The organism is Nitrosomonas sp. (genome assembly GCA_031316255.1).
Classification (GTDB): domain Bacteria; phylum Pseudomonadota; class Gammaproteobacteria; order Burkholderiales; family Nitrosomonadaceae; genus Nitrosomonas.
In genome coordinates this window covers 519,045-980,417 of sequence record JALDQW010000001.1, presented here as the reverse complement: position 1 = coordinate 980,417, position 461,373 = coordinate 519,045, and the positions used below count along the sequence as shown (strand labels likewise).

General features: G+C 45.9%; 388 protein-coding genes, 8 tRNA genes, 3 rRNA genes, 10 pseudogenes and 1 riboswitch (2 of these 410 running past the window's edge). Of the genes and pseudogenes, 223 read left to right on the top strand and 186 right to left on the bottom strand.

Annotated elements, in window-relative coordinates; genetic code table 11:
• The 3 genes from MRK00_04465 to MRK00_04455 form a co-directional block, all read left to right on the top strand.
• Window positions 1-1,328, top strand: partial view of a patatin-like phospholipase family protein gene (locus tag MRK00_04465; protein MDR4516624.1) — the 3' portion only. The gene continues 217 nt to the left of window position 1, outside the view; the window shows 1,328 of its 1,545 coding nt (coding positions 218-1,545); the start codon falls outside the window, past its left edge; its stop codon occupies window positions 1,326-1,328.
• Window positions 1,329-1,653: 325 nt separating this feature from the next.
• A complete protein-coding gene (locus tag MRK00_04460) occupies window positions 1,654-2,931 on the top strand; it encodes a porin (protein MDR4516623.1) in 1,278 nt (425 codons plus the stop codon).
• Between the two features lie 671 nt (window positions 2,932-3,602).
• Window positions 3,603-4,538 (top strand): LysR family transcriptional regulator, encoded by a 936-nt coding sequence (locus tag MRK00_04455; GenBank protein ID MDR4516622.1) that lies wholly within the window; start codon window positions 3,603-3,605, stop codon window positions 4,536-4,538.
• Here the strand turns inward: MRK00_04455 and rluD are convergent.
• Entirely contained in the window at window positions 4,456-5,514 is a 1,059-nt protein-coding gene (rluD, locus tag MRK00_04450; protein MDR4516621.1) for a 23S rRNA pseudouridine(1911/1915/1917) synthase RluD, read from the bottom strand. The genes MRK00_04455 and rluD overlap by 83 nt on opposite strands.
• Before the next feature lie 20 nt (window positions 5,515-5,534).
• Here rluD and MRK00_04445 point away from each other — a divergent pair, with 20 nt between their 5' ends.
• On the top strand, window positions 5,535-6,341 hold the full coding sequence (locus MRK00_04445; GenBank protein ID MDR4516620.1) for an outer membrane protein assembly factor BamD: 807 nt from the start codon (window positions 5,535-5,537) through the stop codon (window positions 6,339-6,341).
• Window positions 6,342-6,350: 9 nt separating this feature from the next.
• On the opposite strand, the gene MRK00_04440 is transcribed toward MRK00_04445, so the two are convergent.
• Window positions 6,351-6,797, bottom strand: coding sequence for a universal stress protein (locus MRK00_04440; protein ID MDR4516619.1), 447 nt, complete (start codon window positions 6,795-6,797; stop codon window positions 6,351-6,353).
• Window positions 6,798-6,940: 143 nt separating this feature from the next.
• Window positions 6,941-7,804: an alpha/beta fold hydrolase gene (locus MRK00_04435; GenBank protein MDR4516618.1), complete on the bottom strand. Its 864-nt coding sequence runs from the start codon at window positions 7,802-7,804 to the stop codon at window positions 6,941-6,943.
• Between the two features lie 263 nt (window positions 7,805-8,067).
• On the opposite strand from MRK00_04435, the gene MRK00_04430 reads away from it, so the two are divergent.
• Window positions 8,068-9,708, top strand: a complete 1,641-nt coding sequence (locus tag MRK00_04430; GenBank protein ID MDR4516617.1) for a diguanylate cyclase — start codon at window positions 8,068-8,070, stop codon at window positions 9,706-9,708.
• Window positions 9,709-10,113: 405 nt separating this feature from the next.
• On the opposite strand, the gene MRK00_04425 is transcribed toward MRK00_04430, so the two are convergent.
• The 4 genes from MRK00_04425 to MRK00_04410 all read right to left on the bottom strand — a co-directional run bounded on the left by MRK00_04425 (window position 10,114) and on the right by MRK00_04410 (window position 16,045).
• A complete protein-coding gene (locus MRK00_04425; protein MDR4516616.1) occupies window positions 10,114-10,887 on the bottom strand; it encodes a PEP-CTERM sorting domain-containing protein in 774 nt (257 codons plus the stop codon).
• 307 nt (window positions 10,888-11,194) lie between these two features.
• Window positions 11,195-12,475 carry a hypothetical protein gene (locus MRK00_04420; protein ID MDR4516615.1) on the bottom strand — a complete coding sequence of 427 codons (1,281 nt, stop codon included), beginning with the start codon at window positions 12,473-12,475 and terminating at the stop codon, window positions 11,195-11,197.
• 231 nt (window positions 12,476-12,706) lie between these two features.
• Window positions 12,707-13,660: a cytochrome-c peroxidase gene (locus MRK00_04415; protein ID MDR4516614.1), complete on the bottom strand. Its 954-nt coding sequence runs from the start codon at window positions 13,658-13,660 to the stop codon at window positions 12,707-12,709.
• A gap of 1,155 nt (window positions 13,661-14,815) precedes the next feature.
• The gene (locus tag MRK00_04410) at window positions 14,816-16,045 is read right to left on the bottom strand and encodes an EAL domain-containing response regulator (GenBank protein ID MDR4516613.1); all 1,230 of its coding nucleotides are present in this window, start codon (window positions 16,043-16,045) and stop codon (window positions 14,816-14,818) included.
• A 487-nt stretch (window positions 16,046-16,532) separates the two neighbouring features.
• Between MRK00_04410 and MRK00_04405 the strand changes: the two genes are divergently transcribed.
• The 6 genes from MRK00_04405 to MRK00_04380 all read left to right on the top strand — a co-directional run bounded on the left by MRK00_04405 (window position 16,533) and on the right by MRK00_04380 (window position 23,071).
• Window positions 16,533-18,104: a thiol oxidoreductase gene (locus MRK00_04405; GenBank protein MDR4516612.1), complete on the top strand. Its 1,572-nt coding sequence runs from the start codon at window positions 16,533-16,535 to the stop codon at window positions 18,102-18,104.
• A gap of 152 nt (window positions 18,105-18,256) precedes the next feature.
• Complete coding sequence (gene nudF / locus MRK00_04400; GenBank protein ID MDR4516611.1) at window positions 18,257-18,868, top strand: ADP-ribose diphosphatase; 612 nt, start codon at window positions 18,257-18,259, stop codon at window positions 18,866-18,868.
• 26 nt (window positions 18,869-18,894) lie between these two features.
• Window positions 18,895-20,292 (top strand): nodulation protein NfeD, encoded by a 1,398-nt coding sequence (locus tag MRK00_04395; protein ID MDR4516610.1) that lies wholly within the window; start codon window positions 18,895-18,897, stop codon window positions 20,290-20,292.
• 1 nt (window position 20,293) lies between these two features.
• Window positions 20,294-21,088, top strand: a complete 795-nt coding sequence (locus MRK00_04390; GenBank protein MDR4516609.1) for a slipin family protein — start codon at window positions 20,294-20,296, stop codon at window positions 21,086-21,088.
• 122 nt (window positions 21,089-21,210) lie between these two features.
• Entirely contained in the window at window positions 21,211-22,398 is a 1,188-nt protein-coding gene (locus tag MRK00_04385; protein MDR4516608.1) for a TIR domain-containing protein, read from the top strand.
• 148 nt (window positions 22,399-22,546) lie between these two features.
• A complete protein-coding gene (locus MRK00_04380) occupies window positions 22,547-23,071 on the top strand; it encodes a formylglycine-generating enzyme family protein (GenBank protein ID MDR4516607.1) in 525 nt (174 codons plus the stop codon).
• 137 nt (window positions 23,072-23,208) lie between these two features.
• Here MRK00_04380 and MRK00_04375 read toward each other — a convergent pair whose 3' ends face one another.
• From MRK00_04375 to MRK00_04360, 4 genes are all read right to left on the bottom strand, one after another.
• Window positions 23,209-23,847, bottom strand: a complete 639-nt coding sequence (locus MRK00_04375; protein ID MDR4516606.1) for a hypothetical protein — start codon at window positions 23,845-23,847, stop codon at window positions 23,209-23,211.
• A gap of 206 nt (window positions 23,848-24,053) precedes the next feature.
• A complete protein-coding gene (locus tag MRK00_04370; protein ID MDR4516605.1) occupies window positions 24,054-24,887 on the bottom strand; it encodes a mechanosensitive ion channel family protein in 834 nt (277 codons plus the stop codon).
• Window positions 24,888-25,000: 113 nt separating this feature from the next.
• Entirely contained in the window at window positions 25,001-25,444 is a 444-nt protein-coding gene (gene dtd / locus MRK00_04365) for a D-aminoacyl-tRNA deacylase (protein ID MDR4516604.1), read from the bottom strand.
• Between the two features lie 6 nt (window positions 25,445-25,450).
• Window positions 25,451-25,843 carry a hypothetical protein gene (locus MRK00_04360; GenBank protein MDR4516603.1) on the bottom strand — a complete coding sequence of 131 codons (393 nt, stop codon included), beginning with the start codon at window positions 25,841-25,843 and terminating at the stop codon, window positions 25,451-25,453.
• 177 nt (window positions 25,844-26,020) lie between these two features.
• Here MRK00_04360 and MRK00_04355 point away from each other — a divergent pair, with 177 nt between their 5' ends.
• Complete coding sequence (locus MRK00_04355) at window positions 26,021-26,359, top strand: hypothetical protein (GenBank protein MDR4516602.1); 339 nt, start codon at window positions 26,021-26,023, stop codon at window positions 26,357-26,359.
• A 27-nt stretch (window positions 26,360-26,386) separates the two neighbouring features.
• On the opposite strand, the gene MRK00_04350 is transcribed toward MRK00_04355, so the two are convergent.
• Window positions 26,387-26,818, bottom strand: coding sequence for a GNAT family N-acetyltransferase (locus tag MRK00_04350; protein MDR4516601.1), 432 nt, complete (start codon window positions 26,816-26,818; stop codon window positions 26,387-26,389).
• A 229-nt stretch (window positions 26,819-27,047) separates the two neighbouring features.
• Here MRK00_04350 and MRK00_04345 point away from each other — a divergent pair, with 229 nt between their 5' ends.
• The 6 genes and pseudogenes from MRK00_04345 to MRK00_04320 all read left to right on the top strand — a co-directional run bounded on the left by MRK00_04345 (window position 27,048) and on the right by MRK00_04320 (window position 33,974).
• The gene (locus tag MRK00_04345; protein ID MDR4516600.1) at window positions 27,048-30,779 is read left to right on the top strand and encodes an ATP-binding protein; all 3,732 of its coding nucleotides are present in this window, start codon (window positions 27,048-27,050) and stop codon (window positions 30,777-30,779) included.
• A 71-nt stretch (window positions 30,780-30,850) separates the two neighbouring features.
• Window positions 30,851-31,744 carry a carboxylating nicotinate-nucleotide diphosphorylase gene (gene nadC / locus MRK00_04340; GenBank protein MDR4516599.1) on the top strand — a complete coding sequence of 298 codons (894 nt, stop codon included), beginning with the start codon at window positions 30,851-30,853 and terminating at the stop codon, window positions 31,742-31,744.
• 31 nt (window positions 31,745-31,775) lie between these two features.
• Window positions 31,776-31,996, top strand: a pseudogene (locus MRK00_04335) (DUF4160 domain-containing protein).
• 4 nt (window positions 31,997-32,000) lie between these two features.
• A complete protein-coding gene (locus MRK00_04330) occupies window positions 32,001-32,279 on the top strand; it encodes a DUF2442 domain-containing protein (GenBank protein MDR4516598.1) in 279 nt (92 codons plus the stop codon).
• A gap of 127 nt (window positions 32,280-32,406) precedes the next feature.
• Window positions 32,407-32,736, top strand: a complete 330-nt coding sequence (locus MRK00_04325; protein MDR4516597.1) for a multidrug efflux SMR transporter — start codon at window positions 32,407-32,409, stop codon at window positions 32,734-32,736.
• Window positions 32,737-32,873: 137 nt separating this feature from the next.
• A complete protein-coding gene (locus MRK00_04320; GenBank protein ID MDR4516596.1) occupies window positions 32,874-33,974 on the top strand; it encodes an endo alpha-1,4 polygalactosaminidase in 1,101 nt (366 codons plus the stop codon).
• Window positions 33,975-34,057: 83 nt separating this feature from the next.
• Here the strand turns inward: MRK00_04320 and MRK00_04315 are convergent, their stop codons facing one another.
• From MRK00_04315 to MRK00_04295, 5 genes are all read right to left on the bottom strand, one after another.
• Window positions 34,058-34,753 carry a hypothetical protein gene (locus MRK00_04315; GenBank protein MDR4516595.1) on the bottom strand — a complete coding sequence of 232 codons (696 nt, stop codon included), beginning with the start codon at window positions 34,751-34,753 and terminating at the stop codon, window positions 34,058-34,060.
• 3 nt (window positions 34,754-34,756) lie between these two features.
• Complete coding sequence (locus MRK00_04310) at window positions 34,757-35,407, bottom strand: OmpA family protein (GenBank protein MDR4516594.1); 651 nt, start codon at window positions 35,405-35,407, stop codon at window positions 34,757-34,759.
• 35 nt (window positions 35,408-35,442) lie between these two features.
• Window positions 35,443-36,204 carry an MBL fold metallo-hydrolase gene (locus tag MRK00_04305; protein ID MDR4516593.1) on the bottom strand — a complete coding sequence of 254 codons (762 nt, stop codon included), beginning with the start codon at window positions 36,202-36,204 and terminating at the stop codon, window positions 35,443-35,445.
• A gap of 142 nt (window positions 36,205-36,346) precedes the next feature.
• On the bottom strand, window positions 36,347-37,951 hold the full coding sequence (locus MRK00_04300; protein MDR4516592.1) for a roadblock/LC7 domain-containing protein: 1,605 nt from the start codon (window positions 37,949-37,951) through the stop codon (window positions 36,347-36,349).
• 157 nt (window positions 37,952-38,108) lie between these two features.
• The gene (locus tag MRK00_04295) at window positions 38,109-38,342 is read right to left on the bottom strand and encodes a hypothetical protein (protein ID MDR4516591.1); all 234 of its coding nucleotides are present in this window, start codon (window positions 38,340-38,342) and stop codon (window positions 38,109-38,111) included.
• Between the two features lie 67 nt (window positions 38,343-38,409).
• Between MRK00_04295 and hslV the strand changes: the two genes are divergently transcribed.
• Window positions 38,410-38,931 carry an ATP-dependent protease subunit HslV gene (gene hslV, locus MRK00_04290; protein MDR4516590.1) on the top strand — a complete coding sequence of 174 codons (522 nt, stop codon included), beginning with the start codon at window positions 38,410-38,412 and terminating at the stop codon, window positions 38,929-38,931.
• 58 nt (window positions 38,932-38,989) lie between these two features.
• Window positions 38,990-40,324: an ATP-dependent protease ATPase subunit HslU gene (hslU, locus tag MRK00_04285; GenBank protein ID MDR4516589.1), complete on the top strand. Its 1,335-nt coding sequence runs from the start codon at window positions 38,990-38,992 to the stop codon at window positions 40,322-40,324.
• A gap of 245 nt (window positions 40,325-40,569) precedes the next feature.
• On the opposite strand, the gene MRK00_04280 is transcribed toward hslU, so the two are convergent.
• Together MRK00_04280 and MRK00_04275 are read right to left on the bottom strand one after the other, a co-directional pair.
• Window positions 40,570-42,219: a hypothetical protein gene (locus MRK00_04280; GenBank protein ID MDR4516588.1), complete on the bottom strand. Its 1,650-nt coding sequence runs from the start codon at window positions 42,217-42,219 to the stop codon at window positions 40,570-40,572.
• Between the two features lie 39 nt (window positions 42,220-42,258).
• Window positions 42,259-43,398 carry a Do family serine endopeptidase gene (locus MRK00_04275; GenBank protein MDR4516587.1) on the bottom strand — a complete coding sequence of 380 codons (1,140 nt, stop codon included), beginning with the start codon at window positions 43,396-43,398 and terminating at the stop codon, window positions 42,259-42,261.
• A 77-nt stretch (window positions 43,399-43,475) separates the two neighbouring features.
• Here MRK00_04275 and MRK00_04270 point away from each other — a divergent pair, with 77 nt between their 5' ends.
• Together MRK00_04270 and MRK00_04265 are read left to right on the top strand one after the other, a co-directional pair.
• Window positions 43,476-44,222, top strand: a complete 747-nt coding sequence (locus MRK00_04270; protein MDR4516586.1) for a Nif3-like dinuclear metal center hexameric protein — start codon at window positions 43,476-43,478, stop codon at window positions 44,220-44,222.
• Window positions 44,223-44,502: 280 nt separating this feature from the next.
• Complete coding sequence (locus MRK00_04265) at window positions 44,503-45,711, top strand: murein transglycosylase A (protein ID MDR4516585.1); 1,209 nt, start codon at window positions 44,503-44,505, stop codon at window positions 45,709-45,711.
• 2 nt (window positions 45,712-45,713) lie between these two features.
• On the opposite strand, the gene MRK00_04260 is transcribed toward MRK00_04265, so the two are convergent.
• Window positions 45,714-47,063, bottom strand: a complete 1,350-nt coding sequence (locus MRK00_04260; GenBank protein ID MDR4516584.1) for a hypothetical protein — start codon at window positions 47,061-47,063, stop codon at window positions 45,714-45,716.
• A 458-nt stretch (window positions 47,064-47,521) separates the two neighbouring features.
• On the opposite strand from MRK00_04260, the gene MRK00_04255 reads away from it, so the two are divergent.
• Together MRK00_04255 and MRK00_04250 are read left to right on the top strand one after the other, a co-directional pair.
• Window positions 47,522-47,597 (top strand) — tRNA-Asn (locus tag MRK00_04255).
• 397 nt (window positions 47,598-47,994) lie between these two features.
• Window positions 47,995-48,357, top strand: coding sequence for a hypothetical protein (locus tag MRK00_04250; GenBank protein MDR4516583.1), 363 nt, complete (start codon window positions 47,995-47,997; stop codon window positions 48,355-48,357).
• Window positions 48,358-48,794: 437 nt separating this feature from the next.
• On the opposite strand, the gene MRK00_04245 is transcribed toward MRK00_04250, so the two are convergent.
• Window positions 48,795-49,994, bottom strand: a complete 1,200-nt coding sequence (locus MRK00_04245) for an ISNCY family transposase (protein MDR4516582.1) — start codon at window positions 49,992-49,994, stop codon at window positions 48,795-48,797.
• Window positions 49,995-50,288: 294 nt separating this feature from the next.
• Here MRK00_04245 and MRK00_04240 point away from each other — a divergent pair, with 294 nt between their 5' ends.
• The gene (locus MRK00_04240) at window positions 50,289-51,500 is read left to right on the top strand and encodes an IS110 family transposase (GenBank protein MDR4516581.1); all 1,212 of its coding nucleotides are present in this window, start codon (window positions 50,289-50,291) and stop codon (window positions 51,498-51,500) included.
• A 460-nt stretch (window positions 51,501-51,960) separates the two neighbouring features.
• On the opposite strand, the gene MRK00_04235 is transcribed toward MRK00_04240, so the two are convergent.
• From MRK00_04235 to MRK00_04215, 5 genes are all read right to left on the bottom strand, one after another.
• Entirely contained in the window at window positions 51,961-52,263 is a 303-nt protein-coding gene (locus MRK00_04235; GenBank protein ID MDR4516580.1) for a helix-turn-helix domain-containing protein, read from the bottom strand.
• On the bottom strand, window positions 52,253-52,585 hold the full coding sequence (locus tag MRK00_04230; GenBank protein MDR4516579.1) for a type II toxin-antitoxin system RelE/ParE family toxin: 333 nt from the start codon (window positions 52,583-52,585) through the stop codon (window positions 52,253-52,255). Before MRK00_04230 ends, MRK00_04235 begins: the two co-directional genes overlap by 11 nt.
• A gap of 217 nt (window positions 52,586-52,802) precedes the next feature.
• Complete coding sequence (locus MRK00_04225) at window positions 52,803-53,096, bottom strand: type II toxin-antitoxin system RelE/ParE family toxin (protein MDR4516578.1); 294 nt, start codon at window positions 53,094-53,096, stop codon at window positions 52,803-52,805.
• Window positions 53,084-53,356, bottom strand: coding sequence for a CopG family ribbon-helix-helix protein (locus MRK00_04220; GenBank protein ID MDR4516577.1), 273 nt, complete (start codon window positions 53,354-53,356; stop codon window positions 53,084-53,086). The genes MRK00_04225 and MRK00_04220 overlap by 13 nt, the downstream gene beginning before the upstream one ends.
• Before the next feature lie 502 nt (window positions 53,357-53,858).
• Window positions 53,859-54,446, bottom strand: a complete 588-nt coding sequence (locus MRK00_04215; protein ID MDR4516576.1) for an OmpA family protein — start codon at window positions 54,444-54,446, stop codon at window positions 53,859-53,861.
• Window positions 54,447-54,649: 203 nt separating this feature from the next.
• On the opposite strand from MRK00_04215, the gene MRK00_04210 reads away from it, so the two are divergent.
• The 7 genes from MRK00_04210 to MRK00_04180 all read left to right on the top strand — a co-directional run bounded on the left by MRK00_04210 (window position 54,650) and on the right by MRK00_04180 (window position 78,616).
• Window positions 54,650-55,480: an efflux RND transporter periplasmic adaptor subunit gene (locus tag MRK00_04210; GenBank protein MDR4516575.1), complete on the top strand. Its 831-nt coding sequence runs from the start codon at window positions 54,650-54,652 to the stop codon at window positions 55,478-55,480.
• 19 nt (window positions 55,481-55,499) lie between these two features.
• Window positions 55,500-56,849, top strand: coding sequence for an HlyD family efflux transporter periplasmic adaptor subunit (locus tag MRK00_04205; protein ID MDR4516574.1), 1,350 nt, complete (start codon window positions 55,500-55,502; stop codon window positions 56,847-56,849).
• A gap of 307 nt (window positions 56,850-57,156) precedes the next feature.
• Window positions 57,157-59,124, top strand: a complete 1,968-nt coding sequence (locus MRK00_04200; GenBank protein ID MDR4516573.1) for a biotin/lipoyl-binding protein — start codon at window positions 57,157-57,159, stop codon at window positions 59,122-59,124.
• Window positions 59,125-59,413: 289 nt separating this feature from the next.
• On the top strand, window positions 59,414-60,901 hold the full coding sequence (locus MRK00_04195) for a TolC family protein (protein ID MDR4516572.1): 1,488 nt from the start codon (window positions 59,414-59,416) through the stop codon (window positions 60,899-60,901).
• A 145-nt stretch (window positions 60,902-61,046) separates the two neighbouring features.
• Window positions 61,047-74,123 carry a tandem-95 repeat protein gene (locus tag MRK00_04190; GenBank protein ID MDR4516571.1) on the top strand — a complete coding sequence of 4,359 codons (13,077 nt, stop codon included), beginning with the start codon at window positions 61,047-61,049 and terminating at the stop codon, window positions 74,121-74,123.
• Window positions 74,120-77,152 (top strand): EAL domain-containing protein, encoded by a 3,033-nt coding sequence (locus tag MRK00_04185; GenBank protein MDR4516570.1) that lies wholly within the window; start codon window positions 74,120-74,122, stop codon window positions 77,150-77,152. The genes MRK00_04190 and MRK00_04185 overlap by 4 nt, the downstream gene beginning before the upstream one ends.
• 252 nt (window positions 77,153-77,404) lie before the next feature.
• Window positions 77,405-78,616, top strand: coding sequence for an IS256 family transposase (locus MRK00_04180; protein ID MDR4516569.1), 1,212 nt, complete (start codon window positions 77,405-77,407; stop codon window positions 78,614-78,616).
• 201 nt (window positions 78,617-78,817) lie between these two features.
• On the opposite strand, the gene MRK00_04175 is transcribed toward MRK00_04180, so the two are convergent.
• The 4 genes from MRK00_04175 to istA form a co-directional block, all read right to left on the bottom strand.
• On the bottom strand, window positions 78,818-79,063 hold the full coding sequence (locus MRK00_04175; protein MDR4516568.1) for a hypothetical protein: 246 nt from the start codon (window positions 79,061-79,063) through the stop codon (window positions 78,818-78,820).
• Window positions 79,064-79,292: 229 nt separating this feature from the next.
• On the bottom strand, window positions 79,293-80,039 hold the full coding sequence (gene istB, locus MRK00_04170; protein ID MDR4516567.1) for an IS21-like element helper ATPase IstB: 747 nt from the start codon (window positions 80,037-80,039) through the stop codon (window positions 79,293-79,295).
• Window positions 80,029-80,925, bottom strand: coding sequence for a hypothetical protein (locus tag MRK00_04165; GenBank protein ID MDR4516566.1), 897 nt, complete (start codon window positions 80,923-80,925; stop codon window positions 80,029-80,031). Before MRK00_04165 ends, istB begins: the two co-directional genes overlap by 11 nt.
• Before the next feature lie 17 nt (window positions 80,926-80,942).
• Window positions 80,943-81,524 carry an IS21 family transposase gene (istA, locus tag MRK00_04160; protein MDR4516565.1) on the bottom strand — a complete coding sequence of 194 codons (582 nt, stop codon included), beginning with the start codon at window positions 81,522-81,524 and terminating at the stop codon, window positions 80,943-80,945.
• Window positions 81,525-81,665: 141 nt separating this feature from the next.
• Between istA and MRK00_04155 the strand changes: the two are divergent.
• Window positions 81,666-81,878 (top strand): annotated as a pseudogene (locus tag MRK00_04155) (transposase).
• A 140-nt stretch (window positions 81,879-82,018) separates the two neighbouring features.
• On the opposite strand, the gene MRK00_04150 reads toward MRK00_04155, so the two are convergent.
• Window positions 82,019-85,903 (bottom strand): Ig-like domain-containing protein, encoded by a 3,885-nt coding sequence (locus MRK00_04150; protein MDR4516564.1) that lies wholly within the window; start codon window positions 85,901-85,903, stop codon window positions 82,019-82,021.
• Between the two features lie 580 nt (window positions 85,904-86,483).
• Between MRK00_04150 and chrA the strand changes: the two genes are divergently transcribed.
• A complete protein-coding gene (chrA, locus tag MRK00_04145) occupies window positions 86,484-87,848 on the top strand; it encodes a chromate efflux transporter (GenBank protein ID MDR4516563.1) in 1,365 nt (454 codons plus the stop codon).
• A 136-nt stretch (window positions 87,849-87,984) separates the two neighbouring features.
• Here chrA and MRK00_04140 read toward each other — a convergent pair whose 3' ends face one another.
• The 5 genes from MRK00_04140 to MRK00_04120 all read right to left on the bottom strand — a co-directional run bounded on the left by MRK00_04140 (window position 87,985) and on the right by MRK00_04120 (window position 93,001).
• On the bottom strand, window positions 87,985-88,734 hold the full coding sequence (locus tag MRK00_04140) for an alpha/beta hydrolase (protein ID MDR4516562.1): 750 nt from the start codon (window positions 88,732-88,734) through the stop codon (window positions 87,985-87,987).
• A complete protein-coding gene (locus MRK00_04135; protein MDR4516561.1) occupies window positions 88,724-89,749 on the bottom strand; it encodes a zinc carboxypeptidase in 1,026 nt (341 codons plus the stop codon). Before MRK00_04135 ends, MRK00_04140 begins: the two co-directional genes overlap by 11 nt.
• Window positions 89,750-90,280: 531 nt before the next feature.
• Window positions 90,281-90,892, bottom strand: coding sequence for a DUF1292 domain-containing protein (locus MRK00_04130; protein MDR4516560.1), 612 nt, complete (start codon window positions 90,890-90,892; stop codon window positions 90,281-90,283).
• A gap of 2 nt (window positions 90,893-90,894) precedes the next feature.
• A complete protein-coding gene (locus MRK00_04125; GenBank protein MDR4516559.1) occupies window positions 90,895-91,485 on the bottom strand; it encodes an SCO family protein in 591 nt (196 codons plus the stop codon).
• Window positions 91,486-91,612: 127 nt separating this feature from the next.
• The gene (locus tag MRK00_04120) at window positions 91,613-93,001 is read right to left on the bottom strand and encodes a hypothetical protein (protein MDR4516558.1); all 1,389 of its coding nucleotides are present in this window, start codon (window positions 92,999-93,001) and stop codon (window positions 91,613-91,615) included.
• Window positions 93,002-93,331: 330 nt separating this feature from the next.
• Here MRK00_04120 and MRK00_04115 point away from each other — a divergent pair, with 330 nt between their 5' ends.
• The 3 genes and pseudogenes from MRK00_04115 to MRK00_04105 all read left to right on the top strand — a co-directional run bounded on the left by MRK00_04115 (window position 93,332) and on the right by MRK00_04105 (window position 97,864).
• Window positions 93,332-94,516 (top strand): porin, encoded by a 1,185-nt coding sequence (locus tag MRK00_04115; protein ID MDR4516557.1) that lies wholly within the window; start codon window positions 93,332-93,334, stop codon window positions 94,514-94,516.
• A gap of 488 nt (window positions 94,517-95,004) precedes the next feature.
• A pseudogene (locus MRK00_04110) lies at window positions 95,005-95,179 on the top strand (IS1595 family transposase).
• Window positions 95,180-96,274: 1,095 nt separating this feature from the next.
• Window positions 96,275-97,864, top strand: a complete 1,590-nt coding sequence (locus MRK00_04105; GenBank protein ID MDR4516556.1) for an alkaline phosphatase D family protein — start codon at window positions 96,275-96,277, stop codon at window positions 97,862-97,864.
• A gap of 89 nt (window positions 97,865-97,953) precedes the next feature.
• On the opposite strand, the gene MRK00_04100 is transcribed toward MRK00_04105, so the two are convergent.
• Together MRK00_04100 and MRK00_04095 are read right to left on the bottom strand one after the other, a co-directional pair.
• A complete protein-coding gene (locus tag MRK00_04100) occupies window positions 97,954-99,285 on the bottom strand; it encodes a PhoH family protein (GenBank protein ID MDR4516555.1) in 1,332 nt (443 codons plus the stop codon).
• 284 nt (window positions 99,286-99,569) lie between these two features.
• The gene (locus MRK00_04095; GenBank protein MDR4516554.1) at window positions 99,570-101,165 is read right to left on the bottom strand and encodes a hypothetical protein; all 1,596 of its coding nucleotides are present in this window, start codon (window positions 101,163-101,165) and stop codon (window positions 99,570-99,572) included.
• A gap of 138 nt (window positions 101,166-101,303) precedes the next feature.
• Between MRK00_04095 and MRK00_04090 the strand changes: the two genes are divergently transcribed.
• The 3 genes from MRK00_04090 to MRK00_04080 all read left to right on the top strand — a co-directional run bounded on the left by MRK00_04090 (window position 101,304) and on the right by MRK00_04080 (window position 102,860).
• Window positions 101,304-101,681 carry a VOC family protein gene (locus MRK00_04090; GenBank protein ID MDR4516553.1) on the top strand — a complete coding sequence of 126 codons (378 nt, stop codon included), beginning with the start codon at window positions 101,304-101,306 and terminating at the stop codon, window positions 101,679-101,681.
• A gap of 215 nt (window positions 101,682-101,896) precedes the next feature.
• On the top strand, window positions 101,897-102,301 hold the full coding sequence (locus MRK00_04085) for a DoxX family protein (GenBank protein MDR4516552.1): 405 nt from the start codon (window positions 101,897-101,899) through the stop codon (window positions 102,299-102,301).
• Between the two features lie 112 nt (window positions 102,302-102,413).
• Window positions 102,414-102,860 carry a hypothetical protein gene (locus MRK00_04080; protein ID MDR4516551.1) on the top strand — a complete coding sequence of 149 codons (447 nt, stop codon included), beginning with the start codon at window positions 102,414-102,416 and terminating at the stop codon, window positions 102,858-102,860.
• 154 nt (window positions 102,861-103,014) lie between these two features.
• On the opposite strand, the gene MRK00_04075 is transcribed toward MRK00_04080, so the two are convergent.
• Complete coding sequence (locus tag MRK00_04075) at window positions 103,015-103,584, bottom strand: hypothetical protein (protein MDR4516550.1); 570 nt, start codon at window positions 103,582-103,584, stop codon at window positions 103,015-103,017.
• Window positions 103,585-103,680: 96 nt separating this feature from the next.
• Here MRK00_04075 and MRK00_04070 point away from each other — a divergent pair.
• Window positions 103,681-103,998, top strand: a pseudogene (locus MRK00_04070) (IS21 family transposase).
• A gap of 120 nt (window positions 103,999-104,118) precedes the next feature.
• On the opposite strand, the gene MRK00_04065 reads toward MRK00_04070, so the two are convergent.
• From MRK00_04065 to MRK00_04050, 4 genes are all read right to left on the bottom strand, one after another.
• Window positions 104,119-104,490, bottom strand: coding sequence for a sulfurtransferase (locus MRK00_04065; protein MDR4516549.1), 372 nt, complete (start codon window positions 104,488-104,490; stop codon window positions 104,119-104,121).
• A gap of 161 nt (window positions 104,491-104,651) precedes the next feature.
• Entirely contained in the window at window positions 104,652-105,554 is a 903-nt protein-coding gene (locus tag MRK00_04060; GenBank protein MDR4516548.1) for a DUF6279 family lipoprotein, read from the bottom strand.
• 58 nt (window positions 105,555-105,612) lie between these two features.
• Window positions 105,613-106,539 (bottom strand): hypothetical protein, encoded by a 927-nt coding sequence (locus MRK00_04055; protein MDR4516547.1) that lies wholly within the window; start codon window positions 106,537-106,539, stop codon window positions 105,613-105,615.
• A 36-nt stretch (window positions 106,540-106,575) separates the two neighbouring features.
• Window positions 106,576-106,731: a hypothetical protein gene (locus MRK00_04050; GenBank protein ID MDR4516546.1), complete on the bottom strand. Its 156-nt coding sequence runs from the start codon at window positions 106,729-106,731 to the stop codon at window positions 106,576-106,578.
• Between the two features lie 276 nt (window positions 106,732-107,007).
• Here MRK00_04050 and MRK00_04045 point away from each other — a divergent pair, with 276 nt between their 5' ends.
• Window positions 107,008-107,922 carry a bile acid:sodium symporter family protein gene (locus tag MRK00_04045; GenBank protein ID MDR4516545.1) on the top strand — a complete coding sequence of 305 codons (915 nt, stop codon included), beginning with the start codon at window positions 107,008-107,010 and terminating at the stop codon, window positions 107,920-107,922.
• A 91-nt stretch (window positions 107,923-108,013) separates the two neighbouring features.
• Here the strand turns inward: MRK00_04045 and MRK00_04040 are convergent, their stop codons facing one another.
• From MRK00_04040 to MRK00_04010, 7 genes are read right to left on the bottom strand one after another with little or no spacing between them, the layout of a single operon-like run.
• Complete coding sequence (locus MRK00_04040) at window positions 108,014-111,229, bottom strand: TonB-dependent receptor (GenBank protein ID MDR4516544.1); 3,216 nt, start codon at window positions 111,227-111,229, stop codon at window positions 108,014-108,016.
• A 43-nt stretch (window positions 111,230-111,272) separates the two neighbouring features.
• Window positions 111,273-112,436: a tetratricopeptide repeat protein gene (locus tag MRK00_04035; GenBank protein ID MDR4516543.1), complete on the bottom strand. Its 1,164-nt coding sequence runs from the start codon at window positions 112,434-112,436 to the stop codon at window positions 111,273-111,275.
• Window positions 112,437-112,475: 39 nt separating this feature from the next.
• Complete coding sequence (locus tag MRK00_04030) at window positions 112,476-113,126, bottom strand: energy transducer TonB (GenBank protein ID MDR4516542.1); 651 nt, start codon at window positions 113,124-113,126, stop codon at window positions 112,476-112,478.
• A gap of 30 nt (window positions 113,127-113,156) precedes the next feature.
• Window positions 113,157-113,564 (bottom strand): biopolymer transporter ExbD, encoded by a 408-nt coding sequence (locus MRK00_04025; GenBank protein MDR4516541.1) that lies wholly within the window; start codon window positions 113,562-113,564, stop codon window positions 113,157-113,159.
• Window positions 113,565-113,582: 18 nt separating this feature from the next.
• On the bottom strand, window positions 113,583-114,209 hold the full coding sequence (locus MRK00_04020) for a MotA/TolQ/ExbB proton channel family protein (protein ID MDR4516540.1): 627 nt from the start codon (window positions 114,207-114,209) through the stop codon (window positions 113,583-113,585).
• An 11-nt stretch (window positions 114,210-114,220) separates the two neighbouring features.
• Window positions 114,221-115,750: a MotA/TolQ/ExbB proton channel family protein gene (locus tag MRK00_04015; GenBank protein MDR4516539.1), complete on the bottom strand. Its 1,530-nt coding sequence runs from the start codon at window positions 115,748-115,750 to the stop codon at window positions 114,221-114,223.
• Window positions 115,751-115,753: 3 nt separating this feature from the next.
• A complete protein-coding gene (locus tag MRK00_04010; GenBank protein ID MDR4516538.1) occupies window positions 115,754-116,542 on the bottom strand; it encodes a DUF3450 domain-containing protein in 789 nt (262 codons plus the stop codon).
• 428 nt (window positions 116,543-116,970) lie between these two features.
• Here MRK00_04010 and phoB point away from each other — a divergent pair, with 428 nt between their 5' ends.
• Window positions 116,971-117,696, top strand: coding sequence for a phosphate regulon transcriptional regulator PhoB (gene phoB, locus MRK00_04005; protein ID MDR4516537.1), 726 nt, complete (start codon window positions 116,971-116,973; stop codon window positions 117,694-117,696).
• Between the two features lie 71 nt (window positions 117,697-117,767).
• Here phoB and MRK00_04000 read toward each other — a convergent pair whose 3' ends face one another.
• The 8 genes from MRK00_04000 to MRK00_03965 all read right to left on the bottom strand — a co-directional run bounded on the left by MRK00_04000 (window position 117,768) and on the right by MRK00_03965 (window position 124,622).
• Window positions 117,768-118,193 (bottom strand): hypothetical protein, encoded by a 426-nt coding sequence (locus tag MRK00_04000; GenBank protein MDR4516536.1) that lies wholly within the window; start codon window positions 118,191-118,193, stop codon window positions 117,768-117,770.
• The gene (locus MRK00_03995) at window positions 118,190-118,399 is read right to left on the bottom strand and encodes a DUF2934 domain-containing protein (GenBank protein ID MDR4516535.1); all 210 of its coding nucleotides are present in this window, start codon (window positions 118,397-118,399) and stop codon (window positions 118,190-118,192) included. The genes MRK00_04000 and MRK00_03995 overlap by 4 nt, the downstream gene beginning before the upstream one ends.
• An 83-nt stretch (window positions 118,400-118,482) precedes the next feature.
• A complete protein-coding gene (locus MRK00_03990) occupies window positions 118,483-118,740 on the bottom strand; it encodes a hypothetical protein (GenBank protein MDR4516534.1) in 258 nt (85 codons plus the stop codon).
• Window positions 118,741-119,167: 427 nt separating this feature from the next.
• Window positions 119,168-119,887, bottom strand: coding sequence for a phosphate signaling complex protein PhoU (gene phoU / locus MRK00_03985; protein ID MDR4516533.1), 720 nt, complete (start codon window positions 119,885-119,887; stop codon window positions 119,168-119,170).
• Between the two features lie 30 nt (window positions 119,888-119,917).
• A complete protein-coding gene (gene pstB / locus MRK00_03980; GenBank protein MDR4516532.1) occupies window positions 119,918-120,811 on the bottom strand; it encodes a phosphate ABC transporter ATP-binding protein PstB in 894 nt (297 codons plus the stop codon).
• A gap of 26 nt (window positions 120,812-120,837) precedes the next feature.
• On the bottom strand, window positions 120,838-122,136 hold the full coding sequence (pstA, locus tag MRK00_03975; protein ID MDR4516531.1) for a phosphate ABC transporter permease PstA: 1,299 nt from the start codon (window positions 122,134-122,136) through the stop codon (window positions 120,838-120,840).
• A complete protein-coding gene (pstC, locus tag MRK00_03970; GenBank protein MDR4516530.1) occupies window positions 122,129-123,472 on the bottom strand; it encodes a phosphate ABC transporter permease subunit PstC in 1,344 nt (447 codons plus the stop codon). The genes pstA and pstC overlap by 8 nt, the downstream gene beginning before the upstream one ends.
• Before the next feature lie 94 nt (window positions 123,473-123,566).
• On the bottom strand, window positions 123,567-124,622 hold the full coding sequence (locus tag MRK00_03965) for a PstS family phosphate ABC transporter substrate-binding protein (GenBank protein MDR4516529.1): 1,056 nt from the start codon (window positions 124,620-124,622) through the stop codon (window positions 123,567-123,569).
• 348 nt (window positions 124,623-124,970) lie between these two features.
• On the opposite strand from MRK00_03965, the gene MRK00_03960 reads away from it, so the two are divergent.
• Window positions 124,971-126,848: a pyruvate kinase gene (locus MRK00_03960; GenBank protein MDR4516528.1), complete on the top strand. Its 1,878-nt coding sequence runs from the start codon at window positions 124,971-124,973 to the stop codon at window positions 126,846-126,848.
• A gap of 183 nt (window positions 126,849-127,031) precedes the next feature.
• On the opposite strand, the gene MRK00_03955 is transcribed toward MRK00_03960, so the two are convergent.
• Together MRK00_03955 and MRK00_03950 are read right to left on the bottom strand one after the other, a co-directional pair.
• A complete protein-coding gene (locus MRK00_03955) occupies window positions 127,032-129,389 on the bottom strand; it encodes an esterase-like activity of phytase family protein (protein MDR4516527.1) in 2,358 nt (785 codons plus the stop codon).
• Between the two features lie 418 nt (window positions 129,390-129,807).
• The gene (locus MRK00_03950) at window positions 129,808-130,578 is read right to left on the bottom strand and encodes a transposase (GenBank protein MDR4516526.1); all 771 of its coding nucleotides are present in this window, start codon (window positions 130,576-130,578) and stop codon (window positions 129,808-129,810) included.
• Between MRK00_03950 and MRK00_03945 the strand changes: the two are divergent.
• The 14 genes and pseudogenes from MRK00_03945 to yut all read left to right on the top strand — a co-directional run bounded on the left by MRK00_03945 (window position 130,569) and on the right by yut (window position 143,989).
• A pseudogene (locus tag MRK00_03945) lies at window positions 130,569-131,163 on the top strand (IS5 family transposase). The gene MRK00_03950 and the pseudogene MRK00_03945 overlap by 10 nt on opposite strands.
• Before the next feature lie 429 nt (window positions 131,164-131,592).
• The gene (locus MRK00_03940) at window positions 131,593-132,042 is read left to right on the top strand and encodes a universal stress protein (GenBank protein MDR4516525.1); all 450 of its coding nucleotides are present in this window, start codon (window positions 131,593-131,595) and stop codon (window positions 132,040-132,042) included.
• Between the two features lie 460 nt (window positions 132,043-132,502).
• A complete protein-coding gene (gene ureE / locus MRK00_03935; GenBank protein ID MDR4516524.1) occupies window positions 132,503-133,045 on the top strand; it encodes an urease accessory protein UreE in 543 nt (180 codons plus the stop codon).
• Between the two features lie 52 nt (window positions 133,046-133,097).
• Window positions 133,098-134,066 (top strand): metal ABC transporter substrate-binding protein, encoded by a 969-nt coding sequence (locus MRK00_03930; GenBank protein MDR4516523.1) that lies wholly within the window; start codon window positions 133,098-133,100, stop codon window positions 134,064-134,066.
• 9 nt (window positions 134,067-134,075) lie between these two features.
• A complete protein-coding gene (locus tag MRK00_03925) occupies window positions 134,076-134,861 on the top strand; it encodes a metal ABC transporter ATP-binding protein (GenBank protein MDR4516522.1) in 786 nt (261 codons plus the stop codon).
• An 8-nt stretch (window positions 134,862-134,869) separates the two neighbouring features.
• The gene (locus MRK00_03920) at window positions 134,870-135,796 is read left to right on the top strand and encodes a metal ABC transporter permease (protein MDR4516521.1); all 927 of its coding nucleotides are present in this window, start codon (window positions 134,870-134,872) and stop codon (window positions 135,794-135,796) included.
• A 299-nt stretch (window positions 135,797-136,095) separates the two neighbouring features.
• Complete coding sequence (locus tag MRK00_03915; protein MDR4516520.1) at window positions 136,096-137,553, top strand: hypothetical protein; 1,458 nt, start codon at window positions 136,096-136,098, stop codon at window positions 137,551-137,553.
• Between the two features lie 418 nt (window positions 137,554-137,971).
• Complete coding sequence (locus MRK00_03910; protein MDR4516519.1) at window positions 137,972-138,811, top strand: urease accessory protein UreD; 840 nt, start codon at window positions 137,972-137,974, stop codon at window positions 138,809-138,811.
• A gap of 79 nt (window positions 138,812-138,890) precedes the next feature.
• Entirely contained in the window at window positions 138,891-139,193 is a 303-nt protein-coding gene (gene ureA, locus MRK00_03905) for an urease subunit gamma (GenBank protein ID MDR4516518.1), read from the top strand.
• Window positions 139,194-139,219: 26 nt separating this feature from the next.
• Window positions 139,220-139,528 (top strand): urease subunit beta, encoded by a 309-nt coding sequence (locus MRK00_03900; GenBank protein MDR4516517.1) that lies wholly within the window; start codon window positions 139,220-139,222, stop codon window positions 139,526-139,528.
• Window positions 139,529-139,598: 70 nt separating this feature from the next.
• Entirely contained in the window at window positions 139,599-141,305 is a 1,707-nt protein-coding gene (gene ureC / locus MRK00_03895; GenBank protein ID MDR4516516.1) for an urease subunit alpha, read from the top strand.
• 162 nt (window positions 141,306-141,467) lie between these two features.
• The gene (locus MRK00_03890) at window positions 141,468-142,238 is read left to right on the top strand and encodes an urease accessory protein UreF (protein ID MDR4516515.1); all 771 of its coding nucleotides are present in this window, start codon (window positions 141,468-141,470) and stop codon (window positions 142,236-142,238) included.
• 21 nt (window positions 142,239-142,259) lie between these two features.
• Entirely contained in the window at window positions 142,260-142,889 is a 630-nt protein-coding gene (gene ureG, locus MRK00_03885) for an urease accessory protein UreG (GenBank protein MDR4516514.1), read from the top strand.
• A gap of 119 nt (window positions 142,890-143,008) precedes the next feature.
• Window positions 143,009-143,989 carry an urea transporter gene (gene yut, locus MRK00_03880; protein MDR4516513.1) on the top strand — a complete coding sequence of 327 codons (981 nt, stop codon included), beginning with the start codon at window positions 143,009-143,011 and terminating at the stop codon, window positions 143,987-143,989.
• A 74-nt stretch (window positions 143,990-144,063) separates the two neighbouring features.
• Here the strand turns inward: yut and MRK00_03875 are convergent, their stop codons facing one another.
• The 7 genes and pseudogenes from MRK00_03875 to MRK00_03845 form a co-directional block, all read right to left on the bottom strand.
• Window positions 144,064-144,828: a carbonic anhydrase gene (locus MRK00_03875; protein MDR4516512.1), complete on the bottom strand. Its 765-nt coding sequence runs from the start codon at window positions 144,826-144,828 to the stop codon at window positions 144,064-144,066.
• Between the two features lie 100 nt (window positions 144,829-144,928).
• On the bottom strand, window positions 144,929-145,390 hold the full coding sequence (gene nikR / locus MRK00_03870; GenBank protein ID MDR4516511.1) for a nickel-responsive transcriptional regulator NikR: 462 nt from the start codon (window positions 145,388-145,390) through the stop codon (window positions 144,929-144,931).
• Window positions 145,391-145,588: 198 nt separating this feature from the next.
• Window positions 145,589-145,939 (bottom strand): DUF3147 family protein, encoded by a 351-nt coding sequence (locus MRK00_03865; protein ID MDR4516510.1) that lies wholly within the window; start codon window positions 145,937-145,939, stop codon window positions 145,589-145,591.
• 278 nt (window positions 145,940-146,217) lie between these two features.
• Window positions 146,218-148,227 (bottom strand): TonB-dependent receptor, encoded by a 2,010-nt coding sequence (locus MRK00_03860; GenBank protein MDR4516509.1) that lies wholly within the window; start codon window positions 148,225-148,227, stop codon window positions 146,218-146,220.
• Window positions 148,228-148,594: 367 nt separating this feature from the next.
• A pseudogene (locus MRK00_03855) lies at window positions 148,595-148,815 on the bottom strand (transposase).
• The gene (locus MRK00_03850; GenBank protein ID MDR4516508.1) at window positions 148,751-148,978 is read right to left on the bottom strand and encodes a hypothetical protein; all 228 of its coding nucleotides are present in this window, start codon (window positions 148,976-148,978) and stop codon (window positions 148,751-148,753) included. The pseudogene MRK00_03855 and the gene MRK00_03850 overlap by 65 nt, the downstream one beginning before the upstream one ends.
• 209 nt (window positions 148,979-149,187) lie before the next feature.
• A complete protein-coding gene (locus MRK00_03845; protein ID MDR4516507.1) occupies window positions 149,188-150,945 on the bottom strand; it encodes a lysophospholipid acyltransferase family protein in 1,758 nt (585 codons plus the stop codon).
• A gap of 313 nt (window positions 150,946-151,258) precedes the next feature.
• Here MRK00_03845 and MRK00_03840 point away from each other — a divergent pair, with 313 nt between their 5' ends.
• The 4 genes from MRK00_03840 to MRK00_03825 all read left to right on the top strand — a co-directional run bounded on the left by MRK00_03840 (window position 151,259) and on the right by MRK00_03825 (window position 157,645).
• Entirely contained in the window at window positions 151,259-154,654 is a 3,396-nt protein-coding gene (locus MRK00_03840) for an ExeM/NucH family extracellular endonuclease (GenBank protein MDR4516506.1), read from the top strand.
• Window positions 154,655-155,092: 438 nt separating this feature from the next.
• The gene (locus tag MRK00_03835) at window positions 155,093-155,800 is read left to right on the top strand and encodes a Crp/Fnr family transcriptional regulator (protein MDR4516505.1); all 708 of its coding nucleotides are present in this window, start codon (window positions 155,093-155,095) and stop codon (window positions 155,798-155,800) included.
• A gap of 145 nt (window positions 155,801-155,945) precedes the next feature.
• Window positions 155,946-157,145, top strand: coding sequence for an ISNCY family transposase (locus MRK00_03830; GenBank protein MDR4516504.1), 1,200 nt, complete (start codon window positions 155,946-155,948; stop codon window positions 157,143-157,145).
• 134 nt (window positions 157,146-157,279) lie between these two features.
• Window positions 157,280-157,645: a hypothetical protein gene (locus tag MRK00_03825; protein ID MDR4516503.1), complete on the top strand. Its 366-nt coding sequence runs from the start codon at window positions 157,280-157,282 to the stop codon at window positions 157,643-157,645.
• A 142-nt stretch (window positions 157,646-157,787) separates the two neighbouring features.
• Here the strand turns inward: MRK00_03825 and MRK00_03820 are convergent, their stop codons facing one another.
• Window positions 157,788-160,400: a plasma-membrane proton-efflux P-type ATPase gene (locus tag MRK00_03820; protein MDR4516502.1), complete on the bottom strand. Its 2,613-nt coding sequence runs from the start codon at window positions 160,398-160,400 to the stop codon at window positions 157,788-157,790.
• A 304-nt stretch (window positions 160,401-160,704) separates the two neighbouring features.
• Between MRK00_03820 and MRK00_03815 the strand changes: the two genes are divergently transcribed.
• From MRK00_03815 to MRK00_03800, 4 genes are all read left to right on the top strand, one after another.
• Window positions 160,705-162,015 (top strand): glycerophosphodiester phosphodiesterase, encoded by a 1,311-nt coding sequence (locus MRK00_03815; GenBank protein ID MDR4516501.1) that lies wholly within the window; start codon window positions 160,705-160,707, stop codon window positions 162,013-162,015.
• 86 nt (window positions 162,016-162,101) lie between these two features.
• Window positions 162,102-163,193 carry a metallophosphoesterase gene (locus MRK00_03810; GenBank protein MDR4516500.1) on the top strand — a complete coding sequence of 364 codons (1,092 nt, stop codon included), beginning with the start codon at window positions 162,102-162,104 and terminating at the stop codon, window positions 163,191-163,193.
• 248 nt (window positions 163,194-163,441) lie between these two features.
• A complete protein-coding gene (locus tag MRK00_03805; protein ID MDR4516499.1) occupies window positions 163,442-164,245 on the top strand; it encodes a UDP-2,3-diacylglucosamine diphosphatase in 804 nt (267 codons plus the stop codon).
• A 25-nt stretch (window positions 164,246-164,270) separates the two neighbouring features.
• The gene (locus tag MRK00_03800; GenBank protein MDR4516498.1) at window positions 164,271-165,206 is read left to right on the top strand and encodes a patatin-like phospholipase family protein; all 936 of its coding nucleotides are present in this window, start codon (window positions 164,271-164,273) and stop codon (window positions 165,204-165,206) included.
• 12 nt (window positions 165,207-165,218) lie between these two features.
• Here the strand turns inward: MRK00_03800 and MRK00_03795 are convergent, their stop codons facing one another.
• Window positions 165,219-165,482 carry a hypothetical protein gene (locus MRK00_03795; GenBank protein ID MDR4516497.1) on the bottom strand — a complete coding sequence of 88 codons (264 nt, stop codon included), beginning with the start codon at window positions 165,480-165,482 and terminating at the stop codon, window positions 165,219-165,221.
• Between the two features lie 106 nt (window positions 165,483-165,588).
• Between MRK00_03795 and MRK00_03790 the strand changes: the two genes are divergently transcribed.
• The 9 genes from MRK00_03790 (at window position 165,589) to MRK00_03750 (ending at window position 174,537) form a co-directional block, all read left to right on the top strand.
• The gene (locus tag MRK00_03790; GenBank protein ID MDR4516496.1) at window positions 165,589-166,116 is read left to right on the top strand and encodes a phosphatase PAP2 family protein; all 528 of its coding nucleotides are present in this window, start codon (window positions 165,589-165,591) and stop codon (window positions 166,114-166,116) included.
• Window positions 166,113-167,159 carry a glycosyltransferase gene (locus MRK00_03785; protein MDR4516495.1) on the top strand — a complete coding sequence of 349 codons (1,047 nt, stop codon included), beginning with the start codon at window positions 166,113-166,115 and terminating at the stop codon, window positions 167,157-167,159. The genes MRK00_03790 and MRK00_03785 overlap by 4 nt, the downstream gene beginning before the upstream one ends.
• A gap of 78 nt (window positions 167,160-167,237) precedes the next feature.
• Window positions 167,238-168,266, top strand: a complete 1,029-nt coding sequence (locus MRK00_03780; GenBank protein ID MDR4516494.1) for an NAD(+)/NADH kinase — start codon at window positions 167,238-167,240, stop codon at window positions 168,264-168,266.
• A 78-nt stretch (window positions 168,267-168,344) separates the two neighbouring features.
• Complete coding sequence (locus MRK00_03775; GenBank protein ID MDR4516493.1) at window positions 168,345-168,857, top strand: histidine phosphatase family protein; 513 nt, start codon at window positions 168,345-168,347, stop codon at window positions 168,855-168,857.
• Between the two features lie 413 nt (window positions 168,858-169,270).
• Window positions 169,271-169,942, top strand: a complete 672-nt coding sequence (locus MRK00_03770; GenBank protein MDR4516492.1) for a heavy metal response regulator transcription factor — start codon at window positions 169,271-169,273, stop codon at window positions 169,940-169,942.
• Window positions 169,929-171,374 carry a heavy metal sensor histidine kinase gene (locus MRK00_03765; GenBank protein ID MDR4516491.1) on the top strand — a complete coding sequence of 482 codons (1,446 nt, stop codon included), beginning with the start codon at window positions 169,929-169,931 and terminating at the stop codon, window positions 171,372-171,374. Before MRK00_03770 ends, MRK00_03765 begins: the two co-directional genes overlap by 14 nt.
• Before the next feature lie 234 nt (window positions 171,375-171,608).
• A complete protein-coding gene (locus MRK00_03760) occupies window positions 171,609-172,328 on the top strand; it encodes a polyprenol monophosphomannose synthase (protein MDR4516490.1) in 720 nt (239 codons plus the stop codon).
• A gap of 265 nt (window positions 172,329-172,593) precedes the next feature.
• Window positions 172,594-173,313, top strand: a complete 720-nt coding sequence (locus MRK00_03755) for a hypothetical protein (protein ID MDR4516489.1) — start codon at window positions 172,594-172,596, stop codon at window positions 173,311-173,313.
• A 408-nt stretch (window positions 173,314-173,721) separates the two neighbouring features.
• Window positions 173,722-174,537, top strand: coding sequence for an NYN domain-containing protein (locus MRK00_03750; protein MDR4516488.1), 816 nt, complete (start codon window positions 173,722-173,724; stop codon window positions 174,535-174,537).
• 271 nt (window positions 174,538-174,808) lie between these two features.
• On the opposite strand, the gene MRK00_03745 is transcribed toward MRK00_03750, so the two are convergent.
• A tRNA-Leu gene (locus MRK00_03745) sits at window positions 174,809-174,893 on the bottom strand.
• A gap of 79 nt (window positions 174,894-174,972) precedes the next feature.
• On the opposite strand from MRK00_03745, the gene rnr reads away from it, so the two are divergent.
• From rnr to MRK00_03695, 10 genes are all read left to right on the top strand, one after another.
• On the top strand, window positions 174,973-177,204 hold the full coding sequence (gene rnr / locus MRK00_03740) for a ribonuclease R (GenBank protein MDR4516487.1): 2,232 nt from the start codon (window positions 174,973-174,975) through the stop codon (window positions 177,202-177,204).
• A 37-nt stretch (window positions 177,205-177,241) separates the two neighbouring features.
• A complete protein-coding gene (gene rlmB / locus MRK00_03735; protein ID MDR4516486.1) occupies window positions 177,242-178,003 on the top strand; it encodes a 23S rRNA (guanosine(2251)-2'-O)-methyltransferase RlmB in 762 nt (253 codons plus the stop codon).
• A gap of 95 nt (window positions 178,004-178,098) precedes the next feature.
• A complete protein-coding gene (argS, locus tag MRK00_03730) occupies window positions 178,099-179,856 on the top strand; it encodes an arginine--tRNA ligase (protein MDR4516485.1) in 1,758 nt (585 codons plus the stop codon).
• 30 nt (window positions 179,857-179,886) lie between these two features.
• Window positions 179,887-180,576: an SPOR domain-containing protein gene (locus MRK00_03725; GenBank protein MDR4516484.1), complete on the top strand. Its 690-nt coding sequence runs from the start codon at window positions 179,887-179,889 to the stop codon at window positions 180,574-180,576.
• Between the two features lie 68 nt (window positions 180,577-180,644).
• Window positions 180,645-181,283, top strand: a complete 639-nt coding sequence (locus MRK00_03720) for a thiol:disulfide interchange protein DsbA/DsbL (protein ID MDR4516483.1) — start codon at window positions 180,645-180,647, stop codon at window positions 181,281-181,283.
• Window positions 181,284-181,293: 10 nt separating this feature from the next.
• On the top strand, window positions 181,294-181,758 hold the full coding sequence (gene msrA / locus MRK00_03715; protein ID MDR4516482.1) for a peptide-methionine (S)-S-oxide reductase MsrA: 465 nt from the start codon (window positions 181,294-181,296) through the stop codon (window positions 181,756-181,758).
• Window positions 181,759-182,070: 312 nt separating this feature from the next.
• Window positions 182,071-183,696: an HDOD domain-containing protein gene (locus MRK00_03710; GenBank protein ID MDR4516481.1), complete on the top strand. Its 1,626-nt coding sequence runs from the start codon at window positions 182,071-182,073 to the stop codon at window positions 183,694-183,696.
• Between the two features lie 17 nt (window positions 183,697-183,713).
• Window positions 183,714-184,322 (top strand): guanylate kinase, encoded by a 609-nt coding sequence (gene gmk, locus MRK00_03705; protein ID MDR4516480.1) that lies wholly within the window; start codon window positions 183,714-183,716, stop codon window positions 184,320-184,322.
• Window positions 184,323-184,373: 51 nt separating this feature from the next.
• Window positions 184,374-184,586: a DNA-directed RNA polymerase subunit omega gene (rpoZ, locus tag MRK00_03700; GenBank protein ID MDR4516479.1), complete on the top strand. Its 213-nt coding sequence runs from the start codon at window positions 184,374-184,376 to the stop codon at window positions 184,584-184,586.
• A 239-nt stretch (window positions 184,587-184,825) separates the two neighbouring features.
• Complete coding sequence (locus MRK00_03695) at window positions 184,826-186,928, top strand: bifunctional (p)ppGpp synthetase/guanosine-3',5'-bis(diphosphate) 3'-pyrophosphohydrolase (protein MDR4516478.1); 2,103 nt, start codon at window positions 184,826-184,828, stop codon at window positions 186,926-186,928.
• 22 nt (window positions 186,929-186,950) lie between these two features.
• Here MRK00_03695 and MRK00_03690 read toward each other — a convergent pair whose 3' ends face one another.
• The gene (locus MRK00_03690; GenBank protein ID MDR4516477.1) at window positions 186,951-187,742 is read right to left on the bottom strand and encodes a zinc-dependent peptidase; all 792 of its coding nucleotides are present in this window, start codon (window positions 187,740-187,742) and stop codon (window positions 186,951-186,953) included.
• Window positions 187,743-187,916: 174 nt separating this feature from the next.
• Here MRK00_03690 and MRK00_03685 point away from each other — a divergent pair, with 174 nt between their 5' ends.
• The gene (locus tag MRK00_03685; protein ID MDR4516476.1) at window positions 187,917-188,852 is read left to right on the top strand and encodes a serine acetyltransferase; all 936 of its coding nucleotides are present in this window, start codon (window positions 187,917-187,919) and stop codon (window positions 188,850-188,852) included.
• Between the two features lie 16 nt (window positions 188,853-188,868).
• Here the strand turns inward: MRK00_03685 and MRK00_03680 are convergent, their stop codons facing one another.
• The 4 genes from MRK00_03680 to MRK00_03665 form a co-directional block, all read right to left on the bottom strand.
• Complete coding sequence (locus MRK00_03680) at window positions 188,869-189,924, bottom strand: ABC transporter ATP-binding protein (protein ID MDR4516475.1); 1,056 nt, start codon at window positions 189,922-189,924, stop codon at window positions 188,869-188,871.
• Window positions 189,925-190,416: 492 nt separating this feature from the next.
• Entirely contained in the window at window positions 190,417-191,694 is a 1,278-nt protein-coding gene (locus MRK00_03675; GenBank protein ID MDR4516474.1) for an NAD(P)/FAD-dependent oxidoreductase, read from the bottom strand.
• A 193-nt stretch (window positions 191,695-191,887) separates the two neighbouring features.
• Window positions 191,888-192,310, bottom strand: a complete 423-nt coding sequence (locus MRK00_03670; GenBank protein MDR4516473.1) for a hypothetical protein — start codon at window positions 192,308-192,310, stop codon at window positions 191,888-191,890.
• A 77-nt stretch (window positions 192,311-192,387) separates the two neighbouring features.
• Complete coding sequence (locus MRK00_03665; protein ID MDR4516472.1) at window positions 192,388-192,615, bottom strand: hypothetical protein; 228 nt, start codon at window positions 192,613-192,615, stop codon at window positions 192,388-192,390.
• A gap of 221 nt (window positions 192,616-192,836) precedes the next feature.
• Here MRK00_03665 and MRK00_03660 point away from each other — a divergent pair, with 221 nt between their 5' ends.
• Window positions 192,837-193,877, top strand: a complete 1,041-nt coding sequence (locus MRK00_03660) for an SGNH/GDSL hydrolase family protein (GenBank protein ID MDR4516471.1) — start codon at window positions 192,837-192,839, stop codon at window positions 193,875-193,877.
• Window positions 193,878-194,078 (top strand): hypothetical protein, encoded by a 201-nt coding sequence (locus MRK00_03655; protein MDR4516470.1) that lies wholly within the window; start codon window positions 193,878-193,880, stop codon window positions 194,076-194,078.
• Between the two features lie 9 nt (window positions 194,079-194,087).
• Here the strand turns inward: MRK00_03655 and MRK00_03650 are convergent, their stop codons facing one another.
• The 5 genes from MRK00_03650 to MRK00_03630 form a co-directional block, all read right to left on the bottom strand.
• Window positions 194,088-194,459: a DUF393 domain-containing protein gene (locus MRK00_03650; GenBank protein MDR4516469.1), complete on the bottom strand. Its 372-nt coding sequence runs from the start codon at window positions 194,457-194,459 to the stop codon at window positions 194,088-194,090.
• 275 nt (window positions 194,460-194,734) lie between these two features.
• Window positions 194,735-195,025 carry a type II toxin-antitoxin system RelE/ParE family toxin gene (locus MRK00_03645; protein MDR4516468.1) on the bottom strand — a complete coding sequence of 97 codons (291 nt, stop codon included), beginning with the start codon at window positions 195,023-195,025 and terminating at the stop codon, window positions 194,735-194,737.
• Entirely contained in the window at window positions 194,994-195,263 is a 270-nt protein-coding gene (locus MRK00_03640; protein ID MDR4516467.1) for a hypothetical protein, read from the bottom strand. Before MRK00_03640 ends, MRK00_03645 begins: the two co-directional genes overlap by 32 nt.
• Window positions 195,264-195,451: 188 nt before the next feature.
• The gene (locus MRK00_03635) at window positions 195,452-195,622 is read right to left on the bottom strand and encodes a hypothetical protein (protein ID MDR4516466.1); all 171 of its coding nucleotides are present in this window, start codon (window positions 195,620-195,622) and stop codon (window positions 195,452-195,454) included.
• A 321-nt stretch (window positions 195,623-195,943) separates the two neighbouring features.
• The gene (locus MRK00_03630; GenBank protein MDR4516465.1) at window positions 195,944-196,174 is read right to left on the bottom strand and encodes a hypothetical protein; all 231 of its coding nucleotides are present in this window, start codon (window positions 196,172-196,174) and stop codon (window positions 195,944-195,946) included.
• A gap of 442 nt (window positions 196,175-196,616) precedes the next feature.
• On the opposite strand from MRK00_03630, the gene MRK00_03625 reads away from it, so the two are divergent.
• Entirely contained in the window at window positions 196,617-197,174 is a 558-nt protein-coding gene (locus MRK00_03625) for a hypothetical protein (GenBank protein ID MDR4516464.1), read from the top strand.
• A 160-nt stretch (window positions 197,175-197,334) separates the two neighbouring features.
• On the opposite strand, the gene MRK00_03620 is transcribed toward MRK00_03625, so the two are convergent.
• From MRK00_03620 to MRK00_03595, 6 genes are all read right to left on the bottom strand, one after another.
• Complete coding sequence (locus tag MRK00_03620; protein MDR4516463.1) at window positions 197,335-198,288, bottom strand: TIR domain-containing protein; 954 nt, start codon at window positions 198,286-198,288, stop codon at window positions 197,335-197,337.
• 477 nt (window positions 198,289-198,765) lie between these two features.
• Window positions 198,766-199,191, bottom strand: a complete 426-nt coding sequence (locus MRK00_03615) for a hypothetical protein (protein MDR4516462.1) — start codon at window positions 199,189-199,191, stop codon at window positions 198,766-198,768.
• Between the two features lie 166 nt (window positions 199,192-199,357).
• A complete protein-coding gene (locus MRK00_03610) occupies window positions 199,358-199,621 on the bottom strand; it encodes a hypothetical protein (GenBank protein ID MDR4516461.1) in 264 nt (87 codons plus the stop codon).
• Window positions 199,622-199,740: 119 nt separating this feature from the next.
• Complete coding sequence (gene fumC / locus MRK00_03605) at window positions 199,741-201,132, bottom strand: class II fumarate hydratase (protein ID MDR4516460.1); 1,392 nt, start codon at window positions 201,130-201,132, stop codon at window positions 199,741-199,743.
• A 171-nt stretch (window positions 201,133-201,303) separates the two neighbouring features.
• Window positions 201,304-202,524 (bottom strand): ribonucleotide-diphosphate reductase subunit beta, encoded by a 1,221-nt coding sequence (locus tag MRK00_03600; GenBank protein ID MDR4516459.1) that lies wholly within the window; start codon window positions 202,522-202,524, stop codon window positions 201,304-201,306.
• A gap of 54 nt (window positions 202,525-202,578) precedes the next feature.
• A complete protein-coding gene (locus MRK00_03595; protein MDR4516458.1) occupies window positions 202,579-205,443 on the bottom strand; it encodes a ribonucleoside-diphosphate reductase subunit alpha in 2,865 nt (954 codons plus the stop codon).
• Between the two features lie 363 nt (window positions 205,444-205,806).
• Between MRK00_03595 and MRK00_03590 the strand changes: the two genes are divergently transcribed.
• The gene (locus MRK00_03590; GenBank protein MDR4516457.1) at window positions 205,807-209,244 is read left to right on the top strand and encodes an acyl-[ACP]--phospholipid O-acyltransferase; all 3,438 of its coding nucleotides are present in this window, start codon (window positions 205,807-205,809) and stop codon (window positions 209,242-209,244) included.
• Window positions 209,245-209,289: 45 nt separating this feature from the next.
• Here MRK00_03590 and MRK00_03585 read toward each other — a convergent pair whose 3' ends face one another.
• The gene (locus tag MRK00_03585) at window positions 209,290-211,089 is read right to left on the bottom strand and encodes an ABC transporter ATP-binding protein/permease (protein ID MDR4516456.1); all 1,800 of its coding nucleotides are present in this window, start codon (window positions 211,087-211,089) and stop codon (window positions 209,290-209,292) included.
• Between the two features lie 88 nt (window positions 211,090-211,177).
• The gene (locus MRK00_03580; protein ID MDR4516455.1) at window positions 211,178-212,461 is read right to left on the bottom strand and encodes a divalent metal cation transporter; all 1,284 of its coding nucleotides are present in this window, start codon (window positions 212,459-212,461) and stop codon (window positions 211,178-211,180) included.
• A gap of 165 nt (window positions 212,462-212,626) precedes the next feature.
• On the opposite strand from MRK00_03580, the gene MRK00_03575 reads away from it, so the two are divergent.
• The 6 genes from MRK00_03575 to rrf all read left to right on the top strand — a co-directional run bounded on the left by MRK00_03575 (window position 212,627) and on the right by rrf (window position 218,779).
• Window positions 212,627-213,034, top strand: coding sequence for a hypothetical protein (locus MRK00_03575; GenBank protein MDR4516454.1), 408 nt, complete (start codon window positions 212,627-212,629; stop codon window positions 213,032-213,034).
• A gap of 462 nt (window positions 213,035-213,496) precedes the next feature.
• Window positions 213,497-215,032 (top strand): 16S ribosomal RNA (locus tag MRK00_03570).
• Between the two features lie 125 nt (window positions 215,033-215,157).
• Window positions 215,158-215,234: transfer RNA gene (locus tag MRK00_03565), tRNA-Ile, on the top strand.
• A gap of 8 nt (window positions 215,235-215,242) precedes the next feature.
• A tRNA-Ala gene (locus MRK00_03560) sits at window positions 215,243-215,318 on the top strand.
• Between the two features lie 310 nt (window positions 215,319-215,628).
• Window positions 215,629-218,562: ribosomal RNA gene (locus MRK00_03555) — 23S ribosomal RNA — on the top strand.
• A gap of 104 nt (window positions 218,563-218,666) precedes the next feature.
• Window positions 218,667-218,779 (top strand): 5S ribosomal RNA (gene rrf, locus MRK00_03550).
• Together the 16S, 23S and 5S rRNA genes with 2 tRNA genes alongside form the textbook arrangement of a ribosomal RNA operon.
• Window positions 218,780-218,969: 190 nt before the next feature.
• Here rrf and MRK00_03545 read toward each other — a convergent pair.
• Window positions 218,970-220,178: an OFA family MFS transporter gene (locus MRK00_03545; protein ID MDR4516453.1), complete on the bottom strand. Its 1,209-nt coding sequence runs from the start codon at window positions 220,176-220,178 to the stop codon at window positions 218,970-218,972.
• A gap of 518 nt (window positions 220,179-220,696) precedes the next feature.
• Between MRK00_03545 and MRK00_03540 the strand changes: the two genes are divergently transcribed.
• The 3 genes from MRK00_03540 to MRK00_03530 all read left to right on the top strand — a co-directional run bounded on the left by MRK00_03540 (window position 220,697) and on the right by MRK00_03530 (window position 222,711).
• Complete coding sequence (locus MRK00_03540) at window positions 220,697-221,125, top strand: DUF3293 domain-containing protein (protein MDR4516452.1); 429 nt, start codon at window positions 220,697-220,699, stop codon at window positions 221,123-221,125.
• Between the two features lie 94 nt (window positions 221,126-221,219).
• Window positions 221,220-222,104: a TIM44-like domain-containing protein gene (locus MRK00_03535; protein MDR4516451.1), complete on the top strand. Its 885-nt coding sequence runs from the start codon at window positions 221,220-221,222 to the stop codon at window positions 222,102-222,104.
• 112 nt (window positions 222,105-222,216) lie between these two features.
• On the top strand, window positions 222,217-222,711 hold the full coding sequence (locus MRK00_03530; GenBank protein ID MDR4516450.1) for a DUF2165 domain-containing protein: 495 nt from the start codon (window positions 222,217-222,219) through the stop codon (window positions 222,709-222,711).
• 43 nt (window positions 222,712-222,754) lie between these two features.
• On the opposite strand, the gene MRK00_03525 is transcribed toward MRK00_03530, so the two are convergent.
• The 7 genes from MRK00_03525 to MRK00_03495 form a co-directional block, all read right to left on the bottom strand.
• Window positions 222,755-223,177 (bottom strand): hypothetical protein, encoded by a 423-nt coding sequence (locus MRK00_03525; protein MDR4516449.1) that lies wholly within the window; start codon window positions 223,175-223,177, stop codon window positions 222,755-222,757.
• A gap of 895 nt (window positions 223,178-224,072) precedes the next feature.
• The gene (locus MRK00_03520) at window positions 224,073-224,402 is read right to left on the bottom strand and encodes a cytochrome c (protein MDR4516448.1); all 330 of its coding nucleotides are present in this window, start codon (window positions 224,400-224,402) and stop codon (window positions 224,073-224,075) included.
• Between the two features lie 25 nt (window positions 224,403-224,427).
• The gene (locus MRK00_03515; protein ID MDR4516447.1) at window positions 224,428-224,751 is read right to left on the bottom strand and encodes a cytochrome c; all 324 of its coding nucleotides are present in this window, start codon (window positions 224,749-224,751) and stop codon (window positions 224,428-224,430) included.
• Between the two features lie 112 nt (window positions 224,752-224,863).
• The gene (locus MRK00_03510; protein ID MDR4516446.1) at window positions 224,864-226,777 is read right to left on the bottom strand and encodes an ATP-binding cassette domain-containing protein; all 1,914 of its coding nucleotides are present in this window, start codon (window positions 226,775-226,777) and stop codon (window positions 224,864-224,866) included.
• Window positions 226,778-226,942: 165 nt separating this feature from the next.
• Window positions 226,943-227,368 carry an Hsp20/alpha crystallin family protein gene (locus MRK00_03505; GenBank protein MDR4516445.1) on the bottom strand — a complete coding sequence of 142 codons (426 nt, stop codon included), beginning with the start codon at window positions 227,366-227,368 and terminating at the stop codon, window positions 226,943-226,945.
• Window positions 227,369-227,499: 131 nt separating this feature from the next.
• On the bottom strand, window positions 227,500-228,219 hold the full coding sequence (locus tag MRK00_03500) for a hypothetical protein (GenBank protein MDR4516444.1): 720 nt from the start codon (window positions 228,217-228,219) through the stop codon (window positions 227,500-227,502).
• 316 nt (window positions 228,220-228,535) lie between these two features.
• Window positions 228,536-229,342 (bottom strand): methane monooxygenase/ammonia monooxygenase subunit C, encoded by an 807-nt coding sequence (locus MRK00_03495; GenBank protein ID MDR4516443.1) that lies wholly within the window; start codon window positions 229,340-229,342, stop codon window positions 228,536-228,538.
• An 894-nt stretch (window positions 229,343-230,236) separates the two neighbouring features.
• Here MRK00_03495 and MRK00_03490 point away from each other — a divergent pair.
• On the top strand, window positions 230,237-231,154 hold the full coding sequence (locus MRK00_03490) for a hypothetical protein (GenBank protein ID MDR4516442.1): 918 nt from the start codon (window positions 230,237-230,239) through the stop codon (window positions 231,152-231,154).
• A gap of 8 nt (window positions 231,155-231,162) precedes the next feature.
• On the opposite strand, the gene def is transcribed toward MRK00_03490, so the two are convergent.
• Genes def through ligA form a run of 4 tightly spaced genes read right to left on the bottom strand, consistent with a single transcriptional unit; the run spans window position 231,163 to window position 235,030 of the window.
• Window positions 231,163-231,696, bottom strand: a complete 534-nt coding sequence (def, locus tag MRK00_03485) for a peptide deformylase (GenBank protein MDR4516441.1) — start codon at window positions 231,694-231,696, stop codon at window positions 231,163-231,165.
• Window positions 231,686-232,432: an S-methyl-5'-thioinosine phosphorylase gene (locus MRK00_03480; GenBank protein ID MDR4516440.1), complete on the bottom strand. Its 747-nt coding sequence runs from the start codon at window positions 232,430-232,432 to the stop codon at window positions 231,686-231,688. Before MRK00_03480 ends, def begins: the two co-directional genes overlap by 11 nt.
• A 3-nt stretch (window positions 232,433-232,435) precedes the next feature.
• A complete protein-coding gene (locus MRK00_03475; GenBank protein ID MDR4516439.1) occupies window positions 232,436-232,993 on the bottom strand; it encodes a hypoxanthine-guanine phosphoribosyltransferase in 558 nt (185 codons plus the stop codon).
• A 3-nt stretch (window positions 232,994-232,996) separates the two neighbouring features.
• On the bottom strand, window positions 232,997-235,030 hold the full coding sequence (gene ligA / locus MRK00_03470; protein MDR4516438.1) for an NAD-dependent DNA ligase LigA: 2,034 nt from the start codon (window positions 235,028-235,030) through the stop codon (window positions 232,997-232,999).
• A 171-nt stretch (window positions 235,031-235,201) separates the two neighbouring features.
• Between ligA and MRK00_03465 the strand changes: the two genes are divergently transcribed.
• A complete protein-coding gene (locus MRK00_03465; GenBank protein ID MDR4516437.1) occupies window positions 235,202-236,134 on the top strand; it encodes a DUF2914 domain-containing protein in 933 nt (310 codons plus the stop codon).
• A gap of 59 nt (window positions 236,135-236,193) precedes the next feature.
• Complete coding sequence (locus MRK00_03460; protein ID MDR4516436.1) at window positions 236,194-236,739, top strand: NUDIX hydrolase; 546 nt, start codon at window positions 236,194-236,196, stop codon at window positions 236,737-236,739.
• Window positions 236,740-236,867: 128 nt separating this feature from the next.
• On the opposite strand, the gene MRK00_03455 is transcribed toward MRK00_03460, so the two are convergent.
• Window positions 236,868-239,744 (bottom strand): EAL domain-containing protein, encoded by a 2,877-nt coding sequence (locus MRK00_03455; GenBank protein MDR4516435.1) that lies wholly within the window; start codon window positions 239,742-239,744, stop codon window positions 236,868-236,870.
• Between the two features lie 921 nt (window positions 239,745-240,665).
• Here MRK00_03455 and MRK00_03450 point away from each other — a divergent pair.
• The 3 genes from MRK00_03450 to arsC all read left to right on the top strand — a co-directional run bounded on the left by MRK00_03450 (window position 240,666) and on the right by arsC (window position 242,014).
• A complete protein-coding gene (locus tag MRK00_03450; protein MDR4516434.1) occupies window positions 240,666-240,923 on the top strand; it encodes a DUF2024 family protein in 258 nt (85 codons plus the stop codon).
• Window positions 240,924-241,025: 102 nt separating this feature from the next.
• Window positions 241,026-241,553 (top strand): invasion associated locus B family protein, encoded by a 528-nt coding sequence (locus MRK00_03445; GenBank protein ID MDR4516433.1) that lies wholly within the window; start codon window positions 241,026-241,028, stop codon window positions 241,551-241,553.
• Window positions 241,554-241,666: 113 nt separating this feature from the next.
• On the top strand, window positions 241,667-242,014 hold the full coding sequence (gene arsC, locus MRK00_03440; protein MDR4516432.1) for an arsenate reductase (glutaredoxin): 348 nt from the start codon (window positions 241,667-241,669) through the stop codon (window positions 242,012-242,014).
• Window positions 242,015-242,087: 73 nt separating this feature from the next.
• Here the strand turns inward: arsC and rplS are convergent, their stop codons facing one another.
• From rplS to ovoA, 7 genes are all read right to left on the bottom strand, one after another.
• On the bottom strand, window positions 242,088-242,525 hold the full coding sequence (rplS, locus tag MRK00_03435; protein MDR4516431.1) for a 50S ribosomal protein L19: 438 nt from the start codon (window positions 242,523-242,525) through the stop codon (window positions 242,088-242,090).
• A gap of 22 nt (window positions 242,526-242,547) precedes the next feature.
• On the bottom strand, window positions 242,548-243,324 hold the full coding sequence (gene trmD / locus MRK00_03430; GenBank protein MDR4516430.1) for a tRNA (guanosine(37)-N1)-methyltransferase TrmD: 777 nt from the start codon (window positions 243,322-243,324) through the stop codon (window positions 242,548-242,550).
• Window positions 243,325-243,346: 22 nt separating this feature from the next.
• On the bottom strand, window positions 243,347-243,886 hold the full coding sequence (gene rimM, locus MRK00_03425) for a ribosome maturation factor RimM (protein ID MDR4516429.1): 540 nt from the start codon (window positions 243,884-243,886) through the stop codon (window positions 243,347-243,349).
• Window positions 243,887-243,914: 28 nt separating this feature from the next.
• The gene (rpsP, locus tag MRK00_03420; protein ID MDR4516428.1) at window positions 243,915-244,187 is read right to left on the bottom strand and encodes a 30S ribosomal protein S16; all 273 of its coding nucleotides are present in this window, start codon (window positions 244,185-244,187) and stop codon (window positions 243,915-243,917) included.
• 217 nt (window positions 244,188-244,404) lie between these two features.
• Window positions 244,405-245,631 (bottom strand): cell division protein ZapE, encoded by a 1,227-nt coding sequence (zapE, locus tag MRK00_03415; GenBank protein ID MDR4516427.1) that lies wholly within the window; start codon window positions 245,629-245,631, stop codon window positions 244,405-244,407.
• A 119-nt stretch (window positions 245,632-245,750) separates the two neighbouring features.
• Window positions 245,751-246,917 carry a pyridoxal phosphate-dependent aminotransferase gene (locus MRK00_03410; GenBank protein MDR4516426.1) on the bottom strand — a complete coding sequence of 389 codons (1,167 nt, stop codon included), beginning with the start codon at window positions 246,915-246,917 and terminating at the stop codon, window positions 245,751-245,753.
• Window positions 246,918-246,931: 14 nt separating this feature from the next.
• On the bottom strand, window positions 246,932-249,046 hold the full coding sequence (gene ovoA / locus MRK00_03405) for a 5-histidylcysteine sulfoxide synthase (GenBank protein MDR4516425.1): 2,115 nt from the start codon (window positions 249,044-249,046) through the stop codon (window positions 246,932-246,934).
• 313 nt (window positions 249,047-249,359) lie between these two features.
• Between ovoA and MRK00_03400 the strand changes: the two genes are divergently transcribed.
• The 3 genes from MRK00_03400 to MRK00_03390 all read left to right on the top strand — a co-directional run bounded on the left by MRK00_03400 (window position 249,360) and on the right by MRK00_03390 (window position 251,131).
• Complete coding sequence (locus tag MRK00_03400) at window positions 249,360-249,557, top strand: hypothetical protein (GenBank protein MDR4516424.1); 198 nt, start codon at window positions 249,360-249,362, stop codon at window positions 249,555-249,557.
• Window positions 249,558-249,619: 62 nt separating this feature from the next.
• Window positions 249,620-249,922 carry a hypothetical protein gene (locus MRK00_03395; protein MDR4516423.1) on the top strand — a complete coding sequence of 101 codons (303 nt, stop codon included), beginning with the start codon at window positions 249,620-249,622 and terminating at the stop codon, window positions 249,920-249,922.
• Between the two features lie 198 nt (window positions 249,923-250,120).
• Window positions 250,121-251,131: a molecular chaperone DnaJ gene (locus MRK00_03390; protein MDR4516422.1), complete on the top strand. Its 1,011-nt coding sequence runs from the start codon at window positions 250,121-250,123 to the stop codon at window positions 251,129-251,131.
• An 8-nt stretch (window positions 251,132-251,139) separates the two neighbouring features.
• Here the strand turns inward: MRK00_03390 and MRK00_03385 are convergent, their stop codons facing one another.
• The 7 genes from MRK00_03385 to MRK00_03355 form a co-directional block, all read right to left on the bottom strand.
• Window positions 251,140-252,255 carry a nucleotidyltransferase family protein gene (locus MRK00_03385; protein MDR4516421.1) on the bottom strand — a complete coding sequence of 372 codons (1,116 nt, stop codon included), beginning with the start codon at window positions 252,253-252,255 and terminating at the stop codon, window positions 251,140-251,142.
• Complete coding sequence (locus tag MRK00_03380; protein ID MDR4516420.1) at window positions 252,245-253,153, bottom strand: HprK-related kinase A; 909 nt, start codon at window positions 253,151-253,153, stop codon at window positions 252,245-252,247. Before MRK00_03380 ends, MRK00_03385 begins: the two co-directional genes overlap by 11 nt.
• A gap of 10 nt (window positions 253,154-253,163) precedes the next feature.
• Complete coding sequence (locus MRK00_03375; GenBank protein MDR4516419.1) at window positions 253,164-253,439, bottom strand: HPr-rel-A system PqqD family peptide chaperone; 276 nt, start codon at window positions 253,437-253,439, stop codon at window positions 253,164-253,166.
• A gap of 114 nt (window positions 253,440-253,553) precedes the next feature.
• Window positions 253,554-253,940 carry a hypothetical protein gene (locus MRK00_03370; protein ID MDR4516418.1) on the bottom strand — a complete coding sequence of 129 codons (387 nt, stop codon included), beginning with the start codon at window positions 253,938-253,940 and terminating at the stop codon, window positions 253,554-253,556.
• A 291-nt stretch (window positions 253,941-254,231) separates the two neighbouring features.
• Window positions 254,232-257,402, bottom strand: coding sequence for a CusA/CzcA family heavy metal efflux RND transporter (locus MRK00_03365; protein ID MDR4516417.1), 3,171 nt, complete (start codon window positions 257,400-257,402; stop codon window positions 254,232-254,234).
• Window positions 257,403-257,487: 85 nt separating this feature from the next.
• Window positions 257,488-258,990, bottom strand: a complete 1,503-nt coding sequence (locus MRK00_03360) for an efflux RND transporter periplasmic adaptor subunit (GenBank protein MDR4516416.1) — start codon at window positions 258,988-258,990, stop codon at window positions 257,488-257,490.
• Window positions 258,991-259,053: 63 nt separating this feature from the next.
• Window positions 259,054-260,421, bottom strand: coding sequence for a TolC family protein (locus tag MRK00_03355; protein MDR4516415.1), 1,368 nt, complete (start codon window positions 260,419-260,421; stop codon window positions 259,054-259,056).
• 749 nt (window positions 260,422-261,170) lie between these two features.
• Here MRK00_03355 and mraZ point away from each other — a divergent pair.
• From mraZ to MRK00_03270, 17 genes are all read left to right on the top strand, one after another.
• Window positions 261,171-261,617 carry a division/cell wall cluster transcriptional repressor MraZ gene (gene mraZ, locus MRK00_03350; protein MDR4516414.1) on the top strand — a complete coding sequence of 149 codons (447 nt, stop codon included), beginning with the start codon at window positions 261,171-261,173 and terminating at the stop codon, window positions 261,615-261,617.
• Window positions 261,618-261,632: 15 nt separating this feature from the next.
• Window positions 261,633-262,595 (top strand): 16S rRNA (cytosine(1402)-N(4))-methyltransferase RsmH, encoded by a 963-nt coding sequence (gene rsmH / locus MRK00_03345; protein MDR4516413.1) that lies wholly within the window; start codon window positions 261,633-261,635, stop codon window positions 262,593-262,595.
• Window positions 262,596-262,617: 22 nt separating this feature from the next.
• Window positions 262,618-262,929, top strand: a complete 312-nt coding sequence (gene ftsL / locus MRK00_03340; GenBank protein ID MDR4516412.1) for a cell division protein FtsL — start codon at window positions 262,618-262,620, stop codon at window positions 262,927-262,929.
• On the top strand, window positions 262,913-264,652 hold the full coding sequence (locus MRK00_03335; protein ID MDR4516411.1) for a penicillin-binding protein 2: 1,740 nt from the start codon (window positions 262,913-262,915) through the stop codon (window positions 264,650-264,652). Before ftsL ends, MRK00_03335 begins: the two co-directional genes overlap by 17 nt.
• An 8-nt stretch (window positions 264,653-264,660) precedes the next feature.
• Entirely contained in the window at window positions 264,661-266,205 is a 1,545-nt protein-coding gene (locus MRK00_03330) for a UDP-N-acetylmuramoyl-L-alanyl-D-glutamate--2,6-diaminopimelate ligase (protein ID MDR4516410.1), read from the top strand.
• Window positions 266,202-267,599, top strand: a complete 1,398-nt coding sequence (locus tag MRK00_03325; GenBank protein MDR4516409.1) for a UDP-N-acetylmuramoyl-tripeptide--D-alanyl-D-alanine ligase — start codon at window positions 266,202-266,204, stop codon at window positions 267,597-267,599. Before MRK00_03330 ends, MRK00_03325 begins: the two co-directional genes overlap by 4 nt.
• Window positions 267,600-267,705: 106 nt before the next feature.
• The gene (mraY, locus tag MRK00_03320; protein ID MDR4516408.1) at window positions 267,706-268,791 is read left to right on the top strand and encodes a phospho-N-acetylmuramoyl-pentapeptide-transferase; all 1,086 of its coding nucleotides are present in this window, start codon (window positions 267,706-267,708) and stop codon (window positions 268,789-268,791) included.
• Window positions 268,788-270,203: a UDP-N-acetylmuramoyl-L-alanine--D-glutamate ligase gene (gene murD, locus MRK00_03315; GenBank protein ID MDR4516407.1), complete on the top strand. Its 1,416-nt coding sequence runs from the start codon at window positions 268,788-268,790 to the stop codon at window positions 270,201-270,203. The genes mraY and murD overlap by 4 nt, the downstream gene beginning before the upstream one ends.
• A 4-nt stretch (window positions 270,204-270,207) precedes the next feature.
• The gene (gene ftsW / locus MRK00_03310; protein ID MDR4516406.1) at window positions 270,208-271,380 is read left to right on the top strand and encodes a putative lipid II flippase FtsW; all 1,173 of its coding nucleotides are present in this window, start codon (window positions 270,208-270,210) and stop codon (window positions 271,378-271,380) included.
• A gap of 40 nt (window positions 271,381-271,420) precedes the next feature.
• The gene (murG, locus tag MRK00_03305) at window positions 271,421-272,503 is read left to right on the top strand and encodes an undecaprenyldiphospho-muramoylpentapeptide beta-N-acetylglucosaminyltransferase (GenBank protein ID MDR4516405.1); all 1,083 of its coding nucleotides are present in this window, start codon (window positions 271,421-271,423) and stop codon (window positions 272,501-272,503) included.
• Window positions 272,500-273,921: a UDP-N-acetylmuramate--L-alanine ligase gene (murC, locus tag MRK00_03300; GenBank protein MDR4516404.1), complete on the top strand. Its 1,422-nt coding sequence runs from the start codon at window positions 272,500-272,502 to the stop codon at window positions 273,919-273,921. Before murG ends, murC begins: the two co-directional genes overlap by 4 nt.
• Before the next feature lie 103 nt (window positions 273,922-274,024).
• Window positions 274,025-274,942: a UDP-N-acetylmuramate dehydrogenase gene (gene murB / locus MRK00_03295; protein MDR4516403.1), complete on the top strand. Its 918-nt coding sequence runs from the start codon at window positions 274,025-274,027 to the stop codon at window positions 274,940-274,942.
• Window positions 274,942-275,859, top strand: a complete 918-nt coding sequence (locus MRK00_03290) for a D-alanine--D-alanine ligase (protein MDR4516402.1) — start codon at window positions 274,942-274,944, stop codon at window positions 275,857-275,859. The genes murB and MRK00_03290 overlap by 1 nt, the downstream gene beginning before the upstream one ends.
• On the top strand, window positions 275,849-276,616 hold the full coding sequence (locus MRK00_03285) for a cell division protein FtsQ/DivIB (GenBank protein MDR4516401.1): 768 nt from the start codon (window positions 275,849-275,851) through the stop codon (window positions 276,614-276,616). Before MRK00_03290 ends, MRK00_03285 begins: the two co-directional genes overlap by 11 nt.
• A gap of 20 nt (window positions 276,617-276,636) precedes the next feature.
• A complete protein-coding gene (gene ftsA / locus MRK00_03280; protein MDR4516400.1) occupies window positions 276,637-277,875 on the top strand; it encodes a cell division protein FtsA in 1,239 nt (412 codons plus the stop codon).
• Window positions 277,876-277,941: 66 nt separating this feature from the next.
• Window positions 277,942-279,093 carry a cell division protein FtsZ gene (gene ftsZ, locus MRK00_03275; protein MDR4516399.1) on the top strand — a complete coding sequence of 384 codons (1,152 nt, stop codon included), beginning with the start codon at window positions 277,942-277,944 and terminating at the stop codon, window positions 279,091-279,093.
• Window positions 279,094-279,600: 507 nt separating this feature from the next.
• Window positions 279,601-279,906 carry a hypothetical protein gene (locus tag MRK00_03270; protein MDR4516398.1) on the top strand — a complete coding sequence of 102 codons (306 nt, stop codon included), beginning with the start codon at window positions 279,601-279,603 and terminating at the stop codon, window positions 279,904-279,906.
• A gap of 106 nt (window positions 279,907-280,012) precedes the next feature.
• On the opposite strand, the gene MRK00_03265 is transcribed toward MRK00_03270, so the two are convergent.
• The gene (locus MRK00_03265) at window positions 280,013-280,474 is read right to left on the bottom strand and encodes a potassium channel family protein (GenBank protein MDR4516397.1); all 462 of its coding nucleotides are present in this window, start codon (window positions 280,472-280,474) and stop codon (window positions 280,013-280,015) included.
• 241 nt (window positions 280,475-280,715) lie between these two features.
• Between MRK00_03265 and MRK00_03260 the strand changes: the two genes are divergently transcribed.
• The 8 genes from MRK00_03260 to MRK00_03225 all read left to right on the top strand — a co-directional run bounded on the left by MRK00_03260 (window position 280,716) and on the right by MRK00_03225 (window position 288,824).
• Window positions 280,716-282,068 (top strand): (Fe-S)-binding protein, encoded by a 1,353-nt coding sequence (locus MRK00_03260; GenBank protein ID MDR4516396.1) that lies wholly within the window; start codon window positions 280,716-280,718, stop codon window positions 282,066-282,068.
• A gap of 46 nt (window positions 282,069-282,114) precedes the next feature.
• A complete protein-coding gene (gene coq7, locus MRK00_03255; GenBank protein ID MDR4516395.1) occupies window positions 282,115-282,741 on the top strand; it encodes a 2-polyprenyl-3-methyl-6-methoxy-1,4-benzoquinone monooxygenase in 627 nt (208 codons plus the stop codon).
• Between the two features lie 64 nt (window positions 282,742-282,805).
• Window positions 282,806-283,366 (top strand): YqgE/AlgH family protein, encoded by a 561-nt coding sequence (locus tag MRK00_03250; GenBank protein MDR4516394.1) that lies wholly within the window; start codon window positions 282,806-282,808, stop codon window positions 283,364-283,366.
• Between the two features lie 33 nt (window positions 283,367-283,399).
• Complete coding sequence (gene ruvX, locus MRK00_03245) at window positions 283,400-283,900, top strand: Holliday junction resolvase RuvX (protein ID MDR4516393.1); 501 nt, start codon at window positions 283,400-283,402, stop codon at window positions 283,898-283,900.
• Window positions 283,887-284,426 carry a bifunctional pyr operon transcriptional regulator/uracil phosphoribosyltransferase PyrR gene (gene pyrR, locus MRK00_03240; protein MDR4516392.1) on the top strand — a complete coding sequence of 180 codons (540 nt, stop codon included), beginning with the start codon at window positions 283,887-283,889 and terminating at the stop codon, window positions 284,424-284,426. Before ruvX ends, pyrR begins: the two co-directional genes overlap by 14 nt.
• Window positions 284,423-285,382 (top strand): aspartate carbamoyltransferase catalytic subunit, encoded by a 960-nt coding sequence (locus MRK00_03235; GenBank protein ID MDR4516391.1) that lies wholly within the window; start codon window positions 284,423-284,425, stop codon window positions 285,380-285,382. Before pyrR ends, MRK00_03235 begins: the two co-directional genes overlap by 4 nt.
• 15 nt (window positions 285,383-285,397) lie before the next feature.
• Window positions 285,398-286,678: a dihydroorotase gene (locus MRK00_03230; GenBank protein MDR4516390.1), complete on the top strand. Its 1,281-nt coding sequence runs from the start codon at window positions 285,398-285,400 to the stop codon at window positions 286,676-286,678.
• A 19-nt stretch (window positions 286,679-286,697) separates the two neighbouring features.
• Window positions 286,698-288,824 (top strand): M3 family metallopeptidase, encoded by a 2,127-nt coding sequence (locus MRK00_03225; GenBank protein ID MDR4516389.1) that lies wholly within the window; start codon window positions 286,698-286,700, stop codon window positions 288,822-288,824.
• Window positions 288,825-288,948: 124 nt separating this feature from the next.
• Here the strand turns inward: MRK00_03225 and crcB are convergent, their stop codons facing one another.
• The gene (gene crcB / locus MRK00_03220; protein ID MDR4516388.1) at window positions 288,949-289,332 is read right to left on the bottom strand and encodes a fluoride efflux transporter CrcB; all 384 of its coding nucleotides are present in this window, start codon (window positions 289,330-289,332) and stop codon (window positions 288,949-288,951) included.
• A 352-nt stretch (window positions 289,333-289,684) separates the two neighbouring features.
• Between crcB and MRK00_03215 the strand changes: the two genes are divergently transcribed.
• On the top strand, window positions 289,685-290,356 hold the full coding sequence (locus MRK00_03215) for a PEP-CTERM sorting domain-containing protein (protein MDR4516387.1): 672 nt from the start codon (window positions 289,685-289,687) through the stop codon (window positions 290,354-290,356).
• A gap of 226 nt (window positions 290,357-290,582) precedes the next feature.
• Window positions 290,583-292,253, top strand: a complete 1,671-nt coding sequence (locus tag MRK00_03210; protein MDR4516386.1) for a dockerin type I domain-containing protein — start codon at window positions 290,583-290,585, stop codon at window positions 292,251-292,253.
• Between the two features lie 252 nt (window positions 292,254-292,505).
• On the opposite strand, the gene MRK00_03205 is transcribed toward MRK00_03210, so the two are convergent.
• The gene (locus MRK00_03205) at window positions 292,506-293,705 is read right to left on the bottom strand and encodes an ISNCY family transposase (GenBank protein MDR4516385.1); all 1,200 of its coding nucleotides are present in this window, start codon (window positions 293,703-293,705) and stop codon (window positions 292,506-292,508) included.
• A gap of 156 nt (window positions 293,706-293,861) precedes the next feature.
• On the opposite strand from MRK00_03205, the gene MRK00_03200 reads away from it, so the two are divergent.
• Complete coding sequence (locus tag MRK00_03200) at window positions 293,862-295,178, top strand: IS5 family transposase (GenBank protein MDR4516384.1); 1,317 nt, start codon at window positions 293,862-293,864, stop codon at window positions 295,176-295,178.
• A gap of 482 nt (window positions 295,179-295,660) precedes the next feature.
• On the opposite strand, the gene MRK00_03195 is transcribed toward MRK00_03200, so the two are convergent.
• From MRK00_03195 to MRK00_03185, 3 genes are all read right to left on the bottom strand, one after another.
• Complete coding sequence (locus MRK00_03195; protein MDR4516383.1) at window positions 295,661-296,284, bottom strand: sulfite exporter TauE/SafE family protein; 624 nt, start codon at window positions 296,282-296,284, stop codon at window positions 295,661-295,663.
• Window positions 296,285-296,318: 34 nt separating this feature from the next.
• A complete protein-coding gene (locus MRK00_03190; GenBank protein ID MDR4516382.1) occupies window positions 296,319-296,675 on the bottom strand; it encodes a helix-turn-helix transcriptional regulator in 357 nt (118 codons plus the stop codon).
• Window positions 296,676-296,934: 259 nt separating this feature from the next.
• Window positions 296,935-297,369, bottom strand: a complete 435-nt coding sequence (locus MRK00_03185; GenBank protein MDR4516381.1) for a CDP-archaeol synthase — start codon at window positions 297,367-297,369, stop codon at window positions 296,935-296,937.
• 358 nt (window positions 297,370-297,727) lie between these two features.
• On the opposite strand from MRK00_03185, the gene MRK00_03180 reads away from it, so the two are divergent.
• Window positions 297,728-298,306, top strand: coding sequence for a PEP-CTERM sorting domain-containing protein (locus MRK00_03180; protein MDR4516380.1), 579 nt, complete (start codon window positions 297,728-297,730; stop codon window positions 298,304-298,306).
• Between the two features lie 170 nt (window positions 298,307-298,476).
• On the opposite strand, the gene MRK00_03175 is transcribed toward MRK00_03180, so the two are convergent.
• From MRK00_03175 to trxA, 6 genes are all read right to left on the bottom strand, one after another.
• Complete coding sequence (locus MRK00_03175) at window positions 298,477-301,332, bottom strand: aconitate hydratase (GenBank protein MDR4516379.1); 2,856 nt, start codon at window positions 301,330-301,332, stop codon at window positions 298,477-298,479.
• 152 nt (window positions 301,333-301,484) lie between these two features.
• A tRNA-His gene (locus MRK00_03170) sits at window positions 301,485-301,560 on the bottom strand.
• Window positions 301,561-301,655: 95 nt separating this feature from the next.
• Window positions 301,656-301,732: transfer RNA gene (locus MRK00_03165), tRNA-Arg, on the bottom strand.
• Between the two features lie 36 nt (window positions 301,733-301,768).
• A tRNA-Pro gene (locus tag MRK00_03160) sits at window positions 301,769-301,845 on the bottom strand.
• A gap of 55 nt (window positions 301,846-301,900) precedes the next feature.
• Window positions 301,901-303,160: a transcription termination factor Rho gene (gene rho, locus MRK00_03155; GenBank protein ID MDR4516378.1), complete on the bottom strand. Its 1,260-nt coding sequence runs from the start codon at window positions 303,158-303,160 to the stop codon at window positions 301,901-301,903.
• 175 nt (window positions 303,161-303,335) lie between these two features.
• Complete coding sequence (gene trxA, locus MRK00_03150) at window positions 303,336-303,662, bottom strand: thioredoxin TrxA (GenBank protein ID MDR4516377.1); 327 nt, start codon at window positions 303,660-303,662, stop codon at window positions 303,336-303,338.
• A gap of 352 nt (window positions 303,663-304,014) precedes the next feature.
• On the opposite strand from trxA, the gene MRK00_03145 reads away from it, so the two are divergent.
• The 14 genes and pseudogenes from MRK00_03145 (at window position 304,015) to MRK00_03080 (ending at window position 318,065) form a co-directional block, all read left to right on the top strand.
• Window positions 304,015-304,632, top strand: a complete 618-nt coding sequence (locus MRK00_03145) for a DNA-3-methyladenine glycosylase (protein ID MDR4516376.1) — start codon at window positions 304,015-304,017, stop codon at window positions 304,630-304,632.
• A gap of 33 nt (window positions 304,633-304,665) precedes the next feature.
• Complete coding sequence (locus tag MRK00_03140) at window positions 304,666-304,896, top strand: nucleotidyltransferase substrate binding protein (GenBank protein ID MDR4516375.1); 231 nt, start codon at window positions 304,666-304,668, stop codon at window positions 304,894-304,896.
• A 122-nt stretch (window positions 304,897-305,018) separates the two neighbouring features.
• Window positions 305,019-306,182 carry a cysteine desulfurase gene (locus tag MRK00_03135; GenBank protein MDR4516374.1) on the top strand — a complete coding sequence of 388 codons (1,164 nt, stop codon included), beginning with the start codon at window positions 305,019-305,021 and terminating at the stop codon, window positions 306,180-306,182.
• Window positions 306,183-306,277: 95 nt separating this feature from the next.
• Complete coding sequence (locus MRK00_03130; protein MDR4516373.1) at window positions 306,278-307,021, top strand: phosphocholine cytidylyltransferase family protein; 744 nt, start codon at window positions 306,278-306,280, stop codon at window positions 307,019-307,021.
• Window positions 307,022-307,071: 50 nt separating this feature from the next.
• A complete protein-coding gene (locus MRK00_03125) occupies window positions 307,072-307,488 on the top strand; it encodes an HIT family protein (GenBank protein MDR4516372.1) in 417 nt (138 codons plus the stop codon).
• 134 nt (window positions 307,489-307,622) lie between these two features.
• The gene (locus MRK00_03120; protein MDR4516371.1) at window positions 307,623-308,624 is read left to right on the top strand and encodes a fatty acid desaturase; all 1,002 of its coding nucleotides are present in this window, start codon (window positions 307,623-307,625) and stop codon (window positions 308,622-308,624) included.
• On the top strand, window positions 308,621-309,361 hold the full coding sequence (locus MRK00_03115) for a 2,3-bisphosphoglycerate-dependent phosphoglycerate mutase (GenBank protein ID MDR4516370.1): 741 nt from the start codon (window positions 308,621-308,623) through the stop codon (window positions 309,359-309,361). Before MRK00_03120 ends, MRK00_03115 begins: the two co-directional genes overlap by 4 nt.
• A 15-nt stretch (window positions 309,362-309,376) precedes the next feature.
• Window positions 309,377-309,925: a DNA-deoxyinosine glycosylase gene (locus MRK00_03110; GenBank protein ID MDR4516369.1), complete on the top strand. Its 549-nt coding sequence runs from the start codon at window positions 309,377-309,379 to the stop codon at window positions 309,923-309,925.
• Window positions 309,922-311,148, top strand: a complete 1,227-nt coding sequence (locus tag MRK00_03105) for a GTP-binding DUF697 domain-containing protein (GenBank protein MDR4516368.1) — start codon at window positions 309,922-309,924, stop codon at window positions 311,146-311,148. The genes MRK00_03110 and MRK00_03105 overlap by 4 nt, the downstream gene beginning before the upstream one ends.
• Window positions 311,148-312,710 (top strand): GTPase domain-containing protein, encoded by a 1,563-nt coding sequence (locus MRK00_03100; GenBank protein ID MDR4516367.1) that lies wholly within the window; start codon window positions 311,148-311,150, stop codon window positions 312,708-312,710. The genes MRK00_03105 and MRK00_03100 overlap by 1 nt, the downstream gene beginning before the upstream one ends.
• A gap of 551 nt (window positions 312,711-313,261) precedes the next feature.
• Window positions 313,262-314,356, top strand: coding sequence for an IS5 family transposase (locus MRK00_03095; GenBank protein MDR4516366.1), 1,095 nt, complete (start codon window positions 313,262-313,264; stop codon window positions 314,354-314,356).
• Window positions 314,357-314,956: 600 nt separating this feature from the next.
• Window positions 314,957-317,074: pseudogene (locus MRK00_03090) on the top strand (copper-translocating P-type ATPase).
• Between the two features lie 25 nt (window positions 317,075-317,099).
• A complete protein-coding gene (locus MRK00_03085) occupies window positions 317,100-317,624 on the top strand; it encodes a lipocalin family protein (protein ID MDR4516365.1) in 525 nt (174 codons plus the stop codon).
• Window positions 317,625-317,636: 12 nt separating this feature from the next.
• A complete protein-coding gene (locus tag MRK00_03080; GenBank protein ID MDR4516364.1) occupies window positions 317,637-318,065 on the top strand; it encodes a pyrimidine dimer DNA glycosylase/endonuclease V in 429 nt (142 codons plus the stop codon).
• A gap of 53 nt (window positions 318,066-318,118) precedes the next feature.
• On the opposite strand, the gene MRK00_03075 is transcribed toward MRK00_03080, so the two are convergent.
• Window positions 318,119-318,487, bottom strand: a complete 369-nt coding sequence (locus tag MRK00_03075; GenBank protein ID MDR4516363.1) for a hypothetical protein — start codon at window positions 318,485-318,487, stop codon at window positions 318,119-318,121.
• Here MRK00_03075 and MRK00_03070 point away from each other — a divergent pair.
• The 5 genes from MRK00_03070 to MRK00_03050 all read left to right on the top strand — a co-directional run bounded on the left by MRK00_03070 (window position 318,473) and on the right by MRK00_03050 (window position 326,376).
• The gene (locus tag MRK00_03070) at window positions 318,473-319,261 is read left to right on the top strand and encodes a DUF2490 domain-containing protein (GenBank protein MDR4516362.1); all 789 of its coding nucleotides are present in this window, start codon (window positions 318,473-318,475) and stop codon (window positions 319,259-319,261) included. The genes MRK00_03075 and MRK00_03070 overlap by 15 nt on opposite strands.
• 330 nt (window positions 319,262-319,591) lie before the next feature.
• A complete protein-coding gene (locus tag MRK00_03065; protein ID MDR4516361.1) occupies window positions 319,592-319,987 on the top strand; it encodes a hypothetical protein in 396 nt (131 codons plus the stop codon).
• A gap of 315 nt (window positions 319,988-320,302) precedes the next feature.
• Window positions 320,303-321,685, top strand: coding sequence for a TolC family protein (locus tag MRK00_03060; GenBank protein MDR4516360.1), 1,383 nt, complete (start codon window positions 320,303-320,305; stop codon window positions 321,683-321,685).
• Window positions 321,672-323,255, top strand: coding sequence for an efflux RND transporter periplasmic adaptor subunit (locus tag MRK00_03055; protein MDR4516359.1), 1,584 nt, complete (start codon window positions 321,672-321,674; stop codon window positions 323,253-323,255). Before MRK00_03060 ends, MRK00_03055 begins: the two co-directional genes overlap by 14 nt.
• A 1-nt stretch (window position 323,256) precedes the next feature.
• Window positions 323,257-326,376, top strand: coding sequence for an efflux RND transporter permease subunit (locus MRK00_03050; GenBank protein MDR4516358.1), 3,120 nt, complete (start codon window positions 323,257-323,259; stop codon window positions 326,374-326,376).
• A 405-nt stretch (window positions 326,377-326,781) separates the two neighbouring features.
• Here the strand turns inward: MRK00_03050 and MRK00_03045 are convergent.
• A tRNA-Ser gene (locus MRK00_03045) sits at window positions 326,782-326,874 on the bottom strand.
• 74 nt (window positions 326,875-326,948) lie between these two features.
• The gene (locus MRK00_03040) at window positions 326,949-328,178 is read right to left on the bottom strand and encodes an aspartate kinase (protein ID MDR4516357.1); all 1,230 of its coding nucleotides are present in this window, start codon (window positions 328,176-328,178) and stop codon (window positions 326,949-326,951) included.
• 252 nt (window positions 328,179-328,430) lie between these two features.
• Here MRK00_03040 and MRK00_03035 point away from each other — a divergent pair, with 252 nt between their 5' ends.
• The gene (locus MRK00_03035; protein ID MDR4516356.1) at window positions 328,431-328,925 is read left to right on the top strand and encodes a low molecular weight phosphotyrosine protein phosphatase; all 495 of its coding nucleotides are present in this window, start codon (window positions 328,431-328,433) and stop codon (window positions 328,923-328,925) included.
• Between the two features lie 123 nt (window positions 328,926-329,048).
• On the opposite strand, the gene MRK00_03030 is transcribed toward MRK00_03035, so the two are convergent.
• Complete coding sequence (locus MRK00_03030) at window positions 329,049-329,774, bottom strand: DUF502 domain-containing protein (GenBank protein ID MDR4516355.1); 726 nt, start codon at window positions 329,772-329,774, stop codon at window positions 329,049-329,051.
• 430 nt (window positions 329,775-330,204) lie between these two features.
• Between MRK00_03030 and MRK00_03025 the strand changes: the two genes are divergently transcribed.
• From MRK00_03025 to ppk2, 5 genes are all read left to right on the top strand, one after another.
• Window positions 330,205-331,668: a dynamin family protein gene (locus tag MRK00_03025; GenBank protein MDR4516354.1), complete on the top strand. Its 1,464-nt coding sequence runs from the start codon at window positions 330,205-330,207 to the stop codon at window positions 331,666-331,668.
• 386 nt (window positions 331,669-332,054) lie between these two features.
• On the top strand, window positions 332,055-332,324 hold the full coding sequence (gene rpsO / locus MRK00_03020) for a 30S ribosomal protein S15 (GenBank protein MDR4516353.1): 270 nt from the start codon (window positions 332,055-332,057) through the stop codon (window positions 332,322-332,324).
• Between the two features lie 94 nt (window positions 332,325-332,418).
• Window positions 332,419-334,551 carry a polyribonucleotide nucleotidyltransferase gene (gene pnp, locus MRK00_03015; protein MDR4516352.1) on the top strand — a complete coding sequence of 711 codons (2,133 nt, stop codon included), beginning with the start codon at window positions 332,419-332,421 and terminating at the stop codon, window positions 334,549-334,551.
• A 431-nt stretch (window positions 334,552-334,982) separates the two neighbouring features.
• A complete protein-coding gene (locus MRK00_03010) occupies window positions 334,983-335,372 on the top strand; it encodes an SEC-C domain-containing protein (protein ID MDR4516351.1) in 390 nt (129 codons plus the stop codon).
• Between the two features lie 29 nt (window positions 335,373-335,401).
• Window positions 335,402-336,160, top strand: coding sequence for a polyphosphate kinase 2 (ppk2, locus tag MRK00_03005; protein ID MDR4516350.1), 759 nt, complete (start codon window positions 335,402-335,404; stop codon window positions 336,158-336,160).
• Window positions 336,161-336,191: 31 nt separating this feature from the next.
• On the opposite strand, the gene MRK00_03000 is transcribed toward ppk2, so the two are convergent.
• Window positions 336,192-337,427 carry an NAD(P)/FAD-dependent oxidoreductase gene (locus tag MRK00_03000; protein MDR4516349.1) on the bottom strand — a complete coding sequence of 412 codons (1,236 nt, stop codon included), beginning with the start codon at window positions 337,425-337,427 and terminating at the stop codon, window positions 336,192-336,194.
• A gap of 99 nt (window positions 337,428-337,526) precedes the next feature.
• Complete coding sequence (locus tag MRK00_02995) at window positions 337,527-337,706, bottom strand: twin transmembrane helix small protein (GenBank protein ID MDR4516348.1); 180 nt, start codon at window positions 337,704-337,706, stop codon at window positions 337,527-337,529.
• A 583-nt stretch (window positions 337,707-338,289) separates the two neighbouring features.
• Between MRK00_02995 and MRK00_02990 the strand changes: the two genes are divergently transcribed.
• Entirely contained in the window at window positions 338,290-339,384 is a 1,095-nt protein-coding gene (locus MRK00_02990) for an IS5 family transposase (GenBank protein MDR4516347.1), read from the top strand.
• A gap of 926 nt (window positions 339,385-340,310) precedes the next feature.
• On the opposite strand, the gene MRK00_02985 is transcribed toward MRK00_02990, so the two are convergent.
• Complete coding sequence (locus MRK00_02985; GenBank protein MDR4516346.1) at window positions 340,311-341,522, bottom strand: IS256 family transposase; 1,212 nt, start codon at window positions 341,520-341,522, stop codon at window positions 340,311-340,313.
• Between the two features lie 209 nt (window positions 341,523-341,731).
• Between MRK00_02985 and MRK00_02980 the strand changes: the two genes are divergently transcribed.
• The 6 genes from MRK00_02980 to MRK00_02955 all read left to right on the top strand — a co-directional run bounded on the left by MRK00_02980 (window position 341,732) and on the right by MRK00_02955 (window position 348,154).
• Window positions 341,732-342,256 carry a GspH/FimT family pseudopilin gene (locus tag MRK00_02980; protein ID MDR4516345.1) on the top strand — a complete coding sequence of 175 codons (525 nt, stop codon included), beginning with the start codon at window positions 341,732-341,734 and terminating at the stop codon, window positions 342,254-342,256.
• Window positions 342,257-342,279: 23 nt separating this feature from the next.
• The gene (gene pilV, locus MRK00_02975; protein MDR4516344.1) at window positions 342,280-342,747 is read left to right on the top strand and encodes a type IV pilus modification protein PilV; all 468 of its coding nucleotides are present in this window, start codon (window positions 342,280-342,282) and stop codon (window positions 342,745-342,747) included.
• Window positions 342,744-343,502, top strand: coding sequence for a PilW family protein (locus tag MRK00_02970; GenBank protein MDR4516343.1), 759 nt, complete (start codon window positions 342,744-342,746; stop codon window positions 343,500-343,502). The genes pilV and MRK00_02970 overlap by 4 nt, the downstream gene beginning before the upstream one ends.
• Window positions 343,499-344,083 carry a PilX N-terminal domain-containing pilus assembly protein gene (locus MRK00_02965; GenBank protein ID MDR4516342.1) on the top strand — a complete coding sequence of 195 codons (585 nt, stop codon included), beginning with the start codon at window positions 343,499-343,501 and terminating at the stop codon, window positions 344,081-344,083. The genes MRK00_02970 and MRK00_02965 overlap by 4 nt, the downstream gene beginning before the upstream one ends.
• 52 nt (window positions 344,084-344,135) lie before the next feature.
• Complete coding sequence (locus MRK00_02960) at window positions 344,136-347,633, top strand: pilus assembly protein PilC (GenBank protein ID MDR4516341.1); 3,498 nt, start codon at window positions 344,136-344,138, stop codon at window positions 347,631-347,633.
• 119 nt (window positions 347,634-347,752) lie between these two features.
• Window positions 347,753-348,154: a type IV pilin protein gene (locus MRK00_02955; GenBank protein ID MDR4516340.1), complete on the top strand. Its 402-nt coding sequence runs from the start codon at window positions 347,753-347,755 to the stop codon at window positions 348,152-348,154.
• A gap of 621 nt (window positions 348,155-348,775) precedes the next feature.
• On the opposite strand, the gene phoU (MRK00_02950) is transcribed toward MRK00_02955, so the two are convergent.
• Complete coding sequence (gene phoU, locus MRK00_02950; GenBank protein ID MDR4516339.1) at window positions 348,776-349,483, bottom strand: phosphate signaling complex protein PhoU; 708 nt, start codon at window positions 349,481-349,483, stop codon at window positions 348,776-348,778.
• Window positions 349,484-349,548: 65 nt separating this feature from the next.
• Window positions 349,549-350,208, bottom strand: a complete 660-nt coding sequence (gene rpiA, locus MRK00_02945) for a ribose-5-phosphate isomerase RpiA (GenBank protein ID MDR4516338.1) — start codon at window positions 350,206-350,208, stop codon at window positions 349,549-349,551.
• Between the two features lie 79 nt (window positions 350,209-350,287).
• Between rpiA and mutL the strand changes: the two genes are divergently transcribed.
• The gene (gene mutL, locus MRK00_02940) at window positions 350,288-352,096 is read left to right on the top strand and encodes a DNA mismatch repair endonuclease MutL (GenBank protein MDR4516337.1); all 1,809 of its coding nucleotides are present in this window, start codon (window positions 350,288-350,290) and stop codon (window positions 352,094-352,096) included.
• A 6-nt stretch (window positions 352,097-352,102) separates the two neighbouring features.
• On the opposite strand, the gene MRK00_02935 is transcribed toward mutL, so the two are convergent.
• From MRK00_02935 to aat, 5 genes are all read right to left on the bottom strand, one after another.
• A complete protein-coding gene (locus MRK00_02935; protein MDR4516336.1) occupies window positions 352,103-357,256 on the bottom strand; it encodes an Hpt domain-containing protein in 5,154 nt (1,717 codons plus the stop codon).
• Between the two features lie 33 nt (window positions 357,257-357,289).
• Complete coding sequence (locus MRK00_02930; GenBank protein MDR4516335.1) at window positions 357,290-359,386, bottom strand: methyl-accepting chemotaxis protein; 2,097 nt, start codon at window positions 359,384-359,386, stop codon at window positions 357,290-357,292.
• A 171-nt stretch (window positions 359,387-359,557) separates the two neighbouring features.
• Window positions 359,558-360,586 carry a quinone-dependent dihydroorotate dehydrogenase gene (locus tag MRK00_02925; GenBank protein ID MDR4516334.1) on the bottom strand — a complete coding sequence of 343 codons (1,029 nt, stop codon included), beginning with the start codon at window positions 360,584-360,586 and terminating at the stop codon, window positions 359,558-359,560.
• A gap of 84 nt (window positions 360,587-360,670) precedes the next feature.
• A complete protein-coding gene (locus MRK00_02920) occupies window positions 360,671-361,384 on the bottom strand; it encodes an arginyltransferase (GenBank protein ID MDR4516333.1) in 714 nt (237 codons plus the stop codon).
• Window positions 361,384-362,085, bottom strand: coding sequence for a leucyl/phenylalanyl-tRNA--protein transferase (gene aat / locus MRK00_02915; GenBank protein MDR4516332.1), 702 nt, complete (start codon window positions 362,083-362,085; stop codon window positions 361,384-361,386). The genes MRK00_02920 and aat overlap by 1 nt, the downstream gene beginning before the upstream one ends.
• A gap of 237 nt (window positions 362,086-362,322) precedes the next feature.
• Here aat and MRK00_02910 point away from each other — a divergent pair, with 237 nt between their 5' ends.
• On the top strand, window positions 362,323-363,219 hold the full coding sequence (locus MRK00_02910; GenBank protein ID MDR4516331.1) for a porin family protein: 897 nt from the start codon (window positions 362,323-362,325) through the stop codon (window positions 363,217-363,219).
• Between the two features lie 165 nt (window positions 363,220-363,384).
• Here the strand turns inward: MRK00_02910 and MRK00_02905 are convergent, their stop codons facing one another.
• Window positions 363,385-364,221 carry an SDR family oxidoreductase gene (locus MRK00_02905; protein MDR4516330.1) on the bottom strand — a complete coding sequence of 279 codons (837 nt, stop codon included), beginning with the start codon at window positions 364,219-364,221 and terminating at the stop codon, window positions 363,385-363,387.
• Window positions 364,222-364,348: 127 nt separating this feature from the next.
• On the opposite strand from MRK00_02905, the gene MRK00_02900 reads away from it, so the two are divergent.
• The 3 genes from MRK00_02900 (at window position 364,349) to MRK00_02890 (ending at window position 365,836) form a co-directional block, all read left to right on the top strand.
• The gene (locus MRK00_02900; GenBank protein MDR4516329.1) at window positions 364,349-364,729 is read left to right on the top strand and encodes a DUF6164 family protein; all 381 of its coding nucleotides are present in this window, start codon (window positions 364,349-364,351) and stop codon (window positions 364,727-364,729) included.
• A gap of 48 nt (window positions 364,730-364,777) precedes the next feature.
• Window positions 364,778-365,302: a cytochrome P460 family protein gene (locus tag MRK00_02895; GenBank protein ID MDR4516328.1), complete on the top strand. Its 525-nt coding sequence runs from the start codon at window positions 364,778-364,780 to the stop codon at window positions 365,300-365,302.
• A 201-nt stretch (window positions 365,303-365,503) separates the two neighbouring features.
• Window positions 365,504-365,836 (top strand): cupin domain-containing protein, encoded by a 333-nt coding sequence (locus MRK00_02890; GenBank protein ID MDR4516327.1) that lies wholly within the window; start codon window positions 365,504-365,506, stop codon window positions 365,834-365,836.
• A gap of 209 nt (window positions 365,837-366,045) precedes the next feature.
• On the opposite strand, the gene rpmE is transcribed toward MRK00_02890, so the two are convergent.
• Window positions 366,046-366,297, bottom strand: a complete 252-nt coding sequence (gene rpmE / locus MRK00_02885) for a 50S ribosomal protein L31 (GenBank protein MDR4516326.1) — start codon at window positions 366,295-366,297, stop codon at window positions 366,046-366,048.
• A gap of 289 nt (window positions 366,298-366,586) precedes the next feature.
• On the opposite strand from rpmE, the gene dksA reads away from it, so the two are divergent.
• Window positions 366,587-367,012 (top strand): RNA polymerase-binding protein DksA, encoded by a 426-nt coding sequence (gene dksA, locus MRK00_02880; protein MDR4516325.1) that lies wholly within the window; start codon window positions 366,587-366,589, stop codon window positions 367,010-367,012.
• A gap of 110 nt (window positions 367,013-367,122) precedes the next feature.
• Here the strand turns inward: dksA and MRK00_02875 are convergent, their stop codons facing one another.
• The 6 genes from MRK00_02875 to MRK00_02850 form a co-directional block, all read right to left on the bottom strand.
• Window positions 367,123-367,923 carry an HAD family hydrolase gene (locus tag MRK00_02875; protein MDR4516324.1) on the bottom strand — a complete coding sequence of 267 codons (801 nt, stop codon included), beginning with the start codon at window positions 367,921-367,923 and terminating at the stop codon, window positions 367,123-367,125.
• Window positions 367,924-367,935: 12 nt separating this feature from the next.
• Window positions 367,936-368,937 (bottom strand): threonylcarbamoyl-AMP synthase, encoded by a 1,002-nt coding sequence (locus MRK00_02870; GenBank protein MDR4516323.1) that lies wholly within the window; start codon window positions 368,935-368,937, stop codon window positions 367,936-367,938.
• 3 nt (window positions 368,938-368,940) lie between these two features.
• Window positions 368,941-370,125: a cardiolipin synthase ClsB gene (gene clsB / locus MRK00_02865; GenBank protein ID MDR4516322.1), complete on the bottom strand. Its 1,185-nt coding sequence runs from the start codon at window positions 370,123-370,125 to the stop codon at window positions 368,941-368,943.
• Window positions 370,122-370,874 carry an endonuclease/exonuclease/phosphatase family protein gene (locus MRK00_02860; GenBank protein ID MDR4516321.1) on the bottom strand — a complete coding sequence of 251 codons (753 nt, stop codon included), beginning with the start codon at window positions 370,872-370,874 and terminating at the stop codon, window positions 370,122-370,124. Before MRK00_02860 ends, clsB begins: the two co-directional genes overlap by 4 nt.
• Before the next feature lie 493 nt (window positions 370,875-371,367).
• Window positions 371,368-371,781: a nitrosocyanin gene (locus MRK00_02855; protein MDR4516320.1), complete on the bottom strand. Its 414-nt coding sequence runs from the start codon at window positions 371,779-371,781 to the stop codon at window positions 371,368-371,370.
• Between the two features lie 629 nt (window positions 371,782-372,410).
• Window positions 372,411-372,761: a hypothetical protein gene (locus MRK00_02850; protein MDR4516319.1), complete on the bottom strand. Its 351-nt coding sequence runs from the start codon at window positions 372,759-372,761 to the stop codon at window positions 372,411-372,413.
• 734 nt (window positions 372,762-373,495) lie between these two features.
• Here MRK00_02850 and MRK00_02845 point away from each other — a divergent pair.
• The 3 genes from MRK00_02845 (at window position 373,496) to MRK00_02835 (ending at window position 376,528) form a co-directional block, all read left to right on the top strand.
• Window positions 373,496-374,236 carry a hypothetical protein gene (locus MRK00_02845; GenBank protein MDR4516318.1) on the top strand — a complete coding sequence of 247 codons (741 nt, stop codon included), beginning with the start codon at window positions 373,496-373,498 and terminating at the stop codon, window positions 374,234-374,236.
• Between the two features lie 559 nt (window positions 374,237-374,795).
• On the top strand, window positions 374,796-375,548 hold the full coding sequence (locus MRK00_02840) for a DUF1499 domain-containing protein (protein ID MDR4516317.1): 753 nt from the start codon (window positions 374,796-374,798) through the stop codon (window positions 375,546-375,548).
• 281 nt (window positions 375,549-375,829) lie between these two features.
• Entirely contained in the window at window positions 375,830-376,528 is a 699-nt protein-coding gene (locus MRK00_02835; GenBank protein MDR4516316.1) for a hypothetical protein, read from the top strand.
• Between the two features lie 31 nt (window positions 376,529-376,559).
• Here the strand turns inward: MRK00_02835 and MRK00_02830 are convergent, their stop codons facing one another.
• From MRK00_02830 to MRK00_02815, 4 genes are all read right to left on the bottom strand, one after another.
• On the bottom strand, window positions 376,560-377,282 hold the full coding sequence (locus MRK00_02830) for a DUF3307 domain-containing protein (GenBank protein MDR4516315.1): 723 nt from the start codon (window positions 377,280-377,282) through the stop codon (window positions 376,560-376,562).
• A gap of 39 nt (window positions 377,283-377,321) precedes the next feature.
• Window positions 377,322-377,957: a SatD family protein gene (locus MRK00_02825; GenBank protein MDR4516314.1), complete on the bottom strand. Its 636-nt coding sequence runs from the start codon at window positions 377,955-377,957 to the stop codon at window positions 377,322-377,324.
• Between the two features lie 253 nt (window positions 377,958-378,210).
• Window positions 378,211-378,861, bottom strand: a complete 651-nt coding sequence (locus MRK00_02820) for a TrkA family potassium uptake protein (protein ID MDR4516313.1) — start codon at window positions 378,859-378,861, stop codon at window positions 378,211-378,213.
• On the bottom strand, window positions 378,858-380,324 hold the full coding sequence (locus tag MRK00_02815) for a TrkH family potassium uptake protein (GenBank protein ID MDR4516312.1): 1,467 nt from the start codon (window positions 380,322-380,324) through the stop codon (window positions 378,858-378,860). The genes MRK00_02820 and MRK00_02815 overlap by 4 nt, the downstream gene beginning before the upstream one ends.
• A 398-nt stretch (window positions 380,325-380,722) precedes the next feature.
• On the opposite strand from MRK00_02815, the gene MRK00_02810 reads away from it, so the two are divergent.
• Window positions 380,723-381,850 (top strand): GGDEF domain-containing protein, encoded by a 1,128-nt coding sequence (locus MRK00_02810; protein MDR4516311.1) that lies wholly within the window; start codon window positions 380,723-380,725, stop codon window positions 381,848-381,850.
• Between the two features lie 281 nt (window positions 381,851-382,131).
• Here MRK00_02810 and MRK00_02805 read toward each other — a convergent pair whose 3' ends face one another.
• The 3 genes from MRK00_02805 to MRK00_02795 form a co-directional block, all read right to left on the bottom strand.
• Entirely contained in the window at window positions 382,132-383,433 is a 1,302-nt protein-coding gene (locus MRK00_02805) for a DEAD/DEAH box helicase (GenBank protein MDR4516310.1), read from the bottom strand.
• Window positions 383,434-383,941: 508 nt separating this feature from the next.
• Window positions 383,942-384,904 (bottom strand): acetoin utilization protein AcuC, encoded by a 963-nt coding sequence (locus tag MRK00_02800; GenBank protein ID MDR4516309.1) that lies wholly within the window; start codon window positions 384,902-384,904, stop codon window positions 383,942-383,944.
• Window positions 384,905-385,342: 438 nt separating this feature from the next.
• A complete protein-coding gene (locus MRK00_02795) occupies window positions 385,343-385,522 on the bottom strand; it encodes a hypothetical protein (protein ID MDR4516308.1) in 180 nt (59 codons plus the stop codon).
• A gap of 933 nt (window positions 385,523-386,455) precedes the next feature.
• On the opposite strand from MRK00_02795, the gene MRK00_02790 reads away from it, so the two are divergent.
• The 14 genes from MRK00_02790 to cysG all read left to right on the top strand — a co-directional run bounded on the left by MRK00_02790 (window position 386,456) and on the right by cysG (window position 400,252).
• Entirely contained in the window at window positions 386,456-387,844 is a 1,389-nt protein-coding gene (locus tag MRK00_02790) for a lysine 2,3-aminomutase (protein MDR4516307.1), read from the top strand.
• Window positions 387,845-388,236: 392 nt separating this feature from the next.
• Window positions 388,237-388,920, top strand: coding sequence for a zinc metallopeptidase (locus MRK00_02785; protein MDR4516306.1), 684 nt, complete (start codon window positions 388,237-388,239; stop codon window positions 388,918-388,920).
• Window positions 388,921-389,001: 81 nt separating this feature from the next.
• On the top strand, window positions 389,002-389,436 hold the full coding sequence (gspG, locus tag MRK00_02780; GenBank protein ID MDR4516305.1) for a type II secretion system major pseudopilin GspG: 435 nt from the start codon (window positions 389,002-389,004) through the stop codon (window positions 389,434-389,436).
• 16 nt (window positions 389,437-389,452) lie between these two features.
• Window positions 389,453-390,637: a type II secretion system F family protein gene (locus tag MRK00_02775; protein ID MDR4516304.1), complete on the top strand. Its 1,185-nt coding sequence runs from the start codon at window positions 389,453-389,455 to the stop codon at window positions 390,635-390,637.
• A gap of 11 nt (window positions 390,638-390,648) precedes the next feature.
• Complete coding sequence (locus tag MRK00_02770) at window positions 390,649-392,328, top strand: GspE/PulE family protein (protein MDR4516303.1); 1,680 nt, start codon at window positions 390,649-390,651, stop codon at window positions 392,326-392,328.
• Entirely contained in the window at window positions 392,309-393,148 is an 840-nt protein-coding gene (locus MRK00_02765; protein MDR4516302.1) for a hypothetical protein, read from the top strand. Before MRK00_02770 ends, MRK00_02765 begins: the two co-directional genes overlap by 20 nt.
• Window positions 393,136-393,687, top strand: coding sequence for a PilN domain-containing protein (locus tag MRK00_02760; GenBank protein MDR4516301.1), 552 nt, complete (start codon window positions 393,136-393,138; stop codon window positions 393,685-393,687). Before MRK00_02765 ends, MRK00_02760 begins: the two co-directional genes overlap by 13 nt.
• The gene (locus MRK00_02755; GenBank protein MDR4516300.1) at window positions 393,669-394,265 is read left to right on the top strand and encodes a hypothetical protein; all 597 of its coding nucleotides are present in this window, start codon (window positions 393,669-393,671) and stop codon (window positions 394,263-394,265) included. Before MRK00_02760 ends, MRK00_02755 begins: the two co-directional genes overlap by 19 nt.
• A 5-nt stretch (window positions 394,266-394,270) precedes the next feature.
• Window positions 394,271-394,852, top strand: a complete 582-nt coding sequence (locus MRK00_02750) for a hypothetical protein (GenBank protein MDR4516299.1) — start codon at window positions 394,271-394,273, stop codon at window positions 394,850-394,852.
• Window positions 394,849-397,179, top strand: coding sequence for a secretin and TonB N-terminal domain-containing protein (locus MRK00_02745; GenBank protein ID MDR4516298.1), 2,331 nt, complete (start codon window positions 394,849-394,851; stop codon window positions 397,177-397,179). The genes MRK00_02750 and MRK00_02745 overlap by 4 nt, the downstream gene beginning before the upstream one ends.
• Before the next feature lie 25 nt (window positions 397,180-397,204).
• Window positions 397,205-397,702: a type II secretion system GspH family protein gene (locus MRK00_02740; GenBank protein MDR4516297.1), complete on the top strand. Its 498-nt coding sequence runs from the start codon at window positions 397,205-397,207 to the stop codon at window positions 397,700-397,702.
• Window positions 397,703-397,722: 20 nt separating this feature from the next.
• Window positions 397,723-398,106: a type II secretion system GspH family protein gene (locus tag MRK00_02735; protein MDR4516296.1), complete on the top strand. Its 384-nt coding sequence runs from the start codon at window positions 397,723-397,725 to the stop codon at window positions 398,104-398,106.
• A 3-nt stretch (window positions 398,107-398,109) separates the two neighbouring features.
• A complete protein-coding gene (locus MRK00_02730; protein ID MDR4516295.1) occupies window positions 398,110-398,841 on the top strand; it encodes a hypothetical protein in 732 nt (243 codons plus the stop codon).
• 25 nt (window positions 398,842-398,866) lie between these two features.
• Window positions 398,867-400,252 carry a siroheme synthase CysG gene (gene cysG, locus MRK00_02725; GenBank protein MDR4516294.1) on the top strand — a complete coding sequence of 462 codons (1,386 nt, stop codon included), beginning with the start codon at window positions 398,867-398,869 and terminating at the stop codon, window positions 400,250-400,252.
• 46 nt (window positions 400,253-400,298) lie between these two features.
• On the opposite strand, the gene MRK00_02720 is transcribed toward cysG, so the two are convergent.
• The 7 genes from MRK00_02720 to thiS form a co-directional block, all read right to left on the bottom strand.
• Entirely contained in the window at window positions 400,299-400,874 is a 576-nt protein-coding gene (locus MRK00_02720; protein MDR4516293.1) for a hypothetical protein, read from the bottom strand.
• 321 nt (window positions 400,875-401,195) lie between these two features.
• The gene (locus MRK00_02715) at window positions 401,196-401,771 is read right to left on the bottom strand and encodes a DUF5610 domain-containing protein (GenBank protein MDR4516292.1); all 576 of its coding nucleotides are present in this window, start codon (window positions 401,769-401,771) and stop codon (window positions 401,196-401,198) included.
• Window positions 401,772-401,946: 175 nt separating this feature from the next.
• Window positions 401,947-403,512, bottom strand: coding sequence for an iron ABC transporter permease (locus MRK00_02710; protein ID MDR4516291.1), 1,566 nt, complete (start codon window positions 403,510-403,512; stop codon window positions 401,947-401,949).
• A gap of 84 nt (window positions 403,513-403,596) precedes the next feature.
• On the bottom strand, window positions 403,597-404,616 hold the full coding sequence (locus MRK00_02705) for a Fe(3+) ABC transporter substrate-binding protein (GenBank protein ID MDR4516290.1): 1,020 nt from the start codon (window positions 404,614-404,616) through the stop codon (window positions 403,597-403,599).
• A gap of 118 nt (window positions 404,617-404,734) precedes the next feature.
• Complete coding sequence (gene trmB, locus MRK00_02700; protein MDR4516289.1) at window positions 404,735-405,412, bottom strand: tRNA (guanosine(46)-N7)-methyltransferase TrmB; 678 nt, start codon at window positions 405,410-405,412, stop codon at window positions 404,735-404,737.
• A gap of 27 nt (window positions 405,413-405,439) precedes the next feature.
• Window positions 405,440-406,234: a thiazole synthase gene (locus MRK00_02695; GenBank protein ID MDR4516288.1), complete on the bottom strand. Its 795-nt coding sequence runs from the start codon at window positions 406,232-406,234 to the stop codon at window positions 405,440-405,442.
• Between the two features lie 31 nt (window positions 406,235-406,265).
• Window positions 406,266-406,469, bottom strand: a complete 204-nt coding sequence (thiS, locus tag MRK00_02690; protein MDR4516287.1) for a sulfur carrier protein ThiS — start codon at window positions 406,467-406,469, stop codon at window positions 406,266-406,268.
• Between the two features lie 213 nt (window positions 406,470-406,682).
• Between thiS and MRK00_02685 the strand changes: the two genes are divergently transcribed.
• Window positions 406,683-406,952: a hypothetical protein gene (locus MRK00_02685; protein ID MDR4516286.1), complete on the top strand. Its 270-nt coding sequence runs from the start codon at window positions 406,683-406,685 to the stop codon at window positions 406,950-406,952.
• Window positions 406,953-407,029: 77 nt separating this feature from the next.
• Here the strand turns inward: MRK00_02685 and MRK00_02680 are convergent, their stop codons facing one another.
• Both MRK00_02680 and MRK00_02675 read right to left on the bottom strand, forming a co-directional pair.
• Window positions 407,030-409,033: an integrase gene (locus MRK00_02680; GenBank protein ID MDR4516285.1), complete on the bottom strand. Its 2,004-nt coding sequence runs from the start codon at window positions 409,031-409,033 to the stop codon at window positions 407,030-407,032.
• 155 nt (window positions 409,034-409,188) lie between these two features.
• Window positions 409,189-410,252: pseudogene (locus MRK00_02675) on the bottom strand (IS5 family transposase).
• Between the two features lie 303 nt (window positions 410,253-410,555).
• Here MRK00_02675 and MRK00_02670 point away from each other — a divergent pair.
• Window positions 410,556-412,049: an FMN-binding glutamate synthase family protein gene (locus MRK00_02670; protein MDR4516284.1), complete on the top strand. Its 1,494-nt coding sequence runs from the start codon at window positions 410,556-410,558 to the stop codon at window positions 412,047-412,049.
• On the opposite strand, the gene MRK00_02665 is transcribed toward MRK00_02670, so the two are convergent.
• The 8 genes from MRK00_02665 to MRK00_02630 form a co-directional block, all read right to left on the bottom strand.
• Complete coding sequence (locus MRK00_02665) at window positions 412,031-412,786, bottom strand: ABC transporter permease (protein ID MDR4516283.1); 756 nt, start codon at window positions 412,784-412,786, stop codon at window positions 412,031-412,033. The genes MRK00_02670 and MRK00_02665 overlap by 19 nt on opposite strands.
• Window positions 412,786-413,712 carry an ABC transporter ATP-binding protein gene (locus MRK00_02660; protein ID MDR4516282.1) on the bottom strand — a complete coding sequence of 309 codons (927 nt, stop codon included), beginning with the start codon at window positions 413,710-413,712 and terminating at the stop codon, window positions 412,786-412,788. Before MRK00_02660 ends, MRK00_02665 begins: the two co-directional genes overlap by 1 nt.
• Window positions 413,713-413,763: 51 nt before the next feature.
• Window positions 413,764-414,054: an STAS domain-containing protein gene (locus MRK00_02655; protein MDR4516281.1), complete on the bottom strand. Its 291-nt coding sequence runs from the start codon at window positions 414,052-414,054 to the stop codon at window positions 413,764-413,766.
• Window positions 414,055-414,094: 40 nt separating this feature from the next.
• On the bottom strand, window positions 414,095-414,709 hold the full coding sequence (locus MRK00_02650; GenBank protein MDR4516280.1) for an ABC transporter substrate-binding protein: 615 nt from the start codon (window positions 414,707-414,709) through the stop codon (window positions 414,095-414,097).
• Between the two features lie 85 nt (window positions 414,710-414,794).
• Window positions 414,795-415,262: an outer membrane lipid asymmetry maintenance protein MlaD gene (mlaD, locus tag MRK00_02645; protein MDR4516279.1), complete on the bottom strand. Its 468-nt coding sequence runs from the start codon at window positions 415,260-415,262 to the stop codon at window positions 414,795-414,797.
• 4 nt (window positions 415,263-415,266) lie between these two features.
• Entirely contained in the window at window positions 415,267-416,061 is a 795-nt protein-coding gene (gene mlaE / locus MRK00_02640; GenBank protein MDR4516278.1) for a lipid asymmetry maintenance ABC transporter permease subunit MlaE, read from the bottom strand.
• A complete protein-coding gene (locus MRK00_02635) occupies window positions 416,054-416,866 on the bottom strand; it encodes an ABC transporter ATP-binding protein (protein MDR4516277.1) in 813 nt (270 codons plus the stop codon). The genes mlaE and MRK00_02635 overlap by 8 nt, the downstream gene beginning before the upstream one ends.
• Window positions 416,867-416,967: 101 nt before the next feature.
• On the bottom strand, window positions 416,968-418,404 hold the full coding sequence (locus MRK00_02630) for an alanine:cation symporter family protein (GenBank protein MDR4516276.1): 1,437 nt from the start codon (window positions 418,402-418,404) through the stop codon (window positions 416,968-416,970).
• A 356-nt stretch (window positions 418,405-418,760) separates the two neighbouring features.
• On the opposite strand from MRK00_02630, the gene MRK00_02625 reads away from it, so the two are divergent.
• Window positions 418,761-419,603, top strand: a complete 843-nt coding sequence (locus MRK00_02625) for a thermonuclease family protein (GenBank protein MDR4516275.1) — start codon at window positions 418,761-418,763, stop codon at window positions 419,601-419,603.
• Between the two features lie 23 nt (window positions 419,604-419,626).
• On the opposite strand, the gene MRK00_02620 is transcribed toward MRK00_02625, so the two are convergent.
• From MRK00_02620 to sdhC, 4 genes are all read right to left on the bottom strand, one after another.
• Window positions 419,627-420,310 (bottom strand): TIGR04211 family SH3 domain-containing protein, encoded by a 684-nt coding sequence (locus MRK00_02620; protein ID MDR4516274.1) that lies wholly within the window; start codon window positions 420,308-420,310, stop codon window positions 419,627-419,629.
• Window positions 420,311-420,381: 71 nt separating this feature from the next.
• Window positions 420,382-422,088: a succinate dehydrogenase flavoprotein subunit gene (gene sdhA, locus MRK00_02615; protein MDR4516273.1), complete on the bottom strand. Its 1,707-nt coding sequence runs from the start codon at window positions 422,086-422,088 to the stop codon at window positions 420,382-420,384.
• 58 nt (window positions 422,089-422,146) lie between these two features.
• Complete coding sequence (gene sdhD / locus MRK00_02610; protein ID MDR4516272.1) at window positions 422,147-422,500, bottom strand: succinate dehydrogenase, hydrophobic membrane anchor protein; 354 nt, start codon at window positions 422,498-422,500, stop codon at window positions 422,147-422,149.
• The gene (gene sdhC / locus MRK00_02605) at window positions 422,494-422,883 is read right to left on the bottom strand and encodes a succinate dehydrogenase, cytochrome b556 subunit (GenBank protein MDR4516271.1); all 390 of its coding nucleotides are present in this window, start codon (window positions 422,881-422,883) and stop codon (window positions 422,494-422,496) included. Before sdhC ends, sdhD begins: the two co-directional genes overlap by 7 nt.
• 680 nt (window positions 422,884-423,563) lie before the next feature.
• Between sdhC and MRK00_02600 the strand changes: the two are divergent.
• Window positions 423,564-424,627, top strand: a pseudogene (locus MRK00_02600) (IS5 family transposase).
• Window positions 424,628-425,154: 527 nt separating this feature from the next.
• Window positions 425,155-426,366, top strand: a complete 1,212-nt coding sequence (locus MRK00_02595; GenBank protein MDR4516270.1) for an IS256 family transposase — start codon at window positions 425,155-425,157, stop codon at window positions 426,364-426,366.
• Between the two features lie 293 nt (window positions 426,367-426,659).
• Here the strand turns inward: MRK00_02595 and MRK00_02590 are convergent, their stop codons facing one another.
• Both MRK00_02590 and flgM read right to left on the bottom strand, forming a co-directional pair.
• Window positions 426,660-427,109 carry a flagellar protein FlgN gene (locus MRK00_02590; protein ID MDR4516269.1) on the bottom strand — a complete coding sequence of 150 codons (450 nt, stop codon included), beginning with the start codon at window positions 427,107-427,109 and terminating at the stop codon, window positions 426,660-426,662.
• A gap of 1 nt (window position 427,110) precedes the next feature.
• A complete protein-coding gene (gene flgM / locus MRK00_02585) occupies window positions 427,111-427,428 on the bottom strand; it encodes a flagellar biosynthesis anti-sigma factor FlgM (protein ID MDR4516268.1) in 318 nt (105 codons plus the stop codon).
• A gap of 973 nt (window positions 427,429-428,401) precedes the next feature.
• Between flgM and metK the strand changes: the two genes are divergently transcribed.
• The 10 genes from metK to MRK00_02535 all read left to right on the top strand — a co-directional run bounded on the left by metK (window position 428,402) and on the right by MRK00_02535 (window position 439,991).
• Window positions 428,402-429,565: a methionine adenosyltransferase gene (gene metK / locus MRK00_02580; protein ID MDR4516267.1), complete on the top strand. Its 1,164-nt coding sequence runs from the start codon at window positions 428,402-428,404 to the stop codon at window positions 429,563-429,565.
• A gap of 47 nt (window positions 429,566-429,612) precedes the next feature.
• A riboswitch (S-adenosyl-L-homocysteine riboswitch) is annotated at window positions 429,613-429,689 on the top strand.
• A 17-nt stretch (window positions 429,690-429,706) separates the two neighbouring features.
• Window positions 429,707-431,140 carry an adenosylhomocysteinase gene (gene ahcY / locus MRK00_02575; protein MDR4516266.1) on the top strand — a complete coding sequence of 478 codons (1,434 nt, stop codon included), beginning with the start codon at window positions 429,707-429,709 and terminating at the stop codon, window positions 431,138-431,140.
• Between the two features lie 228 nt (window positions 431,141-431,368).
• Complete coding sequence (metF, locus tag MRK00_02570) at window positions 431,369-432,214, top strand: methylenetetrahydrofolate reductase [NAD(P)H] (GenBank protein ID MDR4516265.1); 846 nt, start codon at window positions 431,369-431,371, stop codon at window positions 432,212-432,214.
• Between the two features lie 135 nt (window positions 432,215-432,349).
• Complete coding sequence (locus MRK00_02565) at window positions 432,350-433,024, top strand: hypothetical protein (GenBank protein MDR4516264.1); 675 nt, start codon at window positions 432,350-432,352, stop codon at window positions 433,022-433,024.
• Between the two features lie 30 nt (window positions 433,025-433,054).
• Window positions 433,055-433,921 (top strand): bifunctional methylenetetrahydrofolate dehydrogenase/methenyltetrahydrofolate cyclohydrolase FolD, encoded by an 867-nt coding sequence (folD, locus tag MRK00_02560; GenBank protein MDR4516263.1) that lies wholly within the window; start codon window positions 433,055-433,057, stop codon window positions 433,919-433,921.
• A gap of 34 nt (window positions 433,922-433,955) precedes the next feature.
• Window positions 433,956-436,616, top strand: a complete 2,661-nt coding sequence (gene aceE / locus MRK00_02555; GenBank protein MDR4516262.1) for a pyruvate dehydrogenase (acetyl-transferring), homodimeric type — start codon at window positions 433,956-433,958, stop codon at window positions 436,614-436,616.
• 34 nt (window positions 436,617-436,650) lie between these two features.
• On the top strand, window positions 436,651-438,024 hold the full coding sequence (aceF, locus tag MRK00_02550) for a dihydrolipoyllysine-residue acetyltransferase (protein MDR4516261.1): 1,374 nt from the start codon (window positions 436,651-436,653) through the stop codon (window positions 438,022-438,024).
• 41 nt (window positions 438,025-438,065) lie between these two features.
• The gene (gene nadD, locus MRK00_02545) at window positions 438,066-438,743 is read left to right on the top strand and encodes a nicotinate-nucleotide adenylyltransferase (GenBank protein ID MDR4516260.1); all 678 of its coding nucleotides are present in this window, start codon (window positions 438,066-438,068) and stop codon (window positions 438,741-438,743) included.
• Window positions 438,730-439,050, top strand: coding sequence for a ribosome silencing factor (rsfS, locus tag MRK00_02540; GenBank protein MDR4516259.1), 321 nt, complete (start codon window positions 438,730-438,732; stop codon window positions 439,048-439,050). The genes nadD and rsfS overlap by 14 nt, the downstream gene beginning before the upstream one ends.
• A gap of 95 nt (window positions 439,051-439,145) precedes the next feature.
• Entirely contained in the window at window positions 439,146-439,991 is an 846-nt protein-coding gene (locus MRK00_02535) for an HDOD domain-containing protein (protein MDR4516258.1), read from the top strand.
• An 81-nt stretch (window positions 439,992-440,072) separates the two neighbouring features.
• Here the strand turns inward: MRK00_02535 and MRK00_02530 are convergent, their stop codons facing one another.
• Entirely contained in the window at window positions 440,073-441,116 is a 1,044-nt protein-coding gene (locus MRK00_02530) for an NADP(H)-dependent aldo-keto reductase (GenBank protein ID MDR4516257.1), read from the bottom strand.
• 158 nt (window positions 441,117-441,274) lie between these two features.
• Here MRK00_02530 and MRK00_02525 point away from each other — a divergent pair, with 158 nt between their 5' ends.
• A complete protein-coding gene (locus MRK00_02525) occupies window positions 441,275-441,412 on the top strand; it encodes a hypothetical protein (protein MDR4516256.1) in 138 nt (45 codons plus the stop codon).
• Between the two features lie 271 nt (window positions 441,413-441,683).
• Here MRK00_02525 and trbK read toward each other — a convergent pair whose 3' ends face one another.
• The 3 genes from trbK to MRK00_02510 form a co-directional block, all read right to left on the bottom strand.
• Window positions 441,684-441,884 carry an entry exclusion lipoprotein TrbK gene (trbK, locus tag MRK00_02520; GenBank protein ID MDR4516255.1) on the bottom strand — a complete coding sequence of 67 codons (201 nt, stop codon included), beginning with the start codon at window positions 441,882-441,884 and terminating at the stop codon, window positions 441,684-441,686.
• A 189-nt stretch (window positions 441,885-442,073) separates the two neighbouring features.
• Window positions 442,074-442,934 (bottom strand): DMT family transporter, encoded by an 861-nt coding sequence (locus MRK00_02515; protein ID MDR4516254.1) that lies wholly within the window; start codon window positions 442,932-442,934, stop codon window positions 442,074-442,076.
• A 25-nt stretch (window positions 442,935-442,959) separates the two neighbouring features.
• Complete coding sequence (locus MRK00_02510) at window positions 442,960-444,066, bottom strand: aromatic ring-hydroxylating dioxygenase subunit alpha (protein MDR4516253.1); 1,107 nt, start codon at window positions 444,064-444,066, stop codon at window positions 442,960-442,962.
• Between the two features lie 233 nt (window positions 444,067-444,299).
• Here MRK00_02510 and MRK00_02505 point away from each other — a divergent pair, with 233 nt between their 5' ends.
• Together MRK00_02505 and MRK00_02500 are read left to right on the top strand one after the other, a co-directional pair.
• Window positions 444,300-445,709: an adhesin gene (locus MRK00_02505; GenBank protein MDR4516252.1), complete on the top strand. Its 1,410-nt coding sequence runs from the start codon at window positions 444,300-444,302 to the stop codon at window positions 445,707-445,709.
• A 129-nt stretch (window positions 445,710-445,838) separates the two neighbouring features.
• Window positions 445,839-448,022, top strand: coding sequence for a primosomal protein N' (locus MRK00_02500; protein MDR4516251.1), 2,184 nt, complete (start codon window positions 445,839-445,841; stop codon window positions 448,020-448,022).
• A 64-nt stretch (window positions 448,023-448,086) separates the two neighbouring features.
• Here MRK00_02500 and MRK00_02495 read toward each other — a convergent pair whose 3' ends face one another.
• On the bottom strand, window positions 448,087-448,701 hold the full coding sequence (locus MRK00_02495; protein ID MDR4516250.1) for a DUF882 domain-containing protein: 615 nt from the start codon (window positions 448,699-448,701) through the stop codon (window positions 448,087-448,089).
• A gap of 72 nt (window positions 448,702-448,773) precedes the next feature.
• Complete coding sequence (locus tag MRK00_02490; protein ID MDR4516249.1) at window positions 448,774-450,411, bottom strand: L,D-transpeptidase family protein; 1,638 nt, start codon at window positions 450,409-450,411, stop codon at window positions 448,774-448,776.
• Between the two features lie 829 nt (window positions 450,412-451,240).
• Between MRK00_02490 and coxB the strand changes: the two are divergent.
• The 10 genes and pseudogenes from coxB to MRK00_02440 all read left to right on the top strand — a co-directional run bounded on the left by coxB (window position 451,241) and on the right by MRK00_02440 (window position 459,036).
• Window positions 451,241-451,951: pseudogene (gene coxB / locus MRK00_02485) on the top strand (cytochrome c oxidase subunit II).
• 121 nt (window positions 451,952-452,072) lie between these two features.
• Window positions 452,073-453,674 (top strand): cytochrome c oxidase subunit I, encoded by a 1,602-nt coding sequence (gene ctaD / locus MRK00_02480; GenBank protein ID MDR4516248.1) that lies wholly within the window; start codon window positions 452,073-452,075, stop codon window positions 453,672-453,674.
• Between the two features lie 291 nt (window positions 453,675-453,965).
• The gene (locus MRK00_02475; GenBank protein ID MDR4516247.1) at window positions 453,966-454,481 is read left to right on the top strand and encodes a cytochrome c oxidase assembly protein; all 516 of its coding nucleotides are present in this window, start codon (window positions 453,966-453,968) and stop codon (window positions 454,479-454,481) included.
• Window positions 454,482-454,484: 3 nt separating this feature from the next.
• Window positions 454,485-454,700, top strand: coding sequence for a DUF2970 domain-containing protein (locus tag MRK00_02470; GenBank protein MDR4516246.1), 216 nt, complete (start codon window positions 454,485-454,487; stop codon window positions 454,698-454,700).
• Between the two features lie 32 nt (window positions 454,701-454,732).
• Window positions 454,733-455,587, top strand: coding sequence for a cytochrome c oxidase subunit 3 (locus MRK00_02465; GenBank protein MDR4516245.1), 855 nt, complete (start codon window positions 454,733-454,735; stop codon window positions 455,585-455,587).
• A 109-nt stretch (window positions 455,588-455,696) separates the two neighbouring features.
• Entirely contained in the window at window positions 455,697-456,473 is a 777-nt protein-coding gene (locus MRK00_02460) for an SURF1 family protein (protein ID MDR4516244.1), read from the top strand.
• A complete protein-coding gene (locus MRK00_02455) occupies window positions 456,436-457,020 on the top strand; it encodes a hypothetical protein (GenBank protein ID MDR4516243.1) in 585 nt (194 codons plus the stop codon). The genes MRK00_02460 and MRK00_02455 overlap by 38 nt, the downstream gene beginning before the upstream one ends.
• 86 nt (window positions 457,021-457,106) lie before the next feature.
• Entirely contained in the window at window positions 457,107-458,000 is an 894-nt protein-coding gene (gene cyoE / locus MRK00_02450) for a heme o synthase (GenBank protein MDR4516242.1), read from the top strand.
• Window positions 458,001-458,129: 129 nt separating this feature from the next.
• A complete protein-coding gene (locus MRK00_02445) occupies window positions 458,130-458,807 on the top strand; it encodes a hypothetical protein (GenBank protein ID MDR4516241.1) in 678 nt (225 codons plus the stop codon).
• Window position 458,808: 1 nt separating this feature from the next.
• Window positions 458,809-459,036, top strand: a complete 228-nt coding sequence (locus tag MRK00_02440) for a hypothetical protein (protein MDR4516240.1) — start codon at window positions 458,809-458,811, stop codon at window positions 459,034-459,036.
• On the opposite strand, the gene MRK00_02435 is transcribed toward MRK00_02440, so the two are convergent.
• Window positions 459,033-459,560 (bottom strand): DUF615 domain-containing protein, encoded by a 528-nt coding sequence (locus tag MRK00_02435; GenBank protein ID MDR4516239.1) that lies wholly within the window; start codon window positions 459,558-459,560, stop codon window positions 459,033-459,035. The two genes, MRK00_02440 and MRK00_02435, sit on opposite strands and share 4 nt — an antisense overlap.
• A 165-nt stretch (window positions 459,561-459,725) precedes the next feature.
• Here MRK00_02435 and MRK00_02430 point away from each other — a divergent pair, with 165 nt between their 5' ends.
• Together MRK00_02430 and pmbA are read left to right on the top strand one after the other, a co-directional pair.
• The gene (locus tag MRK00_02430; protein MDR4516238.1) at window positions 459,726-460,424 is read left to right on the top strand and encodes a hypothetical protein; all 699 of its coding nucleotides are present in this window, start codon (window positions 459,726-459,728) and stop codon (window positions 460,422-460,424) included.
• Window positions 460,425-460,626: 202 nt separating this feature from the next.
• Window positions 460,627-461,373 carry the 5' portion of a metalloprotease PmbA gene (gene pmbA, locus MRK00_02425; protein ID MDR4516237.1) on the top strand. Its footprint extends 618 nt past the window's final position, so only the first 747 of its 1,365 coding nucleotides appear in the window; its start codon is at window positions 460,627-460,629; its stop codon lies off the right edge, out of view.

The window sequence follows — 461,373 nt, the reverse complement described above, 5'->3', positions numbered from 1 at the left end:
GCGACCGGTGGCGCAGTCTGAACATGATGGACACCATTTCTTTCGGTTCATTGAAAGACTATCTCAGCGATCCATTTTTTGTCGCGGCAGGCAGCGCAGATGCATTCAGAGAGAAAGTTTTTCCACATTTGGGGATTAATGTCGACAAAATCAGAGCGGCAGGCGGCATGCAGGCCACGTTTAATGTGTGCAACTTCAGCACCAAAACCAATGTGACCATCAGGCACCAGGATATCAGCGAGGATTTTCTCGTTGCAGGGATTTCCCTGCCGGGTACTCTGCCGCCTGTTCAAATCAACGGCGTCAATTATCTGGATTCCGGTTTTATCCAGGATGCGAATCTGCTCGGTCCTGTGAAAGCCGGCGCAAATGAATTATGGCTGGTCTGGATCATGGGCAATATCCCGCAATACCGCAGCGGGTTGCTCAACTTTTACGTCCAGATGCTGGAAATGAGCGCTAACGGCGCATTAGGCAAGGAAATTCTGCACATCGCAGAAATCAACGCGCGCATCCGGAATGGTGAGGAAGTCTACGGACACCGCCAGCCGATTACGCTGCATCTGATCAAACCGGCGCATCCCCTGCCGCTGGATTCCGCGTTATACACCGGGCAAATCTCACATGTCCGCCTCATAGAAATGGGGCGCAACGACGCCAGAAGCTACTTTGCCTCGATGTCGCCGCAGGGCGTTCCGCTTGACCCGAAAGTGCTGCAAATGACACAGCAAAGCCCTGGGATTTTTTTCAAGGAAACCATGTCCGGCGGCTTTTCTCTGGATACGGTCGATCCTGAAAACGGAAAGAAACAAGGCAATCGCGCCGGAAACGAATTGGCGATACATGTTGATGTCACCATTGACGACATCGATCGGTTTATCGAGCAGCCCGGCCATGCCGGTCATCTGGCAGGTAAAATCGATTTTCCGCCGCTCGGCATGGGCATGATCGCGGATCGCGGTATTTTCAATCTGTTCAGCCCCGCAGATGAGCCCCGCACAAAATACATGATCTATGAACTGGGTTTCGAGCACTTGAACCGGCAATACTATCTGGCAGGCAAAAAAATCATTCGCGATGACCCCATGTTTGACCTGTGGGACGACACGACCACGCTTCATACCTTGCTATATCAAGGGCGGGATGCATCGGGCGAGATTATCGGCGCAGGCATACTGACGCTGGGTGTCAAGGAACTGTTGAAACTCATCTCCAGCATGGAAATCGTCAATCCGCTGCTGGAAACAGACAAATTGGCGACTTTGTCCAAATTCGGACGTTTCTTTATCGGCGAGCTTTGGGATACCTATGTGATGCGGCTCAAGTAGCGAGTACTCATAAGTATCACAGGGGCTGTTCTCAATGAGTGAATTATTTCTGTTGTCCCTAAAACCGTGTGACGTTTTTCGAGGAAAAAGTACGTGGTTTTTGCGGGTGGAATAAAGAAGTGGGAACAATTTGCAACAGATCGTTGCAAATTTGTTGAAAAAATAAGGAAAAAATTTGCGTGACAGGATGTCGTTCAGTATGCTTAACCTTACGTAGGGTATGGATTTGTCTCTTCGTGTCTCAAATCTTAAAGGATAGCAGTGCTGGTATTGCGTTTAGTGAGACTGAATGAATTGGTATGAATTAAATTGGGAGGATTACGTTTTGATTGCGCATAATAAAAAATTTAAAACTACAGGACTGATGCTTGTCCTGGGTGGTATATTTGCTTTGTCTTCAACGGCGTATGCTATTGTTGAAAAACCGTATGGACATGATTCTTATGCAGAAACATCGAGTGCCGAGGATGTTGGTTTGATTGAAAGCCTGACCGGTTATAAATACAACGAAACATCTTTTATGAAAGCACTTGGTGTTAAGTTCGGTGGTTGGGCGGAAATAGGGTTTACAGGAAATATTGATAATCCGAGAGGAAATAATGGCCCGGTTACCTTTAATAGAGGACCGAATGAATTCAGGCTGCAACAGGTCTATGGTTATTTAGAGCGTGAAGTCAATAAAAATACGGATACTTTTAGCATTGGTTTCCGTGCTGATCTCTTGTTTGGGTCGGATGCACGCTATACGTTTGCATCAAATTTTGATGCAGATGAAAATTTTACGGGCAGGATTCTAAATGGTACGAGTCAGCATCAGCTGGCTTTTCCACAAGCTTATGTAGATGTCTATGTGCCTGTTGGTAATGGATTGACTGTGTCATTGGGGCACTTTTATACATTGATCGGGTATGAAGTTGTGCCTTCAGCAGGTAACTTCTTTTTCTCGCATGCCTATACCATGCAGTATGGCGAGCCTTTCACGCATACGGGTGCTATAGCCACCTATCCGGTTAACAATAATATTACTGTCAAAGGTGGTGTCGTAACAGGTTGGGATGCGCATTTTGATCAACCCGCGAACTTTTTGGGAAGCATTAGCTACACTACTGACAATGAGCGCACTTCAATTACCGGTTCGTTAATCAGCGGTAGTGTTGAATCGAGATTTGGTACAGGTACAGGTGATGTGAAAGTCGATCATAATCGTACATTATACAGTTTGGTGCTGGAACATGATGTGACCGACCGATTGCACTATGTGTTGCAGCACGATCATGGTAACCAAGAGAAAACGGCTTTCGGTCGCGCCGCACAATGGTATGGTGTAAATCAATATTTGTTCTACGATATTCTTCACAACTTAGCTGCAGGAATGCGTATGGAATGGTTCCGGGATGATGACGGTGTTCGTGTCAATGGATTCACTGACAACTATATTGCGGTAACTGGCGGGTTGAACTATACCCCAATTGCTGGTTTTACCATTCGTCCTGAGATCAGATATGACCGGTCAACATCTGATAGGAAAATTGATAGAGCGTTCAATAATGGAAAGGATAATGACCAGATTCTGTTATCTGTGAGTGGTATCTTCCGCTTCTAAAAATTAGAAAACGTAGCCCACACTAGAAACTAGAAAAAAACAGGAAGCAAGCAATTATATTTCGTAATTGTTTGCTTCCTGTTTTGCTGATCGTGGCCGTCATTTGCCACTTTCATTGCGACGATAGAGCTGTTTTATCGTAACGGTAATGAATGCCTTGGGTTATAAATACGCAGTAAATTGCGTACCCTTAATATTGTTTTAATTCTAAATTTTGTTTGTTGGTGGCTTGGCATGCTTCAGATGCAAAGACTTTTGATGCTAAGTTGTTTCAGGTTCTGTTAAATTAAGCGATGTCTGTGCATTTCTTTTTTTGAGTTATTTTCTATTTACTTCCAATAGAAACACGACCTTGAAAGAAAGATTTAGATGTAGCAGGGTGTTTACGGATTAGAGCTACATCGGTTCGCGTTCTTTTGGGTTGACAATTAAACAACCTCAACTGATACCGCCAAACTATTTAATAGTTGTTCTAACGGTTACAGCTAGTTTTTAGCTATTAAATATAAAATTGTTATACAATGAATTTTTGAAATTAATCTAGCGCAATTGACAATACCCAGCTTTTTCTCAAATTCGGTTCGCATAGTACCGTAATAATTCAAGTTCGATAAGTACCAATAATTGAATTATATTGTTTCCCTGTGGTTGACGATTGAATTAAACTTTTCATGACACAGGATCTTAATCTCTTTGTAATTTTTGCGCGTGTAGTTGAATCGGGTAGTTTTGCTGAAGCTGCACGCCGAATGGATATCTCGCGTTCCGCTGTCAGTAAAGCGGTATCAAAGCTTGAAAAGAATCTTGGCGCGCAGTTGCTAAACCGAAGTACCCGGCACCTCAGTTTGACAGAAGCGGGAACAGTGCTTGCAGAACATGCCGTGCATATTCTGGACGAAGCCGAGCAGGCGGAGCGCGTCGTAAATAGCATGCAGGCAGAGCCGCGTGGCATGCTGAAAGTCTGTGCATCAGTAGCATTTGGGACGCTTCATGTGGCGCCGGCGTTGGCTGATTTTTTGTCACGTTATCCTGAAATCCGTATCGATTTAACGATTACCGATCGTCCTGTAGACTTGGTTGGCGAAGGATACGATGTCATCATTCGGGTTACCAATGAGCCTGATGTCAACTTGGTCGCGCGTAAGCTGGCGCCTGTGCGCCGTAAACTATGCGCCACACCGCAATATTTTCAACACAATGGTACGCCGCAGACACCCGAGGATTTGATTAAACATAACTGTCTGGACTATACCCTCTCAGGGGAACAGGGTTACTGGAATTTTACCGGGCCGGAAGGTGTCATTGCTGTGCCCGTATCGGGAACATTGCGTATTAACGATGATGATGCATTGTCGCAGGCGGTGCTTGGTGGTTTGGGTATTGCATTACTGCCAACGTTTACCGTGGGTAAGGATTTACAAAATGGCAAGCTGCAGGCCGTGTTATCCGAGTATATTGCTGTGGAACGCTATGTTTATGTGTGCTATCTTCCCAGCCGTCATGTCCCGGCTAAAGTTCGCTCTTTTATTGATTTTCTTTTGCAACGTATCGGGCCGGTGCCTTACTGGGATCAAGATGCAAGGATTGATCTGCGCGGTGCTTTCTGAGTTGATTCAATAAGAAAACCAAATCGTCTGGCGGATCAGTTTGCCATTGTGACATTTGATCGTTTTCCGGGTGAATGAGCGCAAGTTGCCATGCGTGCAACGCCTGTCTGGGGAATTCCGTTAACAAGCGGCCAATTTCAGGTATTGTTTTTTTGGGTTTGCCGCCATAAACGGAGTCGCCTACTAGAGGATGGTTTATGGAATGCATATGAACACGGATCTGATGCGTGCGTCCGGTTTCAAGGCTGCATTGCAGCAGTGAGCAACTCGTCAGATTTTCAAGAACCTTGAAGTGTGTTCGGGCAGGTTTTCCACGGGGGGTTATTGCCATTTTTGTACGGTGAACAGGGTGGCGTCCAATCGCGGCATCTACCGTGCCATTTCGGCTGACTTCGCCCAAGACCAGAGCAAGATATTCGCGCTTGACTGTGCGTTGTTGTAACTGACGAACCAAATGGATTTGTGACGCAATGGTTTTTGCAACGACCAGCAATCCGCTGGTATTTTTATCCAACCGGTGCACAATTCCAGCGCGCGGTACATTTTCCAGTTGAGGCGCGTGGTGCAGTAGCGCGTTGAGCAATGTGTGCTGCCAGTTACCGTTACCTGGGTGGACGACCAAACCTGCCGGTTTGTTGATAACAATGAGTGCGTCGTCTTCGTGGACGATGTTCAAACTGATTGCTTCAGCAGAATGTTTGTTTTCTGGTTGATCAGAAAGTGGAGAGACCTGGATAGATTCATTGCCCCATACTTTCTGTTTTGCATTGCAGCACAGGCCGTCCAGTTTGACGCGCTTATCTGCAATCCAGGACTGGATGCGGCTACGCGACCAGTTCGGCATTATTTTGGCCAATGCCTGGTCAAGGCGCAGTCCTGCACATTCAGCCGGGATCAGTAAATTTATAGTGGATTCGTTTGTTTCATTCTCTGCTGATAGTGATGACTTTACGTTATAATTCTTATCGGTTTCCATGCTTTTTACGGAATTTTCTCATGTTGCATCATTTGGTTTTCGTTTCGATTTTAATCTTGGCGCTGACTGCGTGTGGTTTATTGCCCAGTCAGACAGAAGACACGCATAACTGGTCTGCGAATAAGTTTTATACCGAGGCAAAAGACAAATTGAGTAGTGGTAATTATCCTGCAGCAATAAAATTATTTGAGGGCCTGGAAGCACGCTATCCCTATGGCCGTTATGCACAGCAAGCACAGCTTGAAACCGCATATGCGCATTATAAGGAGCAGGAACCCGCTTCAGCAATTGCTGCCGCAGATCGATTCATTAAATTGCATCCCAATCACGCTAATGTCGATTATGCCTATTATATCAAGGGACTGGCCAACTATCACGATAATTGGGGGATTATGAGCTTTATGATGCGCGGCTTTTTGAAGCAGGATATGAGCGAGCGCGATTCAAAAGCATCGCGCGAGTCGTTTGATAATTTCAGAGAGTTGGTGAAGCGCTTTCCTGACAGCAAGTATGCGCCTGATTCCAGGCAGCGCATGGCACATCTGTTAAATGTGGTTGCCATGAATGAAGTTCATGTGGCGCGTTACTATATGAAGCGAAAAGCCTATGTCGCAGCAGCAAACCGGGCGCAATTCGCTGTAAAAGAATATCCGCGTACACCTGCGACTGAAGAAGCGCTGTTCATCATGGCGCAGGCATATAATGCGTTGGGTATGCATGATTTAAGCGATGATGCCGAGCGCGTTTTAAAGCGGAATTTCCCGGATAGCGAGTTCCTGAAAGACATTTATGAAACCGAGAATCCTGCGTGGTGGCGGTTCTGGTAACTTAATGGCCTATTGATTGTCGCGTAGATGCACGGTGAGAACATCGCATTCAGCGTGAAAGATAATATTTTTTGCTGTTGATCCCATGAGTGCGGCAAGCCCGTGCCGTCCATGCGATCCGATAATAATAAGATCGATTTTTTCCTGCAAGGCAAGCTGGGTAATTTCTTCTTTTGGCGTTCCCCATATTAGCCAGCGGTTGGTTGGCGCAATATGCATTTCGTCGCAGATCTGCATGAACTTGTTTTTTTCCGCCTGTAGCAGCAAATCCTCAGATTGTGCATCCAACGGTATTAATGTTCCATACGGTGTATCAGGCATAGGGATATTATCCAGAACGTGAACCATATGAAGTTTTGCGTTGAATTTCTCAGCCATATACTTGGCTTGTTTGGCGACTAAATTACCGTAATCTGAAAAATCAATCGCAACAAGTATTTTTGTGTAGTCGTGCATAATTTTATAATTTAGTAATCTATTTACTGATGGGCTTGCCGGGTAATATAAGTATCAATCCGTTAAGTGTTTTCTCAGACCATTCTTACAGGCTTCTCCATTATATACTTTGAGCATCGCAGACGGGATGGTATCTGTTAGGTTTATTGCGCATTCAGATAATGCGCCAGGAATCCTGATATTTCCTGCTCATAAGTTCTGCCCGCATACTCGTGCATATTGAAATGCCCTGCGCCCGGAACGATCCAGAGTTCCTTGGGTTCTCTTGCGGCTGCAAACAAACGTTCTGTTTCCGTTGGCGGGGTATGTTTATCGTTAGTTCCGGAGATGATTAGCAGTGGCACATTAAGATTGTTTATGTGTTTTATTGGGTCCAGTTGCTCGATCGGTGTATCGCTGAAGAAAGCAATTTGAGTGAGTACTAATGGCAGAAAAAATGAGCCGGGCTGGCCCAGGAAAAGTTTCAATCTGTTTTCTACGGCTTCTTCTAAAGTCGGGTGCAAAGATTCCAGGATAACCGCATTCAGTCTCAGATCCTGTTTGGCCAGAACGATCGCTGCTGCACCTAGTGAAACGCCAATCGCACCAATGCGTTCATTTGGAAATGTGCTGTGTAGATAGTTTACTGCGGCATCTACGTTATCCGATTCCCGCGCACCGAATGTTATTCGGGAGCCGGGTGTTTCTCCATGGGCCTGAAGATCGATGAGCAGCACATGATAACCTTGCGCATTTAGAAAGCGTGCGCGGCTTAACATTTCGACACGGTTACTGCGAATCGAATGGACAAGCAATATTGCGCCATTGCCGCCTTTTCCATAGACCAGCCAGCCATGAACATTTGTTCCATCCGGGGCCGGAATTCTAACAGCATGAACAGGTAAATCAGTCAACAGGGTTTCGGGGGCTGTGGGTGCTGAACCAGTGACCAGTTCGCCGACAAGGAAAACAGCGATTCCGATGGTCGCAACCACACCGGAAAAAAAGATAAATATACGTTTTAACATGTTCTTATTGAATAATTCTAATATTTTTAATGCCTTAATGTTACAATCTAACTGATTTGAAGAGAATGTGGAACTGTATATTGCGCGGTTAATCGCAGATGATTTTTTCATGCAATATAGTCAATTTTTGAGCATTGGTACGGCTGATTTAAAGCGAGTATAAGGAATCTGGTTAACGTTGATTCGGTGGCGAGACCCCTGTTTCAGAGTGCATTGATTTAAAACATTTACTTACGAATGGGTAACCTATCATGAATAGTTCTATGACTGACTTTCAAGAAAAAATGCACCTTTTGGCGGATGCATTTATAAAAAAACTTCCAGAAAAAGTCCAGGATTTAGAAGCAATGTGGCAAAACCTCCAAAATGAATGGAGTGTTGAGACATTGCAGAAAGTGCATCGTAAAGTGCATGGTTTGGTTGGTTCAAGCAAAACATTCGGATTCGAGGAATTGAGTCACATTGCAGATTCTCTGGAGCAAGAATTGAAAGTGTTGCTGAAGGACAAAACACCGATAGATGAGCAGAAAAAAAATGAAATACATTCGCAAGTACAGGCGTTAGATCAACTGGCAATCAATCCGGATCAGAATATGGCTCAGGCAATAACGCAGAAATTGAATGAGAGCTTGCTGGACTCAGATGAAGTGTGTCAGGTTTTTGTGGTGGATGATGACCAGGAAGCTGCACAGGAACTGGCCCTGCAATTGAGTTATTATGGTTATGAAGTCGAAGTGTTCGGTCAATTGGAAAATTTTCGTGTGGCGATCAATAAAAACCCTAATGCGATAGTTCTGATGAATATAGAATTTTCGGATGATCCGATTGCTGGCATTCGTGTCATGAAAGAAATCCAGCAGGATGCGCCCGAACCCATAATGGTCATATTTATCTCTTCAAATGATGAACTGTCGATGCGATTGGAAGCCGTGCGTGCTGGTGGCGTTGCGTATATTACAAAACCGATTAATTCCACAGAATTGATCGATCAGCTCGATTCGTTTGCCGTGCCGCAGACTCAGGAACCCTTTCGTGTGTTGATCATTGATGACAGTTCGACGGTTCTGGCGTACCATGCAGCCGTGCTTGAACTGGCTGGAATGGTGGTGAGAACGGTTGAAAAAACGGATGCAGTCATGAAAACGCTGCTGGAGTTTAATCCGGATGTCATACTTATCGATGTATACCTGCCTGAATGCAGCGGTACTGAGCTTGCAAAAGTAATCCGTCAGGTTGATGGCTTGTTGAGCGTGCCGATTGTTTACTTATCATCAGAAAATGATTTCAATACGCAATCGGAAGCCATGTGTCTCGCCGGTGATGATTTCTTGGTGAAACCCATTGATCCAAAACGACTAATATCTGCTGTGACCTTGCGTGTGAGGCGCGCGCGGTTGTTGCGTGGATTAATGGTGCGTGACGGATTGACCAATCTGTTTAATCATACCGCGATCAAAGAGCAGCTTGGGCGTGAAATTGTGCGTTCGAATCGTTTAAAAACGCCATTGTCATTTGCAATGGTTGATGTTGATTTTTTCAAGAAAGTAAACGACTCCTATGGCCATGCGGCGGGTGATCGCGTACTAAAAAGTCTGGCGCGATTGCTGAAACAGCGATTGCGCGGGACAGATATCGTTGGCCGTTACGGTGGTGAAGAATTCGCAGTGATCATGACGGATACAAATGCGCCTGAAGCAGCCAAGGTTATCGATGAAATTCGCAAAGTTTTTTCACGGCTGATGCATATGAGCGACAACAGGGAATTCAAGGCTACATTTAGTTGCGGTATCGCGGATATAAAAAATTTTCCGGATGTGAAAAGTGTCAGTGAAGCCGCCGACAAAGCAATGTATCAGGCCAAGAAAAAAGGTCGCAACCAGGTTGTGATTAGTGCAGATGAATAAAGCAAAGGGATCGAATTTAGGGCACCTCTAAAAATCCATATTTCGTCACAATACGTCGTTGTTCACAAAAAATATTTCCTTACATATCAATAATATGCTGCGTCAAGATTTTTTGTTCTCGCCTCGTCTTGTTTAAAACTCTGAATTTTTAGAGGTGCCCTTTAAGTGTTAGCGGTTAGCTTTGAGTCTGGTATTGAGAACACTCGGTGTCACATCATAACAATTTCACAATCTTTCCTTAAACGAATGAGACAAATCTCCCTAATTTCAGACTAATCTGGATTGCCACACAGTTTTGTCATTTTTGGCCGCCGTTCCTAAGCAGCGGTTGTGTGCAGCTGTGAAGATAAAAAACCCGCCGAAGCGGGTTAATTTAATTTGCGTACGGAAAACTAATTTTGTGTGTTATGTTTTTTGTTTGCGAATCACGCTAAAGCCCAGTAAGCCCAGGCCGAGTAATGACAGTATCGTTGGTTCTGGCATAGGTGTTGGATCGCCAGGGATATTAAGTTCTGTCAAGCTGGTGCCATACTGGAAACTGACATGAGATATATCGTTAATAGACAAACCATTTACACCCGACAGGATGAAAACTACCGCATCTTGAACAAGAGGGTCATTTGATAATCCGCCGTTAGGATTAAAGCCGGAAGAGGATGAAACGATACCAAAATTTATACCATCAAGAGAATTTGGGTTATCAAGGTTGGTGCCATTGAAATTACCGAGATTCCCGGGTAATCCAGTCGATAAATAACCTGAGCTGGAAATTCCTCTATCCGAGCCAAAGCCGAGCGATGATCCCTGATAACCGAACTCGCCGCCCACATTGGTTGCTCCGGCACAAAGACCTGTGGTACAAGTGTTAGCTTGAATAATGGATGATCCTGGTGCAACTGTTGCCGAAACTGGTGTCAGCAATGGATTCCCGGTAAAATCCCAGAGAAGGCCAGTCAAGGTGCTTCCTGGAACGTCCTGTCCATTATTTGAAACCGAAGTGTTGCGCAACGTTATCGTCAGAGTATTACCACTGATGTCAAAAATGGCTGATGCGCTTACAGGAACACTTCCGGGGCCAGTTCCTGATCCTGTAAAGGTGATTGCATCTGCTGCTGCTGCCATCGGCATCGCAGTAGCAACAGCTAACAAACCTGTAAACAAATAAGAATTAGTTTTCATTTTTTCCTCATTATAAAATTGCAACTAAGTATAAATAGCAAAATTAAGTATACGTATAGAGTATAAGCACAATTCGTGCCAATTCTTTATTATATTATAATATGCTGATTTTAATGTATTTATTTTGTGTAATTATTTTTTTATGTTGATTATTCTTAGGGATGTAAAATAATTCGACAAAATAACGTTTGTCGAAAATAAAAAAGCCACAAGGTTGCATAGATCCCGGCATCGACCGAAAATATGCTATCAACAGCAAACGGTATCTTCGGAATTCTATTAAAAAGTGATGACGTTAAAGTAATTGCTATCTGCGAGCGTCATGTTTCCTGATTCTGATTTCAATATCAGGTGCAGAGTGTATTATTGCAGGTGGAGGGGGAGTCCGGTTCAATCCAAGTACGCTGACCCTGTGTGATGTATTGAAACTGGGTGCGCCGTTTCTGTCGCGCAGGATGGACGACAGCTTATACTCGAGTCCTTTGGACTCAGGATCAAAACGAATATCATGTATCCAGATGCCGGCACGTTGCACATGTTGATCGTGACATTCGTAGTTCAGATCCCATCCGGTCAACATGGGAATAGCATAATCGTAGGGCAAATCGTAGATGCGGAATGTTTCCGTGTGCACGATCCCGTCAACGCCATTGCGGCAGATATTTGTTTTACCTGAGCGAGGGTTGAGTGGCAGAAAGTCGGCGCGCAGTTTGACGCTGTCGCCGCCGATAATCGCGGCACGTGTTTTAACCCAGTGTGTACGCGTGCCATTGTCCTTGAGAATGGTTTGCGTGATCCAATGTGGATTGCCGTCAGGGTTGGGGGATGCGCCCATTTGAAACAGACTGTAGGCGACCTGGCGCAAATGGTGATCCGTTGGATCATCCCAACGGCAGGGCGGAAAGCGGAATTCGCATTCAAATTGATTATCATACTGGAAGTCAAAACCGCGGGGGATAACAACAATTGAGTCGCTGCCCTTTAAGGCGCCGTCGCGCCACACACTCTCCAGGGTGGCAATAGGTCCTGCCGAATCCCTCTGCAACGTCTGAGCATCTATCCCGTTGTAGTCGCCTTCTATGCGTGCATCAATCCACGCTGAGTTAAAGCCGAATCCGGTATAATACACGCAGAATTCATAGGCATCATCCCAATTCTGATCGCTGAGTTCGCCTTCAACTTCAAAAATCAGTGTTGGCGAACCACCGCCGCCGGTTGCCAGTTTGCTGTGAGTGATATCGGCGCGCAATGAACGCACTTCATGATCGCTGTGCATGTAGCGTAAACTCCATCCATTTAATACTACAGTGCCACGGTTGACATAGTTTGGCATATCATGCGTAATCAACATGGATGCGGAATCAGGCCCATGTGCTTGTTCGGTGCACTGACTGCCTTCGATCATTATAAACTTGCCATCGTCTTCAAAAGCGATTTTGCGATTTACGGTGAAAAACTGCCGTTCTGCTGCAAGGCCGCTTTGCGTATCGGGTGGCGTCATCTTGGCGCTATCTTTGCGGCCGGTCATGCATCCGGTCAACAGAATCAGGATGGCTGCCCAAAACAGCATAAGACGATAACTGTTCATCTGAACTCCATAAATTTGCAAAATATTTTGTTGCTGAGTGATAAGCACACTCTTGTTAAGGTTTTTATCAGTCTAACGCGTTAATGCGTCAAAGAGAAGTTTTTTTGCGACGGACATCAGGGATATCTGGGTCGCGAGACGCATGCAATCTCCAGACATAGTATTGTATGTGTCTCCCGGGTCGAAAGTATCCGCCCGGGAGTATTGCTGATTTGATGGGTTCTTATGGCATTATTCCTTGCCTGTTAAAGATCCCAGAAAAGCTTTTACTTCTTCGATAAATTCAGCGTCTGCATCTTTGCCGAGCTGGTGTTTTGCCATTAAACGAATCGCTTCATCAAGCGTTGCTACCGAGCCGTCATGAAAATAAGGACCAGTTTTGGCAATGTTTCTCAAGCTGGGTACTTTAAATACTTTTTTGTCGCCTTCAATTTGAGTGACTTCAAATCGGCCCAAGTCATCGGTTTCGTAGGGTTCTACGAGGCCGATTTTTTTATAGGAATTACCACCAATGACTACGCCATTATGGCAAGTCACGCAACCAGCGCTGATAAATCTATCCAGGCCTTTCAGCTCTTCTTCGTTCAGTGCGTTTTCATCACCGTTCAGATAATCGTCAAAGCGGGAAGGGGTGAGCAGTGTGCGTTCGAAAGCGCCAATGGCTACGCCGATATTATTATAGTTAAACGGGAATTCTTGTTTCGGGAAAGCTGCGGCAAATAATGTCTGATATTCATCGATGGCTTTTAGTTTAGCTACGACAGCGCCTTTGTTTGGCATTCCCATTTCAATTGGATTTAAAATGGGACCTAAAGCCTGTGCTTCGACATCGCTGGCACGCCCGTCCCAGAATTGTGCGATGTGCAGTGCTGCATTCATTGTGGTGGGGGAGTTTCTGCCGCCACGTTTATTGTCATGGCCGGGTGATGTTGGTTCGCTGTCCACGCCATAGTTATCGAGCTGGTGACAGGAATTACAGGCAATCTTGTTATTGACTGAAAGTCTTGGGTCCAGATAAAGCGTTTTACCCAGTTTAATTAATGCGGCATTTTTGTCTTCATCAATAATTGACTCGGGTAAGGGTTCAAAAAAACGTTTGATATCTGTTGAATCGATTTGACCTGATTCCTCACCAGCAAAGGTGTTTGCGCTAAAAACGAGCGCTAGTATTAATATAAGCTTCATTTAACCTCTCCTATTGGGCGTTTGCCCTTAATTTTAATTAATAAAGTCTGCTGCAAAATTTATTCAATCTGCTGCGATGAGCGTACTGAATGGTTTAGTCCCTAAAGAAACTGACCCGGGAATAAGCGTTAAAATTCGATCCCCGGTTCGACTCTAACATATCCGGGAAATCATGTTAACTTTTTGGAATGTAACCTTGAAGATTAAATAAAGCAGGGTCTGAAGATGCCAATTGAAGAATAATCAAAAAAGCCTGTTACGTTGGAGTTAACCGTTTTGAATGCGTTCTTTGTGGGAAGCACAGCGCTTATCGCGCCTTGACGGGGATTTTCAGTGATTTCTGAATATGGGGATGTATGAGTCGTTTTAAAACCAGTGCCAAACTAAATTTGAGACTGTCGTTGGCTGTGATACAGGGCTTGCTTACTAAACTCGCGACATTTCAAACTAACTTTGCGTTGACAGCGTTACCGTGGCGTATTGCACCTGATTGCAAAATACCGTGGTAACGCTTTTTGCTAATCATTCGGACACTGAAAGCACGCTATACATGCATTCAGTTTGTCCATGGCCTAATTAATTACTGATGATCTGCTGGCACGTTATGATCAGGTTTAATAGTCTGTCCATAAGCATCTGGATCTGGAGAATCAGGTGCAGAAGGTGAGCAGGCCATAAAAGCAAATGTAGACAGCAGTATGACTAACAATGTAGTGAATTTCATATTATTCAGTTCCTTTACCAAGTGTATTTATAATTATTAATAACATGCATCATTAAGTCTTAACCAAAAAATGCAGTGTTAATCCTGCTTGTAATGACGAATACTTTCTTTGATCAAGATCAATATCGAGTCAATTCATAGTAAAAAGTATCTGGTCACTGTGATAAAAAAACAGGCTGCAAAATTATTTCAAGGGAATTTTATGAAATAAAGCATATCTTGATTTATTCGCTGTGTTCGCGTTTATGACAAGGCGTGTGTTGCAGGAAATAGTTGCGCTATTACCGGAAAGACATGCCGCAGTCCATGGGTGCTGACAAGTCTAGTCTCCGTGTGTCGCTTTATCCGGCAATATCAGGTTGATAGAGATCGGGGCATGTTAATCAACACGTCCTTAGATGCACATAACACATGATCTTTTCCAAAGATCATTAAGCTGAACCCGCGATCAGCCCGTTCTGCGTACGACTATTCCATTCCTCCATCCACTGTGAGAAATCGGCCGCCTGAAGTGGTTTGGAAATAAAATTGCCCTGTGCAAAGTCGCATCCTGTCCGGCGCAGAAACTTCCAGTCTTCCTCGTCCGCCACACCTTCCGCCACGACTTCCATGCCCAGTTGTTTGGCCATGGAGAGGCTCGCATCGTACATGGCGCGCAAAGTTTCATCAGCCCAGGCGCGGTGCACAAAACCCTGGTCAATTTTGAGCTCGTCAAATGGAATGTCACGTAATTGCGCCATTGACGAGTGCCCGGTGCCGAAATCATCGATCGACAAATGAAATCGTTTAAGGCGCAACCGGGTCAGAATTTCGAGGGGTACGCGCTTATCGGCGCCCATCAACTGACTTTCTGTTACCTCAAGTACAATATTTTGTGGCGACAATCCGTTTTCAACGACAAGGTTTACTACAAGATCCTGAAAATCCAAGGATGTCAGATTGTCCATTGAGACATTAATCGCTACCCGCAGCATGATACCGCTTTCATGCCATATTCTGGTCTGCGCCAATGCCTGCTCCAGCACAAGGCAGGTTAGATCATTGATCAGACCGTGTTTTTCGGCAATGCTGATAAACTGATCCGGCATGATTAGCCCATCGGTCGGGTGATGCCAGCGTACCAGCGTTTCAACGCCAATCACCTTGCCTGTTGCCAGTGCGACCTTGGGTTGGTAAAAATTAACCAATTCACGGTTTGAAATTGCCGCCTGCAATGTTTGCTCGTTATAGATTTTTTTCTCGGATTGCTGAAGCAGTTTTTTTTCGGGTGGCGTCCATTTTTTTATAATTTCAGCCAGTTTATCGGGACTGACCGGCTTATGTAAATAACCCAGCATCGGTATCTGATGCGCATGCACCAGCTTTTCTGCAGTTTTTAACATGCGTTCGTCTTCACCGCTGACCAGCACAAGGCTTCCAGGATACTTGCGTTCAACCAGATGGCGGACAAATTCAATTCCGTCCATGTTCGGCATATTGAGATCCAACAAAATCAAATCAGGGCAGGTTTCAACATGATCAATTCTGGCGAGTGCGTCCAAACCGTTGTCGCTCGAGTCTACCGACATTATTCCCTGATTATTCAGCATTTTGGTCAAGATTTTCAGGATGAACGTGTCGTCATCGACTAGCAGAATCTTAATTTCAGAAGCGGTATGCATGACATTCTTTTTCTTTTAATAGCAGCATTTTGAAAATAAAAGGTAAAAAATTATGACGGTATAAATGAATGATCATAGATGAATTTTATTCGTGAGAACAGCCGCCAGCCAAAATAAAAGCCAGAAATTCTCTTCGTGTATCTTTTAACCTTAAATCTATCAGGGGAATTGGAAATGTGCAATCCAATTGTCTGCAATTGCAAAATTTTGCAATCCCAGTCCGTTAAATACTTAGCCTGTTCGGATCTTTCCGAGAAGCCGTTATGTTCTTGAGCCTGAGAAGTTTGCGTGGCATCACATCGGATTTTCCTGGACGCTGTGACTAAACTCACTGAGGCTATTACAGGCATTGAGTATTCTCAATGTGCAACAGAAAAATATTAAATTTGACAAACTGCGGCATCCAATCGACAAGCTCATTTTGGGTAAAAAATAATTTAATACATTGTTCTTAATTAATAATTTAGTAACCATGGTCGAGGTAAATATGTTTAGAAATAACTTTAAAGCAGTACCGGCGCTTTTCATCGCTGGATTGTTATCAACGGGAATGGCGCTGTCTATTGCAGCTGAAATCGGTAAAGAAGTGTCTGTACCGATGCGGCTACAAGATGGCGATGAATTTCATATGGGCACACGGGAGTTGCTTGAACACGGCAGAAAACTGTTTGAAGCGAATTGGACCATACAGGAGGGCGGCGGCCGTCGATTGACAAAAGGAACGGGCGCGCCTTTATCGGATCCCTCCGCTCCACTGGACTTTCCTCATAACTTCAATCGAATTTCCGCGCCAGACTCCAATTCATGCGCAGGCTGCCATAACAAGCCCCGCGTTGGCGGTGGCGGCGATATTGTTGCGAATGTTTTTGTCACGGGTCAACGTTTTGATTTTGCCACTTTTGATCACAATGATGGCTTGCCAACACGCGGCGCTATCGATGAAGAAGGTAAATTTGTGCACTTGCAGACAATCGCCAATTCCCGTAATACGCTGGGTATGTTTGGCTCCGGCTATATCGAGATGCTCAGCCGTCAGATGACGACAGATTTACAGAATATCAGGAATGCCATCAATCCCGGTGATTCAGCGGAGTTAATCACCAAAGGTGTTTCCTTCGGCATTTTATCCAGAAACATTGACGGCAGCTGGGACACCAGTGAAGTTACCGGCTTGTTGAATTCAAGCCTGGCCAGCAACAGCGCTGACAATCCGCCGAGCCTCATTATCAAACCGTTTCATCAGGCGGGCGGCGTTACATCATTGCGCCAGTTCACGAACAATGCCTTTAACCATCATCACGGCATTCAATCAACAGAACGCTTCGGCATCGGCACCGACCCGGATGATGACGGCTTTATTAATGAAATGACAGGTGCTGAAGTCACTGCTGTCACACTTTTTCAAGCTCAGCTTGCCGTTCCAGGCCGGGTCATTCCTAATGACCCACAAATTGAAGCCGCAGTAGCTGTTGGAGAAGAAACTTTTGCAAAAATTGGCTGCTCAGGTTGTCATGTCCCAGAATTACCGTTGGATAAACATGGATGGATTTATACCGAACCCAATCCATTCAATCCTGAAGGCAATCTGCAACCCGGAGACGCTCCCGATTACAGTCTTGATTTGACCAGCAAGAAACTTGACAAGCCACGGCTGGAGGAAAAAAGAGGTGTGGTCATGGTTCCGGCGTTCACTGACCTCAAGTTGTATGACATCACCAGCGGGCCCGGCGATCCGAATCGCGAACCCATTGATCAGAATGCCCCCGGGGGATCGGAAGCTTTTTTTGCCGGAAATTCACGGTTCATGACGCGCAAACTCTGGGGTGTGGCCAATGAACCGCCTTATTTCCATCATGGTCAATATACAACCATGCGCGAAGCCATTGAAGCGCACCGTGGCGAAGCTTTGGACAGTTACCAAAACTGGGCTGCACTCAGCGATTATGAGCGCGATTCAATTATAGAATTCCTTAAAACCTTGCAGGTATTGCCGGAAGGCACAAAACATCTGGTTGTCGATCAAAGAGGTAAAAAGAAAAAATGGAAGCCGTCTTATTGATAGACTAGATTATATTAAAAACATTTAATTCAATCGATAGCAGACAGATTTTTCAGAAATCTGTCTGCTGTTTTTTTAGCAATCCCGCTTTGCAATAGAAATCATACCCACTATACTGGCCGATAATAATCCCGACGCATTGAGGAACAAGAATGGCGAGTAAAGATGTGGAAGTTCTCGAAAAGACGGTGTGTTATCAGGGTTTTTTTCGCATAGAGCGTTACCGCCTGCGGCACCGCTTGTTTAGCGGTGAGTGGGGTCATCCGATTGTGCGCGAATTATTTGAACGCGGTCATGCAGCGGCGGTCTTGCCCTATGATCCGGCCAGGGATGAAGTGATTCTGATTGAGCAGTTCCGTGTCGGCGCTATGGATGCGCCGGGTGGGCCGTGGCTGCTGGAAATTGTCGCCGGTGTGATTGAGACTGACGAGAGCGTTGAAGATGTGGTCAGGCGTGAAAGTGTGGAGGAATCGGGCTGCACCATTGCCGATTTGATTCCACTATATGATTATCATGTCAGTCCCGGCGGCATGACCGAACGCGTCGCGTTATTTTGTGGCCGGGTTGATACAACCCATGCCGGCGGCGTGCATGGGGTAAAAGATGAAGGGGAGGATATCAAAGTGCACGTCGTTTCCCTGGATACCGCGTTGCAGTATTTGAAATCAGGAAAAATCAATTCAGCCAGTGCGATCATTGCCTTACAGTGGCTGGCGTTAAATCGGGATCAGGTGCGGACATCATGGTTAACTCGACAAACTTAAGGTATTTCGCCTTGCGGTGTTTATCGATGCGTTTTTCAAAAATCAGTTGCAGCATTGTTTTTCTTATTGTTTTCTGCTGGCCGCTGTCGCTGTATGCGCAAGGCCCCAAGCAGGCGCTGTGGATGAATATTGACGGCGCCATTGGTCCTGCCACGCAGGATTACTTGCAGCGCGGTTTCGGCAAGGCGATCGAGCAGAACAGCGCAGTCATTATCCTGCAAATGGATACGCCCGGCGGGCTGGATACGTCGATGCGTGAAATCATCCGCGCCATTATCGCCTCGCCGGTGCCTGTCGTCACTTTTGTTTCGCCCAGCGGCGCACGCGCCGCCAGTGCTGGAACCTACATTCTGTATGCCAGTCATATCGCTGCCATGTCGCCCGCCACCAATCTTGGCGCGGCAACACCGGTGCAGATCGGCGGTCTTCCCGGCGGTTCAGATAAAAATGTTCTCGACACCGGTCAGGATGAAACCAATGGTTTTAAAACCGCCGCACAAGACCCGATGAAAAGCAAACTGGTCAACGATGCCGTGGCGTATATCCGCGGACTGGCGCAGATGCGCGGTCGTAATGCAGACTGGGCAGAGCAGGCCGTGCGCGAAGCGGCCAGCCTGACAGCCGAGGAAGCGCTGGAAAGCGACGTAATAGACCTGATCGCCACCAGCATTCCGGATTTGCTGGTTAAAATCGATGGCCGCACGGTCAACGTGCTCGGCAATGACGTGACATTATCTACCGCGCAAATCACCATCGAGCACTTCGAACCCGACTGGCGCACCCGCCTGCTGGCCATTATCACCGACCCGAATGTCGCCTACATTCTGATGCTGCTCGGAATTTACGCGTTGATTTATGAGTTTTCCAATCCGGGCGCCATTTTCCCCGGCGTCGTCGGCGCCGTGTGTCTGGTGCTGGCATTGTTTGCTTTCCAGGTGCTGCCGATTAACTTTGCCGGACTCGCCTTGCTGCTGGTCGGCATTGCATTCATGTTCGCCGAAGTGTTCGTGCCCAGTTTCGGTGCGCTGGGGATCGGCGGCATGATTGCGTTTGTCATGGGCTCCGTGATGCTGCTCGATACCGGTGTTCCCGGCTATGGCGTATCGATTCCGTTGATCGTGACCTTCGCGGTGCTGTCGGCGGCATTTATTCTGCTGGTGCTTGGCATGGCGATCAAGGCGCGGCAACGCCCTGTCGTCAGCGGCATGGAACAGATCGTGCACAGCACCGGAATCGTGATGGAAGACTTCGAGCACGAAGGCTGGGTACGCGTGCACGGCGAACAGTGGAAAGCGCAATGCAGTACGCCGCTCAGACATGGCGACAAAGTCCGTGTCGTTGCGATAGATGGATTGATTCTAACCGTAGCACCCGAAAAACCCGATTCAAACGCTTCCAATAGACCTGAAAACCGGAGGGATTAAGATGATCGAAATAGTATTTATCGTACTGAGCGTCGCAATACTCTTTTTTGCCAGCGCATTCAAAGTGCTGCGCGAATATGAACGTGGCGTCGTTTTCCAGCTCGGCCGTTTCTGGAAAGTGAAAGGCCCGGGACTCATTATTCTGATACCCGTCATCCAGACCATGGTGCGTGTCGATCTAAGAACCATCGTCATGGATGTGCCCAGTCAGGATGTCATTTCGCGCGACAACGTGTCCGTCAAAGTCAACGCGGTGCTGTACTTCCGTGTCATCAATCCCGAACGCGCCATCATCCAGGTCGAGGATTACGACGCCGCAACCAGTCAACTCGCCCAAACCACGTTGCGCTCCGTGCTCGGTCAGCATGAACTCGACGAAATGCTCGCCAGTCGAGAAAAGCTCAACAACGACATTCAGAAAATCCTCGACGAACAAACCGAGGCCTGGGGCATCAAGGTCGCCAATGTTGAAATCAAGCATGTCGACATCAACGAATCGATGATCCGCGCGATTGCCAAACAGGCTGAGGCCGAGCGTGAGCGGCGCGCTAAAATCATCCACGCCGAAGGCGAACTGCAAGCCTCGAAACACCTGCTCCAGGCCTCACAGGTCTTGTCCAGACAACCGCAGGCGTTGCAACTGCGTTATTTGCAGACACTCACCGAAATCGCCGGTGAAAAAAGCTCCACCATTGTTTTCCCGCTACCCATGGAACTGATGACGCCATTGCAGAAAATGATGGAACAGCACGCCAGGCAGCAGGAAGCCAAACCCGCAAATGACAGTCAGGCATGATGTTGGCTGATAGGTCGCTGTTGTCACCCATTGAGGATTCTTGTTCGATCAGTGTATTACGGGATTGGAATGATTATGGTATGGATAAATCCGGCTAACAATAGAAATCCCGAATAACAACAATGTCTGCCTTATTCATCAGCTACCGCCGTGACGACAGCTCGGGCTATGCGATCAATCTTTATGATCGGCTCGCAAACCGTTTTGGCCATGACCGTGTTTTTATGGATATCGACCAGATTAAGCCCGGTGAAGATTTCCACGATGTTATCCATGAAAAACTGAAATCGGTACAGGTTGCCATCGTGTTGATCGGCAAGCACTGGTTGAATATCCCCGGCGAAACCGGGCGGCGGCTGGACAATCCGGACGACTGGGTGCGGCTTGAGATCGCCACGCTATTGGAGCGCAAAATTCGCGTGATTCCGGTGCTGGTCGGCGGCGCAGCCATGCCCAAATCAACCGAACTGCCGGAATGTCTGCAACCGCTTGCGCGACGTCAGGCCCATGAAATCAGCGACAATCGTTTTCATGCCGATATTGACCGGCTGATCCAGGTATTGGAAACAATGGTAAGCGTGCAGTCACCGTTACCGCAAACTGCATCGCCAGTTCAGCCTGATTCCGGAAAACCACAAACTGAAACCGATACCAGCCGTTCAAAACAGAACAAGTCAGAATCTTCTGCGACGCCGCCTCCCAAAAGCTCCAAAAGGCTTGCAATAGGGCTTGGCATCGTTACCATACTCTTCGGAGCGGTAGTTTTGTATGGCTATTTTCCTCCGACAACAGACGAATCTGACACAGGTCAATCAACATTTATAGCTTCTAAATCGATAGATTTAATGACAGATTCATATATTGCTGGATACCATGAAAAGACAGAATCGATTTCTATAAATGGAAAAGAATCTATTATTAATAGTTCTATTGAAATACTACCTCGAAAAAAGCCTATTTTTAAACGATTTTATGACCCGAATTTTTCATTTGGGCCCGAAATGGTACGTGTCCCCTCTGGCAAATTCTGGATGGGTTCACCCAAAACTGAATTAGGTCGAGCATATGACGAGGGTCCGCAGCATGAAGTCACCATTAACTCATTTGAAATTAGTCGTTTTGAGATCACTGTAGAGCAGTTCCGGCAATTTGTACATGACAAGGATTATCATCAAGGGAAAATGTATCTCACAACTGCAGAACAGTATCGAAAAGGCTGCTTTATATGGATAAGTACCTACGCTCAAAAAGCATTTTTAAGCGAAAATTTGAATTGGAACAAAACAGGATTCAAACAAGGGTACCTCTAAAAATTCAGAGTTTTAAACAAGACGAGGCGAGAACAAAAAATATTGACGCAGCATATGATTGATATGTAAGGAGATATTTTTTGTGAACAACAAAGTATTGTGACAAAATATGGATTTTTAGAGATGCCCACAAGATGGTAATCATCCAGTGGTCTGTGTAACGTGGCATGATGCGCAGGCCTATGTTACGTGGCTATCAAACCGTACCGGTTTGAGATATCGTCTACCGACCGAAGCTGAATGGGAATATGCCGCAAGGGCTAATTCTAACACAACGCGTTTTTATAAAGATGACAGACAATGTGATTATGCAAATGGTGCGGGCTTGGAGACCCGATCAGTTACTGGTTATGATTTTACCATAGCTGAATGTAGAGATCCGTATGTGTATACAGCACCGGTTGGAAGATTCAAGAGTAATGATTTCGGTTTATACGATATTCTGGGTAATGTAATGGAATGGACTCAAGATTTTTGGCATAATAGTTACATTAATGCGCCAACTGATGGTACTGCATGGCTAGAAAAAAAATGGAAGGTTGATGAATATAGAGTAGTTCGGGGTGGATCATGGAAAGATAGCTCACAATTCTTGCGATCTGCCGATCGCCTCAGACTAGATCCCGAGATTGCACTTAATAATCTTGGTTTTCGTATCGCCAGGGATTTTTGAACTTTGATCTTTGCCCTTTGCGGGGTGCAGGGGCGGAGCCCCTGCCTATTTTTTGTGGTTTTTGTAGGGTGTACAACCGCATGCACCGTACACCAGCGCATGCGGTTGTAATGTATGGTGGTCGGCTACCACACTTATTATCTCACCGGCAATTCAATCGCTTCTCCCATCGCCAAAACCGGTAAAGCCACAACGCCTGATGGTATCTCGATTGCTGCGCTAATTCCGTTGCCGCTATCGTGCAGTCCACGGAAGATGAGCGATTCACCCGGATTAAACGGTAAAAAGATCAGCGCGGGTTCATCCGATAATTGAATATCCACAGCCAATCCGTCAGATTCGATCTGAATAATATCACCGTCCTGACCCAGATTATCCCACACATAAATAACACCCACGTTTTTAGTGCCCTGCTCAAAACCGGTGATGATTTCTTCTTTTACCGTGTCGGAAAAATATGGAACAGCAATGAATTCGGAACGATTGTTTTCCACGAACAAATCAATCGGCAGCAGTTTTGCGGGATCCGTTATCAGTTGGCTGTCGGTGAGCGTGATTGATGGCGTTTGATGATGGTCATTTAATGTTGCGGCAACCGTTGATTTACCATTGGCATTGTCATGGCCGAGTTGAATCAACACGGCCATGAGTGCGATGCCGCCGGCTACAAGTAGCTGCTTGAGTGTAGGCAAACTGTCCAGACCGGTCATTTTTATTTCAGGACATTGCTCAAGTGACAATTGCAGGTGCAGTTCTTCGTTGGAATTTTTATTCATAAAAGCCTCGCTATTTCGATACGAATGTAACGGAAGGCCATTGGACTTCTTGATCCTGAATACTGAAGGGATTTAACGTTATTTTGCTTTTGATGATAGACGTATAAATGCGTTCCAAATGGTACATAAATAACCGATTGCGAATATTTGGCAAGAGGCGAAATTGGGTCAATTATGCAGAAAAACCGTCTGTGCTATCGCATCAATTAACGAATGGTGTGTTCCATTTGAAAAACCCGTTCCAGCACGCCTTGCGTGATATGCCGCTCGAGTTCGGCGGCTTTCTCTGTGGGGCAAAATACGATTACGGTGATAATGCGTTTGGCGTATTCATTGGTGCTGATCATAATGCGCGGTTCCGGACCGGGCACATCGACACCGGTTCTTTTTTCGATGAAGGCGTTATACCGGCGCGCGATCTCGATAAAGTCGGCCGATTGGGTGTTGATTTCAGCAACAATCCATTGCTCGACATCTGCGGTGCTGATATGCGGATCGACGACAATACTGAAGCGGTGAAACACATAACGTTTGAAAAAATTGAGATTTTTAATCGACTCCGACAGAAAAAGGCTGTTCGGTATTACAATGGTTCTGCCGGTAAAACTGTAGTCGTTCGGCGATTTGTCCAGTTCCTGCAGCGTGGTGGAGAAGATGTTGTAGTCGATCACTTCGCCGCGGTTTGCGCCCACCTCAATCCAGTCGCCGATGGTAAATGCGCCTGTGCCTGCCCGCAGCATGGCGCCGCTGAAGCATAAAATCAGTTCCTTGGTCGCAATTACTAGCGCCAGCGTCACAGCGGCAATGGAAAAAGCGAAATTCTTCAATTCCGGCCACCAGATTGCCAGCAGTCCGAAAAAAATGATCAGCCAGCTGAAGTTCTTGACACTGGTAATCGAATGCCTGCGGCCTTCGGTGAGGATTTCCCTGTTGCGTTTGATCAGATGGACAAGGAGTATCCGCAGTGACAGCAGGCTCGCCACCAGAGCGCAGCTTTGAATAAATTGATTATCCAGATGGCTCAGAATAGTTTCGGACATGGCGTAGCGTTAGCATTTAAAAGTAATATGGATTGTTTCAGTCCCGGATGCTCTGATTCGATTTTAAATGAATCTTCAATCTACAGGAGCGATTTTCCTTTCCTTTTTTCTGGTCAACCGGATACCCGCAGCGTAAACGTTACCGGCCCGTCATTAATCAATTCAACCTGCATGTCAGCGCCGAACTGGCCAAATTGCGCCCCAGGATAAACGGTTTTTGCTGTTTCCTGCAGGTAGGTAAACAATTCGCGGCCTTTTTCAGGCGATGCCGAACCGGTGAAACTCGGGCGGTTGCCGGTATTGGTGTCGGCCGCCAGGGTAAACTGGGGCACCAGCAGCAGTCCGCCGTGAATTGCGCGCAGGCTCAGGTTCATGCGGCCGTTTTCATCGGGGAAGATGCGGTAATTGAGTATGCGCTCCAACAGGCGGTCGGCCTCTTTTTCGGTATCGACCTTTTCAACTGCAACCAGCGCCATGATGCCGGTATCAATGGAGCCGAGTACCTGGTGATTGACGGTTACTTTGGCTGTATTGACGCGCTGGATGATGGTGATCATGATAATTTACCTGCTTTGAACCGGTGTCGGTGGCTTGCAATAAACCCGTGATGGAAATTCCTCGTTGCGCCGCCGGTTACGGATAACATCGCCGCCTTCACTGACACAGACAGCGACTGACCTGTCAAGACTGGGAAAATATTCGTTGGCGCCGGGTTGTGCGGAAGTCGGCGGTACTCTTTCACGGATTCTGGCGCAGATTTCGGGTTCGTCGGGTTTTGGCTGCTCGCCTTCCACGGCGGGCAATGGGCATAACCGGCATGGATCGCCAGGGCATAAACACCCTTCACAGCTTGCCAGCGCGGGTGCTGCGAATAAAAACAATCCAAAACCGATAACTGGGGCGATAAAATGACTGAGATAGCGTGCAATTGTTGTCGAATTGAATATGCGTTTCATTTTTGTTGGGTGCTCCGGTAGAAATAATCATCAAAGTGCGTATTTTCCCTTCACCACGCATAAAACGCAAAAAAACATCCCGCCTTATTGACTGTGAAGACAAATGCGCAGATTATCATTACATCGCGTTAATGCTAAAAATTGAATCATGACTCACGAATCAAAGAAGGAATTCAAATGAAGGTGTTGATCATTTTATTATTGTCCGGTTTTTGTGTTCCAATGGCCTATGCTGATACCCCTGAAAATCTCCAGAGATTACAACAAAGCGCCAACGCAGCTTATGAGCAGATGATGAGAGCCCAGAGAGATGCGGACAACATGCAAAAGGACGCGGCATTTGCCGAAAGAAAGATTCAGGATGCCAAGAAAAGACTGGCGGACGCAGAGCGGGAAGCTGAAGCCGCACGGCAAAAGTCAACCGAAGCGAACAGAAGGCTGGATCGCGCGACAAACCAGTGGAAAGAAGCTTCCGACATTCTGGAGCGGGAATGGCGGCAGTCCGGAAGAAAATAGCAAATGCAGCAGTAGCGTGTCATTCAGTCATAATTTTAAAAACATTTTGACATGGGGGATGCCCGCTTCCATGAATTCATTGCCGCTCACCTGGAAACCGAATTTTGCGTAAAATGCTGCCGCGGTGATCTGCGCATTCAGAATGACTTTAGAAACGCCGCGATGCCTGGCTTCATCCAGTAGCCGTTGCAACATGGCGCTGCCGATCCCCCCGCCGCGCCAGGCCTTTAAAACCGCCATACGGCCGATATGACCATCCGGCAACAATCGTGCGGTGCCGACAGCCGCGCCGGAAGGACTGACTGCGATCGCATGGATGCTGACAGAGTCAAATTCATCCCATTCCAGTTCTTCCGGAACATGCTGTTCTTCGATGAAAACGGCTTTGCGGACTGCACTGAGCGCTGGCGCTTCATCCTGCCATTGCACAATACGCACTTCGCAAGAAGAAATACTCATTTTATGAAAACGAATGAATGGACGTGAACATAATCCTGATTAAAACGTAATATCCGGTTTCTGTAAACACAATGATATACATAAGAACGGACGGTTGATTCAGATGTCTGCTACTATGTACTGGCGCGTTTGTAATGCATCAGGCAATGATAGCAATTACTCACTGAAAGACAAAAATTTACGCATTTGAAAGCCGCTTGCGGCTACCGGTTATTGCGGGGGAGTACCCATGAAATTTACTTCGCTCACACAACGTTTCGCAGTCTGGTTTACGTTGGTCTCTCTATTACCGATTCTGGTTATTGGTAACAGCTTTTTGCATACGTTCGAAAACGAAATTCAGAAAACGGTTATCGAGAATCTGTCTGCGATCGCGGATAAAAAAGTTGAACAGATCGATACTTATTTGAACGAGCGTCTGCTCGATGCCAATTTGTTGCATGATGCGATTGCGACGCGCAACGCTATGCTTCAATTTCCCAAGGTTTTTGAAGAAGAGGGCGTCGACTCGGAAGCCTACCGCCAGATTGATGCCTTATACAGGGATCATTTCAGGCGTTTTGTCGAAGATGCCAGTTATTACGATTTATTCCTGATTTCAACAAAAGGTGATATCGTCTACACGCAAAGTCATGAGTCCGATTTTGCGACAAATTTGATAACCGGTCCATACAGTAGTACCGGACTGGGTCAGGTCACCCGCCATGCGCTCAACAAACTGGAAAGCGCTATTTCCGATTTTGAGTTTTATGAACCGTCTCATGGCGCCATCGCAGCATTTATCGCTTTCCCGATTATCATCAAGGATAAAATTGTGGGTGTGCTGGCGTTGCAGATTTACAGTGAACATGTTTTCGATGTGGTGTCCAACAATGTGGGATTGGGCGAAACCGGCGATACCGTGGTTGCCCGGTTGGTTGATGAACATACTGCGCTCATTATGGCGCCGCTGGCCACAGATCCTGACGCAGCGCTGAAACGCAAAATCAATCTGGATACACCGTATTCCATTGCGCTGAAGAATGCATTGTCCGGGGAATCAGGTGGCGCCATTACACGCGATTACCGCGATAAGGCGGTAGTTGCGGTATGGCGGAATCTGCCGCGGATGAACTGGGGTATTGTTGTCAAAAAAGATGTCGATGAGGCCTTCGCCAATGTTCAACAGGTTACACGATATAGCCTGATTATTCTGGCCGTTACCCTGCTCGGCGTAATTTTCGGCGCATTTCTGTTCAACCGCCGTGTGGTGACGCCGCTGAAACAGCTCAATCGGGGTGCGCTCGAGATTGCAGCAGGCAATTTGCACCAGCGCGTTACAATAGGGGGCTGGAACGAAATGCGCCAGCTTGGGCATACCTTCAATATTATGGTTGAACGCCTTAACGCAAGCAATCAGGAACGAAAAAATGCCGAGTTGAATCTGCGCCATCTGAATCAGGAACTGGAAAATCGCGTTGAATTACGTACGGCCGATTTGCAGCGGGCCAACGCTGCGCTGGCGATCAAGGAAGAAGAAACCCGTTCCGTTGTCGAGCATATGGTCGACTGCGTGGTAACAACAGATTACATTGGTGTCATTTTGTCCGCAAACCCGGTGGTGGAGCGGCTGTTCGGCTATACACCGGAAGAAATTATCGGACAGAATGTTGCTATTCTGGTACCCGAACCCGACCGTTCGGAGCACGAGTTTTATATGGACAGGTATTGCAGGACGGGACAGGGTCAGCAATATGTCGGGCGTCCCTATCTCAAAGGAAAGCACGGCATCGGTCTGGGTCGTGAGGTGGAAGCGGTGCACAAAAACGGCGAATTGATACCAGTGTATCTTGCGGTCAGCGAATATTTTGTTGGTGAGGAACGGCATTTTACCGGCGTTATGCGTGATATGCGTGAACATGTGCGCATCATGAAAGATCTAGAGCAGGCCAGGAATGACGCTGAAGCAGCGAACAGGGCAAAATCCTCGTTTCTTGCCGCCATGAGTCATGAAATCCGCACGCCCATGAATGGTGTCATCGGCATGATTGATGTGCTCAGGCAAACCAGCTTAAGCGGGTATCAGATGGAAATGGCGAATCTGATACGCGACTCGGCGTATGCCTTGCTTGGCATTATTGAAGATATTCTCGATTTTTCCAAAATTGAAGCCGGCAAACTGGAAATTGAAAAAATCCCCATGCCGCTGACGAGCGTGGTGGAGAATGCCTGTGGCATGCTTGCAAATTTGGCGCTCAGCAAGAATGTGGAACTGACGCTGTTCATCGACCCTGCGATTCCTGAAAATGTATTGGGCGATCCGATACGAATTCGTCAAGTGCTGGTCAACGTGATCAATAATGCCATCAAGTTTTCCAGCAAACAGGAGAAGCCGGGCAAGGTTTCGGTGCGTGTGCTGCTGACAGAATCCGAACCCGATCAGATTGTGGTTACATTTCAGGTGACCGATAACGGCATCGGCATGAACAAGGAAACGCTGGACAAGCTGTTTAAATCCTTTTCACAGGGCGATCCCTCAACGACGCGCCGTTTTGGCGGCACCGGCCTCGGACTGGCCATTTCGCATCATCTAGCCGAATTGATGAGCGCGGAAATAACCGTGCACAGCCAGCCGGAGCAAGGCTCTACCTTTGTTGTCCAGATGCCGTTTAAGCCGCTGCCGGAAACCGCCGACTCCAAACGCAAAACAATTCAACTGGCCGGACTGTCTTGCCTTATATACGGTAATAACGAAGGACTGGGCAATGATCTGGCGGTCTATTTAAAAAGTTCCGGCGCTTTTGTCGAGCATGTTCCTGATATGACTTCAGCCCATGCGTATATTAAAACACTAAAAGCGGGTTTATGGCTGGTCGTTGTTGATGCCGGACACCTGGAACCGCCTTTGGAAGAATTGCGTGTTGCCTTTAGCGAACGATCCGAAGTGTTGCAGTCCCGCCTGGATCCCCATTTTGTGATTATCAAACGCGGTCGACGCAGGCAGGCGCGTATTGAGGACGTCGATATTGTCACGCTGGATGGTGACGTCATGTACCGCCAGTCGCTCATGCGTGCAATGGAGCTGGCAGCGGGCAGAATAGAGCCGGAAGTGGAATCGACACCGCTTGCAGATATGCTTAAGTCAAAACCGGTCGCGATTTCACGAGAAGAAGCGTTGAATCAGGGAACGCTGATACTGGTGGCGGAAGATAATGAAATCAATCAGAAGGTGATCATGCAACAACTCAATTTGCTGGGTTATGCCGCAGATATCGCAAATGATGGGCGCGAAGCGCTGGGGCGGTGGCAAAACTGCGATTACGGCCTGTTACTGACAGACTTGCACATGCCTGAGATTGATGGATTCGAGCTGACAAAAAATATTCGCCAGCTCGAATCCGGCAAAAAACATATCCCGATTGTTGCATTGACCGCCAATGCATTGAAAGGCGAGAAAGAACATTGTCTCGATGCCGGTATGGATGATTATTTGAGCAAGCCGGTGCAGCTTGAAGATTTGCGCGTTACGCTGGAAAAATACCTGAAAGTGGGCAAACCGGCTGAGGAAGACGGGACACAATCGGAGAAAGCGGATACATCATCGATCAAAACCGGTGTGGAAACAAACGGCGAAGCAGCGGAAGTGCCCGTAGACGTTCGTAAACTAGAAGAACTTATTGGCGACGACCCGGAAACGATCAAGGAAATGCTGAAGGATTACCGGCTCAATGCAGCGAAAACAGCCGAGGAATTGCGTGCAGCGTATCAGGCAGGTCAGCTTGCAACGGCCGGTTCTATTGCGCACAAACTCAAATCATCGTCGCGTTCTGTGGGTGCGATGAAATTAGGTGAGTTATGCGCTGAGCTGGAGACGGCCGGTAAAAGCAACGACCAGAAAACGCTGGATGCGTTATTGCCGGAATTTGATGCGGAATTGAGTCGGGTCGATGCTTATCTTGAAGAACAATCCCCGGATAAATAACGCGCCTCCAGAATTCCCCGGCTCAATTGCGATATCCATCTATGGATTTAGATATACTATTGTATTGATTGATGGAACTGTATTCAAAGGATGCGAATAGTTTGATTGAGGAAATAAAAAACAATGTTGCCATGGCATTGGCGGAGGATATCGGTACAGGTGATTTGACTGCGCAGCTGATACCCGGGCGGCAGATGCTGACGGCCAATGTGGTGAGCAGAGAAACGGCTGTGCTATGCGGTACGGACTGGTTTGAGCTGTGTTTTCAGACAGTGTCGCCCGATGTTCAAATTCGCTGGCTTGCCCGGGATGGCGATGAAATAGCGATCGGGCAGAGAATCTGTGAAATCACAGGACAGGCGCGCGCATTATTGACCGCGGAACGGTCGGCGCTGAATTTTTTGCAACTGCTGTCGGCTGTAGCGACAGTGACGCGGCGTTATGCTGAAGCCGTTGCCGGCACAAAAGCCGAGGTTGTCGATACGCGCAAGACGTTGCCCGGCCTGCGTATCGCGCAGAAATACGCTGTCAAATGCGGTGGCGGCGTGAACCACCGTATCGGCCTGTATGACGGCATCCTGATCAAGGAAAACCATATTGCCGCGGCGGGCGGCATAAAAACGGTGCTGAAACAGGCGCAGAAAATTGCGCCCGAAGGTGTTTTCATCCAGATTGAAGTGGAATCCATAACGCAATTACAGGAGGCGCTGGATGCTGGCGCCACCATGATTCTGCTGGATAATTTTGCCGTGAGTCTATTGGAAGAGGCGGTTGACGTCAGCCGGGAGCACGGTCAAAAATCCGGCCGGAATATTCTGCTCGAGGCTTCCGGAAATATCAATCTGGACAATGTCAGGCGCGTCGCCGGAACCGGTGTGGACAGGATCTCCATTGGCAGCCTGACGAAAAATATTCAGGCCGTGGATTTGTCGATGCGGTTTGTTAACAGGAATAATATTGCCTGAAGTAAGCAGATTTCTTGGAATTGTTATCGCGATGTTCTATAACGATCACAATCCACCGCATTTTCATGCGAAGTGTGGAGATTTTGCGCAGCAATTGAGATAAATACAGGCGAGATCGTTGAAGGCCGTCTACCGCCATGTGTGTTAAGTCTGGTTCAGGAATGGCGAGAATGTCACAAAGATGAACTTAACGAAGACTGGAATCTGGCGCGAGACAGAAAGACATTGAAACTTATTGAACCACTGGAGTAATGCTATGTTGCCGAAACTTAAAGAAGCAAGGTATCAAGGAGATTACCGGGTGTGGCTGAAATTTGACGACGGTATTGAAGGCGAAGTTGATCTCGAAAAGGAACTATGGGGCGAAGTGTTTCAACCGCTGAGAGATAAAGCCCGGTTTGCTGAACTATCTGTGAACAAAGATATTGATACACTTGTCTGGTCAAATGGCGCTGATTTTGCGCCGGAGTTTCTTTATCAACAGCTATGTCCGGACTATACGCTCAAGCCGACGCCAAAAAACGGCGCAGCCTGATTTGTAGTTCGGTTGGTTGGGGTGACATCAGGAATCCCAACACAGATAATGGTCGGAGTTATCACTCCAACCTACAAATCTGTTGGTGATAAGATAAGCCATTTATGGTATTCAAGAAGGGATGTCTATGGGCTACTGGTATCTTGCCATTGCTATTGTTGCCGAGGTTATCGCTACGAATGCGTTGAAGGCGTCGAATGAATTCACTAACCTGATTCCAAGTCTTGTTGTCGTGGCGGGTTATGGAATTGCATTTTATTGTTTGGCACTGACGTTGCGAACAATTCCCGTGGGTGTGGCATATGCGATCTGGGCCGGTGTGGGTATCGTTTTAGTTGCACTGGTCGCTGCCGTAATGTTTAAGCAAGTGCCAGACATGCCGGCGATTATTGGCATGGGGTTGATTGTTCTCGGTGTGGTGGTGATTTATGTGTTTTCAAAAACAACGGGACACTAGTACTCTTTCAACTTGATATTGCCGGGTACAGCGTGTTGTTGATTGTCGATAGTGAGAACAGTCCCTGGTACGGGTAGGCTGGGGTAATGTCAGGAGCCCCGACATAGTTGTTTCAGAATATAAGGTTATCTATGCAAATGAATAAAAAAATTTTATCGGTTATTCTATTTCTGTTGTTACCCGGACTTGCGGCTGCACAAGTACTGGAATCGCCCTTAATTGAGGTGACGCAAAACCGCACCACTGTATCGATCGCATGGCAGCCTGTTGCCGATGCGCAGGGTTACCGTTTGTTGTACGCGCCATATCCGTATACCGGTGCTGACAGTGTTCAAACCATCGATATGGGTAACAGGGCTTCGCTGTCGGCGGAACTTTGGGATGGTGCAGCGTTTTATGTCGCAGTGAAGGCCTATGATGGCAATTCTAGCAGCGGTTTCTCGAATATTGAGCTGTTTTTTCTGTCCGCAGCACCGGCGCTTGATCCGGACGCAGTGCCTGTCACCGGCATGGACTGGTATAAGCCGCCGGTATCGGTATCGTGGCAATGGCAGTTGAACGGCGAAATCAACCCGGATTATCCGGTTGAGCTGTACGATATTGATCTGTTCGATTCGCCGCCGTCGTTGATCAATGCGTTCAAGGCTTCAGGAAAAAAAGTCATTTGTTATTTTTCGGCGGGCTCGTATGAGAATTTCAGGGAAGACAAGGACAAGTTCGATCCTGCGGTACGGGGTAATTTGCTGGATGGATGGCCGAATGAGCAATGGCTCGATATCCGTTCGCTCAATGTGGCCGAAATCATGATTGAAAGGCTTAATCTGGCCATGAAAAAGGGATGTGATGGTGTGGAACCGGACAATATGGACGGCTATTTAAACGACAGCGGCTTTGACCTGACGGCGAGCGACCAACTGGCGTTCAATAAATTCATCGCCAACGAAGCGCATAAAAGAGGTTTGTCAGTCGGACTGAAAAACGATCTCGAACAAATTCCCGAATTGGTCGATTTTTATGATTTCAGCGTCAATGAGCAATGTCACGAGTTTGACGAGTGCGATACGCTGGAACCTTTTATTCAGGCAGGTAAGCCTGTATTGAACGCGGAATACCTGCAAAAATTCAGTGATGATGCCGATGAACGTGATGCGCTGTGCGGTTCAGCAAATAATGCATTGTTCAGCACACTGATTTTGCCGCTCGATCTGGATGACAGTTTCCGGTTGAGTTGTTTTTAATCTAGAATTCTCAGTTGAACGTACTCGAATGTTTGGTTTTCAAGTCGGCTGGCAAGGCGCCGACCCTGAAAGGTTCTGGAAGGTTAGTCTGGGGACGCCTCGCGGTCAATCCTGGGCGATAATGCGTTGACGACTTTTTCCAGGGTCGGATCAAGTGCTCCGGGTGTGAGTTGCAGTTCGGTCGATACCGCAGTCAGAACCAGGCGCTGATTTCCTGCCTCAAAAATCCGGCACAAGATGTCTCTGTCGGCGTTATCCCGCACCAGAAAGGAAACGGGACGGGCAGTGGTATCGTCGCGGCTGATACGGTCTCCAAAAATGACTACGAAAGATGCAATTGCAGCAATCCGGTCAAGATGTTTGGCGTTACTGTTGGTGACCAGTGGCAGCCCGTTTTCATCGCTGAGCAAAACCGTTTCAAAGTGTGCTTTTTCCACAATTTCATCCATTAAGCGCGCCAAGTCGCCACGATTCGCAGTGCTTGTTTGCAATCCTGTTAATTCCAAAGCAACCTGATCGTGATGGATGATGGTGCTTTGCATTTGTTTAATGTCAGCGCGCAATTTCTCAACCTGTTCGTCCCATTTGGCAAGCGGTTCGATCACGCGTTGCAACGCATTGCTTTGCCGCAACAACATGTCGATTTTTAAATCCTCCTGTTCCGAGAGTTTTGTGCGCAACTTCTCTCTGGCCTGATGTCCCTGTTTGACGCCGAATAAATAACCGGCCAGGAGCAGTATAGCGGCGGCGGCAAGTCCTGTAACAATAGTCGTTACCATAAATTAGTTTGATTCCTCGTTTATCAAAGGATTTATACACGCCTCAAGGGCGTCAACCCGGATCGAAGCTCTGCGGTGCTTTTCAGACCGGGCAGGTTGATCCTGCAAGGGTTCCTGTTCGCCCAATGCTCTTGTAACCAAATGGTTGTGTGAAATTCCGGCTTCGATCAGGATTTTTTCCGCAGCTTTTGCACGCCGGTAGCTCAGCAACAAGTTGTATTCCTCTTTGCCCGATGAATCCGTATGACCTTCAATAACAACTTTTTTGTCGGGATGTTGCTGAAGCCAGTTGTTTAGCCGGGTTATTTGAGGCATCAAGCTATGATTTTTGGGGGTTGCGCTGTCTTTGGAGAAAGTAAAGAAAAAAAGTGGCGGGCAATCCACTGTTTTCTTGGGTTCAGTTTTGCCGTGGCCGGTTGGAATGCCGGCTGAGATATTTTTGCGATCGGTGCTGACCGTGGTTGGATCAGTCGAAGAGAATGCGTTGATTGCCGGCGGCTTTATTTCCTGCTGGGGCAGCAACGATTGCGTGACTATGACAATCATTATTGTTCCAATCAGTGCCAGGCTTAGCGGAATCCACAAGGCAATTGCTTCGCCCTTGACGGGGTAGGTTTCATAGCTGTTGACGGAATCGGTTAAATTTTCCGGCATCCCTGTACCTTGATTATTTTTGCAGAGTGCATTGCCTAGACCGTGGGGATTTTATAAAGACCGGTAATGAGGTCAATACCGCATTTAAAATCATCGCACCAGTCAATAAACCGATTAACCATATCCTTACCCACAAAATACGCGCCATGTTGTGGCGCAATTATTTCGATGTCTAGGTTTCGAACCATGTTCGCCCAGGCTTTCAATGCGATGTTCGAGGCCATATAGCGCTTATGGAAACCCGCCATATATTGAATGTGATCATCAAAATTGGAGACCCGCAAATAATCCATTCCCAGGGAAGCGCCCAGATCCCCGCTGTACAGAATTTTTGACACCGGATCATACAGATGGAAATTGCCCGTGCTATGGAGAAAATGCGCCGGCAGTATCATTAATTTGATGCTATCGAGTTCCAATAGCATACCCTCGTCGGGTATCGGTTTGAGCCGTTCGCTTAGGATATGGTCGAGTCCAAAATGCGGAACAAAACGCACCCATAACTTCGAAATATAGGCGTCAGCATCGGTCGTCATTAGCCAGCCATTCATCGCCGCGACGATATCCGGATCCTGGTGAGAAAAAAAGATATAGCGTAATTTGCTGCCGCCTAAAAGAGAATAGGACTCAGATAACGCTTTGCTGTATACCTTGTGTCCACCTGGATCGAGAATAATGCCCTCAGTGCCGTGGATGATGATATGCTGGTTTGCCTGAACGGCAATTCCGCCTGAACCAAAATCTTCCAGCAGTACATTCTTATGCACGCCATCATCATAAAATACAGTATTTGGCATAAATAACCACTTAAAATTATTTAATGTTCTCAGGAAAATTGCATGGTGCAAGATCGTTCGGCACGGATCAGGGTTTCAATGTATTTAAGTAAAAGGGTCGGCGCCTGCAATTTCGCATTTGGATTATTACCTGGTGACAGCGCTATAAAATTTTTACCAGCTTTTCAATTGATTGACGCATATCAAAAAAAATCAATCCCAGTTTTGCGTTCTCGTTGGCGACAACCAGTAGTAACGTGCCTTGCCCTGCTTTGAGCATAACGGTATAGCCCTGTTCGCCACGAACGATAATTTCTTCAACATTTCCCCTGCGTAATTCAGCTGAAGAACGTGTGCCAAGGCTTAATAGTGTGGCGCTCATGCCGCCGACACGTATTTCATCAAGATCTTGTGGTAAAGCGCTGGCAACCACAAGTCCGTCTTCCGATATCAAGGCTACCGCTTCGACATCGGGCGAGCCGCTTTGCAATGCTTTTAGCTCTTTGTTTAGACGTTCAGCTCTATTCATTGTTTCCTCGCTTGCATTCATAGTATCCACCTGTTCTGTCTGTTTTATTGATATTCGGGGGATTGTTCCTGTATTCTCAGGCGTATCCTGATTGTCCTGGGTTTTTGCTGCAACCCCGGTATTTTTATCCTCAAGGTCAGCGGCATCGCTTTCTTCAACATGACTCAGGTATAGTGGTTTATTGACTAAAACCTGGGAAATTTCTTCTACGTCCTTAATCGTGTTTTCGCCGAGGCGGTGATCGTAAACAGGTCCGGCGCCGGCAATTTTTTTTCTCGCAAACAAATCTGCTACCTTTTTGCCAATTTTCGACCACAGCGTTTCTTTTTTTATTACAGTATGTTTGCTACTTAAAAGAATCTGGGTTGATTCATCGAGATTTACTTCTTCTTGATCTTCAGTGAATTGATTCGCGTGGTGTTTCTTGTTTTCGATCGCCCAAGGAAGCGAAAAGAAATCAACTGCTTCATCAACGATATCCTCTGTTATTTTACTATGCGCATGGAGTTTCATGATAGCCATAACGGAATCGGCTAAGATACCCACCAGACTTGGAATACCCTGGGTATAGAGTGATATTTTTTCGATTGCTTCTGGGGGGAAAGAATTATTGTGTTGAATGTTTGATGCTTGCAAGCGCTGCATCACAAATGCGCCCACTTCATCCACATTAAGGGGCTCGAGATGCAAATAGACGGGGTTTGCGTTTTTCAGCTCCGGGAGCTTAAGCTGTGACAGCAGCGGTTCCAGTTTTGGCAAACCGATCAAAATCAATTGCAGCACCATTTTGGTTTCAGACTGCCATTTCGTGAATTTCAAGATATTGCATAGCGTATCAATATTGATATCTTGGGCGTCGTCAATAAAAAATCTGACCGGGCCTTTTTCCTGACTTCTTTCTTCCAGGTAGTTGAAGAAGATCTCTGGTTTCTCATTAATATCCAGTACACTTTGTAACTCAGATGGCGCAACACCAATCTGCCCACAGGTCAAACTGAACATCTCTTCAACGGTGATTCGCGGGTCTTGAAAAAAAACCCTGAAATTCTCGGCCATCAGGTTTCTCAATATTTTCCGGGCTATCAGGGTTTTTCCTGTTCCGGATTCTCCGGTGAGTACAATCAAGCTGGCGTTGTTGTGAATACTTGTGTTTATACCGTCAATCACCCTGAGATAGGACGCGCTTTCAAAAACTTCATTTGTGTATTTCTTTATGATAGGGAACGTGGCTACTGTCATAAATTATCTCAGTTTTGCTTTGTTACAAAGTCATTTAAGTCAAGGTTAAGAAGAATATAAACCTTTCTTCAGAAAACCAGAATGTTCAGAAAGCACTAAAACAACCAAAAATGCAAACTGTTATGGAAGCTTTTGGTGATCAATGCCCAGATGAGAATTAGCCTAAGAAAACGGGCAAAAAGATACCGATACTGTTTTTGATGCTATCGACTGTACTAAAAAGCCAAAAACCTGTCAAACATGTCATCAAATGCTCAGGAAAATAGCGACATGCTGCGCCGGTTTTTCGAATTTCACGCTGCTTTGGATTGAGAATTGATGCTGAAATAGCTGTAAGTGAGTGGAAGGTACTTACATCATATACGTGAATCCCGGGATAATTTTCTGCCAAAATTGATTATCTTTTATACGGTATAATCTTATTTTTGAAACGAAATTAAAAATAAATAACAAACACAATGACAACAATCGTATCAGTAAGACGAGGAAATCACGTCGCGCTGGGCGGCGATGGCCAGGTTACTTTAGGCGCGGTCGTGGCCAAATCCAGTGCACGCAAAGTTCGCAGACTCTACCATGACAAAGTGCTGGCCGGTTTTGCTGGTGGAACGGCCGATGCATTTACCCTGTTCGAACGCTTCGAAGGCAAACTTGAAGCCCATCAGGGTCATCTCATGCGGTCTGCTGTTGAACTCGCCAAGGATTGGCGCACGGACCGAATTCTTCGCAGACTGGAAGCGATGTTGGTGGTCGCCAGTGAAGAGGCTACCTTGATCATAACCGGCGCGGGCGATGTTATCGAACCCGAATTTGGTCTGGCCGCTATCGGCAGTGGCGGATCCTATGCGCTTGCCGCAGCGCGCGCACTTCTGGAAAATACCGATTTACCGCCCAGGGAAATTGTCAGCAAGGCATTGACCATTGCGGGCGACATATGCATTTATACCAATCAGGATCATGTCATTGAAACCATTGGCTAAGTTTGTCACGTTTCATACAATCGCACATACAATAATTCAATAATCTCAGTTTATAACTATGTCACAAATGACTCCTCAAGAAATTGTCCATGAACTGGATAAACATATCATCGGACAAAACTCGGCCAAGCGTGCAGTGGCTATTGCGCTCAGAAATCGCTGGCGCAGGCAGCAAATTGCCGATCCGTTGCGACAGGAAATCACGCCCAAGAATATTCTCATGATCGGCCCTACCGGTGTCGGTAAAACCGAAATCGCGCGGCGGTTGGCCAAACTGGCCGATGCGCCCTTTATCAAAATAGAAGCCACCAAGTTTACCGAAGTGGGTTATGTCGGGCGCGACGTCGATTCCATTATTCGTGATCTGGCTGAATCGGCAATTAAACAGTCGCGTGAAAGAGAAACCAGAAAAAAACAGCCGCTTGCAGAAGACCATGCGGAAGAGCGGATACTGGACGCATTACTGCCGCCTGCACGCAATTTTGATTCGCACCTCAGCACAACCGAACAGGATAATTCAACCCGGCAGAAATTCCGTAAAAAACTGCGGGAAGGCGAACTGGATGACAAGGAAATCGACATCGAAATTGCTGCGCCGCGCGCCAATATGGAAATTTTCGCACCGCCCGGCATGGAAGACCTGACTTCACAAATACAGGGCATGTTTCAGAGCATGAGCGGCGAGAAAAAACGGACGCGCAAACTCACTATCCGTGAAGCAAGAAAACTGCTGATTGAAGAAGAAGCCGCCAAAATGATCAATGATGAAGAGCTCAAACTCAGTGCAATTCAGAATGTTGAACAAAACGGCATCGTTTTTCTCGATGAAATCGATAAAATAACCAGCCGGTCAGGCAACGTGTCGGGCGGTGACGTATCGCGTCAGGGCGTGCAGAGAGACTTGCTGCCATTGGTAGAAGGAACAACCATCTCCACCAAATATGGCATGATCAAAACAGATCATATTCTATTCGTTGCCAGCGGCGCGTTTCATTTGACCAAACCGTCCGACCTGATTCCCGAGTTGCAGGGACGTTTCCCGATACGGGTTGAACTTGCCAGTTTGAGCGTCAGCGATTTCGAACAGATTCTTACCAATACCGATGCCTGTCTGACACGACAATATGAAGCGCTGCTGGAAACGGAAGGTATTGCCCTCAAATTTACAACTGACGCCATCAAGCGGCTTGCAGAGATCGCTTTCTCCGTGAATAACAAAACAGAAAATATCGGTGCCAGGCGTTTGCATACCGTAATGGAAAGATTGCTTGAGGACATTTCATACGATGCGCCAAAACATAGCGGAAAAACCATAGAAATCGATGCCGCATATGTGGATGAACGTCTTCAAGATTTGTCTCAAAGCGAAGATTTAGCGCGTTACGTTCTGTAAGCGCTCACGGATAAACACACAAAAAAAAGCATCTCTGGGGGAGAGATGCTTTTAAACACAATCACAAGGAGAGATCATAGTCTGAATTTTCGTAAGGGAGAGTCGAATACTCAGCTTGATAGGTATCCATTATACAGATCGTGTTGCTATTTATTCGCCGGAGGAGACGGTGAATTACCCGCCATTTGCGCCTATTGACCGACTACTCCGGCGGACTATCCTTCTGCAGGGAAACATTGCGCCGATCACGCATTGCGAAAACGTGAATGTTTCACGAAAATGATGGATGCAATCGGTAAAACCAGACCTATGACAGTAACCGTAATCAGCAACTGTCCCAGTTCACTGTAATCGGCAGGTACTGTAATTTCACCGGTAACGGTATCCTGCACCTCGCGTGTGACTTCGTAGAACTGGTTCAGGTATTTGGTTCCAAGTTGTGAAGCGGACAGCGCCAGATTGGTAAACGATGCCATCACAGCAAAAAATGTTGCCTTGAGCTTGTCCGGTGCCGAATTGGCTATCCATGCCAGCATTGGGATCATGGCGATTTGTCCTAATGGAGATTCCAGCGCGGTATCGATTAATGCGATAAAACGCGCGTCCACGACACCGCCCGTCATTGCAGCAGTCCATTCGTGGAAGCCAAAGAACATGCCGATAATCGGCAGCGACAGGAATGTACCGGCAATGGTCAGAAAGCCGATAATATACGCGATAGACCGTTCAGCCATAAAACGGCGGAAAATAAACATGCCCAGCAGCGTCAAAGATGCGCCAACAAGCGATAACACCGCAAGGAATTGCTGGTCAAACCCCAGTTCATCGATCATCCACCAGGTTGAACCGGCACCCGGTCCCGGAATGGCGCGAAAGATGAAAACGAGAATCGCGGTGCCCACGAGTACATTGCGCGCTTCCGGCTCAAGTTCGCCCGTGAGGCGCCACATCAGAAACAGCACGATTGTCATGGAGATAAGAAAAATCACTTCTTCGCCACCCGGCATGCGGCTGATCCCCACGGTCAATGAGGCGAGCGTAAAAACCAGCCCACCGCCCAGAATCCACCAGTTAACCGGAGGTGGTTCGTCGTGGACAGACAACAAATTGATTGCTTCCTGCCTGCTGTGCCCCTGTTTGATGAATCGATTTATTTCACGTTGATGAAGCCATGAAGCCAGGACAACACCCAACACGGAAACCAGCGGGATGATGAGCGCCAATTCATAAACAAGCAAATAAACCGCTTCCTTTTCGGCTTCAGGTAGCGTTGCGGCATCCCGCAGCAGAAAAACATTCGCAACTGAAACCAGAATGCCGCCGCCAACGATAGCCACGCGACCCAGGGTCTGCATGGTGACATGCATGAGTTTGCGTTTTTCCGGGTCCAGTTTTTGTCCGTTCTCGTCAACACGCGGCACGGCTTCCACTGTCATCGCATCGGCCACGACATCCTGTAAAACATAACCGATTGGCGCCAGTAATGCTGAAGTGACAAACCAGGTTTCGACGGAAGCCATCGATGTCATGGTTTCGGTATGTCCGAGCAGGCCGATCATAATGAACAGGCTTAGCATGATCAAACTGGCGCCCAAATAGACCAGCAGGCCTTTCCAGCGCCACATCAGGTCAACCAGATGGCCAAGCGGCATTTTCAGTGCCCACGGCAGCATCATCCAGAATCCAAGCATCGCCAGGAATTCCGCCGATAATCCAAGCTTTTCCTTGACGTAGAACGTGCCAACAATGCCGGTTAATCCCGAAATGCCCGCAGCTACATAAACCATCAGCGGCGGCATGTACGACAGCCGCATTTCGCGTCCCAGCGAAATGATATTGGCGCTAAACCAGTGACTGACAACAGCGATAAAACCGGTTACAAATGAATTTTTCATGATTCTCTATTGGTGGTCGACAAAATTGTTTTTTTATGCTTACATTTGCTTGGGTCTTACGCCAGCTTTGATCTGAATATTTTTTTCCTGTTTATTGCGGATAATCTTGACCGTTACGGTTTCTCCCGGTGAGAGTGCGGCAACCTTGTTGAGTAGTTCTGAAGAATTCCGGACCGGCTGATTCTCGATCGCAATCAAAATGTCACCGGGCTTGATTCCGGCTTTATCCGCCGGTCCATCCTTAAGAACGCCGCCGACCAAAGCGCCTTCCACATTATCCAGGCCGAATGAATCGGCGAGTTCGGTAGTCATGTCCTGCATGCTGACACCCAGCCAGCCACGTATCACGCCGCCGGATTGAATAATTTGCTCCATGATTTCTTTGACCACATGCACGGGGATCGCAAAGCCGATACCCAGCGAACCGCCCGAGCGGGAGTAAATTGCCGTATTGATGCCAATCAAATTGCCGCTGGTGTCAGTGAGCGCGCCACCGGAATTGCCGGGATTGATCGCCGCATCGGTTTGAATGAATTCTTCAAAAACATTGATGCCAACTTTGGTGCGCCCCAATGCGCCGATAATACCCATTGTGACACTCTGGCCGACCCCAAAAGGATTGCCGACAGCCAGAACGACGTCGCCAACTTTGGCTTGCAGGGATTGGCCGAAAGTAATTGCCGGAAGATCTTCAAGATCAACCTTCAGAACAGCCAGATCGGTTTCAGGATCTGAGCCGATTACTTGCGCTTTGATTTTGCGCCCGTCTGTTAACGCAACTTCAATGTCGTCAGCCGCTTCGATCACATGATGATTGGTTAGGATGTAGCCATTGGAACTGACAATAACGCCTGAACCCAGGTTTGACCTGCGGCGCGATCTGGATTCAAACTGTTCGCCAAAGAAACGCTGGAAAACAGGATCGTTGAGTAACGGGTGAGGTGATTCCTTAACCGCCTTTGTGGTAAAAATGTTGACTACGGACGGCATTGAACGGCTGGCAGCCTCATAATAGCTGTCAGGCCTGGTTTCAACCAGACTGGGCGCTGCTTCCTTGATCGTGACGAGTTCTCCGCGGGGCTTCCACGGTAATAATTCGGGACGTAACGTGGAAACGACAAAAAATATTGCCAGTAAAATTGTTGCAGTCTGTGCAAAAATCAACCAAAGCCTGTACATGAATATTTTAAACTCCAAAAAATAACTGATTTACAGTGCGACATGTATTGTAGTGTAACCACACAGGAAAAAAACCCATGTTTCGAAATGAACTTGAAAATTATCTAAATCAACTGCTGGACATTACCCGCTTCCGCGATTATTGCCCAAATGGACTGCAAGTGGAAGGGCGGGAAGCCATACACAAAATTGTTACCGGCGTCACGGCATCGCTGCAACTGCTGGACGCGGCGGCGGCAAACAATGCCGACGCAGTGCTTGTGCATCACGGTTATTTCTGGCGCGGTGAAGATGCCCGCATCACCGGAATGAAAAGCCGGCGCATTGCGACGCTGATAAAAAATAACATCAACTTGTTTGCCTACCATTTGCCACTGGATATTCATATGGAACTGGGCAATAACGCCCAGCTGGCCAAACGGCTGGATTTTATCGAAACAGAACGGTTTGGCGAACAGGATATCGCTGTTCTTGGAAAACTGACTGAATCGATGACACTGAATGCGCTGAGCGAAAAAATTTCGCGGGCGCTGTCACGCAAGCCGCTCGTCATAGGTAATCCTGAACAATCGATCCTGCAGGTTGCCTGGTGCACCGGTGCCGCCCAAGGCTATTTTGACGCGGCCATCGCACAGGGTGTTGACGCCTACATTACCGGCGAAATTTCCGAGCAGACCGTGCATGCGGCGCGCGAATCCGGCGTTGCGTTTATTGCAGCAGGGCATCATGCCACGGAACGATACGGTGTGCAGGCGCTGGGCGAACATCTGGCGCAGCAGTTCAGCATTCAGCATCAGTTTATCGATATCGACAATCCTGTATAGCGGGCTTTCGACGGTCTGTTTTTTCCGTCAAGCGGCTATCGAAATCTTGACGCGGGTTTTCTCCGCCTGGCTGCTGCCCGGCGCCAATGCGCATTTCATTGCATTAATCCTGTTTGTCTTTTTTCTTTTTCCCCGCAAACATCGTCCACCAGATGATAAAAATAAACAATCCCAACGCCAGAGCGGCTTCAACTAACAGTAACCACCAGCTTTCCATATAAAAAATTCCACGCTTGTTGTATAGTTAATCTTTTAAAGATGTAACTCTAACCAATATTTGATGAAAAACCAATCTTGTTTTCCGATTATGCTGTTGCTTGTGCTGCTGACCGCTTGTGCGAGTAATGCGCCCGAACCTGCGGAAAAAACGATACAGCCGGCGGAACCCAAAGAAACAGTGCAAGAAACAGTGCAGGAAAAATCGCTTCTTTCAACGCATATTCCGGTACAGTGGTCTGATCTGACCGGCTGGAGGGAAGACGATTTACGACCCGCCTGGCAGGCTTTTCTGCAAAGCTGCAATGCGCTGAAGAACCGGCCGCTATGGCAGGAAACCTGTATTGCAGCATCATTTTTACGATCTGTCGATAATGACAGCCTGAGGAACTTCTTTGAAAACAATTTCACACCTTATCGGATTGTCAGCACTGACGGCAGCGAAGAAGGGCTAGTAACCGGTTATTATGAGCCGTTATTGCGCGGCAGCCGCCAGTCTTCGCAACGCTATCGTTATCCGTTATACGCCGCGCCGGATGAACTGCTGATTATTGACCTGGGCGAACTTTATCCAGAACTCAAGGATCTGCGATTGCGCGGACGCCTCGATGGCCGGAAAGTCGTGCCATTCTATAGCCGTGCAGATATCATGAACAACCCAGCTATACTGAATGGTTATGAATTGCTCTGGGTAGACGATGAAGTTGAATTATTCTTTCTGCAAATCCAGGGTTCGGGAAGAATAGAACTCGACACGGGCGAGACCATCAAAATCGGCTTTGCGGATCAAAATGGCTATCCCTATAATTCGATCGGACGTATTTTGGTGCAGCAAGGAGAATTGCCTTTGGAGAAGGCCTCCATGCAGGGCATTAAACAATGGGGTCAGCAAAACCCCGATAAACTGCCCGCGTTACTGCAGCAAAATGCGCGGTTTGTATTTTTCCGTGAATTACCCGGTGACCTGAGCGGCCCGATTGGCGCCTTGGGCGTGCCGTTAACCGCTGGCCGCAGTATTGCAATTGATCCGCGTTCCATACCCCAGGGTGCGCCGGTTTTTCTTGCGACGACATGGCCAAATTCCAGTAAGCCGCTCAATCGTTTAATGGTGGCGCAAGATACCGGCGGCGCGATCAAAGGCGGCATACGCGCGGATTTTTTCTGGGGTTATGGTCCGGAAGCCGGTAATCAGGCCGGGAAGATGAAGCAACAGGGTAAAATGTGGGTGCTGATGCCGCATGGCTACACTGCACCACAGCTTGCTCAGCAATAATCTCAGTAACCGGTTTGCGTGACATCCAGTGAAGCGGCGTCATTATTGACCAATTCCCGAGTGTTGGGATTGTCCGGCTTTTTTCTGGGCAGATGGCTGGGCAGTTTCAACTTGGCCAGCCTCAGAAGCGGCCCGCCATGCAATACAATGGCATCTTTCAATTTGGCGCCGTTGCCTTCCTTGATGCTGAGGTAAAACTGCAGAAAATCATTCTTTTCGGAATTTTCATAACCTTCCGGCGGCGCGCCCGGATTGTACAAGCCGACGGAAAACGACATATCGGCTGTCAAAAAAACAAGATCGTCGGCGAGCTGCGCCTTGGCGTAATCCAGATGTTTGGGATCGACATAAACAACAACCTGCTGTTCCAGCGTTAATTCGATTTCATCCTTGCGGTGACCGGCGAAAGATAACTCGACCTCCATCAGTTCGTCATCTTCCACCATTTCGTCTTCTTCATCGGCGGCGTTTCCGGTCTGATTATCGGGTATAACCTCCGAAATCACTTCATTCATGAAATTTTCCTGTTCCTGCTCCGCATTTTTCAAGGCTGCAATCTGTTCATCAACCGTATCGCCAGAATCGTAAATTTCATGTATTGCCATAATTGTTTTTTGGCCGGCGCCGGGAATTTCGATTTCATCGTCAAGAAAACCCAGCATTGGATCGTAATCCAGCTCGACCTCCAATGGATAAGGCACATCCTCATTCGTATTGATCTGACCTTGCATAAATGAAGTGATCACTATTCTTCTGTTTGTATAGGGATCCAACTGCAAACCCAGTGGAACGGGGCTGACAATAATATGACCGGTGCTTTTGATATGAACATCCAGTGTAGCGAGCCAGCGGTCTTCAAAAGGTACAATCGAGGCATCCAGATTATTGGATAGCCAGTCCGGAACCAGGTCAAAAAATTTCAAAACTCCCGTTGCCCGGATTTCCTGACGGTTATCTTCACCGGCTTCATCGCCTTCCAGTATTTCCGTTTCAAAAAAATCATGATCTTCAACTTCAATAGGCACATCGACATCTGGCGCAGGCTGCTCGCCGGTCCCAAGCGCCTTGGCAACCATCTGGGAAACCGCCTCGATGTTAAAAACATCGTTCAGCAGTCTGGGAATGCTGCCATTCTCAGGGATCGGTACGCATAATATGGTTGATTTACTCTGAAAATCCGTCCTGACCTGTTCCAGCCGCTTATGAAAATATTGATTCAGATACAAGGATTCCGGCGAGAATCCATGATTTTCAGTGCCTGAGAGACAATGTCCGGCTTCATATTTCTGATGAATCGCACGCGACTCAATGCGTTGGGAAAAATATTCGTTTAATGAATCGACTTCACTCATAATAAAAACTTGCCCGGACAGATTCTGGGAAACTGCCGGCAATTAAATCCAAAGACGTCGGAATAACCTATTTGACCGTAGGGGTTGTTCCTGGAATGGTGCCATGCCGAGTTATTCGTCGCTTATTTGGAATAACCAAACCACGCTTCTCATGCCTTGCCTGACACCATTTCAGGGACAACAGAAATAACTCACTCATTGAGAGCAGCCCCTAAGGTACCATCATCCCTATATGGCTGTAAATTACATTGTCCTGCCTTGGTCATCCAGACACAATCTGTGTGTAACCGCACACGATTGATTAATCGTTTCTGACAATGCAGAGAAGATAGGCAAAAAAGAATTCAACAGTGCGTTTTCTGTTTCTTGAAAACAACCGCTAAACAAATTTTTACCCCGGAAGCCGCAGACTGTTGACCGGAAAGACTCAAACCGTTAAGATTCACATCTTCACCAAATCCCCGATAGCTCAGTTGGTAGAGCGACGGACTGTTAATCCGCAGGTCCCAGGTTCGAGCCCTGGTCGGGGAGCCATACTTTTCTTGGACTTACTGCTGATGATACTGATCGCCGGACTTTATGGTTGGGGGTTGATAGGCAGAATATCAAAAATAACTATCTACAAATAATCATTTCTTTTGTTTCTGATTTTTGCTATTGCCCATTTCTGGGTAAGAACGACGCATAGTTCCGGAGGGCAGCGGGATTCTATAACCTGTAACGGAAAACTGCGGCTTTTGTTATAAAAAAATCATTAACTTTTTTCTGTAGCTATGATTTCAAAAATCTGTTAATTTTCCTATAGATGTATTTGTAGCCCCCGTGTTACTTGAACGGAGGAAAAGTATAGAAGTATTTACATTTCTTATTCGTGTACTTCCAGTTCTGAAGCACATAAAAATTTAGACTTAGGGATGGATATCGAGACAAGATGAAATTTTCGCATGTATTTAATAAATTTACTTTCGTTATTCTAGGCGCTTTGCTTTTTGGATATCCATTAATTGCTATTGCCGAACTCGAAGGTTCACAACGGTTCCGCGTCAAAAAAGGAACCTATAATACATGCATGGCATCAACTAGCCAGTCTACCCCTAATTTAGCAAATTCAGAGCGAAAAAAATGGTGTATATGTTACGCCGATCAAGTAGTTAGTAACACAAAACCTGATGATATCAAAAATTTTTCAATCAATGGTGCATCGAGTCCTACTCCAAGGATGCGCAAAATTGCCAGCAATGCTATAGATTTCTGTAGAAAAAAAACTTTACCAAATCAAACAATAAAAAGGTAATAATGGATTATGTGATAAGAGTAGTTGCTATACTTGGAATATTCGCTGTTGGGTACGCTGTGTTAAGCAAATTGGATCCGCTGGGTGGTAAAGATTATTCAGGAGTACCTACAAAGGCAAAAATCAAAATAGCTATAGTTTTATTAATTATATATGCAGTTCTTTTATTCTTGAATAGCGACTAATTGTTAGGGTTTTCATGACATTCGAACTTCCATGAGTAGTACCAGATAGCAAATACGAAAAACTATTCAGGGTCGTCGGTTTTATCGTTGTTCAATGGTGAATGAATGAAAAGGCCAGGGTCTACCATTGAATTTTGCAGGATGACAAGCCACATCTCAAGCAGTTAGTGTTGTCAACAAATAGAATTGTCCGGTTTTATAGCAAATAAACTGTCCGCTTTGCAATTAAACGCAGTGAACTCCTCTCGATGTTCATTGCGAAGCTGTGGCGGCGGATTTACGCAACAGCTTTTCATCATGTTTTATTTCCTGGCCTGCTTTATCGTACTGGGCAATTTTCCGCGGCCCATGCAAGATCGCTAACTTGCCGTCGGGATAGCGCAGTACTGTCACCTTGGCCTTCACGTAATGACACCGATGTTGATTGGCAGGAATTTGCAGCTTCAAGTTGTTGAAGCTGACGCAATTGTCATGACCCACGACACGCTCATGACGCTCGCACAGGAAATCCTCAATTTCTCCACCGATCCAGGGTACAAATGCTGATCCATCTACCGCAGCAGGCTGCTTGAATTCATCGTTAAAAGCAGGCATATAGACTTCCTGCAGATAACGGTTTGCCGTTTCCATGTCGGCGATGCCTGCCAGCGCCAGTTCCTTGGGTAAACGTTCTTGATGGGTGCGGAACATGCGCTCACTGCGTCCACGCGCCTGTGGCGAGTAGGCCGCGATCATTTCAATTCCGAGCCGCTTCATGGCTTGTCCAAACTGCGTAAGATTATGTTTGTCTACTTTGCCACCAGCCTCTGGTGTATGCCAGTAGTGACTGCCTCGGTCTGAATAAAAGGAACAGAACAATCCTTGCTTCTCTATCACCGCCTGAACGCCTCTGAAGCTGCTGGCAGTGCCTTCTTCCTGAACAAAAAACATCGAGTAATGTTCACTGGTTGCATCGTCCATAGTGACGATTAAATCCCATTTCTGATTGGCTACCCATTCATGGGTGCTGCCATCCTGATGAATCATCATTCCGGTCAGTGGTGAGCGTTCACGACGTTTTCGATGCGCGCCACGCTTTGATGTACGTTTGATCAACCCAGCTTCTTGTAACCGGCTCTTAACCCACGTATAACTGCGTGTGCCACCGTCCTTGCAATACCATGCATGAAAATGCCTGGCATTCCAGCCAGAATAACGGTTGCGATACTGTTCCGTTAAACGCATCACTTCATCCACTGGCGCACAGCGGTGCGATGCCTGGGTCAGCCGCTTGTCCAATAACGCATCCAGACCACCTTCGTCGTATTTGTTCATGTAGCGCCGAAATGTGCGATCACATACACCAAGCAGCTTTGCTGCTTCGTCTTGCGTGATACTCCCACTTTTATAATTCCCATAGGCTTCCTCAAATCTCATCTTCCGTGTCTCCTGTAGCCATTCTGTCCGTTTCATCCTTGTCCCTCCTGGGACTAAGATAATCCGGACAAATCATTTGCTACATACCCGGACAGTTTATTTGTTCTCTACAATCTCAAGCAGTTAGTATAGACATTGGACGGGGATGTGGCTCACGGGGTCAGCGGCTGGGATTCTGGTTCGCTAGACTTGAAATGCCGTCCCCGTCCTCCTGCATCATCCGGAGTGTCGTACGGGATGGTGCCGATCAATTGATTGTGGCTCTGTATGTAGACGAGACCGACGGATGATTTTAGGTTTTGTCTTAATGATATGGAGACCCCAATAATTATGAATAACGCCCCACAAATTTGTGTCAGTGTTGATGTTGGTTGTCGCCAGCATAGCGTAGCAATCGGTTTGCCCAATGGCGATGTACTGGATGAATTTGACATTCTCCACCGCCCGGAAGGATTTAAACAATTTTTTGAACGTATTGAACATCATTGCCAGCAACATGGTCATGAAGTTGCTGTGGCAATGGAAGGCTACAATGGCTATGCACGGCCTTTGGATAGTCTGGTGAAAGTACGTGGTTATCAACTTTACAACATTAACAATTTGAAGCTGGCGCGCTTTAAAGAAATATTTCCGGCTGCAGCCAAGAATGATCGTATTGATGCGTGTAAAGGTCTGGAGCTATTTCAGTTGAAAGACCACCTGCCATTAGCCAAAGATGTTCTCCAGGAAATTATGCCGACTCCGCGTGAAAATGACATGCTAAAACGCTTGAGTCGCCGCCGCCGTGCCCTGGTAGATGAAAAGAGTCGCCTCCAAAGTCGCCTTCAGGGCGATCTCCACGCTGTGTGTCCCGGTCTATTGGACATCACAAAAGATGCTGATAATCTTTGGTTCTTACGCTTCATCACCAGCGTTGACGAATTGACAAAACTGTCGCGTCTGCGCTTATCGTCACTCAATAAGATTCCCCGTATAGGCCGAAAATATGCAGCCCTAATCAAGGCATGGCAACCACAAGCGTCATTTAGTCATGAAGTGGAATGGGTCGGCGCAATGATCATTGAAGATGCCCATCGTATATTGGTGCTCAAAAACGACATCAAAGCATTGGAGTTGCGTTGCAAAACGTTAATGCAAGAATCCCAATCTGCGAAGCTGATTGATAGTATTCCGGGATTCGCCGTGATCAGCGCTTCAGAGTTAGCGGGCGAAATCGGCATCATTGATCGTTTTGCCAGCGAACGCAGTCTGGCACTTTATTTGGGTATGGTTAACCTCGACAATAGCTCTGGAAAATTCCGTGGCTCAAAAGCACCAAAACATGTTAACAAACGTGCTAAGGGTGCAATGATGACCGCTGTTGATAAACATCGTAAGTATGTGCCTGAATCGCAACGTTACTACGAGAAAAAACGTATCGAAGGAAAATCACATAACCAAGCTGTTCGCGCGCTCGGTCGACAACTCTGTCGTATTATTTTCAAAATGTTGAAGCAGAATCGTATATATGAAACTCGATCAGAAATAAACAAAAACACTTGAAAATTCGAGCGGGATGTTCAGGTCGCGAATAAAAATGAAAAGTCCAGGGTCAGGTCGCGAAGAAAAGTCCAGGGTCAGGTCGCGAATAAAGAAAAAATGAGAAATGAGTGTATGTTTCACTCTATGTCAAGATCATTCTGTTTGGAATTTCTGAACGTGCTTTGTCACGTGACATCACGTGGAGGCCGGCGTGAAACATTTATTAAGACGATGTAACGTCCTGAGATGCAATCAATCACGTGCTCGACTGAAATCTATCGAACCACCTCATGTTTGCGCTTTCTTTTTCAGTACTTTTAACACCGATAGCAATTCTGGGATATCATCCTGAATTATGCTCCAAAGTGTGTCATTGTCGATACCACTTGTTCGAGCAGCGGAAAGCGCAGTAAAACAACACGTTACACCAATAGAAGTAGAATCGAGATTTCGACCTGTCGATGTAATTCTGATTACGACTTTAATGTGTACGCGGTTCGAATTTGATTTTGATCGAATAACCCAAGGCGCGGGCGTAATCTTCGACCGTGGCCAGTCTTGGCGAGATACTCGAGTTCAGGCTTTCCAGCCGGGAGATGTTGCTTTTCTTGGTGCCCAGCAAAACCGCCATTTGTTCCTGAGTTACGCCTGCACGTTTACGCAAGGCGATCATCTGGCGTTTCATCTCGAACGCGGTGGAAAGCCCATCGTATTCGGCTTTGACCTCCGGGTCTTTCAACGCCGTTTGTTTGAATGTATCGAATGTTGGCCTTTTATGTGTCATCGTTTTGTACCTCTTTCGCTCGTTTCTGCGCCGTCTCCTTCTGGCGCTTGGGGATTTTGTTCCCCTTTTTGATCACGGTTATGAGAATGACGATTTCCCTGTTTTTGACGGTGCAAAATACCGACCGGGAAATGCCTTCGCGTCCTTTGGCCCGGATTTCAAACAATCCCCGGCCCAATGGCGCGGTGTGAGGCCGTCCAAGATCGGGACCGAATTCCTGAATCAATTCCGCGATGCGCAGGAAATTGGAGAGGATCCCCGGCGGCAATGCTAGTGTTTCCGCTTCGACCTTCTCGTTAAAGAACGAGATCGTCCATGTCATCACTAAAGTTATCAATTATGATAACAATAGTCAAGCCCCTTAACACCTAACAGAAAAACAATCCCATGAACAACACGTTCTTCCGAGAGGATATCGGCAGCTCAACCAATAAAAAAGGAAACACCGCATTACGGATAGTAATTTTTTAAGCTGAATAAACCAGAGCCAAAAGACACTTGGCAGCACATTTGAACGACAAATAGGAACTACTAAATCCTCAATATCCTGCTTCTTTCTGGTGTTTGAGAGCGAGTACATAAACTAAATTGTTATTTTCATCAAAGTGATAAAGAGCCACGTAACCAGAGTCCCCGAAAGGAATAATTAACTCTCGAAGTTCAGGAAAGTCGTTAAGTGGTCTACCTATCTTTGGATCAGTTTCCAGAATTGTAAGTTTTTGTTCGATGGATTGAGCAGCTTTTAATACGGCATGAGGATTTTTGTCGGCTAAAAACAAACGGCAACGCTCCAATCCTGCTACCGCTCCTTCGGTAATAATTACTCGTGGCATGAAGGCGCTTTTGTTTCTTTTTCAGTTCCCCAAGTATTTAACCAATTTCGCACTTCTTGATTGGTAAGATGCCTACCGGTTTCTTGATAAGCTGTCCAGGATTCCATAGCTTCTTGCCTGAATCTTTCTCTTGCTTCCTCGCGTTCAATATATTCACGTATTGCTTCTCGCATAATCCAGTGCGCAGAACGATGACGCATGTTTGCCAAGTTCTGAATTCTATTTTTCAGATCTTCGCCGAGTTTAATTGATGTTGACATGGCTTAATAAAAATATTAAAAGGTATTACTATTGGGTAACTATAACATAATTATGACTTGATCATTTTGAAAACATTTCAAAAAACAGCACCACATAATTCAATTAAGCAGTGGTCACCTTTCAAAAATGGTTTTCAAAACCCGACATGTGACAATTTTGCCCATCGTCCACGTACGTTGGCGAGCACCAGCGGGCGTTAAGTGAATAAAAACAGCCGGTTTAAAATACCTGTTAATCCGCAGATCCCAGGTTCGAGCCCTGGTCGGGAAGCCATACTTTTCTTGGACTTACCGCTGATGCCACTGATCGCCGGACTTATAGGTTGGGGGTCGATGGGTCGAAACCTTATCAGATCAATCGCATAACATCAGCTCAACCGTATTTTGTTGTGATTATTGACGAAGAAGACCGAGTTGTGTACAGCAAGCGGCATACTAACCATTTCACATCAAGTTGCGCGGTTGTGCCGATTACCATGAAAGAAGCAGTTACGAGACTACCTCATTGATCTTCCCATTTCACTTCAATTTCAACCCGCCGATCAGGAGATAAGCATTCTATCAATAATTCCCGTCCGAGATTTTCGTCACAAGTGTCACCGGTAACCGGATTTTCTTCGCCCATACCATAGGTTGTAATTTCCTGAGGGTCAATCCCTTTAGAAATGAGATATATTTTCACGGACTCTGCGCGTCTCAAAGAAAGATTTCTATTGTAACTTTTAGGACCTATACGATCGGCATATCCGGTGAGTTCAACTACATTCTGCAGAGATTGCAGTTCCTTTGCAACGTACTCCAGCACTTTGTTGGTATCTGGTTTTAGCCTTGCGCTATCAAAATCGAAAAGAATGTCTGTTGTTGAAATAAACTTTATCAGTCTTCCATAATTCGCAGAAGCAGGTTTGGAAGGTGGTTCAGGTTGTGCATTCATCGGTCTGGAAGGCGCCAATTCAGAAGAATCTGAAGTAGATAGTTCCGGTTGTTCTGTTTGAACAAAATGCGCCTCTTGTTGTAAAGCAGCGCAAGAAAACAGCATAGGGAAGATTATCAATGCAATAACCGTATTATTCGAATAAATTTTTTTCAAGATTTTCAACCTCTAATTTTATAGGCTGCAAATTACTATCAGCACCATCTATGTGGGAAAAATAATTAAATATGCAGTATTTGTTCTTTTTTTTTCAGCTTTACACCGAATCAGATTGCTGTTTAATACATAGCAGTATAAAACAGGCGAACTTGTTTATAAAACAGGCTTGGCATCGAAATTAATTTTTCTGAACAAGATTGATGAAAAAAAACTGCTGCAAAATTTTATTGTTACTCTATCTGTTTTTATGGATTATTACAGCCAAAGCGGCTGATCCACAAGCATTGAGTGATATATCGATTACCAGCACTGTACTTGATGAAGAAACGGTAAGCAAATTATCGGATACTGCTGCGATGACTGAGGTGAGAGCGTTGATAAAACCTTTGCGTGAAGCCGTTTTATCAACTGAATTATTCTCTAAGATTAAAAAAATTAATTTTAAAAACGGTGATTATTTCAAACAAGGTGATCATTTGGTTCAGTTTGAGTGCGATAGGCAAAGCGCAGAGCTTAGGGCTTCCCAAGCAGAAGTTGAGGCTAAAAGAATGATTTATCAAAACAATGAGGATCTATCGCAATTTGATGCGGTAAGCTCACTTGAGCTTAAAGTCTCAAAAGCCCAACTCGATAAAGCACAAGCTGAGTTACGCGCTAGCAGAGCGCGTAATCGTGAATGTCAAATTATTGCACCTTGGGATGGTCGTGTAACAGATGTCAATGCACACGCCTTTGAGGTTGTAGAACCGGGCCGTGAAATCATGAAAATTCTGGATGATAGAAGTCTTGAAGTTGAAATGATCGTACCCTCAAATTGGTTACGTTGGCTCAAGCCTGGTATCAGCAGTCATATAACAATCGATGAAACCGGAGAAGAACACGTGATAGAAGTTTCAAGAGTAGGCGCCAGGGTCGATCCCGTTTCTCAAACTATAAGAATATTTGCAAGTTTTAAAGAAGAAACCTCGGAAATTTTGGCCGGCATGAGCGGTACGGTATTCTTTAGTCTACCTGCAGACCGTAACATTTGAGAACCAGATTTCATCACAGATGACCGTTCAACAAGAAAGTGACAATAATCACTCATTATCCATTTTACTTCAGTTAGAAGAAGATGCCCGCAACTGCGAAGATTTACTGGCGCTGCAATATTTTATTGTCAATGAAACAAGGCGTTTACTCAAATATCGACACGCCTTTCTTTTCAAGTTGGTTGACCAAAGAAAAACACAGTTTCATACGATTCGTGCATCAGGTTCCACATTCGTGGACCGCTCCATACCCAGAATTCACTGGATAGAACGTGTAATCAGTGCGGTTTTAAAAGAAAAACCCGGCGATTTGTCGGTTCAAATTCATTCTGATCAACTCTCAACAGACCTGCAGCAAGATTGGCATTTGTATGCATTATCATTTCCTGTTCTGCTTAAGTTGGAACTCCCGGATGGTCATTTGATCGGTGTTCTCTGGTTTGAGAGAGAAACAGCATGGCAGGAAAATGAACTATTGCTACTCAGGAGATTGGCTAGGACATACGCACATGCCTGGGGATATTTTATTAAAAAGAAATCATTCGGATCATGGCTGTTTTCTCGTAATAAAGCCTGGATACTTGGCGGTATTGTATTGGCCTTATTGCTATTGCCGGTTCAGCATTCAACTCTGGGTCCGGCTAAACTGGTAGCGGATGATCCCTGGATTGTAAGTGCGCCCATTGATGGCGTCATCGCATCCGTTTCGGTTGAACCGAATCAAATGGTATCGCAGGGGGTTACATTATTTAATTACGAAGATACCAATTACAGGAATGAATATAGTGCTGCTGAGCAATCGCTTGTGGTTGCTCAAGCTGAGTTGAGAAAAGCAACCCAGGGCGCTTTTCAGGATCAGAAAAGCAAGGCCGAAGTATCATTGCTGAAATCTAAGGTCGATCTGGTCATTATCAAAAGAGACCATGCACTGGAAAGACTGAACCATGTCAACGTTGTTGCCGAGAAAAAAGGTTTTCTATTATTCAATGACAAGTCTGATTTGATCGGCCGCCCCGTTAAAACCGGGGAAAGATTGATGGAAATTGCGGATGTTGAGAAACTGAAGCTGCGCATTGATTTGCCAGTGGACAATAATATCGAGTTCGAAATTGGTGCGCCGGTCAAATTATATCTTGACGTAAATCCAGTCAGATCAATTGATGCGATTGTGACATATATTGGTTTCCGGGCCGAAGTTGTTCCAGGGGATATTCTTGTTTATAGAATAGAGGCCGATTTAACTGAAGAATCACGCAATTTACGAATTGGCTGGCAAGGTACGGCAAAAATATACGGTCGCACTGTAAATCTATTCTTTTATTTGTTCAGACGTCCGCTTGCTGCGGTACGACAATATTTGGGTTTCTGATGAAAATCCGCTCAACACCTTCCAAAGGTTAACCTTAAGAATCACAATCAATCGCTTAAGGATCGTAACAGTGCATATCGCTACATATCAGTTTTTCCATTGCTGCGTATGTTCAGAGCAACAAATCTTTACACACATTTTCTTTTATTAAAGAAATATGTCTTTAGATAGTGGACAAACTTTACCGCAAATAAGAGCGGATTTACAGCTTTTACAAGCACCGAAAGCCCATGATGGGACCCCTGCGTGGACACTTTTTGATCCAATTGCAAACCGTTTTTTTCGAATCGGTATATTGGTTTTTCATATGCTTAAAAACTGGTCAATTGGAGATGGCAGAGCGTTAATAAAATACATCACAAAAGAAACTGCTTTCCAGCCAACCGAGGAAGATGTGTCTGCCTTAATCGAATTTTTGCATCAAAATCAACTGACCGTACAGTCACATACTCAGCAGTCTCTGAAATACTTGTCGCAGCACAAAAAACACATCGCAAGCCGCTGGTATAGATACCTGAATAATTATTTGTTCTTCAGAGTGCCCCTTTTTCGTCCAGATCTATTCCTGGACAAAACTTACCCTGCAATAAAAAAATTATGTACGCCATTAACCTTCTACATTCTTGTGTTGACTGGCGTGATGGGAAGTTATCTGGTATCGCGACAATGGGATGAATTTTTAAATACCTTTTTGCATTTCTTTACCTTCAAAGGTGCTTTGCTTTACGCGATCGCATTGATATTTACCAAAACCCTGCATGAACTGGGACATGCGTATACCGCAAAACACTACGGCTGCAGAGTACCCAGTATGGGGGTGGCGTTTATGGTCATGATGCCGGTACTGTATAGCGATATGACCGATACTTGGCGGTTATGTTCGAAAAAACAACGCATACACATTGCAGCTGCAGGAATGATTAATGAATTGTTGCTTGCAGGCATATGTCTGTTTCTGTGGTCATTTCTACCTGATGGCGTGCTGCGGAGTATTTGTTTTATTACCGCCACCACGAGCCTGGTCAGCAGCCTGATCATTAATATCACTCCATTTATGCGTTTCGATGGCTATTTTATTTTGTCAGATTGGTGGGGTATCGATAATCTCCAGCAGCGCTCATTCAGGTTGGCACAATGGAAAACCCGGCAATTTTTGTTTGGATCCCTCGAAGAGAAACCTGAGTATTTTTTGCCCGGTATGGAATTAAAACTTATTTGTTACGCCTGGCTGACCTGGCTCTATCGATTGGTACTGTTTCTCGGGATTGCATTACTTGTTTATCACTTTTTCTTCAAGTTGCTTGGCATTTTATTGTTTTTTGTTGAAATTATTTTATTGATTCTTATGCCTATTTATAAAGAAATAAAGCACTGGTGGTTATTAAGAAAGAAAATCCATCAAAATGGCCGGTTATGGATTTGGGGGGCATGTCTGCTGGGGTCAATTGGCCTTTTATTCTATCCCTGGAGTTCCAACATTCATATTCCGGGTGTATTAACCTCATCGTCATATGCTTCAATTTACGCTTCAGAACCCGGGCAAATTCTCACTATAGACGTCCAGCTTGGACAGGACGTTGAAAAAGATCAAATTTTGATGACTTTGGAATCGCCTGAATTAGAGTATGAAATCAAACAGACCCGAAATCAACTTGCTTATTTTAAATTGCGCGCAATGCGCGCTGTTACAAACCAACGAGATAAAGATGATCTGAATGTGATTATGGAACAGATTGCCGCTGAGTCCAGCAGACTCGAGGGTCTATTGAAAAGTAAAAATAATCTCATTCTTCGCGCACCATTTTCGGGAAAAATTGCAGAAATGGATGAAACCATACATGTTCATCAATGGGTAAATGATGCGATGCCGCTTTTTTTTATAATGGAACCCGGTATGCCCGAAATAAAAGGCATCGCTTTCGAGCATGACATTGACAGGATCGAATCAGGACAGGAAGCTGCATTTTATCCAGAAGATCCGCTACTGCCGAAATTAACCGCCTCAATCCATCGCGTTGACTGGGGAAACATCAAAAACCTTGAGCTGACATATCTTGCCTCAACATATGGCGGAAAAGTAGCGGTTAAGCATCACAGCAATGGTGCGATTGTGCCGGAAATTACCGCTTACGCAATTCGCCTTAATAACGTTACAACTAATGTAATTGGGCAGGAAATTCGAGGCATTATTTCGATTAAAGCCGAACCGGTTTCAATCGCGGAAAGAGTCCATGATCTCGTATTGTCCGTCATTATAAGAGAAAGCGGATTCTAAAAATATTTTGACTTCAACAAGTTAATTGCCGCCAATAAACACCCTCATGTTAATCCTTGAATCGTTGCAATAACTCGACTCGGATTTTTGCCCTGCATTAACTGTCGAGCAACATTCCCTTAAAGAAAAGAAAAACGCCTTCTTTTCGTCGCTATCAATTCGCGCCATCACCTGTATAGTTTATTTTCGAGAACATATTTTTTAAAGAAACGTGTTTCGCATGTTTCTGCATTGGGAATCTCATATTAACTGATATACCTTGTGGCCTGTACCAAAGTGAAATAGAAAAATGTTTTATGATAATGCGTTGTTAACCAAAAATGCTCTGACTATTCTGTTGACATTCATATTGATATCCGGGTGTGCAATACAACCCAAGGTCGTGACTGAACAAGAGAACAAAGAAAGAGTCTCGCAAGATCTACAATTTCTGCAGGATGATCAAACACCCATTCTCGGACCTATTTCACTGGAAGAAGCAACAGCGCGCGCATTGAAAAGCAATCTTAATCTGCAAATAGAGTTAACGCGCATAGCTTTATCACAAAAACAGTTGAATTTAAAAAGCTACGAAATGCTTCCAAAGCTGGTGGTCGATCTTAATTACAATTCCCGCAGCAATTTCAGCGGCGCAAGAAGCCGGTCACTGCTCACGGGGCGGACAACACTAGAGCCATCCACATCTTCTAACAAGGATGTATTCTCCAGTGTACTCGGATTAAGTTGGAATATCCTCGATTTCGGAGTCTCGTATTACCGTGCGCAACAAGCGGCTGATAACGTGCTTATTCATGAAGAGCAGAAACGAAAAACAGTCAACCGTATAGTTCAGGAAGTCCGGTCGGCATACTGGCGTGCTGTTAGCTATGAGCGCTTGAATATACGCATGAAGCGCCTGAAGGAAAAAGTCCACAAATCCATAGAACAAAATGACCGAATCGAACTTGAAAAACTCAATAATCCCAAGAACAGTTTTATTTTCAGGCGCGACATGCTCGGTATCGAACGTGAGATTAGCTGGTTACAACGGAATTTGTCCCTAGCAAAATCGCAACTGGCCGTGCTAATGAATATTAAGCCGGGCGTGGAATTTAATCTCGTAATCCCGGAACGCGGTGAGTTTACCAAAAAGCTGGAACTTGATATCGAAACCCTGGAGCAGATTGCGCTGGAAAGCCGTCCGGAATTACGAGAATTATTTTACCAAAAGCGTGCAAATGCGAAAGAGACAAAAGCAGCCATACTGCAGATGCTTCCCGGCATCGAACTCAGAGGAGACTACAATTACAATTCAAACAGCTTCCTTTTTAACGGAGACTGGTTGAGTATTGGTTCGCAATTATCCTGGAACTTGATCAGTCTGATTTCCATGCCGGCCAAACTGAACGAGCTTGGCGCACAAGAACAATTACTTAATACCCAACGATTGGCCATGAGCATGGCTGTACTAGCTCAAGTTCATGTCAGCCTGGCACAGTTCAGCAGCATTAGTGAAGAGTACCGCGCCGCGTATGATTACTTCAAAGCGCAGGAAAAAATAATCGAGCAATCACGAATTGAAGCTTATCTTGGAAAGATCAGCGGGCACGCCTTAATACGTGAAGAAATGAACACGATGCTTGCAGAGCTGCGTAACGACGCGATATACGCTGATCTTGAAAATGCGTATGCCGGTATTTATGTTTCTTTGGGACTTGATCCTATTCCGGCAGATCTGAACAGCAATAATTTGCCGGAATTGACTGCGCAGCTGATTGAACATTGGTCAAAACGCTGAGTTTTTCTGAATTCATAGCCGGTTCCAGTGATCAGTGAATTAAGTCGACTCCTAAATTGACGTTATTGATGAGATGAAGCTCATTGGTTTGATCAAGGTAAACTTGTGAGTTGTTTTCACAATAAATTTTCTGAACAGGTAGAACTTGAAATTGAAATCGTCAAAATCCGGAACATCATTAGGTATTATATGGCAGCTTGAGCCAAGGTTTATGTTCGATGGTGCCGCAGTGAGTACAGCAGCAGATGTTGCGGACGCATCTATCGTAGAAACGTTAATTCCAGTAGCATCAGAAGATGAACCGGCAATTGTTGAGAATGGCAATGACGAAAAGATCATAAACAATACTGCAAATGCAGCAAATCTAACGGAACAGCTGGCCAATTATGTCGTGCCGAACGGCCTGACTAATGAAATCGTATTTGTCGATACCAGCGTCGAAGATTATCAAACTATCCTGACTGGAATAGATCTGAACATACAGGTTGTCTTGTTGGACAGTCAGCAAGATGGTATCGAACAAATTGCAGCCTATCTTACTCAGCAGCAGTCGGTAGATGCGATTCATATTATTTCTCATGGCAATCAGGCGGAACTGTTTTTAGGCACAGGAGTGTTGTCTACAGAATCCATGCGAGGGGAATACGCCGATGAATTGGCCATTATCAACCAGGCATTAACCGCAGAAGCCGATTTTCTCATCTATGGTTGTAATTTTGGCGAAGGAAAGATTGGACAAGAAGCAGCGGAATTACTTGCAGAATTGACCGGTGCGGATATTGCCGCCAGTAACGATTTAACCGGCAGTTCGGCGCTGGGGGGCGACTGGGAACTCGAAGTCCAAACTGGCGTGATTGAAAGTAAGATAGTTGTCAGCACGCTTGCTCAGGAAGCATTTGCTGGCGTTCTGGATGTCACGACGGGATTGGTCGGTCACTGGACCTTCGATGCGGATGCCACCGACTCGAGTGGGAATAATTACGATGGAACATTGAGTGGCAATGCTGTGATCGACACCACCGATTCCACGGATCAAGTTGGGGAAGGAAAACTGTCGTTGGATGGGACAGGCGATTTTGTTGATCTTTCCGCCCATGCCAGTTCGTTTTCGGGGATGACAAAAGGGACGGTATCCGCTTGGGTAAAATTCACCAACACTACTCGCGGCACCATTTTTGATCTAAATGACGGCGGAAATAGCAATTTTGCTGCATTATTTGTGAATAATGGATTGCTGAATTGGCAAGTGACAGTCAATGGGATTACTCGTATTCTGGAGAAATCGACGGTCGCACTAAATGATGGAGCCTGGCATCATATAGCTTTGACTACGAATGGAAGCGGGAACCAACTGTATGTTGATGGGATTGCCCTTACTGGTTCGGCAGTGAGCTATACAAATGGAAATGCTTCATCCACTCAATTTTTCAGTAATCTTTTAAATGTCTCTGGACTTCAAATCGGAGCCTATGACAACGGATTAATTGGCGGGGAATTCACTGGTTTGATTGATGATGTCCGAGTGTATGATCACGCCCTGACCACCGGTGAAATAACGACGCTTGCAACTAATTACTCTCTAGCGAATAGCGTTCCCGGGGGGCAAACAACCAACGAAGATACAACCCTTACGTTTAATTCAGCTAACAGTAATTTGATCTCCATCACCGATAAATCAGGTGAAAACCTGGTGGTCACCCTATCGGTCGATAACGGCACCACCACACTTTCTGGCACAACCGGCTTGACGTTTACCGCCGGGGACGGCACGGCGGATACCACCATGACATTCTCGGGCACAGTCGGTAATATCAATGCCGCGCTGGATGGCCTGCAATACGATCCCACGGCTGACTATAACGGTAGCGCAACGTTGACCCTCAGCACCGCGAACAGCACCTTGGTTTCGCTCGAGATCGATGCCAATCTCCAGGCTCGCTATACCTTCGAGGGCAACGCCAACGATGTCGCCCCCGGCACCGCACAGAACGGCACATTAACAAATGGGGCCACCATCGTCACCGATGGGACTCGCGGCCAAGTTCTCAGTCTTGATGGTGTGAATGATTATGTCAAAGTCACAGGGCTCTTTGGCAAACCATCGAATGTAACGCTAGCCGCGTGGGTTAATCTGACATCGGCTGGTTCAAGTGGCGCCATGGTCATTTCGCTTGGTGACAGTGTGTCGCTTGTGGCGGATAGTGCAGGGCGATTGGTGGGCACCTATTATGCGGGTGGGACCTGGCCACCTGTGCAATTCACGGGTACGCTGGCTGGAGCGGGCTGGCATCACCTTGCGTTCACGTTTAATGATACGGCTAATGTAGCGACTTTATATTTAGATGGAGCAGCGGTCGCTACACTGTCAACCACGGATAGTATTAACTATACACTTGGAACTGACACCTATATCGGCAAACACGCGAACGGGAATACCAATTTCAACTATGCAGGGAAGATTGATGATGCGCGTATTTACGATCGTGCGCTGAGCGCTAGCGAAGTTGCCAAGCTGGCCAATGATCTTGCCCTAAATGACACCGATACGGTGGCGATCACGGTCAATAGCGTCAATGATAACCCCATTATTTCAAGTAATGGTGGAGGCAATACGGCCAACATTAACGTGGCTGAAAACACCACGGCAGTCACCACGGTCACCTCGACGGATATCGATGGTGGCACAGCGGTCTATTCCATCAGCGGCGGAGCGGATGCTGCCAAGTTTAGTATTAACAGCGCCACCGGCAACCTAGTCTTTTTGGCAGCCCCGGACTATGAAACGCCTGCTGACTTCAATGGGGACAATGTGTATGAAGTCATCGTGTTGGTTTCCGATGGGAATGGCGGGACTGATACGCAAACGATCAATGTGACCGTTACGGATGTGGCGAACACGCTGACGGTGACGACGACTACGGACAACAATGACAGCGGTATCGTTGCTGGGGATGGCAACTATGATATCGAATGGCTGAACGCCAATCTCGGTGCTGACGCCTCCATTTCCTTACGAGAAGCGATTATTGCGGCCAACAACACCACTGGGATGGATACTATCGATTTCAACATTTCTGATCCGTTAGTCAGTGGGGCGCATACGATCGATGTGCTTTCCGCCCTGCCAGATATTACCGACACGATTATCATCGATGGCACCTCAGAACCGAATTATGCTGGAACCCCCATCATTGAATTGAACGGGATCGTTGCTGGGGCTGGTATCGATGGTTTACGGCTGGTGGCAGGCAGTAATGGGAGCACAGTCCAAGGTCTGGTGATCAATCGCTTTGGCGGGGATGGGCTTGAGGTCAATTACTCCGACAACAACACGATTGCTGGGAACTACATTGGGACCGATGTCACTGGCCTTGTCGATTTGGGAAATGGGCAGAACGGGATTCGTGTGGTGAGTTCAACGAACGCTCTGATTGGCGGCGGCACGATTAGTGCTCGTAATGTCATAGCTGGTAATACGGGCGCTGGGATTCGTGATGAAGGTTCATTCGGGACGATTATTCAGGGGAATTATATCGGGGTGAATGCAACTGGTACGGGAACGATTGCCAATTCGCAAGGCATTCAAACCTGGAGCGGGTCGAGTAATGGAATCATCGGCGGGACGGGAGCCAACGAAGGGAACGTGATTGGTGGAAATACCAATCAGGGTATCCTTCTCTATTCCGCGTCCAGCTATACGGTGCAGGGTAACTATATTGGGACGGATTCCACGGGAACATTGGATTTAGGTAATTTAGGCAATGGCATCGCAATTTCCACTTTAGGAACCAATCATCTGATTGGTGGTACAGGTGCTGGCGAAGGCAATGTGATTGCTTTTAATAACCTTGATGGGATTACTGTGAATGGAAGCACGGTGACTGGAAATTCGATATTAGATAATCAGATCTATTCCAACACGGGTTTAGGCATTGATCTGAGTGGAGGGACGGAAGATGGGTTTGGCGTGACGACCAATGACGCCGGAGATGCCGATACCGGGGCCAATGACCTGCAAAATTATCCGGTACTGTCCGCAGCAGGTACTGATGGAACGACAATCGCGATTGCCGGTTCGATTAATAGCACGGCCTATACGACTCTGCGGTTGGAGTTCTTCTCCAACTCGTCTGGGGATTCCACTGGCTATGGCGAGGGGCAGACCTATCTTGGCTATACGACGGTGTTCACCGACGGCAGCGGCAACGCCCAGTTCGTGGCTAACTTCGACAAGGCGGTGACTGCCGGCCAGGTCATCTCCGCCACCGCCACGGTGATGAAGGCTGGTGGCGCCTACGGGTCCACATCCGAGTTCGCAGCCAACGTTACAGCCGCCAGCGCGCTCATCGTGGATACCACCAATGATACAGTCGACGGTAATACCACCTCCATCGCCAACCTGCTCGCAAGTAAGGGTTCGGATGGCAAGATCTCATTACGCGAGGCAATTATTGCTACCAATAACACGGCGGGGCAGGATACCATCTTCCTGTCCTCTGGAACCTATACCCTAATGATTGCAGGCTCTGGCGAAAATGCCGCAGCCACCGGCGACCTAGACATCCTGCAGAACCTGACTCTGATTGGCACCGGTGCTTCGTCCACTATTGTCAATGCCACGGGCCTCAACGACCGTGTGTTCGAGGTTTCGGGAACCGGCACGTCAGCCTACTTCAGCGGCATCACGGTGACGGGCGGGAACATCAGCAACGGCGGCGGCATCCTCGCGAACGGCAGTACGTCTCTGACGCTGTGGGACAGCGTGATCGCCAACAACACCACCACGAGTACCACCGGCGGTGGCTTGTACACGAGCGGCACGACGTTCCTCAACAACGTCACCGTGTCCGGCAATTCGGGCGCCAGCGGCGCCGGCATCTACAGCAACAACACCCTGGTGATCAGCAATTCGACCATCGCTGCCAATACCGGCAGCAATCAAGGCGCGGGCATCTGGAGCAGCGGCAGCAACGCCAACCTGACCTTGATCAACACGACGATCAGCGGCAACTCCAACAGCGGCAACGGCGGCGGCCTGTACAACGGCCAGGCCGCCACGCTGATTAACGTCACCATCGCCGGCAACACCGCCAACCAGGGCGGCGGCATCTTCAGGGGCGCGGGCAACGTGACGACCACGCTGCTGAACACCATCGTCGCCGGCAACACCGCCACGGGCACGAATCCGAACCCAGACATCAGCGGCGCGGTCACGAGCCTGGGCAACAACATCATCGGTAACACAACGGGCAACAGTGGCTGGGTGGCTTCCGACCAGCAGAACGTCAATCCACTCCTCAACACCCTGGCCAACAATGGCGGCGCGACTCAGACCATGTCCCTGCAAGCAGGCAGTCTCGCAATCAATGCAGGCTCTGCCACCAATGCGCCGGTGGTAGATCAGCGTGGATATTTCCGGGATGCCAGTTACGACATCGGCGCCTATGAGTACAACGGGACTAGTCCGATTGCCAACACCGCGCCAGTGAACACGGTGCCGGGGGCGCAGACGGTCAATGAAGATACCAGTCTGGCTCTCACCGGGATCAGTGTGAATGACGTCGACGGTAATCTGTCCACGGTGCAGTTGGCGGTGACGAACGGGACATTGGCCGCAACCTTGTCGGGTGCGGCCACGATCAGTGCCGGGGCGAATGGCTCCAAAACCTTGACACTCTCCGGCAGCCAAGCGGACATCAATGCCACGTTGGCCAGTCTGACGTATCAAGGCAATTTGAACTTCAATGGCAGCGATACGCTCACCATCACGAGCACTGACGCCAACAGCGCGACGGACGTGGACACCGTGGCTATTACCGTGAGCTCTGTGAATGATGCTCCGGTGAACACGGTGCCGGGGACGCAAGCCACAAACGAAGACACCCTTCTTACGTTCAATGCGGCAAATGGTAACCTGATTTCTATTGCAGATGATGCAGGAGCAGCTCTTGTAGTGACTCTCTCCGTCGCTAATGGAACAGTAACCCTTTCAGGCACGGCTGGGTTGACCTTTGCCACAGGAGACGGCACGGCTGATACGTCCATGTCATTCTCCGGAACGGTGGAAAACATTAATGCTGCACTGGATGGCTTGCAATACAATCCCACTCCCGACTATAACGGGAGCGACACGCTAACTATCACAAGTTATGATCAAACGCTCTATTCCTTAGATTTTGATGCTAATTTGCAAGGGCATTATCAATTTGAAGCTGCTGATCCAGGAAACGATAGCAGCCCAGTAGGGACGAACGATGGTACGGTCATTGGAGCCACGCCCACTGTCGATAGCACGCGAGGAGATGTTCTGAGTTTTGACGGGAATGATTATGTGGAAATAATTAGTTCTTTGGGCAATCCAGTCGACTTCACTCTTGCGGCTTGGGTTGACATGGATGCGACACAATCCGGTTGGCCCCGTATTATCGAAGTTGAGTACGTAGGCTCAATTAATTTTAACGCATCCAACAATAAGCTGGTTGGCTGGTATCACGACGGAACGAATTGGCATGCCTTTGAGGCGATCGCAAGTCTAGTCGGGACCGGATGGCATCATGTGGCATTTACCTGGAATGAGGGCACTTCAACGGCCGCGCTTTATCTCGATGGGGCTGAGTTATCTACTGTTACCTGGACGTTGAATGACCCCGGTAGTCCGACCGGTGTCACCAGAATCGGTGCTCATCCAAACGGCGGTAGTACTTTTAAGGGACTGATGGACGACACCAGAATTTACAATCGGGCGCTTTCTGCAGACGATATTAACAAACTGGTAACCGCTCCGGTGACCGCCAGCGACACCGACACCGTGGCCATCACGGTGAATAGCGTCAATGACGCACCGGTAAACACCGTGCCCGGCGCGCAGGCCGTCAATGAAAATACTGCGTTGAGCATCAGCGGGATATCGGTGGCCGATGTTGACGGCAATCTGTCCACGGTACAGCTGGCGGTAACCAGCGGCACGCTGAACGTGACCCTGTCCGGTGCTGCATCCATCAGCGCAGGTGCGAACAACACCAACACCTTGACGCTGTCCGGCACGCAAACAGACATTAACGCCACACTGGCCAGCCTGAGTTACCAGGGCAACCTGAACTTTGTTGGCAGCGACACGTTGACGGTCACCAGCACGGACGCCAACAGCGCGACCGACGTCGATACCGTTGGCATCACCGTCAACAACGTCAATGCTTCGCCGGTGAACACGGTGCCGGGCGCGCAGACGGTGAACGAGGACACGGCGCTTGGTATCGCCGGCATTTCGGTCGCCGATGCAGATGACAACCTGTCGACGGTACAATTGTCCGTGACCAGTGGGACATTGAACGTCACCTTGAGCGGTGCGGCCAGTATCAGCGCGGGCGCGAACAACAGTAACACGCTGACACTTTCGGGCAGCCTGACCGACATCAACGCCACGCTTGCCAGCCTGAGCTACCAGGGCGGGCTGAACTTTAACGGCAACGACACCCTGACCATGATCAGCACCGACGCCGACAGCGCAACCGATACCGACACCGTGGCCATCACGGTCAATAGCGTCAATGACGCACCGGTAAACACCGTGCCCGGCGCGCAGGCCGTCAATGAAAATACTGCGTTGAGCATCAGCGGGATATCGGTGGCCGATGTTGACGGCAATCTGTCCACGGTACAGCTGGCGGTAACCAGCGGCACGCTGAACGTGACCCTGTCCGGTGCTGCATCCATCAGCGCAGGTGCGAACAACACCAACACCTTGACGCTGTCCGGCACGCAAACAGACATTAACGCCACACTGGCCAGCCTGAGTTACCAGGGCAACCTGAACTTTGTTGGCAGCGACACGTTGACGGTCACCAGCACGGACGCCAACAGCGCGACCGACGTCGATACCGTTGGCATCACCGTCAACAACGTCAATGCTTCGCCGGTGAACACGGTGCCGGGCGCGCAGACGGTGAACGAGGACACGGCGCTTGGTATCGCCGGCATTTCGGTCGCCGATGCAGATGACAACCTGTCGACGGTACAATTGTCCGTGACCAGTGGGACATTGAACGTCACCTTGAGCGGTGCGGCCAGTATCAGCGCGGGCGCGAACAACAGTAACACGCTGACACTTTCGGGCAGCCTGACCGACATCAACGCCACGCTTGCCAGCCTGAGCTACCAGGGCGGGCTGAACTTTAACGGCAACGACACCCTGACCATGATCAGCACCGACGCCGACAGCGCAACCGATACCGACACCGTGGCCATCACGGTCAATAGCGTCAATGACGCACCGGTAAACACCGTGCCCGGCGCGCAGGCCGTCAATGAAAATACTGCGTTGAGCATCAGCGGGATATCGGTGGCCGATGTTGACGGCAATCTGTCCACGGTACAGCTGGCGGTAACCAGCGGCACGCTGAACGTGACCCTGTCCGGTGCTGCATCCATCAGCGCAGGTGCGAACAACACCAACACCTTGACGCTGTCCGGCACGCAAACAGACATTAACGCCACACTGGCCAGCCTGAGTTACCAGGGCAACCTGAACTTTGTTGGCAGCGACACGTTGACGGTCACCAGCACGGACGCCAACAGCGCGACCGACGTCGATACCGTTGGCATCACCGTCAACAACGTCAATGCTTCGCCGGTGAACACGGTGCCGGGCGCGCAGACGGTGAACGAGGACACGGCGCTTGGTATCGCCGGCATTTCGGTCGCCGATGCAGATGACAACCTGTCGACGGTACAATTGTCCGTGACCAGTGGGACATTGAACGTCACCTTGAGCGGTGCGGCCAGTATCAGCGCGGGCGCGAACAACAGTAACACGCTGACACTTTCGGGCAGCCTGACCGACATCAACGCCACGCTTGCCAGCCTGAGCTACCAGGGCGGGCTGAACTTTAACGGCAACGACACCCTGACCATGATCAGCACCGACGCCGACAGCGCAACCGATACCGACACCGTGGCCATCACGGTCAATAGCGTCAATGACGCACCGGTAAACACCGTGCCCGGCGCGCAGGCCGTCAATGAAAATACTGCGTTGAGCATCAGCGGGATATCGGTGGCCGATGTTGACGGCAATCTGTCCACGGTACAGCTGGCGGTAACCAGCGGCACGCTGAACGTGACCCTGTCCGGTGCTGCATCCATCAGCGCAGGTGCGAACAACACCAACACCTTGACGCTGTCCGGCACGCAAACAGACATTAACGCCACACTGGCCAGCCTGAGTTACCAGGGCAACCTGAACTTTGTTGGCAGCGACACGTTGACGGTCACCAGCACGGACGCCAACAGCGCGACCGACGTCGATACCGTTGGCATCACCGTCAACAACGTCAATGCTTCGCCGGTGAACACGGTGCCGGGCGCGCAGACGGTGAACGAGGACACGGCGCTTGGTATCGCCGGCATTTCGGTCGCCGATGCAGATGACAACCTGTCGACGGTACAATTGTCCGTGACCAGTGGGACATTGAACGTCACCTTGAGCGGTGCGGCCAGTATCAGCGCGGGCGCGAACAACAGTAACACGCTGACACTTTCGGGCAGCCTGACCGACATCAACGCCACGCTTGCCAGCCTGAGCTACCAGGGCGGGCTGAACTTTAACGGCAACGACACCCTGACCATGATCAGCACCGACGCCGACAGCGCAACCGATACCGACACCGTGGCCATCACGGTCAATAGCGTCAATGACGCACCGGTAAACACCGTGCCCGGCGCGCAGGCCGTCAATGAAAATACTGCGTTGAGCATCAGCGGGATATCGGTGGCCGATGTTGACGGCAATCTGTCCACGGTACAGCTGGCGGTAACCAGCGGCACGCTGAACGTGACCCTGTCCGGTGCTGCATCCATCAGCGCAGGTGCGAACAACACCAACACCTTGACGCTGTCCGGCACGCAAACAGACATTAACGCCACACTGGCCAGCCTGAGTTACCAGGGCAACCTGAACTTTGTTGGCAGCGACACGTTGACGGTCACCAGCACGGACGCCAACAGCGCGACCGACGTCGATACCGTTGGCATCACCGTCAACAACGTCAATGCTTCGCCGGTGAACACGGTGCCGGGCGCGCAGACGGTGAACGAGGACACGGCGCTTGGTATCGCCGGCATTTCGGTCGCCGATGCAGATGACAACCTGTCGACGGTACAATTGTCCGTGACCAGTGGGACATTGAACGTCACCTTGAGCGGTGCGGCCAGTATCAGCGCGGGCGCGAACAACAGTAACACGCTGACACTTTCGGGCAGCCTGACCGACATCAACGCCACGCTTGCCAGCCTGAGCTACCAGGGCGGGCTGAACTTTAACGGCAACGACACCCTGACCATGATCAGCACCGACGCCGACAGCGCAACCGATACCGACACCGTGGCCATCACGGTCAATAGCGTCAATGACGCACCGGTAAACACCGTGCCCGGCGCGCAGGCCGTCAATGAAAATACTGCGTTGAGCATCAGCGGGATATCGGTGGCCGATGTTGACGGCAATCTGTCCACGGTACAGCTGGCGGTAACCAGCGGCACGCTGAACGTGACCCTGTCCGGTGCTGCATCCATCAGCGCAGGTGCGAACAACACCAACACCTTGACGCTGTCCGGCACGCAAACAGACATTAACGCCACACTGGCCAGCCTGAGTTACCAGGGCAACCTGAACTTTGTTGGCAGCGACACGTTGACGGTCACCAGCACGGACGCCAACAGCGCGACCGACGTCGATACCGTTGGCATCACCGTCAACAACGTCAATGCTTCGCCGGTGAACACGGTGCCGGGCGCGCAGACGGTGAACGAGGACACGGCGCTTGGTATCGCCGGCATTTCGGTCGCCGATGCAGATGACAACCTGTCGACGGTACAATTGTCCGTGACCAGTGGGACATTGAACGTCACCTTGAGCGGTGCGGCCAGTATCAGCGCGGGCGCGAACAACAGTAACACGCTGACACTTTCGGGCAGCCTGACCGACATCAACGCCACGCTTGCCAGCCTGAGCTACCAGGGCGGGCTGAACTTTAACGGCAACGACACCCTGACCATGATCAGCACCGACGCCGACAGCGCAACCGATACCGACACCGTGGCCATTACGGTCAATAGCGTCAACGATGCGCCGGTTATCGATTTGGATGCCGATGATAGCTCAGGCGCTAGCAGTGCAGATTTTCTAATCACTTTTACGGAAAACGGTGGAGCGGTTTCATTAGCCGATGTGATTGATGCGTCTTTAATCGACGTGGACGGTGGAAACTTGGTGGGGTTAACGGTCACCCTGTCCAACCCTCTTGATGGAACCAGTGAACTGTTAACTGCAGATACTTCGGGAACATCTATTGTTGCTGTGTACGATAGTGGTACTGGTGTTCTTACGCTGAGCAACTCTGATTCGATTGCCAATTATCAACAAGTATTACGCACCATACAATATAACAACACCTCTGAAGTTCCCGACCTTACCAACCGAGTTTTGTACGTGGTAGCAGAGGATGGCACGGAATACAGCAATACCGCCACGGTGACGGTAAGTATGGTAGGCGTCAACGATGCACCGATAAACACCGTACCGGGCGCGCAGACGGTGAACGAAGACACCAGTCTGGCAATCGCCGGCATCTCGGTCGCCGATGCAGATGACAACCTGTCGACGATACAGTTGTCCGTGACCAGTGGGACATTGAACGTCACCTTGAGCGGTGCCGCCAGTATCAGCGCAGGCGCGAACAACAGTAACACGCTGACACTTTCGGGCAGCCTGACCGACATCAACGCAACCCTTGCCAGTCTGAGCTACCAGGGCGGGCTGAACTTTAACGGCAACGACACCCTGACCATGATCAGTACCGACGCCGACAGCGCAACCGATACCGACACCGTGGCCATTACGGTCAATAGCGTCAACGATGCGCCGGTAAACACCGTACCCGGCGCGCAGGCCGTCAATGAAAATACCGCGTTGAACATCAGCGGGATATCGGTGGCCGATGTTGATGGCAACCTGTCGACGGTACAGCTGGCGGTGACCAGCGGCACGCTGAACGTTACCCTGTCAGGTGCTGCATCCATCAGCGCAGGCGCGAACAACAGCAGCACCTTGACGCTGTCCGGCACGCAAACAGACATTAACGCGACATTGGCCAGCCTGAGTTACCAGGGCAACCTGAACTTTGTTGGCAGCGACACGCTGACGGTCACCAGCACGGACGCCAACAGCGCGACTGACGTCGATTTTGTTACCATCTCGGTGATTAAAACAGCCAGTGAGCCTGTGCCAACTACTGACCCAAATCCAGCAACGGATTTAGACCCTACAGAGGAACCCGACCCAACACCTGAACCCGATTCCGATCCCGATCCAGGGTCTGATAATCCGGAAATTGTTCCAGATCCGACGCCTGATACAGATCCAACAATAAACCCAGAACCAACACCGGATTCTGATCAGAATCCCGACGTAGATATCACAACCGGACCTGGTCAGTCTGCAACACTTGTGCCTGCACCAATTCCTGAGTCAGGATCAACTGCGAAGACAACGACTAACACATCAGTTACAGTTTCGACATTTGAATTCACGCCTGTTGATTCACCGACACAAACACAGCCAACACAACCAGTTACCTTTGAATCTTTAATACCCGCTGGTGATCAAAAAACACAACCAATTGATTCGTCAGCAAATGAAGTGACGAAATCGGTTAATTCTGATTCAGAAAGACCCATGAAAATCACCATTGTGATAAACCAAAGACTTGCCGATGATTTATCGAACTTATTTCCTGATAAAGAAATTAATTCAATACCCGGAGGTGAGCACTTTAGGTTGTCACTCACTGCTCAAGAATACGAGTCCATAAAAAACAATCAAACATTATGGAAAAAAATTGAACTCATGCAAGCTGATTTACAAAAAACATTTGACTCTGACGCGGCCGCAAATACTTTCGTTGCAAATTTGGCAATAGGCACTGGAGTTTCGTTGTCTGTAGGGTTTGTAGCATGGCTTATGCGTGCAGGTGCCTTTCTAAGCAGTTTTTTGTCTATTCTACCTGCTTGGAAAAGCATTGACCCATTGTCAATTTTAATTGCCAACAACACGGCACAAGGCGTAGATCATCCCGCTGACAAAGAAGCATTGGATTCGCTACCTGATCAGACAGCTGAAGAATTATTCGAAAAAAAAGACGCTGATAAACCGAATCAATCAAAATGAAGAAGCCATTATTTCACCCGATAACACGTTTGAGCATAAGCCTTGTTGCACTGGCTATCAGCATTCTATTAGTAGGAGAGTTATTAGGTATTGTGCCTGACAAATCACAAATTGCACTCAATGCCAGAAAACATTTATCAGAGTCTCTGGCTGTACAATTTACACTTGCTGCTGAACAAAAAAACTTTAAAGAGATTGAAATTACACTTAAATCACTTGTTGAAAGAAATCCGGAAATACTTTCCGGCGCGATTCGCAAAGCAGATGGCTCATTACTTGTCACCACGGAAAATCATGAACAGACTTGGCAAGGAACTTCGGATGGCCGTTCTACTTGGTCGTCTGTGCAAGTGCCGATCGCACAAGGCAATCAACTTTGGGGTACAGTCGAACTCAGTTATGCACCAGTGTACGGAGACGATATTTATAACATAATTAAGAACTCGATTTGGGGCATTGCAATATTTGTCTTGATTGTTGGGTTCTACAGTTTCCGTTTCATCTTGAAACGCACTTTAAAGGAGCTGAATCCTTCCAATGTTATCCCGGAGCGGGTCAAATCCGCCTTTGATACTTTAACTGAAGGCGTACTCATACTGGATGCTCAAGGCCAGATAGTTATGGCCAACAACGCTTTCAGTAATATTACGGGTATTGATTTTGACCGACTTCTCGGTAAATATGCCTCTGATCTGGGTTGGGGCAGATTTTCCGTTGAACAAATGAAACCAGATTGGATGCATCCCTGGCTGAGTACGATAAAAAACGGCAATCCTGAGACGGATACATTTCTGACTTTTAATTGTCTGGGAGAAGTGCGCATACTTTCAACGAACTGCTCGCCCATAATGGGCGGTGATGAATGTAAGGGTGTATTAGTCACATTCGATGATGTTACCGAGTTTGAAAACAACAATCAGAAACTAAAAAATATGCTTACAGAGCTGGAGCTTTCAAAGGTTGAAATCTCGCGGCAAAATAATGAGCTGAAAATGCTGGCCGAAATTGACCCACTGACCGGTTGCTACAACCGAAGAGCGTTGTTTTTATATTTCAAAAAAGCATTTGAGGAAGCAGTTTGTCAGAAAGCAAATTTGTTTTGCATTATGCTCGATATCGATCATTTTAAAGCAGTGAATGATACTTACGGGCATCAGACCGGTGATGAAGTCATTAAGCTCGTCGCAGCTATCATTAAGGAAAATCTGCGTGAAAATGATTTGGTTGGACGTTATGGTGGCGAAGAATTCTGTCTCGTGTTACCAGATATCGATGCGGATAAAGTATTAAAAATTGCAGAAAGAATCCGTGTCAATGTCATGGAATCCAAAGAATATCATGCAATAGGTATTGATAAAGTTACTATTAGTCTGGGTATTTCGTCAACTCAGGACAATGCACAGAATCCCAACGAAATGATAGATCTTGCTGATAAAGCGCTGTATTTCGCAAAAAAGAATGGACGAAATCGCGTTATTGTATGGACTGATGATGTAATAGATTCCGATGAAAATCAGGTAGAGATAGCATCAGAACCGGCCAGTGAGAATGATAGTAGTGGTTCATCGACTGACAACAGCAGTTTGATTACAGACAATGCCTTTTTACATGCAAGAATCAAAGAACTTGAAACATTGGATAAAGAGAAGAAAGCGGCGCTGCAATATTACTTAAACTACGATGCAGTGACCGGATTGCCGAGTCACGCGTTATTGCGTGATCGATTACAAGCGCTGATAACCAATGCTTCTCGAACAAAGCGCAAGATTGCTTTGTTATCGCTAAAGTTTAATCCTTATAGGCGAATTAACAGCACTCTTGGACATAAATCCGCAGAAAAGTTAATTATAGAAATTACGCGAAGACTCACTGAAGTCTTGCGTTCTTCTGATACTATTTCTTCGGATACAGGTTTAGGTATTTCGAATTCTCTATTATCCAGAAAAAATGATGAAAACTTTTATATAGTTGTCCCCGGAATCCAGAAGGATCAAACAATTACATGGATTGTGAACCGCGTAAGAAATGTCTTTGATCAACCAGTCAAGATTGAGGACATAAATATACAGGTTGATAGCATGATTGGAGTCAGTGTTTTCCCGACAGATGAAAGGCACTCCGATAACTTAATCAAGTTTGCCGATCAGGCGCGTGATTGTGCCGAATTAATGGGAAAAAACAGTTGTCAATTTTATTCAGAAAAAATGAACGGTCATTTTTTTGATCAATTGAATACCGAATCCGAAATAATGAATGCGATCAAACACAATGAATTTGAAGTATATTATCAGCCCATTGTAGATATAACCCAAGGGAGAATTAACAAAGTTGAAGCCTTACTGCGTTGGAATCACCCTAAAAAAGGGCTACTAACACCTGCTAGTTTTATTGAAGTCGCTGAAGAAAGTGAATTAATTGTTTCTCTGGGTGAATGGGCATTGCGTGAATCTGTTCGGCAACTCGCGAAATGGAGAAGCGAATTCTCTACCGATATTTCTATTTCTGTAAATTTATCGACAATTCAATTCAGGCAAAAAGATTTGGCAAAAAAGATTATCGAATGTCTGCATGAAAATGGAGTGCCTGCAAAAAATTTAATTCTTGAAATTACCGAAAGTACAATTATGCAGGATATGGAACGTACGATCACAATAATTAAAGAATTAAACGACCTGGGCGTAAAGATAGCTTTAGACGATTTTGGTACGGGATACTCATCATTACAATATATTCATAAACTTCCGGTAGACATTATCAAAATTGACAGTTCATTTATTCAGGAAATCAAACCAAATACAGCGAGTGACAGTATCGTTTCATTAATTATTGATATGGCCAGGCGCATGGGTTTTTCCACTGTGGCGGAAGGTGTAGAGACGGAGAATCAGTATTATCAACTATCGAAGTTAAAATGCGATGAGATTCAAGGGTATTTTATCAGCCGTCCCATCACTAATGACGATATGTATAAAATGCTTGAGACACAGACGTCGCGTGTCAATGAAATTAAGTTAAAGCTTGCAGTATAAGAAGCTCTGAAGTAACCACAAATTTGACATTAATTTACAAATTCTCAGAAATAATATTTCTTAATGTCAATGCCATATGCGCCATGAGGCAGATCCTGCGCTATGGTGTAAGGAATACCATCCGCGCCCATGACGCTATCGGACATGAAGCCGGAGATCTCATGCACTTCGACATGCTCGTTATCCTTCGTGTTCGGGAGTATTAGAAATTCTGTGTCATTCCTTTAGTATTAAATTTTATAGGAGTGACGAATGAACAAGACTACAGTGCAATTTGATTTTGAAGAAGCCTTGGAATCCTTGAAAGCGGGGCGGAATTTGAATGGAAAAGATGGCATATTAACGCCATTGATCAAACAACTCACTGAAGCTGCATTGGCGGCGGAACTTGAACAGCATATCAAATCCGGGGATGAACAGAACCGGAAGAATGGCACGACGCCAAAGACTGTAAAATCAGCATCAGGTAGTTTTCAACTGGAAACACCCAGAGACCGCAACGGTACATTTGAACCTCAGTTGGTTAAAAAGCATCAGACTCATCTTACCGATGAAATCGAACGCAAAATTCTATCGTTATTTGCGTTGGGCTCCAGCTATCAGGATATCTCTGGGCATATTGCCGAGATATACGGCATTGACGTTTCATCGGCGACGATCAGTGCAGTCACTGACAAGCTTATTCCGGAGCTTAGGGAATGGCAGCAACGGCCATTGGATAGTCACTATCCGTTCGTGTGGCTGGATGCCATACATCACAAAGTGAAAGACGATGGCCGGTATGTCAGCAAGGCAGTTTATACCGTACTTGGCTTAAACATTGAAGGAAAGAAGGAAGTACTAGGGTTGTATGTATCGGAAAGCGAAGGCGCCCGGTTTTGGCTTTCCGTACTGACAGATTTAAATAACCGTGGCGTACAGGATATCCTTATTGCCGCCGTTGATGGACTCGTGGGTTTTCCTGAGGCAATCAACAGTATTTTTCCAGAAACCGAGGTTCAGTTATGCATTATTCATCAAATCCGCAATTCGATGAAATATGTGGCGTCAAAAAATCAAAAAGCATTCATGGCTGACCTGAAACCGGTATACAAAGCGCCGACCATTGATGCAGCTGAAGATGCGCTTGATGCATTGGAAGCCAAATGGGGAAAACAGTATCCCATCGTGATTCAATCCTGGCGCAACAAATGGGAAAATTTATCGGTATACTTCAAATATCCTGAACCGATACGCCGTGTGATTTATACAACCAACACCATTGAGGCCGTACATCGCCAATTTCGCAAACTGACAAAAACCAAAGGTGGATTTCCGAATGAAAACAGTCTGTTGAAATTATTGTATGTTGGTATCAAAAACGCCAGCAAAAAATGGACAATGCCAATACTAAACTGGAATTTGACATTATCCCAGCTTGCGATATATTTTGAGGGGCGTTTGGATGCGGCGCTGGATTTATGAATTTAATACAGATTTTTATGTCACCGCTGAAACTGGTTAGCGTATCGACACGAATTGTGTCGATCGGTCACCGGTTTCAGTGGTCAACAAGCGAAGCGCGTTAGGTGATTGGCAAACTGACACAGAATTTTGAACACCCTCTCGTGTTCATCAAATGCCGTGCCAGTTGCCGGGCACCGCCGCGCTGATTACCTTCTAAAATCATGAGTCATTGCTTTCCTTCAGGCCAAGAGCTTTCATCAGCATGGCGCGGATTTCAATGATGGCTTTGCAGGCTTCTTGTAGTAGCTTTTCTGTTTCCGGCGTGACGCCCCATGTATTGCTGTTAATTCCTCTGGCGATTTGATTCAAGTTGTTCCAGCATTGCGTTTGCTTGATCAGTGCGAACAGCTGAGCCAATGCCACATAATGAAAAAGTGGCGGCTGAACAATCATTTCATCCAGCATCTGTACCGTCTGGCAAAACTAAAAGTTAAACTGCAATACTGAGAGTAAACAAACGCAAATCCTATACATCACACCTTACGATGAAACCCACTTTGGTGGGTTTCAAAAACTAGGGTTACACGCAAAACTAGGGTCAGGTTGCGAATCAAGAAAAATAAGTGTATGTGTCAATCGGCATTGAAAATTTTCCAGTCATCGGCGTCGAAAAGTTTCCACCTTGTTTAGTTGGTTAATTGGTTTTTATACATTGTTTTCGATGTTTGAAACGGTAAGAATCATTGCCGGTTTCCAGGATGTCGCAATGATGTGTAATACGGTCTAACAATGCAGTGGTCATTTTGGCATCGCCAAAAACCTGCACCCATTCACTGAATTTCAGGTTGGTCGTTATAATGAGTGAAGTGCGCTCATACAGCTGGCTGATCAAGTGAAACAGGAGTGCGCCACCTGATTCCGGGAAAGGCAGATAGCCCAGTTCATCAAGGATGACTGCGTCAATCTGAATGAGCCTTCTGGCCAGGTGTCCGGTTTTATTCAGTTGTTTTTCCTGCTCCAGCAGGTTAACCAAGTCCACAGCGTTGAAGAATCGAATGCGTTTGCCATGATGAATAGCGGCAACGCCCAGTGCTGTGGCCAAATGGGTTTTGCCGGTACCGGTGCCACCGACCAGGATGAGGTTATGTGCATCATCCATAAAAGCAGCCGTTGAGAGCTGTTCTATCTGTTGGCGTGAGAGTGGCGTTTCATTCCAGTCGAATTTCACCAGGTCGCGGTGGATTGGAAACTTTGCAGCCTTCATCTGGTATTTCAGGCTGCGTAGCTGGCGTTCGGCTATTTCGGCATTGATCAGTTGGCTTAATACGGTTTCCGGCGATATTTGCTTGCGTTGCGGCATTTCAGCGCTTAACTCAGACCAGGCGTCGCTCATGCCATACAGATGCAATGCTTTGAGTTGGGTAAGCAAGTCAGTGGACATGGCGGCTTCCAAGCAAATGATCGTAACGCTGGAAATCGGCCAGCGGTTCAGTGGTTAGTTGTAAGGTATCGCCGGTATTCAATGTCTTGGAACGAACTGGTTCAATCAAACGCCGTATAGCATTCTGCAACACACTGGCATTGACAACACCGGATTCCAACGCCAGTTCACAGGCTGTCTCAAGTGCATCAAGACCGGCTTCGCGGGTCAATAACAACAGATCAACAAAAGCGCGTTCATTTTTATCTTGCTTCTGAAGTTTCTCACGTACGTGACGGATCGATTCCGGTAGTTCCCAGTTCTGGAATGGCGCGCCGTGACGGATAGCACCGGGTTTCTTCTCCAGCACGGGCAAATAATGCCATGGATTACAGATCAGCTGATCGCGCAGGAAATTGCGTTGATGCGTCGCAATCGCTTTTCCCTCCGCCACAATATCAAGATGACCGGCAAATACTCTGACCGAAACCACCTTCCCGGACCATTGGGCCGGTACACTGTACTGATTCCGGTCAACACGCACCAGGCAGGTTCTGGAGACTTTCATCAGGTGCTCAACATAACCGGCAAATGGTGTTGTGATTTGCCGCAATAACGGTTGTTCCTGCTGAAAACATTCCGCAATGGTTTGTGCAAAATCAGGATGCTTCCTGTTTGACAGCTCATGACAACGCTGCGCCAGCCAGCGGTTTAAGTCATCCAGCGTTGCAAACTTTATGCGCGGCGTGAACAGCCATTCTCTGACATTACCCACCTGATTCTCTATCTGACCTTTCTCCCAGCCGGCCGCCGGCGTGCAGGCAACCGGTTCAAACAAATAGTGATTCGCCAATGCCATAAACCGCCGATTAAACTTTCTCTCTTTGCCCATCAAAACCGCATCCACAATTGTCTTGGGATTGTCTAAACCATCTGCAGCGGCACGCCACCAAAGAACGCAAATGCACGATTATGCGCATCCATCAGCATCTCCTGCGCTTCCCTGAAATAAGCGACGACAAACATCTTGCGGCTGTAACACAAACGAAAATGCGCCACCTTGACGACTTGTTCCCGCCCACCCAGATCAACAACTTCCTGACTCCAGTCAAATTGACAGACTTCACCGGGTTTAAACGCTAAAGGAACAAACGTTTGCCTGGGTGCCGGGGTATCCTTGTTCTCTGCTTTCCACTGCTTTACAAAACGCCGAACGCTGTCATAAGCGCCTGTATAACCTTCAATTATCAAACCTTCATATAATCGCATTGCTGTTCGACGCTGCTTTTGCGGTAGCAATGCCTCTGTTTCCAGCCAACTGGTCAATAACGCTTTAAATTCTCCTAGCTTCGGCGCACATTGCGTTTGACGCCGATATTCCGGTTCAGCCTCCGTCTTTAAATGTTTCCTGACTGTAGGACGGGACAGCCCCAATGAACGGGCAATTGAACTGATTTTTTCTTTACTGACAAAATGTCGCCTTCTGATTTCGGCAATTATATCCATCTCTATCACTCCAAAGTTCTCCAGCAAAATGCCGGTAATTTATCATCTCAGAGTGGAAACTTTTCAACGCCGATTTTCCGAAAATTCTGGTAAGTTTTACATGCCGATTTACACCAGAGAGACAAGAAGCGTAAACAATGCAGAAGGCGCGCAGCGATTGAACCCATTATCGGCCACTTGAAATCGGACTATCGAATGGCAAGAAACTATTTGAAAGGCGCCATCGGTGATCAGATCAACCTGCTGATGGCTGCTTGCGCCTGGAATCTGAAACAATGGCTGTTGGCCATTTTTTGGCTGTTTTTTGCAGCAAAATATAAGGCAAAAATAAGCATTGCCGCCGGAAATTCCTGAAAAAAGTGTGCAGGGAAGATAAATAATTTTTTGCTGAAATTATTGCACAGAAAATTTTTCAAAATATCTTTTTTAAGGATCGACTAGCTAAACAAAAAATGCGTTGGCGTTTATTGAGATTGAATGCGCCAACTGTTTTATCAGGCAACTCCCCAGACCTGAACATGTACAGGCGCCGATAACTGGTCGTTGGAGGTTCCATGATCACCTGGATCAAGCGTATATCCGAAGTTGACCCACTCATACTCTCCCGGCTCGAGGTAATCAAACAGGTCCTCGGGATCAAAGACCAGTATATTGTAGCCACCGGTATTTGGCAGATCCGTAAGCCGGCTGACAGTGCCATTTACCGGTTGTTGAATGCTGCCTACCGAGAACGAACGGCACCATCCTTCATTTTCAGTGACGTAGATCATGACTGGGGTTCCCTCTGTTGTTTGGGTAAAATCCTCATTGGCAATCAGTGGCGGGTTTCCTTCAATAATCAAGGTAACCGTAGCCGTGGAGCTCAATCCATCGGCATCGGAAATCGTGTAAGTCAGCGTCTCTTCCAGAAATTCGTCGCATGAGAGATTTTCATATCCTGAGGAAACATCAGCCTGAAACGAGCCGTCTGCATCAATGCGAACTACGGCGCCACCCGGCAAAGTAACCGGAATCCCGACATTAGACGCCTTGCCATTAACCTGAGTCACTTCGAAGGTGCTATCGGGGTCAGTATCGAATCCATGGCCATTGTCGGCAAAGACATTGGTGCCAAAAAGCCCAGCGTAGACGAGCACATCGAACACGTCGTTATTGGCTGTCGGAGCATCGGGAATCGAGTTAACGGTCAGGGCAACTGTTGCCGCAGGTGAGGCGAGCAAGCCATCCCATGCTGTATACGTGAAACTGTCGGGGCCGAAATAATCCGGGTCCGGGGTGTAGGTAATCGTTGTATCCACTTCGCTTAGCGTGCCATGTAGCGGATGGGTGACGATCTGGATTGTCAGCGGATCACCGTCCAGATCGAAATCGTTGCCGAGGGGATTGATTTGTGTGGAGCCGTCTTCGGTGACTGTGAACATGTCGTCCAGCGCGATTGGTGGATCATTATCTGGCATAACCGTCAATTCGACGACCACAGCTTCGGAAGACAGAACACCGTCCCAGGCTTCATAGCTGAAGCTGTCGTTGCCGTGGTAATCGGGATCCGGTGTATAGGTGACCGTCCCACCGATTGCACTCAGCGCGCCATGGATCGGTTGATCGGTGATGCGGATTGTTAACGTATCGCCGTCAATGTCGCTATCGTTGGCGAGCGGATCGAGAATTGCGGATACATCCTCGTATATTGTAAAGGAATCGCCGACGGCCACCGGCGCATCGGGCATTGGAAGAAGGTTTAGATCGAGTACCGCAATATTTGAAATCAAATCGCCGTCACTGACGAAATAGCTGAAATGGTCGTCGCCGTTATAGTCGGGATCGGGGGTATAGATTGCGGTCAGGCCATCAAGTGTTAACACACCGTGTGCCGGCAATGTATCAAGAATGATTTCCAGGTTATCGCTGTCGATATCATGTACGAAGTCACGCATATCAAAATCTATGATTTGATCTTCTTCAAGGGAAACGATTCCGTCAAATGCTTCCGGTGCATCATTCAAGCCTGTGATTTCAAGGGTGACAAACGTGCTGGTTTCGGCATTATGGTTGTCGGAAACCAGATAGGCGAGCACGATGCTGGTCTTTTCTCCCGTTCCTAAATGGTTGTAGTTATCCAGTGGGTCATATAAAAGATCCTCGGTGCTGTAACTGATATTTCCATTGCCGCTGACTATCCGGGCGTCCGTGATACGTAGCGTATCGCCGTTATCAGGGTCTGAATCATTCGCAATTACAGGGAGAGTTACAGCGCTGTTCTCGGTTGTGAAACCAGTATCAGGCACTGCGATAGGTTGATCATTCATGCCTTCAACATCAATATTGACAAAACCGGTAGTGGTGCCGCCAAAACCATCTGAAACCGCATAAGCCACTACAACCGGTTCATGTGCTCCGGCCGGCAATGCATTGTAGACTGCGCCGGGCGTGAAAGTAATATTGGCGAGATCATGTGTAACAGTACCGCTGCCGGAGAGAATCTGCGCCCCGGTGACGGTTAAGAAATCGCCATCCGGATCCAGGTCGTTGTCGACAACATCTACGGTAACAGCAGTGTCTTCATCGGTGAAGCCGATATCGGGAATCGCGCGCGGCGGGTCGTTTTCGCCTGTGATTGTAATTTCTACGGATGCCTGGTTAAAGCCGCCATTACCGTCGGCAATGATGTAGTCAAATCGATCGGTTGCTGTTACGCCGACAGGCAGATAATCGAACTGCCCATTGGGGTCATATGTCAGCTGGTTTCCGCTCCAATCGACTTTTCCCAGCGTGTTGGTTGTGTCAACCGTCGAGATGTGAAGCGCGTCCGACAAGTCCGGGTCATCGTCATTCGCCAGAATATCCAGTAGGGTGGCTGTTGCGTTTTCATTCAGCATATACGTGTCTGTTCTGGCAACCGGCTGATCGTTAAGGCCTGCTACAGTAATCATTACTGTAGCCATATCGGATTCACCATTGTCATCGGTAATCGTGTAAGTCGCCGTTTCCGTCACAGTTTCGAATCGTGCGAGCGAAACATAGGCGCTGAGCGGATTAAAATCCAGTACGCCATCCCCGCGTATTTTGAGTTCTCCGCCTCTGCTTAAGGTTATCCACTGATTCACTTGTGCAGGATTGTTGTTGACATGTGTGAGTTGCAACGGATCATCAGGGTCAAAGTCTGCCGGACTGCCATTAGCTTCAAAAACGTTGCCGGTAATGGGAGCATTCTGAGTGGTGAGGAAGTTGTCATCCTGCGCATCGGGTTGATCGTTGATGCCAATGACAGTGATTAAAACGGCCGCTGTGTCTGTTTTGCCGCCGCTGTCGGAAACGGTGTACATTAGTTCAACCTGTTCAGCAACACCTTGATCAAGGTTGTCGTAAGCGGATGCCGGATTGTATGTGACAGTGGTGTTGTCAAAGCTGACGGTACTCAGGGCGTCAGGTGAAAGCCATGCGTCTGTGACGGTGAGAAAATCGCCTGTGTCAGGATCGGTATCGTTACCTAGCACAGCAACTGTCACCGGATCATTCTGAGTTGTCGTTCCCAGATCATTCTGGGCGTCAGGTGCATCGTTAACGCCATGAATGGTGATGCGAATATTTCCAGTAGAAAGTAACCCGCGGTCATCAGTAATCCTGTATTCAAATGAAACATCGGAGGTTTCACCCGCCGGCAGGGGATCGAACATGCCATCAGGATCAAATGTGAGCGTGCCGTCATGATTGTCTATTACATTCAGACTGGCAAAATCCAGGAAACTTGTGCCATCACCATCGGGATCAATATCGTTGGCCAGCACTGTGTCGATATGAATCACCAAAGGTTGATTGGCTTGCGCGTCAAAATGATCATCTATGGCGATCGGGTGCGCCCAGACGCCATCGAGATCAAGTGTATAATCGGTAAAACGCACTTCCTCGACGCGAAAAACATGAAAATCAAACAGTCCATCGAAGTTAAAAAACCAGTTCGCGCCGTTGTGCCTGATAGCGCCAGTCTGTATGGGTGGCATTGGAATGTCGAAGACGACAACATCCTGACCGCCGCCGCCATCAATAGTAGCAAACAAATTTAACAAGCCAGGGAGAATATGAAATGTGTCGTCTCCCGGGCCTCCGTCAAACCGATCTAAAAAGCCTCCGGCAATGAAAATATCGTCATTACCTTTTCCACCATCAAGAACATCCGACAAAATAGGACTGATAACGCCTAATCCCGTGTTGTCATAAAGCACGTCGTCGCCATCGCCACCGTAAATACGGTCTCCGCCGTTGCTGTTAATTGCCCCAAGTATATCGTTTCCACCGTAACCATAGATAATGTCGTCGAAGTTCGTGCCTGGGATGATATTGCTATTGTTATCACCTTTAATTGTAAAGAATCTTTTAGCCATTGATTGTTGTCTCCTGCTGTTGACTCACCCGTATTAACTCGTACGATGCATTGAACAAAGTGCGATGTACCAGTTTGTGAGTGTTATGGCGCAATCCATTCCGGTTATTGTTATAAAGCCAGTATAAAACCAGGGTCTACGATTGTATTTTGCAGGATGACAAGCCATATCTCAAGCAGTTTGCAGGTCCCGGGTTCGAGCTCTGGTTGGGGAGCCATATTTTTCTTGGACTTGCCGCTGATAATGCTGATCGCAGGGCATATGGGTTGCGGTTTGGTGTGATTACTGTTCAATAATCTGCCGGTTACTTGAATAGTACGTAGTTATCGTTCCTCTCATCAACAACAGTAACGATGAACCAAAACCGTCTCCTGGACAATCAATCTGCTTTTTCAATTTGTACCGACGGGGCATAAGGGATTAAATATAATTTTTTATCCTAACCAACCCATCTTTTCTATCTTGATTTTCATTTCTATTGTATAGACAATAATTGTCATTGGTGATAGCGCTGCCTTTTGTTTTAAAAGCAGTTTTCGTCCAAGAATTTCCAATAAATTATTTTAACAAAAAGGAACACATGGACTCGCCAAAACAGCAATTGCAGCAATTTTCATCGAATATTTCGCCTGATCAGGTTACGCTCAAGCAGGCTTTCTGGTATTGGCTAAAACTGGGATTTATCAGTTTTGGTGGTCCGGCTGGACAAATCGCCATCATGCATCAGGATTTGGTCGAACGTAAACGCTGGATTTCAGAGCGCCGTTTTCTCCATGCGCTTAACTACTGCATGATGCTTCCTGGCCCTGAAGCGCAGCAGCTCGCAGTCTATATCGGCTGGCTAATGCACCGGACATGGGGTGGGATCATCGCGGGGTTATTGTTCGTCTTGCCTTCCTTGTTTATTTTGATTGCCCTTTCGTGGGTCTATATCGCTTTTGGCGATGTCTCACTGGTTGCGGGACTGTTCTATGGCATCAAACCTGCAGTAACCGCGATTGTGGTACAGGCAGCTTATCGCCTCGGCTCACGCACACTCAAAAATAACTGGTTATGGGCTATTGCGGCAGCTTCGTTTGTTGCGATCTTTGCGTTAAATATTTCTTTTCCTGTTATCGTCGCCAGTGCGGCATTGATCGGTTATGTTGGCGGACGAATCATGCCGGAAAGCTTCAAAACGGGTGGTGGGCATAAGGGAACAAACATATCGTATGGCGCTTCACTGATTGATGACCATACTGCGAAGCCGGAACACGCACATTTCTTATGGTCGCGGCTACTCATCGTGATAACTATAGGTGGGGTATTGTGGTCACTACCCATGGCGTTACTGACTATCAATTACGGATGGGATCATACGCTGACGCAAATGGGATGGTTTTTCACCAAAGCTGCTTTGCTGACTTTCGGGGGAGCCTATGCTGTATTACCCTACATTTACCAAGGTGCTGTCGGGTTTTATGGCTGGCTCACACCGATGCAAATGATTGATGGCCTGGCGCTTGGTGAAGCTACACCTGGCCCGCTGATTATGGTGGTAGCTTTCGTGGCTTTCATCGGTGGATATGTTAAAGCGCTGTTTGGGCCGGATATGTTGTTTCTGGCGGGCACCGTTGCAGCCGTGCTGGTTGTATGGTTTACCTTCTTGCCATCATTTATTTTTATCCTTGCGGGGGGACCGCTGGTTGAATCTACCCATAACGACTTAAAATTTACAGCCCCGCTGACGGCAATCTCGGTTGCTGTGGTTGGCGTCATTATCAATCTGGCCATATTCTTCGGATACCATGTTCTATGGCCTCAAGGTTTTTCCGGAAACTTCGACTGGATATCAGCGATTATTGCGCTAATGGCGCTTATCGCGTTGTTTCGCTTTAAACGAAATGTCATTGAAGTCATAGCGGCTTGTGCGATTGCTGGCCTTTCGTTGGAAATTTTCATCTGAACTACTACCGGCCTGGCGCAGGTGGATTCCCGAGAATGACTGGAAGCCGTTAATCTTTGTCTGAGTGCTGTTCCAAATACTGCAGTATATCCACCTGAAAGCGGAGGTTTAAGACCAAGAAGCATAACTATAAATTTCAAAAGTCTGCAGACACAATCCATTTATGGATTGTGTCTGCTAGCCAATCTGGTTGGTCTAGGGGCAAATCATGACCAGCGGTATCATGCTGTACATACTTTGTATGCAAAGCCTGCGCCAGTTTAATGCTGCAGCGGTAATCGACTAATCGATCCTGCATGCTGGCAACCACAAGCACAGGTTGTTTTAGGTAGGGGGTAAAAGCAAACTTGATGGCAGCCATGCACTGATTTCTTGCATTTGCAAATGAAACCGGATTTTGCCGTTGCCACTCTTGCCACATAGCAAGCAATGCGGCGTCGTCACCATGTTTATTTGACGTCAATGACAGAATATCACCCTCCCGTTGCATCGGTGAATGAAAAAGCATTTTTACAATATATGGCCAGGCCAGCAATCGCAAGCGGTGATAACTGGGAGATAATTGTCCAATACTGGAGTTGATCACAACTGCGGCTTCGACTTCTTCCGGATATCGTGTTATCCAGTCGACGGCAATCATGCCACCCATGGAGATCGAAATCAGTTTGAGTTTTTGACGAATGGCAATTTGTTTGCGCAGCGCTTCAGTCATGCCGGAAACCGTATCAGGACTGTTCAAGTGATTGAGGCGACCATTTCCGGGAATGTCAGGTGTGAAAATGTCTGCATTGGGAAAACGCTGCTGAAATAGAGTCGGAAATATACCCCAGTGCCTTGCATCGCGCAGCAGGCCACGTATCAATACAAATTTTGCATTATTTTTCATACCACAGGGCGAGTGCAAGTTTTTCCATTTCGGGTGATTGGCTTTTATTGAGCCAATTTTCATACGACAAAGTCGCATGCAGCAGAAAATCCAGCAGGATAAGATGACTTCTTAATACCCGTCTAAGACGATGCGGTTTCATTGGGTGGTAGAGTCCCAATAATTGCCTGATTTGAAGAGGATTTTTTCGTACCCAACGCCAGGATCCCATTTCCAGCGTTAGTGGTAAAAATATATTGCCACGCTCTAGTGATTGCAAATAAAGGAAATCCCATAAATCACCGTGAACTAGATAGTGTTTTGATTGCGGCTCAAACAGATATTCCTGATTCGGATAGGTCTGCATAAAAAGCTTTCGCAGATAATAGACTTCCTTGATGTGCTTGATTGGCTCAAGCCGGCTTCGTGCATACGGAAACCAGATCTGATTGCGGTAACCAAAACCCGAATGACAGTCAAGCACAATACTAAACGGCGCGGGAAAAACCTCCCGTGTAATGAAATCGCACAGCGCCTGCGCTTCCGGTTGCATGGGCATGCCCGATTTTCCACGATACCATGGCAGCAACGGCGAAATCCGGTGCCCGCCACCGAGCCAAATTGTTTTTTCCTGACTGTCGATTGGCGCATTGCGCATCAGATCGATGCCTTGCCCATTGGATCGCGTATTGTTGTACATGCCGACCGGATTGACCAGTGGCAAAATATGGATGCGTACTCTTTGCATGAGATCGAGGGTAACCTGGTCCCATTCCAGGCGTTCAAGCAATCCCTCCATAAACGTAACCACCACTTGCGTACCGATACGTTCCAGCCCATGAATACCCGCTACAAATGTGATACATGGCACATCCTGGACAAGATTGCCCAGACTCAGCGCGTATATCGGCAACAAATCATCTTCGCAAGGTACATAACATAGCACCTTGCTGGACAAATGCGCTGAATTACTCCATTTGGTAATCGTCTCAATATGTTTCAGTTCCGGGAGTTGCCTGGATGTCGAATAGGCCATGTAGATTTGTTAGCCTAAAGTCTGTAAAAAAAGTATTGGAAAATCATTATTTTTTCATCATACCATTCATGAATGCAGAGTTCATTGTTCACAAAAATGTCATCAAAATTTAATATACAGACATCTTGTTAAGAAAGTCTTTTCACAGGTAGTCACAAGTAAGCAAGAATGAATTTGAACTGGCAGGATTAAAGTCGCTGAACATAGATGGCTAATTTGACTTTGGCGACCGTGACTCTAAATTTTTTTCATATAAAAAGCCATCCTGAATGCCATACCCGGAATGGCCTTAATCGAGAAATTTTTGTTTATACACTGATTATTTGCTTAGAAATAATTGGTCTGATTTATATCAGGCAGTAATTGCAACTTGGAAGAGGGAACATTCCCATTAGACAAAACAACCGGTCAATAACGGCAGGCCAAAAAATACCGACATCATTTATTGTTGAGTGTTTTGATGGCAGTACACTATCAGCTTGCAGGTTTTCCGATGCGGAATCAGCAAAATCGGCTGTATCATTTCGTTAATTACTTCTTTGGCGAACAAATGTTGTTTAACAGCGTAATGGCAGAAATTTGTTTTTCCTGGGGGCGCCCCCGTCTCGCCTGATCATATACTTCGTCAATATATAAGGCGTTTTCTTTAATACGAGCGTGTATGGTGTAAGCGTCGAAACCGAAATCTGCGCCGAAATTAATCCAGTCGAGCGGTATCGTAAATTCCACGCCGCGGTTTACGCGTCTGACGCTAAAGCCAGTGTGCTCATTGTTAATTTCAGATTTTTTGAATGTTATTGATGTTAACTGTTTTTCAGGGCGGAGTCCGCCCTCATAAACCTGTATTGATTCTTCTGTTTCCGTGTTTAACGGGATAATCAGTGCATACGTTTTTTCATGCAAAATATTTAACACTATATAATCGTTGTTTTTCCCGTTAATCCGCTCACCCCTGGTTTGCACCTGGAATATCAAGTGATTATCCTCGGACACATCAGTGGTTACACGCAAAATATCCAGCTCGGGTGGCAGGGAATTATCCATAAATGAAATAATGATGCGAGGATCGGCTACAATTTGCATTGCGGACACCGGCGAGGATATCAGGAAAAACGATGCAATCAGCATGAGGGTCTTATTCATGATTAAAATAACTCCCTGCTTTCATGGAACAGTTTCGCCACGCTGGCAGCATCTTTAACTGCATCGAACATGACTTTGATCCTGCCTTCAGGATCAATTAAAAACGCTGCTGTACTATGGTCAACCTGATAATGTTCCATATTACCTTCGTTCTTTGTTAAGAAGGACGCTTCGACACCGAATGTAGCCTTAAACCGTTCCAGTTCTTCATTTTCAAATCGAAGATAGGATATATCCGAACCAAACCGTTCTGTATAGTCTGCTAACGCCGCTTCGCTGTCTCTATCGGGATCGATTGAAACAAATGTGCCATTTAGCTTGATTTGTTCGGCATTAGCAACATCAATCAGCATGGCTAAATTTCCAAGTGAAGTTGGGCAGGCATCCTTACAGCGGGTAAATCCGAAAACCACCAGTTGCCATTGCACATTTTCATTTGCATGCGCATGTTTTAATTGCGCAATGGTTTCAGCTTGAAGCGGCACGGGACGCGGCAGCACTAATGGCGCAGCGGTTACACTGTCTTGTATCAGCAATAGCGCGCTCGCCGCTGCAATTAAGGTGTAATACTTGTGAAATATATTTCTCTTCAATGAATGATCTCCTAATCGGTCATTTTGATTTTGACTGGCCATAATGTTGAGACGGCCCACCGTTTTTGCCAATGAACTGTAATTTACTGGAAAATAGGATGGGCCGGAAACAACGTTTTTCTAGCGATTATCGAATGCTACCCGCTGAGAACAGGCCATGTGGCATAACCAGACCGTCTGCTGGACCCCATACTTTGACAATGGTATCCGTATGCGTATCCAGTTTGAGTACATAACCAGATACCCAGCTTGCGATAATCAGATAACGATCATCTGCAGATGGGCTGATCGTATGCGCAACTGAATAACCCGCTGGCAGCTCGGCACCTGGCTTTAAGCGTTTCAAAAATTTAGGTTCATAACGATCGGTGATATCCCAAACAGAAATATAACCGTCTTCACCGAATGTAGGATCAATCGAATCTTCCTCGGCCAGATAGAGCTTACCGTTGGCGACTGTCAGATCTGAAGGTGAACGGAATACACCCTTGCCATTTTTATGGTTTGTATGGCTGATAATTTTCGCCGCAGTGCCCTCATGTGTATCCAACAACCACACGCTCGGTGGAATGATTTTATTCGTGGTTGACGGAGTCAATGAAGTTTTGTCAAATTGCATAGAAGCCGTCAGTGCGAACCTTTCATCCAGCCAGTAGACATAGTGTGTAAACGCAGCATGGCGCTTTTCATCACCCAGCTTAATTTGGCCCACTACCTGTAAATCTCCTGTTTCTCTGTTGGGCTCGTAGACGTCAATAAAGCTGTTGTCAAAGTAGTATCCGGTGCCGAGACCAAGCGTACCCGAATTGTTAAAGGTAACACCGTGTGTTTGTTCCGTATATCCAGGGATAGTAATCGGACTGACTGCTGCAAAAGTATTGGTTTCAAGATCGATCACGTGAATTTTATCCGCTGACCATTCAGCCACATACGCATAATTGGTGTTTGGCAACAATGTGAAACCATGCAACTGTGTGCCTCTACCGAAAATCCAGTCCGGTACGCCCTGCACATCGTTCACTTGTTCGACGAATGGCAGTGAAGGCGGTGTATTAGGCACGTCGGCTGCTGTTACAGAAGCAACCACAACATCTGCCGTACCTGCATTCCAGTCAATATGATTCACCGTGACTGCGATAACGTAAGACGAATGATCTTGAGTATTATCGGTGGTAATAAAGAAGACATCTGCGCCCGGCATGATACCTGTATGCTGTAATGGCAAGTCAGCCGGCCAGCCAGGAATGGTTGTAGGCTCGATAATGATCAGTCCGTCATTTTCATAGTTGAATAGATAGATAACGCGCGTATGGTAATCAATCGCCGTTACAACCGGTTGCAAATATTTGTTGTAAACATTTGGATATTGATTATTGGGATAATCGCTCTGAAAAAAAGCTTTACCTTGATCGTCATCGTGATCCTCATCGCCAGCACTAAGCGTACCGGCTGAAAATACTAACAAACATGCTGCCGCCAATAAAACCTTGCGGCTTGGTTTCATTACTAAATTCATTTTTTTCCTCCAGAAAATATCAAATTTTTAAAGTTTTGAAATAAAAATTTCTCAATCATTTAAGAACAGCACTGGGTTAAAGCAGTGTGTTTGATTTTCAACTCAACCCGAATAGGGTTTCATCATTCTTCAAATGCAATTTGTCCTGCAAGAAACTTCGCTTTTTCATTCTCTGAGTTTTATCTCACCTCCCTGTCTTCATCAAAATGCAACGGTTTATATTTACTATCCAGATTGTATGAACTAGGTACAAAAACATTCTAAAGATGATCTGTTACACGGTTATCTCAGTAATTTTTCAAAAAGATTAAACTTTCATGAGAGGTCATAATGAAAAGGTATTTTGTATCTATGGTATTAGTTGGTATCGTTGCATTAACGGTTACAGCATCAGCATTTGGCACAAGAATGTCGCTTGTTGGCAGGATTCAATCCGAGTACAGTCATATCGATATCGAAGGATTCTCCAGCCAGTCTACGGTCAACGATCCAACTTTTTTTTCTTCCTGGGGTTTCCGTATTTTCGAGGATTTAGGCAAAGGATTTCAGGCGGTGGCGATGATCGACTTCGGTTTCAACACCAATGGCGCAACTCAAGGTAGTCGGGAAATATTTGTCGGTATCACTAATGATTCAATCGGCACCTTAAAAATTGGCCGCACGCATTCGCCATTTGCCGATTTTGCCGGTGGTTGGACTATTGATCCTTTTGTATATACAACCTTACAAGCCGCCGGTAGCGGTGGCACCATGATTGCCAGCGCCAACGGTTTGGGTTCCGGCGCATATTCTGCAGTAAACAGCGTAATTCGTTTTACTTCCAGAGAATTCGACGGCTTCTCTTTTGCTGTTTTGTTCATGCCCGGAGACTCAGAAAAGCTTGAAGCCAATCTGGGGGGAGTGCTTGGTGGACAAGGTGGGAATATCGGCGAGACAGGCGGCGAGGATGGTGAATGGGATGTTCAAGCTGCTGCAAAATATAATTTTGACTTTCGAGATCACAGATTTCAGGTATTTGGCGGTTATTCAAGAGACAACGTTAGCACTGCTCAAAAAAGAATCACAGCTGTTAATCTAAAAACTGAGGAAGTCGGTCGAATCGGCGGACTTTGGTCGTATAAAGATTTTCAGATCCAGGGCCAGTATGAGTTCATTAATGACGCACTTGGTGCAGCAACCTGCTCGGATGCGGCCGCTTTAGGTGTTATTGGTGATATAGAGAGGCAATGTAACTCGGCAATGAATGCAGGGGGCGATGGCGAAATCTGGTATGTTGGCGGACAATACAAACTCGGAAACGCGACGTTTATCGCTCAAGGCGGCATGACCAATGCTGATCGCACACATTTCGCCCTTAAACGTAAAGCCAGGAGCTTTACAGTTGGCGGGTTGTATCGCTTTAGCAAGCGGACGAATCTTTTTGGCGGCTATCAACGTGTAAATGTCATCGATGAGAATGCGACATTAGACCGTGACCGCGATACCTGGACTGCCGGTTTGCGCCATTTGTTTTGATGCTATTCAAAACCTCTTTGCTGGGCAAGGCTGTTAAAAAATAGTTTTTTTTCAGTGATTTAATTGAAAATTAAATAAAAAATAGTAAAAGTAGCATTCAATCTTAAGAAACCCGACATTGCGGCACAAATTATGTTGCCGCCATTTTAAATGGTTTTTTTTGAAAACCATTTAAAATGGCGATCCTTAGAAAAAATTCTCGAATTTAATTTAGGGAATCATGGCAAAATCAAAGAATCGTGTTCACCGATTGCAAAACTACCATTTGCTATGGCTTCAAACTGATGAAGACGTTCTCCTGGTTTAGATAAATCAAAAACAGCAAATTAAGCAAACATTGAAAAAAAATAATGTCTTTGTATTGATATTCCTGCCAGCAAACAACGCTAATAGACTAACTGGTTGAATAGAAAGAGGTTGGTGAAACTACTTTGGAGTGTGACGGCTGGATATACATTGAGATTTACCAAACTGCAAGTAATCAACTCTACAGGAATTTTCACGTATTCCAGGGCGGCAATGAGTTTTCCAGGGATGGCCATTGTTACATTAATGATATTGGAATCATTCAAGAGTTTTAATAGACAATGGCTTGCAAAATTTAACGGTGTTTTCGTCAATTTTGAGCTGTATTTAAAAGCGTTTGAATGGCGCCGGAAAAAAAACTGGGGGAACTGGCTCAGAATCCAAAACACTTCGTCGAACATCATTCATCTCTGCCAGTATATGCTATTGTTAAGTGATACAAAACAATTGGCAGTTAAGGTGCGACAAAGTCCCTTGGTGATAACAGCAGAAAAACATCCAGCTCAAATCTAAACTGACAGACACCTAAAAATACGAGCAACTGTCAGATCAGGTCTGAGCTAGCATACTTCATTGGAACCGATATAAACGCATTGTTCATTACTTCAGGTTAGATTTAGCTTTGTCTTTGTTCGTGAACCTGCTTGCGAACTGATCAACTGAAGAGAGCGATTGAGTTCCTATTCGTGACTTCCTTGTCCTCTCCTTGACGTGTGGCATGCTGCCGGAACTTGTTGCAATCCCAACTGCATTTACCCGCAAATTGTTTTTAAGCATGATATCACTTCTTGCGAATAATGCACTGCTTGCCGTCGTTATTATAAACACCAATACCACTGCTAAAACATTACCGTATTTCATTGTATAACCCCATAATGATTAAAGATAGACTTCCATAAAAAACTACGATGTTACAAGTGCATACGATACGTAGTATTTGTGTACGTATAATTACTATTATTTTAATTTTTCATGAAGAGTTTATTTAACGACCTGATCTTTTCTCTGAGATTTCACAGCTTGGGCGAGTACGCATAGAAGCGAGTTTAAGCCTTTGGGCAGGCATCTTGGGATGTCAAGACATCATTCTCGGGCGAGCAACCCCCTCATTCTTCTGTATGTGTTTTAATTGCTATCTAAAATCTTTTAATTTACCTCTCCTTAAATCAGGTAATACATTTTATTGATTGAATTCCTGAAACACATTCGTGTATTTTTCCAGAAACCATCTCAAATCATACACAAGGTGTTTTATGCGGAATGATTAATCTCAGAAGAATGGCAATATATTGTCAATTTCTCTGCTGATTCCAATTATGGTTGTTGCAATTTGTTACAGTTTCTTCAAGAAAATGTCATTCCCGCGACATACTTCTTTCACATACTTTTCCTATCATATTTTTTACAAGCACAGATAGCTTGTATACAAGAATCATTATTAGGAGAACGTAAATGAATTTACAAAAAACTGGAAAACTAATATTTGCATCTGGATTTTTTGTTAGTGCAATTTTTCTGTCCGGTAACTCGATAGCAACTGCTGGCACGGTATACAGCCAAGCAGGCGATGTAACCAGCGACAGCGTTGTACTTTGGGGCCGCTGTAATGCTGAACAGGATGCGCTTTTGACATTTTCACTGACAACCCATAAAAATCTAATCACGGATAAAAATATAAACATTGTCAGAAAAAAATCACATCATGTTTCAGATAAGTCTGACTACACCGGCTCACTGGTTTTTAAAGGATTAAAACCCGGTAAGCAATACTATTATCAGGCTACCTGCAAACCGCTCGCACAACATACGAAAGCAACGGTTAAAGGAAAGGATAAAGGAAAAGTTAAAGGAACGCTGTCTACTTTTAAAACAGCGAGTGAGCCAGCCAAAGCCGAGTCTATTCGTTTTGTCTGGGTTGCAGACCTGGGAGGGCAGGGCTGGGGACGCAATCCTGATTTATCCATTACGCATGTGGATGGCGAATTAATCAAGGGCGGCTACGTCGTTTTTGATTCAATGTCAAAGCTAAACCCTGATTTCGCATTGTTCCAGGGCGACATGATTTATGCAGACGGGGCGATTCCAGTCAGTAAAGATATCCCGGCAGATGTGGGCGACGGTACCTGGGTTAATAACCCGGCCAAAGATTTTGTAGCCATTACATTGGATGATTTTCGCGCCAACTGGAAATATAATCTTGGTGATGCAAAAATGGCGCATTTTCTTGCCAGAACACCTGTCTATGTACAGTGGGATGACCACGAAGTATCCAACAACTGGTACCCGGGAGAAATCATGCCCGCTGGCGCACCGTATTTCGGCATTTCTGCGGATGTGCTAGCTGCGAACGCCAAACAGGCTTTGTTCGAATATAATCCCATTGACGGCACAAAATTGTATCGCAGCGTACAACATGGCAAACATATGGAGTTATTTTTGCTCGATGAGCGTAGCTTCCGTGATCCTAATCCAGACAATTACGATCCTGATGGTATTGAAATGCTCGGTCAGGAACAGCTGGCCTGGTTAAAAGATGCTTTGGTAAAATCCAAAGCCACTTGGAAAATTATTTCCACACATGACCCGCTAAGTATTGTAACTGGCGGTGTAGATGACCGGGACGCCTGGAGTCAGGATGATCCGGCTGTATTAGGGCGTGAGGTGCAGCTTGCTGAGATCCTGAAATTTATCAAGGATCATGATATCAAAAATGTTGTCTATCTCACATCCGATGTCCATTTTACTGCTGCCATCTCATACGATCCGTCACTTGCGACATTTCAAGAATTTAACCCATTCTGGGAATTCGTTATCGGACCCATCCATGCAGGTGCATTTGGCTCGGGCAACCTTGATGCAAGCTTTGGCCCACAGTATGAATATGTGCGCGCGCCCAGTACGGAAGGTATAGGACAAAATTCTCCTCCACCACATTTGCAATCCTTCGGTTTGGTCGAGATTTCTATCGATGGCGAAATGACAGTGAAACTGATCGACATTACTGGCGCTGTTTTATTTGAAAAGACAATGTTGCCGTTATAAATCAGAATAAACATCAAAAGTATCTGAAGTTAAAAAGCTCCGTTAGATAAACGGGGCTTTTTTTTCAGTCAAAAATTAAAACCAGTTTATTACAGCAATTCATTCGCCAAGTTAGCCAGATGAGAGCGCTCGCCTTTCTCCAGTCGTACATGCGCATAGATTTCGTGGCGTTTGATTTTATCTATAAGATAAGACAAACCGTTACTTTGCGAATCAAGATACGGTGTATCGATTTGGTATATATCACCGGTAAAAATGATTTTGGTATTTTCACCCGCACGCGTGATAATGGTCTTTACTTCATGTGGCGTCAGATTTTGAGCCTCATCGACAATGAAACAGACATTCGAGATACTTCTGCCACGAATATACGCAAGCGGCGTGATGGTCAGTTTCTCCTGCTCAAGTGCATCGGTTATTCTTCTGTATTCCTTTTCTTTTTCAGTGAATTGATTTTTGATGAATTTCAGGTTGTCCCAAAGCGGTTCCATATAGGGGTTGAGCTTTGACTTAATGTCTCCTGGCAAGTAGCCAATATCCTTATTGCTCAACGGGACGATAGGCCGTGCAAGATAGATTTGCTTATAGTGTTTTTTTTGATCCAATGCACCAGCCAGTGCCAGCAATGTTTTTCCTGTTCCAGCAACCCCTTGCAAAGTCACCAGTTTGATATTTGGATGTGTAATTGCATGTAACGCAAAAACCTGCTCAGCATTTTTTGGCGTAATTCTGTAGGCTGATTTCTTCTGGATACGTTCAATTCTTTGCGATTCAGGATTATAGAAAACCAAAACAGAAGCGCGGCTATTTTTTAGAATAAAATAATGATTAGCTACAGGTTCTTCGATTCCGATTTCCTCTGGCAGGCAGTAGTCATGTTCGTAAATGTTATCAATAATCGCTTTGGAAAGTCCTTCAATAACTGTACTGCCAGTATATAAAGCTTCAAGATCCTTTATTTTTCCGGTTTGAAAATCTTCTGCCATAATATTCAAGGATTTCGCCTTGAGCCGGAGATTAATATCCTTGCTCACCAGGATAATTTTTTTTCGCGGATAGGCTTCACTCAATGTAATTGCCACATTGAGAATGCGGTGATCTGCAGTGTTCTCTCCAAAAATTCTGGTAGCGTCGATAGTGTTTTCCCGTTCCTGCATAACCACCCTGAAACGGCCAAGATTTGGTTGGTCAATGGTAATCCAGTTTTGTAACGATTGGTTTAGCGACAACTTGTCAATAATACGAATAAACTCTCTGGCTTCAAAGTTTTTCGTCTCATTTCCCTTTTTAAAATAATCCAATTCTTCGAGAACCGTAATAGGTACGGCAACATCATTATCAGCAAAACTGAAAATGGCATGATGGTTGTATAGAATAACGGAAGTATCCAGTACGAATATTTTCTTCTGCTCTCTTGGCATGAGCGGATTATTGAGTCAAGTTAATTAACTGTAATCATCAATTCATTTTGATAACGCGGGGAGCTCGCATTAATCCGCAAATAAATTAATGAAGCGTATCAAGATTTAAGGTTTGGTCTTTTGTTTGTGTAAATTCATCAGCTTAGTAATGATGATAAAACCGTGCACATCATTACTAAGCTGCTAATATGAAAATATTTTTTGGTTACTATGACAGCCGATTCGTAGCGCTATTACGCCTAAGAAATCACTTTGATTAACAAAATTCTGGCATAGTACCTATTTTAGAAATCAAACGTCCATTCCTGAGTCCAGTCGTCATCGGCATCTTTGAATGCGCCGACATAATCGACGGAATCAAAGAAAGAATCGTTTACCGGAGCGCCGCCGAGTGTTAAAGCCGAACCTGAAGCGGGCAGGTAACCGTTCAACAGTGGATCTTCAAGACTGTTACCCGGTTGTGACGTGAACCAGTCAGCTGTTGTGAAGGTGGCGCCTGGGCCGTCCAAGAAATCGGTTACACAGCCATGAACAAAAGAATTGTTGATGGTCAGGTCGCCGGAGAGATTACCCGGTACACCTGCGTTCAGGAATGTAGCCTCGCCATCGATCGAAATACAGTTCTGGAAGCCGGTAATGACCGTATTCGAGATATTCGCACCGGTTCCGCGACGCAGCAGAATACCCTGCGTGCCTGCCGATCCACCGATAATTGTGAAATTCGAAAGTACGGGTTTAGCGCGCGGTTCAATGTCGTTGTTGACTTCATTGTTGTCGGCTTCAATACCACGGTCACCGTCATTGGAAGCCTGTTTGATCAGCACAAACTGCGCCTTGCCTGTATATCCGCTGCCCCAGTCGAAACAGTCATCGCCGCAATTGGTCAACACAATATATTTCATTTGCGCTGTGCCGCCAAAAAATTCGACGCCATCATCGAGCCCTTGATGCACATGGATGAATTCAAGCACGGTACCGGCGCCAACGCCATTGAGCGTCAGGCCATTGAGCTCTTCATTCGGACGAACGGCAAAGCCAGCAAACAGGATCTGGGTATATTTGACCAGTCCGCTGTTGTCGTTGGGATTGTTGCCGCCAAAGGATTCGGAAGTAACCGCTTCAAACGGTACTTCGCAAGGGTTCACGCCTGCATTACAGCCGTTGACCGGCGCATTGCCGGCGATCACCAGGCCGCCCCACTCGCCAGCCGCCTGTTGCGACGCTCCGCTCATGACAATCGGATTATCCGGTGTGCCTTCCGCCATGATTTTCGAGCCGCGCCTGATCCACAGAAAATCCGCACCCTGCTGGCCGAATATCTTCGTGCCGGGATTAATCGTCAGCGTAGCGCTGTTGGTTTTGTCACCACCAATAAATACACCGCCGGAAACTATCCACTGGATATTTTTCGTCAGCGTGATGTCCTGGTTATACTCGCCGCTCAAAATACAAGACCCTTCAACAGGACCCTGTGTTGCAAAACTCGGACAACCCTGGAAACTGTTGCTGACCAGTTGTTCAACCGAAAAACGGTTTGTTCCAGGTATCAATTTGAGTTTCGCATAAAATTCATTCGCACCCACCGTAACTGACGGAACATGCAATGCTGTCGTCGCCAAATCTAAAACTACGCGTTCCTGCCCCTTGACCGCAGAGATCGGATTAGCCGAAATCAATTTCAAAGCATTGCCGTCAATTTGCAACTGTGCTCTATAAAACGATGAAGTAGCGCCATTTAATACTTCAACAACGGGCATATCAACGACGCCCGTTGAAGGATTGAATGAGGCCGACGCCGCAAAACCGTTTGTGGCAGATATGCCAAGCATAAATGCCGAAATTACCGCGAGCCCTGTATGTTTGTTTTTTAACCTTACCATTTTTATCTCCAAGTTAATTATTTATGAAACTTTTGGCAAGGCAAATTTACCAATCTAATATGACATTCTTGTTACATCATAATGTTTGATTTATATGTCCCATATCTGTGCAAGACCCGTATATTAAAGAGAAAAATTATGCCGATCACACTCAATCACACCATAATTCCAACACATGAAAAAGAAAAAACCGCCCGGTTTTATGTTCGCATATTTGGCTTTGAATATATCGGACCGTTCGCGTCATTCATTGTTGTACGTGTCAATGATTCGTTATGCCTTGATTTCGCCAACAGAGAACAGTTCGAGTCACATCACTATGCGTTCAAGGTCACGGAACAAGAATTCGATCAAATCTTTACGCGTATCAAGGCGGAAAATGTCAAGTACGGCAGTGGACCCTACGACCCCGAAAATATGGACATCAATCACAACTACGGTGGCAGAGGCGTTTATTTCCGCGATGAGAACGGTCATTTGCTCGAAATGCTGACAGCGGATTATGAAATAAAATGACCACCGGCCGGGTACCGCAAACTGTACGGTCGAAGCAAGTTCGAGTCCGATGATTTATTTTTATGGATCGACTTTGACTTTGATAATATATGAGGGGTTGCACTCAATGCGTGAACTGTTTCTGCCGGGGCTATTTCAGGAGCAACGCAAAGGATTCGCCGATTGAGAACAGCCCCCGGCTGATTAATAACTAATAGATATGAGGAGAAACCGTATTGAACCAATACTTTCAAAGCGATGCGCTGGGCAAGCTGATTTTGCGGCTTACCGTAGGTATTTTAATGTTATTTCATGGGGTTCATAAACTATTCAACCCCGGTTCGCTCGATTTTATCAGCAAACAGCTTGTTGGCATCGATTTGCCCCAGGAACTGGCATACGGTGTCTATCTCGGAGAAATTATTGCGCCGTTGTTGATTATTTTTGGCGTGTTTGCACGGTTCGGCGGCTTGCTTGTTTTTGGCAATATGATATTCGCAATCGTGCTGGCACACAGTAGTCAACTGTTTGCACTTACAGATCATGGCGGACTTGCGCTGGAACTGCAAATATTTTTCTTGCTTACCGGGTTGGCGGTTTTCTTTCTTGGCAGTGGCAGATTTGCAGTCAAGCCGGACTAATGCACTTTCCATATCCTGCCATGATTCATTTCGTTATCTTTGCGCAGTATGCAAATGTTATGCGCACTGTTACAATAATTGCCAGTAACACTTCATCTGAAACGTAATTGCCATGATTCGATTTATTCTCACAACAGCGTTTTTCCTGGTCATTGCCCTGTTAAGCTACAACTACTTTTTTGGCACTGCGCAAGAAAAGGAGCAGGCGCAAGAAATATTCAGTAAAGGCGCCGAAGTTGTCGGAGCAGGCGCCGATCTTTTGAAGTCTGAATATCAAAAATATCAGGAAGGCAAATATGACGAAGCGCTCGATAACGTCGGTCACCTCTTGAACAAACTCAAGGACCAAGGCGGTGAATTACTTGAAGACATTGAAAGCTGGAAACAAAGAAAAAGCGAATGGGACCAAAAGAATAATGAGCTGCAACAATTGCTCGACGCCGACCCGGATTCCGTAGACAAAGATGCCGTCAAAAATGCTATTGCTGAACTGGAGAAAGAGAGAAAGATACTGGAAAGCGAAGGAAACCGACTAAAAGAACAGGCAGATAATCGTTAAAAACTGTCGTTCAGTTTGCTTTTACCTTCACTTTCCGGTGAATCTAGGTCTAAAGTAAAGCTTTACGTTTTATTGGATTATAAACTGCCATCGAGCAATATAACACTGCCAATGAAGGCTGCGGCTTCTTCGCTGCCGGCATATCGCCCGTAAGTCATTCGCGCGTGATTTCACTGTTTTCGAGCCGTAATTGCTGCTGATTCAGTTCGGCTTCGGTGGCGGCTCTGCCGAGCGCCTGGCTGTAGAGTGCCTGAATATAATCCGCATCGTTCATTCCATTTAGGTCTGCGTTGCTTTGAAACCAGTCGAGTATGATCTTGGGGTTGACGTGATCTGCGATGGCTTTGTGTCCAAGCTGCCATTCGTCAATGGTGGCATCGCGGTCAAAGAAAGTCTGCAACAATCGGCCGAGTATGCCTTCTATCTGATTGTGTGCAAGCAAAACATTCTCGCCGCTGTCAAAAGCGATCATTTCCACATTTCTGAGACTGCGCATGGCGCCGTCCTCAAGCCGCGTAATCTCAACGCTATTATTGATCTGTTCAAGATCAACATCCTCGCGACCGCCATGCATTTTGAGCACATCGTGTCCGCCACCACCGTCCACATTCAGCGCCAGTCCCAACGGCAGATAACCTTGATTGTCACTGTTGCCGCCAGTCAGGTAGCGCACATTATCCAGGCGTAAAATATCGGTGTAAATAGCGGAGTAAAAATGTACCACCGAAGCGTACAAGATTTTGCGAATATCGCGGAATAAAAGTGTGCCAGTCTGATGCCTGTAAGCTGATGCGTTTAGCACCAAGTGAAAGGCGAAAGGATGTATTCAGTGGAACTATATGTAAAAATACGACGGGCGGTGATGGTTGAAGGCAAAAGTGAGCGAGAAGTCGCGTTATTTTGGTATTCACCGCGAGACTGTTAAGAAGATGTGTCAATATGCGGTACCGCCAGGTTACCGGCGAAGAGCTCTCCTGCTTCACCAAAGCTAGCCGCTTTCACTGGCATTATAGATGCCATTCTTGAAGCTGATAAAACAGTTCATTCCAAACAACGTCATACGGCAACCCGGATATTGGAGCGATTGCGCGATGAACATGGATTCACTGGCGGCTATACCATTGTGCGTAATTATGTTTATAAAGATACAACGAAAACCGGTTACTTTCGAAAGCCGGTTCGAATTGTATTCCCCGGCAAACGGTGCAATAAAACGGGGGTTTGAGGCAACAGCACCTGTTATGCCCGCTACACCCGGTTAATCCTTCTCCAATGGATATCCCGCGTCGTGCCACGCCCTGATACCGCCATCCATGGATATCACATTGCTATACCCCATTTGCTGCAACGCGTCAGCGGCCAGAGCAGAGCGGTAACCGCCACCACAATACAATACAATAGGTGCCTGCTTGTCGGGTATCACCGATTCAATATCGCGTTCAATAATTCCCTTGCCCAGATGGCGGGCGCCTGCGGCATGATCGGCCTGGTATTCGTGATCCTCACGCACGTCGATGAAATGAAATGATTCCCCCTTTTTCATACGGGCCTGTACATCGGCCGCAGTGCATTCTTTGACACGCTGCTTCGCATCGTCCACCAACTTCAAGAAACCTGAATTATGCTGCATTATTCCTCCGTCAGATTGGGCCGCCAGTATCTACATTTGAAACTGTTATGCATTGTGACCGGCTACATATGTTGTGTAAATATATCGTAAATTCATTCACCAAAAAAATTTTATTTCAAGCGCAAAACCCGCCCAGTCAATGAATATGACAGCCCGTGCGATTACTCTGTAGCAGTCTGTACTTGATTCGCTACGTGACGATTGTCATTTATCAACGCACTGATATCCGCTATCCAGCTTGTCAACTTGTCAAGCGCATGTTGCCGCTGTTCGGGCGTGGTGCTGTTGTGCAGGCGCGCGATAAAACCGCAGGTGTATTCGGACAGTCTGAGCTGATAGGCACGGTAATCCGCGTCGTCGGAACGATGGGTATGCGCAACCAGTTGGCGCAACTCGGCAGCCGCCTCATCAAACGGGGCGGATTCGGTGGCGATCCGTTGCAGGGTGGATAATGTCACCTGCTGGCGTCGCTGGCGCTCAAGCAACCATGCATCAGGCGCGAACGGAGAAGCTTTGATTCCGGTAATGATCAGCGCCCGTTGTTTTTTGTCTATCCTGCCATACAGATTCTCGATGCGCTTGACGGTTCGTTTGACCGATGCATTCAACCGGTCTTCAGCATCGGGTTGCAGGTATTTGCGGCGCAGTTTGTCGTTGCTTTTCTGGTATTGTTTTTCCAGATAGCGCCACTGCGCTTCGCCGAGACGCAACGCCACCGGCGTTCCCAGTTGAACGGCATGATCGAAAGCCGGTGCGATGATTTCCTGTAATTCATCCGACCAGCGGCACGCTTGTTCCGGGGTGATCCGGCCATCGATGCCGCTGCGCACGGCGGTCAGCCACTCTGCGTATGCAGGGAGTTGTTCACTGCGGTGCCAATCGAACCATGCCTGAATCGCCTGCTTTGCATGCGGCTTTTGTTCACGGTCAAAGTCGACATAGCCGTCGAGCCACCACCACGCCAGATGCGGGCCGTTGTTATAGCCCAGCTGCGCGATGCTGCACCCGCCCATAAGCAAAGACAGGCCGGCTATTACCATTACCGCAAGCGATTTAAATTTCAAGCGATACACCTCATTTGTTAACTGTATATTGACTTTGTGGCATTGAATCGGCACCCGATCACATGAGCACGCCATCTTCGGGTTCCAATGGTGCAGGAACCGAATCCTCTCCCAGCTGCTGCCTTAAATCGATTTCGATATTCCGGCAAATCGCCGACATTGGCACATCTTCCAGTTTACCTTCAAACGGCGCTTCGGTCCGGTTGCCGATACGTTCGGTGATGGTAAAAATCGTAGCCAGCGTCACGTAAATCGGAAATGCGCCCCAGCCAAGATGCTGGACAAGCCCGTAAGGCAGCAGCAGCACAAAAATCCAGACAAAGGATTTGGTAAAAAACCCGTATTGCCGTGGCAGCGGCGTAGTTTTTATCCGTTCACACCGTCCCTGCGCGGAAAAAAATGTTTTAACGGATTCCATCAGGCCGAACACATAAGCCTGGTCCTTGATCCATCCGGCGCTGTATAACTCGCTTAAGCGCAGCGATTGCTGATGGTTTAACTGCGTCGCTTTATTTGCCGCCCGGCCCAGCACCTGGAATTCGGCATCCGGTAGCAACGGCTTCAATTCGTCCCAGGTTTTCTCCTGTCGCAACTGCAAGCGCAGCGCATTCAAAAAAGCCAGTTGCCGGTAAACGAGTTCTCTGTGGATTGCTGCAGCGGCTGCCTGGGACTCGTGATCCCTTCCTTTGGGATGCTGAACGTAATTGATGATCTGGGACGCAAAATTCCGCGCGGCATTGGTTAAATCGCCCCACACAATCCGGGCCTCCCAGAACCGGTTATACGCCTCGTTATTGCGAAACCCCAGCATGATTGCGACAGCAATTCCAAAGACGCTGATTTCGGTATCAGGAAAGGTCAGATGCGCAAAAAAGCCGTATGCGTGCATAACGCAGACAAGATAACCATAGGCCAGAAAAAACAGCATATTCCACCCGTCAATTTTGAGTATCCATTTGAGGCGAACTGTTTTGCGTACAATCATGACTCCATCCTTGCTTAGTTCCTGTTTAGTCTCTGTTTATTCCTTGTTAATCGTCTGTATACTGCCTTTTGCATCGTCACTGCCCCGAACAACCGGCTCCAGATCGGGCTGAGCCCATTCTTGAACGGCGCAATGCCGGTTTATTCCGGAAATACTCGTGGCGCCCCATCCAGTTTCCGGACGTCTGCGCAATCAACCTCTGAAATTTCCAGATTATAGTGTTTGGCGTTGTGCATACCCGAATCGAGAATAATCCTAAACAGGTTATAGCGTATGACAAAAGCCGCAAAAAGCAAAGCGAATTGAAATAACCCAGCTTTCTGGCAATTTGCCATTAATACAATCCGGGTTCGATTCCGCTGGGTGGACGAATTTCAGATTAAAGACGGAACAGCATGGTAGGACACCGAAATGGCTGCTAACATGTGCGTTTTTATCGCTACCTGTCCTTCTCCGTAACACAGTTCCATGAAACGTTTCAGAATAATCAGCGACAATCTTGCCCTGCTCACCGTGCTCTCGGCGGTTGCCGCGTATTTTCTGCCCGGCGTCTTTTTGAATTTTGAGCATATTTTTCTCTGGCTGTTTGCTGCCACTATGTTTTCACTCGGTATCGTGCTGAAACCGGGCGAACTCCAGCAAATCCGCCAGCAACCCAGGCAGGTCGGTCTGGGCGTGTTGACGCAGTATAGCGTGATGCCGTTGTTGGGCGCGATTGCCGCCTACGGCAGCGGACTGCCCGGCGAAACCGCGCTCGGACTGATTATTGTCGCCTGCGCGCCCGGCGCGATGGCCAGCAATGTCGTGGTGTATCTGGCTGGCGGCGCGCTGGCGTATTCGATTGCGCTGACCACTGTTTCCACGTTGCTCTCGCCGCTGTTGACCCCGGCGCTGGTCGAATGGATCGGCGGCGCGTTACTGCCCATTCCATTCTGGCCGATGACGCAAACGATACTGCTGATCGTTGTTTTACCGATTATCCTCGGCATGTTGGTGAAACGCGTTCTGGGAGGAAAAACACAAGTCGTCACCGAAATCGCCCCGGCCATCGCAGTACTGTCGATTGTCATTATCTGCAGTTACGCGGTTGCCGCCAATCAGGAGCGGATTGCTGACGTTGGCTTGTACCTGTTTCTGATCGTGGTTGTCGTCAACCTGCTCGGCTACCTTGCCGGCTGGCATCTGGCGCGGCTTTACGGCTTCGAAAAAAAACTGCAAATCGCCCTGTCGATCGAAATCGGCATGCAGAATGCGGGGCTGGGCGTCGCACTTGCGCTGAAGCACTTCGCACCGGAAACCGCCTTGCCCGGCGCACTTTTTGCCGTCTGGTGCATTCTAACGGCTGCTGGAATGACGACCTACCTGAGAAAGCACAGGGCATAAACGGTTCAGCCGGATGCGTTTGTGTGCCTGAATGATTGCAATCTTCTAAGAGACTCAAGCGGCGTTGCAAGCATCATTCATGCTGGTAATACTAAAAACTCATTCTCACGCCGAGGTTAAACTGCCGACCTCTGCGGAACTGTCGTGTAAGTTCACCGCCTTGCAGGATCAACACATCGTCATCAAGCAGGTTCTGCATGTTCAGGCGCACAGACAGCCATTTATTGATCGACTGGTTATAGACGAAGTCGAGCTGATGAAACGGCTGCTGATATTTATCCGGCGCGCCGAGCAGGCCGGCGGAGACGATGTGTTTGCTGGTGACGTTGTAGAGCAGGGTCATTTGAGATTTCCAGGCGGGATTTTCGTAACCGATCTGGAAGTTGAAGATTTGCGCGGAATGACCCTGTAACTGACGGTTATTGGTGGTCTGCGCACCGAGATTTTCGGCATTCAGTTTGACATTGGAGCTCGACCAGGTGTAGTTGCCGCCGGCATAGAAATTCTCCAGCCACGGATGGATAAACCCAAGCCCTTTGAGCATTTCGACTTCAAATCCGTATACCCGCGCCTTGTCGGCGTTCTGATACGTCTGCAGGCCTGCGGTGCCGGGCAATGTGACCAGTTCGATCGGTTGTGTCAGGTCTTTCCAGAAGAAGCTCGCCATCAGGTTTTCATTGGGCGACAGATAATATTCCCAGCGCACATCGTAATTGGTAATGGCGGTTTGTTTCAGGTCAGGATTGCCGGTTGTTTCCTGGTTGGTGTTCAGATCGGTAAACGGCGCCGGCGACAGTTCCCTGAAATCGGGGCGCGAGAGCGTCTGGCTGAAACCCGCGCGCAGTTGCTGCTTGTCGGAAATATACATTGTACTGGTTACCGAAGGCAGCATGTCGGTGCGGTTGATGGTGCTGATGACCGACTGGTTGCTGTTGGCGACGTTCTGGAAGGTCTCGACAAACTGATCGTTGTTTTCCCACCGAACCCCGCCGGTGACATTGAAACGGTCGTAGAGCGTGTAATCCATTTTTCCGTAGTAGGACAACAGCTTCTGCGTTGCGTTGTAACTGTCGGTGGGGCGCGTGGTTTCGCGTAACTGGAAACCGTCGGTACCAATATTGGACGGCTTCAGGATCGATTCCAGCGATGACTGGGCCAGGATCGCCTGTTCAGAGCCAAGCGGTCCGACCGGGAAGAATGCAAAACGCTGGATGCGTGAATTGCGCGCTTTATCCTGCGTGATGAAACCGCCATGCAACGCCATTTTGTGGGCGGGCGTGAATTCCAGCGGCAGTTTGACGTCCATACGCCAGCTTTCATCCTTGTCGGTCAGGGTGGCATACGTCGTCTGGTTGCTGTCCGCGCGGCGCGATAACGCAAAACTGCCGTCCACCATTTCATCGAACCGGTAGTCGCGCAACTTGGGCTGATCCCGGTTGGCGGTCGCATTGGTGTACAGCCAGTTCACCGAGAGATCTTTCGCCCAGTTGAACTGATGATTGCCGCCGACCTGCTGCGTAAATAACTGGTTGGAAAGAAACCACAGTTTGGTGCGGCGGATATCGGTCACTTCGGCGTCGGTAAATCCCTGAGCAATCCGCGCTTCATCGACGGCCTGGCGTAAAAACATGGTGCGCGTGAATATGCGGTGATTGTCCTTGTATTCGATATCCGCCGCCAGATAACCGTTGAGCTCCATGGACTGCAGCGAGCGCCGGGTATCGAAATCCTGAATCATGCGCAGCTCATCGCTGCCGGTGGTTGGCGTGTATTCACGGTTGATTTCATTTTGTTTCCTGAATTGCTGATTCCAGCCGCCCGCAGCGATAAACCCCGCCCTGAAATCCCCCCTATTGAATACATTGCCCATCGCCACATCCAGCCCTCTGTCCGGCCCCACGGGTTTCTCGGTCACGTCCCAGACACCGGACAGATCTTCGCCAAAGGCTTCAATTTCCTGGGCAGTAAACCCATTCGGGTTAAACAGTGTCTGCGGCTGGATGGTGCCGCCATTGGCAGTCGCGGCAGCCAGTGAACCCGGTAAATCACGCGCGCCATCGTCAAAACTCAGAAAGTCAAGCCCGCCGCCTTTATAGGACAGGCCGTCGGCAAAGGTGGCTCTGTCATTGAACCCCGTGCTCGCACTGATATTAAAGAAGAATTCATCCGGTATGCCCCGCGTGCGCATTTCCAGCGTACCGCCCGCAAATTCACCGGGCCGGTCGGCTGAATAGGTCTTTTGCACCATTACGTTATCCAGGAAGTTGGTCGGAAAGAGATCGAGCGGCACGACGCGGCGGGTCGGATCCGGACTCGGTACCGCAGCACCGTTCACCAGCGTGGAAGAATAACGTTCGCCAAGACCGCGGATAAAAACAAACTGTCCGCCGATCAGTGTTAAACCGGAAGCCCTTCTGAGCGCACTTGCCACATCCGAATCGCCGCTACGGGTGAACTGTTCGGCGCCCAGCACGGTTGTCACTTCCGTCGATGTTTTTTGTTCCTCGATAACTGAGGCCAGTGTGCCCGCCAGATGCGGTTCCAGCACCACATATTCGGCGAGTTCCACGCCTGCCGGTGTCAGGCTGAATGCGAGCTCGGTTGTCTCGTCCCTGGTAATTTCCACCGCATCCTGTGTCTGGCTGCTGAATGCCGGGTGCAATAATGAAACACTGTAGCTGCCAACCGGGATTTCTGCCTGAAGCAGGCCTTCATCATTTGTCCTGAATTGCTGCTGCAAACCGCTGACAAATACCTGTACATCCTTGACCGGCCGGTTGGTTTCAATTGAAATCACTTTTACACTCATCAAACCGTCGCCTTCAACCACCGGCTTTTCCGCCATGGCGTCAGCGCCGGCCATGGTGCCGGTAACCGAACTTTCGATATTCAATTGCGGTTCGCGGCCATCGGGATAAAACGTCAACAGGATTTGTACGTTTTCAGCCGGCCGCAACGGCAGGTCGAATTCAAACGACTGCCCGCCGGTATTCAGTTTCATATGGTAGCTGCCGGGCGGCAGCTTTGCCGCAACACTGCCGCTGTCGCCGGTTTTAACGGTTGCGCCGCCATTGCCGCGCCAGTCGATAACGGCAGGCAGATCCGATTCGGGCAACAGCCCTGATTGACCGTCGTCCACGCTGAGTATGGTCAGTTCCGCATCGGCGATCGGCAATCCTTCCTGAAACAGATAAATCGAGAATTCAGCCAGCTCCGCTTTGCCGGATTCTCCCCAGGCAGACGCACTGATCAGCATGACCATCAATGAAATAGCCAGATGGTATAAAATTATCAGGAATTTGTTCATAACGCGGGGCTGACCGGACAGAATGCTGGATTTGATTTGACTGTTATAAACACTTCCACGGTTCTTCTTTACACATTTGCATCAACCGGCGCAGCTCAATACCTTTTCTGAAGAGTTCGGGTTCGGTCAAATGTTCCAGGTGTTTATGCGCTTGTGGAAAACGGTTGCTGGAGAAATAGGCATACGCCAACGCGTAACGTACATGCTGGTCTTCCAGCAGTCCCGTGCGGTACAGGCTGGATTCCATGTTGGCGGCGCGCTCGTACTGCTTGAGCGCCAGCAGAATAGACAAGCGTTGCTTGAACTTGACCGATTGATCCCGCACGCCTTCATTCAGCGTCAGGGCCTTATGAAAGCGGTTTGCACGGCGGTAAACTTCTGCGGCTTCCGACAGCAGCTCCGGATTCAGTAATGCCGCCTGTTCAAGAATGAACGCCGCCGAATTGAGCTGTCCCTGATCAAGATACGTGTGTGCGAGCAGTTTCGCAACCATTTCGTTATTCGGGAATTGCAATCGGGCAATTTCAAGTATCGCCAGCGCTTCCTGGTACTGCCTGCTCAGCCGCAGCGCATTGCCTATGGCGATATAATCTTCTGCGGCGGCTTTCGATTGCGCCAGGTATCGCCTGCCCAGTTGAGCCGCTTCATGAAACAGCTCAAGCTCGACAAAATAAAACACCTGGCGTCTGAGAAAGCTGTAATCCTGGGGATACAAGCGTTGCCCTTCAATGAGTGTATTGATGGCGGCATCGGGTTTTTCCAGATGCCAGTAGGCCTGTGCTTTTAATACGATCAGGTCGGCTCTGCTGGCATGCTCGCCGGATTTGCCTATCGCCTGGATTGTGTGTTGGTATTCCTTGAGCGCATAGTGCGCCTGCGCCAGATAAACAAAAATAACGGTTTCCGTTTGTCCGTTTTGAATGGCCCGCTGCAAACTGTCTTTGGCCGCAATGAAATCGTTCAGATTCAAATACGCCAGGCCCTGCAGCGTATAAAACCGCGCCAAATCGGTTTTTTCATCTTCGAGATCGACACTCTGCAAGGCGAGCAAGGCACGGTCGCTGTGACCGTCCCGGAGCATCACCGCTGCCAGTTCCAGAAAATCGCTCGACTGTGTCCGGTTTTCATCTGCCCAGACTATGCCGTTCAACATCCCCAGCAAGACAACCATGCTGAACAGGGTTAGGCATCGGATTCTCAGAAACATAAGGCGCCTACAGCTTGATAGTCTGAATACTCAATCCGATCACGACAAATCAAAACGAATCCGCTGCTTTGCCCACACCCTGACGACATCACCCTGATATTTTGCCGGTTCAAACTGCCACGAACGGATACCCTGTAATGCCGCTGCGTCAAATACCCCGGACGGGCTGGACTCGAGCACCTGAACCTGGTCTACCGAGCCTTTCTCGCTGACCAGTATCGATAAAACCACATACCCTCTGATACCGTTCTTTTTGGCCGACGGTGGGTACCTGAAGCTGCCTTGCGAAACCGCTCTTGGCGGCACATCGACCAGATCAGCGGTCATGACGGCATTGCCCGTATTGCCGATGAGCGAATCGTCGAGTTCACCAATCTGCCCGGCGTTCAACCCCAGCAGTCCAAGATCGATTCCCGAAAGTGCGGTATCAAGACCGGTAAAAGGCGCTGGCGCCTGAGATGGGGTGATGCGTCTTGGCGGCTCCACTTTTTTGATTTCTTTCTTGGGTTCTTCCTGAATTTGTTTGACCATGGCGATTTCGGTGACTTCCTGCACCGGCGTCTTGTCAACTTTGCCGATAAACTGATTCATCGCCAGAATCAGGCTAAAAACCAGCACCGGGCCAATGAGCATTGATACGATCGCAGCCCGGTGTTTACTGTTAAATTTAGAATGCTGTGTTGTTGTCATTGTCGTTGTCGTTATTGCCTGCATGATTGGTTACCCCGCTTCTTTCTTGGTTGCCACACCCACACTTTCCGCGCCCGACAAGCGCGCCTGATCGACTACTTCAACCAGTTTGCCCGCCGGAACACCTTCGTCTGTCACCACCAGAACCACTTTGCTGGTCGATGTGCTTAATAGATCACGTAATTTGCTTTGTATCAGCCACATGCGCACCGGTTCGCCATCGAGATAGGTGTCGCCATGCTGATCGACAAAAAGGCGAATCGCCTTGCTCGAAGCCGCTACCGCGCTACTCGCCTTGGGCCGTTCGAGTTCGAGTTTCATATCCTTGACAAATGTTGTCGTCACCATAAAAAAGATCAGCAGGATAAAAACGATATCGATCATCGGACCAATATCGATGGTTGCGTCGGTTTCTATCGGATCGTCGTGATATTGCATGGTAAAAATCCTGTTTGATTAATGGTTTAATGGCTGCGCCAGTGGTGCTGAGTGCACGCACAGCAGCTCTCTGATCTGTAATAATTCACGTTCGATTTTCTGCTGTTTTTTATGCAGCATGCTGTGAAAGAGCATGCCCGGAATGGCAACAGCCAGGCCTGTCTGGGTCGATATCAGCGCCTGCGATATGCCGCCTGCAATACCGCCAGACTGGGTAAACAGGGACATCGATCCCAATGAGTCGAAGGTTTCGATCATGCCGGTTACCGTGCCCAACAGTCCGAGCAGCGGCGATATGATGACGATTGTTTTGGTCATCACCGAGAATTTCCGGATTTCCTTCAAATAGCCATAAAAAAACTCGTCCAGATAACGCCGCAGGCTTTTGACATTGCGCTTTCTCAGTAACACGCCTTGTTGAACGGCCTGCTCAACGATGCTGCAGGGTGTTTGATTGCTGTTCCGGCTGTATACATCCAATATGTCGTAAAGCGTCATGGATCGTTTCGATTTCAGCGCCCAATAGCGGTAACCCAGTCCGTACCAGAGCAGCAGGGCGCATAAAAACAGCGGCGGCATGACGAAGCCGCCAGCAGCGAACAATTCCTGAACCAGCAGAAGATAGTCATGAACGTTTACAGACATGTCACTGTTTCCTAGACTGCCGGATTACCCACTGCCGGCGTCACAGGGTTTGGCGTAAACGTTTTATCATTGTCTTGCGGCGGCTCCGGTTCCGATACCGGTCTGCCCAGAAAGGCATTGGTCACTCTGAGCGCCGAGTGCTCCATATCCCGTTTGATATTCCTCGCCCATGCCGATAAAACCGAACCCACCAGCAGCGCCGGAATAGCCACAATCAAACCCAGTTTGGTCGTCACCAGCGCTATCGATATACCGCCGGACAGTAACTTGGGATCGCCGGTGCCGAACTCGGTGATAACATCAAAGGTGGCGATCATGCCGGTCACGGTGCCAAGCAGACCCAGCAACGGGGAAACCGAGGCAATCACTAAAATGGCGGAACCGAAACGGTCCAGCGCGCCGGATTCACGTAAAATCGCCTCATGCACGACGCTTTCCATGTGATCGCGGTCGTCTTTGAGATGACGCAGTGTGTTGGATAAAACGCGTGCTATGGCGGAAGAATCGGTTTCACAGCTTTTTTTCGCGCCTTCCAGATCGCCGTCTATGACCTGTTGTATCACCTGATCGGAAATCTGCTGCGTATTCGCGCTGTTTGATCGCAGCAGATAAATCCGCACAAATACCAGCAACACCACCAGTCCACCGAGACCCACGATGACCCAGCCGATGATGCCGCCTGAGTTGATGATTTCAAGCACGGTTTTTTCCGCCATTTCATCGATGGCTTGTGTGCGTGACTCGAATATAAACAGTTGCAGCGTCTTGGGCTGTTGGTTTTTACTGAGTGCGATCGCGCTGTCGGCGCCGGGTTCACGCCAGATTTTGAAATGATTGTCGCCCGCCGGAACCAGTATGCCGCTGCCATCAGCGCTTATGCCATAGGCGGCAATATTGCCCAACCGGATAATGCTGCCCTGGGTCTGCTGACCGCTTTCAAGAAAAAATTCACCTGGCGCGGCCTGGATTGCGCTGAGCTTGCGCAGTATCGACAACCCCTGGCTAAAGATTTGCGCCACTTTTTTAACGTCATTGCCTGCCGTTTCCATCAATGACGCAGGCAACTCGATGTCATGGTTTTTTAGCGTAACGCTTGCCTGTGCATAGGTGATCTCCAGCGCATCGCTGCGCTCCAATGCCGCCGCTTCGCTACGTTCCGCCTCAATCAGCTGCGCATTGAGTTGGTCAATTTTGGCGGATCGCTCGACTGAACCGCGCTCCAATACACTGATTCGTTGATTCAGGGTACGGTCTTCGCCTTGAGTACTCGATTTGTACTGCCTTAAACGTTCCGTCAGTTCCCTTTTTTGCGCCGCCAGAAATGCATATTCGCGTTTGTACGCGGTTTCCAGATCTATTTTTTGTTGTGCCGGCGATGACTGCTGCGCATTTGCGCCGTTCGCAGGTTCTGCCGCAGGTGCGGGCGCTGCAACCGGTTCGGACGCCACACTGACAGATTCTTCGGCATGCGCCGAAACGGAAACACCGGCAAATAGAATTACAATTGCCAGAATCGATAACGGGGATAAAAACTTGTTCATTTTTTATTGGCTGAGTGGATTGGGTAATTCAAAATAGCCCTGGCGGATTTGCTTTTTGAGTGCATCAAACAACTTTGCAATACGCTGTATGTCGCCAGTAGCACTTGCCGCCTCAAATTTCCACGCACCGTTTTCGGATTTTCTGGCCATTCCCGCCCTGTTGTCACGCGTCTGGAAAAACAAAAATACCGTGCCGAGCTTTGCCACGTCAGCCAGCACTTTCTCTCCATCCAGCGAAATGGTTTGTTGATAAAGACCGTTTTCCTTGCTCAGGCGTATTTCATCTTCAATCAATGCCCATGCCTGATTGACTGCCTTATTGGGATCAACGAGTTGATTGGTGAGATTGTCTTCGAGTGTTTTAATCGCTTTGATCCGGTCTTCGATTTTGAACGGAAATCCGGTGAGAACATAGTGCTTGTAAGCGGCCAGCACCTTAAGCAAAATCGGTTTTAACTGCTCGCCGGATTGCTCGGCCTGCAGTGAGGCTTCCGATAATTTCGCAAGCGAATGCTCCAGTTTCTCGATCGCCGTGTTTTGCCTGCGTTCCTCAACACTTAAATCCGCCAGTTGCGACGACAACGAGGTAATCCTGCTGGCATGTTTTTCTTTTTCCAGATCCAGTTCAGTCTGCAAGGCTTCAACTTCACCGCGGATTTTTGCCAGCGACTGCGCCAGATTCTCCAGACTCGACGCTTTCGCAATTGCCACAGGTATAAACCATGCCGCCAATAACAAAACCAACATCCGGATAAAAGATATCCACGAATATTTCAACATAAATTCATTCATTTAAACTCAGTAACTTATAAATCGCTTAACGCCAGACAGATCAAACCTCAGTTACATCCAGTCTGCTGGCTATTCATGCTCGAATCCTACTGAGTGAATGTTGCAGTTTTATGACAACGATATGAATTTTTCGATGAAAAATGGAATTTTTATGCGCTGCTAGTGAGAATTCCGTAACCTGAATCAACAGGCGCGTAGACAATTTCTATCGAGGTAGATACGGACAGTGATAAATGAATGGTTCTGGTTGTTTCATTTGAATATTTTGACTAATCGTAAAACCTCTGGCTTTACTGCTTCACATATTGTCACAATACTGTCATCTAGTTTTTATAGTATTTCTAGACTTGAGTGTTTAGTTGTTGATTTGTTGACAATTGCACTCAGCAAATACGTTGATCAGTTATAAATTAGATGGAGTCGTGCTCATGTCTATAACCGTATTAGTCGTGGAAGACGAACCGGCAATACAGGAACTCATTTCCTACAACTTAAAAAATTCCGGCCTGACGCCTGTTTGTGCAGCCAATGCCGAGCAGGCAGCCGACATGATCAATAATATATTGCCTGATCTTGTGCTGCTCGACTGGATGCTGCCGAATTCAAGCGGCATCGAATTTGCACGCCATTTACGGCGCAACACACGCACGCAAACCGTGCCAATCATTATGCTGACGGCGAAGGTCGAACTGGAAGACAAGATCACCGGACTGGAAGCAGGTGCGGATGATTACATCACCAAACCGTTCTCGCCACGCGAAATGATCGCACGCATCAAAGCGGTACTGCGCCGGCGCGTACCTGAAATATCGGATGAAATTATTGAAGCCGGTGGACTCAAAATCGACCCTACCCAGCATCGTGTATTTGCGTATCTTGACAATAACCCTGCCAATCCCACCGAAGTCAAACTCGGCCCCACTGAGTTCCGCCTGCTGCACTTCCTCATGGCACACAAGGAGCGCGTCTACACCCGCACCCAACTGCTCGACCGCATTTGGGGCGATCATGTCTTTATCGAAGATCGCACCATCGATGTCCATATCCGACGCCTGCGTAAAATCCTCGAAAAAATCGGCAAGGATGATCTTGTGCAAACCGTGCGCGGTACAGGATACCGGTTCTCAAGTGAATATACGCTCTACAACGACTAAAAAATGAAAAATCCTTTTAAAAAAATAGCATCTCGACTATTAAAAACCGGAGCTGACTTACTCATATTACATTAATTCCCGCGTCCATTTCGATAAATGTTGTTTTTCTTTCCGCGTACTGGATAGATCATGACAAGGATTAGTTGGCGATTAAAATACTGAAGATCGTTAAAGTAGAGTTCGCTTGAAATTCTTTTCCCCTTTGTGGTTATTATCTTAAAGATATGTCCAATGCGCGAGAGAAATCGCAAGTATGGATTTACACGTTCGCTGACTTTATCATAGAGATCAATTTTTCCCAGTTCGGGTAGCACATTAAGAATATGGAGCTGTGCAGGTCGATTATGCGCATATTCGAGCAATTTCATGCCTTCTTCATTAATATCCAGTATTTCCCCATTATTTGATAGCACGAGAATTGCAGCTTTGCTTTTTTTATCGGAAATCTGAAGTTGAAAATCAGGTTCCAGTAATTCTTTGTTCAATTGTATATTCATTGCTTTGATTCCTTTTCTGCTGCTAACCAATCATCCAGTTCATACCCTGGTGCAAATCCGCGTGCTTGCGCTTTATAATAAGCTGCGACCTGGATACGGAATTGCAAGTCTGATTCGCTGTTGTCAAGTTGAGCCATTTTAGCCTTGCCTCTTGTGGTTACTGGTTTGCCGCCATTGCTTTTGGCCTGAGTGCCGGATACTTTCATTTTTGATACTCCTTTTAATTTAAAACCAGTCCATAAAGCTAAATATTTTGTTGATTTGATTAGTCACTTGCTTAACAGGAAAATCAACCGCGCAATAACGCGCAACCCGTTCCTCCCAAACCGCCTTTGCAAAGACTGAATGTCTTTTCCAGAATAACCTTGTAAAGCTGGTTTTTCCGGCTGTGGATAAATTGACCACCGACACTAAAAGGACTCAGCGGGCCATGTCCTTCTATGCCAAGCATTGCGATAGTGTTGACATCAGAAATTTCAGTATTTATCAGATCAAGGCTTGACATGTGGATTGTTTTGTAAGCTAATTCAGGCAATTTGTCGTTCACATCTCCTGTGCCATTCGGCTCGCGAGAATTACCGGCTACCGATATGGATGACGCGCTCTTTCTCAGCGATCTACGCAGAAGTCACCCTGATTTCACTCCCCATTCTTCATCCGCAGAGCTATTCCACCTATTTGCGAAAATCATGCTACCGAAAGAAGCTCGGTATGAATATGTCCAACCAATCTGAAATTAGAATCACCATGCTCTGTTTCGAATCTAAACACCCCACCTGTGCCTTGTTTGTAATGCGTCAATCCGGTGATTAACTTTTTGTTTCTAATTTATCGACTTCGAATGACGAATTAATGAAAGTAGGGTTAAATTTAGATGAAATATAGGTTAAAACGTAAACAGCGTTCTATCTGCAGGCAATGCGCATTAAGATAAAGGAATAGCGTTTGCCTCTGGATAGATGGGCAATTTGCAGTTAACGCGCTTTGTTGTCAGCATCCTGACGATTATCTTCAACGTGTCGTATATCATCCCCGCTCACAATATAGATCACATATTCTGCCAAGTTACGCGCATGCGCATCGATGCGTTCCAATGATTTTAGAATCAGGATAATATTGATAACATATTTCATTTTCAGGGCATCTTCGAACACATAAGTTGTCAACCTGCGTAAACTTGCATTAAATGCTTCATTAATCCCGGTATGCCTTAACAGTTTCCTTGCTCTTGCCGAATCTAATGTTTTTAATATCTCTATCGCCTCTTGAAGTACTGTACAGGCAAATTTGCCGATGATATCGATTTCGCGCAACATGCCAGTATCCTGACTGCTGTATTCTTTGCTATAAATCTTTGTTGAAATATGGGTTATTCGGGCAGCCTCATCGCCAAGGCGTTCCAGATCGGTAACCATCTTGGAAAATCCCATAATGGCGCGCAAATCCCGTGCAACTGTTCCTCGTTTTGCCAGTACTTCCATGATTGAACTGTCAATTTTTTTTTCTAATAAATTGACTCGAACTTCCTTTTCTATAATGTCATAAATGGTTTTCTGCTTTTGTGGTTGGAAAGATTCAATTGCATTCTGAATTTGTGAGAAAACGAGTGCCACCATTTCCAGAATTTCTGCATGCAGGTGATCTAATTCACCATCGAAACGCCGAAAAGTGTGACCTTCGAGCCGATCTGGCATTTTATGATTCTCCTTAATGTCGTTAAGCGTCTAGCCAATACGGCCGGTAATATAATCGCTCGTTAATTGGTGTATTGGGTGAGTAAACATCTGCTCTGTTTTCCCCGCCTCAATCAAATCACCAAGGTGGAAGTAGGCCGTACGGTGCGATACACGGGCTGCCTGTTGCATGGAATGCGTTACGATGACGATTGAATAGTCGCAACACAGCTCATTCATTAAATTCTCAATGACTGCTGTGGCAATGGGATCGAGTGCAGAGCAGGGCTCGTCCATTAGGATGACTTCGGGATTGATGGCTATCGCGCGCGCAATACACAATCGTTGTTGCTGTCCGCCTGAAAGACTGGTTCCAGGTTGATTGAGGCAATCCTTTATTTCACGCCAAAGACCTGCTCTTTGCAAACTTGTAACCACAATTTCTTCAAGGCCGGTCTTGTCCTTCGCCAAACCGTGAATACGCGGCCCAAAAGCAACATTTTCGTAAATTGACTTCGGAAATGGATTCGGTTTTTGAAACACCATGCCTACCCGTGCACGCAACGGCACTACATCAATGGACTTATCATTGATATTCTGACCATCCAGTTCAATTTTTCCTGTTACCGTACAATTGTCTATGGTGTCATTCATTCGATTCAAACAGCGCAGGAAAGTCGATTTGCCGCAACCTGATGGACCAATCATGGCGATAATTTCATTGTGGGCGACATCTAGTGATATATTTTTGATGGCATGCTTGTTCCCATAATAAACATTGACATCAACACACCGGATACGTGGATTATTCACAGTAGCAATTCCTACCGTCCGCCGGTCTTCACAAGGCGCGGTGCTATTCGTCTGCTCAGGTGTATTGACCGGTTCTTTTCCTTCTGTTTGCGCGTTGTCACCGTTCCATTGTTTTTCTAAAACAATTGACATGATTTTATTTCTCCTGATCTTTTCAATTACCATCTGCGCTCAAACTTTTTACGAAGCATTACAGCCACGGCATTCATGACCAGTAAAAAACCCAGTAAAACCATTATCGCTGCAGAAGTGCGTTCTACAAAAGCCCGCTCGGGGCTATCCGCCCATAAAAAGATTTGTACGGGCAATACCGTAGCGGGGTCAAATACGCTGGATGGGATATCCACAATAAATGCGACCATGCCGATCATCAGCAAGGGCGCTGTTTCTCCGAGCGCCTGAGCCATCCCAATAATCGTCCCGGTCAGCATTCCAGGAAACGCAAGCGGTAACACATGAAAAAAAACTGTCTGTATTTTCGAAGCACCCACACCAAGCGCTGCTTCACGGATTGATGGCGGAACAGATTTGAGGGCTGCACGGCTGGCAATAATGATTGTCGGTAGTGTCATTAAAGTCAGCACCAATCCGCCAACCAGAGGGGCCGAACGTGGAAAGCCTATAAAATTAATAAACACCGCCAGGCCCAGAAGACCGTACACAATAGAGGGTACTGCAGCAAGATTATTGATGTTGACTTCGATCAAATCGGTCCATTTATTCTTCGAGGCAAATTCTTCCAGATAAACTGCTGTAGCAACGCCGATAGGAAACGACAAAAGCAATGTAACCATCAGGGTGAGAATCGAGCCCATCAATGCGCCCCAGATTCCGGCCAATTCAGGTTCACGTGAGTCGCCATTGGCGAAGAATGCGGTATTGAATTTAAGTGACAATTTTTCGTCAGCAACCAGTTGATCAATCCATGCAATCTGGTTATCGCGCAAGCGGCGCGCTGTTTCAGGCACATCACGTTTCATATGCCCTTTGATCAGCATGTCAACATCGTCGCTTGCCGGCACCCAAATTTGCCTGGTTTGACCGAGCAGCGTTGGATCGTGCAATATCAATTCCCTCAATTGATACGCCGCACCTGTACTGACGAGGTCATACAGCAACCGCTTTTGCTGACGGCTATCGGCATCAGGAAACATCACTCTCAGGCTCTTTTTAACCAATCCGCCATAGTCTGCTGAAGAAAGTTTTTCAGTATCATTTTGATCATCAGAAGAAAAAAACTGTTCATCAAAACTAACTTCAATTTGGATAAATGTCTGTTGAAAAGCCGTATAGCCTTTTGAGATGATATTGAAGAAGAGCACAACCACGAACAATAGCCCGATGATCAGAGACAATAACCCCACGCGTCTGAAAAATTTTTCAGACGCGTGGCGTTTTGCAAGCCTTGCATTGATATAATCTATGGTTTTAAGTCCTGATGGCTTCGATTTATTCATACTGTTCTCGATATCTCTTGACCACATATAAAGCGACCATATTCAACATCAATGTCACCACAAAAAGCACCAGCCCCAATGCAAAAGCGGCCAGCGTTTTCGGGCTGTCAAATTCCTGATCGCCAACCAGCAAAGTCACAATTTGTACAGTGACTGTCGTGACAGAATCCAGTGGATTGGCGGTTAAATTGGCCGCCAGGCCTGCCGCCATGACAACAATCATGGTCTCTCCAATGGCGCGTGATACAGCCAGTAAAATTCCCCCGACGATGCCCGGCAGTGCTGCCGGAATAATGACTTTCTTAATAGTCTCGGACTGTGTCGCGCCCAAGGCATAAGCACCGTCACGCAATGACTGGGGAACAGCGTTGATGACATCATCGGAAAGCGATGACACAAACGGAATGATCATGATGCCCATGACCACGCCGGCAGCCAGTGCGCTTTCTGAGGAAACATCGAGCCCCAGCGATGAACCCCAACCCCGAATCAACGGCGCAACGGTTAGTGCAGCAAAAAATCCGTAAACCACCGTTGGAATTCCAGCCAGAACTTCAAGCAACGGCTTGCTCAGCGAACGTATGCGTGGTGCGGCATATTCGGACAAATAAATGGCGGTCATCAGGCCAGTAGGCACGGCAACCATCATGGCGATAGCAGAAACTAACAGCGTACCTGTAAATAACGGTACCGCGCCAAATGCGCCGGATGATCCGACCTGATCCGATCGTAGGGCAGTCTGCGGACTCCATTGCAGGCCAAATAAAAATTCTGCGACGGGCACAGCCTGGAAAAAACGTATCGCCTCAAACAGGACCGACAATACAATACCTAACGTGGTAAATATCGCAATGGACGAACAGATGATCAAAAAAACCAGAATGGCATTTTCGACCTTATTGCGTGCACGGTGTTGCTCATGTATTTGAGTCCATGCGTAAGCCGTTCCTGCAATCGCTATCGCAATAGCGATTACAAACAGGGCAGCACTGCTGATCTGCTGCATCTGGCGATAATGGTCAGCTGCGGCTACAATTTCCGGCGCAATATTTTCCGCCGCAATATTCTCGTTTACCAGATTGCGTATTTCATTCAAAACAAGACTGAGTTGCTGCTTTGAAAACGCAGCTGTTTGCTCTGGAAGGGTTGATAAAACAAGTTGGGTAATAATCGTTGATTCGGCAATATGCCAGAAAACCAGAATACATACGGCCGGTATGCCGCACCACAGCGCCGTATAACAACCATAGTAACCCGGCAGTGAATTCAGTCTGTGAGTATTGCCATGAGAAACAATCAGTGCACGGCGACGGCCCAGGTAAAAACTGACCGTCATAAAGAGCAAAAGAATCAGTACTAGAAACAATATTGGCATAGAATTGAATGACTATGGATGGTGCGGCAACGATATGTCACCCGGTTTTTTCCACTCATTGGTGGTCACTAAATATGTTCGCCCGAAGCTGCCGGACATTTTCAGTATAGTGAGCACGTTCTGGCGATGGCATCGGGATCAGTCCTTTATCCGAAAGATAACCTTCCTCGCCCCAGGCTCTCTCACTAATGAATTCGTTCAGAAATTCCTGGATGCCTGGAATTATTCCGACATGTGCTTTCTTGACGTAAATGAACAAGGGACGGGAAACCGGATAACTGCCGTCTGCAATTGCTTCAAACGTTGGCAGTTCCTGATCGACAATAGAACCTTGAACTTTGTCTGAGTTCTGCTCCAGAAAACTGTAACCGAATATGCCCAATGCTTTGGGATTTGTCTCTAATTTCTGCACAATCAAATTATCGTTTTCGCCCGCCTCGATATAGGCGCCGTCTTCGCGAATGGTGTGACAAACCGATTGATAGTGCTTTTTATCTGTTTTTTCCAGGGCTGCAATCCAATTAAACCGGTTACAACCTTCCTCCATGACAAGTTCAACAAACGCATCCCGCGTACCCGATGTCGGGGGAGGGCCCAGCACTTCAATGCCGACATCCGGTAAATCTGCATTGACATCTTTCCAGGTTTTGTATGGATTCGGAATCAGCTTTTCACTGCCTTGAGGATCGGGTATGTTTTTAGCCAACGCCAGATACAAATCTCTGCGTGAAAATTCCAACTGCGCGGTTTTTTTGGTATTGGCAATAACGATGCCGTCATAACCGATTTTTACTTCAATAATTTCCGTTACGCCATGTGCCGCACACATTTCGATTTCTGACTGTTTTATTGCCCGAGAAGAATCGGTGATATCGGGATGTTTTACTCCGATTCCGTCGCAAAACAGCTTAAAACCACCGCCGGAACCCGTGGATTCGATTTTCGGCGTTTTAAAACGTGTTGTTTTGCCGAATGTTTCGGCAACCACAGTAGCGAAAGGATACACGGTCGACGATCCAACGATGCTGATATAGTCCCGCGCAGCTTGAGCAAATACCTGGCCTGAAACTATCAACAATGCAACAACCAACAGAATTGTTTTTGTGGCCATTTTTCTCTCCGGAAAATAAACGTTAATTGTGTTAAAAATTCTGCTGGGACGCGTGCAAATCAAATCATTCCAACATACCGATAAGGGTTATTTTGACTTTTGGATATTACAGAAATATGACACTCGCCCTGACTGATTGGTCACATCATCAACCGCATAAAATCGGTAAATCCTATGTAAAAATGCCAACTCGGGGTTGAGGTCAAAATGATGCTGAAAATATGGGAAGGCGTTTATCATTTAACGATATACGCTTAACCGCACATTATGTTGGGTTCGCAAACATCTGTATTCAAATTGTCACAAAACCATCACATCATTTTCATCTTTTATCGATAGAATTTTCTGATGGACATTGAATGTAAAACAACCGATCACAAACTGCATCAACTCTACGATGAATTGCACCAGCTGATGCAGCATGTTCAAATGCGCGGCTTGGTCCGCATTGAACAATGCATCGATATTGATAAAAAAAACCAGTTAATCAAGAGCATTGTCAATTTGGCGCAATATCTTGCGATGCGGGAAATTGATTTACGTCCGCTTCAGGAAAAACTGGCGGAAACTGGCTTGTCTTCTCTTGGCCGTGCGGAACCGCATGTCTATGCAAACCTGAAGAATGTAATCAATATACTGGGCCGGGCTCTTGGTAAAACCGTTATTCTTGACGCCAGGGCGCCATGCCCGGATTTTAAGGAAGGGTTTGAAATTCTGGACAGGCATGCAAATAATATTCTGGGTTCGAGACAAACAGGCAGAGCAACCCGCATCATGGTCACCTTGCCCAACGAAGCGGCTGCAGACTATGAGCTGGTTTATAACCTGATTAAGGAAGGCATGGATATTGCCCGAATTAATTGCGCGCACGATGATTTATCAACATGGCGTTCAATGATTGATAATATTCGCCGGGCTGCCGCAGCACTGGATACTGAATGCCGCATTCTCATGGATTTGGCAGGACACAAGATTCGGACAGGTATGATTCTGAACGACCCGCAAACGCTCTATGTTAAAGTCAAAAAAAATAACAATGATAGCTATCCCAATACTGTCAGTTTCAAAATCATTTCAGATGATGATGGAAAATCAGCATCTGTCCTGAAACCGGAAAATGATTTTTTATTCCCGGTACCCAAAGCGGTTTATTCCAATTTGCAAAATGGCGACCGGTTAAGCATTGAGGATGCACGCGGCAAGCAGCGCCACATTAACATACTGATCCTGCCGGAAGATCATCAAATCATGGGGCTTTGTCACAAATCAATTCATCTCGTAACCGGTCTGCAAGTCATATGGCAGCGGCTTGTCAATACAGTCTATTCGGACCAGCATACATTCAGATTTGTCAATCTTAATTCGATACCCGGAAAAATTCGTCTTCATGCCGGAGATGATTTATATTTGCACAAGACACAAGCGCCGGGTTTTGTCATAAAAGATCCATCAAACGGTAAACTGACCGTTGCAGCCCATACCACCTGTTCAGTACCCGGCATAATCGATGCGCTTGATTTGGGTGCGCGCGTGTGGATCGATGATGGCAAAATTAGTGCTTATGTCAGTGATAAAGCGCCGGACTATGTCTTGCTGCGCATTTCTAAAACAGGTCCCAATGGCGCCAAATTAAAGGCTGACATGGGACTCAATTTCCCTGACACAATGCTGGACCTGTCAACTTTAACGTCTAAAGATCAATCCGATCTTGACTTTATTTGTGAGCATGCCGATATGGTCGGATTTTCATTCGTCGAAACGGCTGATGATATGCGTAAATTAATTGCCGAGCTGACGCAAAGAAATGCCTCCAAAATGCCCATCATCGCAAAAATTGAAACCGCCCGCGCTGTAAGAAATCTACCGGAGATTCTTTTAGCCAGTCTGCTCAACCATCCAGTCGGTGTAATGATCGCCCGGGGTGATCTGGCAGTTGAACTCGGTAATGTGCGATTGGCCGAAATTCAGGAGGAAATACTCTGGTTGTGTGAAGCGGCGCATGTCCCGGTTGTGTGGGCGACGCAGGTGCTGGAATCCATTGCCAAACTCGGCATGCGATCAAGACCGGAATTTACCGATGCGGCCATGAGTGTGCGCGCAGAGTGTGTCATGTTGAATAAAGGCCCTTACATCCTTGATGCAGTCCGTTCACTGAGTGCGGTACTGAAATGCATGCAGGATCATCAACATAAAAAAATCTCACGTTTACGTGCGTTACATTGGTAAACCTGAATCCGTTTTTTGCGCGCCGTCTTGTAATTTCTAAACATGGTAATAGAAACCACCTTAGAATAGGATTACCTGCGTTTGTCGAAGGTAAAAATAGCAGGAAAAATACTGAACTGGATTTGACCTGACAGTTGCCACGTCTAACAGGTAACTGTCAGGTCCGGTCTAAACGGCTACAGATTAATAGTCGTCGTCATCATCGTCGTCCTCGTCGTCATCGAATTCGTAATCATTGTCGTTATAATCGAAGTCGTGACTATGATGTGACTGTTTGAACACACCTTTGACGCGTATCAATTGCGTCTCTCCATTGGAGTCGTTGACGCCATCATTATCATTTGCAAAGTACATATCTCCTCTCCTGTTAATTGCAAGGCTTTCAATTTTTTCTAACACCATTCCACCCGTTGCTTTCAGATCAGGCAATAAATCACGCGCCAGCGTTTTGCTCACCGTATCAAGGGCTTCACCCTCAGCTTTAAAGACAACGTCACGTGCTGAAAATACGTAAACCCGTTTAATACGCGCATCGGTATTGCCCTGATTATCGCGCTCGACAACGGCAAAGTGGCCATTACCCAGTGCGGTGATTTCTGACAATCCAACCCAGCCGCCATTGGGTGACTGACGCACCTCCAGCGGATAATACGCAAATGTCCATTCGCCGTTCGTAGTGTCATACCGTCCGATTCTGACCTTGCCGCCGTCATCAATATTGTTCGGTTCAGGATCGCCAACCCAGGCGCGCTGAAAAGCAACATAGAGTACTTCATTGCCATTTTCCATAACAGAAGCGACACCTTCAAAACCAAACCGGCGTTGCTTGGCATTAACCGCATCCGGCAATGTAACCGTCTCGATTACCGTTCCGTCTGCTGCAACATGGACTAATAAATTAAGACTGGTTACCGGTCTGCTCGGATCATCTACAGAACCGGCGCCTTCTGAAGCAACCCAGAAAGTACCGTCATTACTGGCGCTGACTGCGACGCCTTCAGCGTCCAGATTGACCGCTTGTCCGCCATCTTTAAGGACAATTTCATCAACGATGACGGCAGGCACTTTTTGGATGTTCATGACGTAAATGCGGCTTTGCTGATAGAAGCTGTCATGAACGCTATACATTGTTTTGTCATCTTTGGGATCAATGGCGAAACTTGATAATGCGCCCCATGGAATCGGTGTGCCATCAACTCTGTCTGCCGAGATTACGGTCGGATAATTCGCGCTTTTTTCTTTCAGTTGATAGATAGTGATTACACTGCGGAATTTATCATCTCGCGAATCATTCTCGCTCGCGGCAACAAACAGATTTCTATCCGGGATGGCTTTAATACCTTCAGGCCCAACACCTGCTGGAAGCGTTTGCACGAACTCAAGCCTATTATTTTCCCCTTTTACTTTATATACAAAAACAACATTTGAACGTTCAGATGCCACAAACAAAAATCGCTTATCGCCAAAGACTGCAAATTCCACATTCTCGGGTTCGTTACCTTTATTTTTAGAGCGATCATCCGGATAATGGCCCAAGCGAACAACTTCATGTTCCAGGGTGTTCCCGGAGGAAAAAACCACATTGCCATCGGTATCGAATACGGTAAAACCGCGGCTGCCGCCAAACAGATCGCCTTCATCTGCTGTTGCAAAAAGTTCATTGGAAATCCAGGACACACCATCTGGCTCGCGTGGAATAGCAAGCAAACTGTCAGTCAAACTGATCAGCGCAGGATCTTCTTCTTTGGTATCAATCTGGGGCAGGTCAACCGTGCCGGCAGTGAAATGATTCACAATGCTGCCCGTTGCCAGATCAATCAAAACGATATGATTATTTTCCTGCATCGTAACAACAGCGATATTGTCTGTGTTGATATCGACATACTCCGGTTCGGCATCGTCCGGAAATAAACCGGCAATTGCGTCCAGATTGATATTACGGATAGCCCAACCCGAAGGCATACCGATCAAATCGATAATTTGCAACAACCCGGATGGCGCTTGAGGCGGTTCACCATTACCCAGATCTTCATCGCGCTCATTTTCTATGACCACAGCGGCATAGCGTTCATCAGGACTGACTGCAACCGAATCCGGTTGGCCCGCCAATGGGTGTGTTGCGACAATGGCCTGTGTTTTGATATCGACAACATGCAGATGTCCGCTCGGTGCAACAAAACTGGGGGATGTATTTACCGCAACAAGTGCATAATCACCAACAACGGCAACGGACGTTGGTTCACCACCCACGTCAATTGCGCCCAGTGCTTTCGGTTGCGCGGGCTTTTTGATATCGACAAAACCCAGTTTGCCTGTTTCGCTGTCGGTATAAACAAGCGTCTTGCCGTCTTTGCTGGCATCGACAATTTCTGCAACCGTTTCAAGATTAATATCGGTATTTAGATAAACGGGGAATGTTCCGATACGATTAAAATAGCGATTATCTGCTTGAGTTGTAAAAGGTTGTAAAACATATGTCAGCAAAACAATCGCAGTCAGCGCGTTGACGATGTTTAATGACAAGTGTTTATTCTTCTTCATTGTATACTCCTGAAATCCAGTTGGTTGAATCATCCGCACGATAGTAAAGCGTGTTTATGTCAACTTCATGAACGCCAGATGAAATTTGTTTTACATTCTTTTTATAAAAAAACTGGCGGATCAGGAGGAGATCCGGTTCAGCACGGATTTGCGCATCCGTGTTGAACCAGACATGGGGATGGATAAACAGAGAAATTGGAGAGAGTTTTTTTATTCCATTTATCCGGGGGAAACAGTTATTAAATTTTTAAAAGCCAGACGGCTATCCGGGAATAGATTGCTCTACTGTAGAAAATCTATTTTGGCCGTATTTCCGGATTATTTTCGTTAAATAGTCAACCCTGAAAAAAGATATTCTGAAAGATCTTAAGCACAATAATTTCAACCAGGGATTCTTTATCTTGCCTGCACACTTTTTTCAGAAATTTCCGGCGGTAATGCTTATTTTTGCCTTATGTTTTGCTGCAAAAAACAGCCAAAAAATGGCCAACAACCATTGTTTCAGATTCCAGGCGCAAGCAGCCATCAGCAGGTTGATCTGATCACCGATGGCGCCTTTCAAATAGTTTCTTGCCATTCGATAGTCCGATTTCAAGTGGCCGATAATGGGCTCAATCGCTGCACGCCTTCTGCATTGTTTACGCTTTTTGTCTCTCTGGTAGCGACTGTCTCGTTTGAGTGCTTTTCCCGGCAGAATGATTTTTGTTCCATTGACTTCACTTTTGCCGCGATAACCGCGATCACACACTGCTTGCTTGACTGTTTTGCCACGCGATGTTTCAACATGCCTGAGTATTTCCGGCAGCGTATGGCTGTCATGCAGGTTTTGTTCATGGCTAACAACACCGACGATAATATTGCTTCGCGCCGTACAGGCGATTGATGCCTTGCTGCCATATTCGTATTGTTTATGGTCTTTTCCTTTGGCAACACAGTAGACCTGCGGTTCATGCAGGGAATAGATTTTGTTTGTGTCTTTGGGTTGCTGTTTCAAAATACGCTCATACAGCAGAAAACCCTGTTGGTAGCATTCAAACAGACAGTGCTGCGGCAGTTTCCTTCTGAGCTCCCGTATCAAAATGCCCGCAATGGTTCTCAACCGTTTCAGCGCACGCTTGGCCTTGGCTCTTTTCTTAACATGGCGAAAATGACGAATATCCAGGCGCAGTGATTTGACTTCTAGAGCCACATCTGCCAGGACGAACTGGTTGCTGGGGCGGAATTGCCAAAAACAATCGCCAATTTATCAACGCAGTATTCTAGATATTGCGCACTGGTGCACTTTGGAGAGATCTGCCGCCAGATTACGGTGGCTGGAAAAACACGCACCGAAGATTCTGCAGGTGGCGAGATAAAGGGGTTTGGGAAAAGCTACTGGAGGTGCTAGTTAATGAGCCGGATTATGAATGGTTAATGATTGATGCCAGCCATATTAAAGTACACTCACATGCATCTGGCGCAAAGGGTGGGAATCAGCTGATGGGTCGTACAAAAGGGAGGGGCTCAATACAAAATTACATTTGCCGTGGATGCGCATGGTATGCCGGTCCGAATGCTTATTACAGACGATACCACAGCGGATTGTACTCAGGCTATTGAGTTAAAAGACGACATTGATGCCGAGTATCTACTGGCAGACCGAGCATATGACACCAATGAAATAATTGGGTACTGTGAAGCTAAACAAATAGAACCCGTTATTTCATCGAAGCGAAATCGTACTCAGCCTCGTGAACATGATAGAAGCTTATATCAACACAGACATTTAGTTGAAAAATTGAACGTCCATTACCTCTATAGCAACCACAGAAAACCAAGTTGTAGCTGCTTAATCATTTATATATAAATCAGATTTTTAAATCATATTACTAATAATGTCATTAGATTGATTTTATAAACTCTTGACAGTATTACATCAGATGGAGTTTACTATCTAGGTTCATAAAACCGTTACGTAAATCGGGTCTGCATGATAGGTTGTTTTTATGATTTTTTATCTTTATGGAAGAATACAAAGTAATAGTCCGGCAATTTAGAATTTGTACCAGCATAAATGAAGTTTTGATATGTAATAGGTATATAGTCGTTATTTGTCGACTAAATATGTACTAAGCTTACAAGTTATCCTTAAAAAAGGAGTTTAATAAGAAGTTGCTTGATTTCGAGAGCATAATTTTCAACTAATTAATAAGGATTGGGTCATATGGAATCTCAAAAAATATTAGTGACTACAGATTTTTCAACTGTTTCATTTGCTGCATTAACTTACGCTTCCAAAATGCAAGGAAATCAGATTACCATTCTGAGTGTTGTCCAGACTGGAGACGTGCCACCTGATTTATTAAAACAAATGCCCAACCCAAATGCTGTTCAGGAATATCGTGATGACGTCTTGAAACGAACGAAAGAGGAACTCGATGCTATTGCGAATCAAAATTTTTCCGGTAAGCAGGTGAATACTGATGTGGTGATTAGCAATGAAGATGTTGCATCAGAAATATGCAAATATGCTGATGACCATGCGATCGATATGATTGTGATGACCGGGCAGGGCCGTGGCGCACTGGGGAATTTATTTATTGGCAGCACCGTGCAGAAAGTGTTAAGAATGACCAAGCAGCCGGTGTTGGTCATTCCTAAAGAGGAATCATGAGCGATAGAAACGCGGTACGCTTTTCAAACTAGAATCTGATCGGCGTGTGTAAAACGCTCGGCGTCAGTCTTTTTTATGAATTCCGAATCGATTATTAAGGCTTGGGATACACTTATTAAGGTGTTAAAAAGTGGATTTTGAAACTTAAAGGATACTTTCAATCGTCGGTTATTTAAATTTATATATCCCGGGGTCTTTCGCACAGAAAGCAATATAAAAAATAAACGAGTTGGTTTAACTTTCTTGCAGAAGTAATCTAACAATATTGAATCGTTATAAATTTTCCCCCATTTTATTTTATTGAGCCCGTTAAAATTTGAGAATTTCCTGCTTGCGCCAGTTTATATAAACCGTACGACTTATTTTTTGTTTTTGGTAACTATTCAACAACATCAACACAAAGCTTTATTTTAAATGTCACTACTCTCTTGAAATTCTTCTTAAACCGAAAGGAATATTAATGCTTATTTTGAATGCTAAAGTGGCTCATACTGATTCGATTTATGCCCAACTGGTGCTCCCTTATGAGTTACGTGAAAATAGCCGGTTGCGTACTGCATTGGCGTCAGGAGAGGAAGTGGCCATTTTTACCCAAAGAGGTACTGTGCTACGAAATAATGACCTGCTAAGCAGCGATGATGGACGGGTTGTTCAAATTGTTTCCGCAAATGAACCGACTTATCGTATCACTTGCAATACACCACAAGACCTCTTGCGTTGCGCATTTCATCTTGGAAACCGCCATACGATGACACAGGTAGCCGATGGTTTTTTGCGTATCAACCAAGACAGTGTGTTGAAAGAAATGCTGGAAGGACTGGGCGCTACAGTTGTCGAAGAAGACGCGCAGTTCGAACCGGAATCTGGTGCCTATAGTGCAGGCGGACATCACCATCATGGTGATCACGATCACGATCACGATCACAGCCATAGCCATTCGCATGGACCGCTCGCTCCGATTCCGACACGTCAGAAGATACATCGAGGAATCGATACCAAATGATCCTGAGTGAGAACGTAATACTGTTTAGCAAACAACCAATAAAACGATAGGTATGAAAAGATCGCAACTCTATGCACTTAAATTGCTGGTATCCCTTGCTTTTTTTGGGGCACTAAACCCTGGATATGCTGATGAACCGGACAGAAAGATACGTATTGCCACAACGGTTCCACCTATTACCAATATTGTGGAAAATATAGGTGGCGCTAACGTACATGTGGTTGGAATTGTTCCAAATGGGGTGGATTCGCATACTTTTGAACCTGTACCAGCGGATGCAAAAACGTTGGCTGCTGCAGATATTATCTTTGTGAATGGCCTGGACCTGGAAATACCCACGATTAAGCTGGCTGAAAAAGTTAAAAAAAACGGTGTTTCCATTGTGCAGTTGGGTAACAGCGTTTTGCGAGAGGAAGAATGGCAATATGATTTTAGTTTTCCACGCGAACACGGTCATCCCAATCCCCATCTTTGGCCCAATATTGCTTTGACAATGAAGTATGCTGAAATTATTCGCGATCGTCTGGTTGCGCTCGATTCTCAGCACAAGAACGCCTTCATAGACAATACTTCATTCTACCTGGCCAAATTGAAACAACTGGATGAAGCGATTTTCGCATGCGTCAAATCTATTCCGGAAAATAATCGAAAACTGGTTACGTATCATGATTCCTTTGCTTATTTCGCGCCACGCTATGGTATGAAAGTGATCGCAGCTATCCAGCCGGCAAGTTTTACTGAACCTGGCCCTCGTGAGGTAATACGTATTATCGAGCAAATCAGGCATGAAAAAATTCCGGCTATTTTTGGGTCGGAGGTATTTCCAAGCAAAATTATGGAACAAATTGCACGCGAATCAGGCGCTAAATTTATTGATGAATTATCAGATGACGAGTTGCCTGAAAAACCCAACGATTCTTTTATTGGCATGATGGTTAATAACATGGCGATAATGTCGGAAGCGCTTGGAGGAGATCCGGATTGTGCGGCACATGTCGATACCAGCAATCTTGTTCAGTAAAATAGCAGGATGAATCCTGCGATTAACTTGGTTGATGTAACAGCCGGCTATGAGAGTACCGTCGTATTTTCGAATTTATCACTTGAAATTCATGCGGGACAATTTGCCGGCATAGTGGGTCCGACAGGTTGTGGCAAAACAACCCTGTTGAAAACTATTCTGGGTACCCAAACTGTATTTTCCGGGAAAGTCTTTTTAAACAACCGACCGGTCAATGAAGTTTGCGGTAGAAAAATTGGCTATGTTCCCCAACTAGAAAGTGTCGACTGGAGTTTTCCCGTTACCGTGGAAGAAGTCATCATGATGGGACTTTATGCCAGTAAGCGTCTTTTGCCTTGGCAAAGTAAAGAAGAAAGGGAGCATGTTCATGATCTGGCTGAAAAACTGGGGATTTATAATTGCTTGCGCCAGCATATCGCACATACTTCCGGGGGACAGCGCCAGCGCGCATTTCTGGCACGTGCACTGATCAATAATCCACAATTTTTAGTGCTTGACGAACCGACTTCCGGTGTGGATATCAAGACCCAGCACGAAGTGCTGCATCTACTTGGCGACATTAACAGTCAAGGCATGACGATTTTGCTGACAACGCATGATCTCAATGCTGTTGCCTCGCATTTACCCTGGGTGATTTGTTTTAATCATGGGGTGGTTGCAGAAGGCCGTCCTGGCGATATTTTTACCAATGAGATCCTTGCTAAAACATACGGCAGCGAAATCATCATTATCAAACATGGCGACTATTATTTGATCGCCAATAGCACGCCTTTAAAGCTAAATCGTGATCCTTAATTAAATTGATGCATTTTTTTCTCGAACCGCTCAATTACGCTTTTTTCCGTCACGGCCTACTGGCTGCTGTCATGGTCGGTGCTTTGTGTGGATTAATTGGCGTTCATGTTGTATTAAGAGGGATGAGCTATGTTGGGCATGGCTTGTCACATGCTGCATTTGGCGGTGCAGTCATTGGGTTTGTGTTCAACTTTAATTTTTATGTCGGCGCAGGCGCCATGGGCTTGGTTGCAGCATTATTGATTAATCAGATGACGAAAAATAAAAAGATCAAGTCCGATGCGGCTATCGGTATTGTAACAACCGCCATGTTTGCCCTGGGTGTAGCTATCATCAGTCAACAACGCGCTTTGAATCGGAGTCTTGATTCTGTTTTGTTTGGCAACATTCTTGGTATTACGGATTTCGATTTGATTCTGATTGGATTGGTTACTGCATTGACGATGACAATGATGTTTTTTATGTACAGGCCGCTACTTTTTTCAACTTTCGATAACGAAGCAGCGCAGATTTTTGGCATTAAAACAGAAGGGGTGCAATTATTATTTGCATTGCTGCTGACTCTGTCCATTATCATTTCCATGAACATCGTTGGTGTAACAATGATAGCGGCTACCTTAATTATCCCGGCAATGACAGCACGCATGATGACGGATAGCTTTAGCGCAATGCAATTATATGCCGTTGCTCTTGGTGCTTTGATCGGGATTGGCGGTATGTACTTCAGTTACTCATTTAACATAGCATCAGGTGCAACTATTGTTTTGTTCGGTGCGCTGATATTCTGTTTCGCTGTCTTAATCAGGCATATTCGGGAAAAAAGAATGTTGCAAGTCAATATGCACCGCCACGGCAATTTGATACACTCCCATCCGCGCGAAAAAAGTCATTGCATGCGCACCGGTGTAAATAGAACGCCAACAAAAAATGAGTAAGCTGTTCTGCACCCAGGTTTAGCAAGATGCTTACTGCTGTTGCTGTATAGTGTCTTGTATTATTTTGATATTTAATGTTTACTTTAAAAAATTTTAGCGCTATATTCAGCAACAATAACAAATATGTTCAACGAAATCTAAAAATGATTTGCGTGACTGCCTGTCGGCTAAAACTGTCGATCTTGTTCCACTTTTGACATGCATGCTTCTTAGAAAAGCTGTTGATAACAATTTTTTGATTAATTGCCTCAAAGTGCTTGTGTTCTATCTGTCATCATCAATTAAAGGGAGATTCATGAATGAAGATTAATATTGAGCAGACGTATCGAAAATCCAGACCTGACGGTTGCTTTCTGGGGAATAAACCAGATAATACCTGCTTGAATTATAGACCAAAGAAAAACCACCACATCTTAGTTTTAGCAGTGGTTTTATTTATTGTCACAGTTCTGATATCGAGTGCTCATGCGGATGATTTTAAACCCGATCCCGGTTATACCGAAACAAACGGTGTTGGTAACAGTGAAAAAACTGACTGGTGGCTCCGGGGCAATGATTTCAAATCCAACCATGCCAAAATGGGTGACGTAAAAGTCGGATTTGATAAATTCAGATTTCGAATGGAATACGATGATCATCGGTGGCTAACTATTGGGGCCGGTTATCGCGGTTCCGGTATCTGGGCTCAGAATGCGCAAAACAATTACCGGGATCGGTATAGCAATGACAATGCCCGTATTTATGTTAATGGCCAACTAAATCGTTATATCAAATTTGAGTTTAATACAGAATGTTTCTGGTGTAACAACACACATAAAGGAGATAGTCCGAAAATTCTGTTTACCGTGCTGGATGCGGTTGGAAAATTTGAATACAACCGCTACTTTAATGTCTGGGGCGGACGCATGCTGGTTCCGACAGAACGTGGTGAATTAAGTGGTCCTTATTTCCAGGCAACCCACGATCCTTTTAAAACACCTTTCTTTCCGAGTGACTTTAGTACCCATTTTGGCGCCGGAGGCGCAGGACGGTATGGCCGTGATAATGGTGGAACATTCTGGGGAAGCATTGAACCCGGTGTTATTCCAGGCACATTGAGCTATGCGGGTGGTGTTTACAGAGGTTTGTCTTCAAAGAATAATCTGGGGCCCAATCAAGGAGATGACGTAAAATGGGCAGGCCGTGTAACCTATAATTTCTTGAATCCTGAAAATAATCCAGGTTACTATACCAGCAGTACCTATTACGGCACAGCCGGCGATATTCTTGCTGTGGCTTTTGGTTTTGCTTATCAGAATAACGGGGCAGGTTCCGTAGCCAGTCGAGGCGATTTTCTTGGTCTGGTCACAGATGTGTTGTTTGAGAAAGTACTTCCCGAGAATCTCGGTGTGTTTACTGTTAATGGCGAATACAAGAAGTTTTATGCAAACTATGACACAAGAGCTTTCGCTGATCCGGATTGTTTTTGTATATTTGATGGGCAATCCTGGACCGTTACCGGATTGTATTTGATTCCCACCAAAATCGGAATTGGTCAATTCCAGCCCTATGGCAGATATACCAGCGTTCAGCCTGATAACAGCAGTAACCGTGAAGAAGTCGAGGGAGGTGTGAATTATATTATTGACGGTTTCAATGCGCGCATATCAGCGTATTACCAGTATGGGGACTTGTTTACCAAAGGCTTGAATTATGCACCTGATGCATTTGGCGCAAAAGTCAATGTATTTAAACTGTCGTTCCAGATACAAATTTAGTCGGCACATACTCAGTTCATCAAAAATAGGCTTTTTGATGAACTGACTGCAATTTCCGCCCGAGAGTAGGTTTGACTATTTTGAGTATGAAGAACTCAAAAAAAATCATACAAGAATTTATGTAAGTTTCTGTATTTTGTCTGTTTACTTTGAGCATAATTGAGAGTAAGGTTTGTCTCGAAAGATAATTGAAGAAGCGATTCTTCTCAGAGGTTGTCAAATGCACTGAATGTGTTTACAAAAATTCACTTACACAAATCAAGCATATCGATTTTCCATGTATTCTAATATCCATAAAAAGAAATTATCCGAACAAAATTCGCTTGTTCCTCCAATGAACAAGCTGAGTACAGCGTACATATCACAAGATTCAAAACGCGACAAAAAAACACAGCAGCAACATAATCTGGCGTTATCAATGACAGACAAAAAGCCTGACGCAAGCATTTCACTAGCATTCAGAAAGGAAGAAGGAAAATGCAGATTAGTTGGGCGCGATCATTTTGGCCAATTATACGTACAAAAACCTTTTTATCCCGAAGGTCCTGAGGTATGCCATGTTGTCATTGTGCATCCACCGGGAGGCGTGGTTGGTGGCGACAGACTTGAAATCTCCAGCTATGCCGATGCCGATGCAAATGTGCAGATAACGACACCGGGCGCAGCAAAATGGTACAAAGCAAATGGCCATGTTTCAAATCAACGTGTGCAACTTGATATCAAAACCGGTGGTTCGCTCGAATGGTTGCCGCAAGAAACGATATTTTTTGATCATGCACATGTGGAACTCGATCATAACGTGACTCTGGCAAAAAATTCAACTTATATAGGGTGTGAAATATTTTGCTTTGGCCGTACCGCTTTTGGCGAATCTTTTACGGGGGGTCGAATCAGGCAGCAGGTCAATATAAGCCGTGACGATAAGTTGATTTGGCATGAGCAACTCAATTTAATCGGCGGAAGTGACGGTACCAGAAGTCCGCTCATATTAGCCGGCAAGACAGTTTGTGCAACACTGATCGCGGTTAGCGATAAGACGCCTTCGAACGATTTAATTCAAACATTGCGCGAAGATGCAAGCACTATCGCAAACGGCTCCGGGTATGTCGGGATCTCGCAAGTGAAATCCGTTTTAGTGGCCCGTTATCTAGGAGACACGAGTGAAGTTGCACGCAAAGTCATGTTGAAGATTTGGCACAATTTACGACCAGCTTTACTTGGACGTAAAGCAGAAGTTCCGCGCATGTGGAATACCTAGAGAATACCGGCACGTTGGTAATCTCAGTATATATTTTTAACCCAAGCTTTTGTGATGAGCTATTACTGAGGAGAAGACTATGGACTTAACGCCAAGAGAAAAAGATAAACTTCAAATATTTACTGCAGGGTTACTTGCGGAGAGACGCAAGGCACGCGGTGTGAAACTGAATTACCCCGAAGCAATTGCATTGATTACATGCGCCGTTCTGGAAGGTGCTCGTGATGGACGCACGGTAGCCGAATTAATGTCTGAAGGCGCACGCGTACTGACGCGTGCGGATGTCATGGAAGGAGTTCCTGAAATGATCCACGACATACAGGTTGAGGCAACGTTTCCGGATGGTACCAAGCTGGTAACCGTTCATAATCCAATATCCTAACCACTCATAGAAAGGAGAAGATGAGCATGATCCCAGGAGAAACCATTATCGAAGCAGGTGAAATTGAATTGAACGCCGGTCGCCGAACCAAAACTATCCGGGTTACCAATGCTGGTGATCGTCCAGTACAAATTGGTTCGCATTTTCATTTTTATGAAGTGAATTCAGCACTAAATTTTGATCGACAAGAAGCGTATGGCATGCGATTGAATATTATGGCGGGCACAGCGATTCGATTTGAACCAGGTCAGGAACGTACCGTTGAGCTAGTTGATCTAGCCGGGAGCAGAATAGTCTATGGATTTAACCAAAAAGTTATGGGCTCGCTTGTTTAGTCAAACCACTGATAAAAAACAATCAGAGAATAAACAACCACAGGAAAAACAATCAAGGGGAGCAGAAAAAATGAGTTTTAAAATTTCGCGCCAGGCATACGCCGAAATGATGGGCCCAACAACCGGAGACAGGGTTCGTCTGGGAGATACTGAACTGTTTATAGAAATTGAAAATGATTACACCACATATGGAGAAGAAGTTAAATTTGGTGGTGGTAAAGTTATCCGTGACGGGATGGGACAATCGCAACGTAATCATGCGGACGTCATGGATACAGTGATTACCAACGCGATCATTATTGATCATTGGGGCATTGTTAAAGCAGACGTTGGTATAAAAAACGGCAGAATTGCCGCTATCGGTAAAGCGGGTAACCCTGATATACAACCCGGTGTAACGATGGCTATCGGCGCTGCTACAGAAATTATTGCATGTGAAGGGCAAATACTCACAGCGGGTGCTTTAGACGTCCACATTCATTTTATCTGTCCACAGCAGGAAGAAGATGCGATGATGAATGGTATCACCACAATGTTAGGTGGTGGTACCGGTCCCGCCGTTGGAACATTAGCTACAACCTGCACTCCTGGTCCCTGGCATATTCAATCCATGCTGAGGGCTTCTGATGGAATGGTTATGAATACCGGATTCTTTGGCAAAGGAAATGTCAGTTTGCCGACGCCGAACGAAGAACAGGTGCTGGCCGGTGCATGTGGCTTGAAGCTGCATGAGGACTGGGGTACGACCTACGCCGCAATTGATAATTGTCTGTCGGTTGCCGACAGAATGGATGTGCAGGTCGCCATTCATACTGATACGATTAATGAGGGCGGTTATCTGGAGAATACAATCAAAGCATTCAAGGATAGAACAATCCACACGTTTCATACCGAAGGCGCGGGTGGTGGACATGCACCAGATATTATGAAAGTTGTTGAACTTGAGAATGTATTGCCGTCATCGACCAATCCAACACGTCCTTATACCCGCAATACACTGGACGAGCATCTGGATATGCTCATGGTTTGTCACCACTTAAGTCCAAGTATTCCTGAAGATGTGGCGTTTGCAGAATCACGTATCCGTAAGGAAACCATCGCAGCAGAGGATATTTTGCACGATATCGGCGCCATTTCCATGATGGCGTCAGATTCTCAAGCGATGGGGCGTATCGGTGAAGTCGTTACCAGAACCTGGCAAACTGCACATAAAATGAAAGTACAGCGCGGTGCACTCAAGGAAGATTCAGCCAGAAACGATAATTTCAGAGTCAAACGCTATATCGCAAAATATACTATTAATCCGGCAATATGCCACGGTATCTCGCATGCGGTAGGATCGATTGAAGTCGGCAAATATGCCGATTTAGTACTGTGGAGGACCGCACACTTTGGCGCCAAGCCATCAATGGTGTTGAAAGGTGGCATGATCGCTGCTTCACTGATGGGCGATCCGAATGCTTCAATTCCTACGCCTCAACCCGTTCACTATCGATACATGTTTGGGGCCTATGGAACAGCGCTTAGGAACACCTGCTATACATTTGTCTCTGAAGCCTCTTTGGCGGCAGGTTTGGTCAATCAGCTTCAAGCCGAAAAACCATTGATCGGAGTTAAAAACACACGAGGTTTACGCAAAAAGGATATGATCCATAATGGTGCAACGCCTAAAATGGAAATCGATCCAGAAACCTATGAAGTTCGTGCCGACGGTGAATTGCTGACATGTGAGCCCGCTGAAACGCTTCCACTGACGCAACGGTATTTCTTATTTTAAAAACTGTGCATATTATGTATGCCCGCCAGTGAAAGGACTCAGAATTGTCCTTTTACTGGTTATCTGTGGCGAGTGTTGGCATGATAAACCGAAAAAAACCGAGTATTACTGAATTTATGGTTTTGCGTGAACAACTATAGTGATCAACAAAATCTACGTTAGATGGGTTTTAATAAATCGCTTAATAATGCATTCAGCTTTCTTCAATTCATAGAAAAAAATATAAAGCGTTCGAAAGTAAAAATGGTTAGTGAGAAACAAAACACAGAGCTACTTCGGTTGTTCCAGCTGGTCAGTCCATCGCTACCGATTGGGGCATATACCTATTCTCAAGGACTGGAGGCGGCCATTGAAAATGGCGATGTTAAGGATGAAGAGTCTGCGCATGCCTGGATTGCGGAATCTTTATCGATAGTAGCCGATTTTGAGGCGCCCATATTCTGGCGCTTACTAAAGGCATTTTCAAATCGTGATGAACAGAGTGTTACTTGCTGGACAGAACGTTTTCTTGCGGCTCGTGACACAAATGAGTTTCGCGCCGAAACCATTCAAATGGGGTATTCGCTGAACAAGTTAGTTCTAGACCTAAGAATTGCTGATACATCATTGCAAAAGATCATGTCAAATCAAGTTGAAATTCCATTGCCGACTGCTTTTGCCTATGCAGCGATTGCATTGGAGATTTCACATGAGGCGGCAATGCTGGGGTTATTATTTTCCATTGTCGAGAATCAGGTGCTGGTATGTGTAAAATCTGTCCCGCTCGGCCAGGTTTCAGGTCAGCGGTTACTGATTTCTCTCCATCCGAAAATTGAAGCAATAGCGCATCATGCACAGAATCTGCCAGATAATGAATTGTCCAATTGGGCGCCTGGTTTATCCATACTCTCGATGCAGCATGAAGTACAATATAGCAGAGTTTACCGTTCATAAACAATTATCCTGGAATATAGAATGACACATACATCTAATCCGCTACGTGTTGGAATCGGTGGGCCGGTTGGGTCAGGTAAAACAGCCCTGTGTGAAGTGCTAAGCAAACGGATGCGCGATCACTATGAAATGGCGGTTATTACCAACGATATTTATACGAAGGAAGACCTTGAAATTTTATTACGCGCTGATGCGCTGCCAGCGGAACGATTAATCGGCGTTGAAACCGGGGGTTGCCCGCATACCGCAATTAGAGAAGATGCATCGATTAATCTTGAGGCAATAGCGCGCATCACTCAGGAATTTCCAGATCTTGATCTTGTCCTGGTTGAGTCCGGTGGCGATAATCTAGCATCGACTTTCAGTCCCGAACTCTCCGATCTAACGATATATGTAATTGATGTGGCCGCAGGCGAAAAAATACCCCGCAAAGGTGGCCCGGGAATAACACGTTCGGCCTTACTTGTCATTAATAAAATTGATCTGGCGCCGTACGTAGGAGCAGATTTAGATGTCATGGCAAGCGATGCAAAAAGAATGCGTGGAGAACGCCCATTTGTTTTTACCAATTTACGCACAGGTCAGGGTGTTCAGGAAGTTATTGATTTTATAGTCAAGCAGGGTTTGCTGGAAGAAGTGAAAATTCAATAAAGCAAAAGCTTTCTTGTTATTAGCATTGTTTACAGTATTTACGAGCAAGAGATTTGTTGATAGTGATGTTTTGTTCTTGAAAAAATTTTTCGATAGAAAATCATTCGGAGATAAATATAATGCAATGGTCAATGAAAATAGACATGGCGTTGCCAAAGCCCATTCGAGTAGTCTTAAGGGGCGTAGGTCAAGTATTTTTTTGCGGTAATGCTGTAACCGGATTAATTTTTTTAATCGCACTTTATATCGGTGGTTTAACCGCTGGACTTGCGGCTACAGTCGGTGTTGTGACGAGTACGGTTACAGCGTACTTATTAGGTTTTTCTGAAGATGATATCGATGCAGGCTTATATGGATTTAACGGGACACTGGTTGGACCCTGCTTATTTTTATTTCTTGAGAACACACCGCTGTTATGGGTCTACGTCGTTCTTGCTTCCATTTTGTCGAGCGTCGTGCTGGCAGCTTTGATCAGGATTCTTGCGCCCTATAAAATACCTGCATCCACTTCCCCTTTTGTGCTGACCTGTTGGATGTTTATAGCGGCAGTTTATTCATTTGACAGTCTCTCACGTGGTCCTGTCCTGCCTTCACCAGAAATTCCTGCGGCAATAGCAAGCGCCGAGCTTCCTGCAGGGGCCTGGCTTTCATCCATGACGGATGAGACAGCCGAACTATGGTATGTGGCATTGACCAAAGGTGTTGCAGAAGTCATGTTTGCTGATAATGTGCTGGTCGGCATCTTATTTCTCATTGGAATTGCAATAACTTCATGGCGCGGCGCCTTTATGGCGTTATGTGGAACATTTGTTGGCGTATTGATGCCGATACTACTTGGCGCAAGTCAAAATCTTATAGAAATGGGTTTGTACGCATTTAACCCTGTATTAACCATGATGGCGGTTGGATGGGTTTTTCTCAAGCCTTCGACCGGAACGGCAATCCTAGCGCTCATAGCCGGGATTCTAACTGTCATCTGCCAGGCAGCTTTGGCTAATTTCCTGATGCCCATTGGTTTGCCAACCCTTACGTTCCCATTTGTGCTCGTTATGTGGATGTTCTTATTTGCAGCAAGTATGTCGAAACACTGGTCAGATTAACGATTAAAACTTGGGGGATTGTCAGCGCGAAACGCATGGCCAGATCCCCCAAAAATCGGTTCCGTAAATTTTAGTTATGCGACCAGTCTGACTTTACCTGTTTCCAATTGGTACACGCCGCCGACAACCTTTAATTTCATGCTGTCAACCAGTCTGCTCAGAATTGGTGGTTGTTTCCTTAATTCTCTAACCGTTAATATAACATTCATTCTAACGATATCGTCATACCTATTGGCGGCAACATAGTCTGGTTTTCTGGGTACTGCTCTGACAGCCGGGGTTAAAGCGGTAGCTATGGATTGTATATGGCCTGGAAACTGTTCATTATTGTCTGTTGCTTCTATAGCAGCCTGAACTGCGCCACATTTTTCATGGCCCAATACCATTATTAGGGGTACATGTAATACGGCAGTCGCATACTCAAGTGTTGCAATAAAATCGGTTGTTAAATAATTGCCTGCCACGCGCGCAACAAACAGGTCGCCGCGTTGTTCGTCAAAGCAGAATTCTGGGCTTACCCTGGAGTCTGAACAGCTCAACACACATGCATACGGATTTTGCCCGCGCATTAAATCCAGACGCTCGTTACTGAAATTGAGTGGTATCGATTGGCCAGAAACATAACGCTCATTACCCTTCATCAGGCGTTCTAACGCGGCTTCAGGCGATAGAACGTTTTCAGGTAAAGGTGGAGATTCGATAACACCGGAAGTGGCATGAACGCTTCCCATAGGCGCAAGTCCCATTCCGAACATTGATGCGGTGGCTAATTTTAGAAAAGAGCGTCGTTGCTGACTATTTTGTTTGACACTACTCATATGATTTTCTGCTTCGCACATGTTTTTTCCTATTAATTAAATCTGTTGCACTATTTGATACTTCCATGCCAAGATTAGTTTCACATTTATGTTTGCATAAATGCGGCAATTGAATAAAAAATCAAATTAACGGATTGCTGTGAATATGTGATGATGATTCATGCATATGCTGCTCTTCTCTGATTTCAACCGGAACCATAAAGAGCTTGCCATGCCGAACGCCACGAGTGGCAATTATCTGATTGGCAAAATTAGTAACATTTTGTATGGTTCCGCGCAAAATTGCGACTTCGAGACAGTTAAAATGGTCCATATGGACGTGTACGCTGGATAATGTCAAATTATGATGATTGTGATGAGTTGATGTTATCCGGTTTGCTAAATCGCTTTCATGATGATTATAGATGTAGCTAAGCGAAGCAACGCAGTCACCACTACTATCACTTTCAAGGTGCTCAGTCTCAAGCAGCTTGCGAATCATGTCGCGCACAGCTTCAGAGCGGTTGGTATAGCCTCTTGATCGCACCAACTTATCAAACTGTGCTGACAATTGGTTATCCAGTGAAATAGTAAAGCGTTTCATACAAGTAATCCTAGAAATGTATAGAATTAAAAAACGTACATAATGATTCCCAAACTGTGTGCCTACTTTTTATGCTTATGCGATATAAAACGGCAATTGAGCAAGTTGATAATCTAGTCCTTAATTTTGAAGAGCGATATCTTTTCTAAGTGTAACAGAGAACCGAAAACTGGGTTGTAATACATTGGCTATGGGTTTTCAAAGTTTAACGCCATAGTGGTTGAGCACTAAAACCATTAGCCAATAACTAACAACGGTAAGCGCCATAGAAACACTCACACTCAAATAAAAATTGATATCTTGTTTTAATAACAAAGGTAATGTTATAAAAAAAATCAAAGACGGCAGCACCAGCCAAAAAACGCTCGTTGCCAATGCCGATACTTTTGCTGTGTCTTTGGTATCAATATATAACCAGAACATTGCAAGCAGGGATATGAGTGGAATGGACGTTAACAAAGCACCCATGAAAGTGCTTCGTTTCGCAATTTCAGAAATTACCACAACAAGAACAGCCGTTAATGCGATCTTGGTAAGATAATAACCCATCGATTTAACCTAAATGCCATTTTTCTTGGCTAGTTCAAAGGTTTCGGAATCGTTGCATTAATCGCCATATCATTAGTACCCATTAAAATAATCAGTAGCACAAGTGACCGGACCAAGAATTCCAAACATTCGTGAAGAAAGTCAATGTGCACTTTAAATGTATGAATCTTGTAATATTCTTTGTGTCTCAGGATAGTATAAACTGAAAAAACAGGGTCTTAGAAATTTATTTTAAGATAAAAGACTTTTTATTTGATTTTATTTTTGGTTGTAGCCGCTTAGAAATTGGCAATGATACTCGCTCTGAGCGATCGTGTTTCGATTGGATGAAAATGTTTGTCATCAATACCTTGGGCCGGTTCCCCAGGTAATCTGGATGTATAGAAATAGTCAATGGCATGATCATGTGAATTCAGTACATTAAACGCCTGCAGCATGATTTGGATTTTATTACCTATCCTATATCCCAGTTGGCCATTTAAAGTGATGGTGGGCTTTGAACGAACGCTATTGTCTTCAATGAGCGGGCGCTTACCGAAATAACGAAATTGCAGGCTGCCAAAGAAAGGCCCTAGGTGATCAAAAGCAACGGCAGCCTTGCCGACGCCTTGTACAGCTTGCGGTAAATAACTGCCTACAGGATCAAAATCGGAAAATCGGGCTTTCGTAAACGCGTAGTCAAGATCTATTGTTAGCCAGTCTGACGGTTTGTAAAAGGTCGAGATCTCAAAACCTTCCCGAGTGCTTGGTCGGGTTGCAATAGTAGTGCCTGCATCTCCAACGAACAATAACTCAGAATCGATATCCAATCGAAAAAAAGAAAGCGCAGCTTGCAAACCGGACAGGATTTCTGTTCGAAGCCCGGCTTCTATACCTGTAGCGCGAACCAGGGGGCTTACCTTGTCAATCGGCGCACCGGTTTTGGGATCTATAGTGGTTGTGGTGCCGCGTGCGTCGTTACTATGAAAACTGCTTCCGTAATTGAAATAATATTCGGTCTTAAACCATGGGCCAAAAATCAGGCTTAGTTTTGGATTGGTCATGCTGTCATAAACAGTACCTGAATTTGAGTCCAGATTGCTATTTACGTCAAACCAGTAAAAGTCACTGCGCACACCCGCTACTGTTCGAAATTTTTCAAGCCATTGCACGCCGTTTTGATAGTATATGGCAACACTGTTTTCCAGAATGTGATCTTTGCGCGTAGTGGATAATTTCTGGCGTTGTTTTGTGCTTAGCAAGCCGTTGTCGATGACATCATTCTGGAACTGGAATCCCACCGTATTTTCAAGTGCAAGCCCGGCGAAATTATTTATCCAGGCATGACTTAAATCAAATGCTGATTGGAAACGTTTGTCGTTTTGCAGAAACTGGTCACCATTGAGCGGATCCCCCAGAAAATAAGTAAAATTAGAAAATAATGCAAGATTTGTATGCAAGGTATATAGACTAACCTTGGTAAGCCCGTAGCGGCTATTGCGTTCAAGCGCGCTCGATAGGCTAAAACGGTGTGCTTCCCCGCCATCACTTGGGTCTATGGTATCCAATCGTGAAATAAGGTTGTTGTCGATGGCGCGTTGAGGAATCTGGTCAGTTGAATTCCACCGACCACCATAACCCATCGCAGTAATATTGAATTTGGTTTTCCCGGTATTGTGGCTGTAACGCACGACACCGTTGAATTTTCTGAACTGTTCTTTGTTCACCCAGGGACCATCTTTCTTTAACAGTTCCAACGCATATAAAAAATCACCGCCGCCAACTGAATGCGATTTCGCAACTAACCCACGTATAAAACCTTGTTGTCCGGCGCTAAAACTGGCGATACCCATAGGTAGTTTATTGACGTAACGCATGTCAACCGCTCCAGCAGAAGAAAAATCACCTTGATCGGCATAATAGGGTCCTTTCTGATAGTGCAGACTATTGATGAGCTCAGGAATCACGAAATTGGTATCTGCCCACCCTTGTCCATGTCCGTGCGAGCGTTGATTGACCAGCATGCCATCGACAACAATTCTTAAATCGGTTCCGTGATCAAGATTGAATCCGCGCATAAAATATTGATTTGCCTTGCCTTCGCCACTATGTTGAGTAACGATCAAACCCGGAACAGTCTCCAGTAATTCTCCCGGGCGATATACGGTACGCTGATCTAGCTGTTCTTTTAAGACGATACCTTCATTAGCTGAATTGGCTACACCGAGTAATTCTCTGCCATTGGCGCGCACTTCTATTTCATTGAGTATTGGAATACCTGCTGCGCAGGTAGTGGCCGCCAGAAGCATATTTAATGGAAATACTTGAATCCATATAGGAAGATTTTTTAAGGCAATAAGCAAATAGTCTTTAATATTTAAACACATGGCCATAAAGCGGCATTCTCTCTTAAAAATTTTTCATCAGTTTAAAAAAGAACAAACATAATCAATTACATCAGCAATGTTAATAAATAAGATAAATTATGATTACTTCATACTATTATTGAAGATATACTCTCTGATTAAATTAAATGGAATTCAAGAACAAGAATTTTCGGTTACTGTTTCGCGCAATTCAGTAACAGTTAGAAGAATATCGCACTTGAGGCTTCAAATCCAAATACATTTTTGAAGAACGCACCGCATCTTTCAGCGCCGCTTTGCCATGCAAGCCAACGCTCATCCGGAATATGTGCTCTAAACCTTCGGCGCCAATGCGCTTGCGAAAATGGACCAGTTCCGTGCTATGGCAAGGCAGTTTCCGTTGGAATTCTTGCATGCCATAAAAGCCTGGTAGTAGGGATTGCGCTTCTACTGCAATACCACGGCTTCATTGCTCAAGTTCTCCAATTGCTTGAGGATCAGCAACCCAACTATCAAACGAATCGGCTTGCTCGCCGCACAACGTCCTCGGTGTAATGAACACTAAACGCTTCGTCAAAGGTATGCCAGGGAGTAACGGTGATAGTTTGAGCAGCGGATCAGCGGGATCTAGCTGCAACAACAGGTCTGTTTCAAACAAATTGGGTTGATGAAAAGCTTTGCTGGGTGTGAGCATCGATAAATCACCATTTTGACCAGAACCAAGCGATCATTTTAGCATTTTCTGGTCGTTTTGAACAGCGTCAATAGTATATTTATGATTTATATCAAATACTTGTGAATATTTAAGTCTCGATTAAATAGAGTAACTATTCGCCGCAAATATTGGAGAAATCTGTCTCAAAATAGTTTGTATCGCTACGGTCACTATTCTCGGACAGCCGCCTAGGCAGAATTCAGATTGCGCGGCAGCAATCCATGGCTTTCGATATAGCGTTGATATTTCTTTTCCTTAATGGTATTGATATGCACCAGAATCAACGCGTCCACACAGTCCGAAAACTTCGGATCGATATTGAATCCCAGGAATTCGCAGCCACCGGGCTGACACAACTCTACATACTGTTTATACAGTACCGGCACCTTAACGCCCCAATCATCCAGCCTTTCCTTCAAAACCGAATAAGCCTTCTTATACTCGCTTTCACTTGCGATTTTTCCAAATGCTGCAAAATCATCTGTCATATCAAAACGAAACGGCAGCCTGGGTTCAGATAGTTTTCTGTCAGCACTAAACAGTGCCGTATAAAATCCGGCAATCATTTTCTGTGCGGCGTCAGGCCAGGATTTACTCATCGACACCGGACCCAACAAATACTTGATCTCGGGATGTTGATGCAGGTATGCGCCAATACCGTACCACAGGTAATCCAGGCTGCGTTTTCCCTGGTATCTGGGCTGTATGAAACTGCGGCCCAGCTCAATGGCATTCTCAAGGACAGGTCTGAAAGCAGGGTCAAATTTGAACAAACTGTTTGTATACAACCCTATCTCGCCATATTCACGCAGGATATCGCGCACTTCACCAATACGGTAGGAGCCGATAATCTCCAACTCGTCTTCATCCCATAAAATCAGGTGACGGTAATAACGGTCATAACTGTCGACATCCAGGGCATTGCCCGTGCCTTCCTGCACCTCGCGAAAAGATAGCTCCCGCAACCGCCCGATTTCGCGCATTACGCTGGAATTGGGAATATAGTCAAACAGATAGATATGTTTGCCATCCTGCGTTTTACCGATCATCAACGACTCCTTGAGTTCCTTGCGGATGAGTTTGGTTTTGGCTGAATGAACGATATTTTCTACAGGCTTGAACAATTCCTTTTTCTTCTTTTTGCCCAGCAGATAAACCTGCTTGCGCATTAACTTGGCAATCGCTTTTTTCGGCAAATCTATCGCCGCTATGGAATCCCAGGGAATCAGCTTGCCGATTCGAAAACTGATCTCGTGATCTTTGTGATTGAACATTTCGTTGACCAGCATCATCGTCCCGAGCGGCTTGTATATACTCGACAGGCCATAAAAAAGCGGAGAATTCTTGCCGCCGATATAGACCGGCAAAATTGGCGCTTTGGTTTTTTTCGCCAGTGACAGAAAACCTGGGCTCCACTTGCCGTCTCGAATGCCGGTTGGCCGGATCCGGGACACTTCTCCCGTCGGAAACATGATAACGGCCTGTTCTGCTTCCAATGCACCAATGATTTGGATTATCTGGTCATGCGCTTTTGCTGTTTTTGGAAAATTATCAACCGAAAGAAACAGGTCTTTTAATGGATCAATGCAATCGAGCAGTGTTGTTGCGACTATCCTCACATCCGTTCTGATTTCGGATACCAGCTTGAGCAAAGCCAACCCGTCCAGCGAGCCCAAGGGGTGATTGGCAACTATTAATACGCGGCCCTGATCAGGGATACGCGACCGGTCTTTACCGGAAACCTGAAACGTAAAATTGAAATGCTCTAAAACCGCATCATTAAATTCCAGTCCCACCAAATGCCGGTGCGTTTCGATAAACTGGTTGATTTCGTCCTGATGAACCAGTTTTTTCAAAATGGAAGAAGCTGTCTTGAATAACGGCCGATCGGGATTTTCATCTGTATTCTGAAAGTAATTATTTAACAAGGTATCCACATCGATCATTGATCCGTCCTCCGGCAAGATGATTAACGATCGATACGATAAATCAATTATGTGACAGGAAAATGACGTTTAGCACCGCGCTGATTTTTTTTGATCTCCCTGGCCCATAATAGTGAATATCCGACTTGGAATAACCAAAATTAATACAGTCAATTGGTTAACAAAAAAACTATATAACGTCACTTTTTTGTCATTTTTGGCCGCCAAAATATATTGCAATGAATGTGCACACGAAAGATGCACAGTTTTGCAACGCGATGTTTTACATCTATTTCAATAGTTTTAACAATATATCGGTTAGGAGTTTTCAAAAATGGCTACAGTACTATCAGCAGGCGATATCGCAATAATCGGTTTTAATTTTGATAATCCAGATGAATTTGCATTTGTGTCACTCGTCGATTTAGAAGTGGGTACGGAAATCAAATTCACCGACAATGGTTGGTTAAGCACAAATGCCTTCAGAAGTACTGAAGGCACATTTTCCTGGATTGCTCCGGCGCCTGTTTCTGCCGGAACTGTAATCAACCCCGCTGTATCCAGCGTGCTTTTCTCAGCAAGTGGCGATCAAATTCTCGCCTATCAGGGTGATGAAACTAACCCGACGTTCTTATATGCTGTCAACAGCGAAGGCGCCGGCGTTTGGCAGTCCGATGCGACTAATTCCAATACATCAGCGCTTCCGTCTGGCCTGGTGAATGGTGAAACTGCAGTCGCCCTGGACGAAATCGACAACGCGGTCTACGTTGGACCCACTTCAGATACCAAAGCAGCATTGCTGGCCGCGATCGGCGACAAAACCAATTGGACAGGCGATAATTCCATCCGTCAAACAATACCCAACACGGCGTTCAACGTCACAGACCACACCAATATCGCGATCAATGAAATACGTATTGACCAACCGGGCGCAGATGCTGATGAATATTTTGAGCTTTACGGTAACGCCAATGCTTCACTAGACGGGTTTTACTATATCGTAATCGGCGATGGAACCGGTGGCGGTGGTGTAGTGGAAAATGTCACAGACCTTTCAGGTTTGACGCTCGATGCCAACGGTCTTTTTGTTGCGGCAGAAAGCGCCTTCGCCCTGGGTGCTGCAAACCTGACCACGCCACTCAATTTTGAAAACAGTGATAATGTCACCCACCTGTTAGTCAAGGATTTTACCGGAGCAAACGGCGACGACCTCGATACCAACGATGACGGTGTCCTGGATGCCACACCTTGGTCAACCATTGCCGATTCCGTTGCTATGATTCAAACCATAGGCAGTGGCGACCAGGTTTACAGCACCACGCAAGCAGGACCGGATGGCGCTTTTGTCCCGGGACATATTTATCGTTCACCCGATGGTGCGGGTGATTTTCAGATTGGTCAATTTGACGTAATTGGCGGCAATGATACACCGGGTCAGGCAAATTTTGTCACGCCGCCACCGCCACCGGCTGAATTGACCGCGATTTATACCATCCAGGGAAGCGGTGATGCATCGCCGCTGATTAACCAAAGCGTCACTATCGAAGGTATCGTTACCGGTGATTTCCAAAACATCGATGCCGATAATAGCCGCAACCTGAATGGTTTTTATGTCCAGGAAGCCGTTGGTGATGGAGACAGCGCAACTTCTGACGGTATTTTTGTCTTTGACCCAACCCAAATTCAGGATGTCAATCCTGGCGACAAAGTCCGCATTACCGGCACCGTTTCAGAGTTTTTCGGCGAAACTCAGGTGGAAGCTACAGGGATTGAAATCATCGGTGCAGGAACCATTAACCCCGTGAATGTCAGCTTGCCGACAGTCGATGTCATCACCAATAGCGATGGCACATTAATCGCCAACCTGGAGCCCTATGAAGGCATGCTGGTCACATTCAACCAGGCATTGACAATCAGTGAATTTTTTAATTATGACCGCTTTGGCGAAATCCGTCTGACAGAAGGCGACCGTCCTTTTCAATTTACGCAAATTTTCGACCCGAGTGTAACCGGCAACCAGAGTTATCTTGAGTCGATTGCCGGTCGCACCATTGCGCTCGACGATGGTTTGAGCATTCAAAATCCAGACCCGCTCCCTTATCCTTCGCCAGAATTTTCTGACGCCAATCATTTCCGTGGCGGTGACACCATCATGGATTTGACCGGTAATGTTCGTTTCAGTCGCGGCAGCGGTGGATCGGGCGATGAGATATTTCGCATTATGCCAACGGAAGACCCGGTTGTGACCAGCGTTAACGAACGCCCGCTTGCGCCTGACAATGTCGGTGGATCGTTGAAAGTGGCCAGCATGAATGTACTGAATTATTTCACCACAATCGACCTGCCAGGCAACACAACTGCCAACGGCAGCGATCCACGCGGCGCAGACAATCAGGGAGAATTTTTGCGCCAAACCGAAAAACTGGTAACAACCATTATCGATATGGATGCCGATGTTCTTGGATTGGTCGAACTGGAAAATGACTTCCAGCCTGGGTCAAGTGGCAACGCAATCGAATTCCTCGTCAATCAACTCAATGCAAGGCTGGGTGCGAATGTTTACGACTGGGTCAATCCGGGTCAGCAATTTGTTGACGTCAGTGACGCCATTTCTGTGGGCGCTATTTACAAAACCGCCTCGGTTAACATTGCACCGGGTACAACGCCGGCCATCCTAACTGACAGTAATTTACCCGCTGGATTCGAGGGCATGACTATTTTTGACGGCCCGAGTACCAACCGGGCACCGCTGGCGGTCACTTTTGAGGAACAATCCACAGGCGAATGGTTTACTATCGCCGTGAATCACTTTAAATCCAAAGGCAGTGTTTTTGACAGCGCCAATGCGGATATTGGCGATGGTCAGGGCAATAACAATCCATTGCGCGTGAAAGCGGCCGATGCGCTCGATGCCTGGCTGAGCAGCGACCCAACCAACAGTGGCGACAACGATTTCCTGATTCTGGGCGATCTGAATGCCTACGCAAAAGAAGACCCTGTTACCACGCTAGAAGCAGCTGGTTTTACTAATCTGGCCAGTCATTTCTCAACAGAAACGCCTTACTCTTACTTGTTTGACGGCCAGCTTGGCACGCTGGACTATGCGCTGTCAAATTCGAGCCTGACATCACAGATTACCGGTGCAACAGAATGGCATATTAACGCGGATGAGGCTGATTTACTCGATTACAACCTTGATTTTGGCCGTAATCCCGATCTGTTTAATGGTTTCAATCCATTTCGCACATCCGATCATGACCCGATTATTCTGGGTATGACACTATCCACTCCCGGCTCAATGGGCTATGGCGGCAATGGCTCGAATACGATCCTGGGCACCGCCGGAAACGATAAGTTTGACGGTGATAACGGTGACGACATTATCATGGGCGGCAACGGGCGCGACGCTCTCAGGGGGGGCAACGGAAATGATTGGATATCTGGTGAAAATGGCAACGATACGCTATTTGGCGGATTCGGTGACGATTTACTAAACGGTGGTCGGGGTGATGATTTATTGATGGGCAACCAGGGCGATGACCAGCTGATTGGCGGTAAGGGCGTGGACACGGCAATTTTCTCCGGCATACTGGGTGAGTATACTTTTACACAGCATGGTGGCGATATCTATGTTGCCAGCAACACAGAAGGTTTCGATATACTGACTGATATTGAAATCATTGCGTTTTCAGGAGATGGCTCGCATATTTTGGCGGTTGATTTATTATAATCATCACCGATTAAATAACATACTTTTCATGAACAAAACCACTATGAGCGTGGTGCATGCATAGTAGTTTTGTTCATTTGTTGCCATGCTGGCTAATATTAATTTTTCCAGCATTGCAAAAATTAAAAAAACAATGCACTCTAGTATGCTATCAATATCACATTGATAGCATACTAGTACTCTTTCAATTTGATATTGTCGAGTTCTGTGAGCTTGTCAGTGTACATGGCAAGGCGTGCCTTGCAGGAAATAGTCGTTCTATTTTCCAAAGGCATAACGCAATCCATGGGCGCTGGCAAGCTCACCCACAGGCCGTTACCGTGGCGTCCTGCAGTCGCGTTACAGCACTTGAAAAGGGAACATCCTTTCCTGCGACTGTACCTGACAATATCAAGTTAAAAGAGTATTAGATCCCTTCCAACTAAGGTTTTAGGTTAAATGACGCAGATCATGTCATCGTACAAATACGGCGGCGCAGCCATCGATTCACTCCACTCTATTTTCGAGAAAAATCTGCAAGATTGGATAAAAGATTATGCTTCCATTCGGGAAATCGAAATCCCCGGCAAGCATTTTCTTTGCCAGCAGGGAGACCGGTGTACTGATTTTTTCTGGATCAAAGAAGGTATTGTCAAACTTTCGTATCTTACATTGCAGGGCAATACGCTGACGCTCGCATTACTTACGCGTGACAGTATCATCGGCCACCTGCAATACAATGCATCCGATCAGACGATGGAAGAAAGCGCGCAGGTGTTGGACAAGGTTATTTGTTACCGGATCGGGCATGATGATTTCAGGCAACTCATTTCCAGCCGGACGGATTTATCATGGCTGGTTTTCGAATCGATGCATACCCGGCAGCAGCAGATCGAGCACAAACTGCGCATGATACTGACTCAACCCGTCGAACAACGCGTTATTGCAACGTTACTGGAACTGGCGCAGCTGTTTGGCGTGCGTTGCACGCACGGCTATTCTCAGGAAATTTTCCTGACCCAGCAAGAACTGGCCGATCTAGTCGGCGCCAGCCGTTCTATGGTCAGCACCATCAAGAACAATTTCAGAAACTGCGGCATGCTGGATTATACGCGCGAGCAGATATGCATCAACGACGCCGCCTTGCGGGCGAATAATTTCCACTAAAGCTGAATTTTATCCAGAAGTGTTTTCCAAATAACAGACAGTCATCATTGCTACTTCTAAAATGATACCTGTAGAGAACAAATAAACTGTCCGGGTATGTAGCAAATGATTTGTCCGGATTATCTTAGTCCCAGGAGGGACAAGGATGAAACGGACAGAATGGCTACAGGAGACACGGAAGATGAGATTTGAGGAAGCCTATGGGAATTATAAAAGTGGGAGTATCACGCAAGACGAAGCAGCAAAGCTGCTTGGTGTATGTGATCGCACATTTCGGCGCTACATGAACAAATACGACGAAGGTGGTCTGGATGCGTTATTGGACAAGCGGCTGACCCAGGCATCGCACCGCTGTGCGCCAGTGGATGAAGTGATGCGTTTAACGGAACAGTATCGCAACCGTTATTCTGGCTGGAATGCCAGGCATTTTCATGCATGGTATTGCAAGGACGGTGGCACACGCAGTTATACGTGGGTTAAGAGCCGGTTACAAGAAGCTGGGTTGATCAAACGTACATCAAAGCGTGGCGCGCATCGAAAACGTCGTGAACGCTCACCACTGACCGGAATGATGATTCATCAGGATGGCAGCACCCATGAATGGGTAGCCAATCAGAAATGGGATTTAATCGTCACTATGGACGATGCAACCAGTGAACATTACTCGATGTTTTTTGTTCAGGAAGAAGGCACTGCCAGCAGCTTCAGAGGCGTTCAGGCGGTGATAGAGAAGCAAGGATTGTTCTGTTCCTTTTATTCAGACCGAGGCAGTCACTACTGGCATACACCAGAGGCTGGTGGCAAAGTAGACAAACATAATCTTACGCAGTTTGGACAAGCCATGAAGCGGCTCGGAATTGAAATGATCGCGGCCTACTCGCCACAGGCGCGTGGACGCAGTGAGCGCATGTTCCGCACCCATCAAGAACGTTTACCCAAGGAACTGGCGCTGGCAGGCATCGCCGACATGGAAACGGCAAACCGTTATCTGCAGGAAGTCTATATGCCTGCTTTTAACGATGAATTCAAGCAGCCTGCTGCGGTAGATGGATCAGCATTTGTACCCTGGATCGGTGGAGAAATTGAGGATTTCCTGTGCGAGCGTCATGAGCGTGTCGTGGGTCATGACAATTGCGTCAGCTTCAACAACTTGAAGCTGCAAATTCCTGCCAATCAACATCGGTGTCATTACGTGAAGGCCAAGGTGACAGTACTGCGCTATCCCGACGGCAAGTTAGCGATCTTGCATGGGCCGCGGAAAATTGCCCAGTACGATAAAGCAGGCCAGGAAATAAAACATGATGAAAAGCTGTTGCGTAAATCCGCCGCCACAGCTTCGCAATGAACATCGAGAGGAGTTCACTGCGTTTAATTGCAAAGCGGACAGTTTATTTGCTATAAAACCGGACAATTCTATTTGTTGACAACACTTCTAAAATGATACCGCTATCAACCAACCACAATATAAGGAGCATTCCAATGAAAATTATTTCAGCACGCAATCATGGTTATTTGGATTTTCTGACCGTCGGTATTTTTTTGTTGGTGCCGACACTGCTGGATTTAAGCCAGACACCCGCCCTGCTGGCCTATGTTCTGGCTGGGGTTCATCTGGTGGTCACTCTGGCATCAGACTTTTCTCTTGGTATGTTCAAGATGCTTGCTTTTACGCTGCACGGCTGGATCGAACGCATCGTCGGTCCAACGCTGGTAGCGATACCTTTTATTCTTGGTTTTTCTGATGAACCCATGGCCAGGAATTTCTATATGGCCATGGGCGCGATTATCATCGTAGCGGGCTTGCTCACTGACTATCGCGCAGCACAAACTATTGAAAAGGACTGATTGTAGTATTTTAACCGCAGAGATTCATTCTCTGCAAAAACGCATTGCGGTATAACACGCAACCGGGTAAATCCGGCAGGTTCATGGCAATTACTTCAGGATAATGGTTTCCCGTTTTATTTTGCCCAGTCGAGCACCCTCATCAAATATGCCCTGCCTTGTTGTTCTGCTGGCACAGTAAACGGCGGGCTAATATTTTGACGACATTTTCGACCAAAAACCACACCAAAGCGTAAAGCCAGATCCACAACGCATACTCCCAGCCAATGGGCGTGACCAGGATGCCATAGACGGCAATCAGCGTGCCGACAATTTCCGTTCCGAATGTAGCGCCGAACAACAGCAAAGAAGGCCGCGGGTGTTCCCAAAACCATCCTTCAACACGGGTGACATACAGGGTGCTGTGCCCGGCAATAATCAGCTTGAGAAAAATCATGGTGCGAATAACATCTTCGGAAAAACCCTGCTCCTGCAGTATAAAAAACAGCAGAAACGAGGAAATAACACCGGCAATTCCCAGCGACAAAGAAACAACCAGCATCTCGCGCATCTCCCACCGGACAGGCGATTTATGTACCTTGGTATTATCATAGGCGATTGCCAGAATCGGAAGATCATTGAGCAGTGCTAACAGAATGATCATGAGAGCGGTAATCGGATAAAAGTTGAATATCGTGATAGACAAGGTCATGAACAGAATGATACGAATCGTTTCCGCAATGCGGAAAGTGGCGTAGCTTTTCATACGCGCAAAGGTAATGCGTGCCTGCCTTATAGCCTCGTTGATCAGCGATAACCCCGGCGCGGTGAGAATAATATCAGCAGCAGCCCGCGCTGCATCGGTGGCATTGGAAACAGCGAAACCGCAATCCGCTTTTTTCAAAGCGGGCGCGTCATTAACACCGTCTCCGGTCATGGCAACGATATGATTATTCTTTTGCAGGATATCGACTATGCGATACTTATCCTCGGGTATCACTTCGGCGAAGATATCGACTTCTTCCACCATTGAAACAATTGCAGATTCGTGTGTATGAATAAATTCCCGATTCAACAGGCGCGTATCAAAAAGACGGGTCACTTCGGCCATCACATCGTTCGAAAACTGCCGGGCCTCCTTTAACTGAACATCGCCTTTAAGATGTCTGTAAATTGCAGTTGTCAGCGCTTCGGCCAGCGCCAGCAATTCATTACTCGCGGCTCCAGACAGTTGTGATGAACGGATCGTTCTCAGCTTCAGATTTAGCAATCGTCCGATCTCTTTGGCAATTGCCAGATTATCGCCGGTCACCATCTTAACCTGGACACCGTACTCATTCATCTGGGTAATCACCTGACTGGAATCCTCACGCGGAGGATCGTAAAGCGGAATCAGACCCAGCAGTACCAGTGGCGCATCCCCTTTCTGACGGCCAACCGCTAGTGTGCGGTAGCCTTTGCCCGCCAGTTCATCAACCAGGCTGTGAATATGCTGTGTTTCTTCATCGGATAACTGCGCCAGTTCCAGCAGTATCTGTGCTGCGCCTTTGATCGCCGTAAAATTTTCGCCGTCTTTTTCAACTTGCGCTTCGGTGCGCTTGCGTATTGGATCGAAAGGCGTGAAATGCGCTTGCCGATAGGCATGCCAATCCAGATCTTCAAAATGCTCACTGACGTAATCAAAAAGCGGTAATTCGATCGGATCCTGATTCTCGGACTTTGAAGCCAGTACCGCATGTAAAAACAGATCACGTTCGTTATGATCACCCAGCATAACCGGTTTGAAGACTTTCATCTGGTTTTTGGTCAACGTGCCCGTTTTATCAGAACACAGAATGTCGACGCCCGCCAGTTCCTCAATGGCTGTCAATCGTGACACAATCGCCTGACGGCGCGCAAGATTAACTGCACCGACAGCCATGGTAACCGACAACACTGCCGGTAGCGCCACCGGGATCGCGGCCACGATCAGTACCAGTGCAAAACGCGCTATTTCCAGTAAAGGTTCGTGGCGGAAAAGGGAGATCATCACGATCAGCATAACCAGTGCCAGGGTAATCATGATCAGGAAGTTACCAATCTGGATCACCATTTTCTGGAAATGACTGCGTTCTTTCAAACTGGCTTGCGCAACCAGTGACACGACACTTGAGAAATTAGTACGCATGCCCGTATTGACAACCACAGCCAGCATTTCTCCTTGCTTGACAACTGTATTGGCATACGCCACTTCATTGATTGTTTTGCTAACGGGCAGCGATTCGCCGGTCAGCGCGGCCTGATCAATTAGCAGATAATCCCCACTGAACAGCTGCACATCGGCCGGTACAATATTGCCTATCTTGATCTTGACGATATCACCGGGCACCAGTTCGCGCGCGGGTATCGTTTGAAAATTACCATCACGCAGGACGATGACCTCATTCGCCAGACTCTGCTTCAACGCTTTGAGTGCATTCAGCGCCCGGTGCTCCTGAAAAAAATCCAAAAAAGCATTAACCAGCAACATCAGCATGATAATTATGAAGTCTTCCCATTTCTGAACTATGGCGGACAACAATGCTGCCAATTCAATCATCCATGGAATCGGTCCCCAAAAGCGGCGGAAAATGCGATGCCAGAGCGGTTCTTCTTTTTCCACGATTTCGTTGTAGCCGAATTGCGCAAGACGTTTTGCTGTTTGATCCGCACTGAGTCCTTGCTCCGTATTCGTCTCCAGAATCTGGGCTGTTTCTGTGACCGATTGATCACGATATGTATCCGTTGCCTTATCCATGCCAGACTCCTTTTTGCTGATTAACATTTCTGACCGAAGCTGTTCTGACCACTCTAGCAAATAATACAGCGCATGTATCCAGTTTGCAAAACCCCGGCTAGCAATCCGTGAAGTCGGTAATTGTCCGTAAATAATGAATCACTCGGGTTTGACAATCATTCATCATAAAGTCATTGAAATTTCATCTGATAGGCATAAAACCGAAACATTTGTTCGCTAGCATTCTCTTCGCTACCGCTTCTCATCAAGCGTTTGCAGTTAATGGAACTATTAAAACAATTCAATAATTGACAGGAGAGAGCAGATGAATCGCATTATTATGATAGGCGCAGCTATTATCGTTTTAGTGTTATATGCAGTAAGCTGGGCCGACACAGGTGAAAGATCCAGACACGGACATAAATCCAGCAAAAGCCCAGGACACGATATTCAATTAGGGCCGCGGCCGTTTTTTCTGGTTCAAGATATGGATCAAGGTCCATTAAAAGAGAAACTTGAAAGTTGCGAGTTCGGTCCATTTAAAAAAACCGATTTTTCTATTGGTCACCGCGGCGCAGCGATGCAATTTCCGGAACATACGTTGCAGTCCTATATGGCTGCAGCAAAAATGGGCGCCGGCATTATTGAGTGTGATGTTACCTTCACGCAAGATAAAGAGCTGGTTTGCCGTCACTCGCAGTGTGATCTGCATACCACGACCAATATCCTTGAAACTGAGCTGGCCGATAAATGTTCAGTGCCGTTTCAGCCCGCTGTTTATGACGCTGAAGGAAATCTGGTTACACCTGCCAGCGCACAGTGCTGTACCAGCGACATAACACTTGCCGAATTCAAGTCCCTAAAAGGCAAAATGGATGCTTCCAACCCGCGTGCCACTACAGTGAGTGAATATATGAAGGGCACAGCCGACTGGAGAACGGATCTGTATGCGACCCGTGGCACATTACTGACGCACAAGGAAAGTATCGCGCTATTCAAAGAACTGGGTGTAAAAATGACGCCGGAATTGAAATCACCCAGCGTTCCCATGCCGTTCGATGGGTTCTCACAGGAAGATTACGCTCAGAAAATGATTGATGAATACAAGGAAGCTGGTGTGCGTGCTTCCAGAGTCTATGTGCAATCGTTCAATCTTGGTGACATTCTTTACTGGATTCAGAATGAGCCCGATTTTGGTAATCAGGCGGTTTATCTCGATGGCCGATACGACGATCCCGCTTTTGACCATCGCAATCCTGCAACCTGGTCGCCAACAATGGAGCAGTTGGTCACCGATGGTGTGCAAATTATCGCACCACCGATGTGGATGCTGCTGGAAATCGAAGATGGCGAAATCGTACCTTCTCGCTATGCAAAAGCAGCCAAGGACTCCGGGCTGGATATCATCACCTGGACATTTGAACGCGACGGCCCGTTAACCAACGGCGGTGGTTTTTATTTCCAAACACTCAATGGCCAAAACCCCAACCCAATTGACCCTGATGCTGTCATCAACAACGACGGTGACATGTATCAGGCCTTGCACGTACTGGCGCAAGATGTCGGCATTCTCGGTATTTTCTCGGACTGGCCGGCAACCGTTTCTTATTATGCCAATTGTATGAATCTTAAATAGAACACGAAATAAAAACAGTGGCAGGCTTTGAATCCCTGCCATGCAACGATTCTTTTTTGACCAGGAATCTTTATTTGGAGATCAACATGCCCACAACGCGTGAAAATTTTGGCCATATAGTAGGCCTGCTTTTCTACCTTGCCATTGCATCAACTTTGTTTTCTTTTACGACTAATCTTTTTGCCAGTGGCAAGCATAATCAGGATATTAAACATAACGCCAACGCCGTTTCGTTTGCCGTAATTGGCGACGGGCCTTATGGTGATGAGAAAGAGGTGGCATTTAACCGCATGATTGATGCCATCAACAAGGATCATGAGATTGAATTTGTAATTCATGTAGGTGATATCAAAAGTGGTGGAACAGAATGTACCGATGAACGCTTGCAACGCCGATTTGATCAACTGCAACAAATCCGCACTGCACTGGTTTATACGCCTGGAGACAACGAATGGACAGACTGTCACCGTGCCAACAATGGCGGCTGGTATCCACTGGAGCGATTAACATTTATTCGCCAGCTATTTTTTCCAAATCCTGGCATGACTACCGGCCAAAAACCACGCCCAGTATTGTCGCAAACCACCCTGCCTGGCTTTGAACCATTCGTTGAGAATGTGCTGTTTATGACTGGCCGCATTGTGGTTTCGACAATACATGTTGTCGGCAGTAACAACAACCTAAGGCCCTGGTCAGGAATTGATGCATCCGACAGTGTTGCAAACCCGAGACAAGACCGAATTGCTGAATTCAACGAACGTAACGCCGCATCGCTTGAATGGTTGGAAAGAACATTTGAATGGGCAATGTCGCATAATGCTGCCGGAGTGTTGATTGCCATGCAAGCAGATCCAAACCTTCAGTTGCCTGCTGACGATCCGGAACGCGCAGGTTTTAATGCATTCCTGGAGAAATTATTTGCTCTTAGTCTGGAGTATGATCGCCCGGTCGTTCTTGCTCATGGTGATTCGCATGTCTTCCGGGTTGACCGGCCGAGGCTTTTACCCTGGTATGCGAATGCGGATGCTACCGGTCCGGACGATAATCCACAAGTACCCAAGCTAACACGCTTGGAGGTGTTTGGTGATTCAGAGCTCCACTGGGTTAAAGTAACCGTTGATCCACGTTCCCAGGAAGTCTTTAATTTTGCGCCGCAACTGGTTCCGGGAAATTTCTAAAATATTCCGGAATACTGTTTCTTAATAGTACTGTAACACTTTGTGGTTACCATTCTTCTTGGTGCCCTTGGTAAGGCGGTTTTTTACGATTTCCCCAAATTGAATCGCCTTACCCTTTTCATGCAGAACTTTGGCGCTTAGTTGGAATTTTAATAAAAATTTAATCAAATTTTCATAAATCCTTCAAAGCAATTTAATAAAGCTAATTTATTCTGTTCATTATTCTCTATCCACTTCAATAAGATATGATGAACAAGAATAAACCCTCTATGAAAGTCAGAAGCGTCTGGATTTCGGATATCCATCTCGGATTCCGCGGTTGTCAGGCTGAAGCACTGCTACATTTTCTGCATTCGGTTGAAACGGATTATCTGTTTCTGGTTGGTGATATCGTGGATTTCTGGTGTATTAGGAAAAATCCATACTGGCCGCAAGAGCATACCAATGTGATCCGTTCGATTCTGGGCAAAGCCAAACACGGCACCAAAGTGATTTATATACCCGGTAATCATGATGAAGCCATACGGGATTGTGCAGGTCATGTATTCGGCAATCTTGAAATTCATCTGGATTATGTACACACCACCCAAGATGGCAAAAAACTGCTGATATTGCATGGCGATGAATTTGATGTTGTGGTCAAACATAGCCGCCTGATCGCAAAACTGGGCAATGCAGCCTACGATATGTTGCTGTGGCTAAACCGTCATTTAAATGGCTTGCGAAAATTTTTTGGTTATTCTTATTGGTCGTTATCATCGTATCTGAAGCTGAAAGTAAAGAATGCAGTCAGCTATATCAGCAGCTTTGAGGATGCATTGGCAAGGCTTGCCAAAGAACGCGGCGTTGACGGCGTGGTTTGTGGCCATATCCATCATGCCGAAATCAGGGAAATCGATTCAATGCTGTATTGCAATGATGGCGACTGGGTGGAAAGCTGTACCACTTTGCTTGAACATACTGATGGATCACTCGAACTGGTGCATTGGGCTGAAAAGTTCGAGCAATACAAAAATATCGAAGGCATGATCGCCGCAAAAAAAGCAGCATAGCCAGCATCAATATCAGGAGATTTCCTTGAAGCCCAAGTTTGTATTAAGCCTGGATGGCGGTGGCAGCCATTTGTTGATTCAGTTGAGCATGCTTGCCTGTCTGGAAGAAGATACCTGTGCTTCAACTTATGACCACTTCGATATGGTAGCCGGATCATCATCGGGCGGTATGATTGCCTGTCTGATACTGGGACGCGCGATGAGCGCCGCCCAAATCATTCAATTAATTATGCAAGACAGATTGCTTGAAAGCATGATGGCTGAACACTGGACGAACCGGTTGTTGAGCAAAGTCCAAATACGCCCCAAATATACAGGCATTTCAAAAAGCCAGACTCTACAAAAAGAGTTGGGTAATCTGAGACTCTCTTCGCTGAAGAAACAGATTTTCATTCCCTGTTTCAATCTGGACCATGACCAGCTGGAAATTTTTACAAATAAAAATCAGGTAAATTTTCTTTTAAGTGAAATAGCGGATGCCTGTACAGCGGCACCAGCCTATTTCCCGCCTGTACAGATGGAAGATGGCAGCTGGCGTATCGATGGTGGCGTTGGAATGAATAACCCCGGACTCGGCGCCTATTTTCACGCCAGGCAAATTTGGCAGAATCATCCTATAAAAGTTCTCTCTATTGGTTCTGGCTGGCGCAGCTTTGCTTTCGATGGTTTTAAGGCCCGCTCCTACGGCGGTGTACAGTGGTCAGCCAAAGGTATCGCCTCCGTAATCCTGAGAGAAAAAATGATTGCCAATGTCAAAATGACCGAAGAAATTATTGGCGAACACGTACTGTATATCAATCAATCGCTGAAAGATTATAATATGCCCGACCACATGGACTCGGCAAATAATCCCGTTAATCAGCACAAGGCTATAGCAATTGGCAGGTCATGGTATGAACAAAACCGGGATCGTATCAAACAGTGGTTACCTGAAAATCACATAACACTATCCTCCTGGTAACTTCGCCTGTTATCACAAATTACCCAATTTACTGACGTTTTCAAATAAAACGATACCTGGATGATCAAACGCGCTGTGCTGATGAGCGTCGGAACGGTCGTTTTTGTCATTGGAGTCATATTGTTCCCGTTGCCGGGGCCATTTGGTATTCCAACCATGGTAATTGGTCTGTCGATCATGCTCAAGGTATCCAATCGAGTCAAACGCCTGACTATTCGCCTGGTTCACAAAAACCGTCATAGCAGCCGCTTCTGGCGCAAAATCCGTGATCTGCATAAACAGATTCGTAATCAATAAAACTGTCAAAAAAACATCATATAAACGTCATCTTTTTGACATCGTTGTTGTATAGAATCCATCTGGTTTTTAACACAAGGCGCAGATGATGAAGACGCTCAAAACCATTCATGAATACGATCTGACGCTATTCAATCGATTGAATAGTATACGGCTGAACGAGGATTTAATGACATTGAATCGTTACATTTCCAAAACAGGAGATGGTCATTTGTACCTGATGTTACTTGCCTGGATTGGCTTGCAGGAGAGTATTCAGAGTCCCGTTTTCCTGGCGCTTTTGATTGGTTTTGCAGTCGAACGTCCTGTCTATTATGTCTTAAAAAATGGATTCAGGCGCAACCGTCCAGCGTCTGTTCTGGATGGATTTCAAAGCATCATCAAACCGTCCGATCAATTCAGCTTTCCATCGGGTCATACCTCCGCTGCATTTATGGTCGCCGTGCTTTGCGGCTATTTTTACCCTGAGGTGATGCCACTGCTATTGGGCTGGGCATTCCTGATCGGCCTTTCGCGCATTATGCTGGGTGTGCATTTCCCGACCGATACTTTGATGGGCATGTGTTTGGGCGTGAGTACGGCGCTGATCAGCCTGGAAGTCATATTGCCATGAAAGTATTTTACGGTATACAAGGCACAGGTAACGGTCATATTACCCGCGGGCGGATCATGGCCAGAGAGTTGCGCGATGCGGAAATTGCGGTAACTTATATGCTTACCGGCAGACCGAAGGATCAGTTTTTTGATATGGAAATTTTCAATGATCATCACTGGTGCGAAGGTCTGACGTTCAGTGTCCGAAACGGTAAGATCAATCATATCAAAACCGTTTTGAAATCCAGTCCGATTCGTTTGATCAAAGATATCAGGCAACTCGACTTAAGTGATTATGATCTTGTGATATGCGATTTCGAACCTGTGACTGCCTGGGCGGCGCGCCGCCAAAAAAAGAAAACGATCGGACTGAGCCATCAATATGCCTTTCACTATAAAATACCGCGAGCGGGAAGCGATCCGCTTGGGGAGACGGTCATGAAAAATTTTGCCCCGGTTGAAATCGGAATCGGTTTGCACTGGCATCATTTTGACCAGCCTATTTTGCCACCTATAATCGCTACACCGGATTTGCCGCGACAGATACAAAAAAACAAGATCGTTATTTATCTGCCATTTGAAAATCAGCAGCAATTAATCAAGTTGCTCGAGCCATTCAAGGATTTTGAGTTTAATATTTACGCATTTGATCCAGTACTCACACCCCAATACCCGCATATTCATTGCAAGCCCCTGTCACTGCATGGTTTTCAAAAGGATCTGCATGACTGTGCCGGTATTATCTGTAATGCCGGGTTTGAGTTGACCAGTGAAGCGCTTTATTTGGGAAAGAAAATTCTGGTAAAGCCCGTTCATGCACAAATGGAACAGGCTTCCAATGCTGCAGCATTGGTCGAACTGGGTTACGGTCAGACGATGGAAAAAGTCGATCAGACCATTATTAAACAGTGGCTTTATGAAACAAAAGCTGTTCGTATCAGCTATCCCAATACGGCACGCTATCTGGTGCAATGGATTAAAAGTGGAATGCCGTCCATCGACCAGGACTGGTGCCATCAAGTCTGGTCGGATGTCAAGGTGACGCCGGTCGAACTTCCTTAATCTGATTGCTTTGGGCTTAAAACAGAGCAGATATGCTGAAATACTTCAGAATCAACAAAAAAACACGCGATTGCAACCGTGAAATTTGACAACCTGGCTTTATCGAACGAAGTGCTGATTAAAATACCCTCGCCGCAAAACGTCCTGATTCTTTATAACCCGATTTCAAGCGCCGGTAATACGGAAGAAATCGCAAAAAGAATGGAAATTGAACTGACCTTCCATGGGAAGAATGTCGCGGTGCATCCATCTGAAAAGAAAACCAAAGCGTATAAAAGCATGAAAGACACAATCGCCGGGAGCGACCTTGTGGTCATTGTTGGCGGCGATGGTACCATCAGAAAGTTGCTGGGCATTATCAATAAAACGGAAACACCTGTTTATGCCATCCCCGGTGGCAACGAATCACTTTTTGCGCGTACTTATGGTATGAGTGCGCAGGCAGACGATTTGCTTCGGGCAATCGCTGCCGGTAATTGTTTGCAACAATACTACGGTGTAATCAGCGGTCAGGACATTAAAGGCAAAAAACCTTTTTTTAATATGGCCTCAATGGGTTTGGATTCATTGACTGTCAAAAATATAGGCAAGCGCAAGGGCCCGTTGAATGACTCAATTTACGTTTGGCATGGCCTAAAAGCGTTATGTGCATTACATCATCCAATAGTGTCCGTAAGCGTTGACGGACAACTGGTCATTGATCACGCATCGGGTTATATTATTGTAGCCAACAGCTCGGCATATGCCAAAAACCTGCAACTTGTTCCGGATGCCAACCCATCGAAAAGTGAATTGGTAGTAGGATTCTTGCCGGGTGCACGGCATCAGCATGAATTAATCAAAGCCATGAAAATTTTGCAGCGCAAACCAGCAAACTTGCCCATGCAGTATTTCTCAGGAAAAAGCATTGCATGTACACTGCATGCACAGGCGTATCCGTTGCAGGTGGACGGTGATTATTTCCGCAACCGCGATATTCAGGCGGGCAACACAGTCGAATTTACGATCAGCAATAGCCCAATTCATGTATTGATTCCGCCGGAATTCAATGCGCACGCAATTAAAGCTTGCGTGAACGAAGTTACTCATAACATCAGTAATTGTTAAAATAATTCATTTGCCGAAATATTTTGCTGCAAATCTTAATTATTTTGATCTTTAAATTATTTTTTTACGTAAATTATTTTGTCACATTTGCTCTATCTACTACGCCACGCAAAATCTGACTGGAAAAAAGAAGCAACCAGCGATTTTGAACGCCCGCTTTCCAAACGAGGCTTAACCAATGCCCCTGAAATGGCAACATGGCTGGCAAAGCAGGCCAATAAGCCTGAAACAATCATCAGTTCTCCGGCGCTACGCACTTATCAGACGGCGTTGGTTTTTTCGCATGCCCTGGATATACCGACCAAGGACATTCGATTTGACAACCGGATATATGAAGCCAATCTGGACACTTTGCTGGAAATCATCAAAACGCTTCCAGAACAGGAAAAATCTGTTTTACTGATTGGTCACAACCCTGGACTAGATTTTTTACTACAGGTGTTGTGCAAACAGGCAAAACCAAGTTCAAACGGCAAACTCATGACGACTTGCGCCATTGCTAAAATTGCTGTGGAAAGCCAGTGGAATGCTATCTCAGAAAAACACTGTATGCTCTATAGTCTGTCCCGCCCCAAAGAAGTACTCAAATAAGTACTGACCTGGCTTGCATTTGGGTGTCTGGTGTCTGTCAGCGTTGAAATTTAGCCAGTTTCTTTCAGAAAAATTCTGACCAGACTGACCAGCTTAATTTTTATAACATGGTTCTAACAGATTCATTCAGTGAAGAACAGACGCTGATACTGAAAAATATTAGAAACTGATTTACACTCGATCATATGGTCATTCGGAAGATTCCGAATAAAACTGGTATTAAACAGCATAGCTAATCAGTTAAGTCGCAGAAAGACCGGGGAGTATCTGTTTCAAAAAATTCCCTCAACCATTTTGCATATATTTTTTTATTATCTGCTGTAAAATTTAAAGAATTATTGTTTAGATCGAAAACAGTGATTAAAAGCAATTGTTGTTAAACATTCTAAATAAATTGTTACTTTCAGATTATTATGCACTTACTCATTATTGAAGATGAGCCCAAGACTGCAACTTACCTGCAAAAAGGATTGGTCGAAAATGGTTTTGTAGTCGATCATGCGAATAACGGTCGGGACGGTTTGTTTCTGGCTACAACTGGCAATTACGACGTCGTCATCGTCGATGTTATGTTACCGCTCATAGATGGTTGGACTGTGGTTAAACAATTTAGGGAAAGTGGCAAGTCAGTTCCCGTGCTATTTCTGACGGCATTGGATGCTGTAAATAACCGTGTCAAAGGTTTGGAATTGGGTGCGGATGATTATCTCGTTAAACCTTTTGCATTTTCGGAATTACTGGCCCGTATACGTTCCCTATTACGACGCGGCCAGACTACACAGCCGGAGTTACTCTGTATTTCCGATCTGGAAATAGATCTATTGCGATATAAAGTTTCACGGGCTGATATGAAAATCACACTAACCCCCAAAGAATTTTCTTTATTATCGCTGTTGGCGCGCCGACATGGAGAAGTTCTTTCCCGGATTGTTATCGCAGAACAAGTATGGGATATGAATTTCTATAGCGATACCAATGTCGTCGATGTTGCGGTGAGACGATTGCGCCGCAAGGTAGATGATCCTTTCGACAAAAAACTTATTCATACGCTACGGGGCATTGGCTACGTTCTTGAAGAACGATAAGATCAATCGCTATCCAAGCTCTATTGTCTGGCGACTAACATTCTTTTACACGCTTACGGCATCCATATTGCTGATAGGGGTTACAGTGTTTTTGTATCAGGCATTAGTTAATAATCTTCGAGAAGAAGATAAACAGTTTCTTGCTGAAAAAGTGCAGAATATAGAAATGCTTCTCCAGAAACATGAGAATCGTCAAACTTTCCTAGAAAAAGAAATTCAACGCGGAATAGCAACTGGACAGATAGTACCTTACTACACTTATTACTCGCGCATATTAAAAGCCGATCACACGGTGTTGATCGAAACACCTGGCATGTTAGGAATCGTTCCCATTACAGTTTTTCCAATGCCCAATGCAGAAACAAAAAAAGAAAGTCTGGTCAAAAATTCCATTAAATGGGAATCAGCGAATGAACATCCTTTTCTATTGTTAACAGCCCAAACGACGGACAATACCGGCCTATTGTATGTGATTCAGGTTGCATTGGATATTGCCCATGAAAATGCTGTTCTCATCAATTACAAGCGAAAGCTGACAGTTACGCTTCCTTTAGGCATACTGCTATCAGCCATGCTCGGCGCGTTGATTACACGTCAAGGTTTGAAGCCCTTGAGCGACATCACTCTAACTGCTCAGCGTATTACTGCGAGTGATTTGCATGCACGTATTAATCAGCGTCAATGGCCTCGGGAGCTAAGTGTGCTCGCAGTAGCGTTTGATCAGATGCTTGAACGCCTGGAAGATTCTTTTATCCGGCTTTCCCAGTTCTCAGAAAATTTGGCACATGAATTGCGTACACCGATCAATAATCTGATGGGCGAGGCTGAAGTAACGCTGGCACGTACTCGCTCGGAAATCGAATATTGTGATGCACTGGAATCGATTCTTGAAGAATGCGGAAAACTGTCAAGTATGATCGACAGTTTGTTATTTCTGGCTCGTGCTGACAACATACAAGAACCTTTGCAACGAAAAAGACTTGATATACGTCAAGAGCTGGAGACTATCTGTACATCCTACGAAGCAGTAATTGAAGAACAGTCACTGACAATCAAATGTGAAGGTCAATCTTACTTAGATGTGGATCCCATACTTTTCCAGCGTGCTATTACGAACATTCTTTCCAACGCTATTCGCTATACACCTTCTGGCGGTTTAATCAAGTTAACCGTGACACTTTCTCAATCCGAGCATAACGTGATTATTCGCATCAGTGATAGTGGATGTGGTATTGCGCCTAAACATCTTTCAAAAATATTTGATCGTTTCTATCGCATCGATCGAGTGCGTTCAACGGATTCCCATAATACTGGATTGGGTCTGGCTATCGTCAGGTCCATCATGACATTGCATGGCGGTACAGTCAGCATCGAATCAGAAACCGGTAAGGGTACGACTGTCACCTTAAATTTCCCTCTAAGTATTAATTGAACTTATCACCAAAATATATCAATTACTCCTGTCTCTGAATGCCATGTTGATTGCCTAAGCCCCTTTGGCTGAATGCTATGAAACGACAGTTCATGACTAAATTGTAATTTTAATGTCATGTTATTGGTTGGATAATAGTTTTATTATCATTCTCCAATAAAACACATAACATATTCTCCTTTACTTATTAGCAGGAAGCTTCTTGTTAGTTTCTTTTTTCATGTGCTACCAAATATGTCAGAATTTTCAATTGTAATACCTACATTGAACGAAGCTGAAAATATTGATTTTCTTTTAACGCGTTTATTTTCCCTTAATCTTTCTCCTCATAGCTTTGAGGTAATTTTTGTTGATGACGGCTCTAATGACGGTACCCCTGAGAAAATACGGGTTTGGCAAAATCGCGCCAAAAAAATATCGCTTATTGAAAGAAAAGATAGACCCGACCTGATTGCTTCTGTTCTTGCTGGCACAGCAAACGCAAATAACAATGTTATTGTTGTTATGGATGCGGATTTGAGTCATCCGGCAGAACGGCTACCGGCCATAGTTTCACCTATATTTGATGATAAATTTGACGTTGTCGTTGGTAGTCGTTATGTGGCGGGTGGCAGCACAGCAAATTGGCCGCTACATAGGCAATTGATGTCTCGTATGGGTTGCTGGTTAGCAAGCCCATTGTGTGATGTTAGTGATGCCACATCCGGTTTCTTTGCATTCCGTCGTGAGTTTGCCCTGACTATTTCCAAGAAGGCGCAGGGCTACAAAATTTTGTTTGAACTTCTTATAGCCAATAAAGGCAAACTTCGCGTAGCCGAAGTTCCCATCTGTTTCAGTAATAGAATTCATGGAACATCAAAACTTTCTTTTATTCATCAGAGAACCTACTTGCAGCGACTGGTGACACTGACTGGGAGTGCGGTTATTGAATCAAGAAAACGGAGGGACAAATAACAGTATAAATACAATAAATTAGTAGCCCCCGTATATATTCGCAATACGAATTGATCTTGATCAATTTATCTCGTGCTTTAAGTATCAGAATATTTCAGAAGATGCCATTAACGTTGAAAATCAACGTATATCACAAATGAGGTTACTTTATTTAGCATGCACATATATGCTGATCTTGGTAGTAACGACCGGATGCAGCTCGTTTCCATTTCAAAAAGTTACTCCGCCTGATCCTCCCTTAAGATTGCTCGTTACACAAATACGAATGGATGCGCCACTTACTTCGCCCACTGATCTGCGTTCTTTCGATGAAAAACCATCCGCCGAAGAAAAGCCAATTCTACTTGAACAATTGATCAAAGAGGTTGAGACAAGCGCTCAGAAACTGTTCACTGAACAACTTGCGCTACAACCTGGATTCATAGTTACTCCCTTCGATGAGGCGCGCAAAATGCATGCAGATATCGATCCTTCCTATAATTGGCTCAATAAAATGCAGCGCAGTTCTCTTGGTGCAGAAGCAGGCGTGGATATTGTTTTGTCAGGACGTATTCTAGATTTTGGTAAGGTTCAATGGCGCTACTGGGTCACTGGGCTAATTCTCTCCATGACAGTAGAAACGCTCCTTGTTGGGGCAGCAACAGGATTTAATCCAAGTATCATGGCAATAGCTGCCGCTAGTGAACTAGTAACGGATCTACCACTTTGGTGGGGCGGTGCATATATTGCAGGTTGGGCTTTACGTCCTGTCAGGGTTAAAGTAAATGCAATACAAATAACAGGTTGCAAACAAACCATTTGGAAGGATCAAGAGCTTATTGTACTGATACCTGGAAAATCTCTTCAAGAGTACCCCCCAGAAGATCGAAAGCGCAAAGAAATTCAATTAGGAGTTAATCTACAAAAAGCGTTTATGGAAATAGCAAAATCTGCGGGAAGCAAGTTGCGATTGAAGTCATGTTTGTCTCTGCGCATGACAAGATGAGCTATTGTCAAATGTGGTGCTTATAGAGAATCAAGCGGCCACCTGTTTTTGATCTCCATTTTGTCTAACGCCGTTAACGAATTTGATGCCTTCAATGCTATCGGCTAATAATTTATAGCCCCTCAGTTATCCTCGAACATTTTCAAAGGAGGATAACCAATGACAGCACCGGAACAACAAGAGCGCCATATCAAAGCTGACAATTCTCGTTTTGTTAATTTCCGTGCGCACTATTACAGATGGTTTTGTCGGTAGCTGGCTGGGAAATTCAGAAAAAATATGCATAATCAAAGTCAATGGATACATCACAGTACACAGGCTATAATGCCAGTAACACTTGTGCATATAAAATAACGACGAGTGCTTTTCCAGACAAGCCACATTTGGCGCACAATAATTGGAGACAGTATGGCCGTAAATTCCAAGACACAAAACATGGCATTGTTTTGTGATTTTGAAAATATCGCTTTAGGCGTGCGAGACGTCAAATACGCAGCTTTTGATATCAAAAAAGTACTCGAGCGTTTGCTGCTCAAAGGTAATATTGTTGTTAAAAAAGCCTATTGCGACTGGGAACGCTACAAGGAATTCAAATCGGCCATGCACGAGGCGGCGTTTGAGCTGATTGAAATCCCGCATGTGCGCCAGTCGGGCAAGAATTCTGCCGATATCCGCATGGTCGTAGACGCACTGGATTTATGCTATACCAAAGCGCATGTCGATACCTTTGTCATTATCAGTGGTGATTCCGATTTTTCGGCTCTGGTGAGTAAACTGCGTGAAAACAACAAGGTGGTCATTGGCGTTGGCGTCAAGAAATCCACTTCCGATCTGTTGATTTCCAATTGTGACGAGTTTATCTATTATGATGATCTGATTCGGGAAAGCGAAAAAAACCACAAAGCCAAACAAAAAACGGCAGTCAAAAAAGCAACGCCTAAAAGCAACGGAAAATCTGAAGAAGAGAAAAAACAAGAAGCGCTGGATCTGGTTATGGAGACAGTTGAAGATTTATTTGAGGAGCGCGGCGCTGAGGAAAAAGTATGGGGGTCTATGGTCAAGCAGACTTTGAAGCGACGCAAGCCGGGATTTAATGAAACCTACCATGGATTCCGCACCTTTGGGAAATTACTGGAAGCCGCGCAAGAAAACAAGCTGCTGGAACTGGAATATGACGAGAAATCAGGTGGCTATATCATTAAAAGTATTACTCAGGATGAATAGTGCGCTATTCAACACTTACTATAAATGTAGAAATGTGATTACCAAGAGAAACTGATGGGCTAATTACCAGAGAACCTTGCCGGTGTATGCCGACTGGCCGACGAACATATTTCTCAGCGATAAGATTTGACTGCACCAAAACAGGAATTAAAAAAAGAATAGACAGGCGTTGATTCTGGATTCTATTGAATCTCAATGCGCTGTGGAATTAGCTCCTGTCTCGTCCTAAAATAGATTAAAATAACTCAATAATAACAGTGGTGTATGAAGATGGTGCCCAGAAGAGGACTCGAACCTCCACACCCGAAGGCACATGGACCTGAACCATGCGCGTCTACCAATTCCGCCATCTGGGCAATACTGCATCAATACTGCATCTGAAATCTGTGATTTCAGCGCTTTGAAGAGCACAACATTCTATAGGAAATCGTTATTTTGTCAATTAAGAAGCGCCGTAAATTGAGAGACCAGGACCCTTGTCTGGAACGTGAGATGACGCGTTATGAACATCCCATTCCGAGTCGGGAATATATTCTTCAGGTTTTGACAAAACTGGGTGTTCCGACTGCCGAGAATCAATTACAGAAATTACTGGGAATTGATGCGCATGAACACGAGGTTTTTGCACGCAGATTGACGGCGATGTCCCGGGAAGGACAGATTTTTCGTAACCGCAAAGGGGACTATTGCGTGATGGAGAAACTGGATCTGGTCAAGGGGGCAGTGCAGGGGCATGCTGACGGCTATGGTTTTCTGATACCCGATGACGGTAGTCCAGATTTGTTTTTGTCCGCGAAGGAGATGCATAAAGTACTGCACGGCGATCGTGTACTTGTGCGCGAAATTGGTCAGGACAGGCGTGGCAGGCGCGAAGCAGTCATTGTTGAAGTGCTCGAGCATATCAATAAACAGGTTGTGGGCCGACTGTATATTGATCACGGTATACTGATTGTAGTAGCCGAGAACCGGCGGATCAACCAGGATATTCTAATACCGAATGATCGCGCATCGGGTGCCGGTTCCGGTCAGGTTGTTATGGTTGAAATTATTCAACAGCCCAGCAAGCATGCGCAACCCATAGGACATGTTGTAGAAATTCTGGGCGATTACACAGACCCGGGAATGGAGATCGATATCGCGATACGCAAACATGATTTGCCGCATGTGTTTTCTGCGGAAATTGAGCATCTTTCAACAAAGTTGCCAACCCGGGTGCAGAGCAGGAATCATCCGGAACGCCCTGATTTAAGGCATTTGCCACTGGTGACCATTGATGGTGAGACGGCCCGTGACTTCGATGATGCGGTGTATTGTGAACGGGGTGTTGACGGCTATACGCTATATGTTGCGATCGCTGATGTGAGTCACTATGTTGAACCCGGCGATGTTTTCGATCAGGAAGCGTTTAATCGCGGCAATTCGGTTTATTTTCCTCAGCGCGTGATACCGATGTTACCGGAGGTGCTGTCAAATGAGCTGTGTTCACTCAATCCCAATCGCAATCGTTTGTGCATGGTTTGTGAAATTCGCTTTGATCGTCATGGGGAAAAACTGGATTATGAATTTTATCCGGCACTGATGCGCTCGCATGCGCGGTTGACGTATACGATTGTTGCAGCGATGCTGGCGGATCCAAATGGTAAAGATGCCAGGAAATATGAGACGCTTTATTCCGATCTGAAAAATCTCTATGAACTGTTCAAGGTTTTACTTAATGCACGCAACAAGCGCGGGGCTATAGATTTTGAGACCACTGAAACGCAGATGTTTTTCAACGATCAGGGCAAAATTGATAAAATTGAGCCGGTACGGCGCAACGATGCACATCGTTTAATTGAAGAATGTATGCTCGCAGCGAATGTATGTGCAGCAGAGTTTTTGCTGAAGCATCGTCATCCTGCTCTGTTCCGTGTCCATGAACGGCCTTCGGCGGATAAGCTGGAAGCGTTGCGTCAATTCCTCAAGGAAGTCGGTGTTCAGCTCGGTGGTAGAAAAAAGCCCAAAGCGAGCGACTACGCGAAAACATTGCATAAAATAAAAGGCAGGCCCGATATGCATCTTTTGCAGATGGTCATGTTGCGTTCCTTGCCGCAGGCGATATACAGTCCGGACAATTGCGGCCATTTTGGACTGGCCTATGAAGCCTATGCACATTTTACTTCTCCCATTCGGCGCTACCCGGATTTGTTGACGCATCGTGCGATCAAGGCAGTTTTGAATGGGGAAAAATATCAGCCTGGCGACTGGCATGACCTGGGACGCCATTGTTCGCAAACGGAGCGGCGCGCCGATGAAGCGACCCGGGATGTAGAAACCTGGCTCAAGTGTTTTTTTATGCACGATAAGATTGGTGAATGTTTTGAGGGTATTATCAGTAGCGTTACCGGTTTTGGCTTGTTTGTGGCGCTGGATGATGTGTATGTGGAAGGATTGATTCATATATCTGAATTGCCCAGCGACTATTTCCATTTTGACGCAGTCCGGCAACGTTTGCTGGGTGAGCGCAGCGGCAAGCAATACCGTATCGGTGACCGGTTAAACGTCAAACTGGTGCGGGTTGATCTGGAAACCAGTAGAATAGACTTCATCCTGAATGAACCGGCAGCCGCTGTAAAACAGAAAAACAAATCCCGGTCCGCTAAAAAATCAAAGAAAAAACAACCATAAGTCATACGATATCTTCCTTTATTGTGTTCAGCAAACAATGGCAGCCACACGTTTAATTTTTGGATTTCATGCAGTTATCAGCCGGTTAAGGCAGAATCCGGACAGCATCCGGGAAATCTATATTGATGCCGCGCGCGCTGACCAGCGCATCCGCAGTCTGATGACACTGGCTGAGACCCATAAAATCCGGCTGATTTCCTGCGAGCAGAACCGGCTTGAAAAAATGGCGGGCAGCCGGCGTCATCAGGGTGTCGCGGCCACTATTGACCCGGCATCTTCCTATGTCAGTATCGAAGATGTCCTGGAAACGCTAAACGAGCCAGCCAGATTGTTGATACTTGATGGCATCCAGGATCCGCACAATCTGGGCGCATGCTTGCGGGTGGCGGATGCTTTTGGCGTACATGCAGTGATTGCGCCGAAAGATCGCGCGGTCGGTCTGACGGCTGCTGTGCATAAAGTGTCCAGTGGCGCTGCAGATACCGTCCCCTATATTGCCGTCACCAATCTGGCGCGTACACTGCGGTTGCTTAAAGAACATGATGTCTGGATCATCGGAACGGCGGATGACGCGGATCATGATCTCAATAATTTCCGGATCGGCGGTTCGGTTGCCTGGGTGTTCGGGTCTGAAGAAAAAGGAATGCGGCGACTGACACGGGAGAGCTGTGACCAGGTTGTGCGTATTCCCATGCAAGGCAGTGTTGAGAGTCTCAATGTGGCGGTCAGTGCGGGTATTTGTCTTTTTGAAACGTTTCGACAACAATCCAATAGCAATCAGGGCGAAAGACCTGTATAAAAAATGTTTATTTGTTGTCAAAGACGTTGGCAGTCGTAGTATATTTAAAAAATTTTTCAATAATATCCTATTAAATAATCAAAACATCCTCCATGATGAACGCTTCGGAACCTCCAAATTTAAAGACGCACTTATCTCAGCTGTTGCAGCAGGCCGCTGGCAAGGCCATGGTTGGCGATGCAGAGATGAGTGTCGAAATCATGCGTACCAAGCAAGCCAGCCATGGCGATTATGCCTGTAATCTTGCCATGCAACTGGCCAAACCGTTACGAAAGAATCCACGCGAAATTGCTGCCATGTTGATTGAGGCGATTCCCGCATCGCCCTATCTGGAAAAAGTTGAGATTGCAGGTGCCGGGTTTATCAATTTTTTTATCAAAAGCACAATCAAACAAGCCTACCTTTATCATGTTCTGCAAACAGGCGGCGCTTATGGCGTGAGCGACTTCGGTAAAAGTCAAAAGATTCAAGTGGAATTCGTTTCGGCGAATCCGACGGGACCGCTTCATGTCGGGCATGGGCGCGGTGCTGCGTTCGGCGCAAGCCTATCTAATGTGCTTTCGGCCGCTGGATATTCGGTGACGCGCGAATTCTATGTCAACGATGCGGGCCGCCAGATGGATATTCTGGCGCTATCAACCTGGTTGCGATATCTGGCCATAAACGGTGTGCAAGTGCCGTTTCCGGAAAATGCCTATCAAGGCGACTATGTAACAGTGATGGCGCAGCTTATCCATCAGGCGCATGCGGATCGTTATGTGCATCAGCCTGAGAAGCTGCTGGATGGTTTGCCTGAAACGGCTCATGAAGAACCGGCGAATACCGACGAAGCGCTGGATCAGTTAATTGCCAACGCCAAGAAAATCCTGGGTCAGGATTATGCGTATATCCATAATTTTGTGCTGACCGAACAGCTCGGCGACAGCCGCAATGACCTGATGGAATTTGGTGTTGAGTTTGATACCTGGTTTTCTGAACAATCACTTTTTGACAACGGCCTGGTTGCGTATGCAATTCAATTACTTGAAGAGAAAAAACAGCTTTACAGGCAGGATGGTGCGGTCTGGTTCCGGTCTACCGATTTTGGTGATGAAAAAGATCGGGTGGTGCAAAGAGAAAATGGCCAGTTTACCTATTTTGCTTCGGATATTGCTTATCATCTCAATAAATTCAATCGTGGTTTTGAGACGATGATCAATGTCTGGGGTGCGGATCATCATGGTTATATTTCACGGGTAAAAGGTGCGCTGCAGTCACTGGAGCTGGATCCGGAGAAACTGAAAATCGCACTGGTGCAATTTGCGGTGTTATACCGGGACGGCAAAAAGGCGTCCATGTCAACCCGTTCGGGTGAGTTCGTTACCTTACGGGAACTGCGGCAGGAGGTCGGCAAGGACGCGGCGCGTTTCTTTTATGTCATGCGCAAAAGCGATCAACACCTTGATTTTGATCTTGATCTGGCGAAATCGCAAAGTAATGAAAATCCGGTTTATTACGTTCAGTATGCCCATGCCCGTATTTGCAGTGTACTGAAACAATGGGATGGCGATCCTGCAGTACTGGTTGATGCAAATACGGATTTGCTGACAAATGAATCAGAACTGGCTTTGTTGCAACGGGTGATCGATTACCCGGAGACGATAAAAGCGGCGGCCCAGGAATTTTCTCCGCATTTGGTTGCTTTTTTCCTGAGGGAACTGGCCAGTGAATTTCATAGTTACTATAATTCAACTCATTTTCTGGTCGCGGAAATTCCGCTGATGGAAGCCCGGCTGGCATTGATTACCGCGATCCGCTATGTACTGAAGAATGGACTGGAATTATTGGGTGTCAGCGCGCCAGAAAAAATGTAAGTTTCTATTTTTAGAGGATATGGAATATTCATGAGCCGCGATTACAAATCTCGTAAATCTACAGCATCCAGTAGTGGTAAAGGGTCATTGATGCTGGGAATATTTATTGGCTATACCTTGGGTATTTTGAGTACTATCGGTATATGGTTTTATCTGGAGCAGGTGCCAAGTCCATTTTTGCCAGAGGAGCAGATTGCCGGGTATGACAGGCCAGATGATGATATTGCTGATAAAGCGCAATCCGATACTTCCGAATCGTCTTTAGAGAACAAGCATATCGCCAAAGTGGAAGAAAAAGCACAATTTGATTTTTATAATATTTTGCCTGGCAAAGACGAGTCTCTTGCGGTGTACGAAATTCCGCAGCATATTGAACAACCCGTGGCAGAACAACCCAGAGCAGCTGAGAAACCGCTGGCGCCAGTAAAACCTGTGCCGCCACCTGTTGCGGAACGAAGACAAATTGAATCGGCCAGCGCTGCAGCGGATACCTACTATCTTCAAGTTGGATCGTTTCGTAACAATGCTGATGCAGACAACCTTAAGGCAAGACTTGCGCTTCTCGGTGTTATTGCATCAGTACAGTCAGCGGATTTGTCGGAAAAAGGCGTCTGGTATCGTGTGCGTGTCGGTCCATTTACGCAAAAGACCGGTGTGGATCAGGTGCATAGCAGATTGCGTGAGAATGGTATCGAAGCACAGTTTATCAAGGCCCGTTAATTCAGTTATCGTGAATGGTTTTATACGTTGGTCAAATCAAAATTAACTTCGTAAAAGTGAGTGTGCAGATGAACAGACTGATTGTAATTTTAGTTGTATTTTTAGCAATAACCGTGTTAGGCGTGACCAACGTTCATGCTGAAATCGTTGAGGGGAGAGACTATAAAGTACTTGCGAATCCACAATCTACCCAGAACGCAGACCGTATCGAGGTGATCGAATTTTTCTGGTATGGCTGCCCGCATTGCAACAGTCTGCATCCACATATCAAAGCCTGGTTGAAGAATAAGCCGAGCGATGTTGATTTTCGATATGTTCCGGCAATTTTCAGAAACAACTGGATTCCGGGCGCCAAAACATATTATACGATTGAAACATTGGGTGAAATAGAAACGCTGCACGACAAAATCTATGAAGCCATTCATCGTGACAAAATTAATTTAAGTGATGAATCCATTTTGTTCAGCTGGATTGAGAAACAAGGCGGTGATAAAGAAAAATTTGCCAATGTTTACAATTCATTTACCACACAAAATCAGATTGCCCGGACAAATCAGATGATGCGTCAATATGAGTTAACCGGCGTACCCGCATTTGTGATTGAAGGCAAGTATCTTACGACCGGTAAGAAAGGCGGAACACCGCAAGATACGATGCGTGTATTAAACGAAATTATCGATAGGGTGCGCAGTACCAGAAATCCATGAATCGAAGCCAATGTCGATAGAAAAAATTATTTTTGGTGCCGGGTGCTTCTGGGGGGTGCAGTCGGTTTTTAGCCGAATGAGCGGTGTGACTGAGACAACCTGCGGTTATTCCGGCGGTCATGTATCGCACCCTTCCTATGAAATGGTTTGTTCTGGCAATACCGGTCATGCCGAAGTCGTACAGGTTGAATATGATCCGGAAAAGGTGTCAACCGAAGAATTGCTGGATATGTTCTGGCACTGTCATGATCCGACAACAAAAAACCGGCAGGGTGTCGATATTGGCACACAGTACCGTTCGGCAATTTATTTTTTCACTGAAGAACAGGAATCGGCTGCCAAGATATCCAGAGACAAATACCAGCAGAGTGGACGCTGGCATGCGCCTGTGGTCACGGAGATTCTGCCTGTCGATCAATTTTATCCTGCTGAAGACTACCATCAGCACTATTTTGAAAAAAGTGGTATTCGCTGATGTGCTGTCAATTTCAGACTTATATTGATCGATGGTGGCTGAGTTTTATAGGTTATAAATAATTCTCCGCTCAAGTTGAAATTTTGCATAATTTGATCGGTTTTTTTAAAATTTGTATGCGGGACATCTCCAAAAATTCAGCGCGTTAAACAACAGGACAAGGCGAAGCGGGAACAAATCATGTAGACGCAGCATATGAATAATATGTCAAGAAACATTGCTTGAGAATAGCGAAGTGTTGTTACAAAATGTGGGTTTTTTGAGATGCCTTGTAGGTTATTTTATTTTTAAATGTAGGTCAGCAGAACAGTGATGATGACAAAAGAATTGCCGGAACAAGACCTTCCCAATAATTCGCCTGATCGCTCAATTGTGGCTGAGGGTGACGATCAGAAAATTTCTATCGAGAAAGGATTGCTGACGGCTATTCGGAGTGATCCGGATCTGCCGGCATTGGGTGCTTCAATATCGCGTATTGTGCAATTGTCATCCTCTGACGATGAATCGGTTCGAAAGCTGGCTTATTTTGTATTATCTGATGTTTCCTTAACGCAGAAGATTCTGCGTTTATCAAATTCGGTATCTTTTCGTTCTGCTTCAAATAAAGTGGTGACCAGTATCAGCAAGGCCATTTTTCTGCTCGGATTTAATACCGTGAAGGCTTGTGCGCTGGCAATACTGCTGGTTGATGGAATGTCAGGAAAGAATGCCAAGCATGTGCGTTATGAATTGATATGTGCATTGGCTGCCAGTATGGTGGGTCGAGAATTGGCGCGGGATAGCCATTTCCAGGATGCCGAGGAAATTGCTGTCGCAGCGTTATTTAAGAATGCTGGCCGTTTGTTGTTGGCTGCGTATTATCCTGATCAATATCAGGAGATGATGGCACTGATCAGGCAAGGTTCGCATACCGCAACGCAGGCTTCAAAGGAAGTGCTTCATTTTAATCTGGATAACTTTGCGGAAATAGTTCTGAATGAATGGGAAATTCCGGCCAGTATTATCCAGACATTAAAAACACAATCGGCGGGTGACTTAAAGCCGCCCAGAAATCGAATGGAGTGGATGCAACAGGCGGTCGAGTTAAGTGATAAGGCGGTGCCAATGGTTTTAAGCTCAGCGGAATCCAGTGACGCAGACTTGGAGGCAGCGTTGTTAACTCGCTTTGGCAAGGCGCTAAATCTGGACAAAACCAAACTGAATAAGTTGATTAATGATGCAAGCAAGGAAACCAATGCGCTGGAAATTAACGCGGAATTGATTTCGCCGAATCCACAAAGGGAAGTCAGGATGGGTTCCGCAAAATTCGAATTACAAAGCCAGCAAGAAGAAGCGCTCATTAAGGAACTGGCTTTTGAGTTTGAAGAAAAAGGTGCGGAAGAACATTGTGAAATACAGTGTTATCCAAGCGGAAAACCTTTTAACGCGCCTGAATTGTTGCTGACCGGTGTTCAAGATGTGACGGAAGTGATGGCTTCGGGAAAATATAAACTGGGTGACCTGATCACATTAGTGCTGGAAACTTTTTATAGCAGCCTGGGTTTTCGTTTCATAACGTTGTGTTTGAGAGACATAGAGAGTGGTCAATACCGGGCGCGCAGCTCGCTTGGCAACAACTACTCGGCCAGGCAGAAAGCGTTTGTTTTCCCCATCAAGGCGTCTACAAATTTGTTTCATCTGGCGATGAAAAATAATGTGGATTTGATTATCTCGGACGCTTCAGTAACAAAGGTGAGAAAATTGCTGCCCAAATGGCATGTCGATTTGTTTCCGGATGCACGCAGTTTTGTCGTGTTACCATTGGTTACTCAAGAGAAAAGAATTGGTCTGTTTTATGCGGATCGTCAACAAGAGGCGCCTGAGGGTGTATCATCTGAAGAAATGCGATTGATTAAAACATTGAAAGCCCAGGTGTTAACGGCATTGAATACACGATAATAGAAGAGATGGTCATGATGACAGGTTGCTTGTTCATTATTAGTGCGCCTTCAGGTGCCGGGAAAACCAGTATCATTAGAACCTTGCTGAATAAAGACCCTTATCTCAGCTTGTCAATTTCGTATACGTCGCGTCAACCACGTTCAGGCGAAGTGAATGGCCGTGATTATCATTTTGTCAGCAAGCAAACGTTCAGACAAATGCAGGCGCAAGGGGAATTTTTGGAGAGTGCCGAAGTATATGGCAACTTGTACGGCACTTCGCAGAAATGGATAAATGAAGCGATAGCTTCGGGCCAGGACATTCTGCTTGAAATCGACTGTCAAGGCGCGGAACAGGTGCGAAAGTTTTTTCCACAAGCAATTGGTATTTTTATTTTGCCGCCATCAGGCAAGGTGCTGGAACAGCGTTTGATGGCGCGTGATCAGGACCATGTTGACGTTATTCGAAAACGACTTGACGCAGCACGTGAAGAAGTCAGTCATGTGAATGAATTTGACTATGTTATTATTAACGACGAGTTGGATAATGCGGTTAATAATTTAGTCAGTATCGTCAATGCGGAGCGCTTGAGAAGAGACAGGCAAGTAAAAAATTATCAGACATTGATTACACAACTCACTTGAAATTGCAATTTTTAAAAATATATTTTTGTTTTAGTAACTGACTGGATAATTATGGCTCGTATTACTGTAGATGATTGTTTGTTGAGAATACCGAATCGTTTTGATATGACATTGGCTGCCACGACGCGCGCGCGGCAATTGGCAATGGGTGCTGCACCTATGATTGAATCGGCACGGGATAAGCCAACGGTTATTGCGTTGCGTGAACTTGCGCAAGGCAAAATCGACATGGATATCTTAAATCCGGGTACGCTATCCACATGATATTGCCGAAGGGCGCTAACCGGAGTACTGCAATTGCGCGACTGTGTTTGAAATGGAAATAATCCTTTGCGGGTATTGCGCCTTATTGCAAAATACAACGGTCTGCAAAATACGACGGTCGTGCTGTTCCTGACAATAGCATATAAATAGCGAACTGGAAGCCTGAATGATAACTTTCTTCGTTGTCTTTCTTGCTGCCAACTTGTTAAGTTAACTGTTTAATTGAATTAATCGCGTCAATGCATGAAGCTGAACCGCTCTTTTCCGAAGCCGCTCAATACCTTAAGCCGGAAGATATTTCTCAGCTGAAAAATGCGTATTCCTTTGGCCAGGGCGCCCATTCCGGTCAATATAGAAAATCGGGTGAACCGTATATTTCCCATCCGCTGGCAGTCGCCAGAATTTTAGGTCAGCTTCATCTGGATGCGCCGACATTGACTGCAGCTTTGCTGCATGATGTCGTTGAAGATACCGATATCTCAAAGGAAGAAATCAGTGAACGGTTTGGTGCGCCGGTAGCTGAACTGGTTGATGGCGTCTCAAAGCTGGATAAAATTCAATTTCAAACGCAGGTCGAAGCGCAGGCCGAGAATTTCCGTAAAATGCTTTTGGCCATGGCGCGTGATGTCCGGGTTATCCTGATAAAACTGGCCGACAGACTGCATAATATGCAGACATTGGAAGTGATGCGATCAGAAAAACAGCGCAGTATTGCGCGCGAAACACTTGAAATTTATGCGCCCATCGCCCATCGTCTGGGACTAAACAAGATATATCAGGAATTACAGGAGTTGGGTTTTCGCTATCTACACCCGCTGCGTTATCGTGTGCTGGATAAAGCGACCAAAGCAGCGCGCGGTAACCGCCGTGAAGTTGTCGGAAAAATCCAGGACGCGATCATCAGTAAATTAAAAGAAGCCAATCTCAAAGCGCAGGTCTACGGGCGCGAGAAACATATTTATAGTATTTACAAGAAAATGGTGGGAAAGCAGCTTACATTTTCCGAGGTGCTTGATATCTATGGATTCCGGGTTGTTGTCAATGATGTCCCTTCCTGTTATGTTGCATTGGGCGCGTTGCATGGTTTATACAGACCCATACCAGGGAAGTTTAAGGACTATATCGCTATCCCCAAGCAAAATGGCTACCAGTCGTTACATAGCACATTGCTCGGGCCATTTGGTATTCCCATCGAAATACAAATTCGCACGCAGGAAATGCATCGGATATCGGAAAATGGCGTTGCTTCACACTGGCTGTACAAAAGCACCGATGCCGATCTGGGCGATCTGAACACGAAGACAAACCAATGGCTGCAAAGCCTGTTGGAGATTTTGAGCGATTCAGCCGATTCAAAGGAATTCCTTGAGCACCTGAAATTTGATTTGTTTCCAGGTGACGTCTATGTATTCACGCCGCAGGGGAAAATCCTGACTTTACCCAGGCAGTCAACCGCAGTCGATTTTGCCTATGCGATTCACTCCGATATCGGAAACTGTTGCGTAGCCGCCAAAATTAATGGTGAAAATGCGCCGCTTCGCAGCGAACTCAAAAATGGCGATCGTGTGGAAATCATTACGGCGCCCTATGCCAAACCCAATCCATCCTGGCTCAGCTATGTGGTTACCGGCAGGGCGCGGTCCCATATTCGTCATTTTCTTAAGACCATTCAGTTTGATGAGTCAGTTGAGCTGGGTGAACGCATGTTGAATCAGGCGTTACTTGCATTGAATGTCGAACCGGCGCTGATTGACAAAGCACAATGGGAAAAACTGGTGCGCGACAGTGGCGCCAAATCCAGGGAAGAATTGCTGGCCGACTTGGCCTTAGGTAAACAGTTGCCTGCGGTGATTGCAAAACGTTTGACTTCACCGCTTGAATCAATCAATAGTGAACAAGTGACCAATGATCCCATCACGATTCTGGGTACAGAAGGTTTGACCGTACAATTTGCCAAATGCTGCCATCCCATACCGGGAGATGTCATTGTAGGGTTGATCAAGAAGGAGCAAGGATTGATCATTCATACCCATAATTGTCCCGCCGTTGCGCAGAGTCATAAGAATCCGGAGAATTATCTGGATGTGACCTGGGGAAAGGATATCGCCCGGACATTCGGGGTTAAAATCAAAGTCTTTGCCGTGAACAAGCATGGGGTGCTGGCAAGGATTGCGTCTGCCATTGCCAAAACTGAATCCAATATTGACGATGTTGCTATGGAAAGTGAGAAAGACTATACAGCCATGGGGTTTGTTTTACAGGTGAAGAATCGTCATCATTTGGCGCAGGTTATCCGTGATTTGCGGCGTATTAAAGAAGTCGCGAAAATCACACGTATTTGAGGAGAACTGCTCTTCCGGAGTTTCAGGTTGTTGGTGTTGCAATGTATCGATCTGTCCACCGTGCAGCCGGATCCTGACGGTAAAACAGTGCGAGCTGTTCATAAATGGCCGAGTAATGCTGTTTGACAATTATCGGGGACTCGAAAAATACCTCGCTTAGTACGGCAAAAAATTCAGCGGGGTTTTCGGCCGCATAGGAATCTATCAAAAGATCGGCTCCGGTTTCCACCTGATGGCAGAATATCTCATATGCCTGACTGAAGACAATATGCCAGGTATGCGCACTCATGTTGGCATGCAAGGGCGGGCAGCCGTTTGCGCCTTCATGCAGCATATCCAGTTTGTGCGCAAATTCATGGATGATGACATTATGCGGATGCAGAATGTCTGAATGTGCAATTTGTTGCCATGAAAGAATAACCGGGCCTGCCAGCCATGCTTCTCCGGATGCGATTTTGCGGGCGTGATGTATAACACCAATTTCATCCGCGTAATCGTAATCGAGAACAAAATCACCCGGATAAACAATGATTTCAATCCAGTCATCATAATAATCCAGATCAAGATTCAAAATCAGAATACAGGCTTGTATCGCGATTGTAACGCGCATTTCATCCGTGATTTCTGTTTCGTGTGCGCCATTAATTACTTTGGCGTGTAGAAACAGCAGCACAAGTTCATGTAACCGGCGGAGTTCATCCGGATTCATGCCGCTCATGCAGCGCATGTTGATCATTTTTTGCCAGATATTAACCGGAACTGCTTCATTTTGAAGTATCCGGTTGCGTTTCCAGCGATTTAAATGCCATGACATGATGAAATTAAAAAGCTATCGGATGAATATTAATTCAATCCATTATAATAATGTATTTAGTGTAAACAAGCATACTGAATGTTATACAGAAAAAGAAACGGTTCGCATTTCTTGTTTATCAAAATAATTGTCGCCATTTTTCATGAACGTTCGATACGCAGGGGTTAAGAGGAAGTGACCAATACCAAGAATGCGCGGGATATCCAGGTTAGAAGCACCCATCTGGAAATTGATGATATTGTTTCAAAATTAAGGGTTTTGCGTGTAGCATCGCTGGAAAGCCGCAAGCGGCATGACAGGCCGCCAAAACTGCCATCACGGAAAATACTATCGCAGGTCGCAGAAGGACTCAGTGCGGCCTTGTTTCCAAATCGGCTGGGATCATCCGAACTCTCGGACGAAGGAATTGACCATTATGTTGGCCATACGCTTAATGTGACATTGCGCGATTTGATGGTGCAAATCCAGCACGAATTGCATTATAATTCGGGTCTGGAAACGCTCAGCCCGGAAGACCGGGAAAAATCGATCGCAATCACGCAGGCATTTGCCAGGCGCTTGCCTGAAATCCGGGTGTTGCTTGACAGCGATGTTATTGCAGCCTATGAGGGCGATCCGGCTGCACGCAACGTTGACGAAGTACTGGTGTGCTATCCGGGCATTAGGGCGATTACCCATTACCGGTTGGCGCACGAATTGCATAATCTGGGTGTGCCATTGATTGCGCGCATGATTTCAGAACTCGCGCATTCGGCAACAGGCATTGAAATTCATCCGGGCGCCCAGATTGGCGGCAGCTTTTTTATCGATCATGGCACCGGTGTCGTTATCGGTGAAACGGCGATTATCGGCCGGAATGTGCGTTTGTATCAGGCGGTCACACTGGGCGCCAAACGTTTTCCGGTGGATGAGAACGGTACGCTGGTCAAAGGTAATTTGCGTCATCCGATTGTGGAAGACGATGTCGTGATTTATGCCGGCGCGACGATACTGGGACGCATCACCATTGGCCGCGGTTCGACGATAGGCGGTAATGTCTGGTTGACGCACAGCGTTCCGCCAGGCAGCAATATATCGCAGGCACAGGTGCCGGGAAAAGACATTGTATGATGTGAAACATACCGCCTTAACCGGTTTTTTGCTTGAAAGCGACAATATGATCGGCAATGACTTTGATGCCGATTTTCTCGCCCAGTTCATGATTGTGGTGGCTCGGGACCAGCGAGAGCACTTTGCTGCCGCTTGCCAGTTGCAGGGTATATAAAATTTCGGCGCCCCGGAACGCTTTTTGTATGACAGTGGCTTGCTGCGGACTGGCATCGTCATGCACGATATCATCCGGCCGCATCAGGACGTCAACGGTATTGCCGGCGGTACAATCCGATGGAACATCGCCCTTCAGAACACCAAGTTCAATTTCAATTTGCCCGGTGTGGACAATCTTGCCGGGCAGAAACATGCCCTGGCCGATAAAATCGGCGACGAGTCGGTCGAATGGCTGATGATAAAGATTGTAGGCCGTGTCCCATTGGTGAATATCGCCGTTGAACATCACGCCGATCTTGTCGGCGATCGCGAATGCTTCAGACTGGTCATGGGTTACAAGAATTGCGGTGATATTCTGATTTTTGAGGATATCATGCACCTCCAGACTTAAACGCTCGCGCAGACTGACATCCAGATTGGAAAACGGCTCATCGAGCAAAAGCAGCGCAGGGCGCGGCGCCAGGGCACGCGCCAATGCGACGCGTTGTTGCTGTCCGCCGGACAGTTCGTGCGGATATTTTTTGGCGGTATCTTCAAGCTGTACAATTTGCAGCCATTCTTCAACACGTTCCATACGCTCTGTCCGGGGCAGCCGATGCAGACCGAAACCGATGTTGGCCGCGACATTGAGGTGTGGAAATAATGCATAATCCTGGAAGACCATGCCGATCTGTCTTTTTTCAGGCGGCAACGATGTTTTTGCATTGCTGATGCTGCGACCATTGACCAGAATCTCGCCGCCGGAAATCGACTCGAATCCGGCGATGCACCGCAATGCTGTGGTTTTTCCGCAACCGCTCGGCCCCAGCAGGCAACCGATCTCGCCTTTATTCAAGGTCAGCGAAAGGTCGTTGAGCACCTGTTGTTCGCCGTAACTTTGCCGGATATGAGTGAGTTGCAGTAACGGAGTATCCATACGGTTCTCGGGTTGATTTTTTTGAATCCGGCTTTAACAAAGCAAAATGGCTGCACGGAGTTGAATGATAACGACCGGAATTAATCTTCTAAAGTGAACAAAAACGAATGATTATATAACCGCGCAATGGATATGTCTTTTGTTCTGTAGCTGACAAAATGTTTGCGGGTGTTTTTCCTCATGTTTTGCAATGATTATGTTGCAAAATATCAGGCGAGAATTCCAGAAAGCGCGACAGGAAAGTGGCATGTAGTTTGGAAAAGTTTACGTCATTCAGGTATTTTGCTGAGCAAGAAAGAAGCCTTGAGAAAAAGAAGTTTTCTGGGCTTCAAATACAGCATTTATTGGATTCTTTCTCGAAAGGATTTTTTGCATTGCAAGAGACGCTCCTTGTCGCGTTGAAGAAGCCCGCAGAGCGGGCTTCGCGGTGTCTTGAGTCACCGTTGGCCGTCAAAGACCAAACAATAATGCTCAATTATTCTGAATTTATGACTATCTAAAAGTGTTTTCAAACAAATTTTGCGACCAGCTAAACATATCCTCATAATGATCTTTGCTGTGCTTTTCCGCTTCACCTAACGATGCCGGAATTGCTTTCATTCTTTTTTCAGTCAGATCATAGGCAAAACCGGCAGTTAACCATGTTGCGGTATTGAAAGTAATCGGGCTGTAACACGCAGAGTTGGTCGTTATGTTGGATAATCTTTCAGTGCTATCAATGGGTTCGTTGGCGATTAGGCGTATAATGGCATCAGCACAAACCTTTGCCTGTGAATTTGCCATATGCCCTGATTTAGGTTGATTCGTACCACTCGAATCCCCAATTACAAAGATCCCCGGGTGATTATTAACTTCGTAGCTGATCGGATTAACATCAGCCCATCGCCCAGAAACCGTATTAAGGCCCAAGTCAGAAATTATTTTTCCGGCCCGATGTGTAGGAATCACATTTAACACATCTGCATTAAAGGTACCCATATTTGTCTGAATCATTAAATTTTCAGAATCAACTGCATCAATGGTTACATTGGGTATATATTCAACAATGTCACCATATATTTCAGCAAAAGCAGTTGAGAACATATGTTCTTCGACAATGATTTTGGGGTTTAAGTCAAGGACAATGACTTTTCCACCGCCCTTGCGCTTCATGATATCTGCCACTACGCAGGCTCTTTCATAGGGGCCAGGCGGGCAACGGTAAGGCGCTTTAGGCACTGTCATTACGAAAGTTCCTCCAGCCGGAATTTCGTTTAATTGATTTCTTAATAATTCGGTTTGAGGGCCGGCTATCCAGGCATGTGGTGCTTTATCATGGTCCAGGCCGGGAATGTCATCGAACGCAATGCCGGGGGCCAATACAACAAAATCGCAATGCAGTATACTGCCATCTGCCAATGAAACAATCTTTCCATCAACGTTACTGGAAATGTCAATAACCGAACTGGTTATGAATTCGACACCATATTTTTGATTCAATAAGGAATGCTCAAATGTAATATCAGACATTTGAAGTTGTCCATTTAAAACCAAATTGCTCATAACACATGAAACATGAGCATTTTTTGGATCAACCACAGTGACATCAATCGCATTGATACTCCATAAACGCAGATATTTTGCGATTGTCGAGCCGGCAAATCCACTGCCTACAATTACAACACGTGGCGATACGCCACCATTTGCTGCTTTTAATAAGGAAGGCGTTGCAATAGTGGCTGCAGAAATACCCATCAATTTGATAAAAGCGCGGCGATTAAAATTTTTCATAATATACCCTTTATCATTTCAATTGTTCTAAATGGTCTTGTTGACATTCACCGAGCTGCCGGTTTTTTATGGATTTAGTAAATCCAGTACCATTTCTATTTGTCAACAAGTGCAAGAAATTAATTAGGATTGAGGCGAAGAATATTCGACCTGTCAGACTACTCAGGAGAACTTCGGCTGCCCACAAAGCAACTTAATCATCATGTTCTTCTTCATGCTCATGCTCCTCCTCATGCTCATCCTCCTGATCCTCAACATGTATTTCTTCACGATTCTCTTCTTCATTTGGAGAACTAGACAAGTTGGCATAATAGTCAGCTATAAACCAAATCTGTTGATCGGTGTAACCTTTTATCTGCTTATGCATCACCTCATTATCATTATCCGCCTTCATCTCAAGTAGCTCGTCGAGCAGCTCATGGAAATCTTTACCAGCAATACTGTCAATGTCTCCTAACGAATTACCTGTTGTGCCATGGCACTGAGCACATTGGGACGCCAATAAGCGTACTGTTTTAGCTGAAGGTTCCGTATCGTTAGCCTGTATCATGGTTGCAAACCCAAAAAAGATTGACAAAAGGACTAACTGAAATAATAAAGCGAGTAGTTTCCTCATAATTGCCCCCTGTAAAAGTATTGAACGATCTGGTTCTCAAGCGATCGTTTACATTGCGGTCAATTCACCTTGGTGAATTAAAATTGCCCCAGGAAGTAGAATGCTGGGGTATAGATGATGAAATTTTCTTTTAGAAACACGCCTGGGTGTTCAAACTCATGAGAGTTGACTAACCCATCTGATCTTTTTACTGGTGCTTCCCCGAAAGCCGTCATATTCATGAAAAAACAACCCGGGCTTTCTTTTAACGTACCAAATTTTTTTGTTTGGCACGCAAAATTGGTGATAGCACTTGTATTATTCACCTTGATATCAGTATATGCGGGATAATTTCACATGTCAAACTCTGGGGTGAGCTTTTGTAGAGGATGGGGTAATGCAAGACATTGTTGTGTTTATATTTTTATTGCCAATTTGTTCAATTGGCGGATAATAAAAACTTCTAAAAAAGAAAAACAACCTATGACTGTTATCCTTTCTAAATCGAAAAGGATGGTTTTTTTAAGCAATTTATTTTAGGGGTTTTATGCGAACGCTCGGGGTTGTAAAGCGTCTTTTTTTAACGGTTATGCTGATTGCATGGTGTTTTTCTTTTCCGGTTTCCGCGTTTGCACAAAACATGCCGATTGAAAGAATCGTTACGTTCGGTACAAGTTTAAGTGATCCTGGGAATGCATTTGTTGTGCTTTCAGATCCTGAATCTTTTGGTTTTAATGCAGGCTGCAATCCCGGAGTGCCGGTGAACACGCCGCCATACGATGCTCTCGATGTGCTGATCATACCGGATAGTGCCTATGCAAAAGGGGGCCATCATCTGTCAAACGGCGCTACCTGGGTAGAGCAACTGGCGCGCAATAAAGGTCTGGGCGGCAATGCGCTTCCCGCTCTGCGCGATGAGGGTGTTCCTGCCAGCAATTATGCAATTGGCGGCGCCCGGTCTGTGGATTTTGATTGTCGGTTTAATTTGGATGATCAATTGAATCGGTATCTTAACGATTTTCCACAGACCTCTGATGCCACATTATTCATTTTGGAACTGGGTGGAAACGATATCAGGGATGCCTTGGTAAGATTGGCCGCAGGTGAAGATATCGGAGCAATTATCGCGGCTGCAATCATTCCGGCGCTATCCAGTATTGGAGATACTGTTGTGCAACTTTATGGGCATGGCGCAAGGCAGTTTATGCTTGTCAATGTTCCGTCTGTTGGTGAAACGCCGGCATTGAAAATTCTGGAATCCCGGTTTCCCGGTGCAATTTTTGCGGCAAATAGTTTGAACAGCGTTTTCAATGCGGGTTTGATAGAGCTGCAAAACAGTTTCCAGGGCTTGCCTGGGATTGAAGTACGGATGCTGGATCTTGACACCTTGCTCAAGGGCGCTATTGCAGATCCTTCACCGTTTGGAATTATCAATACCGACGATGCCTGCGTAACACCGAATATTCCACCTTTCCAATGCAGGAATCCGGATACTTATTTGTTCTGGGATGGCATACATCCGACGAAAGCCGTTCACGGTTTTATTGCCATTGAAGCGGCGGAGGTTTTATCGATGCCGACGCCATAAATGGCGTACCATAAAACAAGAACGATCAATGCAGGATTCATGGCGCAGTGTATGCGCCAAAAGCTAAAGGGTGACTGTTCATTTGGCATCGCGGAAGGTGTCCGTCCACAAGTTCCTTCAGCTCAAGGCTTCCCATACCTCGTTTATGGTCCCCGTTTTGCTGTCCGGATTCCACAAGCGCAATCCGGACTACCTGCTTGATACCGTTGACTACCAATGTTTCTTTGCTTTATTCCATTTATAAAGCGCGGCGGCAAAAAGGTTGTACGCAATTCTGCATAATTGCTTGATGACTGGAAAACCAAACAGCCTGGACTTCCATGTCTCTGTGGGCGAGTGACGCCAGATAGCCAGGAAAGCATCAAACCCAACCTGAAGATTGCCATTCTCATCGACGAGATGAAGGCGCTCTCGCACAAACTCAAGATCGGAATTCACCTCTGAAACCGCCGCATTGTTTTTGTGAACGTCATTCCATTGAATTTCACAGACGCTATGTTTGTCCATCTGTCCTTCTATCCCTGCTTTACAGATTGGACAGGCGGAATTGTAATAAACCTTCATTCTGGGTTTGTCATTCATATATTAATTCGTATAGATTTGACCTGAATCAGCCTAGTTTTTCCAGAGATTTTTTGGAAGAGTTAAGCTGCTGCATCATTTGACTCTCCTCGTTGATATCATACGCCATTTTGTCGAATCCTGTGGAGGGTGTATTAATGCGAGGCCAGTTCCCTTGTGCTGTTGCAACTTGTTAATCAGGCCGCATTTTAGTTTTAATTTTCCAACCTGCGTACTGGTGCCGGCTTCTTTTCATTAGAAAGCAAGAAAACGCTATACGAATTTAGTGGTTAAAATTATAAATGGCGTTCGAAATCCATTTTTTCTCCCAGTACACGAACAATTAAAATTTTATCGTTTGTATTGGTAAAGAATATGACATGACGGCCATAACGGAATCGTTGCAAGCCGGGTGAGAGCGCATCTGAATTGAAACCGGAGTTTGGGTTATCGGCCAAAAACTCTAAACGTTCGTGCAGGCCAATTAAGTAGTTTTTGGCCTGTGCCAGTCCCCATCTCTCTATCCCGTCAACATAGATTTTATCAATGTCGGCATCAGTCTCGGCCAGTATCCGGTAACGTGCCATTTTCTGCCATTCTCTTTTCTACACGTTGCATAATATCAAGCACGTCGTTCTCGGTAATATCACTAGCCAATCCTTTCTCAATTGCAGCCTTAAGAGTCTTGAATTTTTCTTCCCGTTCACGTTCACGACGAATGAGATCGTTGATGATGTCTGTCTTATTCGAATATTCCTTGCTTGCCACCTTAGCATTAAGCCAGTCATCGTTTGGTGGCGTAACGTTAACAGATTGTTTTGTCATCGTCTAAATCCATAAAATATTATGGGTTCTAATATACACCTACATGGCACCCAGTCACAACAAATTGATTGATAACCGACTATTGGCTAAAGAATGTTAATCAATCGTTGACATGTATTCCGTTTCGCTTAGCGGTATGGGTACCAACGCCGCACGTAACAGGATGTTTAAACAGCCTGTAGTAATTCTCACGGCTTGACTGGGTACCTGATGCTTAAGTTTTCCATGTCGCGTTTATGGGCCTGTCTGTGCTGTTCCGGCAGCGACCAGATTGCGTGCAAATGGTCAGGTAATACGACAAAGGCATCAATATAAAACGGATGCCGTTGTTTGAAGGCTCTGACCGCTTTCCGAAGCACATCAACAAATTCCGTCAGTAGGCATAAGTGGCGCTGGGCAAGGTTCACTGTAAAAAATACGTTCCTCCTTTTACATTCGCTCGCCGGTAACGCTAGCAACAGATGACCATCCAGGATTGACCCAATTGAAGAATTATAACAGGCAAATTTTTGCAGCGTTATAGGCCGATTAACATTGTCTGTTAGATAAATGTTGGGCTGCGCAAAACTTACCCCAACCTACCGTGCTTTAAAATTGAATGTTGTAATGTAAGGTGCGCGCCCAATGGCGCGCGGAAAAACAATCGAATCCGACCCTCTTGATCCGTTGATCCATGATCCTTAGGTTTCTTCCTCACCCACTTCTTCTGACTGGGTCGTTACCATAGCTTTCGTATGATCTCCATAGACTGGTTTTTCATTCCGGAGAAGATCAGTCACTATGGCAAAACTTTCTGCACTTACGGGGCCGGTACGTTGCCGTTCTCCATCGAAATATGTGAACCAAAAATATCCTCGATTGGATGCTGAGTCCCACCAGGCCTGATATTGGTTAATCAGCTTGATTGCCATCTTGTAACCCCCTATGCTTGGCCGCGTTAATCAAAACTCATCAGCCAGCGCGACCCTTTCGGGCGATAAGCTTAAATGTAACGATATTGTTTCTATCTCTCTTTCATGCCTTTAGCATAAGCACAAATGCACAGATGGACTAACTGTACCAAAACGCGTTGGATAAAAATATACGTGCGGCTACGTAGGAAAATTCGTACGCCAATAACGATGTCCCACTACACCAGAAGCGCGTAGGTTGGACAGAGCTTATGAACCCCAGCACGTAAGGTGCAATAAACGTAGTGCATTGCACCAGTGGGTGAATTATATGGCGCATGCTTTTTAGTTATTGCACCCTACCGCGCTTTGGCGCGTGTATGTAGTAAAATTGGAAGTCAAGATGTTGCAATGCAAGACGAACCCTTTAGCGTGCCAATCATTTAAACCTAAGAACTAAAAAATGAAAGAAACAGATTGGGCAAAATTTGTAGCTGAGAAACTTGATAAGGCGCTTGTGGATTATTGTGTTGAGGCAGGGAAAAAATTGATTTATGCAAATGAAATAGTCGGGTATGGTGATAGTGCCAATTTTTACAATGAAATGGCATATGAAACAGATATTCTCGTATACGAGGGCAATAGTAACTCATGGAAGCCCAGAGTAGTAATTGAAACGAAAATTGAAAGTGTTACTACGCATGACGCGATTACTTATAGTCAGAAGTCTGCAACCCATAAATATGTTCACCCCTATCTTAGATATGGCATTTTTCTAGGTCATAGAAAACATTACCCGCTACCAGGTCGTTTATTCAGGCATGGAGCACATTTTGACTTTATGCTTTCGTGGAAAGATTATGAACCTGATGAATTAGAATGGGAAACATTATTAGATATTGTAAAAAAAGAAATTGTTGCGTCAAAGCAATTAGAGGAAATGATTTTCAATAGTAGAAGTAGCCTAAGGGAAAAATATATCGCTTTACATAAACCACTTGTTACAATCAGTGCAAGATAGTTCTATCAGAAGTGGACTCCAACGTGTAAGGCGCAATAAACGCAGTGAATTGCACTAGTGAGTGAATTATATGGTGCATGCTTTTTAGCTATTGCACCCAACCGAGCTTATAGTAACTTGAAAGTTAAATGTTGTAATGCAAGGCCAGTCCCCGTTCTCGTTATTCGAGATGTCGCGTTACTAATTCAAAAAGTTCATGCGGATTGTTGGTCGTTCCCTGAGCCCCCCTTTTGTCAGCTTCTCGCTTGTGCTCAGGGGCATTTGAACCTGCGTAGATAAAAAATGGGGTTTCTCTATCTTTTTCTCTCAAGGCTTCAAGCAGAACATAGCCTTCCCGTGGCCCCTCTTTTCGTCCCATGTCCGAGATAATGGCGGAAAACTTTTTGCGCTTAAGAACTTCTAGCGCCTCATGCGTAGAGAGTGCCAATGTAAACTCGATACCGAGTGCCTCAAAAGCTTGTCGTTCTAAGACATTGTTGTTTGGACGATCATCTACCCAGAGAATAGTATACGGTTGGCGTGCTGAGTGCCGGTGACTTGATCGGGTGACAGCGCCTACAACGCTCTCCGCGGCCCGTGAAAAGTCCTCGGGTTCACTTGGTTGGCCGTCTGATTTTGCCTTGGCAGAGGCCAGTGCTACTGCACTCGCGATTATCTCCTTAAGATCATCTGCACTCATCTGTCCAACTTGCTGTTCGTGAGATTCTTCTGAGTTCCGAATTTCCGCGTCCCTGATCTCGCTAGCCAGTGCATCCCACTGTCCATTGCGATGATCTCTAAAGTCGAGATATTGTATCGCCTCAAGGCGAGGATGGACTTCACAGTCTTGATGGAGAATGGGTATAACCTTCTTTTTCTTACCCAGAGCAAATCCCCATTCGTAGGTGACGTACGAAGACATGCATGAGGCCGGGGTCAAAATTACGATCATTGCATCGGATTGAGAAATGCCTCTATCTATGGAACTGCGCCATTCTTCACCACCTCTGAGATTGCCGGCATCAAGCCACACGGAAATGCCTTGTGCATCCAGCTTCATCATTGCGAGATCAGCAAAAACAGCGTCTTTTGTGGAATAGCTAATAAATACTTTGGGCATCGTCTTTCTTGTCATCGAACAAATGATTATATAGTAAATCGCCCCGGTTTTTCCGAAAACTTCATGGTTTTATTACAGGGTGAGACCCCTTTGGCGACAGCGGTGATGGCTTTATTCTCCGGCATCTAGCGCGTAGCGCGAAGGTCAATGAGGTGAGTTTATGAACCCCAACACGTAAGGTACAATAAACATAGTGCATTACACCAGTGGGTGAATGATATGGCACATGCTTTTTAGTTATTGCACCCAATCGAGCTATAGTAACTTTAAAATTAAATGTTGCAATGCAAGACCAGTCCCCTTGTTATTTGCTTGCGTACCTTCCAAGCTAAATTGACGAGCTGCATCAATTATCTCATTGACATAATTAACACATTTACTTGCTGAAACCACTTCAAAAGGAAATAGTATAAGAAAGATAGTTATAAGGATTGTTGCACAAACCAATCAATACCTCCTATTTATGATAGTAAACGTTGGGGTGCGCAAAGCTTACTCCAGTCTACCGCACTCTTCCGCTTCTCGATCTTTCTTTTCTAAGATGAGCACTTTCTTTATTGTTGAACGATACAGCAACCAAGTAATAAATAAAGAAACAATGCATGTCGGTACGAACGTTGCAGCAATGAGCCATGGCCAAGTGGCCAGCCATTCAGGTAGGCAAGCCTCATCAGTTGGCGATGCCAAAGCGCCGATGACCTGTAGGAGAAAAGCTCCAACAAGCAGCAAAGCGCCAACCACATATTGGGCTCGCTGAGCAGTCAATGAGCGGGCCACTGGTTCACTGAAATCCCAGTATGGAACGGACTGAAGCATAATGGTTTTCGAGGTATTCAGTACGTTTCCGATACAGAAGAAAACGGCCGCCACGAAGCCGACCGTTGCCGCGATTAGGGTTATTGCTAGCTGTTCGGACATCAATACACCTCTAACTAGAATCAGACAAACCGTAAAAAATCATATTTATTTGTATAAAATATTTTGCTAATAAAATTAGCATTCATATACAGATAATCACTCACAAGTAAAAATTTATAACAACCAAAAATTTCGTAGATGAACTATTAAAGCTAAATCTGAAAATTTATTCATTCACCACTTTCTTTTCTCTGCTTGGATAACAACTCATCACAACCGCCTTCAACCAATCCCCAGCCGTCGGTGAATACGGCAGAATTTCGGGTTCAGTATCGGATGTATCGAACGCCAGCCGGTTTAAATGCTGCTGTTTCCAGTCCAGCCAGACTTTCCGGGCTTCGTCGGTAGTTTCGCAGGTGCACAGCACCACGCCATCTGCGGTCATGAGTGTGGCCATTTTGTTGGGCCATTCCTTGATATAACAAAACATAAATACTCCTTTAATGTTTTTTGATACAGCGCAAGTGTAGTTGTCAATTGTTAAAATTTTATTACAGACATGATTTTGTTATTTGAATCATTTTGTTAATTGTTAATTTGCCGTTTGTTCTAATCCGTTTTTCCGACCATTTTTTCAGGGACGACCCAGGCATCGAACTGCTCGGCGCTGACGTAACCGGTGGCAATCGCGGCGGCTTTAAGCGTTGTTGCTTCGCGGTGCGCTTTTTTGGCGATTTCAGCGGCCTTGTCGTAGCCGATATGCGGATTCAGTGCGGTGACGAGCATCAGCGAGTTATGCATTAAATGGTCGATGCGCTCACGATTGGCTTCGATGCCGACGGCGCAATGGTCGTTGAAACTGGTGATGCCGTCAGCGAGCAGGCGCACGCTGTGCAGGAAGTTATGGATGATCAGCGGTTTCATTACGTTGAGTTCGAAATTGCCCATCGCACCGCCCATGTTGATCGCAACGTCGTTGCCCATGACCTGGCAGCACAGCATGGTCATGGCTTCCGACTGGGTCGGGTTGACTTTGCCGGGCATGATCGAGCTGCCGGGTTCGTTTTCGGGGATTTTCAGTTCGCCGATGCCGCAACGCGGGCCCGATGCGAGCCAGCGGATGTCGTTGGCGATTTTCATCATCGAGGCGGCCAGCGTTTTCAATGCGCCATGCGCATGGACGAGTGCGTCATTGCTGGCCAGCGCTTCAAACTTGTTTGGTGCGGTGACGAATGGCAGTTTGGTCAGGTAAGCAATTTCATCGGCGACACGTTTGGCAAATTCCGGATGCGCGTTCAGTCCGGTGCCGACGGCGGTGCCGCCGAGCGCGAGTTCGTACAAATGGGGCAGGGCAGCCTCGGCATGCTTTAGGCCGTGATCGAGTTGCGCGACATAGCCGGAAAATTCCTGTCCGAGCGTGAGCGGTGTGGCGTCCTGCAGATGCGTGCGACCGATTTTGACGATGTCTGAAAACGCTTCGGCTTTTCCGGCCAGCGTGCCGCGCAGCAGGTTGATAGCGGGTATCAACTGGTGGTGGATGCCTTGCACCGCGGCGACATGCATCGCCGTCGGAAACACGTCATTGGACGATTGTCCCTTGTTGACATCGTCGTTGGGATGCACCTTGCGATCCATGCCGCGTTCGCCGCCGAGCAGTTCCGATGCGCGGTTGGCGAGTACTTCGTTCATGTTCATGTTGGTCTGCGTGCCCGAACCGGTCTGCCAGATGACCAGCGGAAATTCGTCGTCATGCTGGCCGCCGATGACTTCATCCGCCGCCTGGATAATCGCCGCAGTGGTCGCCGCGTTGAGCAGGCCGAGTTCATGGTTGACGGTGGCGGCGCTTCGCTTGACCTGCGCCAGTGCCTGTATCAGCGCGGGCGGCATCTGTTCGCCGGAAATCTTGAAGTTCTCCAGCGAGCGCTGCGTCTGCGCGCCCCACAGCGCGGTTGCGGGCACTTGCACGGCGCCCATGGCGTCACGTTCTTCGCGGTAGTTCATTGCGTACCCCTCTTACGTTTCTGAATTTCTGGTTGATCGGGTTAATGTTTGAATGCGTCATGAGCGCAGCAGTTTCAAGGCAAAAATTAACGAAAAAGCGGCGTTTACAAACAGTAAATGAGCATTTTGAGTTAATTTTTAACGCCGAAACTGCAAGCGCAATAGCATTCATCAATCCCAGGAGAGTGCGCCTCCGGTCTGATACTCAATCACCCTCGTCTCAAAGAAATTCTTCTCTTTTTTCAGATCGATCATCTCGGACATCCACGGGAACGGATTGTTCGCATCCGGGAACAGGGTATCCAGGCCGATTTGCTGGCAACGGCGGTTGGCGATATAGCGCAGGTATTCCTTGAACATCGGCGCATTCAGACCGAGCACGCCGCGCGGCATGGTGTCTTCCGCGTAGCGGTATTCCAGGGTAACGGCCTTGCGCATCAATGCGAGAATCTCCTCACGGAAAGCCTTGGTCCAGAGGTGCGGGTTTTCCATTTTGATCTGGTTGATAACATCGATGCCGAAATTGCAGTGCATCGATTCGTCGCGCAGAATATATTGGTATTGTTCAGCTGATCCCGTCATTTTATTTTGCCGCCCAAGCGCCAGAATCTGTGCAAAGCCGACGTAAAAGAATAGGCCCTCCATAATGCATGCAAACACGATCAGGCTTTTGAGCAGTTGCTGATCGGTTTCCGTCGTGCCGGTTTTAAAGTCCGGATCGGTCAGTGTATCGATAAACGGAATCAGGAATTCATCCTTGTCGCGGATGGATTCGATTTCATGATAAGCATTGAAAATTTCGCCTTCGTCAAGACCGAGCGATTCGACAATATACTGGTACGCATGGGTATGAATCGCTTCTTCAAACGCCTGGCGCAACAAATACTGGCGGCATTCCGGGTTGGTGATATGGCGATAGGTGCCGAGCACAATGTTGTTGGCTGCGAGAGAATCGGCGGTGACGAAGAAGCCCAGGTTGCGTTTGACGATGCGGCGCTCGTCCTCGGTCAGGCCGTTGGGGTCTTTCCACAACGCGATATCGCGGCTCATGTTGATTTCCTGCGGCATCCAGTGATTGGCACAGGCGGAGAGGTATTTTTCCCAGGCCCATTTATATTTGAACGGCACCAGTTGATTGACATCGGCGCTGCAATTGATGATTTTTTTGTCTTCCACCCTGACACGGCGTTGCTGACTGCCCGCGACAGGCGCATCGCCGGTGTTGTTGGCGGCATTATCCACTTGAACAGCCGTTGCTTCTGAAGTGCCATCATTCGCATAATGACTGCCGGCAGGTAACGGGTCATTGAACAAGGGACCGGCAAGATTACCGGGGTTTGCGGGATTTACGGGTTTTTTCGTTTGCGTTGGCTCGTCTTCAAATATCAACATGCTTTTTACTCCTTTTCTTGAATTCTTTCTTTGATCACAGTTACGCCGGTTAGACTATTGGCAGGATTCACAGCTTTCGTCGTCAATGGCGCAGTATTTGATTTCGGCCGTTGCCGCCAGATCGCCGTCGCTGGAAATGCCGCCATTCACGGGTACGGCGTTGAGCGAGCCCGCCTGCACCGTGGATTTTTCCGCAGCTGTCGCACCCATAGAGCGCAGGTAATACGTCGTTTTCAAACCGCGCAGCCAAGCCAGTTTGTATGTTTCATCGAGCTTTTTGCCGGAAACGCCCGACATGTAGATATTGAGCGACTGCGCCTGATCAATCCATTTCTGGCGCCGCGCGGCAGCTTCGATGAGCCAGCGGGGGTCCATTTCAAAAGCGGTGGCGTACAGTGCGCGGATTTCGTCCGGAATGCGGTCGATCTTGCTGATTGCGCCGTCAAAATATTTGAGGTCGGCGATCATGACCTCATCCCACAGATTGCGCTGTTTCAGGTCGCTGACCAGCGATTTGTTGGCAATGGTAAACTCGCCGGACAAATTGGATTTAACATAGAGATTCTGATAGGTCGGCTCGATACTTGCCGATACACCGATTATATTGGAAATCGTCGCCGTCGGCGCGATCGCCAGGCAGTTGGAGTTGCGCATGCCGTGTTTTTTGATCTGCTTGCGTAATGCCTCCCAGTCCAGCGAGGTGGACAAGTCCGCTTCGACATAACCGCCGCGTTCTTCCTCCAGCAGACTGAGCGATTCGTGCGGCAGAATGCCTCTGTCCCACAGACTGCCTTTATACGTGCTGTAGCTGCCGCGTTCTTTGGCAAGTTCGCTGGAAGCCCAGTAAGCTTCATAGGCGACGCTTTCCATCGAGCGGTCGGCGAATTCGACGGCCTCGACCGAAGAATACGGGATGCCTAAACGGTGCAGGCAATCCTGAAAACCCATAATGCCCAATCCAACCGGACGGTGCCGCAGGTTGGCATTTCTTGCTTTGGGTACGGCGTAGAAATTGATATCCACGACATTGTCAAGCATGCGCATCGCCGTGCGGATAGTGCGCTTGAGTTTGTCCTTGTCGAGCTCGCCGTTGTTCAGATGTGCGACCAGATTGACCGATCCCAGGTTGCATACGGCGATTTCCTTGTCGCTGGTGTTGAGCGTGATTTCCGTGCACAGATTGGAGCTGTGCACCACGCCGGCATGGTTTTGCGGCGAACGCACATTGCACGGATCCTTGAAGGTGATCCACGGATGGCCTGTCTCAAACAGCATATTGAGCATTTTGCGCCAGAGCTGTACTGCAGAAATTTTTTTGTGCAATTCAATTTCGCCACGCGCCGCCTTGTCTTCGTAAGCCAGGTACGCTTGCTCGAACTGGCGGCCGAATTTTTCGTGCAGATCGGGGACTTCTGACGGCGAGAACAGCGTCCATTCGCCATCTTCCATGACGCGTTTCATGAACAGATCGGGAATCCATGTGGCGGTATTCATGTCATGCGTGCGGCGGCGGTCGTCGCCGGTGTTTTTGCGCAATTCCAGAAATTCCTCGATATCCAGATGCCAGCATTCCAGATAAGCGCAGACCGCACCTTTGCGTTTGCCGCCCTGATTGACTGCTACAGCAGTATCGGAGACTACTTTAAGGAACGGCACGACCCCTTGCGATTTGCCGTTGGTGCCCTTGATGCGCGAACCCATCGCGCGTACCGCCGTCCAGTCATTGCCAAGACCGCCGGCATATTTGGAAAGCAATGCGTTTTCCTTGATGGCTTCATAAATACCGTCGAGATCGTCGGATACGGTGGTGAGATAGCAGGAAGACAGTTGCGAGCGGCAGGTGCCGGAGTTGAACAACGTTGGCGTCGAGCTCATGAAATCGAAGCTGGACAAGACATTGTAAAATTCTATTGCGCGCGTTTCACGGTCGATTTCATTAAGCGCCAGTCCCATGGCGACGCGCATGAAAAATGCTTGCGGCAGTTCGATGCGCTTTTCCTTGATATGCAGGAAATATCGGTCATACAGCGTTTGCAGCCCGAGATAGTCAAACTGCAGATCGCGGTCGGCCTGCAGGGCTTTGGACAGCTTTTTCAGATCGAACTGGGCAAGCCGGTCGTCGAGCAGCCCGGCCTCAATGCCTTTTTTGATAAAGGACGGGAAATATTCGGCGTATTGCGACTGCATCGCTTCGTGAGAGACTTCTTCGCCAAGCACTTCCGCGCGGATGTTGTTCAACAGCAGGCGCGCGGTGACATAGCCGTAGGCGGGTTCTTTTTCAATCAGGACGCGCGCCGACATAATTGCTGATTTTCTGACTTCCTCAACAGTAACACCGTCGTAGAGTTCGCGAAGCGTAGCCTTGAGAATCAAGGATGGATTGACGGCATCGCCCAGGGCGGTGCAGGATGACTCGATCAAAGCAGTCAACCGGGCCAGGTCGAGCGGTATTCTTTGCCCTTTATCGGTAACATAAAGTGTTTCTTCCTGGGTTTTTGCAGCAGTCTTTTCCTTTAATTTGGCCCGCTCGCGTGCACGTTCTTCACGGTACAGCACATAGGCGCGCGCGACATCATGTTCGCCGGAACGCATCAGCGCCAGCTCCACCTGGTCCTGAATATCTTCGATATGGAATGTGCCGCTTTCTGGCTTGCGGCGCAACAATGCGCTGACGACATCCTGGGTCAGGCGCGTTACGAGTTCACGAACACGAACGGATGCAGCACCCTGACCGCCATCGACTGCAATAAATGCTTTGGTCATGGCGACAGAAATTTTAACCGGTTCAAATGCGACGACCGCACCATTACGGCGAATAATTCTATAGTGCGAATATTTTTCCTGATCGGTATGAATATCCGGAAAAACACTGTGTTTGGAAATGGGTTGCTGGGCTGAAGTTTCTGTGACTAGCTGCATTGTTTTCGATTCTCCCTGTATCATTGGTATGAGATAAACCGCTATGATTCCAACGCGTTATCAGGATAATATCAAGCGAAATCTGAAAATCCAGAAAACGGCTAAAACCACAATATATAGTATCTGTCGTTCAGAGATACGTAATGGGTAGTATATAAATTAAAGTATTTTTGTCAAATATTTTTTGCAATTTTTGTTTGCGGGGGCGAAATTTAAGGGTTTCGAACGGCCTGATCATGTGTTTTGTGATCAAGGAGATAATGTGAGACAAACCGGAAATCCAGATTAGAAATGACTGAGTGGTTTTTTTGGCAACAGTAGCATTAAAATCTATAGTGTTGATTATCTTTGTGGAGGCAATCGATGTATCCCGATCAATGGCACTTGCTTAAAACCCGGCGTTTTCTGCCGCTTTTTTTGACCCAGTTTCTGGGGGCGTTTAATGACAATATGTTCAAGAACGCGCTGGTTATATTGATTACCTACACAGTGGTTACGCAATCGTTGCTGAGTCCGCAAATCATGATCACCATAGCCGCAGGTATTTTTATTCTGCCATTTTTCCTGTTTTCAGCCATTGCCGGTCAGATTGCGGATAAATACGACAAGGCGCGTCTGATCCGCATGATTAAGTTGGTTGAGATTGTGTTGATGCTGGGCGCGGCGCTGGGTTTTTATTTGGAACAAACCTGGTTGTTGATGCTGATTTTGTTTTTGATGGGTACGCAATCGGCTTTTTTCGGTCCGCTTAAATACGGTATTTTGCCCGATCAGCTGCAGGAAAATGAATTGATTGGCGGTAATGCGCTCATCGACAGCAGTACATTTATTGCAATCTTGTTGGGTACTATTTGCGGCGGCCTGCTGATTATGATGGAAAGCGGCGCTCTGATTATTTCAATTGTCGCGATTGCTGTCGCTGTACTCGGGTTGATCAGCAGTTTATCTATCCCACCGACAAATCCGGCGGATGCGGCCTTGAAAATCCGGTATAACTTTTTGCATGAAACCAGAGCCGTTATCCAGCAGGTGCGCCGGTATCCCATTATTTTTCGCGCTATTTTGGGAATCTCGTGGTTCTGGTTGTTCGGCGCGAGCTTCTTATCGCAGCTGCCAACGTTTACCAAAGAGATTATCGGCGGCAATCAACAGGTTGTGACGCTTTTTTTAGCCACGTTTACTGTCGGGATAGCAATAGGTGCATTATTGTGTAACCGGTTACTCAAGGGGGATGTGGTTGCAACGTATGTGCCTTTGGGTATTCTGGGGATGACCGTGTTTACCGTGGATATGTTTTTAGCCAGTAGCCAATTGGTGGGTGGCGATGCAGAAACATTAATCGGGGCCGGTCTTTTTCTGGAATCGGTTACCCATTGGCGTATTCTTTTTGATGTGCTGGGCATCTCAATCTGTGGCGGTATATATATAGTCCCGCTTTACGCGATTATCCAGGATCGCGCGGAGAAATCGCATATGTCGCGCACGTTTGCCGCGAACAATATCATGAATGCTTTGTTCATGGTGGTTTCTGCCACGGGTATCAGCATTCTGCTTGCGAATGATTTTGCCGTGATCGACGTATTTCTGATGATCGCCATTATCAATGGTATTGTGGCGATTTATATTTCCAGTCTGTTGCCGGAAGATTTGGTCAAGTCTGTTCTGCGCTGGATTTTCCATGTCTGTTACCGGCTGGAGATCAGAGGCGAGGAACATTTCCATAAAATGGATGGCAAAACCATTATCGTTGCCAATCACTTGTCATTTCTGGATGCGGCGTTGATTGGCGCAAGTATTCCGTATCATGTCAGTTTTGCGATTAACACCTATATCGCCAGGCGTTGGTGGTTGCGGCCTTTCCTGTTTCTGGCCGATACCATTGCGGTCGATCCGGGAAGTCCCATGTCGACACGGGTGTTGATCGACCGGGTCAAAAAAGGGCGCAGAATTGTGATTTTCCCGGAAGGCCGGTTAACCGTTACCGGCTCGCTGATGAAAATCTATGAAGGACCGGCAATGATCGCGGATAAAACCGCAGCACGGGTGCTGCCGGTTACCATTTCCGGTGCGCAGTATACGCCTTTTTCCAGGTTGCGCGGCAAGGTGCGCATCCGCATGTTTCCGAAAATTATCCTGACAGTAATGCCGCCAGTGCAATTTAATTTGCCGGACGATCTTCGCGGCAGGAAGAGACGTCAATTGGCGGGTATCAAGCTCTATGATGTCATGTCCACCATGATGTTCCAAAGTAACAGTCTGCGTCAGACCGTGTTTCAGTCATTACTTGATGCCGGCAGGATTCATGGCGTCCACCATATTATTGCCGAGGATGTGGAACGCAAACCGGTTACCTATAGGCAACTCATTTTTCGCAGTTTTGTGCTGGGTGCGGTATTGAGTAAGCATGCCGGCAGAAATAAAGCTATCGGTGTTTTGCTGCCGAATATGGTTGGCACACTGATTTGTTTCTTCGGTTTGCAGGCTTATGGCCGGATACCTGCAATGCTGAATTATTCCACCAGCGAAAAAAATCTGCTTTCCGCGTGCAAAACAGCGGTCGTGGCTACCGTGATTACTTCCAGACGCTTTGTCGTGATGGGTAAGATAACGCATTTAATTGAAAATCTGGAATCCCATCAGATTAAAATTGTTTATCTTGAAGACCTGGCGCGTCAAATTTCCATTCTGGACAAGATAAAGGGCTCGCTGGCCTATCTGATGCCGCAAACAGTTTATCGGTTCATGAATAAAAACCCCGATTCAGATGAAACAGCGGTGATTCTGTTTACGTCGGGCTCGGAAGATGTGCCCAAGGGCGTGGTGCTCAGCCATAGAAATATCCGGGCCAATTGTTTTCAGGTTTCTTCGCGGATTGATTTTGGTCCGACTGATATTGCATTTAATGCATTGCCGGTTTTTCATTCGTTCGGATTGACAGCGGGGACGCTTCTGCCTGTTTTGGCGGGTATCCATACCTTCCTTTACCCTTCACCCTTGCATTATCGCATTATTCCGGAACTCGTCTACGATACCAATGCAACCTTGATGTTCGGAACCGATACATTTCTTTCCGGATACGCGCGGTTTGCGCATGCGTATGATTTCCAGAGTGTCCGTTATGTTTTTTCAGGTGCGGAGAAGTTGCGCGAGGAAAACCGCAAGCTCTGGGCGGAAAAATTTGGCGTGCGTATTTTTGAAGGGTATGGCGCAACGGAAACAGCGCCTGTTCTGAGTCTCAATACACCGATGCATAGCCGGCCCGGTACGGTCGGCCGCCTGCTACCAGGCATTACGCATCGGCTGGAAGCGATACCGGGCATTGAAGATGGTGGCAAGCTGCTGGTCGCAGGGCCTAATATCATGAAAGGATACTATCTGTCAGATCAACCGGGTGTGCTGCAATCACCGGATGACGGCTGGTACGATACAGGCGATATCGTATCGATTGATGAAATGGGTTACCTGATCATTAAAGGCCGAGTCAAACGTTTCGCCAAAATCGGCGGAGAAATGATTTCGCTGACCGCTGTTGAAAGCTATGTCAATCAACTGTGGCCGGACTACAGCCATGCAGTTACGCACTTTCCCGATCCGCGGAAAGGGGAGCAAATTATTCTGGTGACAACTACGCCCGAGATGCAGCGTGAAACGCTGGTCAGCTATGCCAGACAAAATGGCATCAGTGAGTTAAGCATACCAAGAGTGATTTTAAAAATTGATGAAATTCCATTGCTGGCGACGGGGAAAGTGGATTATGTGGCGTTGCGCGAATGGGTTGAATCTAGGTTCAATATCGGCTAAAGCTATTTGGGAGAATTTCGATTCTCCGCTGGTTGTATCGTTTTGTCAGGTGTTGTGTTGGATATGTTTGCTTTGTTCCTGTTGCTGCAATGCCCACATGCGGGCGTAAGTCTGATTGGCAGCAAGCAATTGAGCATGCGTGCCTTGTTCAATGATACGGCCGTTTTCCATGACCAGGGTCTGGTCTGCGTCGGCGATTGTGGAGAGGCGGTGGGCGATGGTCAGCGTAGTGCGGTTTTTGGCGATACGCTTGAGTTCGGCCTGTATCTGTTTTTCAGAACTGGAATCCAGTGCCGAGGTGGCTTCATCGAAAATCAGGATAGCCGGATTTTTTAAAATGGTGCGCGCGATGGCAACACGCTGTTTTTCACCGCCTGAGAGTTTTAGGCCGCGTTCGCCGACGATAGTCTCATATTTTCCCGGTAGGCTTTCGATGAAATCATGGATATGCGCCGACTTTGCCGCAGCGTAGACTTCTTCCGTGGTGGCATCGGGGCGGCCATAGGCGATGTTGTAATAAATACTGTCATTGAACAGTACGGTATCCTGCGGGACGATGCCCATAGCGGCCCGTAGACTTTGCTGTGTGACATCGCGGACATCCTGATTGTTGATATGTATGGATCCCGACTGTACATCGTAAAAGCGAAACAGCAGACGCGCGAGCGTGGATTTTCCGGAACCACTCTGACCGACAACTGCTATATTTTGATTGGCTGGAATATTAAAACTGACATCAAACAGTATCTGGCGGTTGGCATCATAGCCAAAATTGACATGGTCAAAGCGTATGGCCGGATTATGCGCATCCAGTGTCTGGGCGTTTGATTTATCTTGGATTTCCCGATTCTCATTGAGCAGCGAAAACATCCGTTCCATATCTGCGAGAGAGTGTCTGATTTCCCGGTAGACAAAGCCCAGAAAATGCAACGGCATATACAATTGCAACAGATACGCGTTGATCAGAACCAGGTCGCCTATGGTCATGGTGCCCTCGATGACGTGATCAGCTGCCAGAAACATCAGTAACGTGATACCCACGGCGATGATAGCGCTTTGACCGGAGTTTAAAGCGGCAAGTGAAACCTGGTTACGGATAGCGGCTTTTTCCCATGTTTGCAGATTTTCATCATAGCGTCTGCTTTCCCATGCCTCATTGCCGAAGTATTTGACTGTTTCATAGTTCAGCAGGCTGTCTATTGCCTGGGTGTTTGCTTTTGAATCCATGGTATTCATGGTGCGACGGAAAATCATGCGCCATTCTGTGACAACCAGAGTCAATGCAATGTAGGCCAGCAGCGTGATAAAAATAATGCCGGCAAACCGGATGTCATATTGATTGATGAGAATTGCCATGACCAGACTGATTTCCAGTATTGTTGGCAGGATGTTGAACAACATGAAATTCAACAGAAATGAGATGCCGCGCGTGCCGCGCTCAATATCCCGGGAAACGCCACCAGTTTGCCGCTCAAGGTGGAAACGTAACGACAGCGTATGCAAATGCCCGAATACTTTATTGGCAATGCGTCGAATAGCCCGTTGTGTTACTTTGGCGAATATGGCGTCGCGCAATTCACCGAATAGCGTGGTGCACAGCCGTAACAGGCCGTAACTGACCAATAAAAAAACAGGCAGCATCAGCATGTCCCGTGGCTGGTTCAAGGCATCGACAATATCTTTTAACACCAGAGGTACAGAAACGCTGGCCAGTTTTGCCAGTACCAGCAGACTCAAAGCCAGGATAACCCGTGTCTTGAATTCCCATAAATAAGGCAGCAGCGTGGTTATGGTTTTCAGGTTTTTGTGCGTTGATGAAAATTCTTTTGGATTGTTTGTTTGCATCAGGGCAAGATGGTAGGAGTGCTTTAGTTTATACCTGAAAGAGCGGCTTCAAAAAAAGAATTTACCGGTAAGAATATTGAAGAAAGTGTTACATTAACCATAAGTAACCGACAGAACAGCTGATCAATGCAGCCAATCCAAGAATACACCAAATCAACATGAGCTTGCCTGGGCGGTGCTGCTCCGGAATTGATTTGTCGAACATCGCTAATGTATTGAGTATGGCCAATACGGGTGCAGCCACAAATGCGATGACCGTGGCAATTTTGACCATGTCACTCATGGACGGCATGAAAAAGAACAGCAACGAAAGCGTTCCGGCAATGGTGATCAACAGCCAAATGATATATATGGATCGATTTGTGCGATGCTGGAATCTTTGCGGTGATATCAGTTCGAGTGACATGCCGATGGTGCGCGGAAATGCGTCAAGCAGTGTTAAAGTCGTGCTGAACATGGTGGTCAGTGCAGCAATCGCAACAATCGGGTAGGCCCAGTCGCCAAGTGCTTGTTTATACATATCCAGTAATTGTTCGGCAAATGCTGCGCCGCCAGGTGCAAATTCAACACCGCTTCCATACATAACCAGTGCACCGAGTGTCAGAAAGCATATCGCCAGAAAAGCGGTTCCAATAAAGCCAACGCGGAAATCAAATAGCGCCTCTTTCATATTGGCGACTTTGCCTTCATTTTCGTTTTTGCTCTCCGACCAAACCGAGTGCCATACAGAAATTTCTATCGGAGCGGGCATCCAGCCGAGGAAAGCGGCAAGAAATAAAAGATGGGCGGCATCCGTGATATCGAAATGAATAGTGCCATTCGAATAATGCCCTGGATTGTCAAAGAGTAGCGCAATTACGGCGACTAGGGATGTTACGGACAGCACCAGAATAATAATTTTGATCAGTCTATCCAGCAAAATGTATCGTCCGCTGGCCAGTAACGTAAAACAGATAATCAGTATCAGACTGCTGATTATCGCTGCAACAACTTGTGGTTCGTGGCCACCGAGTTCTTCAAGTCCAAAAATATGTGTAAACAGCCCTGCTGTAACAACGGTTACTGCCGCCTGAACGATGAGCATGGTTGAAATAGTCATCAGCAAATAAACCCAGACTGCCCATACACCCAGCTTGTGGTAGCCATGTAAAATATTTCTGCCTGTAGCAGCGGTATAGCGCGGACCAAATTCAAAGAAGGGATATTTAATGAGATGAATAATGACAATGGCGATCAATAGGTCAAATCCAAACATGCCTCCGGCGCGCGTGGATTGCACTAAATGCGAAACGCCAACAGCTGCACCTGCGTACAGTAATCCCGGCCCAAGTTTTGAAAGCAAATTATTGAAAAGTTTTTTATGGATTGTCATGTTGTTGTTACTTTGTGAATGATGGGTATTTTATTGATCAGGTGATTGACTTGGAACCCGGTTGTAAACAAAGTAGTCACCCATGTGATATTTGAAAATGTCACGGTAAATGATAAGGTATTATGAATGTATTAATAAATCGAATTCTGGGTATGATTATAGGTCATGGAAATCACTTGTTATAGGAATGATGAAATAACCCGTGTCACTCGTCAATTGCCCGCGAGTACTTACAATCAGGCGATAACATTGTTCTCTCGAAACGAGAGCAGGCATTTATTTGTGCCTATTCGCAGTATGCAGTATATGGCGATTATTGATGCGGAGGAATTTGTTTTTATCGATGGCGAACGCAAGTGTTGGGTTGATATTGCCTGGCAAAACTTCAAGCGGCAGGAGAGATCGGGATTGGATCAGCCGATTGTGTATGAAGCGGTTTATTACCGCGAGAATCTGACCGAAACAATGTTGCGTCTGCAAACTGAATTTCCATTGGCATTACGTGACTTGATGAATAAAACTTTTATAAAAGGAACGGCACATATTATCAGTTTTCCTGGCTATTCACGCTAATATTCTGATTGGACTTGTTTTATTCTGAGAAGAACTGTTTTGAGTTATTTTTACCAAATTCTTGCCAAAAAAAATTAAATTATTTTTTTGTTTAATGTGGAAAATAAAAAGAAAGTAAATGGTATTGTATATTAAGTGTATTTTTCGAAAGATGTGTTGTTTAGCTCGTTTGATCATCAAAAATGATCATGAAAGGGTATTGACCAAGCCTGTAACTCCTGTATAATCGCTCTTCTTTGCTGATAACGCATAGCAGCGATGCAGCAAAATTTGTTCTTTAAAAATCAACAATCGATAGGTGTGAGTACTTTTCTTGTGATAGATAATATGAAGATCTTTCTGGATTAAGGAAGATCAAAGCAACAAGATAAAGTACGCTAGACAAGATATACAATCAATCAATCAAGCAATCAAGTTGGTTTGTATATACACATAAACGTCAAGCGGAGTTTTAGCAGAATTAAACTGAAGAGTTTGATCCTGGCTCAGATTGAACGCTGGCGGCATGCTTTACACATGCAAGTCGAACGGCAGCACGGGTGCTTGCACCTGGTGGCGAGTGGCGGACGGGTGAGTAATGCATCGGAACGTGTCCAGAAGTGGGGGATAACGCATCGAAAGATGTGCTAATACCGCATATTCTCTGAGGAGGAAAGCAGGGGATCGTAAGACCTTGTGCTTTTGGAGCGGCCGATGTCTGATTAGCTAGTTGGTGGGGTAAAGGCCTACCAAGGCAACGATCAGTAGTTGGTCTGAGAGGACGACCAGCCACACTGGGACTGAGACACGGCCCAGACTCCTACGGGAGGCAGCAGTGGGGAATTTTGGACAATGGGCGCAAGCCTGATCCAGCAATGCCGCGTGAGTGAAGAAGGCCTTCGGGTTGTAAAGCTCTTTCAGTCGAGAAGAAAAGGCTGCAGTGAATAACTGTAGTTTATGACGGTATCGACAGAAGAAGCACCGGCTAACTACGTGCCAGCAGCCGCGGTAATACGTAGGGTGCGAGCGTTAATCGGAATTACTGGGCGTAAAGGGTGCGCAGGCGGTTTTGTAAGTCAGATGTGAAATCCCCGGGCTTAACCTGGGAATTGCGTTTGAAACTACAAGACTAGAGTGTGGCAGAGGGAGGTGGAATTCCATGTGTAGCAGTGAAATGCGTAGAGATATGGAAGAACATCGATGGCGAAGGCAGCCTCCTGGGTTAACACTGACGCTCATGCACGAAAGCGTGGGGAGCAAACAGGATTAGATACCCTGGTAGTCCACGCCCTAAACGATGTCAACTAGTTGTCGGGCCTTACTAGGCTTGGTAACGAAGCTAACGCGTGAAGTTGACCGCCTGGGGAGTACGGTCGCAAGATTAAAACTCAAAGGAATTGACGGGGACCCGCACAAGCGGTGGATTATGTGGATTAATTCGATGCAACGCGAAAAACCTTACCTACCCTTGACATGTAGCGAATTTTCCAGAGATGGATTAGTGCCTTCGGGAACGCTAACACAGGTGCTGCATGGCTGTCGTCAGCTCGTGTCGTGAGATGTTGGGTTAAGTCCCGCAACGAGCGCAACCCTTGTCATTAATTGCCATCATTTAGTTGGGCACTTTAATGAGACTGCCGGTGACAAACCGGAGGAAGGTGGGGATGACGTCAAGTCCTCATGGCCCTTATGGGTAGGGCTTCACACGTAATACAATGGCGCGTACAGAGGGTTGCCAACCCGCGAGGGGGAGCTAATCTCAGAAAGCGCGTCGTAGTCCGGATCGGAGTCTGCAACTCGACTCCGTGAAGTCGGAATCGCTAGTAATCGCGGATCAGCATGTCGCGGTGAATACGTTCCCGGGTCTTGTACACACCGCCCGTCACACCATGGGAGTGGGTTTCACCAGAAGCAGATAGTCTAACCGTAAGGAGGGCGTTTGCCACGGTGAGATTCATGACTGGGGTGAAGTCGTAACAAGGTAGCCGTAGGGGAACCTGCGGCTGGATCACCTCCTTTCAAGAGATATCCAAGTTGAGTACTCACAACCTATCGATTGTTTATAAAAGACAGAGCTAAGAACCAATAATCAGAATCCAACTTATGTCTTGATTAAGATTTGAGATGGCGCTTAGACTCATGAAGGGTCTGTAGCTCAGTTGGTTAGAGCACACGCTTGATAAGCGTGGGGTCGGTGGTTCAAGTCCACCCAGACCCACCAACATTATTGGGGGTGTAGCTCAGCTGGGAGAGCACCTGCTTTGCAAGCAGGGGGTCATCGGTTCGATCCCGTTCACCTCCACCAAAATAATTATATTTTGGAATGTGAGAAATGCTCGGATAATTTGTTAGAGAATTTTCTTGACAAAAGCTTTGTCTTTCATAAATCTTGTTCTTTAAAAATTTGGAAAGTATTAAATATTCATATTGTTTGTATTAATAGTTTGACTATATACATAATTTTTTAGTTATGTATGCAAGATACTGAACATGCAAACTTTTATGAATAGGGTTAGATTGTATCAACATTGCAATTTAGAATTCAAACAATGCAATAATTCTATAGCAGTTTTATAAAGTATTTTATATGCTGAATAAAAGTTTTAAAGTTATAGGATCAAGTGAATAAGTGCATGTGGTGGATGCCTTGGCGATTACAGGCGATGAAGGACGTGGAAGCCTGCGAAAAGCTTCGGGGAGCTGGCAAACAAGCTTTGATCCGGAGATATCCGAATGGGGAAACCTGATCCTTGCTTAATCAGTTTTGTATGAATAAGAATTGATTAAGCAGGGATCAACCTTAACTGAATATATAGGTTAAGTGTGGCGAACCTGGTGAACTGAAACATCTAAGTAACCAGAGGAAAAGAAATCAATTGAGATTCCCAAAGTAGTGGCGAGCGAAATGGGAGTAGCCATCAATATTTAGCATTTAAACTAATCGAATTTTCTGGAAAGTTAAACCATAGTAGGTGATAGTCCTGTAGGTGAAAGTTTAAATGTGGAACTAGGATTGAGACAAGTAGGGCGGGACACGTGAAATCCTGTCTGAACATGGGGGGACCATCCTCCAAGGCTAAATACTCGTAATCGACCGATAGTGAACAAGTACCGTGAGGGAAAGGTGAAAAGAACCCCGGGAGGGGAGTGAAATAGATCCTGAAACCGCATGCATACAAACAGTGGGAGCCTAATACCTCGTGTATTGGGTGACTGCGTACCTTTTGTATAATGGGTCAGCGACTTACATTCAGTAGCAAGCTTAACCGAATAGGGGAGGCGCAGCGAAAGCGAGTCTTAATAGGGCGTTTAGTTGCTGGGTGTAGACCCGAAACCAGATGATCTACCCATGGCCAGGATGAAGCGAGGGTAACACCTCGTGGAGGTCCGAACCCACTAATGTTGAAAAATTAGGGGATGAGCTGTGGGTAGGGGTGAAAGGCTAAACAAATCTGGAGATAGCTGGTTCTCTCCGAAAACTATTTAGGTAGTGCCTCACGTATCACCTTTGGGGGTAGAGCACTGTTATGGCTAGGGGATCATTGAGATTTACCAAACCATTGCAAACTCCGAATACCAAAGAGTGTAATCGTGGGAGACAGACATCGGGTGCTAACGTCCGGTGTCAAAAGGGAAACAACCCAGACCCTCAGCTAAGGTCCCTAAGACACAATTAAGTGGGAAACGAAGTGGGAAGGCACAGACAGTCAGGAGGTTGGCTTAGAAGCAGCCACCCTTTAAAGAAAGCGTAATAGCTCACTGATCGAGTCGTCCTGCGCGGAAGATGTAACGGGGCTCAAATTGTGCACCGAAGCTAGGGATTTACATTTTATGTAAATGGTAGGAGAGCGTTCCGTAAGCCTGAGAAGGTGTGGTGTGAACCATGCTGGAGGTATCGGAAGTGCGAATGCTGACATGAGTAGCGATAAAGGGAGTGAAAAGCTCCCTCGCCGAAAACCCAAGGTTTCCTGTGCAACGTTCATCGGCGCAGGGTGAGTCGGCCCCTAAGGTGAGGCAGAAATGCGTAGCTGATGGGAAACTGGTTAAAATTCCAGTACCTTTTTTCAATGCGATGTGGGGACGGAGAAGGTTAACTCAGCCGGGTGTTGGATGTCCCGGTTCAAACGTGTAGACGTGCTGCTTTGGCAAATCCGGGCAGCTTAGTTGAGGCGTGATAACGCAACACTCTTAGGAGTGCCAAGTGAGTGATACCATGCTTCCAGGAAAAGCCACTAAGCTTCAGTTGAAAAAAGACCGTACCGTAAACCGACACAGGTGGGTGGGATGAGAATTCTAAGGCGCTTGAGAGAACTCAGGAGAAGGAACTCGGCAAAATAGCACCGTAACTTCGGGAGAAGGTGTACCCCTTGTACGTGTAGCACTTCGCGTGTGAAGCGGAAAGGGGTTGCAATAAAAAGGTGGCTGCGACTGTTTATTAAAAACATAGCACTCTGCAAACACGAAAGTGGACGTATAGAGTGTGACGCCTGCCCGGTGCCGGAAGGTTAAATGATGGGGTGCAAGCTCTTGATTGAAGCCCCGGTAAACGGCGGCCGTAACTATAACGGTCCTAAGGTAGCGAAATTCCTTGTCGGGTAAGTTCCGACCTGCACGAATGGCGTAACGATGGCCACACTGTCTCCTCCTGGGACTCAGCGAAGTTGAAATGTTTGTGAAGATGCAATCTCCCCGCGGCTAGACGGAAAGACCCCGTGCACCTTTACTGTAGCTTTACATTGGACTTTGACAACATTTGTGTAGGATAGGTGGGAGGCTTTGAAGTGGGTTCGCTAGAACTCATGGAGCCATCGTTGAAATACCACCCTGATGTTGTTGGGGTTCTAACCTAGATCCATAATCTGGATTGGGGACCGTGTATGGTAGGCAGTTTGACTGGGGCGGTCTCCTCCCAAATTGTAACGGAGGAGTACGAAGGTACGCTAGGTACGGTCGGAAATCGTGCTGATAGTGCAATGGCAAAAGCGTGCTTGACTGCGAGACTGACAAGTCGAGCAGATGCGAAAGCAGGTCATAGTGATCCGGTGGTTCTGTATGGAAGGGCCATCGCTCAACGGATAAAAGGTACGCCGGGGATAACAGGCTGATTCCTCCCAAGAGTTCATATCGACGGGGGAGTTTGGCACCTCGATGTCGGCTCATCACATCCTGGGGCTGTAGCCGGTCCCAAGGGTATGGCTGTTCGCCATTTAAAGTGGTACGTGAGCTGGGTTTAAAACGTCGTGAGACAGTTTGGTCCCTATCTGCCGTGGGCGTTGGAAGTTTGAGAGGACCTGCTCCTAGTACGAGAGGACCGGAGTGGACGCACCTCTGGTGTACCGGTTATGACGCCAGTCGTATCGCCGGGTAGCTAAGTGCGGACGAGATAACCGCTGAAAGCATCTAAGCGGGAAACTCACCATAAGATAAGACTTCCCGAGGATTTAATCCTCCTAAAGGTTCGTCGAAGACTACGACGTTGATAGGTCGGGTGTGGAAGCATAGTAATATGTTAAGCTAACCGATACTAATTGACCGTGCGGCTTGATCCTATAAGTTTAAAACTTTTGCTTGAATGAATTTGATAAGCAATATTGTGAACAATCAATCCTAATACTTTCCAAAAATTATTTAATAATAGTTAGTTAAAGTTTCGCTTGGCGACCATAGCACTTTGGAACCACATCTTCCCATCCCGAACAGAACTGTGAAACGAAGTCGCGCCGATGATAGTGTGTAAACGCATGTGAAAGTAGGTTATCGCCAAGCATATTTCAAGAAAAACCCCTTAATTTTTAATTAAGGGGTTTTTTTATTGTGTTGTCTTTCTTGAAATCCTATAGTGCTTTAGAACTTAGAGTAAATGATCTAAAGTTAATGAAAATCTGGGTTTATTAAAAAGTAGCCACCATCGCGATTACAACCAAAATCTATCGCACTGATACGATAATGTTTCAGGCTAGGCACGGTGCGGGGAATTCAGGCCGAGGGATATGCCAGCGGCAATAAGGCAAGCCACGCCCGATGGAATGAAAGCCCATAGGTAGCTGCCCGTCATATCGAAAACGCTTCCAGCGAGTATTGGTCCGGCAATGCCTGCAACGCCGTAAGCAGTAAACATAAGGCCGTAGTTAATCCCAACGTTCCGGGTGCCGAAGAAATCAGCTGTTGTTGTCGGGAATAGGGCGAGGTTACCTCCGAAGTTAAATCCGATCCATGCGGCGGCAATAGACAACGTCAACTCCGTCGATCCCATTTTGATCAAAACAAGCATCATGACGCCCTGTAACAAGAACATGAGTGTCATGGCGTTCTTTCTGCCAATTTTGTCCGATAATGCGCCCCAGACGATGCGCCCGGCGCCGTTAAACAACGCTAGGATACCGACAGCATTCGCCGCTGCAGCGGCGCTCAGTCCGCTGTGTATGCCATAAGGCTTCAGTATCCCGATGACAAGCAATCCAGCAGCCGCACCGGACATGAACATGATCCAAAGCATCCAGAACTGGGTAGTTTTGACCATATCCCGCCACGCGAAATCCTCAGCAAAAGAAACATTTGATCTGGATTCAGGCGGATTCCATCCGGCAGGTTTCCATCCCGCTGGCGGATTCCTGAGAAGCTGAGCACCCAGAACAACCGATACCATGAATATGACGCCAAGGCACATGAAAGCGGTTAAAACCCCAGAATCATTGATAAAGCCTGAAGCGATTTTTGCAAACAGCCACGCACCAGCGCCGAATCCGGCCACAGCCATACCGGTAACCATGCCTCGCTTGTCTGGGAACCATTTCACACACGCCGCAATGGGACAGACATAAGCGAGCCCTATACCTGCGCCGCCGATAACGCCCACGGTCAAAGCTATCAGTGGAAAACTGCCACCGGTAAATGAAGCGAGCAGATAACCGGCGCCCAATACGATACCGCCGAAGGTCGCTACAATACGCGGACCCTTTCTGTCCTGCAATCTGCCCGCGAATATCATCACCAGCGCAAAGGTAGCCAGTGCCAGAGAAAAAATAATCTGCGTCTGCGTTGTTGAGTAGGAAAAAACTTCCTTGAGTGGATTGACGAAAACGCTCCAGCTGTAGATAGCGCCCAGGCAGACCTGGATGATCAACGCACCCGCCACTACCGTCCAACGGTTTTCAGGTGGTTTCATTTCAAGAATGGGTGTTTGAATGATACTCCATGTTTACAGAGTGTCCATGGGCCTTATTTTTGAATGAAATATACGTTAAGCTTGTTATCCAGTCAAACTTCGGTTTCTGAGCTATCAGGAATGCGTCTATCTCTACCTAAATGTGCATTCAAAACTATGAACTTTGTACATTTTAGGCGCGTATGAGAAAATGACCAATAAAGAATGATCAGCTTTACCGAGTAGTTCTTCCTCTGGTGGTGGCTAGCAATGCTTTCGCGAAAGTATGAAGGAATTACAACATTAAGAAACGTCGTAATAGATAGCGGAGGAGCTTTGTTACGAGGAGAATTATCTCAATGCAAATGTATCTGAGTCCGGGCCCGAAAAATTGCTGACCGGGTTTATTATGCAAACAACCGGAAACAGGCAAATCGTTGAGAAAATAACTCCTAAGACCTAAAACCTAAGACATGTATCTCAAAAATAAGATCCGCTTCTATATCTCAATTCATTAACTCGTGAACAGGCGATACATTTTGGATAAATCGGGACTTTCAGCTGATCTGATCTCAAATTATTTCCGTGCTATCTATCGGGTGGGGATGGGAGATGATGCATTTGAGCTGTATATTGATCAATATTCTGAACCAATGTATCAATTGATGAATGCCAGGAATGTATCAAATGCGGCGATCATCACCGCCTATAATCCTTTGAGCCAGATCCAAAGTGCGGAAAAAAATCAAACACTACATGCAAAGCTCGTTGAAACGCTTAAACGTCGCTCAGTGACGCTTATCGACAGTAATAATATAGATTCACTAAAGGCTTGGCCTGATGAAAAAAGCGTTTGTATTTTAGGAATTAACCTTGAGTCAACGCGATCTATCGGGCGGAAGCTTAAACAGAATGCCGTTGTCTGGATAGATAAAGATGCTATTCCACGGATTGTTCTGCTTCGATAGTGTTGACCAGGTGAGATACATGCATATGAGTATGGCGGCTATACTCGGGCCAGTGCTATACTCGCTGCTTTAACAGCAACATGGGAGATCAATTATGAAAAAATTGCTTACCTTCCTGACTTTGGCTTTCTTCACGATAAGTTTAATTGCCGTTGATGCGGAAGCCAGGCGTATGGGTGGCGGTAAAAGTTTTGGGAAGCAGCGTCAGTCATTGAACCAGCAATCAACACCCAATCAGCAACAGGCACCAACTCCGGCTCAAACGCCTGCTTCTCCCGCCGGTGGCGGCAGTAAGTGGGGCGGCGCATTGGCGGGGCTGGCTGCCGGTGGTTTATTAGCCGCATTGTTTATGGGGGGCGCCTTTGAAGGCATCAATATGATGGACATTGTTATGTTGATTCTGATTGTCGGCGTGATTTTTTTCATCATACGCCTAATGCGAAGACCGCGTGCTGAACAATCAGCGCAACCCATGCAATATTCAGGAGTCAATACAACCACTCAGGGTGGAGCTGCATCCCAATCTTTTGGTCAAACTGCGCAACCCTCTTCAATGGGTTCCGGAGAAAGTCATCACGCAAATATACCGCCAGACTTTAAAGTAGAACCATTTTTGCGTAATGCCAAAATGTCATTTATTCGCTTGCAGGCAGCAAATGATGTTGGTGATGTCAATGATATTCGTGAATATACGACTCCCGAAATGTTTGCTGAGATTAGCATGCAGATACAAGAACGGGGTGACGTGCAGCAGAAATCTGAAGTCATGTTTGTTGATGCGAATCTGCTCGATGTTGAAACTAATGATGACTCGGCGATTGCAAGTGTTCGCTTTACAGGACAAATGCGCGAATTACCGGATGGTGAGCCAGAAGCGTTTGATGAAGTCTGGCATGTTGAAAAAGATCTGAAAGATCCCGATTCTGTATGGTTATTAGCGGGTATTCAGCAGGTTTCTGATACTGACTTGTCTGACTGATAAACTTTTGAACCCGGCCTAATCGCTGTTATTTCCAGTAACCAGGCCGGGGTTGTCTTCTTTTTTTGTAACGTGCAATAACAATCCCATAAAATAAAAAAGCGTTAACCAAATGTATATAAGACTTTCTAAAGTCGCTTTGGTCTGGGCTACCGCCTTTTTTGCGACATTGGCTGCCTTAAGTAACGTGACGGACTACAATTCAAATTATGTACTTGTCGCGCATGTGCTTAAGATGGATACAACCTTCCCTGATAACAACGGCATGTGGCGTTCAATAGAAGCATCGTGGACTCATCATCTGGTTTTTTGCTTGATCATTTTTATCGAAGCAGTCGTGGCCATACTTTGTTGGATCGGTGGTTATTGTTTATTCAAGTCCAGATATGATTATGCGCAGTTCAACCACTCAAAAAAACTTGCTGTTTCTGGCCTAACCCTGGGCATTTTGTTATGGTTCACCGGATTTATGACAATTGGCGGGGAATGGTTTCTAATGTGGCAATCACAAGTCGCGAATGGTCAACAAGCGGCTTTCCGTCTCGTTGTTATTTTGTCTGTTGTCTTGATTTATCTAATACAACCCGATGAAAAAATAAATTCCTAAATATTTTGGAACAAAAGAGTATGACTGACACCAGTTCTTGTATCTAAGATAAGATCAGCGGCGATTTGTTGCATTTCTGACGCATCGTATTGATAGTACTCAGGATAACGGGTTGCTCAATTATTTTAGCCTCCAGTAGACGTTTTTTTGGAAAATCCATAAACGATATGCCGATCAACATTGTCAAAATTCCCTGACCTGGTAGGAAAAGCATAATAAAACCAGCAAGAAAAAAAATACCGCCAACAATATTTTTCACGATTAATCCCAATATACGCAAAACCGGGTGATGATCTTTCATCCAGTATCGAGGAATACGTATATCAAAATAGTCATGCGGCAAACGTATCAAAATGATCGGAATAATTACCAATGATGCAATAAAACTGATAATGGAAATAATTGTCAAGTTGATCAACACCTCAACTGGAATCCACTGTTCAATTGTTATCAGTATATTATCCATTTTTGTTCCCTAATATAACCATAATGGTAAATTCAAAAGATCGAGAAAATCAAATTTCTTGATTTTCTATTACTTTGCGTAAAACAACTTTCCAACTTTAATATTGCACGAACTAGAAAAATCAGAATTTTTTGAACCGGATAACTAAATATGTTATTTCTGTAAGATTTGTCTCCGGAAAAAACGTACTTAATCTGGTTTTTTCTGTTTTTGAGCCGTGGTTTATCCCTGTGGTTCACTTCCTATGGTAAAAATCAGCTTGAAATGTTAGAAAAGTACTATCCATGGGTCGGTCTGGCTGCAACATTAAAGAAAGGTTACGGGTACGGGCAATTGCTTGCGAACAGCAGGCGAACGCGGCGGGTGTGGTGAAAGTCAACAGCGCGATTTTAAATAAATGCAGAGATATTGTACTCACGTGGGCGTGTGCAATTAAGGACAGTGACAGCAGGGATTTTTGCCTATCAGTAATGAAGACAGCTGAAGCGATCAGCAAAACACAACCTGTTGTTGTATTTTGATGCGGTTTTCCATATTACCATGTGCGTATTAAACTTTTCGTCTCTGAATCTTGCGGATATGCCAATGTCGTCTGCGCAGAATCCAGATTGAGAAATTAAATCTGAGAGTTATTGCTTTGAATTGATGCAGTATGAATGCCAACACGGCAAGTAGTTATACTCGCTTTATTACTTTATTCACAATGAAATCTTGCGCTGATTCCTAAAACAAACACGGGATATGGTTACATAGTGTATTAACTATTGACTTTAACATATCCCGTTTCAACTAGGATTCTGATTAATTCAGGACTGTTCAAATTCATGAATTAATCAGCGTTCACTAGCAACAATAAAAGCTGTTAAGTATTCTCTTCTAGGGAATACAGGTTTTTTTATCTGTTCGAGTTTAGTTTGCCAGACAGGCTTGAATAATAGAATGCGAGGTTTTCGATATCTTCTTTAGTCAATGCTGCTGCCATGCCATTCATGACAGGGTCAGTGCGGCTGCCAGATTTGTAATCTTTCAGTGCTTTCTCTAAATATGTTCTGTACTGACCACCGATATGTGGAAAATTGGGTGCTGGACTGTTTCCGTCAGCACCATGGCACGACGCACATGCCTCTGCAGCTTTGCTTTTACCTGCTTCAATATCAGCTGCAACAACCTGACCCGATAAAACAAGAGCGGCGCTGCTGAGCGCGGCAATAAAATATTTCTTCATCATTTATTCCTTATGTAAATCTCAATTAATTATTTGCATAGAAAGCTGCTAAATCCTTGATATCCTGGTCTGAAAGAGATTTTGCAAGTCCCGTCATAGAAGGGTGACTGCGTGTGCCATCTCTGTAGCCTTCGAGTGATTTGACCAGATATTCTTCATATTGACCACCGATTTTAGGTACGTTATACGCTGAAGGAAAAGCGGTACGATAACCATCAATTCCATGGCACCCTATGCACATAGAATTCTTTTCTTTCCCGGCCGCCGCGTCGCCAGCTTGAGCTATACCTGAAAATACCAATAGCATGCTCGAGGCAAGTAATAAATTAATCATTGTTTTTTGTTTCATTGTAGGCCTCCTCCTCTTAAAAGTTGAACTTTAAACGATGTGCTCGATTTGGTCAATGAATTGCATACTATGTCCATGTTGTTTATAGGGAAATTTTACTGTTACTTTCCGTTTATTTTGCGCTTCTTGACTCCAATTCGTCCCATCGTTCGAGACACTCTGTTAATTCTTTTTCTATGGTTGAAAAACGCTGTTGTAATGCTATGGCCTCACCCGGATTACTCCGGTATATTTCCGCATCATTCAAGCGCAGGGTAATGTTGACCTGTTCAAGCTCCAACATTTCTATTTTGTCGGGTAGCGCATCCAGTTCACGGTTTTCTTGGTAACTCAGTTTTCTGGTCTGCGTTGTTGGCTTATTCTTTTTTTTGGCTGATATAGGATCATATTGTTTAACACTCTCTGTTTGAGTTTGTTTTTCTTTAAGCTGCCTGGTCTGAATCCAATCCGAGTAACCACCGACATATTCTCGCAGCACGCCATTCCCTTCAAATGCAACAACCTGAGTGACAACATTATCCAAAAATGTCCGGTCATGGCTGACCAAGAATAATGTTCCCGTATAACTTTGCAGCATTTCCTCCAATAATTCCAGTGTCTCTATATCCAGATCGTTTGTTGGTTCATCAAGCACCATTACATTAGCTGGACGGGTAAATAACCGCGCCAATAATAGGCGATTGCGTTCACCGCCGGAAAGCGATTTAACCGGGGAGCGTGCACGTTGCGGAGAAAATAAAAAATCTTCCAGATAACTGATGACGTGCTTACGCTTGCCATTAATATCGATAAACTCAGCGCCCTGACTGATCGTTTCGGTCAATGTCATATCTTCATCCAACTGCTCCCGCATCTGGTCAAAATATGCAATGGACAGTTTGGTTCCTTGGCGAATTTGACCTGAATCAGGCTTTAATTCGCCCAGAATCAGTTTTAAAAACGTCGATTTCCCGACGCCGTTTGGTCCCACTAAACCAACGCGATCTCTGCGCATTATACGGCAAGAAAAATTATCAATGATCGATTTACTTCCAAACTTTTTACTGACTTGAATGAGTTCAGCGACCAGGTCTCCCGATTGTTCGCCAACATCAACTTGCAAATTGGCTTTTCCGACACGCTCTCTTCTTGAAGCGCGCTCCTTGCGCAAGACTTCCAGGCGACGAACCCGCCCTTCGTTGCGCGTGCACCTTGCTTGAATCCCCTTGCGTATCCATATTTCTTCCTGTGCCAGGACTTTGTCAAATTTATGGTTTTGAGTAGTTTCAATTTCCAACATTTCGATTTTCTTGCGTTGATATTCGTCAAAGTTTCCGGGAAAAGTTGTCAGAATGCCGCGATCGAGTTCAATAATGCGTGTGGTTACGTTGTTAAGAAAATGCCGGTCATGAGTTATAAATAAAACGCTACCTGGAAATCCTTGTAAAAATTCTTCGAGCCATTCAATGGATTCTAAATCCAAATGATTTGTCGGTTCATCGAGCAATAGGATGTCGGGCGAGATAACCAGTGCACGAGCCAGTGCTACTCGTTTTTTTAATCCGCCAGAAAGCTGTTTAATTAGTTGGTCGGCCGTTAGGTTTAATTTGTCGATGACGGTTTCTATTCTAGCCTGTGTGCTCCATCCATCCTGCGTATCAAGTTCATTTTGCAGTTCTTGTAACTGAACGAGCAGGTGATCAGTGTTTTTGTTGCTTATACTTAATGCATGAGAAACTTCATGATAATCGAGCAATAACTGACTGATGCTGCCCAACCCATTTGAAACCTCCTGATAAACCGAATTGTTATCGATTAATAACGGTTCCTGAGCGACATATGCTATTTTTAGACTTGAAGCACACCAAAATTTACCATCGTCCAGTCTGATCTTGCCCGACAACACCTGTAATAAACTGGACTTGCCCCCACCATTTCTACCGATCAACCCTACTCGTTCACCCGGATCGATCTGCAGATTGACTTGGTTTAACAGTGTATGGTGACCAAAAGCCAGACAGGCTTTTTCCAGAGTAATGATCGGCATAACAGGAAACCGGGCTTGTTAACGGAGACGTGGAAAAATCAAAGATACCATTCTGTCACGGTTCTGGACATATGGCAAAGGTGGCTTAAAAAATGATGGAGCCATTGACAATGTCAGTATCTGGCATTTGTCAATGGCTCCAATTTTTTGGAAAATTTAAATAAATTAACCAACAGAAGTGACGTTGATTTTTTTGGGTTGTACATCTTCCTTCTTAGGAATCGTTATTTCAAGAACACCATGTTTCGAAGCTGCCGAAATTGTATCGGGGTTTGCTGTGTCCGGCAGACTAAATCGGCGGTAAAAAGAACCGTAAGTTCGCTCTACACGTTTATAGCCTTCCTGTTCGGTTTCTGCTTCGGTTTTCTTTTCTCCTTTAATGGTGAGAACACCGTTTTCCATGCTGATATCAATGTCTTCTGGGTTAACACCTGGGATATCTGCGTGAATAACGAACTTGTCTTTTGTTTCTTTGATATCGACTGCAGGCGCCCATTCGGCTGTTGCCGTTGAACCTTCAGCTGCGCCGCGTTCCAATTCTTTCTGCAATTGACTCAGTAAACCCCATGGTTCATATCGTGTAATTGCCATTTTCATCTCCTCTTGAAATAAAAACAAAGTTTGATTCGGTAATCTATGGTTTCTATATGTGGCTGTATGTTTTTATTTCAAGATGAAGCAAGAAAGATTTTGTTCAAGACATTCTGATTGATAACCGGTATTTAATAATCATTATAGCGGCGCAATGCTTTCCAGATTCCAAACAAGACCAATGCGATCAGCGCGAAAATCCACCAGTTATATACCATCCACATGACTGGGCTTGAATCAACCGATATATTTGCTCGACCCAATTCAATGACATTTATTTTCTGATGGTCACGTTCAGTCGATGTAACGTGCATTTTGAATTTAATTGTTTGAATACCGGACGACTCGGGCACGACTTGCCATTTCCATTCTGTCGTGTCATTAAAAATATACATTTGCTTTTGTGGCCCGGCATTCTCAATACTAAAACTTTCGCCCTTTATTTCAGCTTGCATGCTGGGTGATATAAAACCGGTAATACCCTGAATAGAAGTGCCTACAGACGAAATGGATACAATTTCATTGATAAATTCAGCAAGTTGCTGTGTATTTAGATTCAGTTTTACCTCGAACCCTTCAAATTGTTTAGCTTCCGGCGGTGCTGTAATAACACTGCTGTCAAGCGGTAGCTTCATGATTACCGGATGAACAAATTGATTCTTGTTTGCTAGCATATGCATAAAAGAATTGAGCGAAAATGGTATTATCAATAAAACCAGCAACAATGCAGCTGGCATTATCAAACTCGTATTGACGCTGGACTTCATGATGCTTTCATCATCGCTCTCGCCTTCTGCATTGTTTGAGTCCGGATCATTTGACTCCGGATTATTCGATTCAGGGTTGTTCATATGGTCTCCTGCTGTTTATTTGATCATTTACGATACTGATCATATCATCTATAACTCAAAAGTATTAACTCTTGCCTGAAATTTTACATTTCAGACTTTAATTCCAGGTTAAAGCGTACGATGACACGATAACATTCTGGATCATATTTGAATTGGCGGGAGCGATAATACCAATGGATGGTTAACTTGAGTCAGCGTAAAAATGACTTCAAAAGTTGTAAAGCTATGTGGAAATAATTCCTTGGCGGAGGATTTCCCCGCCACTGTTTTTCAACAGTGACAGGGGAGGGGGAATAAAATAATCTAGCAGTTGAAATTAAGGAACAATCCGGTTATTAAGAATTTCTTTGCTTTGACCATTCCAGATCACGTCTGTCAGGTTAGAGTAACGGGTCACAATCTGTGCCGCGATACCACCTGAGAACAAACCTGCCCAGCCCAGAATCACAAAACCCCAGTGCAATGGCGCGCTAAACAGCTCTTCCATGAACCAGAATGCATGACCCCACTCGTTCAATCCAACGTTCGGCAGAATCATCAACGGACCAGCAATCGCCATAACCAGCGGGAATGATGTGCCACGGCTATACAGTGGCAAACGGGTCATCGCGTACAGGTATGCCGCTACACCACATACAATGTACATCGGGAATGAACCATAGAACACAACTACGTGACTTGGCGTGAAACTCGTGTCACGAATAATCACCTGATGCCAGGATGCATCTTGCTCGGTGAAGAAGCTGCCGCCCCAGTAAACACCAAACAGATAGACACCCAACCACATCATCCAGTAAAAATAACGCTTAACTTCAAGCTTTGGATCCAGGTTGTCCAGTTGCTCCTTGGTGTCACGGGTCTTCAGAATCCAGCCCCAGGTTACCAACGCAAACAATGGCATCAGGGTCATGTGTACACGCCACAAGCCCATCCATACACGGTCAAATTCCGGCTCCATTGAGTCCATACCATGTGAATACGCAAATGTACGTTGATACCAAATCCAGAATATCGCTACCGCCAGCATAATGCCCATGCCCAGCTTGTAGTACTTGGAGTCGTACCACAATGACATGTCATAGTCAGCACTCGCCGCTCTACTCGTTCCCATCGTTGTTGCCATGATAGTCTCTCCTTTAATTTATTATTTATTTAGAATAGGGTTCTTCTTTTTCAAAAAAAACCATACCTGTAAGATGGCTTTTTGAAAAAAAAGTTTCAAAAAATTTAATATTTCTCAATTTTTTTAATGTAAAAATTACAAAAAACACTGAACAGATGAAGCTGCTCCGGAAAATTTTATACCCGAGAGTCTGTGTTAAGAAATTGTTTCTACGTGATCTTTTTTCATGAACTAAAGGAACGTAGAAAATATGCAAGAAACGCGGTAATTATTCATCGGATTTAAATTAAAGTTGCGATCAAGGCCGATCAGTCGTGAACTGAACGCTCCAAGCAACATTCCAATCTGTTATTGCCAGGTAAAATTGTTTGGGTTTTATAGGTGCATCTTCTTTCAGTAGCAAATCGTCACTGTTGTTGAGGCTGCGTGTTGCTTGATAAATCTGTTGAAAATTGAAAGTCACTCCAATGCAAAATAGGCAGGTATAGAACAATGGCAGATGGACCCAACGAGCTTAGATCGAACTTCCGTGTTTACGCCTTTAACGACTTGTGCAAACTGGTACGACCTTACAACTGCACCAAGCTCTGATTCAACAATTTTTCTCAATATGTTATAGAAAATACTATCATAACTATTTATGTTGAATTTAGACATCCTTGTCTACTTCTTCTTTTTCCAAACCCAGCAATCTACGATTTGTTCGAACAAGGAAACGTTTGAATTTCCTATCTGTTCAAATCTTTAATGATGCTGGAGGCTACAGGTGTCATGCCATGTGCCGTTATTTGAATGATGCTTAACAATCAATGTCTTTCCACTGTTTCTGTGCACCCATTTGACTGAGAACTGTACAGGACTAAACAGTATCGTGTTCTGATGAGGAAAATTACAGTGAAATCTGATCCGGTAAGAATCAAAATAGTCATTTACGGCATTGCGCTACTGTCCTGCGGATGGTTATCCTGGAAAACCTTGCAGGGAGAACAGTCCCCACTGACAATGCAACATGTTTCTGCAGCAATCAAACCAGAGTCTTTCTCATTTTTGGAAACATCACCAGATGTGCTAATCGACAGGATTATCATCCTCTCCGGATTGCAGAATCAGATTGAGGAGATCGGCGGCAAGATACTGCAGGAGATCAAACAATCTAAGGACAAGCCGGATAATCCGGATGTCGCCATGGAAATGGAAAAAATTGTTATCGAATCATTCGGACCGGAGCATTTCCATCGCCGGCTTCGGGTGGCGCTCAAGACGGGCTCAGATATTGAGCGTCTTGCAAATCTGGCACATTCGTTTAATTCACCGCAAATGCGCAAAATTACAGAAATCGAAGGGCGCGAATTCGACCTTATGGCGTTTGAGTCTTTCGTGGAAAACGTGACTCGAAACCCACTGCCGACGAACCGAATTCGCTTGCTACAGATGCTCGAGTCAGTAACCTATACAACGCATTTTGCCATCGAACTGACGGCAAGCTTAAAACGCGCCATGCGGATGGGTACTGTCAATGACGATAATGCAGCAATGAATGCTTTGGATGCCGAACTCAACACACAGAAGAAAAAAATGGCCGACAATATATACCAGGCTATGATCTTAACGATGGCGTATGTTTATCGAGAACTCGACGATCTGGAACTTGAGGCTTATGTTCAGTTCTACCAGACCGAAGAAGGCGAATGGTTTATCAAGCAAGCGGTTAATGCGCTGACTGAAGCATTTCGTGCTGGCGCACTGCAGACGGGAAAGCGTATCTCGGAATTGATTAATGCAAAAAAGACGCACACTAAACCCTCGTCCTAGTACTTTATCTATTCATCCAAAACAGCCTGATCGGGAAACAGTACCCCGGTAAACCCGAAAGCACGAAAATCCCTGATGCGCATTGGGTAGAGAATACCTTGCAAATGATCGCATTCATGCTGCACGACGCGCGCATGAAATCCATCCACTTGGCGATCTATTGTATGACCCTGTTGATCAAATCCCTGATAGCGCAGGTGCGTATATCGTGGCACTTTGCCGCGCAAACCCGGTACACTCAAGCACCCTTCCCAGTCCTCTTCCATTTCATCGGATAACGGTGTCAGTTGCGGATTGATTAGCACGGTAAAAGGCACTTCATCCGCGCCGGGATAACGCTGATTTTCTTTAAATCCGAAAATAACCACTTGCAAGCTCATGCCAATCTGCGGTGCAGCAAGGCCGGCGCCATCAAGCGACGCCATGGTATCTTTCATATCCTGAATCAACCTATTGAGTTCAGGCGTATTGTATCGTTCCACTGGATTAGCCACTTCCATCAACAAAGGCTCACCCATTTTAAGTACCGATTTAATCGCCATAACAATTCACTAAATGTTCGATGATGTTTCTAACATGAATCATTGCCGTTTCAAGAACCGCATAAATTTCTTTTAATGGAATTTCGGCAACGTTTGTACCACGTCCGGCGGCGTGATTGGCAACAACTGCGAGCGTTGCATAATTGAGTCCTAATTCTCTTGCCAATGCGGTTTCCGGCATACCCGTCATACCCACCATATCGGCGCCGTCACGTTCTAATCGGTTGATCTCGGCAGCTGTCTCAAGCCGCGGCCCTTGCATGGCAGCATAAACACCGCCATCGACAACAGACTCTCCGGCCATTTTAGCTGCCTTGAAAAGTAATGCACGTGTCGCTGAACAATAAGGATGGGTGAAATCGGCATGCACTACCGGCTGGTCTGTGCTGTTGAAGTAGGTTGAATCACGTCCATACGTATAATCGATGATCTGGTCAGGAACAACCAGATTGCCAGGTGTTAGATCCTTCTGTATTCCACCCACAGCCGCAACCGCAATCAAATGTTCCGGCTTCAAGGTATTTAAGGCCCACAGGTTCGCGCGATAATTGACCAAGTGCGGCGGAATCGTATGGCCATGCCCATGACGTGCAAGAAATACGATTTCATGACCATTTATCTGACCAAAGGTAAACGGTCCGGATGGTTCGCCATAAGGTGTACGTATGATTTGACGATGCGATATCTCAAGGCAGGATAGCTGTGTCATGCCACTGCCGCCGATTATAGCCAGCATAGCTTAAAGTTCCGACTCCGAGTTCAATGCATAAATTGCTGGCAGATTACGCCAGGCGCCATGTATATCCATGCCAAAACCGAATACATAACGGTTTGGCAGGATCAATCCGACAAAATCAGCCTGGTACGGCTTTATTTGGCCGAGTTCCTTTTCTACCAGCACTACACTATAAAACGATTTCGCGCCGCAATCGAGCACTTTTTTACGAATCGCTTCCAACGTAATGCCTTCATCCAAAATATCATCTATGACGAGAACCGTTCTATCCTTATAACAATCTTGCGGGAACACGATCCAGTTTATTTCTCCACCACTTGTTTCGTTATGGTAGCGCGATACCTGAACGTAATCAAAATTCATTGGAAAAATCAATTTAGGCAACAAATGTCCGGCGAATACAACACCCCCTTTCATGACACACAATACGAGCGGATTTTGTTCAGATAATACTGCAGTGATTTCGTTGGCCAGACGTTGCACTGTTTTCTCAATCGCTTCAGCGGAATAAATTAATTCAGCCGTTTGCCGGATTTGTTCTGCTTCTTTTCGAGTCAACATAAATCAGATTGATTGAAGTAATTTTTTGAATCCATCTTCATCCAGCACTGTGATGCCGAGATTGACGGCTTTTTCGTATTTGCTACCCGGGTCTTCCCCTACGACGACATAGTCAGTCTTCCTGGAAACGCTTCCAGTCACTTTCCCACCGTACATTTCAATTTTTTCCTTGGCTTCTTCCCGGGTCATATTTGGCAACGTGCCGGTGAGTACAAATGTTTTATCACTAATGACACTATTTTCGTTCGGTTTGGTGATTGTATCAGTATGTTCTTCCCAGGATACTCCGCTTGCGCGTAAGCGTTCAATGACTTCGCGGTTATGCATTTCGGCAAAAAAATCCAGAATACTCTGCGCTACGACAGGGCCTACATCCGGCACTTGCAGCAAACTGTCCATATCGGATTCGATCAGGCGATCCAGGCTACCGAAATGGCGTGCAAGATCTTTGGCGGTTGCTTCACCCACGTTTCGGATACCCAAAGCATAAATAAAACGTGCAAGCGTAGTATGTTTACTTTTTTCAATCGCCGCCAGGATGTTACCGGCCGATTTCTCGGCCATGCGCTCCAGATTGGCGAGCGCAAGCAGTCCCAATTGGTATAGATCGGCAGGATTTCTGACAATGGCATTATCAACCAGCTGGTTAACCAGTTTTTCCCCCAGCCCATCAATATCCATTGCGCGACGCGACGCGAAATGCAAAATGGACTGTTTCCGTTGTGCGGGGCAGAAAAGGCCGCCGGTACAGCGGGAAACCGCTTCACCATCCATACGTACCGCTTTTGCGCCACAAACCGGACAATGTTGTGGCATGACAAATGGTTGCGTATTCTCGGGACGCTGCGCCAGAACGACAGAAACGATCTCAGGAATAACATCACCGGCACGGCGGACAATAACCGTATCGCCTATCCGTACATCTTTTCGATGAACCTCGTCGGCATTATGCAAGGTCGCATTGGTTACAGTCACGCCGCCGACGAAGACGGGGTCCAATCGCGCAACTGGAGTCAGTGCGCCTGTTCTGCCAACCTGGACATTGATGTCGAGCAAGCGTGTAACAGCTTCCTGTGCCGGAAATTTATGCGCCAGGGCAAAGCGCGGCGCACGTGCAACAAACCCCAACTTGACCTGTTGCACCAATGAATTGACTTTATAGACCACGCCGTCAATATCATACGGAAGCTGATCACGCTGCGCGCCAATTTTCCGGTAATATGCGAGCAACGCCGGACAACCTTTAACCACTGCACGTTCCCGCGCTACAGGAAAATGAAGATTTCTGAGAAACTGCATAATGGCACTATGGCTTTCCTGAGGTACGCGCGAGTCTTCGCTGGGAACAATACCGTAGGCAAAAAACATCAGCGGACGCGTAGCGGTAATTGCCGAGTCAAGCTGACGTAACGAACCGGCAGCTGCGTTTCGCGGATTGGCGAAAACTTTTTCGCCTTTCTCAAGATACTGCTGATTCAATCGGTTAAAGTCTGCCTTGAGCATAAGCACTTCACCGCGCACTTCAAGTAATTCAGGGATTTCTTTTGTGGGCAAGGACAACGGTATCGCCTTGACGGTACGCAGGTTGAGCGTGATATCTTCACCGGTATAACCGTCTCCCCGGGTCGCACCTGTTTTAAGAATGCCTTTTTCATAACGCAAACTGACGGCCAAACCGTCAAATTTGGGTTCAACCGAATACTCCACTTCCTGAACCTCAAGCTCTTCACAAACCCGTCGGTTAAATGCCATAACTTCATCTTCTTCAAAGGCGTTATTCAACGACAGCATCGCTGTGTTGTGCGCAACCTGTGCAAACGACTTCAGCGGTTTGGCGCCAACACGCTGGGTGGGAGAATCGGGTGTAACCAGTTGCGGATAATCGCGTTCTATTTGTTGTAATTTTCGGAATAATTGATCATATTCGGCATCGGGAACAGTCGGCGCATCCAGTACATAATATTGATAATTATGTTGCTCAATCTGTCGGCGTAATTGGCGCAATTGCTGTTGGCAAGTTTCTATCGTTTGCTTCATTCTCTGCATGTTTCCAAGCTTTTTCTTGAGTAACGGTGTCTATTGTAGAATATATATGATAGGACAGTTTAAAGATGCGATCCTGGCATATTTTTTAGGTGCCAATGTCTATCGTGTTCTACGGTATAATTCCAACAGAGTAATAAAATCAAGCTTAGGCCAAAACCAGATATGACTGATAACAAACTGAAAATTCGTATCCAAATTCAGCAGCCTAAAACCCCAGAAGAAACGGGTCAAACTGAAGTAACCGGGGAATCCATTCCGGTTATCGACACCCAAGATTACCTGGAAAAGCCGCCATTTGACTGGCGTAAAATTTCACTGGCAGTACTCGCATTGGTCGCAGTGATTGGATTGATCAGCGTTCTTTTATTGAGCCAGAATGATGATGAAGCTGATATCGGCAGCCTCCAATCAGATACTGGCAGTGGCTCAGATCCAGCTGGGAATTTTAATTATTATAACAATAACGCCTTAAAATCCACACTTGACACGCAGGCCAATTCTGCCACACATGCAGAAAATGAAAAAAAACCACCCTCCGAAATAAAAGACATAACTGAAACGGCCAAGAACACGGCTAAAGCTGAGTCAGACAATGCGCGTATCATCGTACCGGATTCCAAACCGAATCATGCAAATAAACACAGTCCACCGGCGCCCGCCGTGAAACCGCAATTAACAATAAACGATACGCAAAAGACAATGACACAGAACAATAACAGTCCTGAACTGCTGTCGTCGCTTCCCCTTAATGAAACTGACCACCCTCAGGTAATACGTGCGCAATTAACCCATGCAGTGAAACATCGCGAACCGGTCGACGAAATCAATCATATTCAGCTTGAACAAGATAAACGTAAAAGCATTTATTTTTTTATTGAATTACACGATCTCGCTGGACAACAGGTTACCATCAGCTGGTATTATCAAGATCAACCTGTCGCAGAAACAAAACTTCGTATAGGCGGTAATAACTGGCGCACCTATGCCAATAAGGTGTTAAGTCAAAGAAATACAGGGTCGTGGCGAGCGGTATTGACAGACAAGGACGGCAAACAATTGTCAGAACGGCACTTTGTCGTCAGTAATCATTTGTAATACATTTATTTTTTACAATCTGATTTTTTAAAAATCAGAAAATCAGGTTGAAGCAATTTATGAAATTTTGTAGCTGTTGTAGTGCGATCGTAGAATTCCGTATACCAGAAGGTGATACGTTACCCAGATATATCTGTACGGAATGTCACGAAATTCATTATCAGAACCCGAAGGTCGTAGTCGGCTGTATACCCGAATGGGAAGACAAAATTCTGCTTTGCCGGCGTGCAATAGAACCACGCAGTGGCTGGTGGACGCTGCCGGCAGGATTCATGGAAAACAATGAAACGTTAGCGGAAGCGGCTGCCCGGGAAACGTTGGAAGAAGCCAACGCCCGTGTGGAAATCTGCGATCTTTATGCAATATACAGCCTGCCGCATATCAGCCAGGTATATGTTCTGTTTCGCGCACGATTGCTTGACCTGGATTTTAGTCCCGGTATCGAGAGCAGCGAAGTCAAACTGGTGTCCGAAAATGAAATACCCTGGGATGAAATGGCTTTTCGCGTAATTCACGATCCTTTAAAACGCTATATCACTGAACGCAACGCAGGTAAGCTTGCGTTTCACACGGGTATTATTGAGCGCTCTCACAAGACAGGTTGATTGTTGATATTTCCGCCTATCGCGGTACAACTGTTTTTATACAATTATCGGCAGTTCACGCCAATGCAATTTGTCCGATACAAAATGCTTAATCGAATAAAGTCGAACCTTGAACCGGATTGCTGCATTTAGATTTTAGACGCTGCCAAAATAATACTTCCAATTTTTTTATCAAAATCATTTTTATCCATAGGCCGGAAACAAAGATAACCTTGAATATAATCACAATCCAGTTTTTGTAATTCTGTCATCTGACTGTATGTTTCTATACCTTCGGCGATGATTTTTAAGCCTAATGAGTGTCCCAAAGCAATAATCGTACGCACCAGTGTATGCATATCTTTTGATTGCTCCATATCATGAATAAATACCCGGTCAATTTTTAGAACACTTACAGACAACCGCGCCAATTGCGCCAGCGAAGAATAGCCAGTACCAAAGTCATCAACAGCGATCCTTAGACCGAGAGATGACAGTTGATGAATAACTCTCTGGTTTGACTCCACATCCATCATCAAAGAAGTTTCCGTGATTTCCAGCAGTATCCGTGTTGGGTCTGCACCTGTTTCATATAGCGTCTTTGCAAAACAGCTAATTAAATCTTTATCATTTAACTGGATTGTCGACATATTGATTGACACATATGGCGCCTTGCTTTTCCATTGTTTACGCCAGCCGGCTTCTGCCTTGCATCCCTCACGAAACACCCACCTCCCGATTGAGGCAATGACGCCAATTTTTTCTGCCAACGGAATAAAGAAATCAGGTGATATCAATTCGCCGTCGAATTTCCAGCGTAACAATAATTCCGCTCCGGCAATCTCGTCACCCGTTATTGAAACAATCGGTTGGAAACATACAAAGAATTCATTACGTTCGAGCGCCTGGCGCAATCCATGAATCACCTTGTGTTTCTGATTGATTTCTTGTTGCAGCTGTTCATCAAAAAATTGCCAGCTATCACGTCCTTTTTGTTTCACAGCGTACATTGCCAGATCAGCTGAATGCAGCATATTTTCTGCCGTAAATTCGTTACCATGCGATACTACAACGCCAATGCTCGCCGATATGAACAGCTGAAGATTTTCAATGAAAAAAGGTTGTCTTAAAACGACATTAATACGCATTGCCAAGTCTGAAATTATGCTAGGCGCTTCTATTTGTTCGCAAATAACAATAAACTCATCTCCACCGAGCCGTCCGACTGTGTCTCCCGGTCGCACTTCCAGGAGCAAACACTCGGCAACTTCTTTCAACAAAATATCGCCCACATCATGGCCGTGGGTATCATTAATCAACTTGAAATTGTCCAAATCGATAAACAATACAGCAACATCTAGCCCATCTTTTTGTGAGCGTTTCATTGCATTGTTCAATCGGCCATGAATCAAAAAACGATTCGGTAGATCCGTCAATGTATCGTAAATCGATTGTCGGCAAAGTGCTTCTTCCTCATGTTTTCGTTTGGTCACATCCAGCATATTGAAGATCAGCATTAAATCATCATCACAAAAATATTTTGAAATGCCAAGCTGTAAAGTAACAAAAGCGCCGTCCTTACGCATCCCCATGATTTCATCTTCAAGCTGCATCCGGAGCCGAGTTTCCTTACCGGATACAAATTTTTTCAGGCGTTCGGTATTTTGTACATACAGAATCAGCGGGAAAAGATTATGAATTGACTTGCCGATGAGCTCATTATTGGAATAGTCAAACAGCAGACATGCATTCTGATTGGCTTCTAAAATGACGCCCGTTTTATCAGTAACGATAATCAGCAAATCAACCAAAGATAAAATCTGCCGAACATCACTGCTAATCGATTTACTCTTCCATTTTTCTTTTTTTTGGGCAATGTCGCTAACCTGATACTGATAGCGGACAGGAATGACCGGTTCTATTCCTTTGAAAGCACTCACAATTGTAAAGGTGCCGTCTGCATTGCAGCGTGACAAGTAATTGTTGACTTTGGCATGATGTGATTTGGCGCGCATGGTGACTTTTCCTTGCGGTCCATTCACACAGACAGTGCTCAGCGCACGAATCAAGGATTCGCCTTTGATTTCCCCGGCTTCATTTGCCGCCTTGGCAAAAGCATGCACACATAGGTATGCGCCCTCGCCAAAGTTCGTCAAGATACCGTTACCTTTTGGCCATATGCCCGTAACGTCCGGTTGCTGCTGCAGACTCTGCAAATATCGCTTATTCTCAACCGTATCAACAGACATAAAATAAGTATTACTGGAATAAAATCCTTCTCTCACGGAGGCGGGCATTTTGCTTACCATCATTTCATCATAATGCCCCATGACAACCGCCATACGTTTTTTTAAACCCATTTCCGTAAAACGTGTTAATAACATGATCTGATCTGTGCCAGCAAAATAGGGAACAAATACATCCGCACCTGAGTGGGCTACATGCATCAACAGACTATCAATCTCAGATTCTTTGACACCTATTTCAAAATATTCTTCACCAACCACCTCTCCGCTGATTTTGCCCAACATCTGCTTAGCTGCATCTATTGAGCCACGCGGCCATTCATAATTGTTTCCGGCAAAAAACATCTTAAGTCCGCATTTTTCAGCCATAAAAGGAATCATCCGATCGATTTGCTGATTAGGCAGCGCGGCAAAATGGAAAAAATAATGGCTATGAAGGCTACCTTCATAAAAAGAAAAATTAAGTAGCGGAATGCACCTGGGTTCCGCGACCTGTTTGAGAACCGAAATTCGTGTGTTTGATAACAAATTGCCAATCATGGCCACACATTGATATTCATCAATCAGCCTTATGGCAGCCGGGATTGCAGTTTGCGGCAAGCTGCCGTCGTCGATTACCACCAACTCAACAGACCGACCCGCTATGCCTCCATTTGAGTTTACTTCATCACAGGCGATGCGGGCGGCCCAATTGATCTCGGTACCGTACAGACCGACGATACCCGTCATCGGCGACATCACGCCCAGACGTATCGGCTCGGCAATAGCTTTAGTTGACATCGTTTTCTCCAAGTTACATGTTTGCATTGAAGCAAATACCGATTGAACGATTCTGGCGCTACGGTACTAATACATTAATAAGCTAACTTTTTGTATTGAATTATATTAAGTATGCGCTACATTGGATTGCTGAATTTTCGCGTTTTTCGTAAATAGGGTCTTGTAAAGGCTTTTGCAATTATAAACTACTCGGTATGATTTTCATTATATTTAACCCGGCGGTATCATACGATGTTTTTATAAGACAAATTGTAACGTTCGGTCAGTTTTACGTACTCATCACATTTCTCGAAATTTATTATTTCTTACAACGATTTTGTATTTTCAACCCAGATTCTCCATTAGCACTTTTTAAGGCGAAAATTTTGAGTGTATGTTGTTCGTTGCGCTTGCCCGAGACAGCGTCATTTCTCAGTACACCTTGCGAAATAGACACATAATCATAGCGGGTTATTTCAGAATGCTCGAATCTGTTCGCGCCACACCATCCCTATAGGTTATAAAATCCCATTGTAATAATAATCCTGGCTGGATCAAGTTTTCTTAGTTTATGGTTAATGGAGTGGCAGGTAATGAACCGGGGTTTCGTATGGCTTACGAAAACACAAAGCATTTGGCGGTTTTAAAATGAGAAACGAGTAATATGCGCGCGCTAACTGTCAAATTTCTAATAATCTGCAAATGATGCGCTCACGAAGAGCATCCATCCAAAGTTGACTATCCAGTTGGCTTTGGCTAGACAGGATAAAGTGACTGAGCGGCTATAATTGTTATGAAGATTTTGTAAATCGGTTCATTACCATGGCGGTTTATTGGATTAATTGATATAGTAACCCCTTCAAGAAAAGCAATGCGATTTTGATGTGTTAATGATATTGCTTTGCCAATTTTTCGGTTTTAATTTTGAGGACTAAAAGAAATATGCAGATTCATGTTTATGATACCTATGTGAAAGCTAAAGATGGACATATTATGCACTTTGACGTTTTTACGGCGGTTAAGGACGATCAAAAAGCCGTTGAATACGCCAAAGAATGGTTAACTTCCATTGGTGAGAATGATGCTGTTGTAACCAGCAAAGAGTGCAGTTTCTGTCATAGCCAAAGCGCGCCGCCTGATGTGATTGACGCCATAAATAATACAGGTTATTACATTTATAAAATGGAAGGGTGTGCTTAAGTTTTTTGTTTCATTGATCAATCAGAGCAATGCATTTTCCATAAATTGAGTTTACAGTTACAGAAAACTCGTTGATCTAATACAATCTCAGGGTTTTTCATTATGAAGTATCGACAATTCAGAAGGTTATTTTTGACAGGCGCCATTATTTTTCTGGGTGGTGCAATGAGTCCAGTCCAGGCATCCGAGCCCGAGTTGTTGGGGCAACATGGCGATTGGACAGCATATAAGTTTATGGAAAACAATGGCAAAGTTTGCTATATGGTCAGCCAGCCAAAAAAAGACGAAGGTGACTATTCAAAGCGTGGCGATATTTTTGCTTTAGTCACTCATCGTCCGGCAGAGGGCAGTAAAAATGTGTTCAGCTATATTGCCGGTTATACCTATAAGGCGGGTAGTGAAGTTACAGTTAAGGTCAATAATCAAAGTTTTAAGCTTTTTACCCAGGACGATTCTGCGTGGGCGCAGGATCAGGATACCGATAACAGGCTCGCTGATGCAATCCGGCGTGGAAGCGCACTGGTGGTTCAAGGAACTTCTTCGCGCGGAACGCCGACAACAGACACTTTTGGATTAAAAGGATCGTCTGCAGCGCATAAGGCGATTTCTGATGAGTGCGGTGTGAATTAAGTCAGCTCAGAAAAAAATGATTTGTTAACAATTTTGTTGCCGTGTTGCCAAAGTTAGTACGGCCCGCGTCGTCTATGGCAAAGTGATATTTAGTTAAGGAGAAGATGTGTTTCATGAGCGATAAAATTACAATTTATCAAAAGCCAACATGCAGTAAATGCCGCGGCACATTGGCGTTACTTGATGAGAGTGGTCAGGAATATGAATCCGTCAATTATTACGAAACACCGCTAACTGTCGATAAATTGAAAGAGTTGATACAAAAACTGAATCTGTCTGCGCGTGATGTATTGCGTGAGGATGAGCCTGCTGCAAGGGAGCTCGATTTAAATACAGTCTCGGAGGATGAATTGATTAGACATATGGTTGAAAATCCCGATTTGATGCAACGCCCAATTGTGGTGCGTGGGGATAAGGCAAAAATATGTCGACCACCCGAAAATATCCGGGAACTGCTGTAACCGGTACATTCTAAAAAGCCATAGATGATTTCTAACTATCTATGGCTTTTTTTAAACGGAATTTTCTAAACACTTACTCAGAAATTGCTTCCTGTGCATCCTTGACGGGTTTGTCCTGCTTTTTAGGTGCTGTTGCTTGGGCTTGTTTATTTAAACGTGCAGGCAGCTTTTCGCGAATGCGCGCAGATTTACCTGAACGGTCTCTCAAATAATATAGTTTTGCACGACGAACATCACCGCGGCGTTTGATTTCTATACTTGCAATAAGCGGAGAATAAGTTTGGAAAGTCCGTTCTACCCCTTCACCGCTGGAAATCTTGCGAACCGTAAATGCCGAATTTAAGCCGCGATTGCGTTTCGCAATGACAACGCCTTCATATGCCTGCACCCGTTTGCGGTCTCCCTCGACAACATTGACATTGACAACAACGGTATCACCAGGGGCAAAACTGGGTATATCTTTATTTAAACGACTAATTTCTTCAGCTTCTAATTGATCAATGATGTTCATAACATTTTTTCCTATTTACCGTTTATTTTAACCTGGTTTTGCAGGCTTTCTTAAATTCTTCCAGAAGCGTTTCTTCTTCTTGTGTAATACCTTGGGCTTCTTTCAATTTAAGTAAATCCGGGCGTTTCAGCCAAGTCCTTCCTAACGCCTGCTGTAAGCGCCAGCGGCGTATATCGGCATGATTGCCCGATAATAATACTTCCGGAACACTGCTGTCACAGTAATTCTCAGGACGCGTGTAATGCGGGTAATCCAGCAGTCCGTTTACAAACGAGTCCTGATTGGCTGATTCTGGATCGCCCAGTGTTCCTGGAATCAACCGTGTTATACCGTCTATCACTACCATAGCCGCAAGCTCCCCGCCTGACAGAACGTAATCGCCAATTGAGATTTCTGTATCCACCTGGCGGTTTAACACGCGTTCATCAACGCCTTCATAACGACCGCAGAGCAAAATAATACCGCGCAACTTGCTTAGCCGCTTGACCAGTCCATAATCAAACTTTTGTCCTTGCGGAGACAGATAAATGACCTCTGTTTTATCAATACCAAGCGATTGCTGCCGTTCTTTTGCCTTAATGATCGCCTGTTCCAGCGGCTTTGCCATCATAACCATTCCGGGGCCCCCACCGTAGGGGCTGTCATCAACAGTGCGGTAGTTGTTTTCACTAAAATCACGCGGATTCCATTTAATTAAATGGAACAGCCTGTTTTTATGAGCCCTTCCTGTGACACCATATTGCGTAATGGCGTCAAACATATCCGGGAACAATGTGATCACATCGCATTCATAAGGCATCGCTTTTACCTTAATATCTGCTTCAATAATCCAATTCCCAGTCCACAACGATTTGAGAACACGCTAAATTCACTTTTTTGATGAATGTCTTCTCAATGAATGGAATCAGCAGCTCTTGTGTGCCATTACTTCCAGAGTGTTCGGGGCGCTCAGAAACGATGTTCCCGGTTTTAACTCGCAGTATATCATTAGAGCCCGTTTCAATCAGTCCTGTCACTGTGCCAAGTTTTTCGCTATTCAGATTAACGACTTCGGCGCCAATCAAATCAGACCAGTAGTATCCGTGTTCTCCATTTTCCGGTAAATCCGGTAGTTCGTTCCGTGGAACTGCAATTTGCATTCCTTTTAGCTGAAGCGCATGATCCCGGTCATCGCATTCTTTTAACTTTACATGCAGTGTATTGCCATTTATGCGAGCGGTTATGACCTGCATTTCATTCCAGTGGTTATTTTCTTGTCCTAACCACCAGGTTTTGTATTCAAGCAGTCCGTCAATTTCATTCGTGTATGGCTGCACCTTGATCCAGCCAAGAATACCAAAAGCGTTAATAACATGGCCCATGATAACCATGGGTTCTAGTCGGTCGCTACTAGGTATTTGCGGGTGCTTGTTTATTCGTTGCCGCAAATTGTTTTAATAATCTGTTTACCGTGCCGGATAGCTGTGCGCCATGCGATTGCCAATAATCGATCCGATCCATTTGAATGCGTAAGGTTTCTTCGCCACCAGTAGCCCTGGGGTTATAAAAACCAACACGTTCTATAAATCTGCCATCCCGTGCGTTGCGTGAATTCGCAACAACCATGTTAAAAAAAGGACGTTTTTTTGCGCCCCCGCGTGCCAATCTGATTATGACCATAATTTATCGCCCACTTGCCTTTTGCTCAAAATTTATAACTTATAACTTAAATATAGTGAATTTGTGTAACCCTTAATTTTACATGTAATTTTAATCCAAAGGCAAGCTTTGTCTTGACTCTTGTTAGATAACGAGATTCCTGATGCGCGAGTATTCTATCCATTTGATATTGAGTGTGTTTGGTGGATAATGCGGTTTAATTTCTTAGTTATGCGCATTTTCAGGCATTAAATTTTCCATGCCCTTTTAGCAGATAAGTTTCCGACTGCATTTCCATTAATCTCGAGACCGTACGTTTAAATTCAAAGCCCGAATTGCCGGACTGATACAGTAACTCGGGCGGCATGGCTGCCGAACACAGGAATTTGACGCCATGGTCATACAGCGCGTCGATGAAATGAATAAAACGTGTGGCCTCGCTGGCATTATCATGCGTGAATTGTGGAATCGCGACCATGATGACAGTGTGATAGGCTCTTGCAATTGCAAGGTAATCGGCTGGGCCCAATGGATTGGCGCAGAGCCGTTTAAATGAAAAAACAGCCACGCCCCGCGCTGATTTGGGAACAAATAGTCTGCGACCTTGCACGATTAATTCGCCGCTGGGCACTTTGTTTCGGTCTTCTATGCTGCGATCGGTTAAACGGAAAAAAGCTGTGGATAGTGCGGCAGTGGTGTGTTCGTTGACAGGGTAAAAATAAGTATCTGTCCCTTTCAATCGATCGTAGCGGTAATCAATAGGCCCATTGAGCGAGATAATTTCCATGGTTTCTTTTATCCGGTCAATAAAAGGGAGAAAACGATGACGATTCAGGCCATTCTTGTAGAGATCGTCTGGTTTTCTGTTGGACGTGGCTACAATCACAACACCCTGTTCAAAAAGTTCTTTGAATAACCGGGCAACAACCATTGCATCAGCAATATCGGTTACCTGCAATTCATCAAAGCATAACAGACTTGTTTTGTTTGCTATCCGGAGTGCTACCGCAGGCATGGGATCATCGAGGTCCGTCTTTCCACCTCGAAATCTGGATAAATTTTTGATTTCCTGTTTGCGTTGTTGTGTGTTGAGACTGTGCCAGGTTTTGAGGTTGGCATGAATTTCCAGCATGAATTCATGGAAATGTATCCGCCGCTTCATCGTTAATGGCGCAACACTGTAGAACAAATCCATTAACATGGACTTGCCGCGACCGACGTTGCCATACAGATAAATGCCTTTGGGAGATGGCTTTTTTTTCGCACTATTGCTAATGAAACGCGTTAACCAGTTGCTTTTCTGAACGCCTGATTGAGAATAACTTGCTAATGCGTGATATAAACGTTCCAATTCATTGACCGCATTGGCCTGATCCGTGTCCGGCTTCAGCTCGCCAGCTTGCATGAGCGTGTGATATTCCATTACAGGCGTGGTGCTAGTGCGGTGTTGTTGAGTATGGTAGTTCACGCAAATGTATTTTTCGATAGACTGGTTGGAGTGATGGCTGTCAGCATGATCTGCTTTATTTGTTTTCCATTAATCAAGCTTTAAAAGATAACATGTGGGCCATTCTGGGGACATACTTGTTATGTTCGTCGTACGTATGCCTGCTGGGTATTGTTCAGGATTTGCATGACCATTTTTTTTGGCGCGCCAATATTTAGCCGCATAAAACCGCTGCCCTGCTCTCCAAATAGTGTTCCTGGGCTCATGCCAATGCCGGCTTCGTGGATAAAGAAACGCTTAAGCTCTGCATCGGTCATATTCATCGCGCTACAATCTAACCAGAGTAAATAAGTGCCTTCAGATGGAATCAATTTTATTTGAGGCAAATGTTTCACCAGGAAGTCCGCTACGCTGTCGTGCGTATTGCGCAGATAAACAAGCAGTGCTTCAAGCCATCTATCACCCTTGCGGTATGCGGTCTCGAATGCGGTGATGCTGAAAGGGTTGGATGCGCTGATATGCCAGGTGTTAAACACATCGATAATGGCGTTACGGATTTTTTTGTCTGGAATAATCAGCATTGACAGATTGAGCCCCGGAATATTGAAAGTTTTACTTGGCGCCATGGCGGTAATGATTCGATTTCCGGAACCCTTGAGCGTGGCAAAAACAGTATGTTTGTTATCCGGATAAATCAGGTCGGCATGGATTTCATCGGAAAAAATGATGAGATTATATTTCTCGGCGATCTGCAATAACGAATCAAGCTCTTGCGGCGACCAGACACGGCCGACTGGGTTATGCGGCGAACAGAGGAGCAATAAGTGCGCGTTTTGTGCACAGTGCTCCAGATGGTCAAAGTCGATAGCGTAATTTCCTTGCACATATTTCAGCGGATTCTCGATGAGCGTTCTGCCGGTTTGCGTGATTGCCGAGAAAAAAGGAAAGTAAACCGGTGGTTGAATGATGACAGATTCTCCGGGTTTCGTGAAAGCCATCACGGCGGCATTCAGTGAAGGCACAACGCCGGGGCACATGACAATCCAGTCGCGCTCGATTGTCCATCCATGCCGTCGTTGCATCCAATCGATGGCTGCTTCATACAGGCTGTCCGGAAACAGGGTATACCCGTATATCGGATGCCTTGCGCGTTCAATCAACGCGTTGGTGATGACGGCGGGTGTGGCGAAATCCATATCCGCCACCCATGCCGGAATGACATCCGGTCTGCCAAACATGCCTTGCCGTCCGTCATACTTGGTGCTGCTGCTTCCTTCGCGATTTATGATTTGATCGAAGTCAATCACATCGATTCCGCCGTTTAGGAAACTCTTTCCCAGATCGTGACTTCGGATAATGTATGCTGGTGTTTGCGGCTTGTCTCGCGGATGACAAACGGTACAGATTGTGGGCCTTGAATCAGCCTGAAATGCTTGCCGAGAATTTCTTTCAATCCATCCAGCGTGGTGAAGTTTTCTCCGTCACGCTTAAAGCCGCCAATCCAGAATTCCTTCTTGGTATGTTCGGTCAGCCAGGTATATGGTGAAGTGATCATCAGCAATCCCCCCATGTTGATACGCGTATGGATGGAATTGAGCAGCTTGGCCGGATCGTACAGGCGATCAATCAGGTTGGCCGCAAGAATCAGGTCGTAACCCGAGAACAACGGTTTCAGATTGCAGGCATCTCCTTGGTAAAACTCAACCTTGTTCTTGACCGATTCCAACCCCAGGCCGCTTAATGTGCGTTCCCGATAGAAAACCAGATCGCCTTCGTCAGTCAGGGTGTAACGCAGTATGCCTTGCTGTGCCAGTTGAACACCCTGACCGATAAATCTCGCGGAGAAGTCGATGCCGGTGACATGATCAAAATGGTGGGCAAGTTCAAATGTGGAGCGACCGGATGCGCAACCGAGATCCAATGCCTTATGCGCTGGACGGCTACCCATGGCGTTAATGGCAATTTCCGCAAGTGCTTTAGGAAAATTAGGAACGTCAAAATAAGTGTCGCCATAATGAAATTCGGCGTATTCCGACAGCAGTTTGTCGGTTTCATAGTTCGAGGTTTGCAGTGTCGCCGGTGCATCTGAGACGACATAACGAAAACCGGCGTGCTGAAAAAAATGCTTCCGGAAAGCATAACGCGAACTTCTTAGCGTTTCATTGCCACAGGAAACCCATGCACCACCTTTGATGAGGTTGTGCTGGTTATCGAAAGTCGGTGTAGTGAAGTCATCGTATAACGGATGGACATCGAAACCTTCGAAAGGATACGTCGGGGTTTCTGTCCATTGCCAGACATTGCCAACGATGTCATAAAAATCGCCGTGCTGAAATTCATTTACCGGACAGCTTGAGGCATAATAATCAAGGTGTAGATTGCCGGCAGCCTGTTTTTCAGGCGGGATTTCAGACAATCCGGCAACATCATATAACCGGTACCATTCGTCTTCGGTGGGCAGCCTGACAGGTTGGCCTGTCATTGCTGCTTTCCAGTTACAGAAGGCTTTGGCTTCATGATAATTGACGTCAACCGGCCAGTCCCATGGCATGGGTATTTCGTCCGTCATGGTGCGCATAAGCCAGTCGTTGCCATCTTTGACCCAGAAGGTGGGGTGTTCTGCTTTACTGAAATCCCGCCAGGACAAACCTTCTTCATCCCAGTAATTATCTGTTTGATAACCTTGGGCGTTTATGAACGAAAAAAACTCCTGATTGCTGACTAGATATTTACTGGCCTGGAAGGCGGCGATATCGGCTTTATGTAGCCCGTATTCATTGTCCCAGCCGTAATTCTCGTGTGAGGATTTGTTTTTGCCGACTTCAATCGAGCCGGCTGTTACATTGATCAGTTCATTGGCCGGTGCCGAATCTGTTTTGTCGCAGGGACGCCACTTTTCATGAGGTTGCACATATTTTATATTGTGCTGGCGGATCAGTACGGATGATGTTTCAAGGTGAATTTGCTCGTGCTCGATGCCCATCAGAATCGGCCAGAAAGGACTGTCCCAGGTAATCGGCAACGTCAGCGGCAATTCGCTGATCAGTTTGTCGACCATGTTGCGCATATTTCTACGGTAAGCTGTGACTTCCGCGGCGGAAGGCCAGTCATAATGCGTGTTGTCCAGATCATCCCAGCTCATTTCATCGACACCGACCGCAAACATGGATTCAAATTTTGGATTAATGCGTTCTGTAATCAGTCCGGCCAGAACCAGTTTGTTTACAAAAAAGGTTGCGGTATGGCCGTAATAGAAAATCAGAGGATGGCGCAGTGAAATCGGTTTCTTGTAATAGGCTTCATCATTGCGCAAAGTTTGAAAAAGCTGTTCGTAGCAGTCGAGTGTGCCATGAAAATAGGCGCGGATTTCTTCCCGTTTCGCATCGACGTCTTCGCCGTTGAGCAAGGGTGTTCTCTGAATCAGTTGTTTAAGCATATTGTTGTATTGTTGATCAAATTATATAAATTCTGACTATTATTATAACGCTTCAGGAAACTGTTATCACTTGCATCGGGAAATTTAAGTCCCTAATGAAATTATGGATTTTGGTCAAATGGGTAAATTTGTGATGAAAATTGTATCCATATCAGGATTATTTGATTGAGTTTCATGTGAATCTGATTGCTTCATCTAGGGTTTTTCTGGGTAAAATAATTGTCCCTGTCGGCGTTATTTGACAGGATTCAACAATGCATCGCTATGCCGTGCAGTGCTTGATATAAATTATTAATTAATGGAGTAAACAACAATGGACAAGAAAACAAGCGTTTTATTCATGATTCCCGTTGCTATTTTTCTTTTTTCAGGTGCGGCAGTCGCCGGAAAGGGTGGCGGTGAACGTTTGGCGCTAAATTTGAAAGGCTCGGGCGATATGTACGAAAGTACAGTTCCCGATATTGATGGCGATGGTACGATGATCCGGCGATATGCTTTGATACCGATTTAATCGATATAAAAAATCAGAAAGTCATCGGGACTGCTACAGATTGTTTATCAAACATTACACCAATGGGAGATGGTCTTGCTCTGGTTGGAACAACCTATTTTCATCTTCCGCAGGGTACTTTGATTACAAGAGGAAATACTACGGTACAACCTGCATTGCAGCCGATAGTCACGCCATCTGGTCAGCCAATCACGCATATTACCGGTGCAGCCAATGACGGAAATGGAGTTATTGGTGGCACAGGGAGTTTTAAAAATAGCGTTGGGTCAGTGCGGTTGTCAGGCATGGTTGATATGACCAATTTTGGCGGTAACGCAGGTAATCCTATTGTCTTTGACTGTTTGTTCGTGATTGATCTTAATTAATCTGACTGGATATGTCATGGACGGGGAAAATGAACGAATTATCCTAAAATGAGTGGTTCTGGGAGTTTTGCATATTATGAAAAACCCGAGTAGCATAACGCTGGTTAAATGAACATTTTTTCCATAAAGATTGCTTTTGTATTGTAGAAAAAGCTTATTTCAATTTTTTGGATTCTTGAATACAAACAAGGGAATGTCATGAAAGAAAGGCGCAACTTATACCGGACACTCTATGTTCAACCAGATGCGCCACTTTCAGTAATTAATGCGAGTCACCGTGTACTGATACAAAAACTTAAACTGCATCCGGATCAGGGTTATGCGGATTTGCAGGCCGGCTTGCTAAACACCGCCTATACAGTACTACAGGATCCATTAAATCGTGCGGATTATGATCGGCAACTGCAAAAACGTCTTCCGATTAAAAAGCTAAGCTTGGGATTTTTTGCTATGGGGTCCGTCAAAAGGTTTACTGGACGTTCTGCGAGAATGTTTAATGTGAACCGGCGCAATTATTACCGTGTTCTCCAGGTTCAGCCTGATGCACCTGTTGAGGTTATTATTGCAAGTTACCGCGTGTTGTTGGACTATCCATATCAAAATACCGATTTATTAGAAGAATCCTATATGGTGCTTGTCAATCCGGTTTTGCGTGCGCGTTATGATGCGCTTCTTTCAGGCGGTTTGGCAGTATCGCAAAAAAAATTGATTCCGGTAGGAGAGATTGATATTGGTCCTAAAACCGGTGTTGTCCGGAATGCTTCTTGCGCTGTTGATGAAGATTCTACAGAGGGGCTGTCTTATTGCATTTTCTGTCAAACACCCTATACAAGGCAACAGAGTCCTTATCAGAATAATGCGTGTATTGAGTGTGCCAGTCCATTACCTGTTCCAGCCGATGAACAATTTGAACAGAAGCGCCGCACAAACATCCGAATCAGTGCTCAAGGGGAGTTCAATTTTTATTTGTTCTGGCCTGATGAACCCTACGAGGGTGTTTTGCAGGATATATCGCCACGTGGTGTGCGATTTTTGGCCGATGTTCCACTTGAACCATATGATATTATCAAAATAGATGCATCAAATTTTAAGGCCGTTGCAGAAGTCGCCCATAAACAATTTGAAGCGAATCACACTTCCATTGGTGTGCGTTTTCTGACATTTAAATTTGAACAGGAGTGCGGTAATTTTCTTGCTGTCTGTGTCTAGATAAAGATTTATTGCTGGCGGCTGCCTTTATTCTGCTTTATCGTGAAAACGTTCCGAGCTGTTTTATATGCCAGGTGGGGCAACAGAATATAAAGCGGCATCCGTATCATGTGGCTGCGCAGATAAAGTAACGCACGTGCCAGAGATTCAGACTTTTTAGGTTTGTCTGGATGTTGAGGAAACAAGGCCAATGGAACGAGCCGGTGCATTGACCAAAGTTTGAGTTTGCCGGGTTTCGAATGTAACCGTGCGATTATATCTTCCGGGATTGGAGTTTTGAAAATATGCCGGCTGAAGTGAAAACCATAAAATAATATCCGTCCTAATTTCAGTTGGTTGGCGCGATCAGTGAGTTGTAACCAGAAGTCAGGGTCTTTGTTGCTGAAAAAAATCATTAAATCGTGCAGGTCTAGCAAATCCCTAAGATCGTTTGCGATTTCATTGTTTTGAAACAAGTTGAGTGCGCAATGAATGACCATGTCGGCGGGGCAAAGCAGTTTGACCTTTGTGTTTTGTATTGTGGTGGCTGAGTCAAAAAGTAGTTTTGTGTCGATTTTTAGGCGACTTGTCAGTGGTATCAGCGTATGATGGATGTCTACTTCGGTTTCGCGTTCAGCATGTACAAGCGGCGGAATTTCATGGCTCCAAACGCGATAATAGTGTTCATCATAAGCTGAGATCGGTCTGTGCTTCCAGCCTTTGATCATGAGTAATGATTCGATATCCGCCAGGTCTTCTTTGGGTACCAAAAGATCAAGGTCAACAGATAGTCGTACTTCTGAATAGGGCAGCTCGGCCAGTCTATAGGCGATACCTTTGAGCGCAATAATCGATGTATCGAATTCTTTCATCGCCCAAATGATTCTGTTGAGTTCCCACTGAGCTAATTGTTGAAATTTTCTGGCTTGCACAAGAGCGGACGTCAATTGATTTGCGATTCGGAACGGTATCGCATTCCAGAGTCCTTGATTTTGCAGTAGTAAGGCCAGACGCCCAAGCAATTTTACGCGCCTGGCCAATCTGATGAGGAGTTCCCATTCCGAATTGCTGATATTGGTGAGGCATTCCGGATTTATCAATGCCTGCAGTAATATCTGTTGATGCTGTGGCCAATCAGACTTCATCGATTAGCCTTTGCAAGGCGACCGTTACATCGTCCAGATCGGAATAAACCAGTTTATAACAATCGCAGCTATTTATCAGTCGGGCAACTGCGTGAAAGCCTGTCGCACCGAGCATTTCATAATTAAATGCGTTGCTTGCCAGCAGCATAAACGCTTCAGAATCAGAGATGATTTCAATTTTTGTCTGTGAATGAGCAATCCATTTGGGGAAGATAATCAATCTGGCTTTCGCAGTATTTTTTGATTGCAGTAAGCTTTCTTTTGGTGGACAGACATGTGCAACAGTGCCTTTCTGGGTATTCGGTATCGGTTTTCCGATGACGGCATCTGGCAGATAGCTTCGGATTACTGCAATAGATTCATTTTTAAGCGGCATCAAACGGGGTATGGGATAAAAAAAGTTTTCTTGTGGATCCATTAATCCAAATTCGTCGGAGAAAAGCCGGTATCCTCGGTGAGATAATACCGTGCACAATGTTGTTTTGCCACTGCCCGGCCAGGCGGGCAGCAAAATAACATGGTTATTTTTTTCTACAACAGCTGAATGCAGTATCAATAGATGATTGATACGGACAGCAATGGCGAGGTTAATACCCCATTCTAGAACAGCAAGTGCCTGTTCTTGAGGAAAACTGTCAAAAGGGGATTGTCCGTCAAGAAGAAAGCGAACATTTTTTTTTAGCGGATTTCTCAAGGAGCGCTCAGTAACGATCCGTACATGAAATTCTGCAATTTCATCCTGGGTCATTTGATAGTGGCTGTAGAGCATATAGAGCTGCTTTGCAAGCGGTTTGTATCTTGTTTGAATACAAACATTAAAGGGTCCTATCGCCACTCTAAGTCCCTGGTTTTGGAGCAGCATGTGGAATTCCTCAAATGGAATCTGATTAACCATCATGCCGAGAACCTTAGTTTACTTTATTGATTAAACCCAATGTATCGAAATGATAGAGTATTTTTTCAATATTGTGTAGAAAGTTGTGATTCGGTTCTTGCTGGAATTGTTCGGCAAGATAAGCGCTGATCTTTTCAGTTGTGGCGGGATTTCGATCCAGGAATTCCAGTATCTGCATACTCATTTGATTTAGAAAGTGCGTTTTGCCTGAATCCGGTTGAAAAACGGTATATTCTTCGCCCCAGTCTTCGATCAGTAGGGAATTAAAAAGATTTGATTGCCAATGCATGATGCTAAACGGAAAGTTTTCTCAAACAGAATACTTCTAATAAAAAACGCGTAATATCAGGCGCCCATCAAAAAGCCTTTCCGGTTACCGGTTAAATTGATTGGCGCCGTTTGTTTACAAAGTCGGATTAATATTAATTCCTGCTTTACTCATGATTGACGTGTAAGCGGCAGCAGAGATCATGATTCCGCCGCGTGCGCGACAATCGTCAAGCTGCTGCAATTTGTTTGTCAAAATTGTGTCGGCGTTTCCGCTGAGGTCGATCTTGGGTTGTTGGATAAGCGTTGCTTGCGGCATTGTACCCAGATCATAGGGGCCGCCGGATATCTGTTCCTGAAATGGATCAGGAAAAACACAAAGCAACTGCGGTCCATCTGCTGTGTCAAGAAAAACAGCGTTCTGGATCGAATCCGCCTCTCCTGTAATATTGCTGGTGCGTGCAAGCGCCGCACCACTATATAACGTCATGATTACCGGTAACGATGCGGCACCTTTTAACAATTTTCTCCGCTTCTGCGAGTGCGAATTTATTGCCGATGCGTCTGACGCCGAACGCTCTTTATTAATTTGTTCGTGTGATCGTTCTTTTATCATACTAAACTGATCTCATAAGTGAGTATACGATTACTCATTAATTAAATACTTCCATATATATGAATAATAGCAAATATTGGGCCAAAATATAAATTTGTTTTTAATGATTTAAATACAATTAGTTACCATAGGGTGAAAATTTGAATACAAAAACCCTGCGGTCAGTGTAAAATTTTTCGACACTTATTTGTACGTGATTTATATGTGGGTTTTCGCTGAGGATTTGATTTCCTTTTTTCGATAAACGATGTGATACAAGACGGGGAGTACCAACATTGTTAAAGCGGTAGAAGTTAAAATGCCGCCAATAACAACAGTTGCAAGCGGCCGCTGTACTTCTGCGCCAATGGTGACTGCCAATGCCATCGGCACAAATCCAATCGCATCGGTCAAACCGGTCATTAATACGGGACGAAGTCGTGTCAATGCGCCGGTCTTAACAGCATCATCCAGCGTGTGACCCTCTTTGCGGAGATTGCGTATAAATGTTAGCAGAACCAGGCCATTCAGTACCGCTATACCTGACAGAGCAATAAAACCAACCGCGGCGGAAATCGAGAATGGTATGTCGCGCAACCAGAGCGCCAGAATACCGCCGGAAAGCGCAAATGGAACGCCGGTAAAAACCAGCAGGCCATCACGCAGATTTCCAAACATCAAATAAAGCAGCACAAAAATCAGACCCAGTGCTACCGGCACGACAATCATCAAACGTTCTGTGGCCGATACAAGCTGCTCGTATTGACCACCCCAAACAATCCAGTAACCGGGTGGAATTTTAACTTCTTCAGCAATGCGCGATTGTGCTTCATGCACGAATGTACCCAAATCGCTTCCGCGGACATTCGCGCTAACTACGACACGGCGTTTTCCGTTTTCGCGGCTGATCTGATTGGGACCTTCAATGACATTGAAGTCGACAACATCACCGAGTGTCAAGTAAGCCGGTGGCGCAACCTGGCCTTGTTGTATATTTAATACCGCATTCGGCAACTGAACAGGTAAGCGTTTGAGTGCTTCAATGCTGCCTCTCATTTGCTCCGGCAGGCGAACAACCAGATTGAAGCGCCGATCACCTTCATAAATCAGACCGGTCGACATACCACCTACGGCTATGGCAATAACGTTCTGTACATCTTCCACATTCAATCCGTAACGCGCCATTTTGGCTCTATCCATCTGGATTGAGAGCATGGGCAAGCCTGTCAGTTGCTCTATTTTTGCATCCGCTGCGCCCGGTATTTTTTCGATCACCGATAAAATTTTATCGCCGACATCATGCAAGACATCCATGTTATCACCAAATACCTTGATGGCAACATCGGCGCGCACACCGGATATCAACTCGTTAAAACGCATCTGGATCGGCTGTGTGAATTCATAATTGTTGCCCGGCACATCATTCACCACCTTTTCCATTGCAGCAATCAGTTCAGCCTTGGTTTTATAGGGACCTTCCCATTCATCCTGATCTTTTAGAATAATGAATATATCGGCCACGCTTGGCGGCATGGGATCTGTTGCGATTTCAGCGGTACCGATTTTGGAAAAAACACTTTTAACTTCTGCAAAGGTCTTGATTTTTTCTTCAAGCTCATTTTGCATCTCAATTGCAGTTGTCAGGCTGGTGCCAGGAATTCGTATCGCATGCAAGGCGATATCACCTTCGTTCAGACTCGGTACAAACTCACTGCCCAGCCGGGTTGCAAGCAAACCGGAAAGCACCATGATGGTAACTGCCAGTGTCACCGTTAATGCCTTGTTGCGTAACACCCAATTCAACATGGGTAGATATATTTGTTTGGAATGAACGACTACTTTGCTTTCCTTTTCGCTGATGTCGCCGCTCAGAAAAAGCGCAACCGCAGCAGGAACAAAAGTAATAGAAAGAATAATCGCTCCCAGTAGCGCTGTAACCACGGTAAACGCCATGGGATGAAACATTTTGCCTTCCACACCCGACAGTGCAAATATCGGAATATAGACGATCATGATAATCAATTGGCCGAATAACAGTGCTCTGCGTGTTTCCTTGCTGGCCGAGAAAACTATTTCCAGGCGTTCCGTCAGCGTCAATCGCCTGCCGAGTCTTTTTTGCTCCTCGGCCAGATGGCGGATGCAATTTTCAATAATGACAATGGCGCCATCGACGATAATGCCGAAATCCAGTGCACCGAGACTCATCAGATTGGCGCTGACTTCATTTGCCACCATCCCGGTCAACGTAAACAACATGGAAAGCGGTATCACCAGCGCAGTAATCAACGCTGCGCGGAAATTGCCAAGAAACAGGAACAGCACCACAATGACCAGAATTGCACCTTCGATCAAGTTGGAGGCAACCGTTTGAATGGTTTTGTCGACCAACGTCGTACGGTTATATACTGGTGTAGCCACTATGCCTTCAGGCAAATTGCGATTAATCTCCTCCAGCTTGGCAGCGGCGGTCTCGGAAACGATTTGGCTGTTTTCGCCAATCAACATATGTACCGTTCCCAAAACAACTTCCTTGCCGTTTTGCGTCGCGGCACCATTACGTAATTCCTTGCCGATGAGAACGTCAGCAACATCTTTGATACGAATCGGCACGCCTTGCCTGCTGCCCAGAATAATTTCACCAATCTCGTTCAGATTGGTAACCTGACCGGGAACTCTGACAAGGTACTGCTCGCCTCTTCTTTCGATATAACCGGCGCCGATATTCATATTATTTCGCGCCAGTGCTGTCGCAACATCCTGCAGGGTCAGGCCAAGTGAAATCAGTTTCTCAGGATAGGGGGTTACATGAAATTGCTTGACATAACCGCCGACGGAATTGACTTCGGTTACACCACGAACGGTCAGTAATTGCGGCCGGATAATCCAGTCCTGGATTTCACGCAAATCAGTTGTGGTATATGACGTGCCATCCGGTTTTTTTGCGCCGGGTTTGGCGTCCACCGTCCACATAAAAATTTCGCCTAGCCCGGTGGAAATCGGACCCATGCGCGGTTCAATACCAGCCGGAAGGCGGTTCCTGACTTCCTGTATGCGCTGGCTGACCAACTGGCGCGCAAAATAAATATCGGTGCCGTCTTTAAACACCACGGTAACCTGAGACAAGCCATAACGGGACAGCGAGCGAGTATAATCGAGATTTGGCAATCCCATCATGATGGTTTCTATTGGAAACGTCAGCCGCTGTTCTGCTTCCAGCGGAGAATAACCGGGCGCTTCGGTATTAATCTGTACTTGAACATTGGTAATATCCGGTACCGCATCAATTGGTACCTTCTGGTAGCTGTAAATACCCAGCAAAGCCATGGCAAACACTGCCACCATCACCAGACCGCGATAATCTATGGATAATTGTAAAATACGCTCGAACAAGGTCTTGTCTCGCTATCAGATTAAAAAATTTGAATTGACAGAAAAAACACCAGATTTATTATCACAATCTGGTACCCACTCTCTGTTAATGATCATGCTCCGCGCCTGACTTGCCTAACTCAGCCTTGATTGCAAAACTGTTGCCTGCTGCATAGTGTTCACCGGCATGCAATCCTTCAAGCACTTCGACCATTTCGCCATCATTTCGACCCAATTCAATTGGGCGCGCCTCAAAATAGTCGCCATAGCGACCAAAAACGACCGTCCAATCAAAAAGGGTTTGCAGTGCATCCATGCTGACAGCCACCGGGACCTCGATTTCTTCAGTGTTGATGAAGCCATTGACAAACATGCCGTCGCGCCACAGTCCTTCCGGATTCTCCAAAATGATACGTGCCATAGCCGTACGCGTTTGCTGATCAACCATCGCTGTAATAAAGGTAATTACACCCGTACCTTCTATTTTCGCCGCTGTGGATTTAATGGTGGCCTGCTGGCCGATTTTTATCGTAGCCAGATCCTTTGGATATACGGTCAAATCAGCATACATCGTGGAGATGTCAACGACAGTAAAGATAGGGTCGTCTTCTCTAAATACCTGCCCGCGTGCAATGGCCTTGTTCGTTATCAAGCCAGTAAGCGGTGAACGAATTTCATAATGTGTCAGGTTTTTTAACAGCTTGACCGTTTCAGGTTCTTCACCAATGGCACGCAATCTTGCAGAGGCAAGATCGAGCGCAATTTCGGCTTCACTGAGCAATTGCTGAGTTGTCAGATACTCCTGCTTGGCGGTAATTTTTTCTTCCCAGAGTTGCCTTTCGCGTTGATAATTTACTTGAGCAAGTGCCAGTCTTTTTTCCGCTGCGAGATACTGACTGCGCAAATCAGCCAGCAACGGACTCTGGAAAACTGCCAATATTTCGCCTTTTTTAACCTTGTCCCCCAAATCACGAGGAACCTCAATGGCGATACCCGGGGCTCGCGGCACAACGGGAACGATATTGAGCTTGCTAAATGTGACGACCCCGGGCAACTGAAGCGCTGGACGAATGATGGCAGGACCTGCTGTTTTAATTTCAACGCCGGTTCTGGTTAATGTTTCGTCGCTCATTTCAATGCGTGCCTCAACCTGATCGTAGCCCCAGTGAAACACTTTATTTTTCCACTCGGCAGCTATTGCAACTTCGAAGGAATGCGGTTCTTCTACAACCTGATCGCCGAGCAGATAATCGCCAATCGGTTTGAATGAAAATAATTGAGCTGATCTACCCAATCGCGACAGCGTAATGGCAACTTTAGCTTCATCTGGCGGTATGGGCTTATTTTTTTCATAAAGATAAATTCTGAACTGTGGATCAACACCTTTTTCATATATGGTAACTTCTACGCTGAAATCATCCGCAGTAAATATTCTACCGCCTTTGGGACCGGTCTCTTCCGCTTGATTCGAATCAACCGATGTGTTTGCAGACTCGCCTTGACCCGCCTCGTCGGTGACGGTTGATTTTTCCATGTTAAGAATCATTGCGCCGAGAATGACACCGACAATGATCACGATGAGAATCGGTTTAAGATTGGTTTCGTTCACAATGTTCTCCTTAGCTCCCAGATCGATCCGACAATTTTTTACTCACCTCAGCTTGAAATTTTGTCATTGCTCGTAACTCATATATTCCATAGGGCCAGCAATCAAACGCTCAATTTCATTGATCAAACGCTGGTAATTGGTTAATGCTTGCAGATATAGCGTCTGGTTTTGAAATAAAGTGCGCTGGGCGTCGAGCAATTCCAGAAACCCGAATCTGCCCAATTCGTAACCACGGCTTGCCATTCTGAATGTTTCCCGTGCTCCGGGAAGTATTTCCTCGCGTAACAAATTGATTTGTGTGTCCGCCGCGATAAGCGATTCATAAGCCTGCGTCAGCAGCGTCCTCAATTGCAGTTCCATCGCAGCCTGCTCATCCACCGCACGATTGATGCGCTGCTGTGCCGCCATCAGATTCCCCTGATTTCTGTCAAACAGTGGCAACGGTATGGAGAGACCGACCAGCGCTGTGGTGTCATTGGGAATATCCCAGCCATAACGCCTGACGCCAGCATTTAAGGTAATGTCCGGAATTCGCCGCGCTTTTTCAAGTGTCAACATTGCTTGCCGCTGTTCGAGATTTTTCAGGCTGCGCAGGGCTAATGGGTTTTGCAGCAAGCGTGTTTCCAGTTCGCCCAATTCAGGTATCACCACAAATGTTTCGAGTTCGCCGATGACATTTGAAAAAACAGGATTCTGACTTCCCCATAGCAGGGCAAGCTGTCTGCGAAAAGAAATCAGATTACGCTGCGCCTGCTCCACTTCGATATTCGCCGTCGCAAGCGCGACTTGCGCCCGTGTTTCTTCAATCGGTGGCGCTTTGCCAGCAATGACACGTTTACTCGCCGCATCGACCACCTTTTGTGCAAGTTCCTGACCGGCCAATGCAAGCTTCAACCGCTCCTGTCCCGATAGAACATCCAGAAACATATTGGCAACCCGGGCAATCAAATCCAGCCGTCTGGCCTCATAGTCCTGCTCGGCGCTTTCCTGACCCAGCAAAGCGGCCTTCGTGCGTGCCGAACGCTTGCCACCGGTTTCGAACAATTGAATAATGCGAAGCGAATCAAATCGTGCACCTGGCCCATGCGAGCGGGAACTGACATCTTCTCCGTCATACTGGATGACAGGATTGGGCAACAAATTAGCCTGTATGGTTAAACCATGCAGAGCCTTTATTTCTTTTTCGAAAGACGCGAGATCGGGGTTGTGTTCCAGTGCGAGCTGTATTGAATTGCGCAGCGTGAGAATTTCCCCTTCTATTGGTAATACATGTGCATGTGCGGTGTCTTCATTGGGTTGAGAAAAAACTCCGGTTGCGTTGTTTTCCGCTACCGAAACTGCAGCAAAACCCAGAGCCAGTATCAATAGTACAATCATTCTTGACTGACGGTGGCGATAAAACACTGCTGCCAGTATTCCATTTGCGTTCATGTATGAATTCTTGTTAGTCCCGGGACGGGATAAATTATAAAAGAATAAAATTTGATAAAAAGAATTAAAAACAAGCCTTGAATCCTTTATATCTTTATATCGAATGACATGGAAAACTGTTAAGCAGCAATCGGTGCAAGGGTAACAGTATAAGCGGTTAGGGTTAGTGGGATAATTTTCATAGAATAAGTGTTTTAATGTTGGATTTGTTCTTTTTGATCTGCTGACTTACCTTAGACCTTATCGAGTTACAGATGATTTCATACTATGCACATATTTGCAATGGAGAAAAATTGCGAGCCGCTATTAATTCAAGGTTGCACTTTTTATAAGATTAAAGGGTAAAGGCACCAGATTATCTTCCGGCTTATATTGAACGGCCATTGATCAAATTTATCTATTTTTGAGGTACATTCTGAGACATTCACCCGTCATTTAACGTCATTTGTTGTGATTTGTCAGGGGTAAATTCACTTTTTTACCTGTCAGCAAAATAATCTAATCACGTTTCTCCCAAAACCTGTGTTGTTACTTTCAAAAACCAGACTATCTGTCTATTTTTTTGTATCTTTTTGCAGGATAAGTGGCGCGAAATGTCCGATCATTAAGTCTTTGTCATATAAATAAAATATCTGTATTTTACTTGACGAGTTATATTTTTTTCATTAAAGTGGGGGACAATTGTAAGAAAGTGGTGAATTGTGGGTAAAAGTTCAGGTTAACTTTTCCTCTAATCATGAGAGGGCAACATGTTTCGTGGTGTCACGCAGCTCAGTTTGGATGCAAAAGGCAGGATTGCGATACCCGCAAGGTATCGTGGTGAGCTGGTATCCAAATGCTCGGGGCATTTGATCGTGACTGCCGATCCGTCTAAATGCCTATTGGTCTATCCTCAGCCAGCATGGGAACCCATTGAACAGCGACTGAATAGTCTGTCCAGTTTTGACTCGAAAACGCGTAGTTTGCAGCGCCTCCTTATTGGTAATGCCAGCGATGTTGAAATGGATGGCGCAGGACGTATCCTGGTTGCGCCACCTTTGCGCCGTTTTGCGAACTTGACAAAGGAAGTCGTGTTGGTTGGACAAGGGGAAAAGTTTGAGTTATGGGATGAAGGAGGATGGAATCAGGTGATTGAAGACGCGTTGTCTTTTAGTGATAAGGATATGCCGCCTGAGTTGGAGGGGTTTTCTTTATGAAGAAACGGTGATTTTTTGTCGGAGCATATTACAGTCTTGCTTCATGAGGCGGTAGAAGCGCTGGCGATCAGACCGGATGGTGTTTATGTTGATGGAACGTATGGGCGTGGTGGTCACAGCCGTTTGATTCTGTCATGTTTGAATCAAAAAGGAAGATTGATTGCATTGGATAGGGATTGGGCGGCAGTTGAAGCGGGAAGACAGGAAAAGTTGTTGAACGCCGAGTTGGCAGCAAATGCACCTCATTTCTATATCAGGCATGGCAGGTTCTCGCAAATGCAACAGTTATTGTGCGAGATGGATGTGCAGAAGGTTGACGGGATTTTGTTGGATTTGGGCATATCTTCACCGCAACTGGATGCGGAAAGGGGTTTTAGTTTACGTGCAGACGGTCCGCTCGATATGCGAATGGACATCACTCAAGGGCAGACGGCTGCACAATGGATTGAAACGGTATCTGAAACAGAACTAGAGAGAGTGATTAGAGAATATGGCGAAGAACGGTATGCTGGGTCGATTGCAAGAGCGATTGTTGTGGCAAGAGCGCGGCGGCCTATTATTACCACATTGCAACTTGCCGAGATTGTCACAGCGGTTGTCCGTTCACGTGAACGTAAGCGGGAGGGCAAGCAGAGTCCGGCGACGCGCACTTTTCAGGCGATACGGATTGCTATCAATCAGGAGCTTGAGGAGTTGTCGCTAGCGTTGCACCAAAGTGTGGATTTGCTCAGGCCGGGAGGACGCCTGGTCGTGATTAGCTTCCATTCTCTGGAAGACAGAATGGTGAAGCGTTTTATGAGGGCGTCTTCGCAAACAGATCATGTGCCGCGTGGAATTCCGTTGCGGGAGGCCGAATTGAGAAAAATGAGTCAACAACAGTTTAAAGTGATTGGTAGAGCGATACGTCCAGGTCAAACGGAAATCGCGGCAAATGTGCGTTCCAGGAGTGCGGTAATGCGCGTGGCTGAACGTGTTTGATTCAAAACAAATACATGTGCGAATGTTTAAATTGAATCTTATTTTAATCGTGATGTTTGTGATTTGTGCGCTAGCTCTGGTGACGGCGCAGCATGAGACGCGCAAACTGAATATGGCTTTGGAAAATGAAAATAAAATAACCCGAAAGCTGGAAGTTGAATGGGGCAAGTTGCAGCTGGAACAAAGTACACTTATTGCACGACAGTTAATAGAAAATTCTGCTAGAAAACAATTGAATATGGAGGTGCCTTCTGCTGATCATGTGCAGATAATTTCGGCAAAGAAAGTAGATGAATCACGGTGGGCGGTACTTGATCATGTTGAAAAATTTTAATTCTGCGACTTCCTCACAACCAAAACTGTCTCCAGGTCGCTCATCGCTATTGTTTGGCTGTTTGATTGCGGGTTTGATGAGTCTGGTGGCGCGCGCAGCGTATTTGCAGGGCATGCATAACGATTTTTTGCAGCAGGAGGGTGAGGCGCGCTACAGCCGTATTGTCGAAATGAATGCCGATCGGGGCATGATTACTGATCGTAATGGGGAAATACTGGCGATCAGTTCGCCGGTTGCTTCCGTTTATGTCGATCCCCAAATTTTAAAAATAACACCTGTTCAATTGGAGCAGTTGGCGCGCTTGCTGGAAATGGATAAAAGCGAAGTCGAAAAACGGATCTATCGAGACCGGGGGCGCTTTGTCTATCTGAAACGGCAAATTGTACCGGAAATAGCCGAGCGTATAGACGCTTTAAATATTCCAGGTGTTGCATTTAAAACAGAGTTTAAGCGTTATTACCCCGAAGGAGAGGGTGCGGCGCATGTGGTCGGTTTTACCGATATTAATGACCAAGGTCAGGAAGGTGTCGAGCGCGGATGGAATGATGTGCTGACTGGCGAAATGGGAAGTCGCCGTGTGATCAAGGATAATAAAGGTCGCATTATAGAAGATGTAGAAAATATCCGGCTTCCGAAGCCAGGGCAGGATGTGGTTTTGTCATTGGATAGAAGAATTCAGCATATCGCGCATCGAGAATTGAAATCCGCCGTTGCCGCCCATAAGGCAAAAGCTGGCAGTATTGTGGTACTGGACGCGCAAACAGGAGAAGTGCTGGCACTGACCAATTTCCCGGTTTATAACCCGAATTCAAGATCAAGCATTACAAGCAACAGACTTCGCAATCGTGCATTGATTGATACATTTGAACCGGGTTCGACGCTAAAACCGTTTCCGATAGCAACGGCCATTGAGATCGGTCATGTTAATCCCGATACAGTATTGCAGACTTCGCCCGGAACATTCAAAGTCGGGCGCTCTACAATACGTGATGTAAGCAATAAAGGTTTATTGTCGGTTGCAGAGGTGATACAGGTTTCCAGCAATGTCGGAACTGTAAAAATTGCTTTGTCGCTACTGCCGCAAACATTGTGGGAAATGTATAACAATGTCGGCTTTGGTGTGCCTATCGGAACGAGTTTTCCGGGCGAAGCAAGTGGCTTGCTTCGCCCCTATAATCAATGGCGCCCCATTGAGCAGGCAACAATGTCATTCGGTCATGGCATTTCGGTTTCTTTGATGCAACTTGCGCGTGCGTATACGATTTTTACCACGGGCGGCGAACTCAAGCCGGTTGCGCTTGAGAAGCAGGCCTTTCCAGTTATGGGTCAACGTGTTATTTCGAGTGAAACAGCGTTTGCTGTCAGTCAAATGCTGGAAATGGCCACGCAGTCTAAGGGTACCGCTCCACTGGCACAGGTGAACGGTTACCGCGTGGCTGGAAAAACGGGAACTGCACATAAACTGGTTGATGGGCGGTATGCCAAGAATCGTTATATTTCCTCATTTGTCGGTTATGCGCCTGTTTCCAGACCGCGTTTAATCATTGCTGTTATGCTTGATGAACCCTCCGCAGGAAAATACTTTGGCGGCGCTGTGGCGGCGCCAATATTCAGCCAGGTCATGGTTGGTGCGCTACGCATTCTAAATGTGCCTCACGATGCGCCGCCAGCGAATAATGGTGTGAATTTTTCAGTCGTATCGACGATGAACGGAGAAGGATGAACCAGGTTATGGCTGATAAAACAGGCAAATTGTTTGATTATCGCCAGCTGGAAAAACTGGGTGTACCCGTTCAAAATCTGGTGACAGACAGTCGTTGTGTGCAGGCAGGCGATACTTTTGTAGCTTTGGTGGGTGAAAAAGTCGATGCGCGCAGATTTATACCGCAAGCCATTGCATCGGGCGCTAATGCTGTGATATGGGATGCGCATGATTTTACATGGAACCCTGAATGGTCCATACCCTCAATGACTGTTGCGAATCTTCGGGATAAAGTCGGATTTATTGCAGATCATGTGTATGGTCACCCGTCTCATACATTGAACGTGGTCGGTTTTACCGGAACAAATGGTAAAACATCGTGTAGTCATTGGTATGCGCAGGCCATGGAAAAATTGCGAAAAAAAACGGCTGTGGTAGGAACACTGGGTAATGGTTTTATCAATGCGCTAGAAACGACGGTGAATACAACGCCAGATTCGGTATCGTTGCAGAAGAATCTGGCACGCTTCTTACAAAATGGCGCTAAAAACGTGGCGATGGAAGTTTCCTCGCACGGTATCGTGCAAGGCCGTATTAACGGCATAACGTTATCTGTTGCAGTATTGACGAATTTATCACGTGATCATCTGGATTATCACCAGGATATGGATGCCTATGCTGCGGCCAAGGCGCGCCTTTTTTTCTGGCCGGGTTTGAAGTATGCGGTTGTCAATATTGATGACGTACTTGGAATTGAACTGCTGCAGCAACTCGCTTGCGAGCCTGTACAAGTCATCGGGTACGGATTCAGAAAAGAGGCGATTAAGTCTGCTTCCCAACAATGTTGGATGGTGTATGGATCCAATCTTAAGGTAGATCTGCATGGTCTTGAATTCGATATCGAATTCCAAGGCAGTCGCGAACATTTGAAAACTGATCTGACGGGTAAATTTAATGCAGCGAACTTGTTGGCAGTGGCGGCAGCACTTTTGGCAAGTGGCGTTGCTTTTACAGACGCGGTCAGAGCGCTTCAATATGTCCAGCCGATTACGGGGCGTATGGAAAAATTTGGTGGTGGGAGTCAGCCTGTTGTGATTGTGGATTATGCGCATACGCCGGATGCATTGGAGAAGGTGCTAATGACATTGCGCGAGATTTTGCAAATTTCCCGTGAAACAAAAAAAATGACCCGGGGATCGGGGCGTTTACATTGCGTATTGGGGTGTGGCGGTGAACGGGACAAAGGTAAGCGGCAATTGATCGGGGGCGTGGCTACGCGTTATGCGGATGATGTTATTTTTACCAGCGATAATCCGCGTAACGAAGATTCCCAAGCGATTGTTAATGACATCATATCCGGCGCAGATCGAGATAATTATCAAGTTGAAATCAATCGTGAATTGGCGATTTATCAATCGATCAGCAGTGCTTCTTCAGATGATGTTGTATTGGTTGCCGGTAAGGGGCACGAAAATTACCAGGAGATCAAAGGACAAAAAATACCGTTCAGTGACGCTGTTGTTGTGCAGCAGATACTCCATGACTTATCAGGTAAAAAAAGAGGGCGGGCATGATGTTATTACAGGAAGCCGCTCAAGCTCTGAATGCGCGATGGCGAGGTGAAAATGTTTTGTTTACCGGCGTAAGTACGGATAGCAGGACGCTCAAGAGTGGCGATCTTTTTGTGGCTTTGTCTGGTGAAAGATTCGAAGGATCTCGTTTTGTCCGTGCTGCACAAAATAACGGTGCCGTAGCAGCCATGGTCGGGCTGAATGCGGATGATGATGTGCTGTCCACAGACATATCATTTCTTCAAGTGGATGACACGCGTTTGAAATTGGGACAGTTGGCCGCATTCTGGCGCGGCCGGTTTTCAATGCCGGTCATTGCTGTTACAGGCAGTAATGGAAAAACAACCGTGAAAGATATGCTGGCGGCAATACTTTGTCAGTCGCTGGGAAATGCGGATATCACAGGACAAAGTATATCGGCAAATTCAAGAGTACTGGCGACCGAAGGTAATCTGAATAACGATATCGGTATGCCATTGATGTTGCTGCGAATGCGCGATACACATCGCTATGCAGTGATTGAAATGGGCATGAATCATATGGGTGAAATTGCTTATCTGACTCAACTGGCAAAACCGGATGTGGCTGTAGTAACCAATGCAGGATTAGCCCATATACAGGGCCTGGGTACAGTGGAAGCGGTAGCGCAGGCTAAAGGCGAGATTTTCTCAGGGCTCGCTGAACATGGCACTGCGATCGTGAATGCAGACGATCGCTACGCATCCTTATGGCATAGGTTTGCAGGGAGTCGGCGGATTATTGATTTTGGATTGGGTCAGCAGGCTAAGCAAGCACAGGTGTTTGCAGAATACCAGGCGGACGGATATGACAGTTCACTGCAATTACACCTTCCCGACGGTGTTGTAAACGTAAATCTGCAGGTGCCCGGTGTGCATAATATCCGAAATGCGCTAGCGGCAGCTGCCGCCGCGGTGGCGGTTGAAATCGATGGCAAAACAATTGCTGCGGGGCTGGAGAATTTCAGGGGAGTGCGCGGGCGGTTGCAGAGAAAAAAAGGATTGCGGCATTCAGTGTTGATAGACGACAGTTACAACGCAAATCCGGAGTCGGTGCGTGCAGCTCTGGCAGTCTTGACGGCTGCGGCGGGTAAAAGGATCCTGGTGCTCGGGGACATGGGTGAACTGGGTGAATCATCGGTTGACTTGCATCGAACAATCGGTGAAGAAGCGCGACATGCCAAACTGGATAAGCTGTTGACACTGGGTGAATTGAGTCAGTTCGCAAGTGCTGCGTTTGGTCAAGGCGCCGAGCATTTCAATAGCATGGATGAATTGCTGGATGTGGCGGAAAGTTTGCTGAATGAAGACGTTACTGTGCTTGTTAAAGGGTCCCGATTTATGCGAATGGAACGGGTTGTCGATAGGCTGGAGGCATGATCATGCTTATGCGTTGTTTCATAAATAATGCATTGTCAGAATCTGCGAAGATGATGCGAAGCAAGCAAATAGTACAGATTGGTTTAATTGGGCTGAGGACGTTGCCATGTTGCTAGAGTTATCTCAATGGCTGGCTCAGGATATCCGTGCGTTCAATGTATTTAGTTATTTGACATTACGTACAATGCTTGCGGCACTGACAGCATTGGCAATTTCATTTCTGATCGGTCCGGTCATGATTCGAAAACTGACCGCTTACAAGATAGGACAATCGGTGCGCGATGACGGGCCGCAAACCCATTTGATCAAGGCAGGTACGCCGACAATGGGCGGGGCGTTAATTCTGGTGGCGATTGTTTTGACGACCTTGCTGTGGGCGGATTTAAGTAATCGTTATATTTGGGTGGTACTGCTGACCACGTTGGGTTTTGGCATTATTGGATGGGTAGATGATTACAGGAAGGTTGTTTATCGGAACCCAAAAGGACTCTCCGCTAGCGCCAAGTTTTTTTGGCAATCAGTTATTGCATTTACAGTGGCGGTATATCTGGCGGTGACTGCTGAATTGCCTGCACAAACCGATATGATCGTGCCTTTTTTCAAGGAAATTGCGATTCCATTGGGAGTGACCGGTTTTATCATACTGACCTACTTTGTTATTGTCGGCACCAGCAATGCGGTTAATTTAACGGATGGTCTGGATGGCTTGGCAATAATGCCGACAGTGATGATAGGCGGTGCGTTGGCAATTTTTGCTTACGTTGCCGGTCATGTCGTTTTTGCAAATTACCTGGGTATTCCTTATATCCCGAATGCGGGTGAATTATCGGTTTTCTGCGGCGCCTTGGCGGGTGCCGGTCTTGCTTTTTTATGGTTTAACACGTATCCGGCGGAAGTGTTCATGGGCGATGTGGGCGCGCTATCTCTCGGCGCGGCGCTCGGCGTAATAACCGTGATTGTTCGTCAGGAGATTGTGCTGATTATTATGGGTGGTATTTTTGTGATGGAAGCGCTTTCTGTGATGTTGCAGGTGGCCTCCTACAAACTGACTGGACGACGTATTTTTCGAATGGCGCCATTGCATCATCACTTTGAATTGAAAGGCTGGAAAGAGAACCAGGTGGTTGTGAGATTCTGGATTATTACCATTATTTTGGTTCTGGTGGGTCTGTCGACCTTGAAACTGAGATGAATCTAAAAGGAAAACATGTGCTGGTACTGGGTATGGGTGAAACAGGACTATCGATAGCAAAATGGCTGGTACGCCAGAATGCCCGTGTGCGCCTGGCTGATAGCCGTTCTGACCCGCCAAATATGCTGACTATGGAAAGCGTGTTGCCGGAAGTCGAAATTTTTAAAGGCCCATTTGAAAGCAAGATATTTGAGGGTGTCGAGTTGATTGCGATGAGTCCGGGTGTACCAATGGCGGAATCACATGTTCAGCAGGCGATCAAGTGCGGTGTACCGGTCGTGGGCGACATTACACTGTTTAACTGGGCGCTTGAACAATGTGAGGCGCCAAAACCTGAAATTCTTGCGATTACGGGAACAAATGGGAAGACGACAGTTACGGCAATGGTCGGTTCAATGTTAAAAAAAGCCGGGTTTGATGTGGAGGTCGCCGGAAATATTGGCCCCGCAGTGCTCGATTCATTGATGCGCTGCATGGATAGTGGTCATTTGCCGCAATTCTGGGTTTTGGAGGTTTCCAGTTTTCAACTGGAGTTGACTGAGAATTTAAACGCAGATGTGGCAACAGTTTTGAATCTGGAACAGGATCATTTGGATCGTTATGACAGCTTTGGTGACTATGTGCTTGCAAAAGCCAGAATCTTCCAACATGAGAAGCCAGCCAGCGGAACACAAGTTCTTAACCGGGATGACGCCGAATCGATAGCGATGGGCCTGTCGGAGAAAAAACAGATTACATTCGGACTGAATGAGCCGGTAACAAAAACAGATTTTGGTATCGTGCATACGAGTGATGGTATCTGGCTGGCTGAAGGGCGGATGCTGTTAATGAAAGTTTCCGAATTAATGCTAAATGGTATGCATAATGCTGCCAATGCGTTGGCTGCGCTGGCACTCTGCCGGGCTTTGCAGGTTCCCATCGAACCACTGTTGTCAGCACTGCGTGAATTCAAGGGATTGCCGCACCGCATGGAAGAAGTTGCCGCTTTCAATGGCGTGGTTTTTATCGACGACTCAAAGAGTACCAATGTCGGTGCAACGGTCGCTGCGCTAAAGGGGTTGCAGCGTAAAGTGGTTTTGATTGCAGGTGGCGACGGGAAAGGGCAGGAATTTTCTGCATTAAATAATGTGGTCGCGGAGAATGCGCGCGGTGTTGTGTTGATTGGCCGTGATGCGGATAAGATAGCCACGGCGCTGGACGGTTGCGGTGTGCCGGTTCTTTTTGCAAGAACCATGGCGGAAGCGGTGCAGAAATGTTTCTTGCTGGCGCGGAAAGATGATGTGGTGATGTTGTCACCGGCGTGCGCCAGTTTAGATATGTTCAGGAATTATATCCATCGTGCGGAAGTTTTTAGTGCGGCGGTCAAGGATATCGAGGAAAGATTGTTCAGTATTGGAGAAAATACTCATTAATCACATGATTTATCCGGCAAGCAATACAAATCCGAGTACAAATACAAGCAAGGTGCCTGAATTGGATCAGGTGCTGCTTTGGTCTATATTGTTTTTGTTAAGCATTGGATTGATTATGGTTTATTCAGCTTCGATTGCCATCGCCGAAGCACAGTTTGGTGTCAATCATTCCAATCATTATCTGATTCGTCATGTGGTTTATCTGGTGTTGGGTATGTTGTTAGGGCTTGCAGCGTTTCAGGTGCCCGTTCAAATGTGGCAGAAATATGCCATTTTTCTGTTTCTCGCTGGTATTTTATTGCTGATACTGGTATTGATTCCCGGGATTGGGCGCGAAGTCAACGGCAGTCAGCGGTGGATATCATTGTACATGGTAAATCTTCAGCCTTCTGAATTCATGAAGCTCTTCATGATTATCTATGCGGCGGATTATGTGGTGCGCAAGGCGGCCGATCTGGACAATTTTTATAAAGGTTTTTTGCCGTTAATTGCCGTGACCGGTGTTGTCGGTTTTCTCTTGTTGCAACAACCGGATTTTGGCGCTGCCGTTGTGGTTACAGCATTGATGATTTGTATTCTGTTTTTAGGTGGAGTCAGCATAAAGATATTTACAACACTTTTGGGCTTAATGGCGGCGGGTATGTTTGTATTGATATATGTTGCCAACTACCGGCTGGACCGCATTATTGGTTTTATGGATCCTTGGGCTGATCCATTGGGCAAAGGCTATCAGCTCAGTCACGCGCTGATTGCTTTTGGACGCGGAGAATGGTTTGGTGTCGGACTGGGGGGCAGCGTGGAAAAATTATTTTACCTGCCCGAAGCGCACACCGATTTTCTTCTGGCTGTACTGGCTGAAGAACTTGGATTTATAGGTGTTGTGACAGTAATTACGCTTTTTGCTGTCGTCGTCATGCGCGCTTTTGCCATCGGGCGCAGGGCCGCAAAACTGGAATGTTATTTTGCGGCATTGGTTGCACAAGGTATCGGGTTGTGGATAGGCATGCAGGCACTCATCAATATGGGCGTCAATATGGGTGTTTTGCCGACCAAAGGATTGACGCTGCCATTGATGAGTTTTGGTGGCAGCAGCATCACAGCGATTTGTTTTGCGTTGGCTGTTTTGCTGAGAATTGACTGGGAAAACAGGCGGCGGTTAAAGGGGATGAGTATTTGAAGACTCGGAGTGGAAACAACATGAAGCCGAAGGACTGGAGATGACACAAACCATATTGATTATGGCCGGTGGCACCGGAGGTCATGTATTTCCAGGTCTGGCCGTGGCGGATTATCTGAAGTCGGCAGGATGGCGAGTGGTTTGGTTGGGCACCAAAACGGGTATGGAGAGCAGATTGGTTGTGCAACATGGATATGATATGGAAGCGATTGATTTTTCGGGTTTACGTGGAAAACGCGTATCAACCTGGCTGATATTGCCATTCAAATTGCTTAGAGCATTTCTGCAAAGTCTTAGAATTTTGCGCAGAGTACAGCCGGATGTAGTACTGGGTATGGGTGGATATCCGGCGTTTCCAGGGGGGATGATGGCTTCCTTGCTTAACAAACCGCTGGTTATTCATGAGCAGAATTCCATACCGGGTCTAACCAATAAAGTATTGGCAAAGTTGGCTGATAAAGTGCTTTTGGGCTTTCCGGATATTATCAAAGCGGACAAAAGCAAGGTGATTTTTTCGGGCAATCCTGTACGTATTCAAATTACGCAACTGGGTTCGCCGGAAGCACGTTTTGCGGGACGTAGTGGTCCGCTTAAAATGCTGGTGGTTGGCGGCAGCCGCGGTGCACAGGTATTGAATACGGTGGTGCCGCAGGCTTTAAAGCTCATGCCGGAAAATCACCGTCCGGTTGTGATACATCAGGCGGGAGAAAAGAATTTGGACGGGTTGCGTAAGAACTATTCGGGCTTGGGTGTTACAGCTGAGCTGACTGCATTTATCGATGATATGGCGCAATACTATGCAACCTGTGATCTGGTGTTATGCCGAGCAGGCGCTTTAACGGTATCCGAATTGGCTGCGGCGGGTGTGGCAAGCATACTGGTGCCCTATCCTTATGCGGTGGATGATCATCAGACAGCGAATGCGCGATTTTTGAGTGAGCATCAGGCGGCTGTCTTGCTGCAACAACGCGATTTAAATCCGGATAATCTGATGGAAATTTTACGAAACATGACCCGCGAGAAATTATTGGCGATGGCGATTGCGGCGAGAAAACAGGCCATGCCTGACGCAACCATGCGGGTTGCGCAGGCGTGTATTGAAGCGAGCGAAACGACAACATGAGGCATAAAGTCAAACATATCCATTTCGTAGGAATTTGTGGCTCGGGGATGAGCGGTATCGCTGAGGTAATGCTGAACCTGAAATACCGGATTAGCGGCTCGGATTTGTCTGACAATTTGGTCGCCCAGCGTTTAAGAAATTTGGGTGCTACGGTTTATACCGGTCATGCAAGTTCGCAGATTGAGGGCGCAGATGTGGTGGTTACTTCAACAGCAGTCAAGCCTGAGAATCCTGAAGTGATTGCTGCGCATGAGAAGAATGTCCCGGTTGTGCCACGTGCATTAATGCTGGCGGAGCTGCTCAGGCTGAGGCGTGGTATAGCAATCGCAGGAACGCACGGCAAGACGACGACGACTAGCCTGGTGGCCAGTATTTTGGCTGAAGCGGACATGGATCCAACATTTGTGATCGGTGGTCGATTAAAAGCTGCGGGTTGTCACGCCAAACTCGGAAGCGGCGAATTTATCGTGGTTGAAGCGGACGAATCGGATGCGTCATTTCTTTATCTGCAACCCGTTCTGGCGGTAGTGACCAATGTGGATGCGGATCATATGGAAACTTACGGCCATGATTTTAACCGGCTGAAACAGACATTCATCGAATTTATGCAACATTTGCCTTTTTATGGCATGGCGGTTTTGTGTATCGATGATGAAAATGTACGCGCACTCATGCCCGATATTACAAAACCAATCACAACCTACGGGCTTTCCGAGGAAGCTCAAGTTCGGGCGCTGGATATCGAGCATCACCACGGTCAAATGCATTTTACGGCTTTGGTTGGCGTCAATGGTTCAGCACGAAAATTGCCTATCGTTTTGAATTTGCCCGGTTTGCATAATGTGCAGAATGCTTTGGCAGCGATTGCGGTGGCAAACGAGATTGGCGCTTCAGATGCAGCAATAACCAAAGCGTTGTCGGAGTTCAAGGGTGTTGAGCGGCGTTTCCAGCATTATGGCGAAATCCATTTGTCCAATGAGCGTCGTTTTGCATTGATTGACGATTACGGCCATCATCCGGCAGAGCTTGCTGCGACGATGCATGCGGCGCGTGGCGCTTTTCCCGGTCGGCGCCTGGTTCTGGCTTTTCAGCCGCACCGCTATTCGCGGACATGCAATTTATTCGAAGATTTTATCAAAGTGCTTTCTCAGCCGGATATTTTGTTGCTGGCCGAAGTTTTTCCGGCGGGTGAAGAACCCATTGTGGCCGCTGATAGTAAATCACTGGCAAGATCGGTGCGTATACACGGGAAAGTGGAACCGATTTATGCCGGCACAGTGGAGGAGCTGGTCGCAGCGATTCTGGATGTGGTCGAAGATGATGATCTGGTTCTGGTCATGGGAGCCGGTTCTGTATCGAGAGTTGCGCCTGAAATTGTAAGAAAGCAACAAAAATTGATGATGATTATTAATGAGTGACTGAACTGGAGATAGGCTGGGGGCGTGTGTGATGAAAACGGTATTTCAAATAGACAAGTGGAATGTCAACCGTTTGACTGGTTTTTTTTCCAGTGAGCTGAGTATGCGTCTGGTTCGCGGGGAAATGCGAATAAACGAACCGATGAGCCGGCATACGTCGTGGCGTGCAGGCGGTATTGCCCGACGCTATTTCATTCCGGCCGATTTGGAAGACCTGGGGCTTTTTTTGCAACAACTGCCAGTTGACGAACCGGTATATATGGTGGGCCTGGGAAGTAATCTGCTGGTCAGAGATGGCGGTCTGCCGGGTACAGTGATTGCGGTTCATGCCCGGCTGAACGATTTGCAACTGATGCGTCAGGATAGTGAATGTGGATTGATTTATGCGGGAGCTGGCGTGGCCTGTGCCAAGGTTGCTCGATTTGCTGCGATGCATCAACTGGCCGGCGCAGAGTTTCTGGCGGGAATTCCGGGAACGGTCGGTGGCGCATTGGCGATGAATGCAGGGTGTTATGGCGCTGAAACCTGGGAGATTATCGAACAGGTTCAGGTGATAACCCGCAGTGGAAAAATATCTGTGCAATCACCCGATGATTATGAAATTGGATATCGCAGTGTGCGGCGAAAGGCAGTATCGGATAGCGATTCGGAATGGTTTGTGGGCGGATACTTCCAGTTAAAGACGGGCGATGAGGCTGTGTCCCGGCAAAAGATCAGGCAACTATTAACGCGGCGTGTGCAGAGTCAGCCATTGAACAAGCCCAGTGCAGGGTCGGTATTCAGAAATCCTCCAAGAGATCATGCCGCACGTTTAATAGAAGCATGCGGACTAAAAGGCATGCGTGTCGGTGGGGCGATGGTTTCCACGCAGCATGCGAATTTTATTGTCAATATCGCTAATGCCTCTGCAACCGATATCGAAACGTTGATAATGCTGGTGCAGGAGAAGGTTAAAAAGGAGACGGGTGTCGAATTGATGCCGGAAGTTCACATTATTGGTAAAACGGGGAGTAATGCGTAGTGAAAGGGCATGATTTCGGAAAAGTGGCGGTTCTACTCGGTGGACGTTCGGCCGAACGTGAAATTTCGCTACAGAGCGGGCAGGCTGTTCTGGAGGCATTGCGTAACTGTGGTGTGGATGCGCATCCTTTTGATCCGGGAAAAAAACCGCTTGCCGCGTTGCTGGACGAAAAGTTCGACAGGGCGCATATCGCGTTGCACGGCCGATTTGGTGAAGACGGGACGATGCAGGGCGCACTAGAGTTAATGGGTATTCCTTACACCGGCAGCGGGGTTATGGCGAGTGCGCTTGCAATGGATAAATGGCGCACAAAATTACTCTGGGAAGCAGTGGGCATCAAATCACCGCGCAGCCTGTTGTTAAATGAACAAAGCGACTTTGATGCGGTTGTGGGTACACTGGGATTGCCACTGATCGTCAAGCCGGCGCGCGAAGGATCGACAATTGGATTGAGTAAAATCCATCGGGCCCAGGATCTTGCGCAGGCCTACCATGTGGCGGCTGAACATGACGCTCTCGTGTTGGCTGAAGAATTTATTGAAGGGACAGAGTTAACTGCGGCGATACTCGGTGATACAACTTTGCCACTGGTGAGAATAGTGGTTGCGGGTGAGCTATATGACTACGAGGCCAAATATCTGTCCGACGATACCCGCTATTTCTGTCCTTGCGGTTTGCCGGAGGAACAAGAACATTTGATTCAGCAGCAGGCCTTGGCGGCATATCAAACGCTGGGATGTGAAGGGTGGGGCAGAATTGATTTGATTTTAAGTCAGGATGGCCGGTTTTATTTCCTTGAAGCCAATACATCACCGGGTATGACGAGCCACAGTCTGGTGCCGATGGCGGCCGCAACCGCTGGAATTGGTTTTGAAGATCTGGTTTTAAAAATATTGAGTTTGTCTCATGTGGGATAGTCACCGTTTTTTAAACTTTTTGTCCAATACGTTGTTTCTGATAGTGGCAACGGTGGTGTTCTATGCCCTTTCTCAATACTACGGCTTGCCGCGTTTTTTGCCCTTGAAGGAAATTCATGTTCAAGGCATGCATTCTACGCATGCTGAGTTTAAACATATTACCCGTGAGCAAATAGAACAGATTGTTAAACAGGATGTTGCTGGAAATTTTTTGTCGGTAGATCTGGCCGCGGTACGCGATGCCTTTTTAAGGATGCCTTGGGTGCGGGACGCACGAATTGAACGGGTCTGGCCGCTGGGCCTGATTGTTAAACTGGAAGAGCACCGGGCGTTTGCGCATTGGGGCAGTCATGCACTGGTTAATACCTATGGAGAAGTGTTCCGTGTTGTGCTCGAAGAAGAAATGCCTGTTTTTACTGGTCCGATGGAGGCGAACTCTCATGAAGTCGCCCAACGCTACAGACAGTTCAGTGAAGCCCTGGCACCGTTGAAGCAGTCGATTACAGCGATCAATCTGTCGTCCCGGCATGCCTGGCGTATCCATCTGGATACAGGAACCATACTTGAGTTGGGTCGACAGGATATTGAAAAACGGTTGTTACGATACGTGTCTGTATACAACCATAGCATCGCACACTTAAATCAGGATGAACCGCTTGCATATGTGGATTTGCGTTATCCCAATGGGTTCGCGGTATATATGCCTGAATCAAAAAAATCATTAAAAGGTAGGCGCGATATAAGGAAAGAAACGTGAAATCATGGAGATGTGACTAGATGAGTAAAGCTAGGGAAAGTAGAAATCTGATTGTCGGGCTTGATATTGGTACGTCAAAAATTGTGGCGATCGTTGCAGAGATTCTGCCTGAGGGTGGTTTTGAAATTATCGGGCTAGGCAGTCATCCATCCCGTGGTTTAAAAAAAGGTGTGGTTGCCAATATTGAAACAACTGTCAATGCCATTCAGCGCGCACTGGAAGAAGTTGAATTGATGGCAGACTGTAAGATCAACGAAGTTTTTACAGGTATTGCCGGCAGTCATATTAAAGGTATTAATTCCGATGGCATGGTGCCAATCAAGGATAAGGAAGTGACCGAGGCGGATGTTGAACGCGTGATGGAAGCAGCCAAAGCGGTGAATATTCCGGCAGATCAGCAGATCCTGCATATCCTGAACCAGGAATTTATTATCGATGGACAAGAAGATGTGCGTGAACCTGTCGGTATGAGTGGCATACGGCTTGAAGTAAAGGTGCATATCGTAACAGGCGCCGTTTCAGCAGCCCAGAATATTGTCAAGTGTGTGCATCGATGTGGTCTGGAGGTACGAGATCTGATTCTACAGCCACTGGCTTCGGCGATGGCGGTGTTGAGCGAAGACGAGAAAGATTTAGGCGTTTGCCTCGTAGATATTGGTGGCGGCACGACCGACATAGCAGTGTTTACCAATGGCGCAATCCGTCATACCGCAGTGATTCCAATTGCTGGCGACCAGATAACCAACGATATTGCCATGGCATTGCGTACACCGACAAAGAATGCAGAAGATTTGAAATGCCGCTATGGCTATGCACTCAGAAGTCTGGCGGATACGCGCGAAACGATAGAAGTGCCGGATGTCGGCAACAGAGGATCGCGGCAATTATCAGTGCAAACATTGGCCGAAGTGATTGAGCCGCGAGCGGAAGAGCTTTACACCATGGTTCAGGCGGAATTAAGACGCAGCGGTTATGAAGAATTGCTCTCTTCAGGCATTGTAATCACGGGCGGCAGTGCTTCTTTGCGAGGAATGGTTGAACTGGGGGAGGAAATATTTCATATGCCTGTGCGCTTGGGCGTACCCAACTATAAGGGTAATTTGCAAGAGGTTATACATACGCCACGGTATTCAACAGGAGTCGGGTTGATTATGACGGGCATTGAGCATATCAGGCATCAGCAGCATATGCGATTGCAGGGCGGTTCTGCAAAACAGATCTTTACCAGGATGAAAAACTGGTTTCAGAAGAATTTTTAGGTGAGTGGTTTTTATGGGGTTGTTTTTTCTAGGGTTCTTGTCATATTGATATAAAGGAGAGGAATTATGTTTGAAATTATGAATAACGAAACACAGGAAGCGATCATCAAAGTGATTGGTATCGGTGGCTGCGGATGTAACGCGGTGGATCATATGATTCAGAATGAAATGAAAGGTGTTGAATTCATCAGCATGAATACGGATGCGCAGGCATTAAAAAATACCAAAGCGGATATCATCTTACAGTTGGGATCGGGTATTACCAGAGGTTTGGGCGCTGGCGCCAACCCCGAGATTGGACGTGAAGCCGCATTGGAAGATCGCGATCGTATCGCAGAACTGATTCAAGGTTCCGATATGCTGTTTGTTACGGCAGGTATGGGTGGTGGAACAGGTACAGGCGCCGCGCCGGTGGTGGCGCAAGTCGCCAAGGAAATGGGTATTCTCACGGTTGCTGTTGTCAGCAAGCCATTCCAGTTTGAAGGAAAGCGCCTCAGAGCGGCACAACTGGGGATGGAAGAGTTGTCTCAGCATGTCGACTCCTTGATTGTCATCCCGAACGACAAGCTGATGATGGTTCTGGGCAACGATATCAGTATGCTGGATGCATTCAGGGCGGCAAACGATGTGCTATATGGTGCGGTTGCGGGGATTGCAGAAGTGATTAACTGCCCCGGACTGGTGAATGTCGATTTTGCAGATGTGAGGACTGTGATGTCCGAGATGGGCATGGCCATGATGGGTTCTGCGATATCAAGCGGTGTGGATCGCGCGCGGATTTCAGCAGAACAGGCGGTGGCAAGCCCGTTGCTTGAGGATATCTCGCTTGCGGGTGCACGGGGTGTGTTAGTTAATATCACCGCAAATTCATCATTAAAAATGAGAGAAGTTCATGAGGTTATGGGAACCATTAAGGAATTGACCGCAGAAGATGCAACAATCATTATCGGAACCGTCATTGATGAGAGTATGAATGAAGACCTGCGTGTAACCATGGTTGCAACCGGTCTGGGAAATGTTCATAGCCAACAAGGCAAGAAACCGCTGTCTGTCGTGCATTCAAGAACGGGAACCGATGATCGCGAAGGTCTGCTGATATCGGAAGAACCGGCTGTAATACGTACAGGCAGAAGAAACGATGCAACAGTGGCTGCTATGCGTCAATCCGGGGTGGATCCCATGGATATTCCGGCGTTTCTGAGAAGGCAGGCGGACTAGACGTATACTGAGGTTATCCAAGAAAAAGTGCGTTTCTGGAGTAATCAAACATGCAATGCTTATATGCCGGGTTTGCTTCTCTTCAGCACAAAATGCAGTGATGTTGAGTGCTCCGGAAGCAGTACTTGTTTCACGGTTGTATTTGTTGATGCGGGTCCAGTAAGGAACCCGGCATTACAATTTGTAGGTGCAATGTAATAGTAGGACATGTTATGGCAGAGCGTTAATCTGCATGCTTGATAGACACATAGAAAAGTATCTATCAAGCATGCAGATTGCGAGCAGGCTCTGGGACCTGAAGAATGCATTTTGTGATAGTAACTGTTTGTTTTTACGTTTAAATTATTGGGCAAGCAATTATGAATCAACAAAGTATTCTTATTTCGAGGGTGGTCAGCATGGTGTAGTAACTGGCATATTTTTATGCTTATAATGCTTTGATTTAGTGGTATAATTCATTGAATCGTTGAGGTGTTTGGCGATCAACTTTATTGAAAGGAGGTTGGTATGGGATTCTTCGATATGGTAAAAGGCTTTCTAGGTGGAACGAAAGATGCAGCTAACAATGTAGTTGATTCGGCTAAAGATGTAGCGGGGGATGTGGCGAATACAACTGAAGATTTTGTTGGCAATGCAAAGGAAGCTGCAGGGGATGCGACTGCAGCAGTATCCGAGATGGCAAGCAATGCCGCTAGTACGGTTCAGAACGCGGCAAGTGGTACGGTTGACAATGCTGCAAGGATGGCTGAAAGTGCTGCCGAAAAACAAAGCGAAATGGCGGATGCTGCCAGTACTGAAGATAGTAACGTTTAATAAAATAGTTAAATTACCTCCGGCTTTGCTGGAGGTAATTTAACAACTGTTCTGATTGAATTTTGTTCGATCAATCATTGACAACACCCGAGAAATTGACAGGACCTTATCGAGAATCTAATTCCTCAAGAGGGTGAGGCCAAAAGCGTTTCATGGCGAGAAAAGTAAAGGAAGCAGACCAGGTTATCATTGCCAGCCCTACCAAACCTTCGGCAGCGCTCAGCATACGTGTGGCGCCGACAGGTAGCAAATCACCGAAACCGACTGTTGTATATACGACTGAAGAATAGTATATGTAGTCTATAAAACTGTTTTCGTCGAGATTGGTAATATGTCCTAATCCAAACTGATGCTGCAAGAGCATATAGCCCAGGGCAAAAATGATAATTTCAAAGACATGTGCCGCCAACAAACCCAACATGACGACCAGCACGCCGATTCGTTTATGCACATGTATGCCGACAGAATGGCTTAGCAATCGTAACGCTTCATAATGCAACACTACGCAAAATATGACGATGGCGCTCGAAATTAATAAAGCATGTATGTGTTCAGTATATTCATTCATAATTCATGTTTTTTATCGAAGTATTTATGTTGCTGCCGGGTCAAGTTTAGCAGTTTGTAGCTGTCGAGTGATGTGCTTCTTGATACTTGCACGCTTGAATTCAAAGTGGGATTACTTGATAGAATGTGGTTTATTCTGGTTGAACAGGGTTCCCTCATTTTATTGCATCAATAATAGAGATCTTTAAATTTAATTTTCGAACAATTGTCTTAATCGTGTAACCAAACGCCGATCAATTATCGTGGATTTCGATCATTTATCATCCGGGTATTCAGAAAAATTTCTGCTCGAAGAAACCAATCGCTGTGTTTCCTGCGGCCTTTGTCTGCCGCACTGCCCGACTTATCGTTTACTGGGGTCAGAGGCGGATTCTCCGCGTGGGCGGATAGCCATTATGAATGGCGTTGTAAGCGGCCGCATTCCGCTCAATGAGAAAGCCGTAGCGCATTTGGATCGTTGTTTAACCTGTCGTGCCTGTGAGTCGGTCTGTCCAAATGAAGTGGCATACGGACAGCTTATCGATGAGGCGCGCAAAATGGTTCAATTCAATTTGCGTCAGAATAAAGCAGATGGTGAAGCGCAACAGGGGCAGCTGCCAGTTTTGAAGTTGCTGGCAGCACAGGTTGCCCGGCCGGCGCGACTGGATCGTTTGCGCTGGCTGGTTTATCTGTTTCAGAAAATCGGATTGTTGCGTTGGTTGAATTCGGTGAACTGGCTGAAGAAAAGCAGTTTCTGGAAACGATACGATGTGAATAAACTGTTAATGCAACTGCCTCCAATTGTGTTTCCTTATTCAGGCGGAGAAAACAGTTTTAGACTAACTTGGCGTGCAGTATATCCGGCTGTCGGAGCAGAAAAAGGCAAGGTCGGGTTGTTTCTGGGGTGTATTGCGCGTTTGGCCGATGCCGCCACGTTGAATGCTGGGATTTTTGTTCTGAATCGTCTTGGATATGGCGTTAGTTTGCCCGCAAGTCAGACCTGCTGCGGCGCGTTGCATCAGCATGCGGGTGATGCCGATAAGGCGGAGCAGTTGAAGCGGATAAACATGCAGGCTTTCGGAGAACCGGATTTGCTCGCGGTCATCAGTCTTGCTTCGGGTTGCGGTGTACAACTGACTGAATACAATATGGCGGGTACGCAGGATAAAACGGTCAGTACGGAGTGCGAAACGTTTCCGGAAGTCATGGATATCAGTAAATTTCTGATGACTGCAAAATGCTGGAGCGATGTGCCCATTTTGCCTTTGGATAAAAAAATAGCGATCCACGATCCTTGCAGCTTGCGCCATGTTTTGGGTGATCAGGATTATCCGTATCAATTGCTGCATTTTATTCCGGGTGCGCAGGTGGTTGTTTTGGCGGATAATGATCAATGTTGTGGCGCTGCGGGTACATATTTTATCCGGCAGCCAGAATTAGCAGACAGGTTGCTTGATGATAAAATACAAGCAATAATTCAAAGTGGTGCGCAATTGTTGGTGACCTCAAATGTGGGATGTGCAATGCATATTGCGGGGCGATTACGTGAAATCGGTATCGATATCGAAGTGTTGCATCCGGTTACATTGCTGGCGCGTCAAATGGGAATGCAGTAAAGTATTGTAGTGAACACGAGTTATTTTTACGATCCAAAAAACGACTATGATAAATTTTGACAAATTGATTATTGGTTTTGATAGCGCATTGCGAACGCTTTTCACACCGGCGCAGACGGCCAGGCCTGTTCCGGGCAGCGACCTGCCGGATCCTGATTTGACTGTTTCGGAAAAAGATTTGTCCGCTGCACTCATGCGTATCAACCATGTCGGCGAGGTTTGCGCACAGGCCCTGTATCAGGGGCAGGGCCTGACTGCGCGCAATGAAATGGTGCAGCAGAAACTCGTACAGGCAGCGCGGGAAGAGACAGAACATCTGGCATGGACCGAGCGGCGCATTGAAGAACTGGGTGGTCGAAAGAGCCTGTTGAATCCTCTGTGGTATGGCGGTTCTTTTGCAATTGGTATGCTTGCCGGATTTATGGGCGATAAATGGAACCTGGGTTTTTTGGCCGAGACCGAGAAACAGGTAGGGGATCATCTGACGGGACATTTGCAGCGTTTGCCGCAAAATGATGTGAAAAGCCGTGCCATTGTTGCTCAGATGCAGATTGATGAAGCTTGTCATGCGACCATGGCATTATCTCAAGGAGGCGCCGAACTCCCTTTACCGGTTAAATTTGCAATGAAACTTAGCTCCAAAGTAATGACTCAAACGGCATATTGGGTTTGACGGCATGGGCCGCCGGGATGGACTGCTGATCGCAGGTATCTGATGACGAAAAAATGAATTCGCCATGGAAAAAATCAATCTGACGCATCATTTCTTGATCGCTATGCCGGCAATGGAGAATTCCTTTTTTACCAAAACGGTGACTTATATCTGTGAACATAATGAGCAGGGGGCATTAGGACTGGTCATTAACCGGCCGATGGATTTGTCGCTGGGCGGTTTGTTTAAACAACTGGATATCGCTGCAGGAGAAACATTGCGTAATGAGTCAACGGTGTTGTTTGGGGGGCCGGTTCAGGTTGATTGTGGTTTTGTGTTGCATCAGCCGATTGGTCAATGGCAATCCACATTGACCATCAATCAGCAACTGGGGCTTACGACTTCGCTGGATATATTAAAAGCCATCGCGAACGCAGAAGGACCGGACCAAATTCTGGTGGCGCTGGGTTATGCGGGCTGGGCTGCCGGCCAGATTGAACATGAAATGGCTCAGAATGCGTGGTTGTCTGTGCCTGCTACCAACGATATCATATTCGACATGCCTTCCGAAGAGCGGCTGCCGGCAGCGATGGCGTTACTGGGCGTCGATTACACCCGATTGTCAAATGACGTTGGCCATGCTTGATAGGCTGTCAATCCGGTCGAAATTCTTGGTGAAATGACTGATCAATCTACACGTCAAAATGACCTGGCTTCCGCAACAAATCAAGCAAATGGTCTTGCGATTGAAGGCACGGTTCTTGCCTTTGATTTCGGTCAAAAGCGAATTGGGGTTGCCGTCGGAGATACGGTTATAGGATTGGCGCATCCGTTGACGACCATTGCAAGTGAAAAAAATGACCAGCGCTTTTCCCAGATCAGCGTGTTGATCGAAAACTGGGATCCGGTTTTTTTGGTGGTTGGGTTGCCCAGTCATGTGGATGGTTCTGAACATGAATTGACCCGTTTAAGTCAACGGTTTGCACGGCGTCTTGCCGGCCGTTTTAATTTAAAAGTACTGCTGGTGGACGAGCGTTATACCTCCAAAACCGCTGGTGCGGCGCTGCGCCAGGCGGGTGTTTCGGGTAGGAAACAGAAACAGTTCTTGGATCAAATCGCCGCACAGCATATACTTCAGTCTTTTTTCGATGAACGACATGTGCGATATCCCACTGCCTGACGCGGAAATTTTATACAAACAGCTGGTAGAACACATTAAAGCTGACAGCGAAAAACGTTTTGCACTGGTAGGCATCCATACGGGCGGCGTGTGGTTGGCCGAGCGCCTGCATCGCGAACTTTCGGCAACACAGCCCATGGCGCCGCTCGGTTTGCTCAGCGTTTCGTTTTATCGCGATGATTTTGACAAAATCGGACTGCATGCACAAGTGAAACCATCAGATATTCCTTTTGCTGTTGATGGCGCACATATTCTTTTGGTTGATGACGTACTGCAAACCGGACGAACCATTCGGGCGGCAATCAACGAGTTATTTGATTACGGTAGACCGGCTTCGATAAGCCTGGCGGCTCTGGTCGATCGCGGTGACAGAGAATTGCCCATTTACGCGCAGTTTACCGGTGCCGAGTTGCGGTTGCCCAAAGAAAAGATTCTGGTTTTTAATCGGGATAATAACGGGAGATTCAGTCTGAGCCTGAAAGATAAAAAAGTAATTGCAAACGGGAAGGAAGATTTGCCGGCATGATCAACCGGAATCCGCAGTTGGACAAAAACCGCGTGCTGCAGCATTTGCTTACAACAGAAGGGTTGCCTGCGTCGATTTTATTGCAGATCCTGGATACGGCCGAGTCATTTGTGGGCGTTACCGAACGCGATGTCAAAAAAGTGCCGTTGTTAAGAGGCAAGTCTATTTTCAACCTTTTTTTTGAGCCCAGCACCCGAACCCGGACAACCTTTGAAATAGCCGCCAAGCGCCTGTCAGCGGATGTTTTTAATTTGAATATTGCTGTTTCCGCCCAATCCAAGGGTGAAACATTGCTCGATACCGTAGACAATCTCTCCGCGATGAATGCGGATATGTTCGTGGTTCGGCATGTGCAAAGTGGCGCCGCACATTTGATCGCAAAACACGCAAAACCGGGTATTCATGTCATTAATGCCGGTGATGGCCGCCATGCACACCCAACGCAGGCGCTGCTCGATATGTTTACCATTCGCCGTTATAAAAAGGAATTTCATAATCTGAAGATTGCGATTGTCGGCGATATTCTGCATTCAAGAGTGGCGCGTTCCCAGATCCATGCGTTGACGACATTGGGTGTTCCGGAAGTCCGCGTAATCGCGCCGAAAACTTTATTGCCCAGCAAAGTGGAGCGTCTGGGTGTGCATGTTTTTCATGATATGAACGCCGGGTTACGCGATATCGACGTGTTGATGATGCTACGCTTGCAGAAAGAGCGTATGCAGGGTGCGAATTTGCCCAGTTCTGAAGAGTATTTCAAAAATTATGGGCTGACACCGGAAAAATTGAGGTTGGCGAAACCCGATGCGATTGTAATGCATCCCGGTCCGATGAATCGCGGGGTGGAGATTGATTCGATGGTCGCCGATGGCAATCAGTCGGTTATTTTGCCGCAGGTTACATACGGCATCGCGGTGCGAATGGCGGTGATGTCCATTCTGGCAGGTCATCAGGTGTAGGGGCATCGCATTCAAATGAATATTCATATCAGAAATGGCCGGTTGGTGGATCCGAAAAGCGGTATCGATGCCATTCAGGATGTCTATATTGCAAACGGTAAAATACTGGCAATTGGCAGTTTGCCCGCTGCATTTCACCCTGACCATGTTCTGGATGCAGGTGGTTTGGTGGTTTGTCCGGGTTTGATTGATTTATCGGTGCGTTTGCGCGAACCGGGCCTGGAATATAAAGCTACGCTGGAATCAGAAATGAATGCCACAATTTCCGGGGGTGTGACCAGCTTTGCCTGCCCACCGGATACAGATCCGCCGCTTGATGAGCCTGGACTTGTGGAAATGCTCAAGCATCGCGCGAGGATTCTTAATCAGGCGCATGTTTATCCTATTGGCGCGTTGACCCAAGGATTAAACGGTGAACACTTGACCGAAATGGCCGAACTGCACGATGCCGGTTGCATTGTGTTTGGTCAGCCGAACGGTTTTCTTACCGACTTGAGAGTGTTGATGCAGGCGATGCAATATGCATCGACATTTGGCTTTAGTGTATGGCTCAGTCCGCAAGACAGAAATCTGGCTTATGACGGTGTGGCGCATGACGGAGAAATGGCAATGCGGCTGGGTTTGCCCGCTATACCGGTTTGTGCGGAAACAATAGCCATTTCGAATATCATCCTGCTGGCAAAGGAAATTGACGTCCATATACATCTGTGCCGAATTTCCAGTGCTGAAGGACTTGCATTGGTACGTGCAGCGAGGCAGCAGGGCATGTCGATTACCTGTGATGTGACCATCAATCATCTTCATTTGTCGGATATGGATATCGGTTATTTTGATTCCAATTGTCACATGATGCCGCCATTGAGAAGTTTCAGTGACCGCGACGCCCTGCGTAAAGGGTTGCTGGATGGAACGATCAATGCGGTTTGCTCGGATCATGCGCCGGTTGATGAAGACGCCAAGTTGCTGCCTTTTGGCCAGTCGGAAGTCGGGGCCACCGGTGTAGAATTGCTGTTGCCGCTGACATTAAAATACGGCATGGAAATGAAACGTCCGCTTGTGGACGTTCTGGCTGCAATTACTTCTGAACCGGCAAAGGTATTGAATATTGATGCCGGGTATTTGTCGCCGGGCGGAGCCGCTGATTTGTGTGTTTTTGACCCTGACATATATTGGAAAGTATCTGCAACCACACTGTTGAGCCAGGGAAAAAATACCCCGTTTCTCGGTATGGAAGTGCCCGGGAAAGTCCGATATACCCTGGTCAATGGTCACATCGTCTACGAATCTGAACATTAACAAAAAGAGTTGTCTATTTATGAATACGCTATCGAATCCGTTACTTGATTTTTCAGGACTACCCCATTTTGATGAAATAAATACCGCGCATATCACGCCCGCAATTGAAGCGCTGCTCAACGAAAACAAGGCGATTATCGACAAAATCCGCCACGATGATCAACTGCCGACCTGGCAGTCATTTGTTCAGCCCATGGTCGATGCCAATGAACGCCTGTCGCGTGCCTGGGGACAGATCTCTCACTTGAATGCGGTCATGAATACACCCGAATTGCGCGAAATGTACAACAAAAACCTGCCCCTGATTACTCAGTTTTGTGCGGAACTGTCACAGGACCAGCAGTTATTCGAAAAATTCAAGCAATTACGGGCAAGTAACGAATTTGATATGCTCAGTCCTGCGCGTAAGAAAATTGTCGACAACGAACTTAGGGATTTCCGTCTGGGCGGCGCAGAATTGCCGCCTGAGAAGAAGCAGCGTTTTCTCAAGATTCAAGAAGCCTTGTCGGAATTGTCTTCAAAATTCAATGATAATTTACTCGATGCAACTAACGCGTTTTCATTGCTGGTCGAGAAAACTGACGAAGTTTCAGGTATTCCTGAAGATGTGTTGCACTCAGCCAGACAATTGGCCGAGAAAGAATCCAGGAATGGCTGGAAATTTACCCTCCATATGCCATCTTATCTGCCCATACAGCAATACGCCGATAATCGCGCGTTACGTGAAAAGATGTATCATGCGTATTATACGCGTGCCAGTGAATTCAATATGTCCGATGATCAATCTGGAGAAAAGCGTTGGGATAATATGCCATTGATCAATGACATTCTTGCGTTGCGTGAGGAAGAGGCAAAACTGCTGGGTTATCAAAATTACGCGGAAGTTTCACTGGCGACCAAAATGGCGTCATCGCCGAGCCAGGTGCTGGATTTTCTCAGAGAACTGGCGGCAAAGGCCAAACCATACGCTGAAAGGGATTTGCAGGAATTGCAACAATTTGCGGCAAAGGAATTGAATCTGCCAAAGCTCGAGGCTTGGGATATTGCGTATGCCAGCGAGAAATTGCGGCAGGCGCGTTATGCCTTTTCCGATCAGGAAGTCAAACAGTATTTCCCGGAAGATAAGGTTTTGCCGGGCATGTTTAAACTGGTTGAAAAACTCTATGGTATCTCCATTGTTCCGGCAGATTCGATTGAGCTTGAGCATAAAATTCAATACTGGCACCCGGACGTCAAACTGTTCGATATTTTTGATGTTGCTGGCGTATTGATCGGACGGTTTTATGTTGATTTATACGCGCGTGCGAGCAAACGCGGCGGAGCATGGATGGACGGCGCCATTGCCCGTCGTCGCGTGGAATGTGCACAACACGGCAGTACAATACAACTACCGGTAGCCTATCTGACCTGTAATTTTTCTCCGCCCGTATCTATTGATGGCCAGCACAGGCCGGCGTTGTTTACCCACAATGAAGTGATTGTGCTGTTTCATGAGTTCGGGCACGGCTTGCATCACCTGCTGACCCAGGTTGACGATTTGAATGTGTCGGGTATCGGCGGTGTGGAATGGGACGCAGTGGAGTTGCCCAGTCAGTTTATGGAAAATTTCTGTTGGGAATGGGATGTGCTTGCTGAAATGTCACGGCATGTCAACACCGGCGAATCCTTACCGAAAGAATTATTCGATAAAATGCTTGCGGCCAAGAATTTCCAGAGCGGCATGCAAATGGTGCGGCAGATTGAATTTGCCTTGTTCGATATGCATCTGCACTATGATTTTGATCCGCATGGCGATAAAACCGTTCTGCAGTTGCTCGACGATGTGCGCAAGGAAGTTGCCGTCATTACCCCGCCCGCCTATAATCGTTTTCCCAACAGTTTTGCGCATATCTTTGGTGGTGGTTATGCGGCGGGCTATTACAGCTATAAGTGGGCGGAAGTGTTATCGGCAGACGCCTACGGCCTGTTTGAAGAAAACGCTGAAAAAAGCAATTCCGGTGTGGTGGATAACGGCACCGGCTCACGTTTCAGGCAGGAAATTCTCGCTACGGGCGGCAGCCGTCCGGCAATGGAATCATTTGTCGCATTTCGTGGGCGTGAACCACAAATGGAAGCCTTGTTGCGGCATAATGGGATGGCCATCTAAGCGAGGAGTGGTTGTACTGATTGCAGGTTAGGGTTTCGAAATAGGCGTCTGGGTATTATTTAATGCGCAAGCCCGGTCGCTTTTTTTGCTGTGTCCGCGCTTTCCGGTTTTCGTGACTAGATTACTATGGTGCAAAATTCCGTATTAACGCCAAGCCGCCAAATAATGCGCCGATTGAAAGTACAACAGAAGCCATTGCGTATAATCCTGCAGTCAATAATTCTCCACGTTCGTAAAGCGAGACAATATCCAGAGAAAATGTGGAAAAAGTGGTGAATCCGCCTAGAAAACCGGTCACCAGGAACAATCGCCAGGTTTCTGAGGGATGCCACATATGCGCGAACACGGCGATTAACGCACCCATTAAAAATGATCCGGCGATATTGACGATCAATGTTCCCCACGGAAAACCATGTCCGAACAGATGTAATGCAGCCAGACTGACGCCGTAACGCGAGATCGCACCCAGCGCGCCGCCTATGCCGATTGCTGCAAGCGTGTTCAGCATATTGCGCGCCAGTTGTTTTTGTGACTTTTTTGATTTTGAAGCATCTGTGTTGTGAGCCGGTCAATTTGTTTAACAACCGAGCAAGGCCCAAAGTATCTCCTTTCGCCTATCCCTTGAGGCATTGCCTTGATTCAATTTATCAGTTTGATTGCGACATGTGCTCGTAAATCAATTGGATTCGGAATAAGGATTTTCCCTAAGTATTTGTACGTATTTTTTTACTCAACGCGTTGCGATAACCTTCTCATAAATCAGGCGACTTAAATAATAGTGGCAAAAGACCATCAGTACAAGGTTGCTGGTTTTGGTTTTGTTCAATTTATCAATTCGCATAGTGTATTAGGAGGAAAAAATGAAGAGATTATTGTGGGTTTTTTTGTTCTGCTTTGTGATTTCATCGGCAAATCAAGCCATCGCTACCATCTCCATCAATCTTGACCCTCATCCGTCAAAGATACATACGCCAGAGAATATATTTGTAGATATCAATGTGTCTGGACTCCAGTCGAATGGCATCAATGCATTGCTTGGCGCCTGGGAGATGGACTTTGTTTTTGATCCGGGCATTTTTCAGCTTCTTCCAGTATCACCTGCGGGATTAGGTTCGTCGCTGGGCAATTTGGCTTTGGGTGAAGCGATCAGTCTCGTTCAACCGGTAACCACGCCAGGTGTTTTTCATGTCGGTGTGCTCTCCTTACTGGAAGCTGATGCAATTACATGTGTCTTTTGTGTCGATCCTTTGCTAGAAGATTTGCAAGGCGATAGTTTTACCTTGGCGACAATCGGTCTTTTTGCGCCATCAACAGGTGGTGTTGCATCAATTCACTCAATTTTCAGGACAGATAATATCATTCTTGGTGATGCATTCGGTGGCGCGCTTACACCGGTTGCGCACCCATCCATGTCCATTGATGTAGTGCCGATACCGGCAACCATTGCGCTGATTGGAATTGGGTTGCTCGGTTGGCTCGCTGTGCGACGTTCACGCGAATTATCGTTTTCCTCGATGCTCGAGAGCAGTTAATTTATTAATTTTTTAGGTTTTATTGAGATGATCAGTGTCGATAAATCAGAAACTAACGTCCGGTTTTCGTAGGCGCGCTAATTGTTCAGTGTTTTCCTGGCGAATCTTACGGTTCATGCAAGCTTCTTTTGTTGCGAGCCTTAATGGCGGGAATTTAAAGTCACTGAAATTGATTTGGCCAACAGATTGTTTTATAGAAAGAATAATCAAACAGGAGAGTTTTGCAATGTTAATCAAATACAGTTTTATCAAAGATAGAAAAATATGCAATTTTTTTCACGCATTACAAGTTGTATTGATAGCATTTTTGTTAACATGCGTTGCATGGATACCGTTGGCGCGAGCCGATTGTGATCGCACGACCATTATGCCTGTTGGGGATTCTTTGACGCTGGGTTTTAGAGCAATCCCAGGGTATAGAGGAGATGACGAAGGTCTTCGCGGCCTGCTCGCAGATAGCGGATTATTTATCGATTATGTCGGATCAAGCAGTGAGGACGCTTCTGATCCATGTAATGATCTGGCGCATGAGAGCGGTGTGGGGCGAACAATTACAGCGATTGATAATCTAAGAATTCCTTCAGGCTCGGATATTACTCCTTGGAAGATATATACACCGGATATTGCGCTTTTGATGGCCGGAACAAATGATTTCTTGCAGGGTTATAATTACTGCAGTGCAAATCCTGAGACAAAGTTTGAGGAGTTCGCCGACAGGCTACTGAAAATCGAAGCCGGGTTGAAAACCGGATTGATTGAAAATATTTTAAGGGAATCTCCTGCAACGCAATTATTCGTTTCTTCAATTCCGCCGATTAGCGTCGTGGTCAATTTTTTTAAAGCCTGTCAGCCACCCGTTAGCGAACCTGATCCCCAGGCATGGTTGGCAATCAGGCAGGATAACCTAAATTTAGAAATAGATAATTTTAATCAGGCTGTTCAGCAAAGGATAACGGATTACGGATTGACTAATCTGCGCTTTGTCGATGTCGGCTCAACATTAAGCCTTGGTGACTATACTGATGGCGTACATCCAATAGATCTGGATACCTATCAGAAAATGGCGCCAGCATGGTTCTCCGGAATCAAACGCCATATTCAACAAAGAATTGATGTTGTGGGCGACAGGGATAATTTCCACGGTGGAGATTCGGCCGACATGCCGGACAGATCGGCTTTTGTGATGAGTGTTCTGGACTATATTGCGACCGACCCTGGTCAGAATCCCGCAGCCGACCTGGATACTGCCGGCCCCGGTGGTTTCGACACAAATCGCCCGGTTGGGTTTACGCACACCTTCTCACTTCCAGCAGGTGCGCGAATTACCGCAGCGACTCTTGAGCTTCGGGCCAAAGGTTCAGCCGAGAACTATAATGACAGCATTATTTATGATCAATCGGTTCTTGATCCACTCAACGAATGTACTGCGCCTTGTACGCGAAAACAATACTCGCCGCTGATCGTCTTAAAAGATCTTTTGGGTCGTGAGCCTGCGCAGCAAGAAGTTTTAGATCTTAAGATTAATCTTGCCAAAGTGCCGGTGCGTATTCACACCCAATTGACGCCAGGAGATCATTGGCCAGGAGGGGCTGATGAGCACCGGAATCTTCTTGGGATGCTGAGCGATGGCGAATTAAACTTGATCATCGGCGATGACACCATGGTGGATTACTCTCAGTTAATTATCACTTATATTCTTCCAGGTGCACCACGAGGCGAACTCAATGGGGATGGCGTAGTTGATATCAATGATCTCTATATTCTCCGGAATGCCCTGAATACAAACGCTTATAGCGATCTGGACCCGAGGGATCTGGACGGTGACGGACGAATCACGGTGCTGGATATGCGCAAGCTGGTTCTTGAGTGCGATCATCCCCGCTGTGCCGAGAATTAAGAATCGATCTGCTTTATTATTTTGGAATGACAGCCTGAGAACAACTCGAAAAATGTTTTCATTGTCGAGGGTGTGGTTTGCGCCCTCGACAGCGGGCTGCGTTTACTTAGTCGGCCCTTAAAATATCCTCAAGTGCATGATATTAATAGCGATTATCAGGGTTTTTGCTGTTGTCAACAAATAGAATTGTCCGGTTTTATAGCAAATAAACTGTCCGCTTTGCAATTAAACGCAGTGAACTCCTCTCGATGTTCATTGCGAAGCTGTGGCGGCGGATTTACGCAACAGCTTTTCATCATGTTTTATTTCCTGGCCTGCTTTATCGTACTGGGCAATTTTCCGCGGCCCATGCAAGATCGCTAACTTGCCGTCGGGATAGCGCAGTACTGTCACCTTGGCCTTCACGTAATGACACCGATGTTGATTGGCAGGAATTTGCAGCTTCAAGTTGTTGAAGCTGACGCAATTGTCATGACCCACGACACGCTCATGACGCTCGCACAGGAAATCCTCAATTTCTCCACCGATCCAGGGTACAAATGCTGATCCATCTACCGCAGCAGGCTGCTTGAATTCATCGTTAAAAGCAGGCATATAGACTTCCTGCAGATAACGGTTTGCCGTTTCCATGTCGGCGATGCCTGCCAGCGCCAGTTCCTTGGGTAAACGTTCTTGATGGGTGCGGAACATGCGCTCACTGCGTCCACGCGCCTGTGGCGAGTAGGCCGCGATCATTTCAATTCCGAGCCGCTTCATGGCTTGTCCAAACTGCGTAAGATTATGTTTGTCTACTTTGCCACCAGCCTCTGGTGTATGCCAGTAGTGACTGCCTCGGTCTGAATAAAAGGAACAGAACAATCCTTGCTTCTCTATCACCGCCTGAACGCCTCTGAAGCTGCTGGCAGTGCCTTCTTCCTGAACAAAAAACATCGAGTAATGTTCACTGGTTGCATCGTCCATAGTGACGATTAAATCCCATTTCTGATTGGCTACCCATTCATGGGTGCTGCCATCCTGATGAATCATCATTCCGGTCAGTGGTGAGCGTTCACGACGTTTTCGATGCGCGCCACGCTTTGATGTACGTTTGATCAACCCAGCTTCTTGTAACCGGCTCTTAACCCACGTATAACTGCGTGTGCCACCGTCCTTGCAATACCATGCATGAAAATGCCTGGCATTCCAGCCAGAATAACGGTTGCGATACTGTTCCGTTAAACGCATCACTTCATCCACTGGCGCACAGCGGTGCGATGCCTGGGTCAGCCGCTTGTCCAATAACGCATCCAGACCACCTTCGTCGTATTTGTTCATGTAGCGCCGAAATGTGCGATCACATACACCAAGCAGCTTTGCTGCTTCGTCTTGCGTGATACTCCCACTTTTATAATTCCCATAGGCTTCCTCAAATCTCATCTTCCGTGTCTCCTGTAGCCATTCTGTCCGTTTCATCCTTGTCCCTCCTGGGACTAAGATAATCCGGACAAATCATTTGCTACATACCCGGACAGTTTATTTGTTCTCTACATTATCAGGGTTTTTGCTGTTCAAAACGACCAGAAAATGCTAAAATAAGCACTTGTTTCTGGTCGAAATGGTGATTTATAGATGCTCACACCCAGCAAAACTTTTCATCAACCCAGTTTGTTTGAAACTGACCTGTTATTACAACTTGATCCTTCCGATCCGTTGCTCAAACTATCAACCGTTATCCCCTGGCACGTGTTTGACGAAGCGTTTAGCGTTCATTACACCGAAGGCATCGGCGCGCCCAGCAAACCCATTCGCCTGATGGTAGGATTGTTGATCCTGAAGCAACTGGAGAACTTGAGCGATGAAGCGGTAGTATTGCAGTGGAAGCGCAATCCGTACTACCAGGCTTTTTGCGGCATGAAAGAATTCCAACGCAGATTGCCTTGCCACAGCACGGAGCTGGTTCATTTTCGCAAGCGGATTGGCGCTGAAGGTGTTGAACGGATATTCCGGATGAGCGTTGGTTTGCATGGCAAAGCGGCGCAGGAAGATGCGGTTCATATTGACACCACAGTACAGGAAAAGAACATCACCTATCCGACAGACAGCAAGCTTGCAATCAAAATCATCAATCGCTTGAACAAGCTTGCCAAAGCGCATGGCATTCCCCAGCGGCGCACCTTCGTCAAGGAAGTCAAATCCCTGCGCCTGGATATTCGGCATTTTCGCCATGCCAAGAAAAGAGCCAAGGCCAAGCGTGCGCTGAAACGGTTGCGAACCATTGCGGGCATTTTGATACGGGAGCTCAGAAGGAAGCTGCCGCAGTACTGCTTGTTTGAACGCTACCAACAGGATTTTCTGCTGTATGAGCGTATTTTGAAACAGCAACCCAAAGACACAAACAAAATCTATTCCCTGCATGAACCACAGGTCTACTGTGTTGCCAAAGGAAAAGACCATAAACAATACGAATATGGCAGCAAGGCATCAATCGCCTGTACGGCGCGAAACAATATCATCGTCGGCGTGGTCAACCATGAACAAAACCTGCATGACAGCCATACGTTGCCGGAAATACTTCAGCATGTTGAAACATCGCGTGGCAAAACAGCCAAACAAGCAGTGTGTGATCGCGGCTACCGTGGCAAAAGTGAAGTCAATGGAACAACAATCATTCTACCGGGAAAAGCACTCAAACGAGACAGTCGCTACCAGAGAGACAAGAAGCGTAAACAATGCAGAAGGCGTGCAGCTATTGAGCCCATTATCGGCCACTTGAAATCGGACTATCGAATGGCAAGAAACTATTTGAAAGGCGCCATCGGTGATCAGATCAACCTGCTGATGGCTGCTTGCGCCTGGAATCTGAAACAATGGCTGTTGGCCATTTTTTGGCTGTTTTTTGCAGCAAAACATAAGGCAAAAATAAGCATTGCCGCCGGAAATTCCTGAAGAAAAAGTTCGCAGACAAGATAAAGAATCCCTGGTTGAAATTATTGTGCTTAAGATCTTTCAGAATATCTTTTTTCAGGGTTGACTACTTATAAAGATAGTAAAATTGATTAAAGGGCATCGCTAAATATCCATATTTTGTCACAATACTTTGTTGTTCACAGAAAATATCTCCTTACCTATCAACCCTATGCTGCGTGAATATTTTTTGCTATCAACAAAAACTGGCCTCGTCTTGTTTAAAACTCTGAATTTTTAGAGGTGCCCTAAAGCCTGCCGTCAATATTTGAATTCCGGTACCAGTTGAGCGTACGGGATAAAGGTGGCGTATCCTACAATACTCCCGATATCAGGCCCAATGAAACTGTTGCGAGTAAAATAGCCACCATAATCTGAACAAAGCGAATAGTTACCTTTTTGAGTAGTTTGGAACCGAAATATGCGCCAGCGAAGGCAGAGAACGTGGCGGCGGTAATCAGCGGCTATTCAAGTTGCTTCTGTTGTATTGAAATGTCCAGACCATAAATCACCATGCGTGACAAATCAACCATAACGGCAATAGCAATTCCGGTGGCGATAAATGTTTCTTTACTGAGGCCGGCTTTTAGCAAAAACATACTTCGGAATGCACCCTGATGGCCGGATAGTCCGCCGAAAAAACCGCTGATCATGCCGCCAACAGACAGGTATTTGCGGTCTAAAACGATTTTTGAGAAGCGTGGCGATAATTCGATCGTGACGAAGAAAATAATCAGTAGTCCGATAACCAGTTTAAGTGGCGAAACCTGAAGTGCGTTGCCAAAAGCCTGGTATTCATAGATGGGGCGGATATCGCTTAGCCAGGTCATGAGCGTGGCGCCCGCAAAAGCAGCGATAATCGCGGGTAGACCAAAACGCAGGAGTACTTGCCGGTCGGCATGTTTTCCGAGCAGACCGGTTTTAAAAAAATTATTTGCCAGATGAACCATGGCCGTCATGGCAATCGCGGTTTCGAGCGGGAAGAATAGCGCGATTACAGGCATCAGCAGTGTGCCAAGCCCGAAACCGGAAAACAATGTCAGTGCAGAGGCAACCATTGTGGCCAGGCAGACAATGAAAAAATCCATGGTTATGGTTTTGCTAAAGCCTGGTGTTGCGGGATTAAGCTTGCCAATCTATTTTTATTTTTGCATCGGTTTGCGAAATATGGGTTAAACCCCAGTTCGATATTTCCTTGAGTAGCGGGGCAAGTGAGCGTCCTTTCTCTGTCAGATGGTAGGAAAAGCGCACCGGGTGTTGCTGGTAGGGTGTTTTTTTCAGGATATCGAATGAAACCAGTCGCTTTAACCGATCCGCCAGTATATTGGTCGGGATACCCTCGGGTGAAGCCTGAAATTCACTGTAAATATTTTTTCCTGAAAATGCGTCGCGCAAGATCAGTAATGTCCATTTGTCGCCCACAATTTCCAGTGCATTGGCAATCGGACAAGGCGACCGCATGCGGTCAATCTGTATCATTTTTCCAGAATCTTTCATAGTATTAGTATAGCGTATTTATTTTTCGGCTTGCAAATCAAAAGCAACGGGTGCTGTGTCAGTCAATTTTTTAAAGCAGGATATACTCGTAGTAAACATTTTCAGCATAAAGAATTCAATCATATCCGGTGGATTCGGTTATCGCCAAAACGGTACCGCAGGCTATTGAGAGAGATGCTGTGTATTTCTAATAAGGTTTTTTACGTATTCCCAATTCATAGAACAATACGGAGAGCAGGTATTATTCAAGCACAAAAAATAGAATGACCAGATAAATGATGGTATGTGCCGTTAAATGAAAACTATGCATCACAAGTAAAGCCGGAATTAACGATTCCGGGACTTGATCCAGAAGCGGCGCCATTGAGCTTGGCCGCATATTCAGCCGCCGCTTAATAAAGCTTGACAGCAGATCGCCACTCATGGCCCCGGCTGCAATTAAAAAACCGGTTTTTAAATCGTAATCGAGCAACACCGCTGCCGGACAGGTTAGCAACAATGAAGCCATCAGCCCGCGCCAGGTCTTGGTGTTTCCGAAAAGCCGTTTTTGATCAATAAAATAAATGTGAAAATCTACCGGATAAGCCATTTTATGACCGGCCAGATACCGGAGTGCTATCGGTGCGCCGTTTGCTGTGATAACCAGTGCGAGAAGGTGCGGGAGTGATTCATCCATACGATGTTTTCCGTGTTATCCGGGAAAATAATGATTAATGCATTCAGTCGCGTATTGTATTAAAATGCGGTTTTGGACATAAAGCAATTATTCAAAGAAAGCAAATATGTCGAAAAATTTTACACTCTATAAAAAATTTATATCTTATTTTAAAGTGTGCTGGCATAATATCCAATATATCAATGTGTTAACAGGTATTAGTAAATATGGCACGAGAATTGCTTATATTAAAGTGAGGTTTTGAAGAAATTGAAGTTGCTGATTTTCAATTTCGGATTAAATTGGTACTGGAATTAGGATTTAGGTTGTTTTTAAATCTTGATTCATTAAATTTTGGATTGTTAAGGAGTGCTTTATAATGAAAAATACAGTTTTAAAAGCAACGGTAGCAGCAATTGTTGGTCTATCAATGGCGAGTGTAGCGAATGCTGCGTTAATTTCAGGCGGAATTGGGTTAAGTGGTAACTATACCCCTGTTGATAGTTTAGGCGCCCCAAGCGGGGGAAATCTTTTAAATGCGGACGGATTTGATATTGGCAATGCCATTGTCAGCACAACATCAGGCGATTTTAGTGCGGAAGGACTGTCATTTGGCGATACGGTTAATCATAACGATTTTTACTTTAATCCGCCAAATACACCAGTTGCTCCACTTTGGACGACAACTACGGGTACGACTGGAGACTTTAGCTTTGATTTGAATACGTTATATGTAGACGTTCAAACTGCAACTCAGGTTAATCTGTCTGGTATGGGTATATTACATCATCCGAGTTTTGAAGATACAAAAGGAACTTGGACATTTACAGCAAATTCTTTAGGCCAAGGAACATTTACATGGTCTTCATCTAATGCTGTTCCTGAGCCATCAATTCTTGCGTTAATCGGACTCGGAATGTTGGGATTTGTCGGAAGCCGCCGTCTGAGAAAGGCCTAAGCTGATCAACTAAAGACAACAGTTGACTTTAAACTACAATAAAAATACAACTGTTAGTCAGCTTGGCTTAAAATTGAAAACCCCATAGTAACTAGGTTATATGGGGTTTTTTTGTTGCCACCGCTTGTGCAATTTTGTTTGCGTATACGGTGTTTGGTCCAGCCGATGTATCAACGCTTATTGAGCAGCTCCCTGAGCACATAAGGGAGTATTCCACCATGCCGGTAGTAGTCAACTTCAATTGCGGTATCGATACGGCATAACACCTGGGTTTCTTTTTTCGTACCATCCTGTCGATGAATGACAAGTGTGATATCCTGCTGTGGTTGCAAATTGTCCAGGCCGAGTATGTCAAATTTTTCGACACCTGTGATGCCAAGTGATTGTGTATCTTCGTTATTTTTGAATTGCAGCGGCAGTACGCCCATGCCAATCAGATTGCTGCGGTGGATGCGTTCATAACTGGCTGCAATCACGGCCTTGACGCCGAGTAATTGCGTGCCTTTCGCCGCCCAGTCCCGGCTTGAACCGGTGCCGTATTCTTTGCCGCCGAATACAACAGTGGGTTTGCCGTTTGATTGATACTTCATTGCAGCATCATAAATGCTCATTTCTTCTGCAGGCAGGCTTTCCGATTGATATAGTGTAACGCCGCCTTCGCTTCCGGGTACCATAAGATTGCGGATACGTACATTGGCGAAAGTGCCGCGCATCATGACTTCATGGTTGCCACGGCGCGAACCATAACTGTTAAATTCCGCTCGTGATACCTGATTTGCCTGTAAATATTCGCCGGCTGGAGAATCGGCCTTGATTGCGCCGGCCGGGCTGATATGGTCAGTCGTAACTGAATCGCCAAATATGCCCAGTGCACAGGCGCCTTTGATATCGCTCATGCTGCCTGTATCAATCGGTTGTAGAGAAAAATGATCAAAAAACGGGGGTTCTGCGATATAGGTCGAAGATGGCCAGTTGTAGGTTTCTCCGGTGGTTGAGGATATCGTGTTCCACAGCGGGTGATCCTTGGTCAAATCGCTGTAAAGTTCGCGGAATGTATCGGCGCGGGTTGCGAACTTCATCAGCGCCTGTATTTCCGCGCTGCTTGGCCAGATATCCTTCAGCCAGACTGGATTGTTTTGCGCATCTGTTCCCAGTGGTTCGTGTGCGAGATCTTTCAACATTGTACCGGCGATGGCATAAGCAACAACCAAAGGCGGGGAAGCCAGGAAATTTGCGCGGATATTGGTATGAATACGCGCTTCAAAATTACGGTTGCCTGAAAGCACGGCGGAGCAGACCAGATCGTTCTTGACGATTGCTTCTTCAATGGGCTCGGCCAGCGGACCTGTATTGCCTATGCAGGTGGTGCAGCCATAACCGGCGATACTGAAACCGAGTTTTTCCAGATAAGGCAGCAGGCCTGTTGCCGTAAGATAGTTTGTCACTACTCTGGAACCGGGCGCCAGCGATGTTTTGATATGGCGTTTTACCAGCAGTCCTTTTTCGACAGCTTTCTTGGCCAATAGACCTGCTGCAATCAACACGCTCGGGTTTGATGTATTAGTGCATGAAGTGATGGCCGCAACCAGGACATCGCCATGACCAAGATCGACAGCCCTGTCAAATTTATTGGCCGGAATGTCAACGGTATCCGGTGTCGGATGGTTGCTGACCATTTCAGTGACATGACGGTCGGAGTTGTTTTCCAGACAACTTTCATCCGGAATGGTTGTGTCGAGCTGTGTGCATACTTGTGCATCCGATTCCAATGGGCGGATGGGGTAACGGTGATTCAGATCGCCGGCTTGCTTGCCAAAACCGCCATCGGCCACCGGCTTGCTGAGCAGTTCGTTGAATCTGGTTTTGAGCTGGGCCAGATCGATACGGTCCTGTGGCCTTTTGGGGCCGGCCAGCGAAGGCGACACAGTATTCAAGTCAAGTTGCAGAACACGGCTGTAGTCAATGTCGCCGGAGCGTGGAATGCCGTACATTTCCTGCGCCTGAAAATAACGCTGGAATGCAGTAATTTCTTCATCGCTGCGCCCCGTTCCTTTAAAATATTCGATTGTCGCGTCATCGACGGGGAAAAAGCCCATGGTTGCGCCATATTCCGGGGCCATATTGGCAATGGTGGCGCGGTCGGGCAGTGTCAGCGAGGCGGTGCCCTCGCCGAAAAATTCAACAAATTTGCCGACAACCTTTTCGCGGCGCAGCATTTCGGTGATTGTGAGCACCAGATCGGTGGCGGTGACGCCCTCGCATAGTTGCCCGGTCAAATTAACCCCGACGACATCCGGTGTCAGGAAATAAACCGGTTGTCCAAGCATGCCTGCTTCGGCTTCTATGCCACCGACGCCCCAGCCGACAACGCCGATACCGTTGATCATGGTGGTATGCGAGTCGGTGCCTACGAGGGTATCAGGATATACAACGCCGTTTTTTTCGTGTACACCGTGCGCCAGATATTCCAGATTGACCTGATGGACGATGCCTATGCCCGGTGGAATAACCTTGAATGTATCGAACGCCTGCATGCCCCACTTGATAAACTGGTAGCGCTCATGATTCCGTTCAAATTCAATTTCCATATTAAGCTTGAGTGCATCTTTGTTGCCATAATGGTCAACCTGAATGGAATGATCGACGACCAGATCTACGGGAACAAGCGGTTCGATCAATTCCGGATCTTTGCCCAGTTTTTTGGCCGCACTGCGCATTGCCGCCAGATCAACCAGTAAAGGAACGCCGGTAAAGTCCTGCAGTACAATACGCGAAACAACAAATGGAATTTCGTGCGTCCTGGCGGCATCAGGTTGCCAGTCAGCCAGCTGCCGGACATGCGCTTCAGTAATTTTTTTGCCATCACAATTGCGCAGCACGGATTCAAGAATAATCCGGATGCAGACCGGTAAGCGTGAAATTTTGCCAAGACCAATTTTTTCCAGTGCAGGCAGGGAATAGTATTTGGCGCTTTTGCCTTCGGAAATCGTCAGATCTTGCAGGCTGTTAAACAGATTGTGGGTCATGATGTGTTCCTAGTAAAGCATGTAATTGTTGATATTCGTTATTTTCCAGAGACTATTGTAGCGCATGGTCGTTCTGATGTAAGGATAGCAGGAAAGCTGAAAAATTTTAAGGCTGAATGAGGGGTGAGGGATAGGTGGAGGGAGAAGTTGAATGGGGTGGCTGATGGGGCTCGAACCCACGACAACCGGAATCACAATCCGGGACTCTACCAACTGAGCTACAGCCACCATTAATCAAGAAAAAAGCGTCGATGCTTTTTTTTGCCCAAATCGATTGGGTCGGTGTATCTATTAAAGTACCAACTATTCGATAGAAATAACAGTGGCGTGCCCGACAGGGATCGAACCTGTAACCCCCAGCTTAGAAGGCTGGTGCTCTATCCAATTGAGCTACGGGCACCTTATCGGACATGCCCCGTATATCTAGGGCTGAAATTGGTCGGGGTGGAGAGATTTGAACTCCCGACATCCTGGTCCCAAACCAGGCGCGCTACCAGGCTACGCTACACCCCGGAAAAGCCGACACTATACCCTTTCAGCGAAAAAAGGTCAATTTCAAATTCTATAATTACACTCTTCTCATGGAATCAAAGAAATCGGAGTTGTTTTTGGTTGCCTTGATTTTATCCAGCAGGAATGCCATGGCATCCATGTCATCCATGGGATGCAGCAATTTACGCAAAACCCAGATTTTTTGCAGCACATCGGGTTCGATCAATAACTCTTCCCGGCGTGTTCCGGAACGGTTGACGTTGATGGCAGGGTACATGCGTTTTTCTGCCATGCGACGGTCGAGATGTATCTCCATGTTACCGGTGCCTTTGAATTCTTCATAGATCACATCATCCATGCGCGAACCGGTATCGATCAGTGCTGTGGCAATAATGGTTAGCGAGCCGCCTTCTTCAATATTGCGCGCGGCGCCAAAAAAGCGTTTGGGCCGTTGCAGCGCGTTAGCGTCGACACCGCCGGTCAATACCTTCCCAGACGCCGGAGCGACCGTGTTATAGGCACGTGCAAGGCGTGTGATTGAGTCGAGCAGGATGACGACATCTTTTTTATGTTCCACCAGGCGTTTGGCTTTTTCTATGACCATGTCGGCCACCTGTACATGACGCATGGCTGATTCGTCAAACGTGGAGGACACTACCTCGCCTCTGACCGAACGGATCATGTCCGTGACTTCTTCGGGGCGTTCATCGATGAGCAGCACCATGAGAATCACATCCGGATAATTGGCGGCAATAGAGTGCGCGATATGCTGAAGCATGACTGTTTTACCCGATTTCGGACTGGCTACCAGTAAGCCGCGTTGCCCTTTGCCTATGGGTGCAATCAGATCGATGATGCGGCCGGTAATATTTTCTTCCGCTTTGATATCGCGTTCGAGTTTTAAGGGATCCGTCGGGAATAGAGGCGTCAGATTCTCGAACAGAATTTTATGCTTCGAATTTTCAGGCGGTTCGTTGTTGACTTTGTCGACTTTAACCAAGGCAAAATATCGCTCACCATCCTTGGGTGGACGGATTTCACCGTCTATCGAATCACCCGTATGAAGATTAAAACGTCTGATCTGGCTTGGTGAAATATAAATATCATCCGGTCCGGCAAGATACGAGGTATCTGGTGAACGCAGAAAGCCAAAACCGTCCTGTAAAACTTCCAGCGTACCCTGGCCGTAAATACTTTCACCTTTTTTTGCCTGATTTTTCAATAATGCGAAAATCAGGTCCTGTTTTCGCATTCTGTTGGCCCCATCAATTTCATTGGCGGTGGCCATTTTAACGAGTTCGGTAACATGAAGATGTTTAAGATCGGATAAGCGCATGGAAAAGTTCTATGAAAATAAAAACGTATAAATTAATGAAATTTAACGCAAACGATGAACGTTGGAAGGAAAGTAGCTGCTGATGGGGTAAACAAAAAAAGATTCAGTAAAAGGCGAGTGATTTATTGGTTAAATCACTTGTCCTATGTCCATTCAATTGAAAAGCATAACCACATTAAAGATGGCTGTCAACAAACGCGGTTAATTGAGATTTTGATAACGCGCCGACTTTTGTTGCTTCTATGTTGCCGTCCTTGAACAGCATTAATGTCGGAATGCCCCGAATGCCGTATTTGGGCGGTGTAACCTGGTTTTCATCAATATTCAACTTGGCAACCTTGAGGCGTCCATCATATTCACTGGCAATTTCGTCTAAAATCGGGGCAATCATTTTGCACGGACCGCACCATTCAGCCCAGTAATCAACCAAAACAGGCAGCGATGACTGTAAAACTTCGGTTTCAAAATTTGCATCAGTAACGTAATGAATATGCTGGCTCATATAATCCTCATTAAAAATTATTGCCGATTCTTGTTTCTTGTAAGTAATGAAAAGATCATTTCAGGTTATAGTTGCACTCATTCCCGTTATGAAAGAAGTGGCATGTATAAAACAGACAAATGAAAAAACTGATTAACTCGTTATGCTATATAAAAATCAGGCAAAAGGGAAGTATCTGTTGATAGAAATGATTGATTAATAATAATGATAATACAAGCTGAAATAATTTCAAGCCATAAAGTGAGGGTTTCTTGCTATTATTCCTTAATTGTATGTTAAAAATGAAACCACTGGAAGTGGCCGGTAATGCAAAACTCCGGCAGTCATTGTTTTTTGATTTTTTAGCCACCGGATGACGCCTGCTTATTGGACCCGAGCTACACTGGAATTGACTGCGCGAGATGAAGTCATGGGCCGGTTGATTCAGCGTTTTGACGATATTGCGCTCAAAACGCGCGGAAATGCTTTTTCAACGCTGGCACGATCAATCGTGGGTCAACAGATATCCGTCAAGGCTGCAGAAAGTGTCTGGCAAAAAGTGATTGCCGCTATTCCTGAAATTTCGCCGCATACGATTCATGCTGCGGAAGAAGACTTGCTCCGTGCCTGCGGTTTGTCGCTCAGAAAAATAACTTACCTAAAGGATTTATCACGGCATTTCCATGAGGGTGTCCTCGATGTGACCGGATGGAATGCGATGAGTGATGAAGCCCTGATCACGCAACTGGTCCAGGTCAAAGGCATAGGCCGGTGGACCGCCGAAATGTTCCTGATTTTTCATATGTTGCGCCCGGATGTTTTGCCGCTGGACGACATCGGCTTGCAGCGTGCGATCAGTCAGCATTATTTTGCGTCCCAACCGGTAGGTAAGAAAGCCATTCAGGAATTGGCGAAAACCTGGCAACCCTGGCGCTCGGTGGCAACCTGGTACTTGTGGCGCAGTCTGGATCCGTTGCCGGTGGAGTATTGAAGACAGTTTTGTTTATAATGCTTCAAATAATCTTTGTTTTGTTTTGTTTTGTTTGCTTTGCCCATGATCGATTACAGTCATTTCCGGATGTCGTTTATGCATCTGGAATTGCAATTTGAAAACTATCTGTCGCTTGATTCCGTGTTGCCGGTATTGACACAGGAAGCCGTGGCAGAATCGGTGATCCAGCGTTTTGAGACCTGTTACGATTGCATGTGGAAGATTCTGAGGCGGTATTTATTTGAGTTTAATTATCTGGAATGACGTTCCTGAATTATTCAGGAAGATTATTCAGCGCGAACACAGGGTGCTGATTCATCATTGACGGGATGAATCAGAACTTATGATGCGCCTTCTTAAAAAAGAAATTACAACTTGTTTTGTCCATGACACTGAACTATTTTGACCATAATGCCACTACACGGGTGGATGACGCGGTGATGGAGGCGATGCTGCCTTATTTTCAGCAGGAATTCGGCAATGCGTCCAGCCGCCATGAATACGGTATGACCGCACGGCGGGCAATCGACAGGGCGCGTGAGCAAGTGGCGGCGGCTGTCGGCGTTCAACCGGTACAGGTGATTTTTACCAGCGGCGGCTCCGAAGCCAATAACCTGTTCATCCGGGGCGCCGCAGACAGTTTGAAAGCGGATCATATTTTCATCAGTGCAATTGAGCATCCTTGCGTACTGAAGCCAGCACAGGCTTTGGCGCAGCGGTCTGCAGAGCGCTGGACCCTGCACCGGCTGGCAGTAAGCCAACACGGCCAGATTGATGTAAATGCGGCACGCGAAGCGATGACGGCGCAGAAACCGGTGCTGGTTTCGGTGATGCTGGCGAATAACGAAACCGGAGTGATACAGGATGTCGCGTCTATTGCTGAAATTACGCGCGATCAGAACAAGCACGCATATATTCATACCGATGCAGTGCAGGGACTGGGTAAAATTGCGGTTGATTTTGCCGCGCTCAACGTACATGCGATGACGTTATCGGCGCATAAAATTTATGGGCCTAAAGGTGCAGCCGCCTTGATCGTCGACAAGCGTTTGTTATTAAAACCGTTGATTTATGGGGGAGGCCATGAGAACGGATTGCGTTCCGGTACAGAAAATGTCCCGGCAATAGTCGGTTTTGGGGTGGCCTGCGAACGGGTAACAGCGCGTATGACCGAAACTGCGCAGCATGTTGCGCAATTGCGAGAAAGGCTGGAACAGGGGCTGGTTGCAATGGGTGCGGAAATTTTTGGCGCCGGTGCCGCACGTATTCCGAACACCACTTATTTTTCCCTGCCCGATGTGGAAGGCGACACACTGGTCGTGAAACTGGACAAGGCGGGATTTGCCGTTGCCAGTGGCGCGGCCTGTTCCAGTGTCAACCCGGGACAAAGTCATGTACTCGAAGCGATGCGGGTTGATCCGCTTTTGGCGCGTTGTGCTGTGCGCATCAGTTTCGGGCACAGTAATACCATGGCGCAGGTTGAAGCATTTCTGTCGGCGATGAAAAGTATTGTGGACGCGTTAAGAAGCATGAGCAGTCTTTCATTCTGATTTATTTTCAAACGGATCGGTCAAATTCCAGCAATGAACAAGGTATTCAGGTTAAAATTCATGCATACTTTGATTAATAACACGATATCGAATTTGTGAACGCTGTAAAAGCCATTATCCTGAGCGCCGGACAAGGCCGGCGCCTGCTTCCGCTGACCGAAAATTCCCCAAAATGCCTGTTGCCCGTTGCAGATCGCCCCGTGCTTGCATGGCAAATCGACGCACTGTTTGCCGCTGGAATCGACGAAATTATTATTGTTGCAGGTTTTCAGGTGGGACAAATTGAAACACTGTTGCAGGAACGCTATGCAAACCACGACAACATCAAAATCGTCTTTAATCCGTTTTATGAGGTGGCGGATAATCTCGCCAGTTGCTGGCTGGCGCGCGATGCAATGAACGGTGATTTTCTGTTGTTGAACGGCGATACCGTGATAGAGCCGGCGCTGGTAACACAGGTATTGAATTCACCGGTTGCCCCGATTACACTGAGTGTGGATTTTAAAAAAAGCTATGATGCGGATGACATGAAAGTGCAGCTCAATGGCGATGGCTGGGTCAAACAGGTCAGTAAAATTATTCCCTCTAATCAGATTGATGCGGAATCTATTGGATTAATCTATTTTCGCGAGAAAGGGGCGGTCTGTTTCAGTCAGGCGCTGGAAGCCGCATTACGCCACCCGGCCGAATTAAAATCTTGGTATCTGTCCATTATTGACAAGCTGGCCGGACAGCATCTGGTGAATTCGTGTTCTGTTTCGGGCTATCGCTGGTGCGAGATTGATTTTATTGAGGATCTGGCGAGAGCGGGCATGCTTTTCACCCAGCAAACGCAATAACTAAAGATTAAACGGAGGGATGCGTGAAAACAGTTGAGCTTAACGCAACCATGCGCAAATTCGGCGCGCCAGAAACGATTATTCACTCGTTCCAGTACTGGAGTGTGATGCTGCGTCCTGCGCAGGTGACACTGGGTGCGCTGGTGCTGGCTGCACATGAACCGGCTAAAGCATTCTCGGAACTCAGTCCTCAAAGCTTTACTGAATTGCATGCCGTCACCAATCAGCTCGAATTTGCCCTGACAAAAGCGTTTCAATATGACAAATTGAATTACCTGATGTTGATGATGGTCGATCCTGATGTGCATTTTCACGTTATTCCGCGTTATGCGCAATCGCAACAATTTGCCGACAGGGAATTTGTCGATGCGGGATGGCCGGCTGTTCCTAATCTGGGTCATGTCAACGAAACGGATGAGAAAGCCAATCAACTGATTATGGATCAAATCAAATCCTGCTGGTCATGAAAGCGTCAGAAGAGATAAAGCCAGTGTCAGAATCAGATTCGGAAGCTGTGTCGGACTCCGCTGCCAAAGCGGAGACTGCACTCGAAACCGAAACATTTCCGCTACGTGAGGCGCATCAATTGGTCAGCGATCTGATGACGCCAAATCCATGGATTTACTGGACGGATTTTCTGTTTAACGCCATTGTGGGCTGGGCAGCATTTTTCACCGCATTGTTTTCGCCTTTGTTTTCACTGGTGCAAATTGGCGCATATGTGGTTGCGGTGCTGACACTGTACAGGGCGGCAATTTTCGTCCATGAACTCGCGCATCTGAAGAAAGGGACGTTCAAGGTTTTCCGAACGGCATGGAATTGTATGTGCGGCGTGCCGTTCATGATCCCGTCATTTACCTACGATGGTGTGCATAACGACCATCATCGGCGGGATGTATACGGTACGCATCAGGACGGGGAATATCTGCCGTTTGCAACGCACAAACCCATTGAAATGGTGGGTTATGTTCTGCTGTCGTTTTTGATACCGCCAGTACTGTTGGTGCGTTTTCTGTTATTGACGCCATTGTCCTATCTGATTCCACCGTTACGCAAAGTCGTTTGGGAACGTGCTTCATCGCTAACGATTGACCCGACTTACAAACGCGCGGAAAACGCCATTCGCAACGATTACAACTGGCGGCAGCAGGAACTGGCGGCATTTTTGTTCGCTTTTGTCGTGGTATCGCTGGTGTGGCTGGATGTCATGCCCTTCGATGTGTTGGTGCTCTGGTATCTTGTTGCTGTCATGGTTTTTATCCTGAATTCACTGCGTACCCTGGCCGCACATGCCTACCGCAATCCAGGCGAAAAACCGATGACCCATGCCGAGCAGTATCTGGACTCGATAAACGTACCCGGTAATCCGCTTATTACCCCATTGTGGGCGCCGGTTGGGCTGCGTTTTCACGCGACGCACCATTTATTTATGAGCATGCCCTATCATAATCTCGGAAAAGCGCAACGCCGTCTGGTCAATGGACTCAGTGATAATAGGCTTTATCTGACAACCCTGCGCACCAGCTTATGGGATGCCTTGACGCGTATCTGGCGTGAATCTTCACAAGCCAGTACGTCAAAAAATACGACTGATAATTCATGAACCCGGCTTCTTCAGAAAAAAATGAAACCGCACAAAAAATAACGCGACTGGTTTTGCTGCGTCATGGGCAGAGCATCTGGAATCGCGACAGGGTTTTTACCGGCTGGAGCGATGTCGTATTAAGTCCAAAAGGACAACAGGAAGCAAAAAATGCCGGCCGTCAACTACAACGAACCGGCATCCGCTTCGACAGATGTTTTTCGTCTACATTACAACGTGCCTCGGAAACTGCGAAAACGGTTTTATCAACCATGGAACTTGACGAATTGCCCATACAGCAATGCTGGCGGTTGAATGAACGGCATTACGGCGCGCTGGAAGGCATGGGGCGTTTGGCCGCCATCAGGAAATTTGGTTTATGGCCTGTGTTGCGCACACAAATCCGGTTTGATGGCGAACCACCGAAACTGGAAATGGATGATAGCCGTTTTCCGGGCAATCAACCGCAGTATGAGGCCGTTGAAAAAAATGAACTGCCACGCGGCGAAAGTCTGAAACTGGCCATGGAAAGAATGCTGCCCTTCTGGCAGGATGTCATCAAACCGGAAATACAACAGGGGCAGTGCGTGCTGATTGTTTCACATAAAAACGTGCTGCGTACACTGATGATGCAACTTGACAATCTGACTGAGGTGCAGGTGTTGAAACTAAAGCTGGCGACGGGTAAGCCCCTGGTTTATGAACTCGACCATGAGTTTAAGCCTGTTCGGCATTATTACGTGGATGAATTGCGCTGAACGGTTTTAAATACGATGACAACAATCTACAGTTTTGCGCCGATTGTCGATTCGCATGCCCGTGTGCTTATATTGGGCAGCATGCCCGGACAGGCATCATTGAATGCCGGTCAATATTATGCCCACCCACAAAATGCATTCTGGCGCATTATGGGCGAATTACTGGACTTTGATCCGGCAATTACATCATATGCCGAAAAGACAAACGCACTGAAATCAGCGGGTATCGCACTCTGGGATGTGCTGCAATCCTGTCGGCGTGAAGGCAGCCTTGACTCAAACATCGATATCAAATCGCAGGTTGTAAATGATTTTGAGTCTTTCTTTGAAACCCATACGCACATACGTTTTGTTTTTTTTAATGGCGGTAAAGCAGAAGATTGTTTTCAGCGCTATGTGTTGCGCGATACTGTTCTGGATTTCGTTCAACTGTTTCGGCTGCCGTCAACAAGCCCGGCCAATGCAACATTGTCTTTTGCGCACAAACGGGACAAGTGGCATCAAATGTTGATGGATACTTTATCAATTTCTCAATATCGCAGTGATCAGCTATCAGTCAGATGAAATGGGATGACTTGAAAAACTGGAGCGGTTACTGGGATCAACTGCGCACGATTTTGCTTGATCCGAAAGTCGACGAAGCGTTGCTGGAGAAATCGCTGCAAGAGGCCCGCGAGAAAATGCCTGTGCCTGTTTTATGGCTGATCGGCAAAACGCAGGCAGGCAAGACATCGATTATCCGCGCGATGACGGGGAGTGAAACCGCTGAAATTGGTAACGGTTTTCAACCCTGTACGCGGCAGTCGCGTTTTTATGATTTTCCGGCGGATATCCCTGTCGTCAGATTCCTGGATACGCGCGGTTTGGGTGAAGTTTCCTACGATCCGGCGGATGACATCCATTACTGCGAGTCCAAAGCGCATTTGCTGATCGCCGTCATGAAGGTGGCGGACATCAAACAACAGGCTGTTTTTGAGGTACTACACACGGTGCGTGAGCGCCATCCGGAATGGCCATTGCTGATTGTCCAGACCGGTTTGCATGAATGCTATCCCGTCGGCGGACAGCATATCGATCCCTGGCCCTATGATCAAACGCCGTTGCCGGATGCGGCGCCTGCTGATCTCAAGCGCGCGTTGTTTGCGCAACGCGATGCTGCGGCGGACATACCAGGTCATGCGCCGGTACGTTGGGTGGCCGTGGACTTGACACTGCCTGAAGACGGATTTGAACCGCCTGAATATGGACTCGAAGCCCTATGGCAAGCTATCGAAGCGTTGTCATCATTGGGTCTGGAAAATCTTTTGACCCGTGGCGAAGCCGTGCACGACTTGTATGAACGCACCGCGCATCAGCATATCGTTGGTTATGCGACAACTGCTGCAGGGCTTGGCGCGTTACCGGTGGTTGATCTCGTAGCCGTATCGGCCGTACAGGCAAAATTACTGCATAGTCTGGCAACGCTTTATGGTCAGACATGGGATAAACGGACGATTTCCGAATTTCTCGGATTGATGGGCGCAGGCGTGGCAACAGGTTATGTCGCACGAATACTGGGGCGTGCGGTCGCCAAAGTTATTCCCGTCCTGGGCCAAACCGTCGGGGCGATCTGGGGAGCAAGCGCCAGTGGCGCAACAACCTATGCGTTAGGAAAGGCTGCCGTGTACTTTTTTGTCAGGCACCGGAACAATCTGAGCGTTGACTCCGAGACGATTCGCCGTATCTACGCAGAGGAACTGGAACGCGGCACTGCCATCCTGAAAGACCGTTTGCAGGGTAAATCGTGATGAAGCCGTTGCCCTATGGTATCGATCCGCTCAGATTGCTGGTTTTTTTGTTGATGGTTGTGCCGTTTCTGGCGGTGCTGGGTTTCGGTATGTTATGGTTGTGGCAGAACGGTTTTTTATTGTTCTGGGCACTGGCGATGCTGGTCAGCGGTGGGGTTGGTTATGGCCTGCAGCAGTTGCTGGTCAAACGGGAACGCAAGCTGCTGGCCGAAGCTGCGACGGAACCGAATCCCGAATGGCCGCTCAGTGCTGATGCGGCATGGGAACAGGTGCAGGCGTTGGCGGATAGCTGTGAACCCAAAGACTGGCCGATAGAAACAGGCGACTGGATTCTGGCGCTAGGCCGGCGCACAATGGAAACGGTGGCGCGTTGTTACCACCCCGATGTGGAAAAACCCCTGCTTGAACTCACGGTGCCGCATACGCTGCTGGTCATAGAACGGGCAAGCCGTGATTTGCGCCTGGATGTAACTGAAAACATACCGTTCAGCAACCGGTTGACAATCGGCGACCTGTTTCGCATGCAGCGCTGGAAAGACAAGGCGGAACAGGTGTATGACATTTATCGGGCTGGCCGGGCGATAATCAATCCCGTCAATGCCATCCTTGGCGAGGCCTGGCGCCAGCTGCGCGAAAGCAGTTTTCTTCAGGCGCGTGATGAATTACACCGCTGGTTTTTGCGCACGTATATCCGCAAAGTTGGTTACTATGCGATTGATCTGTACAGTGGCCGTCTGGTGCTGACAGATGAAGAACCCGCAACAACCCGGACAGCCCGGTCCAGTGTCGATATGGACGCGGCGGATCAATCAACCGGGGAGAGCAATGCCGTAGAGGAACCGTTGCGTATTCTGGTGCTGGGACGGTCCAATGCCGGCAAATCAAGCCTGATCAATGCACTGTTCGGCCAGTTGACCACTGTTGCCGATATTTTGCCGGACAGTACTCTGACGCTCAAACCCTTTGCGCTTTCACGGGACGGATTGACCCGGGCGTTAATCTTTGACACCCCGGGCTGCGACAGTGAACACTTTGAAATTAAACAATTACAGCATGCGGCTCAGGATGCCGACCTGATTTTATGGGTCAGTCCGGCAAACCGGCCGGATAGGCAAACGGAACGCGATTGTCTGGACGCGTTGCGTTTATTCCTGTCCGCACAAATTAACCGCCGCCCGCCGCCGTTACTGGTTGTTGCCAGCCATATAGACCGCCTTCGGCCAACCGGCGAATGGAACCCGCCATATGATTTGACAGCTACACACAATACCAAAGCCACAAACATCAACGCGGCCGTACAAGCTGTTGCTGCCGATCTTGCGATATCGGTTGACCATGTCATCCCGGTCTGCCTGATGGAGAATCATATTTATAATGTGAACGATACGTTGTGGGCAGCGATCCTGGACCAACAGGAAGAAGCCCAGCGGGCTCGCCTATTGCGCTGTCTGGATGAAAAGAAAAAAGCGGAGAACTGGGTATTGCTGTGGCGTCAGATGATCAATGCAGGCCGTTTTCTTAAGAATCTGCCGGAAGTCCTGAAAAAACGCCTGGATGACTGATGCGTTAACAAGGCATCTGATGTCACCGAGAGAACGCTTTGCATTAACCCTATTTCACGCAAAAAATGAAGCAGGTAGTATGCAGTTGCCGCGTGCGGTTGACAAAAAAACAGTGTCAAAAGTGGGGCGCAACATTTCAATTTAATTGCTGCGGAAAGGGGAATTAACATGTCCCAAAAAACCGTTATGGATGTCTGAAGCGAGTTTCCAGCTTTGCCGGAAGTCATTCAGGCCAGAGAATTTTCCTATGCAGGAGTTATTCCCGCTGTTTCAAATGACCGTAACCGATATTCCCCGAACAACCGGACCTGGTATAACCATTGCCAAGTAATGTTCATGTTTTTCAACCGGTAAATTCAGACCCAGAAACTAGTGTTTAATTGCATTAATTCGACACAAACTTTTTAAGCAACATATCAATATAAAACAGTTGGTTAGCTCTGCAAATAAATTACCTTATTTTTGCAATTAAACACTAGCAGGCTGCTGAAAAACTCCAGGATTCATCCAGTATTGGTAAAATAGCATAAAAGTAAACTGGAGCAATAGCGATGCGAGGCATAGACACACAACCGAGGAATCTGTTCAGTTATATTCAACTGGAAGAGCGTGTACCCATGGATCATCCGCTTCGATCAATCCGCACGATGGTTGATGTGGCTTTGAGTAATATGGATACGCTTTTTACTGAGATGTATTCAAATACCGGTCGTCCTTCAATTGCGCCAGAACGATTGTTGCGCGCCCAGACATTACAGATTTTATACACGATACGCTCAGAGCGACAGTTGGTTGAGCAAATAGATTTCAATCTACTGTTTCGCTGGTTTGTGGGTCTGGAACTGGATGATGAAGTATGGGATGCGACAGTATTCTGCCATAACCGTGACAGGCTACTCACCCATGAAGTGGCTGAAATGTTCTTTGAGCAGATCAAGGCGCAGGCCGATGCGTGCAACTTGCTGTCGAAGGAACATTTTTCGACCGATGGTACTTTGCTTGATGCGGCGGCATCAATCAAGAGTTTCAAGCGTAAAGAAGCAAATGACGTTTCGGGCACAGATGGGAGTGATGATCAAGCACCAGCTGACCTGAAGCGTAACGCAGAAGTAGACTTTCACGGAGAACGTTTTAGCAATGAGACGCATGAATCTTCTACAGACGCAGATGCACGTTTATACCGCAAAGCCAAGGGCAAAGAAGCAAAGCTGAGCTTCATGGGGCATTTGCTGACTGAGAATCGTAACGGGCTGATCGTACAAGCCGACGTGAGTCAGGCAACGGGAACCGCGGAACGTGAAGTTTCGCTGACGATGCTGGATGCGCAGTCAGGTTTGAACAGGCGCACACTTGGTGCGGACAAGAATTACGATACCAGGGCTTTTGTTGCGGACTGTCGTAAGCGCAAAGTAACGCCGCATGTGGCGCAAAAGAAACATACTGCGATTGATGGTCGTACGGTACGTCACAAAGGATATGAAGTAAGTATGAGAAAGCGCAAACAAATTGAAGAATGTTTTGGCTGGATGAAAAATATTGGTCTGATGCGTAAATTACGACATCGTGGCAAGAAGCTGGTGAACCAATTATTCCTGTTTACAGCCGCTGCTTACAATCTGGTCAGAATGAGGCGATTATTGGTGTAGCACGCCAGAAATCCGCACAAAAGGCAGAAAACGGAGAATCATTCAGAAAAACAAGCTCTTTCAGGTGCTAAAAATCAGAAGTGAGCTTAAAAACTCTCTCGTAGGAGCGGGTAAGGGAAAATAAATGTGTGTTTTTCAGCAGCCTGCTAGCAGCAGAGAAGAGGCATCGCAAAAATCAGAAAAATTTAACCCGGACTCCCGTTTAAAATTTTCCGAATTAAAAATCGGGATCAATACAGATACTTCAGTCTCTGGAGAAACACGCTGGTTTAAAACAAGCCATGAACATCTCTCGTGTTTGCTAAAATTTACAATAAACACGAGATAGCCGTGTCGTCGCTGAATATTCTCAAGCAATTAGAGAACTTGAGCGATGAGGCGGCGGTATAGCGTTGAGAGGACAATCGCTGCTGGCCATCCCGTATTATGGGGCATATACTTCGAGTGGTTGACCGGAAATATTTTTCAACAAGCTAGGTATACGCTTTCTGGAGGAATAAAACGATGGGGCAGGAAAAACATGAGCAAAATCACTCAGACCAGGCCTGTTGTCACCCTGATCATCAGACCGAGAAGAGGATTCAGCATGCTGCTCCATCGGATGGGGCTGATGTCATCTACACCTGCCCGATGCACCCTGAAGTCCGGCAAAATGGACCGGGAAATTGTCCGGTGTGTGGCATGGCGCTGGAACCGGAAACAATCACCGGAGAGGAAGGTGAGAACCTTGAGTTGATTGACATGCGCAAACGGTTCTGGTTTGGCCTGGTTCTGACCTTGCCGGTTTTTACACTGGAAATGGGTGGTCATGTTTTCGATTTGCACCGCTATATCAGTGGCACACAGTCCAACTGGATTCAACTCGTGCTGGCTACGCCTGTTGTGCTTTGGGCCGGAAAGCCGTTTTTCGAGCGCGGCTGGGCTTCGCTGAAATCCCGGAATTTGAATATGTTTACGCTGATCGCGATGGGTACGGGGGTTGCCTGGTTGTACAGTATCGTGGCGACGCTGGTTCCCGGTATTTTCCCAGAGGCGTTCCGGCAGGATGGCGCTGTCGCGGTTTATTTCGAGGCCTCGGCTGTGATTACCGTGCTGGTGCTGCTTGGACAGGTGCTCGAACTGAAAGCCCGCGAGCGAACCGGTGGCGCAATCCGTGCCCTGCTTGATCTGGCGCCGAAAACAGCGCGCAGAATTGATGAAAATGGCAATGAAGAAGATGTGCCGCTCGATCAGATTAAAGTCGGCGATTTGCTGCGCGTGCGTCCCGGCGAAAAGATACCGCTCGACGGGACAGTGACTGAAGGCCGAAGCGCGGTTGATGAATCCATGGTTACAGGCGAATCGATGGCTGTTAAAAAAGCGCCGGAGAACAAGGTCATCGGCGGCACGATGAATCAGACCGGCAGTTTTGTGATGAAGGCCGAGCGCGTCGGCAAAGACACCATGCTATCGCAGATCGTCCATATGGTTGCAGAAGCGCAGCGCAGCCGTGCGCCGATCCAGCGGCTGGCGGATATTGTCGCCTCATGGTTTGTTCCGGCGGTCATACTGGTGGCCGTTCTGGCTTTTATCATTTGGGGTGTCTATGGGCCGTCGCCTGCGTTCAGTTATGCACTCATTGCCGCTGTCAGCGTGCTGATTATTGCCTGTCCATGCGCGTTGGGGCTGGCAACGCCGATGTCCATCATGGTCGGCGTCGGTAAAGGCGCGCAGGCCGGTGTATTGATTAAGAATGCCGAAGCGCTGGAGCGTATGGAAAAAGTGAATACGCTGGTGATTGACAAGACCGGCACGCTGACCGAGGGTAAGCCGACTGTAACGAAGATTGTCGCCGCTGACGGTTTTGCAGAAGATGATCTTCTGGCACTGGCCGCCTCGCTTGAACAAGGCAGTGAACATCCGCTGGCGCATGCCATCGTTATGGCCGCAAAGGATAAGGAACTTGAATTTTCTGCGACAGATGAGTTTGATTCACCCACCGGCAAAGGCGTGATCGGCAAAATCAACGGACAGGCGGTTGCGCTGGGTAATGCGATGTTGATGGAAGAAGAGGCTGTTGATGTCTCTGCTTTATCCGCGCAAGCCGATGAGCTTCGATCCGACGGTGCGACCGTGATTTTTATCGCCGTGGACGGACAGGCCGCCGGAATTCTGGCTATCGCCGATCCGATCAAGGAAACCACACCGGGTGCGATCAAGGCCATTCATAACCAGGGCATACATATCGTCATGCTTACCGGCGATAACCGCCGTACCGCCGAGGCCGTGGCAAAAACGCTCGGTATTGAAGCGGTTGAGGCCGAAATTCTGCCGGAAGATAAAGGTAAAATTGTTAAAAAGCTGCGCGATGAGGGGCGCATAGTGGCTATGGCCGGAGACGGCACAAATGATGCGCCTGCTTTGGCGGCTGCCGATGTCGGCATCGCAATGGGCACAGGGACAGATGTGGCCATGGAGAGCGCAGGCGTGACCTTGTTAAAAGGCGACCTCACCGGTATTGTCCGTGCCCGCAAGCTGTCTGTGGCCACCATGCGGAATATTCGGCAGAATCTGTTTTTCGCGTTTATTTACAATACGGCGGGCGTGCCTATAGCGGCAGGCATTCTGTATCCGTTTTTTGGTGTCCTGCTTTCTCCTGTCATCGCTGCCGCTGCAATGTCATTATCCTCGGTCAGTGTAATCAGCAATGCACTTCGTCTGAGACTGACGGCGTTATAACCCATTTACCGATGTAGTAAGACATATGCGCATAGTGTTGTTATTTCTTTTTTCATGCGCGTTAATCGGCTGCACAGGTATGCCGGAGGGTGTTGTTCCGGTCAAAAATTTTGATGAAAGCCGGTATTTAGGCAACTGGTATGAAATTGCCAGACTGGATCATTCCTTTGAACGGGGCCTGAGTAATGTAACGGCTGAGTATACATTGCGCAGCGACGGCGGGATAAAGGTTGTCAATCGCGGTTTTTCTGCAGCCAGGAACGAATGGAAGGCGGTGGAGGGAAAAGCTTATTTCGTTGAAGACCGTGATGTGGGGCGCCTGAAAGTTTCATTTTTCGGTCCGTTTTATGGGTCTTACATCATTTTCGATCTGGATCGGCGAAATTATCAGTACGCCTTTATATCGGGCTACAACACGTCTTATTTGTGGCTTCTTGCAAGAACGCCCACGGTCAGCGAGGACGTGAAAAAACAATTTGTTGAAAAATCCGAAAAACTCGGCTTCGATACCGGTTCCTTCATTTTTACCGAACAAAATTTAGTACAGTAGAGGTGTTTTTGTATGCGACTTTGGTCAATCCATCCCAAATATCTGGACGCAAAGGGTTTGGTGGCGCTGTGGAGGGAAGGTCTGCTCGCTCAAAATGTATTGCTTGGCAAGACAAAAGGTTATAGAAATCACCCGCAGTTGATACGGTTTAAAAATACGGATAATCAGATTGCGGCAATTGCCAGTTATTTAAGAGTGGTTGCCCAAGAGGCTGATCGCAGAAATTATCAATTTAATCACACCAAGATTATTGATCTGGTTTTTAAAGATAAAATTCCCGTAACAAACGGCCAGGTTCAATACGAGTTCAAACATTTGTTAAATAAATTAAAAAACAGGGACCGCGCTTTATACGATAAATTTGAGAACATGACAGAAATTGATCGCCACCCCTTGTTTTATGGCGTTTCCGGAGACGTGGAAGACTGGGAGATTATGTGAATTGATCGATGCAGCGCGAAGATTAAACCTAAACCTGATTACTCCAAAAAGTTCTAGAGGCTGTTCATACGGTGTTTATCAGTTGCATGCCCCAGAAGAATAATGCCCAGTAGCAGAATCAGCAGGGAGACAATGCCGCCTGTGGCTGAAATGATTAAAGGAATTTTCATGAAGAAGCAGTATGTTAGCAACATGATCCCGAGTATTGCAGTTGCTGCCACAATGAAAATAAGACTGAAAATTCTACATGCCAGTATTTCTTTTTTCGGGCTCTCCTGCGCATCGTTATCATATGACAATAAAACGATTTTACAGTGCTCGCAACGTGCTGCTGGTATGCTCGGCTCATAAATCCAGTTTTTCCACTTGTGCCAATAGCCATCTTTTAACGTGTTCAAAGGAACACCATGAAAAATACTCATGCCTTTACTCGAAGCCGATCACCTGATTCTATTGTATTTTCCGGCTATCGATCAAATGGATTCAATAAACTCGCCGTAACAGCTGCACTCTGCGTGACTCTCATCGGTACGGTTTGCGCAGAAAATGTTGCCGAGGATTTTTATACTTGGGCGGGCTTTGAGATGACAGGGGATTTTCCTGGAAAAAATCCACACCTGAAGAATTTCAAATACAAGTTATTTATGCAAGGGCGTTTTGGCGATCATTCGTCACAATTTACCCAGGGACTGATCCGCTCAGGCGTCGGATATAATTTCAATCAAAAGGTCACTGCCTGGCTTGGGTATGACTGGGTTCCGACCCGTCGTCCGCTTGCCCTAAGCCCATTCAACGATCATGCCCTCTGGCAGCAGTTGTCTGTGAGAAACGACTATTCTTTCGGTGCGGTTATCAGCCGTACACGGTTTGAGCAGCACTTTCTGGATATTCCCGGCAGCACGGATGCCGCACATCTTTTTCGGCAGATGATTAAACTGGCGATACCTATGCCGGCTGTTTCATCGCAGGTAAGTCTCGTGGCCTGGAATGAAATATTCGCCAATATGAATTCGACAGATACCGGTAGAAAAAGCGGTTTTAACCAGAATCGTGCGTTTGCCGGACTGGGCTACGCGATAAGTAAAAGCAGGTTGTTGGAAGTTGGTTATATGAATCAATATATTAACAGGCCAAACAGTCCGCGTTCCGATCAAATGCTGCATGTCTTATCCGTTACCCTGCTGTTGAATTTTTAAGCTTGTGCTTTGAGTTGTATCAGACCGGGAACAGATGCCTGAATATCAGCGGCATTCTGATGAACCAAAAGGAATGTATTGGTACAGATATCATCGCTTATGGTTGGCGCATTATGCCATGCTGGAGCCTACATTGCGGCACATTGCAAAGCAATCAGGTATGAAAATTGGTAGCTGACAGTTAATAGATTGTGAATTTTGCATATAAGTTTTACTCACAACAAATAACTTGACTTCGCATCAGTTTTAACTGTACTGTTCAAAAGTATGCGCGCCTGTAAGAAAATAATACTAGTCTTTGCTATGCTGTGGCTTCCCGTGGAAGGCGCGATGGCAACGGTAATTTCATTGTGCGCAAATTTAAAAGAAATAGATTCAGTAGAACTTCTCAAACAAAACAGATCCATTCTGATTAATAACAAAGATTCTTTCTTTAAATGCAATCAGGAAAAGCATTTTTCCGATGAATCCTATCAAGCCACAAGCTTTAATCATGATCAGCATAGTCAGGAAATCAATCATTCAAAGCACAAGAATCTAATCAGTGATTGGCTATCGAATTTCCAGTGTGATGATCTGCTTTGCAAAATCAGTTACACAACGTTAGCTTTAAGCGATGTGATTTTCATAACAGGGGATCATCAAATCGTTATCCTGCCCTTAACCTCAGGTTTTATTTCACACACTCCGAAGCAATTACACCGCCCTCCAATCGTTTTACTCTGATTATCGCGTTCCATTCTGCCATATTTCAAGCAGAGAGGATAATTATCGAGATATGGAGTAGCTATTAAGTGTCATTACCCAATCATTCGGTAGCACTCTGGTGTTATTGCTATACCACAAGACATATTCTGTCTATCTGACTTCGGAAGTTGCTGTTGCTGTGATACTGAGACATTCGAGATAACTTCGTTTTGTCAGCAGTTTGCACACCGATTTGCCATTCCGTTTGCCATAATGCCATAACAGCACATTCGATTCGATGTTGAGTAGCGTTACAACTGAGTATGCTATCAAAAATCAAGAACTGGGAATGATATGAAGACCAACTTAACTATAATCGTCGCATTCACTGCGATCATCCTCCCGATACCTGTGTATGGGGAAACTTATGACCGCAACGTGATCAGCCAAACACAAATGGCATCGGAATCAAAACCGAACGTTTTCACGGTTGATAACAGCGATAACGTTTCGATTCTATCCATACTCATCACGGAAGCACTTGAGAATAATCCTGAAATTATTGCCGCCCAACGGGAACAGGATGCAGCCCGGCAACGCATAGCACCTGCTGGCGCACTGGATGATCCCATGCTCGAGGCTGGCGTCATTAATCTGCCGCTGGCGTCATCGCCTTTCAATCGAGACGATATGACCATGAAAATGATTGGCCTTTCCCAGCGCTTGCCATTTCCCGGCAAGCGCGGTTTGCGCAGGGATGTCGCAACCCGTGATGCGCAAAGTATAGAATACGGATACGAGGAAACCGTTAATCGCGTCATACGTTCGCTAAAAATTGCCTATTATGATCTGGGTCTAACGCATGCAACAATCCGGCTGGTCGAAAAAAACAAATCAATACTCGAGGATTTTCTTCATATCGCCGAAGACCACTATACACTTGGCATGGGAAGTCAGGCTGACGTCTTGAAAGCACAGACGCAAATATCCAGAATGCAGGATGAACTGCTCAGGTTGGGACGTGAACTGTCTTCAATCGAATCTGAACTGGTTCGCGCGCTTGGGCGCAGTGATTTAACTGGTATCCCCAAAATCGGTTCACCACAATTGCATGAAACACTTTTAAACCAGGAATCACTGTTTGAAACCGCTTTTGAACAACGTCCGCAGCTCAAAGCATTACAAAGCATTATCGCGCGTACCGAAAAGGAAGTTGATTTGGCGCGTAGGAATTATTACCCGGACCTTGATGTACGGCTTTCCTACGGGCAACGTAATGCGATGCCGGATGGTATCGGCCGTCCGGATATGGTCAGCTTCAGTGTCGCGATCAATTTGCCGGTTTGGCGTGACAGCAAACTTGCGCCACGTATCGCCGAATCGCTGGCCCTACGTGATCAAGCCATCAATCTATATCAGGCTCAGCGTAATGAAATTACCGCCGGATTACGTCAACAACTTGCCACAGCAGATCAAAATATGAAGTCAATACGGCTTTACCAGACCGCCATTCTGCCTCAAGCGTTGCTCACCGTAGAATCCGCACTGGCAGCCTATCAGGTCAATCGTGTCGACTTTCTTACCTTGCTCGATAGCCAGATGGTCGTATTTGAATATGAAATCAACTTGATTACGGCAGTTGCAAACTATAACAAAGCACTTGCAGAAATTGATTTCATCACGGGCAGTCTCCCCAATAAACCGACAGCCAGCGGAGAACATGATGAAAACAACTAATCAGTTGCTTGTCGTTATCCTGTTGATTATTACTGCGCTTGCAACAGGATACTGGTGGGGCAGTTCCGCACAGTTAACACCCACTACCGGTACAGACAAAACGGCGCAAACAGATCGTAAAATCCTGTATTACCGCAATCCAATGGGATTGCCCGATACGTCGCCAATTCCCAAAAAAGATTCCATGGGAATGGACTATATTCCAGTGTATGAAGATGATGAACCGTTTACTGAGAGTGATGCGGTACACATCAGCACTGAAAAAATTCAGAAACTCGGTGTCAGAACCGAATCGGCCGCTTACCGGACCATGAGCCGGAAAGTTCAGGCTCTGGCAACGATACAGGCAAACGAACGGTTATTACATACTGTTACACTCAAGTTTGAAGGCTGGATACAGAAGCTATACGTCAATACGACCGGGCAGTCCATCAAGCGTGGCGAGGTATTGATGGATGTCTACAGTCCTGAACTGATTACCGCGCAGCATGAATATCTGACTGCCGCAAAAGGCATTAGCTGGTCCCGGGAAAGCGATCCTGAAGTCCAGGCGAGAATGCATCGGCTTGCTAAAAATGCGTTGCAGAAACTGTACAACTGGGATATCTCAGAAATTGACCTTCACCCATTGCAGCATGAAGGCAAAGCGCTTACATATTTACCTTTACGCGCTGCGGTCAACGGCATTGTTATCGAAAAGAACGTGACCCAGGGAAAACGGTTTACACCCGGTGAAGTATTGTATGAAATCGCCGATTTATCGCAAGTCTGGGTGCTCGCAGAAGTGTTCGAACAAGATTTGCGTACGGTGCATTTAGGACAAACCGCGACAATCAAAGTTGACACCTATCCGGACAGGCTTTTCAGTGGAAAGGTTACTTTCATTTATCCCACGGTCAAACCCGAGACCCGAACCACCAAGATTCGCATTGAGTTGACTAATGAAGACGCATTACTCAAACCGGAAATGTACGCACGGGTCGAGTTTTCCTCAGTGCATGATGCCCACGAAGTGTTGGCGATACCGAATTCCGCAATACTGAATACCGGCGCACAAAAACGGGTACTGGTCGCACTCGGCGCCGGCCAGTTTGAGCCGCGCACCGTAGAAACCGGCATGCAGGCCGATGACTATACGGAGGTTTTGTCAGGACTTGCAGCGGGCGATGCGGTAGTGACGCGAGCAAACTTTTTGATCGATGCGGAAAGCAATCTCAAAGCCGCATTTTCCGGATTTAACCCATCGACCTCTGGTCCCCAACCTGATGAGCATAACACTACCACCAAAATTCAAGCCAAACAGCACCATGCCAAGGGCATCATTCAATCAATTGACTGGACAAGCCAGACATTAACGATAGCGCACGATCCGATAACGAGTCTTGGTTGGCCAGCGATGATCATGGATTTCAAGGTGACCGAATCTGCTGTACTGCAATCCCTGAAACCCGATCAAACCATGGATTTTGTTCTGGTCGAAAATGCACCCGGCGAATATGTCATAAAACATTTACACCCGCATACTGACAACAGCCGCGCAAACAGACATGACGGGCATAGCGGACACTGACATGCTGAGCAAAATTATCGAATGGTCAGCACGTAACGTTTTTCTGGTATTACTGACAACGGCTATCATCGTCGGCATATGCAGCTATGCCGTCAAGCAAACACCACTGGATGCGATTCCCGACCTTTCCGATGTGCAGATTATTATCTACACCGAATATCCAGGACAGGCCCCGCAGGTTGTAGAAGACCAGATCACCTATCCGCTCAGCACGGCAATGCTCGCGGTGCCAAAATCTAAAGTCGTGCGCGGTCTGTCGGTTTTCGGCGCTTCTTTCATCTATGTCATTTTTGAAGATGATACTGACATTTACTGGGCGCGAACGCGGGTTCTCGAATATCTCAATTTCGCCTCCAATCAGATGCCCAGTGGCGTTACGCCAACGCTGGGCCCGGATGCAACCGGCGTCGGCTGGGTGTATCAGTATATCGTGCAGTCTGCGCAACATACGCTTGAGGAATTACGCACAATCCAGGACTGGTTTATTCGCTATCAACTCACCAAGGCGCAGGGCGTGGCGGAAGTCGCCACTGTGGGCGGATTCGTTAAAACGTATCAGATCACCATTGAACCGCATAAACTGCAATCCTATGGCATTCCAATCAATCGGGTGGCGCAAGTCATTCGTTCCAGTAACCGCGATGTTGGCGGCCGCGTCATTGAGATGGCGGAGACCGAATATATCATTCGCGGGCGTGGCTACTTGCGCGGCATATCCGATATCGAGAATCTGGTGCTCAAAGCGCGGGAAGGCACGCCGGTTTTGATACGCGATGTCGCGCACGTCGAGCTGGTGCCGGATGAACGGCGAGGAATAGCGGAACTGAACGGCGAAGGCGAAGCGGTTTCAGGCATCGCTGTGGCGCGCTATGGCGAAAATGCGCTTAAAGTGATTGATAATCTGAAACACAAAATCGCCGAGATCTCGATCGGCTTGCCAGATGGCGTGTCATTGGAGACGATCTATGACCGCTCCGATCTCATTAAACGCGCAATTGACAACCTGAAGCAGGTTCTACTGGAAGAAAGCATCATCGTGGCATTGGTCTGCATTATTTTTCTGATGCATGTCAGAAGCGCACTGGTCGCCATTATCATGCTGCCGATCGGCATGCTGATTGCGATGGGCGCCATGCATGTGATGGGTATTAACTCTAACATCATGAGTCTCGGCGGTATTGCCATTGCCATCGGCACCATGGTGGATGCCGCCATTGTGATGATAGAAAATGCGCACAAGCACCTCGAACGCGCACCACCGGATGCGCCGCGCACGCAACTGGTCATTGATGCCTGCAAGGAAGTCGGTCCGGCATTGTTTTTCAGCCTGCTGATCATCACGGTATCGTTTCTGCCGGTATTCACACTGGAAGCGCAGGAAGGACGCATGTTCGCGCCTCTGGCCTATACCAAAACTTTTGCCATGGCCGGTGCGGCGATATTATCCATAACTCTGGTACCGGTGCTAATGCTGCTGTTTATCCGCGGCCGGATCACGCCGGAAAAAATGAACCCGGTGAATCGTATGCTGATATGGGCTTACCGCCCAATAATCGCCTGGGTTATGCGCTGGAAAAAACTGACGATTACCACAGCGCTCGTCATACTGACCGCCTCGATCTATCCCGCCATGAAACTGGGTGGTGAATTCATGCCGACCTTGAATGAAGGCAGCCTGCTGTACATGCCGATCACCCTGCCGTCGATTTCCGTCACTCAGGCTGCCGAACTCATGCAGACTCAGAATAAAATCATCAAAAGCTTCCCTGAGGTTGAATCGGTACTCGGAAAATCAGGACGCGCCAATACCGCGACCGATCCGGCCCCGCTCGAGATGTTTGAAACCATAATCAACCTGAGGCCCGAAAATGAATGGCGTTCCGGCATGACCATTGACAAACTGATTGCCGAAATGGATGCCGCACTCCAGATACCGGGCGTCAGCAATGCCTGGACCATGCCGATCAAGAACCGGATCGATATGCTCGCCACCGGCATCCGCACGCCGATTGGCGTCAAGGTGTTTGGTAATGACCTCAAGGAAATCGAAGCACTCGCCAAACAAATTGAATCGATCATTAAAACAATACCCGGCACCACCAGCGCATATGCGGAACGCTCAACCGGCGGTTATTATCTCGATATCGAACCCGACCGCCTGGCGTTAGCGCGTTATGGATTAGAAATCGGTGATTTTCTGGAAGTCATTTCGCTTGCGCTTGGCGGTGAAATGCTCACTACCACCGTTGAAGGTCGCGAGCGGTTCGGCGTCAGTATGCGCTATCCGCGCGAACTGCGCCAGGACCCGCTGGCCATGGCCACACACATTCTAGTGCCATTGCCAGATGGCGGTGTTATCCCGCTTGGCCAGGTGGCAACCATCAAAACCGTCAAGGCACCACCGAGCATACGCACCGAGAATGCATTATTATCAGTCTATATTTTCGTTGATATTCGTGACCGCGACATCGACAGTTATGTTGCTGAAGCGCAACAGGCGGTTAATGAATACATCAAATTCCCACCGGGTTATTATGCCACCTGGAGCGGTCAGTTCGAGTACATGCAACGCGCCAAGGAAAAATTGAAGCTGGTTATCCCATTTACTTTGGTTATTATTTTCCTGCTGCTCTATCTTAATTTCAGACGATTGACTGAAACGTTGATTGTCATGCTTTCGGTACCTTTTGCCCTGGTAGGTGGAATCTGGCTTATATGGTTGCTTGGTTACAATCTCAGTGTTGCCGTTGGTGTGGGTTTTATTGCACTGATTGGCGTGGCCGCTGAAACAGGCGTGATCATGTTAGTTTACCTTGACCAAGCTTGGAAAAAGACTCGATCGCGATGTGTCCTCGACAGCAAAAAGCCGTCGATATCAGAACTATATGCTGCCGTCATGGAAGGCGCTGTCGAGCGTGTAAGGCCGAAAATAATGACCGTTGTCGCCATTATTGCCGGATTATTACCGATCATGTGGAGCTCAGGTACTGGATCGGAAGTCATGCGGCGCATAGCCGCACCTATGGTTGGCGGCATGGTGTCATCCACATTGCTGACTCTGATCGTCATTCCAGCGCTTTATGCGCTAGCAAAGGAATGGGAACTGTGCAGAAAGCATTAGAAACTCGACGGTGTTAACCTAAAATTCAACCTGGTCAGCATTAAGATGCTTCTCTGTTAGAACTATATTTATTTAACATCAGGAGATTTCAATGAATCCGTCTTGTCTTTCTATTATTTCATCGCAAAACAGAAGTTTTCTGTTCGCTTCTGAATTTGTTTCCGAAGGTCATCCGGATAAGACGGCCGATCAGATTGTTGCCATCTGAATGTGTACCTGGCGGTAATGCGTTAATTTGCTCCGCTTTTAGTTTTCTGATCTCTCTTGCCACCCAGTCTCATCTTCCGTCTTTCCCTAAAAGCTGAATGGCAGTCGATTTTATAAGACTGCTCGGGGAATCTTTTTGATAAATTATTTGTTTTATTGGGTTATTTTTACTTCTTTGGACTTTGCTGGATTCAGTGATGGCGGAGAGAGAGGGATTCGAACCCTCGATGAGGCTATAAACCCCATACTCCCTTAGCAGGGGAGCGCCTTCAGCCGCTCGGCCATCTCTCCGAAGTTACTATGCAGACAGGATAATCGGTAATGCTATCCTGGTCAAATGTTGTTTTTAAGCTGTTATTGGGAAATTATAGCGTTTGCTCCAAGTCGAATGCTTTGTGTAAAACACGTACTGCTAGTTCCATATATTTTTCATCTACAACTACAGAAACTTTGATCTCGGAGGTGGCGATCATCTGAATATTGATCCCCTCTTCGGCCAGCACGCGGAACATTTTACTGGCAATGCCTGCGTGTGAACGCATACCGACACCCACAACAGAAACTTTTGCAATTCTATCGCCCCCAATAACATCTCGTGCGCCAATATGCGGCTGAATCTTTTCTCGAATGATGTTCATTGTGTTATTAAATTCGTTACGATGGACTGTAAACGAGAAATCTGTCAGATCATCATGACTGACGTTTTGAATAATCATGTCCACATCGATATTTGCGTCCGCCACGGGCCCTAGGATTTGGTAGGCAATACCGGGGTGGTCAGGTACGCCTAAAACGGTAATTTTTGCTTCATCTCGATTAAATGCAATGCCTGAAATTACAGCCTGCTCCATATCTCTGTTTTCCTCAAAAGTAATCAGCGTGCCTTGTCCTTCATCTTCAAAGCTGGATAAAACTCTTAACTTGACTTTGTACTTGCCTGCAAACTCCACCGATCTGAGTTGCAAAACTTTTGAACCCAAGCTTGCCATTTCAAGCATTTCTTCAAAGGTAATGCTGCTGAGACGTCTGGCCTCGGGCACGACACGTGGATCGGTTGTATAGATGCCGTCAACATCGGTGTATATCTGGCATTCATCTGCTTTTAATGCAGCAGCCAGCGCGACACCGGTCGTATCTGAACCGCCCCGCCCCAGCGTTGTGATATTGTCGTTTTCATCCACACCCTGAAATCCGGCAACAATTACAACATGTCCATCATTAAGATCAGCTTGAATTTTGTTCGCATCGATGTTGAGTATGCGTGCTTTGGTGAAGGCATTGTCGGTCAGTATTTTTACCTGGAATCCAGTATAGCTTTTTGCCTTAACGTTCAGTTCTTTTAACGCCATTGACAACAACGCGATAGAGACCTGCTCTCCCGTAGATACCATGACATCCAGTTCGCGTGGATCAGGATTTTCTTGCACTTCCCGGGCCAATGCAATGAGTCGATTTGTTTCTCCGCTCATGGCCGAAACAACCACGATAATTTGGTGGCCCTGAGCATGGAACCTGGCCACCCTGCGAGCAACATTCTTGATGCGTTCGGTGCTTCCGACCGAGGTGCCGCCGTATTTCTGAACGTAAAAAGCCACTGATTAATGATCCATTCTTACGGATGAACTCACCGTAATTAAAAAAGCTGCAATTCTACACCTTTCTGTGTTAGAACACTAATATGAGTTGTCAGTTAATCGGATATGCAGTGTGTATGCGAAAAAATTTATTGATTGATCCGAAAACAGGGCTTCCCGCTGTTATGACTGGATTGCCAGTCTGTTTGCTGAGCATATAAAACTGTATAATCTCCATTTATCTGGAACAAAACAAGTTACATTGGCAATCCTATGAATTTATATCAAAATAAAAAAACCAAGGTGCTTTTTGTCTGCATGGGCAATATTTGCCGATCGCCTACTGCAGATGCTGTTTTTAAGCAAACGGTACTGAAATCAGGACTTGAAGATGAAATTTTTGTAGATTCGGCTGGAACACATGCCTATCATATTGGCGAGCCACCAGACCGCCGTGCGCAAAGTATGGCCTTGAAGCGCGGTTATAACATGAACGATCTGCGTGCCCGTAAAGTTGTTTCTGATGATTTTGTTCATTTCGACTACATTCTGGCGATGGACAATGAAAATCTTGAATTATTGAAACAACGTTGTCCGCAGCCGTATAGCAACAAAATTGAATTGCTGATGCGCTATAGCAAAGGAATCTACAGCGATCAGGAAGTGGCCGATCCTTATTTTGGCGGTGATCAGGGGTTTGAAATGGTGCTGGATATGATTGAAGAAGCCAGTCAGGGATTGCTTGAACATATTTGTGGCAGAAAGTAGCAGGATTCTATCAACAGATCAGAATTCACAAAATATTTTCTTTCTATGCGTTTTATACAGCGCCTGTGCATTGACCTCTGCGTACCTGTCAAAGTTATCCATATCAGCTTTGAAGAAGGATAGCTAACAGGTTTCTTTTTTTGTATCCTGTATGATTTCTTGCGGGTTCTGGGGATTTGAGAAATTTATGTTCTCAGGTGCATTGGTTCCGCCGGTTACCACGAATGTCATGGCTTCTTCCGTGCTCCAGTCGGTCATCACAACATCTTTAATCGGTACAATTTCAATGTAGCCCGAAGTTGGGTTGGGTGAGGTAGGGACATAGACCGCCGCCAGTTTTTCACCGGTTTTAGTATCATGCATGATTTTTGTGATAAAGCCAATGGCTTTCATCTCAGAGGAAGGAAAGCTGATCAGTACCACTCTGCGCCCGGTAACGGGGGGGTGGCTAAGGGTATTGAGAAGACGTTTGGTGGCGCCGTAAATTGTCTGAACCAGGGGCAAACGGTTGAGGATATCTTCAAAAAGTTCAATCGCTTTTTTACCGATTACAAATGAAGCGAGCAGCCCGACGCCGTAAAGGCCAGCAATAGTCAATAGTGCAGCAACACCTTGTTGGAAGCTCGAATCAAGTAGCCAACTGGCAATCGTATCCGAGTGTGGACGTACCGCGCGTGCCAGTCCTCTTAGCAGTGGTTCACCCATTTGCGCGAGCATTTTCAGCACAAACTCAAAAACCAGCCAGGTTACCCAAAGCGGCGCAACTGTCAATGCGCCAATGAGTACATACCGCCCGATATTTGGTGAACGCTCGTTGTGTTGCGTATTATTGGAGTGTGAGTCATTCATGCCTGTATGCTTCTTGGTCAGATTGTGGTGTATTGGCCATTAGATGATTCCGCGCCATGGATTGTTCAATTTGTGCTTAGTAAGTCTAGCAGCAAAATAATTAATGCTAACAAGAAAAGAAAATGGTATTTTCGCAACACGGAAACACCGCGACAACCATTTGCTGGAAACCAGGGTTTGTTCTTGGTAGAATCGCCACGCAAGGATTCTTTATTTTTACTGAAATTTTACTCACTTAATTTGTATTACTTCAAGTTCAAAGCAGCAGTAGATTCCCATGGGCAAATTGCTTAATCCTGTAAGCATAAACCAGAATAACTTTAAAAAGTGGGATCTTAATTATTCAACAGATTTATTTAGACAAATTAATTTACTATTCATTGTGCATCTTTATCAGGATGCGCTTTAAAAGGAATAAAAAGGGGCGCTTATGTCACATAGTTCAACTCAAATCACTAAACTCCTCAATAGTCTGGAAAAGCATCTGGCTGACGAACATCCAGATAACCCTGTACTGGTCAAGGCAGTCAGAAGCTTCAGGAAAATGGATTATATTGCCTACAGTATGGGATTGCTTAACAGAGATGAATCGTATGCAACCTGTGTAACCTGGTGGCCGATGATTGCTGTTTTGGGGACTTTCTCTGCGGGTAAATCAACCTTTATTAATACCCACCTGGGGATGAAATTACAACGCACAGGCAACCAAGCCGTTGATGACAAATTTACCGTAATCTGTTACAGCCGGCATAATGAGGCTAAAACGTTGCCGGGTGTTGCACTTGATGCTGATCCGCGTTTTCCCTTTTTTCACATCAGCAAGAGTATTGAGGAAATCTCCGAAGCCGGACAGGAGCGTATCGACGCATACCTGCAATTAAAAACCTGTCCGTCAGAGAAAATTCGAGGCAAGATCCTGATCGATTCCCCAGGTTTCGATGCGGACAGTCAACGCGCATCTACACTGCGTCTGACGCAGCACATTATTAATCTTTCTGACTTGGTTCTGGTGTTTTTCGATGCACGTCATCCGGAGCCAAAAGCAATGCAGGACACACTTGCCTATCTGGTTTCTGCAAGTGTCAATCGCGCAGATGCCAATAAATTTCTGTATATTCTTAACCAGATGGATGTTACAGCCCAGGAAGATAATCCGGAGGAAGTGGTATCGGCCTGGCAGCGTTCACTCGCTGAAGTTGGTCTGATTGCCGGCCGTTTTTACCGTATCTATAACCCGGACGTGGCTGTACCGATCAGCAATCCAAAAGTGAAAGAGCGTTTTGAGAAGAAACGTGAAGAGGACATGGCTGATATCCATACACGTATGCAACAAATTGAAGTGGAGCGCTCATATCGTATCGTCGGCAAGCTTGAGCAGACTGCAAAAGGCATTAAAAACCAAGTGATTGTCAAATTGAAAGAAATGATGCGCGAATGGAAAAGCAAAGTGCTGATGCTGGATGGTGTTATATTTTCGACTTTGGCGGTTCTTGCAGGCGCAGCTTTGCACTATACCGAATCATGGGATTCGCTCAGCATGTTTTTACCCGGTAGTGAGTCGTTTTCTCTCGTTGCACTACTGACGGTACTCACGGGTCTGGGATTTGTTCATTTTACCGTGCGCAGCAAAGTAGCAAACAGGATTAAGAAAAAATTGGCTCAGGAAATGGGTAACGATCACGAAGCGTGCAAGCAATATACCCAGGCATTCAGTAAAAGTACGGCTTCTTATCGTTCCATGCTGTTTAAAAATCCGGCTGGCTGGAATGAAGTGACGGCGCAGACTATTGATGAGATTGTTGACGAATCCAATGATTATATTCAGGAATTGAATGATCAATTTACCAATCCGTCGGGCAATGGCCGAGAGAATTCGCAGGTCTCATCGGATTGAGCTTATGCAATATATACGGGTAATGGCATAGTTCGTACTATTGCAGGGTGAAAAAACAGAACCCATTATTGTATTTGTGCTGAGTTGGATTCAGTTTTTTTATAAGAGACTGAGTACGTATTCATCTGACTCCGACAATATTAATTGGATAGGTACTACTAGCTTGGATGCGTTGTCGTAATGGTTTTACCCGCTCGAATGAGCGAGAGGTTGTTTTGTTGACATATTAAAGATTGTTATTCCATGTTCAATGGCAAAAATTTTTTTCAAAAAAATAGAGTCTAAACTGCAAGATACTTTGATCTGTTTTGGACAAGGGGCCTATTAAAGAGTAAAATTTCGCGTTTTTATAGATTACATTAGGTATTAACTGGAGATATAGATATATGTCAGTAACAACTGAGCAGAAAGCACAGGTCGTGCGTGATTATCAGAGAGGTGAGGGAGATACGGGTTCTCCCGAGGTGCAGGTGGCGCTTTTGACTTCTCGAATCAATGATTTGATTGATCATTTTAAAACCCATGTTAAAGATCATCATTCACGTCGTGGCCTTTTGCGCATGGTTGGCCGTCGCCGTAAATTGCTTGATTATTTGAAACGCCATAATGCTGAGGCCTATAGAACATTGATTGACCGTCTTGGCTTACGTAAATAATAAAACCTATACCCGGTTTGTTAAATATTACACCAGGTGCATAGGCTGTGTGATTAACCTAACTATACGGGCGTAAAAGAAAAAGGAATATTAATTGAAACCTATCAAGAAGAGTATTACCTACGGGCGCCATCAACTTACCCTGGAAACAGGAGAAATAGCCAGACAGGCTCATGGCGCGGTTATGGTTACAATGGACGATACAGTTGTTTTAGTGACTGTCGTTGGTGCAAAAAAAGTGAGTCCTGGTCAGGATTTTTTTCCACTCACGGTTGACTATCAGGAAAAATTTTATGCTGCGGGAAGAATACCCGGCAGTTTTTTTAAGCGTGAAGGCCGGCCCTCGGAAAAGGAAACATTGACTTCACGACTGATTGATCGTCCGATACGTCCGCTCTTTCCCGAAGGTTTTTATAATGAAGTACAAGTTGTGGCGACTGTGTTGTCGTCCAATGAAGAAGTTGACGCCGATATCCCTGCGATCATAGGCACATCTGCTGCGCTTGTATTGTCAGGTATTCCATTTGATGGGCCAATTGGTGCTGCGCGAGTTGGCTTTATCAACAATGAATATGTTTTGAACCCGACAACATCAGAACTTAAAGATACCCAACTCAATCTTGTGGTGGCTGGAACACAACAGGCGGTATTGATGGTGGAATCTGAAGCAATGGAACTGTCCGAAGACATCATGCTCGGCGCAGTTGTATATGGTCATGATCAAATGCAGTCGGTGATTAACGCAATCAATGAACTGGCTGATGAAGCCGGTGTGTCTGCATGGGATTGGGAATCGCCGGAGAAAGACACTGCATTGGAAGAAAGAGTCATACAAATGGCGGAACAGGATTTACGTCAGGCTTTCAAGATCAAGCAAAAGCAAGAGCGCACTGAGGCCATTGCTGTAGTGCGTCAAAAATGTGTTGAAGAAATCGGTGTGGGTAGTGAAGACGGGCCTGAGCCGAATGCATTTGAAGAAGCATTCTTTGCACTGGAATCTAAAATTGTACGTAATCAGATACTCGATGGCGAGCCTCGTATTGATGGACGGGGTACCCGAACCGTTAGACCGATTAGTATTCGCAGCGGTGTTCTGCCGCGTACCCATGGGTCGGCGTTGTTTACCCGGGGTGAAACACAGGCACTGGCAGTGGCGACGCTGGGAACTGCACGCGATGAGCAGAAAATTGACTCTTTGCAGGGCGACTATTCAGAACGTTTTATGCTGCACTATAATATGCCGCCATACGCAACGGGTGAAACTGGGCGTGTCGGTACGCCGAAGCGACGTGAAATTGGTCATGGCCGTCTCGCCAAGCGAGCACTTATTGCCGTACTGCCTTCCCAGGAAGAGTTTGGCTACTCTTTGCGGGTTGTTTCTGAAATTACGGAATCAAACGGTTCCAGTTCTATGGCTTCGGTATGCGGCGGTTGCTTGGCGCTAATGGATGCGGGTGTTCCTTTAAAGGCTCATGTGGCTGGGATCGCCATGGGTTTGATCAAAGACGGAAAACGCTTTGCCGTATTGACTGACATCCTTGGTGACGAGGATCACCTGGGCGATATGGATTTCAAGGTGGCCGGTACGGAAAATGGGATTACCGCATTACAGATGGATATCAAGATACAGGGGATTACCAAAGAGATCATGCACGCCGCATTGCTGCAAGCATGTGAAGGGCGGATGCATATTCTCGGTATTATGAAAGAAGCAATGCCAGTCACGCGTGATAGTATTTCTATCCATGCACCACGCATCATTAAAATCAAAATCAATCCAGAGAAAATTCGCGATGTTATCGGGAAGGGAGGGGCAGTTATTCGGACATTGACCGAAGAAACCGGTACATCCATTGATATTACAGACGATGGACAGGTCACAATTGCTTGCGTTAATGCAGAGAACGGAGAAATTGCTCGGAAACGTATTGAAGATCTGACTGCTGAAGTCGAAGTCGGCAGAGTTTATGATGGTACCGTTCTGAAATTACTGGATTTTGGCGCTATCGTGAGTGTTTTGCCAGGTAAAGATGGGTTGTTGCATATTTCGCAAATTGCCAATGAGCGTGTCAATACTGTTGCAGACCACTTAAGCGAAGGCCAGTCGGTGCGCGTTAAAGTGCTTGAGGCGGATGATAAAGGTCGTCTGCGGTTGAGTATGAAAGCGGTTGCAAATGAGGAAATATCAGGGGGCACGGCTGAAGCGACCGATGCCACTGAGAATTAGGTTTTGAAAATAATGCAGGCGGAGTCTTAAACGGCTGACCGTCTGTTTGTATTCCGAATGTTATGGCGTAAAGTATAGTTCTTCTTGTACAGTTCCTTTGGTGTTCAAACATTTACCTGCGGCGCGATGTATTTGTATAGCATCATCGATTGCGTGGGCAGTGTAATATCCCGCGTTATTGTCTGTATATTCTCAAATTTTTTAATGCTGATGTTGAATCCGGCGTAACCTTTTTGCTAAGCGTTTTGCAAAATTCACCGATGCATAAAAAGCATCCATCTCCAAGCGCGCGATAGCATGACAAAGCATATTCTTTTCCTGGATTTTGTAAATACATTCGTGGTTTTTATTATTCAATCATACAGGCCGATTGATTGCGTACCTGTGTAGAATAGAGCGTGCCCTGCATTGAATAGTGATGATCCCGGAACATGAAGACTAAAGCAACAGGCTGTCCGTGTGGCAGCGGTAAAGTATATGCAGATTGTTGCGCCCGATATCTGGATCATGGCGAAATGCCTGAGACTGCCGAGGTGTTGATGCGCTCACGCTACACGGCGTACACCTTGAATCACGAGCATTATCTTTTGGCGACATGGCATCACAATACGCGCCCCGCTTCACTCGAGTTGACAGATCAGCCGCAACAGAGGTGGTTGGGCCTGACGGTGAAACGTTTTGAACAAACGGCATCGGATAGTGCCACTGTTGAATTTGTGGCACGCTATAAAGTAAGTGGGCGCGCTTATCGTTTGCATGAAATCAGCCGGTTTGTGTTAGAAAATGGATGCTGGTTTTATGTCGATGGTAATTTTGTCTGAAAAACAGAAATGCTGTAGGGGCGAATGCTATGGATAAAAAATCCTATAAACAGGAGTTGTATGCGCTACAGGTGGAACTGGTTAAATTTCACAAAAGTGTGATCGGGAAAGGGAAAAAAGTGTGCATTCTGTTTGAGGGCAGAGATGCGGCAGGCAAGGATGGCACCATCAAGCGCTTCAGAGAGCATCTCAGTCCGAGGGAGGCGCGGACAGTCGCGTTGGGCGCGCCTTCCGACCGGGAAAAGAATGCATGGTATTTTCAGCGTTTTGTGCCGCATTTGCCCGTTGCCGGTGAAATTGTGTTTTTCAATCGCAGCTGGTACAACCGCGCCGGTGTTGAACGCGTGATGGACTTCTGCAAAGAACACGAATATCTGAAGTTCATCGATGAAGTCGGTAATTTTGAGCATTTACTGACACATGCCGATTTGATTTTTTTTAAGTACTATCTGGATATTTCGAAACAGGAACAAAAATCGCGGCTCAGGGCACGCAAGGAAAGTCCGCTCAAGCAGTGGAAGGTCAGTCCTATCGACGAAAAGGCGCAAACTCTGTGGCAGTCGTATTCAGAGGCCAGGGACGCTATGTTCGTCAAAACCAATTTCGTTTTCGCGCCCTGGTATATCGTGCATTGCGATAATAAAAAACGCACACGGATAAACGTCATCAAACATTTCCTGAGTCATGTGGATTACCCAGGAAAGAAAGAGGAGAAACTGATATACGATCCGTCCATTGTGTTTGAATTCGATCCGTTATGTTACGAAAAAGGGATGATTGCACCCTAGCAGAATTTACAATCCATTTTTCAACGATTTGTTACGCCACCTGGCCAGCCGCATAACCTGAAGACCATGCCCACTGGAAGTTGAAGCCACCGAGTTGACCGGTAACGTCGACAACCTCGCCTATAAAATAGAGTCCGGGAATTTCCTTGGTTTCCATGGTTTTTGAGGATAAGGCGTGCGTGTCAACGCCGCCCAGTGTGACTTCTGCCTTTTTATAACCGACGGTGCCGCTGGGATAGATTTCCCAGTCATGGATCGCGCCGGCGATCTGTGCTAATGCGTTATCCGGATATTGCCTGACGGGCTTGCTGGATAAATGCGATAGTGATAACCGTGTCAGCGCCATATCGCACCAGGCCTGCACGAAACGCCTGGGCAGGTAATTCGCAAGCAGATTTGTCAACAGTTGATTGCTTTGCCGTTGCGCTTGGAAGATAGCTTGTAAATCGTGTTGCGGCAGCAGATTGAGATGGATCGCAGTTCCGGGATGCCAGTAAGAGGAAATCTGCAAAATGGCCGGGCCGCTGAGTCCGCGGTGCGTCAGCAATATATTTTCACGAAATGAAGCGCCACTACAACTGACTTCAGCATCGATGGCGATGCCGGAAATATTTTTGAAACAGGTAAAATCGCTCTCGGTGAAGGTCAGTCCGACCAGTCCGGGGCGAAGCGGTGTGACTGGCACGAAAAATTGTTTTGCAACCCGGTAGCCGAAATCGCTGGCGCCGATCTGGGGTATCGACAGGCCGCCGGTTGCGACGACCAGTGACTGCGAGGTCAACGTATTGCAGTCTGTTGTGATGACAAAACGCCGGGTTTCACTGTGGTTTGATGCGTTATGTTCGCGGTATTGAACCCGCGATACCGTCGTCGGCATTTGCCAGACAACGCCTGCAGCACCGCATTCATTTTTCAACACATCGATAATCTGTTGTGCCGTGCCGTCACAAAACAGTTGCCCGAGTTTCTTTTCGTGATAGTGGACGCCATGCTGCTCCAGCAATGCAATAAAATCCTGCGGGGTAAAACGGGCAAGCGCTGAACGGCTGAAATGGGGGTTGTTGGACAGAAAATTATCGGGCTTCGTGTACAGATTGGTAAAGTTGCACCGGCCGCCTCCCGAAATGCGGATTTTTTCGGCAAGTTTTGATGAATGGTCCAGCAGCACAACAGCACGGTTGCGCTTGCCGGCTTCAATTGCACACATCATACCCGCCGCGCCGGCGCCGATGATTACGACATCCACATTTCTGACGGATTTCCTCATTGGGTATTAAGTAAAGCAGGGCAGGGCACGCAGGCAATAACTTTCTGTTATCGTCCCAGGAAAATAAAACCGTGAGAAAACGGCATGGATTTACATTCGCTACATGGTAAAGAAGCTGTATGTCATCATGATTACAAACAGCAGAATGGATACGCCGATACGCACACTTAACGATTTGACCATGCGTGTTGAGTTGCCGCTGTCGTTATACATGTAATACAGGGCTGAGCCAAGACTGTACAAAATGACGAGAAATAATATCGCTGCTAGAATTTTCAATGGTTTACCTCATTCTCAGGGTTGAAATCATGGCGCACAGTTTAGCCGAGATTTGCTGATTATCCAATGGTAAATTATATAAATAATCAGATTGGCAAAACCACTTTTGGTTCCCATGATTTAATGTGTTGGTTGATGATCCGAAACTAAGTGGTTGATCCTTGCGAAGGGTTTTTAGGGGTGACAAATTCTTCTTTGTTTATCGACTATCCTCTACATATCAGTTTGATGAATCTCGAATTTTTGAAGATCTGAAGTCCAAGAACTTGGCTTGCTGAAATGTAGAAAGGAAAAGGGAAAGAAGACGGTATTAATTTATCCAAGCAGCAAAGACGCCGATTGCAAAGTTCTGTCTGAATTAAGGGGTGATAAAATTCCGTCACCAGCCCATGCTGGTATTGCAAAGAATGCATAATCTGTCGGATGACCGGTTGGAGTCTGGTTAGATCATTGATGCGATCTTTGTAACGGTTTCCAAGCAACGTAATACGCGTGAAAAAAACAAGACTAACAGGCTGCTGAAAAACTCCAGGATTCATCCAGTATTGGTAAAATAGCATAAAAGTAAACTGGAGCAATAGCGATGCGAGGCATAGACACACAACCGAGGAATCTGTTCAGTTATATTCAACTGGAAGAGCGTGTACCCATGGATCATCCGCTTCGATCAATCCGCACGATGGTTGATGTGGCTTTGAGTAATATGGATACGCTTTTTACTGAGATGTATTCAAATACCGGTCGTCCTTCAATTGCGCCAGAACGATTGTTGCGCGCCCAGACATTACAGATTTTATACACGATACGCTCAGAGCGACAGTTGGTTGAGCAAATAGATTTCAATCTACTGTTTCGCTGGTTTGTGGGTCTGGAACTGGATGATGAAGTATGGGATGCGACAGTATTCTGCCATAACCGTGACAGGCTACTCACCCATGAAGTGGCTGAAATGTTCTTTGAGCAGATCAAGGCGCAGGCCGATGCGTGCAACTTGCTGTCGAAGGAACATTTTTCGACCGATGGTACTTTGCTTGATGCGGCGGCATCAATCAAGAGTTTCAAGCGTAAAGAAGCAAATGACGTTTCGGGCACAGATGGGAGTGATGATCAAGCACCAGCTGACCTGAAGCGTAACGCAGAAGTAGACTTTCACGGAGAACGTTTTAGCAATGAGACGCATGAATCTTCTACAGACGCAGATGCACGTTTATACCGCAAAGCCAAGGGCAAAGAAGCAAAGCTGAGCTTCATGGGGCATTTGCTGACTGAGAATCGTAACGGGCTGATCGTACAAGCCGACGTGAGTCAGGCAACGGGAACCGCGGAACGTGAAGTTTCGCTGACGATGCTGGATGCGCAGTCAGGTTTGAACAGGCGCACACTTGGTGCGGACAAGAATTACGATACCAGGGCTTTTGTTGCGGACTGTCGTAAGCGCAAAGTAACGCCGCATGTGGCGCAAAAGAAACATACTGCGATTGATGGTCGTACGGTACGTCACAAAGGATATGAAGTAAGTATGAGAAAGCGCAAACAAATTGAAGAATGTTTTGGCTGGATGAAAAATATTGGTCTGATGCGTAAATTACGACATCGTGGCAAGAAGCTGGTGAACCAATTATTCCTGTTTACAGCCGCTGCTTACAATCTGGTCAGAATGAGGCGATTATTGGTGTAGCACGCCAGAAATCCGCACAAAAGGCAGAAAACGGAGAATCATTCAGAAAAACAAGCTCTTTCAGGTGCTAAAAATCAGAAGTGAGCTTAAAAACTCTCTCGTAGGAGCGGGTAAGGGAAAATAAATGTGTGTTTTTCAGCAGCCTGCTAAAAGGAATATGTAATTACGTGTGAATGGGGACAGTATCCTCACAAGCTGGCACAAAAAGATATTGATGCGCGTTGGACGAGGAAGGACAGCGAGTTGTTTTATGGTTACAAAGATCACGCGAACGTGGATCAGGGTGCCAAACTGATAACCGCTTCTAAAGTTATATCAACGGAAGTTCACCACAGTCAGATTTTAGAAGAACTGCTGCAATCCCCTGAAATGGGAGGAGCTGATGTTTTCCCGAATTCGACTTATCGCAGTCAGGCGCATCTTAGCGCCAGTGGACACACGAGTCAAATTCACGAAAAAGGTGCGCGCAATATCCATTCACGGAAGCACAAAAATCCTACAACAAAGAGAAATCATGGGTACGTGCGCGGATCGAGCTTGTATTCGGTTCGATGACGAATGAACTGGGTGGAATTACTATTCGCACCATAGGGTTAATAAGAACAAAAAAACAGATAGGCTAGCTCAGCCTCGTTTATAACATTTAAGCGTGTGGCGACGTTGATTCGCAAAAGATACTTAGGTTTTGACAGGGTTATTGCGTCAAAAATTACCTAAAATTGGAAAAAACGAGAGGATAACAGCACAATGCCGCCTTGAATCGAGAAAGAATCATATTTTTGATCGAGGGTGTTCAAAATTCTGTGTCAGTTTGCCAATCACCTAACGCGCTTCGCTTGTTGACCACTGAAACCGGTGACCGATCGACACAATTCGTGTCGATACGCTAACCAGTTTCAGCGGTGACATAAAAATCTGTATTAAATTCATAAATCCAACGCCGCATCCAAACGACCCTCAAAATATATCGCTAACTGGGATAATGTCAAATTCCAGTTCTGTATCGGCATCGTCCATTTCTTGCTGGCATTTTTAATTCCGACATACAGTAGCTTTAGTAGACTGTTTTCATTCGGAAATCCACCTTTGGTTTTTGTCAGTTTGCGAAATTGGCGATGTACGGCCTCAATGGTGTTGGTTGTATAAATCACACGGCGTATCGGTTCAGGATATTTGAAGTATACCGATAAATTTTCCCATTTGTTGCGCCAGGATTGAATCACGATGGGATACTGTTTTCCCCATTTGGCTTCCAATGCATCAAGCGCATCTTCAGCTGCATCAATGGTCGGCGCTTTGTATACCGGTTTCAGGTCAGCCATGAATGCTTTTTGATTTTTTGACGCCACATATTTCATCGAATTGCGGATTTGATGAATAATGCATAACTGAACCTCGGTTTCTGGAAAAATACTGTTGATTGCCTCAGGAAAACCCACGAGTCCATCAACGGCGGCAATAAGGATATCCTGTACGCCACGGTTATTTAAATCTGTCAGTACGGAAAGCCAAAACCGGGCGCCTTCGCTTTCCGATACATACAACCCTAGTACTTCCTTCTTTCCTTCAATGTTTAAGCCAAGTACGGTATAAACTGCCTTGCTGACATACCGGCCATCGTCTTTCACTTTGTGATGTATGGCATCCAGCCACACGAACGGATAGTGACTATCCAATGGCCGTTGCTGCCATTCCCTAAGCTCCGGAATAAGCTTGTCAGTGACTGCACTGATCGTCGCCGATGAAACGTCAATGCCGTATATCTCGGCAATATGCCCAGAGATATCCTGATAGCTGGAGCCCAACGCAAATAACGATAGAATTTTGCGTTCGATTTCATCGGTAAGATGAGTCTGATGCTTTTTAACCAACTGAGGTTCAAATGTACCGTTGCGGTCTCTGGGTGTTTCCAGTTGAAAACTACCTGATGCTGATTTTACAGTCTTTGGCGTCGTGCCATTCTTCCGGTTCTGTTCATCCCCGGATTTGATATGCTGTTCAAGTTCCGCCGCCAATGCAGCTTCAGTGAGTTGTTTGATCAATGGCGTTAATATGCCATCTTTTCCATTCAAATTCCGCCCCGCTTTCAAGGATTCCAAGGCTTCTTCAAAATCAAATTGCACTGTAGTCTTGTTCATTCGTCACTCCTATAAAATTTAATACTAAAGGAATGACACAGAATTTCTAATACTCCCTTTTGATCAGAAAAATAATTGAGAATCGAATTAATCGTTTTCCGGCTTGGAAAGATTCACTTAATTTAGGTATTTTTAGAGATGCCCTAAAGCCGTTTTTGATTCAGCCGTAATAACTAAAAATGAATTGATGTCGATGCCAAAAATATAAAGTGAAAAATTTAGCAATTAATAAAGGTTTTACCGTAATAGAACTGCTCGTTACCTTAAGCGTAGTTGGTACTTTACTGGCGGTGGCGGCGCCTAGTTATCGGGAATTTGTGCAAGAAAGCAGAATAGCAGCGCAAAATAACAGTTTTTTGTCGTCGATTATGCTGACTAAAAGCGAAGCAATTAAAAGAAACAGCTCGGTCACAATCTGTCCGAGTACTAGTGGTACTGCTTGTACCGGTGGGGTTGTCTGGTCGAACGGTTGGATTGTTTTTGCAGACGCAAATAGTGATGGAGTGGTAGATGCGGGTGAAGAAATCATTCAGGTGGGCGCTGCGTTTCCTGGCGGAAGTACACTCCAGACCGGTCCCGGGGATTTACGGGTAACATTTGCTGCGAACGGTTTTTCTATGGGATTTAATAGTACATTTTCTTTATGCGATAGTCGTGGTGCTGCGCATTCTAGAGCCCTGATTCTGAGTAATCAGGGGCGTATGCGAACTGAAAAAGGAACAGCTACATGCTAGGCCGTTATCGATTTTGTGCGCAAATGACTAAGTCAGACGGTTTTAGTATGCTGGAGGTATTGGTCACTGTGCTGGTCCTGTCACTTGGATTGCTTGGCATGGCCGGCTTGATAACGACGGGGATGAAAAGCAATACCACAGCGCATTTTCGCTCAATTGCCATCCATCAAACACATGATATCGCAGATCGCATGCGCGCTAATTTGGCTGGCGTTAGAAGCGGTTTATACAATGATCTAACAATTGATGCTCCCAGTAGTGATGATTGTATGGCGGCCGCTTGTGATGCCGCTCAGATGGCGGTATATGACCATGCCCAATGGAATATTGCCAATGCCAATTTGCTGCCAAATGGACGAGGAACTGTATCTGGTGACTTGGTCAATGGATATGTCATCACGATTATGTGGACAGAAAAGGACAGAGGGGGGGGATGTCAGGCAGGAATATCATTGGAAACACAGTGTTTTCTAACTAGGTTTACACCATGACACAATATAAAACTTTTGGGCAAAGCGGCTTTACTCTGATTGAAATGATGATTGCATTAACACTTGGTCTGGTGATAATGCTGGTCATAGGTACCGTCTTTGTAAGCAGCAGCCAAACATTTCGTGCACAAGACGATAATGCCCGTATTCAGGAAAGTGGTCGTTTTGCGCTCGAAATTATCGGTCGAAGTATTAAACAAGCGGGATATGCTGATATTCCTTTTACAGGGCTTAAAGTAGATTTCTCCGGAATTCCAATTAATGGAGTCGATGGAGGGGTTGGTGTTCCGGATACCCTAATTGTTCAATATGATGGTGTTATCGGCGACAGTGATTGTGAAGGCGCTAATGTAACTGCTGCTGGCAATATTATTCAGAATTACTTCAATGTAGATACGGCCAATGCAGTATTGAGATGTAAAGGTGAAATAAATGTTACTCCACCTATACCGGGCGGTGCGCCATCAGGCATTGCATTGGCCGATAACGTCGAGGATCTTCAAATTCTTTATGGTATTGATAGTGCGGGAGATCAGTCGGCAAACCAGTATGTCGCTGCACCTACTGACTGGAGTCAGGTTGTGACAGCACGGATTTGTGTACTCGTACGCTCAGATAAGGCAAATATCGCTACCGTTGGAAATAATTACCGGGATTGTAATGGTACAGTGACCGCTGTGCCGGCAGACGGGCGATTAAGACGTGCATTTACTGCTACATTTAATTTACGTAACCGTATCAATATATTGCCATGATATCGACTGTTTCATTACCACACAAACAAATTGGTGCAACATTCGCAACAGGATTGATTTTTTTGGTCGTGTTGACTCTGTTTGGGATTACTGCGATGAAGACGGCTGGTATGGAAGAACGTATGAGTGGTAATCTGCGTGATCGAAATATTGCTCTTCAGGCTGCAGAAATGACGTTGCGTTATGCTGAGCAACATGTCCGTGATAATGATCCGGCTACAAATTCACCTAATCCCATAGATGGCGTGATCGGTTTTGATACAGCTTGTACGAATGGATTATGTTATTACGGAGCTGGGGTCTCATCACCGGAAGAAGCCGGAAATCCGGCAGCTTGGGATACGTATTGTACCCCGGATTGTCCTATTAGCTATGTGGCAGGGACTGTATTTAATGTGGACGGTGTTAGTTATACTGCACCAGCCTTGCCTACAGGTTTGCCCGCACCAACTTATATTATCGAAGGAATCAGAAAAACGCCACCGGGTAATAGCGTCCGTTATTACTACCGTATTACTGTGCGTGCGCTGGGAGCTAAACAAGGAACTGAGGTACAGTTGCAAGAAATTTTCAGGCCCTAAAGCTTGAATGTGGACATTAAGCGACTGGGAATTTATATAGGGTGTTGTGATTATGAATAAAAATCTGATACGTTCGATATTATTTGCAGGCGTTGTTTGTTTGCAAACTGTTATTGCAAATTCGGTCTATGCTTTGTCACCATTATCAAATAGCCCGCTTTTTTTAGGTGGGAATATTTCACCAAATGTGATGTTTACTCTGGATGACTCTGGATCAATGCAGTTTGAAATCATGCCCCAGGAGTTAATCATCCAATCTGTGCGCTACATGTACCCACCTGTAAGTGATGTTTATGGCGGTAGCGATTACTCTAGTTATGTTGTTGATTTTGATTCAGTAAATAAATATACCGCTTCTTTGCGTTCCAGTTATGTCAACAAGATTTACTACGATCCAACTGTAAATTATTTACCATGGAGTAATGCCGATGGATCGTTGATGAGTAATGCGGACCCAACTTGTGCGCCACACAATCCAATGATCCTCGGGAAGGGGTGCCGCAATCTTACAGTCAATAATACTCAGACTGCCCGGTGGTTGAGAGATAACGGCAGTCTGTCTTCAAGTAGTTCAAAAACTTTTTATCCTGCAGTGTACTATCAATATAATGGAGGAAGTGTTAATTCGGCAAACAGCTATACGCAGGTCGAAATCAAGTCTTCGGTATCTTCATATACTGGTGGAACCAATCGACTGGACTGTGCTGCTGTTTACACATGTACCTATAATGAGGAAATTCAGAATTTTGCAAATTGGTATACTTATTACCGTTCGCGCATACTGTTGGCGCGCGCTGGTATTGGAAGGGCATTTGCCGAACAGGGCAATACCATGCGTGTGGGTTTTGCGGCCATTAACAAAGACACAGAGGCGATTGATGGCGTATCGACTAAGGTAATTGTCAAAGGAGTCAGACAATTTACCGGTGCAGACAAAATAAGTTTTTTCGAGAATCTTTATGAGTACCCGCTTCGGGCTGCTGGTACGCCTCTACGGCAATCAGTAGATTATGTTGGGAAATATTTTCAACGTGATGATAATAAAGGGCCTTGGAGCGAAACACCGGGGTCGAGTGGTGGCGCAGAGCATGAATGCCGCCAGAATTATAATATTCTAATGACTGACGGATACTGGCATGATACCGATGATCCTTCACCCGGAGTCGGCAATGTGGATAATACAGCCGGTGCCGCCATCACCAACCATTCATCACCGGCTACGCCACCAACTTATACCTATACGCCGGAACTTCCTTTTGCCGATAGTTACAGTGATACGCTTGCTGACATCGCAATGTATTACTGGAAAAATGACTTGCGCACAGACTTGGACAATACTGTACCGACAAACCCTTCAGACCCGGCGTTTTGGCAACATATGGTAACATTTACAGTAGGTTTGGGTGTTAATGGTGCATTGACTGCGTTACCAACGGGTTCTGAGACCTGGCCTGATCCTACCGGTAATAATGAAACCCCGGCAAAAATTGATGATCTTTGGCATGCTGCTGTCAATAGTCGAGGTGAATTTTTCAGTGCCGCAGATCCCAATGTTTTTGCCAGTGCTTTATCCAATACATTATCTTCAATAATTGCACGCACTGGTTCCGCGTCTTCAGTGGCAACGAATTCCAGATCGTTGAGAGCGAATGGACGAGTTTATCAGGCTAGATTTAATAGTGGCGATTGGAGCGGACAATTGTTCTCTGTTCCGATCGATATTACCGGTACTTTGGGCACAATCGAATGGGAGGCTGGAGCTCTCTCGCTTGCATCAGGCACTATCAACCCGGTTTCACGTGTTGTGATTACTAAAAGCGGTTCCGATGGCGTGGCTTTTGAATATTCCAATCTCACTGCTTCGCAAAAAGCTTTTCTGGATCAAGATGTGCTTGGCAATGTTGATAATTGTGGTTTGGAACGTGTGGATTTTATTAGAGGAAGCGGCTTTCATGAAAGTATTGGCAGTGGAACATTCAGCTGTGCAAGTGGCGCAACAATCAATAAATTCCGCGGGAGAGCAACAACTAAACTTGGTGATATTGTAAACTCCAGTCCCTTTTTTGTCGGTATGCCTAGTAGTGGCTATTCTGATGTAGATCATCCGGGGTATTCAGCATTCTATACAGCAAATATAAGCCGTACACCAGTAGTATACGTCGGGGCAAATGATGGTATTTTACATGGATTTAATGCATGTATACTCGGAATAACACCAGGGTGCTCTGCTGCAGAAGCAGGCAAGGAATTGATAACATATATTCCCAGTATGGTTTATGCAAATTTAAACAGGTTGGCCGAACGTGATTATCAGTCTGGACACCGTTACTTTGTTGATGGTTCGCCTATGGTAGGCGATGCATTTACTACCAGTTGGAAAAGTGTACTTGTGGGTGGTTTAAATGGTGGTGGCAAGGGGTTTTATGCATTAGATGTGTCCAACCCATCGAATTTTACTGCAGGTAATGCAGCAAACCTCTTGCTATGGGAGTTTTCGGATGCCGATGATGCAGATATGGGTTATAGTTATAACCAGCCACCACTTAATCTGTTAACTGGCCAAGCCAAACAAATTGTCAAGATGGAAAATGGGAAATGGGCCGCGGTAGTTGGCAATGGATATAATAGCGATAATGGTAAAGCAGTACTTTATATCCTTTTTCTGGCAGACGGCGAGGACGGTAGCTGGACGCTCGGCACAGATTATATTAAGCTTGTTGCAGATACTGGTCCGGGTAATGGACTATCGACGCCGGTACCCTTTGATTCGGATGGGAATGGTTTGTCTGACGTGATTTATGCGGGAGACTTTAAAGGTAATTTATGGCAGTTTGATGTTAGTTCTGCGTCTCCTACAAGTTGGGATGTGGGCATTGGCGGTTTGCCGTTGTTTGCTGCGAGCACCAGTAAACCAATTGTTGTTCCGCCCGTTATTAGTGTTCATCCTGATGGTGGGCAATTAGTTTTGTTCGGGACTGGTAAGTACCTTGAGACAGGTGATACAACAAATACAGATACCCAAAGCATTTACGGAATATGGGATCATAATACGTCAACTACTGTTACTCTCGGAGAGTTGGTACAGCAGGAAATATTTAATACGGATCCTGCAAGAACCGCTACACAACATTCAGTTTCTTATTCGAATACAATTAAAGGTTGGTATATAGATTTACCTGTCAGTGGTGAACGAATTACCGGTGTGCCAATTTTGTTAGATACGATTTTTTCTTTTAGCACAATTGTGCCTTCTCTTTCTCCTTGTGATTTTGGTGGAGATGGATTTATCAACTCGCTGAATTTTCTTACTGGTGGTATGCTGCCTTTTCCTGCATTCGATGTCAATAGAAACCGTATAGTTGGTGCGGATGATGGTTTGTCTGCAAGTGTAAAAGTAGGTTTCTCACCCGGTGGATTTGCAGTAATCCAAGGAGAGCACGCTAATGTTTTTATAAATAGTTTGGGGGATGGGAGTTTAACGACTGTTTTGGGGGCAAAGGGCCCGGCGGGTTTGCGTGGACGAATTAGCTGGCGTGAATTGACGCAGTGATAAAGTTAGGTATGTTAACCGGTTATTTGTCTATATGACTTTGAATGACAATAAGAAATTTAATTTGGATAAAATAAGGCGATTTAATTATGAAAGTAACAATTAAACCGAAAAGCATCATGGGCTTTACCTTGATTGAGTTAATGATTACAGTTGCAATTTTAGGAATTATCGCCGCAGTTGCTTTGCCTTCCTACCAAAATTATGTCAGAGATGCGAACCGAGCTGCGGCCAAAACAATCATCTACGAGAACGCACAGTTTATGGAGCAGTTTTATACAGAAAACAATCGGTATGATCAGAATCTGGCTGGCAATCTAGTTGTATTACCTGTTACCCAGTCCCCCAGAACAGGTGCTGCTCAATACAACATTACACTTCAGGCTGTCGCAAATGCGACATTTACCTTACAAGCTGTGCCTGTCGGTTCGATGGCTGGTGACGTTTGTGGCACACTAACGCTAACAAATACCGGTTTACAGGGCGCGGGCGGAGGTGTTGCTGCATGTTGGAATCGGTAGCGCTACTGATTCAGATTCCAGACGCGCAAGCAGTCATCATCAGGTTGATTTAATCAACAATGGAGCCTTTCGAATAGATGATGTTCAAATTCTGTCTCTGAAAACGTAAACCCGACAAAATCTTGTTACGGCATAGTGATAGAGGTGGCCAATACGAATCGGAAAGCCAGCGACAATTACTAAAGCACATGGCATCCAGTAAAGCATGAGCCGGAAGGGTAATTGCTGGGATAATGCCACGTCGAGAAGCTTCTTCCATACTTTAAAATCGAGTTAATCCATCACCAAATGTTTCGTTCTCGGGATGAAGCCGGGCAGGCTTTTTTTGAATATATAGAAGTGTTTTACAATCTGAAGCGATTGATTACATTTAGCTAATGGATACATATCGTCCGTTGATTTCGAATTGCTGCAAAATGTTGCCTAAACTTGTGTCCAAGAAAGTGTGGCACATCAGTCCAGGTTGGTACGATTAGGCTATGTCCTGCGGAACCTATTGCTGGCGGGGTGGGACGGCAGTTGATTCTCAGCATTAGCGGCAGGGCACGAACTGCGAAAATTACTTCTTGTTCTTGAAATATTGTTGTTTGTGTAGATGAAATCGGTTGGTTAAAGAAGACATTAATCGCGAATTTCCTGTTCGATTTCATCTGCAGTAACATGACGCACGTCCTTGCCTTTTACCATGTACACGACATATTCGGACATGTTTTTTGCATGGTCTCCAATACGTTCAATTGCTTTGGCAACAAACAAAATTTCGATTGAAGTGGATATTTTACGCGGATCTTCCATCATAAATGTAATCAAATGGCGCATAATAGACCGAAATTCTTCGTCAACGAATTCATCCTGACGCACAATTTGTGCTGCTGAATTTGGATCCAACCGTGCAAAGGAGTCAAGTGCCTTCTTGACCATATCCATGGCAATGCTGGCAACATGCTTGATTTCTGTAAAGCGCGGTGTTTGCAAACGGTCCGTTGAGTAAATCAGTTTTGCCATTCGTGCAATTTTTTGTGCTTCATCTCCAATTCTTTCGAGATCAGTTATGGTTTTGATGATCATTACAATCATGCGTAAATCAACGGCTGTCGGCTGTCTGCGTACAATGATCTGGCTACAGATTTCATCTATGGCAACTTCCATGGCATTAACACGATGATCGTATTCGATAACTTGGTCAATCAATTCCTCATTGCCGGTTGTAAGTGCTTCCATAGCGCGCTCAATTTGTTCTTCTACAAAACCACCCATTTGTAAAACACGCGTACGTGCTTCTTCAAGATCAGCATCAAATTGTTTAGATATATGTTCTTTATTTACCATGGTATCCCTTTGTTTTTTTGGATGCTAAATAAAATAAAGCGTGGTTCGTAAAATAAAAAAACAAATTAGTGTGTGATTGTTTTTACACCTAAGTCGACACCTAATAATAAAACATCTGCGGCGCGTCGGGCAAAAAGACCGTTGGTTACAATGCCGGTAATTTGGTTTAGCGTTGTTTCCAATTCGACAGGATTTAGAATTTGCAAGCCATGCACATCGAGGATGACATTGCCATTGTCAGTGATGAATCCCTGCCGTAATGCTGGTTGACCGCCTAGTAAGGTGATTTCGCGGGCTACATAGCTACGTGCCATTGGGATGACTTCAATAGGTAATGGGAAATTACCAAGAATATTAACGAGCTTTGTTTGATCTGTAATACAGATAAATTTCCTGGCAACTGCCGCAACAATTTTTTCGCGGGTTAGTGCGCCGCCGCCGCCTTTGGTCATATGTAAATGTTCAGTTATTTCATCGGCGCCATCGATATAAACCGGTAGGTCATCGACATTGTTCAGATCAATGACTTCTATTCCATGTGACTCAAGTCGTTTGGCCGTGGCATCGGAACTTGCTACGGCGCCATCAATTTTATGTTTGATTTTGGCCAATTCATCAATAAAATAGTTTGCTGTCGAGCCTGTGCCTACGCCAACAATACAACCAACTGGCACATGCTCAATGGCAGCTATTGCAACGGCTCTCTTTTGTTCATCCTGTATCATTTGTTTATTTTGATCAACTAAAATTAAAATAATATGTATTGTTCATTATAATGTTTATGTTTCGTAATTGTACAATTTTATGGTGCCAATTAAGCCTTTACCAGAATTATTGATTAATCAGATAGCGGCCGGGGAGGTTGTTGAACGCCCAGCTTCAGCGCTTAAGGAAATTATTGAAAACAGTATTGATGCCGACGCAACTAAAATCAATGTGCAGCTTGTGCAAGGTGGTATCAAACAAATGCGCATTGCTGATAATGGCGTGGGAATCGCTAAAGATGAATTGGTACTTGCTTTAACGCGTCATAGTACGAGCAAAATCAGTTCGCTGGAAGATTTGCAAAAAATAACAAGCTTAGGGTTTAGAGGCGAGGCGCTTGCCAGTATTTCAGCCATTTCAACACTAACATTAACCAGTTGTCTCGCCAATCAAAGTCATGCGTGGCAGGTGCAGGTCAAAGGAAACTCAATGACGGAACCACAGCCTGCTTCTTTATCCCAAGGAACGGTTGTAGAAGCGTATGAGTTGTATTCAAATATTCCTGCAAGGCGGAAATTCTTGAAAACTGAAACCACTGAATATACCCATTGTGAAGATGTATTTAAGCGGATGGCTTTGGTTCAACCTGGTATTGAATTTGTACTGAGGCATAATGATAAGCTGCGTTATCATTATCGTACTGGAGATGTATTGCAGCGAATAGAATCTATACTGGGTGAAGCGTTCTTGCAGTCGGTTTCATCCATTAATGCGCAGGCAGCCGACATACGGTTGCATGGTGTCGTTGCTTTGCCAGCATATTCAAGAGCATCTCGTGATATGCAATTTTTTTTTGTTAATAATCGATTTGTGCGTGATAAACTGATATCGCATGCAATACGGGAAGCTTACCGTGATGTTTTGCATTTGGATCGTTTCTCCAGTTTTGTCTTGTTCTTGGAGATGGATCCTTCAGAAATTGATGTCAACGTTCATCCGACCAAAACAGAGATCAGATTCAGAGATCCACGCGCGCTGCATCAATTCATTTTTCATGCCGTTAACAAGTCATTGGCAAAGCCTTCTAATGATATACAAGCCGGCTTGACGGATACTATAATTTCTAAATCTATACCGCATTATCCTAAACAACATTCAGTAAAAACAGAGAAAATCGCGCAAACCGCAGGATTTTATCAATCTCTATTTGGTACTGGTGAGGATAATTTAAATGCACCTGAAGTAGATACTGAAACGAAAGCGAACCTGAATCATAGTGAACCACAGGGGGCTTCTTCTTCAAAGATTGAAGAAAAAAAGGATTTTCCGCCGCTAGGCTATGCTTTGGGGCAATTGCATGGTGTTTATATATTGGCGCAAAATAATAATGGCTTAATTATTGTTGACATGCATGCCGCGCATGAACGTATTATGTATGAAAAATTGAAAACTGCTATGGATAGTTGTACATGGGTAATACAATCACTTCTAATTCCTGTCACATTCCACGCAGATCGTGCGGATATTGTTTTTGTTGAAGAGAATCTGGGATTATTTGAGGAAATCGGATTTGAGCTCGCTGTTCTTTCTCCCACGACATTAGCAGTTCGTGCTGTACCGGCCATTTTACAACAGACTGATCTCGTCAAATTAACTCAAGACGTGTTACGTGAAATTCGCGAGTATGGTGACAGTCAGGTTCTGACTGCTAAACGTAATGAAATACTGGCAACAATGGCTTGTCATGGTGCGGTTCGTGCTAACAGAAATTTAACAATCTCCGAAATGAATGCATTGCTGCGCGAAATGGAGGTAACTGAACGTGCTGACCAGTGTAATCACGGCAGGCCGACATGGTTTGAAATGAGTATGGCAAACCTGGATAAAATGTTTATGCGCGGGAAGTGAGTATGACTACTGTTTTTGTTGTGCATAATGCACAATAAGGGACAAAAGATCCTCCTCTTTATAGGGCTTGCCAAGAAATTCATTGGCACCAAATTCAGTAGCCATCTTACGGTGTTTTTCTGCTGTGCGTGAAGTAATAACAATGATTGGTATATCTGCAGTATCAGGATTGCTGCGAATCTTTTGAATCAACTCAAAGCCATTCATCTTAGGCATCTCAAGATCAGCCAAAATGATATCCGGTTTTATTTCAGCGATGATGTCCATGGCTTCAAGCCCTTGTTTGGCGGTTAATATTTTATAACCTTCCCGGTCCAGTAATCGACTGGTGACTTTGCGTACGGTCAGTGAGTCATCGACGATAAGAATAGTTGCTTTGGACTCATCTTTCTGAGCCGTTTGGGTAATAATATCAGAAACTGGTGTTATTAGAATCCGCTGCACGTCTTCACGATGCAGTAGTTTAAGCGGATTTAAAATGAGTACTGGTGTGCCTTCTCCGTTCACAGTCGCGCCTTCTATTCCTGGCGCATGCATGATCTGTGGACCGGTATTTTTTACAATGACTTCACGGTTTCCAATGAGCTCATCAACATGAATTGCCAGTCGCATATCGCCTTTATGTAACAGTAATATGTGATTGTGCCTTTTTGTTTCAGGGTGTTGATTCAATTTTCCGAGAATAAAAGGTAAATATGTTAGCGGATATGTATTTTCATCATAAATAATCTCCCGGTCCTTATATGCTGCTTGCAGCGCTTCGGGATCCAGCTCCTGTGCATGTCTGACAATCGGCGTAGGTATTGCAAAAACCTGATTTCCTGAAGATATAAGAAATGACTGTGTAACTGCAAGCGTCAATGGCAATTGGATGTGGAAAACGGTTTCCTGATTTCTCTTCGAGCTGACTGCGACATGGCCGCCTAATCCAGAAATGTCGTTTTGAACAATATCCATACCGATTCCGCGACCAGAAGTGCCCGTAGCATGGTCTTGTGTGGTCAGGCCTGGAGAAAAAATCAATGCCGCAATTTGGTCGTCACTCAGACTCTCATTTTCGCGGATCAGATTCATTTTTGTTGCTTCTTGACGTATGTTTTCGAGATCAAGTCCGCATCCATCATCACGAATGGTTATCGCGACCTCGTTACCCTTTTGGTAAAGATCCATTTGAATTTGCCCGGTTTCCGGTTTTCCGGACCGGGTGCGCTGATCGGGTTTTTCAATGCCATGGGCAACTGCATTGCGCAGGATATGCTCAAGAGAAGCGCTAATTTTCTCCAAAACACTACGATCTATTTCAGTATCTTCTCCTCGAATTGTCAGATTAATTTTTTTACCGAGTTCATTGGCTGTTTTTCTGATAACACGATAGTAGCGTTCTGAAATACTTCCGAATGGAACCGTACGAATTCGTATCAATTCTTGTTGTAGCTGATGGTTGATGGTGGCTTGCTGCGCCACTGCTTCTGCCGCAGCACTATGTGTAGCGTTGAGGTTTTTTTGTACAGTGATGACATCATCTACACTTTCTGCCATGAGACGCGTCAACTCCTGAAAGCGTGTAAAACGATCAAGTTCAAGAGGATCGAAAGATTGTTCACTATTTTGTTGTGAGGCAATTTGAGATTGCATTTGTGTTTCAGCCTGGATTTCGATTTCACGCAATTGTCCATGCAGGCGATCGACACTTTCGGTCAAATCCTGAAGCGATTGTTTGAAATTGTTAAGTTGTGTTTCAATTTTGGTGCGGATAATGCTGACTTCTCCGGATTCATTGACAAGACGATCAATGTGGTCGGCGTTGATACGTAAGAAATTACCAGAGTGATGGGGCTCTTCTATTCTTATTTCGGTTGGAGCAGTCTGTTCCAGAGTCGTTTCAATAGCAGGTTCAGGTAAATTTGGTGATCCGCTCGTTACTGAGGGCGTTCTATCGGTAATTGTTGGTTCTGTTAGTTCCGAGATGTCATCAAAATCTGTAATCTCTTCGGCTTTCTCAATAATGTTCTGTGTCTGCAATTGTTCAATTCGTTCGCACAATTGGTCGAATTTATATTCGACCGTTTCAATCGAAGAAAGTGAAACCACAGGATTATTGAACGCTTGATCAACGTCTTCTTCCATCGCATGAATCAATTCACCAAGTTGCTGTGCGCCGATCATGTTCGCACTGCCTTTCAGGGTATGAAGCAATCGGAGCAGGCTGATGCGGACATCTTCATTTTGTGGAAGTATGCGCCAGGCGCGTAATTTTGCGCTGATTTGTGGAATGGTATCTTTTGCTTCTTCAAAGAAAGCCTGAAGCAATTCGTAACTGATATTGTCCAGCTTATCGCCAGTAAATTTTTCTTGCGTTTTTACTGGCGATGTTTCTAATGCTGTAAAAGCGGGTGCTTTTTTAAGTCTGTACTCGGTTAAGTTGATCGGTTCAGAATGCGTGGCGATTGTTGTCAATTTCCTATCCTCTGCCTGGTGTTTTGTTATTTCGTGAGATAGAAATTGAACGAGCTGCAAATCGGTTTCTTCCGGAAATTGTTGTTGATATACTTTGTGCAACATTTCGCCGATATGCTGAATACAATTTTGTATTAAATGGGTGTCAGATTCTTTTAGATTTATGTTCTTTTCTCTTAATTGGGTTAACCATTCCTCAAGCATGCTGCTTGGGTCGGCGATGAAATCGAGTTTCAAGGCACGAGAAGTGCTTGCCAGGGTATGCGTTGCGAGAGTGAGCGGTTGTGTTATTCTCGCTGGATGAGCAGCCAGCAGTGTTTTCAGTTCGTTCTCAAGTGTGGCTAAATGTTGTTTTGATTCAGTAACAAAGATGTTATAGAGTTCGACCGGTATAGCGATGCCACCTATAGAGATGGATGTTTCCGGAGGGCGGCTCGCGTCCGATCTCGATTCTACCGCGACAGACTCAAGTGTTGAGCTTTTTCCTTCTTCGATTGCATCAACGCTTAAGTGATCGATGAGATCGAGCATTTCTTCCAATTGAATTTCTGTTTCACCTGATGCTTTAAGGTTACCGCACCATTCGGTAAACACATGATGTGCATATTTCATCAACTGAATCAGTTCGCTGGATACCCGTTTTTTATCATTCAGCCAGTGATTCAGCGTTTTTTCCATAGTCCAGGCGGCATCACTGAGAAACTCCAGCTTGACCATGCGGCCACTTCCTTTCAGTGTATGAAATCCTCGCCGGATAGTTGTCAGCGATTTCATGTCTGAGTCGTCCGATTGACACTTTTGTATACATTCAGCAACTTCGGCTAGAATTTCTTCCGCTTCTTCCAGAAAGATGCTCAGTAATTCCGGGTCTACACCAGAATCGGTTCTGGTTCTGCGTTCTGGTTCAACTTCGGCGATAAGTTCAGTTTCTGTAATGCTTGTTTCTTCAAAATCTGAATCAATGGCTAACGTGTCATGAGTTGATGAAGATTTGGGTTTCTGTTTGGAGGCATTCTCAAAAACAGTAATCGCCGATTCGATGACTTTAGTATTCGCTGCTTGATCGTTTTTGAAAGCTTCCAGGAAAAAACTCAGACTGCTTATTCCATCGACAAGCAGATTTTGTTCATTCTGATTGAGTGCGTAATCGGGGGCAGGAAATTTTTCTATCAGCGTGTAACAGAGGTTCAGTAAGTATTTGGCGCGCTGAAGATCCAGCATGGCGAGTGCGCCGGAAGTTTGCGTGAATAAGAGGGGTAATGCGGATAGTGCAGTGCGTTCGGCCGGCGTCTCAAAAAAATCTTCCAGGATTTTTTCTATTTCCCTTAGATTGTTAATGATTTCCTGGACTGCCTGCGTTTGAAGTTTCTTGTTCTGCGCCGGATTTTCGATTTCATCGAGCCGGGACGCGGATTGTTGTTCAACTGGTTTTTCGTCAGTTTCAGCAGTCGCTTTCAATCTCGTGGATGCCGCCTCAACCTGTTCTGAAAGATTATTTTGTGGTCGATTGAGATTCTCGATGATATTTTCCAGTTGTAACAGTGCAGTGGTGATTTCCATCAATGCGCGGTCATTGATTTCCTGAGAATGGGCATGCAAAGATTTGGCGACATCTTCAATCGTTTCAGCGAGTTGCCGCAGGGGTGCGTTTTCGACGTGTGTTGAGTGGTTGCGCACTTGCGCCATACTGTTTATAAAAGCGGCAAGATAAGTATGTTTGCCCGAACTAAAAGCCCGCCAGTCTTCATTGGCCTGTTTCAATGCGCTGCGCATTTCATGAAGGTCGGATTGTGGTGATGTTGGTTTTGTTAATTCAGATGCATTGAGTTCTGCAAAAGTTGGCAACGCATAGGCTTTACGAATAGCAGTAATCTGCTCGGTTTCTGTTGGGGTTTTTGCTATGGCGTAAAGTAATTCGCGCTGAAGCAGGATTGTGTCTTGCTGGGAACCTTCTTGGAAATGGCGTAATACCTGTTCAATTTTTCCGCATAATTTACGGTTTGATAGTTCAACAGTTGCATTCTGAGATAAAAGACTTTCCAGGAAACCGGCTGATATCCACCAGAAAGCACGATGTTCAATCGAACCTGGAAATTGTGCAACTTCGCCGATCGCATCATGCATTTTTTTAAGATTATCCGTACTGGATGTGTTTTTCAGCCATTGGGCCAGATTACTCTGATAACCAGCGCGCATTCGATTTGCAAGCGCTTCAAGTTGTTGGGAGTCTTTGCCGGAAAGTATGGGTTTGAGTGGCGGGTCTTGAGTCAGAACGGGATAAAACAGATCAAACTCGGATACTTGTTTTTCACCGAGTACTTGCTTCAGGTTTCGATAGATGGGAAATAAACGCATTGGATTTTCCTGAACGCCGTCCAAGAGTTCATCCAGGTAAAAAAGTAAGGCGCTGATTGCTTGTTTGAGCACCACGATACTTTCCAGTGTGGGATCTGTTTTTTTGTCGATCAGGGCTGAAACAAGCTGTTCTATTTTCCCGGTTATGATTGTAATGTTGTTAAGTTCCAGCATCTTGAATAACCCATTCAATTGCTGAATGTAGACGCGGCTGGAATCAAGTTGTTTTTCGTCGTTTAAATTCTGGCTGTAGTTGTCCAGATTCTCTTCAATTAGAGAAAAAATCTCGTGAATGCTTTCCTTGATCCCTGAGATTGATGCGATGTTCAGTTTGGTTTGAGTATTCATAGATCAATTGAGAATAAACGCTAGAATAGTAAATTAAATTTTAAAATTGGAAACAGATGCTTTAAGTTCTGAGGCAAATCCGGAAATTTGCTCGATTGATGCCGTTGTTTCCTGGGTTCCAACAGTTGTTTGTTGTGTAATTTGCAGTATTTCTTCCATGTTCTCAATGACCGTGTTGGCTGCTTGAGTTTGTGCATGAGTGGTGGCGTAGATGTTGGCGACATGTTCGGAAAGATGCCTGGATACCGCTTCGATTTCTTCCAGTGCTTTGCCGGCAATATTTGATTTCTGGGTACCCTTGATGACTTCCAGTGTGCTTCTTTCCATAGCAGCGATGGTGTCGTAGGTGTCATTTTGCATCATCTTGATTAATCGACTGATATGTTTGCTCGATTCTGCCGAACGTTCTGCGAGTCTTTGGACTTCTTGAGCTATCATGTTAAAGCCGCGGCCGGCTTCGCCTGCTGCTGTTGCCTGAAGTGCTGCATTTAACGCGAGAATATTGGTTTGCTCAGTAATATCTGAAACAAGCGCGATAATTTCGCCAATTTCCTGTGAACTTTCACCCAGTCGTTTAATCCGCTTGGATGTTTCTTGGATATTTGTGCGGATTTCATCCATGCCGGCAATTGATTCTCGAACTGCTTTGTTGCCTTTCTCGGCGGTGACAAGCGATTGTTTGGCCACTTCGGTAGACTTGGATGCTGTGTCTGAGACGGTATTAATGGATTCCGCCATGCCGAGGACAGCAACAGTTGTTTCTTCTATCTTCAGTGATTGTTGCTGTGCGGCAGATAATAACCGGTTTGAAACGTGCTGTGCCTGGCGGGAAGCGTTAACAACCAAAGTACCGGCCTTGTTCACTTGTTCAACAAGCGAATGCAACTCTTCAATGGTGAAGTTGACTGCGTCTGCGATTGCCCCCGTAATGTCTTCTGTAACAACAGTCCGTGTCGTGAGATCTCCTTCGGCCATTTTTTTCATGTCATCGAGCAGCTGTAACATGGCTTTTTGTGTATCGTCCATATTGTTTACATAAATTTGTGGCGAACTGCTTTTATTCTGGCGCAGTGAATAAATGAATGCACACAATGTCAATATTACGCCGATAAGTAGTCCAACAAGGATTTTTGCCAACAAATCAGACGATTCAATGTAATTTGTCTGAAGCGCTTTATCCAGGGCTAAGATACTGCTGAGAAAAGTTTCACTGTATCTGATAATTTCGCTTGCAGCGGCGTTGGCCGCCATGACTGCCGACAATTCAGTCTGAATCGTATGGATATTATTGTCAATTGTGATAAACAACGGTTTGATCTGTGGCAGAACTTCCAGGGCTTCTGGATCATTCATTGCGGAGAGATTCAGAATATCATGTCCTTCGCTAAATGCTTGCAAAATTATCGAAAACTGTTTGCGGTCATGCGCCAGTTGTTTGTTTATTTCTGATACAGGCAGTTTGCTTGAAAGAATCACATTGACGCTGCGGGTAACATTTTGTGTCAGTGTACGCATGGCGATAATCGCACCAAGCGTTTTCGGTTGGTTGCCGATGAGTGTTAGACGGTCGACCAACTGTTCAATTCTTTGATGCAATTCGTTCGTGGTCGAATTAATTACGCTTACTGCCTGGCCAAGTTTGAGCAGTGTTTCTTGTTTATCAATAATGACCTGAATCTTTCTTTCTTCTGACCGCCATTTGTCGATTAGATCATCCAGATGTATACGTAAAGATTCTTGATCGATGGGGGAGATATTGTGTTGATGGAATAAGCCACCTTCCGCAAGTATTGCAATATATTGATTGATTTTTTTATGGCTGTCATATATCTGGGTAAAAGCAATCTCACGACCCGAGAATGCAAGCTGTAGTGCTATGGGCAAGCGTTGAATATGCGTTTGCATGCGCGCGATAATTTCAAGCTTTGCCGTATTTTGTCGGGTTTGATCCAGACTGTACGCGAGAAGACCAATGAGTAACAACATCGCCATAATAAACAGACTGCCGGAAATCAGGTTTTTTCCTGAACAGTCTGTATACGACTTCTTTTCCGCAGGTACAGTAGCGGGTGAACGTTTGTTTTTCGATTTAAAGCGTGTAGTTTTGAGCTGTGAGAAAAACCCCGTCATTGATCTCTCCGGTTTTTTCATAATCTGTATTGGAAACTAAAAACGATTAACCCGTAACATAATTGTAACTGTTTAAATCGAAAACAGATAACAACTTGCTAAAAGCCCTTTTATTTTGCGTTACAAAACCGATTCGGACCAGTTTTTTGATTTCGCCTGCCGATTTCTTCGTTATTTGGTCAAATCGGGGTGTTTGCAGATTTCGTTTGCGATTTTGTGTACCAAATTAGGCCCTTGATAAATCAATCCGGTGTAAATTTGTATCAAACAAGCGCCGGCGTCAATTTTGTCTTTAGCATCTTTTGCCGACATAATTCCACCGACACCAATGATGGGAATACCGTCCTGCAGAAAATGATGCAAGAGATTGATGATTTTTGTAGCCCGTTGTGTCAGTGGTGCGCCGCTCAGGCCGCCGCTTTCGTGCGATATGGCGAGATGTGTTATTCCGTCGCGGGAGAGTGTGGTGTTGGTTGCGATAACACCGTCAACCTGATGTTTGATCAGTAACTTGGCAATGGTTTCTACCTGTGAAGTGTCAAGATCGGGCGCTATTTTAACCACCAGGGGGGTGTATTTGCCGTGCTTCTGGGACAGACTGTGTTGCTCGGACTTTAATTCTGACAGCATTTCATTCAGCGCCGTTGCCGATTGTAACTGCCGCAAGTTTTGTGTATTGGGTGAAGAAATGTTGATCGTGATATAGCTGGCGTAACGGTATACCTTGTGCAAACAAATACGGTAGTCTTCAACCGCATTTTCAATGGGTGTGTCGAAATTTTTTCCAATATTAATACCTAATATGCCCTGGTAGCTTGAAGTTTTAATATTTTCAATTAATTGATCGACGCCATGATTATTAAAACCCAGGCGGTTAATCAGTGCACGGGCTTGCGGAACCCGAAATATACGCGGTACAGGATTGCCAGGCTGCGCGCGCGGTGTTACCGTTCCAATTTCAATAAACCCGAAGCCCAGCGCTGATAAAGCGTCCAGATATGCTCCATTTTTATCCAGCCCTGCTGCGAGCCCGATGGGATTGGGAAACGTTATGCCCATAATGTGACGTTGCTGGCATGGAATGGTCCGGCGTTTGAGGAGGCCGAGATTGAATGCTTTCTCAATGGCGCTGAATGTGACGCAATGTGCGACTTCGGGGTCAAGCCTGAATAAAAACGGGCGTAGAAATGAGTAGAGCATGTCTTTAAGCCGAGGAAAAAGAAATCACCGGCTCGATCAAGTCTGTATCGGAATAACCATAGTCTAACACATTATGACGCGTCGTCATTTGCCGTTGATCTGCTCAAAAGGCAGCCATTGATCTCCGACCAGAATTTCCAATGGCCGGAAATTGGCTTTGTAATTCATTTTCTTGTGTTCCTTGATCCAGTAGCCCAGATAGAGATAGTTCAAATCCAGTGCTCTGCAAAGTTGTATTTGCCATAAAATATTGTATGTGCCCAGGCTTGCTTGAGCGATGTCTGCGTCATAAAAGGTGTAGACGGATGACAACCCGTCAGGCAGCTCGTCAATAATGCTGACCATGCTCAATTGTGAAGCATCGCGAAATGTGATCAGTCTGGATTTGACATGGCTTTGCAGCAAAAAATTTTGGTATTGCTCTCGATTGTCTTGATCCAGGGAACCGCCCGCATGCCGTGCAGTCTGATAGCGCTGATAAAGCGCAAAATGTGCTTCGTCGAAATACAATTCATGCTGTTTGGCGACCAAATGATGGTGCTTTTTCCAGCTTCTGCGCTGGGATCGGTTGGGTGTGTATGCGGCAACGTTAACACGTACCGATAAGCACGCGTGACATTGCTCACAATGGGGGCGATAGACAAATTGACCGCTACGGCGATACCCGTTTCTCATTAATCGTCCGTATGTTGCCGTATCAATTGGATATTCTGGCGCCACAACCTCCGATCGCGCCATTTTGTCAGATAAATAACCGCATGGATAGGGTTGGGTTGTGTGATATTTGAGCGTTTTCATTACAGTAAATCATTCATGTTGCTAAAATCCCACCTTTCACCGTGTACAGACTGTTTAATCCATGTGTTTAATAGCTGACTAAACACCGTTCGAGGAATTTCCCGTGCACCTAATGATGCAAGATGCATTGTACTCATTTGACAGTCAATTAAAACAAAATTCCATTGCGCCAGTTGTCTGACAAGATGCACGAATGCGATTTTGGATGCATCGGGGACGCATGAAAACATGGATTCGCCAAAAAAAATTTTTCCCAATGCGATGCCGTAAAGTCCGCCCACCAGTTCTCCGTTCATCCATGTTTCCACGGAATGGGCCAATCCGGTTTCATGGAGTGCGCTGTACGCGGCAATCATTTCAGGATGAATCCATGTGCCGGCCTGGTTTTTACGGGGTGCCGCACAGGCCTGCATGACTTGTTTGAAATGATGGTCGGTTTGAATGATGTAGTTGTTTTTTTTGATGGATTTCTTTAGCGAACGAGAAATTTTCAGTTCGCCGGGAAATAGCACCATGCGTGGATCCGGGCTCCACCAGAGTATCGGCTCGTCTTCATTAAACCAGGGGAAAATGCCATTTTGATACGCATTGATCAAACGCCTGGGGGATAAATCGCCGCCCATGGCCAGTAGTCCGTTGGGATCAGATAAAGCTGCTTCCAGTGGCGGAAACAAAGAAGTGGGGGACAGTGTATGAATCATGAATTTGAAAAAAGTGAAACAAATTAATCTTAGCTTGATTCAGATCAAAGCTGTACGCGTTACGGTTACATATTATCTGCAACAATGTGCTGTAGCGGTAAAAAAATAAAAGAGAAAGTGTGAAAAAAACATCCCATATTGCACATTAGTGTAGGGGGGCGATATCTGGCTTCAAATAAAAATCAGAACGTACTGAGTTAACAATAATTATATAAATACACAATTTTGGAGGGTTGGATGAAATATTTCTTTGACAGAAAGGGGTTGGGGAGCGGTTTGGTCGTGGTTCTCCTTTTGGTTGGTATGATTACATTCGTGCCCAACGCATTGGCGCATGATAGAACCCGGGCTTTGGAGCAGAAAGTTCAGGAATTGGAGAATATGTTACGAGCCGTTCAAGGCGAATTGCAGCAGGTTAGAACTGAATCGGATTCAAAAGCCGTAGAGGCTAAACAAACCGCTGTTGAAGCCAAGGCGCAGGCGACAGCTGCGCGCGAAGAAGTATCCCGTGTTTCATCAACGACAACAGCAGGTACAGATAAGCGCCACCGCGTTTTCTTCCGTGGCGGTTGGGCGCGTAGCGACCATACCCATAACGCTGTATCTATAGAAAGTCGGGTTGCGCCTGTAGGTGCGCAGGATCGCGCCGACAGAGATGCTTGGTATATCGGTGCAGGCCTGGATTTCAGCTTGACAAATGATGTATGGGGTTTGATGCCGCGGACAGAAGTTTTGGCCGAAGTCATGTTTGAATACAAAAATTTTCAAACTGGGGTGGCAGGTAATGCACTTGGAAACGAACCAACCCAGTTAGCCGGTTTTCCAGATAATCCTAGAGGGGTTACCGTCAGTCAATTTACACTGACTGCCGCACCGAAAATCAAATTCATGGAAGGTTCAAAATTCAGACCTTGGATCATCCCGGCCGGTTTGGCTATACATGTTATAAGCCCACCTTCTGAATCCATTACCGTCTTGGATCCCGGCGTGATGTTTGGCGGGGGCGCTGAATATAACGTATGGAAAGATATTTATATCGGTGCTGATGCTCGATACCACTATACTGTTGGCACTTTGGATGGCGCTAAAATTGATGGTTTGACGTTAGGTGGTTATATCGGTATGGGCTGGTAATGACAATAAGTTGATCGCCTGGAAATTTGAGGCATTTTAGTTTTCCCATGTTGTTCTGTTGTATGTTCTAGTAGTTATTAGCAAAGCGAATAAGTTCGTGACGAAGCCATTGCACCTCACTGTTTCAGTGAGGTGTTTTTTTTGTTCAACTGCAGGAACTGTCGATCAATTGCTGTCCCCGGATTTTGCGAGCAGTAGGTCGAGTGCACGGGTACTGAGGATGCGCTTGAGTATGCCGAATAAATACGTCGGAAAGGTGACATAGTATCTTGGGTGCGGTTTTTTGGCTTCCAGTGCATGGATAACGCGTTTAAGAACAGCTTCGGGTGGCAACGTGAAAGGTACTGCCGGACCTTCTTTGTTAAGCCGTTTGAGAACGGCTTTGTACCTATCCTGATGAATGCTGTTTTCAACATCGACATATTTGGCCAGCATTGTAACCGCATTGGCCCTGAACTTGCTGGAGATCGGGCCGGGTTCAATCAAACTGATATAAATGTTACTGCCTTTTAATTCAAGACGCATGGTATCGCTGAGTCCTTCGATGGCGTATTTTGAGGCATTGTATGCACCACGGAAAGGCAAGGAGACAAATCCCAGTACTGAGCTGTTTTGAATGATTCGGCCATAGCCCTGCTTGCGCATCACGGGTAATACCAGGTTGGTCAGTTCCTGCCAGCCGAACACGTTGGTTTCGAATTGGTCGCGTAATGCTTGGCGGCTCAGATCCTCAATTGCGCCCGGTAAACCGTAGGCGCCATTATTGAATAGTGCATATAATTGTCCATCCGTTCGGCGCAAGACTTCTTCAAAGGCGAAGTGTATGGAATTTGAGTCCATCAAGTCCAGACGAAAACTCTCCAATCCTTCGCTGAGTAAAATTTCGACACTTTCTTTCCTGCGCGCGGTGGCGAAAACGCGATATCCCCGTTCATGCAGTGACTTGGCAACACAATAGCCAATACCGCTTGAACAACCTGTGATTAAAATAGTTTTTTGCATGAGTTCTGTATTTAATTTGAATAGGTTTCTTTGACTTATGCTTGACAATCTGATGATGGCAAAGATAGCATCAATTGAGCAGAAAATCTCTGCTTGGTGTGGACAGCTTAACAAAGGCTTTTATTCAATGTCTAAAATTTTATTCAAACTCAATGGTGTTTCTGAAGACGAAGCGAACGATGTGCGCACGCTTTTGACTGACAATGAAATAGATTACTATGAAACTTCGGCGGGTAACTGGGGAGTGTCAATGCCTGCAATCTGGTTGAAAGATGCGGGGCAGTTCAAGAAAGCCCGTGCACTGTTGGATGAATACCAGAACGCGCGGACAATCAGGATGCGTGAGGAATTTGCGCGTTTGAAAAAAGAAGGAAAAAATAAAACATTAGTGGATGCAATCAAGGAAAAACCGGTTCAATTTATGTTCCATTTGGGATTGGCTTTGCTGGTGATATATTTATCGATACGGTTGGTGATTGACATTGGCGGAATAGGCTTGAAAGAATAAAAATATTGTTATGATTGTGTTACGGACTTTATAAAAAAGGAGCAAACTATGAAAGGCATTTTGAAAATAGCAGTCGCGATACTTGCAATTACACCTATTTATGCGCATAGCGGAGGGGATCCTGAATATGTCAAATTCCCCGAAGGTTATGAAAAGGCTTTCACAAAATATGCGACCGCTAATCGCGCAAACCAAACACAGGTCGCCAAACTGTATGCGAATGAAACTGCGATAGCCAGCTATAAGAAGAATCAGGCTGGCGCATCGGGCTCTGTTGTGGTGATGGAAATCTATAGCACAAAAACTGGCGAAGACGGGAAGCCTGTGGCAGGAGATGATGGTGTTTTTGAGATAGATTCGTTGACGGGCGTTGCTGTGATGGAAAACCGTGATAACTGGGATGACGCCTATCCAGCTGAAAACCGGACGGGCAATTGGGGATTTGCTGTTTATGATCCCGATGGCACAGAAAAAAGTAATGATTTGAACTGTGTGCAATGCCACACACCGCTCTCAGGGCAAGATTATTTATTTACATACCAAAAGCTGGTTGATTTTGTAAAAAATCATTAATTTCATTTCTAACGAATTGAGCAGGTAATACCATTGACTCTTGTGAGTGTCTGCGTTATTAGCTGCTCAAGCTTTCAAATAAATTCAGTTCGGACCGGTTAGTTTCCCGAAAATCGCTGCAACGGTATTAAATGGGTAAGCTCGCAGTATGACGATGGATTTGAGGTAATTTCTTAAAAGCGGGTTATATGGGGATTTGTTGTGAGAAACCGCGAAACAGGATTGAAAAATATTTTTTCGGCAGTTCCGGTCGACCTTGAAAAAGAAGTGTTCGAGGTGCTGGTTAGTAGTGCAGCTGTAACGATAGAAAGAATTATTTCAAAAGGCCATCGTTCGCCCACAAACGGATGGTATGATCAAGTAAAAAATGAATGGGTGCTGGTATTAAAAGGCAGTGCGGAACTGACTTTTGCAGATCAAACAACAATACGCCTGGGGGAAGGAGATTTTATCCATCTTCCGCCACATAAAAAACACCGGGTCAGTTGGACGGATCCGGATAAAGAGACCTTTTGGTTGGCGGTTCATTATTAATTGCATTGTGTGCAAAGATGCAATTTTCCTGACTTTATTCCTTGTTCGTCCGTCTTCGCGTGTCTAATGCAGTGTTGACCTTTGTTCATTCAAACCAGCCAGTTGTGCGCAGATGAGCGCTAAAACAATCTGTTTATAGATTAACAGTGCAACTTTGCGCTAATAGTAAACAAGATCGCTTCGCTTTCCTTGTTAAATCTGGGATAGATTTAAGTACTGGCTTTGGCGCCATTGTCTGTGCGGCTCGTGCGTTTGGGTATCTGTGTGCCATACTTTTGGCGGAATTTCTCAACGCGGCCTGCGGTATCGACAATTTTCTGTTTGCCGGTATAAAAAGGGTGGCAACTGGAGCATACTTCAATGTTTAAAGGTTTGCCCATGGTAGAGCGTGTTTTAAACTCATTGCCGCAACTGCAAGTAACTGTTATTTCCTGATAATCAGGATGGATTTCTGCTTTCATCGTGTTTTTCCTTGGCTTATAAAACCACTGCGCTCACATTATAAAAAACCAGCAATTATCCTTTATTACTTAGTGTAGTGCAACTTCTGTGAAAAACTTTGTCTTAAAAAGACATAACCCATTGTCGTCAATGAAAAATAGCATAACCCGATGGTTTGCTGAAAAGCTCGTATTACATTACTTATGACAGTGAGTGTTGTAACATGGAAAATAAATTGTTGTATAATTTCATGTTAAATTGGAGCATGAATTTTAATTTTTTTCTCACCAGAAATTAGGAGCACTCAATATGCCGCAAGAGCTACAGAATAAGAATGCTACTCCCTATGAACCAAATGAGGGTGAGGACTATATGAGCCCTGCACAACTTGCGCATTTTCGCAAGATACTGGAGAGTATGAAAATTGAATTGAGCCAGGATATAGATCGAGCTGTGCATACGATGCAGGATGAAGCGACGGTTTTTGCCGATCCCAATGACCGTGCGAGTCAGGAATCCGATATGACGCTCGAATTACGTAACCGCGATCGTGAACGCAAACTCATCAAGAAAATTGATGAAATCATCGCCAAGATAGATTCGAGGGAATATGGTTATTGCGAAAGTTGTGGTATCGAGATTGGATTAAAACGTCTTGAAGCTCGTCCGACTGCGACATTGTGCATTGATTGCAAAACACTCGATGAAATTCGTGAAAAACAGATGGCAAAATAAACTGTTATTCACAGGGATTAAAAGCGACCAAGATGCTCTGGCGCGACCCAGGGCTTAAGCTACAAGCATCCCTCAGGCATTCCATATCTCACGCGTGGTTTTATAACCGGCTATTTGCATGCTACTGACATACTGGCAAGCTTTTGCAAAGCTGCTGCATCTATCCATTGTTTTTCGAAATGAATACTTGGACTGGAAATTTGTTCAAAATTCTGGTCTGGTTCGCCCAAATCGGTCAATACAGCAACAGCGCCGTCAAAATTCTGCTGACAGGTATAGTCATTAACGGTAACTAACGTTGGCAGACCTGCTGAACAAGCTGCGCGCAGTCCATTGTCGGAATCTTCGATTGCGATACACTGAGCAGGTTCCAGTTTCAGTTGATCGAGAACCCAGAAATAAATATCCGGTGCAGGTTTTTTCTGTGGAACAATATCGCCGGCGCCAATGACATCGAATAATTCAATACCATTATTGCCCAGTGTGGATTGCAGCAGATAGGAAACATTTTCCGGTGTGGTGGTGGTTGCAATGGCAATTTTAATGTTGTTATCCCGAAGTTCATGAATCAGGCGCTTAACACCTGGACGCAATGGAATATCGCCTTGTTCCATGAGTCTTTTAAAGTGACGGGTTTTGGTTTTGTGCAAATCTGCGATCCATTCATCCAGATTGTTTCTATTGAGTTCCTCCGGCATATATTTTTCGATGTAAAACCGGATTCTTTCTTTCCCACCTGTAACTTGTAATAGTTCCCCGTACAAAGGGATGTCCCAGTCCCAGGATAAATCGAAATCTTTAAATGCTGCATTGAATGCGGGTCGATGACCATCCTGTTCGGTGTCGGCCAGCGTGCCATCAACATCAAATAGCACGGCCTTTAATGGGTTGTTGGTGTTTATTGTATTCATAGTGTTTGTTGTTTAAGTGTGTGAATAACTTGCGCGTTGCAAACGATCGCTGATCGCAAGCCATGCCGGTAGTTCCGGTGGGGTTTCCATTAGGATAGACGCGAATTCGCCAGTATCATGGCGATGAAGTACTGCATAGAGATCTTTGCCGTAACTGACGGGATCCTGAGGCATGCGTACATGTTGAATATTTGAATCTTTCACTGGGAGTGAGGCAATCTCGGACCATGTGATAACAACCAAGCGGGCGCCTTGTCTAGAAAGCTTTAGCGCCTCGTGTAAGATTGTATCAGCAGGATAGAGTTTAAGCGGTGTCGCAGGTGCATAGTGAGCCGGTAATGAACCGGATACGCGTGTTTGCGGTGTCTGGTTTTTTATCAGTGCTACCGGTTTATCGATGACCGATTCAATTGCCGTTACCGGTATTCCACCTGGCCTGAGTACTGAGACAGTATCTTGGTCAAAACCCAGAATAGTGCTTTCCAGTCCAACCTCGCAAGCGCCGCCATCCAGTATCATATCCACTTTTTCATGTAATGCGGTGTATACATGCGCTGCAGAAGTGGGACTGATTTTGCCATAAAGGTTTGCCGATGGTGCTGCAAGCGCTTTTTTGTGCCCGAGTGCATCGAGCAATGCCAGCGCAACAGGATGAGCGGGAATTCGGATGCCAACGGTATTTTGGCCGCCGGTAACGCTATCCGGTATATGTTTGCTGCGTTTCAGAATTAATGTTAACGGCCCGGGCCAGAAATGCTCGGCTAGTATCCGTGCTGATAGGGGTATATCTTGCGCCCAGTATTCCAATTGCGCCATGTTGCTTATATGGATGATCAAAGGGTGATTTTCCGGACGCTGTTTAATTTCATAAATTTTTTTTATTGCTTCGTCGTTGGAGACATCTGCACCCAGGCCATATACAGTCTCGGTTGGAAAAGCAACGACACCGCCTGTATTTAATATCTGAGCGGCTCTTGCTATTTGTTCTGGCTGTCTTTCTGTACTCAGTTCCATTTTTTATGCAGTTTCGTTTTTGCTGATTTTTGTTTGCCCATACCCTAGCAAGCTTTGAGCATAATAAATGATAGCGTAACTGAACCAATTGATGGCATGATACAACATGGATCTTGATCGCCAGTTGGTGCGATCCACCAAACAGGACTCTCTTGCCATGGCCTGTTTTAGGCTTGTTCTTAACTGATTGGCAAAAATCTTGTCCTGTATCACCACATTTGCTTCACGCGCCGGCATCAAACTGAAGGGATCGATATTAGACGAACCTACAGTTGCCCAATATCGATCTATGACTGCGACTTTGGCATGTAGAAAACTCTTGTGGTATTCGTAAATTTTTATGCCTGCATCAAGCAAGTTCCCATATAGCGCATGTGTTGCGTAATGTTGTATGCGATACTCAATTCTTCCCTGTAGAAAAAGTATTACATTAACACCGCGGCGGGCTGCTTTATTCAAAGCCTTGCAGAAGTGTATGCCGGGTAGAAAATAGGCGTTCGCAATAATGATTTCATTTTGCGCATTTTTGATTGCGTCGAGATAGGCTTGTTCAATAGCATGCCGGTGCCGGAGGTTGTCGCGTATCAAGAAACCGGCGCGTTGGTTGCCTTGATGCGCACCAACGAGCTGCAAAGATATTTTACTGACCCAGCGTTTTTTAAACCGTGCCCAGGCAACGATGAACCATAAGCGTTTTGCTGCCGCATAGATTTTTTCCACTAGCGGTCCTTCAATTGAAACAGCGTAATCAAGCCGTGGTGCCAGTTCATACGGATGAATAGTGTCGTCAACAATATTAATGCCGCCTACAAAAGCAATACGTGCGTCAATGACCACAAGTTTTCTGTGCATACGGCGCAACCGGTAGCGGCGTAGCTTAAAAAAAAGCACTTCGCGACGATAAACCAGTACCCTGACACCAGCATTCAGCATGTTTTGAATAAAGCTTTCCGGCAGCATGTAGGAGCCGAATCCGTCGATGAGCAAATGCACTGATACGCCTTTTCTTGCAGCGCGGATTAGTGCCGCAGCAATTTTTTGCCCGGTTAGATCATCTTTAAAAATATACGTTTCAAAATAAATTTCAAGCTTTGCGGAATCAATGGCCTGTTCCAGTACAGGGAAATATTCACTGCCATTGTGCAAGAGCCTGATTTTATTTCCATCCGTATAATCGGTTTGCTTCATCTGCGAATGACATTGGTCGATAATGCGGCGTGATCTGAAGTTCTTGACCAGGGATAACCATGATGAACGCAAGTATCTTCTATGTGAAATCCACGGACATAAATGCGGTCAAGCCGCAGTATGGGTAATGCGGACGGAAAACTGCGTGCAACCCTGCCATTTGTAAATTCAAAAACTTCTGTCAGGTCGAGTGCGTTTGTCAACATGGGGCCTGTCATTTCACCCCAGTCATTAAAGTCCCCGGCAATTATCAATGGTGCATGCGGGGGAACAAGGTTATTGATGCGTTTCTTTAGCGCCTTCAGCTGAATGTGTCTGCCTTTTTTGAATAATCCCAGATGAACGCACATACAATGCAGATTCTCATCCCATTCGGGTATGCTGATTTCGCAATGGAGCAGGCCGCGGCTTTCAAAGCGATGCGCGGAAATATCTTCATTTTCCCATGAAACAATCGGGTAGCGGCTCAGTACGGCATTGCCATGGTGCCCGTATTTGTACACCGCATTTTTTCCATAGACTGATTCTGGCCAGACTGAGTCGGCAAAAAATTCGTGTTGACTGCCGTCCGGCCAGTCAGAAAAACGCTTTGCATGTTTGGTGTGATGTCCGACCACTTCCTGGAGGAATACAATATCTGCGTTAAGGTTGCGTAAACAATCGCGTTGCTCATGAACAATCAAACGCTGATTGAAACTGGAAAAACCTTTATGGATATTGTAGGTGGCAATATGTAATTTGTTAAACACGGTAATATCGAGTCAAAAGGGATTGAATATTCAGATAATTATAGACAACGATTAGTTTTTAGAAATCCAGTATTGAAAAGATAGTTGCCTGCTGAAAAATTATCACTGATACGGTCGCAAGCCAATTATTTAAGTCAAGTAAGAATTATAATTTGATTGAAAGGGCTGCATATAGACAAAAACAATAATTTTTTGCGTATATTGTTTATAAGATGGGTATAAAAGCAATTTATTCAAGCGCGCACTGACTATTCAATAGTAACTGCAGGACTAACTAATTGTTCAATGCGTATCTTGAGGAAATGTTGTTTCAACTGCCGGGCAACGGCTATCATCAAGTCTGGTAGGGTGTGATCAATGCCACAATTCGTGTGTGTTCAGAATACTGTATATCAATTGCTTTGCCTACAATAAAATGGCCGGATATCTATCCGGCCATGATCAACCATTTAAAGACTTTTTATTCGGTAGAATTTTGAGATTCTGGAATCTCTTATTCAATTACATTCAATGTGCCGGGCAGATGAATGTTTTTCGGGTGCAGTTGACACCAAATGGTGAAAGCGCCGGCTTTATCGGCAACTAATGAAATGGTTTTGGTTTCGCCCGCTTTGATGACTTCCTGAATACCGTATTCATCGATTGCAAAGCCTTCGCTGATTGGCGATTTGTTTTCCACAACGATTTTTACTTTAGCGCCTTTGTGTACCGCAATCGTTTCCGGTTCGTTCAGAACATTAAATGCACGAATATCTTTTACCGTCACGCCTTCAATATTCAATTCAGGAATAGTGGTGTCATAAGCGTTGATGACAACTTTAAAGTTTTTCACGTCCGCCTGAACGGCACCGGTAGCAAGTAACAAACCTGCAACTAAGCCAATACTCAGCAATTTTGTTATTTTCATGTATCTTTTCCTTTAAAAAAACAGTTGCATAGAATTAATGTCAATTGTATCTGCCAGATGGTTGAGAAACGTTTTGAGACAGCCGGTACAAGGTAAAAACGGGTAACGAAGCGGAGTTTTGCATCGTAAATGAGCATTTTAACCTGTTTCTATCGCCGTAGCGGCAAGCATAAAGTTTCTAAACGCCCTGCTCAACACCACTGCAGTCAGAAAAAACACGGAATAAAAGATTAATTTTTCCCAAGGTTGTTTCCACTGACCGACCGGATTATAACACGCCGACCAGGCTGAATAGATAACTGCCAATCAGAATGGCAGGGTTAACGTTGCTGTTTGTTCGCAAAAAATGTGATCAGCAAGTTTGCTTTGTTGAATGACGGGGGGGAAACCTGTCTCAGGCTTCCGTGTTTTTCTGGCTAAAAGTTAAGTTGTAAAATTTAATAAACAAAAGTGGCCAACTTCATAGGCCCGGCCGCATTTGGGCTTGGCGCTGTTCCCAATGAGCGAATTATTTCAGTTCACTCATTGAGAACAGCCCCTAAGCCCCTGTTCATATTTTTTTATGAACAAGGAGCGTTGCTGCATCATAAAAACTGGCGGTTAACGCAGCAATATTTGTTCCGAAAACATTAACCAATAAAGTCGATGGTATTGATTAAACCGATTAACTGCACATCCTGACTGAAATTATCGAATAACTCGTTTTCAACGAGACTAATATTGGGTTGAGGGTCGGGATCACCAAAAACTGCAGGCTGTGGATCTGGGTCGTGCTTTAATAAGGAATTCGGTACGGACAATTCGATCGGTGACGGATCAGGTTGTGGTTCGGGCGGAAATGGTCCTTTAATTTCCGGCACCGGTATTTCTGGCAAACCAAATTTATAGATGTACATCAAATCCCAGTAGGCGTCTCTCAAACTTGTATCCGTTAAAGACTTTACTAATAAACTGCCAGCAACATTCTGAATTATTGACATGATTATTACTCCTAAAAAAATATTCGCACAGTGTGAAAAATAAAAATTACTCTCTGATTATTATTCAGGAAGTCAATTAAAAATGATGTGAGTATATTCACGTTGTATGTGAAATCTGTTAAAGATTGTTGTTGGTAGCAAATGGCCGGATAGCGTTAGCGCAAATCAGGAATACAGTCTCGCACAAAAGTTAAAAAATTCGATCAATAAGGTTAATTTTCGATCACGTAATGTGACGAAAAAATACCTGCCATCCGAAAACGATCACACCGTTATTGCACTATTTTGTCTAGAAACCAATGATAAGTTGATGTTCGGCTTCTGCATTTATCCCGGATGGCATAAGTTTCGTCCTCATTGCTTTTATTTCTGACTGAGCGCTGTGTTGTTGAACTTCAGAATTCCATTGATTTGCGTTGCTAGTGTCCTATTTGTCTTGTTCAAAGTTTTAATGCTACAACAACAAAATTCAAAATACGTGTAAATTTTTTACACAAATATATTGACGTGTGAAAATTACACACATATAATAGCTTTAAGATTACTGCAAAGTATTCTTGTTATTAAGAAACAAATAATTTTTTGTTTCATGTCATTTCTGATTGGACTTTTCTTCCTGGGTTGAACCAGTTACTGACACAACGCGATTTAATTGAAGTTGATTCAAAAATATAAGACAGGCCGATGCGTACTTTGCTTGTTAGCTAAATTAACTTACTGTTAGGAGAAATAAAATGAATTCACGTTCTGATGACAATGGCGGTCGCCACAGCGATGATGATGGAATCTTCCATGACATTAACGACGATAACGGTAGAAGCCGCAATGACGACAGCAGTTCTGGCTTCAGTGATGACAGTTTTTCTGGTAACCACAAAGCGTTTAAATTTGATATCACTGATGGTCAGGTAACGGCTGTTTACGAATTAAAAGACGGTTCATTAAAACCCAAATCGCTTGATGATAATGGCAGAAAAAACTATACAGTGGATGGTAATGATGTCATTCGTACTGAGACCAAGCCATTCGGTACTGAAATTACACGTTACTCCGATGCAAATGATGACGGCATCTATTTTCGGGTGTCCGAGCAATGGGAAGTTTCGCCCAGCTCATCGTCAAATGGCATTGTTCCTAAAATTACCGATACGATAAGTTTTAATTATACGGATGGTGATGATTTAATTGCTGTCCGCAGTGGAGAGCATTCCCATGGCGGGCACGGCGCAGATGATTTTATTTTCCGTGAAGCGGGGCATTTACATATTGATGACTTCAGTGCTCAACAAGGAGATTTGCTGGTATTTGATACCGGCCTCGGGTTGCAATCAAAAGAACATTTGGCAAGTTATGTTTCTCACGTGCATCATGACGGTGGCAACTTTATTATCAATTTTGGTTCGGATGTATCGATTACTCTGGTTGGCGTGCAACCGGGCGAGATCAGCTGGGATGATGTCAGCGTCTTAAGTTAATTGGTAATGTTAGTGAAGCAATCGGCATTTCTTCGATTAATTACCGATTCTTATTGTCGATAACGGTGGGTTCCATCTCAATCACAGTGATAGAAAAACCAGCCGATCATTAACTACTAATTCCCTCAAGTAAGTGTAAATCAACTTACTCTCTTTATGCCTATAAACTGTTTTGGTTTATAGGCATTTTTTTTCTGAATTGCTGCCATTCTTGAAGGACTGGGTGGCACTCAGTTCCAGTGGCAGAACTGGCTTATGTGCTTTATTTGATCCCATGGATGTTTTTGATGTGTGCAGTTTACGGCTTGTACGGATAACACGTTTTCCAGGAGCTGTTTATTCTTTTTTCGAGCGTAGAAATTTATCATGAACTTAAAGGTGTAGTCTTCATCCTGATTTTAGGGGTATCAATTTGCTTATTTTCACATATCAGAAGGTCGATTGTTTTCCCGAGATAATGGATGATATGATGTTTCATAAACGGTCGGGTTTATGCGTTGCAGCTATGCAAAGCCTGGCGCTTATTGTGTGATCCTCATTGAGCAAGGCAACAACAAAGATGAAAGAAAAAAAGAAGGAGCGTTCGGAGTTTGCGCGCTGGAGTTTCAAACATGCGTGTATATCCGCAACACTCGCAGCGTTGGCTGTTCTGGGATTTCGATTTGGGATTTTAAATTACCAAGTGGCACTGGTTATCCTGATCGGCGGAGCAGCGCTTGGTATGATGGCTGTGTTATCAGCCATTGTGAGCATTCTCGCTATAATTTCAGCAGTTGAGACTAAAGTGACCGGCGCACTCTTGGCAATCACAGGATTAATACTGGGCCTTGCCGTTGTGGCGCCTGTTTTTCAGACCATCCAGGCTGGATATAGTGTCCCGCGCATTCATGATATCACGACCGATCTGCAGAATCCGCCGGCTTTCAATGCGATTGCTGCGGTGCGCACAGCGGACCACAACCCGCTTGATCGGAAAACACCGGTTCAGCTTGCCGAACTTCAGCAGATTGGATATCCAGACCTTGGCCCGTTAATCATTGATAAGGATCCGGCCCAGGTTTTTGAGAATGCCGTCGCGCTCGCCAAGGAACGCGGCTGGGAAATTGTTGCCGCTACAGCGGAGAATGGCATTATCGAAGCAACCGACACGACCCGGTTTATGGGTTTTAAGGATGATGTTGTGATTCGCATCTCTTCCAGGGAAGGCAAATCAATCGTTGACATGCGTTCCGTTTCGCGTATCGGCATTAGCGATATGGGTGCCAACGCTGAACGTATCAAGATATTTTTGAATGACTTAAACGGCGTGTAGTAATTCTCTGTTTGGTGTTAAATCAAGTGTTTTGACGTGTAGGCGGGTAAAAGATAGTTATTGCTGCGAGAGTCCCCTCATTTGAGAAAACAATTTTGGGGACGATATTGCTGAGCGAGAGGGTGTTTGGCAGTAAGCTCAGGAAAACATTACCGATGAAATGATTCAAAAGTATATTGATGAGTTAGAAGGCGAATCGGTGGTTGTTCAGTAATGTGGGGAAATGCTGGTTTGAGCCTCTTTCTTTTCATCAACATCACCACGACAGAAGGAGAACAAGTATGCAAGGACGATCCAACACATTTGTAACCCTATCGACAATCTTAGGAATTCTGTGTGTATTCATGAATCCTGACGCGCAAAGCCGTACCGAAGTGGGCCCTATTGAATCAGTAGGATTCAAAGTTGGCACGGACTCAGAGACCGCCATTTCTGGAAAAAGCGGGATCAAACAACAGGCCACAATCACGAAGGTGAGTTCAAATACGTTTGCCATGCGCGGCCTGGAATGGAAAGAGGGAGGCGATCTTCCCTGTCGCATCCAGACCCTGTTGCGTTCCCTGAATGACGGGTCGGATACGCCAACAGGCTGGTATTGGCAGGAATGTCCCGGAGAGAACTGGGGCAATAAAAAAGAAGCATCGCTTGACAGCAACTCGCGATATTATGTCCGAGGGCTCGCGGTCTGTGACAGTAAGAATAAAGGCAACAATCGCATCAAAGGCATTAAAGTCTATGCAGCTAAAGTCTGGAAAACCAAGGAACAGATTGATCTCATTAAGTCTCCGGTAGCGGCCTCACACGCAAACTGTGGAACCTGGAAGCCAGCCGTGTACTGTCCGTCCGGATCAATTGCACATGGCGTCATCATCCATACTGAGTTGGAGACTGCACTTTTCGGAGGATCTGGTAAATCTGCGGTAGGATTCGCCTTGAAATGTGCTGAGGTTAGTTGGGAGCGGCACCCTGTGTCAGACTAGTTTTGTGCCGTTTTTTTCCTTAAACCGAACATTACGGTTGGGATGTTAAAGACTGTCCGGTATACAACATAAATAACACGCCACATAAAATGGCGGAAACAAAGCTCAGCAATGTACCAACAAAAATATATTCTGTGTATTTCCTGTCGTGTGCATCGCGCATATCGCCAAACCTGAAAATAGATTTGGCTGCAAGTAAAAAGCCGATAATATTCCAGTTTAGGGTAACTACGGCGCCGTAAATAATGAAGCGTTCAATAATGCCGATATAAGCGCCGGCGCCCACTAAAGACGCACTGGCGGCAATATCCGATAGATCCCACTTTAAAAATATCTTCTGAATAACAATAGAAGCCGGGAACGTTAAATAAATAATAAAAAGCAGGTGTGGATAGAAATAATCGTGCTCTGTTATCGATAGAAAGGCAATTGGCTGATAGTAGTGCGCAATTCCCACTAAAATTGCGATATGCAAGAGTTGGTCGACAAAAAACAGTAGTCTTTCATTATTTTTTGTCTGCAAAGTTAATTTTAATCCATCAATAATCGTATGCGAGACAAAAATTATCAGAGCGCCGTAAAAGTAATTTAAATCGGCCAAGATTGCCAATGTCAACAACCCGTGCAACAAGCCATGCAAATACAAATAGGGAGAGCGAAACCGCAGGTTCTGCTTATCCGCCAGCATTGTTCTCCATTGTAGAGTAAAGTCTACAATAAGGTGCACAATCAATAATTTAATTAATAATGTCATGTGTATTGCCTATGCGCTCAATGTGTTCATTACGCAGCATTAATCTTGCAATCCCATATATTGTGTTATTTTCTTCCTGAATAACCGTTCAAAAGCCAACAATTCTTCTTTATGCGCGCGCGACTGCCGATCGCTTACCGTGTTTTGTGCGATGTGCATTTTAGCGCCAAGTTCTTTTTGTGAAAGTGTTTTATGTAGTAACGAAACCCTTATAACCTCGGCATAATTTACCAGCCACTTGTCCATAAATGTCAACGCCAGCTTTAGCAGTAGATTAATTTCTTCATCAAACTCCGGCCAAGGCGATTTAATCGCCATAGTCATTTTTTGTTTTGCTAGAGACTCAAATGCTTCACCGGAATAAACAAAAGCTTCACCGTTTGATTCCGTTACTTGAGCCGCTGCGTAAGACTTCGTGCCGATGCCTATACCCATGCGCACGTCAATGCCTTTTACCGTTTTCAGGGTGGCTTTAATTAATAATGCCGCTTCCAACACTGTCTCGGCTGAGGCAATCTCGAGCTGAAAGCTATCGCCTCGGTAAATTTGCCAGTTTTGCGGTTCTTGCCCCAATTTGTCCAGTACGCTCTTTAGCCGCGTTAACCAGGCTTCTGTCGCTACTGTTTTGGAACTGATTACATCGCCGGTAATCACGGCTATCCTATCAAGCTCCATCGATTGTTGACCTTTCAATAATGAGTATTTACCTGTAAATAAATTATATATCGTATAAAATGGAGATATATGAGAATATCTCAAATATTAAAGATATTTGTTGTTAATCGCCAAAAAACTATTTTAGCGAATAAACGTTCCCTTTCGAGTGGCAAATTTAGCAATTTGTTTCATCTGTACGCATTGCCATGACACGCATAAGCGCAGCGAACCCGTCACAATATGAAATGGATGGCGTGCGGGACATGTTTTGCTACATGTCCCGATTGAACCGTTCACGGAGTTTTGTCAGGTATTTTTGGTGTGTGATTATCACCACTTCATCGTCTGATATGAGTCGGGTGTCTTCATGCGGCAGTAACAGTTCGTCTTGCCGGTAAATGCACATAATGCGGCATTCCTCGGGCAGATCCAACTGATTCATCGGTACTTCCAGTTCTTTTTGCACTACGAAAGAAAATACGCTTGCATCGCCTTTGATGATGGATGAAATCTCCAGGATGTTTCGTCCTTCAACCATGTCTGAAAGATAGCGTGCGATTGTTCTTGAGGGTACCACTATGCTTTCCAGTCCCAGTTCGATGGCGATATGATCGAATTCCGGGTCTTCCAGCTTGGTCACTGTTTTTTTAAATCCGAGTGACCGGGCGACCAGGCTGGCAATAATATTGGATTGGTCGTTGCTGGTGGAACAAAAAATGACGTCAGTATTTTCAGGGTCGATTTCTTTCAAAATATCCGGGCGTGTTCCGTCGCCATGAATAAAACCGCAGTCGAGTTGATCGGTCAGTTGTTCAATCTTTTCCTTGTTTATTTCGATCAAGATAATGTCATGGCCTTGTTTACTGAGATTGCGTGCAGTGGCTATTGCGACTGAACTTGCACCTACAAATGCTATTCTCATGCGCGAGATCTCCTGTTAACCCAGGTCAGTGGATAGGCTAGAACCAAGAAGGCGATGAATTCAAGGCGGCCGAGTAACATACACAGGCATAGTATCAGCTTTAGGTAATAGGGCAAATCCACACTGGTAATACCGCTGCTCAGGCCAACGGTGCCTGTGGCTGAGACAACCTCAAACAGAGCGGCAATGGGTTCGTGGCCGGCAAATAAAAACACAAGCCATGAAAAAATGATCGTAAAGAAAAAAAGCAAGATGACCAGCAGGGCTTTGCTGATTTCATCGATTTCAAGATTTTTTCCGGCAAGACGGGGTGCTATCACAGCATGCGGGGTGGTGGTTGCTTTCTGCAGCATATGATGAAGCGTTCTCCAGAATATTAAAATACGATAAAGCTTTACGCCCCCTGCGGTTGATCCCAGTGAGCCGCCCACAAACATGGCTATCATGAGGATTAACATGCCATGAGCACCGATAAGCGAGATATCAATGGTAGAAAAACCAGCCGTCGTTTGCGCAGAAATTGCCATCATCAGTGCATGATAAAGGGCTTCTGTGGCCTTTATGTGTGAATCATGCACTAAAACAATAAAAAGCAGTATGCTCGTAAACAGGACGAAATATGTGATCGCTCTGACTTGCGCATCTTGGAAAAACGCCCAAAAAGGATATCTCCGGATGCGAAAATATAACAGCAAGGGCAGTGCGCCAAAGACGCAACCCAGGATCACGCTGATGGAGACAAACGGGGAATCAAAGCCCGCCAGACTATTATCAAAATTGGAAAATCCACCTGTTGAAACCGCTGAAAATGCATGTGTGACCGCATTAAAAAAATTACCGCAGGCAATCCAGATCATGACTATGCATATGACTGTCAGCAAAACATAGACCATAAATATGCGCCGTGCATAAGGCAGTGTTGAACTGACAATATCTTCGTTTTCGTTCAGTTCGACCAGTTTTCTGAGATAAATGCCTGGCCTTAACAGCAGCGCAATGGTCAAAACGACGATGCCCAGCCCACCAATCCATTGCATATAGGAACGGGCGAACAGAAAAGTAAGCGGTTGTAGCTGTAGTTCGGTTGCAACAGAAAGGCCGGTCGTTGTAAAAGCGGATACGGCTTCAAACAAAGCATCTATAAAATCAAGACCGCTGCCCATCATGGGTATGGTCATGATCAAGGGCGTCAAAATAAAAATTAAACCGGTGATGACCAGGCCTTCGTTGTTTTGTATATTGGCGGTAGCGTTAATGCGTGAAAGCGGCAAGCCTGCGATCAGTAGAATAATTTCTGTGATTGCATATCGAACGGTAAAGTTGTATTCCATGAAATACAGTGATGCCGCAAGCGGTATAAGAGTCAGATACGCCAGAACAATCAATAATTGGCCCAGATATTTACCAATAATACTGAGCCTGACTGGTTTTTGCAGTATAGTTATATTATCGGTATGCAGCAAAATTGAAATCCTTCATATCTTTGTTTAATGCTAAAACGGCCAGAATATGTTTGAAATGGTAGCGTTTCAATTACGGTTAAGCATGTAGATGAACGTGTAAAGCGGGTAACCGGTTAAGCAAGTGTGCGCACTGATTTTTACACACACTTGTTGTAAAATACACCGCTCTGGTTTATTAGTTTGATCAAAACCGGATGCCACTGTTTTATCAAGCGTAATTGCATGCGTGCCTGTACGGACGAATGCTAAACGATATTCCAAATTCGACATAGCAGGGCGCCCTAAAAAATAAGCAAGGTTAAGACAAATATAACAATACTCGCGCCGGTTTTATTATCGACTTTCTACGATTGCTAAGGCTGTCATAGGTATCATAGTTGTAACAGCCGGTTAAAAAAATGAATTCCACTGTCCACGAGCAAAACCGTCTGTTACAAAACAAGTTAAACAATCTGATTAAGAAGGTAAGAGACAATGAAAGGAAACAGGCATTATACGAGACATTTGGTTTTGAAATCATTGGCGCCAATACACCAAAAGAATTAAGAGATCTTCTCCTGTCGGAATTCATCGCGCGCTTTCAGCTTATGGATGTTGTGCTGTGTCTCGTCGATCAGCATCAGGATGCCGAACGTCTTTTTTCTGAGCATGGCGACGAGGAGCGTTCGAATTATGCGCACAGGTTGCTGATTGTAGATCCTGTCAAGGATGCCGGGGTTGTCGATTCTTTAATCAAAGAGCCGCTGTTGGGGACGGAAGTCCTAAAAAAATACCAATGGATGGTGTCCAGTTTACAGACTAAAGCGCAAACTCGCAGCGCAGCCTATCTGCCGTTATTGAGAAGCGAACGAATTATCGGGGCGTTACTGCTTTTGAGTCATGATAGCAACCGTTTTCCTCAGGGCGTGGGTACGTTTTTTTTACAGAAATTATCGATGATGGCCGCGGTTGCCATAGAAAATTGCCTTAACCAGCAACGAATCAGGGAAATCAGCTATCAGGATGTGCTCACCCAGATCTATAACCGCCGGTATTTTGATTTACGCTTAAAAGATGAAATTGCACGCAGTCTGCGCTGGGATGATGATCTTGTCTGCATGTTCCTCGATGTGGATTATTTCAAGCGTATCAATGACCAGTATGGCCACCAAACCGGTGATCAGGTGTTGGTTTGCGTCGCTGATTTGATCAGAACACATGTGCGCGCCTGTGATATTGTGGCGCGTTATGGGGGTGAAGAGTTTGTCGTCGCGCTACCTGCAACGACGCTGCAGTTCGCTCATGAGATAGCCGAGCGCTTGCGTCAGACAGTTTTTACTATGACGCATCGCTTTCGAGACGAGCAGTTCCGGATTTCAATTTCGATCGGCATGGCCAACTTGAGAAACTTGCATGCATTGGTGCAACAGGATGGCCAGAAATACGAATTAATCGGTGCAGCGCTGTTGGGCAACGCGGACAAGGCGTTGTATCAGGCAAAAGCTGCGGGTAGAAACCGGATTGTAATTGATGGCGGCGATACCTAAAATACGTTTTCAATTCGATATTGCCGGATTCAATGGATGTGCCAGTGTACGCGGCAGGTGCACGTCAAATACAAGAGCGTAATCTTCATGCTTTATGAATCTGCGTCTGAGTTTCGCTGGCAGAACATTTCCGGTTTTCAACGAAAACCGGAAACATCGAGCCGTTATGACAATACCTGATCAGGTTTGTTTCAAGTCCACCAAGCTGCAAAATTGCTAGTGGGTTAAATGCTATGGCTTCCGTATTTGACAGCAGATATCAAAAGTGTTGGTGCTTGTTTTTAAAGTTGCCTTTGTTTCTGCGACAGTTTTGAAGTTCTGGAGAACCGTTTAAATTCGGGATTAAATTCCTGGCGCTTTCCGTAAGCGGCTACCGCACTTTTTCGTTTTTGATGCGTGGCCGTGGTCGATTTTTTCAAGCTTTTGGGGCGCTGATTGGGTTTGAAACTGGGTTCCAGGCCGGGGACAATATGAGAAGTAATCGAATGGCCCGTAAAGCGTTCAATACGTTTCAAATGGATGCCATCTTTATTGGTGGCAAAAGAAACGGCGATGCCGGCTGCACCTGCGCGGCCAGTTCGGCCGATACGGTGAACATAGTCTTCGGCAAATCTGGGCAAATCAAAGTTAATTACATGCGTGATATCGGAGATATCGATCCCGCGGGCGGCAACATCCGTTGCGACCAGAATGCGCAATCCGCCTTTTCTGAGTCTGGTCAGCGTACGATTGCGTTCGCGCTGATTCATGTCGCCGTGCAAAGCAGCAGCAGTGTGACCCCTGGCATACAGATTGTCTGCAAGGAGATCAGCATCACGCTTGGTTGCGGTAAAAACAATCGCTTGTTTGAGTGTTTCATCGCTTAACATATAATCGAGCAGTTTGTTTTTATGAGAAAGATTATCCACATAGTGCAGGCGCTGTTCAATGTTGTTGAGTCTTTCTTTCTGTGACGCAACCTGTATGCGCTTGGGTGATTTTAACAGTCGTGCGGCAACTTTCTCGATTGCCGCATTCAGCGTTGCAGAAAACATAACCGTTTGCTTGTTTTTTGGCGTGACGGATGCAATCCGTTCGACATCGGCAATAAAACCCATATCGAGCATTCTGTCCGCCTCATCCAGAACGAGCATCTGAAGGCGGGAAAAATTGATGTTGCCACGTTGAATATGATCAATAAGTCTACCGGGTGTGGCAACCAGTATATCGACTGGTCGCGACAATAATCTGTTTTGCAGCGCATATGGCATGCCGCCAAGAATGCTGACGATGTTCATGCGCGACAGATATTTGCCGTAGTTTTTTGCCGCATTTGATACTTGTTCAGCTAATTCACGCGTCGGTGTTAAAACCAGTACGCGCGGCCCGCGACCACTATTTTTGGAGGGTTCTGCCAGATGGTGCAGGGCGGGCAGCATAAACGCGGCCGTTTTTCCTGTGCCGGTTTGTGCGGATGCAATGACATCCGCTCCTGAAATGAGTTCCGGTATTGCGTTTTTTTGTACCGGTGTGGGCGCTGTGTAACCCGATTTTTGAATGGCTTTTAATATCAGAGGATGTAAATTGAGAGCTTCGAATGACACGTTAATTTCCTAAAATAGATGAAAAGAATGTACTTGTGGAACTATCGACAAAGACTAATTAATGAATGTGATGAGACAGCACATATCAAGCATTGCCACTAACCTTTGTCACTATAAAATACAGAAACATTCTTGAGAAAATAGTCGGAAATCCGAAGAGAGGTCAGGGGGTGATAAAAAAACAGGATTATTCCTTGAAAGTAGTACCTTACTTGATTGTGTATATTAACAGAAAATTCAAATAAATACTATTTAGACAAGAAATTATTCAAAATTGACCGGGTATTTTCTAATAACGAACAGTAATCATGATTCCATTTTTAGGCGGCAGGTCCAAAAGGCATGTGCATCTGGGGCGCTACCCATAGATTTTGTCGCTATAACAGTGCATCCAAAATTTCAAGAGTACGAGCCCGGTATGTATCTGAGAAAAGCATAGATTGCTGACATGAATAGATGAACATTGGATTGCGGATTTCTATTCGGATCGGTTATCCAGGTAGGATTCTCAGGGTTGGTCCGCTGCGATCATGGCATTGACAACAGCAGTCCATGTTTTGGCGATATTGTCGAGATTGTAGCCGCCACCGCCGAGCGCCAACACGCGGCCACCACAAAATTCATCAGCGATACGGCAGATGCTTGCTGTCACATGTTGATGTACGTGCTCAGTATACGCCAGATGTGTAATTGGGTCGCCTTTTATGCTGTCGGCACCGCATTGCACTAATATGAATTCGGGTTTTCCGGAACGTATAAATGCTTCAGCTTGAGGCCATAGTTGCATGAATAACTTATCGTCAGCACCGGGCGGCATCGGAATATTCAGCTTGGTGTCTTTGGCGTCGCCTTTCCCGGTCTCGGTTGTATTTCCGGTTCCCGGGTACAGAAAGTGCCCATCCTCGTGAAAATCAACAAAAATCAGATCGGGATCATTCTCAAAGCTGTAGAAAACGCCATCGCCATGGTGTGCATCAATATCGATATACGCAATTCTGTTAATGTTGTGTTTGTGACGCAAATATTCAATGGCAATACCGCAATCGTTGATGACACAAAATCCCGCTGCAATATGGCGTCGTGCATGATGCAGGCCGGCAATCGGTATGAATGCCCGGGTATGGTCATTATTGACTAAGCGGTCAATGGCGCTGCATACGGTGCCTGCAACCGTTAGAACTGCTTCATACATGCCGATAAAAGCCGGTGTGTCGCCCTGGTCAAGAAAACCGTTGCCATGTTTTGACATGATTTTGACTTTTTCGATGTACTCATGTCCATGAAACAATTCAAGAATTTCTCTCGTGGTCGAAACGGGTTTCAGGATGTCGACATCGCGATCAAGACCTTTCTCGTACAATGCTTCACTGAAAGCGTTATGGCGCAACGGGCCAAAAGGGTGATTGTTTCCGAATGCATAACGTGAAAGTTGTTCACCAAGATAAGCACAGCATGAATGTTCTGCTTTCATTGTCCAGGTGCCGCGGGTTAATTTTAATTGAATAATAATAGCAGAGTGGGCGACTCAATGTGAGTGTGTATGGGTTGACGCGGTTAGGGGCTTAAAGACATTTGCTTAAATGATAAGTCGTTGTCCTGCATGAAAGATCAAAGTGGATTAAGCGGGAATAATATGGCAGAAACTTCTACTTAAGCGAATTGCATATTCAATACGCAAGGTCATACGCTTAATTTAACGGCATGGAAAAAGCGGTGCGATTGTGCAGAGACCGATTAAAGCTCGATTCCCGAATGCTCGGTTGATCCGGATTGACTGATGCAAACTTCAAAACAGCACTGGAAACCGGTCAGTTTGATATTGAGTATGGGCATCACGCTGACGGCACAGTTGATTCCTAATAGCCTATGGCCTGTGCTGGTTAATACAGGGCGATTAAATATAACTTGTCTACATTGCTTTAACAAAAATTGTCATGATATCAAAGCGATTAATTGCGTCTAGGATTGCATCAGTAGTGGATTTAAAAAGTCCGTGATAGACGAGACTTTTACCCTCTCGCGTTTTTATTTTTATTTTACATTTCATAAGTTGGGAGCTGCTTTCTTGAATTGCTTGATGAGTTTTCATGGGCATTTTCCTGTATTGCGTATAAGTGCGTACTTGGGTTAAAACTTTAGGTGTGTCATCAATCAGAAACAAATACTTGTTTTGATGAATTATTGTATAAACTATTTGACTTCTGGGATGGCGCTACAAATAGGGTAAAAATGTCCTAATTCGTTTATTTGTGGACTGGGTTAGATCATGAGAAATGAAATTTGGTTGCCTTGTGCTATTGTATTCTACGTGCCAGTATGGACTATGTTTATGAAAAATAAGGAATATAGTTTCAGTCGATGTGAGTGGCATATTAGTGTGTGGCACTTCAGAGGTATAAAGCGGTCAGAGTATCAAAGCCAGCCGTTTTAGAAATTAACTGTATTGGCTATTGCATTAAAAATGAATTCATAATGCTTATTTATGATGTTTGACTTTGCTTTTCAGTTTGTTTCTTCGGGCAGATCGATTGTGCTTTAAGCCGTTTTTCCACGGCCTGTGAGAATGTTTCAAATTTTGCCAGTCAGGGATGTGGCAGAAGGCGATTGTTATGCGCATGGTATAATGCTGTCTTTAATTTTTTAACATTCTATAATTAATACTCTGAAATAGATAATGTTTTGTGGCCATAATGCATGGCTGCAAACATTGTTTCAGCAAGTCTGAATAAAATTTTCCCGCCAAGTTTAACGACTTGAAAAATTGGAATACTTTCTATTTTAGACCAATAGAATAAATATATTCTGGCTATTAAAATTGTTTATTTTTAGTTGGATTATTGTTAGAAAGCCTGATATTTTGATGCGTGTAATTATTTTTTGTGAGGAATTCAATGCTTATTGACAGATAAGCGGCGATTTAATTTTGTCTTATAAAACAGAAATATGGCTTTGTCATTCATTATGATTAATTTTGGTGGCAACTTCTCCTTAAGGCAATTTTTTAGAATGGAGAAAGAATGTTATGACACCCGTGTTACCATTTTTAAAAAAACAGATTTTCGCAGAACAGTTTGACGATGCACCTGAACATTTTCAGGTTTATACGGAACGCCAAATTGATAAGATTGAAGCATTGAATCGGTTATCTGAAGCGCAACGTTTTGAGATGAAGGTGGTTGCTCATGTTTTGCCTTTCAGAGTAAACAAGTACGTCGTAGATCACTTGATCAACTGGGAAGAAGTGCCCGATGATCCAATTTTTCAACTGGTATTTCCGCAGAAAGGAATGTTGTCGCAAAATGACTTCGAGCAAATGGCGACAATCTTGCGCAATTCCAGTGACCGCAGTGCTATTCTAAAAAAATCAAATGAAATCCGACAACGGTTGAACCCGCATCCTGCCGAACAGCAGTCACTGAATGTGCCTTATGAAGATAGCGAACCGATAGAAGGTATTCAACATAAATACCGTGAGACGGTCCTTTTTTTCCCAGGCCAGGGTCAGGTTTGCCATAGTTTTTGTAGTTTCTGTTTTCGTTGGGCGCAATTTATTGGCGACAAAAATTTGCGTTTTTCCAATAAGGAAGCGCAGAAATTGCACAGTTATCTGGGCAAGCATAAAAGTATCAGCGACCTGCTTATAACAGGCGGCGATCCAATGGTTATGAAAACCGATCATCTCGTTACCTATCTGGAACCATTGTTAAAACCAGCGCTGGATCATATTCAGACGATACGTATTGGCACCAAATCATTGAGTTTCTGGCCGCAGCGTTATGTCAATGACGAAGACTCGGATCAATTGCTATTGCTGCTGGAGAGAATGGTCAAAGCAGGCAAACATATTGCGATTATGGCGCATTTTAATCATTGGCGTGAAATGGCGACGCCAACTGTACACGAGGCAATAAGGCGCCTGCGCGCATCGGGTGTTGTTATTCGAACTCAATCCCCATTATTGAATCATATCAATAATGATCCCGATACTTGGGCGTATATGTGGCGTGAACAAGTACGTCTGGGCCTGGTGCCGTACTACATGTTTGTTGAACGTGATACGGGCGCGCGTCGTTATTTTGAGGTGCCGCTGGCACGCGCATGGCAAGTGTACCGTGAGGCATTGAAAGGGGTATCAGGGTTGGGTCGGACAGTGCGCGGTCCATCAATGAGTACAGGACCTGGAAAAATAGAAATACAGGGAATTACAGAAATCAATGGTGAGAAGGTGTTTGTATTGCGTTTTTTGCAGGCGCGAAATCCGGACTGGGTGCAGCATCCCTTTTTTGCTCGGTTCGATCCGGATGCGACCTGGCTGGATCAGTTGAAACCGGCATTTGGCGAAGAGGCTTTTTTCTTTCAGAACGAATATGACGCCATGCGGAAAAAACAAATCAGCCCCAGAGTCTATTGATTGTTGTGTTTGTTTCGACGGGCCATTGATAAAACCATATCACTTTATCTGCGAGTCGTCTGTTAATAAAAACGGCTGAATTTGAGTGCGGTTGAAAAGGGTTGTCTGCTCATTTGGTTATAATACTGTAATAGTAAACGATTAACATGGATATGATTTGTATATAATAAACGGTGACAAAAATCACAGAGTGTTCATTTCGCTATTTGATATTCTTGGTTGAATGAATACGGTATCGGTAAATAGCTATAATTCGGAAATGGCTGCCTTTGAGATGAGGCCGAGTCCAGGCAGTTGGTACGAATCAAACTGCTATCAGCAGCAGTTATTCGCTCAGCATAAATTTGTTTTTTGAGGTCGCCAGCGTTTGAAATAATGTATCCGGCATAATCATGTTTTATGTTTTAATCATTATCATTGTCGTAGCAGTAATTTACGGACCTTCCTACTGGGTTAAGCATACGCTCGAAAAATACAGCTATCCAGAGAATCGTTATCCCGGAACAGGAGCAGAACTTGCGCGCATTTTACTGGATTGGGCTAAGTTACAATCTGTTAAGGTTGAAGTGACCGAGCAGGGCGATCATTACGATCCTATTAATAAAGTGGTCAGGTTGACGCCTGAGAAATTTAATGGCAAGTCACTTACCGCCATTACCGTGGCGGCTCATGAAGTCGGTCATGCAATTCAGGATCGCGATGGTTATTTGCCTTTAAAGCTGCGTACGCGTTTGGTGCAAATTGCTGCGCCGGCAGAAAAGATTGGTGCTGCGATTTTAATGTTGGCGCCGTTGATCATGGTTGCAACACGCATGCCAGCGGCCGGGGTATTATTTTTTATTGGGGGATTATTGACGCTGGGCGCAACTACGTTGGTACATTTGGTTACACTGCCGATGGAAATGCATGCCAGTTTTGCACGTGCATTGCCCATGTTGGAAAAGGGCGGATACTTGATAAAAGGTGATGAACGACATGCGCGGAGAATTTTAAGCGCTGCTGCATGGACATATGTCTCAGCTTCATTGATGACGTTGTTGAACATTGGTCGCTGGTGGGCGATTCTGCGTAGATAAACCGGTTGGTCTGTTAAATAGCCTGAATAAGGTGTACTAAAGGTTTTTTAAACATTTATTGCGTTGAGAGGATTGGAAATGATGCATCATTGGTATAAACAGCGAATGGTTAATTCTGTCCGTGGTTTTACATTACTTGAATTGCTTGTGGTTATGGTTATTATTGGTCTGTTGGCAGCATATGTCGGGCCCAAGTATTTTTCACAGGTTGGCAAATCTGAAATCAAAATGGCTCAGGCACAAATAGATGCCTTGGAGAAGGCGTTGCACCAGTATCGTCTGGATGTCGGAAGTTATCCTGCGACTGAGAACGGACTTGCTGCCTTGGTGGTGCAGCCCAATAATGAACCCAGATGGCAAGGCCCTTATTTGTCAAGAACACCACCGGATGATCCTTGGGGCCGCCCCTATGTTTATAAATATCCGGGCGAGAATAATGAATTTGATCTGTTCTCCATGGGCAGGGATGGTCAAATTGGCGGTGAAGGAGAAGCGGCTGATATCACGAACTGGTAAGCAGATTGATTGAACTATGCGCTATGAAGTAAAAGCTGTCATTTCCGGGCAGGGAGCAGTAAACCTTGAACTGGAAGCGAACAGTGAAGAGGAAGCGCGTCGCCAGGTAATCGACCGGGGCGGCATGGTGCTGAGCGTAAAACGCAGTTTTACCGGGTTTTCATTTAAATCAACAACGCGTTTTCCTTTGGTTCATTTCAGTCAGGAGTTGTTGTCACTGCTTACGGCGGGATTGAGTCTTGTGGAATGTCTGGAAACATTGGTTGATAAAGAACAGGATGCGAACAATAGAAAAACCATTCATGATTTGCTCGCACGTCTTTACGAAGGAATAACTTTTTCACAAGCTTTGGAAGCGCACCCTCAGGCATTTCCAATGTTGTATATTGCAACGATTCGTGCGAGTGAACGAACCGGTGATCTCGCAGAAGCATTAACCCGTTTTGTGACCTATCAGACACAAATGGATTTTGTCCGTAAAAAACTGGTTGGTGCTTCTATCTATCCCGTGTTGTTACTGGTTGTAGGGTTATTGGTGTCACTTTTCCTGCTGGTTTTTGTGGTGCCAAAATTCAGTGCAATCTATGACGATATGGGGTCTGATTTGCCCTGGTTGTCTGTGTTACTCATAGAATGGGGCCATTTTGTTCAAGAGCGTGGCTGGGAACTGGCTGTCTTTGCCATTTTGTTTCTGGGCGTTTTCGGTTATGCTGTCAGTCGTCCAGCGTTTCGTACCTACGTGATGCAACTATTGTGGCGAATTCCAGCTATTGGTGAGCATATGCGTGTTTATCAATTAGCCCGTTTTTACAAGACATTGGGCATGTTGCTGCGAGGCGGCATTCCGATTACGCAAGCACTCGAAATGGTGAGTGGACTATTGCAATCACATTTCATGCCCAGAATTGAAGCTGCGGCGAAGCGTATTCGCGAAGGACAGACGATTTCCAGTGCGATGGAAACTGAAGGATTGACAACCGCGGTGGGTAATCGCATGTTAAGAGTCGGCGAGCGGACAGGGCTCATGGGAGATATGATGGAGCGCATCGGTAATTTTCACGATGAAGAAATTGCGCGTTGGGTTGAATGGACGACGAAACTAATTGAACCAATTCTAATGGCGGTTATAGGCATTGTTATTGGCGGCATTATTATTTTGATGTATATGCCTATTTTTGAGCTGGCCGGTAGTATCAATTGATCGAACCACCCATGCAATCTGAAGAAAAACAATCATTGGATCTCCAGTATCTCGGTCATCTGCGGATGGAAGCGCTCAAGCAGGGTATTTCGGTCATCGAGATGCTGGAAGAGAATAACGGATACTCACCTCGGGAACTGATACAGGAGCTGGGACGTTTACTGCATATTCCCGCGCTGGAAATGAAAATAATCCATGAGCTGGAACCGGCATTTGAAATATTGCCTTTTGCCGAAGCCGTGCGCAATGAGTGCGTATTGTTCAGGGGCGAGAGCAATAATTTTTTACTGGTCGTCAGCGATCCATTTTCATCCAAATTACGGCAATGGGCTGAAGAGCGTTTTGAGATGCGTGTCGAATGGCGCCTGGTTCACCCTGCTGATTTGACAGCTTTCTTTACCCAGCAGGAAAAAACGATGCGGGCAATGGATCATGTGTTGCCTGATCAGAATCTGGATGTAATCCAGAACAGTATCGAGGATCTGTCCTTAAAGACGATCAATGAAGGCACCAGTCAGGTGGTCCGGCTCGTTCATTCTACGCTTTATGATGCGCATAAATCGCAAGCCAGCGATATCCATCTGGAAATGGTAATCGGTGCGTTGTCGATTAAATACCGCATAGATGGTGTCCTGATGTCCATAGGCGTTATTAAGGGCGCCGAACTGGCCGAACAGGTCATTTCCAGGATCAAGGTTATGTCCGAGCTGGATATTGCGGAACGGCGCGTGCCGCAGGATGGCCGTTTCAAGGTTTCAATCCAGGGGCGGGAAGTTGATTTCCGGGTATCCATAATGCCGAGTATTTTTGGTGAGGATGCGGTTTTACGTATTCTGGATCGACAAGCCTTGTCAGACCATGTGGAAGGGCTGACGCTCAATCATTTGGGGTTCAGTCAGACGGATATCGCTACGTTACGCCGCCTGAGTTCGGAACCCTATGGCATGTTGCTGGTAACGGGGCCGACAGGCAGCGGTAAAACAACTTCGCTTTATGCTGCGATTTCGGAGGTCAACAAAGGTAGCGATAAGATTATTACCATTGAGGACCCGATAGAGTATCAACTGTCAGGCGTTTTGCAGATTCCTGTAAATGAAAAAAAGGGACTGACCTTTGCGCGCGGTCTGCGGTCAATTCTGAGGCATGATCCGGATAAAATCATGGTCGGTGAGATTCGTGATGCTGAGACCGCACAAATAGCAATCCAGGCTGCGTTAACCGGACATCTGGTGTTTACCACGGTGCATGCCAACAATGTCTTTGATGTGATCGGGCGTTTCTCGCATATGGGCGTGGATCCTTATAGTTTTGTTTCTGCCTTGAATGGTATTGCGGCGCAAAGGCTGGTGCGTTTGTTATGTCCGCATTGTACCGTGGATGAAAGTCCGACAGATGAACTCATCAGTGAATCGGGCATTGATCCTGAAGCGGCAGGCAGTTATGTGTTCCGGGTTGGAAAAGGCTGCGGTCAATGTCGTGGCAGCGGTTATCGTGGGCGTAATGCCATCTCGGAAATATTGATATTGAATGATGAAATTCGTGAGCTGATTGTCGCACAGGCGTCTATACGCAAGATTAAAGAAGCCGCCAGAAATAACGGCACAAAATTTTTGCGTGAAGCAGCTTTGGATATGGTTAGAAATGGATCAACCAGTTTGGAGGAAGCCAATCGTGTCACCATTGTGGCGTGATCATTTTGAAGTATATTTATCGCCGGGACGGGTTGATCTGGTTCGTACAAAACGTGGACTGAAACCGGTCAGTCTGCCTGTTGTGACTGAATTTTTTCAAGATAATCAGGATGCCCATCCTGCCTGGTTGCTGCCAGTCCAGCAACTTGAACACATGCTCGCGGAGGATGCTGCGGGGGCAGGAATGACTGTAACGCTTTCAAATCACTTTGTCCGGTATGTAACGCTGCCGCCACAGGCTGAAATCACATCACCCGATGAAGTGCTAGGCTATGCAGATTTCCGCATGCGTGAAATTTACGGTTCGCGGGTTGATCATTGGATACTCAGTATCAGTGCATGGAGTCCGGTACATGGCGCAATCTGCGCGGCAATCTCAAAAGAATTACTGACCAGGCTGGAGGAAGTGACAACGAGTCGTCATATCAAGCTCAAAGGCATTGAACCGTATCTGACCGCCGTTCTGGACAGATGGATCAAATCACTGAACACTCAAAAATCGTTTGTGGCATTGGTGGAAACAGGGCGTATTTGTGTTGCACTGATGGAAGATGGAATCTGGCAGAGTATTCGCAATCAGCGTGTTTTGCATGATGTAATGGAAGAATTATGGGCGGCACTTGATCAGGAGGCGGTTTTGTCCGGTAACAAGGCGTCTAATGAACAGGTTTTTCTGTTCGCGCCTGAACATCCGGAATTGACATTGCCTGACAAGAGCGGTTGGCACATTGTACAACTGCAAACGGAGAAAATATCCGTTCCGGCACATTATCCTGCGACGGTCTCAGAGAATGCGAAGGAGGATGCATGTCCCGTCTGAAGTTGGTATTTCCCTATAGTGGTCAGCAGGTTAGGAGTATTGATATCGCGCTGCTGTTTTTCGGCCTGATTGTTCTACTCGCAGTTTTTTATCAGTTCAGGCAGATTACTGAAGAGTCCGGTTTTTGGAGCGTTCGTGTCGAACGGCTGGAGCAGCAACAGCCCAGAACGACAGTGACCACGCGAACACGCGCGGCATCGCGAACGCGGGAATTCAGTCAGGAAATCGGCAAGGAATTACAAAAAGCGAATGCCATTATGGATCAAATCAATCTGCCTTGGGAACCGTTGTTTGATTCCATAGAACATATTATTACTGAAGATGTCGCCTTGCTGGCATTGCAGCCGAATGTAACAAACCGCACCCTGCGCATCAGTGGAGAAGCACGAAATATGGGAGTGTTGCTTGATTTTATAGAAGCGATGGAGCGCGAAGTTATTTTTGAGAAAGCGCATCTTGTCAATTACAAAATTAGGCAGGACAATCCGCATCGTCCTGTTGATTTTCTTTTAACAACCGTATGGAACGCAAAATACTGAAGCACGATTCGATTCAAATCCATGGCAACCGTTTGATGCAGCAATTGCGCTGGCAAGCGGCGCGCCTTGGAAATATGGGCAAGATTGGCGTGGGCCTGGTGGTAGTGGCTGGTATTTTTTTTCTCGGTGCTGTCTTGCCGGAAAAATCGGAACTGGAAACACTCAAGGAGCGTGCGGAACGCCTGGCGTTGGAAGCAAAATCAGGCGCGTCCGGTAGTGAAGGAGTTGTTGAGAAGAAATTAACCAATGATCAGGCATTGCAGGCATTTTATGAGTTTTTCCCGTCTTTTGATTCATCTCCGTTCTGGATTCGTGAGTTGGTGCGTATTGCTCATAAACAGGGTGTTGAGATCAATAGCAGTGATTTTCGGCTGACATTTGAACGGGATTGGCGTTTGTCCCGGTACGAAGTGATTTTACCAGTCAGGGGGCGCTATTCCCAAATTCGCGCATTTATGGCTGAAACGCTGGAAGTCATCCCTGCTCTGGCGATCACGGGTTTTGCCATAAAGCGTGACAACGTGCAATCCACTCAACTGGATGTGCGTTTTGAAATGAGTCTTTATCTGAATGAGTGAGCGGAATGGATCCGGCTGAGAAGAAGCGTAAGATGATCATCGGTATAGCGTTGGCGGCGACATTGATTGCTGTGGTCATGGTTGAAGACGAAGAAGAGATGATTATCGATCCTGTGCAACCTGTGGAATCGAAAAAAACAACGCGTTCGCCCTCGATACGATTGAATACGCAAGAAGTCAGGAATGACTATCTCGATATCGAAAAGCTTGGACAAAGAAAATTCGACCCACGCGCCGGAGAACTTTTTGCGTCAACTTCATGGGTGCCGAAGCGCCCTCCAATTACTCCGCAGCAGCAGGCGATCATGGAACAGCAGCGCGCCCAGGTGAAGCAGGCTCCACCGCCTGCACCTACACCGCCGCCATTGCAGTTTAAATATATTGGTAAGGCGATTGAAGGTAACAAAACCTGGGTTTTTCTGGCGCAAAATGATGAGAATTTTATTGCCGGAATTGGTGAAAAAATCGATGAACAGTATCGGCTGGATACCATCAATGATGAATCTGTTACGCTGACTTATTTGCCGCTGAATGCCAAGCAAACTCTTCCTATTAATGATGATAAGCAAACAGGGACTTTCCGATGAGAAATAAAAAATGCGCTGTTTTATTATTAATCCTGGCGTTAATACTTAATGGATGCGCAATTAACAATAAGACTTTCGGTACCCGCAACAAGGCGTTTGAAGAAGGTCAGCAATTGATTCAAAGCGGTCAGTTGGAATTAGGATTAATGCGCCTGGAGCAGGCGGCTGAAGAAGAACCAAATAATAAGGAAATACGTGCTGTGCTTTCGCGTCAACGTGATGCCGTACTCGGTCGGCTGCTCACTGATGCAAATAATACACGTTTGTCGGGCGATCTTGATTTGGCCGAAGAACAATACTATCGAATACTGGATTTGTTTGCCCATAACGAAAGAGCACAGATGGGTTTGGATGAAATTGATAAAGCGCGTCATCACCTGGCCTCTGTCGAATATGCACAGCAATTGCTGGCGCTCAACGATCTGGAGGGCGCTGAAAACGCTGTCAGAGCAGTATTGCAGGAAAATCCGATGCAACCGCAGGCGCGGGAATTTCTCAAAGAGCTGAATAAACGCATTACGCGCGCCGAGAGTATGGACTTGACGCTGGATACGGCATTTAAAAAACCATTGTCGATGGAATTCAAGGACACTGAGCTTAAATCGGTATTCGAAATTATGTCACGAACGGCCGGGGTCAATTTTGTATTTGACAAGGATGTCCGGCAGGAAGCCAAAGTATCGGTATTTGTGCGAGACAATACCGTCGAGGATATACTGAAGCTGTTGCTGATGACCAATCAGCTGGCGTATACCCGATTGAACGAGAACTCCTTGTTGATTTATCCGAATACGCCAGCCAAGCAAAAGGAATACCAGGAACTGATTGTGCGCAGTTTCCAGGTTGCATATACCGATGTGAAACAAATGGTGGCAATGGTCAGGGGGTTGGTTAAAGCCAAGGATATTTATGTCAATGAACAACTCAATCTTTTTATCATGCGCGATACCCTGGAAGCGATTCGTGTCGTAGAGAAACTGGTGTCGCTCAATGATCTGCCGGAACCTGAGGTGATGCTTGAAGTGGTTATTCTGGATGTGACCCGTGACAATTCATTTAAGCTTGGTCCAAACATTCCACAACAAACGACGTTTAGTTTTGTTCCAGGTGTGGGTACAGCAGCAACTGCTGCTGCCGGAGCTGTTAAGCTGAGTGAAATTAATACGGTTCTCGATCAACGAGGATTTCCGAATCTCAGAAATTTTGTGGTGAATAATCAGGTTGTAATCGATTTCGCGCAAGGCCTGACCAATGCGGATATCCTTGCAAATCCCCGTATTCGTGTAAAGAATCGTGAGGCGGCCAAAATCCATATTGGTTCAAGACAGCCTGTTTTTTCAGCCAGTGTCGCCGGCGGTGGGATTAGCAATGTGGTTACTTCTACGCCTACATTTATTGATATCGGTGTGAAGCTGGATATAGAACCGGTTATTGGTCTGAACAATGATGTAACCATGAAAGTCCAGCTTGAAGTGAGCAATCTGAATGGGTTTGAATCAGGACCTGGCGGTGCTAGGGCTCCGATTATTTCTACAGCAAATGCAGAAACATTGCTGACATTGAAGGACGGTGAAACACAAGTGTTGGCCGGGTTGCTTGATGATCGTGCATCTAACACAGTAAGTGGTCTTGCAGGCTTGATTAACATCCCAGGGCTGGATCGATTGACTTCAAACCAAACTATTAAGCGTGAAAAACAGGAAATTGTGCTGTTGATAACGCCACGTGTTGTCCGCAATATTACACACATGACAAATCTGGAAAGCGAATTCCATTTCGGCACGTCCAATGAGGCCGGTAAACTGCCGGTCAGGATACGCAAGACTTCACCCGGGGCGCTCGCAATGGCGCCGGTGGGTGGAGGCGGTAGAGGCGGTGCATCGTCTGTATTAAGCAGAGGTGCGCAGGCGCTTGCAGGAGACAGATCGCAAGTTTCTCCCAATCCATTTGCACAGCAGACTGCGGTTAACGCCGAAGGTGAACCAACATTAACGATTCAGGCTCCAAGTAATATTACTTTCGACAAGGAGTTTTCTGTGCGCGTCAGAATGGTGGGCGCCAGAGCTTCGGTCTCTGCTGAAGCGCAGGTCAGTTACGAAACGGATATGCTTGAGTTGCTCAACGGTGATGGAAACAGCGGTACCCATACCGTGAAGTTTGGCAAGGATGTGCCTACCGGAATGGCCGCGCAATTACGGTTTAAAGTAGTTACGCCAAATGCCGGTGAAACGGAGATCAGCGTTCAAAGCGCGACAGGTGAAGATACGGAGAGTGGGGAATCGGTCGAGATCGCATTGCCATCACCTGCAAGTATCAAAGTTCAGTAACGTGCCGGTAAATATGAGGTTTCTAATGTTTACATCCCGTCAGCGCGGTTTTACGCTCATCGAGTTAATGATTGTGGTTGCCATTATGGGTGTTCTGGCCACAGCGGCAATGCCATTGCGGGAACTGGTTGTAAAGCGTGAAAAGGAGCAGGAACTGCGCATGGCGCTGCGTCAGATTCGCAATGCCATCGATGCCTATAAACAAGCGGTCGATGACGGCCGTATCGAGAAAAAAGCCGACGAATCCGGTTATCCGCCAACACTGGAAGATCTGGTTATCGGTGTTCCCGATATTAAAAGCACCGAACCAAGAAATATTTATTTTTTACGGCGCTTGCCGCGCGATCCGATGTTTGAAGATATGGATGTGGCGGGAATCGAAGAAACGCCTGCGGCCGATACCTGGGGAAAACGCAGTTACGAGAGTTCAGCGGAAAATCCACAAGAAGGCGATGATGTTTTTGATGTTTATTCCCGTTCAGAAATGATTGGCTTAAACGGCCTTGAATATAATAAGTGGTGATCATAAACCTGATGCATTTGATGACTAAGGCACGCACTCAAACCGGATTTACGTTGATCGAATTGCTGGTGGTCATGGCTATAATTGCTACCTTGCTGAGTATTGTTGCACCACGCTATTTCGATTCAATTGAAAAAGCGAAAGAAGCTGTTTTGCGTCAGGACCTTAAGATCATGCGTGATGCCATTGATCAGTTTTATGCGGATTTTGGCAAATATCCGCTTGATCTGGAAGAACTGGTGGACAGGCGATATCTGCGCAGTATTCCGATTGATCCGATGACTGAGAGCAATACAACCTGGGTAGAAATGCCCTCGCCGAATGAAGATGAAGAAGGTGTCTATGATGTACATAGCGGTTTTACCGGCAGGGCGTTTGACGGCACATTTTATGAAGAGTGGTGAGGCATGACGGGCGCGCAAAAAGGTTTTATTTATCTCTGGGCGTTATTTGCCGTGGCAGTCGCAGGCGTGGTGATGGCTGGAACAGGGCAGGTGTGGCAAACGAAGTCGCAGCGTGAAAAAGAACTGGAACTGCTTTTCATAGGTGAGCAGTTCCGGAAAGCGATCATGTCCTATTACAATAATCAGTTGACCGGTATCAGGCAATATCCTGAATCGCTGGAAGATTTACTGGAAGATAAACGCGGACCAGTACCGGTTCGTCATTTAAGAAAGATTTATATCGACCCGTTAACGATGACGGACGAATGGGGGGTTGTTGAGGAAGAAGATGTTCCGCAGCAGGCGCAAGGTCAAAATAGAGGCAATAATCAAAATAATGCCAATAATCCTGCCAGCAGTAGTTTTGCAAGTACACGTAAAGGGATAGTGGGCGTGTATAGCCTTTCGGGTAAGAGACCTGTGAAAAGAGAAAATTTCCCGGAACATTTTGCCAAATTTTCCGAAGCACAAACTTACCGGGACTGGCAGTTTATTCATACACAGCAGTCAGGCAGCGGCACGAATACTTCACAACAAAGACAACAAGGCGCTACGGGTGCCGGAGCATCGCCTTTCGGTACACCGGGTGGCGCATCAAGGCCGGGTCAGGGCGCTCAGGGCGGTGCATCCGCACCGGCTTCACCTTTGGCGCCGCCTGCGTCAGCACAATCAGGCCAGAATCCTTTCGCACAATAATCGGTGAAGTCAGCTTTCGGGGCTAATGGATTTTCTGCCAGTTTTTTTGAATGTAAAGAATCAGACCTGTCTGGTGGTCGGTGGCGGGTCAGTGGCTGTGCGCAAGGTTTCATTGCTACTTCAGGCGGGGGCTGATGTTCATGTTGTATCGCCAATGCTGAATCAGGAATTAACGGCTTTATTACAACACAATAAAATTTCGCATCTCGCGCAGTGCTTTGCACCCGGGCACCTTGACAACTGTGCACTGGTTATTGCCGCAACCGATGATCAGGCGGTGAACCGCAAAGTATCCGAATCTGCCAAAGCCAGAAATATACCCGTAAATGTGGTCGATAATCCGGAATTCTGCACTTTTATCATGCCTTCCATCGTAGACCGTTCACCCCTGATGATAGCCATATCCAGTGGCGGTAAATCGCCCGTGCTTGCCAGAGTATTGCGCGCCCGGTTGGAGGCAATGATTCCACATGCCTATTCCCGTTTGGCTTCGTATGCGGCAGAATTCCGTGAGCAGATCAAACGTAAATTCACGCATCAGGAAAATAGACGACTTTTCTGGGAAAAAGCATTACAGGGTAAATTTGCCGAAATGGTATTGGCGGGTAAAGACAAAGCCGCACAGGCATATTTACAACAGCTATTGGACAATGAGAAAGATGACGCGCCCAAAGGCGAAGTCTATCTGGTTGGTGCGGGGCCCGGCAATTCGGATTTACTCACTTTCCGTGCCATGCGGTTGATGCAACAGGCTGATGTCGTGGTCTATGACCGGCTGGTGTCTGCGGAAATTCTGGATATGGTGCGGCGCGATGCAACGCGGATTTACGCTGGAAAGGAACGCAGCCGTCACACATTGCCGCAGGAATCGATTAATCAGTTATTGGTGCGGCTGGCCGAAGAAGGAAAACGGGTTCTCAGGCTTAAAGGTGGCGATCCTTTCATTTTTGGCCGTGGCGGCGAAGAAATTGAAATGCTGACAAGCCATCACATTCCGTTCCAGGTCGTTCCCGGCATTACCGCCGCATCGGGTGTGGCAGCCTATGCCGGCATACCGCTGACGCACCGCGATTATGCGCAATCATGCATTTTTGTCACCGGCCATCTGAAAAATAATACCATCGATCTTGACTGGAATTCTTTGGCAAGACCGAATCAGACCATTGTTATTTATATGGGGTTACTGGGTTTGCCGGTACTTTGCGAACAATTAATTGCGCATGGACTGCCTGCCAACACATCCGCAGCCATTATTCAACAGGGAACAACACAAACACAGAAAATTGTAACCGGTTCTTTGGAAACGTTACCGGACCGTGCTGTTGCGGCACAGCTTGTTGCGCCGACACTGATTATTGTTGGTGAAGTTGTCCGTCTGCACAATAAACTGGCCTGGTTTGAGCCGAATTAAATTTTTGGGATTGAGAGCGCTGGTCTGCTGTATTTTAGTTCAGAGTTCAGGATAGTGTGCGGCGACTAAAACCTGATAAAGCCAATAGACCGATTATGATCAGGAAAAAAATGCCAGGTTCCTTGATTGGCTGGACCGGCGCGCTGAAATTTGAGATTGTGGTGCCGAGCAGTACATCCTGTTGAACGCCCAGTGCTTCTACTCTGAAACCAAAAGTTTGTCCTGCATCGACCATCAGGTCTATATGGCGCATGGTATTTCCGTCTGCACTAATTGATGCTTCTATATTGGATACGCCATCAGAAATGGAAAAAAATGTAAGAATGGGCGAAAAAGTATCTAGCGGCCTGAAAATAAGGCCCATGATCATGTCAAACGATACCATGCCCGAACTGGCAGCCACGGTTTCATATTCCAGATATGTGTCAATTGGGTTTGGTATTGCGCGGTTAGTGATGTCAAACGTTAAACTATTTTCTGAAGAAGAATTGACAGTGATATCTCCGCCGCCAGTGGTCATCGTCCACTGAGATGCACTGTATGCTCCGGTAAAGCCTTGGATAATCGTTGCGTGAATAGGCATCGAAAAAATCAGGATTAACAGACACACTATTATTCTCATTTGTATAGCCTTTGATTTGTTTGGTTGGACAGAGGGATTCATGCGGGTAAAATGATTTTCTAACAAGTCAGTGTCAAATGATTTAACATAAGAATCAAGCACAAACCGGATTATAGTACAGTCTAAAATAGCGTGCTTGTCTAAAATGTTTAAGGAAAACGGGTCTTACGATACAAGTACTTTTTTGTCGAGTAAATACTAAGGCACCTCTGAAATCCATGTTTAAGGGCATTTGCATCTCGGGTTGCCTGTTTGTCCCGCCCCGTTTTAAGTGATGATTTTATAAATGCCCTTAGGTCTGTCGACTCTGGTTTTACATCATTATTTCTGGCTTGTTTCCGGGTTGCTAAAATTATCTATGAATGATTGTAGTTTTTCCTGTATTAGTGCGAGCGTCTCGTCGATATTCTGTTGAGTTTCACCGCTTTGTAGCGCATTCAAGCTGGCTAAAATATCTCGTGCTTCAGAAAAGCCTTCATTGACACCAATATTGATAAGCGTTGTAAAAGCCGTTAAGGCTTCATCTTGAGTGAGTTCGGGGTGTTGTTCCTGAAATGCAGGGAAGATACTCGTGCTGGATGAAACAATACGTTCAGCCGTTGACTCGGGGCTGACATCAATATTTGCTGCATAGGCAGTCTGAATGGCATTGTCGCCGAAGCTTTTATGTAAAGCGTCGTTGATTCCTTCCAGGGTTGTCTGCAGAACCAAGGACTGGGGTTCATTGCTTGTATTTATTTGGATTGGGGATTCTGATGTGTCGGTATTGAGCTGTCTTCTTTCTACGTTCTTGGCATGCGCCATTTCTGATACTTGGTGACCGATAGGCCCAGAATCTTTTTTATTGTCAGCTTGTGCTAAAGATCGAACAGATTGACTGAATGATTGAATTTCCATATTAACCTCCAGGAGTAAATGACTTCGAACGCCATATTATCAGTGAAGTTATATCCGGCTATTAAATGGAATAACGATGGAAACCTTGTATTACAAATGTTATTGTTGCCCGCCTTTTTAATAAAACGCTAAATGCAGCGAAATTCAGTGAATACGATCAGAATGTGCCGGGGGATTAATCTTCTGTTTGGCGCATGAAAAATACAATAGGCAGCAACCCGGCCAGAATCAGTGTAACAGCGGGTAAGGCAGCTTGCTCCCATTCGCCTTCCGATGTCATTTCAAAGACGCGAACTGCCAGGGTGTCCCAGCCAAACGGTCGGGTCATTAGCGTGATTGGCATTTCTTTCATGACATCGACAAAAACCAGCGTTGCACCGGTGAAAATACCTGATTTAAGTATTGGCAAATGAATGCGGTGTATCATCGACCAGCCGTGCATACCCAGTCCCATGGCGGCTTCTTCAATGCTCGGTGTGATGCGCTGCATGGCGCCATTTATCGGGTAATGGCTCACTGCCATAAAACGGATCAGATAAGCCAGTAGCATAATGATGATCGTACCCTGAATCAATAGACCTGTTTCAATCTGGAGAAGTGTATACGCCAGCTCGCTGAGCTTGCCGTCGAGCCAGGCCAGCGGTACAAAGATGCCGATGGCCAGTACGGCACCTGGCAAAGCATAACCGATTGTGGCTGTACGCACGGCAAACTGCATTGTTTTGCCTGGAAAACGGCGTGCGGTATAAACAATCATGGTCACCACGGTACAGGTAATCAACGCTGCCAGCCCCGATAGCGATAACGAGTGACTGAGAAATTCAAGATAGCGTTGGAAATCGAAGTCCGAAGAGACCGTTTTTATTGTCCAGTTCAACAATTGCATGAGTGGCAACAGAAATGCAAAAAACCATACAGTCAGGATAAAGCCGAGTACGAACCATTTGTGATGTCCGGTGAGTAAAATGCGGTCTGCGCGCTGGCTCTTCCTGGTTTCGGCATAACGCATGCGCGCACGGAAATGCTGTTCCAGTACTATAATGATGAATACAATAAGAATAAGCAAAGAAGCCAGCTGAGAGGCGGCCGGAAGTGAAAACAGACTGAACCACGCCTTGTAAATTGCAGTTGTAAACGTGTCGTAGTTAAAAACTGCTACCGTTCCGAAATCGGCCAGCGTTTCCATTAGAACCAACATGACGCCACCGGCTATCCAAGGTCGCGCCATCGGTAACGCCACTTTATAAAACCCTGTTCTTCGTGTGAAACCCAGTGATTGTGCAACTTCCAGTGAGCGTCTTCCTTGACTGACGAAAGCATTGCGCGAAAGCAGATAGACATAAGGATAAAATGCCAATGTCATGACAATGATTACGCCCATACGGCTGCGGATATCCGGGAACCAGAGCAAATCGGAATCGAACCAGTCGCGTAATGTTGTCTGTACCGGCCCGGTAAAATCGAATAGACCTAATGCGACAAAAGCGGTGACATAAGCGGGTATGGCCAGTGGCAGTAGCAGCGCCCAGGTAAAAAACTTTCTTCCCGGAAATTCATAGACAGCCGTGAACCAGGCGAGACTGATACCCAATATGCTTGTTCCGAGCATGACGCCCAGTGCAAGCCAGAAGGTATTTGTCAGTAACAAAGGTAAGGTGTTTTCTACCAGATGCAGCCAGATATCACTCGTGGGTGCAAATAGGGATGAGACGACAACACCGATCGGCGCTAAGACCAGCATTGCCGCAAGAAAAGGGACCAGACGCCAGTGAGCAATCACGCTTTCATAATAGAGCAGTAGGTTTGGGTTTTGATGCGTAAGGTTTTACCGATAGCCTGCCCTGTCCATGAGCTTGACAGCTGTCGCCTGAAGTTCGCCTGCTTTGACCAGATTCATATTATTCTGTATAAAACGCCCCCAGGATGCAACAATTGGATCGGGCATAATATTGGAATTGACCGGATATTCCATATTGACATCCGCAAACAATTTCTGTGCCGAGACTGATGATAAAAATTCCAGCAATTGCTCGGCAGTCTGCGGGTTCTTGCCGTATCGTGTCAGGCCTGCGCCTGAAATATTGACATGCACGCCGCCGCTTTTCTGATTCGGCCAGAAAATTCCCAATGGTAAATCCGGGTCTTTTTGCATCAGACGACCATAATAATAGGTGTTGACAATTGTCACATCGCACCGTCCCGCAGCAACAAATTCCATTGCGCGCGTGTCGTCAGAAAGCGGATCTGTCGCCAGATTAGATACCCAGCCTCTGACAATTCTTTCAGTTTCGGCTTCCCCATGTTTGGCAATCATCATTGCCACCAATGATTGATTGTAGACTTTCTTTGATGTGCGTAAACAAAGTCGTTTTTTCCATTTGGGGTCTGCCAGATCTTCGTAGGTCGATAAATCTTCAGGGTCGACTTTGTTGGTGTTGTAAATAATCGTGCGCGCACGTATGGACAAGCCAAACCATTCGTTGTTCGGGTCGCGCAAATGTTCCGGTATATTTGATTTGAGTATTTGAGAGTCGACAGGTCTCAATACTCCAGCCTGTGCTGCAGCCCATAAATTGCCGGCATCGACTGTAATCAGCATATCGGCAGGTGTATTCCTGCCTTCTGCTTTCAGGCGCGCCAGTAGAGCGCCTTCATTATCCGTTGTATATTTAACCTGAATACCTGTTTGTTTGGTAAATGCGTCAAACATGGGTTTAATGAGCTGCTCTATCCTGGCCGAATAAACGACTACCTGTTCGGCATGAACCGGACTGGGGGCAGAAACAAACAGAGAAATCAGAAATGCAGTTGTAATGAGGTGAAATTTAAAACGTGGAATTTGCATGTGGTTTCCATGAAAACTAAAATGTGCAAAAAGCGTGCGAATGAATAAAATATGAATGCAACTATATTATGAATAGGAATAATTATCAATCAGGTATTTTCGAACATTTTTGGGTGATTTATGCGGAGGGTTTATTTCGGTGGAAAACCAGATCCCGGACTGAATGTCCCAGTTTGATTCCACGTTGTTCAAATTTGGTTAATGGCCTGTAATCCGGACGGTCAGCATAATCGGTAGCGGAATTGCTGAGCTTGGGCTCGTTCGTTAACACATCGAGAATGTGCTGTGCGTAATCTTCCCAGTCTGTCGCGATGTGAAGGTAGGCGTCTTGTTTCATATATTCGCACAAACTGGAAATAAACGGCGGCTGAATCAAGCGGCGCTTATGATGTCTTGCCTTGGGCCATGGGTCTGGAAAAAAAATATGCACACCATCGAGAGATTCCGGTGGCAGCATATACTGCATCACTTCAACGGCATCATGCTGAATGATGCGAAGATTGGTCAATTGCCGTGTTTCGATTTGGTTCAGCAGGCTGCCGACACCGGGGGTATGAACTTCAATGGCTAAATAGTCATTTTCAGGGTGTTCCTCAGCGATCGCTGCGGTCGTTTCGCCCATGCCAAAACCGATTTCCAGGATTCTGGTTGCCCGTCTGCCAAAAACGGCTGCCAGATCTATCTGCGCCTTGTTGAATAAAACGCCATATTTTGGCAACAGTGTTTCGCATGCGCGGCGTTGAGCGTTGGAAACTCTTCCCTGACGCAGTACAAAGCTGCGTATGGTGTGTGTCATAGACGGATTAGGCTTTTAGCGCGAAGGTTATACTGTTTTTGTACTGGCAATGACGCCTTCAACAGGTGAACTTGGGCTGGCAGTGTACATTTTTTTAGCCATGCGCCCGGCCAGATAGGCTTCCCGGCCTGCTTCCACCGCTTTGCGCATGGCCGAAGCCATGAGCACCGGATTTTTTGCGGCAGCAATTGCGGTATTCATCAGTACACCGTCGCATCCCAGTTCCAGTGCAATTGTGGCATCCGAAGCGGTGCCGACACCGGCATCAACCAACACCGGCACTTTGGCGTTATCAATAATGATCTGCAGATTCCAAGGATTCAAAATGCCCATCCCGGAGCCGATCAACGAAGCCAGCGGCATGATCGCCACACACCCGATTTCCTCGAGTTGTTTTGCGGCGATTGGGTCATCCGAGGTATAGACCATCACGTCAAAACCTTCCTTGACCAGAATCTCCGCTGCCTTGAGTGTTTCGACCATGTTCGGAAAAAGCGTTCTTGGGTCGCCCAATACCTCGAGCTTGACCAGGCTGTGGCCATCGAGCAGTTCGCGTGCCAGGCGTAACGTGCGCACGGCGTCATCTACAGTGTAGCAGCCGGCCGTGTTGGGTAGCAGGGTATATTGCGACGGTGGCACGCTATCGAGCAGGTTGGGTTCATCGGCGTTTTGGCCGATATTGGTGCGGCGGATCGCAACGGTCACGATATCCGCGCCACTGGCTTCAATGGCTGCACGTGTTTGCGAGAAGTCCTGATATTTTCCTGTGCCGACCAAAAGTCTTGAAGCATAAGTTTTGCCGGCGATAATGAGGTTATCCATGAATGCTAAAATTTTAAAAAAATTTGATGTTCTAGCCGCCACCTACAGCGACAACAACTTCGAGCTGATCGCCATCAGCTAAGAATTGTTCGGCGTATTGACTGCGCGGCACAATTTCGCCATTGCGTTCAATGGCAATGCGCTTGCCCTGTAAATTGTTCTGGTCAATGAATTGTGTAATATTGATGGGTTGGTCAAGCTGAAGGGCTTCACCATTTATTGTAAGTTGTATCATTGATGTAGTGTGAATCGGTCATTCATTTAATGCAATTAATCATAAAGACACGATTATTTTATCATGCGGGTATTGGACAGTGGTAATGGTGAATTGTTTTGATTTGCTGGCAAGAAAGGATGTACTTTAGAATGTCACCTGGATTGTTTATTATTTGCTCGCATGAAAGGCGTGGCTATTTTTTATTAACAATTTGTTGATACTGGGGTAGGAATGAAGTTATTTTTTATGGTTTCAATAATCGTATTGATGAGTTTGCCGTTCCAGGCAAGCGCTGCAGAAACATTTACCGAGTCCATGCAGGATTTGGAAAACGATACCCGGCGCGAAGCCAAACAGAAATTAAATCGACTCGAAGAAGCGGCCTGCATGAAAAGTGAAACCGAGTGCCTGAAGGAAAAAGCAAAAAACCGCATGGAGGAAACTTCTGACGCCATTGCAGACAAATATAAAGAAATAATCAATGTGATTGATAACGACTGAATTTAAATGCTTCAAAGTGAAGCTCCTGAAATTATTTTTTACGATAAGGATAGAATTTTTGTCAGATGAAAAAGAAATCAATAAACTTGATTCTTTGAGGCTGATTCAATATTAACCAGCTCAGGATAAGCCAAATCAATTTCTGTGTATGAACGTTTCTGTCCGGCCGGTGAATAGCTGCTATAACGGGACAGTTCTTGTGGAGGTATATAACCCGCGATTGACTCAAGTTCAGCCAGGCGGATACCTTGCTTGACCAGGTAAATAATATACGTCTGGCGCAGTGTTGCTGCGCTGATTTCACCGGAATCGGTCAAGTCTGCATCGGAAATGGCGCAGGTCAGCAGGGCGGCGAGGTCTTCTGGCGACAGCGGCTTTCCGATTGGATCGACTAGGCAACAAGCCGGGTTTGAGAATAATGATTTTAATACCGGATTGAGCGGGATAACTCTTGGTGATCCATTTTTTATTCTTAGTATCTCGTTTTCAAAATCAATAGCTTTATTTTCAAGGGTAGCGATTTCTTCCAGAGTGATGCCGCTGAGCAGTAGCGCAATCAGTAATCTCTCTTTGTCACCGGTATGTTGCAGCAGTTGTTTAATCGTGTCAGTGGCAATTGCCTGTGGGGGCGGATTTCCCAGCACCGGATTTTGATGGGGTAGTGCATTGATAGGTTGTTGTGGTATCCCGAGCGCATCGGAAGAAATATTTTTGTCATACAGATGGATGCCCGACAGGTTGACCATAGCGTGTTCGGGTCCGCTTTTGCGCGTCAGGAACTCAATCAGCCAGATGCAAAGCAGACTGAAGAAGATTGAACCGGCTATGGCGATGATGGCATCGAATAAATAATTCGGGCGCTCGGGCGCGCCAGGCAGAAAGGCTTTTTCGATGACATCGACTTGCGGGTATTTCCCGGCATATTTTGTTTCAATCTGAACCAGTCGTTCCTGGGTGTTGCGGTAGTGGGATTCCAGCGCCTCGAGATCGCCTTTTAACGCCTCATGCTCGGTGAATCGTGCCGAGAATGCTGTCGCCGTTTTTTTATGTGCTTCAAGTTGTTGATGTATTTCGTCAGCAGCCTGCTTGGCAGCGGCATATTCTTGCTGTGCATCCGACTGAACAACTGTTTGGCCGCTCTGGCGCATGCGTTTGATTTCTTCTTCCAGCGCTTTGAGCTGTTCGGGGATGACTTTTAACGCAGGCGATAAATTCAGATATTCCTGAGTATAACGCAAGTTCAGTTCCGCCAGTTCTTGACGCAATTCTTGCGCCCGGTCTTCCAGCAAACTGAGTGTGCGCGTATCTTCTTGCGGTACGACCGCTTGCCCCTGTTCGATTGCTTTGTTAATGGCATCCAAGCGTGCTTTTGCTTTGACTTCATCCGCTTTGGCTTCATTGAACGATTCGTTCAGGCCTTTCAGGCGTGCTAACGCGTCGTTTTCTTCGCGCTCTATGGAGGCGATATCGTGTTCCTGTCTAAACCGGTCAAGTTCGATACGTTTGGATTGGACTTTCTTTGCTAATCCATCGAGTTCGTTTTGAATGATTTCTGTGGTGTCTCCCAACAACCGGGATACTTCTTCCGCTCTTGCGTCCAAATAGACATCAATCCAGGTATTGATCAACACCGGTAATTTTTCCGGATCGGGGCCTTCGGCAACCATTTCGATCAGATTGGTTTCTGCAACCGGCCTGACATCGAGCATTTGACGGATGTCTCCGGGGTCGATGTCTATTTGTCTGCCGAAGCGGCTATCTTCAGATTTTAATCGCCTGGATGTTTCAGTCAGCAGTTCCGTCCCCAGTAGAATTTGCTTTTGTATGGCGACATGCTGGATATCCGCATCGTTGCTCGGTAAATCAATGGCGGTTTTGGCGACCGTCAACAGGGTCGCGTAGCTGAGGTAGATTGCCGGACGGGAAAATACATAGCCCAGTGTGATTGAGGCACTTGCCAAAAAAGCAACCATGAATATGACAAATCTGCGCGTTTTAAACCATGGCTTTTGGTCATGGTGAAGCGGTTGCCAGTATTCATTGGCTGATGAAATTATTTCCAAGGGTATACGGCTATGCATAATTATTTATGGGCATCTCTAAAAATACCTTATATAAAGAGAATTTTTCCAAGCCGGGGAACGATTAGTTCGATTCCCGATATTTTTCTGTTCAAGAATTTGATTATTGCTCAGTTCAAGGCGTTTTGGGTTGTTATCCTCTCGTTTTTCCTATTTTAGGCAATTCTGGGCGTAATAACCCTGTCGAAACTGAAACATCTTTTGCGAATCAACGTCACCACACGCTTAATGTTGTAAACGAGGTTGAGCAAGCCTATTTGTACTTTTGCTCTCATAAGCCCTATGGTACGAATAGTGATTCCACCCAGTTCATTCGTCATCGAACCAAATACATGTTCAACCCGTGCGCGCACCTGTGATTTCTTTTTGTTGCCAAACTTTTGCGTGTCCGTGAGTGGATGATTGCGAGCACCTTTTTCGTGAATGCGGCTCGTGTGTCCAGAAGTAGCCAGAATTTCTTCCTGTGCTTCGCTGCGATAGGCTGAATCCGCGTAAACATCAGTCCCTCCCTCTTTAGGGGATTGCAGCACTTCTGCCAAAACCTGGCTATCGTGAACTTCCGCTGATGTAAATTCCCATGGGTTATCAACTTGGTACACTGATCCACATTCACGTGATCTTTGTAACCATAAAACGATTCGTTGTTCTTCTTCGTCCAACGCGCATCAATGTCTTTTTGTGCCAGCTTGTGAGGATTTTGCCCCCATTCAATCGGAATCGCACCTTCCTTGATGATCTTGTTCTCCTCACGCGTATTACGTTGCTTGGGAACCGTCACAAAAGTTGCATCAATGATCTGACCTGACTTCAGCTCAACATCCAGCTCCCGTAAACATTCAGCAAATCTCGCAAATAGCCGTTCAATCAGTTGATTCTCCTTCAACTCCTCCCGAAACGCCCACATCGTTTTTGCATCCGGTACCACCCCCGCCAAATCAAGCCCCAAAAAACGCATGAAACTCAATCGATCCCGTACTTGATACTCCAACCGGTCCTCCGACAGATTATGCATTCTTTGCAATACCAGCATCTTGAATAGCATCACCCGATCAAAGGGTTTGCGACCAGCCGCGCTTTTCCTAGGCTTCGTAGTCGTCTCCCTGAGAAGATCAGCGAATAAATTCCAGTCGATCATGCGATTCAGTTCTTCAAGCGGATCTCTTAGCTTGCTTAGCTGTTCATAGCGATTTTCAAGGTCAAAAAAACTGAATTGCATGATGGAATCCTATATCAGTGAATATGACTATTAACTATAATAAACAATGTGTTATTATACACTAACCATGAAAAATGGCTTCCCTTCCTGAATTACCCTGTCTTGTAATATCAATTTTTAGAGATGCCCTAAAAACAATCATTCAAAAAAACTCCTTAACATAGCCATACGACTGTCAAACTTTCCGAAACCACGTCAAGCGCGAATACAATCAAAAATATATTTTACGCAACAGAGGCAGCACAGACGTTTTTCAAAGGGTTGCTAAACAGATAAGATAGGCATTATCTATCAAAAGGAGAACATATGTCTAATGTGACGGATCTACTGATTTACAGTTTTTCGTCGATGCTCGGACTTGTCGTCATCGGCCTGATCGTATTCTGGTTTATCCAGGACGTAACCCAGAAAAAACATTCCATATTGCGTAACTATCCGATCATAGGGCGACTGCGCTTTTTCTTTGAGCAGCAGGGAAAATATTTTCGCCAGTATTTTTTCTCGAATGACCGGGATGAAATGCCGTTTAACCGAGCTACCCGCAACTGGATATACCGCCACAGCAAAAACAAGGGTGGCCTAGTTGGTTTTGGTTCCACCAACGATTTGCGCGAACCGGGATCGATCATATTCGTCAATGCAGCCTTTCCGATTCTGGAAGAGGACCAGTTGCCAACGCCTCCGCTGCTGATCGGAGAAGGCTATGCCAAATATCCATTTGTGGCAAAATCAATCGTTAATATCAGCGGGATGAGCTATGGCGCGATCTCAAAACCAGCGGTCCGCGCATTATCACTGGGCGCCGGTGATGCTGGCTGCTGGTTCAACACCGGCGAAGGCGGTCTCTCACCCTATCATCTCGAAGGCAAATGCGACATCATCATGCAAATCGGCACTGCCAAATACGGTATTCGCGATGAAGCAGGCAATTTTTGCCCGAATCGCGCCAAAGAACTGGGTGAAGTCGTCAAGGCATTTGAAATCAAGCTTTCTCAGGGTGCAAAACCAGGCAAGGGTGGTTTACTGCCCGGCGACAAAATCACCGAGGATATCGCCGCAATCCGCGGCATCCCTGCATACCGGGACTCCATCAGTCCGAATCGTCATCAAGACATAGACAACATCGATGAATTACTTGAAAAAATCAACACTATCCGTGAATTAACGGGACGTCCTGTGGGCATTAAGACAGCAATCGGCGGGTGGCACTTTATCAACGAGCTGTGCGATTCAATCATACGCAAAGGTCTGGATTACGCACCCGACTTTATCACTATCGATGGCGGCGAAGGCGGCAGCGGAGCCGCGCCGCAGACGCTGCTTGATTATGTCAGCCTGCCCATATCGGAAGCATTACCGCGAGTCGTTGACTCATTGATTGAATCCAACCTGAAAGATCGCATTCGTATCGTCGCTGCCGGAAAACTGGTTACAGCTGCACATGGCGCCTGGGCACTCTGTGCCGGAGCAGACTTTGTAAATACCGCACGCGGATTTATGTTTTCCCTCGGCTGTATTCAGGCAATGCGATGCCATAAAAATACCTGCCCAACCGGTGTTACGACCCACAATCCACGCCTGCAGAAAGGGTTGGTCGTTGAAGACAAATGTACCCGTGTTGCCAACTATGCCAGAAATTTCAACAGAGAAGTCAATATGATCGCGCATTCCTGCGGATTGCGTCATGCCCGTGAATTCAGGCGCGAACATGTTCGAATTGTCGAAACAGCCGGGAAAAGCACTGCGATGAATATTTTATATCCTTATCCAAGAGTAAAATATCAGTGCCGCAATTTATAGCCAGTTCTGAGCAGCTTTATCGCCAGCAAGGATATCGCGACAAAACACACAGTCACGATGACAAGACTCATATACGGCGGAATATCCGATACACCGAAAAAGCCGTAGCGAAACCCATCTATCATATAAAAAAATGGATTCAAATGGGATAAATACTGCCATGCAGGCGGTAGCGAATGAATCGAGTAAAAAACCCCGGAGAGGAACGTCAATGGCATAATAATAAAGTTCTGAAATGCCGCCAGCTGGTCAAACTTGTCCGCCCAGATACCTGCGATAACACCAAGCGCACCCAGTAGCGCGCTGCCCATCACGGCAAACAGCATGATCCATACCGGCCAATACAGCGGAATATCAAAAAAGAACCATGTCACCAGATAAACACCGGCGCCGACCAACAATCCGCGCACGACTGAAGCCAGTATATACGCCAGAAAAATTTCACGATAAGTCAGTGGTGACAGTAACACAAAGACAATATTGCCACTGATTTTCGACTGAATCATACTCGACGAAGAATTGGCAAAGGCATTTTGCATCACAGCCATCATGACGAGCCCGGGGATCAGGAATACGGTATAGGGTACGCCCTGGTAGACTTCTATATGGGCTTCCAGTACATGAAAAAAGATCAGTAAATAAAGCAGCGTCGACACAATAGGAGCCAGTACTGTCTGAAAACCCACTTTCCAGAATCGCAACAGTTCTTTGTATAATAACGTCAGAAAGCCGGTCATTATGCCTCGGAAACCGGGTTTCTCATTAAATTTACAAACACAGCTTCAAGATCCGGCTGTAACAGCTGCATCTCCAGAATCCGGATATTGTTCTCACGCAATTGCGCAAGAACCGATTCAATCTGTCCATAATTGTCCATTTTCAATTCATAAAAGCCGTTATGGTGCACCAATTGTTGGTCTCGCAATCCCGGCGGCAAGTTATCCGGTTGCAGCCTAAGGCGCAGCGAATACCCTGCTGTCATAGTGTTGATCAGGTTCTGTATGCTGTTCAGTGCAATAATTTTCCCCTGTTTCAACATGGCGACCCGACTGCATAATGCTTCGGCCTCCTCCAGATAATGCGTGGTCAAAACAATGGTATGCCCTTCTATATTAAGCTGTTTAATAAAATCCCAGAGTGACTGGCGCAGTTCTACATCCACGCCCGCAGTAGGTTCGTCCAGAATAATGACAGGCGGTTTATGGACCAAAGCCTGTGCCACCATGACGCGCCGCTTCATACCACCGGACAAAGCGCGCATATTGGCATGGGCTTTGTCAGTCAGACCCAGGCGCTCGATAATTTCATCAATCCAAGCGGTATTTTTTGAAATCCCGTAGTAGCCCGATTGAATAACCAAGGTTTCACGAACGGTAAAGAAGGGATCAAAAACAAGCTCCTGAGGCACCACACCCAATTGCTTTCGGGCTTGACGATACTGACTGATAACATGGTTTCCCATAACATGGATTGAACCGCTGTCGGTAATCGCCAATCCGGCAATGGTATTGATCAATGTAGTTTTGCCGGCACCGTTGGGGCCTAACAGCGCGAAAAACTCGCCTTCATGGATTTCCAGATCAATTTGATCCAGTGCACAGAAAGGACCAAAGTATTTGCATACTTTCTTAACTTCTATGGCTAGTGTACTAGGGACATTCAATGAATTATTCGAGAAAAACAAGATCGGAACCGGTCTACGTTCTTCGGCTTGTTATTGATGGGATAACGGCGCAATAAAATCAGTTACGCCGTAAAGTTGCATCAGGCTTTCCAAGCTTGCTGACAAATGCAGAAACTCCAAGTGACAATTTTTTTTATTGGCCTCACGCAACCACTCGAACAACATACTGATGGCTGTTGAATCAACTTCAGTGACCTGCTGCAAATCGACCTGCAAGTTACCACTATCCAACAATGCAAGACCTTGCTCTGTCAAGTCAACCACATTGTAGATGTTGACTGGGCCCTGCACAATAATAATATTTCCCGATTGTCGTATCATTTCGGAAAATTTGTCTTCACATGCAACATGAAAAACTTTTCTATTCCTTGCCTTCCAGCGAGCGATTTTTATCCGATAATGCCTTGATAAGTCCTTCAACACCGCCTCTACGAATCTGACTGTTAAACGAGCCGCGATAATTTGTCACCAGACTGACACCGGCAACTGTCACATCATACACTTTCCAACCATCAGACCCTTTTTCCATACTGTAGTCGATAGGTACAGGTTCTCTGCCGCTACCTTGATTGATGATTGTTCTTACTGTAGCGTCGACTTTATCGCCCAGTTCACGGACAGGATTAACTGTAACCTTTTCATCACGATAAGTCGTTAATGCATTGGAGTAGGTTCTAACCAACAATGTCCTGAATTCATTCACCAGCACATCTTGCTGCTTTGGCTCGGCAGAAGACCAATGTTTACCCATGGCCAACTGTGTCATACGTGTGAAGTTAAAATGCGGAAGAATTTTAGTTTCAATCAAATCCAGCATTCTCTCCTTATCGTCACCGATTTTTTCATCCTTACCGATAATTTCGAGGACTTCTTGAACGGTTTTATCAACGAGCCGATCTGGCTCCATCATCGACCATGCCGGGAACACAAGCAGGAAAGAAAATAAAAATGTCACTACGCCAAGAAATCTTTTCATTGTTCCCTCACAAATTCATAAATATTCAATTTTCTCAAAAGCCATTTAGACCATCTGGACTCGGGTTTTATTTTACCCGATTTGATTAGAATGCGTTATCTTCCGAGGCCTTATCAAACAAGAAACGCCCAATCATTTCTTCCAGCACCATCGCGGAGTTAGTTTTCATGATTGTATCACCTTCTTTGAGCATAACCTCATCGCCGCCCGCAGCCAGACCGATATACTGCTCTCCCAATAAGCCAGCGGTTAATATACTGGCAAACGTGTCTTTGGGAAATAGATACCGGCTATCAATATTCATAGTGACTACAGCGTCGTAGGTTTTCGTGCTGAACTGGATATCTGTCACACGACCGACAACAACACCGGAGCTTTTGACGGGCGCCCTGATCTTCAATCCACCGATATTTTCAAAATTTCCACTGATGACATAGCTGTCCGTTACGCCGTAGGTATTGAGATTGCCCACCTTCAGACTCAAAATCATTAACGCGCCAATTCCCGTTATGACAAACAATCCTACCCATAAATCCAATGTTGCTCGTTGCATCTGTCTAAAGCCCTCTAAACATGAAAGCAGTCAAGATAAAATCAAGTCCCAGTATTGCCAGTGATGACGTCACAACAGTTCTTGTCGTAGCACCAGAAACACCTTCAGCTGTTGGCGGTGAATCATAACCTTCGAACACCGCTATTGCCGTCACCGCCACGCCAAAAAAGCAGCTTTTAATAAAACCGTTAAGAATATCGATTCTGAAATCAACATTACTTTGCATTTGCGACCAGAAAGAGCCTTCATCAACACCGATGAAAATTACAGTCACCAGATAACCCCCAAATACGCCCATTACTGAAAAAATGGCTGCCAGCAACGGCATGGATATGACACCTGCCCAGAACCGGGGAGCAACAACCCGCGCCACCGGATCAACAGCCATCATTCCCATCGCGGCCAGCTGCTCGGTTGCTTTCATCAGTCCAATTTCAGCTGTAATGGCCGAGCCAGCACGGCTGGCAAATAACAGTGCAGCCACCACTGGCCCCAGTTCACGTACCAGCGATAATGCGACCAAAGTCCCCACTGCCGTTTCTGAGCCGTATTTCTGCAGGGTCTCATACCCTTGCAGCCCCAGCACCATACCGACAAACAGTCCGGAAACCACGATAATGATCAGTGATAAAACACCGACATAGTATAACTCGCGTATCACCAACCCAAATCGACGCAGACTGGTAGCCGATTTCATCAGTACCAATAGAAAAAAACGCGTGGCGCGACCAAGTCGCCAGATCCCTTCTAGGGTACGGTGGCCGATGCCTTGTATGCTGGAAACAATACGCTTAGGCAACGGTATTCTCCAGACTCAAATCCTGACTATACGCCCGCGCAGGATAATGAAAGGGCACAGGTCCATCAACTTCACCATGAACAAATTGATGCACAAAAGGCGCAACGGATTGCCGCACCTCATCAGGTGTACCATGCGCAGCAATGACGCCATCGGCAATAAAATAGACATAATCAACAATACTCAGTGACTCCTGTACATCATGCGTGACGATAATAGAAGTCATTTCCAGCGTATCCGTTAAACGGCGGATCAGGCTACCAATTACGCTCAGGGATATCGGGTCCAGACCAGTAAAAGGCTCGTCAAACATCATCAGCATCGGGTCAAGCGCAATGGATCGCGCCAGCGCAACACGACGGGCCATACCGCCCGATAATTCCGCAGGCATCAAATGATGCGCGCCGCGCAGTCCTACGGCATGCAACTTCATCAGCACCAGATCGCGGATCATTGACTCCGGTAAATTGGTATGTTCACGCATTTGAAAAGCGACATTATCAAAGACAGACAAATCTGTGAACAGCGCGCCAAACTGAAACAACATACCCATTTTTCGGCGCATTTCAAACAAGGCATCACGGTCAAGTTCATGAATTACCTGCCCTGAAACCCTGACATAACCGGATGATGGCAGCACAGCACCACCAATGAGTTTCAGCAATGTTGTTTTGCCCGATCCACTACCGCCCATGATAGCAATCAGTTGACCGCGCTTCATGGTCATGTTGATACCCTTCAGGACTGCGCGCGTATCATACGAAAAATTCAAATTGCTAATCTCTACTAAAGTGTCAGTTGTCATTTTGCAGTGGATATACCTCAAGCAGCTAATGGTTAAGGAATGGTTGCTGATTTAAATATAATTTATGGAAATACAATTTTTTTCCGGCCAATAATAAAAAATTATCTCGCGCTGATATCCCGCAGATACACCTGAAGGTCTTTTTTTATTTCCGGCGCCAGCATATACAGTCCAATTATATTCGGTATCGCCATGGCAAACACCATCGAATCGGTAAATAAAATTATATTGGACAGCTGGGTTGCCGAACCAATCACGATGAACAAGCAAAAAAACATTTTATAGATGTGCTCAACAATATCGTATTCGCCAAAAAGATACGTCGCACACTTCAACCCATAGTATGACCATGAAATCATGGTTGAATACGCAAACAAGAAAACAGTCACTGCTAATACATAAGGGAACCATGAAATCCCGGAAGCAAATGCACGCGAAGTCAGTTCCACGCCCTCTATACCATTCCCTTCAACATAAGTGCCCGAAATAACGATAACCAACGCCGTTACCATACAAATAACCACGGTATCGATAAATGGTCCCAGCATGCCAACCATACCCTGGCTAACCGGTACGTCCGTTTTCACCGCACTGTGTGCAATTGCAGATGAACCGAGGCCCGCTTCATTTGAAAAAGTGGCCCGTTGCACACCCATCAGCAAAGCGCCCATCAATGCACCGATCCCGGCTTCGGGATAAAGCGCCAATTCAAAAATAGTCTGTATGGCGCCGGGTATCGCCTCGTAATGTATACCAATAACCACTAAACCCGCCACGATATAGGTAATGGCCATAACCGGGACTATACTACTGGCAACCGCTGCAATCCATTTAATACCACCCAGAATGACCAACCCAACAAGCAATGCCATAAAAACACCAAATAGCCACCCTCTTTCAGCCAGAAAGCCTGTCTCGCCACCGGTAACAACCAAAGCCTGTTGATACGCCTGATTCGCCTGAAACAATCCACCGGCGCCGATTGCTCCGCCAACACAGCAGAGCGCGAACAAACCGGCCATGAATTTACCAAAACGCGGCTTATGGATTTGATCAAAAGCTGCTCTCAGATAATACATGGGTCCCCCTGAGATCGCTTCAGGGTGTTTTTTCGAACCATGCTGCCGATATTTGACGCCCAGTGTAACTTCGACGAATTTTGTCGACATGCCCAGTACACCCATTACAGCCATCCAGAATGCGGCACCAGGGCCGCCGACAGAAATAGCTACAGCCACACCGGCAATATTGCCTAATCCGACGGTTCCCGACAGGGACGTCATGAGCGCCTGGAAACGGTTGATTTGTCCATCTACATTTTGATGGTCGTATTTGCCTCGTAATACGTCTATGCCATGCGCAAAACAACGCACATTAATAAAGCCAAGATAAACGGTAAAAAAGAGTGCCGCAATAACAAGCCATACCAAGACCAGCTTAATTTCCAGGCCTAATAATGAAATGCTATAAAAAATGACTGAAGCAATGGCATTTGAGATCGGTTCAAACGCTGCATCGATTATTTTATCGATTTCCATTTGACCCTGTAATCTCCTTTACCGTATTGCGTGGCCAGCCAATTTGATTTTGCTGTGGCATTTTTTGTTTGTTTGAAGGAATGTTTGATCGTTTGAAAGTAACACTGAAAACTGCTTTTAACTCAGATATTGTGACTAAAATTCAGCAATTAAAATGTCATTCACATACGCGTGGGAATAACGGTGAGCCCCGACGTTGGACTCCGGCCACTTTTTGAAATCATTCTTATTCCTTTAACAATAGTCCAATTCTAAATTTTTTCATTTTGCCATATTTTTTTTCTAAAGCCTATTTCATGATTCACCTAATACCATCCTGCGCGCCGACTTTATAAGACAGTTTATTTGGCAACACCATGAATTATAATCAAAAGAAACATCTTTCCTGCTGCACGGCGATTATTCTCTGCCTTTGTGCGCCCCCCGCTTCAGGCACCGAAATATTCCGAAGCGAAGATGCGAAGGGCAGGGTTACGTATTCCGACAAAGCCATAGATGGTGCTGAGCAAATCAAACTGTCCAACCGGGTTTTTAGGCACCTGCAGAAAGTAAAGAGCGTATACGATGGCGACACCATCATTCTGGAAAACGGCCAACGCGTCAGGTTACTTGGTATCAACACACCTGAAATTGAAAGCCGTCACCGAGCAAATGAACCGGGCGGCGAAGCCGCAAAAGAATGGCTACAAAACCAGTTGCATGGCCAGAAAGTCTATCTCGAATATGATCTGGAGAAACATGACAAATACAAACGGTCACTTGCGCATGTTTTTTTATCTGACGGAAAACATATCAATCTTGAACTGCTCAAAAACGGTCTGGCATTTGTAAGCATTATTCCACCCAATATACGGCATGCTGACATGTTTAACCAGGCGCAACAACACGCTGAAAATAGAAAACTGGGCATTTGGGGATTACCACATTACCAGGCTCGCTCTCTTTCACAGATATCATCGAATGATAAGGGCTGGAAACGTTATATCGGAACACCGCAAAAAATTCAGCAAAGACGCAAGTTTACCTATCTGGTTTTCGATGAACGCGTCAACATACGTATTTCTAACGATAATCTCAAACTGTTTCCTGCCTTGGAAACCTATCTAGGGAAAACGGTAGAAATACGCGGATGGATATCTCGAAGAAGTGAAAAATTCTCATTCGAAATTCATCATCCCAGCGCACTGATACTGCAATAAATTACAACAGCCTGCACAAGCGCTTAGTAATCACTGTAGCGGGATCTTCTTCGCCACCTGATTTTGGGAATAATCAATCCCAACACCAACCCACCCAACATTACCATCGCACCGGTAATAAACCACTCCCTCTCGTTACTTTTATCGAGAGCGCCATAGTGTTCCTGTAATGTCTTCAGCTCAGACTTGGCTTCAACAAATTTTTGATGCATTTGTTTATTCTCTGCATCTATTGCCAATACATTGGCAGCGGTACTTTTGATTTCATTTAATCGATCCTGCAATTGCTTTTTTTCATTCTCGAGATGCAGAATACGATTTTTGACATTATCATATTCTGTTTTAATCAAATTCAACTGATTGCGAATACTGCTGCTTTGAGGTTCTTTACTGGTTATCTGTTTAACCAGATTCTCCAATTGCACCCGGGCTGCAGGTTCCCGCATCAGATATCGGCTTAAAACCCAGCCTTCAATACCGCCATTGGTACGGACTTTTGAATAACCATTTTCTTCATTCTGTTCAATCACTTCAAGCGCCGCGCCACTTTTTATCATCCGCTGGATAGTATGATTCCCGCTTGGGCCGGTACGTAATGTAATTTCAAAATAATCGGTAACATAACGCTGCTCCGCAGCCGCCAGCGTCGAAATGATCAGACCACTGACAAAGAAAAAGGCACATTTAACAAAATTGTTTTTTTTCATAAGGTTTAATTCAAGACTTTTAAAAATTGCGCAGCGTGACTTGTTTGCCCCGTTTCCAAGTCAACCGGAGTTTAATAGGTCCTTTTTTTAGGCGGAAATGAATCTACTGTCATTGGCTTCAAGCGCACTGGCTTATAGTCAAGGTGATTGTCTTTACTAAAAAACAGCGTATGCTTTAACCAATTATCATCATCGCGTTCAGGAAAATCATCACGCGCATGCGCACCGCGGCTCTCGCGCCGCGCTTCAGCAGAAATCATTGTTGCCACCGCCACTTCCTTCATATTATCCAGTTCAAGCGCCTCTATTCGCGCCGTGTTGAATACCTTGCTCTTGTCTTTGATTTCGGTGCGGCCCACGCGTCCGGCCACTTCCTTGATTTTCTCCACACCCTGTTGCAAGGTATCTTCAAAACGGAATACCCCGCAATAGATCTGCATTGTTTTACACAGCGCGTTAGTAACTTCAGCTACATTCTCACCATTTATCTGGTTTTCCAGGCGTTCAAGTCGCGCAATCGTTTTATCGGCAGCATCGGATGGTAACGGTTTATGGTGCGGGTTTCGTTCCAGATCCTCAATAACCTGATTCGCTGCGGCACGGCCAAACACAACCAAATCCAGCAAAGAATTTGTTCCCAGCCTGTTTGCACCATGAACGGACACACATGCACATTCACCCACTGCATAAAAACCATTTACAATTTCTTCAGGTCCCGTTTTGTACGGCGCCACCACCTGACCAAAATAATTTGTTGGAATACCACCCATCATGTAATGTGCTGTCGGCACAACGGGTATTGGATCGTGAATCGGGTCGACATGCGAAAACTTCATTGCCAATTCACGAATCCCTGGCAATCGCGACTTGATGATTTCAGCACCCAGATGGTCGAGTTTTAACAGCAGATGGTCGTGTTCATCGCCACAACCGCGCCCTTCCTTGATCTCAATTGTCATCGAACGCGCCACCACATCACGGCTGGCCAGATCCTTGGCATTGGGTGCATAGCGCTCCATAAAGCGCTCGCCATCCTTGTTAATCAAATAACCGCCTTCGCCGCGCACAGCTTCACTGATCAATACACCGACACCGTGAATACCCGTGGGATGAAACTGCCAGAATTCCATGTCTTCAAGCGGAATACCTGCACGCGCAGCCATACCCAATCCATCGCCGGTATTGATCAAAGCATTGGTGCTCGCCTGAAATATCCGTCCGCCGCCGCCGGTTGCAAACAAAGTTGCCTTGGCCTCTAGGATCATCACTTCACCGGTTTCCATTTCCATTGCCGTAATACCCAGCACATCGCCCTGTTCGTCACGTATCAAATCCAGCCCCATCCATTCGACAAAAAATTGGGTATTGGCACTGACATTACGCTGATAAAGCGTATGCAATAACGCATGACCGGTCCGGTCTGCGGCTGCACAGGATCGCGTCGCCTGAGCACCACCAAAATGTTGCGATTGCCCGCCAAAAGGACGTTGATAGATTTTGCCGTTTTCCAGCCGATCAAACGGCATACCAAAGTGTTCCAGTTCATACACCACTTCATTGGCTTGGCGGCACATAAATTCAATCGCATCCTGATCGCCAAGATAATCTGAGCCTTTTACCGTATCGTACATATGCCAATGCCAGTTATCCTCGGTAACATTACCTAGCGAAGCAGCAATCCCGCCCTGCGCCGAGACGGTATGCGATCTTGTCGGAAAAACCTTGGACACTACTGCCACTTTCAACCCGGCTTCTGACAATTGCAATGCTGCCCGCATACCGGCGCCACCCGCGCCGACAATCACCACGTCGAATTTTCTTTTTACGATTGCCACATTAACTCCACAAAATTTCAGCCGTCCAAATCAGGTACGCAAACAGGGAAACAATCACCAGAATTTGTGCTGTCAAACGAATTGCCGTCGGCTTGACATAATCCATTAGGACATTACGTACACCCACCCATGCATGCCAAAATAAAGATGCAAAAAATAAAAATGTCGCAATACGCATCCACTGATGATTAAAAACAGATACCCAGGCCGCATGGTCTTGCGGCGCAACACGCCACACAATCGCCACCAGCAGCAGAATATAAGAAGCCATTAAAACAGCGGTCACACGTTGCACCAACCAGTCTCTCAATCCGTAATGCGCCCCTGTAACAATGCGATTGGATTGTCTTACCATAGCAAAACTCCCACAAATAATGTCAGTGCAATGCTGATCGCCAGTACCCATTTACTGCTGGCACGGGCCTGGTTGAGCGCAATACCATAATGCAGATCGAGCGCAAGATAACGTATACCTGCACAGAGATGATGCAGACAAAGCCAAACAAACAAAACAAGAATCAGCTTCATCGCCGGGTTTTGAAATGCCGTTTGCAGTGCTTCAAAACTTTCCGGTGAGCCCAGCATCATTTGCAAACCACACAAAATGACGGGAATACCCGGAAAAAAAAGCAATACACCACTGATACGGTGCAGGATTGACACAATGGCCGGCAAAGGCTGGCTGATTTTAAAAAGATTGAGATGCTTGGGGCGTTTATTCAATAATTTCGCTTCCATGCACGAGACCTTAATGTTATAGATTCGAAAGCACATTCAACATGCTATACCAGAGGATGTTAACAATGAATGAATTATTTCTGTTGTTCCGGAAACCACGTTCCATCAGCTTTGCTGAGACCTGAAATACATCAACAGCAACAGTTCACCCCTTGTTAACACCCTCTGCAGCAAGTTTAGTCTGTTATACACCATGATACAAGTCAAATCATTATGGCGATTTTTGAATACAATATACACTTGACTACCCGATAAAATTTATTCAGTGGAATAATTACTTGTCTATGGCTGCTCATATTCACGTAACCGACTGCCTAATGCCATATTCATGTGATGCATGCGTAACAGCATCAGCATGGATTAGTTCCATAATAAATTTGGCAAAAAACATTGTGTGTCGTGTTGTGCTCAAACTAATGCACCGGAGCAATTTTTAACACGGAATCCTAAGCACAGTAAATTTACCAACCTGTTCAATCATTGTGCGCCGAATAAATGGCTTTTCATTCCAGCAAATTGAAAAACAGCAATCCAACGAAAAATGATTCATATAAGGGCATCTCTAAAAATTGATATTACAAGACAGGGTAATTCAGGAAGGGAAGCCATTTTTCATGGTTAGTGTATAATAACACATTGTTTATTATAGTTAATAGTCATATTCACTGATATAGGATTCCATCATGCAATTCAGTTTTTTTGACCTTGAAAATCGCTATGAACAGCTAAGCAAGCTAAGAGATCCGCTTGAAGAACTGAATCGCATGATCGACTGGAATTTATTCGCTGATCTTCTCAGGGAGACGACTACGAAGCCTAGGAAAAGCGCGGCTGGTCGCAAACCCTTTGATCGGGTGATGCTATTCAAGATGCTGGTATTGCAAAGAATGCATAATCTGTCGGATGACCAGTTGGAGTATCAAGTACGGGATCGATTGAGTTTCATGCGTTTTTTGGGGCTTGATTTGGCGGGGGTGGTACCGGATGCAAAAACGATGTGGGCGTTTCGGGAGGAGTTGAAGGAGAATCAACTGATTGAACGGCTATTTGCGAGATTTGCTGAATGTTTACGGGAGCTGGATGTTGAGCTGAAGTCAGGTCAGATCATTGATGCAACTTTTGTGACGGTTCCCAAGCAACGTAATACGCGTGAGGAGAACAAGATCATCAAGGAAGGTGCGATTCCGATTGAATGGGGGCAAAATCCTCACAAGCTGGCACAAAAAGACATTGATGCGCGTTGGACGAAGAAGAACAACGAATCGTTTTATGGTTACAAAGATCACGTGAATGTGGATCAGTGTACCAAGTTGATAACCCATGGGAATTTACATCAGCGGAAGTTCACGATAGCCAGGTTTTGGCAGAAGTGCTGCAATCCCCTAAAGAGGGAGGGACTGATGTTTACGCGGATTCAGCCTATCGCAGCGAAGCACAGGAAGAAATTCTGGCTACTTCTGGACACACGAGCCGCATTCACGAAAAAGGTGCTCGCAATCATCCACTCACGGACACGCAAAAGTTTGGCAACAAAAAGAAATCACAGGTGCGCGCACGGGTTGAACATGTATTTGGTTCGATGACGAATGAACTGGGTGGAATCACTATTCGTACCATAGGGCTTATGAGAGCAAAAGTACAAATAGGCTTGCTCAACCTCGTTTACAACATTAAGCGTGTGGTGACGTTGATTCGCAAAAGATGTTTCAGTTTCGACAGGGTTATTACGCCCAGAATTGCCTAAAATAGGAAAAACGAGAGGATAACAACCCAAAACGCCTTGAACTGAGCAATAATCAAATTCTTGAACAGAAAAATATCGGGAATCGAACTAATCGTTCCCCGGCTTGGAAAAATTCTCTTTATTAAGGTATTTTTAGAGATGCCCTTTAATGAATAAGCGGATTACAGAAACTGAGCAAAGCAGCGATGTGCTTGCTTCATAGGTAAAAAGTTGGTGTCGGATCGAGAACTGGAATTTAGTTTCTGTATACGAGGATTGGTCAATTGACCATTGGGAGCGATTTTTTGTCCACAGCACTTGTTCACTAAATCGGAAGCGGAGCAGAAACATGAAGCAAAAAACATATCATTTAAGCGATTATTCTCGATATCTTCCCTTTTCTTTTAAAGTTGATTAAAGATTAAACCACGTCCTGAGGACGTGGAGTTGGTCTGAAGGCTCTAGCCTTAAGACTTGAGACGGGTTGGATCGGGAGTATTAGAAATTCTGTGTCATTCCTTTAGTATTAAATTTTATAGGAGTGACGAATGAACAAGACTACAGTGCAATTTGATTTTGAAGAAGCCTTGGAATCCTTGAAAGCGGGGCGGAATTTGAATGGAAAAGATGGCATATTAACGCCATTGATCAAACAACTCACTGAAGCTGCATTGGCGGCGGAACTTGAACAGCATATCAAATCCGGGGATGAACAGAACCGGAAGAATGGCACGACGCCAAAGACTGTAAAATCAGCATCAGGTAGTTTTCAACTGGAAACACCCAGAGACCGCAACGGTACATTTGAACCTCAGTTGGTTAAAAAGCATCAGACTCATCTTACCGATGAAATCGAACGCAAAATTCTATCGTTATTTGCGTTGGGCTCCAGCTATCAGGATATCTCTGGGCATATTGCCGAGATATACGGCATTGACGTTTCATCGGCGACGATCAGTGCAGTCACTGACAAGCTTATTCCGGAGCTTAGGGAATGGCAGCAACGGCCATTGGATAGTCACTATCCGTTCGTGTGGCTGGATGCCATACATCACAAAGTGAAAGACGATGGCCGGTATGTCAGCAAGGCAGTTTATACCGTACTTGGCTTAAACATTGAAGGAAAGAAGGAAGTACTAGGGTTGTATGTATCGGAAAGCGAAGGCGCCCGGTTTTGGCTTTCCGTACTGACAGATTTAAATAACCGTGGCGTACAGGATATCCTTATTGCCGCCGTTGATGGACTCGTGGGTTTTCCTGAGGCAATCAACAGTATTTTTCCAGAAACCGAGGTTCAGTTATGCATTATTCATCAAATCCGCAATTCGATGAAATATGTGGCGTCAAAAAATCAAAAAGCATTCATGGCTGACCTGAAACCGGTATACAAAGCGCCGACCATTGATGCAGCTGAAGATGCGCTTGATGCATTGGAAGCCAAATGGGGAAAACAGTATCCCATCGTGATTCAATCCTGGCGCAACAAATGGGAAAATTTATCGGTATACTTCAAATATCCTGAACCGATACGCCGTGTGATTTATACAACCAACACCATTGAGGCCGTACATCGCCAATTTCGCAAACTGACAAAAACCAAAGGTGGATTTCCGAATGAAAACAGTCTGTTGAAATTATTGTATGTTGGTATCAAAAACGCCAGCAAAAAATGGACAATGCCAATACTAAACTGGAATTTGACATTATCCCAGCTTGCGATATATTTTGAGGGGCGTTTGGATGCGGCGCTGGATTTATGAATTTAATACAGATTTTTATGTCACCGCTGAAACTGGTTAGCGTATCGACACGAATTGTGTCGATCGGTCACCGGTTTCAGTGGTCAACAAGCGAAGCGCGTTAGGTGATTGGCAAACTGACACAGAATTTTGAACACCCTCCGAAGATCGTCGAATTGATCAGTTAAGCTTATTTTGATATCAGGCCACCTTTAGGTGGCACAATAAATAATCCGCTTTGAGCGGTTCATAAAATCAAGCCTCCGGCTTTGCCGGAGGTATGTGACTGGCAAAATCATTATATAGAATTTGGATCAAATGAAAGCCTGTCCTTCGGGGCCATAAAGGGAAATATTGCCAGCTGCGCTTTGTAATGCTATATAAGCTCGTTGATTGTACTGTAGCTGCGTTGAAATAATCTGTCCATTTGTTTTATTAATCTGCTGTGCGGTTTTCGCAAACTCGGACAACTCATTCCAAATTGTATGTAACTCAGCATTTTCTTGCTTTGAGAGCCATAACTGCATTCCATTTTTATTCGGTGAATAACCTAAGAAGGATAAATACTGTACGCGTTTTTTGGCTTGGTATTCTAGTTTCTCAACGAGACGTGCTTTGTCAGATGCAAGCCTATCAAGATCATCTATGCGTCCATTAATTAACGCATCTTCCTCTTTTTTTAGTACTTCCACAAATTCCTGTAAAGTCTGTCTCTCATCATCAATAGTTGCAACAAATTTATCAGGACTTTGAATGACACGCATTTTACGAGCGATCCTCTTTAGATTGAATCAATTCCTGTACGGTTTCAAGTAAACGATCAGCAACAACGTCAGGATTCACTTTAAAAGTGCCTTCACTGATTGCTTGTCTAATTTCCTGTACACGCGACATATCGACAACTGAGCTACTCGCGGCGGTACTGTCAATAGACTGTAAATTGCTTGCTTGTTGACTTATATGAACGGAATTCTCATTCACCTTTTCAGGTCTTGTGCTAGTTGCTGACGAGGTTTCTGTACGTTTTTTATCATCATTGGCCGAAACATTCGGTAGTGATTGTATTGAATTATCGATTTTCAAAATTTGGTTTCCTTATGATTTATTTTAATTGATTGCTTTATCGACATACTCGCCCAAAACTTTAGGGCGCTTCCAAAAAACCATATTTCGTTACAATGCTTCGGTATTGGAAAATAAAATTTCCTTACATATCAATTAGATGCCAATTCAGTACTATGTTCTCGCTTCTTCTTGATTAAAATGCTGAATTTATTAGACGCACTCTTTAGTTAAGATAACTGTAATTCAGATAAGGTCTTTTTGTATTTCACACATCACACATTGGAATTGTCGTCAAACGCAGCCAAGAAACAAAAACGCGATGCTTGTTTGTTAGGATATAGAACCATACAGGTCACTAAAATAATCTTATTACTATCACTGCTGTTCCGATAACTAGCGAATAAGGAAGCTTGATTCAACTGGAACTGCTGCGATAGGGTTTTCAGTAACTTATTGAATAAGATTGCAGAATCATTCTATATTGTAATACAATTCTATCTAAAATTTGAATCAAGGCATAAATAAATTTGAGTCTCTGATAAACTGCTATCAAACAAGACGTGCATTTCGTACTGCAAGTTGTTGGTCATGTTATCATGGCGATGGCACAGTTATCCGGCCGTATCAGTTTACGCAAGATTTTTGATAATGGAATGTGCAAGCATATCCCTTTATTATCTGGCAAAGCTAAGGATTTGCTCCAAGCTTGTCTATATTCAATGAGAATAAATCCGATGGCTTGTATTACGCATTGGTTAGATTTTTCTTCTTACAATAAAGCCACCATGGATTTTTCAAATCTCTTCTTTCGTGCCCCCTGTAGTTCATGCTGTCTGTTTTATTCGCATTCCTACTGGTAATGAGATAATCCTGATAGATCATTTGTGTATCCCGGGCAGTTTTCTTGTTCTTTACAAAAAGACCTTGCCGGGGCTTTTAAGAAAAAGTCAATTTGATATAATTAAAAGATTTTTAACAATTAAGGCTAAATATGAACGATTATCTTTTTACTTCCGAATCTGTGTCAGAGGGTCATCCGGATAAAGTGTCTGATCAGATTTCGGACGCTGTTCTTGATGCTATTATGAGTCAGGATGCCAACGCGAGAGTTGCATGCGAGACTATGTGTAGTACTGGTCTAATTGTGTTATCGGGTGAAATTACTACAAATGCAACGGTTGACTATAATGTTATTGCAAGAGAGACAGTGCAAAAAATTGGTTATACCAGCTCAGATATAGGTTTCGATTCGACAACCTGTGCTGTTCTGACCGCATTTAACAAGCAGTCTCCTGATATTGCTCAAGGCGTAAACCGGTCAAAAGAAGAAGAAATGGAACAGGGTGCGGGTGATCAGGGTTTGATGTTTGGCTATGCTTGTAATGAGACGCCGCAATTAATGCCGATGCCAATTTTTTATGCACATCGTTTGGTTGAATGTCAAGCTGCTCTAAGAAAAAATGGAAAGCTGACTTGGTTGCGCCCGGATGCCAAATCTCAGGTTTCAGTACGATACCAAGACGGGAAACCCAAACATATTGAAACTGTGGTCATTTCAACGCAGCATGATCCAGATATTAAATATGATGCATTGAAAGAAGCGATAATTGAAGAGATTATTAAGCCTGTTTTGCCTCAGGAAATGTTAAATAATCAAACCCAATATCTGGTGAATCCGACAGGACGTTTTGTTGTGGGTGGCCCGATGGGAGATTGCGGATTAACAGGTCGCAAAATTATCGTTGATACCTATGGCGGCATGGCGCGGCATGGTGGTGGTGCATTTTCTGGTAAAGATCCTTCGAAAGTTGACCGTTCTGCTACCTATGCGGGCCGCTATGTGGCTAAAAATGTTGTGGCTGCTGGATTAGCAAGTCATTGTGAAGTGCAGATCGCCTATGCAATTGGTGTGGCAAAACCAGTTTCACTGATGGTGAACACTTTCGGTACTGGCAAGATTCCAGATGAGAAAATAATCCAATTGGTCGCTAAGCATTTTGATTTGCGTCCCCGAGGCATTATTCATTCGTTGAATCTGTTGCGTCCAATTTATGCCAAAACTGCGGCGTATGGTCATTTCGGACGGGAAGACCCGGATTTTACCTGGGAGGCAACGGATAAAGCTGACGTGTTACGAGCTGAAGCTGGAATTTAATTCTTTTTTTAGTCTGGTTTTTGTGTACATGTAAATCATTTCTCCACTACGCTGAGGGGCGCTGCAATGGAAGATTCCGTGAGGCTCGGCTTGTGGTTATTGGTAACAACGGCGCTCGTTCCAAGTTATAGGAGAATGACTATGAACGCTGTGCTAAACCCTGATGGAAGTCAATTTATCGATTATAAGGTTGCTGATATTTCTTTGGCTGAATGGGGGCGCAAGGAAATTGCAATTGCAGAAACCGAAATGCCTGGTTTGATGGCAGTTCGAAAAGAGTTTGCGAACCAAAAACCATTAGCAGGTGCGCGTATTGCAGGATCTCTGCATATGACTATTCAAACGGCAGTATTGATTGAAACTTTGGTAGCACTGGGCGCAGAAGTCCGCTGGGCATCATGTAATATTTTTTCGACACAAGATCATGCTGCCGCTGCGATAGCATCCCGGGGAATCCCGGTTTTTGCATACAAAGGTGAATCACTGGATGATTATTGGGATTACGCGCATCGGATTTTTGAGTGGAGTGTGGATGGACAGTCAGACAGCGCTAATATGATTCTTGATGATGGTGGCGATGCTACGTTGCTGTTAATACTGGGTAGCAAGGCTGAAAAGGATATCTCGGTGATCGCAAATCCTTCCAACGAAGAAGAACAATCCTTGTTTGCTTCGATTAAAAAGAAACTTGCCGCCGAGCCAAATTGGTATTCAAGTAAACTTGCCAGTATTCAGGGTGTAACCGAGGAAACAACGACGGGCGTCCATCGTTTGTATGAAATGCAAAAGAATGGAGAATTGCCATTTCCCGCGTTCAATGTAAATGATTCCGTAACGAAATCCAAGTTTGATAATCTTTATGGGTGCCGTGAATCGTTGGTTGATGGCATCAAGCGCGCAACGGATGTGATGATTGCTGGAAAAATTGCATTGGTCTGTGGATATGGAGACGTCGGCAAAGGTTGCGCACAGTCATTGCGCGGTCTGGGTGCTACTGTCTGGATTTCCGAGATTGATCCGATATGTGCATTGCAGGCAGCAATGGAAGGTTACCGTGTAGTTACGATGGATGACGCATGCGATAAAGCGGACATCTTTGTGACAGCAACAGGTAATCTGCGGGTTATTACCCATGACCATATGCTGAAAATGAAAGATCAGTCCATAGTGTGTAATATTGGACATTTTGATTCGGAAATCGATATTGCCTCGGTACAGAAATACCAGTGGGAAAATATCAAACCGCAGGTTGATCATGTTATTTTTCCAACCGGGCGCAGAATTATTGTATTGGCCCAGGGAAGGTTGGTTAATTTGGGTTGTGCGACCGGTCATCCATCATTTGTAATGTCGAATTCATTTACCAACCAAGTGTTGGCGCAAATGGAACTTTGGCAAAATGGTGACAATTATCAGAAAGAAGTTTATGTGTTGCCTAAGCATCTCGATGAAAAAGTAGCAAGACTTCATTTGAATAAGCTTGGCGCAAAACTGACTGAATTAACAGATGAGCAAGCTTTATACTTGGGTCTTGATAAAAATGGTCCATATAAGCCTGATATGTATCGCTACTAAATAAAGTAACTTGTTGAAAATTAGTAGAGTAAATACTTGCAATGTAACGTATAGTTGCTTTGCGAGTATCGTACATGGGGTTCGGGCTATAATAAGTTGCTTTTTTCCCGGCATATCAGCAGCCTGAATATAACTAATCAAGACATGCTTTTTTATACTTCTATAGGTGTTGGTATGGCCTATATGTTCGGGACAGCATAATCTAGCGTGTTCTGTCAATCAATTAAGATGGAATCACAAAAACAATATATACCTACTTTCAGTTTCGAACTTTTTCCGCCACAATCAGAACAAGGTGTCGAGAAACTGAGGATTGCACGAAAACAATTAGCACGGCTAAACCCTAAATTTTTTTCAGTTACTTTTGGCGCTGGCGGATCAACGCGTGAGCATACACTTGAAACCGTGCTCGAGCTGCAGTCTGAAGGTTGTGTGGTGGCGCCGCATATTTCCTGCATTGGTTCCACCCGAAAAAAAATTCACGAGATTCTGCAGACATACCAACAAGCAGGTATTCAGCGCCTTGTTGCCTTGCGGGGCGATCTGCCTTCAGGTATGGCCCAGGCTGGCGAGTTTCGTTACGCAAATGAGCTTGTGGCGTACATAAGAGAAGCTTTTGGTCAAACATTTCATATCGAAGTTGCAGCTTATCCCGAGTATCACCCGCAGGCGCGATCTGCGCAGGCTGATCTGGAAAATTTCAAGCGTAAAATAGAAGCAGGCGCCAATTCTGCGATTACTCAGTATTTTTATAATGCGGACGCCTATTTTCATTTTGTCGATACATGTGAGTCAATTGGGCTATCTGTGCCAATAGTGCCCGGCATCATGCCAATTAATAAATTTTCACAATTGGTTAGGTTTTCCGATAGTTGCGGTGCAGAGATTCCACGTTGGGTTCGAAAAAAACTGGAAGGCTATGGCGATGATATTGAATCTATTCGTGTTTTTGGTCTGGACGTGGTGACGGCGATGTGTGAGCGATTACTCAAAGAAGGTGCGCCGGGTTTGCATTTTTATACCATGAACAGTGCGGATTTGACGTCCGAAATTTGGCGGCGGTTGGGTATTTAAGAAATGTTCTTGGACATACCCAGGTATGGTTGTTTTGAAAGCTGATTGAGAGTAGGTTCTTTTTCCAGAATAAGCAAGCCAGTATATAATATTGTAATATTTTAAGTCATCAAAAAAACATAAGGTGATTGCACGATGGAAGAAAAAAAGAACGATATTGAAGCGAAGACTGAGGAAGTGGCTATACCTGATATGTCGCCGGTTGATGAATGTATTGATCACGGGCAAGATATATTGGCTACCCAGCTTGGGTTTGTAAAAGATAAAAACTACGATTTTGCGCCTGAATTCAGGGATATGACGACGCAACTTTATTTGCTCGGTGTCATGTGGAAATACGCGGAAGGATTGGAGAATGTTGAGAATCCCCGTGAAACGGCATTTTCGGCCATAGAAACCATGCTTGAGCGGGATGGTGTGAAGCCAAAAGATATTATTAAACGGGTTGAGTTTCTGAAAAAAATGTCGCAAATGGAAGATGGAAGCAACGCGCTGGCTGTTGCCATTGGTTATGCTTCACGACCTGATGACCAGAGCCTGGTTGAAGTTTTCGAGCACTATGTTGATGATGTTCAGGTATCTGGTGCCTTCTGGCGGCTTTATGATCGTGGCAAGAAAACGATGTTGTATGGTGGGCTTTTTGTCGCTTTTGTTGTTATCTGGTTTGTTACGCTATTCATGCCGGGTAACTCTACGATAGCAATACTGGCGGCAGGATTGATATCGGCTGCTTTATTTGTTATTCCTGTATTTTTGGTTGGATTGCTGATTTATCATTTCAAAATCAAGAAAGCCAAACAGTCAACCTAAAAACAAATTATTATCGACTGTCGGCTTAGAATGAGTGCACAAATCATCGATGGGAAACAGGTAGCAAGTAATGTACGGGCGGAGTTGAAACGCCGTGCAACCAAATTGACGAAACGGGGTATAAGGCCGGGGCTTGCTGTTATTATGGTCGGTGATAATCCTGCTTCAGAAATATATGTACGAAATAAAGTAAAGGCATGCGGGGAAATCGGCATACATTCCGAAGTACATCATTTTTCTGGAAGTACAACGCAAGAAGAAGTGCTGAATTGCATCAATGCGCTCAATCAGAATAAGCATGTTCATGGTATTTTGGTGCAACTGCCGCTGCCGTCCCATTTTGAAAACAATAGCGTTATTACTTCAATTGCCGTCGAGAAGGATGTTGACGGCTTTCATTTATATAATGTTGGTGCATTGGTTACTGGAAATACCAATTTTGCACCGTGCACACCTTCAGGTGTGATAGTCATGCTCGAGCAGTATCATGTCGCAGTTGAGGGTAAGCATGCCGTTGTTATCGGACGCAGCAATATCGTGGGTAAGCCTATGGCAGTAATGCTTCTGGAACGTGGTGCGACAGTGACAATCTGCACATCTAAAACAAGAGATTTGGCACAATTTACCCGTTCCGCAGATATACTGGTGATTGCTACCGGTAAGCCTAAAATGGTTACTGCCGAAATGATTAAACGCGGTGCTGTAGTCATTGATGTGGGAATCAACCGATTACCCGATGGCGGGCTTTGCGGCGACATTGAGTACGATACAGTCAAGGAAATCGCGGGTTATATCACACCTGTTCCGGGTGGGGTAGGACCTATGACTATTACCATGTTATTGAGTAATACAATTCTTGCGGCTGAGCGCACAGAACGCAGCGAAAACTGTGGATGAGGATAAAAAATTAAAATGATGGGATTAAAGTATCATGGAATCACAGCCTGATATAGACCCGCAGGAAACGCAAGAATGGCTGGATGCGCTGGAGTCGGTTTTAGTTAACGAAGGTCCCGAGCGTGCCCATTTCTTGCTGGAGAAACTGGTTGAGAAAGCGCGTCGTTCAGGTACATATCTTCCGTATAGTGCAAACACAGCCTATATCAATACCATACCGACGGGAAAAGAAGCGCGTTCTCCTGGTGATAATGCCATCGAACATCGTATTCGATCATATGTGCGCTGGAATGCCATGGCGATGGTGCTCAAGGCCAATCGATCAACTAATGTGGGCGGGCATATCGCAAGTTTCGCCTCGGCAGCGACGCTTTATGATATCGGTTACAACCATTTCTGGCATTCGCCCAGTGAGAATCATGGTGGAGATCTGGTTTACGTGCAGGGACATTCATCGCCGGGTATATACGCCTATGCTTTTCTTGCCGGAGAATTAACGGAAGAAAACTTAAATAACTTCCGCCAGGAAGCCGAAGGCAACGGCCTGTCTTCTTATCCGCATCCCTGGTTAATGCCTACATTCTGGCAATTTCCAACGGTATCCATGGGACTTGGCCCCTTAATGGCGATCTATCAGGCGCGATTTATGAAATATCTTGGAAGTCGCGGCCTGGTAAATACAGAAGGGCGAAAAATTTGGGCATTTATGGGCGACGGAGAAATGGATGAGCCCGAATCATTGGGTGCCATTACGCTTGCGTCGCGCGAGAGCCTGGATAATTTGATTTTTGTGGTCAATTGTAATTTGCAGCGACTTGACGGGCCGGTTAGAGGTAACGGCAAGATTATTCAGGAGCTGGAAGCTGCTTTCCGCGGAGCGGGCTGGAATGTGATCAAGGTCATTTGGGGGTCTTACTGGGATCCTTTGCTGGCTAAAGATACCAAGGGACTGTTGCAGAAACGCATGATGGAATGTGTCGACGGCGAGTATCAGAATTTCAAAGCCCGTGATGGCGCCTATGTGCGCAAGCATTTTTTTGGCAAATATCCGGAATTGCTGGAAATGGTTGCAAATATGTCTGATGACGATATCTGGCGCCTGAATCGGGGCGGACATGACCCTTACAAGGTTTATGCCGCCTACGCTGAAGCTGTGAGACATAAGGGGCAACCCACGGTTATTCTGGCGAAAACGATCAAAGGCTACGGCATGGGCGAAGCCGGTGAAGCGCAAAATATTACGCATCAGCAAAAAAAGATGGGTACAACTTCATTAAAAGCATTCCGAAATCGATTTGGTCTGGATGTGCCTGATGACAAAATTGATGAAGTACCTTATCTGACGTTTGATAAGGACTCGCCTGAGTACACTTATATGCGCGAACGCCGTGAGGCATTAGGCGGTTTCTACCATCGCCGCAAGCGATATGCCGATCCGCTAGAAGTGCCGCCGTTGAGTGTATTTGAATCGATTCTGAAAGCCAGCGGTGAGGGGCGAGAATCTTCAACGACTATGGCCTATGTGCGCATACTGAATATCCTGGTCAAGGATAAGCAGCTCGGTAAACATATTGTGCCCATTGTTGCCGATGAATCGAGAACTTTCGGAATGGAAGGCATGTTTCGTCAATTGGGTATCTGGTCATCTGTCGGTCAACTCTATACGCCACAGGATGCCGAGCAGTTAATGTATTACAAAGAAGACAAACACGGTCAGATTCTGCAGGAAGGAATCAACGAGGCCGGTGCGCTGTCATCTTGGATAGCCGCTGCTACAGCGTATAGCACGCATGGTATACAAATGATTCCTTTTTTCATTTTTTATTCCATGTTTGGCTTTCAACGTGTTGGCGACTTGATTTGGGCGGCTGGGGATATGCGTTGTCGTGGTTTTTTGCTCGGTGGAACGGCAGGGCGTACTACGCTCAATGGCGAAGGCTTGCAGCATGAAGACGGTCATAGTCATTTGGCTGCTTCTACCATACCCAACTGTATCTCGTATGATCCAACATTCGCCTATGAACTGGCAGTGATTATTCAGGATGGCTTGCGCCGGATGTGTCAGGACCAAGAAGATATTTTTTATTACATTACTGTAATGAATGAAAATTATACGCATCCTGAGATGCCAAAAGATGTGGAACAGCATATTTTGAAAGGCATGTATTTATTCAGCGAAGCGGGTAAGCGCGCTAAGGAACCGCGAGTGCAACTACTTGGATCTGGAGCGATAATGCGGGAAGTGATTGCTGCTGCCGATATGCTTAAGCAGGAATATGGCGTAAACGCAGATATTTGGAGTGTGACGAGTTTTACCGAATTGAGGCGAGAGGCCATGAGTATTCATCGATGGAATATGCTGCATCCGGAAAAAAAGGAAAAAACTTCGCATGTTGAACATTGTTTGCGGGGAAGAGAAGGTCCTGTGATTGCCGCTACCGATTATATGAAAATTTATGCAGATCAGATTCGTGAATTTGTACCGGGTTGCTATCGTGTGCTGGGTACGGATGGTTTCGGACGATCGGATACCCGCAAGAAACTGCGCCAGTTTTTTGAAGTTGATCGTTACTATATTACCGTTGCTGCATTGAAAGCCCTGGCAGATGAAGGGAAAATCGCCAAAAAGACAGTGACGCAGGCGATTAAGAAGTTTGAGATTGATCCGGAAAAACCCGATCCTGTTGCATTATAGTTATACTGCGTGTTTATATTTTTAAGGAATACATGTGGGAGAACTTAAAACAGTATTCATTCCAGACATTGGCGACTTTACGGATGTTCCCGTCATCGAAGTTTATGTTCAAACCGGAAGCAGGGTAAATGTAGAAGATCCACTGCTGGCATTGGAGTCCGATAAGGCAACCATAGATATACCAGCACCTTTTCCGGGTGTGATCAAAGAGATTAAAGTTAAAGCCGGTGACAAAGTGTCGGAAGGTTCGCCTGTTGCGGTAATCGAAGTCACAGAAACTGTTGCAGACGAGCCAAAAGCAGACGAAAAGACTGATAAATCGGAAGAAGCCAATACAGATAAAGTTTATGAGGCACCTGAAACTGATGCTCAGCAGCATGTTGTCGAAGTGAAACCTGTCCAGTCTGTAGCGAGAACCGTTTCAACCGAAACAGTCCACACACCCATGCCGACTTTGGCAGAACCAGGTGAAACCACAAATTCCAGGGCGCATGCGGGTCCCTCTGTGCGTCGTTTCGCACGCGAATTGGGTGTTAATCTCGATTTGATTACAGGAAGTGGTCCCAAGCAGCGCATTCTTAAAGAAGACGTGCAGGCATTTGTAAAGGCGAAATTATCGCAAATACAAATGGACGGTAGGCATATAGCTGCAGGTGGTTCACTCGAATTGTTACCGTGGCCGCAAGTCGATTTCGCGAAACATGGACCGGTAGAGATTAAGTCGCTTTCGCGGATTAAGCAAATTGCCGGCGCAAACCTGCATCGTAACTGGGTCATGATTCCTCATGTAACTCAATTTGATGAAGCGGACATTACCGACCTGGAGGCGTTGCGCAAGGAATCCAATGCATCGGCGAAAGATAAGGAGGTTAAATTGACGTTGTTGGCCTTTTTAATGAAAGCATTGATTGCATCGCTCAAGAAATTTCCGGAGTTTAACGCTTCCCTGGATAAGGATGTCAATGGAGAAACAAACCTCATTATCAAACGCTATTATCATATCGGTTTTGCTGTGGATACTTTCAATGGTCTCGTTGTGCCTGTTATCCGGGATGTAGACCAGAAAGGCGTGATGGCGATAGCGCGTGAACTCGGTGAGTTGGCAGTGTTGGCGCGCGAAGGCAAGCTTAAACCTGCGCAAATGCAGGGCGCCAGTTTTACTATATCGAGCTTGGGGGGTATTGGTGGGACAGCTTTCACACCGATTATTAATGCGCCAGAGGTTGCTATTCTGGGTGTTTCAAAAGCCAGTTATAAACCGGTCTATCGGGATAGTCAATTTGAACCGCGTTTGGTATTACCGCTGTCATTGTCGTATGACCACCGGGTAATTGATGGCGCAGCGGCTGCGCGATTTACGTCACATTTGGCTGAAGTACTCACAGATATGCGGTTGGCGTTGTTGTAAGTCTTTGCGCATGTTTACTTGTCCCGTCAATACTGTCCGCCATGACTAAATTTCCTTTGGTGGGGATATACGGTGGAACGTTTGACCCTGTTCATTACGGACATCTTCGTGTAGCCGAGGAGCTTGTCGATGTTATCGGGTTTGAACGGTTCTATTTTGCTCCGGCCGGTGAGCCGCGGCTACGCGAAGGTCCTGTCGCACCAAAACACCACCGCGTTAGAATGGTTGCACTGTCCATACAGAATAATGCTCGGTTTTCTTTGGATGATCGTGAGACAAAACGTTCAGGTATGAGCGTAACCGTAGAAACTTTGCGGGAATATCATACAGAATATGGTGGGAATACAGCGTTTTGCTTTATTATGGGTGTTGATACCTTTTTAAGGATTAATTATTGGTATTTGTGGCAGGAGCTCTTTCATTTATGTCACCTGGTTATTGTGGATCGACCCGGTAGTATGCGTATGATTGATCGACAAGATTTGCCCCAGGAAATACAACATGCATGTGTGTCTCGCTGGACTGACGATCCAGGTGATTTGACGCGCCAGTTCAATGGTAAGGTTTATATTGCGCAAACAACTTTGCTGGATATTTCAGCAACTCGAATACGCAACCTCATTGTGGCAGATAAAAGCGTGCGTTATCTGTTGCCTGATGTTGTCTTAGATTATATTAAAACTCATCACCTGTATTCAGGAGAAAATGGATTCAAATAAGTTGGTTAAACTAACGGTCGATGCGCTTGAAGAAATCAAGGCGTTTGATATAAAAGTGCTGGATGTTACCAAATTAACATCAATGTTCGACTATATAATTATTGCAAGTGCAAGTTCTTCGCGCCAGACAAGAGCGCTGGCTAATAATGTTCAAGAGAAAGTAAAAAATGCGGGCGGCAGTATTTTATGCCTTGAAGGAGAACAAACAGGTGAATGGCTGCTTGTCGATCTGGGAGATGTCATTGTGCATATTATGCAACCAGAAGCACGGGAATATTATAATTTGGAAGCGTTGTGGACGGGATGATTTCGATAAAGAACCGATAAACCTTGTTTTTTAAACGATTTGTCATATATTTTCGTGATATAAGTCATGATGTTAATCAGTATTGAGAATGAATCATGGCAAAACAAGGCAATGCAAAACTGAATGAATGTGTTGATTTTCTGACCCGGGTTGAAATTCCAGTTCTTAAACAGACTGCCCGCAAATTGGCCATCTTGTCGGAAAATTCAGATAATCTCAGTGCGCGCAACATCGCTCAGATTATCAAAAGTGATCCGCTAATGGTCGTCAAGTTGATGCGTTATCTGCAACACCACAAAAAACGTGCCCAGGAACATGAAATCGTGGAAGTGGAGCAGGCGCTAATGATGCTTGGATTGGAGAACGCTTTGAAAAAAGTGCCGCCGGAGCCATTGGTTGAAGATTTGCTTGGACGTGAGCATATGAATGCGCTGGTGTATTTGCTCAAAGTAACGCGTCGTGCCAAAGTCGCGTCGATTTATGCATTCGAATGGGCGGTGCGCTTGCAGGATTTGCATTATGAAGAAGTGCGTATCGCTGCATTATTACACGATATCGCGGAAATGCTGATGTGGTGCTTTGCGCCAAGAAAAATGCAGCGCATTAAATCAATGCAGACAAAAGACAAAGCCATGCGCAGCCATCATGCGCAGGAACAGGTGTTGGGGTTTTCACTGCATGCCCTGCAGCATGCATTGGCGATCAAATGGAAACTGCCCAAACTGTTGATTACGCTCATGGATGATGACTGTGCCAGCCAGCAGCGTGTTCGTAATGTATTTCTGGCGGTTAATCTCGCCAGGCACTCTGCAAATGGATGGGACGATGCCGCATTGCCGGACGACTATGAAGAAATCGGGCATCTGTTGCATCTAAAGCCTGAAGAAGTCATGACGATAGTTGGCGCAAAAAAACAGACTGATGCAGTCCGAGTGAGTTAGGAACTGGTAAACTCCGGTGCGATGTGGGTTCGTTAACGATTTGATTCTGAGTTGGTTCATATAAACGGTTTGCAGCGATAGTTATGGGCTTGGATTCGGGCGTAAATAATGAATTGCCTCGATTCCATCCAGCGCTTCAGCCGATAATTCTATTTTAATGCTGTCGATATTCGTTTTGAGTTGTTCCATGGTTGTTGCGCCGATAATCGTGCTGGTAAGGAATGGACGGCTGTTGATATAGGCCAGTGCCATCTGCGCTGGATCAAGCCGGTATTTTTTCGCCAGTACGACATATTGCTCGATTGCATCGGTTGCATTTGGACTGCTGTAACGTGTGTAGTGTGGAAACAGGTCAAGCCGGGATCCTGCTGGTTTTTCGTTATCCAGATATTTTCCTGAGAGCGTGCCAAAACCCAGTGGCGAATAAGCTAGCAGTCCGACTTTCTCGCGCCAGGAAACTTCTGCCAGACCGACTTCATAGCTGCGGTTCAACAAATTATAAGGATTCTGAATGCTGACAACACGTGGCAAGTTGTATTGTTCGGCAAGCTGCAGAAAGCGCATGACACCCCACGGTGTTTCATTCGACAGGCCGATATAACGTATTTTACCCGCCTGTATCTGTTGATCCAAGGCCTGGAGTGTTTCAATAAACGGGGTCTGTTGCGTTTCGTCTTTTGGTGTGAACCCCAGTTGCCCAAAATAATTGGTTCTACGTTCGGGCCAGTGCAGTTGGTATAAATCGATGTAATCGGTTTGTAGACGTTTCAGGCTGGCATCCAGTGCGTTCTTAATGAATTTCTGGTTAAAAGTTGTTTTGCCCTGCCGGATATGAGGAATCCAGTCGGTTCCTGGGCCTGCTATCTTGCTGGCCAAGATGACTTTGTTACGCTGGCCGCTTGTTTTAAACCATTCTCCGATGATTTCCTCAGTCCGTCCGTACGTTTCAGCTTTCGGTGGTACAGAATAAAGTTCAGCGGTGTCGAAAAAATTGATGCCCTCGGCAAGCGCATAATCCATCTGCTCGAATGCTTCCGCGCGTGTATTTTGCTGGCCCCAAGTCATTGTGCCCAGGCAGATAATACTGACCTTTGTATTGCTGCTGCCAAGATTTCTATAGTGCATCATAGATGTTTAAGGAAGTGATATAAAAGTGATATAAATAAGTGCGGGATTGTGCTTTGGCGGACAATAAAGACTGCCGCGCACAATCGCTATCAAAGGCTTATATATTAAAATACTTGCAGTGATATTGAAATATATCGGATTACAGGAATAAAAACATGGCTTTGGCGCCAGATATGCCAGACGGTATTACTATTTTCTGGCGACGGTTGGCTTGCGGCCAGATGCGTGCGCTGCAGAATCTGACAGATGTTGTGTGTTTTTATGCCAAAATGCAGTCATCTAGAGACAGATGAACTGATTTAAAGTAGTGAATAGATTTGGGATAAGCAGGTTGTTCTGCAAGTGTTCGAAGCAGCTAGATCATTCTCGGTTGTTTACGCTATCCATCTGATATTGCCGGGTTTTCAGTGAGCTTGTCCATGTCCATGGGCTGTGTCCCTGCCCTGTTTATTGAAAAGCTCACGTACCCGGCACTAACGAATTGATAGCATACTCGTTTCTGTTTTTTATCAGAGAACCAATTGGACTATAGCTGTGGCCAAGATTGAGGTTTATGGATAATTCTTATTGTCCACGTGCCAGTTCGTCACATTTGTCTAAAAATGCTTGTCGTGCTTCTTCGTTGTCTTTTAATTCGTTAAGCGCAATTTCCATTCCTCTGCCTGCACAGTTCGACGAGCTGGCTTCCGGATATCCGCCACTGGAGCATCCGGTCAAAACAAGAATGAAACCAGCTGTACATACTGCGCTATATTTAATATTCATCTAATATTCCCCTTTTTAAATTTTCTACGGTGGCTTGTTGTTATAACCCGATTTGTATATCGTGTAAATTGTTTGAAGCGAGTCTGGATAACAAGCTCAACGTCTGTTATTGTACCTGAATCATTGCAATCTGAGTTTATTATTCAGTCAAAACAGAACCCTCGGTTGAGTTGTTATGGGAACTGTAACCTATCCGTTTCGTGCTTTCACTGCTGTTTTATGTCCCCAGAAACCGCTCATAGCGCCGCCCAGTATAATTAATCCCATTCCTAACCATGCGACCGGTGGTAGAATTTCGTTCCAGATGAGTATGCCCCAGATACCTGCAAACAGGATAGTGGTGTATCCCAGTGAGCTCACAACCAGTGTTGTTCCGGTGCGGTAGGCGCGGGTCATGGCGAGCTGCGCCAGTGTGGCCGTGATGCCGATGCCGATCAGCAGGTGAATGTTTTGTTGCGTGACAGGACTGGTTGCGGAGAATAACAACCAGGAGCCGGTTATCAGCGTGCAGATCAGGGTGAAATAAAACACAACACGCCATTCGGATTCGCCCAGATTGCCGAGTTGCCTGACATTCAAATATGCTATTGCGGCAAAAAAACCCGACGCCAGCCCGAGAAATGCTGCCAGCCAATGGTCTTCATGTAATGTGGGGCGCAACAAAAATATGACGCCGATAAAGCCTATCGCAAGTGCAAAAATCACCGGCCAGTGTAATTGTTCTTTAAGTATGATGATGGAAAACAACACCATAAACAACGGCCAGGTATAGTTCAGTGAAATGGCGGTGGCCAATGGCAATTCTGTGATGCAGTAAAAGAACATTAAAAGGCTGATGAGGCCGGTCAGGCCGCGACTGAAATGTGTTTTCAAGTGACCGGTGCGCAATGTCAGGCGGTTATGGCGTACAAACAACCCGATAATGGCAACACCCATGAGAGACCGGTAAAAAACCAGCTCGATACTTGTAAAGTGACTTGCGCTGAGCTTGACCAGTACGCTCATGCAGGCGAACAAAAAGGCCGCAACCAGCATCCAGAGTGAACGCATGTTAATTTATATTGGATCGGTAAAACTACAGGTGTGCCTCAATTTCTCGACGAAGAAATTGATGGAAATGGGCCATGCCTGCTTCCATCGGCATCTGGTAAGGACCGATTTCGTTAATCGATTGGTCGTATAAAGCGCGACGGCCTTGGGTCATACGCATGCAAATTTCTTCGTCTTCAACAGCGGTTTCCAGGTAGGCAGCCTGTTCTGCTTCGACGAATTCCCGTTCGAAAAGCACAATTTCTTCAGGGTAATAAAATTCGACGACATTTATGCATCGATCAACATCCGTCGGCAAAAGCGTGCTGATCACCAGCGTATGCGGGTACCACTCGAGCATAATGTTAGGAAAGTAAAGCAACCATATCGCCCCATGTTGCGGTAATCCACCTTCGTATTGCGCTAACACTTGTTCTTGCCATTTTGCGTAGACTGGAGTGCCCGAATGTTTCAGAAAACTTTTGTTTACACCAACTGTTTGTACGCTATACCAGTCACCAAACTCCCAGACAAGATCGCCTGTATTGACGAAATTGCCCAGGCCAGGATGAAACGGATCGACATGGTAATCTTCAAGATATACTTCGATAAATGTTTTCCAGTTGCAGTTGTAGTGGTCGATCCGTGCATGGTCAAACAGGTAGCCTGAAAAGTCAAAGTCGTTCAAAACGGTAAGATTAGCCATATCCTCTGCAACGGATCGCTTTCCCTGGAACAGAAGTCCGTTCCAGTTTTGCAACGGTGTTTTCTCCAGATGTGTGCAGGGATTCTGCTCAAAATGCGGCGCGCCAAGTAATTGTCCGTCCAGGGCATAAGTCCAACGGTGTAACGGGCAGACAATACTCCTGGTATTGCCTTTGCCTGTAAGTATGCGTGCCTGGCGGTGGCGGCAAATATTGGAGATAAGTTCAATACCCTGTTGATTGCGAATCAACATTTTTGCATTTTTCATCCATTCGGGTACATAGTAATCGCCGATTCCGGGAACCATGACCTCATGGCCAATGTAACCGGGGCCATTATTAAACAAAAATTTTTTTTCAATGTCCAGTATCTTGGAATTAAAGTACCAATCGACTGGTAACTGGATTGATGATTTTGCCAGTTGCGAGACTTCAGTCATATTCAATATTCTGTCCTCTGACTATTTTCAATAAAGCAAAAAAGTAATGATCGAATGAATGAAAAGTTATAATTCTAAATCTAAATTTGTACGATAAGAAGAAACAAAATAAAGTGGCTTGGCTATAATAGTGGTTGTAGAAGAGAAAATCATTGTTCTTCTGGCGGTTAACGCACTAAAATGCTTTGCGGATGGAGTGATATAACCTTCAATTGATTAATTAAATAAAAGAGAGAATTTTGATGAAACTAAATCAAAAGATCAAAGTAAATCCATGGGCTTGTCTTGTGCCAGCTGCCTTGGCTGTGGGGTTGGCTGCTTGTGGTGGTGGCGATGGCGGCGGCAGAGGCAGCACCGGTGGAGAAGCTTCAACTGTTACTCGTGTAATGCCAACCGGCGCTGCGACAGGTGTGTTGATGAACAGTCCAGTTTCCGGTGTTTCCTACAACGCTTCATCCGGTAAAAAAGGGATTACCAATGATAACGGTCATTTTGATTTTAATTATGGGGATACCGTCGAATTTAAACTGGGTGGTTTGACACTGGGCAAAGTCAAAGGTATGCCGGTGGTGACGCCGATTGATCTGGCCGAGGGCGATGACAACAAGTTGCTCAATCTGCTGGTTTTGTTACAGTCACTCGATTCGGATGGTGATGCGTCCAATGGTATTACCATTACGGAAGAAGCAGCGGCTGCCGTGAATAATACGCTCAGACTCAATAGCGAACCGGAAGCATTCGCACGTTCGTCCGAACTGCAAGGTGTTCTGGAAGCGGCGGGTATTGAGCATGACGCCAAAACGGTTGATGACGCCAGTAAACACTTTATGGTTTCCGGCGTCGCGACACTCAGCACGCAAATCTGGGCGAATTATAGCGATAGCACGGCATCTGTGTTAAGGGTTGCGGCAGACGGTACCGGTGAGTACTTGCAGGGACAGGCATCGCCCGATGATTCCTGTGATGAGAATCGTGTATGTGGTGGACGCACTATCTTTCAGGCCGGTGTCGAGCATGGTTTTGCCAGGGCAGTTGAATTTGATACGCGTGGCTTTAAAGTTGCCGGAGAAACAACGATTGATACCAATCTGAAAGCCGGATTGTCAGATCCAGGCCCAACCCGTCGTATCCGTACGGATGGCCTGGATATGATTAATTCCGATATTGTGACGGTGCAAAGAGAAAGAGAACAGAAAAGCGTATTTAACGAAATGTTCAATATTGCCAAGCCGATTGAACTCAGTGATGAAAACGAAGTGGTCGAAAAAGAAATCAAGGAAACACGCTTTGCTAAAATTGATAATGATCCTAACGGGATAGTCGGTGCATGGGTGTATGATGCGGATGCGATCAAAACCAAGATGCTGGTGTTTTTTGCGAATAACCGATTCTTGTCGATTGATCCGATCGGAGAGGCAACACGTGACAATCAGGCGAACTGCGCCAGACCGGGCGTGGAATTCGCGACATATGACTACAATAAGGGCAGCAATCAACTAAGAATTACCGGCTTTACCTATAATACGGACGGTTGTATTGGGTTCTCCGGAAGCGATGGGGGGCATAGTTTTATCATCGATTCAGATGGCAATACAGCCAAACTTGAGAAGCAGGGTGAAGAACCTGTAACGGTCTATCGTGTTTCCGGGTAAATTTGTAGTTTACTGATTTTTTTTAAAAATGAATCCCCTGGAAATTGAATGATTTCCAGGGAGTCATGCAAGTCTGCTTTTCCAGCGATTGCTGGAGAATTCTATTCTGAACTCCTTATACTTCTGAATATGCCCATTCTGCGTGTCGCACTTAATGTTCCACTCGACACGTTGTTTGATTATGCGGTTGACGAAGCCAATCACAACGATATTGGTCTTCGTGTGTATGTTCCGTTCGGTCCCAAAAAAATGATTGGCGTCATTATGGAAGTCTGTTCAAACACGGCTATTGCACCCGAGAAACTGAAATCCGTATTTTGCATTTTTCGGGATATTCCGTCGTTATCCGGTGAGTTACTCGCGTTATTTTCTTTTTGCAGCGAATACTATCATCATCCGCTAGGCATGGTCGTGATGAACAGTCTTCCCGGAAAGTTGCGCAATAACAAACCGCCAAGCATGAAAGTCGCAGTTAAAGCGGCACGGTTTATGCTGACAGAAACGGGCAGGCGGGTGGATGTGTCGTGTATTCCGGCGCGAAATAAAGTCATGCATCGCTTGTTTTCCATCTTGAACAATAACAAGTCAATCAATGCGCATGAAGCGCGGAAAATTTCACCGCATGCGGCGATTGTATTAAAAGACTGGGTGAAAAAAGGGTGGGTGGATTCTGTATGTGAAACAGATTCCATGACCGATGAGCCGGTAATACCTGAATTGACGCCGGAACAGTCGGTAGCTGTTGATGCAATAACTACAAAATTCAATCAGTTCAATACTTGGGTGCTACATGGTGTAACCGGCAGTGGTAAAACGGAGGTGTATTTGCGCCTGATTGCGCAGGCGTTGTCAGAAGGTAAGCAAACGCTGGTGCTGATTCCGGAAATTAGCCTGACGCCGCAACTGGAATCGGTGTTTCGTAAACGTTTTGTGGCAATTCAAATCGTCAGTCTGCATAGCGGTTTGAATGATACGGAGAGGCTGATTGGCTGGTCTCTGGCGCAGCAGGGGGAAGCTCGCGTTATCTTGGGAACGCGGCTTGCGGTATTTACGCCATTGCCACAGTTGGGGCTGATTATTGTGGATGAAGAGCAAGACAGTTCATTCAAGCAGCAGGATGGATTGCGTTATTCGGCGCGTGATCTGGCAATTTTTCGCGCAAAGCAAAGGCGTATTCCTGTCGTGCTGGGGTCGGCAACACCATCTCTGGAAACTTACCATAGTGTTCTAAACGGCCGCTATCACTGCTTACAGTTAAGAAACCGTGCGGTTAAGAATGCGGTATTGCCGCAAGTTGAGTGCGTCGATATGCGTTCTGAAAAACCCCTGAACGGCTTGTCCAGATCGCTGATCAAGGCAATCGACAATTGCCTGACGCATGGGCAGCAAAGTTTGGTTTTTATCAATAGGCGGGGCTATGCGCCGGTATTGATGTGTCCGGCCTGTGGATGGGCTGCGGTTTGTCAACGATGCTCGAGTCGTTTGGTTGTACATTTGCGCGATAAAAAATTATCCTGCCATCATTGCGGGCATTGGGAATCATTTCCTAACGCATGTCCGCAATGCGGAGAACAGGATATGATGCCGTTTGGCCGTGGCACACAGCGTGTCGAGGAAGCACTGGCAATGCAGTTTCCGTCGGCGCGTATTTTGCGAATTGACCGCGACAGTACGTCGCGCAAGAATGCCTGGCGGACAATTTTGCAGGCAATCCATCGACACGAAGTCGATATCCTGGTTGGAACTCAGTTGCTGGCAAAGGGGCATGATTTTCCAAATTTGACTTTGGTTGGCATTTTGGGTGCGGATACTTCTTTGTATAGTACCGATTTCAGGGCTGGGGAACGTCTTTTTACCCAGTTGATGCAGGTGGCAGGCCGGGCTGGTCGGGCAGAAATCCCTGGACGGGTACTTATTCAGACCGATTTTCCAAACCATCCGCTTTATCAGGCGTTAAAGCAGCATGATTATGATGTGCTGGCGAAAATGATACTGGCTGAAAGAAAAGTTGCGGATTTTCCACCCTATGCCTATCAAGCATTGCTGCGTGCCGAAGCGCATAACCTGCAAACGGTTTTCGATTTTTTGAATGCGGCGCGTAAACGGGTGCAGTCGTCGGCAAGTGTTGAAGTTTTTGATCCGGTATCTGCGAACATGGTACGGCTGAAGGGCATGGAGCGGGCGCATTTACTCGTGCAATCGGGCTCGCGAAAAAAATTGCAGTCTTTTTTAGCGCAATGGTTTCAACAAATAAGTACGCTGACTGCTTATAAAGTGCGGTGGATTCTGGATGTGGATCCTATTGAGTTTTAGGTATGACAAACTATCTTGAATTGGGCCTATTCCAAATGAAGTACAGAATACGGCCCATCCGGCTTTATCCGTGCCACTGCCTGACATGTCCCGTATCAAGATGAATAAAATCAGATTTTGGATAATAGCCAACGCCGCCTGCTTCCAGTGATAGAGCAGCCATATGTAGATTGGAAAGCGTGTGACCAGGCAGGCGAATATCGATCGCTTTGCCAAGCATATGGAGGCTTCGTTTTGCTACCCCACTGCTGCGTGCGTTAAGCTGAGCATTAGTTGCGGGAGAACGATAACCCGAGATCACGTGAAACTCATTTTTAGACGCCATTTTATAATTTAGAAGCTGCAACAAGTTCAGCAGATTGCGGTCTATTTCATATATTTCGCCTGTGCGGTGGTCGCGCAGGATATTCTCAATAGCCATCAAACTTTCCGGTATGTACTGGCCTTCAGCCCAGTAAGTTGTGTGAACACGCTCACCCGTATGGAGATTAAGAAAAGCCAGCTTCCTTTCGTTCATGCTGAGTACGCTTGCCTGGACATGAGGCAGTGCAAGTAATGCGCACGCACCAACGCCTGTTTTCAGGAAATGGCGTCGGTTGATGTTCGGCCTTGAATTTGTACGGGATAGAACATCTTGCTTTGGCGATAAAACACGAGTTGACATGAAACGGGTTAGCATTCTGAGTCCTCCTTTTTGGGTGCGTACACCCTAACATGATTTTTCTTTCCTAACAATGAATTAATGTTGCGATTACCAATGCGCAAAATTCAATGCGCGTTTGTCTCTCTCATAGGTGTCCGGTGAATAATGAATTTTGTCCTGACTATCAACCCACGCCGTCAGGTAAACAATATAAGTAGGCAATGGTTGGGGCAAATTAATTTTTATGGTTTTGCCGGAGTTGATTTGTTCTTTAAGCGATTCGATTGAAGTGTCGTCACGCAAAGAGAATTTGGCGAGTTGCAATGGTTTTTCCAACCGGATGCACCCTGAACTGAATGTGCGTATGTCCTTATCAAAAAGTTCTTTTGAAGGTGTATCGTGCAGATAAATACTGAAACGATTGGGCAGCATGAATTTTATTGTGCCGAGTGCATTCTGATAGCCAGGATCTTGGCGTAGCGCATACGGAAAACCGTTGCCTATTGCCGCCCAGTCGATCGAATCCGGATCGATCGGTTCCGAATTGTAGGCGTAATTGGGATAGACTTTAATATTTAGATTTGAGAAATAATCAGGATTCTTTTGTTGCTTGGGCAGCAGGTCTTTTCGGGCAATGCTGTCTGGAACATTCCAGAACGGATTGACAATCAAATGTGTAATACGGCTACTAAAGCTGGGTGTTGACCGGTAATTACGGCCGACAATAATACGCATGTCGAGTATATATTGATTATTTTCTATGGCGGCTAGTTGATAACCAGCTATATTAACCAGTAGATATCGATTGCCCAGATCACGGGGCAGCCAACGCAGTCGTTCCATGTTGATGCGCAGTTGCTGTATCTTTTCCAGCGGTGTTTTGTTCAATGCGTTTAATGTGTTTTTGCCGATAATGCCATCGGTATTCAAGCCATGCTGTAACTGAAATGCCTTGATTGCATTGACAAGATCGGTATCGTATCGATGACTGTTTTCACTTTCATTCGAAAAACCCGGGTTAAATTCAGTTTTGCCATGTGTGTCGAAAGCCTGAGTGATACGTTTCCTGATAAGTGGAATAACCGGATGGGTGTCGCCGGGGCGTATCAGATGTATTTTTGGGATTTGTTGCCAAGATACCTGTCGTGTAACCAGGTCACGGTATTTTGCCAGCGCGTTCTTGAACAACCAGTAGCTGGGTATCCCGGGCGCTAGGTTTTCCAGAGAATGTTGCAAGTTGCCTGAATCAATCGCTTCTGACAGGAAACTGACGGCATTAAAATACGGTTGGGAAATATGCCAGTCCGGATCAATATTGGCAGCGGTAAACCGTCCGCGATATAGATCGCTGGAAAATTGCAGCAGTGACAAGGTTGTGAAGAATTCTAATTCGTACCCGGAATGTGAAGGGTTTTCTGCTAATTGTGCTAAATGGTGTAACTGATAATCCTCACTATTCAATCCTTCCTCTTCCGCGGTTGCTAAAAAAGCCAATACTGTTTCCAGTTGTGTTCGTTGTGAATCATTCTGTGTCCAGGCTGGCTGGAAATTCCGCGCCATATAAAATTGTTGCAATGCAGTTAATCCGGCTTTACGGGTGACTGATTTATCAAGGTCTTGAGATACAAATTTATCCAGTTCCAGGCGCAATGCATTTGAAGTTGGCGAATCTGCGTTTGATGGTGACGTAGATAGGAGAAAGAGCAACCCTATCAAAAAATGATGAAGCGGTGCCGGTTGTGTCATGTCATGTTTTAGTCTGAATAAGACATAGGGTACCGAGAAAATTTTTCTGCTTTATCGTTGTGATCACTGTGGATGTCCTGTATTTCCAGATTCGTAATTTACGCTAAATCATTTCCTCTGTAAGCGAGTAAATAAACCGTATTTATTGATTTGTTTAGTTTAGGGGCATTCTTGCAATGGAAAAATAGTTGTATTAAGTATGAGTTAAGTGGTGCGATCACCTCACCAGAATGAAGAATGTCTATTATAAGTGTTTTAAGTGAAAAAATTGACGGCGCAGTGTTTTATGTGTTCGGAGATTTTGGAAAATGAATCGAATTTTTTATGAATTGTATCTCTTCAAGATGAGGTAAATAATCGAAATTGAAGACAATACCGAAGGCGGCGATGGAATTCAAGCAGAAATTTCATGATAATAATAGGGTTTTTATAAAGCAATAAAATGCACAATACCACTTTATGAACAGGGGAATATTGCTATAAAAATCATGATTTTCCCTTGTTTGAGGAATTGTGACATGCTAGAATTTCCGTTCGGTTTAGTAACATTTGAGCGTTATCTCTAACTAAGAAAATCTAAGTTGCGGATAATAAAAATATTCGGCCAAGGAAATGTCATTGTCGTCGATTTGAGTATGGTTATTTTTTTACAAGATGAGATTCTGGCGCGCAACTTCCGAACGCTGACTGAACAGACTTGGTGTTCAGGTTTGTAACGCAAGAAGTAGTGCCTGAAATCAAAATTAGTAATAATCATGTGGGGGAAAATATGAGAAGTAAATCAGTAGTAACCCTGGCGGGGGTAGCCGCTCTTGCTTTTTATTCGAGCATGGCGGTGGGGTCTAAATACAACTTTCCCGAACCGCAGAGTGTGATAGCACAAGATATTTATGATCAGCATATCGCGCTCCTGTGGATTTGTTTGGCTATCTTTATTGCCGTGTTTGGAGTGATGTTTTACTCTGTTTTAAAACACCGCAAATCACTTGGCTATAAAGCAGCCAACTTTCATCACAGTACTTCTGTTGAGATAATCTGGACAGTTATTCCATGTCTGATTCTGATTGTGATGGCCTTGCCAGCAACAAAAACTGTTATTGCAATGAAAGACACATCCAGCCCGGATATGACGATCAAGGCAACGGGGTATCAATGGATGTGGGGTTACGATTACCTTCAGGGTGATGGGGAAGGCATCAGCTTTTACAGTAAATTGTCAACGCCTAAAGGGCAAATTGAAAACAGGGAGCCGAAAGGTGAAAACTACCTTTTAGAGGTGGACAATCATATGGTTGTACCGGTTGGCAAAAAAGTACGTATGATTTTAACGGCCAACGATGTTATTCATGCATGGTGGGTGCCCGCATTGGGTGTCAAGCAGGATGCAATTCCTGGATTTATTCGTGATTCCTGGTTTACAGCTGACAAACCGGGCATTTATCGTGGTCAATGTGCGGAGTTATGCGGTAAAGACCATGGTTTCATGCCGATTGTAGTGGAGGTTCTGGAAGAAGAAGCATACGCACAATGGGTTGCTCAAAAATTGGCTGGAACAAATGAAACAGTTAATTTGGCAGCTGTAAGCACTGATTTGGTAGCTGAGGCCGATGAAGCGGCAGCTACGGCAGAAAATTCAGAAAATAATTAAGAGGAGATAACTTATGGCAGCAGTACATGGCGATGTGCATGGTCACGATGATCACCATGACCACCATCCATCAGGCATAATGCGCTGGGTAACAACAACCAACCATAAAGACATTGGTACAATGTACCTGTGGTTCAGTCTGGCGATGTTTTTTACGGGCGGTTTTCTGGCAATGGGTATTCGTGCCGAGCTATTTCAACCGGGTATTCAGATTCTAGAACCTGAATTATTTAACTCATTTACCACTTTGCATGGCTTGATTATGGTGTTTGGCGCCATTATGCCGGCATTCGTAGGTTTTGCTAACTGGCAAGTGCCAATGATGATCGGCGCGCCGGATATGGCATTTGCCCGTATGAATAACTGGAGTTTCTGGTTATTACCTGTGGCGGCATCATTGCTGGTTTCATCGTTCTTCGTTCCTGGCGGTGCAGCTGCTGGGGGATGGACATTCTATCCGCCGCTGTCGACACAAGGTGGCCTGGGTGTTGATATGATGATTTTTGCAGTCCATATTCTGGGTGCTTCATCCATTATGGGCGCGATTAACATTATTACCACTATCCTGAATATGCGTGCACCAGGCATGAAACTAATGGACATGCCTTTGTTCGTTTGGACATGGTTGATTACCGCATATCTTTTGGTTCTGGTAATGCCTGTTTTGGCGGGTACAGTAACCATGTTGCTGACAGATCGTCATTTCGGCACAAGCTTCTTTAATGCAGCGGGTGGTGGTGATCCGGTATTGTTCCAGCATATTTTCTGGTTCTTCGGTCATCCGGAAGTGTATATTATGATTTTGCCTTCCTTCGGTATCGTGTCTGAAGTCATTCCGACATTCTCACGCAAACCGCTGTTTGGTTATTCATCAATGGTTTATGCTACAGCTTCTATTGCGATTTTGTCATGCGTTGTTTGGGCGCATCATATGTTTACCGCAGGCATGCCGACCGTTGCTCAGTTATTCTTTATGTATGCAACAATGCTGATCGCGGTACCAACAGGTGTGAAAGTCTTTAACTGGACGGCTACAATGTGGCGAGGGTCGATGACGTTTGAGACACCAATGCTCTTTGCAATTGGATTTATCTTCCTGTTTGTGATCGGCGGGTTTAGTGGCGTGATTTGCGCGATTGTGCCTATCGATATTCAGGTGCAGGATACCTATTATGTGATCGCTCATTTCCACTATGTATTGGTATCTGGCTCGCTGTTTGCATTGTTTGCCGGTGCGTACTACTGGATTCCAAAATGGACCGGTCGCATGTATGACGAAAAACTGGGTAAAATCCATTTCTGGTTATCCATGATCTTCTTTAACATGGCATTCTTTGTTCAGCATTTCTTGGGCTTAGCAGGTATGCCACGCAGAATCCCAGATTATGCGCTGCAATTTGCTGATTTCAACATGATCTCAAGCCTGGGAGCGTTTGGTTTTGGATTGTCACAGCTTCTGTTTGTGTACATCATGATAAAAACTATTCGCAGTGGCGAGAAATCGCCTGAGAAACCCTGGGATGGTGCAACTACACTGGAGTGGACACATCTGCCTACACCAGCACCCTATCATAGTTTCGAAAAACCACCAGTCTTTAAACCGACTGTTCATTAATGGTCCGATGAGGAACGTATGTCAGATGAAACAGATTTAAAACGTAAGAAACTAAGAACAGCAATGCTTCTGTTAATTACGGTAGTTGCACTCTATATCGGTGTTTTCTTTTTTAAAGATGTATAAAAGACGACAGTATAAGAATGTGATGAAAACAATAAAACAAATAACTTATCATTGCAGTGATTACAGTGCGAATACTTTGAGTCTGTTGATTTCGGTTGTGGCAGTAATTGGATTACGGTAATAATTAGGATGGCGACTAGCAGAAAATTACATGAAAATCTAACAATGATGAAGAAGCTGTTGATCTTCTCGGTTGTTATGTTTGTATTTGGTTATGCGATGGTGCCGTTTTATGAAAAGTTTTGTGAAGTTGCCGGTATTAACAATCTGCTGCAGCCGGACAAGCTGGTCAAGGATATGGAAGTTGATACAGAACGCTGGGTGACCATTGAGTTTGATTCCAATGTAAGAGGTCTGCCTTGGGAGTTCAGGCCATTGCAACGCAGTGTTCGTATCCATCCTGGAGAGCCAGTGGAAGTGATGTACGAAATAAAAAATAATTCGGATCGTGAAATTAACGGACAGGCAATACCGAGTTATAGTCCAAGGTTTTTAGATAAACATCTGCGGAAGTTTGAATGTTTCTGTTTTACAAAACAGGTTTTAAAGCCGAAAGAAGTCAGAGAGATGCCGGTGCAATTTGTAATTGAACCAAGCCTCCCCAAAGAACTTCATACGGTTACCATTTCGTACACTTTTTTTGAGTTACCCGTTGGTACACCTGCTATTAGTGAGAAATAAAGGATGAGCGAGAACAGGCAAGAACAGAAATCGAAAATTGCCACAGCTATCCAGGTAGCTAAGGCAGTTATGTCAGCGTTTATGGGAATACGAAATAAAAGTGATCTTGAGAACGATGCAGCAAATTTAAAACCGTCGCAGTTGATTATAGGTGGACTTATAGGCGCGATGATTTTTGTAGTCAGTATTTTGTTACTGGTTAATACAATTGTTGATTAGAATGAAAATTTATAAGTAAGAGGAGGGTAAGAATGAGTCAGGGATCCGGTTATTATGTACCAACCCCGTCAGCGTATCCGATTATCGGATCGACGGCATTATTGTTTTTAGGGTTTGGTGCTGCTTTAACAATGAATAAAATAGAGCTTGGCTATGGCATGTTGGCCATAGGCTTTGCTATTTTGTTTTATATGTGCTTTCGGTGGTTTGGTACGGTAGCTGCGGAAAGTGAGAGTGGTAAATACGGTTTAGATGTCGATAAATCGTTCCGCTGGGGAATGACATGGTTTATTCTTTCTGAAGTCATGTTTTTCGCAGCATTTTTTGGCGCGCTGTATTATATGCGTGTTTTGTCTATACCATGGTTGGCAGATGAGAGTCATGTTTTAGGGCAGTCTTTCTGGGGTGCTTATGAAGGTGGCTGGCCGTCTACAGGTCCAGGTGAGTTTGAAGAGTACACCGCAATGGGCCCATGGGGCTTGCCTGCGATCAATACATTGATCCTGTTAACTTCGGGTGTAACAATTACCTATGCGCATTGGGCGCTGAAAGAAGGCCGCCGTGATGCATTGAAGAAATGGATGTTGGCAACCATCGCGCTTGGCGTTTTGTTCTTGGGTTTACAGGGCTATGAATATGTGCACGCATACAATGACTTGAACCTGAAACTGAATACTGGTGCATATGGTTCAACATTCTTTATGCTTACCGGCTTTCATGGCTTCCATGTGACGTTGGGTACAATTATGCTGATCGTGATCTATTTCCGTTGTGCTGCAGGACATTTTACTCCAGACAGGCACTTTGGATTTGAGGGTGTAGCGTGGTACTGGCACTTTGTTGACGTTGTATGGTTAGGCCTGTTTATATTTGTTTATTTGCTATAAATAGACAAAACAGATCTTAAATATTGGATTCCTGCTTTTTCATTGATGCTAGATAATTCTTATTTATAATTAAATGTTTAAGTATGGAATCCATTGTTTGCATTAGTAATTGAAAGCACGTACAAATGATCACGATCAGGATAAATGGCCGCAGGTAATGATTGTTAAGGGGTATCGATTTAAGCCGAAGTTATGGGCTTTGGTTGTTACCATCAGCATGGTCGTGGTTTTTATAGAATTAGGCAAGTGGCAGTTATCGCGTGCTGATGAAAGAAATGCGCGGCAAGCGCAACTTGATCAGCTGTCGAATGAGCCCGTAGTTACTGTTCCAGGCAACCCGGTCAAGTTAGAAGATTTCCAATACCGGCAAGTTGATGTACGAGGAAGATATCGGCCTGAGTATACAATTTTTCTGGATAATAAAACCTACAAAGGTCGTGCAGGTTATCATGTACTGACACCGTTACAAATTAACACTAGTGATTGGCATATCATTATTAATCGAGGCTGGGTGGCGACGGGTTACGATCGATCGGTTTTGCCCGAAATAAAGACACAATTAGGTGAAGAAATTATAACGGGAATCGTTGTATCGCCAGAATTGAGAGTACTCGAGTTATCAGGCTCAGTTGATAATGGAAAAGTCTGGGATAACTTTAATCTAGAACGCTATCGTCAAATGACGAAGATTAATCTGCAACCAATGATGCTATTGCAAACAGATCATGCCGATGATGGTCTTATACGAGATTGGGAAAGACCCGATTCAGGCGCCTCAAAAAATATAGGCTATGCAATTCAGTGGTTTTCGCTTGCTGTAACAACAATAATTATTTTTTTAGTATTAAATGTCAAAAGAAGCAACAAAGAAATCCAACAGACTTAAGCTGATCATGATTGGGGTGTTACTGCTTTCACCGGTTGTGATTTCATATACACTTTTTTTTATGGGGTATCGGCCAGGAAGTCTCAATTATGGCGAGCTGATTAATCTACAAAAATTATCGGGATCCGGAGTTTCACAGAAAGACAATACCATATTTAGAGTCAAGGATCTGCACGGAAAATGGGTGATGTTGACAATTGACTCAGGACACTGTGACCAGGCTTGTCAATCAAAATTGTATTATATGCGCCAGGTTCGTACGATGCAGAACAGGGAGATGAACCGGATTGAGCGGTTATGGCTAGTTGATGACAATGTGGCTGTTGAAGACAGATTATGGGATGAATACGACGGTACATTGATTGTCAACGCCCGTGAGAGTGAGCTGCTTGATCAGATTTCGACTAAGGAAAGACAACGGAATCATATCTATCTTGTCGATCCCTATGGAAATTTAATGATGCGTTTTCCCGAGGAACTTGAACCCAGAAAAATGAGTGACGATATCAAGCGGTTACTACAAGTGTCTCATGATGAACACATGTGATTTTTTTTCACACCATAAATTATAATGACATAACTTAGCATAGGAATTGAGAATACAATTCCCCGAGAATGTAGGAGATAAATAGAATGGCAACGAGTGCAGTTTGGCATGAAACAGCATCACGCATAAATCAGTTTTACCGATTAACAAAACCCAGAGTTGTATCACTGATTGTGTTCACTGCAGTTATTGGAATGTTCCTGTCTGTACCAGGTGCAGTGCCTATTGACGCACTGTTTTTTGGTACTTTGGGCATAGCGCTGGTAGCAGGTGCAGCAGCAGCATTAAATTGCCTGGTTGAGCAAAAGATGGATGCTGTCATGGCAAGAACAAAAGGCCGTCCTTTACCGCAAGGCAAGGTGAGTGTTCCGGAAACGTTGTTTTTCCTGACCATTGTAGGTGGCTTCGGATTGTTTATGCTGTATGAATGGGTTAATCCACTGACTATGTGGTTAACACTGGGTACTTTTGTCGGTTATGCGATTATTTACACCATTATATTAAAGCCGCTGACGCCGCAGAATATTGTTATCGGTGGCGCATCAGGCGCGATGCCGCCCGTACTTGGATGGGCGGCGGTAACAGGGGACGTAACGGCCGATGCCTTGCTGTTATTCTTGATTATTTTCGCATGGACGCCACCACACTTCTGGGCGCTGGCGCTGTATCGGAAAAATGAATACGCAGCCATTGGTATGCCGATGTTACCGGTAACACATGGCGATCAGTTTACAAAATTGCATGTATTGTTATATACAGTGATTCTTTGTATTGTCACTGTTTTTCCATACCTCACGCAAATGAGCGGTATGATTTATATTGTCAGTGCAGGGATTTTAAACGCAGTGTTCATGTATTACGCAATAGAAATATATCGAAACTACAGTGATCAACTGGCGCGTAAAGCTTTCCGTTACTCGATTTTGTATTTGGCCTTGTTATTTGTTGCATTATTGCTCGATCATTATTTTTACTTCTAGAATCTATGGCGCATTTTTGGTGGTGTAGATTCTTGATATGTAATAGGTTTTTCAAGTGAAAAGCTTTTTCTTAGAACATCTTGTGGCTGACATTGGGGAAAATGTAGTGATGTAACAAGAGGAATGGTTATGATAGACAAAAGAGTCTATCTTGTTTGTTGTATAGTTGCATTAGTGATTTTATTCATCGACATAAGCATCCCTCTGGGTGTGGCGAATGGTGTTGCCTATATCGTCGTTATTTTATTATCACTTAAGGCAACTCAACAACGCACAACAATTATTCTAGCTTTCCTATGTACAATTTTGATTGTCGTTGGTTTTTATGCATCTCCTGAAGGGGGTGTGCTGTGGCAGGTTATATTTAATCGCATACTTGCTGTGGCGGTCGTTTGGGTTACAGCTTTTCTTGCGTTGAATCAAATCAAAATTGAAAGGCAAATCAGTGAAAACCGGCTGAATGCAGTAGCATCAACTCAAACGATACAATTACAGCAAGCAAAATTGACCGTATTGAAAGCTACCATGCGCACTGTACTGGATATTGTTGGCAATTTCTTAAATAGTTTGCAATTAATCAGGATTGAAATAGAAACAAAAAAGACGCTGACTGATGCTGAATTGAAGCAATTGGACACATTAATTCATGATACGGCATTACAGTTAAGAAAGCTTGGTGAAATAGATTCAGTCAACGAAAAAGAAATGGCAGGCGGTATGATTGGAATAGATTTTGAAAATAAAAAACATCCGAGAGATGCGAGATCGGATCCCTATTCCAATCAGTTTTCAGCCAAAGAGGGTTAGTATGATGCCCAGTCAAGGCTCAGGCGGTAATGTCCTTGCTGCAATATGCAGTTTTCTTATTCCTGGATTAGGTCAGTTGGTCCAAGGGCGGGCATTATCTGCGCTGCTTTTTTTTATCGTTGTCAGTACAAATTACTTTTTTGCAGCACTGATCATTCCGGCAATCGTTGGCGGTGTTATTCATCTTTGGTCAATCCTTGATGCAGCAAAATTCAAGGGAGAAATCTAGTCCCCATCATTGGTTTGTTCCAGTAATACCTTTTGTAGTGCTTGAAATAGCATGCGGTAACTTTTAGAAGGTTTATCTGCGTTTCTTTCTTTGAGGGTATTTCGTGCCAGAACGCGAATGTGTTGTATGTCCGCAATAGGATATGTTCTGGCAAATTCAGTTAACGCGTCAGTGTCTGCTAAGATGCGTTCACGCCAGCGCTCAGTTTGATGGAGTAAGACATTCTGGTTTAACGATCTTTGTTGCCAGGTCTCCAATTTCTCTTGAATGGGCACACTATCAATTTGCCTCATGAGTTTACCGATAAACTGCATCTGACGTTTTCGTGCGCCATATTTGGTTATCAGCCGTGTTTCACGAATAGCGTCGATTAACATTTCCGGTAATTCCAATTCTTCAAGTGCTTTATCGTTAAGCTCGACGAGTTGCTCCCCCATTTTTTGTAAATCATGCATGGTCTTCTTGCGTTGTGTTTTGCTCGGTTTGCTGTCGTATTCCTGCGCTTCATTTGAGTCGTTTTGCATGGCTGTTTGTGTCAGGTAAAAATGTTAATCTGCATCATAGCGTTTCAACACAGGTTTCACCAGTACGGCAATGAAAGAATTTTCAGCAAAAAAACATGTTTGGCATGTGGAGAACCAATATGCCATAGCATGTAGAAACCCGATAAGGTCGGGTTGATTGCCACTGTGACAAAATGGTATGGGGGTGTGGCAGTCGTTTTATCAGCGGTGATGGAAGTAAGCAATCGTGCGCGTGTGACAGATTCATGGTTGGAAGATGATTTCTATGTACAGAAATTGGCCGAAGCTGCTGAACTTGCAATGCAACAAGGAGATTTTACTGTTGCCGGTGAGTTGCTTGACGAGGCGGCTGGAAAAAAGCCTTCTTCGAGCGACCTGCGCCTGATTCAGCTTAAATTGGCAATGCTGACAGTAAGAGATAAATTCGCATTATTGAGTCAAGATGAATTTAGACCGATTAATGAAACCTATACTGTGCTGTATAAAAATTTGAATTTTGATGATCAAATGCGAAATGATGTGATAACTCATATTGGATGGACTGCAGTCCTGCTGGATAAGGCACACCCCGATTACTATTTTGACCGAATTCTTGAAGGCGATCCAAGGCATGTCCATGCATTGGTGTTTAAGACAACATGGTTGCTAACAGAGCGATTTGATTCGATCTCTGCTGGGGAACGGTCTCAGACTGCAAATCACTTTTCCAAACAGCCAGGGAGAGTGAACGGCATCAAATATTTGTTGTGGTTTGGAATATCTCAGCAAGCATTCTTCGGGTGCGGCGGCGGAGTATATCAGGACGGTTATCCGGGAACACGATGTTATCGTCGCATTCAGTTTTACAAAAGTAAAAAATATTAGATGTGAAATTGATGCGCTGATGATGCAAGCGATCCGTTGTGCCGGTCAGAATAATTTTGCATCCCATACAATTCTTTAATGATGCTAATTCGACCCTGTCTATACAAAGCGTTATCGATAAGCTGTTATCATTATATGTTTGGTAATTTAGAAATTTTACGCCAGTTTTTTCAAACAGAACTTTGTACACACTAATTATTCTATGAACGAGATATCCGTATCGAACATGCATACCCATTTTTCATACCCTGTTTCCAAACTTCAGCAAATTGCCCGCGATATTCTGAGTCATGCTAAAAATGGTGGTGCCAGCGCCTGCGAGACGCATGTGTCCGATGGATTTGGTCAAACCGTAACAGTACGCAAAAATGAGGTGGAAACAATTGAATATAATCGCGACAAGGGCTTGTCAGTAACGGTTTATATTGGCCAGAAACGCGGAAATGCAAGTACGTCGGATTTTTCGCCACAGGCGATTCATGATACGGTTGCCGCGGCATTGTCGATTGCGCGGTATACAGCGGAAGACAATTGTTCGGGACTGGCAGATGAAGCGCTTCTGGCACGAACATTCCCTGATCTTGATTTGTACCATCCGTGGGAATTGACTGTGGAAGAAGCCATTGAGCTCGCACGTAATTGCGAAGAAGCGGCTTTTGCTGTAGACAAGCGGATCACCAATTCCGAAGGTGCGAGTATATCGATTGATGAATCACATTTCGTTTATGCAAACAGCCTCGGTTTTATGGGAGGGTATCCGTATTCCCGGCACAGTATCAGCTGTGTGGCGATTGCGGAGCAACAAGAAAGCAAGCAACGCGATTACTGGTATAGCGTGGCGCGGGATCGCGGTGATCTCGAATCAGTTGAATACATCGGCAGGAAAGCCGGGGAGCGTACTGTTGCACGTCTTGGCGCACGCCAAATCGCAACATGCGAAGTACCTGTA

What these genes read in the sequence shown, in the direction of transcription:
- clsB (MDR4516322.1), bottom strand. Translation starts at nt 370,125, where the DNA reads ATGAAGCAAACCGATTATACGGATGGAAATAAAATCAGGCTCTTGCAC.
- MRK00_03455 (MDR4516435.1), bottom strand. Translation starts at nt 239,744, where the DNA reads ATGTCAACTAAAGCTATTGCCGAGCCGATACGTCTGGGCGTGATGTCG.
- msrA (MDR4516482.1), top strand. Translation starts at nt 181,294, where the DNA reads ATGTCGATAGAAAAAATTATTTTTGGTGCCGGGTGCTTCTGGGGGGTG.
- dtd (MDR4516604.1), bottom strand. Translation starts at nt 25,444, where the DNA reads ATGATCACCATCATCCAGCGCGTCAATACAGCCAAAGTAACCGTCAAT.
- ftsA (MDR4516400.1), top strand. Translation starts at nt 276,637, where the DNA reads ATGAGTAAAGCTAGGGAAAGTAGAAATCTGATTGTCGGGCTTGATATT.
- MRK00_03865 (MDR4516510.1), bottom strand. Translation starts at nt 145,939, where the DNA reads ATGGGTTATTATCTTACCAAGATCGCATTAACGGCTGTTCTTGTTGTG.
- MRK00_04035 (MDR4516543.1), bottom strand. Translation starts at nt 112,436, where the DNA reads ATGTTTCTGAGAATCCGATGCCTAACCCTGTTCAGCATGGTTGTCTTG.
- nadC (MDR4516599.1), top strand. Translation starts at nt 30,851, where the DNA reads ATGGAACTGTATTCAAAGGATGCGAATAGTTTGATTGAGGAAATAAAA.
- MRK00_02595 (MDR4516270.1), top strand. Translation starts at nt 425,155, where the DNA reads ATGAACAAGACTACAGTGCAATTTGATTTTGAAGAAGCCTTGGAATCC.
- ovoA (MDR4516425.1), bottom strand. Translation starts at nt 249,046, where the DNA reads ATGCTTAAACAACTGATTCAGAGAACACCCTTGCTCAACGGCGAAGAC.
- MRK00_03680 (MDR4516475.1), bottom strand. Translation starts at nt 189,924, where the DNA reads ATGGATACTCCGTTACTGCAACTCACTCATATCCGGCAAAGTTACGGC.
- MRK00_03460 (MDR4516436.1), top strand. Translation starts at nt 236,194, where the DNA reads ATGAAATTTTGTAGCTGTTGTAGTGCGATCGTAGAATTCCGTATACCA.
- MRK00_04205 (MDR4516574.1), top strand. Translation starts at nt 55,500, where the DNA reads ATGACCGTTCAACAAGAAAGTGACAATAATCACTCATTATCCATTTTA.
- MRK00_04135 (MDR4516561.1), bottom strand. Translation starts at nt 89,749, where the DNA reads ATGGCCTATTCGACATCCAGGCAACTCCCGGAACTGAAACATATTGAG.
- MRK00_02740 (MDR4516297.1), top strand. Translation starts at nt 397,205, where the DNA reads ATGTTTACATCCCGTCAGCGCGGTTTTACGCTCATCGAGTTAATGATT.
- MRK00_03080 (MDR4516364.1), top strand. Translation starts at nt 317,637, where the DNA reads ATGCGACTTTGGTCAATCCATCCCAAATATCTGGACGCAAAGGGTTTG.
- MRK00_02455 (MDR4516243.1), top strand. Translation starts at nt 456,436, where the DNA reads ATGTCAAAAGAAGCAACAAAGAAATCCAACAGACTTAAGCTGATCATG.
- MRK00_04230 (MDR4516579.1), bottom strand. Translation starts at nt 52,585, where the DNA reads ATGACATGGACGATCTCGTTCTTTAACGAGAAGGTCGAAGCGGAAACA.
- ftsZ (MDR4516399.1), top strand. Translation starts at nt 277,942, where the DNA reads ATGTTTGAAATTATGAATAACGAAACACAGGAAGCGATCATCAAAGTG.
- mraY (MDR4516408.1), top strand. Translation starts at nt 267,706, where the DNA reads ATGTTGCTAGAGTTATCTCAATGGCTGGCTCAGGATATCCGTGCGTTC.
- MRK00_03110 (MDR4516369.1), top strand. Translation starts at nt 309,377, where the DNA reads ATGACAACAATCTACAGTTTTGCGCCGATTGTCGATTCGCATGCCCGT.
- MRK00_03825 (MDR4516503.1), top strand. Translation starts at nt 157,280, where the DNA reads ATGAAAATTATTTCAGCACGCAATCATGGTTATTTGGATTTTCTGACC.
- MRK00_03940 (MDR4516525.1), top strand. Translation starts at nt 131,593, where the DNA reads ATGGAATCTCAAAAAATATTAGTGACTACAGATTTTTCAACTGTTTCA.
- MRK00_03335 (MDR4516411.1), top strand. Translation starts at nt 262,913, where the DNA reads ATGTTGAAAAATTTTAATTCTGCGACTTCCTCACAACCAAAACTGTCT.
- MRK00_03465 (MDR4516437.1), top strand. Translation starts at nt 235,202, where the DNA reads ATGACTGATAACAAACTGAAAATTCGTATCCAAATTCAGCAGCCTAAA.
- rpiA (MDR4516338.1), bottom strand. Translation starts at nt 350,208, where the DNA reads ATGATACAGGATGAACAAAAGAGAGCCGTTGCAATAGCTGCCATTGAG.
- MRK00_02775 (MDR4516304.1), top strand. Translation starts at nt 389,453, where the DNA reads ATGCGCTATGAAGTAAAAGCTGTCATTTCCGGGCAGGGAGCAGTAAAC.
- metF (MDR4516265.1), top strand. Translation starts at nt 431,369, where the DNA reads ATGGAATCACAAAAACAATATATACCTACTTTCAGTTTCGAACTTTTT.
- MRK00_03810 (MDR4516500.1), top strand. Translation starts at nt 162,102, where the DNA reads ATGCCCACAACGCGTGAAAATTTTGGCCATATAGTAGGCCTGCTTTTC.
- MRK00_04270 (MDR4516586.1), top strand. Translation starts at nt 43,476, where the DNA reads ATGTTTCGAAATGAACTTGAAAATTATCTAAATCAACTGCTGGACATT.
- MRK00_03785 (MDR4516495.1), top strand. Translation starts at nt 166,113, where the DNA reads ATGAAAGTATTTTACGGTATACAAGGCACAGGTAACGGTCATATTACC.
- MRK00_03225 (MDR4516389.1), top strand. Translation starts at nt 286,698, where the DNA reads ATGAATACGCTATCGAATCCGTTACTTGATTTTTCAGGACTACCCCAT.
- MRK00_03710 (MDR4516481.1), top strand. Translation starts at nt 182,071, where the DNA reads ATGATGACAAAAGAATTGCCGGAACAAGACCTTCCCAATAATTCGCCT.
- rpsO (MDR4516353.1), top strand. Translation starts at nt 332,055, where the DNA reads ATGTCAGTAACAACTGAGCAGAAAGCACAGGTCGTGCGTGATTATCAG.
- rimM (MDR4516429.1), bottom strand. Translation starts at nt 243,886, where the DNA reads ATGGGCCATGTTATTAACGCTTTTGGTATTCTTGGCTGGATCAAGGTG.
- MRK00_03615 (MDR4516462.1), bottom strand. Translation starts at nt 199,191, where the DNA reads ATGTCCGAACAGCTAGCAATAACCCTAATCGCGGCAACGGTCGGCTTC.
- MRK00_04420 (MDR4516615.1), bottom strand. Translation starts at nt 12,475, where the DNA reads ATGAACAGTTATCGTCTTATGCTGTTTTGGGCAGCCATCCTGATTCTG.
- cyoE (MDR4516242.1), top strand. Translation starts at nt 457,107, where the DNA reads ATGGCAACGAGTGCAGTTTGGCATGAAACAGCATCACGCATAAATCAG.
- MRK00_03595 (MDR4516458.1), bottom strand. Translation starts at nt 205,443, where the DNA reads ATGCAGCTAGTCACAGAAACTTCAGCCCAGCAACCCATTTCCAAACAC.
- MRK00_03530 (MDR4516450.1), top strand. Translation starts at nt 222,217, where the DNA reads ATGTATATAAGACTTTCTAAAGTCGCTTTGGTCTGGGCTACCGCCTTT.
- MRK00_04250 (MDR4516583.1), top strand. Translation starts at nt 47,995, where the DNA reads ATGAAATTTTCGCATGTATTTAATAAATTTACTTTCGTTATTCTAGGC.
- MRK00_02630 (MDR4516276.1), bottom strand. Translation starts at nt 418,404, where the DNA reads ATGGAAATCGATAAAATAATCGATGCAGCGTTTGAACCGATCTCAAAT.
- MRK00_04405 (MDR4516612.1), top strand. Translation starts at nt 16,533, where the DNA reads ATGTTTAGAAATAACTTTAAAGCAGTACCGGCGCTTTTCATCGCTGGA.
- MRK00_03355 (MDR4516415.1), bottom strand. Translation starts at nt 260,421, where the DNA reads ATGAACGCAAATGGAATACTGGCAGCAGTGTTTTATCGCCACCGTCAG.
- ctaD (MDR4516248.1), top strand. Translation starts at nt 452,073, where the DNA reads ATGGCAGCAGTACATGGCGATGTGCATGGTCACGATGATCACCATGAC.
- MRK00_02685 (MDR4516286.1), top strand. Translation starts at nt 406,683, where the DNA reads ATGAAGTTATTTTTTATGGTTTCAATAATCGTATTGATGAGTTTGCCG.
- MRK00_04150 (MDR4516564.1), bottom strand. Translation starts at nt 85,903, where the DNA reads ATGGCTAAAAGATTCTTTACAATTAAAGGTGATAACAATAGCAATATC.
- rpoZ (MDR4516479.1), top strand. Translation starts at nt 184,374, where the DNA reads ATGGCTCGTATTACTGTAGATGATTGTTTGTTGAGAATACCGAATCGT.
- MRK00_04375 (MDR4516606.1), bottom strand. Translation starts at nt 23,847, where the DNA reads ATGAATAAAAATTCCAACGAAGAACTGCACCTGCAATTGTCACTTGAG.
- MRK00_03575 (MDR4516454.1), top strand. Translation starts at nt 212,627, where the DNA reads ATGGAAATCACTTGTTATAGGAATGATGAAATAACCCGTGTCACTCGT.
- MRK00_03795 (MDR4516497.1), bottom strand. Translation starts at nt 165,482, where the DNA reads ATGCAGATCACGGATTTTGCGCCAGAAGCGGCTGCTATGACGGTTTTT.
- MRK00_02790 (MDR4516307.1), top strand. Translation starts at nt 386,456, where the DNA reads ATGACACCCGTGTTACCATTTTTAAAAAAACAGATTTTCGCAGAACAG.
- MRK00_04320 (MDR4516596.1), top strand. Translation starts at nt 32,874, where the DNA reads ATGAATAAAAAAATTTTATCGGTTATTCTATTTCTGTTGTTACCCGGA.
- MRK00_03390 (MDR4516422.1), top strand. Translation starts at nt 250,121, where the DNA reads ATGAAAGAAAGGCGCAACTTATACCGGACACTCTATGTTCAACCAGAT.
- MRK00_03030 (MDR4516355.1), bottom strand. Translation starts at nt 329,774, where the DNA reads ATGAATGACTCACACTCCAATAATACGCAACACAACGAGCGTTCACCA.
- MRK00_03035 (MDR4516356.1), top strand. Translation starts at nt 328,431, where the DNA reads ATGAATTTATATCAAAATAAAAAAACCAAGGTGCTTTTTGTCTGCATG.
- MRK00_04105 (MDR4516556.1), top strand. Translation starts at nt 96,275, where the DNA reads ATGAATTTACAAAAAACTGGAAAACTAATATTTGCATCTGGATTTTTT.
- MRK00_03115 (MDR4516370.1), top strand. Translation starts at nt 308,621, where the DNA reads ATGAACCCGGCTTCTTCAGAAAAAAATGAAACCGCACAAAAAATAACG.
- MRK00_02955 (MDR4516340.1), top strand. Translation starts at nt 347,753, where the DNA reads ATGGGCTTTACCTTGATTGAGTTAATGATTACAGTTGCAATTTTAGGA.
- MRK00_03400 (MDR4516424.1), top strand. Translation starts at nt 249,360, where the DNA reads ATGGACAAGAAAACAAGCGTTTTATTCATGATTCCCGTTGCTATTTTT.
- pstB (MDR4516532.1), bottom strand. Translation starts at nt 120,811, where the DNA reads ATGTCAATTGTTTTAGAAAAACAATGGAACGGTGACAACGCGCAAACA.
- MRK00_03670 (MDR4516473.1), bottom strand. Translation starts at nt 192,310, where the DNA reads ATGAGGAAACTACTCGCTTTATTATTTCAGTTAGTCCTTTTGTCAATC.
- MRK00_02855 (MDR4516320.1), bottom strand. Translation starts at nt 371,781, where the DNA reads ATGAAAATAACAAAATTGCTGAGTATTGGCTTAGTTGCAGGTTTGTTA.
- MRK00_03675 (MDR4516474.1), bottom strand. Translation starts at nt 191,694, where the DNA reads ATGAAAAATTTTAATCGCCGCGCTTTTATCAAATTGATGGGTATTTCT.
- MRK00_03270 (MDR4516398.1), top strand. Translation starts at nt 279,601, where the DNA reads ATGGGATTCTTCGATATGGTAAAAGGCTTTCTAGGTGGAACGAAAGAT.
- trmD (MDR4516430.1), bottom strand. Translation starts at nt 243,324, where the DNA reads ATGCCTTATGAATGCGATGTGATCACATTGTTCCCGGATATGTTTGAC.
- MRK00_03185 (MDR4516381.1), bottom strand. Translation starts at nt 297,369, where the DNA reads ATGGATGAATCACTCCCGCACCTTCTCGCACTGGTTATCACAGCAAAC.
- trxA (MDR4516377.1), bottom strand. Translation starts at nt 303,662, where the DNA reads ATGAGCCAGCATATTCATTACGTTACTGATGCAAATTTTGAAACCGAA.
- MRK00_02715 (MDR4516292.1), bottom strand. Translation starts at nt 401,771, where the DNA reads ATGGAAATTCAATCATTCAGTCAATCTGTTCGATCTTTAGCACAAGCT.
- MRK00_02820 (MDR4516313.1), bottom strand. Translation starts at nt 378,861, where the DNA reads ATGAGAATAGCATTTGTAGGTGCAAGTTCAGTCGCAATAGCCACTGCA.
- MRK00_03105 (MDR4516368.1), top strand. Translation starts at nt 309,922, where the DNA reads ATGAAATGGGATGACTTGAAAAACTGGAGCGGTTACTGGGATCAACTG.
- ureG (MDR4516514.1), top strand. Translation starts at nt 142,260, where the DNA reads ATGACACATACATCTAATCCGCTACGTGTTGGAATCGGTGGGCCGGTT.
- MRK00_04130 (MDR4516560.1), bottom strand. Translation starts at nt 90,892, where the DNA reads ATGAATAAGACCCTCATGCTGATTGCATCGTTTTTCCTGATATCCTCG.
- MRK00_02705 (MDR4516290.1), bottom strand. Translation starts at nt 404,616, where the DNA reads ATGCAAATTCCACGTTTTAAATTTCACCTCATTACAACTGCATTTCTG.
- MRK00_03830 (MDR4516504.1), top strand. Translation starts at nt 155,946, where the DNA reads ATGAAACGGACAGAATGGCTACAGGAGACACGGAAGATGAGATTTGAG.
- gmk (MDR4516480.1), top strand. Translation starts at nt 183,714, where the DNA reads ATGACAGGTTGCTTGTTCATTATTAGTGCGCCTTCAGGTGCCGGGAAA.
- rsfS (MDR4516259.1), top strand. Translation starts at nt 438,730, where the DNA reads ATGGATTCAAATAAGTTGGTTAAACTAACGGTCGATGCGCTTGAAGAA.
- MRK00_03850 (MDR4516508.1), bottom strand. Translation starts at nt 148,978, where the DNA reads ATGCTCACACCCAGCAAAGCTTTTCATCAACCCAATTTGTTTGAAACA.
- MRK00_03805 (MDR4516499.1), top strand. Translation starts at nt 163,442, where the DNA reads ATGAACAAGAATAAACCCTCTATGAAAGTCAGAAGCGTCTGGATTTCG.
- MRK00_03495 (MDR4516443.1), bottom strand. Translation starts at nt 229,342, where the DNA reads ATGGCAACAACGATGGGAACGAGTAGAGCGGCGAGTGCTGACTATGAC.
- MRK00_03755 (MDR4516489.1), top strand. Translation starts at nt 172,594, where the DNA reads ATGGATGCGCCACTTACTTCGCCCACTGATCTGCGTTCTTTCGATGAA.
- trmB (MDR4516289.1), bottom strand. Translation starts at nt 405,412, where the DNA reads ATGACACACACCATACGCAGCTTTGTACTGCGTCAGGGAAGAGTTTCC.
- MRK00_03725 (MDR4516484.1), top strand. Translation starts at nt 179,887, where the DNA reads ATGAGCCGCGATTACAAATCTCGTAAATCTACAGCATCCAGTAGTGGT.
- MRK00_02825 (MDR4516314.1), bottom strand. Translation starts at nt 377,957, where the DNA reads ATGGAGCTTGATAGGATAGCCGTGATTACCGGCGATGTAATCAGTTCC.
- metK (MDR4516267.1), top strand. Translation starts at nt 428,402, where the DNA reads ATGAACGATTATCTTTTTACTTCCGAATCTGTGTCAGAGGGTCATCCG.
- cysG (MDR4516294.1), top strand. Translation starts at nt 398,867, where the DNA reads ATGGATTTTCTGCCAGTTTTTTTGAATGTAAAGAATCAGACCTGTCTG.
- murG (MDR4516405.1), top strand. Translation starts at nt 271,421, where the DNA reads ATGACACAAACCATATTGATTATGGCCGGTGGCACCGGAGGTCATGTA.
- trbK (MDR4516255.1), bottom strand. Translation starts at nt 441,884, where the DNA reads ATGAATATTAAATATAGCGCAGTATGTACAGCTGGTTTCATTCTTGTT.
- gspG (MDR4516305.1), top strand. Translation starts at nt 389,002, where the DNA reads ATGCATCATTGGTATAAACAGCGAATGGTTAATTCTGTCCGTGGTTTT.
- MRK00_03995 (MDR4516535.1), bottom strand. Translation starts at nt 118,399, where the DNA reads ATGAAAGTATCCGGCACTCAGGCCAAAAGCAATGGCGGCAAACCAGTA.
- MRK00_04025 (MDR4516541.1), bottom strand. Translation starts at nt 113,564, where the DNA reads ATGCAATATCACGACGATCCGATAGAAACCGACGCAACCATCGATATT.
- MRK00_04020 (MDR4516540.1), bottom strand. Translation starts at nt 114,209, where the DNA reads ATGTCTGTAAACGTTCATGACTATCTTCTGCTGGTTCAGGAATTGTTC.
- MRK00_03095 (MDR4516366.1), top strand. Translation starts at nt 313,262, where the DNA reads ATGCGAGGCATAGACACACAACCGAGGAATCTGTTCAGTTATATTCAA.
- MRK00_04000 (MDR4516536.1), bottom strand. Translation starts at nt 118,193, where the DNA reads ATGAATATACAATTGAACAAAGAATTACTGGAACCTGATTTTCAACTT.
- MRK00_02930 (MDR4516335.1), bottom strand. Translation starts at nt 359,386, where the DNA reads ATGACGGGGTTTTTCTCACAGCTCAAAACTACACGCTTTAAATCGAAA.
- MRK00_02770 (MDR4516303.1), top strand. Translation starts at nt 390,649, where the DNA reads ATGCAATCTGAAGAAAAACAATCATTGGATCTCCAGTATCTCGGTCAT.
- MRK00_04445 (MDR4516620.1), top strand. Translation starts at nt 5,535, where the DNA reads ATGTTGCATCATTTGGTTTTCGTTTCGATTTTAATCTTGGCGCTGACT.
- ureA (MDR4516518.1), top strand. Translation starts at nt 138,891, where the DNA reads ATGGACTTAACGCCAAGAGAAAAAGATAAACTTCAAATATTTACTGCA.
- arsC (MDR4516432.1), top strand. Translation starts at nt 241,667, where the DNA reads ATGAGCGATAAAATTACAATTTATCAAAAGCCAACATGCAGTAAATGC.
- MRK00_03790 (MDR4516496.1), top strand. Translation starts at nt 165,589, where the DNA reads ATGATGAAGACGCTCAAAACCATTCATGAATACGATCTGACGCTATTC.
- MRK00_04080 (MDR4516551.1), top strand. Translation starts at nt 102,414, where the DNA reads ATGATTCGATTTATTCTCACAACAGCGTTTTTCCTGGTCATTGCCCTG.
- MRK00_04225 (MDR4516578.1), bottom strand. Translation starts at nt 53,096, where the DNA reads ATGCCACGAGTAATTATTACCGAAGGAGCGGTAGCAGGATTGGAGCGT.
- chrA (MDR4516563.1), top strand. Translation starts at nt 86,484, where the DNA reads ATGGACTCGCCAAAACAGCAATTGCAGCAATTTTCATCGAATATTTCG.
- MRK00_02650 (MDR4516280.1), bottom strand. Translation starts at nt 414,709, where the DNA reads ATGAAAAGATTTCTTGGCGTAGTGACATTTTTATTTTCTTTCCTGCTT.
- MRK00_03205 (MDR4516385.1), bottom strand. Translation starts at nt 293,705, where the DNA reads ATGAAACGGACAGAATGGCTACAGGAGACACGGAAGATGAGATTTGAG.
- MRK00_03640 (MDR4516467.1), bottom strand. Translation starts at nt 195,263, where the DNA reads ATGACAAAACAATCTGTTAACGTTACGCCACCAAACGATGACTGGCTT.
- MRK00_04355 (MDR4516602.1), top strand. Translation starts at nt 26,021, where the DNA reads ATGAAGGTGTTGATCATTTTATTATTGTCCGGTTTTTGTGTTCCAATG.
- nikR (MDR4516511.1), bottom strand. Translation starts at nt 145,390, where the DNA reads ATGAAACGCTTTACTATTTCACTGGATAACCAATTGTCAGCACAGTTT.
- MRK00_04180 (MDR4516569.1), top strand. Translation starts at nt 77,405, where the DNA reads ATGAACAAGACTACAGTGCAATTTGATTTTGAAGAAGCCTTGGAATCC.
- MRK00_04010 (MDR4516538.1), bottom strand. Translation starts at nt 116,542, where the DNA reads ATGAATGAATTTATGTTGAAATATTCGTGGATATCTTTTATCCGGATG.
- MRK00_03180 (MDR4516380.1), top strand. Translation starts at nt 297,728, where the DNA reads ATGAAAAATACAGTTTTAAAAGCAACGGTAGCAGCAATTGTTGGTCTA.
- MRK00_03920 (MDR4516521.1), top strand. Translation starts at nt 134,870, where the DNA reads ATGCATTTTTTTCTCGAACCGCTCAATTACGCTTTTTTCCGTCACGGC.
- folD (MDR4516263.1), top strand. Translation starts at nt 433,055, where the DNA reads ATGAGTGCACAAATCATCGATGGGAAACAGGTAGCAAGTAATGTACGG.
- MRK00_02505 (MDR4516252.1), top strand. Translation starts at nt 444,300, where the DNA reads ATGAAACTAAATCAAAAGATCAAAGTAAATCCATGGGCTTGTCTTGTG.
- ahcY (MDR4516266.1), top strand. Translation starts at nt 429,707, where the DNA reads ATGAACGCTGTGCTAAACCCTGATGGAAGTCAATTTATCGATTATAAG.
- MRK00_02495 (MDR4516250.1), bottom strand. Translation starts at nt 448,701, where the DNA reads ATGCTAACCCGTTTCATGTCAACTCGTGTTTTATCGCCAAAGCAAGAT.
- MRK00_03835 (MDR4516505.1), top strand. Translation starts at nt 155,093, where the DNA reads ATGACGCAGATCATGTCATCGTACAAATACGGCGGCGCAGCCATCGAT.
- MRK00_03660 (MDR4516471.1), top strand. Translation starts at nt 192,837, where the DNA reads ATGCGAACGCTCGGGGTTGTAAAGCGTCTTTTTTTAACGGTTATGCTG.
- MRK00_03230 (MDR4516390.1), top strand. Translation starts at nt 285,398, where the DNA reads ATGAATATTCATATCAGAAATGGCCGGTTGGTGGATCCGAAAAGCGGT.
- MRK00_03235 (MDR4516391.1), top strand. Translation starts at nt 284,423, where the DNA reads ATGATCAACCGGAATCCGCAGTTGGACAAAAACCGCGTGCTGCAGCAT.
- MRK00_03195 (MDR4516383.1), bottom strand. Translation starts at nt 296,284, where the DNA reads ATGGATTTTTTCATTGTCTGCCTGGCCACAATGGTTGCCTCTGCACTG.
- MRK00_03650 (MDR4516469.1), bottom strand. Translation starts at nt 194,459, where the DNA reads ATGAATGACAAACCCAGAATGAAGGTTTATTACAATTCCGCCTGTCCA.
- MRK00_02720 (MDR4516293.1), bottom strand. Translation starts at nt 400,874, where the DNA reads ATGAGAATAATAGTGTGTCTGTTAATCCTGATTTTTTCGATGCCTATT.
- MRK00_03075 (MDR4516363.1), bottom strand. Translation starts at nt 318,487, where the DNA reads ATGAGTATTTTTCATGGTGTTCCTTTGAACACGTTAAAAGATGGCTAT.
- MRK00_04455 (MDR4516622.1), top strand. Translation starts at nt 3,603, where the DNA reads ATGACACAGGATCTTAATCTCTTTGTAATTTTTGCGCGTGTAGTTGAA.
- MRK00_02635 (MDR4516277.1), bottom strand. Translation starts at nt 416,866, where the DNA reads ATGACAACTGACACTTTAGTAGAGATTAGCAATTTGAATTTTTCGTAT.
- nadD (MDR4516260.1), top strand. Translation starts at nt 438,066, where the DNA reads ATGACTAAATTTCCTTTGGTGGGGATATACGGTGGAACGTTTGACCCT.
- MRK00_02850 (MDR4516319.1), bottom strand. Translation starts at nt 372,761, where the DNA reads ATGTCAATAATTCAGAATGTTGCTGGCAGTTTATTAGTAAAGTCTTTA.
- MRK00_03285 (MDR4516401.1), top strand. Translation starts at nt 275,849, where the DNA reads ATGTGGGATAGTCACCGTTTTTTAAACTTTTTGTCCAATACGTTGTTT.
- MRK00_04045 (MDR4516545.1), top strand. Translation starts at nt 107,008, where the DNA reads ATGAAACGTTTCAGAATAATCAGCGACAATCTTGCCCTGCTCACCGTG.
- MRK00_03100 (MDR4516367.1), top strand. Translation starts at nt 311,148, where the DNA reads ATGAAGCCGTTGCCCTATGGTATCGATCCGCTCAGATTGCTGGTTTTT.
- MRK00_02590 (MDR4516269.1), bottom strand. Translation starts at nt 427,109, where the DNA reads ATGCGTGTCATTCAAAGTCCTGATAAATTTGTTGCAACTATTGATGAT.
- MRK00_02895 (MDR4516328.1), top strand. Translation starts at nt 364,778, where the DNA reads ATGAAAGGCATTTTGAAAATAGCAGTCGCGATACTTGCAATTACACCT.
- MRK00_04140 (MDR4516562.1), bottom strand. Translation starts at nt 88,734, where the DNA reads ATGAAAAATAATGCAAAATTTGTATTGATACGTGGCCTGCTGCGCGAT.
- MRK00_04415 (MDR4516614.1), bottom strand. Translation starts at nt 13,660, where the DNA reads ATGAAGCTTATATTAATACTAGCGCTCGTTTTTAGCGCAAACACCTTT.
- MRK00_02530 (MDR4516257.1), bottom strand. Translation starts at nt 441,116, where the DNA reads ATGCACTATAGAAATCTTGGCAGCAGCAATACAAAGGTCAGTATTATC.
- MRK00_03380 (MDR4516420.1), bottom strand. Translation starts at nt 253,153, where the DNA reads ATGATGGTTAATCAGATTCCATTTGAGGAATTCCACATGCTGCTCCAA.
- pilV (MDR4516344.1), top strand. Translation starts at nt 342,280, where the DNA reads ATGACTAAGTCAGACGGTTTTAGTATGCTGGAGGTATTGGTCACTGTG.
- MRK00_02525 (MDR4516256.1), top strand. Translation starts at nt 441,275, where the DNA reads ATGGCTTTGGCGCCAGATATGCCAGACGGTATTACTATTTTCTGGCGA.
- MRK00_04195 (MDR4516572.1), top strand. Translation starts at nt 59,414, where the DNA reads ATGTTTTATGATAATGCGTTGTTAACCAAAAATGCTCTGACTATTCTG.
- rlmB (MDR4516486.1), top strand. Translation starts at nt 177,242, where the DNA reads ATGGCAGCCACACGTTTAATTTTTGGATTTCATGCAGTTATCAGCCGG.
- MRK00_03010 (MDR4516351.1), top strand. Translation starts at nt 334,983, where the DNA reads ATGAAGACTAAAGCAACAGGCTGTCCGTGTGGCAGCGGTAAAGTATAT.
- MRK00_03505 (MDR4516445.1), bottom strand. Translation starts at nt 227,368, where the DNA reads ATGGCAATTACACGATATGAACCATGGGGTTTACTGAGTCAATTGCAG.
- ureC (MDR4516516.1), top strand. Translation starts at nt 139,599, where the DNA reads ATGAGTTTTAAAATTTCGCGCCAGGCATACGCCGAAATGATGGGCCCA.
- MRK00_03210 (MDR4516386.1), top strand. Translation starts at nt 290,583, where the DNA reads ATGTTAATCAAATACAGTTTTATCAAAGATAGAAAAATATGCAATTTT.
- MRK00_02785 (MDR4516306.1), top strand. Translation starts at nt 388,237, where the DNA reads ATGTTTTATGTTTTAATCATTATCATTGTCGTAGCAGTAATTTACGGA.
- murD (MDR4516407.1), top strand. Translation starts at nt 268,788, where the DNA reads ATGAATCTAAAAGGAAAACATGTGCTGGTACTGGGTATGGGTGAAACA.
- MRK00_02670 (MDR4516284.1), top strand. Translation starts at nt 410,556, where the DNA reads ATGTCTAATGTGACGGATCTACTGATTTACAGTTTTTCGTCGATGCTC.
- MRK00_04030 (MDR4516542.1), bottom strand. Translation starts at nt 113,126, where the DNA reads ATGACAACAACACAGCATTCTAAATTTAACAGTAAACACCGGGCTGCG.
- MRK00_02680 (MDR4516285.1), bottom strand. Translation starts at nt 409,033, where the DNA reads ATGCATAGCCGTATACCCTTGGAAATAATTTCATCAGCCAATGAATAC.
- phoU (MDR4516533.1), bottom strand. Translation starts at nt 119,887, where the DNA reads ATGCCAGATCGGCTCGAAGGTCACACTTTTCGGCGTTTCGATGGTGAA.
- MRK00_03860 (MDR4516509.1), bottom strand. Translation starts at nt 148,227, where the DNA reads ATGCTTCTGGCGGCCACTACCTGCGCAGCAGGTATTCCAATACTCAAT.
- MRK00_02625 (MDR4516275.1), top strand. Translation starts at nt 418,761, where the DNA reads ATGAATTATAATCAAAAGAAACATCTTTCCTGCTGCACGGCGATTATT.
- MRK00_04175 (MDR4516568.1), bottom strand. Translation starts at nt 79,063, where the DNA reads ATGCTGGATGAAATGATTGTTCAGCCGCCACTTTTTCATTATGTGGCA.
- MRK00_02800 (MDR4516309.1), bottom strand. Translation starts at nt 384,904, where the DNA reads ATGAAAGCAGAACATTCATGCTGTGCTTATCTTGGTGAACAACTTTCA.
- mutL (MDR4516337.1), top strand. Translation starts at nt 350,288, where the DNA reads ATGGTGCCAATTAAGCCTTTACCAGAATTATTGATTAATCAGATAGCG.
- ruvX (MDR4516393.1), top strand. Translation starts at nt 283,400, where the DNA reads ATGACTGATCAATCTACACGTCAAAATGACCTGGCTTCCGCAACAAAT.
- MRK00_03515 (MDR4516447.1), bottom strand. Translation starts at nt 224,751, where the DNA reads ATGAAACAAAAAACAATGATTAATTTATTACTTGCCTCGAGCATGCTA.
- MRK00_03000 (MDR4516349.1), bottom strand. Translation starts at nt 337,427, where the DNA reads ATGAGGAAATCCGTCAGAAATGTGGATGTCGTAATCATCGGCGCCGGC.
- MRK00_02810 (MDR4516311.1), top strand. Translation starts at nt 380,723, where the DNA reads ATGAATTCCACTGTCCACGAGCAAAACCGTCTGTTACAAAACAAGTTA.
- def (MDR4516441.1), bottom strand. Translation starts at nt 231,696, where the DNA reads ATGGCGATTAAATCGGTACTTAAAATGGGTGAGCCTTTGTTGATGGAA.
- MRK00_04395 (MDR4516610.1), top strand. Translation starts at nt 18,895, where the DNA reads ATGCGTTTTTCAAAAATCAGTTGCAGCATTGTTTTTCTTATTGTTTTC.
- MRK00_03910 (MDR4516519.1), top strand. Translation starts at nt 137,972, where the DNA reads ATGACAGACAAAAAGCCTGACGCAAGCATTTCACTAGCATTCAGAAAG.
- MRK00_03720 (MDR4516483.1), top strand. Translation starts at nt 180,645, where the DNA reads ATGAACAGACTGATTGTAATTTTAGTTGTATTTTTAGCAATAACCGTG.
- hslU (MDR4516589.1), top strand. Translation starts at nt 38,990, where the DNA reads ATGTCACAAATGACTCCTCAAGAAATTGTCCATGAACTGGATAAACAT.
- MRK00_03480 (MDR4516440.1), bottom strand. Translation starts at nt 232,432, where the DNA reads ATGCTGGCTATAATCGGCGGCAGTGGCATGACACAGCTATCCTGCCTT.
- MRK00_03535 (MDR4516451.1), top strand. Translation starts at nt 221,220, where the DNA reads ATGAAAAAATTGCTTACCTTCCTGACTTTGGCTTTCTTCACGATAAGT.
- MRK00_03070 (MDR4516362.1), top strand. Translation starts at nt 318,473, where the DNA reads ATGAAAAATACTCATGCCTTTACTCGAAGCCGATCACCTGATTCTATT.
- MRK00_04235 (MDR4516580.1), bottom strand. Translation starts at nt 52,263, where the DNA reads ATGACACATAAAAGGCCAACATTCGATACATTCAAACAAACGGCGTTG.
- MRK00_04345 (MDR4516600.1), top strand. Translation starts at nt 27,048, where the DNA reads ATGAAATTTACTTCGCTCACACAACGTTTCGCAGTCTGGTTTACGTTG.
- MRK00_03695 (MDR4516478.1), top strand. Translation starts at nt 184,826, where the DNA reads ATGCATGAAGCTGAACCGCTCTTTTCCGAAGCCGCTCAATACCTTAAG.
- MRK00_03600 (MDR4516459.1), bottom strand. Translation starts at nt 202,524, where the DNA reads ATGTTGATATTTGAAGACGAGCCAACGCAAACGAAAAAACCCGTAAAT.
- MRK00_03445 (MDR4516433.1), top strand. Translation starts at nt 241,026, where the DNA reads ATGAAGTATCGACAATTCAGAAGGTTATTTTTGACAGGCGCCATTATT.
- MRK00_02730 (MDR4516295.1), top strand. Translation starts at nt 398,110, where the DNA reads ATGACGGGCGCGCAAAAAGGTTTTATTTATCTCTGGGCGTTATTTGCC.
- MRK00_03325 (MDR4516409.1), top strand. Translation starts at nt 266,202, where the DNA reads ATGATGTTATTACAGGAAGCCGCTCAAGCTCTGAATGCGCGATGGCGA.
- MRK00_04430 (MDR4516617.1), top strand. Translation starts at nt 8,068, where the DNA reads ATGACTGACTTTCAAGAAAAAATGCACCTTTTGGCGGATGCATTTATA.
- MRK00_02655 (MDR4516281.1), bottom strand. Translation starts at nt 414,054, where the DNA reads ATGATACGACAATCGGGAAATATTATTATTGTGCAGGGCCCAGTCAAC.
- MRK00_03330 (MDR4516410.1), top strand. Translation starts at nt 264,661, where the DNA reads ATGGCTGATAAAACAGGCAAATTGTTTGATTATCGCCAGCTGGAAAAA.
- MRK00_04120 (MDR4516558.1), bottom strand. Translation starts at nt 93,001, where the DNA reads ATGAATTTAGTAATGAAACCAAGCCGCAAGGTTTTATTGGCGGCAGCA.
- MRK00_04315 (MDR4516595.1), bottom strand. Translation starts at nt 34,753, where the DNA reads ATGGTAACGACTATTGTTACAGGACTTGCCGCCGCCGCTATACTGCTC.
- MRK00_03545 (MDR4516453.1), bottom strand. Translation starts at nt 220,178, where the DNA reads ATGAAACCACCTGAAAACCGTTGGACGGTAGTGGCGGGTGCGTTGATC.
- istA (MDR4516565.1), bottom strand. Translation starts at nt 81,524, where the DNA reads ATGGATATAATTGCCGAAATCAGAAGGCGACATTTTGTCAGTAAAGAA.
- MRK00_04245 (MDR4516582.1), bottom strand. Translation starts at nt 49,994, where the DNA reads ATGAAACGGACAGAATGGCTACAGGAGACACGGAAGATGAGATTTGAG.
- MRK00_02840 (MDR4516317.1), top strand. Translation starts at nt 374,796, where the DNA reads ATGAAAGAAAAAAAGAAGGAGCGTTCGGAGTTTGCGCGCTGGAGTTTC.
- aat (MDR4516332.1), bottom strand. Translation starts at nt 362,085, where the DNA reads ATGATTCATACACTGTCCCCCACTTCTTTGTTTCCGCCACTGGAAGCA.
- dksA (MDR4516325.1), top strand. Translation starts at nt 366,587, where the DNA reads ATGCCGCAAGAGCTACAGAATAAGAATGCTACTCCCTATGAACCAAAT.
- MRK00_04040 (MDR4516544.1), bottom strand. Translation starts at nt 111,229, where the DNA reads ATGAACAAATTCCTGATAATTTTATACCATCTGGCTATTTCATTGATG.
- argS (MDR4516485.1), top strand. Translation starts at nt 178,099, where the DNA reads ATGAACGCTTCGGAACCTCCAAATTTAAAGACGCACTTATCTCAGCTG.
- MRK00_02965 (MDR4516342.1), top strand. Translation starts at nt 343,499, where the DNA reads ATGATATCGACTGTTTCATTACCACACAAACAAATTGGTGCAACATTC.
- MRK00_03135 (MDR4516374.1), top strand. Translation starts at nt 305,019, where the DNA reads ATGACACTGAACTATTTTGACCATAATGCCACTACACGGGTGGATGAC.
- thiS (MDR4516287.1), bottom strand. Translation starts at nt 406,469, where the DNA reads ATGATACAACTTACAATAAATGGTGAAGCCCTTCAGCTTGACCAACCC.
- MRK00_03085 (MDR4516365.1), top strand. Translation starts at nt 317,100, where the DNA reads ATGCGCATAGTGTTGTTATTTCTTTTTTCATGCGCGTTAATCGGCTGC.
- MRK00_02925 (MDR4516334.1), bottom strand. Translation starts at nt 360,586, where the DNA reads ATGCTCTACTCATTTCTACGCCCGTTTTTATTCAGGCTTGACCCCGAA.
- MRK00_02665 (MDR4516283.1), bottom strand. Translation starts at nt 412,786, where the DNA reads ATGACCGGCTTTCTGACGTTATTATACAAAGAACTGTTGCGATTCTGG.
- MRK00_04065 (MDR4516549.1), bottom strand. Translation starts at nt 104,490, where the DNA reads ATGCAGCATAATTCAGGTTTCTTGAAGTTGGTGGACGATGCGAAGCAG.
- MRK00_03580 (MDR4516455.1), bottom strand. Translation starts at nt 212,461, where the DNA reads ATGACAATCCATAAAAAACTTTTCAATAATTTGCTTTCAAAACTTGGG.
- MRK00_03510 (MDR4516446.1), bottom strand. Translation starts at nt 226,777, where the DNA reads ATGCCGATCATTACTCTGGAAAAAGCCTGTCTGGCTTTTGGTCACCAT.
- MRK00_03200 (MDR4516384.1), top strand. Translation starts at nt 293,862, where the DNA reads ATGCTCACACCCAGCAAAACTTTTCATCAACCCAGTTTGTTTGAAACT.
- MRK00_02475 (MDR4516247.1), top strand. Translation starts at nt 453,966, where the DNA reads ATGATGAAGAAGCTGTTGATCTTCTCGGTTGTTATGTTTGTATTTGGT.
- MRK00_02900 (MDR4516329.1), top strand. Translation starts at nt 364,349, where the DNA reads ATGTCTAAAATTTTATTCAAACTCAATGGTGTTTCTGAAGACGAAGCG.
- MRK00_02845 (MDR4516318.1), top strand. Translation starts at nt 373,496, where the DNA reads ATGAATTCACGTTCTGATGACAATGGCGGTCGCCACAGCGATGATGAT.
- MRK00_04410 (MDR4516613.1), bottom strand. Translation starts at nt 16,045, where the DNA reads ATGCATACCGCTTCTGAAATTAAGATTCTGCTAGTCGATGACGACACG.
- MRK00_02920 (MDR4516333.1), bottom strand. Translation starts at nt 361,384, where the DNA reads ATGAAAACGCTCAAATATCACACAACCCAACCCTATCCATGCGGTTAT.
- istB (MDR4516567.1), bottom strand. Translation starts at nt 80,039, where the DNA reads ATGTCCACTGACTTGCTTACCCAACTCAAAGCATTGCATCTGTATGGC.
- MRK00_04370 (MDR4516605.1), bottom strand. Translation starts at nt 24,887, where the DNA reads ATGTCCGAAACTATTCTGAGCCATCTGGATAATCAATTTATTCAAAGC.
- MRK00_04220 (MDR4516577.1), bottom strand. Translation starts at nt 53,356, where the DNA reads ATGTCAACATCAATTAAACTCGGCGAAGATCTGAAAAATAGAATTCAG.
- phoU (MDR4516339.1), bottom strand. Translation starts at nt 349,483, where the DNA reads ATGGTAAATAAAGAACATATATCTAAACAATTTGATGCTGATCTTGAA.
- MRK00_03065 (MDR4516361.1), top strand. Translation starts at nt 319,592, where the DNA reads ATGGCAACGGTAATTTCATTGTGCGCAAATTTAAAAGAAATAGATTCA.
- MRK00_03900 (MDR4516517.1), top strand. Translation starts at nt 139,220, where the DNA reads ATGATCCCAGGAGAAACCATTATCGAAGCAGGTGAAATTGAATTGAAC.
- MRK00_03925 (MDR4516522.1), top strand. Translation starts at nt 134,076, where the DNA reads ATGAATCCTGCGATTAACTTGGTTGATGTAACAGCCGGCTATGAGAGT.
- MRK00_02445 (MDR4516241.1), top strand. Translation starts at nt 458,130, where the DNA reads ATGATAGACAAAAGAGTCTATCTTGTTTGTTGTATAGTTGCATTAGTG.
- MRK00_02515 (MDR4516254.1), bottom strand. Translation starts at nt 442,934, where the DNA reads ATGCGTTCACTCTGGATGCTGGTTGCGGCCTTTTTGTTCGCCTGCATG.
- MRK00_04090 (MDR4516553.1), top strand. Translation starts at nt 101,304, where the DNA reads ATGCCGATCACACTCAATCACACCATAATTCCAACACATGAAAAAGAA.
- MRK00_03250 (MDR4516394.1), top strand. Translation starts at nt 282,806, where the DNA reads ATGGAAAAAATCAATCTGACGCATCATTTCTTGATCGCTATGCCGGCA.
- aceE (MDR4516262.1), top strand. Translation starts at nt 433,956, where the DNA reads ATGGAATCACAGCCTGATATAGACCCGCAGGAAACGCAAGAATGGCTG.
- MRK00_02835 (MDR4516316.1), top strand. Translation starts at nt 375,830, where the DNA reads ATGCAAGGACGATCCAACACATTTGTAACCCTATCGACAATCTTAGGA.
- MRK00_02535 (MDR4516258.1), top strand. Translation starts at nt 439,146, where the DNA reads ATGGCAAAACAAGGCAATGCAAAACTGAATGAATGTGTTGATTTTCTG.
- MRK00_03025 (MDR4516354.1), top strand. Translation starts at nt 330,205, where the DNA reads ATGTCACATAGTTCAACTCAAATCACTAAACTCCTCAATAGTCTGGAA.
- ftsL (MDR4516412.1), top strand. Translation starts at nt 262,618, where the DNA reads ATGTTTAAATTGAATCTTATTTTAATCGTGATGTTTGTGATTTGTGCG.
- fumC (MDR4516460.1), bottom strand. Translation starts at nt 201,132, where the DNA reads ATGAACTACCGCGAAGAACGTGACGCCATGGGCGCCGTGCAAGTGCCC.
- MRK00_02830 (MDR4516315.1), bottom strand. Translation starts at nt 377,282, where the DNA reads ATGACATTATTAATTAAATTATTGATTGTGCACCTTATTGTAGACTTT.
- MRK00_03890 (MDR4516515.1), top strand. Translation starts at nt 141,468, where the DNA reads ATGGGTTTTAATAAATCGCTTAATAATGCATTCAGCTTTCTTCAATTC.
- MRK00_02710 (MDR4516291.1), bottom strand. Translation starts at nt 403,512, where the DNA reads ATGCTGGTCTTAGCGCCGATCGGTGTTGTCGTCTCATCCCTATTTGCA.
- MRK00_02970 (MDR4516343.1), top strand. Translation starts at nt 342,744, where the DNA reads ATGACACAATATAAAACTTTTGGGCAAAGCGGCTTTACTCTGATTGAA.
- MRK00_03145 (MDR4516376.1), top strand. Translation starts at nt 304,015, where the DNA reads ATGACGCCTGCTTATTGGACCCGAGCTACACTGGAATTGACTGCGCGA.
- ligA (MDR4516438.1), bottom strand. Translation starts at nt 235,030, where the DNA reads ATGAAGCAAACGATAGAAACTTGCCAACAGCAATTGCGCCAATTACGC.
- pstA (MDR4516531.1), bottom strand. Translation starts at nt 122,136, where the DNA reads ATGAATAAATCGAAGCCATCAGGACTTAAAACCATAGATTATATCAAT.
- MRK00_02750 (MDR4516299.1), top strand. Translation starts at nt 394,271, where the DNA reads ATGGATCCGGCTGAGAAGAAGCGTAAGATGATCATCGGTATAGCGTTG.
- MRK00_03125 (MDR4516372.1), top strand. Translation starts at nt 307,072, where the DNA reads ATGCGCAAATTCGGCGCGCCAGAAACGATTATTCACTCGTTCCAGTAC.
- MRK00_03955 (MDR4516527.1), bottom strand. Translation starts at nt 129,389, where the DNA reads ATGAAGAAGAATAAACACTTGTCATTAAACATCGTCAACGCGCTGACT.
- MRK00_03050 (MDR4516358.1), top strand. Translation starts at nt 323,257, where the DNA reads ATGCTGAGCAAAATTATCGAATGGTCAGCACGTAACGTTTTTCTGGTA.
- MRK00_03620 (MDR4516463.1), bottom strand. Translation starts at nt 198,288, where the DNA reads ATGACAAGAAAGACGATGCCCAAAGTATTTATTAGCTATTCCACAAAA.
- MRK00_03055 (MDR4516359.1), top strand. Translation starts at nt 321,672, where the DNA reads ATGAAAACAACTAATCAGTTGCTTGTCGTTATCCTGTTGATTATTACT.
- MRK00_03875 (MDR4516512.1), bottom strand. Translation starts at nt 144,828, where the DNA reads ATGTGCGAAGCAGAAAATCATATGAGTAGTGTCAAACAAAATAGTCAG.
- MRK00_04015 (MDR4516539.1), bottom strand. Translation starts at nt 115,750, where the DNA reads ATGAACAAGTTTTTATCCCCGTTATCGATTCTGGCAATTGTAATTCTA.
- MRK00_03915 (MDR4516520.1), top strand. Translation starts at nt 136,096, where the DNA reads ATGAAGATTAATATTGAGCAGACGTATCGAAAATCCAGACCTGACGGT.
- MRK00_02985 (MDR4516346.1), bottom strand. Translation starts at nt 341,522, where the DNA reads ATGAACAAGACTACAGTGCAATTTGATTTTGAAGAAGCCTTGGAATCC.
- MRK00_04115 (MDR4516557.1), top strand. Translation starts at nt 93,332, where the DNA reads ATGAAAAGGTATTTTGTATCTATGGTATTAGTTGGTATCGTTGCATTA.
- sdhC (MDR4516271.1), bottom strand. Translation starts at nt 422,883, where the DNA reads ATGGAAGCGAAATTATTGAATAAACGCCCCAAGCATCTCAATCTTTTT.
- MRK00_04265 (MDR4516585.1), top strand. Translation starts at nt 44,503, where the DNA reads ATGAAAAACCAATCTTGTTTTCCGATTATGCTGTTGCTTGTGCTGCTG.
- MRK00_03930 (MDR4516523.1), top strand. Translation starts at nt 133,098, where the DNA reads ATGAAAAGATCGCAACTCTATGCACTTAAATTGCTGGTATCCCTTGCT.
- MRK00_03760 (MDR4516490.1), top strand. Translation starts at nt 171,609, where the DNA reads ATGTCAGAATTTTCAATTGTAATACCTACATTGAACGAAGCTGAAAAT.
- MRK00_03625 (MDR4516464.1), top strand. Translation starts at nt 196,617, where the DNA reads ATGAAAGAAACAGATTGGGCAAAATTTGTAGCTGAGAAACTTGATAAG.
- crcB (MDR4516388.1), bottom strand. Translation starts at nt 289,332, where the DNA reads ATGCTGAACACGCTTGCAGCAATCGGCATAGGCGGCGCGCTGGGTGCG.
- MRK00_04240 (MDR4516581.1), top strand. Translation starts at nt 50,289, where the DNA reads ATGAATAACGCCCCACAAATTTGTGTCAGTGTTGATGTTGGTTGTCGC.
- MRK00_03120 (MDR4516371.1), top strand. Translation starts at nt 307,623, where the DNA reads ATGACGCCAAATCCATGGATTTACTGGACGGATTTTCTGTTTAACGCC.
- mlaD (MDR4516279.1), bottom strand. Translation starts at nt 415,262, where the DNA reads ATGCAACGAGCAACATTGGATTTATGGGTAGGATTGTTTGTCATAACG.
- MRK00_02440 (MDR4516240.1), top strand. Translation starts at nt 458,809, where the DNA reads ATGATGCCCAGTCAAGGCTCAGGCGGTAATGTCCTTGCTGCAATATGC.
- MRK00_03215 (MDR4516387.1), top strand. Translation starts at nt 289,685, where the DNA reads ATGAAGAGATTATTGTGGGTTTTTTTGTTCTGCTTTGTGATTTCATCG.
- MRK00_02500 (MDR4516251.1), top strand. Translation starts at nt 445,839, where the DNA reads ATGCCCATTCTGCGTGTCGCACTTAATGTTCCACTCGACACGTTGTTT.
- MRK00_04055 (MDR4516547.1), bottom strand. Translation starts at nt 106,539, where the DNA reads ATGATTGTACGCAAAACAGTTCGCCTCAAATGGATACTCAAAATTGAC.
- MRK00_03525 (MDR4516449.1), bottom strand. Translation starts at nt 223,177, where the DNA reads ATGGATAATATACTGATAACAATTGAACAGTGGATTCCAGTTGAGGTG.
- MRK00_03395 (MDR4516423.1), top strand. Translation starts at nt 249,620, where the DNA reads ATGGGAGATGGTCTTGCTCTGGTTGGAACAACCTATTTTCATCTTCCG.
- MRK00_04425 (MDR4516616.1), bottom strand. Translation starts at nt 10,887, where the DNA reads ATGAAAACTAATTCTTATTTGTTTACAGGTTTGTTAGCTGTTGCTACT.
- mraZ (MDR4516414.1), top strand. Translation starts at nt 261,171, where the DNA reads ATGTTTCGTGGTGTCACGCAGCTCAGTTTGGATGCAAAAGGCAGGATT.
- MRK00_03655 (MDR4516470.1), top strand. Translation starts at nt 193,878, where the DNA reads ATGGCGTACCATAAAACAAGAACGATCAATGCAGGATTCATGGCGCAG.
- MRK00_04360 (MDR4516603.1), bottom strand. Translation starts at nt 25,843, where the DNA reads ATGAAACGCATATTCAATTCGACAACAATTGCACGCTATCTCAGTCAT.
- MRK00_03965 (MDR4516529.1), bottom strand. Translation starts at nt 124,622, where the DNA reads ATGGCCACAAAAACAATTCTGTTGGTTGTTGCATTGTTGATAGTTTCA.
- hslV (MDR4516590.1), top strand. Translation starts at nt 38,410, where the DNA reads ATGACAACAATCGTATCAGTAAGACGAGGAAATCACGTCGCGCTGGGC.
- nudF (MDR4516611.1), top strand. Translation starts at nt 18,257, where the DNA reads ATGGCGAGTAAAGATGTGGAAGTTCTCGAAAAGACGGTGTGTTATCAG.
- MRK00_02910 (MDR4516331.1), top strand. Translation starts at nt 362,323, where the DNA reads ATGAAATATTTCTTTGACAGAAAGGGGTTGGGGAGCGGTTTGGTCGTG.
- MRK00_02565 (MDR4516264.1), top strand. Translation starts at nt 432,350, where the DNA reads ATGGAAGAAAAAAAGAACGATATTGAAGCGAAGACTGAGGAAGTGGCT.
- MRK00_03645 (MDR4516468.1), bottom strand. Translation starts at nt 195,025, where the DNA reads ATGGCACGTTACCGGATACTGGCCGAGACTGATGCCGACATTGATAAA.
- yut (MDR4516513.1), top strand. Translation starts at nt 143,009, where the DNA reads ATGCAATGGTCAATGAAAATAGACATGGCGTTGCCAAAGCCCATTCGA.
- MRK00_03175 (MDR4516379.1), bottom strand. Translation starts at nt 301,332, where the DNA reads ATGACCCACAATCTGTTTAACAGCCTGCAAGATCTGACGATTTCCGAA.
- MRK00_04280 (MDR4516588.1), bottom strand. Translation starts at nt 42,219, where the DNA reads ATGAAAAATTCATTTGTAACCGGTTTTATCGCTGTTGTCAGTCACTGG.
- MRK00_02935 (MDR4516336.1), bottom strand. Translation starts at nt 357,256, where the DNA reads ATGAATACTCAAACCAAACTGAACATCGCATCAATCTCAGGGATCAAG.
- ppk2 (MDR4516350.1), top strand. Translation starts at nt 335,402, where the DNA reads ATGGATAAAAAATCCTATAAACAGGAGTTGTATGCGCTACAGGTGGAA.
- MRK00_03385 (MDR4516421.1), bottom strand. Translation starts at nt 252,255, where the DNA reads ATGAAGTCTGATTGGCCACAGCATCAACAGATATTACTGCAGGCATTG.
- MRK00_03845 (MDR4516507.1), bottom strand. Translation starts at nt 150,945, where the DNA reads ATGATCGATGTGGATACCTTGTTAAATAATTACTTTCAGAATACAGAT.
- MRK00_02870 (MDR4516323.1), bottom strand. Translation starts at nt 368,937, where the DNA reads ATGGAACTGAGTACAGAAAGACAGCCAGAACAAATAGCAAGAGCCGCT.
- MRK00_02435 (MDR4516239.1), bottom strand. Translation starts at nt 459,560, where the DNA reads ATGCAAAACGACTCAAATGAAGCGCAGGAATACGACAGCAAACCGAGC.
- MRK00_02620 (MDR4516274.1), bottom strand. Translation starts at nt 420,310, where the DNA reads ATGAAAAAAAACAATTTTGTTAAATGTGCCTTTTTCTTTGTCAGTGGT.
- MRK00_03520 (MDR4516448.1), bottom strand. Translation starts at nt 224,402, where the DNA reads ATGAAGAAATATTTTATTGCCGCGCTCAGCAGCGCCGCTCTTGTTTTA.
- MRK00_04200 (MDR4516573.1), top strand. Translation starts at nt 57,157, where the DNA reads ATGCTTAAAAACTGGTCAATTGGAGATGGCAGAGCGTTAATAAAATAC.
- ureE (MDR4516524.1), top strand. Translation starts at nt 132,503, where the DNA reads ATGCTTATTTTGAATGCTAAAGTGGCTCATACTGATTCGATTTATGCC.
- rplS (MDR4516431.1), bottom strand. Translation starts at nt 242,525, where the DNA reads ATGAACATCATTGATCAATTAGAAGCTGAAGAAATTAGTCGTTTAAAT.
- MRK00_02465 (MDR4516245.1), top strand. Translation starts at nt 454,733, where the DNA reads ATGAGTCAGGGATCCGGTTATTATGTACCAACCCCGTCAGCGTATCCG.
- coq7 (MDR4516395.1), top strand. Translation starts at nt 282,115, where the DNA reads ATGATAAATTTTGACAAATTGATTATTGGTTTTGATAGCGCATTGCGA.
- MRK00_04185 (MDR4516570.1), top strand. Translation starts at nt 74,120, where the DNA reads ATGAAGAAGCCATTATTTCACCCGATAACACGTTTGAGCATAAGCCTT.
- MRK00_02875 (MDR4516324.1), bottom strand. Translation starts at nt 367,923, where the DNA reads ATGAATACAATAAACACCAACAACCCATTAAAGGCCGTGCTATTTGAT.
- MRK00_03840 (MDR4516506.1), top strand. Translation starts at nt 151,259, where the DNA reads ATGGCTACAGTACTATCAGCAGGCGATATCGCAATAATCGGTTTTAAT.
- MRK00_03610 (MDR4516461.1), bottom strand. Translation starts at nt 199,621, where the DNA reads ATGTTTTGTTATATCAAGGAATGGCCCAACAAAATGGCCACACTCATG.
- MRK00_03500 (MDR4516444.1), bottom strand. Translation starts at nt 228,219, where the DNA reads ATGAACAACCCTGAATCGAATAATCCGGAGTCAAATGATCCGGACTCA.
- MRK00_03590 (MDR4516457.1), top strand. Translation starts at nt 205,807, where the DNA reads ATGTATCCCGATCAATGGCACTTGCTTAAAACCCGGCGTTTTCTGCCG.
- MRK00_03630 (MDR4516465.1), bottom strand. Translation starts at nt 196,174, where the DNA reads ATGGCAATCAAGCTGATTAACCAATATCAGGCCTGGTGGGACTCAGCA.
- MRK00_03815 (MDR4516501.1), top strand. Translation starts at nt 160,705, where the DNA reads ATGAATCGCATTATTATGATAGGCGCAGCTATTATCGTTTTAGTGTTA.
- MRK00_04385 (MDR4516608.1), top strand. Translation starts at nt 21,211, where the DNA reads ATGTCTGCCTTATTCATCAGCTACCGCCGTGACGACAGCTCGGGCTAT.
- MRK00_02695 (MDR4516288.1), bottom strand. Translation starts at nt 406,234, where the DNA reads ATGGATAACCTCATTATCGCCGGCAAAACTTATGCTTCAAGACTTTTG.
- MRK00_03770 (MDR4516492.1), top strand. Translation starts at nt 169,271, where the DNA reads ATGCACTTACTCATTATTGAAGATGAGCCCAAGACTGCAACTTACCTG.
- MRK00_02735 (MDR4516296.1), top strand. Translation starts at nt 397,723, where the DNA reads ATGACTAAGGCACGCACTCAAACCGGATTTACGTTGATCGAATTGCTG.
- MRK00_04275 (MDR4516587.1), bottom strand. Translation starts at nt 43,398, where the DNA reads ATGTACAGGCTTTGGTTGATTTTTGCACAGACTGCAACAATTTTACTG.
- MRK00_03960 (MDR4516528.1), top strand. Translation starts at nt 124,971, where the DNA reads ATGGACATTGAATGTAAAACAACCGATCACAAACTGCATCAACTCTAC.
- sdhA (MDR4516273.1), bottom strand. Translation starts at nt 422,088, where the DNA reads ATGCGGGCAGCATTGCAATTGTCAGAAGCCGGGTTGAAAGTGGCAGTA.
- MRK00_03375 (MDR4516419.1), bottom strand. Translation starts at nt 253,439, where the DNA reads ATGCATTGGCAATCAAATCTTTTTAATTCCCTACTGATCGAAGACTGG.
- MRK00_02905 (MDR4516330.1), bottom strand. Translation starts at nt 364,221, where the DNA reads ATGCAAAAAACTATTTTAATCACAGGTTGTTCAAGCGGTATTGGCTAT.
- pstC (MDR4516530.1), bottom strand. Translation starts at nt 123,472, where the DNA reads ATGACGGTCAGTTTTTACCTGGGCCGTCGCCGTGCACTGATTGTTTCT.
- MRK00_02745 (MDR4516298.1), top strand. Translation starts at nt 394,849, where the DNA reads ATGAGAAATAAAAAATGCGCTGTTTTATTATTAATCCTGGCGTTAATA.
- MRK00_02990 (MDR4516347.1), top strand. Translation starts at nt 338,290, where the DNA reads ATGCGAGGCATAGACACACAACCGAGGAATCTGTTCAGTTATATTCAA.
- MRK00_04350 (MDR4516601.1), bottom strand. Translation starts at nt 26,818, where the DNA reads ATGAGTATTTCTTCTTGCGAAGTGCGTATTGTGCAATGGCAGGATGAA.
- MRK00_02960 (MDR4516341.1), top strand. Translation starts at nt 344,136, where the DNA reads ATGAATAAAAATCTGATACGTTCGATATTATTTGCAGGCGTTGTTTGT.
- MRK00_03585 (MDR4516456.1), bottom strand. Translation starts at nt 211,089, where the DNA reads ATGCAAACAAACAATCCAAAAGAATTTTCATCAACGCACAAAAACCTG.
- rpmE (MDR4516326.1), bottom strand. Translation starts at nt 366,297, where the DNA reads ATGAAAGCAGAAATCCATCCTGATTATCAGGAAATAACAGTTACTTGC.
- MRK00_02470 (MDR4516246.1), top strand. Translation starts at nt 454,485, where the DNA reads ATGAGCGAGAACAGGCAAGAACAGAAATCGAAAATTGCCACAGCTATC.
- MRK00_03690 (MDR4516477.1), bottom strand. Translation starts at nt 187,742, where the DNA reads ATGTCATGGCATTTAAATCGCTGGAAACGCAACCGGATACTTCAAAAT.
- phoB (MDR4516537.1), top strand. Translation starts at nt 116,971, where the DNA reads ATGTCTATAACCGTATTAGTCGTGGAAGACGAACCGGCAATACAGGAA.
- MRK00_04260 (MDR4516584.1), bottom strand. Translation starts at nt 47,063, where the DNA reads ATGAGTGAAGTCGATTCATTAAACGAATATTTTTCCCAACGCATTGAG.
- MRK00_04300 (MDR4516592.1), bottom strand. Translation starts at nt 37,951, where the DNA reads ATGACAGTAGCCACGTTCCCTATCATAAAGAAATACACAAATGAAGTT.
- sdhD (MDR4516272.1), bottom strand. Translation starts at nt 422,500, where the DNA reads ATGGTAAGACAATCCAATCGCATTGTTACAGGGGCGCATTACGGATTG.
- MRK00_04305 (MDR4516593.1), bottom strand. Translation starts at nt 36,204, where the DNA reads ATGCCAAATACTGTATTTTATGATGATGGCGTGCATAAGAATGTACTG.
- MRK00_04210 (MDR4516575.1), top strand. Translation starts at nt 54,650, where the DNA reads ATGAAAAAAAACTGCTGCAAAATTTTATTGTTACTCTATCTGTTTTTA.
- MRK00_03060 (MDR4516360.1), top strand. Translation starts at nt 320,303, where the DNA reads ATGAAGACCAACTTAACTATAATCGTCGCATTCACTGCGATCATCCTC.
- MRK00_03475 (MDR4516439.1), bottom strand. Translation starts at nt 232,993, where the DNA reads ATGTTGACTCGAAAAGAAGCAGAACAAATCCGGCAAACGGCTGAATTA.
- MRK00_04310 (MDR4516594.1), bottom strand. Translation starts at nt 35,407, where the DNA reads ATGCCGGAAAATTTAACCGATTCCGTCAACAGCTATGAAACCTACCCC.
- MRK00_02760 (MDR4516301.1), top strand. Translation starts at nt 393,136, where the DNA reads ATGTCCCGTCTGAAGTTGGTATTTCCCTATAGTGGTCAGCAGGTTAGG.
- MRK00_03820 (MDR4516502.1), bottom strand. Translation starts at nt 160,400, where the DNA reads ATGGATAAGGCAACGGATACATATCGTGATCAATCGGTCACAGAAACA.
- MRK00_04100 (MDR4516555.1), bottom strand. Translation starts at nt 99,285, where the DNA reads ATGCCAAGAGAGCAGAAGAAAATATTCGTACTGGATACTTCCGTTATT.
- murC (MDR4516404.1), top strand. Translation starts at nt 272,500, where the DNA reads ATGAGGCATAAAGTCAAACATATCCATTTCGTAGGAATTTGTGGCTCG.
- MRK00_04435 (MDR4516618.1), bottom strand. Translation starts at nt 7,804, where the DNA reads ATGTTAAAACGTATATTTATCTTTTTTTCCGGTGTGGTTGCGACCATC.
- MRK00_03450 (MDR4516434.1), top strand. Translation starts at nt 240,666, where the DNA reads ATGCAGATTCATGTTTATGATACCTATGTGAAAGCTAAAGATGGACAT.
- MRK00_04440 (MDR4516619.1), bottom strand. Translation starts at nt 6,797, where the DNA reads ATGCACGACTACACAAAAATACTTGTTGCGATTGATTTTTCAGATTAC.
- MRK00_04095 (MDR4516554.1), bottom strand. Translation starts at nt 101,165, where the DNA reads ATGGTAAGGTTAAAAAACAAACATACAGGGCTCGCGGTAATTTCGGCA.
- rho (MDR4516378.1), bottom strand. Translation starts at nt 303,160, where the DNA reads ATGCGCTTATCCGATCTTAAACATCTTCATGTTACCGAACTCGTTAAA.
- MRK00_03750 (MDR4516488.1), top strand. Translation starts at nt 173,722, where the DNA reads ATGGCCGTAAATTCCAAGACACAAAACATGGCATTGTTTTGTGATTTT.
- MRK00_02795 (MDR4516308.1), bottom strand. Translation starts at nt 385,522, where the DNA reads ATGAAAACTCATCAAGCAATTCAAGAAAGCAGCTCCCAACTTATGAAA.
- MRK00_02755 (MDR4516300.1), top strand. Translation starts at nt 393,669, where the DNA reads ATGGAACGCAAAATACTGAAGCACGATTCGATTCAAATCCATGGCAAC.
- ftsW (MDR4516406.1), top strand. Translation starts at nt 270,208, where the DNA reads ATGATTTATCCGGCAAGCAATACAAATCCGAGTACAAATACAAGCAAG.
- MRK00_03265 (MDR4516397.1), bottom strand. Translation starts at nt 280,474, where the DNA reads ATGAATGAATATACTGAACACATACATGCTTTATTAATTTCGAGCGCC.
- MRK00_04330 (MDR4516598.1), top strand. Translation starts at nt 32,001, where the DNA reads ATGTTGCCGAAACTTAAAGAAGCAAGGTATCAAGGAGATTACCGGGTG.
- MRK00_04325 (MDR4516597.1), top strand. Translation starts at nt 32,407, where the DNA reads ATGGGCTACTGGTATCTTGCCATTGCTATTGTTGCCGAGGTTATCGCT.
- MRK00_03190 (MDR4516382.1), bottom strand. Translation starts at nt 296,675, where the DNA reads ATGATACAGATTGACCGCATGCGGTCGCCTTGTCCGATTGCCAATGCA.
- rluD (MDR4516621.1), bottom strand. Translation starts at nt 5,514, where the DNA reads ATGGAAACCGATAAGAATTATAACGTAAAGTCATCACTATCAGCAGAG.
- MRK00_04390 (MDR4516609.1), top strand. Translation starts at nt 20,294, where the DNA reads ATGATCGAAATAGTATTTATCGTACTGAGCGTCGCAATACTCTTTTTT.
- MRK00_02490 (MDR4516249.1), bottom strand. Translation starts at nt 450,411, where the DNA reads ATGACACAACCGGCACCGCTTCATCATTTTTTGATAGGGTTGCTCTTT.
- murB (MDR4516403.1), top strand. Translation starts at nt 274,025, where the DNA reads ATGCGTCTGGTTCGCGGGGAAATGCGAATAAACGAACCGATGAGCCGG.